313 protein-coding genes, 4 tRNA genes, 1 other RNA gene, 8 pseudogenes and 1 riboswitch (1 of these 327 cut by a window edge) are annotated in these 340,419 nt (G+C 70.7%); of the genes and pseudogenes, 163 read left to right on the top strand and 163 right to left on the bottom strand.

Annotated features, from left to right (window positions below):
• Positions 1 to 115: 115 nt before the first annotated feature.
• Together ACWCRD_RS21340 and ACWCRD_RS21335 are read right to left on the bottom strand one after the other, a co-directional pair.
• Positions 116 to 1,303: a serine hydrolase domain-containing protein gene (locus ACWCRD_RS21340; protein WP_450967356.1), complete on the bottom strand. Its 1,188-nt coding sequence runs from the start codon at positions 1,301 to 1,303 to the stop codon at positions 116 to 118.
• A complete protein-coding gene (locus tag ACWCRD_RS21335) occupies positions 1,255 to 2,568 on the bottom strand; it encodes a multidrug effflux MFS transporter (RefSeq protein WP_450967355.1) in 1,314 nt (437 codons plus the stop codon). Before ACWCRD_RS21335 ends, ACWCRD_RS21340 begins: the two co-directional genes overlap by 49 nt.
• Before the next feature lie 143 nt (positions 2,569 to 2,711).
• On the opposite strand from ACWCRD_RS21335, the gene ACWCRD_RS21330 reads away from it, so the two are divergent.
• On the top strand, positions 2,712 to 3,497 hold the full coding sequence (locus ACWCRD_RS21330; RefSeq protein WP_450967354.1) for an SDR family oxidoreductase: 786 nt from the start codon (positions 2,712 to 2,714) through the stop codon (positions 3,495 to 3,497).
• A 247-nt stretch (positions 3,498 to 3,744) separates the two neighbouring features.
• On the opposite strand, the gene ACWCRD_RS21325 is transcribed toward ACWCRD_RS21330, so the two are convergent.
• The 3 genes from ACWCRD_RS21325 to ACWCRD_RS21315 form a co-directional block, all read right to left on the bottom strand.
• Entirely contained in the window at positions 3,745 to 4,893 is a 1,149-nt protein-coding gene (locus ACWCRD_RS21325) for a D-alanyl-D-alanine carboxypeptidase family protein (RefSeq protein WP_450967353.1), read from the bottom strand.
• A gap of 166 nt (positions 4,894 to 5,059) precedes the next feature.
• On the bottom strand, positions 5,060 to 6,040 hold the full coding sequence (locus ACWCRD_RS21320) for an aldo/keto reductase (RefSeq protein ID WP_450967352.1): 981 nt from the start codon (positions 6,038 to 6,040) through the stop codon (positions 5,060 to 5,062).
• A gap of 67 nt (positions 6,041 to 6,107) precedes the next feature.
• Positions 6,108 to 6,434: a nuclear transport factor 2 family protein gene (locus ACWCRD_RS21315; RefSeq protein ID WP_450967351.1), complete on the bottom strand. Its 327-nt coding sequence runs from the start codon at positions 6,432 to 6,434 to the stop codon at positions 6,108 to 6,110.
• Positions 6,435 to 6,596: 162 nt separating this feature from the next.
• On the opposite strand from ACWCRD_RS21315, the gene ACWCRD_RS21310 reads away from it, so the two are divergent.
• Both ACWCRD_RS21310 and ACWCRD_RS21305 read left to right on the top strand, forming a co-directional pair.
• Entirely contained in the window at positions 6,597 to 7,163 is a 567-nt protein-coding gene (locus ACWCRD_RS21310; RefSeq protein WP_450967350.1) for a DoxX family membrane protein, read from the top strand.
• A gap of 22 nt (positions 7,164 to 7,185) precedes the next feature.
• Complete coding sequence (locus ACWCRD_RS21305; protein WP_450967349.1) at positions 7,186 to 7,542, top strand: MazG-like family protein; 357 nt, start codon at positions 7,186 to 7,188, stop codon at positions 7,540 to 7,542.
• Positions 7,543 to 7,744: 202 nt separating this feature from the next.
• Here the strand turns inward: ACWCRD_RS21305 and ACWCRD_RS21300 are convergent, their stop codons facing one another.
• Positions 7,745 to 8,752 (bottom strand): LacI family DNA-binding transcriptional regulator, encoded by a 1,008-nt coding sequence (locus ACWCRD_RS21300; RefSeq protein ID WP_450967381.1) that lies wholly within the window; start codon positions 8,750 to 8,752, stop codon positions 7,745 to 7,747.
• Between the two features lie 566 nt (positions 8,753 to 9,318).
• Here ACWCRD_RS21300 and ACWCRD_RS21295 point away from each other — a divergent pair.
• Positions 9,319 to 10,815 carry an arabinofuranosidase catalytic domain-containing protein gene (locus ACWCRD_RS21295; RefSeq protein ID WP_450967348.1) on the top strand — a complete coding sequence of 499 codons (1,497 nt, stop codon included), beginning with the start codon at positions 9,319 to 9,321 and terminating at the stop codon, positions 10,813 to 10,815.
• Between the two features lie 303 nt (positions 10,816 to 11,118).
• Positions 11,119 to 13,737: a LamG-like jellyroll fold domain-containing protein gene (locus ACWCRD_RS21290; RefSeq protein ID WP_450967347.1), complete on the top strand. Its 2,619-nt coding sequence runs from the start codon at positions 11,119 to 11,121 to the stop codon at positions 13,735 to 13,737.
• A gap of 30 nt (positions 13,738 to 13,767) precedes the next feature.
• Here ACWCRD_RS21290 and ACWCRD_RS21285 read toward each other — a convergent pair whose 3' ends face one another.
• Complete coding sequence (locus ACWCRD_RS21285) at positions 13,768 to 14,802, bottom strand: sulfotransferase (RefSeq protein ID WP_450967346.1); 1,035 nt, start codon at positions 14,800 to 14,802, stop codon at positions 13,768 to 13,770.
• 431 nt (positions 14,803 to 15,233) lie between these two features.
• On the opposite strand from ACWCRD_RS21285, the gene ACWCRD_RS21280 reads away from it, so the two are divergent.
• The 11 genes from ACWCRD_RS21280 (at position 15,234) to ACWCRD_RS21230 (ending at position 28,821) form a co-directional block, all read left to right on the top strand.
• Positions 15,234 to 15,566 (top strand): hypothetical protein, encoded by a 333-nt coding sequence (locus ACWCRD_RS21280; protein ID WP_390692257.1) that lies wholly within the window; start codon positions 15,234 to 15,236, stop codon positions 15,564 to 15,566.
• Between the two features lie 64 nt (positions 15,567 to 15,630).
• Positions 15,631 to 15,942: a pore-forming ESAT-6 family protein gene (locus tag ACWCRD_RS21275; protein WP_450967345.1), complete on the top strand. Its 312-nt coding sequence runs from the start codon at positions 15,631 to 15,633 to the stop codon at positions 15,940 to 15,942.
• A 60-nt stretch (positions 15,943 to 16,002) separates the two neighbouring features.
• On the top strand, positions 16,003 to 16,401 hold the full coding sequence (locus tag ACWCRD_RS21270) for a DUF6507 family protein (protein ID WP_450967344.1): 399 nt from the start codon (positions 16,003 to 16,005) through the stop codon (positions 16,399 to 16,401).
• A gap of 2 nt (positions 16,402 to 16,403) precedes the next feature.
• Positions 16,404 to 18,842: a hypothetical protein gene (locus ACWCRD_RS21265; protein WP_450967343.1), complete on the top strand. Its 2,439-nt coding sequence runs from the start codon at positions 16,404 to 16,406 to the stop codon at positions 18,840 to 18,842.
• A 9-nt stretch (positions 18,843 to 18,851) separates the two neighbouring features.
• Positions 18,852 to 19,502, top strand: coding sequence for a hypothetical protein (locus ACWCRD_RS21260; protein WP_450967342.1), 651 nt, complete (start codon positions 18,852 to 18,854; stop codon positions 19,500 to 19,502).
• Between the two features lie 65 nt (positions 19,503 to 19,567).
• The gene (locus tag ACWCRD_RS21255; protein WP_450967341.1) at positions 19,568 to 19,861 is read left to right on the top strand and encodes a hypothetical protein; all 294 of its coding nucleotides are present in this window, start codon (positions 19,568 to 19,570) and stop codon (positions 19,859 to 19,861) included.
• 13 nt (positions 19,862 to 19,874) lie between these two features.
• Positions 19,875 to 21,224 carry an EsaB/YukD family protein gene (locus tag ACWCRD_RS21250; RefSeq protein WP_450967340.1) on the top strand — a complete coding sequence of 450 codons (1,350 nt, stop codon included), beginning with the start codon at positions 19,875 to 19,877 and terminating at the stop codon, positions 21,222 to 21,224.
• A 16-nt stretch (positions 21,225 to 21,240) separates the two neighbouring features.
• Positions 21,241 to 22,659: a hypothetical protein gene (locus tag ACWCRD_RS21245; RefSeq protein ID WP_450967339.1), complete on the top strand. Its 1,419-nt coding sequence runs from the start codon at positions 21,241 to 21,243 to the stop codon at positions 22,657 to 22,659.
• On the top strand, positions 22,656 to 26,663 hold the full coding sequence (eccCa, locus tag ACWCRD_RS21240) for a type VII secretion protein EccCa (RefSeq protein ID WP_450967338.1): 4,008 nt from the start codon (positions 22,656 to 22,658) through the stop codon (positions 26,661 to 26,663). Before ACWCRD_RS21245 ends, eccCa begins: the two co-directional genes overlap by 4 nt.
• Positions 26,660 to 28,081, top strand: a complete 1,422-nt coding sequence (locus ACWCRD_RS21235) for a DUF6177 family protein (protein WP_450967337.1) — start codon at positions 26,660 to 26,662, stop codon at positions 28,079 to 28,081. Before eccCa ends, ACWCRD_RS21235 begins: the two co-directional genes overlap by 4 nt.
• Positions 28,082 to 28,302: 221 nt before the next feature.
• A complete protein-coding gene (locus tag ACWCRD_RS21230) occupies positions 28,303 to 28,821 on the top strand; it encodes a hypothetical protein (protein ID WP_450967336.1) in 519 nt (172 codons plus the stop codon).
• 736 nt (positions 28,822 to 29,557) lie between these two features.
• On the opposite strand, the gene ACWCRD_RS21225 is transcribed toward ACWCRD_RS21230, so the two are convergent.
• The 3 genes from ACWCRD_RS21225 to ACWCRD_RS21215 form a co-directional block, all read right to left on the bottom strand.
• The gene (locus ACWCRD_RS21225; protein WP_450967335.1) at positions 29,558 to 30,673 is read right to left on the bottom strand and encodes an ADP-ribosylglycohydrolase family protein; all 1,116 of its coding nucleotides are present in this window, start codon (positions 30,671 to 30,673) and stop codon (positions 29,558 to 29,560) included.
• 23 nt (positions 30,674 to 30,696) lie between these two features.
• Positions 30,697 to 32,538 (bottom strand): DUF262 domain-containing protein, encoded by a 1,842-nt coding sequence (locus tag ACWCRD_RS21220; protein ID WP_450967334.1) that lies wholly within the window; start codon positions 32,536 to 32,538, stop codon positions 30,697 to 30,699.
• Between the two features lie 102 nt (positions 32,539 to 32,640).
• Entirely contained in the window at positions 32,641 to 32,964 is a 324-nt protein-coding gene (locus ACWCRD_RS21215; protein WP_450967333.1) for a hypothetical protein, read from the bottom strand.
• On the opposite strand from ACWCRD_RS21215, the pseudogene ACWCRD_RS21210 reads away from it, so the two are divergent.
• The 3 genes and pseudogenes from ACWCRD_RS21210 to ACWCRD_RS21200 form a co-directional block, all read left to right on the top strand.
• A pseudogene (locus ACWCRD_RS21210) lies at positions 32,929 to 33,145 on the top strand (HD domain-containing protein); the annotation flags it as partial. The gene ACWCRD_RS21215 and the pseudogene ACWCRD_RS21210 overlap by 36 nt on opposite strands.
• Before the next feature lie 117 nt (positions 33,146 to 33,262).
• Positions 33,263 to 33,634 (top strand): DUF5753 domain-containing protein, encoded by a 372-nt coding sequence (locus tag ACWCRD_RS21205; RefSeq protein WP_450967380.1) that lies wholly within the window; start codon positions 33,263 to 33,265, stop codon positions 33,632 to 33,634.
• Entirely contained in the window at positions 33,631 to 33,852 is a 222-nt protein-coding gene (locus ACWCRD_RS21200) for a DUF397 domain-containing protein (RefSeq protein ID WP_450967332.1), read from the top strand. The genes ACWCRD_RS21205 and ACWCRD_RS21200 overlap by 4 nt, the downstream gene beginning before the upstream one ends.
• A 156-nt stretch (positions 33,853 to 34,008) precedes the next feature.
• Here the strand turns inward: ACWCRD_RS21200 and rnpB are convergent.
• From rnpB to ACWCRD_RS21180, 4 genes and pseudogenes are all read right to left on the bottom strand, one after another.
• Positions 34,009 to 34,414: RNase P RNA component class A (gene rnpB, locus ACWCRD_RS21195), an RNA gene on the bottom strand.
• 118 nt (positions 34,415 to 34,532) lie between these two features.
• Positions 34,533 to 35,252: pseudogene (locus tag ACWCRD_RS21190) on the bottom strand (DMT family transporter); the annotation flags it as partial.
• 85 nt (positions 35,253 to 35,337) lie between these two features.
• Positions 35,338 to 36,159 (bottom strand): AraC family transcriptional regulator, encoded by an 822-nt coding sequence (locus ACWCRD_RS21185; RefSeq protein WP_450967331.1) that lies wholly within the window; start codon positions 36,157 to 36,159, stop codon positions 35,338 to 35,340.
• A 95-nt stretch (positions 36,160 to 36,254) separates the two neighbouring features.
• Positions 36,255 to 36,902 carry a TetR/AcrR family transcriptional regulator gene (locus tag ACWCRD_RS21180; RefSeq protein ID WP_450967330.1) on the bottom strand — a complete coding sequence of 216 codons (648 nt, stop codon included), beginning with the start codon at positions 36,900 to 36,902 and terminating at the stop codon, positions 36,255 to 36,257.
• 46 nt (positions 36,903 to 36,948) lie between these two features.
• On the opposite strand from ACWCRD_RS21180, the gene ACWCRD_RS21175 reads away from it, so the two are divergent.
• A complete protein-coding gene (locus tag ACWCRD_RS21175) occupies positions 36,949 to 38,565 on the top strand; it encodes an FAD-dependent monooxygenase (protein WP_450967329.1) in 1,617 nt (538 codons plus the stop codon).
• A 67-nt stretch (positions 38,566 to 38,632) separates the two neighbouring features.
• On the opposite strand, the gene ACWCRD_RS21170 is transcribed toward ACWCRD_RS21175, so the two are convergent.
• Complete coding sequence (locus tag ACWCRD_RS21170; RefSeq protein ID WP_450967328.1) at positions 38,633 to 39,211, bottom strand: Uma2 family endonuclease; 579 nt, start codon at positions 39,209 to 39,211, stop codon at positions 38,633 to 38,635.
• Between the two features lie 163 nt (positions 39,212 to 39,374).
• Between ACWCRD_RS21170 and ACWCRD_RS21165 the strand changes: the two genes are divergently transcribed.
• The gene (locus ACWCRD_RS21165; protein WP_450967327.1) at positions 39,375 to 40,130 is read left to right on the top strand and encodes a MerR family transcriptional regulator; all 756 of its coding nucleotides are present in this window, start codon (positions 39,375 to 39,377) and stop codon (positions 40,128 to 40,130) included.
• A 56-nt stretch (positions 40,131 to 40,186) separates the two neighbouring features.
• Entirely contained in the window at positions 40,187 to 40,744 is a 558-nt protein-coding gene (locus ACWCRD_RS21160) for a hypothetical protein (protein WP_450967379.1), read from the top strand.
• Here ACWCRD_RS21160 and ACWCRD_RS21155 read toward each other — a convergent pair.
• Positions 40,695 to 42,128, bottom strand: a complete 1,434-nt coding sequence (locus ACWCRD_RS21155; RefSeq protein ID WP_450967326.1) for an RNB domain-containing ribonuclease — start codon at positions 42,126 to 42,128, stop codon at positions 40,695 to 40,697. The genes ACWCRD_RS21160 and ACWCRD_RS21155 overlap by 50 nt on opposite strands.
• Positions 42,129 to 42,245: 117 nt before the next feature.
• Here ACWCRD_RS21155 and yaaA point away from each other — a divergent pair, with 117 nt between their 5' ends.
• Together yaaA and ACWCRD_RS21145 are read left to right on the top strand one after the other, a co-directional pair.
• Positions 42,246 to 43,028: a peroxide stress protein YaaA gene (gene yaaA, locus ACWCRD_RS21150; RefSeq protein ID WP_450967325.1), complete on the top strand. Its 783-nt coding sequence runs from the start codon at positions 42,246 to 42,248 to the stop codon at positions 43,026 to 43,028.
• Between the two features lie 80 nt (positions 43,029 to 43,108).
• A complete protein-coding gene (locus ACWCRD_RS21145) occupies positions 43,109 to 43,768 on the top strand; it encodes a bifunctional 4-hydroxy-2-oxoglutarate aldolase/2-dehydro-3-deoxy-phosphogluconate aldolase (protein WP_450967324.1) in 660 nt (219 codons plus the stop codon).
• On the opposite strand, the gene ACWCRD_RS21140 is transcribed toward ACWCRD_RS21145, so the two are convergent.
• From ACWCRD_RS21140 to ACWCRD_RS21130, 3 genes are read right to left on the bottom strand one after another with little or no spacing between them, the layout of a single operon-like run.
• Complete coding sequence (locus ACWCRD_RS21140; RefSeq protein WP_450967323.1) at positions 43,743 to 44,933, bottom strand: bifunctional RNase H/acid phosphatase; 1,191 nt, start codon at positions 44,931 to 44,933, stop codon at positions 43,743 to 43,745. The genes ACWCRD_RS21145 and ACWCRD_RS21140 overlap by 26 nt on opposite strands.
• 11 nt (positions 44,934 to 44,944) lie before the next feature.
• Positions 44,945 to 45,688, bottom strand: coding sequence for a zinc ribbon domain-containing protein (locus ACWCRD_RS21135; protein WP_450967378.1), 744 nt, complete (start codon positions 45,686 to 45,688; stop codon positions 44,945 to 44,947).
• On the bottom strand, positions 45,685 to 46,536 hold the full coding sequence (locus ACWCRD_RS21130; RefSeq protein WP_450967322.1) for a Nif3-like dinuclear metal center hexameric protein: 852 nt from the start codon (positions 46,534 to 46,536) through the stop codon (positions 45,685 to 45,687). Before ACWCRD_RS21130 ends, ACWCRD_RS21135 begins: the two co-directional genes overlap by 4 nt.
• 220 nt (positions 46,537 to 46,756) lie before the next feature.
• Between ACWCRD_RS21130 and ACWCRD_RS21125 the strand changes: the two genes are divergently transcribed.
• Together ACWCRD_RS21125 and ACWCRD_RS21120 are read left to right on the top strand one after the other, a co-directional pair.
• Positions 46,757 to 47,938 carry a hypothetical protein gene (locus ACWCRD_RS21125; protein WP_450967321.1) on the top strand — a complete coding sequence of 394 codons (1,182 nt, stop codon included), beginning with the start codon at positions 46,757 to 46,759 and terminating at the stop codon, positions 47,936 to 47,938.
• A 96-nt stretch (positions 47,939 to 48,034) separates the two neighbouring features.
• Positions 48,035 to 48,190: a hypothetical protein gene (locus tag ACWCRD_RS21120; protein WP_450967320.1), complete on the top strand. Its 156-nt coding sequence runs from the start codon at positions 48,035 to 48,037 to the stop codon at positions 48,188 to 48,190.
• Positions 48,191 to 48,246: 56 nt separating this feature from the next.
• Here ACWCRD_RS21120 and ACWCRD_RS21115 read toward each other — a convergent pair whose 3' ends face one another.
• Genes ACWCRD_RS21115 through ACWCRD_RS21105 form a run of 3 tightly spaced genes read right to left on the bottom strand, consistent with a single transcriptional unit; the run spans position 48,247 to position 51,178 of the window.
• On the bottom strand, positions 48,247 to 49,185 hold the full coding sequence (locus tag ACWCRD_RS21115) for a 3-oxoacyl-ACP reductase (protein ID WP_450967377.1): 939 nt from the start codon (positions 49,183 to 49,185) through the stop codon (positions 48,247 to 48,249).
• 20 nt (positions 49,186 to 49,205) lie between these two features.
• The gene (locus ACWCRD_RS21110) at positions 49,206 to 50,291 is read right to left on the bottom strand and encodes a Zn-dependent alcohol dehydrogenase (RefSeq protein ID WP_450967319.1); all 1,086 of its coding nucleotides are present in this window, start codon (positions 50,289 to 50,291) and stop codon (positions 49,206 to 49,208) included.
• A gap of 29 nt (positions 50,292 to 50,320) precedes the next feature.
• Positions 50,321 to 51,178, bottom strand: a complete 858-nt coding sequence (locus tag ACWCRD_RS21105) for a MaoC/PaaZ C-terminal domain-containing protein (protein ID WP_450967318.1) — start codon at positions 51,176 to 51,178, stop codon at positions 50,321 to 50,323.
• Between the two features lie 309 nt (positions 51,179 to 51,487).
• Here ACWCRD_RS21105 and ACWCRD_RS21100 point away from each other — a divergent pair, with 309 nt between their 5' ends.
• From ACWCRD_RS21100 to ACWCRD_RS21090, 3 genes are read left to right on the top strand one after another with little or no spacing between them, the layout of a single operon-like run.
• The gene (locus ACWCRD_RS21100) at positions 51,488 to 52,405 is read left to right on the top strand and encodes an ATP-binding cassette domain-containing protein (RefSeq protein ID WP_450967376.1); all 918 of its coding nucleotides are present in this window, start codon (positions 51,488 to 51,490) and stop codon (positions 52,403 to 52,405) included.
• Complete coding sequence (locus ACWCRD_RS21095; RefSeq protein WP_450967317.1) at positions 52,405 to 53,121, top strand: ABC transporter permease; 717 nt, start codon at positions 52,405 to 52,407, stop codon at positions 53,119 to 53,121. Before ACWCRD_RS21100 ends, ACWCRD_RS21095 begins: the two co-directional genes overlap by 1 nt.
• 17 nt (positions 53,122 to 53,138) lie before the next feature.
• A complete protein-coding gene (locus ACWCRD_RS21090; RefSeq protein ID WP_450967316.1) occupies positions 53,139 to 54,419 on the top strand; it encodes a sensor histidine kinase in 1,281 nt (426 codons plus the stop codon).
• Here ACWCRD_RS21090 and ACWCRD_RS21085 read toward each other — a convergent pair.
• On the bottom strand, positions 54,397 to 56,004 hold the full coding sequence (locus ACWCRD_RS21085) for an alpha-L-arabinofuranosidase B (protein WP_450967315.1): 1,608 nt from the start codon (positions 56,002 to 56,004) through the stop codon (positions 54,397 to 54,399). The genes ACWCRD_RS21090 and ACWCRD_RS21085 overlap by 23 nt on opposite strands.
• Positions 56,005 to 56,205: 201 nt before the next feature.
• Here ACWCRD_RS21085 and ACWCRD_RS21080 point away from each other — a divergent pair, with 201 nt between their 5' ends.
• Positions 56,206 to 56,838, top strand: a complete 633-nt coding sequence (locus tag ACWCRD_RS21080) for a response regulator (RefSeq protein WP_450967375.1) — start codon at positions 56,206 to 56,208, stop codon at positions 56,836 to 56,838.
• A gap of 4 nt (positions 56,839 to 56,842) precedes the next feature.
• Here the strand turns inward: ACWCRD_RS21080 and tnpB are convergent, their stop codons facing one another.
• From tnpB to ACWCRD_RS21065, 3 genes are all read right to left on the bottom strand, one after another.
• Positions 56,843 to 58,408, bottom strand: a complete 1,566-nt coding sequence (tnpB, locus tag ACWCRD_RS21075) for an IS607 family element RNA-guided endonuclease TnpB (RefSeq protein ID WP_450967314.1) — start codon at positions 58,406 to 58,408, stop codon at positions 56,843 to 56,845.
• A gap of 238 nt (positions 58,409 to 58,646) precedes the next feature.
• The gene (locus ACWCRD_RS21070; RefSeq protein WP_450967313.1) at positions 58,647 to 60,077 is read right to left on the bottom strand and encodes an MFS transporter; all 1,431 of its coding nucleotides are present in this window, start codon (positions 60,075 to 60,077) and stop codon (positions 58,647 to 58,649) included.
• Between the two features lie 73 nt (positions 60,078 to 60,150).
• Entirely contained in the window at positions 60,151 to 61,362 is a 1,212-nt protein-coding gene (locus ACWCRD_RS21065) for a lipid-transfer protein (RefSeq protein ID WP_450967312.1), read from the bottom strand.
• A gap of 183 nt (positions 61,363 to 61,545) precedes the next feature.
• Here ACWCRD_RS21065 and ACWCRD_RS21060 point away from each other — a divergent pair, with 183 nt between their 5' ends.
• The gene (locus ACWCRD_RS21060) at positions 61,546 to 63,279 is read left to right on the top strand and encodes an MFS transporter (RefSeq protein WP_450967311.1); all 1,734 of its coding nucleotides are present in this window, start codon (positions 61,546 to 61,548) and stop codon (positions 63,277 to 63,279) included.
• A 158-nt stretch (positions 63,280 to 63,437) separates the two neighbouring features.
• Positions 63,438 to 64,088 carry a class I SAM-dependent methyltransferase gene (locus tag ACWCRD_RS21055; protein WP_450967310.1) on the top strand — a complete coding sequence of 217 codons (651 nt, stop codon included), beginning with the start codon at positions 63,438 to 63,440 and terminating at the stop codon, positions 64,086 to 64,088.
• A gap of 31 nt (positions 64,089 to 64,119) precedes the next feature.
• Here ACWCRD_RS21055 and ACWCRD_RS21050 read toward each other — a convergent pair whose 3' ends face one another.
• Entirely contained in the window at positions 64,120 to 64,284 is a 165-nt protein-coding gene (locus tag ACWCRD_RS21050) for a type II toxin-antitoxin system Phd/YefM family antitoxin (protein WP_450967309.1), read from the bottom strand.
• A 284-nt stretch (positions 64,285 to 64,568) separates the two neighbouring features.
• Between ACWCRD_RS21050 and ACWCRD_RS21045 the strand changes: the two genes are divergently transcribed.
• The 4 genes from ACWCRD_RS21045 to ACWCRD_RS21030 all read left to right on the top strand — a co-directional run bounded on the left by ACWCRD_RS21045 (position 64,569) and on the right by ACWCRD_RS21030 (position 67,876).
• Positions 64,569 to 65,540 (top strand): N-acetylmuramoyl-L-alanine amidase, encoded by a 972-nt coding sequence (locus ACWCRD_RS21045; protein WP_450967308.1) that lies wholly within the window; start codon positions 64,569 to 64,571, stop codon positions 65,538 to 65,540.
• Between the two features lie 83 nt (positions 65,541 to 65,623).
• Positions 65,624 to 66,403, top strand: a complete 780-nt coding sequence (locus tag ACWCRD_RS21040; RefSeq protein ID WP_450967307.1) for a hypothetical protein — start codon at positions 65,624 to 65,626, stop codon at positions 66,401 to 66,403.
• Positions 66,404 to 66,522: 119 nt separating this feature from the next.
• Positions 66,523 to 67,533: an LLM class F420-dependent oxidoreductase gene (locus ACWCRD_RS21035; RefSeq protein ID WP_450967306.1), complete on the top strand. Its 1,011-nt coding sequence runs from the start codon at positions 66,523 to 66,525 to the stop codon at positions 67,531 to 67,533.
• A gap of 55 nt (positions 67,534 to 67,588) precedes the next feature.
• Positions 67,589 to 67,876 (top strand): hypothetical protein, encoded by a 288-nt coding sequence (locus tag ACWCRD_RS21030; RefSeq protein WP_450967305.1) that lies wholly within the window; start codon positions 67,589 to 67,591, stop codon positions 67,874 to 67,876.
• Between the two features lie 25 nt (positions 67,877 to 67,901).
• On the opposite strand, the gene ACWCRD_RS21025 is transcribed toward ACWCRD_RS21030, so the two are convergent.
• Genes ACWCRD_RS21025 through ACWCRD_RS21015 form a run of 3 tightly spaced genes read right to left on the bottom strand, consistent with a single transcriptional unit; the run spans position 67,902 to position 71,103 of the window.
• Entirely contained in the window at positions 67,902 to 68,972 is a 1,071-nt protein-coding gene (locus ACWCRD_RS21025; protein ID WP_450967304.1) for a prenyltransferase/squalene oxidase repeat-containing protein, read from the bottom strand.
• Positions 68,969 to 69,703 carry a class I SAM-dependent methyltransferase gene (locus tag ACWCRD_RS21020; RefSeq protein ID WP_450967303.1) on the bottom strand — a complete coding sequence of 245 codons (735 nt, stop codon included), beginning with the start codon at positions 69,701 to 69,703 and terminating at the stop codon, positions 68,969 to 68,971. Before ACWCRD_RS21020 ends, ACWCRD_RS21025 begins: the two co-directional genes overlap by 4 nt.
• The gene (locus tag ACWCRD_RS21015; RefSeq protein ID WP_450967302.1) at positions 69,697 to 71,103 is read right to left on the bottom strand and encodes a glycosyltransferase family 4 protein; all 1,407 of its coding nucleotides are present in this window, start codon (positions 71,101 to 71,103) and stop codon (positions 69,697 to 69,699) included. The genes ACWCRD_RS21020 and ACWCRD_RS21015 overlap by 7 nt, the downstream gene beginning before the upstream one ends.
• A 219-nt stretch (positions 71,104 to 71,322) precedes the next feature.
• On the opposite strand from ACWCRD_RS21015, the gene ACWCRD_RS21010 reads away from it, so the two are divergent.
• The gene (locus tag ACWCRD_RS21010) at positions 71,323 to 71,964 is read left to right on the top strand and encodes a TetR family transcriptional regulator (RefSeq protein WP_450967301.1); all 642 of its coding nucleotides are present in this window, start codon (positions 71,323 to 71,325) and stop codon (positions 71,962 to 71,964) included.
• A 264-nt stretch (positions 71,965 to 72,228) separates the two neighbouring features.
• On the opposite strand, the gene ACWCRD_RS21005 is transcribed toward ACWCRD_RS21010, so the two are convergent.
• Both ACWCRD_RS21005 and ACWCRD_RS21000 read right to left on the bottom strand, forming a co-directional pair.
• Complete coding sequence (locus ACWCRD_RS21005; protein ID WP_450967300.1) at positions 72,229 to 72,501, bottom strand: ferredoxin; 273 nt, start codon at positions 72,499 to 72,501, stop codon at positions 72,229 to 72,231.
• A 4-nt stretch (positions 72,502 to 72,505) separates the two neighbouring features.
• Positions 72,506 to 73,963 carry an aldehyde dehydrogenase gene (locus ACWCRD_RS21000; RefSeq protein WP_450967299.1) on the bottom strand — a complete coding sequence of 486 codons (1,458 nt, stop codon included), beginning with the start codon at positions 73,961 to 73,963 and terminating at the stop codon, positions 72,506 to 72,508.
• 189 nt (positions 73,964 to 74,152) lie between these two features.
• On the opposite strand from ACWCRD_RS21000, the gene ACWCRD_RS20995 reads away from it, so the two are divergent.
• The 3 genes and pseudogenes from ACWCRD_RS20995 to ACWCRD_RS20985 all read left to right on the top strand — a co-directional run bounded on the left by ACWCRD_RS20995 (position 74,153) and on the right by ACWCRD_RS20985 (position 76,078).
• Positions 74,153 to 75,181, top strand: coding sequence for an MBL fold metallo-hydrolase (locus tag ACWCRD_RS20995; RefSeq protein WP_450967298.1), 1,029 nt, complete (start codon positions 74,153 to 74,155; stop codon positions 75,179 to 75,181).
• Between the two features lie 42 nt (positions 75,182 to 75,223).
• Positions 75,224 to 75,670, top strand: a pseudogene (locus ACWCRD_RS20990) (nuclear transport factor 2 family protein); the annotation flags it as partial.
• A complete protein-coding gene (locus ACWCRD_RS20985) occupies positions 75,665 to 76,078 on the top strand; it encodes a RidA family protein (RefSeq protein WP_450967374.1) in 414 nt (137 codons plus the stop codon). The pseudogene ACWCRD_RS20990 and the gene ACWCRD_RS20985, both read left to right, overlap by 6 nt.
• Before the next feature lie 9 nt (positions 76,079 to 76,087).
• On the opposite strand, the gene ACWCRD_RS20980 is transcribed toward ACWCRD_RS20985, so the two are convergent.
• Positions 76,088 to 76,354, bottom strand: a complete 267-nt coding sequence (locus tag ACWCRD_RS20980) for a hypothetical protein (protein ID WP_450967297.1) — start codon at positions 76,352 to 76,354, stop codon at positions 76,088 to 76,090.
• A 115-nt stretch (positions 76,355 to 76,469) separates the two neighbouring features.
• Positions 76,470 to 76,600: riboswitch (cobalamin riboswitch) on the top strand.
• 119 nt (positions 76,601 to 76,719) lie between these two features.
• Between ACWCRD_RS20980 and ACWCRD_RS20975 the strand changes: the two genes are divergently transcribed.
• The 6 genes from ACWCRD_RS20975 (at position 76,720) to ACWCRD_RS20950 (ending at position 82,982) form a co-directional block, all read left to right on the top strand.
• Positions 76,720 to 77,913, top strand: a complete 1,194-nt coding sequence (locus ACWCRD_RS20975; RefSeq protein WP_450967296.1) for a prenyltransferase/squalene oxidase repeat-containing protein — start codon at positions 76,720 to 76,722, stop codon at positions 77,911 to 77,913.
• A complete protein-coding gene (locus ACWCRD_RS20970; RefSeq protein ID WP_450967295.1) occupies positions 77,910 to 78,545 on the top strand; it encodes an SCO2322 family protein in 636 nt (211 codons plus the stop codon). Before ACWCRD_RS20975 ends, ACWCRD_RS20970 begins: the two co-directional genes overlap by 4 nt.
• Positions 78,538 to 79,704, top strand: coding sequence for an energy-coupling factor transporter transmembrane component T (locus ACWCRD_RS20965; RefSeq protein ID WP_450967294.1), 1,167 nt, complete (start codon positions 78,538 to 78,540; stop codon positions 79,702 to 79,704). Before ACWCRD_RS20970 ends, ACWCRD_RS20965 begins: the two co-directional genes overlap by 8 nt.
• Positions 79,701 to 81,440: an ABC transporter ATP-binding protein gene (locus ACWCRD_RS20960; RefSeq protein WP_450967293.1), complete on the top strand. Its 1,740-nt coding sequence runs from the start codon at positions 79,701 to 79,703 to the stop codon at positions 81,438 to 81,440. Before ACWCRD_RS20965 ends, ACWCRD_RS20960 begins: the two co-directional genes overlap by 4 nt.
• The gene (locus tag ACWCRD_RS20955) at positions 81,437 to 82,249 is read left to right on the top strand and encodes an ECF transporter S component (protein ID WP_450967292.1); all 813 of its coding nucleotides are present in this window, start codon (positions 81,437 to 81,439) and stop codon (positions 82,247 to 82,249) included. The genes ACWCRD_RS20960 and ACWCRD_RS20955 overlap by 4 nt, the downstream gene beginning before the upstream one ends.
• Before the next feature lie 313 nt (positions 82,250 to 82,562).
• Positions 82,563 to 82,982, top strand: coding sequence for an aggregation-promoting factor C-terminal-like domain-containing protein (locus tag ACWCRD_RS20950; protein ID WP_450967291.1), 420 nt, complete (start codon positions 82,563 to 82,565; stop codon positions 82,980 to 82,982).
• A gap of 15 nt (positions 82,983 to 82,997) precedes the next feature.
• Here ACWCRD_RS20950 and ACWCRD_RS20945 read toward each other — a convergent pair whose 3' ends face one another.
• Positions 82,998 to 84,254, bottom strand: a complete 1,257-nt coding sequence (locus ACWCRD_RS20945; protein ID WP_450967290.1) for an alpha/beta hydrolase — start codon at positions 84,252 to 84,254, stop codon at positions 82,998 to 83,000.
• A gap of 101 nt (positions 84,255 to 84,355) precedes the next feature.
• Here ACWCRD_RS20945 and ACWCRD_RS20940 point away from each other — a divergent pair, with 101 nt between their 5' ends.
• Entirely contained in the window at positions 84,356 to 85,036 is a 681-nt protein-coding gene (locus ACWCRD_RS20940) for a YoaK family protein (protein ID WP_450967289.1), read from the top strand.
• Positions 85,037 to 85,054: 18 nt separating this feature from the next.
• Here the strand turns inward: ACWCRD_RS20940 and ACWCRD_RS20935 are convergent, their stop codons facing one another.
• Entirely contained in the window at positions 85,055 to 85,888 is an 834-nt protein-coding gene (locus ACWCRD_RS20935; RefSeq protein WP_450967288.1) for an alpha/beta fold hydrolase, read from the bottom strand.
• Between the two features lie 120 nt (positions 85,889 to 86,008).
• On the opposite strand from ACWCRD_RS20935, the gene ACWCRD_RS20930 reads away from it, so the two are divergent.
• A complete protein-coding gene (locus ACWCRD_RS20930; RefSeq protein ID WP_450967287.1) occupies positions 86,009 to 88,288 on the top strand; it encodes an NB-ARC domain-containing protein in 2,280 nt (759 codons plus the stop codon).
• On the opposite strand, the gene ACWCRD_RS20925 is transcribed toward ACWCRD_RS20930, so the two are convergent.
• The 4 genes from ACWCRD_RS20925 to ACWCRD_RS20910 form a co-directional block, all read right to left on the bottom strand.
• Positions 88,261 to 88,725, bottom strand: coding sequence for a pyridoxamine 5'-phosphate oxidase family protein (locus tag ACWCRD_RS20925; RefSeq protein ID WP_450967286.1), 465 nt, complete (start codon positions 88,723 to 88,725; stop codon positions 88,261 to 88,263). The two genes, ACWCRD_RS20930 and ACWCRD_RS20925, sit on opposite strands and share 28 nt — an antisense overlap.
• Positions 88,722 to 89,180 carry a hypothetical protein gene (locus ACWCRD_RS20920; protein WP_450967285.1) on the bottom strand — a complete coding sequence of 153 codons (459 nt, stop codon included), beginning with the start codon at positions 89,178 to 89,180 and terminating at the stop codon, positions 88,722 to 88,724. Before ACWCRD_RS20920 ends, ACWCRD_RS20925 begins: the two co-directional genes overlap by 4 nt.
• 55 nt (positions 89,181 to 89,235) lie before the next feature.
• Positions 89,236 to 89,778: an N-acetyltransferase family protein gene (locus ACWCRD_RS20915; protein WP_450967284.1), complete on the bottom strand. Its 543-nt coding sequence runs from the start codon at positions 89,776 to 89,778 to the stop codon at positions 89,236 to 89,238.
• 165 nt (positions 89,779 to 89,943) lie between these two features.
• The gene (locus tag ACWCRD_RS20910; RefSeq protein ID WP_450967283.1) at positions 89,944 to 91,113 is read right to left on the bottom strand and encodes a steroid 3-ketoacyl-CoA thiolase; all 1,170 of its coding nucleotides are present in this window, start codon (positions 91,111 to 91,113) and stop codon (positions 89,944 to 89,946) included.
• A gap of 237 nt (positions 91,114 to 91,350) precedes the next feature.
• Here ACWCRD_RS20910 and ACWCRD_RS20905 point away from each other — a divergent pair, with 237 nt between their 5' ends.
• The gene (locus tag ACWCRD_RS20905) at positions 91,351 to 92,586 is read left to right on the top strand and encodes a cytochrome P450 (protein ID WP_450967282.1); all 1,236 of its coding nucleotides are present in this window, start codon (positions 91,351 to 91,353) and stop codon (positions 92,584 to 92,586) included.
• On the opposite strand, the gene ACWCRD_RS20900 is transcribed toward ACWCRD_RS20905, so the two are convergent.
• Positions 92,568 to 94,622, bottom strand: a complete 2,055-nt coding sequence (locus ACWCRD_RS20900; protein ID WP_450967281.1) for a bifunctional glycosyltransferase 87/phosphatase PAP2 family protein — start codon at positions 94,620 to 94,622, stop codon at positions 92,568 to 92,570. The two genes, ACWCRD_RS20905 and ACWCRD_RS20900, sit on opposite strands and share 19 nt — an antisense overlap.
• A 412-nt stretch (positions 94,623 to 95,034) precedes the next feature.
• Here ACWCRD_RS20900 and ACWCRD_RS20895 point away from each other — a divergent pair, with 412 nt between their 5' ends.
• Both ACWCRD_RS20895 and ACWCRD_RS20890 read left to right on the top strand, forming a co-directional pair.
• A complete protein-coding gene (locus ACWCRD_RS20895; RefSeq protein ID WP_450967280.1) occupies positions 95,035 to 95,157 on the top strand; it encodes a DUF2330 domain-containing protein in 123 nt (40 codons plus the stop codon).
• A 248-nt stretch (positions 95,158 to 95,405) separates the two neighbouring features.
• On the top strand, positions 95,406 to 96,077 hold the full coding sequence (locus ACWCRD_RS20890) for an O-methyltransferase (RefSeq protein ID WP_450967279.1): 672 nt from the start codon (positions 95,406 to 95,408) through the stop codon (positions 96,075 to 96,077).
• A gap of 22 nt (positions 96,078 to 96,099) precedes the next feature.
• Here ACWCRD_RS20890 and ACWCRD_RS20885 read toward each other — a convergent pair whose 3' ends face one another.
• Positions 96,100 to 96,492, bottom strand: a complete 393-nt coding sequence (locus tag ACWCRD_RS20885; RefSeq protein WP_344406529.1) for a hypothetical protein — start codon at positions 96,490 to 96,492, stop codon at positions 96,100 to 96,102.
• Between the two features lie 81 nt (positions 96,493 to 96,573).
• Here ACWCRD_RS20885 and ACWCRD_RS20880 point away from each other — a divergent pair, with 81 nt between their 5' ends.
• Positions 96,574 to 97,044, top strand: coding sequence for a DnaJ family domain-containing protein (locus ACWCRD_RS20880; protein ID WP_450967278.1), 471 nt, complete (start codon positions 96,574 to 96,576; stop codon positions 97,042 to 97,044).
• Here ACWCRD_RS20880 and ACWCRD_RS20875 read toward each other — a convergent pair.
• Both ACWCRD_RS20875 and ACWCRD_RS20870 read right to left on the bottom strand, forming a co-directional pair.
• Positions 97,033 to 97,482 (bottom strand): hypothetical protein, encoded by a 450-nt coding sequence (locus tag ACWCRD_RS20875; protein ID WP_450967277.1) that lies wholly within the window; start codon positions 97,480 to 97,482, stop codon positions 97,033 to 97,035. The genes ACWCRD_RS20880 and ACWCRD_RS20875 overlap by 12 nt on opposite strands.
• 5 nt (positions 97,483 to 97,487) lie before the next feature.
• Positions 97,488 to 98,159, bottom strand: coding sequence for a hypothetical protein (locus ACWCRD_RS20870; RefSeq protein ID WP_450967276.1), 672 nt, complete (start codon positions 98,157 to 98,159; stop codon positions 97,488 to 97,490).
• A 258-nt stretch (positions 98,160 to 98,417) separates the two neighbouring features.
• On the opposite strand from ACWCRD_RS20870, the gene ACWCRD_RS20865 reads away from it, so the two are divergent.
• Complete coding sequence (locus ACWCRD_RS20865; RefSeq protein ID WP_450967275.1) at positions 98,418 to 99,050, top strand: dihydrofolate reductase family protein; 633 nt, start codon at positions 98,418 to 98,420, stop codon at positions 99,048 to 99,050.
• A 4-nt stretch (positions 99,051 to 99,054) separates the two neighbouring features.
• Complete coding sequence (locus ACWCRD_RS20860; RefSeq protein ID WP_450967274.1) at positions 99,055 to 99,546, top strand: GNAT family N-acetyltransferase; 492 nt, start codon at positions 99,055 to 99,057, stop codon at positions 99,544 to 99,546.
• On the opposite strand, the gene ACWCRD_RS20855 is transcribed toward ACWCRD_RS20860, so the two are convergent.
• The gene (locus ACWCRD_RS20855) at positions 99,539 to 101,620 is read right to left on the bottom strand and encodes a DHA2 family efflux MFS transporter permease subunit (protein WP_450967273.1); all 2,082 of its coding nucleotides are present in this window, start codon (positions 101,618 to 101,620) and stop codon (positions 99,539 to 99,541) included. The genes ACWCRD_RS20860 and ACWCRD_RS20855 overlap by 8 nt on opposite strands.
• A 417-nt stretch (positions 101,621 to 102,037) precedes the next feature.
• Between ACWCRD_RS20855 and ACWCRD_RS20850 the strand changes: the two genes are divergently transcribed.
• Positions 102,038 to 102,751, top strand: coding sequence for a peptidoglycan-binding protein (locus tag ACWCRD_RS20850; RefSeq protein ID WP_450967272.1), 714 nt, complete (start codon positions 102,038 to 102,040; stop codon positions 102,749 to 102,751).
• Between the two features lie 288 nt (positions 102,752 to 103,039).
• Here ACWCRD_RS20850 and ACWCRD_RS20845 read toward each other — a convergent pair whose 3' ends face one another.
• Together ACWCRD_RS20845 and ACWCRD_RS20840 are read right to left on the bottom strand one after the other, a co-directional pair.
• The gene (locus tag ACWCRD_RS20845; RefSeq protein ID WP_450967271.1) at positions 103,040 to 103,708 is read right to left on the bottom strand and encodes an HAD family hydrolase; all 669 of its coding nucleotides are present in this window, start codon (positions 103,706 to 103,708) and stop codon (positions 103,040 to 103,042) included.
• 175 nt (positions 103,709 to 103,883) lie between these two features.
• Positions 103,884 to 104,465 (bottom strand): TMEM165/GDT1 family protein, encoded by a 582-nt coding sequence (locus ACWCRD_RS20840; protein WP_450967270.1) that lies wholly within the window; start codon positions 104,463 to 104,465, stop codon positions 103,884 to 103,886.
• Positions 104,466 to 104,844: 379 nt separating this feature from the next.
• Here ACWCRD_RS20840 and ACWCRD_RS20835 point away from each other — a divergent pair, with 379 nt between their 5' ends.
• The 4 genes from ACWCRD_RS20835 (at position 104,845) to ACWCRD_RS20820 (ending at position 108,993) form a co-directional block, all read left to right on the top strand.
• Positions 104,845 to 105,489, top strand: a complete 645-nt coding sequence (locus ACWCRD_RS20835) for an HNH endonuclease family protein (RefSeq protein WP_450967269.1) — start codon at positions 104,845 to 104,847, stop codon at positions 105,487 to 105,489.
• A 149-nt stretch (positions 105,490 to 105,638) separates the two neighbouring features.
• Positions 105,639 to 107,282, top strand: a complete 1,644-nt coding sequence (locus ACWCRD_RS20830; RefSeq protein WP_450967268.1) for an alkaline phosphatase D family protein — start codon at positions 105,639 to 105,641, stop codon at positions 107,280 to 107,282.
• Positions 107,283 to 107,680: 398 nt separating this feature from the next.
• Positions 107,681 to 108,136 carry a DoxX family protein gene (locus ACWCRD_RS20825; protein ID WP_450967267.1) on the top strand — a complete coding sequence of 152 codons (456 nt, stop codon included), beginning with the start codon at positions 107,681 to 107,683 and terminating at the stop codon, positions 108,134 to 108,136.
• A gap of 245 nt (positions 108,137 to 108,381) precedes the next feature.
• Complete coding sequence (locus ACWCRD_RS20820) at positions 108,382 to 108,993, top strand: DedA family protein (RefSeq protein ID WP_344406547.1); 612 nt, start codon at positions 108,382 to 108,384, stop codon at positions 108,991 to 108,993.
• 76 nt (positions 108,994 to 109,069) lie between these two features.
• On the opposite strand, the gene ACWCRD_RS20815 is transcribed toward ACWCRD_RS20820, so the two are convergent.
• Positions 109,070 to 109,294 (bottom strand): DUF2277 domain-containing protein, encoded by a 225-nt coding sequence (locus tag ACWCRD_RS20815; RefSeq protein WP_450967266.1) that lies wholly within the window; start codon positions 109,292 to 109,294, stop codon positions 109,070 to 109,072.
• A 93-nt stretch (positions 109,295 to 109,387) separates the two neighbouring features.
• On the opposite strand from ACWCRD_RS20815, the gene ACWCRD_RS20810 reads away from it, so the two are divergent.
• Complete coding sequence (locus ACWCRD_RS20810) at positions 109,388 to 109,723, top strand: ketopantoate reductase family protein (protein WP_450967265.1); 336 nt, start codon at positions 109,388 to 109,390, stop codon at positions 109,721 to 109,723.
• A gap of 31 nt (positions 109,724 to 109,754) precedes the next feature.
• Here the strand turns inward: ACWCRD_RS20810 and ACWCRD_RS20805 are convergent, their stop codons facing one another.
• A complete protein-coding gene (locus ACWCRD_RS20805) occupies positions 109,755 to 110,279 on the bottom strand; it encodes a GNAT family N-acetyltransferase (protein ID WP_450967264.1) in 525 nt (174 codons plus the stop codon).
• Between the two features lie 99 nt (positions 110,280 to 110,378).
• On the opposite strand from ACWCRD_RS20805, the gene ACWCRD_RS20800 reads away from it, so the two are divergent.
• The gene (locus ACWCRD_RS20800) at positions 110,379 to 110,705 is read left to right on the top strand and encodes a hypothetical protein (protein WP_450967263.1); all 327 of its coding nucleotides are present in this window, start codon (positions 110,379 to 110,381) and stop codon (positions 110,703 to 110,705) included.
• 61 nt (positions 110,706 to 110,766) lie between these two features.
• On the opposite strand, the gene ACWCRD_RS20795 is transcribed toward ACWCRD_RS20800, so the two are convergent.
• A tRNA-Val gene (locus ACWCRD_RS20795) sits at positions 110,767 to 110,838 on the bottom strand.
• A gap of 173 nt (positions 110,839 to 111,011) precedes the next feature.
• On the opposite strand from ACWCRD_RS20795, the gene ACWCRD_RS20790 reads away from it, so the two are divergent.
• Entirely contained in the window at positions 111,012 to 111,794 is a 783-nt protein-coding gene (locus tag ACWCRD_RS20790; RefSeq protein WP_450967262.1) for a DUF4097 family beta strand repeat-containing protein, read from the top strand.
• Between the two features lie 80 nt (positions 111,795 to 111,874).
• Positions 111,875 to 113,248: a hypothetical protein gene (locus ACWCRD_RS20785; RefSeq protein ID WP_450967261.1), complete on the top strand. Its 1,374-nt coding sequence runs from the start codon at positions 111,875 to 111,877 to the stop codon at positions 113,246 to 113,248.
• A 119-nt stretch (positions 113,249 to 113,367) separates the two neighbouring features.
• On the opposite strand, the gene ACWCRD_RS20780 is transcribed toward ACWCRD_RS20785, so the two are convergent.
• The 3 genes from ACWCRD_RS20780 to ACWCRD_RS20770 all read right to left on the bottom strand — a co-directional run bounded on the left by ACWCRD_RS20780 (position 113,368) and on the right by ACWCRD_RS20770 (position 115,154).
• Positions 113,368 to 114,645 carry a hypothetical protein gene (locus ACWCRD_RS20780; RefSeq protein ID WP_450967373.1) on the bottom strand — a complete coding sequence of 426 codons (1,278 nt, stop codon included), beginning with the start codon at positions 114,643 to 114,645 and terminating at the stop codon, positions 113,368 to 113,370.
• 78 nt (positions 114,646 to 114,723) lie between these two features.
• Positions 114,724 to 114,858, bottom strand: a complete 135-nt coding sequence (locus ACWCRD_RS20775; RefSeq protein ID WP_450967260.1) for a hypothetical protein — start codon at positions 114,856 to 114,858, stop codon at positions 114,724 to 114,726.
• Between the two features lie 131 nt (positions 114,859 to 114,989).
• On the bottom strand, positions 114,990 to 115,154 hold the full coding sequence (locus ACWCRD_RS20770; RefSeq protein WP_450967382.1) for a hypothetical protein: 165 nt from the start codon (positions 115,152 to 115,154) through the stop codon (positions 114,990 to 114,992).
• A gap of 163 nt (positions 115,155 to 115,317) precedes the next feature.
• Here ACWCRD_RS20770 and ACWCRD_RS20765 point away from each other — a divergent pair, with 163 nt between their 5' ends.
• Positions 115,318 to 115,533 (top strand): FmdB family zinc ribbon protein, encoded by a 216-nt coding sequence (locus ACWCRD_RS20765; RefSeq protein WP_123964833.1) that lies wholly within the window; start codon positions 115,318 to 115,320, stop codon positions 115,531 to 115,533.
• 92 nt (positions 115,534 to 115,625) lie between these two features.
• Here ACWCRD_RS20765 and ACWCRD_RS20760 read toward each other — a convergent pair whose 3' ends face one another.
• Genes ACWCRD_RS20760 through ACWCRD_RS20750 form a run of 3 tightly spaced genes read right to left on the bottom strand, consistent with a single transcriptional unit; the run spans position 115,626 to position 120,242 of the window.
• Positions 115,626 to 116,435 carry an HAD family hydrolase gene (locus ACWCRD_RS20760; protein ID WP_450967259.1) on the bottom strand — a complete coding sequence of 270 codons (810 nt, stop codon included), beginning with the start codon at positions 116,433 to 116,435 and terminating at the stop codon, positions 115,626 to 115,628.
• Positions 116,435 to 119,047 carry a phosphoribosyltransferase gene (locus ACWCRD_RS20755; RefSeq protein ID WP_450967258.1) on the bottom strand — a complete coding sequence of 871 codons (2,613 nt, stop codon included), beginning with the start codon at positions 119,045 to 119,047 and terminating at the stop codon, positions 116,435 to 116,437. The genes ACWCRD_RS20760 and ACWCRD_RS20755 overlap by 1 nt, the downstream gene beginning before the upstream one ends.
• A 28-nt stretch (positions 119,048 to 119,075) precedes the next feature.
• Positions 119,076 to 120,242 (bottom strand): HpcH/HpaI aldolase/citrate lyase family protein, encoded by a 1,167-nt coding sequence (locus ACWCRD_RS20750; protein ID WP_450967257.1) that lies wholly within the window; start codon positions 120,240 to 120,242, stop codon positions 119,076 to 119,078.
• Positions 120,243 to 120,447: 205 nt separating this feature from the next.
• On the opposite strand from ACWCRD_RS20750, the gene ACWCRD_RS20745 reads away from it, so the two are divergent.
• Entirely contained in the window at positions 120,448 to 121,203 is a 756-nt protein-coding gene (locus ACWCRD_RS20745) for a TerD family protein (RefSeq protein WP_450967256.1), read from the top strand.
• A 27-nt stretch (positions 121,204 to 121,230) separates the two neighbouring features.
• Here ACWCRD_RS20745 and ACWCRD_RS20740 read toward each other — a convergent pair whose 3' ends face one another.
• The 6 genes from ACWCRD_RS20740 to ACWCRD_RS20715 all read right to left on the bottom strand — a co-directional run bounded on the left by ACWCRD_RS20740 (position 121,231) and on the right by ACWCRD_RS20715 (position 125,703).
• The gene (locus tag ACWCRD_RS20740) at positions 121,231 to 121,968 is read right to left on the bottom strand and encodes a TerD family protein (RefSeq protein WP_450967372.1); all 738 of its coding nucleotides are present in this window, start codon (positions 121,966 to 121,968) and stop codon (positions 121,231 to 121,233) included.
• 112 nt (positions 121,969 to 122,080) lie between these two features.
• Complete coding sequence (locus ACWCRD_RS20735; RefSeq protein WP_344406567.1) at positions 122,081 to 123,229, bottom strand: DUF475 domain-containing protein; 1,149 nt, start codon at positions 123,227 to 123,229, stop codon at positions 122,081 to 122,083.
• A gap of 52 nt (positions 123,230 to 123,281) precedes the next feature.
• A complete protein-coding gene (locus tag ACWCRD_RS20730; RefSeq protein WP_351470240.1) occupies positions 123,282 to 123,860 on the bottom strand; it encodes a TerD family protein in 579 nt (192 codons plus the stop codon).
• A gap of 91 nt (positions 123,861 to 123,951) precedes the next feature.
• Complete coding sequence (locus ACWCRD_RS20725) at positions 123,952 to 124,527, bottom strand: calcium homeostasis/redox stress adaptation protein (protein WP_115908402.1); 576 nt, start codon at positions 124,525 to 124,527, stop codon at positions 123,952 to 123,954.
• 113 nt (positions 124,528 to 124,640) lie between these two features.
• Positions 124,641 to 125,099, bottom strand: a complete 459-nt coding sequence (locus ACWCRD_RS20720; protein ID WP_450967255.1) for a peroxiredoxin — start codon at positions 125,097 to 125,099, stop codon at positions 124,641 to 124,643.
• Between the two features lie 172 nt (positions 125,100 to 125,271).
• On the bottom strand, positions 125,272 to 125,703 hold the full coding sequence (locus tag ACWCRD_RS20715; protein WP_030931848.1) for a DUF3052 domain-containing protein: 432 nt from the start codon (positions 125,701 to 125,703) through the stop codon (positions 125,272 to 125,274).
• A gap of 353 nt (positions 125,704 to 126,056) precedes the next feature.
• Here ACWCRD_RS20715 and aceE point away from each other — a divergent pair, with 353 nt between their 5' ends.
• A complete protein-coding gene (aceE, locus tag ACWCRD_RS20710; protein WP_450967254.1) occupies positions 126,057 to 128,804 on the top strand; it encodes a pyruvate dehydrogenase (acetyl-transferring), homodimeric type in 2,748 nt (915 codons plus the stop codon).
• A 117-nt stretch (positions 128,805 to 128,921) separates the two neighbouring features.
• The gene (locus tag ACWCRD_RS20705; protein ID WP_450967253.1) at positions 128,922 to 129,659 is read left to right on the top strand and encodes a potassium channel family protein; all 738 of its coding nucleotides are present in this window, start codon (positions 128,922 to 128,924) and stop codon (positions 129,657 to 129,659) included.
• Between the two features lie 159 nt (positions 129,660 to 129,818).
• Here ACWCRD_RS20705 and ACWCRD_RS20700 read toward each other — a convergent pair whose 3' ends face one another.
• Both ACWCRD_RS20700 and ACWCRD_RS20695 read right to left on the bottom strand, forming a co-directional pair.
• Complete coding sequence (locus ACWCRD_RS20700; RefSeq protein WP_344406725.1) at positions 129,819 to 130,127, bottom strand: small hydrophobic protein; 309 nt, start codon at positions 130,125 to 130,127, stop codon at positions 129,819 to 129,821.
• 279 nt (positions 130,128 to 130,406) lie between these two features.
• Entirely contained in the window at positions 130,407 to 132,053 is a 1,647-nt protein-coding gene (locus tag ACWCRD_RS20695; RefSeq protein ID WP_450967252.1) for an MFS transporter, read from the bottom strand.
• 66 nt (positions 132,054 to 132,119) lie between these two features.
• Between ACWCRD_RS20695 and ACWCRD_RS20690 the strand changes: the two genes are divergently transcribed.
• From ACWCRD_RS20690 to ACWCRD_RS20680, 3 genes are all read left to right on the top strand, one after another.
• Positions 132,120 to 132,746, top strand: a complete 627-nt coding sequence (locus ACWCRD_RS20690; RefSeq protein ID WP_450967251.1) for a TetR family transcriptional regulator — start codon at positions 132,120 to 132,122, stop codon at positions 132,744 to 132,746.
• 113 nt (positions 132,747 to 132,859) lie between these two features.
• Positions 132,860 to 134,077 (top strand): alpha/beta hydrolase, encoded by a 1,218-nt coding sequence (locus ACWCRD_RS20685; RefSeq protein ID WP_450967250.1) that lies wholly within the window; start codon positions 132,860 to 132,862, stop codon positions 134,075 to 134,077.
• 57 nt (positions 134,078 to 134,134) lie between these two features.
• Positions 134,135 to 134,992, top strand: coding sequence for a DUF4429 domain-containing protein (locus tag ACWCRD_RS20680; protein WP_450967371.1), 858 nt, complete (start codon positions 134,135 to 134,137; stop codon positions 134,990 to 134,992).
• Between the two features lie 63 nt (positions 134,993 to 135,055).
• On the opposite strand, the gene ACWCRD_RS20675 is transcribed toward ACWCRD_RS20680, so the two are convergent.
• Both ACWCRD_RS20675 and ACWCRD_RS20670 read right to left on the bottom strand, forming a co-directional pair.
• The gene (locus tag ACWCRD_RS20675) at positions 135,056 to 136,072 is read right to left on the bottom strand and encodes an aldo/keto reductase (protein ID WP_450967249.1); all 1,017 of its coding nucleotides are present in this window, start codon (positions 136,070 to 136,072) and stop codon (positions 135,056 to 135,058) included.
• The gene (locus ACWCRD_RS20670) at positions 136,069 to 136,509 is read right to left on the bottom strand and encodes a MerR family transcriptional regulator (protein WP_115908394.1); all 441 of its coding nucleotides are present in this window, start codon (positions 136,507 to 136,509) and stop codon (positions 136,069 to 136,071) included. The genes ACWCRD_RS20675 and ACWCRD_RS20670 overlap by 4 nt, the downstream gene beginning before the upstream one ends.
• A 127-nt stretch (positions 136,510 to 136,636) precedes the next feature.
• Here ACWCRD_RS20670 and ACWCRD_RS20665 point away from each other — a divergent pair, with 127 nt between their 5' ends.
• On the top strand, positions 136,637 to 137,107 hold the full coding sequence (locus ACWCRD_RS20665; protein WP_450967248.1) for a GNAT family N-acetyltransferase: 471 nt from the start codon (positions 136,637 to 136,639) through the stop codon (positions 137,105 to 137,107).
• Positions 137,108 to 137,125: 18 nt separating this feature from the next.
• Entirely contained in the window at positions 137,126 to 137,947 is an 822-nt protein-coding gene (locus ACWCRD_RS20660) for a serine hydrolase domain-containing protein (RefSeq protein ID WP_450967247.1), read from the top strand.
• A 138-nt stretch (positions 137,948 to 138,085) separates the two neighbouring features.
• On the opposite strand, the gene ACWCRD_RS20655 is transcribed toward ACWCRD_RS20660, so the two are convergent.
• Positions 138,086 to 138,745, bottom strand: a complete 660-nt coding sequence (locus tag ACWCRD_RS20655; protein ID WP_450967370.1) for a pirin family protein — start codon at positions 138,743 to 138,745, stop codon at positions 138,086 to 138,088.
• A 62-nt stretch (positions 138,746 to 138,807) separates the two neighbouring features.
• Between ACWCRD_RS20655 and fasR the strand changes: the two genes are divergently transcribed.
• The 5 genes from fasR to fabF all read left to right on the top strand — a co-directional run bounded on the left by fasR (position 138,808) and on the right by fabF (position 143,774).
• A complete protein-coding gene (fasR, locus tag ACWCRD_RS20650; protein ID WP_450967246.1) occupies positions 138,808 to 140,013 on the top strand; it encodes a fatty acid biosynthesis transcriptional regulator FasR in 1,206 nt (401 codons plus the stop codon).
• 89 nt (positions 140,014 to 140,102) lie between these two features.
• Positions 140,103 to 141,047 (top strand): ACP S-malonyltransferase, encoded by a 945-nt coding sequence (locus ACWCRD_RS20645; RefSeq protein ID WP_450967245.1) that lies wholly within the window; start codon positions 140,103 to 140,105, stop codon positions 141,045 to 141,047.
• A 20-nt stretch (positions 141,048 to 141,067) separates the two neighbouring features.
• A complete protein-coding gene (locus tag ACWCRD_RS20640; protein ID WP_450967244.1) occupies positions 141,068 to 142,066 on the top strand; it encodes a beta-ketoacyl-ACP synthase 3 in 999 nt (332 codons plus the stop codon).
• A 108-nt stretch (positions 142,067 to 142,174) separates the two neighbouring features.
• Positions 142,175 to 142,423: an acyl carrier protein gene (locus tag ACWCRD_RS20635; RefSeq protein WP_015660680.1), complete on the top strand. Its 249-nt coding sequence runs from the start codon at positions 142,175 to 142,177 to the stop codon at positions 142,421 to 142,423.
• A 79-nt stretch (positions 142,424 to 142,502) separates the two neighbouring features.
• Complete coding sequence (gene fabF, locus ACWCRD_RS20630; RefSeq protein ID WP_450967243.1) at positions 142,503 to 143,774, top strand: beta-ketoacyl-ACP synthase II; 1,272 nt, start codon at positions 142,503 to 142,505, stop codon at positions 143,772 to 143,774.
• Positions 143,775 to 143,890: 116 nt separating this feature from the next.
• On the opposite strand, the gene ACWCRD_RS20625 is transcribed toward fabF, so the two are convergent.
• Complete coding sequence (locus ACWCRD_RS20625; protein WP_115908388.1) at positions 143,891 to 144,385, bottom strand: DUF3145 domain-containing protein; 495 nt, start codon at positions 144,383 to 144,385, stop codon at positions 143,891 to 143,893.
• Positions 144,386 to 144,651: 266 nt separating this feature from the next.
• Here ACWCRD_RS20625 and ACWCRD_RS20620 point away from each other — a divergent pair, with 266 nt between their 5' ends.
• Together ACWCRD_RS20620 and ACWCRD_RS20615 are read left to right on the top strand one after the other, a co-directional pair.
• Complete coding sequence (locus tag ACWCRD_RS20620) at positions 144,652 to 145,539, top strand: SGNH/GDSL hydrolase family protein (RefSeq protein WP_450967242.1); 888 nt, start codon at positions 144,652 to 144,654, stop codon at positions 145,537 to 145,539.
• A gap of 46 nt (positions 145,540 to 145,585) precedes the next feature.
• On the top strand, positions 145,586 to 146,560 hold the full coding sequence (locus tag ACWCRD_RS20615; protein WP_450967241.1) for an aldose epimerase family protein: 975 nt from the start codon (positions 145,586 to 145,588) through the stop codon (positions 146,558 to 146,560).
• A 77-nt stretch (positions 146,561 to 146,637) separates the two neighbouring features.
• Here ACWCRD_RS20615 and ACWCRD_RS20610 read toward each other — a convergent pair whose 3' ends face one another.
• On the bottom strand, positions 146,638 to 149,082 hold the full coding sequence (locus ACWCRD_RS20610; RefSeq protein ID WP_450967240.1) for a beta-glucosidase H: 2,445 nt from the start codon (positions 149,080 to 149,082) through the stop codon (positions 146,638 to 146,640).
• A 106-nt stretch (positions 149,083 to 149,188) separates the two neighbouring features.
• Here ACWCRD_RS20610 and ACWCRD_RS20605 point away from each other — a divergent pair, with 106 nt between their 5' ends.
• Entirely contained in the window at positions 149,189 to 149,767 is a 579-nt protein-coding gene (locus ACWCRD_RS20605) for a TetR/AcrR family transcriptional regulator (RefSeq protein WP_450967239.1), read from the top strand.
• Between the two features lie 9 nt (positions 149,768 to 149,776).
• On the opposite strand, the gene ACWCRD_RS20600 is transcribed toward ACWCRD_RS20605, so the two are convergent.
• Complete coding sequence (locus tag ACWCRD_RS20600; RefSeq protein WP_450967238.1) at positions 149,777 to 150,115, bottom strand: YrdB family protein; 339 nt, start codon at positions 150,113 to 150,115, stop codon at positions 149,777 to 149,779.
• Positions 150,116 to 150,140: 25 nt separating this feature from the next.
• Complete coding sequence (locus tag ACWCRD_RS20595; RefSeq protein WP_450967369.1) at positions 150,141 to 150,590, bottom strand: RidA family protein; 450 nt, start codon at positions 150,588 to 150,590, stop codon at positions 150,141 to 150,143.
• Between the two features lie 66 nt (positions 150,591 to 150,656).
• On the opposite strand from ACWCRD_RS20595, the gene ACWCRD_RS20590 reads away from it, so the two are divergent.
• From ACWCRD_RS20590 to ACWCRD_RS20580, 3 genes are all read left to right on the top strand, one after another.
• The gene (locus ACWCRD_RS20590) at positions 150,657 to 152,354 is read left to right on the top strand and encodes a hypothetical protein (RefSeq protein ID WP_450967237.1); all 1,698 of its coding nucleotides are present in this window, start codon (positions 150,657 to 150,659) and stop codon (positions 152,352 to 152,354) included.
• A 136-nt stretch (positions 152,355 to 152,490) separates the two neighbouring features.
• A complete protein-coding gene (locus tag ACWCRD_RS20585) occupies positions 152,491 to 152,634 on the top strand; it encodes a hypothetical protein (RefSeq protein ID WP_450967236.1) in 144 nt (47 codons plus the stop codon).
• Positions 152,635 to 152,756: 122 nt separating this feature from the next.
• Positions 152,757 to 154,013, top strand: a complete 1,257-nt coding sequence (locus tag ACWCRD_RS20580; RefSeq protein ID WP_450967235.1) for a pyroglutamyl-peptidase I family protein — start codon at positions 152,757 to 152,759, stop codon at positions 154,011 to 154,013.
• On the opposite strand, the gene ACWCRD_RS20575 is transcribed toward ACWCRD_RS20580, so the two are convergent.
• Entirely contained in the window at positions 153,991 to 154,806 is an 816-nt protein-coding gene (locus tag ACWCRD_RS20575; RefSeq protein ID WP_450967234.1) for an EI24 domain-containing protein, read from the bottom strand. The genes ACWCRD_RS20580 and ACWCRD_RS20575 overlap by 23 nt on opposite strands.
• Before the next feature lie 54 nt (positions 154,807 to 154,860).
• Complete coding sequence (locus ACWCRD_RS20570) at positions 154,861 to 155,724, bottom strand: hypothetical protein (protein WP_450967233.1); 864 nt, start codon at positions 155,722 to 155,724, stop codon at positions 154,861 to 154,863.
• Positions 155,725 to 155,939: 215 nt separating this feature from the next.
• Between ACWCRD_RS20570 and ACWCRD_RS20565 the strand changes: the two genes are divergently transcribed.
• The gene (locus tag ACWCRD_RS20565; protein WP_450967232.1) at positions 155,940 to 157,091 is read left to right on the top strand and encodes a serine hydrolase domain-containing protein; all 1,152 of its coding nucleotides are present in this window, start codon (positions 155,940 to 155,942) and stop codon (positions 157,089 to 157,091) included.
• A gap of 181 nt (positions 157,092 to 157,272) precedes the next feature.
• Here ACWCRD_RS20565 and ACWCRD_RS20560 read toward each other — a convergent pair whose 3' ends face one another.
• Together ACWCRD_RS20560 and ACWCRD_RS20555 are read right to left on the bottom strand one after the other, a co-directional pair.
• Positions 157,273 to 157,692, bottom strand: a complete 420-nt coding sequence (locus ACWCRD_RS20560) for an organic hydroperoxide resistance protein (RefSeq protein ID WP_450967231.1) — start codon at positions 157,690 to 157,692, stop codon at positions 157,273 to 157,275.
• A gap of 96 nt (positions 157,693 to 157,788) precedes the next feature.
• Complete coding sequence (locus ACWCRD_RS20555) at positions 157,789 to 158,787, bottom strand: NADP-dependent oxidoreductase (RefSeq protein WP_450967230.1); 999 nt, start codon at positions 158,785 to 158,787, stop codon at positions 157,789 to 157,791.
• 123 nt (positions 158,788 to 158,910) lie between these two features.
• On the opposite strand from ACWCRD_RS20555, the gene ACWCRD_RS20550 reads away from it, so the two are divergent.
• Positions 158,911 to 159,357: a MarR family winged helix-turn-helix transcriptional regulator gene (locus ACWCRD_RS20550; RefSeq protein WP_450967229.1), complete on the top strand. Its 447-nt coding sequence runs from the start codon at positions 158,911 to 158,913 to the stop codon at positions 159,355 to 159,357.
• 134 nt (positions 159,358 to 159,491) lie between these two features.
• Here the strand turns inward: ACWCRD_RS20550 and yjfF are convergent, their stop codons facing one another.
• The 6 genes from yjfF to ACWCRD_RS20520 form a co-directional block, all read right to left on the bottom strand.
• Complete coding sequence (yjfF, locus tag ACWCRD_RS20545) at positions 159,492 to 160,514, bottom strand: galactofuranose ABC transporter, permease protein YjfF (protein ID WP_450967228.1); 1,023 nt, start codon at positions 160,512 to 160,514, stop codon at positions 159,492 to 159,494.
• Positions 160,514 to 161,623 carry an ABC transporter permease gene (locus tag ACWCRD_RS20540; protein ID WP_450967227.1) on the bottom strand — a complete coding sequence of 370 codons (1,110 nt, stop codon included), beginning with the start codon at positions 161,621 to 161,623 and terminating at the stop codon, positions 160,514 to 160,516. Before ACWCRD_RS20540 ends, yjfF begins: the two co-directional genes overlap by 1 nt.
• Positions 161,620 to 163,158 carry a sugar ABC transporter ATP-binding protein gene (locus ACWCRD_RS20535; protein WP_450967226.1) on the bottom strand — a complete coding sequence of 513 codons (1,539 nt, stop codon included), beginning with the start codon at positions 163,156 to 163,158 and terminating at the stop codon, positions 161,620 to 161,622. The genes ACWCRD_RS20540 and ACWCRD_RS20535 overlap by 4 nt, the downstream gene beginning before the upstream one ends.
• Positions 163,159 to 163,255: 97 nt before the next feature.
• Positions 163,256 to 164,266, bottom strand: coding sequence for an ABC transporter substrate-binding protein (locus ACWCRD_RS20530; RefSeq protein ID WP_450967225.1), 1,011 nt, complete (start codon positions 164,264 to 164,266; stop codon positions 163,256 to 163,258).
• A gap of 135 nt (positions 164,267 to 164,401) precedes the next feature.
• A complete protein-coding gene (locus ACWCRD_RS20525; RefSeq protein ID WP_450967224.1) occupies positions 164,402 to 165,448 on the bottom strand; it encodes a LacI family DNA-binding transcriptional regulator in 1,047 nt (348 codons plus the stop codon).
• Positions 165,449 to 166,044: 596 nt separating this feature from the next.
• Positions 166,045 to 166,863, bottom strand: a complete 819-nt coding sequence (locus tag ACWCRD_RS20520; RefSeq protein WP_450967223.1) for an SCO2400 family protein — start codon at positions 166,861 to 166,863, stop codon at positions 166,045 to 166,047.
• Between the two features lie 256 nt (positions 166,864 to 167,119).
• On the opposite strand from ACWCRD_RS20520, the gene ACWCRD_RS20515 reads away from it, so the two are divergent.
• From ACWCRD_RS20515 to ACWCRD_RS20480, 8 genes are all read left to right on the top strand, one after another.
• Complete coding sequence (locus tag ACWCRD_RS20515; protein WP_450967222.1) at positions 167,120 to 168,283, top strand: mandelate racemase/muconate lactonizing enzyme family protein; 1,164 nt, start codon at positions 167,120 to 167,122, stop codon at positions 168,281 to 168,283.
• The gene (locus ACWCRD_RS20510; protein WP_450967221.1) at positions 168,280 to 169,287 is read left to right on the top strand and encodes a zinc-dependent alcohol dehydrogenase; all 1,008 of its coding nucleotides are present in this window, start codon (positions 168,280 to 168,282) and stop codon (positions 169,285 to 169,287) included. The genes ACWCRD_RS20515 and ACWCRD_RS20510 overlap by 4 nt, the downstream gene beginning before the upstream one ends.
• Before the next feature lie 113 nt (positions 169,288 to 169,400).
• Positions 169,401 to 170,369, top strand: a complete 969-nt coding sequence (locus ACWCRD_RS20505; protein WP_450967220.1) for a hypothetical protein — start codon at positions 169,401 to 169,403, stop codon at positions 170,367 to 170,369.
• A gap of 137 nt (positions 170,370 to 170,506) precedes the next feature.
• Positions 170,507 to 171,616, top strand: a complete 1,110-nt coding sequence (gene chvE / locus ACWCRD_RS20500) for a multiple monosaccharide ABC transporter substrate-binding protein (RefSeq protein WP_450967219.1) — start codon at positions 170,507 to 170,509, stop codon at positions 171,614 to 171,616.
• Between the two features lie 85 nt (positions 171,617 to 171,701).
• Entirely contained in the window at positions 171,702 to 173,252 is a 1,551-nt protein-coding gene (gene mmsA / locus ACWCRD_RS20495) for a multiple monosaccharide ABC transporter ATP-binding protein (RefSeq protein WP_450967218.1), read from the top strand.
• Positions 173,249 to 174,496 carry a multiple monosaccharide ABC transporter permease gene (gene mmsB, locus ACWCRD_RS20490; protein WP_450967217.1) on the top strand — a complete coding sequence of 416 codons (1,248 nt, stop codon included), beginning with the start codon at positions 173,249 to 173,251 and terminating at the stop codon, positions 174,494 to 174,496. The genes mmsA and mmsB overlap by 4 nt, the downstream gene beginning before the upstream one ends.
• Positions 174,497 to 174,542: 46 nt before the next feature.
• A complete protein-coding gene (locus tag ACWCRD_RS20485) occupies positions 174,543 to 175,631 on the top strand; it encodes an aldose epimerase family protein (protein WP_450967216.1) in 1,089 nt (362 codons plus the stop codon).
• A 283-nt stretch (positions 175,632 to 175,914) separates the two neighbouring features.
• Entirely contained in the window at positions 175,915 to 177,537 is a 1,623-nt protein-coding gene (locus ACWCRD_RS20480) for a pyridoxal phosphate-dependent aminotransferase (protein ID WP_450967215.1), read from the top strand.
• A 174-nt stretch (positions 177,538 to 177,711) separates the two neighbouring features.
• Here ACWCRD_RS20480 and ACWCRD_RS20475 read toward each other — a convergent pair whose 3' ends face one another.
• Positions 177,712 to 178,185 (bottom strand): ATP-binding protein, encoded by a 474-nt coding sequence (locus ACWCRD_RS20475; protein ID WP_450967214.1) that lies wholly within the window; start codon positions 178,183 to 178,185, stop codon positions 177,712 to 177,714.
• Positions 178,186 to 178,315: 130 nt separating this feature from the next.
• Between ACWCRD_RS20475 and ACWCRD_RS20470 the strand changes: the two genes are divergently transcribed.
• Positions 178,316 to 179,152, top strand: coding sequence for a helix-turn-helix domain-containing protein (locus ACWCRD_RS20470; protein WP_450967213.1), 837 nt, complete (start codon positions 178,316 to 178,318; stop codon positions 179,150 to 179,152).
• Positions 179,149 to 179,391 carry a DUF397 domain-containing protein gene (locus tag ACWCRD_RS20465; RefSeq protein ID WP_450967212.1) on the top strand — a complete coding sequence of 81 codons (243 nt, stop codon included), beginning with the start codon at positions 179,149 to 179,151 and terminating at the stop codon, positions 179,389 to 179,391. The genes ACWCRD_RS20470 and ACWCRD_RS20465 overlap by 4 nt, the downstream gene beginning before the upstream one ends.
• Positions 179,392 to 179,441: 50 nt before the next feature.
• Here ACWCRD_RS20465 and ACWCRD_RS20460 read toward each other — a convergent pair whose 3' ends face one another.
• The 3 genes from ACWCRD_RS20460 to ACWCRD_RS20450 all read right to left on the bottom strand — a co-directional run bounded on the left by ACWCRD_RS20460 (position 179,442) and on the right by ACWCRD_RS20450 (position 181,282).
• Positions 179,442 to 180,092 carry a DUF4360 domain-containing protein gene (locus tag ACWCRD_RS20460; protein ID WP_450967211.1) on the bottom strand — a complete coding sequence of 217 codons (651 nt, stop codon included), beginning with the start codon at positions 180,090 to 180,092 and terminating at the stop codon, positions 179,442 to 179,444.
• A 168-nt stretch (positions 180,093 to 180,260) separates the two neighbouring features.
• On the bottom strand, positions 180,261 to 180,818 hold the full coding sequence (locus tag ACWCRD_RS20455; RefSeq protein ID WP_450967210.1) for a TlpA family protein disulfide reductase: 558 nt from the start codon (positions 180,816 to 180,818) through the stop codon (positions 180,261 to 180,263).
• Positions 180,815 to 181,282 (bottom strand): hypothetical protein, encoded by a 468-nt coding sequence (locus ACWCRD_RS20450; protein ID WP_450967209.1) that lies wholly within the window; start codon positions 181,280 to 181,282, stop codon positions 180,815 to 180,817. The genes ACWCRD_RS20455 and ACWCRD_RS20450 overlap by 4 nt, the downstream gene beginning before the upstream one ends.
• Positions 181,283 to 181,449: 167 nt before the next feature.
• Between ACWCRD_RS20450 and ACWCRD_RS20445 the strand changes: the two genes are divergently transcribed.
• The gene (locus ACWCRD_RS20445; RefSeq protein ID WP_450967368.1) at positions 181,450 to 181,893 is read left to right on the top strand and encodes a DUF3515 family protein; all 444 of its coding nucleotides are present in this window, start codon (positions 181,450 to 181,452) and stop codon (positions 181,891 to 181,893) included.
• A 4-nt stretch (positions 181,894 to 181,897) separates the two neighbouring features.
• Here the strand turns inward: ACWCRD_RS20445 and ACWCRD_RS20440 are convergent, their stop codons facing one another.
• On the bottom strand, positions 181,898 to 182,356 hold the full coding sequence (locus tag ACWCRD_RS20440; protein WP_450967208.1) for an RrF2 family transcriptional regulator: 459 nt from the start codon (positions 182,354 to 182,356) through the stop codon (positions 181,898 to 181,900).
• A gap of 91 nt (positions 182,357 to 182,447) precedes the next feature.
• Here ACWCRD_RS20440 and ACWCRD_RS20435 point away from each other — a divergent pair, with 91 nt between their 5' ends.
• On the top strand, positions 182,448 to 185,441 hold the full coding sequence (locus ACWCRD_RS20435; RefSeq protein ID WP_450967207.1) for a glycoside hydrolase family 35 protein: 2,994 nt from the start codon (positions 182,448 to 182,450) through the stop codon (positions 185,439 to 185,441).
• On the opposite strand, the gene arfA is transcribed toward ACWCRD_RS20435, so the two are convergent.
• Entirely contained in the window at positions 185,428 to 186,939 is a 1,512-nt protein-coding gene (gene arfA / locus ACWCRD_RS20430) for an arabinosylfuranosidase ArfA (RefSeq protein WP_450967367.1), read from the bottom strand. The genes ACWCRD_RS20435 and arfA overlap by 14 nt on opposite strands.
• Positions 186,940 to 187,132: 193 nt before the next feature.
• Between arfA and ACWCRD_RS20425 the strand changes: the two genes are divergently transcribed.
• Genes ACWCRD_RS20425 through ACWCRD_RS20415 form a run of 3 tightly spaced genes read left to right on the top strand, consistent with a single transcriptional unit; the run spans position 187,133 to position 190,339 of the window.
• A complete protein-coding gene (locus ACWCRD_RS20425; protein WP_450967206.1) occupies positions 187,133 to 187,702 on the top strand; it encodes a toxin-antitoxin system, toxin component family protein in 570 nt (189 codons plus the stop codon).
• A 5-nt stretch (positions 187,703 to 187,707) separates the two neighbouring features.
• A complete protein-coding gene (locus ACWCRD_RS20420) occupies positions 187,708 to 188,937 on the top strand; it encodes an MAB_1171c family putative transporter (protein ID WP_450967366.1) in 1,230 nt (409 codons plus the stop codon).
• Positions 188,930 to 190,339 carry an FAD-dependent oxidoreductase gene (locus tag ACWCRD_RS20415; protein WP_450967205.1) on the top strand — a complete coding sequence of 470 codons (1,410 nt, stop codon included), beginning with the start codon at positions 188,930 to 188,932 and terminating at the stop codon, positions 190,337 to 190,339. The genes ACWCRD_RS20420 and ACWCRD_RS20415 overlap by 8 nt, the downstream gene beginning before the upstream one ends.
• Here the strand turns inward: ACWCRD_RS20415 and ACWCRD_RS20410 are convergent.
• Both ACWCRD_RS20410 and ACWCRD_RS20405 read right to left on the bottom strand, forming a co-directional pair.
• A complete protein-coding gene (locus ACWCRD_RS20410; protein WP_450967204.1) occupies positions 190,329 to 191,174 on the bottom strand; it encodes an SMP-30/gluconolactonase/LRE family protein in 846 nt (281 codons plus the stop codon). The two genes, ACWCRD_RS20415 and ACWCRD_RS20410, sit on opposite strands and share 11 nt — an antisense overlap.
• Entirely contained in the window at positions 191,171 to 191,944 is a 774-nt protein-coding gene (locus tag ACWCRD_RS20405; RefSeq protein WP_450967203.1) for an IclR family transcriptional regulator, read from the bottom strand. Before ACWCRD_RS20405 ends, ACWCRD_RS20410 begins: the two co-directional genes overlap by 4 nt.
• Positions 191,945 to 192,057: 113 nt before the next feature.
• On the opposite strand from ACWCRD_RS20405, the gene ACWCRD_RS20400 reads away from it, so the two are divergent.
• Positions 192,058 to 193,110, top strand: coding sequence for an NAD-dependent epimerase/dehydratase family protein (locus ACWCRD_RS20400; protein ID WP_450967202.1), 1,053 nt, complete (start codon positions 192,058 to 192,060; stop codon positions 193,108 to 193,110).
• Positions 193,111 to 193,128: 18 nt separating this feature from the next.
• On the opposite strand, the gene ACWCRD_RS20395 is transcribed toward ACWCRD_RS20400, so the two are convergent.
• Both ACWCRD_RS20395 and ACWCRD_RS20390 read right to left on the bottom strand, forming a co-directional pair.
• Positions 193,129 to 194,370, bottom strand: a complete 1,242-nt coding sequence (locus ACWCRD_RS20395) for a PucR family transcriptional regulator (protein WP_450967201.1) — start codon at positions 194,368 to 194,370, stop codon at positions 193,129 to 193,131.
• Between the two features lie 3 nt (positions 194,371 to 194,373).
• The gene (locus ACWCRD_RS20390) at positions 194,374 to 194,526 is read right to left on the bottom strand and encodes a hypothetical protein (RefSeq protein WP_389070201.1); all 153 of its coding nucleotides are present in this window, start codon (positions 194,524 to 194,526) and stop codon (positions 194,374 to 194,376) included.
• A 199-nt stretch (positions 194,527 to 194,725) separates the two neighbouring features.
• Between ACWCRD_RS20390 and ACWCRD_RS20385 the strand changes: the two genes are divergently transcribed.
• From ACWCRD_RS20385 to ACWCRD_RS20340, 10 genes are all read left to right on the top strand, one after another.
• Positions 194,726 to 195,712: a DUF3068 domain-containing protein gene (locus tag ACWCRD_RS20385; RefSeq protein ID WP_450967200.1), complete on the top strand. Its 987-nt coding sequence runs from the start codon at positions 194,726 to 194,728 to the stop codon at positions 195,710 to 195,712.
• Positions 195,713 to 195,906: 194 nt separating this feature from the next.
• Positions 195,907 to 197,058 (top strand): glycosyltransferase family 4 protein, encoded by a 1,152-nt coding sequence (locus ACWCRD_RS20380; protein WP_450967199.1) that lies wholly within the window; start codon positions 195,907 to 195,909, stop codon positions 197,056 to 197,058.
• A 5-nt stretch (positions 197,059 to 197,063) separates the two neighbouring features.
• Entirely contained in the window at positions 197,064 to 197,885 is an 822-nt protein-coding gene (locus ACWCRD_RS20375; protein ID WP_450967365.1) for a class I SAM-dependent methyltransferase, read from the top strand.
• The gene (locus ACWCRD_RS20370; RefSeq protein WP_450967198.1) at positions 197,882 to 202,348 is read left to right on the top strand and encodes an alpha-(1->3)-arabinofuranosyltransferase domain-containing protein; all 4,467 of its coding nucleotides are present in this window, start codon (positions 197,882 to 197,884) and stop codon (positions 202,346 to 202,348) included. Before ACWCRD_RS20375 ends, ACWCRD_RS20370 begins: the two co-directional genes overlap by 4 nt.
• Positions 202,345 to 203,838: a condensation protein gene (locus ACWCRD_RS20365; RefSeq protein ID WP_450967197.1), complete on the top strand. Its 1,494-nt coding sequence runs from the start codon at positions 202,345 to 202,347 to the stop codon at positions 203,836 to 203,838. Before ACWCRD_RS20370 ends, ACWCRD_RS20365 begins: the two co-directional genes overlap by 4 nt.
• Positions 203,835 to 204,584 carry a class I SAM-dependent methyltransferase gene (locus ACWCRD_RS20360; protein ID WP_450967196.1) on the top strand — a complete coding sequence of 250 codons (750 nt, stop codon included), beginning with the start codon at positions 203,835 to 203,837 and terminating at the stop codon, positions 204,582 to 204,584. The genes ACWCRD_RS20365 and ACWCRD_RS20360 overlap by 4 nt, the downstream gene beginning before the upstream one ends.
• 25 nt (positions 204,585 to 204,609) lie before the next feature.
• Complete coding sequence (locus ACWCRD_RS20355; RefSeq protein WP_450967364.1) at positions 204,610 to 205,530, top strand: hypothetical protein; 921 nt, start codon at positions 204,610 to 204,612, stop codon at positions 205,528 to 205,530.
• Positions 205,527 to 205,751, top strand: coding sequence for a Trm112 family protein (locus ACWCRD_RS20350; protein ID WP_390692085.1), 225 nt, complete (start codon positions 205,527 to 205,529; stop codon positions 205,749 to 205,751). The genes ACWCRD_RS20355 and ACWCRD_RS20350 overlap by 4 nt, the downstream gene beginning before the upstream one ends.
• Positions 205,748 to 206,587 carry an FkbM family methyltransferase gene (locus tag ACWCRD_RS20345; protein WP_450967195.1) on the top strand — a complete coding sequence of 280 codons (840 nt, stop codon included), beginning with the start codon at positions 205,748 to 205,750 and terminating at the stop codon, positions 206,585 to 206,587. The genes ACWCRD_RS20350 and ACWCRD_RS20345 overlap by 4 nt, the downstream gene beginning before the upstream one ends.
• Complete coding sequence (locus tag ACWCRD_RS20340; RefSeq protein ID WP_450967194.1) at positions 206,562 to 207,179, top strand: hypothetical protein; 618 nt, start codon at positions 206,562 to 206,564, stop codon at positions 207,177 to 207,179. Before ACWCRD_RS20345 ends, ACWCRD_RS20340 begins: the two co-directional genes overlap by 26 nt.
• Here ACWCRD_RS20340 and ACWCRD_RS20335 read toward each other — a convergent pair.
• Entirely contained in the window at positions 207,142 to 208,017 is an 876-nt protein-coding gene (locus tag ACWCRD_RS20335; RefSeq protein ID WP_450967363.1) for an ATP-grasp domain-containing protein, read from the bottom strand. The genes ACWCRD_RS20340 and ACWCRD_RS20335 overlap by 38 nt on opposite strands.
• Positions 208,018 to 208,158: 141 nt before the next feature.
• On the opposite strand from ACWCRD_RS20335, the gene ACWCRD_RS20330 reads away from it, so the two are divergent.
• From ACWCRD_RS20330 to mreB, 8 genes are all read left to right on the top strand, one after another.
• On the top strand, positions 208,159 to 209,214 hold the full coding sequence (locus ACWCRD_RS20330) for a MerR family transcriptional regulator (protein WP_450967193.1): 1,056 nt from the start codon (positions 208,159 to 208,161) through the stop codon (positions 209,212 to 209,214).
• Positions 209,215 to 209,284: 70 nt separating this feature from the next.
• Positions 209,285 to 210,763, top strand: coding sequence for an acyl-CoA synthetase (locus tag ACWCRD_RS20325; RefSeq protein ID WP_450967192.1), 1,479 nt, complete (start codon positions 209,285 to 209,287; stop codon positions 210,761 to 210,763).
• Positions 210,756 to 212,213, top strand: a complete 1,458-nt coding sequence (locus ACWCRD_RS20320; RefSeq protein ID WP_450967191.1) for a carboxyl transferase domain-containing protein — start codon at positions 210,756 to 210,758, stop codon at positions 212,211 to 212,213. Before ACWCRD_RS20325 ends, ACWCRD_RS20320 begins: the two co-directional genes overlap by 8 nt.
• 101 nt (positions 212,214 to 212,314) lie before the next feature.
• Positions 212,315 to 212,686: a CU044_2847 family protein gene (locus ACWCRD_RS20315; RefSeq protein WP_450967190.1), complete on the top strand. Its 372-nt coding sequence runs from the start codon at positions 212,315 to 212,317 to the stop codon at positions 212,684 to 212,686.
• A complete protein-coding gene (locus ACWCRD_RS20310; protein WP_450967189.1) occupies positions 212,683 to 214,344 on the top strand; it encodes a VMAP-C domain-containing protein in 1,662 nt (553 codons plus the stop codon). Before ACWCRD_RS20315 ends, ACWCRD_RS20310 begins: the two co-directional genes overlap by 4 nt.
• Positions 214,345 to 214,377: 33 nt before the next feature.
• Positions 214,378 to 215,382 (top strand): AAA family ATPase, encoded by a 1,005-nt coding sequence (locus ACWCRD_RS20305; RefSeq protein ID WP_450967188.1) that lies wholly within the window; start codon positions 214,378 to 214,380, stop codon positions 215,380 to 215,382.
• Entirely contained in the window at positions 215,372 to 219,433 is a 4,062-nt protein-coding gene (locus ACWCRD_RS20300; RefSeq protein ID WP_450967187.1) for an SAV_2336 N-terminal domain-related protein, read from the top strand. Before ACWCRD_RS20305 ends, ACWCRD_RS20300 begins: the two co-directional genes overlap by 11 nt.
• 133 nt (positions 219,434 to 219,566) lie before the next feature.
• Positions 219,567 to 220,604 carry a rod shape-determining protein MreB gene (gene mreB / locus ACWCRD_RS20295; RefSeq protein WP_450967186.1) on the top strand — a complete coding sequence of 346 codons (1,038 nt, stop codon included), beginning with the start codon at positions 219,567 to 219,569 and terminating at the stop codon, positions 220,602 to 220,604.
• A gap of 32 nt (positions 220,605 to 220,636) precedes the next feature.
• Here the strand turns inward: mreB and ACWCRD_RS20290 are convergent, their stop codons facing one another.
• The 3 genes from ACWCRD_RS20290 to ACWCRD_RS20280 all read right to left on the bottom strand — a co-directional run bounded on the left by ACWCRD_RS20290 (position 220,637) and on the right by ACWCRD_RS20280 (position 223,994).
• Complete coding sequence (locus tag ACWCRD_RS20290) at positions 220,637 to 221,587, bottom strand: anti-sigma factor RsbA family regulatory protein (RefSeq protein ID WP_450967185.1); 951 nt, start codon at positions 221,585 to 221,587, stop codon at positions 220,637 to 220,639.
• 402 nt (positions 221,588 to 221,989) lie between these two features.
• Complete coding sequence (locus ACWCRD_RS20285) at positions 221,990 to 223,105, bottom strand: DUF2235 domain-containing protein (RefSeq protein WP_450967184.1); 1,116 nt, start codon at positions 223,103 to 223,105, stop codon at positions 221,990 to 221,992.
• A gap of 13 nt (positions 223,106 to 223,118) precedes the next feature.
• The gene (locus ACWCRD_RS20280) at positions 223,119 to 223,994 is read right to left on the bottom strand and encodes a DUF6424 family protein (RefSeq protein ID WP_450967183.1); all 876 of its coding nucleotides are present in this window, start codon (positions 223,992 to 223,994) and stop codon (positions 223,119 to 223,121) included.
• Positions 223,995 to 224,138: 144 nt separating this feature from the next.
• Between ACWCRD_RS20280 and ACWCRD_RS20275 the strand changes: the two genes are divergently transcribed.
• A complete protein-coding gene (locus tag ACWCRD_RS20275; protein WP_450967182.1) occupies positions 224,139 to 224,642 on the top strand; it encodes a hypothetical protein in 504 nt (167 codons plus the stop codon).
• A gap of 7 nt (positions 224,643 to 224,649) precedes the next feature.
• Here the strand turns inward: ACWCRD_RS20275 and ACWCRD_RS20270 are convergent, their stop codons facing one another.
• On the bottom strand, positions 224,650 to 224,814 hold the full coding sequence (locus ACWCRD_RS20270; protein WP_450967181.1) for a hypothetical protein: 165 nt from the start codon (positions 224,812 to 224,814) through the stop codon (positions 224,650 to 224,652).
• Between the two features lie 165 nt (positions 224,815 to 224,979).
• Here ACWCRD_RS20270 and ACWCRD_RS20265 point away from each other — a divergent pair, with 165 nt between their 5' ends.
• Positions 224,980 to 225,666, top strand: coding sequence for a hypothetical protein (locus ACWCRD_RS20265; protein WP_450967180.1), 687 nt, complete (start codon positions 224,980 to 224,982; stop codon positions 225,664 to 225,666).
• A gap of 112 nt (positions 225,667 to 225,778) precedes the next feature.
• Here ACWCRD_RS20265 and ACWCRD_RS20260 read toward each other — a convergent pair whose 3' ends face one another.
• Positions 225,779 to 226,420 (bottom strand): class I SAM-dependent methyltransferase, encoded by a 642-nt coding sequence (locus ACWCRD_RS20260; protein WP_450967179.1) that lies wholly within the window; start codon positions 226,418 to 226,420, stop codon positions 225,779 to 225,781.
• A 183-nt stretch (positions 226,421 to 226,603) separates the two neighbouring features.
• Between ACWCRD_RS20260 and ACWCRD_RS20255 the strand changes: the two genes are divergently transcribed.
• Positions 226,604 to 226,735 (top strand): hypothetical protein, encoded by a 132-nt coding sequence (locus ACWCRD_RS20255; protein ID WP_450967178.1) that lies wholly within the window; start codon positions 226,604 to 226,606, stop codon positions 226,733 to 226,735.
• A 7-nt stretch (positions 226,736 to 226,742) separates the two neighbouring features.
• On the opposite strand, the gene ACWCRD_RS20250 is transcribed toward ACWCRD_RS20255, so the two are convergent.
• From ACWCRD_RS20250 to ACWCRD_RS20230, 5 genes are all read right to left on the bottom strand, one after another.
• On the bottom strand, positions 226,743 to 227,390 hold the full coding sequence (locus tag ACWCRD_RS20250) for a response regulator (protein WP_450967177.1): 648 nt from the start codon (positions 227,388 to 227,390) through the stop codon (positions 226,743 to 226,745).
• Positions 227,378 to 228,622 (bottom strand): histidine kinase, encoded by a 1,245-nt coding sequence (locus tag ACWCRD_RS20245; RefSeq protein WP_450967176.1) that lies wholly within the window; start codon positions 228,620 to 228,622, stop codon positions 227,378 to 227,380. The genes ACWCRD_RS20250 and ACWCRD_RS20245 overlap by 13 nt, the downstream gene beginning before the upstream one ends.
• Positions 228,623 to 228,979: 357 nt before the next feature.
• A tRNA-Ile gene (locus tag ACWCRD_RS20240) sits at positions 228,980 to 229,053 on the bottom strand.
• Positions 229,054 to 229,219: 166 nt separating this feature from the next.
• Positions 229,220 to 229,292 (bottom strand) — tRNA-Asn (locus ACWCRD_RS20235).
• A 5-nt stretch (positions 229,293 to 229,297) separates the two neighbouring features.
• Positions 229,298 to 229,370: transfer RNA gene (locus ACWCRD_RS20230), tRNA-Asn, on the bottom strand.
• 134 nt (positions 229,371 to 229,504) lie between these two features.
• Between ACWCRD_RS20230 and ACWCRD_RS20225 the strand changes: the two genes are divergently transcribed.
• The 4 genes from ACWCRD_RS20225 (at position 229,505) to ACWCRD_RS20210 (ending at position 235,111) form a co-directional block, all read left to right on the top strand.
• Positions 229,505 to 229,810, top strand: a complete 306-nt coding sequence (locus ACWCRD_RS20225; protein WP_115908323.1) for a YtxH domain-containing protein — start codon at positions 229,505 to 229,507, stop codon at positions 229,808 to 229,810.
• Between the two features lie 78 nt (positions 229,811 to 229,888).
• Positions 229,889 to 231,331, top strand: coding sequence for an FGGY family carbohydrate kinase (locus ACWCRD_RS20220; RefSeq protein WP_365832245.1), 1,443 nt, complete (start codon positions 229,889 to 229,891; stop codon positions 231,329 to 231,331).
• Positions 231,332 to 231,446: 115 nt separating this feature from the next.
• Entirely contained in the window at positions 231,447 to 233,180 is a 1,734-nt protein-coding gene (locus ACWCRD_RS20215) for an ABC transporter ATP-binding protein (RefSeq protein WP_450967175.1), read from the top strand.
• Positions 233,180 to 235,111, top strand: a complete 1,932-nt coding sequence (locus ACWCRD_RS20210) for an ABC transporter ATP-binding protein (protein WP_450967174.1) — start codon at positions 233,180 to 233,182, stop codon at positions 235,109 to 235,111. The genes ACWCRD_RS20215 and ACWCRD_RS20210 overlap by 1 nt, the downstream gene beginning before the upstream one ends.
• Positions 235,112 to 235,279: 168 nt before the next feature.
• On the opposite strand, the gene ACWCRD_RS20205 is transcribed toward ACWCRD_RS20210, so the two are convergent.
• From ACWCRD_RS20205 to ACWCRD_RS20185, 5 genes are all read right to left on the bottom strand, one after another.
• Positions 235,280 to 236,581, bottom strand: a complete 1,302-nt coding sequence (locus tag ACWCRD_RS20205) for an RNA polymerase sigma factor (protein WP_450967173.1) — start codon at positions 236,579 to 236,581, stop codon at positions 235,280 to 235,282.
• Positions 236,582 to 236,684: 103 nt separating this feature from the next.
• The gene (gene dnaG, locus ACWCRD_RS20200; protein ID WP_450967172.1) at positions 236,685 to 238,586 is read right to left on the bottom strand and encodes a DNA primase; all 1,902 of its coding nucleotides are present in this window, start codon (positions 238,584 to 238,586) and stop codon (positions 236,685 to 236,687) included.
• 115 nt (positions 238,587 to 238,701) lie between these two features.
• Positions 238,702 to 239,967: an NAD(P)/FAD-dependent oxidoreductase gene (locus ACWCRD_RS20195; RefSeq protein WP_450967171.1), complete on the bottom strand. Its 1,266-nt coding sequence runs from the start codon at positions 239,965 to 239,967 to the stop codon at positions 238,702 to 238,704.
• A 174-nt stretch (positions 239,968 to 240,141) separates the two neighbouring features.
• Positions 240,142 to 241,395 carry a deoxyguanosinetriphosphate triphosphohydrolase gene (locus ACWCRD_RS20190; protein WP_450967170.1) on the bottom strand — a complete coding sequence of 418 codons (1,254 nt, stop codon included), beginning with the start codon at positions 241,393 to 241,395 and terminating at the stop codon, positions 240,142 to 240,144.
• Positions 241,396 to 241,534: 139 nt separating this feature from the next.
• A complete protein-coding gene (locus ACWCRD_RS20185) occupies positions 241,535 to 242,410 on the bottom strand; it encodes a sirohydrochlorin chelatase (protein WP_450967169.1) in 876 nt (291 codons plus the stop codon).
• A 212-nt stretch (positions 242,411 to 242,622) separates the two neighbouring features.
• Here ACWCRD_RS20185 and ACWCRD_RS20180 point away from each other — a divergent pair, with 212 nt between their 5' ends.
• Together ACWCRD_RS20180 and ACWCRD_RS20175 are read left to right on the top strand one after the other, a co-directional pair.
• Positions 242,623 to 243,294 (top strand): SanA/YdcF family protein, encoded by a 672-nt coding sequence (locus ACWCRD_RS20180; protein ID WP_450967168.1) that lies wholly within the window; start codon positions 242,623 to 242,625, stop codon positions 243,292 to 243,294.
• Positions 243,295 to 243,396: 102 nt separating this feature from the next.
• A complete protein-coding gene (locus tag ACWCRD_RS20175; RefSeq protein WP_450967167.1) occupies positions 243,397 to 245,529 on the top strand; it encodes a molybdopterin oxidoreductase family protein in 2,133 nt (710 codons plus the stop codon).
• Between the two features lie 35 nt (positions 245,530 to 245,564).
• On the opposite strand, the gene ACWCRD_RS20170 is transcribed toward ACWCRD_RS20175, so the two are convergent.
• A complete protein-coding gene (locus ACWCRD_RS20170; RefSeq protein ID WP_450967166.1) occupies positions 245,565 to 245,975 on the bottom strand; it encodes a gamma-glutamylcyclotransferase family protein in 411 nt (136 codons plus the stop codon).
• Positions 245,976 to 246,138: 163 nt separating this feature from the next.
• Between ACWCRD_RS20170 and ACWCRD_RS20165 the strand changes: the two genes are divergently transcribed.
• Positions 246,139 to 247,791 (top strand): M4 family metallopeptidase, encoded by a 1,653-nt coding sequence (locus ACWCRD_RS20165; RefSeq protein WP_450967165.1) that lies wholly within the window; start codon positions 246,139 to 246,141, stop codon positions 247,789 to 247,791.
• A gap of 62 nt (positions 247,792 to 247,853) precedes the next feature.
• On the opposite strand, the gene ACWCRD_RS20160 is transcribed toward ACWCRD_RS20165, so the two are convergent.
• Positions 247,854 to 248,432, bottom strand: coding sequence for a hypothetical protein (locus tag ACWCRD_RS20160; protein WP_450967164.1), 579 nt, complete (start codon positions 248,430 to 248,432; stop codon positions 247,854 to 247,856).
• A gap of 54 nt (positions 248,433 to 248,486) precedes the next feature.
• Positions 248,487 to 249,086 carry an NADPH-dependent FMN reductase gene (locus tag ACWCRD_RS20155; RefSeq protein WP_450967163.1) on the bottom strand — a complete coding sequence of 200 codons (600 nt, stop codon included), beginning with the start codon at positions 249,084 to 249,086 and terminating at the stop codon, positions 248,487 to 248,489.
• 279 nt (positions 249,087 to 249,365) lie between these two features.
• Between ACWCRD_RS20155 and ACWCRD_RS20150 the strand changes: the two genes are divergently transcribed.
• Entirely contained in the window at positions 249,366 to 249,896 is a 531-nt protein-coding gene (locus ACWCRD_RS20150; RefSeq protein WP_450967162.1) for a hypothetical protein, read from the top strand.
• 117 nt (positions 249,897 to 250,013) lie between these two features.
• Positions 250,014 to 250,637, top strand: coding sequence for a class F sortase (locus ACWCRD_RS20145; RefSeq protein WP_450967161.1), 624 nt, complete (start codon positions 250,014 to 250,016; stop codon positions 250,635 to 250,637).
• Between the two features lie 140 nt (positions 250,638 to 250,777).
• Here the strand turns inward: ACWCRD_RS20145 and ACWCRD_RS20140 are convergent.
• Positions 250,778 to 251,065 (bottom strand): annotated as a pseudogene (locus ACWCRD_RS20140) (phosphotransferase-like protein); the annotation flags it as partial.
• Positions 251,032 to 251,349: pseudogene (locus tag ACWCRD_RS20135) on the bottom strand (hypothetical protein); the annotation flags it as partial. The pseudogenes ACWCRD_RS20140 and ACWCRD_RS20135, both read right to left, overlap by 34 nt.
• Before the next feature lie 214 nt (positions 251,350 to 251,563).
• Here ACWCRD_RS20135 and ACWCRD_RS20130 point away from each other — a divergent pair.
• The 4 genes and pseudogenes from ACWCRD_RS20130 to ACWCRD_RS20115 form a co-directional block, all read left to right on the top strand.
• Positions 251,564 to 252,781: an NAD(P)/FAD-dependent oxidoreductase gene (locus ACWCRD_RS20130; protein WP_450967160.1), complete on the top strand. Its 1,218-nt coding sequence runs from the start codon at positions 251,564 to 251,566 to the stop codon at positions 252,779 to 252,781.
• Positions 252,781 to 255,381 carry a nitrite reductase large subunit NirB gene (gene nirB / locus ACWCRD_RS20125; RefSeq protein WP_450967159.1) on the top strand — a complete coding sequence of 867 codons (2,601 nt, stop codon included), beginning with the start codon at positions 252,781 to 252,783 and terminating at the stop codon, positions 255,379 to 255,381. Before ACWCRD_RS20130 ends, nirB begins: the two co-directional genes overlap by 1 nt.
• A complete protein-coding gene (gene nirD, locus ACWCRD_RS20120) occupies positions 255,378 to 255,728 on the top strand; it encodes a nitrite reductase small subunit NirD (protein ID WP_030933870.1) in 351 nt (116 codons plus the stop codon). Before nirB ends, nirD begins: the two co-directional genes overlap by 4 nt.
• A gap of 29 nt (positions 255,729 to 255,757) precedes the next feature.
• A pseudogene (locus ACWCRD_RS20115) lies at positions 255,758 to 256,107 on the top strand (hypothetical protein); the annotation flags it as partial.
• A gap of 8 nt (positions 256,108 to 256,115) precedes the next feature.
• Here ACWCRD_RS20115 and ACWCRD_RS20110 read toward each other — a convergent pair.
• The 3 genes from ACWCRD_RS20110 to ACWCRD_RS20100 all read right to left on the bottom strand — a co-directional run bounded on the left by ACWCRD_RS20110 (position 256,116) and on the right by ACWCRD_RS20100 (position 258,842).
• Positions 256,116 to 256,364 (bottom strand): hypothetical protein, encoded by a 249-nt coding sequence (locus ACWCRD_RS20110; RefSeq protein WP_450967158.1) that lies wholly within the window; start codon positions 256,362 to 256,364, stop codon positions 256,116 to 256,118.
• Positions 256,361 to 257,695, bottom strand: a complete 1,335-nt coding sequence (locus tag ACWCRD_RS20105; RefSeq protein ID WP_450967157.1) for a S8 family peptidase — start codon at positions 257,693 to 257,695, stop codon at positions 256,361 to 256,363. Before ACWCRD_RS20105 ends, ACWCRD_RS20110 begins: the two co-directional genes overlap by 4 nt.
• A gap of 220 nt (positions 257,696 to 257,915) precedes the next feature.
• A complete protein-coding gene (locus ACWCRD_RS20100) occupies positions 257,916 to 258,842 on the bottom strand; it encodes an oxidoreductase (RefSeq protein WP_450967156.1) in 927 nt (308 codons plus the stop codon).
• A gap of 161 nt (positions 258,843 to 259,003) precedes the next feature.
• Between ACWCRD_RS20100 and ACWCRD_RS20095 the strand changes: the two genes are divergently transcribed.
• On the top strand, positions 259,004 to 259,537 hold the full coding sequence (locus tag ACWCRD_RS20095; protein WP_450967155.1) for a DUF4232 domain-containing protein: 534 nt from the start codon (positions 259,004 to 259,006) through the stop codon (positions 259,535 to 259,537).
• Positions 259,538 to 259,661: 124 nt separating this feature from the next.
• On the opposite strand, the gene ppdK is transcribed toward ACWCRD_RS20095, so the two are convergent.
• Both ppdK and ACWCRD_RS20085 read right to left on the bottom strand, forming a co-directional pair.
• Complete coding sequence (gene ppdK / locus ACWCRD_RS20090) at positions 259,662 to 262,382, bottom strand: pyruvate, phosphate dikinase (protein ID WP_450967154.1); 2,721 nt, start codon at positions 262,380 to 262,382, stop codon at positions 259,662 to 259,664.
• Between the two features lie 417 nt (positions 262,383 to 262,799).
• Complete coding sequence (locus ACWCRD_RS20085) at positions 262,800 to 263,996, bottom strand: ROK family protein (protein WP_450967153.1); 1,197 nt, start codon at positions 263,994 to 263,996, stop codon at positions 262,800 to 262,802.
• A 120-nt stretch (positions 263,997 to 264,116) separates the two neighbouring features.
• Between ACWCRD_RS20085 and ACWCRD_RS20080 the strand changes: the two genes are divergently transcribed.
• The 3 genes from ACWCRD_RS20080 (at position 264,117) to ACWCRD_RS20070 (ending at position 269,588) form a co-directional block, all read left to right on the top strand.
• Positions 264,117 to 265,631, top strand: a complete 1,515-nt coding sequence (locus tag ACWCRD_RS20080) for an MGH1-like glycoside hydrolase domain-containing protein (protein ID WP_450967152.1) — start codon at positions 264,117 to 264,119, stop codon at positions 265,629 to 265,631.
• Entirely contained in the window at positions 265,628 to 267,565 is a 1,938-nt protein-coding gene (locus ACWCRD_RS20075; protein ID WP_450967151.1) for an amylo-alpha-1,6-glucosidase, read from the top strand. Before ACWCRD_RS20080 ends, ACWCRD_RS20075 begins: the two co-directional genes overlap by 4 nt.
• Before the next feature lie 307 nt (positions 267,566 to 267,872).
• Complete coding sequence (locus ACWCRD_RS20070; protein WP_450967362.1) at positions 267,873 to 269,588, top strand: CDP-alcohol phosphatidyltransferase; 1,716 nt, start codon at positions 267,873 to 267,875, stop codon at positions 269,586 to 269,588.
• A 16-nt stretch (positions 269,589 to 269,604) separates the two neighbouring features.
• On the opposite strand, the gene dusB is transcribed toward ACWCRD_RS20070, so the two are convergent.
• The gene (gene dusB / locus ACWCRD_RS20065; protein ID WP_450967150.1) at positions 269,605 to 270,747 is read right to left on the bottom strand and encodes a tRNA dihydrouridine synthase DusB; all 1,143 of its coding nucleotides are present in this window, start codon (positions 270,745 to 270,747) and stop codon (positions 269,605 to 269,607) included.
• A gap of 98 nt (positions 270,748 to 270,845) precedes the next feature.
• Between dusB and ACWCRD_RS20060 the strand changes: the two genes are divergently transcribed.
• Positions 270,846 to 272,291 (top strand): MFS transporter, encoded by a 1,446-nt coding sequence (locus tag ACWCRD_RS20060; RefSeq protein WP_450967149.1) that lies wholly within the window; start codon positions 270,846 to 270,848, stop codon positions 272,289 to 272,291.
• 153 nt (positions 272,292 to 272,444) lie between these two features.
• Here ACWCRD_RS20060 and ACWCRD_RS20055 read toward each other — a convergent pair whose 3' ends face one another.
• Positions 272,445 to 273,359: a helix-turn-helix transcriptional regulator gene (locus ACWCRD_RS20055; RefSeq protein WP_450967361.1), complete on the bottom strand. Its 915-nt coding sequence runs from the start codon at positions 273,357 to 273,359 to the stop codon at positions 272,445 to 272,447.
• A 110-nt stretch (positions 273,360 to 273,469) separates the two neighbouring features.
• Here ACWCRD_RS20055 and ACWCRD_RS20050 point away from each other — a divergent pair, with 110 nt between their 5' ends.
• The 3 genes from ACWCRD_RS20050 (at position 273,470) to ACWCRD_RS20040 (ending at position 276,441) form a co-directional block, all read left to right on the top strand.
• A complete protein-coding gene (locus tag ACWCRD_RS20050) occupies positions 273,470 to 274,897 on the top strand; it encodes an MFS transporter (protein WP_450967148.1) in 1,428 nt (475 codons plus the stop codon).
• Between the two features lie 109 nt (positions 274,898 to 275,006).
• The gene (locus ACWCRD_RS20045) at positions 275,007 to 275,222 is read left to right on the top strand and encodes a hypothetical protein (protein WP_450967147.1); all 216 of its coding nucleotides are present in this window, start codon (positions 275,007 to 275,009) and stop codon (positions 275,220 to 275,222) included.
• Between the two features lie 85 nt (positions 275,223 to 275,307).
• Entirely contained in the window at positions 275,308 to 276,441 is a 1,134-nt protein-coding gene (locus tag ACWCRD_RS20040; RefSeq protein WP_450967146.1) for a serine hydrolase domain-containing protein, read from the top strand.
• Between the two features lie 146 nt (positions 276,442 to 276,587).
• On the opposite strand, the gene ACWCRD_RS20035 is transcribed toward ACWCRD_RS20040, so the two are convergent.
• The 4 genes from ACWCRD_RS20035 to ACWCRD_RS20020 form a co-directional block, all read right to left on the bottom strand.
• The gene (locus ACWCRD_RS20035; protein WP_450967145.1) at positions 276,588 to 277,178 is read right to left on the bottom strand and encodes a TetR family transcriptional regulator; all 591 of its coding nucleotides are present in this window, start codon (positions 277,176 to 277,178) and stop codon (positions 276,588 to 276,590) included.
• 18 nt (positions 277,179 to 277,196) lie between these two features.
• Complete coding sequence (locus ACWCRD_RS20030) at positions 277,197 to 278,189, bottom strand: transposase (protein WP_450967144.1); 993 nt, start codon at positions 278,187 to 278,189, stop codon at positions 277,197 to 277,199.
• Between the two features lie 77 nt (positions 278,190 to 278,266).
• Positions 278,267 to 278,788, bottom strand: a complete 522-nt coding sequence (locus tag ACWCRD_RS20025) for a hypothetical protein (protein ID WP_450967143.1) — start codon at positions 278,786 to 278,788, stop codon at positions 278,267 to 278,269.
• Between the two features lie 91 nt (positions 278,789 to 278,879).
• Positions 278,880 to 279,890 (bottom strand): aldo/keto reductase, encoded by a 1,011-nt coding sequence (locus ACWCRD_RS20020; RefSeq protein WP_450967142.1) that lies wholly within the window; start codon positions 279,888 to 279,890, stop codon positions 278,880 to 278,882.
• A 155-nt stretch (positions 279,891 to 280,045) separates the two neighbouring features.
• Here ACWCRD_RS20020 and ACWCRD_RS20015 point away from each other — a divergent pair, with 155 nt between their 5' ends.
• Positions 280,046 to 281,092 (top strand): chitinase, encoded by a 1,047-nt coding sequence (locus tag ACWCRD_RS20015; protein WP_450967141.1) that lies wholly within the window; start codon positions 280,046 to 280,048, stop codon positions 281,090 to 281,092.
• Between the two features lie 40 nt (positions 281,093 to 281,132).
• Here ACWCRD_RS20015 and ACWCRD_RS20010 read toward each other — a convergent pair.
• Together ACWCRD_RS20010 and ACWCRD_RS20005 are read right to left on the bottom strand one after the other, a co-directional pair.
• A pseudogene (locus tag ACWCRD_RS20010) lies at positions 281,133 to 281,741 on the bottom strand (LysE family translocator); the annotation flags it as partial.
• 151 nt (positions 281,742 to 281,892) lie between these two features.
• The gene (locus ACWCRD_RS20005; RefSeq protein WP_266954994.1) at positions 281,893 to 283,275 is read right to left on the bottom strand and encodes a glycine--tRNA ligase; all 1,383 of its coding nucleotides are present in this window, start codon (positions 283,273 to 283,275) and stop codon (positions 281,893 to 281,895) included.
• Positions 283,276 to 283,437: 162 nt separating this feature from the next.
• Between ACWCRD_RS20005 and ACWCRD_RS20000 the strand changes: the two genes are divergently transcribed.
• The 4 genes from ACWCRD_RS20000 to ACWCRD_RS19985 all read left to right on the top strand — a co-directional run bounded on the left by ACWCRD_RS20000 (position 283,438) and on the right by ACWCRD_RS19985 (position 286,594).
• Positions 283,438 to 284,397 (top strand): metal ABC transporter substrate-binding protein, encoded by a 960-nt coding sequence (locus ACWCRD_RS20000; RefSeq protein WP_450967140.1) that lies wholly within the window; start codon positions 283,438 to 283,440, stop codon positions 284,395 to 284,397.
• A complete protein-coding gene (locus ACWCRD_RS19995) occupies positions 284,394 to 285,200 on the top strand; it encodes a metal ABC transporter ATP-binding protein (protein ID WP_450967139.1) in 807 nt (268 codons plus the stop codon). The genes ACWCRD_RS20000 and ACWCRD_RS19995 overlap by 4 nt, the downstream gene beginning before the upstream one ends.
• 10 nt (positions 285,201 to 285,210) lie before the next feature.
• Entirely contained in the window at positions 285,211 to 286,113 is a 903-nt protein-coding gene (locus ACWCRD_RS19990; protein WP_450967138.1) for a metal ABC transporter permease, read from the top strand.
• 61 nt (positions 286,114 to 286,174) lie between these two features.
• Positions 286,175 to 286,594 (top strand): Fur family transcriptional regulator, encoded by a 420-nt coding sequence (locus ACWCRD_RS19985; protein ID WP_390692018.1) that lies wholly within the window; start codon positions 286,175 to 286,177, stop codon positions 286,592 to 286,594.
• 3 nt (positions 286,595 to 286,597) lie between these two features.
• Here the strand turns inward: ACWCRD_RS19985 and ACWCRD_RS19980 are convergent, their stop codons facing one another.
• The 11 genes from ACWCRD_RS19980 to ACWCRD_RS19930 all read right to left on the bottom strand — a co-directional run bounded on the left by ACWCRD_RS19980 (position 286,598) and on the right by ACWCRD_RS19930 (position 296,905).
• The gene (locus ACWCRD_RS19980; protein ID WP_450967137.1) at positions 286,598 to 287,131 is read right to left on the bottom strand and encodes a YcxB family protein; all 534 of its coding nucleotides are present in this window, start codon (positions 287,129 to 287,131) and stop codon (positions 286,598 to 286,600) included.
• Between the two features lie 55 nt (positions 287,132 to 287,186).
• Positions 287,187 to 288,038: an isoprenyl transferase gene (locus tag ACWCRD_RS19975; protein WP_450967136.1), complete on the bottom strand. Its 852-nt coding sequence runs from the start codon at positions 288,036 to 288,038 to the stop codon at positions 287,187 to 287,189.
• Positions 288,039 to 288,061: 23 nt separating this feature from the next.
• The gene (gene recO, locus ACWCRD_RS19970; protein ID WP_450967135.1) at positions 288,062 to 288,808 is read right to left on the bottom strand and encodes a DNA repair protein RecO; all 747 of its coding nucleotides are present in this window, start codon (positions 288,806 to 288,808) and stop codon (positions 288,062 to 288,064) included.
• 205 nt (positions 288,809 to 289,013) lie between these two features.
• Positions 289,014 to 289,637, bottom strand: a complete 624-nt coding sequence (locus ACWCRD_RS19965) for a DUF1266 domain-containing protein (RefSeq protein ID WP_450967134.1) — start codon at positions 289,635 to 289,637, stop codon at positions 289,014 to 289,016.
• Between the two features lie 15 nt (positions 289,638 to 289,652).
• The gene (locus tag ACWCRD_RS19960; RefSeq protein WP_030933991.1) at positions 289,653 to 289,868 is read right to left on the bottom strand and encodes a hypothetical protein; all 216 of its coding nucleotides are present in this window, start codon (positions 289,866 to 289,868) and stop codon (positions 289,653 to 289,655) included.
• Between the two features lie 369 nt (positions 289,869 to 290,237).
• On the bottom strand, positions 290,238 to 291,272 hold the full coding sequence (locus ACWCRD_RS19955; RefSeq protein WP_450967133.1) for a DUF6879 family protein: 1,035 nt from the start codon (positions 291,270 to 291,272) through the stop codon (positions 290,238 to 290,240).
• 37 nt (positions 291,273 to 291,309) lie between these two features.
• Positions 291,310 to 292,281 carry an SCO2521 family protein gene (locus ACWCRD_RS19950; protein ID WP_450967132.1) on the bottom strand — a complete coding sequence of 324 codons (972 nt, stop codon included), beginning with the start codon at positions 292,279 to 292,281 and terminating at the stop codon, positions 291,310 to 291,312.
• Between the two features lies 1 nt (position 292,282).
• On the bottom strand, positions 292,283 to 293,269 hold the full coding sequence (locus ACWCRD_RS19945; protein WP_450967131.1) for an SCO2522 family protein: 987 nt from the start codon (positions 293,267 to 293,269) through the stop codon (positions 292,283 to 292,285).
• A complete protein-coding gene (locus ACWCRD_RS19940; protein ID WP_450967130.1) occupies positions 293,266 to 294,183 on the bottom strand; it encodes an SCO2523 family variant P-loop protein in 918 nt (305 codons plus the stop codon). The genes ACWCRD_RS19945 and ACWCRD_RS19940 overlap by 4 nt, the downstream gene beginning before the upstream one ends.
• Positions 294,184 to 294,187: 4 nt before the next feature.
• Positions 294,188 to 296,041, bottom strand: a complete 1,854-nt coding sequence (locus tag ACWCRD_RS19935) for an SCO2524 family protein (protein WP_450967129.1) — start codon at positions 296,039 to 296,041, stop codon at positions 294,188 to 294,190.
• 69 nt (positions 296,042 to 296,110) lie between these two features.
• Positions 296,111 to 296,905, bottom strand: coding sequence for an SCO2525 family SAM-dependent methyltransferase (locus ACWCRD_RS19930; RefSeq protein WP_450967128.1), 795 nt, complete (start codon positions 296,903 to 296,905; stop codon positions 296,111 to 296,113).
• A gap of 276 nt (positions 296,906 to 297,181) precedes the next feature.
• On the opposite strand from ACWCRD_RS19930, the gene ACWCRD_RS19925 reads away from it, so the two are divergent.
• Positions 297,182 to 297,682: a GNAT family N-acetyltransferase gene (locus ACWCRD_RS19925; RefSeq protein ID WP_365832139.1), complete on the top strand. Its 501-nt coding sequence runs from the start codon at positions 297,182 to 297,184 to the stop codon at positions 297,680 to 297,682.
• Between the two features lie 44 nt (positions 297,683 to 297,726).
• Here the strand turns inward: ACWCRD_RS19925 and ACWCRD_RS19920 are convergent, their stop codons facing one another.
• Both ACWCRD_RS19920 and ACWCRD_RS19915 read right to left on the bottom strand, forming a co-directional pair.
• Positions 297,727 to 298,389, bottom strand: a complete 663-nt coding sequence (locus tag ACWCRD_RS19920; RefSeq protein WP_450967127.1) for a response regulator — start codon at positions 298,387 to 298,389, stop codon at positions 297,727 to 297,729.
• Positions 298,386 to 299,582, bottom strand: a complete 1,197-nt coding sequence (locus ACWCRD_RS19915) for a sensor histidine kinase (RefSeq protein WP_450967126.1) — start codon at positions 299,580 to 299,582, stop codon at positions 298,386 to 298,388. Before ACWCRD_RS19915 ends, ACWCRD_RS19920 begins: the two co-directional genes overlap by 4 nt.
• Positions 299,583 to 299,716: 134 nt before the next feature.
• On the opposite strand from ACWCRD_RS19915, the gene ACWCRD_RS19910 reads away from it, so the two are divergent.
• On the top strand, positions 299,717 to 300,631 hold the full coding sequence (locus tag ACWCRD_RS19910) for an ABC transporter ATP-binding protein (RefSeq protein WP_450967125.1): 915 nt from the start codon (positions 299,717 to 299,719) through the stop codon (positions 300,629 to 300,631).
• Entirely contained in the window at positions 300,628 to 301,455 is an 828-nt protein-coding gene (locus ACWCRD_RS19905; protein WP_450967124.1) for an ABC transporter permease, read from the top strand. Before ACWCRD_RS19910 ends, ACWCRD_RS19905 begins: the two co-directional genes overlap by 4 nt.
• Positions 301,456 to 301,465: 10 nt before the next feature.
• Here ACWCRD_RS19905 and ACWCRD_RS19900 read toward each other — a convergent pair whose 3' ends face one another.
• Entirely contained in the window at positions 301,466 to 302,749 is a 1,284-nt protein-coding gene (locus ACWCRD_RS19900; protein WP_450967123.1) for a transposase, read from the bottom strand.
• 281 nt (positions 302,750 to 303,030) lie between these two features.
• Positions 303,031 to 304,140, bottom strand: coding sequence for an abortive phage infection protein (locus tag ACWCRD_RS19895; RefSeq protein WP_450967122.1), 1,110 nt, complete (start codon positions 304,138 to 304,140; stop codon positions 303,031 to 303,033).
• A 103-nt stretch (positions 304,141 to 304,243) separates the two neighbouring features.
• Here ACWCRD_RS19895 and bla point away from each other — a divergent pair, with 103 nt between their 5' ends.
• Positions 304,244 to 305,134: a class A beta-lactamase gene (gene bla, locus ACWCRD_RS19890; RefSeq protein ID WP_450967360.1), complete on the top strand. Its 891-nt coding sequence runs from the start codon at positions 304,244 to 304,246 to the stop codon at positions 305,132 to 305,134.
• Between the two features lie 22 nt (positions 305,135 to 305,156).
• Here the strand turns inward: bla and ACWCRD_RS19885 are convergent, their stop codons facing one another.
• On the bottom strand, positions 305,157 to 305,600 hold the full coding sequence (locus ACWCRD_RS19885) for a protein-tyrosine phosphatase family protein (RefSeq protein ID WP_450967121.1): 444 nt from the start codon (positions 305,598 to 305,600) through the stop codon (positions 305,157 to 305,159).
• 139 nt (positions 305,601 to 305,739) lie between these two features.
• On the opposite strand from ACWCRD_RS19885, the gene ACWCRD_RS19880 reads away from it, so the two are divergent.
• Positions 305,740 to 306,675 (top strand): dihydrodipicolinate synthase family protein, encoded by a 936-nt coding sequence (locus ACWCRD_RS19880; protein ID WP_450967120.1) that lies wholly within the window; start codon positions 305,740 to 305,742, stop codon positions 306,673 to 306,675.
• Between the two features lie 113 nt (positions 306,676 to 306,788).
• Here ACWCRD_RS19880 and ACWCRD_RS19875 read toward each other — a convergent pair whose 3' ends face one another.
• The 4 genes from ACWCRD_RS19875 to ACWCRD_RS19860 are packed head-to-tail and all read right to left on the bottom strand — an operon-like array spanning position 306,789 to position 311,954.
• Complete coding sequence (locus ACWCRD_RS19875) at positions 306,789 to 307,976, bottom strand: sialidase family protein (protein WP_450967119.1); 1,188 nt, start codon at positions 307,974 to 307,976, stop codon at positions 306,789 to 306,791.
• A 2-nt stretch (positions 307,977 to 307,978) separates the two neighbouring features.
• Positions 307,979 to 308,641, bottom strand: a complete 663-nt coding sequence (locus tag ACWCRD_RS19870) for a response regulator (RefSeq protein ID WP_450967118.1) — start codon at positions 308,639 to 308,641, stop codon at positions 307,979 to 307,981.
• Positions 308,638 to 309,816 carry a sensor histidine kinase gene (locus ACWCRD_RS19865; protein ID WP_450967359.1) on the bottom strand — a complete coding sequence of 393 codons (1,179 nt, stop codon included), beginning with the start codon at positions 309,814 to 309,816 and terminating at the stop codon, positions 308,638 to 308,640. The genes ACWCRD_RS19870 and ACWCRD_RS19865 overlap by 4 nt, the downstream gene beginning before the upstream one ends.
• Before the next feature lie 56 nt (positions 309,817 to 309,872).
• Positions 309,873 to 311,954, bottom strand: coding sequence for an MMPL family transporter (locus ACWCRD_RS19860; RefSeq protein ID WP_450967117.1), 2,082 nt, complete (start codon positions 311,952 to 311,954; stop codon positions 309,873 to 309,875).
• Between the two features lie 85 nt (positions 311,955 to 312,039).
• On the opposite strand from ACWCRD_RS19860, the gene ACWCRD_RS19855 reads away from it, so the two are divergent.
• A complete protein-coding gene (locus ACWCRD_RS19855) occupies positions 312,040 to 312,249 on the top strand; it encodes a hypothetical protein (protein ID WP_450967116.1) in 210 nt (69 codons plus the stop codon).
• Between the two features lie 84 nt (positions 312,250 to 312,333).
• On the opposite strand, the gene ACWCRD_RS19850 is transcribed toward ACWCRD_RS19855, so the two are convergent.
• Both ACWCRD_RS19850 and leuA read right to left on the bottom strand, forming a co-directional pair.
• Positions 312,334 to 313,029, bottom strand: a complete 696-nt coding sequence (locus ACWCRD_RS19850; RefSeq protein ID WP_450967115.1) for a tellurite resistance TerB family protein — start codon at positions 313,027 to 313,029, stop codon at positions 312,334 to 312,336.
• Between the two features lie 184 nt (positions 313,030 to 313,213).
• Positions 313,214 to 314,935: a 2-isopropylmalate synthase gene (leuA, locus tag ACWCRD_RS19845; RefSeq protein ID WP_450967114.1), complete on the bottom strand. Its 1,722-nt coding sequence runs from the start codon at positions 314,933 to 314,935 to the stop codon at positions 313,214 to 313,216.
• Between the two features lie 320 nt (positions 314,936 to 315,255).
• Between leuA and ACWCRD_RS19840 the strand changes: the two genes are divergently transcribed.
• The 4 genes from ACWCRD_RS19840 to ACWCRD_RS19825 are packed head-to-tail and all read left to right on the top strand — an operon-like array spanning position 315,256 to position 319,233.
• A complete protein-coding gene (locus tag ACWCRD_RS19840) occupies positions 315,256 to 316,323 on the top strand; it encodes a M4 family metallopeptidase (RefSeq protein ID WP_450967113.1) in 1,068 nt (355 codons plus the stop codon).
• A gap of 21 nt (positions 316,324 to 316,344) precedes the next feature.
• Positions 316,345 to 316,611, top strand: a complete 267-nt coding sequence (locus ACWCRD_RS19835) for a protealysin inhibitor emfourin (protein WP_450967112.1) — start codon at positions 316,345 to 316,347, stop codon at positions 316,609 to 316,611.
• 58 nt (positions 316,612 to 316,669) lie between these two features.
• The gene (locus tag ACWCRD_RS19830) at positions 316,670 to 317,983 is read left to right on the top strand and encodes a GH1 family beta-glucosidase (RefSeq protein ID WP_450967111.1); all 1,314 of its coding nucleotides are present in this window, start codon (positions 316,670 to 316,672) and stop codon (positions 317,981 to 317,983) included.
• Complete coding sequence (locus ACWCRD_RS19825; protein WP_450967110.1) at positions 317,980 to 319,233, top strand: MFS transporter; 1,254 nt, start codon at positions 317,980 to 317,982, stop codon at positions 319,231 to 319,233. Before ACWCRD_RS19830 ends, ACWCRD_RS19825 begins: the two co-directional genes overlap by 4 nt.
• A 54-nt stretch (positions 319,234 to 319,287) precedes the next feature.
• Here the strand turns inward: ACWCRD_RS19825 and ACWCRD_RS19820 are convergent, their stop codons facing one another.
• Positions 319,288 to 320,142: an NAD-dependent epimerase/dehydratase family protein gene (locus ACWCRD_RS19820; protein ID WP_450967109.1), complete on the bottom strand. Its 855-nt coding sequence runs from the start codon at positions 320,140 to 320,142 to the stop codon at positions 319,288 to 319,290.
• Between the two features lie 119 nt (positions 320,143 to 320,261).
• Between ACWCRD_RS19820 and ACWCRD_RS19815 the strand changes: the two genes are divergently transcribed.
• A complete protein-coding gene (locus ACWCRD_RS19815) occupies positions 320,262 to 321,161 on the top strand; it encodes a helix-turn-helix transcriptional regulator (protein ID WP_450967108.1) in 900 nt (299 codons plus the stop codon).
• Positions 321,162 to 321,197: 36 nt separating this feature from the next.
• On the opposite strand, the gene era is transcribed toward ACWCRD_RS19815, so the two are convergent.
• Positions 321,198 to 322,160 carry a GTPase Era gene (gene era / locus ACWCRD_RS19810; protein ID WP_450967107.1) on the bottom strand — a complete coding sequence of 321 codons (963 nt, stop codon included), beginning with the start codon at positions 322,158 to 322,160 and terminating at the stop codon, positions 321,198 to 321,200.
• 165 nt (positions 322,161 to 322,325) lie between these two features.
• Between era and ACWCRD_RS19805 the strand changes: the two genes are divergently transcribed.
• Together ACWCRD_RS19805 and ACWCRD_RS19800 are read left to right on the top strand one after the other, a co-directional pair.
• On the top strand, positions 322,326 to 323,645 hold the full coding sequence (locus ACWCRD_RS19805) for an ammonium transporter (RefSeq protein WP_450967106.1): 1,320 nt from the start codon (positions 322,326 to 322,328) through the stop codon (positions 323,643 to 323,645).
• Complete coding sequence (locus tag ACWCRD_RS19800; RefSeq protein ID WP_450967105.1) at positions 323,642 to 323,980, top strand: P-II family nitrogen regulator; 339 nt, start codon at positions 323,642 to 323,644, stop codon at positions 323,978 to 323,980. Before ACWCRD_RS19805 ends, ACWCRD_RS19800 begins: the two co-directional genes overlap by 4 nt.
• A 32-nt stretch (positions 323,981 to 324,012) precedes the next feature.
• Here ACWCRD_RS19800 and ACWCRD_RS19795 read toward each other — a convergent pair whose 3' ends face one another.
• The 11 genes from ACWCRD_RS19795 to ACWCRD_RS19745 all read right to left on the bottom strand — a co-directional run bounded on the left by ACWCRD_RS19795 (position 324,013) and on the right by ACWCRD_RS19745 (position 333,800).
• Positions 324,013 to 325,032 (bottom strand): WxL protein peptidoglycan domain-containing protein, encoded by a 1,020-nt coding sequence (locus ACWCRD_RS19795; RefSeq protein ID WP_450967104.1) that lies wholly within the window; start codon positions 325,030 to 325,032, stop codon positions 324,013 to 324,015.
• A gap of 56 nt (positions 325,033 to 325,088) precedes the next feature.
• On the bottom strand, positions 325,089 to 326,405 hold the full coding sequence (locus ACWCRD_RS19790) for a beta-xylosidase (RefSeq protein WP_450967103.1): 1,317 nt from the start codon (positions 326,403 to 326,405) through the stop codon (positions 325,089 to 325,091).
• Positions 326,406 to 326,556: 151 nt separating this feature from the next.
• Positions 326,557 to 327,030, bottom strand: a complete 474-nt coding sequence (locus ACWCRD_RS19785; RefSeq protein ID WP_450967102.1) for a hypothetical protein — start codon at positions 327,028 to 327,030, stop codon at positions 326,557 to 326,559.
• Positions 327,031 to 327,238: 208 nt separating this feature from the next.
• The gene (locus ACWCRD_RS19780; RefSeq protein ID WP_450967101.1) at positions 327,239 to 327,592 is read right to left on the bottom strand and encodes a cytidine deaminase; all 354 of its coding nucleotides are present in this window, start codon (positions 327,590 to 327,592) and stop codon (positions 327,239 to 327,241) included.
• Between the two features lie 97 nt (positions 327,593 to 327,689).
• Complete coding sequence (locus ACWCRD_RS19775; RefSeq protein ID WP_450967100.1) at positions 327,690 to 328,049, bottom strand: MmcQ/YjbR family DNA-binding protein; 360 nt, start codon at positions 328,047 to 328,049, stop codon at positions 327,690 to 327,692.
• Positions 328,046 to 329,353, bottom strand: a complete 1,308-nt coding sequence (locus ACWCRD_RS19770) for a hemolysin family protein (protein ID WP_450967099.1) — start codon at positions 329,351 to 329,353, stop codon at positions 328,046 to 328,048. Before ACWCRD_RS19770 ends, ACWCRD_RS19775 begins: the two co-directional genes overlap by 4 nt.
• Positions 329,350 to 329,847 carry an rRNA maturation RNase YbeY gene (ybeY, locus tag ACWCRD_RS19765; RefSeq protein WP_142151884.1) on the bottom strand — a complete coding sequence of 166 codons (498 nt, stop codon included), beginning with the start codon at positions 329,845 to 329,847 and terminating at the stop codon, positions 329,350 to 329,352. Before ybeY ends, ACWCRD_RS19770 begins: the two co-directional genes overlap by 4 nt.
• 13 nt (positions 329,848 to 329,860) lie before the next feature.
• Positions 329,861 to 330,934 carry a PhoH family protein gene (locus ACWCRD_RS19760; protein WP_450967098.1) on the bottom strand — a complete coding sequence of 358 codons (1,074 nt, stop codon included), beginning with the start codon at positions 330,932 to 330,934 and terminating at the stop codon, positions 329,861 to 329,863.
• Between the two features lie 144 nt (positions 330,935 to 331,078).
• Positions 331,079 to 332,227 (bottom strand): carbohydrate kinase family protein, encoded by a 1,149-nt coding sequence (locus ACWCRD_RS19755; RefSeq protein WP_450967097.1) that lies wholly within the window; start codon positions 332,225 to 332,227, stop codon positions 331,079 to 331,081.
• A gap of 155 nt (positions 332,228 to 332,382) precedes the next feature.
• Positions 332,383 to 333,672 (bottom strand): glucarate dehydratase family protein, encoded by a 1,290-nt coding sequence (locus ACWCRD_RS19750; RefSeq protein ID WP_450967096.1) that lies wholly within the window; start codon positions 333,670 to 333,672, stop codon positions 332,383 to 332,385.
• Complete coding sequence (locus ACWCRD_RS19745) at positions 333,669 to 333,800, bottom strand: hypothetical protein (protein ID WP_450967095.1); 132 nt, start codon at positions 333,798 to 333,800, stop codon at positions 333,669 to 333,671. The genes ACWCRD_RS19750 and ACWCRD_RS19745 overlap by 4 nt, the downstream gene beginning before the upstream one ends.
• A 66-nt stretch (positions 333,801 to 333,866) precedes the next feature.
• On the opposite strand from ACWCRD_RS19745, the pseudogene ACWCRD_RS19740 reads away from it, so the two are divergent.
• Both ACWCRD_RS19740 and ACWCRD_RS19735 read left to right on the top strand, forming a co-directional pair.
• A pseudogene (locus ACWCRD_RS19740) lies at positions 333,867 to 333,983 on the top strand (IclR family transcriptional regulator domain-containing protein); the annotation flags it as partial.
• Positions 333,984 to 334,265: 282 nt separating this feature from the next.
• Positions 334,266 to 335,522 (top strand): MFS transporter, encoded by a 1,257-nt coding sequence (locus ACWCRD_RS19735; protein WP_450967094.1) that lies wholly within the window; start codon positions 334,266 to 334,268, stop codon positions 335,520 to 335,522.
• On the opposite strand, the gene ACWCRD_RS19730 is transcribed toward ACWCRD_RS19735, so the two are convergent.
• The 4 genes from ACWCRD_RS19730 to ACWCRD_RS19715 form a co-directional block, all read right to left on the bottom strand.
• Positions 335,519 to 336,508, bottom strand: coding sequence for an adenosine deaminase (locus ACWCRD_RS19730; RefSeq protein ID WP_450967093.1), 990 nt, complete (start codon positions 336,506 to 336,508; stop codon positions 335,519 to 335,521). The genes ACWCRD_RS19735 and ACWCRD_RS19730 overlap by 4 nt on opposite strands.
• A gap of 20 nt (positions 336,509 to 336,528) precedes the next feature.
• Positions 336,529 to 337,461 (bottom strand): ribonuclease Z, encoded by a 933-nt coding sequence (locus ACWCRD_RS19725; protein ID WP_450967092.1) that lies wholly within the window; start codon positions 337,459 to 337,461, stop codon positions 336,529 to 336,531.
• A 21-nt stretch (positions 337,462 to 337,482) separates the two neighbouring features.
• Positions 337,483 to 337,836, bottom strand: coding sequence for a histidine triad nucleotide-binding protein (locus ACWCRD_RS19720; protein WP_450967091.1), 354 nt, complete (start codon positions 337,834 to 337,836; stop codon positions 337,483 to 337,485).
• Between the two features lie 65 nt (positions 337,837 to 337,901).
• A protein-coding gene (locus tag ACWCRD_RS19715) for a S41 family peptidase (protein WP_450967090.1) crosses the window boundary here: on the bottom strand, positions 337,902 to 340,419 show its 3' portion. The gene runs 680 nt beyond the window's last position; the window shows 2,518 of its 3,198 coding nt (coding positions 681–3,198); the start codon falls outside the window, past its right edge; it ends in the stop codon at positions 337,902 to 337,904.

Genomic DNA, 340,419 nt, shown 5'->3' with positions numbered 1-340,419 from the left:
TCTTTCAGCCCGTCCGGCGTTTGAGGACGAGGCCGTTCAGGCCGAAAGCGGGGGTCTGGGGGCGGCAGCCCCCAGGTACGGGACGGGAATGGGTAGGGGCGGCGGGGGCGAGAGATCAGGCCCTGGACGGGCTGCGGTACACCGCCCGCGCCAGGTGGGTCGCCGCTGCCGCGCGGGGGCGGCTGTCGGGACCCCGCCGCCGCGGATGCACCGCATTCGCCAGCAGCACCAAGAACGTGTCCGTCGCCGGATCCAGCACCACCGACGTCCCCGTGAACCCCGTGTGCCCAGCCGCCCCCCGCCCCGCCAGCTCCCCCATGAACCACGCCTGGTCCACGGCGAACCCGAGCCCCGGCGGGGTCAGCAGCAGTTCCACGAAGTCCGTGCCCAGGATGCGGGCGGGCCCGTAGGAGCCGCCCGCGAGAAGCGTGCGGCAGAACACCGCCAGGTCACGCCCCGTCGAGAAGAGGCCCGCATGGCCCGCGATGCCGCCCAGCGCCCACGCGTTCTCGTCGTGGACGACACCACGCACCATCCCCCGGTCGGCCTTGGCCCACGGCCGCCGCTGGTCCTCCGTCGCCGCCGCCCCGGGGCAGGGCCCGAAGTCCGTCGACAGCATCCCCAGCGGACGGGTGATCCCGTCATGGATCAGGGCGTCCAGGGTCCGCCCGGAAACCCGCTCCAGAACGAACTGCAGCAGCAGAAAGTTGAGGTCGGAGTACGTGTACGTGCCGGGCACCCCGATCGGCACCTCCGCCCGCAGCCTCTCCAACCGCTCCGCGTCGTCGGCACAGTCGTACAGCGGGAGTTCGGGCCGCAGCCCGGAGGTATGGGTGAGCAGCTCCCGCACAGTGATGCCGTGCCGGACGGCCGCGCGGAACTCGGGCAGATAGGCCCCGACCCGCGCATCGATCCCGAGCGTGCCCCGCTCGATCTGCTGCACGGCGGCGACCGCGGTGAACAGCTTGGTGAGGGAGGCCACGTCGACGGGTGTGTCGACGGTCATCGGGACGCGGTCCGAGGGCGGCAGCTCGACGCCACGGTCCGTGTCGGGGTCGTAGGCCGAGTACCTGACGGCCCAGCCCGCCGCCTCCTCGACGGCGATCACCGGCCCGCGCCCGGCGACGACGACGGCACCCGCGGCCCAGGGATGGTCCCCGGTGGTGAGGTCGTGGACCTCCTGGACGAGGTGGCGGAGTTCGCCGGGGTCGAGTCCGGCCCGCTCGGGGCTGTCCCTGCGCAGTCTCGGTGCGCTCAGCTCCCCGCTCCTTCCACGCTCGTACGCCCGCTCCGGGGTCGGCACATTCCCACGAAGCAGGCCAGTGCCACCAGCGCCGCGGCCAGTTGGACGACGGCCATCGGGACGGCGGTGTGCTCTCCGGCGATCCCGACCAGCGGGGAGGCGACGGCGCCGATGAGGAACGAGGAGGTGCCGAGCAGCGCGGACGCCGACCCGGCCGCGTGCTTGGTGCGCATCAGGGCGAGGGCCTGTGCGTTGGGCAGGGTCACACCCATCGCGGACATCAGGACGAAGAGGGCCGCGGCGACGGGCGCCAGACCGACCGTGCCGAGGACTCCGGTGGACATGAGCAGAAGGGCGGTCGCGGCGGCGATGACGACGAGCAGGCCCGCGCCCAGCGCCCGGTCCAGACGGACCCTTCCGACCAGCAGTTTTCCGTTGATCTGGCCCACGGCCACCAGGCCCACCGAGTTCAGGCCGAAGAGCAGGCTGAACGTCTGCGGGGAGGCGCCGTAGATCTCCTGGATCACGTACGGCGAGGCCGATATGTAGGCGAAGAGCGCCGCGAACGCGAACCCGCCGGTGAGCATGAAACCGGTGAAGGGCAGGTCGGCGAGGAGACGGCGCATCGAGTGCAGGGCCTCGCCGACTCCCCCGCCGTGCCTCTCGGCAGTGGGGAGGGTCTCGGGCAGTTTCGTCCAGACGAAGACAGTCAGCACCGTGCCCACCGCCGTGAGCACCACGAACACACCCCGCCAGTCCGTCACCCGCAGGATCTGCCCGCCGATCAGCGGCGCGACGATCGGGGCGACCCCGCCGATCAGCATGAGGGTGGAGAAGAAGCGGGCCATCGCCACGCCGTCGTACAGGTCGCGGACCACGGCGCGCGCGATCACGATCCCCGCCGCGCCCGCCAGCCCCTGTGCGAGCCGGAACGCGACCAGCAGCTCGACGGTCGGTGCGAAGGCGCACAGGACGGTCGAGACGACGTAGGCGATCATGCCGATCAGCAGGGGCCGGCGGCGGCCCCACCGGTCGCTCATCGGGCCGGCCACCAGCTGGCCCAGGGCCATCCCGAGCAGACAGGCGGTGAGCGTGAGCTGGACGGTGGCCGCGGGGGCGTGCAGGGAGTTCGTGACCTCGGGGAGCGAGGGGAGGTACATGTCCATCGCGAGCGGGGGTGTCGCGGTGAGGCCGCCGAGGATCAGGGTGACGAGCAGTCCGGTACGGGGAACGGTACGGGCGGCGGCCGGTTCCGCTGCCGGTCCGGCCGCCTGCTCTGTGTGCGGTGTCGACATGTCCGGTGTCGACGCCCCCTGCTCGGGCATGCGCCCCTCCCTCTCCGAGTGCTACGTCCCTATGGTCTCAGCTCGCACACAGTGCCGAATGTCACTTGCCCCTCGGGCTGCCCGGACCCGGATGGCGGACGGTCTCGTCCCGTATGCCGGACCCTCGCCTACGCTGCGGGCCCATGAATGCCATGGAGACTGAGAAGCAGGGGACCGGCGGGCGGTCCAGGATCGCGGTGGTGACCGGTGCCGGCTCCGGCATCGGGCGGGCGGTTGCCGTGGAGCTGCTGCGTGCGGGCTGGTCGGTGGCGCTGGCGGGACGGCGCACCGGGACGCTGGAGGAGACGGCGGCGCTGGTGCCGGGCGGCGCCAGTCTCGCCGTACGGACCGACGTCTCACGGCCGCAGGACGTGGCCGCACTGTTCGCCGCCGTGGTCGAGCGGTTCGGGCGGGTGGATCTGCTGTTCAACAACGCGGGGACGTTCGGTCCCGGCGGGGTGCCGGTCGAGGAGCTGGAGTACGAGGCCTGGCGGCATGTGGTGGACACCAACCTCAACGGGGCGTTCCTGTGCGCGCAGGCGGCGTACCGGCAGATGAAGGCGCAGGACCCGCAGGGCGGGCGGATCATCAACAACGGTTCGATCTCCGCCCATACGCCTCGGCCGCACTCCGTCGCCTACACGGCGACCAAGCACGCGCTGACCGGCCTCACCAAGTCGCTCTCGCTGGACGGGCGTCCGTACCACATCGCGGTCGGGCAGATCGACATCGGCAACGCGGCCACCGACATGACCGCGCGGATGCAGACCGGAGCGCTGCAGGCCAACGGCGAGATCGCGCCCGAGCCGGTGATGGACGCCGCCGATGTGGCGCGCACGGTGCGGCACATGGCCGAGCTGCCGCTGGAGGCGAACGTGCAGTTCGCGACGGTTCTGGCGACCGCGATGCCGTATGTGGGCCGCGGTTGACCGCCCCGGCAGGTACTCAACTCGTCAACTTGCACAACCGGAATTTGAGCGTCCGCACTATTGCGGCCGGTTGTGGACCTATGCTCAAATCTCCTACACAAGAGCTTCACACTTGGGGGAGTGAAGTTCCGTAGGCCGGCAGTCCATGCCGAGGGGGGATGGCAGCCGTTCCACCGCACCGGGTGGGGGTGGATCTCGCGTGGGACCGCGAGGTACGCACCGGTGGGTGGAACGGCTGCCACATACGTCAGTTGGCGTGTCTGCCGCCGCTCCTGCCGCGTCTGCGCAGCGCCCAGACGCCGCCCGCGAGCAGGGCGATCGTGCCGCCCGCGCCCTCCAGCAGCCGCCAGGCCGTGGGGTCGTCCGACCCCGCGCCGGGGGCGCCGGCCGCCGCCTGGGCCGTCTTGCGGGTGGGTGTCACCCTGGCCCCGCCCTCGCTGAGCGGCTCGACCAGCGTGCCCACCGGTTCGGCCGAACCGCCGTGCGTGAAGCCCCAGTCGAGCAGTGCGGCCGTCTCCTCGTAGACGGCGTTGGAGCCGCTCTTGGGGTGCATCACGGTGGCCAGCAGGGTCCGGCCCCCGCGGGTGGCGGCACCGGTGAAGGTGTTGCCCGCGTGGCTGGTGTAACCGTTCTTGACGCCGATAAGACCGTCGTACGTCTTCAGGCCCCATGCGCCGGTGAGCAGACGGTCGGTGTTCTGGATCTGGAAGGTCTTCCGGCCGCCGGCCGGGAAGTCGGCGATCCTGGTGTGGCAGTACTCGCGGAAGTCGGGGTTCTTCAGTCCGTGCCGGGCGAAGAGGGTGAGGTCGTAGGCGGAGGACAGCTGGCCCTTGTGGTCGAAGCCGTCCGGGCTGACCACATGGGTGTCCAGGGCCTGCAGGTCCTCGGCCTTGGCCTGCATCTCGGCGACCGTCTTGGCCACTCCCCCGTTCATATGGGCGAGCACATGCACGGCGTCGTTGCCGGAGCGCAGGAAGACGCCCTGCCACAGCTGCTCGACGGTGTACGTGATCCCGGGCTTGACCCCGACCAGGCTGGAGCCGGCCGGGATGTCGGCCAGGTCGGCGTCGGTCACCTTGTACCGCTGACCGCGCTGGAACTTCTTCAGGACGGTGTCGGCGAACAGCATCTTCAGTGTGGACGCGGGCGGCAGGCGCCGGTGCGCGGCGAACGAGGCGAGCACCTCTCCGCTCTCGCAGTCGGCGATGATCCAGGCACTTGCGGTGAGTTTCCCGGGCAGACCTGTGGCGCCGCTCACCTGAATTCCCTTACGGGCGAGTCGCTCGCCGCCGACGACGGTGCCGACAGCGGATGCGGGAGTCGCCGAGGCAAGCGGAACGGCGGCTGCGGCAAGGCCGAGAGCGGCACGCCGGGAGAGGGGAGAAGAACCATGCACCCCGGGACGGTAACACCCACTCAACAGCAGTTTCCTGGCAGTACGCCGTCCACGGCACAGGAATTGCCTGTCTTACGTAATTCTGACCTGGCACCCTACTTTCCGAGGTCTGATACATCCTTTACTCGGTCCACCACAAAGGGGAAAGACCCGGGGAAAGGGTTTCTCACCGTCCGAGAATCCGGTCGACCTCGGCCAGTTGCCGGTCGGTGAGCGGCCCCTTCGCGATCGCGCCGGCGTTCTGCTCGGCCTGCGCGACCGAACGGAAGCCGGGAATCGGGATGGTGCGCGGACTGCGCGCCCACAGCCAGGCCAGAGCCCCCTGGGCGAGGGTACGGCCGCCGCTGGTGAGGATCTCCCGCAGCGCGTCGATACGGGCGACCCAGTCCGAGTCGGCTCCGCAGCCCTCGCTGAAGCCCTCCAGCCAGGCCGGCGGCTTGCTGCGGATGTCGCCCGCCTCCAGGACGCCTTGACGCTTCCCCGCCAGCAGCCCCATGGCCAGCGGGCTGCGGTTGATGCTCGCGAGCCCGGACTCCTCGCACAGCGCGAACATTTCGGGGGCGTCCTGCAGCACGTTGGCCGCGTGCTGCACGGCCGCGCAGTGCTCCCCCTCGGCGAACACGGCGGCGCGGGCCGGGTCGTCGGTGCTCCAGGCGTAGGCGCGGATCAGCCCCTCCCGTACGAACTCCTCGCACAGGTCCCGGAGTTCGGCGGCCCGCTCGGGGTCGGCGTCGGAGATGTGCAGTTGGTAGAGGTCGACGTAGTCGGTGTCCAGCCGCTTCAGCGACGCGGCCACCGCGCGGCGGGCGTGCGCCGGGGAGTCGTCGCGGCCGATGAGGGTGCGGGTCTCCTCGTCGAAGACGTTGCCCCACTTGGTGGCTACGACCACGTCGGCGCGGCGCTTGCCCAGCGCCCTGCCGAGGATGCGCTCGCTGTGTCCGGTGCCGTAGGTGTCCGCGGTGTCGAAGAAGGTCACGCCGAGGTCGAGGGCGCGCCGGATCGCCCGTACGGACTCGTCGTCGTCGACCTTGCCCCACCCGAGCGGCTGCCCCTCCGTGTTCTGCCACTCGCCTCCGATGGCCCAGCAGCCGAAACCGAGAGCGCTTACCCGGATGCCGCTGCGACCGAGGGTCCTGTTCGTCTCCATGACCGAGAACGGTAGGAGTTGGAGCACGCACAAAGGCAAGGGGTGGTACGCGGGTAGTACGTGTGACTTACGCCTGCCCGGTCTCGAAGCGGGAGATCCGGCCGTCGTCCTCGATGGTGAAGTTCCAGCGGGTGCGCATCTCGCCCCAGGCGTCGTTGCGGTAGTGGGCGAGGAGGGCGCGGCCGCCCTGGGACTCGTTGTCGACGTCCAGGTGACCGTTGGAGGCGAAGATCTCCCGGTCGATCCAGTCGGCGAGGTCCCGGTCGGAGCCGTCGTCCGCCATGGTCGCGTCCTCCGTGAGGAGGGCCAGGAAGGCGTCCCGGTCGTGGGCGTTGACGGCGGTGACGAACGCGCGGACGGCCGGGTCGCTGAGTTTGGCTGGCTGAATCGTCATGCCAGCAGGGTCACACCGCCCGCCGGGACCCGCCACCCGAACGGCTGCGCGGAGGGGTCCGGGAGGTGTGAGGAGTGGGACGGTGGACACGCGGAGGGGAGCGTTCCTGTTCAGTTCGTCTGGACCCGTTGTCTGTCCCCGTTGTCTGTCCCGGGAGAAATCATGAGCTCTTACGACCGGCGTGATCTGGGCCTGCTGCTGCTCCGGCTGGGTACCGGTGGTGTGCTGGCGGCGCACGGCGCGCAGAAGCTGTTCGGCTGGTTCGGCGGACACGGCATCGAGGGGACCGGCCAGTTCATGGAGTCGGTCGGCTACGCACCCGGCAGGGCGAGCGCCACGGCGGCGGGCCTCGCGGAGGCCGGCGGCGGCACGCTGCTGGCGCTGGGCCTGGCGACCCCGGCGGCGGGCGCGGCGGCGGCCGGCGCGATGGCCGGGGCGTCCGCGGTGCACGCGCCGAGCGGCTTCTTCAACGCGGAGGGCGGCTACGAGTACGCGGCGACCCTCGCCCTGGCCGCCACCGGCCTCGCGGTCGCCGGCCCCGGCCGTCTCTCCCTCGACCACGCGCTCGGCCATGTCTTCGACCGCGGCTGGATGGTGCCGACGGCACTCGGCGTGACGGCGGCGGCCACCGCGCTGGTCGTGGGGGCGCGGAACAAGCGGCTGCGGGACAAGAAGACGGACGAGCAGGAGGCCCTGTTCGCGGAGGAGGAGGCGCTGTTCAGGGAGTGAGCCGGTCGGGCAGGCTGGGCCCATGACTGATCAGCGCTTGTCCCCCGAGACCCCGACCTCCCCCGACGTGTGGGCAGCCGTGGACGATCTGTGGACCTGGCTCGACGCGAACCGTGCGCACGGCGGCCAGGAGGGCATGCTCCTGCGCATGCTCAAGCTGTCGGAGGAGGTCGGCGAGGTGGCGGAGGCGGTGATCGGCGCGACCGGCCAGAACCCGCGCAAGGGGATCACCCACACCTGGGAGGACGTCCAGGGCGAGCTCTGCGATGTCGTCATCACGGCTCTGGTGGCCCTGCGGACGCTGACGCCGGACACCCGGGAGGTGTTCACCCGGCATCTGGCGAAGGTGACCGCGCGTTCCCTGGGGCCGTCCGCGTAGCCGCGCGGGCGCGGGAATCGGGCGGGCGCGGGAATCGGGCGGACGGTCTGGCGTATCGCGGGCCGTGGTCCGGATACTGACGCCGTATCCGACGGCGCACAGCTTCCGCGACGCCCTGGTCGTCCCCGGCGCCGGCAGAACTGCCGTCGGTCGTTCTCCGGAGAGCGGAGAACGGAGACGTGAACGTGACCAACTGCCTCGTTCAGGGGCGGGGTCGGGTCGCCGAAGTCCGCACCACGAGGGTGGGCGGGATGACGATGTGAGGTGTCTCCGCGGCCGCCGGGAGCCCTGCCTCGGGGGCGCCGACGATCTCGATCAGTGCACCCACGGCACGTCGGCCGAGTTCGTCGAAATCCTGGTGGACGCTGGTCAGTGAGGGGCCGAAGTACTCGGTCTCCGGCATGTTGTCGAACCCGACGACGCTGATGTCCTCGGGCACTCTGCGTCCCGCCTGCTGGAGGGCCCGCAGCAGTCCGAGGGCCATGTGGTCGTTGGCGCAGAACACCGCCGTGACCTCGGGGTCGGCGGCGACCCGTCGGCCGAGCTCGTATCCGGTGCGAGCCGTCCAGTCGGCGCCGGCCAGCGGTTCCGTCACCGCAGCGCCCCGCTTTTCCAGGGCCCTGCGCCATCCGGCCTCGCGCTCCTGCGCGTCGAGCCAGGAACGCGGCCCGACCAGGTGGTGCACCGTGCGGTGGCCGAGGTCGAGCAGGTAGCTGGTGGCGAGTTCGGCACCCGCCTCGTTGTCCACGGCGACCGAGGCCAGTTCGGTGTGGGTGCCACAGCCGACCGCCACCAGGGGCACGTCCGGCGGTACGTTCGCCAGTGCCGCGACCGCGGTGGTCTGCGGCGCGATCACGATGATGCCCTCCACGCCCTGGCCCCGAAGCCGGTCGACGGCGTCCAGTACCGAACGCCGGTCGAGAGCGCCGACAGCGGCCACGGTGACGAAGTACTCGTACTGTCTGGCCGCCTGTTCGATGCCGTAGAGCATGCAGGCCGGGCCGTACAGCGTGGTGTTGAAGCTGATCACACCCAGGGTGCGGGTGCGGCGGGTGGCCAGGGTGCGGGCGGCGGCGTTGGGGCGGTAGCCGAGTTCGCGGACCGCGGCGAGCACCCGGTCCCGGGTGGCGGGCCGTACGTTCGGGTGGTCGTGGAGCACCCGCGAGACGGTCTGGTGAGAGACGCCCGCGAGCCGGGCCACGTCCGCCATCACCGGTGCACGTTCCGTGTCGACGATCGACCTCCTTCATCGCTGCCATTGTTTCCGATCGGCAGCTCCTCCGGGTGGGGGTCGCCCCGCTGCGGTGGAATTGTTAGCGCACACAATCTGGCGGGGTCAAGGTTCCCGACACTCGCGCTCGGCTGACCAACGGAGCCTTTCAGAGGCTCAAGAGCCCAGTGATCAGCGGATTCACCTCCAGGAAGCGCTCCCCCGAGTCAAGAACGCAGGCTGAGGCACAGGGAGTTCACGCCTACAGTTTACCTTTTCTTGACCATTCGGCAGCATTGACCGTCTGTTAATCCCGCGTAAAAATGCGGAGTCGCGAGACCGGGCGATCACCCCACTGCCCGAGAACGCCATGTGCGCAACGCCCCGGTGGAGACCGGACCACCTCTTTGACCTGCGAGAACCACACACTCCGGCCGCCTCCCTCCCCCACCCCCAGACAGCTCGGACTGAGCGGCGGCTTCCGACAGCCTCGATTGTTAGCGCCCACAATTCCCCGTCCCCGGGGCACCGAGCCGGCGAAAAACGCAAGACGGAAGAGGTTCACAGTGACAGTCAGACACCTGCCGGCTCTCCGGCTGAGGGTGGTGGGTGCGGTTCTCGCACTCGTCGCCGGCATCCTGGCCGCGACCCTCGGCACCGCGGGCACGGCCCAGGCCGCCTCGTCCCTCCCGTGTGACGTCTACGCCGCCGCGGGCACGCCCTGTGTCGCCGCGCACAGCACGACGCGGGCCCTGCTCGCCTCGTACAGCGGAGCGCTTTACCAGGTCAAACGCCTCTCCGACAACGCCACGACGAACATCGGGACGCTCAGCACCGGCGGCTACGCCAACGCCGCGGCCCAGGACTCCTTCTGCTCCGGCACCGAGTGCATCATCACCGAGATCTTCGACCAGAGCGGCAAGGGCAACCACCTCACGATCGAGGGTCCGGGCGGCAACGGCGGGCAGGACGTCGGCGCCATCGCCAACGCCCTGCCCGTGACGGCCGGCGGTCACAAGGTCTACGGCGTCTCCGTCCAGGCCGGCGTCGGCTACCGCGACAACAGCACCAACGGCGTCGCCACCGGCAGCCAGCCGGAGGGCACCTACATGGTGACCAGCGGCCACCACGTCGACGGCAACTGCTGCTTCGACTACGGCAATGCGGAGACCAACAGCAAGGACACCGGCAACGGCCACATGGACGCCGTCAACTTCGGCACCGAGTGCTGGTTCTCGCCCTGCTCCGGCTCCGGCCCCTGGGTGATGGGCGACCTGGAGAACGGCCTGTTCGCCGGCGGCAACGGCACCAACAGCAACAACACGGGCAACTCCAGCGCTTTCGTCACGGCCCTGCTGAAGAACAACGGCACCACCACCTACGCCATCAAGGACGGCAACGCCCAGTCGGGCTCCCTCAAGACCGACTACAACGGCAGCCTGCCGACCACCGGCGGCTACATCCCGATGTCCAAGGAGGGCGCCATCGTCCTGGGCACCGGCGGTGACGACAGCAACTGGTCCGACGGCTCGTTCTTCGAGGGCGTCATGACCGCGGGCTACCCGACCGACGCGGCCGACAACGCCGTGCAGTCCAACATCGTCTCGGTCGGCTACACCCAGGCCGCCCAGACCTTCCCGGTCACCGGCACCGCCTACCGGCTGACCAACACCAACAGCGGCAAGGTGCTGGACGCCCAGAACTGCGGGACGGCGAACGGCACAGCAGTGCAGCTGTGGGCCTCCCTGGGCAACACCTGCCAGCAGTGGAAGTTCGCCAGTGCGGGCAACGGCCACTACACGATCACCAACGTCAACAGCGGCACGGTCCTGGACGACAAGAACTGCGGCATCGGCAACGGCACCGCGACGCAGCTCTGGTCGTCGCTGGGCAACACCTGCCAGCAGTGGGACGTCACCCCGGCCGGCAGCCACTACACGATCAGCAACGTCAACAGCGGCATGACGCTGGACGTGACCAACTGCGGCACCGCGAACGGCACGCTCGTCCGCCAGTGGGCACAGCTGGACAACGCCTGCCAGCAGTGGGACATCGCCCCCTGACCCGACGATCCGCTCGCCGATGGTCCGCCGGCTTCCCCGGCGGCGGACCGTCGGCTGTGCTGCGGCGCGATCGACGGAGGGGCCTTACGTCCAACTGGCCCCGCACGTCCAGCTGCCTCCGCACGTCCAGCTGCCTCCGCACGTCCAGCTGCCTCCGGACGTCCAGAGCCTCCGGACGCGGTCGAAACCGCACCGCGGAAGAGGCCCACCTCACCCGGCCTCCCGCCCATCCCCCGCTCCCGGGCCCCGCCCCCACCCAGTCGTCCCCGTCCCGATGAATCCGTCTCGCAAAGGAAATCCCGCATGCCTGCACAAGCCGGACTCCCCCGCAGAACCGTTCTGACAGCCCTCGGCGCGGCCTCGCTGGCCGGGACCTTCGCCGCTGCCGCTCCGGCCCGGGCCGCCGAGCGCTTCGGCGCGGCCTCGGGCGCCACCGCTTCGGACCTCCCCGCCGCGGCCGCGCACTGGAGCTTCGACGAGGGCTCCGGCACCGCCGCCGCCGACGCCACCGGCAACGGTCACGCCGCGACCCTCCAGGGCGCGGCCGGCTGGGACACCGGCAAGGTCGGCGCCCACAGCCTGAGCCTCGCGGCCGGCGGCAACGCCACCGCTTCCGGGCCCGCCCTCGACACCTCCAAGGCGTTCACGGTTGCCGCCTGGGTCAACCTCAGCCAGCTGGGCGGCTACCAGACCGCCGTGAGCATCGACGGCCAGGTCGTCAGCGCCTTCTACCTGGGACTGCGCGACGACACCGGCACCTTCGCCTTCGCCCGGCTCGCCTCGGACGCCACCCAGGGCGCCGCCGTGGCGGCCGCCGCCTCCGCCCCGACCACCGGCACCTGGACCCACCTCGTCGGTGTGAGCGACCCCTCGGCGGGCGTCACCCGCCTCTACGTCAACGGTGTACTGGAGGGCCAGGCCGACTACACCGCGGGCTGGGCCGGCACCGGCGACACCGCGATCGGCCGGGCGCTCTACGGCGGCGGACACGTCGACCAGTGGCACGGACTGATCGACGACGTGTGGATGTTCCCCACCGCCCTCACCTCCGACCAGGTCGCGACGCTGGCCGGCGTCCCGGTGGAGACCACGACCCCGCTGCTGAGCGTGGACGTCGCACACCCCGCCCACGCCGTGTCCCCCATCCTCCCCGGCCTGATGTTCGAGGACATCAACCACTCCGGCGAGGGCGGCATCTACGCCGAACTGGTCCAGAACCGCTCGATGATGGCCAGCGACACCGCGCCCGTGCACTGGTCCGCCGTCGGCGGCACGACCCTCGCGCTCGACACCACCACGCCCCTCAACGACGTACTCACGCGTTCCCTCAAGGTCGTACTGCCGAGCGGTACCGGAGCCGGCAACCGGGCCGGAGTGGCCAACGACGGTTTCTGGGGCATACCCGTGCGCCCCCGAACCACCTACACGGCCCGCCTCTTCGCCAAGGCATCGCGCCGAATCGGTCCCCTCACGGTGGCCATCGAGTCGGCGGACGGCGCGACCGTGTACGCGTCCGCTCGTGTGCCCCACATCGGTACGGAGTTCCGCGACCGCCCCTTCGAACTGACCCTGCACACCGGCTCGGGCGCCCCCGTGACCGGCGACGCGAGGCTGACCGTCACCACGGCCGACCCCGCCGCCGCGGGCGAGACCCTATGGCTCCAGCACGTCTCCCTCTTCCCGCCGACCTACAACAACCGCCCCAACGGCCTGCGCATCGACCTGATGGAGAAGCTGGTCGCCCTGAAGCCGAAGTTCCTGCGCTTCCCCGGCGGAAACTTCCTGGAGGGCAACACGATCGCGACCCGCTTCAACTGGAAGAACACCATCGGCCCGGTCTGGGAGCGCCCCGGCCACATGGACGACGCCTGGGGCTACTGGTCCACGGACGGCCTCGGTCTGCTCGAATACCTGGAATGGGTCGAGGACCTGCACGCCCAGCCGGTGCTGGCCGTCTTCGCCGGCTACACGCTGAAGGGCGAACACGTCACCGGCGACGCCCTCAAGCCGTACATCCAGGACGCCCTCGACGAGATCGAGTACGTCACCGGCCCCGTGACCAGCACCTGGGGTGCCAAGCGCGCGGCCGACGGCCATCCGAAGCCGTTCCCGCTGGAGTTCGTGGAGATCGGCAACGAGGACTGGTTCGACTCCTCGGGCTCCTACGACGCCCGGTTCACGGCCTTCCACGACGCGATCAAGGCGAAGTACCCGCACCTGAAGCTGATCGCCACGACGACGGTGACGAGCCGCACACCGGACCTGATCGACGAGCACTACTACCTCGCACCGTCCGCCGCCCAGTCGGCCACCCACAAGTACGACAACCGGGACCGCGCTTCGACGAAGGTCTTCGTCGGGGAATGGGCCGCGCAGGAGGGCCGCCCCACCCCCGACCTCAACGCCGCGCTCGGCGACGCGGCATGGCTGGCCGGTCTGATCCGCAACTCGGACCAGGTCCTGATGGAGTGCTACGCCCCGCTCTTCTCCCACGTCAAGAACAACGTGTGGGCGACCAACCTGATCGCCTACGACAACCTCACCAGCTACGTCTCGCCCAGCTACTGGGCCCAGCACATGCTGACGAGCAAGCTGGGCAACACGGTGCTCCCGGCCACCGCACGCGCACTGCCCGCCGTCGCCACCGTCGCCACCCGCGCCGGGAACCGCCTGTACCTCGCGGTGGTCAACTCCGGGACGGAGAAGGTGAATGTGCCGGTCGAACTGAAGGGTCTCGCGAAGGGCGTCAGGAGAAACGCCACAGCCACCGTCCTGACCGGCCCCTCCCGCACCGCAACCAACACCCTGACCGACCCCAAGGCCCTCGTCCCCAGCACCAGCACGGTCAAGGGCGCGTCGGCGAGATTCACCAGCACCGTGCCGGCGCTCTCCGTGACGGTCCTGGAACTCACCCTGACCTGATAGCGCGCAGACGTCCTACGCGCAGTCCGGTCAGCGCCCCAGCCACCCCTCCAGCACGCGGGTGCCTGGGGCGCAGCTCTCGCTGAGTTCGTCGAATTCGGCCGCCGACAGCCGTCGGGCAGAACCGCGGCGGCTGTGGTCGAGCAGTTCAGACGCGGCGAGCAGCCACTCGGGCAGGGCAGCGACACCGATGAAGTCGGCAAGGCGGGTCAGCTCTTCGTCAGTACGGTCCAGGAGGTTCTCGTACGAGAGCGTGCTGCGCTGGTCGGCGGGCAACTCACCGAGGAACCGCGTGCCCTCGGTGACGAGCTCCGACCACAGCGCGCCGAACGTCCGCAGCGGCATGTCCCGGTCGCGTACGAGGGCGGGATCGAAGCGCTCGTCGAGCAGCGGGGCCAGGTCCGCGGGCAGCGCACGCACGTGCTCGGGCGTCAGGCCGCCCAGACTGTCGATGCCGGCCCGTGCCTTGATCTCCCGCAGCAGTGCGATCGTGCGGTATCCCGGATGGCGGCTCATGGACAGGGCGCAGTCCGGTCCGTCCCGGAACATGTGCACGAACCTCGCGTCCGGAAACGCGGCCCGCAGCCCCGGCGCCCAGCCGGTCGAATATCCGGACCGCTCCACGACGGCGGCCCGCCCGAACCGCGCGCACAGCAGGCCGAACAGCGCCCGATGGTGCTCGGCGGCGCCCCGTTCGGGCCAACGCACCACCGTTGCACCGAGTTCGTCGAGAAGCCCGTCCGGGTCGTCCGTGAGGTGGGGCAACACCATGAGGGAGAGCGCCGGGATCCCGGCGGTCTCCGCCGTGTACCTCCCGGGCCGACGCGTGTAGAGGAACTCCGGCAACGGCAGCCCACTGCGGATCATCCGCGCGAAGTGCGGGGCGGGCCGGAAGAGAGCCTGCCAGAACTCCTCGCCGGTCAACTCCCCTTCGGGAAATGCCGCGTCACCCACCGAGGCCATGAACTCGTTGAGGCTCAGTACGTCCGGGTGGGCGTTGAGGATGCGTGACAGCGCGGTCGAACCGCTGCGTCCGGTACCGATGACGAAGGTCAAGGAGCGCATGGTCGCCTTTCGCGGTGTCCGCCGGTTTTCGGGGGCCCGTTCACGTGTGCGCGTGCCGTCCGACTCGGTAACGGCGCCACTTTACGGGGCGGGGGGTGCGTGCCTGCGAGGGCTTCAGCGGCAGATTGCAGGCCGCAAGGCCTACATGGACTCGCGCCCATGATCGCCCTCCCCACTGCCGGTTCACGCTGCCCAGCTCGATGAACCCTCCGCGCCAGGCGGATAAGAGCCGCTCGGCCGCGCAGCAGCACCCCAAACGTTCTTTCACGGCCCGTCATGAACTGGATCACGCCACTTCGGCCACTTCTGCGTTGCGCCTGCAACGTGTGGTACGAGAGGATGTTCGACGAGCTGTGAGGCGGGCGTGACACACGATCACGTCGCCACGGTCATGCAGCAATGACACACAACACACTTACGGGGGTGGGTTGATGAAGTTCGACATGGGGTCCACGACCCTGTCGGAGCTCGGCAAGAGCACAGTCGGCTCGAGCGAGGACCTGGGCGCGCTGATCCGACTGCTGATCCAGGCGGCGGAACCGCTCGAGGGAAAGTTCAACGGGGCGGGCAAGGCCGCGTTCGACGCGTTCAAGGCGCATGCCGACGAGATCACCAACGAGCTGAACAGTTCGCTCGGCGCGATCCTGGGCGGTCAGTCCGGCATGGACACCGCGTTCGGTACCGGTGATGTGGAGCTGGGCGACAACGCCCAACAGAACATGAGCGCCGCCAACTTCGACGCGGCCCGCTTCGGCGCACGCTGAGCGTCGTAGCCGACAGCCGTCAAGTCGCCTTATCCGTCACCAAACTTCAGGGGGACACTCGATCATGGCTCAGAACCAGGACCGGCGCTCCTACGACACCGGCGCCTCCGCCGAGGTCCAGGGCAGCCTCGCCGGCGTCATCGGCCAGCTGGAGCGCGTGCTGACCGACCGCGACCGCGCGGTCAAGGCCGCGATGGCCGACTTCACCGCGGACGGCGTCGCCGACGAGTACCACGGCAAGGAGGTCCGCTGGCACCGTGCGGCCAGCGAGGTCCGCGAGATCATCCGGCTGGTCCGCTCGACGCTGGAGCAGAACGACGGCACCGCGCAGTCGACCCTGGCCAAGGCCAAGGCGGCCGTCGACAGCATCGGCTGACACAGCGGCAGGCGCACGGCGGGCAGATGCCCGGCAGGTACGGGGACGAGGGGGAATGTCGTGACGGGGTGGGACATCCATCCGGCCGGGGTGTACAGCGTGCTGTCCAAGACGGCGACCGCGGCGAAGGACATGTCGGACGCGGGCTCGGCGATGCAGGGCAGCCTTGAGGAAGCCGCGTCCGCGGCGGGGACGCTGACCAGTCAGTACGGGCCGTACACCAGCACGGTCGGGCTGGTCGGTTCGGCACTGGGCCAGTTCGCGGAGCACTGGAGCCGGGATCTTCTCTACATCGCCAAGCGGACGTCGAAGTCCCTGAACGGAGCGGACGAGGCCACCCGCCACTACATGGCCGGCTCCCTGGAGCAGGCGGCGAACGCGCAACAGGCGGCGGCCAAGGAGCCGAAGGTGGACATGCCCGGCAAGGATGAGACGGGCAGTCGCACGGAGGGCCAGTAGGGGTGGGCGACGAGGCGAAGCTCATAGACCCGTCAGGGATCCCGCACTTCATCGGCGACCTGGCCACGCTCGATACCGACGTAATGCTGCTGACCGCGGACGCGGGCCAGTTCCGGGCGTCCGGCTCGGATGTGCACACAGAGTTCCAGGGCCTGGCCGCGTTTTATTCGGCGCCGGAGGCGGAGCAGCTGTTCGCCACCACGCTGCCGGTGAAGCAGAAGTCGGACGCGTTCGCCGACGACCTGGAGAAGGTCGCCACGGCCCTGTCGGAATACAGTTTCGAAGTCCAGCCGCTGGTACAGAAGTTGGACGCCCTCAAGGCCGACGCGACCGTGTTCGTGAACTCGGTGACCGGGGACGACGACTGGCGCAAGGACCAGGACAAGGTCGACCACAACAACGACCTGTGGCACGACGTCAACCACACGGTCGCCGCCTTCCAGGCCGCCGAACGCACCGCCTACAACAAGATCATGGCTTTGATCGGCGGAGCCGGCCTGACCGCAGACGACGGCTCCCACGGCAAGAACACATACGGTTTCAACGCCGACGACCTCGACCACGCCAAGGAAACCCCCTGGGGAGCGCCGGTCGAGCGGGAGTACGAGGGCTGGTCCTGGCTGGTCCACCAGACCGGGCAGGTGTGGGACGGCGTGTGGCACGACGGTGTCATCGGCACCGTCCACGGCCTGGGCACCCTGTTCGGCTCGGACGGCTGGGGCGCGGCCGGCGAGGCGTGGAAGAACCTCGCCAAGCTGGGCACCGCCACCTCCCTCACCAGTGCGACGCTGGGCACCTGGTGGCTGATCCCGGACGACCAACTGCCCTCGTGGCTGCGCGATTCCCGCAAGGTCCACACCCAGGCGGTGAAAGGCTTCCTCGCCTACGACCAGTGGAAGACCAACCCGGCCCGCGCGGCCGGCGCGTTCGGCTTCAACGTCCTGACCGTGGCCGGCACCGAGGGCGTCGGCAGCGCGGCAAGCGGCGCGGGCAAGGCCGGCGCTGCGGCCCGCACCCTGTCGGTGGTCGGCAAGGTCGGCCGGGCCATCGACCCGATGACGTACATCGGCAAAGTGGGCAAGTTCGCCTTCGTCAAGGTCGGCGACACCTTCAGCACGCTGAAGAACCTCCACACCGGCACGTACCTGGACATGGCGAACGTCGGCGACAGGTACACGCCTGCCGAACACCCGGTACCCCTCGGGGAACGCCCGGTTTCCGTGCCGGACAGCGCCATCGAGTACGTCGATGCCAAGGGCAACCCGGTCTATCTCACCGAAGACGGTCACGTTCTCGGTGCGGATGGCAGAGTGCGCCAGCACGCGGAGGAGGCGGCCCACGAGCTCACTTCCAGCGACCGTAACGAGTTGGGTTCAGCCCGGGAGAGTCACTCGCGTGAGCTGGTCGGGGCCGACGCACGGGCTGAACACGGCACTGGCTCCTCTCGCCCTGGCGGGCAGGAACCAGGGCAGGAAGGCAAGAACGGCGGCAGCCATGCGGTTTCAGGCGAAGGCGGTTCCGGAAGGCCTACTGAGGCAGGTTCTGCCGAGCGGCTGAGGAACGATGGCGGGGCTCGAGGGAATGGTTCCGCAGGAGCGGGACACGGTGAGGGCAATCAGGGTTCCACAACCGATCGCGGCTCGACCGAGCACGCCGACGCATCCGACGGGCATCAGGCGGACGCGGCGCACGGTCATGCGCCAGGACACGACAGTCCGGGTGCACCAAGCGAGGGTCAGGCGCATGGCGGAGCCTCGGACGGACCTCCCGACATCGACCCGGCCAAGTACACCAAGAACGTGGACGACCTCGCACAGGCCCACACAGGCCATATGGAGCCGACTCAAGAAGCCGGAGTCCTCGATGAGCTTTCCCGCGCAAAGATGCCCGAGCCGGACCAACAGAAGGTGCTTCGTGCTCTGCGTAAAGACCCGTACGGGGCAGGCGTCGCCGAGATGATCTCGCGGGGGCATCTCCGCGACATCGAGGGATACAGGAAGCTGCTGGAGATGTGCAAGCAGGGACCGACCAAGGCAGATCCGAAGGGTATGGTTCCGGCCTCGTACATGGCCATGAGACTCGCCACTGATCTACAGGAGCACGGTGTCGGGCGTGTCGGCGTGGAACTCGACACGCAGACGTTCGATCTCGATGTCTACACCCGTCATGCCGACGGCTCCGTCGACTACGGCTACCAACTAAAGGACGTCACCAACATCCAGGGCATCAAGAGCGCTGCCGTGAAGGCGGCAAAGCAGCTGAACCATGAGGGGATGAGCCACCGCATTGCAATCCTGGACGTTCACCAGTCAATGAGGGATCTGACACCCAGGATGTTCAATGAGGCAGAATTTCGGGCGAAGAGCGCAGGCGCGACATTCCTCCTTCGCTTCACCGATGGCTCCATCACTGTGCCTCCGAACGGCTCCACGTTCCCGTAAGGAAATGCTATGTCGACTTTGATGCGTGCACCACGGGCGCGCGGTTCGTGGTTCTGGGATCTCTACGACTTCGACGAACCAGGCCTGGAGCCGGCCCTCTCGCTCGCAGCTCGAATGAGTGACGTGCTGACCCGATACGAACTTCTCACCCCGGTCCAGCTTGAGTACACCTGGAACATCATGGGCGCTGGGACCACCGGCATCACGACCACCCTTGAGCTCACCAAACCACTACTGGGGGATCCGGGTCTCGCTGAACGGGTACGAGGCAGCCGCCCCGCCGCCCACCCTGCCGCCGACATCACCGACTTCAACGTCCTCGGTACGGGAACATGGATTGACGAGGGAGGACAGGCCCGGAGTGAGTACCGACTCGTCGACCTGTCCGTCTCCACCGCGCCTACGGGTCTCTCGGCTGAGCTGTCCGTGCATCACGACATTTGGGGCCGGTACGACTTCACAGGGCGACCACACCCCGAGATTTACCAGAACAACGCTCCACGGCTCACTGCGGCACTCAAAGACCTCACAGCCCTACTCGGCACGGCCCCCGAGCCCGGAGAACCGACGCACTTCGGAACGGCCACCGTTGACGGGCTCGCTGAGCCGGATGCGGATGAGAGCGGCTTGGGCCCCGACCTGACCTTCTGGCTTCGATGATCAGACGGAGTGCTTGGGGCGTACTCAGGGTCCGTGCACCTCATGGAACAACGAGGAATTAACTCATGTCAGCCCAGGACTACGACAGCCAGCTTCTTGAGTCGGTCTCGGTCCGGCGTCGGCGCCTGCGCGATGCTGTGCTGTTCGGCGGCCAGCGCCAGCGCCGGACCGTGGACGAGCGGCTGGGCAAGGTGTTTGCGGGTGTGGTGATCGCTGCGGTGTTGTGTGCTGGGTGTGTGGGATGGTCGTTCGTTTCGCATCGCGTTCTGGGCAAGGCCTCGAGTCCGTATGGGACCTCGACTACGGCACCGTCCTCACCGTCCGCCGAAACACCCACCGGTGCGCCTTCCGGCCGGTGATAAGTTCGAACGCGTGATATCTACGGGGGCATCGAGCCGTGCGGGGCTGGCGTTGAGCCGGGTCACTCTGGTGGGTGAGCGACGACGAGTTGATCTTGTACTGCCGTCGCAGGAGCCGATCGGGCGGCTGCTTCCCGAGGTGATGCGGCTCCTGGACGATCGGGTGGGTACGCGGCCGCAAACACGTCATCTGGTGGCGGGCGACGGCAGCATCCTGGACCCGGACGCCACCTTGGAGTCGGCGGCTGTGGCCGACGGTGCGGTGTTGCGGCTCGTGCGCGTCGAAGACGCGCCGTCCGCTCCCGTCGTCCACGACGTGACCGATGAGGCCGCCGACGATCTCGACGTACGGGCTTGGCGGTGGCGGCCCGCCGCGCGACGCATCGTCGCCGGAAGTGCGACGGTCGGGTGGGCGCTGGCCGCCTCCTTCCTCGCACGCCAGGCGTTCGCCGCCCAGATCGTGGGCGCCGTCCTCCTCGTCATCGCCGCGCTTGCCGCAGCCGCGGGTTCAGCATTCGGCCGGGCCGGACTGCGCGGGCTCGCCGGCACACTCGTCGTCGCCTGTGGCGCCCTGGGTGTGTTCGGGGCGTGGAGTCTGGCCGATGCCCAGGGCTGGTCCGGCGCGGTGCGGCTGGCCGATGTCGCCGGAGTGGTGGCGGTCTCGCTGCTGCTGCTCGGATGGTGCTCGCCGCTGGGACGCGGCGGGGTCTTCGGGGCAGCTGCGCTCGTTGCAGGCGGGTTGTGCTGGGAGGGCGCGCTCGCCTTCCAGTCGGCTGGGCGGGCCGGTGCATTGCTGGCAGTCGTGTCGGTGGTCGTACTGGGACTGCTGCCTCGTTTCGCGTTGATGGCGTCCGGGCTTTCAGGGCTCGACGACCGGCGGTCGAGTGGCACATCGGTGAGCCGCTATCAGGTGTCGACAGCGCTCGCGGCCACGCACCGCGGGCTCGCGCTCGCGACGATCGTGACGGCCGTGTCCGCGGCCACCGGCGGAACGCTCGTACTGCGTACGACCACGGTGTGGACGGTGCTGCTCGCGCTGGCCGTCACGCTGGTGCTCGCGTTGCGGGCGCGAGCGTATCCGCTGGTCCCTGAGGTCGTCGCGCTGCTCGTGGCGGCCGCGGTGGTGGCGGTTCGGCTGGCCTGGGTGTGGCTGGACCACTCTGGTGCGGTCGGGCCGCTCGCGGCGCTGGTGGTGCTGGCGGTCGTGCCGCTGGCCGTGCTCGTGGTGCAGCCACCCGAGCATGTACGGGTGCGGCTGCGCCGGTTCGGCGACGCGCTCGAGTCCGTCGGAGTGATCGCGCTGTTCCCGCTGGTGATCGGCGCCTTCGGGGTGTACGGGCGGCTGCTCGGCACCTTCGCGTGAGCGTGAGGCGGCAGCGATGACCAGGGCTCAGGGCGGCGATTGGCAGGAGGAGGTGCTGCGCGAACTGCGGGGCAGCGCGCCGACCCCGGCCGCTCCGGAAACCGCGGCCAACGCGAACGACGCCTCGGAGCCCGATGGCTTTGAGCGCGGCACTACGCCGGGCCATAAGGAAGCGGGGGGCGCCAAGGCCCCGCTCCCGGTCCGTCACCCCGACGACCAGCGCCCCAACCCGGCGCAACCGACTCCCCCGCACACCGACCCGGCTGCCCGCCCCGGTGAGGTACCGCAGCAGCAGCCCGCGAACCCGACCCGGCCGACCGAGCAGCTCCCGCAGTCTGTGTCTCAGCCGTGTCCCCTCCCTCCCCACACCACGCCGAACCGCGACTCCACCGCCCCGCCCGCGCCTGCGCAGCCGGGCCCCTCCGCCACTGCTGCTCAGCCCCAACTCCCCGAGCCCACCTCGACCGCTCCGGGTATGTACGCGCCCCGCTCCGGCACCCCCGCCCTCCCCTTCCCCACCCCCGAATCCGTCCCCACCATCGACCCGCGCCTCGCGCTCGCGCTGGGGAAGCCGTCCCACGGCGACTCCGTGGCGCGCCGGACCGGACAAACCATCCGGCGGCTGACCGCCTCGGCCTCCCAGGAGGTCGCCGAGGAGACCCGGATCGGACGGGAGTTGCAGCAACCGGTCACCACGGGCCGGGTAATCGCCGTGACCTCGATCCGGGGCGGCGTCGGCAAGACGACGACCACTGCCCTGCTCGCCCGTACGTTCAACCACTACCGGCACGATCCGGTGCTCGCCCTGGAGGCGGACGCCGCGCTCGGCACACTGCCCGTGCGGCTCGGCGCCGAGTCTGTGCGCTGGTCGTGCACCGAACTCGCCCACATCCTCACTCCCCAGATGCAACTCACCGACATCACCGGGTACTTGGTGCCCGTCACGGACGGCGGCTGGCTGCTGCCCGCGAGCCAGGGGCGCCTTGGCCCCCCGCTGGACATCCGCACCTACCGCACGGTGACGCTGGCGCTGCGCCGCTACTTCGCCGTCACCGTCGTGGACTGCGAGACGCTGCCCGGTGAAGTGGCCCGTACCGCGATGGACACCGCGCACGCCCGTGTGGTCGTCGCCCCCCTCACCGCCGAGGGCGTCGGCAGTACACGCATCGTCCTGGACTGGCTCGCCCAACTGCCGCACGATGCCCTCGCGTCCACCGTCGTCGCCCTCACCTCGGGCGCACCCGACCTGAACCTCGACCTGAAGACGGCCACAGCGCATCTGCGCGAAACAGGGGTCACCATCGTGCACCTGCCCTACGACCGGCATCTCGCGGCCGGCGGACCCATCCGTACGGAGCTGCTCGGCTCGGGCGCGCGGCGCGCGGCCACGCAACTCGCGGCCCAGGCGCTGCAGCGGGCGGTGCGAGTCCGATGACGCAACACCTGATCCACCGCCCGGCCCGCGCCACCCGCCCGCTGCCCGCGGCCGAGGCACGCACCATCGAGCCACCGCCGAATCTGCCGGAAGGGAAGATGGGCACCGCGGCCACGGCGTTGCTGCCGATGGCCGGCGTCATGTCGTCCGTTGTGATGATGACCGTCATCCGCTCCAGCCAGTTCGCGGGCCTCGGCGCGGTCGTACTCGTCATCGCGCTGCTAGGAGCCGTGGCGCTGTTCTTGTCACAGCGCGGCAAGGCACAGCGCCAGCGGCGGGTGCAGCGCGAACGGTATCTGGAGTATCTGGAGGAACTGCGCGAGGAGTTGGGCAGGGCCGAGCGGGTACGGCGGCAGGCCGCACGGCAGTTGAACCCTCCGCCGTCGGCCCTGTACGACCTGGTGCGCGATCCGGCGCGGCTGTGGGAACGGCGGCGTACGGACGCCGACTTCCTTCGGGTACGCATCGGGGTGGGTGACGTACCGGTGCAGGACGTGGTGGTCGGGCAGAACTCGGCGAGTGGAGTGCTCACGCCGCCGGACCCGTTCATGCTCAACGAGGCGCGGGCGTTGCAGGCCCGGTTCGCGACCACGACCGACCATCCGCTGACGGTGCCGCTGGACCGCGCGGGCAATGTGAGCGTGGTCGGTGACCGCGAGGGCGTCCTGCGCGTCGCCCGGGCGCTGCTCGTGCAGGCAGCCGTCACGCACGCGCCCGACGACGTGGCGCTCGCGCTGGGCGTGCCCGGCGAGCACATGGCGGAGTGGGAGTGGGCGAAGTGGCTGCCGCACGTCCTGCATCCGGACGAGCTGGACGGGCCGGTGGCCGCCCGGCGCATCGCGCCCGATCTCGCACAGTTGGCGCGGGTCGTCGCCGGCGACCTGAAGAAGCGTTCCTCTTACGCCGCCGAGGTGCGCCGCGGCCTGTCCGACCGCACCGCGCTGAGTCTCGGCAGCCGACTACTCGTGGTGAGCGACGAGTACGGTCACAACGCGGCCGAGCTGCCCCGCCCGGACGCGGCCGTAGCACTGGGCGACATGGGCGTGACCGTTGTGCACTTGCTCGCCGAGCAGGTGCACGAGCCCGGTCAGGTCGCCGTGCGGATCACCGTCGACGGGGACCGGGTCACGGTCGACGACCTGCGGGGCGAGCACGTCGTACGAGTCTCGGGCGTCCTCGATCCGGTGAGTGCCGCCGGCGGCGAAGGGCTGGCCCGGATGCTGGCGCCCCTGCGCCTGTCCCCCGAGTCGGCCGCCGACGGCACGCCGGTGTCCGGCCCGGTCGACTTCCCCCAGCTGCTCGGCATCGACGATCCGGCAGCCCTGGACCTGGCCCGGCAGTGGGCGCCGCGTGATGAGCGTGACTTCCTGCGGGTGCCGATCGGGCTGGACGACCGGCACGAGCCGGTGCTGCTCGACCTGAAGGAGTCGTCCGAACTGGGCATGGGACCCCACGGGTTGTGCGTGGGCGCCACCGGCTCCGGCAAGAGCGAGCTGCTGCGCAGTCTCGTACTCGCACTCGTGACGACGCATCCGCCCGAGGATCTGGCGATGGTGCTCGTCGACTACAAGGGTGGGGCCACCTTCGCCCCCTTCACGGGCCTGCCGCACGTGGCGGGCGTGATCACCAACCTGGAGAACCAGGCCGGCCTCGTCGAGCGCGTGCACACCTCGCTGGCCGGTGAGATCAAACGCCGCCAGCAGGTCCTCAAGGATGCGGGGAACATCGCCGACATCGGGCACTACCGCGCACTGCGCGCCACCGCCCGCCCGGACCTCGAACCCCTCCCGCATCTGTTCGTCGTGATCGACGAGTTCGGTGAACTGATCACCGCCAAGCCGGACTTCATCGACCTGTTCCTCTCCATCGGCCGCATCGGCCGCTCCATCGGCGTACATCTGCTGCTGTCCAGCCAGCGCATCGAGGGCGGCAAGCTGAAGGGCCTGGAGACCTATCTGTCGTACCGGCTCGGACTGCGCACCTTCTCCGCGGACGAGTCGCGTACGGTCCTGGAGACCACCGACGCCTTCAACCTGCCACCGCTACCGGGCTTCGGCTATCTCAAGGTCGACACATCCACGTACACACGGTTCAAGGCAGGCTTCGTCTCCGGCGCCTACCGCGGGCCGGTGCAGCGCGAAGCGGTCGCCGACGACGAGCCGCTGGCGTGGCCGTATCCGCCGTACAACACGCTGGAGACGCCGACCGGGGCCGCGGCTGACGAGACTGTGATCACTCCGCGCGAGCGCGACAGCGGCCCCACCGTGCTGTCCACCGTCGTGGACCAACTCGCGGGCGCGGCCGGACCGGTACGGCGGATCTGGCTGCCGCCGCTGCCCGACGCGGTGACGCTGACGGGAGCGGCCGGACCGGTGCAGGCATCGGCGGACGGGCTGCAACTCGCCCGCAGGGAAGGCCCGTTGCGGATTCCGCTCGAGGCCCTCGACGACCCGGCCCGGCAGTGGCAGAACCGCTGGGTGCACGACCTGAACACCGCCGGCGGACACACGGCGGTCATCGGCGGCCCGCAGTCCGGCAAGACAACCCTGCTGCGCACCCTCGCCCTGTCACTCGCCGTGACCCACACCCCTCACGATGTCGCGCTCTACGGCCTCGACCTGGTCGGCGGCGGTCTGAGCGCGCTCTCCGGCCTGCCGCACGTCGGCGGGATCGCGGGACGCGCCGACCACGAGCGGGCCGCCCGCACGGTCGCCGAGGTGCGCACCATGCTCGCCGAACGCGAGGCCCTCTTCCGCGAGCACGGCATCGACTCCGTCGACCAGCTGCGCACCTTGCGCGCGAAGGGCGAGCTGCCCGAACTCGGCTCCACGGATGTCGTCCTGCTCATCGACGGATTCGGCGCGCTGCGCGACGAGTTCGCCGACCTGGAGGACGTCGTATCCGACCTCCTCAAACGCGGCAGCGGCTACGGCATCCACGTCGTCGCGGGCATGCTCCGCTGGAACGACGTACGCATCGCCACCCAGTCGATGTTCGGCAGCCGTATCGAACTGCGCCTCAACGACCCCGCCGACTCCTCCGTCGACCGCAAACTCTCCGAGACCCTGTCCGCCGACACCCCGGGCCGCGCCCTCACCGACGGCAAGCTGTTCGCGCACGTCGCCCTGCCCCGCCTCGACGCGCTCGCCCAGGCCACGGACCTGGGGCCGGCCCTGGAGGACGCCGTGCGGTCGGTGCGCACCACCTGGCACGGCGAACAGGCCGCTCCCGTACGGGTGTTGCCCACCCGGCTGCCCGCGCAACGCCTGCCCTCCACCGCCGAGGTACCACACGCGATACCGATCGGCGTCGACCAGGAGTCCCTGTCCCCCGCCGTCCTCGACCTGTTCGGCACCGACCAGCACCTGCTCGTCCTGGGCGACAACGAATGCGGCAAGACCAACCTCCTCAAGCTCATATCCCGTGCGCTCGTGGACCGATACGGCGACGACGAGCTCGTCTTCGGCATCTTCGACCCACGGCGCGGCCTGCGCGGCGCAATCCCGGAGCCGTACCGCGGCGGCTACGCGCACAACGCGAAACTGGCCGCCGCCCTCGCCACCGGCATCGCCACCGAACTGGAGAAACGGCTCCCGGAAGCCGCCGACCCCGACGCGGTGAGCGACGAACCGGCCTTCACCGGCCCGAGGATCGTGATCCTCATCGACGACTACGACATCCTCACCACCGCCGGCCAGCAGCCCCTCGACCCGTTCCTGCCGTACATCTCGTCCGCCCAGGACATCGGACTGCACTTCGTCATCGCACGCCGCGTCGCTGGCGCCTCGCGCGCACTGTACGAGCCGTTCCTGACGACCCTGCGCGAGACCGGCGCGACGGCCCTCGTGATGACGGGCGACCGCACGGAGGGCCAGCTCTTCCCCGGCCTGTACGCCTCTGCGCAGCCGCCCGGCCGGGGCACCCTGGTCCGCCGCGGCCGCCGCCACCAGCTGATCCAGACGGCCCTCGCGCCCGAGACCGACCCCGTGGAGAACCCGGCGTGACCAAGGACGTCATAGCGCTCACCCCGAAAATGCCCGACACCCGCTCGCTCCTGGCCGGCCTGCACGCCGGCGGCCCCGAGCTGAACCTGACCGCCACCGACGACGGCGCGGTCCTACAACTGTGCACGCCAGGCGGACGCCCGCTGGTCTCGGTCGAGGCACCGGTCCTCGTCCATGTCCCCGGCGAGGTCGAACGCCTCCTCGGCCCTCAAGTGACCCCGCCCGAGCTGCCCTTCTGGTGGACAGAGACCCGCGCCTCCACAGCCGTACCCGAGGCGGAGCCCCTCGCCGGGTCCGTGTGCGGGCGCCTGACGATGCTGCTCGGCGGAACCAGCTGGCCACCCGGCGCCGCACACACGGCGCACGTCCCGATCCCGGACGACTCGACGAACGAGCAACCGGAGACAACCCACTCGCCCGTCCCCATCGTCGACGTCCTCACCGACTCGACCGCGGTTGTCCTGGCCGACCGTCCACTCGCCCCTCTCACCGCCTGGCTATCAGACCTCCTGCGCACTACCGCACAGACGAACCGCGCCTTCCACCTCGTCACACCACCCCACGTCCGCCTCACCCTGCCACTGCGCACCGCACTGGGCGGCGCACCCAACCGCTGGGTCATCCAGGACCCGGCGTGCGGCTACTACGACGGCCTCTCCGGCGTACAACTCGCATGGCGGGAGGGCACATTCGCGCCGCTCGACACCACAGTTGCCGACGCCTTCACGGCAGTGAGCACGCCGCCCGGGCAACGGCAACTAACCGTTTCCTTCCGCACGGTGCACACGCCCGACACCGACCTCGTACTCGGCCGCGCCCTCGAAACAGCCTGGCGCCACCTCACCGGCACGGCACCCACCGGCTGGGGTACGGCGGAACCCATCAACCTCCCCTGGTCTCCACGCCAGTTGACAGACCTCGCCCGCGACCGGTCCCCCACCCCGACCCACCTCATCGCGATCGGCACGTCCGACCACCCCGCCATCGCCACCCACCGCATCACCCGCACCACGGCAGGCGTAGCCGAGGACACGACCCTCACGCTCGGCTACGCCACACCCGCAGAAGTGCCCCTATCCGTCTTGGAATCCCTCGCCGCCACGCTGGTCAGCTCACACGGCCTGACGACGATGCTCACCACTCTGCGCAACGGCCGCACGGACCTCACCTTGCCCGCGCACTTGGAAGCGCCGCCGCTTCCAGTGTCGTTCACCCTGGGCCCACGGGACGTGCGCGCCGTCGGGCTTACTCACGCGCGCCGCCCGCCCCTCGCTGCGAAGCCGCGGCAGCTCGGGTCGCCCAGCTATCCGGCGCTCCACTACCTGCTGGGGGATGGAACCGATGCTGGGGCCTGGACGGCGCTTCAGAAGCTGACCAACCATCTCAAGGACAGCCCGGGTATTGCCGGTTCGGCGTAGCAGCCGAACCGCTGTTTCCAAAACGAGGCGACGCAGAGGCAGAACGGCAGGCGCCGAAGAAGTGGGTGAACGACCCGACGTGCACGAGCTTGCCGATCCCGCAAACACGGGACGTGCTACTCACCCGCGCCTGGGAACTGGCGTTCCTTCGCCCCGAACAGCCCGTCACAATTGGGCCACACCGCCCACCCGTCACGTGCTGCGCGTTCATGATCGCCCGCATGAACAGAACCCTGGCCACCACCGCGCTCGCCGCCACCCTCCTCACGGGACTCACCGCGTGCGGCAACGGCACCTCCAACAGCGGCTCGAGCTCGTCGCAGAAACCCAATGCCACCGCGAGTAAGCCGCTCACCGCCAACGCCGCGTTTGCGTCCATCTCCGGCAAGGTCAGTTCCGCGAAACTGTCCGGCACGGTCACAGCCGAGAACGACCCGAACCACCTCCTCGGCCGACCGAACCAGTACACGTCGAAGGTCACCTTCACGGACAGCAGGATCAAGACGGCCGACGTGACCGGTACGGAGAAGGGCGACGTCGAACGCGGCGGCGCCATCGAGGTGTTCGGCAGTCCGGCCGATGCGGCCGCCCGCGCCAAGTACATTCAGGCCGTCACCAAGGCGATGCCCGCGCTCACCGAGTACGACTACGTCCACGGCACGGTCGTCATCCGCGTCTCGCACTACCTGACGCCCACGCAGGCCGCCTCGTACAAGACCGCGGGCGCACATCTCTCCTGAGGGGCACGCTCGCCGCCCAAAACCTGTACGACGGAGACGTAGACGCATCGGCAGGGCCGACGGCAGAAGCACGCACGCCGCCGGCCCCGGCTCACCCGAGTCTGTGGTGCGGATATGTCCGGTCTGCTGGGCCTTTCTCAAAAGCCTGAACAAGCTGCTCTCGGCCCATCCGCACACCTCGTGGTCCGCGCACCGCACCTGACACGCTGCCGACCCCTCACAGAAACCACCAAGGAGTGCGCTGTGAAACGTCGCGAACTCCTGGCCGGGCTGGTCGCTCTGGCCGCCGCATCCGGTTACTCGTCCCCTCACGAGAAGGACGCGCCGTCCTCACGCCCTTCGCGCACGGCATCCGCCGATGGAGCGCGTGAGGCCGTCGAAGCCTATGTAACCGCACTGAACTCCCGCAGTGCCACCGGCCTGATCGCCGTGGGTGACGTCAAGGACGCGAAGTGGTCAAGGCAGGAGGCGACGCAGATCCTCGCGGGCCGAGACGGCGAAGGCGGAAGATCAAAGACGTGCGGCCGACCCGCTGGATCGCCTTGCTGCGCTTCGTTCAGACGCGGTGGGCGAGCAGCATGTCGAAACCCACCGTCCCGGGTGCGTGAGGCGGTCTGCCGGGAATCCGGGAAGGTGAGGTGCGCCTGACAGGGTCGGTGCTGCCGGTGCTGTTGTCGTAAGTGAGCATCTCCTTCTGGGTCTGAACTCACGGGCCCACGAAGCGGGGTTGTGGGGATCACCAACCGGGGTAGCGGTCCCACCAGTACGGGTCCCAGCCTTGGACGTACTCGCTTCCGCTGGGTGAGTCGATGATTTCGCTCAGCATGTCGCGGGCCAAAGCGTCGAGGACCCAGGCCAGTTCATGACGGCTTACCAGGTCCATGGGCAATGCCTCAACACCGTGCACAGCACCGAGCAGCGCTCCCGTGACGCAGGCGACAGAGTCACCGTCCGGTGCCCCCGCCGCGAACTCCAACGCGGCCCTGACCTGGGCACGACCGGGGAACGCTGCCGCTGTGTAGAGGCCGCCGAGCAGGGCGGAGGGCGCGGTCGGGTCCGGTGCAAGTCGTGCGAGCCGCGCCGCGTCCGCGGGCCGGTTGACGGCCTCCTGGAAGGTCGTAAGGAGGCGCTCGTGCTCGTCACCGGTCGTCTGCCGGTGGATGGACGGAATCTCCGCGATGCCTGCCTCTATCGCGTCCCGCGCGGGACGCTCCGAGAAACCCCTGTGGTCGTGCTCCGGCGGTGAGTTGGTGAGGCAGTGATGGACAAGCACCGCTGCGTGGGCGGCAGCGGACTGTGCGGCCTGGTCGCCATGGGTGAGAGCGGCAAACTCGCCGGCTTGCTTGGCCCAGCCCAGTCCGGCAACCGCGACGGGGAGAGATCGGGTCAGCGCGTGACAGCCACGGCTTGTGGTGGCCATCGGCTCGTGGGCGCCCTCGATCCGGGACAGGGCCGTCACAGTCGCCGGGGCGCTGCCCCGCCGCTCGGCCAGTACGGACACGCCCGCGAGCCAGCCGTCCGGCCACTCTTCTTCGTCCTTGAACGAAGCCCAGCGGCGCCGCATCCGTTCCACTTCGATGCCTTGCAGAGCCGCCCACCGGCCGTAGGCGTGCAGGACGACCCCCGGCGGATGGCAGATCCCCTTATGACTTCCGCGCACCATGGCGCGAATGATGCCCTCGGCCGTGAAGCAGGCCAGCTGTGTACTGACACCGGCCCGCAGCGGACCGCTCGCCGACAGCTTGCCCCGAACCGTTCCCAGGGTGTCACCAATGGCCAGCCCGAGCATCATTCCCCGCACCCGGGATTCAGTTCTCAGGGCCTTGCTCCGCAGGTCCTTTTCGTTGACCACGTCAGGCTGCTTTCTTCCCTGGGCTACAGGCCCTCGTTGCCCGGATCGGGCTCGTCGTCCGGCACGGATTGAGGAGCCTCTGGCGCGACGTCGGCCGTCTGCTGGTCCGCGCTGGCGTGCACCTCCAAGTGACTCGCGAGGCGCTGACGCATACGCGCACGGCGGGCCTCGTAGAACTCCGGGAATCCGGCCACATCCTCGGACAGGCCGGTGGCGTCGTATTCCCTCAACCAGCTCTCGCGCGCGGCATCCGAGTCGAAGTGCTTCCGCAGCCAGGCAGCCGGCAGGGCGGCCTGCTTGGCGATGTTCTCGGGCCCCCTGAGCAGTTGCAGGTTCGCCGCTCTGTCCACGCGGTCCTCGACGAGCGACAGCGCTTCCTCGGAGAGACCGGCCGCCCGCAGCTTGGTCCGTGACCGCAGGAGGCTGCGCGGGAAGATGTGATCCTCGTGGAAGTGGTCCCTGGTGTCGACGCCCGGGTACAACATCGCGAGCATCGGGAAGAGCCGCTTCGATCCGTACTTGAGATCCAGCAGGTCGTCGATCTCGCTCTGGTCGAAGCGGAGCGACTTGCCCTGGCGGGCCATCTCACGTTCGACGGCCTCCGTCGGCCAGCCCTGTCCGCCCTCCTTCTCCAGGGTCGTACGCAGACCGGTGAGCAGCCGGTCCAGGCCGCTGCCCCACACACCGGACTTCATCAGTGAGCGCTGAAGCCAGCGGCGGATCGCCGCCCGATCGTTCCTGAACGCTTCCGAAGTACGGTAGTTGTCCCCGAGGCCTCGGTGGTGGAGGTAGTAAGCCAGAGGAATGACTGCGCTGTTGGCCGTGAGGGTGACACCGGAGAACCCGAAGTCGGCGAGCAGGGCCACGCCGAGACGCAACGCGTTCTCGATCTCGGTCCAGTGCTTCTCCAGATTGGTCATGGTGTCGCGGTCGAAGTTGTCCACCTTGAAGCGGATGTCGCCCTTCCCCAGCAGCACCAGTCCGGCCTTGAGGACCAAGTCCTTGCCGAAGGCGAAGCCCTGTCCGATCCCGTTGAGTTCGTCGACGAGCCTGTGGATGGTCTCGCGTGCATCGTGCTCGACCCACTGGGCAGTGGCCACCGAGAGAAGGAGGTCGGAGTAGGAGAGGACAGCGCCTCCCGAGTTGACCCGGATGAAGATGTTGAGGACCTTGTCCAGCTCCTGCGCTTCCTCGAGGAAGAAGTTCACGGTCGGGGTGACATGGACGACCTCATGGAGTCTGGTGAGCACGTCGCCGGCGGTGGCGTTGTCCGCGACCCCATGCTGCTGAAGCGTGCGAATGACGTCCCCGACAGTGCGTACCTCGCGCATGTCCTGAACGCGGTACCACTGGGCGTCGCCACTCTCGGTGCTGGCCTCGGCTTCTTCTTGGGTGAGGAACCGGAAGTCGTACTCGACCCCCAGGTCGTCGTCCTGGCCGCGGTGCAGCAGGTTCAGGTAGAGGAGCTTCTTCGGGTACGCGAGCGGGTTGTTCGCCCACATACGCGGAAGCTTCGCGGTGAACGACCCGCACAGGCCGATGTTGAGCGCCGTCAGTCTCTGCTGACCGTCCAGGATCGCCGTGATGGCCCGGCTGCCCAGCGGGCCGGTCGGCGTGCAGTGGGCGTTGTCGCGCTCGTGGTAGTCGCGCATGAAGTCGTAGAAGGCGAAACGACCGGAATTGCCCTCGTGGACCTGCCACATGAGGAACGAGCCGATGGGGTATCCCCGCATCAGACTGTCGTACAACCGTGTGATCTTGTCGCGCGACCAGACGAACTCACGCTGAATCGCCGGCAACACGTACTCGCGACGATGGATCTTCTCCAGCGCGCTGGCGATCGTGATGGGCGTCTGGAATGACATGCGTCCCCCCACCGGACTCAGGTTTCACGCACACCGTAGCGTCCGAAGTCAGGGCCTCGCAGCGCGTGGTGACACTCAGACCGCCGGGCGGCCCCAGGGATATCACTCACCCGTTTCGCCGTACGGACGCAGCGGCGGCTCAAGCTCCGTGCGTACGAGTTCGGCGTCAGCAGACGGCAGGGGCAGCGACTCCCGCCGCATGCGGACGCTCCAGGTCGCCAGGTCGGGAAAGACTGTCAGCCGCGGCACCGGATCGCGCAGGACCAGCGCCTCCCGGAACGGAGCCAGCCCCGGCACCTTCAGGCGGCAGCCCTCGGAGTAGGAGCGCTCGTTAAAGACGAGCCGCTCGTCCAAGACGCGCACGGGACTCGCGATCGTCGCCCGGCCGACGACCCGTCCCGTGCCGCGTTCCTTGCCGTCTGGCACGACTCCCAGGAGAGCCGCACGGGGGACGTCAACCACGTCGGCAAGAAGTACAGCGGCGGTGCATCAGCGATGGATCGAAAACAGCCGGCGGCGGATCGTCACCAAAACAGGCCAGGCGCTCGCTGACGCAGTTCTGGAGACAGGTTTCCTGGACTGGCTGCGCACGGCGCTTGGCGAGTGAAGACTCCGCATGACCGAACTCTCCCCCATCCCCTCCACGTGATCGGCACGCTCACCTAGGATGGCGAACACCATCTCAGCGGCCCGACGGGCTTCCTGATCCGCTTGCGCGGCGGACATCGGAGGACATGAGCTCTGGGCCATCGTCCACGAAGCGGCCCTTCACCAGCGCTTCGCCGTACGCCCCGCGATCATGCGTGAGCAGCTCCGGCGGCTACTCGACGTCTCGGAGATGCCGAACATCACCGTGCAGTTGATGCCACTGGACTCCACCTCGCACCCCGGTGTGGTCGGCGGTTTCACCCTGACCGGCTTTCCCCAACCGATGCCCTCCGTAGTGCTCTTGGAAAACCTCAGCGGCGCGACATACGTTGAGGGCGACGACGCGACGCCCTTCGCCAAGGCCTTCGAACGCATCCGTGCGACGGCGCTTCCCGTGGAGGACTCGCTCGCGAGAATCGCCGAGCTGGAAGAGGGCCACCGGAAGTGAACGACCTGAAGGCTGAGCTGTACGCATACGACCTCACCGAGGCGATATGGCGGAAGGCATCCGCCAGCGGCGCGGAACACGACTGCGTCGAGGTCGCTGAACTCCCCAACGGCGCAAAGGCGGTCCGCGACTCCAAGAACCCCGGACGCGCCCCCCTCCGCTTCACGGCCTCGGAGTGGGCTGCCTTCCGGGAGGGCGTCATCGCCGGAGAACTCTGACCCACGCCAGATTGGTCTTCGCCCTCCGATTGTCCTGTCGACGGCGCATCTCCGCGTCATCGACGCCATCGTGGGTCGCAAAGGGACTCCGGAGCCGTGTGCGCAGATTCGGGTCGCAGGCGTCACGGGCACTTCCGGAAAACCAGAACCCGGCGGCAGACGAGTCGGGCTGTACGCCGGGTTCTGTCACCCGGCCGCCTCGCGGCGGCCGGGGAGACGGCCATCCATCTAGGGCCGGTGTTGCCACCGGCCTCGTGCGGTCTACCCGGGGGCTCGGGCGGGCAGCCCTCGAACGTCCCCGCAGAGCGCTTTTTACGGCGCTCCTTTTGACCTTGCTCCGGGTGGGGTTTACCTAGCTGCCCAGGTCACCCTGGGCACTGGTGGTCTCTTACACCGCCGTTTCACCCTTACCCGGCACCGAAGTGCTGGGCGGTTTGTTTTCTGTGGCACTGTCCCGCGGGTCACCCCGGGTGGCCGTTAGCCACCACCCTGCCCTGTGGAGCCCGGACGTTCCTCGGGGAGCCCCCTCAAGGGGACTCCACGCGGCCGTCCGCCCGGCTCGTCTGCCGTGTGGACCATGCTACCGGGCGTCCGCCCTTCGCCGGACCGGAGGCCGCCGTCGCCAGGACCGAGCCGGCCAGGATGAGAGTGAAAGCGAGCGCTATGCCCAAGGTGAAGGGCTCGTCCAGGAACAGCGCTCCTGCCGCCACCGCTACCGCCGGGTTGACGTACGTGAACACCGTCGCGCGGGTCGGGCCCACCTCCTTGATCAGTTCCAGGAAGGCCACGAAGGCGAGGGCCGTGCAGATCACTCCCAGGCCGATCAGGGCCGTCAGGACCGAGGCGGAGGGGACGGTCGAGGGCCAGGTTGCCGCCGCCGGTGCTGCGTGCACGACCGCCGCCAGTGCCAGGCACGGGACCGTCAGCTGCAGGGTCGGGACGTCCTTCAGCCAGCGTGACGCGATCAACGGTGCCGTCGCATAACCCAGCACCGTCAGCATGACCTCCCCGAGCGAGCGGGCGTCGCCGCCGGTCAGGTGCGGGACGGTCAGGACGCCTACGCCCGCCAGGCCCAGTCCGAGGCCCGTCATCCGCCGTACGCCCAGCCGCTCCGTCGCGCCGAAGAAGCGCGCCAGCACCACGCCCACGATCGGCACGCCCGCGATCAGGAGGCCCGCCGTGGAGCTCGACAGGTGCCGTTCAGCGTCCGTGAGCGTGAACCACGGGCCGACGATCTCTATGCACGCGAAGACCAGCATCGGCAGCCAGTGGGTGCGGACCGTGCGGATCAGGCCGCCCTGACGTATCGCGAAGGGCAACAGGAGGAGTGCGCCGAGTGCGCAGCGCGTGAAGACCACCATCGATGGGGAAAGCGGGGCGTCCACCGCCACCTTGATCATCAGGTAGGGGATGCCCCAGACCACTCCCATCAGGGAGAACAGGAACCAGCCGCGTGCAGTCATGCGGACAGAATCGGCTCACCGGCTATCTGGCGTCTTGAACGCTGTTGCGGTAAGCCGCCGGGGTCACCCCCAGCACACGGCGGAACCAGCGGGTCAGGTGGGCCTGGTCCGCGAAGCCGACCAGGGTGGCCACCTCGGCCGGGCGCAGGCCTGCCTCCAGCAACCCGCGCGCCCGGCTCACCCGGTGCTGGGCCAGCCAGGCGTACGGCGGTATCCCCATCGTCGTACGGAAGGCTCGCAGGAGTTGGTAGCGGGAGAGGTCCATGTCCCGTGCGAGGTCGGCCAGGGACGGGGGGTCCAGCAGTTCGTCGGCCAGGCGGTCGCGGACCACGAAAGCGATGTGGTCGGCGCCCGGCACCACATCCGGCGCCGAGCGGGCCGTGGAGTGGCGCTGGGCCAGGGCCGTCAGCAGCCACGGGAGGCGGGATTCCGTCTCCAACGGGTCCGGGCAGGCGCTGAGTTCGGTGTGGGCGAGGCGGAGGGCGGTGACCAGCTCGGGGTCGTCGATCACGGGTTCGCGGAAGTGCGGGAGGTTTCCGAGGGTGCCGTCGGCGAGGAGGGCGGGGTCGGCGTACAGGGCGCGGTAGGCGTAGCCGTCGGTGGTGGTGTCGGGGCCGCCGGTGTGCATCTCGCCGGGGTCGAGGACGACGATCGAGCCGGGACCGGTGCGGATGTGGCCGCCGCGGTAGTCGATGACCTCGGAGCCGCCGACGCAGACGCCGATGGTGTACTCGGCGTGTGCGTGCGGGGCGTAGACGTGGTGCCGGAAGCGGGCGGTGAGCAGGTCGAGGGCCGGTCCGCAGCGGCCCAGGCGCGCGCGGGTCCACAGTGCCTGCTCACTCACCGTGCGCCCCCATGCGTTCGGTCTACGTCTCCGTCGTCGTACGGGGTGCAACAAACTCCGGGTCTCTTCCATGCCCCGGCCCCCCGCACGGAGCGCTATGAATCCATCCGCTCCAGTACGTCGAAGACCGCCTCGATGCGTGCGCGGTGGTCCGCGATCAGTTCCGCAGCCGGCTCTCCCGCGAGCAGGCGGCGTGCGGTGGTGACGTAGACCGAGCGGTAGGCGGCGACGGTCAGGGCCGCGAGCAGGTGCGGGTCGGCGACGGATGCTTCCGTCAGCGCCTCCGTCAGTGCCGTCTCCACCTCCTCCAGGCCTTCACGGGCGCGGGCCCGCAGGCTGGGCGACTCCATGACGACTCGCCAGTAGGCCGGGAAGCGGTCGTTGACCCCGGCCAGCGGGTGGCCCTGGTCGAGGAGTCCGAGTGCCAGGCGGCGCAGGGCGGCCAGCGGGGTCTCGCCGGTGCGGCGGTCACGGACGGCGTCGGCGAAGGTCGCGGCGGCCTCGGGGATGCGGTCGAGGTAGAGGTCCTCCTTGCGCGGAAAGTAGTTGAAGACGGTCATGGCGGACACGTCCGCGGCCCGGGCGACCTCCGCCACGGTCACCGCGTCGAAGCCGCGCTCCTGGAACAGTCCCGTCGCGATGTCGGAGATCCGCTGCCGGGTCTCTCTCTTCTTGCGTTCGCGCAGCGGCAGTTCAGCCCCCGTGCGTTCGTCTTCACGTTCACCTGCACGTTCATCTGACATGAGAAAACTATAGCGAGCAAAAAATTTTAGTGACTACACTCAACTCATGGACAACCTCACGGACAACCTCATGAACGACCCCATGAACACGAAGACGGCGTACGACGTGGTGGTGGCCGGTGCCGGGCCCGTAGGCCTACTGCTCGGCTGCGAGCTGCGGCTCGGCGGGGCGCGGGTGCTGGTCGTGGAGCGGCTGGCCGAGGTGGACGAGACGATCAAGGCGGGCGCGATCAACCTGCCGTCCGCCGAGGCGCTGTACCGCCGCGGGTTACTGCCCGCGCTGGCCGCGGTGCAGGAGGAGGCGATGAAGGGCTTCCGGAAGTTCCGCCGGGAGCGGGGCGAGGACGAAAACGCACCGCCGCCGCCCAGGTTCGCCGGCCACTTCGCCGGGATCTGGCTGCATGGCGAGCTGCTGGACGAGACCGATCCCGAGTTCGGCGGATCGGGTCCCGCCGGGCGGGTCGGCTTCGTCCCGCAGGCCACGCTGGAGCGGATCCTCGCCGGGCGGGCGGAGCAGCTCGGGGTGGAGGTGCGCCGGGGGGTCGAGCTGACCGGGTTCGAGATGTACGACGACCAGGTGGTCGTCCACGTGGCCGATGCTGCGACGGGTGCGACGGAGGAGATCCGCGCCGGGTGGCTCGTCGGCTGCGACGGTGGTCGCAGCAGGGTGCGCAAGCTGGCCGGGTTCGACTTTCCGGGGACGGACCCGGAGATCACCGGATATCAGGCACTCGTCGAGATGACCGGAGCCGAGGGACTCAAGACCGGCTGGAACACGACGGACGTGGGGACGTACGTGCACGGGCCGATGCCGGGGCGGATCCTCACCGTCGAGTTCGACGGGCCCCCGGCCGACCGTGAAGCGCCCATCACCGCACAGGAGTTGGAGGGCAGTCTGCGCCGGGTGACCGCGGTGGAGGTCACGGTGACCGCGGTGCACTCGGCGACCCGGTTCACCGACAACTGCCGCCAGGCGAGCAGCTATCGCAAGGGCCGGGTGCTGCTTGCGGGCGATGCGGCGCATGTGCACTCGCCGTTCGGCGGGCAGGGGCTGAACCTCGGCATCGGGGACGCGATGAACCTGGGCTGGAAGCTCGCGGCCGTGGTGCGGGGGCGGGCGCCCGAGGGGCTGCTCGACTCGTACACCGCCGAACGGCATCCGATCGGCGCCTGGGTGCTCGACTGGACGCGGGCCCAGATCGCCCTGATGCGGCCCGAGTCGCATGCGCGCGCCCTGCGCGAGGTGATCACCGAGCTGTCGCGGACGGTCACCGGCACCACGTTCTTCGCCAAGAAGATCTCCGGCGTCTGGCAGCGCTACGACCTGCCCGGCGACCACCCGCTCGTCGGCCGCAGCGCCCCCGACCTGGAACTCTCCGACGGCACCCGCCTCGCCGACCACCTGCACACCGGCCGCGCCCTGCTGCTGGACCTCGCCGACGACCCGAAGGTCCGGGCCCGCGCGGAGGGATACGGCGACCGGGTTGACGTCCGCACCGTCGCCTGCGACGACCGGACGGGGCTCGCAGGGCTGCTGGTGCGCCCGGACGGCTTCGTCGCATGGGCAGCGGACGAGGACGACGAGGGCGGGGACGCGCTCGACCGGGCACTGGAGCTCTGGTTCGGAGCTTCCGCCGTGCTTGACCCCGCCCCGCGGGCGTAGACGGGCTGCTGGAAGCGGGCGGTCACCAGGCCGAGGGGCGGCCCGCACCGACTGAAGCGCCGGCGGCTCAGAGGAAGTCCGTCGTATCCAGGTCGAAGGCGAACGGCTCCGGAAGAGTGAGTGGCTTGCCGAGGGGACGAGTGCAGTGCTCGCGGTAGTCGTCCTTCTCGGGGTCGCTGAACAGCGTGATCGAGGAGGCGTCCCGGTCGACGAGCAAGTAGAGGGGGATCCCCCCACGGGCGTAGCAGCGCCGTTTGGCCTCTCGGTCGGCCTTGGGCTTGGTCGAGGTCACCTCCAGGACCATGGTGACGCCCTCGCAGGGCATCCAGGAGTCGGCGCCCCGGTAAAGCCGCAGCTTCCTGGGGGCGAACGTGCCGTCCGGGATCACGCGGTCCTTCGGGCAGCCGCCCCCGCCCTGCAGCTTCAGCCCCTTGTTGCCGGAGAACTGCATGTCGGTCCGGGACTGCCTGTACACCTGGTTCACAATCAGCTCGATGTAGTCCTCGTGATCCCCGTCCGGCGGCGGCGTCACAACGATCTCCCCCTCGATCAACTCGGCCCGGAAACCCTCCGGTGTGTCCAGGGCGAGAAAGCCCTCCAGCAGGACCTCTTCCTGCGTGAGCGGCTCGTGGGCCATGGCAGTCATGTCACGCCCCTCCTTCGGTCGCTCGCCAGACTGGGACATTGGGAGATCACCTGTCCGAGAGATCGGGAACCGTTCCCTCGATCGTGGCACACGATCGCCTCGGCCGTCAGGCGCCGCCCCGCCCGCTTGACCCTGCCGCGACGTCAGCCTTTCTACTGGCCCCATGCGGATCGGAGAACTCGCCGCGGCCGTCGGCGTCACCACGCGGACCGTGCGGCACTACCACCATCAGGGGCTGTTGCCGGAGCCGGAGCGGCTGGGGAACGGTTATCGGGACTACACGTTGCGGCACGCCGTCGTGCTGGCGCGGATCCGGCGGCTGACCGAGCTGGGGATGGGGCTCGCGGAAGTGCGGGACGTGCTGGCGGAGGACGCCGGGAAGGACCTCGCCGAGGTGCTCACCGAACTCGACGAGGACCTGGCCCGGCAGGAGGCGGCGATCCGGGAGCGGCGCGAGCGGCTGCGGGCGCTGCTTGAGGCGGAGGGCGGGCTGACGGCCGAGGGGCCGGTGTCACCTCGACTGGCCTCAGTGTTCGGCGACTTGGCGCATGCTGCGGCCGACTCCCCCATGGCCGCCAAGGACCGCGAGATGCTCGCGCTGATCGACACCATGGCGTCCGGGAAGGACCGGGAGCGGCTGACGGATCTGCTGCGCGGCGCCTTCGGCTCCCCCGAGGGAATCGCGCGGGCGCTCAAGGCGTACGCCCTGCTCGACGACCTCGCCGACGCCGACCCGGCGGACCCGCGCGTGGCGGAGGCCGCCCGCGTCATCGCCGACTGCATTCCAAGCGACCTGGTTCCCCAGCCGAGGATCGACGAGGACAACAACTTCATGCGTGCCTTCTACGCGGACTTCGCCCCCGCCCAGGCTGCAGCCCTCCGCCTCGCGCTGCGGATACTCACCGAGGAGCCTTCGTGAGGACGGCGGCGTACGTCCTCGTCCGGCATGAGCTGCGGCTGCTCGCCAGTCTGGCGATGTGGGTGGCCCGGCGCACGCACGGGGCCGACGGCGGGCGGGTGTTCGGGTACGCGCGGGGGCAGGGCACGATGATGTTCGGGTTCGCCTTCGTGTGCCTGGTCGAGACGCTGACCATGTCCGTGCTGCTGCATGCCTATCCGACCGTGCACCGGGTGGTGTTCGTGCTCGACGTGTACACCATCGTGTTCGTCGTCGGGGTACACGCGGCCTCCGTCGTACGGCCGCACGTGCTCGGCGCCGACGTGCTGCGCATCCGCCGCGCCGTGCACGTCGATCTGCGCATACCGGTCGACCGCATCGCGACCGTGCGCCGCGAGCTGCGCACCACCCAGGAACGCGCCGACGGCGAGCTCGACATCCCCGTGGGCGCACGGACCACCGTCACCCTCGGACTCATCGAGCCCGTCGCCCACGTCACTTTCCTCGGCCGTCGGCGCGACATCCACCTCGTCCGCTTCCACGCCGACGACGCCGACAGCCTCGTACAAGCGCTCCTGCATCGCGTCACGCAGGTGCGAAGCGCACCTTCGCCGATGCCGGATCCGCCTGCGTGAGGCGTACCCGCAGCCGCTCCCCCAGGGGCAGGTGGTCGCCCTCGATGCGGCCGATGACCGCCGGGGACTCCAACTGGACGGTGCCGACGCCCGGTCGACCATCCGCTGTCTCCACCACGCAGCCGTCGAACACCTCCCCCACCCGGCCCGCCAGCAGCGCCGCCTCCACGATGTCGACGCACTCGCGCTCGACCGTGGCCGCGCGTCGGCTGCCCTCGGCCATCTCGTGCGGGAGCGTCTCCAGAGCGGCCAGGACCCACTCGGGCGGGGGCTCGCCCGCCGCGGCCGCGAGGCAGATCTCCGACGCGTACCGGTCGGCCAGTCGCCGCAGCGGCGCCGTGCAGTGGGCGTACGGGGCGGCCACGGCGGCGTGCGTGGTGATGGGCGGGAGGGCGCCGTCCCGGAAGACGGTGTAGCCGGCGCCGCGCAGGAGGGTCGTGCACTCCTGGAGGAAGGCCGCGTGGTGCGGGCGGTGCGGGTCGAGGGAGCGGATGAGCTGCGCGTACGAGACGTGGTGCGGCCAGTCGATGTGCAGGGCGTGTGCGGTGCGGCGCAGGCGGCCGACGGCGCCATCGGGGGCGGCGGGCAGGGTGCGCAGGACGCCGGTGCCCGCCGCCAGCATGAGATCTGCCGCCGCCATCCCGGTCAGCAGGGAGATCTGGGCGTTCCAGCCGTCGGCGGGGAGCGGGGCGCGGTAGCTGAGCGCGTACGTGTGGTCGCGCTCCACGATTTCCTGCTCGGGGACGTTCAGCGAGATGCCGCCCCGTTCCACCTCCAGCCGCTCCCTCGCCTCCCCGATCTCCTTGAGCAGCGCCGGCGGCTCCTCGGCCGTCTTGTCGTCGATCTGCTTCTGTACGGAGGCGTAGTCGAGCTTGGCCCTGCTGCGGACGAGGGCGCGGCGGACGTCGGCCCCGATCGTACGGGCGTCCGCGTCGAGGTCGATGGTCCAGAGGGCGGCCGGGCGGATCTGCCCGGGCAGCAGACTCGCGGCGCCCTCGCTGAGCAGCGCCGGGTGGAGGGGGATGCGCTCGTCCGGGAAGTACAGGGTGGTCACCCGCCGGTGGGTCTCCGCGTCCAGCGCCGACCCGGGCACGACGAAGGCGGCCACGTCCGCGATGGCGTACCGCACCCGGTAGCCGGTGCCCCGCCGGGACAGGTGCATCGCCTGGTCGAGGTCGGTGGAGGCGGGCGGGTCGATGGTGAACAGGGGGAGGTCCGTGGCGTCGTAGGAGGGGAGCGTCGGGGTCTTTGCTGATCGCTCGGCCACTGCCAGCGCCTGGGGCGGGTAGCTCTCGGGGACGCCGAGTTCGGTGCGCAGCGCGGTGAGGGCGGCCCGGAGGGGGGCTTCGGGGGCGCCGGTCACGCGGATGTGGCGGCGGGGCATACAGCGAGGGTAGAGCCTGCGTCTGCGTCCCGCCGATCCGAGCGGGACTCGGACCCAGGCTCTCAGCAGACCGGGGCCCGTACGCTGTCCGGGAGCTCAAACAGAAGGAGATCTTCCGTGCTTGTCCTGCTGCCTCCCTCCGAAGGCAAGGCGTTCTCCGGCCGTGGCGCCCCGCTGAAGACGGAGTCGCTGTCGCTGCCGGGGCTCACGCCCGCCCGTGAGGCCGTACTCGGCGAACTGGTCGAGCTGTGCGCCGGGGACGAGGAGAAGGCGCGGGAGGTGCTCGGGCTGAGCGAGGGGCTGCGGGGCGAGGTCGCGAAGAACGCCGAGTTGCGCACCGCCGGGGCGCGGCCCGCCGGGGAGATCTACACGGGTGTGCTGTACGACGCCCTCGACCTGGCCTCCCTGGACGCCGCCGCGAAGAAGCGGGCGGCACGGTCGCTGCTCGTCTTCTCCGGGCTGTGGGGTGCGGTGCGCGTCAACGACCGCATCCCCTCCTACCGCTGCTCGATGGGCGTGAAGCTGCCCGGTATCGGGGCGCTGGGCGCGTACTGGCGGACGCCGATGGCGGCCGTGCTGCCCGAGGCCGCCGGGAACGGGCTGGTGCTGGACCTGCGGTCGGCCGCGTACGCGGCCGCATGGAAGCCCAAGGGCGAGGTCGCCGGGCGGACGGCGAGCGTACGGGTGCTGCACGCGCCCACCCGCAAGGTGGTCAGCCACTTCAACAAGGCGACCAAGGGGCGGATCGTACGAAGCCTGCTGACGGCGGGCGCGGCACCCAAGGACCCGGCGGAGCTGGTGGAGACGCTGCGCGAGCTCGGTTACGTGGTGGAGGCGGAGCCTCCGACGGGGGCCGGGAAGCCGTGGCTGCTCGACGTGTTGGTGGACGAGATCCACTGACCTATAGCACCCCTACGGCGCCTGTTGCAGCATGCGCAATGGCTTTTGCGCATGCTGCATTGCGCGGGCACGATGTGGGCATGGCCTCATCGCTCCTCGACCTTGCCCCCGTCGTGCCCGTTGTCGTCCTCGAGGACGCCGCGGACGCCGTTCCGCTGGCGCGGGCGCTGGTGGCGGGGGGACTGCCCGCCATCGAGGTGACACTGCGGACGCCGGCCGCCCTGGACGCCATCCGCGCGATCGCCGACGAGGTGCCGGACGCGGTGGTCGGGGCCGGGACCGTGATCACGCCGGAGCAGGTGAAGGACTCGGTGGCCGCCGGGGCTCGCTTCCTGGTCAGCCCGGGCTGGACGGACGTACTGCTGGAGGCCATGAAGGCGTCCGGGGTGCCGTTCCTGCCGGGGGTGTCCACCACCTCGGAGGTGGTGGCGCTGCTGGAGCGCGGGGTGCGGGAGATGAAGTTCTTCCCGGCGCAGGCGGCGGGTGGCACGGCGTATCTGAAGTCGCTGGCGGGGCCGCTGCCGCAAGCGCGGTTCTGCCCCACCGGGGGCATCGGGCCGGCCAACGCCCCCGCCTACCTGGCGCTGCCCAACGTCGGCTGCGTGGGCGGCACTTGGATGCTCCCGGCGGACGCCCTCGCGGCCCGCGACTGGGACCGGATCGAGTCGCTGGCCCGCGAGGCGGCGGGGCTCACCCGGGTCGCCGACCAGGCGCTCAGCGCAGGTGGGACGTGTCGTTGAAGAGCCGTACGCTCGCGTTGCCGTCCGCGTAGTAGGCCACCGCGGACAGTGCGGCCGCCGACAGCTCCATGCGGAACAGGGACTCGGGCGGGGCGCCCAGAGCCAGCCGTACGAACGTCTTGATCGGTGTGACGTGGGAGACCAGCAGGACCGTGCGGCCCGCGTAGGCGGCCACCAGCTTCTCCCGGGTGGCCTCGATACGGGTCGCGGTCGCCGCGAAGCTCTCGCCGCCGCCCGAGGGCTGGGCGTGCGGGTCGGCGAGCCAGGCGTTCAGGTCGTCGGGGTAGCGCTCGCGGACCTCGGCGAAGGTCAGCCCCTCCCAGGCGCCGAAGTCGGTCTCGCGCAGCCCGTCGTCGATGCTCACCTCCAGGCCCAGGTGGGAGGCGACGATGCCGGCGGTCTCGCGGGTGCGGGCGAGGGGCGAGGCGACGATCGCCTGGATCGTGCCGCGCCGGGCCAGCGCGGCCCCGGCGCGCTCGGCCTGCTCCCGGCCGACGTCGGACAGGGAGGGGTTGGTGCCGCCGCTGCCCGAGAAACGCTTCTGCGGGGTCAGCGGGGTCTCACCGTGCCGCAGCAGCACGAAGGTAGCGGGCGCGCCCAGGTCGGCGGGGGCCCAGCCGGGGCCGGCGACGGCCGTGGCGGCCCGCACATCGGCCTCGGCCTTCGGGACGTCGGCGGCGGCCGGCTCGGCGACCGTGGTCCTCGCGGCGGCCGCCTCCAGCTCCGCCGTCGAAGCCGACGGTGACCACTGCTCGCCGCGCTTGCCCGCGTCCATCGCCTCGTTGGCCAGGCGGTCCGCGTGCTTGTTCTGCTCCCGCGGGATCCACTCGTACGTCACCTGGTCCGGCGGGAACACCCGGGCCGCCGCCGTCGCCAGCGGCTTCATGTCAGGGTGCTTGATCTTCCAGCGGCCCGACATCTGCTCGACGACCAGCTTGGAGTCCATGCGGACGCGGACCCTGGCCGAGGGGTCCAGTTCGTGGGCGGCGCGCAGGCCCGCGAGCAGGCCCCGGTACTCGGCGACGTTGTTGGTCGCGACGCCGATGTACTCCGCGGCCTCGACCAGGGTCTGACCCGTCACCGCGTCGAGCACCACGGATCCGTAGCCCGCGGGTCCCGGGTTGCCCCGCGAACCGCCGTCGGCCTCGACGATGAACTCCCGCACGGTCAAGGCTCCTAGAGGCCGGACTCGGCCGTGCGCACCAGGATGCGACGGCAGTTCTCGCAGCGCACCACCGTGTCGGGGGCGGCCGCGCGGATGTCGTTGATGTCGGTGATCGCCAGCTCCTGGCGGCAGCCCTGGCAGGTGCGCTGGTAGAGCTTGGCCGCGCCGATGCCGCCCTGCTGCTCGCGCAGCTTGTCGTAGAGCTTCAGCAGGTCGGCGGGGATGGTGCCCGCGATGACCTCGCGCTCCTTGGTCACCGTCGCCACCTCGCCGTCGATCTCCTCGAAGGCGGCGTCACGGCGCGCGGTCGCGTCGTCGATCTTCGACTGGACGGAGGAGACCCGCTCGGTGAGCTCGGCCACCCGCTCCTGAACGGACTCGATGCGCTCCATGACCTCCAGGACGACGTCCTCGAGGTCGCTCTGCCGCTTGGCGAGGGAGGCGATCTCGCGCTGGAGGTTCTCCAGGTCCTTGGGCGAGGTGACGGCGCCGGAGTCCAGGCGCTTCTGGTCGCGGGCGGCGCGCTGGCGCACCTGGTCCACGTCCTGCTCGGCCTTGGTCTGCTCGCGGGCGGTGTCGCTCTGCTCGGTCTGCGCGGCCACCAGCAGGTCGCGCAGCTGGGTGAGGTCCTTGGTGAGCGACTCGATCTCGGCGTGCTCAGGCAGCGACCTGCGCCGGTGCGCGAGCTGCTGCAGGCGTACGTCGAGGGCCTGGACGTCGAGGAGTCGGATCTGGTCGGCGGGCGCGGCGTTCAGTTGGGGGCTCCTGCAGTCGGATCGGGGGAGGCCGCGTGGGCCGTCCAGGGGTCGGTGACCGTCTTGGAGACATGGACCCTGAGGTCCCATCCATGGCGGTCGGAGATCTCGTCGAGCTGGGTGGCGGCCAGCTCGCACCAGGGCCATTCGGTGGCCCAGTGCGCCGCGTCGAGCAGCGCGAGGGGGCTTTGGAGCACGGCCTCGGAGGCCGGGTGGTGGCGCAGGTCCGCGGTGAGGAAGGCGTCGACACCGGCCGCACGGACCTGGTCGAAGAGGCTGTCGCCGGAGCCGCCGCTGACGGCGACCGTGCGGACGACCGCCTCGGGGTCGCCGGCGACGCGGATGCCCTGCGCGGTGGCGGGCAGCCGGGCGGCGGCCTGCTCGGCGAACTCGCGCAGCGGCAGCGGGTGGTCCAGCTCGCAGATGCGGCCCAGGCCCCGGCGGCCGGACGGATCGGCCGGGTCCGGCACCAGGGGGCGTACGACGCGAAGATCCAGCGCACCGGCGAGGGCGTCCGAGACTCCGGGGTCGGCCGTGTCCGCGTTGGTGTGGGCGACGTGCAGCGCGATGTCGTTCTTGATCAGGGTGTGGACGACGCGGCCCTTGAAGTGGGTCGCCGCGACCGTCGTCGTACCGCGAAGGTAGAGCGGATGGTGGGTGACCAGCAGGTCGGCGCCCAGCTTCACCGCCTCGTCGACGATCTCCTGCACGGGGTCGACCGCGAACAGGACCCGGGTGACCTCCTGGTCGGGGTCGCCCACGACCGTGCCGACCGCGTCCCAGGACTCGGCCCGCTCGGCGGGCCACAGGTTCTCCAGCGCGGCGATGACTTCAGACAGACGGGGCACGCTAGAAGGCTACCTGCCTGATCTGTGCCGCTGAACCTGTGTCCGTGGTCGGGCGGAGCGGTACCGGCACCCCGCGGCTCACCGCCGACCCCTTCAGCACAGCCGCCCCCGTTTCCTCAGGCGAATCGTTCCCCCGCCACCCTTATGTGTGAAGCAGGAGCCTCGTGGTCCCACGTGTGTGCGTGCGAAAACTAGCTTCGTCGCCGGAGGTGACCAGACCATGACGGCGTGTGCGATCGAGCCCGAGGCTGCTCCCGAGGACGGCGCTCCGCAATCCGGCTGCACCATCACCGTGGACGGCGCCTACGCCGCCCGCCTCGCGCCGGCCGGCGGCGGCTCCTGGTTCCCGGAGCGCTGGACGCTGGACGGCCCCGAGCCGTACGCCGTGCCGCTGCCCGGCAACCAGCCCGAGGAGCCCGGCACCGAGGTGCAGCCGATGGGCGACGGGCGGGTCCTCATCCACCGGCGGGCGGAGGGACGGCACCTGTTCTCGCTGCTGTACCCGACCGGACCGGGCACCGGCGAGCTGCTGATCGGCGCGGTGGAGTGTCCGGAGGAGGGCGCCCGGCTGCGGTTGCTGCCGCCCGCGCCGGGCGGCGAGAAGGCGTACGCCCTCGCCGTCGGCCGGCGCTCCAGCACGGTGTGGCTGGTGGCGGGCGGCGCCTTCGGGCCGGAGCAGCTGGCGGAGATCCCGGGCCGCTGCTCGGGCGGGGTGTGGCTGGACCGGACGGGACGGCTGCTGGCGCTCGACCGGGAGACCGGCGGCCGTACCAAGGCGGTCGTGGTCGACCTGGAGCGGGCCGGTGAGGTCTCGCCGCTGCTGCAGATCGCCGAGGGCAGCGACGACCGGCTGCTGCTCGCCGACCCGGACAGCGGTCTGCTGCTGATCGGCTCCGACGCGCCCTCGCCGGGCGAGGAGCGCCTCGGCTGGGGGGTGCTGGGCAGCACCCTGCCGGTGCGGTTCCCGGAGTGCCTGCGGCTGCCCGACTGCGTCGTGACGCCCTTCGCCATCCAGCCGGGGCAGGTGCTGCTGCCGGAGTCCTGCGGGGTGGCGCTGCGTATCGACGGGCCCGTCGGCAGCTGGGTGGGCCTGTGGCGGCCGGACCGGCGGCAGGTGCACCATTTCGCCGCGCCCTACGGGTGGTTGGCGGGCGCGGGTGTCTGGACCAGGGACGGGGTGCTCCAACTGCCCTACGCCACGGCCGAGGTGCCGTGCGGCGTGGCGCAGCTGGTGGCGCCCTCGGGGGAGACGGGGGAACCGGGGGATGCAGGGGGATCGGGGGGCGCGGGCCCGGAGGATCCGGCACGGGGTGAGCCGGCACAGCCGGATCCTCCGGAGCCCGTCGCACCGCGTCCCGTGCCCTTGCAGCAGGCGCCCTTGGGACGTCTTGTAACGAAATAGTGCCGATGGGCGTGCCCGTCTGGATCCGCGCGGAGGGTGGCCGGTTAAACTCGCCCGGCTGTTTGAAAGATCATGTTGACGGGGTGAATCCTTCCGATGAGCGACACAAGCACCATGCAGCCGCTGTCCGCCGAGTCCCGGGAAGACGCCGGGCACGGCCGGCACCGGGGCCCGAATTCGGCCCAGGACGGTGACACGGCCCCTCACGGCCGGCACCGCAAGCCGACCGAGGACAGCGAAGCGGCTGCTTGAGGGTACGCAGGGAAGGGGCTCGCACACCGGCCGGTGTGCGAGCCCCTTTCGTCTGTCTACGCCCGCTTGAGGCCCAGTACCTCCGCCGCCGCGAACGTCTCCCCCGGCGGCCGGTCCGCGTAGTGCGGGGTGAGTACGGCGTCCAGCTCGTCGTAGGTGAAGGTGTCCTGCTTGCTGTCGAACTTCGCCTGCACCCGCGGTCGGTCGACGACGGCCACCATGCCGCCGTGCACGACGAGCAGCTGGCCGTTGACGCGGGCCGCGGCGGGCGAGGCCAGGTAGCCGACGAGCGGGGCGACATGCTCGGGGGCGAGCGGGTCGAGGCCGTCGGCCGGCTGCTCGAAGCCGGCGAAGACGTCCTCGGTCATCCGGGTGCGGGCACGCGGGCAGATCGCGTTGGCCGTGACGCCGTACTTGGCCAGGGCGAGGGCCGTCGAGGTGGTGAGGCCGACGATTCCGCCCTTCGCGGCGGCATAGTTGGGCTGCCCGGCCGAGCCCGCCAGGAACGCCTCGGACGAGGTGTTCACGATCCGTCCGTAGACCGGCGCGCCCGCGGCCTTGGACCGCTCGCGCCAGTGCGCGGCAGCGAAGTGGGTGGTGTTGAAGTGGCCCTTGAGGTGGACCCGGATCACCGCGTCCCACTCGTCCTCGGTCATGGAGAAGACCATGCGGTCGCGCAGGATGCCCGCGTTGTTGACCAGGATGTCCAGCTTGCCGAACTCGCCGATCGCCAACTCCACGATCTCCCGGGCCTGTTGGAAGTCGGCGACGTCTCCGGTGTGGGCGAGCGCCTTGCCGCCCGCCGCACGGATCTCGGCGGCGACCTCTTCGGCGGGGCCCGCCGAGGCCTCCCCCGAGCCGTCCCGGCCCGGCTGCCCGAAGTCGTTGACGACGACGGCGGCCCCCAGCCGGGCGAGTTCGAGCGCCTCGGCCCGGCCGAGGCCGCGGCCGGCACCGGTCACGACGGCTGACAGCCCCTCCAGGGGCAGTGGCAGCGACGACACAGTCACGCCCCTCAGATCTCGATGCACGTACGAAGAGCCGTCCCCGTCCGCATCTGGTCCAGCGCCTCGTTGATCTCGCTCAACGGCACCCGGTGCGTGATCAGGCCCTCCAGGTCGACGCGGCCCGCCCGCCACAGGGCGATGGTCCGCTCGTAGGAACGCAGGACGTCACCGCCGCCGTACATCGACGGCAGGATCCGCTTCTCGTCGAAGAACAGCTCGAACATGTTGAGCTGCAGGAAGTCGTCCATGGCGCCCGCGCCGACCACGACGAGCGTGCCGCCGCGCCGGGTGCTGTCGTAGGCGGTGCGGGCGGTGGCCGACTTGCCGACGACCTCGAAGACGTAGTCGAAGCCCTCGCCGCCGGTGACGTTCTGCTTGGCGTCGGCCAGCTCGTCCGGCGAGACCGCCTTGGTGGCGCCGAACTTGAGGGCGGACTCGCGGCGCGAGGCGACCGGGTCGACGGCGACGATCTCGGCGGCGCCCTTGAGCCGCGCCCCCTGGATCGCGGAGATCCCCACGCCGCCGCAGCCTATGACGGCGACCGACGAACCGGCTTCCACATCGGCGGTGTTGAGGGCGGCGCCCAGGCCGGTGGTGACCCCGCAGCCGATCAGCGCGGCGATGTCGAAGGGCACGTCGCCCGGGATCGGCACCGCGCAGCCCGCGTCCACGACGACCTCTTCGGCGAAGGTGCCGGTGCCCGCGAAGCCGAATACATCGGAAGGGGTGCCGCCGGGGCGGCGGAAGTTGGGGGTGCCCGCGTTCATGAACCCGGCCAGGCACAGCTCGGTCTGCCCGCGCTTGCAGGCCGGACAGGCGCCACAGGCAGGCAGCCAGCAGACCACCACCCGGTCGCCCGGCTTCAAGTGGCCCACGCCTTCGCCGACTTCGACTATCTCGCCCGCGCCCTCGTGCCCGGGCACGAACGGCGCCGGCTGCGGCAGCACCCCGCTCATCGCGGACAGGTCCGAGTGGCACAGCCCGGTGGCCCGCACCCGGATCCTCACCTTGCCGGGCCCGAAGCCCGTCGCCTCGACGTCCTCGAAGACCTCGAGTTTGTCCTGGCCGATCTCGTGCAGTACGGCTGCGCGCATGGTGCGGCTCCCCTCAACTGCGTGCTGGATCAAAGGTGTTCGACGATCGTGTCGGCGAGGACCGGCGCGTCGTCCCGCTCGACTGCACTCACGGCGACCCGGACCTGCGGGCCCCCCCGCCACATGCGGATGCGCAGGGTCTCGCCGGGATACACGACGCCCGCGAACCGGGTGGCGTACGACCGCACCCGTGTCACGTCCCCGCCGAGCAGCGTGTCGACGACCGCCTTGAGCGTCATGCCATACGTGCACAGGCCGTGCAGGATGGGCTTTTCGAACCCCGCGGTCTTGGCGAAGTCCGGGTCGGCGTGCAGCGGGTTCCAGTCGCCGGACAGGCGGTAGAGCAGGGCCTGGTCCTCGCGGATCGGGCGCTCGACGGTGCGGTCGGGGCCGCCGGGGGGCGGGTCCAGGCGGGTGGAGGGGCCGCGGTCGCCGCCCCAGCCGCCCTCCCCGCGGACGAAGATCTGGGCGTCGTTGGTCCACAGGGGGCCGTCGGCGTCGGCCACCTCGGTGCGCATGACCAGGACGGCCGCCTTGCCCTTGTCGTACACGGCGGCGATACGGCCGGTGGCGGTCGCGGTGCCCACGACGGGGATCGGGCGGTGCAGGGTGAGGGACTGGCCGCCGTGCAGGACGCGGGCCAGGTCCACGTCGACGCCGGGCATGGACAGGCCGCTGATCACCCCGGGCGAGCCGTTGCCCGCGACGGTGGCGAAGGTCGGCAGGACGTGCAGCCGGGACTCCAGGGTGTAGCGCAGCTCGTCGGGATGCGTGGCGGGGATTCCGGCTCCGATCCCGAGGTGGTAGAGCTGGACGTCCTTGCGGTCCCAGGTGATCTCGCCGGAACGGGGCTCGGCGGCGAGGGCCTTCGCTGCATCGATGGGCATACGGCTCCTGGTGGCTCGGATGGTTCAAGACCTCGGCGCGGCCGTCCGCACCGTCGGCCGCGACCGAGGTCGTCACGAGTGCCGATCTAGAACGCGTTCCAGTGCGGCGCCCTCTGTATAGCCCAGCGCTCCGCACTTGTGAAGGCTCCTGACACTGTGTCAGCTGAGTGCGCGGCCGGCCGTGACATTTGTCCTGCCGGAGTCCGTACAAGCGCATCTGCCGGGCGGACACCTGGTCTCCGTAGCGTCGTAGGCATGACGAAGACGACGGGGATGACGGGGATGACGGGGATGACGGGGATGACGGGGATGAGGACAGGGACGGCGGCTGGGGCGCCGCCCGCCGTGTCCCTCACGGGGGCGGTCAAGACCTTCGGCAGCGTGCGCGCCCTGCAGGGCGTGGACCTTGAGATGGCGCAGGGCGAGACGGTGGCGCTGCTCGGCCGCAACGGCGCCGGCAAGTCGACGGCCATCTCGCTGCTGCTCGGCCTGAACGAGCCCGACGAGGGCACGGTACGGGTCTTCGGCGCTCCTCCCGAGCAGTCGGTGCGCGCCGGGCGGATCGGCGCGATGCTGCAGGAGGGGCGCGCGGTGCCCCGCGTCACGGTGCGGGAACTGGTGACCTTCGTGGCCGGCCGCTACCCGGACCCGATGCCCGTCGCGCGTGCCCTGCAGCTGGCCGGGATCACCGAGCTGGCGGGGCGCCGGGTGGACCGGCTGTCGGGCGGTCAGACGCAGCGCGTGCGGTTCGCCGTGGCGCTCGCCGGGAACCCCTCGCTGATCGTCCTGGACGAGCCGACCGCCGCCCTGGACGTGGAGGCGCGGCTCGCCTTCTGGGCGTCGATGCGCTCGTACGCCCGTCTCGGCCACACCGTGCTGTTCTCCACGCACCATCTGGAGGAGGCGGACGCGCATGCCGACCGCATCCTCGTCATCGACGGAGGCCGCATCGTGGCGGACGGCACCGGCGAGCAGCTCAAGCGGTCGGTGGGTGGCAGCCTGGTCGCCTTCGACCTCGCGGGACGGGGCACGGAGGGCCTGGAGCTGCTGCCCGGTGTGCGGTCGGTGGAGGTGCGCGGGGAGCGGGCGCGACTGCGCACCGACGACCCGGACGCGACGGTGATCGCACTGGCGGAACTGGGCGCGATACGCCGCCTGGAGGTGGCGCCCGCCTCCCTCGACGACGCGTTCCTGGCTCTGACCGCACGTGTGACGGAGGCGGCGTGATGCTGGACTATCTGCGGCTCGAAGTACGCCGGACCCTGCGCGACGCGGGTTTTGTCATCGGCGGGATCGCGATGCCGGTGCTGATGTATCTGCTGTTCACCAACCTCGGGACCAGTGACGGGAGTTGGAAGACGGGCGCGATGGTCGGCATGGCGGGCTACGGCGCCGTCGGCTGCGCCCTCAACACCGGCGGCGGGGTCGCCGAGGACCGGGCGATCGGCTGGCTGCGGCAGCTGCGCGTGACCCCGATGACCCCGCGTCAGGTCGTCGTCGGCCGCACGCTGACCGGCTCGGTGACGGTGCTGCCCGCCATCCTCGCGGTGCTCGCCGCGGGCGGCCTGCTCAACGGCGTACGGCTTCAGGCCTGGCAGTGGGCGGCGGTCGCGGCGCTGCTGTGGCTGGGCTCGCTGCCCTTCACCCTGCTGGGCCTGGGCAACGGCTACCGGCTGACCGGGCAGACCACCGGCGTGACCAACATGGCGTGCAACCTGGGCCTCGCGGTCCTCGGCGGCCTGTGGTTCCCGGTCACCCTCTTCCCGCACTGGCTGCGCACCCTGTCGGCGTACACGCCCACCTACCGATTCGCCCAGCTCGGCACCGCGGCGGCGGAGGGCCGCGCCCCGGCCCTCGGCGCGATCGCGGTGCTGACCCTCTGGTTGCTGGCCTTCGGTTCGTACGCTGTGCTGTCGTACCGGCGGTCCGGACGGACCGCCTGAACGGGGGGAGCGGAGACATGTCCTGGATACGAGGGGTCGCCCGTCAGGTGGACCGCCGGCGGGCGGCGCGGGCGCGCTGGAAGGCGGACAGGCGGGCCTTCAAGGCCGCTCAGAGGGAGGCGTGCCGCACCGGCGCCGAGGTGCCCGAGCACCCCGGGCCACCGCCGACCGCCTTCTCCCTCCTGCCCTGGCTGCTGATGGGGATGGGCGCGTTCTCCAACATCTTCCAGGGCAAGACCCCCAACCCGTGGATCGGCGGCCTGGGACTGCTCGCCTTCAACTCCCTGTACATCTACGTGGCGACCCGCGCGTTCGTGAGGGAGAAGCGGCAGTCGGCCTCCACGCGGGTGGCGCTGGTCCTGATGACCGCGATCACCTGCGGCCTCGCGGGCGGCTACGGTGACAGCTGGCTGCTGTTCTTCCCCCTGCTGGGCCTGGCGACGGGCGCCGCACTGCGGGGCGAGTACCTGCGCTGGTCGGGGTCCGCCATCGCCGTGCTCGCCGGTCTGGTCTCCGCCGTCCACGACGGCTGGAACGGCCTGAACATCGCGTACGCCACCTGGATCTCGACGATGGTGACGGCGGCGATCCTGACCCTCTCCGAGGCGGTACGGGAACTGCGCGCCGCCCGCGAGAAGCTGGCGCACCAGGCGGTCGAGAAGGAACGGCTGCGCTTCTCCCGCGATCTGCACGACCTGCTCGGGCACACGCTGTCGGTGATCGTGGTGAAGTCGGAGGCGGCCCGGCGGCTGGCCCCGGGGAACCTGGAGGCCGCACTCACCCAGATCGGCGACATCGAGTCCGTCGGCCGCCAGGCGCTCACCGAGATCCGCGAGGCCGTGACCGGCTACCGCGAGGGCAGCCTCGCCACCGAACTGGACCGGGCCCGCTCGGCCCTGTCCGCGGCGGCCGTCGAACCAGTGGTCCGCCGCACCGGCGCGCCCCTCGCCCCGCAGACCGAGGCACTGCTGGGCTGGGTGGTGCGGGAGGCGGTCACGAACGTCGTGCGGCACGCCGGCGCCACGCACTGCGAGATCACCGTGCACAGCAGCCCCGAACGCGTCAGCCTCACGGTCGCGGACAACGGGGAGGGTGTGCCTTCCACGGCCCCCTCCCCGTCCTTGCCGGGCATCGGCGGCACCGGCCTCAAGGGACTGACCGAGCGCCTCGCGGCGGCGGGCGGCTCCTTGCGGGCCGGCCCGTCGCCGCGAGGCGGTTTCACCGTCACCGCCGAACTCCCCGTGGAGGCCGACGACGTGTCCGAACCGGTGGCGGCTACGGCGCCCACGGCGAGCTGACGACCCAGCTCACGTCGTCCGCCCAGGACGTGGAGCTGTCCCAGGTGTTGGAGCCGCCGTTGCTCGCTATGTAGACGTTGAAGTCGTAGTGGCGGAGGAACTTGGTCGGGTAGTTGTACGAGGCGAACGAGGTCCCGGTGCCGCTCTTGCCAGTCGTCGGGCAGAAGGTCGCGTCGGATCTGAACTGCGCGCTGCCGTCCATGGGTTGGCGCAGCAGCTGGTAGTTGTAGTGGCGCAGGAAGTCACCGGGGTAGTTGCGCGACTCGAAGGAGACACAGGAACTGCTCGCCAGACCCCGGCGGACGATCCAGGTGGCGTCGCTCTTGTCGAGCGCCGAACTGCTCGAGGTGATCGGGGAGATGACCGCCGCGTCGTTCTGGTGGCGGATGTAGTCGCCCGTGCAGCACGAGGTCGTCGCCCGCAGGGAGATCTCCGACCCCGGGGTCAGCGAGCCGGTGGAGCCGGTCGCGCCGCCGTAGCCGACGGAGACGATGTTCGCCTGCACCGAGTTGTCGGCGGCGTCCGTCGGTGTGCCGGAGGTCATGACGCCCTCGAAGAAGGAACCGATGGAGCCGTTGCTGTTGTCGCCGCCGGTGCCGAGGACGATCGCGCCCTCCTGGTGCATGGGCGAGTAGCCGCTCCTCGTCGGTTCACCGCCGGAATAAGTGGTGGTGAGGCTGCCCGATTGCGCATTGCCGTACTTCAGCGCGAAATGGTTCTGACCGTTGTTCTTCAGCAAAGCCGTCACGAAGGGCAGCGGCCCGGTGCCGGTGTTCGAGGTGTTCTTGCTGTAGCCGGAGTCCGACTGGAAGAGGCCGTTCTCCAGGTCGGCCTGCACCCAGGGGCCGCCGCCGTAGCACGGGGAGAACCAGCACTCGGTGCCGAAGTTGATGGCGTCCATGTGGCCGTTGCCGGTGTCCTTGTTGTTCGTCTCGGCGTTGCCGTAGTCGAAGCAGCACCTGCCGTTGACATGGGTGCCGGAGGTCACCATGTACATCCCCTCGGCCTGCCCGTTGACGGCGACACCGGAGGTGGAGTTGTCCCGGTAGCCCATGCCGGCCGAGATCTCCAGGCCGTACACCTGGTGCCCGCCGACGGTCACCGGCAGGGCGTCCGCGGGCGCCCCGACATCGGCCGCGCCGGCCCCGCCCGCGCCCTCGACCGTCAGGTCGTTGTGGCGCGAGGACTGGTCGTAGATCTTGGTGATGATGCAGGTGGTGCCGGAACAGAAGGAGTCCTGGGCGGCCGCGTCGGCATACCCTCCGGCGGCCAGCAGCCCGATGTTCGCGGTGGCGCCGTCCGAGGCCCGCTGCACCTGGTAGAGCGAGCCGTTGTACGACGAGTAGAGCGCCCGGACGAGGCTGTGCGCGGCGACGCAGGGGGTGCCCGCGGCGGCGTAGATGTCGCAGGGCAGCGAGCCCGCCGCCTGCGCCTGCGGCACGCCGACGGCGAGCGCCAGGACGGTGACGAGCGCGGAGAGTGCGGCCAGGGCCGCGGTTCTGAGTCTGGAGAACCTGGAGAACACGGTGGAGCCTCCTTCATGTCCGATATCCCGAACGTTGTTCGACCGAAATGCCGAACCCATTCCTGCTGTCGAAATGCCGAACAATTGCGGATGGGGGTGCACGCACGGGAATTGCAAAGGCGAACTCCCAATGCAGACGCGATTGTTGGCCCGAAGTGGTAGGCCGTCAAGACTCGCGGAACGGAACAATGACAAGTCTTTAGACGAGCCTTTACTCGGGCCGCGGCCTCGTCCGCGCCCTACTCTTGGACCGTGAACGAGATGCCCCGGGATCACCGGCCGTCGAAGAACGTGCGCGTCCTGCTCGCCGAGGACCAGGGCATGATGCGGGGCGCGCTCGCCCTGCTGCTCGGCATGGAGGCGGACCTGGAGGTCGTCGCCCAGGTCGCGGCGGGCGACGCGATCGTGGACGCCGCGCTGACCCACCGGCCCGACGTGGCCCTGCTGGACATCGAACTGCCGGGCATGAGCGGCCTGGACGCGGCGGCCGTGCTGCGCGAGCAGGTCCCCGACTGCCGGGTGCTGATCCTCACCACCTTCGGGCGGCCCGGCTATCTGCGCCGCGCGATGGAGGCCGGAGCGGCCGGCTTCCTCGTGAAGGACGGCCCCGTCGAGGAGTTGGCCGCCGCGATCCGCCGGGTGCTGACCGGCGAGACCGTGATCGACCCCGCGCTCGCCGCCGCCGCGCTCAGCGCCGGCCCCAGCCCGCTCACCGCCCGCGAGTGCGACGTCCTCAAGGCGTCCGTGGACGGTGCGACGGTCGCCGACATCGCCGCCAAGCTGCACCTGTCGGAGTCGACGGTCCGCAACTACCTCTCGTCCGCCATCGGCAAGACGGGCACCCGCAACCGCATGGAGGCGATGCGGGAGGCTCGTCAGCAGGGGTGGCTGTGACCAATCACCGCGCCAGCGCTCTCACCCTCGCGCCCTGGCAGGCGGGGGTGAGGAGGCGAGCTTCCTTGCGATCCCGTTGCTCAAAGTCGCAGTAACTTTCAGCATTCCAGGTGTTTTCACCTGAAAGGTCCGTGACGGTGTCACCACAGCGCGGGTTGCGCTTCGGTGTCCTGACGACGGTCTCCCGTTTCCTTCTGCCGCTGTGCGGCAGGGCTGCGCCACCTGCCCGCCCGCCCCGGCCGGTGTTCCGGTCGGGGCGTTGGCGGCGGGTCTTACGATCGGCTCCACGGAGCTTCGACACGCGGGGCGTGTCCTGGTCTCCGGCCACTCCGGTACCAGTGGTGCGGGCCGCGGCGAGCGCGACCAGATTGCGTGCCGCGTTCTCGTCCCGGTCCATGACCAGACCGCACGCGTCGCAGGCGAAGACTCGGACGTGCAGCGGCAGCTTGGCTTTCACGGCGCCGCACACCGAGCAGGTCTTGGAAGAGGGGTACCAGCGGTCCGCCACGACGGTACGGCAGGCATTGCGCCGGCCCTTGTAGGCGAGCTGGCGTCGGATCTCCCCGAACCCCGCATCAGCCACGCGGCGGGCGAGCCGTTTGTTGCGCAGCATTCCGGTGACGTTGAGGTCTTCGACCACTACCGTGCCGTACTCGGCGCGTACGCGTGTGGTGAGTCTGTGCAGAGCGTCGCTGCGCAGGTTCGCCACTCGGTGGTGGACCTTGTTGCGCTCGCGGTTGGCCTTCTCCCACCGCTTCGACGGCTTCTTGCCAGTCCTGCGGTCTGGTCCCTGCCGCCGTGAGACGCGGCGGGAATGGAACCTCAGCAGCTTGAGCACACCGTCCAGGTGCTTCGGGTTCGGCTCGTACCGAATCTCACCCGTGCTGTCAGCCAAGACCGCGAGGTGCTTGACACCCAGGTCGATCCCGACCGCCGTGTTTGGCCGGGCAACGCGAGTGATCTCCCGCCCGGTCTCGACCTGGAAGGAGACGAACCAGCGTCCGCGCTCGTGCCGAACAGTCGCGGACAGGATGCGCGCCGTCCTGGCCTGGATGCGGGTCAGAAGCTTGACCGTGGGTTCGTGGGTACGAAGCGTGCCCAGCCGGGGCAGGCTGACGTGCCGTCCGCTCGACTCGACGCGGATCGTGCCAGTCGTGAAACGGCAAGCCAGGCGGGCCTTTCGCTTCTGCTTCCGACGCGGGATGCCTACGTGGCACCCCTTGCGCTTGCCTTGCTTGGACTTGGCGTAGTTATCGAACGCGGCAGCCGCGTTCGCGAGACCGGTGTTGTAAGCCTCCTTGGAGTTCTCCTCCCACCACTCTGCGAATCTCGGGTCGGTGACCTTGGCCCGGTTGAACTCCTTCCGCAGCGCGGGCAGCGACCACGACCGCCACGGAGTCAACTCCTCCTCGTCAGCGCCGTAGGAGGCTTCCGCCTTGCGCTGCCACCACGTGGCGGTCACCCACGACACGGCCCAGTTGTAGGCAGCGCGGGCGGCACCGCAGTGCGAGTGCAGCGCCCGCTCCTGCCCGGCGTTCGGATCGAGGGCGAACTTGTAGGCCTGCACCACACAACCGGGCTGTGCCCGAAACTTCCCACCCACTCGGCAGTCTCACCCCCGACTTCGAAGAAGATCCCCTCACCGCTCTCAACGAGCACAGCAGGCGAAGGTCACACATTCGACAGAGGAACTCTCGTTCCCGTCCGAGGCAAGCCGCTGACCACACCGGGCAGAGCCGCCGTGACGCACCGTCCCCGTGCGCCCCCAGATAGACAAAGGGCGTCCACGGGCAGCCCGGATCGTTGCCTCACCCCGCGGAACTCGTCGAAATTCTCCGCGGCAGCCACACCAGCATCAGCACCGTCCCCGCGAGCAGCACCCCGGTGCCCGTCCGGAAGACCAGCGCGTACCCCTCCGTGAGCGCGCCGGGAGTACCGCTGCCCGCCGTGCGCGTCGCCGCGATCGTCGACATCACCGCGAGCCCCAGCGAACCGCCCATCGTGCGCGAGGTGTTGACCAGCCCCGACACCAGCCCGGCCTCCCCCGGAGCCGCCCCGGACGTGGCGAGTGCGGCGAGCGGGGTCGCCGTGAGGCCCGCGCCCAGCATCATCAGGATGCCCGGGAACATGATCTCCGTCAGATAGTTGCCCCCCGGCGTCATCATCGACTGCCATGCGAAGCCCACCGCCGCCAGGGCAGTCCCGAGCACGGCCACGTTCCGCGCGCCGAACACCGGCAGGAACCGGGGCGCCGACTTGGAGCCGAGCAGCACCGCCAGGGAGCTGGGCACCAGCGCCAGCCCGGCCTCGAAGGGCGTGTAGCCGAGCACGTTCTGCGCGTACAACGTCATGAAGAACCACATGCAGAACATCGCGGACCCGTTCACGAACATCGCCGCGTTCGCCGACGACACGGCCCGCACCCGGAACAGCCCGAGCGGCATCAGCGGCGCCGCCGTACGCGCCTCCACGACCAGGAACAGCCCGATCAGCGCAAGCCCGGCGACCAGCGGCACGAGGCTGGCCGCCGCCGTCCACCCCTCCGCCTCCGTCTGCGAGATCCCGTACGCCAGCGTCCCGAGCCCCGCCGTCACCAGCAGCGCACCCGGCAGATCGAGCCGCCGCCCGTCCCCGTTGCGGCTCTCCACCAGCCAGAGCAGCGAGCCGGCCAGCACCAGCGCCCCGATGGGCACGTTGATCAGCAGCACCCACCGCCACGACAGCCCGTCCACCAGCGCCCCGCCGACCAGCCCGCCGGCCGCTCCGCCACCGGCGCCCACCGCGGTCCAGGTCGCTATCGCCCGCGCCCGCGCGGCTCCCTCCGGAACGGCCGAGGTGAGAATGGTCAGCGTCGAGGGCGCGAGCACCGCCGCCCCCAGCCCCTGCACGGCCCGCGCGACCAGCAGCTGACCGCCCTCCTGCGCCAGCCCGCCGCCCAGCGAGGCCGCCGTGAACAGGGCGAGCCCCACCAGGAACATCCGCTTGCGCCCGTACAGGTCCCCGGCCCGCCCGCCGAGCAGCATGAACCCGGCGAAGGCGATCGCGTACGCGTTCACCACCCACTGCAGTCCCTGCGGGCTCAGCCCCAGGTCGGCCCGCATCGACGGCAGCGCCACATTGACGACCGACACATCGAGCACGACCAGGAACTGCCCGGCGCAGGCGAGCGCCACGACCAGCCAGGTGGGAGGAGCGGTACGGCGGGACGGGGTCCGGGTGACGTCAGCGGCTTCCAGCATGCCTGTCATGCTCTCAACCGGGTTACGGTCCTTGCATCGGGATTTCGCCGCAGCGGGCCCTCCTCCGCAGGACCTACACCGCCCGCAGGAGCGTCACCACCGCCGCCCCGCCCAGCCCGATGTTGTGCGCGAGCCCCACCTGCGCCCCCGGCACCTGCCGCGCCCCCGCCTCGTCCCTCAGCTGCCACACCAGCTCGGCCACCTGGGCAATCCCGGTCGCCCCCAGCGGATGCCCCTTGGAGATCAGCCCGCCGGACGGGTTCACCACCCACCGCCCGCCGTACGTCGTCGCCCCCGACTCGACGAGCTTGCCGGACTCCCCCTCCCCGCACATGCCGAGCGCCTCGTACGTCAGCAGCTCGTTGACGGAGAAGCAGTCGTGCAGTTCCACGACGTCCACGTCGCCGATCCCGAGCCCGGCCCGCTCGTACACCTGTCGTGCCGCCTCCCGGGACATCGGCTGCCCCACGACGTCGATGCACGACCCGGACGCGAAGGACTCCTCCGTGTCGGTCGTCATCGCCTGCGCGACGATCTCGACGGCCTTTCCGCCCAGCTCCCGCCGCTCCACGAACCGTTCGGAGACGACGAGTGCGGCCGCCGCGCCGTCCGAGGTCGGCGAGCACTGCAGCTTGGTCAGCGGCCGGTGGACGGGGCGCGCGGCGAGGATGTCGTCCACCTCGTACACGTCCCGGAACTGCGCATACGGATTGTGTGCCGAGTGCCGGTGGTTCTTGGCGGCCACGGCGGCGAGCTGCGCCTCGGTCGTGCCGTAGCGCTCCACGTGTTCGCGGGCCGCGTCGCCGAAGATCTGGGCGGTGGGCGGGGTCATCTCGAAGCCGTGGCGGGCGGCCATGATGCCGTAGTGCCGGGCGACCGGGGACGCGGAGAAGTCTCCTCCGTCAGCGCCTCCGCCCAGCGCCCCCTTCTTCATCTTCTCGAAGCCCAGCGCCAGTACGCAGTCGGCGGCCCCGCCCTCCACGAGCTGCCGGGCCAGCATCAGGGCGGTCGAGCCGGTCGCGCAGTTGTTGTTGACGTTGTAGACGGGCACACCGGTGAGACCCAGCTCATACGCGGCCCGCTGCCCGGCGGTCGAGGGCTGGAAGCAGTAGCCGACGGGAACCTGTTCCACGTCCTGGTACGAGACCCCTGCGTCCGCGAGAGCGGCGCTCCCCGCCTCCCGCACCATGTCCCAGTACTGCCAGTCACGGGTCTCAGGCTTCTCGAACCGGGTCATCCCGACCCCGACGACGTAGGCCTTCGTGCCCGTGCGGTATGCCTTCATGGCGCGCGAGACTAGAACACGTTCCACCAAGCCGCCAGGCCTGACGACTGATCAGATCCCCATGACCGGGTCAAGAATTCATTAGAGACCCGAAGCAACGGAATAGTTGCCTGTGCATACGAGGTTTACCCGGCACTTATCTCGCACAGCTCTTCCTCTCGTACGGCCTGGAGGCCTCACCCCATGACGCACACGACGACCGAACAGCCCGCCCGGCGGGCGAGCGGGGCCTTGGTCCCGGTACTCGCCTTCGCGGGCATCGTTGTCGCGGTGATGCAGACCCTGCTCGTCCCGGTCATCAAGGACCTGCCGCAGCTGCTGGGCACCGCACCCAGCAATGCCACCTGGGTCCTGACCTCGACACTTCTCTCGGGAGCCGTCGCCACCCCGATCATGGGCCGCCTCGGTGACCTCTACGGCAAGCGGCGCATGCTGATCCTCAGCCTCGCCGTGATGGTGGTCGGCGCCCTGATCAGCGCCCTCACCAGCGAACTGCTCACGATGATCGCCGGTCGTACGCTCCAGGGCTTCGCGATGGGCGCCATCCCGCTCGGCATCGGTCTGATGCGCGACATGCTGCCCCGCGAGAAGCTCGGCTCGGCGATGGCCCTGATGAGCTCTTCCATAGGCGTCGGCGGCGGCCTCGCCCTGCCGCTCGCGGCCCTGGTCGCCCAGCATGCCGACTGGCACGCCCTCTTCTACGGCGCCGCGGGCCTCGGCGCCCTCTCGATCCTCCTCACCCTCCTGGTCGTACCGGAGTCCCCGATGCGCGCCGAGGGCACCTTCGACCTGCTCGGCGCACTCGGTCTCTCGGCGGGTCTGGTGCTCTTCCTTCTCCCCATCACCAAGGGCAGCGACTGGGGCTGGACCTCCGGCACGACGCTCGGCCTCTTCGGCGCGTCGGCCGTCGTACTCGTCCTGTGGGGCGTCCTCGAACTCCGTATGAAGGCCCCGCTGGTGGACCTGCGGACGACGGCCCGCCCGGCCGTCCTCTTCACCAACCTGGCCTCGATCATGGTCGGTGTCTCCTTCTACGTCGTCTCCCTCGTCCTTCCCCAGCTGCTCCAGCTCCCGAAGGCGACCGGCTACGGCCTCGGCCAGTCGATGGTCGTCGCGGGCCTGCTGGTGGCCCCGCTGGGCCTGACGATGATGTTCACGGCGCCGGTCTACGCCCGCCTGTCCGCGAAGTACGGCCCCAAGGTCACCCTGATCCTCGGCCTGCTGATCATCGCGATCGGCTACGGCGCCGGGCTCGGCCTGATGAGCGCCCCGTGGCAGAGCCTGGTCATCGCGGTGGTGCTGGGCGCGGGCATCGGCCTCGCGTACTCGTCCCTGCCCGCACTGATCGTCGGTGCGGTCCCGGCCTCGGAGACGGGTGCGGCGAACGGTCTGAACACCCTGATGCGTTCCATCGGTACGTCCGTGTCGAGCGCCGTCATCGGCATGGTGCTGGCCAACACCGCGAACAACGTCGGCGGCGTCGAGATCCCGACCATGCACGGCTTCCGCGTCTCCTTCCTGATCGCGACCGGCGCGGTCGCCGTCGGTCTGCTGATGGCCCTGTTCCTGCCCAAGCCGAACCGGGCGCCGCAGTTGCTCGCGAGCAGCGAGGAGGACGACGCCGTCGTGGAGCGTGCGGAGGAAGTGCTGCGTGGTTTCCGTGGCCGGGTGCTGGGTGCCGACGGCGTTCCGGTGGCCCGGGCGAAGGTCACGCTGATCGATCGGCGGGGCCGGCAGGCGGGGGCGGCGGTCTCCGACGAGGACGGGAGCTATGTGCTGGCGGTGCCGGCCGAGGGGGCGTATGTGCTGGCCGCACGGGCCTCGGGGCATGGGCCGCTTGCGTCTTCGGCTACGCATCCCGGGGAGGCCGCGGTGGAGTTGGATCTGTCGTTGCCCGGGGAGACCGTGAGCGCGTAGCACCCGGTTGGTTCTGTTGTCTGGCGGCTGACTCGCCATCGTGGCTGGTCGCGCAGTTCCCCGCGCCCCAAGCGCCGTGTCGCACCCCCGGTCGAATCGGCGGCCGGGGGTGCGGCAGCATGGGGGCCGCAGACGTACGTACGACCGGGAGGAACCCCATGGCCGCGGCACCCAAGCCGGAGATCCTGGCGGCGTTCGAGGCCGCGAAGGGGTTCATGCCTGTGGATGAGGGGCTGGCGCTCTACGCGGCCGCCGTCGAGGCGGGGGCGCTCGGGCTGCCCCTGCTGGAGATCGGCACGTACTGCGGCCGGTCCGCGATCCTGCTCGCTGACGCGGCCCGCGAGACCGGGGTCACCGCGCTGACCCTCGACCACCACCGCGGCAGCGAGGAGCAGCAGCCGGGCTGGGACTACCACGACCCGGAGACGGTCGACCCGGAGATCGGCCTGATGGACACGCTGCCGACGTTCCGCCGCACCCTGCACCGCGCGGGGCTGGAGGAGCACGTGGTGGCGCTGGTCGGCCGCTCGCCGCAGATCGCGAAGTTCTGGCGGACCCCCCTCGGCCTGGTCTTCATCGACGGCGGCCACACCGACGAGCACGCCGGCGCCGACTACGAGGGCTGGGCCCCCCATGTGGCCGAAGGCGGCCTGCTCCTCATCCATGACGTCTTCCCGAACCCGAAGGACGAGTTCACCGGCCAGGCGCCGTACCGGGTCTACCTGCGGGCACTGGCGTCGGGAGCGTTCACGGAGGTCGCGGTGACCGGCTCACTGCGGGTGTTGCGGCGAACGGGGGTGGGGCGGTAACCCCACCCGTCCGGGCAGAAGGACGCATTCCTCACACTTCGCCACCTGCAAGCTCGCGGAGTTCATCGATCGACCTCGTGACTTCCGCCTCACCTGCCTTGTCGCGGGCGACGGCCTCCATGAGGCGCTGGACGTCGGCGGGAGAAGCCAGCAGGTAGACCGTCTCCTGCCAGGCTCCGTAGTCGTCAGCGGACAAAGCCCTCCTCACCCAGGTGCGGTCTCGGTCACCCAGTCGCTGTGCGCCCTGCGGCGAACAGGCACACGGGGCGGCTCCTGATCCCTCCGGGCGCAGTTTGCCGGAATCACCGGCCGGGCGCTCGAGGACTCCGACCGCGACAGATCGGGCACGGCGGTCGCCAACTCGGTACCCGGCTGGGTTCTCGTTCGCCGCGCGGCTGATCATCGACAGCTTCCGACGAGCCACCCGTTGAGCCGTCTTGGATCGCATGCACCCGCAGAACGGCCGCTAGGGTGGCTGACGTGTCGTACGTAGGCCCGGACTTCGATCCTCCCCAGCCCCGCCGCCCCCGGCGCAGCCCCCTGACCGTGGCTATCGCCGCGCTCGTACCGGGTGCGCTGCTCGGGTGGCTCGTGTACGAGGTCGTGGGCGGGGGCGGCGGTGACGGCGGCGGGGCAGCTCAGGCGACCGTACGGACGTCCGCGGCGGCGACGTCCGGCGCGCCCGCCTCCTCCCCCGCCGGCGACGACAAGAACCCGAACAGCCCGGCGCCCACCCTCGCCTCCCCCACCTCGTCGGCGCCCGCCGCCTCCGGCCCCCTCAAGGGCAAGGTCGTCGTCATCGACCCGGGCCACAACCCCGGCAACTTCCAGCACGCCACCGAGATCGCCCGCCAGGTGGACATCGGCACGAACAAGAAGGAGTGCGACACGACGGGGACGTCCACCAACTCGGGCTACACGGAAGCCCAGTTCACCCTGGACGTGTCCCACCGTCTGAAGGCCCTGCTGGAGAAGCTGGGTGCCACGGTGAAGCTGACCCATGACGGCAACTCCCCTGCCTGGGGCCCCTGCGTGGACCAGCGGGCGCAGATCGGCAACCGGGCCCACGCCGACGCCGCGATCTCCATCCACGCGGACGGCTCCGCGGCCGGCAACCGCGGCTTCCACGTCATCCTTCCCGGCTCCGTCCACGCGGGCGCCGCCGACACCCGCCCCATCGTGGCCTCCTCCGCCGACCTCGGCGATCACATCGCGGGCTACTTCCTCCGCGTCACGGGTGAACCGCCCGCCAACTACATCGGCGACGGCCACGGCATCGTCACGCGTAAGGACCTGGGCGGTCTCAATCTGTCAACGGTTCCCAAGGTGTTCATCGAATGCGGGAACATGCGCGATAGCAAGGACGCGGCACTGCTCACCAGCGGTGCGTGGCGACAGAAGGCCGCGCAAGGAATTTCTGATGGAATCGTGAGTTTCCTGCACGGTTCGTGATCAGCGGGCTGATCCCGGCGGACGCCTTGCTCGGACGGACGATAGTGTCTACCGACGACGAGACGACTTACGAAGGACCTGAAGTGAATATCCGCTCCCTCACACGAGGCGACGGCGTGGTGATCGGAGCAGCGGTGTTGCTCTTCATCGCGTCGTTCCTCAACCTCTACAGCGTGTCCGGGTACAGCCTCGACGTGAACGCGTGGGACAGCCTCGGCACCGGTCTCGGCGTGTTCATGGGCGGGGTCATCGGCGCCGCGCTGATCGTCGTCAACCGCTGCCTCCCGCAGCCGCGCAAGGTCGCCGGGCTCGACCTCGGAGTGGCGGGCGTGGCGTTCAGCGTCCTCTCTGCCTGGACCCTGTTCTGGTACCTGGTCGACAGCGGCAAGAACACCAGCCCCGCCGCCGGCCTCGTCCTCGGCTTCATCGCCGCCCTCGTCCTGGCCGGCGCCGCCATCGCCACCCCCCTGGTCCCCGCCCTCCAGGCCGCCCTCATCCCCGCGCCCAAGCCCGCCGCCCCCCAGCCCTACGGCGGCCAGCCCCCCGGCGGCTACGGCTACCCCGGTGCCGGACAGCAGCAGCCCTACGGCGGTCAGCCGCAGCCCGGCCAGCCCTACGGGAGCGCTCAGCCGCAGCAGGCGCAGGCTCCGCAGCCGCCGGCCGGGGACTTCTCGCCGTTCTGGTTCGCCGTTCCGGTGCCGCGGCCGCTGTTCGCGGAGGACGGTTCGCCCACCCCGATCGCCGAACTCGCGCCGGGCACCTGGTACCTGGCCGTCGAGCAGCGCGGCCCGGCCCTGGTCGCCCAGACGCAGGACGGCCGCCGCGGTGTACTGCAGGACACCTCCGGCATCCAGCGCGGCTGACGCCAGCCGGCAAGAAGCTGCCACCGGCCCCTCGCCCTTCCGGGCGGGGGGCCGTTGTCGTACAGTCGCAGCTCCCAGCCCCGAACCTGACTGACCGTCAGTTATCTGATGGAGGCGTCATGCGACTCGGTCTCGCCCTCGGCTACTGGGGCCGCGGCCCCTCCCCCGACCACGTGCCGCTCGCGCAGGAGGCCGAACGGCTCGGATACGACTCCGTGTGGACCGCCGAGTCGTGGGGGTCCGACGCCTTCACCCCGCTGACCTGGATCGCGGCGCAGACCTCAACCATCAGGCTGGGAACCGCCGTTGCACAGATGGCCGCCCGCTCCCCGACCACCACCGCCATGCACGCCCTCACCCTCGATCACCTCTCCGGCGGGCGCATGATGCTCGGTCTCGGGCTGTCGGGGCCGCAGGTGGTGGAGGGGTGGTACGGGCGGCCGTTCCCGAAGTCGCCGCTGACCGCGACCCGGGAGTACGTGGACGTCGTACGGCAGGTGCTCAGGCGGGAGGGGCCGGTCGTGCTCGACGGCCGCTTCCACTCCCATCCGTACGGCGGCGCGGACGGCACCGGCCTCGGCAAGGCCCTCAAGCCCATCACACACCCCTTGCGTCCCGGCCTCCCCATCCTCCTCGGTGCCGAAGGGCCGAAGAACGTCGCGCAGACGACCCGTATCGCCGACGGCTGGCTCCCCCTGTACTGGTCGCCGACCCGCCCCGAGGTCTACGAGGCCTCGCTCACCGATGCCCCCGAGGGCTTTCTGGTCGCCCCCATGGCACAGGTCCGGGTCTGCGACGACGTGAGCGAAGGCCTGCTGCCCGTGAAGACCATGCTCGGCTTCTACATCGGCGGCATGGGCCACGCGGCGCGCAATTTCCACGCCGATCTGATGGCGCGGATGGGGTACGAGGAGGAGGCCCGGCGCATCCAGGAGCTGTTCCTGTCCGGGCGGCGCGAGGAGGCCGTACTCGCCGTACCGGACGCCTTCGCCGACGAGATCTCCCTGGTAGGACCGCGTGAACGGATCGCCGAGCGCCTGGAGTTGTGGCGCAAGGGGCCTGTGACGGACCTGCTGGCCCTCTCCCCCGACCGGGAGTCGCTGCGGGTGCTGGCCGAGCTCAACTCGTAGCCGCCGGTCAAAGCCGTTCGGGTTTCATACAGGATTCGGCGGCAATCCGGAAAGTATGTCTCGATATAGCAGCGGCAATCGAGCCGGGGCGGTCATAGCGATCGTCGCCGACGTCATGGCCCTCATTCTGGGCCTGTGGATCCTGATGTACCTGCTGGACGCCAACCGCGCCAACGACCTGGTGCAGTTCGTCCACAACGTGGCCAACTGGCTGGCCGGCTGGTCGCGTGACCTGTTCACCTTCGACAAGGCCTGGGCCCGCGTGGTCGCAGGTTACGGCCTGGCGGCGGTGGTCTACCTGTTCATCGGCCACGCGATCGCCGGACGGATGACGCGGCACTGACCACCCACCCCGCTGCGCCCGGAGATCAGGCGCAGCAGTCCGGATCCAGCCCCCTCGGCAGCTGCTCCCCGCCGAACACGGTGCAGGTCGCCTCGTGGCCGCCGAGGGCTGCGACCGCCAGCAGCAGGGATCCCGCGGTCCAGGTGGTCAGCTCGCGTGGCCAGATCGCCTTGTCCTCGAAGACGTAGCCCGTCCAGTACAGGCCGGTCTCGGGGTCCCGCAGGTGCTGGATCGACTGGAGGATGTCCAGCGCGCGGTCGGACTCGCCCATCGCCCACAGGGTGAGGGCGAGTTCGGCCGACTCGCCGCCGGTCACCCATGGGTTGGGGACCACGCAGCGCACCCCGAGGCCGGGGACGACGAAGCGGTCCCAGCCCTCCTCCATGCGGGACTTGGCCTCCGCACCCGTCAGCGCACCGCCCAGCACCGGGTAGTACCAGTCCATCGAGTAGCGGTCCTTGTCGAGGAACCGCTCCGGGTGACGACGGATCGCATGGCGGAGTGCTCCGACCGCCAACTCCCAGTCCGGCTGCGGTTCTTCGCGCTGTTCGGCGACGGCGAGCGCGCAGCGCAGGGCGTGGTGGACGGAGGAGGATCCGGTCAGCAGGGCGTCGGTGGTGAAGCCGCCGTCCTCCTCGCCCTTCCAGCCGATCTGGCCGCCGGGCTGCTGGAGCCGGAGGACGTACTCCATTGCTGCGTAGACGGCCGGCCACATGCGGTCCAGGAAGGTGTCGTCGCCCGTGGAGAGGTAGTGGTGCCAGACACCTACCGCGATGTACGCGACGAAGTTCGTCTCGCGGCCGTGGTCGGTGACGTCCGCGAAGTCGCCGTCGGCGTAGGCCGCGTACCAGGAGCCGTCCGCGTTCTGGTGCCGTGCCAGCCACTCGTACGCCCGCTCGGCGGCCTCGTGCTCGCCGGCCGCGTCCAGGGCCATCGCGGCCTCGGTGTGGTCCCAGGGGTCCAGGTGGTGTCCCCGGAACCACGGGATCGCGCCGTCCTCCCGCTGTACGGCGAGGATGCCGCGGACGGTCGCGGCAGCCTGCTCGGCGGTGAGGACCCCGGGCAGGACGAGGTGTTCTGTCCGGGGAGTGGTCACCGGGCGTCCACCGAGGGCAGGTGGGGCTTGGTCGCGTAGGCCACGAAGCTCTTGCCGATCAGGGGGTTGAGGGCCTGTTCGGCGACCCTGGTGGCCAGCGGCTTCTTCATGATGTCCCAGACCAGGAGCTTGTGGTACGCCTTCACCGGCAGCGCCTTGTCGTTGTCGACGCCGAACGCGCACTTCAGCCACCAGTAGGGGGAGTGGAGTGCGTGCGCGTGGTGGGTGCCGTAGGGCTTCAGGCCCGCCTCGCGGATCTTGGCCAGCAGTTCGTCGGCCTTGTAGATGCGGATGTGGCCGCCCTCGACCTCGTGGTAGGCGTCGGACAGCGCCCAGCAGACCTTCTCGGGGCCGTAGCGCGGGACGGTGACGGCGATGCGGCCGCCGGGCTTGAGCACCCGGACCATCTCGGCGAGCACGCCCTTGTCGTCCGGGATGTGCTCCATGACCTCGGAGATGATGACCACGTCGAAGGACTCGTCGGGGAAGGGCAGCGCCAGGGCGTCGCCCTCCATCGCCGTGGCGGTGGCGCCCGCCGGGGCCTCGCCCGCCTCCTTCATCGCGGCGAACCACTTCGCGACCTCGCGGATCTCCTCGCCGTTCTGGTCGAGCGCCACGACCTGGGCGCCGCGCCGGTAGCACTCGAACGCGTGCCGGCCGGCCCCGCAGCCGAGGTCCAGGACGCGGTCGCCCGGGGCGAGCGGGAACCGGGAGAAGTCGACGGTCAGCACGTGGCCCTGCTTTCGGGGTGGGTGGCGGCTAGTTCTTCTACGGCTTCTACGACGGCTTTCGGCTGTGGGGCCGCGCTGGGTGCCGGGGCCGGGGAGCCGGTGACGGCCTCGCGGTATCTGGCGACCGTTCCCTCGGCGGCGCGGGCCCAGGTGAAGTGCCGCAGGACGCGCTCACGGCCGGCGCGGCCGAGTCGTAGCCGCAGCTCCGGGTCGCCCAGCAGGCGGCTGAGGCCTGCGGCGAGGGCGCCCGGGTCACCCGGCGGCACCGCCAGGCAGGTCTCGCCGTCGCGGCCCGCGACCTCGGGGATCGCACCGCCGGTCGTCGCGACCAGGGGCGTGCCCGTGGCCATCGCCTCGGCCGCCGGCAGGGAGAAGCCCTCGTACAGGGAGGGCACACAGGCGACCTCCGCCGAGCGGACCAGATCGACCAGTTCGGCGTCCGAGATGCCCTTCACGAACTCGACGGCGCCTTCGAGGCCGTAGCGCTCCATGGCCTGGGCGACGGGCCCCTCGGCGGGGCGCTTGCCGACGACGACGAGGTGGGCGTCCGGGTGCTCGGTGCGGACCTTCGCGAGTGCCTCGACGAGGAAGACCAGGCCCTTGAGCGGGACGTCGGCGCTGGACGTCGTCACGATCCGGCCTGGCACCACGGGCACGGACGGGTCCGGCGAGAAGAGGTCGGTGTCGGCGCCGATGTGCACGACGTGGATACGGTCGTCCCGTACACCGAGGTGGTCGATGATCTCGGCGCGTGAGGTGCCGGAGACGGTGAGGACCGAGGGCAGGCGGCGGGCGACGCGCTTCTGCATGCGGGTGAAGGCGTACCAGCGGCGTTTGCCCCAGCGCTGCTGCCAGTTCTCGGCGGCGTCCAGCTCCAGCTGCCGGTCGACGGTGATGGGGTGGTGGATGGTGGTCACCAGGGGGGCGCCCACGTCGCCCAACAGGCCGTATCCGAGCGTCTGGTTGTCGTGCACGATGTCGAACCGGCCGCGGCGGGCGCGGAGATGGCGGCGGGCGCGCAGGGAGAAGGTCAGCGGCTCGGGGAAGCCGCCGGTCCACATGGTGGCGACCTCCAGCGCGTCGATCCAGTCGCGGTACTCGTCGCGCCCCGGGGTGCGGAAGGGGTCCGGGGAGCGGTAGAGGTCGAGGCTCGGCAGTTCGGTCAGGCTCAGGCGGCCGGCGTAGCCCTCGCCCTCGTCGAGGACGGGGTAGGGCTGGGAGCCGATGACCTCGACGCGGTGGCCGAGGCGGGCCAGCTCGCGCGAGAGATGGCGGACGTAGACGCCCTGTCCGCCGCAGAACGGGTTCCCTTTATAGGTGAGGAGCGCGATGTGGAGCGGTCGCTCGCCGTCGGCGGCGAGGTCCTCCTGGGGACCCGCCTGACTGGCCTCAGCGGTCACTCTGGGCCCCCTTCTGCCTGCACTGTCCCGCGAGATTACGCCGGGACGCTAATCTAGAACAAGTTTCAGACTTGATCGTCCAGGAGGCTCTGAATCTACCGGCAGGTAGGGGCGCGGTGAGCAGTGGATCAGGTGATTCGCGCCACGGCGGAGGCCCTGCCAAACTCGGTGCGATCACCAGCCCTCACCGATAGTCACGGAACGTACGGAACGGGATCCATGCCTGCGCAAGCGAAGGTGGCCAAGGTGGAAGCACGTACCTCGCAGCCGGCCTCCCCGCCCCTCACGGAGCGGCAGGAGGCGCGTCGTCGGCGCATCCTGCACGCGAGCGCGCAGCTGGCCAGCCGGGGTGGTTTCGACGCGGTGCAGATGCGTGAGGTGGCCGAGTCCTCGCAGGTGGCACTGGGCACGCTGTACCGCTACTTCCCGTCCAAGATCCATCTGCTGGTCGCCACCATGCAGGACCAGTTGGAGCACATGCACGGCACGCTGCGGAAGAAGCCGCCGCTGGGCGAGACGGCGGCCGAGCGGGTCGCCGAGACGCTGATGCGGGCCTTCCGTGCGCTGCAGCGCGAACCGCATCTGGCCGACGCGATGGTGCGTGCGCTGACCTTCGCCGACCGGAGCGTGTCGCCCGAGGTGGACCAGGTCTCCCGCCAGACCACCGTGATCATCCTGGACGCCATGGGCCTGGAGAACCCGACCCCCGAGCAGCTCTCCGCGGTCCGGGTCATCGAGCACACCTGGCACTCGGCCCTGATCACCTGGCTCTCGGGCCGCGCCTCCATCGCCCAGGTCAAGATCGACATCGAGACGGTGTGCCGGCTGATCGACCTGACGACGCCCCAAGCGCGGGCCTAGACACACAAAAGACCTACGAGACGGGTTCCCTTCGCCGGAGCTACCCGGGTCAGGTGGTGGAGGTCGCCTTCCAGTCGCGGACCTCGCGATCCACGGCCTTTTGGCCTCTCAGCCCGGACCGTCGACGTCGGTACCAGCGGACTGACTGCTTCACGCCAGAATCGGCTACTCCGGTTCGGACTCCCTCACTCGTCCCGTAGGCCAATTCCCAGAATAGAGCATCCGACCGGGAATGAAACCCCGGAAAGGGTACTTTTTCGGGCGCTACTCCTCCGGCGGAAACACCGGCTCCCCACTCCCCAGCAGCGTGATCACGATCGCCTCCACGGGGCAGTTCTCCGCCGCCTCCAGGATGCGTTCGTTGGCGTGGGTCTCCGGCTCGGCGGGGTGCGACTGCATGGCCGAGTCGAGGCGGAAGGCGCCGGTGGCCCGGTGGACGCACTGGGCCGAGCCGATGCAGACGGAGCGGTCGACCTCGACATGCCAGCGGTCGCCCGCCCCCACGCTCGAATTCGCTCGCGCGGGAGGTACCCCCATCCGCTCAGCCCTCCCAGCCGGCCGGAAGATGGATCATCTTGTGTTCGAGGTACTCGCCATAGCCCTCGGGGCCGAACTCCCGCCCCAGACCGGAGTTCTTGTAGCCGCCGAAGGGACCGAGCATGTCGAGGCTGAAGGTGTTCACCGAGTACGTGCCGGTGCGGACCTGGCGTGCGACGTCGATGCCGTGTGCCACGTCCGCGGTCCAGACGCTTCCGCTGAGCCCGTAGTCGGAGTCGTTCGCGATCTTCAGGGCCTCGGACTCGTCGCCGTACGGGAGCAGGCAGATCACCGGGCCGAAGATCTCCTCCCGGGCGATCCGCATCGAGTTGTCGACGTCGCCGAAGAGGGTCGGTTCGACGTACCAGCCGCGGTCCAGGCCCGGCGGGCGGCCGCCGCCGGTGAGGATCTTGGCGCCCTCCTCCTGGCCGATGCGGATGTAGTCGAGGTTGCGCTGCTGCTGGCGCCTGGCGACGAGGGGGCCGACCTGGGTCGCCGTGTCCAGCGGGTCGCCGACGATCAACGCACTCGCCGCCGCCGCGAAGGCCTCGGCGAACTCGTCGTAGCGCGAGCGGGGCAGGAGGATGCGGGTCTGGGCCACGCACGCCTGGCCGTTGTTCATCCAGGCCGCCGGGACGACGCCCGCGACGGTGGTGGCCACGTCCGCGTCCGGCAGGACAACCGCCGCCGACTTGCCGCCCAACTCCAGTGTGACGCGGGTGAGATTGCGGGAGGCCACCTCCATCACGCGCCTGCCCGCCGCCACCGAGCCGGTGAAGGCGACCTTGTCGATCCCGGGGTGCCCGACCAGGTACTCGCTGACCTCGCGGTCGGCGGGCAGGATCGACAGCACGCCCTCGGGCAGTCCGGCCTCGCGGGTGATGTCGGCCAGGATGTACGCGTCCAGCGGCGACTCCGGCGACGGCTTGAGCACCACCGTGCAGCCGGTGAGCAGCGCGGGCGCGAGCTTTGCGGCGGCCACGAACTGCGGGACGTTCCAGGGGACCACGGCCGCCACGACCCCGACCGGCTCACGCCGCACCAGGATCTTCCCGAGCACGCCGTCGCGCTGCTCCTCGTAGGTGAAGTTGCGGGCGACGGTGATCGCCGAGTCCCACACCATCATCGCGCCGAGCGCCTGCGCGAGGACGCTCCAGGAGTACGGGGACCCGTTCTCGGAGGAGATCACGCGGGCGATCTCCTCGTGCCGTACGGCGATCGCGTCCTTGATCCGGGTGACGACCTCGATCCGCTCGTCGAGCGTCATCCGCGGCCAGGGCCCCTCGTCGAAGGCGCGACGGGCGACGGCGACGGCCCGGTCGACGTCCTCCCGGCAGGCGTGCGGCACCCGCCCGATGACCTCCTCGGTGTGCGGCGAGATCACCTCGATGACGTCCTTGCCGAGGGGGTCGGTCAACTCCCCGCCGATGAACAGCTGTCCGTGTTCCACGAGCTCGGTCATGGCCGACTGCCTCCCCGGAGCGCCTGTCTCTGACGGTTCATCAGATACGGCACTGATACCAGTTCCCCTCGGAGGAGTCCACGGGCCGCACACGAGTTGAGGGTGTGGGCAGGTGACTTGGGCTCCCATCGAAACGCGTTCTAGTTATAGTGGGCCGAGCGTGGCCGGTTCGCGGTGATTGGGGAGCCCATGACGCAGGTGTACGACCACGGCGGAGGCGTCCGGTCGGTCAAGGTCCCCATCCCGGACAATCCCCTCGGTCATACGCTGGTCTACGTCGTCGACACCGACCGCGGGCCCGTACTGGTCGACACGGGGTGGGACGACCCCGCTTCCTGGGAGACGCTCGCCGAGGGGCTGACGGCCTGCGGTACGGCGGTGGGCGAGCTGCACGGTGTCGTCATCACCCATCACCACCCCGACCACCACGGCCTCTCCGGCAGGGTGCGCGAGGCGTCCGGCGCCTGGATCGCCATGCATGCCGCGGACACGGCGATCGTGCGGCGCACCCGCGACACCCGGCCGGGACGCTGGTTCGCGTACATGACCGACAAGCTGATCGCCGCCGGCGCCCCCGAGGAGCACGTGGCGCCGCTGCGCGACGCAGCCCCCCGCACCACTCTGCCGGGCTTCTCCCCCGCCCTGCCCGACCGGGAGATCGTCCCCGCCGAGCTGCTCGACCTCCCGGGCCGCCGGCTGCGCGCGATCTGGACGCCGGGGCACACCCCCGGCCACGTCTGCCTGCACCTGGAGGAGCAGCATCCGGGTCAACTCCCGGGCCACGGGCGGCTGTTCTCCGGCGATCACCTGCTCCCCGAGATCACCCCGCACATCGGCCTGTACGAGGACCCCGACGACACCACGGTCACCGACCCCCTCGGCGACTACCTCGACTCCCTCGAACGCGTCGGCCGTCTCGCCCCCGCCGAGGTGCTCCCCGCCCACCAGCACGTGTTCGCCGACGCTCCCGCCCGCGTACGGGAGTTGCTGGACCATCACGAGGAGCGGCTCACCGGCCTCAGGGCCCTCCTGGTGGAGCCGCTCACCCCCTGGCAGGTCGCCGAGCGCATGGAATGGAACCGGCCCTGGGCCCAGATCCCGTACGGGTCGCGGAACATCGCGGTCTCGGAGGCCGAAGCGCATCTGCGGCGGCTGGTGAAGCTGGGGCGGGCGGAGGCGGTGGCGGGGAGCGGCCCGGTGACGTACGTGGCGGTGTAAAGCGGTCGCGTCCGGTGATCCGCCGCTGGTACCAACGGTCCCATGGACCCGTTGCAGCAACTCCTCGCCGAACGCGCCTGCGAGCGTCTGATCCTCGACTTCGTCCACCGCCTCGACCTCGGCGAACCGGCCTCCGTGGCCGAGCTGTTCACGGAGGACGGCTGGTGGGAGTGGCCCCCTCCGGGGGACGGCCGGCGGTCCGAGGGACGGGAGGCGCTGCGGAAGTACTTCGGCGCGCGTCCCGCGGACAAGCTCTCGCGGCGGGTGATGTCCAACATCCGCACCACGGTGACCTCGGCGGACACGGCCGAGGCCACCTCGTACTTCACGACGTACCGGATCGAAGGCTGGACGGGCGGCATGGTCTTGGCCGGCCCTCCCGTCCAAGTGGGCCACTACGAGGACACCTTCCGCCGCGTCGACGGCCGCTGGCTGCTCGCCTCCCGCACCCTGCACCTCCCCTTCGGCGGCCCGACCCCGCACATCGGCCGCGGCCCCCTCGAACCCGTCCGCACCGACCGCGCGCCCTACGTCCCCTTCGCCGACGGCAGCGCGCCGCCGCTGTCCCAAGGGGTGCGCAGCGGTCCGCTGCTGTTCACCTCCGGGCAGGGCCCGCTGGATCCCGCGACCGGGAAGATGCCCGCGGACTTCGGCGCGCAGGCGCGGCAGGTGCTCGCCAACGTCGAGGCCGTCGTCGCGGCGGCGGGCGGCGACCGGCGGTCGATCACACGCTGCACCTGCTATCTGGCCGACCGCACCCACTTCGCCGAGTTCAACCGCGTCTACCGGGCCTTCTTCACGGACTGCTCACCCTTGCCCGCTCGTACGACGGTGGTGGCGGAGCCGGTCCGGGAGGGGGTGCTGGTGGAGGTGGACGCGGTGGCCGTCGTCGGCTGAGCACGCCCCCTACGCGATCGCTCGTATCAACTCCTCTGCCTTTCCTAGGAGTTCGACCTCCTCTCGGCTCATCGTCGCGTTGGCCGCGCGCCGCCGTCGGGCCTCCGTCAGGCGCTCGTCGGTGAGGTGGGAGGGGCCGGCGAGGAGGGCGGCCGGCATGGCGCGGGCGGCGTCGGCGACCGGTTCGTTCCCGACGGCGACCTGCGCGAGGATCATGGCGGAGATGCCCCAGTCCAGGCCCGGGTGACCCTCCTCCGCATTCCTCCAGTCGATCACGTACGGCCCCTAGGACGTCACCATCACATTGTCGTTGATCCGGCCCGTGCCGAGCAGCCTCCCGTCGTCATGGGCCGAACATAGCGCCGCACGCCTCACAGGCGGCTCTCAGCGTTTTCCTACGGGCCGGTACAGTGGCCGGGTCGTCATCACGCCGTACGGGGGGAAGCCGGTGCAATTCCGGCGCTGACCCGCAACCGTGAAGCCGCCCCACGCCGGGCGGCCAGCCGGACTGCCCCGCGCGGTTGTGACCGGCTCACGTGCGTCGGCACCCGTCGGCGTGCGGCACCGTCGAGGCATACGGAGCCGAGCCGCCGGGGTCGTCCCGTGCTGCCCGCTCCCGCAGGGAGAGGCACCCGCCGATCATGAACGTCGTCCGCCGCAGCGCCGCGGCCCTGGCCGCCACCACCGTCGTACTCGGTGCAGCCGTCCCCGCCTTCGCCGCGTCCCCCTCGCCGTCCCTGCCCGCCGGGCTGTACGGCACCTCCGACCCGAAGTACGACGGCGTCTGGCGCCAGTCGCTGGCGCTGCTCGCGCAGGACACCGTGGGGGTGAAGCCGGCGGCGAAGGCGGTGGACTGGCTGGCGGGACAGCAGTGTGCCAACGGGGCGTTCGCGCCGTTCCGCGCGGACCCGGCGAAGGCCTGTGACGCGAAGCTCATGGTGGACACGAACAGCACGGGCGCCGCCGTGCAGGCCCTTGCCGCGCTCGGCGGACACGGGAGCGTCACCGGCAAGGCGGTCGCCTGGCTGAAGTCCGTGCAGAACGAGGACGGCGGCTGGGGCTACGCCCCGGGCGGAGCGAGTGACGCGAACTCGACGTCCGTCGTCATCGGCGCGCTGACCGCCGTGGGCGACAAGCCGGACCAGGTCGTGAAGGACGGCAAGTCCCCTTACGACGCCCTGCTGAAGCTCGCCCTCCCCTGCGGCGGCGACGGCTCGGGTGCCTTCGCCTTCCAGCCGGACAAGAAGGGCAGGCTGTCCGCCAACGCGGACGCGAGCGCGGCCGCGGTCGTGGGCGCACTCGGCAAGGGGCTGGCCGGGGACTCCCCCGAATCCACCGGCGCCACTCCGACGTGCAAGAAGGCCACCGGCCCCGAGCAGGCCGCGCAGAACGGTGCCGCGTACCTCGTCAAGGCCCTGGCCGAGGACAAGCACCTGACGTCGGCGCTGCCCGGCGCCAAGCCCCAGCCCGACTACGGCAACACGGCCGACGCGGTCCTCGCCCTCGCCACCGCGGGCCACGGCGACAAGGCTGCCGACGCCATGCGCTGGCTGGAGACCAACTCCGCCGCGTGGGCCCGGCAGGCCGGACCGGCCGCATACGCGGAGCTGATCCTCGCGGCGCACGCGGAGCACTTCGACGTCCACGACTTCGGCGGCCAGGACCTGGTCAAGCTCCTCAACGCGACCGGCCCCGCGCCCGCCAGGCACCGGCACAAGGCGGCCCACAGGGACGACTCCGGCGTCAGCGTCTGGTGGATGGTCGGCGTCGGCCTCGTCGGCGGCATCGGCGTCGGCTTCCTGATCAGCGGCCGCAAGAAGAAGGCGCAGCCGTGATACGCCGCTTCGCCCCGCTCCTCGCCGCCCTGTTCCTGACCCTGACCGGCAGCGGCCAGGCGCAGGCCGCCGGTTACCGCTACTGGTCCTTCTGGGACTACGACGCCGGTCACTGGACGTACGCCACCCAGGGCCCGGCCACCGCCCGCCCCTCCGACGGCGCCGTCCAGGGCTTCCGCTTCTCGGTGAGCGAGGACTCGGGCGACTCGGCGAAGCCGCGTGGGGCGGTGTCGTTCCCGGTGATCTGCGCGCGGACGCCCGCGCAGGACGGCAAGAAGCGCGTGGCGCTCGTCCTCGACTTCGGTACGGCGGCGGACGCACCGTCCGGGGAGACACCGCCGGTCCGTCGCACGGTCTGCGCGCGGGTGCCTGCCGACGGCACGACGGCGGATGCGCTGGCGGCGGTGGCGAAGCCGCTGCGGTACGACACGAACGCCCTGCTGTGCGCCATCGCCGGGTATCCGGAGAAGGGGTGCGGGGAGCAGGTCTCCGGCGGGAAGAAGCCGACAGCCGCCGCGCAGAAGGGGGACAAGACGGGCGGTCCGTCGGTCGGGCTGTTCGTGGGGGCGGGCGCAGTCGCGCTGCTGGCCGCAGCAGCCGTGTGGCAGGCACGGCGACGCAGGCATGCGTAGCCGCGCTGCCAAGCCCGCGCAAGCGGGCAATCGTGCCGCTCGCCCCCGTGGCCTGCGGGCATTCGTGCCGCCTGGGGCGGCACCCGACCCGAAGAACCGTCCCGCACAACTCCACCCCGGAGCCTGGTGGCTCTGGTCCCTGGGCCTGGGCACCGCAGCCACCCGCACCACCAACCCCCTCCTCCTCTCCCTCCTCATCACGGCGTCCGCGTACGTCGTCGTCACCTGCCGCCCCCGAACCCCCGGTTCCCACGCCTACTCCGCCTTCCTCAAACTCGCCCTCGCCGTCCTCCTCATCCGTCTCGTCTTCGCGGTCGCGCTCGGCTCCCCCATTCCCGGCACCCACGTGATCGCCACCCTCCCGGAACTCCCGCTCCCGCACTGGGCGCAGGGCATCCGCCTGGGCGGCAGGGTCACCGCCGAGTCGCTCCTCTTCGCCTTCTACGACGGCCTGAAACTGGCCACCCTCCTCATCTGCGTGGGCGCCGCGAACGCCCTCGCCAACCCGTCCCGTCTCCTCAAGTCCCTGCCCGGCGCCCTGTACGAGACCGGCGTCGCCGTGGTGGTCGCCCTCACCTTCGCCCCGAACCTCATCGCCGACGTCCAGCGGCTGCGCGCCGCCCGCCGTCTGCGCGGCCGCCCGGACAGCGGCATCCGCGGTCTGCTGCAGGTCGGGCTCCCCGTGCTTGAGGGCGCGTTGGAGCGTTCGGTCGCGCTCGCCGCCGCGATGGACGCCCGCGGCTACGGCCGCACGGCCGAGGTCCCGCCCGCCGTCCGCCGCACCACCGCCGCCCTCACCCTCGGCGGCCTGCTCGGCGTCTGCGCGGGAACGTACGGGCTACTCACCGCCGAAGGCGGCACATACGGCCTGCCCCTGCTGCTCGCCGGGGTCGTCGCGGCCCTGGCCGGTCTGCGGCTGGGCGGCCGGCGCAGTCTGCGTACCCGATACCGGCCCGACCGCTGGGACATCCGCGCCTGGCTGGTCACGGCCTCCGGCGCCGTGGTCGCCGCGCTGCTCACCCTTGCCGCCGACGCCGACCCGGCGGCCCTGAACCCCGGTGTCGTCCCGCTCGCCGCCCCCACGCTCCCCCTGTGGCCGGCGGCGGCCGTACTCCTCGCCCTGCTGCCCGCCTTCATCGCCCCGAAGGAGCCGTCGTGATCCGCTTCGAGGATGTTTCCGTGATGTACGAGGGGGCGGCCGAACCCACCGTCCGGGGCGTGGACTTCGAGGTCCCGGAAGGCGAACTGGTGCTCCTGGTCGGCCCGTCAGGAGTGGGGAAATCAACCGTTCTCGGCGCGGTCAGCGGTCTCGTCCCGCACTTCACGGGCGGCACCCTGCGGGGGCGCGTCACGGTGGCGGGCCGCGACACCCGTACGCACAAGCCGCGCGAACTCGCGGACGTGGTGGGCACGGTGGGCCAGGACCCGCTCTCCCACTTCGTGACGGACACCGTCGAGGACGAACTCGCCTACGGCATGGAGTCGTTGGGCCTGGCACCCGATGTGATGCGCCGCCGTGTCGAGGAGACCCTCGACCTCCTCGGCCTGGCCGACCTCCGCAACCGCCCCATCGCCACCCTCTCCGGCGGCCAACAGCAACGCGTCGCCATCGGCTCGGTCCTCACCCCGCACCCCCGGGTCCTGGTCCTCGACGAACCGACGTCGGCCCTCGACCCGGCGGCGGCGGAAGAGGTCCTGGCGGTCCTGCAACGCCTGGTCCACGACCTGGGCACCACTGTCCTGATGGCAGAACACCGCCTGGAACGGGTCATCCAGTACGCAGACCAGGTCGCCGTCCTGCCGACCCCGGGAGCCCCCGTGCAACTGGGCCCTCCGGCCGCCATGATGGCCGTATCGCCGGTGTATCCACCTGTGGTGGCTCTGGGGCGCCTGGCAGCCTGGTCCCCACTACCGCTGACGGTGAGGGACGCCCGCCGTCGGGCAGAGGACCTCCGCGACCGACTCGCGCAGCCTGCGGACAGCCGCACGCAGCCTGCGGGCAATCGTGCCGCCAGGGCGGCTCCCGACCCAGAGAAAGGCGGCACTCCGCAAGCGCGGGCAAGCGAACCCACCCCCACAGCAACCTCCACTTGGCGGCGCCGACGCACAAAGGCCCAGCCCGACCGAACTCCCAGCCTCCCAGCAGAAGTTCGCTCCCTATCCGTCCGCCACGCAAACATCCAAGCCCTCCGCCACATAGACCTGACCATCACCCCCGGCGAAACCCTCGCCCTCATGGGCCGCAACGGCGCCGGCAAATCCACCCTCCTCAACACCCTCGTAGGCCTGACACCCCCCACCACGGGTTCAGTAAGCGTCGGCGGCCTCACCCCCCACCGCACACCACCCCCCACCCTCATCCGCCACGTAGGCCTGGTCCCGCAGGAACCCCGCGACCTCCTCTACGCCGACACGGTCGCAGCCGAGTGCACCGCAGCCGACCGCGACGCCGACGCCACCCCCGGCACCTGCCGCACCCTCCTGTCGACCCTCCTCCCCGAGATCACCGAGGTCACGGACGACACCCACCCCCGCGACCTCTCCGAGGGCCAACGCCTCACCCTCGCCCTGGCAGTCGTCCTCACCGCCCGCCCACCCCTGCTCCTCCTCGACGAACCCACCCGCGGACTGGACTACGCGGCGAAGGCCCGCCTCGTGACCCTGCTCCGCAACCTGGCAGTCGAGGGACACGCGATCGTCCTGGCCACGCACGACGTCGAACTGGCCGCCGAACTGGCCCACCGAGTGGTCCTGCTCGCCGACGGCGAGGTGATCGCGGACGGGCCGACGGCCGAGGTCGTCGTCTCGTCCCCGTCCTTCGCCCCGCAGGTCACCAAGATCCTCGCCCCGCAGCAGTGGCTCACGGTCGCGCAGGTACGGGAGGCCCTGGGATGACACCGCAGGCCCGCCCCATCCGCCTGGGCCCCCGTTCGCTCACGGCCCTCACCCTGGTCGGCGCCGTGGGCGCGGCCGCCTTCGGCTGGCCCTTCCTCGCCCCGCCCGGCTCACAGCTCGGCGCCCACGCCCAGGACGCCCCCTGGCTCTTCGCGGGTCTGCTGGTGCTGCTGGTCGCCGTCGTGGCCGCGACCATCGCGGAGTCCGGGCTCGGCCCCAAGGCGGTCGCCATGCTCGGGGTGCTCGCGGCGACCGGCGCGGCCCTGCGCCCGCTCGGTGCGGGGACCGCGGGCATCGAGCCGATGTTCTTCCTGATGGTGCTGAGCGGACGCGTGCTCGGCCCGGGCTTCGGCTTCACCCTCGGCTCGCTCACCATGTTCGCGTCCGCGCTGCTCACGGGCGGGGTGGGCCCGTGGATGCCGTTCCAGATGCTGGCGATGGGCTGGTTCACGATGGGGGCCGGGCTGCTCCCGGGACCCGACCGTCTGCGTGGCCGCGGCGAGCTCGCCCTCCTCGCCGTGTACGGCTTCCTCGCCGCCTTCGCCTACGGCACGGTCATGAACCTGGCCGGCTGGCCCTTCATGGGCGCGCTCGCCTCGGGCATCGCCTTCGACCCGCAGGCGGCCGTCGCCGCCAACCTGGCCCGTTTCCTCGCGTACTGCGCGGCCACCTCACTCGGCTGGGACCTGGGGCGGGCGGTCGTCACCGTCGTACTGACGCTCACGCTCGGCCCGGCCGTGCTCAGGGCACTACGCAGAGCCACCCGCCGGGCGGCGTTCGAGACGGCGGTCACTTTCGACCCTCGTTGACCGGTGAACCACCCCACATGACCCACATCACCCACTAATCGCCCTAGTAGTGCATATCGGACGCCATGTCCACGCCATAACGGCCCCCGACCTGCGCTTTGAGAGCCATGTCACACGACGATCACCTCCCCCACATACGACCACAACTAGCAAATACGGTCATTGCGGACCCCCTCCGAGCCTGTTTCTCTGGATGACGTCGCACGGCGCCGAGTGCCCTCAGGGCCACGGCGCCGACGCATGCCCCCGGGTCTCCCGGACTCCGGGCCCCGGGCTGCGCGCGACCCTCTGTCCCCGAAGAAAAAGGTTCCTCGTGTTCGTCTCCCGCATCGCCCGCCGTATCGCGTCCCCGAAGAAGGCCCTCGCCTCCGCCGCCGTGGCCGCCGCCACCGCCGGCATGGTGCTGACCGCGGCTCCCGCCCACGCCGCGACCGCCGACTCGGCCGCCAGCGCTCAGGCGATCGCGCACAAGATGATCCCGAGCGCGGCGCAGTACAACGCCTTCAGCAAGATCGTCGAGCATGAGAGCGGCTGGAACGTCACCGCCACCAACTCCTCCTCCGGCGCCTACGGCCTGGTCCAGGCCCTCCCGGGCTCGAAGATGGCCAGCGCCGGCTCGGACTGGAAGACCAACCCCAGGACCCAGATCAAGTGGGGCCTGGACTACATGAACTCCCGCTACGGCAGCCCGGCCGCCGCCTGGGCCTTCTGGCAGGCCCACAACTGGTACTGAGCCGCCGCACCCGGCTCAGCCCCGAGCCCGTACGCCGTCGAAGAACCGCACCACCTGCGGGGCCGACGCGGCGAAGGAGCCGAAGTGGTCCACGGCTCCCTGATCGACCACCCGCACCCTCGTTCCCTGACCGGCGAGGGTGCGGGCGCATGAGCGGGTGTTGCCGATGGGCACGTCGGTGTCGCCGGCACCGGCGTACAGCCGCACCGGCACGTCCGGCTTCCAGTCGCAGGTGTGATCGGCGGCGCGCGTCGCGTCCAGCAGCGGGCCCGACAGGTGCCGCAGCCGCTCCTGGAAGGCGGGCGTGAGCAGGTCCTTCACCGTGGGGGCGAGCGCCTTGATGACGTCGTCCTCCTCGTGGTTCCCGTCGTAGAGGCCCTCGACCCGGCTCGCGTACGGGGCGCGGAAGACCTCCGCCGGGTCCTTGTAGATCGGGTGCAGACGGTTCTGCGCGACCAGCCAGTACGAGATGTAGAGCACCCCGCTGGTGTCGTTGACCCGGCCGTCGAACAGCGCGGGGAGCTCCTGGCCCTCCAGGTCGTACGGGCCGCTGATCGGCGCGAGGGCCTTCAGCCGGAAGTGGCCGTCGACGCCGTGCTCCAGCGCCTTGCCCAGCGCCATCGCGATCTGGCCGCCCTGTGAGAAGCCGGTCGCGTAGACGTCCCCGGTGAGCGGGCGTCCCAGCCGCTGCGCCGCCGTGCGGGCGGCGCGCAGCATGTCGACGGAGGCGGTGACGCCCGAGCGCGTGTCCATGTAGGGGTGCGGGCCCGGGCCCTGCCCCAGGCCCAGGTAGTCGGGGGCGGCCACCGCACGCCCTGCGCTCGCGTTCAGGTAGGACGGGATGCGGCCGTTGTCCTCGCTCGCGGAGGGCGCGTAGCTGCGCTTGACCATCGTGGGGTGGGTGTCGGACACCAGGTCGAGCCGGTGGGCGCCGCCCTTGGGGAGGGTCAGCAGGCCGGTCGCGGTCGTCGGCCCTCCGTACGGGTCGACGGTCCGGTACGTCAGCCGGTACGCCCGTACGCCGTACCGCACGGGGTCGGCGGCGACGCCCCTGTCGGTCACGAACTTCCTGACCTGCCCGGCGTCGCGGTCGGCGACCGGGGTGACGGAGACCAGGTCTCCGCGTCGCGTCCCGGCGTGCGTCTGCTCGGCGGCGGTGGCCACGGGCGCCGCGGCGAGCCCCGCGAGCACCAGGGCCGCCGCCGCGGCGAGAGCCCGCCGGGTCCGCCAACTGGCCGGTGTTCCACAGGATTTGCGCGTCTGATCGGTCATGGCGTCGACGCTACGGACACACATCGAATGTCGGCATCCGAGTGGCCCCCGCGTCCGTGGTGGACTTGAGCGCACCCTGCCCGTCCGGCTGCCCGGAGTTGATGAGCGTGAGTGAGAGCGACCAGGGGGCGCGCGGGCTGCGCCTGGTGTTCGTGCTGTTGGGCCTGACGGTGGTCAGCGGGCTGATCGACGCGGTCAGTTACCTGGGGCTCGGGCACGTCTTCACCGCGAACATGACCGGCAATGTGGTGGTGCTGGGTTTCGCGGCGGCCGGGGCGCCCGGGTTCTCCGTACCGCACACCGCGACCTCGCTGGTCTGCTTCCTGCTCGGCGCGGTGGCCGGAGGGCGGGTCACGCGATGGCTGGGCGACGGTCCGAAGCGCACCTGGGCGCGGCTCACGCTCGCCGCGGAGGCGGTGCTGGGGGGCGGGGCCGCCGCGGCCGCGTTCGCCGCCCCGCACGTCGCCGGCACCCGCTATGCCGTGATCGGGCTCACGGCCGTCGCGATGGGCCTGCGCAACGCGACGGTCCGCAAGCTCGACGTCCCCGGCCTCACCACGACGACCGTCCTGACGATGACGCTGACAGGCCTTGCCGCCGACTCCCGGGCCGGCGGCGGCTCGGGCCGCCGTTCGCCGCGCCGTTCGGCGGCGGTCGTCGCGATGGCCGCCGGCGCCTGCCTCGGCGCCTGGCTGGTGCTCCACCACGGCCTGGGCATTCCGCTGCTGGTCGCGGCGGTGACGGCGGGCGTGCTCGCGGTGGTGGCGTCGGGGCGGGAGTGACACCCGCCCCGGTGCCGCTTACTTGCCGAGGAAGGCCAGCAACGCGGTGTTGACCTCCTCCGCGTGGGTCCACAGCAGGCCGTGCGGGGCGCCCTCGATCTCCACGTACTCGGCGGAGGGCAGCAGGGCGCGGAAGGGCCGCCCGGTCGAGTCGATCGGCAGGATGCGGTCGCCGGTGCCGTGCAGGATCAGCGTCGGCACGTCGACCTTGGCCACGTCGGCCCGGAAGTCGGTGATCCAGGTCGGCACACAGGCCACCGAGGCGTGCGCCGAGGAACCGGCCGCCACGTTCCAGCTGTTGCGCACCGCCTCCTCGCTGATACGGCTGCCGAGCGTCTCGTCCAGGTTGTAGAAGTCCTGGTAGAACGCGGTGAAGTAGGCGTACCGGTCCTTGCTGACGGCCTCCAGGATGCCGTCGAAGACCTGCTGGTCGACGCCGGTCGGGTTGTCGTCGGTCTTGAGCAGGAAGGGTTCGAGCGACGCCAGGAAGGCGGCCTTCGCCACCCGGCCCGAACCGTAGGTGCCCAGGTAGCGGCCCACCTCGCCGGTGCCCATCGAGAAGCCGACCAGGACGGCGTCGGTCAGGTCCAGCGTGGTCAGCACCTTGTCCAGGTCGGCGGCGAAGGTGTCGTAGTCGTAGCCCTTGGTCGGCTGCGAGGAGCGGCCGAAGCCACGGCGGTCGTAGGTGATGACCCGGTGGCCGGCCTCCAGCAGGACGGGCACCTGCCGCTCCCAGGAATGGCCGTCGAGCGGGTAGCCGTGGATGAGCACGACCGGCTGTCCGGTGCCGTGGTCCTCGTAGTAGAGCTCGATGGGCGCGCTGTTCTCTTCGCCGACGGTGATGTAAGGCATGTCGGTTCACCCTCCATGGACGGGGACTTCTGGGTACGGGGTCCAGCCCACCACGGGTGACGGGATGTCACCAGGCAGAAACACAGGCAGAAGTGGCCAGCGCTTGCTGTAATTGTCGTGATGACCAGTCAAGCCTTCGATACGCCCCGAGGGGGCACGCCCTTCGGGGTGATGCTGCGATCCCTGCGCCGGGCCGCCCGGATGACCCTGGAAGAGCTGTCCGGGGCGTCCGGAGTCAGTGTCCGCGCGCTCGGCGACATGGAGCGCGGACGCAGCCGGGGACCGCAGCGCCGCACCGTCGACGCGCTGGCCGCCGCGCTGGCCCTGGACGGTGAGCAGCGCGAGCGCCTCCAGCGCCTGGCCGACGCCGGCCGGGAACGCGGCGGCCAGAGCCCGTCGCCGTATCTGCTGCGCACCGTCGCGGACTTCACCGGCCGGGAGCAGGAGCTGGCGGATCTGGAGGAGCTCGTCACCGGTTCCGGTCCCCGGGCGGTGGTGCTGTTCGGGCCAGGCGGGCAGGGCAAGACGACGCTCGCCGCGGAGGCCGCGCGGCGGCTGGCCGGGCACTTCCCGGACGGCTGTGTCAGTGTGCGGCTGCACGGCATGAGCGAGGCGCCGCTGCCTGCCGCCGAGGCGCTGGTCCTGCTGCTGACGGCGCTCGGTCGTCCGCCCGAGCGGATCCCGGTGGACCCGGTCGCCCGGGAGGCCGTCTACCGGGCCGCCCTGGGCTCCCGGCGGGCGCTGATCGTCCTCGACGACGCGGCCGACGAGGAGCGCACCAGGCCGCTGCTGCCGGACGCCGAGGGCAGTTTCGTGCTGGTCACCAGCAGACGGCCGCTGGCCGGTCTGGAGGGGGTACGGCGGATCAGGCTCGGCGGGCTCAGCGGCCACGAGTCGGCGGTGCTGCTGGAGCGGATCCTCGGGGCCGCGCGCACCGACGGCCAGTCCGAGGCGATCGCCCGGCTCACCGGGCTGTGCGGGCATCTGCCGCTGGCCCTGCGGATCGTCGGCAACCGCCTCTCCAGCCGCCCGCGCTGGGCCCCGTCCCGGCTGGCCGACCAACTCGGCGACGAGGGGCGGCGGTTGAACGGCCTGATCGCGGGCGACCTCGCCGTGCGCAGCGCCCTCGCCCTGTCCTACGGCCAGCTCACCGGCCCCCACCGGATGCTGTTGCGCCGGCTCGCGCTGCTGCCCGGGCCCGACACCGGCCCCGACCTCGCGGCCGTCCTGACCGGCGAGGACGCGTGGACGACCGAGGACTCCCTCGACGTCCTGGTCGACCGCGGCCTGCTGGAGGAGCCGGCGCCGGGCCGATACGGCCTGCACGACCTGGTGCGCCTCTTCGCCCGTGAGCAACTCGACGAGGAGGAGACACAGTCGGTGGGCCTCCGCACGGCGGACTGGCTGCTGCGCTCGGCATCCGCGGCGGGCCGCTGGTTCGAGGCGCCGGGTGCGCCTCGACCGTGGCCCGGTGAGGTCCCGGCCTTCGCGCCCGCGTCGGCCGACGAGGCGGAGGCGTGGCTGAGAGCCGAACGCGCTCACTGGGCCGGGGCGCTGCCCCTCATGTTCGCGGCGGACCGGCACCGGGAGATCCTCCACACCTCACGCACCCTGTACTGGTTCTCCGACCGCTGGGACAAGTGGCCCGAGTGGCAGAGCCTGTTCTCGTACGGCGCCCGGAGCGCGGCTGCGCTCGGGGACACGGCTGCCGAGGCGCACCAGCTCAACTGCCTCGCCTGGGCGCACTCGTTCAGCTACCAGTACGAGCAGGCCGAACAACTCGCCCGGCGCGCCCTGGTGTTGGCGACCGAGGCCGAGGACGTCGGGCAGCAGGCCTGGGCATGGGCCTACCTCACCGGGGCCCGCATGAACCTCAAACGCCCCGAGGAGGCGGTGGAGGCGGCGGAGAACGCCGTACGGCTCTTCGAGGCCGCCGGCGACACCACCGGAAGGGCGGTCGCCCAGCGGGCCCTCGGCAGCGCCCTGCGCGAGGCCGGCCGCCCTGAGGGGGCCCTGGCCATCCACCGCGCCCTGCTCGGCGCCCGGGCCGGTGACGTGCCCGACCTCGACAACTACATGCGGGCCATCCTCCAGCACGAGACGGCCCTGGACCTGCTCGCCCTGCGCCGTTGGCCCGAGGCCGCCGAGGCCTACCGGGCCGTCACGGTCCCCGCCACCCACAAGGGCATCGACCACCTCCAGGCCCGCACCCTCTCCGGCCTGGCCACCGCCCTGGAACACTGCGGCGACCTGGCAGAGGCCCACACCCACTACACCCGGGCCCACGCCCTGTACACCGCGCTCGGCAACACGGCCTCCGCGGCGGATACGGCGGCCGCGGTCGAGCGGACCCGCCGGGCCGACGCCACCCGTCACCCCAGCTCGACCGCCACCCGATGATCCGGCTGCCAATCCTTGGCCAGGATCGAGTGGTCGCCGGCGACGGCGCGGTACAGCCGCATGCCGGAGTCGCCCGCTATGTCCTCGGCGGTCCAGACCCGTCCGCCGTGGAGCAAGGAACGCCGGGAGAAGACGTCGAGGCCGTGCTCGACGTCCGGCCCGTCCACGCGCGCGGCGACGGCGGACATGTACACACCCTGACCGGTGGAGACCGCCGCGGACGAGTCGAAGACGGAGATCCCCACCTCGGGCCGTACGGCGATGTTGCGGGAGTGCCGGACATCCGGCGAGGAGACCCAGAAGAACTCGCGGTACTCCTCGTGGGCGAAGTACACCGGAGAACTCCACGGCCGCCCGTCCGCGTCGGCGGTGGCGAGCACCATGTACAGGTTCGCGTCGACGACGCCGCGCACGATCTCCCCGGGACCGGGATTCACCGGCGGACCCTTCGGTACGTCAGAGGGAAGTCCTGCTGCCAGCCGTCCGAGTCGTCCCGCCACATCTCCCAGACACCACGGATGGTGTCGCCGTCCTCGCCGACCTGCGCGGTGTACCGCTGCCGGAAGTCCAGGGGCGAGAAGTCCGGGGTCTCTCGCAGCAACTGCCACACGCCGTCGGTGAAGGTCATGGCATACAGCCGTACGACGCCCCGCGAGTCGTAGTAGTGCTGTGTGTAGCCGCCCGTCGCCGGGTCGACGGCGATGACCGCCATGCTGTTCGGTGCCGGGTTCGGCGCTTCCGTCCGCTGGACCAGAAACCGCCCGTCAAGGGTCCACTCGAACACACTGCGCCCCGGAGGCACCTCAAGGCCGGGAAACTCGGCCTCCACCACCCACTCCCCGACCAGGACATCCAGCCGCTTCAAGGCTTCCTGCTGTGCCGCTGCACCCATCACGAGCACCTCCCTCTCGTCAGTACAGACGGCAGCGGCGGGCGGAACTCATCGCTCAGCGAGCCTGCTGCCACCGCGCCGTGCACAGCCCGGCCTCCTCGGGCCGCCGCAGCCGGTTGCCCACGGTCCCGCCGGGCGTCTCACGCGGCGCCCCGATAGCGAAGCCCAGGCTCCGCAGGAAGCCCAGGCCCGGCTCCCACCCCGACGGACAAGTGGCGGTCACGTTCCGCATCCCGCGCCCGGCCGCCTCCTTGAGCAACCGGCGAGCGACGTACGCACCGATTCCCTCGCGCCGCGCCTCGGGGGCGACGAGGAACAACCCCACCGAGCAGCCCGCGACATCGGGGTGCCGGTCCACGACGTCGACCAGCCCGAGGACGCTCTCGCCCCGGCACATCACCAGCAGCCGCTTCTGGTCGGGGTCCGCTTCCTCGGGCAGCGCGTAGTACAGGCTCTGTACGTCCGCCGGGAGCGCCGGACCTCCGGTCGCGGCGACGAAGTAGTCCTCGCAGGCCGCGAACAGAGCGGCGACCCCCGGCTCGTCCTCCGGCGTCATCTCACGCACCGTCACGGGGCGCCCGACCTCGGTCTCCGCCATGGTTCACCGCCTCACCTCGCACAGTCGAACCACACCGTCTTACCACCGCCGGCCGCGGGACCACCGCCGCGAGAACCCCGCGGGTCCGGTAGTGGCGCTACGCCTGAGGTCTCCCCCCACCCTCCGCCTTCGCCGCCCGGTGGGATCCAGCCCTCTGTTCGGACGCTACAGCCGCTGAATGATCGTCCCGGTCGCCAGCCCACCCCCCGCGCACATGGTGATGAGCGCGAACTCCTTGTCCGTACGCTCCAGTTCATGGAGCGCGGTGGTGATCAACCGCGCTCCCGTCGCCCCCACCGGATGCCCGAGCGCGATCGCGCCGCCGTTGACGTTGACCTTCTCCAGGTCCTGCTCGAAGACCTGCGCCCAGCTCAGCACCACCGACGCGAACGCCTCGTTGATCTCGACGACGTCGATGTCCTTCAGGGACATGCCCGCCTTGCCCAGCACCGCCCGCGTCGCGTCGATCGGTCCGTCGAGGTGGAAGTGCGGGTCGGCGCCCACCAGCGCCTGGGCCACGATCCGCGCCCGTGGCTTCAGCTTCAGCGCGCGGGCCATCCGCTTGGACGCCCACATGATCGCCGCCGCGCCGTCGCTGATCTGCGAGGAGTTGCCCGCCGTGTGGAGGGCCGTCGGCATGACCGGCTTCAGGCCCGCGAGCGCCTCCATGGTCGTGTCGCGCAGGCCCTCGTCCCGGTCGACGAGCCGCCACATGCCCTGTCCGGCCCGCTGTTCCTGCTCGGTGGTGGGGACCTGGACAGCGAACGTCTCCCGCTTGAAGCGCTCCTCGGCCCAGGCCGCGGCGGCCCGCTCCTGCGAGATCAGGCCCAGCGAGTCGACGTTCTCCCGCGTCAGGCCGCGATGGCGCGCGATCCGCTCCGCCGCCTCGAACTGGTTCGGCAGGTCCACGTTCCACTCGTCGGGGAACGGCTTTCCGGGGCCGTGCTTCGACCCCGAGCCCAGCGGCACCCGCGACATCGCCTCCACACCGCACGAGATGCCGACGTCGATCACGCCCGCGGCGACCATGTTGGCCACCATGTGCGAGGCCTGCTGCGAGGAGCCGCACTGGCAGTCGACCGTCGTCGCCGCCGTCTCGTACGGCAGCCCCATGGTCAGCCAGGCCGTGCGCGCGGGGTTCATGGACTGCTCGCCGGCGTGCGTCACCGTACCGCCGACGATCTGTTCGACCGCGTCGGCGGGCATGCCGGTGCGGCCGAGGAGTTCACGGTAGGTCTCGCCCAGGAGGTAGGCGGGGTGGAGGTTGGCGAGCGCGCCGCCGCGCTTGCCGATGGGGGTGCGTACGGCTTCTACGATCACGGGTTCCGCGGCCATGGTGGGGGATCCTCTCCTCCGGTACCCGCGCGGCGCGGGGGCGTCCCGGCCGGCCCCGCCACGCTGAACTAGTACGTGTTCTAGTTCTGGCAGCAGTCTGCTGACACCGCGTCCACAACCGCAAGAGTCGTGCATGCAATTCGGCTTGCCGCACCTCTTGCCTCTTGTAGAACCCGTTACTACCTTCACGGCAAACCAGAACCTGATGGTCCGTCAGAATTCGAGCCGGAGTCGCCCATGTCCTGTCCAGCCCTCCCCGACGGGTTCGACTTCACCGACCCCGACCTGCTGCACCACCGTGTGCCCCTGCCGGAGTTCGCCGAGCTGCGGCGGGCCGAACCGGTCCGCTGGATCCCGCAGTCGGGCAACATCGCCGGCTTCCAGGACGAGGGGTACTGGGCCGTCACCCGGCACGCGGACGTCAAGTACGTCTCCACCCACCCGGAGCTGTTCTCCTCGTACCTCAACACGGCGATCATCCGCTTCCACGAGCACATGGAGCGCGACGCGATCGACGCCCAGCGGCTGATCCTGCTCAACATGGATCCGCCGGAGCACACCCGGGTCCGCCAGATCGTGCAGCGCGTCTTCACCCCGCGTGCCATACGGGCGCTGGAGGACCGGCTGCGGGAGCGCGCCCACGCCATCGCGCAAACCGCCCGCGCGCAGAAAGGCCCCTTCGACTTCGTCACCGAGGTCGCCTGCGAACTGCCCCTGCAGGCGATCGCCGAGCTCATCGGCATCCCGCAGGACGACCGGGCCAAGATCTTCGACTGGTCCAACAAGATGATCTCGTACGACGACCCGGAGTACGCGATCACCGAGGAGATCGGCGCCGAGTCGGCCACCGAGCTGATCGCCTACGCCATGAACATGGCCGCCGACCGCAAGCAGTGCCCGGCGAAGGACATCGTGACCACACTGGTGGCGGCCGAGGACGAGGGCAACCTCAACTCCGACGAGTTCGGCTTCTTCGTGCTGATGCTGGCCGTCGCGGGCAACGAGACGACCCGTAACGCCATCACCCACGGGATGCATGCGTTCCTGACCCATCCCGAGCAGTGGGAGCTGTACAAGCGGGAGCGCCCTCAGACCGCGGCCGAGGAGATCGTGCGGTGGGCGACCCCGGTCAACTCCTTTCAGCGGACGGCCACCCAGGACACCGAACTGGGCGGGAAGCTGATCAAGCAGGGGGACCGGGTCGGGATCTTCTACGCCTCCGCCAACCACGACCCGGAGGTCTTCACCGACCCCGACGCCTTCGACGTCCTGCGCGACCCCAACCCCCATCTCGGCTTCGGCGGCGGAGGCCCGCACTACTGCCTGGGCAAGTCCCTGGCCGTCCTGGAGATCGACCTGATCTTCAACGCGATCGCCGACGCCCTGCCGGGCCTCAGCCTGGCCGGCGACCCGTCCCGGCTGCGCTCGGCGTGGATCAACGGCGTGAAGCACCTTCAGGTCGAGGTCCGCTGACCGTGTCCGGCTGACGATGGTCTCGGGCCGGCGGCCTCCCGGCGCCGCCGGCCCGTCCATGCCGGGGTGGCCGCCCGCGGGCCCGACAGCAGGTACTGCAGCCCGAAACCCGCCCCGACCACGGTGGCACCGCCGACCGCGTCCAGGAACCAGTGGTTGCCGGTCGCGATGATCGAGGACAGCGTGAACAGCGGGTGCAGCAGACCGAAGGGCTTCAGCCACCACCTGGGCGCGAGGAGCACGATCACGACGCCGCACCACAGCGCCCATGCGAAGTGCAGGGACGGCATGGCCGCGTACTGGTTGGTGAACTCCGTCAGCGTGCCGTAGTTCGGCTTGGAGAAGTCCTGGACGCCGTGCACCGTGTCGATGACGCCGAGCCCCGGCATCAGGCGCGGCGGCGCCAGCGGGTACAGCCAGAAGCCCATCAGCCCGAACCCGGTGGCCAGGCCCAGCACCGAGCGCGCCCAGCGGTAGTCCACGGGGCGCCGCACATAGAGCACGGCGAGGATGGTCAGCGGCACCCCGAAGTGGAAGGACAGGTAGTAGTAGTCGAGGAAACCGCGCAGCCAGCCGACCTCGACCACGGCGTGGTTGACCCAGTGCTCGAAGTCGACGGACAGCCACTGCTCGATCCGGTGGATCTGGTGGCCGTGGTGTTCCGCGGTGGCCCGGTCGGCGGTCACCCCGAGCCGGATCTGCTGGTATGCGGCGTAGGTGACGCGCATCAGGAGCACTTCGAGGAGCAGGTTCGGGCGGGTGAGGACCCGGCGCAGGAAGGGGACGACGGGCACGTGCCGGAAGCGGGCCGGGACCGGGACGGCGTACCCGGGCGGGACCGGTGAGCGGTAGTGCGGGGAGGTACGGGACAGGAACGGCACGAAGGCGGCCGCGGCGAGGGCGGCGACCAGCACCGTGTTGTCCCGCAGCGGGAACAGCCGCTCCATGTGCGGCAGCAACATCGTCGCCGGCAGTGTCATCACCAGCACCACCGCGACCGGCCACACATACCGGTCGGAGGCCCGCCTGCCCACCCGTCCCACCACCGCGAGCAGCACCCACAGCAGCTGGTGCTGCCAGGCCGTCGGCGACACGGCGATCGCCGCGCAGCCGGTGACGGCGACCGCGAGGAGCAACTGTCCGTCGCGCGCGTAGCGCACGGCTCGGCGCACCCCGAACACGGCGACCGCGGTGCCCAGCACGAAGAACAGGACGATCTCCACAGGGCCGGAGAATCCGAGCCGGAGCAGCGCGCCGTGCAGGGACTGGTTGGCGAGGTCGTCGGCCCTGCCGCCGAGACCGGCGCCCGCGATGTGGTGCACCCAGTAGGCGGACGAGTCGTGCGGCATCGCGGCCCACGCGAGCACCGTGCAGGCGGCGAACGTGATCCCGGTGGCGGCAGCGGCGCGGCGGCGCCCGGTGAACCACAGCAGCGGGGCGAAGAGCAGCACGGTCGGCTGGAGGGCGGCAGCGAGCCCGATCAGCAGACCGCTGCCGCGTTCACCGCGGACGACGAAGCAGCCGAGCAGCACCAGCAGGACCGGGATGATGCTGGTCTGTCCGAGCCACAGCGTGTTGCGGACCGGCAGCGACAGCATCAGCAGACTGATCGCGAGCGGCGCGGCGAACAGGGAGCTCCGCCGGCTCACCGGCTGCGGCAGCGCCCGGGCCGCGATCAGGCCCAGCGCGACCACCAGCAGCAGGGTGCCGAAGGTCCAGCCCCAGCCGAGGGCCTGTTCGGCCGCCCGGGTGAGGGGCTTGAGGACCAGTCCGCCGAACGGTGTGCCGGTGAACCGCGTCGAGTCGTACAGCGATCCCTTCACATGCAGGACGCCGTGGGGACCGGCCCACGTCTCCAGGTCCGTCAGCCGTTCACCACGGGGGGTACTGAGGACGACGGCCATCTGGCGTACGGCGAGCACGGCCGCGACGAGCCACAGGCCGAGGCGGACCGCATGCAGGCGCCTGGGAGCTCCTTCGACGGCTGTCGCTCCGAAGGTCTCCGCCTGTGGCCGGCTGTGCTCCACGTTCGCCACGCCTGGTCGGCCTCCCGCCCCTTCGCTCCTTTTCGCACCCTGCGCGCGCCCGATTTGTCGGAATGACCATAGTGCGCCCGATGCGGGATCGCCTCCGGAACCGCCGTGACCCCCGTACCGTTCGAAACCCTGTCCACGGCTGCACGGAGCCCTGGAGGAACGACCTGTTTCCTGCGGAAATGCACACGCGCGGTGACTGGCGATCATGGTGACCCTGCTTGCGACACAGCCGAGTCATTGATCGCACCGGCGTACGCGTGCGGCTGCGGCGGGTGAGCGCGGGCCGCGAGGAGTCCGTCGTGCGCTGGGACGGCGGCCGGAAGCAGATCGATGGGGGCACCCCCGCTCGACATGGTCGAGAGCGCGGGAGAGCCTGACGGTCGGCGGGGACGCCGACCGGGCCGCCTGGATCATGCCGGTGCCGCACCGGGCCACGGTCGGGCTCGACGATCCGGCACTGTCCACCCAGCTCGCCGCCACCACCGCCCCCGCACACCGCGACCGCTACCACTTCTGGCCGCAGGACGGCGACTGACCGGCCGACTCGACACCAACGGCTTCACCATGCCGCCCCGGCCCGCAGTACGCCCTCCAGGGGTATGTGAGCCGCCGCTGGGAGTACGTCGCCGTCCGTCTTCTCCCCGGACACCGCCGGTGCACGCGCCTCCACCGATCAGCTGAACGCGGCCGTCATGATCTCCCTGACGGGGCACCGGCCCGCGGCTATATTCATTAGGACAGCTAGTTAGAAGCGCTAACCAGTTACACGGAAGGCACAGGCGAATGAGCGAGTCGCAGGTCTGGGACGACGTGGACGACTACTTCACCGCGCACCTCGCCCAGGACGACGACGTCCTCGAAGCGGCCCTCCGCGACAGCGACGCCGCCGAGCTCCCACCGATCGCGGTCACCCCGCTGCAGGGCAAGTTCCTGCAGCTCCTCGCCCAGGTCCAGGGCGCCCGCAGCATCCTGGAGATCGGCACCCTCGGCGGCTACAGCACCATCTGGCTGGCCCGCGCGCTGCCCGACGACGGCCGGCTGATCTCGCTCGAGTACAACCCCAAGCACGCCGAGGTCGCCGCCCGCAACATCGCGCGGGCGGGCCTCGAGCGGATCGTCGAGGTGCGGGTCGGCCCCGCCCTGGAGTCGCTGCCCAAGCTGGCCGACGAGAACCCGCCCCCCTTCGACCTGGTCTTCATCGACGCCGACAAGGTCAACAACCCGAACTACGTGGAGTGGGCCCTCAGACTCACCAGCGCGGGCAGCCTGATCGTCGTGGACAACGTCGTACGCGGCGGCCGGGTCGCCGACGCGGACAGCAAGGCGCCCGACGTGCTGGGCAGCCGCGCCGCCGTCGAACTGATCGGCTCGCACCCGCGGTTGAGCGGCACGGCGGTCCAGACGGTGGGCGGCAAGGGCCACGACGGCTTCGCGCTGGCGCGCGTGCTGGCGTAGCCCTTGTGCCCTCGGCCGTCGCTCAGAACTCGTGATAGAAGCCGACGTTGACGCTGCGCGGGGCGGTGCGGTCCTGGACGACGATCTCGCCGCTGCCGCCTCTGGGCAGCGCCACGGTCCCGCCGTAGGCGAGCGGCTGCGCGTACTCACCGACGATCAACCGGACCTCGGAGGACGGGTCGGGCTGTGAGCCGCGCAGCCAGGTCAGCTGCCAGGTCCCCTCGGGGCCGCACAGGAACTCCAGGTGGACCCGGGAGATGAACAGCCAGTCGTCGGGCGTCGCAAGGCGGCACACGGAGGTGTCCCGCCCCACCCGCAGCACGGCGCCGGGCTCACTGGGTGCGTCGGCCATGAGCATGCCGGCCGTGGCCCCCTCTTCCGCCCCGGAGACGGTGGCCATGGTCAGTTCGAGCACGCGCTGCTCCTCTTGAAGTGTCCTAACACGGCGGCCGCATGATAAATCGCCCGGGCATGCCGCGTCCGGCACAATGGAGTCATGACCGAGCGAAAGCCACCGGGTGTGCCGTTCGAGTCCTGGGTCGACAAACAGATCCGTGATGCCGTCAGACGCGGCGAGTTCGCCCAACTGCCGGGCGCGGGCAAGCCGTTGCCCGCCGGAACCGACACCTCGTACGACGAACTGTGGTGGGTCAAGCAGAAGATGGCCCGCGAGGGCCTGTCCGTGCTGCCGCCCACGCTCGCCCTGCGCAAGGAGGCCGAGGATGCGCTGGCGGCGGCCTATGCGGCGCCCTCGGAGCGGATCGCGCGGAAGCTCGTCACCGACGTCAACGTCAAGATCCGCGACATGATGTTCAAGCCGCCGCCCGGCCCCCCGCTCGGGATGAAGCCGTACGACGTGGAGGAGGTCGTACGGGAGTGGCGGGAGCGCCGGGCGACAGCGAGGGACGCGCGCAGGGGTACGGGCACTTCGGGTACGCCGGGTACTTCGAACGGGTCACCCGTGTAGGAGTCGTTCCGCCAGGGTGCGGTAGTCCCGCAGGGCCAGCCGGAGTTGCTCGGTGTCCTCGCCGTCCTGCCAGGACATGCGCAGGGTGCGGCGGCGCCGGGTCAGGGCCTCGGTGAACCGTCCGGCGATCTCCTCGACCACGTGGTCGGCCTCCTCGACGGAGTCCCGGGGCCCGTCCACGAACCCGGAGACCGCCTGGCGAAGACGGAGGCCCAGCTTGTCGCACTCGTCCTGCGGGAGGAGACGGCCGCTGGTGGGGGTGGTGGTGGCAGTGGTGCCGGGAGTGCCGGTGGGCCGGCCGGGAGCGGCGCCCTCGTGGGCCTCACCCTGGTCTGCCTCCTCCGTCACCTCGTGCGGGGTGGGCGTCACCGTGGTGCGGTTGGTCCTGTCCTCGGCCTCGGTGCCTTCGGCGGCGGGGCCGGTCGTCGCGTCCGTCATGTCGCTCAACTCCCCTTGGCGTGACGTCGGTTGAGGGCCCAGGGCAGATGGGCGCGGCTCTCGTGCCGTTGGGCCTTGGTGCGGGTGGCGGTGGACGCCGGGGCCTTCTCGGTGCGGCGGGGCGGGGCGGTCAGGTCCTCGAAGAGGGCCCGGGCCTCGACCATGGCCTCGCGCATCTCCTCCGTGTCGGCCCGGCCGCCGTCCTGCCCGCTCACGCCCGCGCGGGCGACACGGTGGACGCGCCGGTAGCCGTGGACGTGGTCGGCGTGGTGGACGGAGAGGGCGGCGAGCTGTTCCTCGTAGTGGCTGTCGTCGGGGAAGCCACGGAGGGCGGCGAGCTCCGCTAGCAGCCGGTCCGCCTCGGCGACCGCTTCCCGCGGCGCGTCGACGAAGCGCTCCTGCGCGGCCGTCCAGCGGGCCGTGAACTCCTCGCGCCGTGCCGGCTCCAACGGCTGCTCGCGCAGCGATCCGTGCCGCTGCACGCGCTCCGTGAGCTCACGCTCGGCGGCCTTGGCGTCCCCGTCGTGCCGGGCCAGCGTCCGGTCGTACTCGGGCCCGAAGCGCCGCTTCAGGTCCCGGCCGCCGTACCCGCCCCGGGCACGCAGGGTGAGGACGGCCGCGACAACGACCACGGCCGCCACGATCACGATCAGAGCGATGATCATGCCAGTGGACATGGGTGCCTTCCGGTGTGTCGGCCCCTCGGGCCGGTTCCTCGTCCGGGTTGCCCACAAGCCACCCCTCAAACGGCGACCGCCCGCTCCCGCCCTCGCCTCCCGGACGGACACCGAACCCGCCGACGCGGCGCCGCGCCGGTCACCACCCCGGGGACTGCGGCCACGCGGCTTCGGATCCGTGCCGGCGGTGTGTCGATTTCGCGGGGCGTCGATCGACGCAGGGGTACAGAGGTTCGGAAGCGTACGGAGGAGGTTGTCATGGGTGAGGTCATCGCACGGCTGGCCATGTCGCTCGACGGGTACATCGCGGGGCCCGAGTCGGGGCGTGAGCACCCGCTCGGGATCGGTGGGGAGCGGCTGCACTCGTGGGTGTTCGGGCTGCGGACGTTCCGGCAGATGCAGGGGTTGCAGGGCGGGGAGACCGGACCGGACGACGATCTGCTCGCCGAGCATGTCGCCCGGCCCGGCGCGGTCGTGATGGGGCACGGCATGTACATCACCGGGGAGATCCCGTGGGGCGAGGAACCGCCCTTCCACGCGCCGGTGTACGTCGTCACGCACCACGCCCGCGAGGCGCTGGTGAAGAAGGGCGGCACGACCTTCCACTTCGTCACCGAGGGCCCGGGGCGGGCGCTGGAGCTGGCCAGGGAGGCGGCCGGGGCCAAGGACGTGTCGCTGGCGGGCGGCGCGGACCTGGTGCAGCAGTTCATCCGGGCGGGATGGCTGGACGAGCTGCTCCTGCACGTCGTGCCGGTGCTGGCCTGCGGCGGCCGCCGGCTCTTCGACGACCTGGGAGACCAGCACATCGAGTGGGAGAAGACCCAGGTCCTGGACTCGCCGGGGGTGACCCATATTCGGTTGCGTGCCCCGCACACCGTCTCCGCACAATGACCGGATGACCTGGACGATCGCCCCGGAACCCGTCGACTCCCCCGCGGCCGCCGCCCTTTGGCGGGCGTACTACACGGAGGTCAGCGACCGCTACTACCTCCTGCACGAGGGGCGGCGGACCGATCCGGCCGAGCTGGAGCGGGAGATCGCGGCGAACACCGGCGGCGAACTCGCCCCGCCGACCGGGCGGTTGCTCATCGCACGGTACGGCGGTGAGCCCGCCGGGTCCGCGGGTGTACGGCTGCTGGACGCGACGACCGCCGAGCTCACCCGGGTCTTCGTGTACGAGGGGATGCGCGGCAAAGGCGGGGCCGCGCTCCTCGTGGGCGCCGCCGAGGAGGCCGCCCGGGACCTCGGCGCCGCCCAGTTGATCCTCGACACCCGAAGCGACCTCGTGGAGGCCCGCGCCCTGTACGCACGGCTCGGTTACGACGAGACCGGGCCGCACAACGACGACATGTACGCCGAGCACTGGTTCCGCAAGGCCCTCAACTGACCTTCGCCGCCGACTCCTTGTGCGGCTGCTCCTGGTCCGAGCCGCACATCTCTTCGTTCAGCTCCTTCACCAGCCGGTTCAGATCGGTCGGCCGGTCCGGGCCCCACCAGTCGCCGAGCAGTTCCGCGAGGGACTCCTCACGGGCCTCGGCGAGCCGTTCGGCCACCTCGCGCCCCTGGTCGGTGAGGACCAGGTCGAGGCCCTCCCGGATGGCGAGGCGCCGCTCCTCGACCTGGCGGGCGGCGGCGATGACGACCTGGAGCGGCACGGTGCCGCGCTCGGCGAGCACGGCCGGTTCCGCCCACCCCTGCTTCTTGATCCGCAGCAGCAGCCAGCTCGCCGCGGGCAGCAGGTCGTAGCCCGCCCGGTCGGTGATCTTCTGGTAGACCTCGCGCCGGCCCTCCCGCGTACCCAGCAGGGACAGCGCCCGGCACACCTCGTCGTACGAGGACCGCTCGACGGGATTGCTGGCCAGGGTCTCCGTGACGTCGGGCGCCGTGACGGACCCGCGCAGCCTGTCCTCCTTGAGGAACCAGGCCAGCACGAAGCCGAGGAGGGCGACGGGGGCCGCGTACAGGAAGACGTCGGTGATGGACGCCGCGTACGCGTGCAGGGCGGGGCCGCGCAGGGCGGGCGGCAGGGAGCCGATGCCGCGCGGGTCGGACTTGAGGGCGTCCGGTGAGATGCCGGCGGGGAGCCGGGCGCCGCGGAAGGCGTCCGTCAGCTTGTCGCCGAGGCGGCTCGCGAAGACCGTGCCGAAGATCGCCACGCCGAAGGAGGCCCCGATCGAGCGGAAGAAGGTCGCGCCCGAGGTGGCGACGCCGAGATCCTCGTACGAGACGGCGTTCTGCACGATCAGGACCAGCACCTGCATGACCAGGCCGAGTCCGAGGCCGAAGACGAAGAAGTAGACGCTCATCTCGGCGGTGGAGCTGTGCTCGTCGAGCCGGTGCAGAAGCAGCAGGCCGAGTGCGGTGACGCCCGTACCCGCGACCGGGAAGACCTTCCAGCGGCCGGTGCGGCTGACGATCTGGCCGGAGGTGGTGGACGACAGCAGCATGCCGAACACCATGGGCAGCATGTGCACACCGGACATGGTGGGCGTCACGCCCTGGACGACCTGGAGGAAGGTCGGCAGATAGGTCATCGCGCCGAACATGGCGAAGCCGACGATGAAGCTGATGACCGCGGAGAGGGCGAAGGTGCGGATGCGGAACAGCTTGAGCGGCAGGACGGGTTCGGCGGCCCTGCGCTCCACGGCCACGAACGCGACGGCCAGTCCGACGCCCAGCAGGATCAGCCCGACGATCTGCGTCGAACCCCAGCCCCAGGTGGTGCCGCCGAGTGAGGCGACCAGGATCAGACAGGTGGCGACCGCGGCGATGAGGAAGGTGCCGAGGTAGTCGATGACGTGCTGCGCGGTCCGGCGCGGGATGCGCAGGGCGGTCGCGATCACGGCGAGCGCGACGACACCGACGGGAAGGTTGACGTAGAAGACCCAGCGCCAGCTGAGGTGTTCGGTGAACAGCCCGCCGAGCAGCGGCCCCAGCACGCTCGTCGCACCGAAGACGGCCCCGAACAGGCCCTGGTAGCGGCCGCGTTCACGCGGCGATACGACATCCCCGACGATCGCCATCGACAGCACCATCAACCCGCCGCCGCCCAGGCCCTGCACCGCCCGGAACGCGATCAACTGGGGCATGTTCTGCGCCATTCCGCAGAGCGCGGAACCGATGAGGAAAATCACGATCGCGGTCTGGAACAGCCGTTTGCGCCCGTACTGGTCACCGAGCTTGCCCCACAGCGGGGTCGCGGCGGTCGAGGCCAGCAGATACGCGGTGACCACCCAGGACAGATGGTCGAGGCCGCCGAGGTCGCTGACGATGGTGGGCAGCGCGGTCGACACGATGGTCTGGTCGAGGGCGGCGAGCAGCATCCCGAGGAGCAGGGCGCCGATCGACACCAGTACGTTCCCGGACACGTGTTCCTGGGTGGCGCCGCCCCGCTGCGGGGGCTTCGCGAATGCCTGTGCGTCTCGCACATTCCCCGTCATACCGTGCGCATCCCCGGCCATGAAGACCTCCTGCGGCTCTCGTTACAGGTCCATGGTGATCGGTGTGACCGGTTATGGCCTGTTGAGTCCTCATGGAACCCGGTATTCCGGGGGCCACGGGCGCGGCGTGAAGATGATCTGGATAACCTCTGAAGTTCGCGAGGGGAGCGTGAAGGGAGGGACGAACGCGTGACAGACCCGAAAGGTCACCAGTGCCCGGAGTGCGGAGCGCCCAGAGGGGCGGACAACACCCCGTCCTGCGGCTGCACTCAACGGGCGTCCGACGCCCTGCGCGCCGCCCGTACGGCCGAACAGGCCGCGGCGGAGGACTTCGACCCGCTGCGGATACGTCCGTATGTCGAGCTGGAGGGCGAGGGAAGCGAGCCCGCGGCACCTCCTGCGCTGCCGGCGGTCGAGGCGACGATGCCATTACGGCCGGTGGGGGCCGAGGTGCCGAACGCCGACGCTCTGCCCCTCTTCGAGGGCGCGGGCACGGAGGGCACCGAGGACTCGTACGACACCGAGGACTCGTACGACGAGGACGACGCGGCGGGCGGGGGGCGCCGCAGACGCCGCACCGTGCTGCTCGGTGTCGGCGGGGCGGTCGTCGCCGTGATGACGGCGGCCGGGATGGCGAGCGGGCTGTTCTCCTACGAGGCGCCGACGCGGGACACGGCGCTGCCCGACGACATACGGGCGAGCGTGCCGGACGTGTCGCCGAGCCCGGAGACCGCGTCGCCGTCGCACAGCGCCACGCCCGTACGGCCCGCGGCGCCGGCACCGGTGCACAGCGCGAGCCCGTCGCTCTCGCCGTCCCCGTCGGCGACGAGCGCCTCGCCGAGACCGTCCCGCTCGCCCGAGCCGGCCGGGACCCCGCCGGCCACCGCCAGTGCCAGCATCGGAGCGACCGACAGCCGCCAGTCGGCGCCTCCCGTGCTGCGCCGCGGCTCCGAGGGCCCCGAGGTCGTCGAACTCGAACTGCGCCTGACCCAGCTCGGCCTCTACACGGGAACGCCGACCGGCCACTACGACGAGGGCGTCGAGGACGCGGTCAGCCGGTACCAGTGGGCGCGCGGGATCCAGGGGGACGAGCTGGGGGTGTACGGGGCGGTGACGCGTGCGCGGCTGGAGTCGGAGACGTCGCAGCCGTGAGGCCGCGCGCCTCCGGCTGGGGGCTGCCGCCCCCAGACCCCCGCTTCGGCCTGAACGGCCTCGTCCTCAAACGCCGGACGGGCTGAACTTGCCGACCGGCGCCTGCCCGGCCCCGCCCAGCTGACGGGCAACCGTCACCTTGCGCGCAGCCCGCGGGCGGCCGAGCAATGCCGCCCCAGCCCGCGTGCATTTCGCGCCGCCACGAAGCCTGCGGGCAGTCGCGCCTCCGAAGCCTGCGTGCGCGCCGGGCCGCGCACCCCACCCCCGACCGCAACCCCCAGCACAGGGTCACCCGACGTACAGCCGAATCCCCCCACCGGCCACACCCTCGACCCGCACACGAGTCAGATCCCGCACCACCACGTCCGGCTCATACAGATCCGCCCGAGCCCCCACCCCCACAACCCGCATCCCCGCAGCCCGCCCGGCTTCGATCCCCGCAGCGGAATCCTCAAAAACAACGCACTCCCCCGGCTCGACCCCCAATTCAGCCGCCCCCTTCAAAAACCCCTCGGGATCCGGCTTGCTCGCCCCCACCGACTCAGCAGTCACCCGCACCTCGGGAAGCGCAAGCCCCGCTGCCCCCATCCGCGCCGTGGCGAGAGCAAGGTCGGCCGACGTCACCAGAGCATGCGGCAGCCCCCGCAGCGAGGCGAGGAACTCCGGCGCGCCGGGAATCGCCACGACACCGTCCACGTCCGCGGTCTCCTCCGCGAGCATCCGCGCGTTGTCGGCGAGGTTCTGCTCCACCGGCCGGTCCGGCAGCAGCAGCGCCATGGAGGCGTGGCCCTGGCGTCCGTGCACCACCTTCATGACCTCGTCGGCGTCCAGCCCGTGCCGCTCGGACCAGCGACGCCAGATGCGCTCGACGACGGCGTCAGAGTTCACGAGGGTGCCGTCCATGTCCAGCAGGAGGGCGCGGGCGGTGAGGACGGTGGGCACGGTGGTGACCGTCATCGGCAGCTCCAGGGTGCGAGGAAGAAAACAAGGCGGCCCCGCCCGCCGGTCAGGGAAAACGGGCGGGAGCCACTTTGTTTTTCTACGGTACAAAACACGTCCGGCATCCGCCAGTACCCCCGGAGACAGTTCACCCGGCGTTCAGCTCACCCGGTCCGGTTCACCCGGTTCCGGTTCACCCGGCGACGGCCTCCCACAGGCTCCACACGCCGAGCGCCAGCATCAGCAGCGCCGCGACCTTGGTGATGAGAGCCAGCGGCACCCGCCTCATCAGGGCCTTTCCGCCGACGATGCCGAGCCCGGCCACCGCCCACAGCGCCAGTACCGCTCCGAGGCCGACGGAGAGCGGGTCGTCGTAACGGGCCGCGAGGTTCGCCGTCATGATCTGGGTCAGGTCCCCGAACTCGGCGACCAGGATGAGCATGAACCCGGTGCCCGCGACCTTCCAGAAGGACTGGTCCTCGGGCTTGCGGATCTCCTCCTCGTCCTCGCCCTTCCTCATCAGCAGGACCGCCGCGCCGCCCAGGAAGAGGACGCCGGTCAGCGCGTGGACGATCTGCTGGGGCAGCAGGGTGAGCACGCTTCCGGCCGCCACGGCCAGCGCGACATGCAGCGCGAAGGCCGCGGCCACGCCGGCGAAGACGTACGAGGCGCGGTAGCGGGTGCCGAGCACCAGCCCGGCGAGCGCGGTCTTGTCCGGCAGTTCGGCAAGGAAGACGACGCCGAACACCAGCGCCGTGACGGTGAAGCTGATCAAGGTTCCTCAATCGGTCGGGGCCGCCCCGCCGAGAGTGCTGTGACTGCGATACGACACCTCGGCACGGCAGCACACAGCGGAAGAGACAGTTGTGCACTGCTTTGCCGAAGGTCTCGCTGGCCGGCCCCGTCACCGAGGCCTGCCTCCGGGCGCCGGCTCAGACGAGCTGAGCAGTATGTCGACGGTCCGGCGAAGAGCTACTCCCCTTCTGCACCACCCATCGTACGCGACCGCCGCGCGGAGGAAAGTTCGACCATCAACCTTGTCATGTCATGTACGTGACATTACCTTCTTACCGAACGCTCACCTCTCGGCAACATGGCGCCGCGAGCATTCTCCTGCTCGCGCCCCAATGCCCCCACACCCCAAGGGAGTTCGCATGCCGAAGTTCTACGCGCGTCGACGGCTCAGCATACTCGCGGCTCTTACCGGACTCATAGCCTCCGCCGGACTCCTCAACAGTCCGGCCGCCTCCGCCGCGCTCCCCACCCCGGTCAGCGCCGCCACCGCCCGCACCTACCTCGCCTCTCTCACCGTGGCGACCGAGAACCGCACCGGCTACGACCGAGATCTCTTCCCGACCTGGATCACGATCTCCGGCACCTGCAACACCCGCGAGTACGTCATCAAGCGCGACGGCAGCAACGTCGTCACCAACTCCGCCTGCACCGCCACCAGCGGTTCCTGGTACTCGCAGTACGACGGGGTCACCACCACCGACCCCAGCACCTTCGACATCGACCACCTGGTCCCGCTCGCCGAGGCCTGGGACTCCGGCGCCAGTGGGTGGACCACCGCCCGGCGCCAGGCGTTCGCCAACGACGTGACCCGCCCGCAGCTGATCGCCGTCTCCGCGGGCTCCAACCGCTCCAAGAGCGACCAGGACCCGGCCGAGTGGGTGCCCACCCGCTCCGCGTACGTCTGCACCTACGTGCGCGCCTGGGTCCAGGTGAAGTACTACTACGACCTCTCCGTCGACTCCGCCGAGAAGTCGGCGCTGACCAGCTACCTCTCCGGCTGCTGATACGGCGGATGTTGCGGCGGATTCTGTAAAGGAACCTCCCCGCCGGCCACCGTCGTTCCGTACCGTACGGGGCGACGGAGGAGGGCGAGCCCAAGGCGCGGCCGAGGCGCCCCGGAGGCGAGCCCGACCATGGAAAGGGCGGGCATGACGTGGCCGAACTGCGCCTGGGTCCACTGCTGAGGTATGCCGACGGCTCGTCCGCGACCGTCTGGGTCGAGGCGAGCCGTCCGTGCACCGCCGAGGTGCGCTGCGCGGGCGGCGCCCGCGGCGAGGCCCGCACCTTCCAGGTGGCAGGCCATCACTACGCCCTCGTGCCGGTCACCGGACTCACACCGGGCACGACGACGCCGTACGACGTCCTCCTCGACGGCACGCCCGTGTGGCCGCTACCCGCCGCGGACGGCGCCCCGCGGAGGTTCCCGCCCTCCGTCATCCGCACCTCGCACCATGACGACGGTGTCCGCGTCGCCTTCGGCTCCTGCCGCTGGGCCGCCCCTTCCCCGGATGAGCACGACCCCGTCGGACCCGACGCCCTGGACACCCTCGCCGCGCGCATCGCGGCCGACCCGGACGGCGAACGGCCGGACGTGCTGCTGCTGTTGGGCGACCAGGTGTACGCCGACGAGACCTCCGAAGCGACCCGCCGCTGGCTGGCCGCCCGCCGCGACCTGAGCGACCCGCCGGGCAACGAGGTCGCGGACTACGAGGAGTACACCCGCCTCTACTACGAGTCCTGGCTCGACCCCGAGGTGCGCTGGCTGCTGTCCACCGTGCCCAGCTGCATGACCTTCGACGACCACGACGTCATCGACGACTGGAACACCTCCGCCGCCTGGCTGGAGGACATGCGGGCCACCCCCTGGTGGCGGGAGCGGCTGCTGAGCGGCCTGATGTCGTACTGGGTGCACCAGCATCTGGGGAATCTCTCGCCGGCCGAGCTGGCGGCCGACCCGCTGTATGCGGCCGTACGCGAACTGCCCGACGGCACGGACCAGTTGCGCGCCTTCGCCTGCAAGGCCGACGCCGACCCGAGCGCTGCGCGCTGGAGCTACCGGCGCGACTTCGGCCGCGTACGGGTGCTGATGGTGGACACCCGGGCGGCCCGCGTCCTGGACGAGGACGACCGGGCGATGCTCGCCCCCGGCGAGACCGAGTGGCTGCGCGAGCAGGCCCTGACCGAACGCGGGTCGTACGACCACCTCCTCATCGGGACCTCCCTGCCCTGGCTGCTGCCGCATCTGGTGCACGACGCCGAGGCGTGGAACGCGGCGCTGTGCCGGGGCGAGCGTGGGGCGCGCTGGGCACGGTTCGGGGAGGATCTGCGGCGGCGGGCGGATCTGGAGCACTGGGCGGCCTTTCCGGCCTCGTTCGCCGCGTTGACCGGGCTGATCGCGCAGGCCGGTTCGGGGGCGGAGGCGCCGGCGACGGTGCTCGTCCTGTCGGGCGACGTGCACCACGCGTATGTGGCCGAGCCGGTCTGGCCCTCCGCCGCCCCAAACGCCCGCGTGCTGCAGTTGACCTGCTCGCCCGTCCACAACTCCGTCCCGCTGTCGATCCGGATCGGCTTCCGCTTCGGCTGGAGCGCGGCGGCCCGCGCCCTCGGCAGGCGCTTCGCCCGGCACGGGCGGTGCGAGCGGCCGCCGGTCGGCTGGCGCAAGAAGGGCGGGCCCTGGTTCGGCAACCAGCTGATGACGCTGACGCTGAAGGGCCGTTCGGCGCGGCTGCGACTGGAGCAGGCACAGCCGAACCGGGTCCTGAAGACCGTGGCGGAATCCACCCTCACCCCCAAGTAGCGGGCGGCGCGGGTGGCGCGCTCCCCCGAGGCGCCGAGGTCGGCGGTGCGTGTGACAACCCTCATGGCGGCCGATGGCCGTATCGCTTGACAGGTCGTCAAAGTCCGTACCATGCAAGGCAGTTTGTGTTCGGCGTTGCCCACGGAGGGCGTGCACCGGGTGACGGCGGCAGGGACCCGACCAGGAGTGGATTCGGTCACACTTTCGGACGCGGACGCGGTGGCCGGGACGCCGCTACGTGCGGCTACGGGCGAAACGGAGCCGGAAACGGAACCGGAGCGATGGCCGAATGTTGAACTTGCAAGCATCAATTGGGCAGACCTACGGTGAATTACTCGCTCGGCTCGTCCCCCGACCGGCCCGCCCCGGACCGGCCCGACCGAAGGAGTACCCCCCACATGACCGCTCGTCTCAACAACGCGCAGCCGTACGCCCTCGGACTGTTCCGCATCGTCGTCGGTCTGCTCTTCGCCTGCCACGGCGCCGCCTCGCTCTTCGGCGTCCTCGGCGGTGTGGCCGGCACCAACGGCGGCACCGTCCAGACCGGTGCCTGGCCGTTCTGGTACGCGGCCGTCATCCAGCTGGTCGGCGGCACCCTCGTGCTGCTCGGGCTCGCCACCCGCGCAGCCGCCTTCATAGCCTCGGGCGCGATGGCGTACGCCTACTTCAAGGTGCACCAGCCGAACGCCCTGTGGCCGATGGAGAACGGCGGCGAGGCCGCCGCGATGTTCAGCTGGGCCCTTCTGCTGCTGGTCTTCACCGGCTCCGGCGCCTTCGGCCTGGACCGGCTGTTCGCCAAGCGCGCCACGGCGCAGGACAAGACCACGGCGGAGCACACGCCGGTCGCCGCCTGATCCTGGGCGCCGATCCCAGGGCCTTCCCTCGCCGGTGGGGGAAGGCCCTGTGCGTGCGAAGAAGACCTGTGCATCAGGGGCGGGCGCCGGCTGGTGAACGTCCTGTGCCGATCCCACGCGCCCCCCATGAAACTCCCGTCACAGCCTCGGCGTACGCTGTATGGCTGTCATGGCCGCCCTTGCCGCTCCCTCGCGACGTTCGCGGCACGGTTTCGGTCCACGGGGGAGTCAACGGGGAGTTCGCGGTGCTGGAGAGTGTGGAGCTGCTGACCGGCAGCCCATGGATCTACGCCATGGTGGCGCTGTCGGTCCTGCTCGACGTGTTCGTGCCGGTCCTGCCGAGCGGCGTACTGGTGATCACGGCCGCCACGGCGGCGGCCGCGGGCTCGGCGAGCGGCCAGGTACCGCACGCTGTCCCCGACATCCTGGGCCTGACGCTCTGCGCCGCCATCGCCTCCGTCCTCGGCGACCTGGTGGCATACCGGCTGGCCTGGCGCGGCGGCGAACGCCTGGACCGCGCCATCGCCCGCTCACGCCGGCTGACCACCGCGCAGGAACGTCTCGGCGCCGCCCTGGCCCGCGGCGGCGGCGCCCTGGTCATCCTCGCCCGCTTCGCCCCCGCCGGCCGCTCGGTCGTCTCCCTCGGCGCAGGCGCAGCCCACCGTCGCGCCCGCGACTTCCTCCCCTGGTCCGCCCTCGCAGGCCTGACCTGGGCGACCTACAGCGTGGCGCTCGGCTACTACGGCGGCCAGTGGCTGGGCACCACCTGGGTGGCCACGGCGGTCTCGGTACTGGCACTGTTCGGGGCAGGGGCAGGAGCGGCGTATGTCATGCGCCGCCCGGCGAAGGCGTCGTAGGGCCTGGGGGCCGGAAGGGCAGCCAATCCGCTCCGGGGCGGGCAGCGCCCCTCAGCGGCGCGGGGCTGTATCGCAGCTAGGCAGACGCCTTCTGCCCCCGCACCTCGAGCCCGGCCAACAACTCGGCCGTAGCAGCGGCAACCGCCTCGACGGCGCGGTCGAAAACCTCCCGGTTATGAGCGGCCGGCGCCCGAAAGCCGGACACCTTCCGCACGAACTGCAGGGCCGCGGCCCTGATCTCTTCCTCCGTCGCCTCTTCGGGCAACACGGGCGGGCGAAGTGTCTTGATGCTCCGGCACATGAGACCAGTCTCGCCCAACTCCGGGGCGCCTGCGATGATCCTTGGCGAGGCGGCCACCACTACGGGGCCGACCGACGGAAGGACAAAAGAATCATGGCGAACGACGCACTCACGGTGGCCGTCCTCGGCCCCGGCGGCATCGGCGGCCTGCTCGCCGGGCTGCTGTCCCGCGCCGGCCACCGCGTGATCTGCCTGGCAGGCGAGACCACCGCCACGACGCTGCGCACGGACGGGATCCGCGTCCGCAGCGGCCTGTTCGGCGACTTCACGGCCCGGACCAAGTCCTCGATGCAGCGCGACGCCGAGGCGGGCCGCCCGCTCGAACTGGACGCGATCGGCGGGGCGTTGCTGCGCGCCGCCGAGCGGCACGGGGTGAGTGTGCCGGTGACGGCGCGGGTGGTACGGGAGCTGGCGGACACCGGCCGCTGACGCCGGAGCAGCAAGGCCGGAGCGGGTCTCGTCACCCGGGCCGCCGTATGGACTCCAGGTCCACCCGCCAGTCGTTGGACCTGATCGGATGCCCCTTCGGGTACTCGATGTCGACGGGCCCGAGCAGGGTGAACCCGGCCCGTCGGCAGACGGAGTTCGACGGGCCGTTGTCCTCCTTCGGGAAGGCGTGCAGATACCGGTGCTCACCGGCATCCCGCGCGGCCTCGGCAACGGCCCGCGCCGCCCGTACGGCCAGCCCCCGCCCCTGGAACTCGGGCAGCACGCCCCAGCCCGCCTCCCACACCGTGCCGCCCCGCCACTCCCGGGGCCAGAACCCGACCGAGCCCACGCTCTCCCCGCTGCCCGCCAGCACGACCCGGTACATCTGCCCGGCACCCGGCTCCAGATACCGCCGGTGCCGGTCGGCGAGCTTCTCCTCGCTCTCGGGCCCGCCCAAGTGTTCCGTCATCTCTGGGCTGTTGGTCCGCCGCAGCAGCCAGAAGTCACCCTCGCCCCAGGGTTCCAGCCGCACCTTCTCCCCGCCCACCAAGTCCATGCCTCCAACCATAGGAGCCGGGTCTGACAACGCCCCGGCTCCACATGAACCCCGGGAAGGAACTCGCATCCCAAATTCGAACAGGCGTAGCATTGGGCTGTGGCAACGACCTACGACTTTCCGAGTGACCTCCTCGCCGGTCAGGAGGAGCTGCATCAGGTCCGTTCGGAGCTGTCGGCCCTGCTCAAGCGGCTGCCCTGGTCGGTCGAGCCCCTGGACGGCTTCAGCGACACGGGCGGCTGGCGCAAGGTGGAACGCCCCGCTTCCCCCGGCTGGACGGCCGACGAACAGGCCGAGGTGGAGAAGCTCCGCCGACGCGAACACGAACTCGCGGTGTTCGTCAGCACCCACCGCTTCTGGTCGGAGATCGAGACCGAACAGCGAGTGGACGCCCGCACCAAGCTGAAGCACGCCCACGAGGCATGAACGACATGACACAAGAAGACCCCGGCCGTGATCGGCCGGGGTCTTCTTTCTTCTTCCCGTGTGGGCGCGGACGGTTTCGAACCGCCGACATCCTGCTTGTAAGGCAGGCGCTCTACCCCTGAGCTACGCACCCGAGACGAGTCGACAGCCTACCTTGCCCGAGGCAGTGCCCTGCAAACCCGTATCGGGCCGCCGGCCCATACGGGGGCTAGCCCCACCCCGGATCCGGGAGCCGCCCGGATCCCCCCGCCGCCCCCCACTCCGTACGGTCGAAGCACTCAAGCATCCGTTCAGGGGGAGATCGTCATGGCCCGCGTCCGTAGCCGTTCTGTTGTCGTTCGTGCCGGTCTTGCTGCCGGGGTCGTTGGGGTGCTTGTGGGCGGTGTTGCCGCCTGTGGGGCTTCCGCGGGGGACGACAAGGAACCCGATCATCGGGCGTTCGCGTTGGTGGGGCGCACCCTCACCGTGGATTCCGACGACTCGGCGCTGGAGATCGTCGCCGCGGACAGGAATCCGGCGGGGAAGGTCGAGGTCACCCGGTGGTTCCAGGGGACCGTCGCTTTGGGGAAGGACCCGAAGGTGAGCTGGAAGATGGAGGGCGACAGGCTGACGCTGCGGATGAAGTGCTCCGGTGTGGTCGCCGACTGTTCGGCCAGGCATCGGATCGAGGTGCCGCGCGGGGTCACCGTGAAGGTGGAGGACGGGGACGGGAGCGTGCGGGCGCGGGGGTTCGAGGATGCGTTGAGTATTCGTACGGGGGACGGATCCGTGCATGTCACGGACTCCAGCGGGCCGCTGGAGGTGCGCACCGGGGACGGGTCCGTGCGGGCCGATGTCTCCTCGCGGCGGGTGCGTGCCGAGACGGGTGACGGTTCCGTGGACCTCGAACTCGTTGCGGTGCCGGACCTGGTGGACTCCCGCAGTCATGACGGTTCGGTCACCGTCGCGCTGCCGAAGGCCACGTACCGGGTGACGGCCGGGACGGGCGACGGCTCGGTGGATGTGTCCGTGCCGCGGTCCGAGTCCAGCTCGCATGTGGTGTCCGCGCACAGCGGTGACGGCAAAGTCACCCTGAAGACCGCGAACTAACCGGCCCGTGTGTTCGTCCTTAACCGGTGGGAGAATGAAATAGGCACCGGCCTGGACGGATGACAGCACGGGAGAGGGATGTGACGGCGACACCTTCGAAGCCGTACTCGCCGTCGGTGCCGGGTGCACACCGTCAGGCGATGAGGGATGTCTTCACCCTCCTCGCCCTGCCCCTGGTCGCCGCGCTCGCGCTGCCCGCCGCGTTCGCCGGCGGGGGCACGCGGCGCTGGTTCGGTGGGCGGGCCGAGAGTCAGCGGGCGGAGGCACAGGCCGCGAAGGACGCCGCGGCGGCCGCGTTCTACGAGCTGGACACCGCCCAGCGTGAGCTGCGGATCTCGATCGAGACGATCAGGGCCGTGGACGACACTCCTGCCGCCCGGCGGGCCGTGTCGGACTTCGAGGCGCTGGGGCGGCGGATCGACGAGGCCAGTCATCGTTATATCGAGGCCGTCGACGCGCATGATCTCGACCGGGACGATCTGGAGGCGTCGGTCGCGGCACACGCGCGTACCGAGCTGACCAGGGCCAAGGACGAGCTGGCGAACGTCAAGCGGGAGCTGGATCGTTTCGGTGACAGTCTCGGGCCGCTGCTCGGCAAGGCGGAGACGCAGCTGGCCCGGCTGGCTCCGGCGGTGGAGCGGGCGCGGCAGGGGCTGCTCGCCGCTTCGAACGCGTTGGATGCCGTACGGGAGACGAAGCTCAGGGCGGACGATCTCGCGGCCCGTCTCGCCGCTCTCGGCCCCGAGCTGACGAAGCTCAACCAGGGTGCCGGGCAGCACGGGGTGCCGCAGACGCTGGAGCGGGCCGAGCGGGTGGCGCGGGAGGCCGAGGCGATCCGGGTGGAGGCCGAGCGGCTGCCGCAGAAGGCGGCCGAGATCGACCACCGGCTGGTCTCGCTGCGTACGCGCGCGCAGGCGCTCACCACGCGTGCCGGGCAGGTCGATCCGGTGCTGAGCGAGTTGCGGCGGCGGTTCGTGGCGGATTGCTGGCAGGACCTGCAGCACGTGCCGGAGCAGGCCGCGGAGAACGTGCGCCAGGCGGAGCTGAAGCTGAAGGAGGCGCAGGCCGCGCGGGACGCCCAGCGCTGGCCGGATGCGACCTCGTTGCTGTCGACGGTGCGGGCGCTGCTGAACACGACGGACGAGTCCGTGTCGGCGGCGCGTGACCGGCTGCAGCGGCTGAACGCCGTGCAGAAGGACCCGCAGCAGGAGATCGACCGGACACGGTTCGCGATCCGGGACGCCCAGCGGCTGGCGATGACGGGCCGGTCGACGCCGGATCCGCGGCACGCGCGCCCGCTGGACGACTCGGTGGCCCGGCTGGAGCGCGCGATCGCCGGCCTGGAGGGCCGCCACCCGGACTACTGGCGCTTCCTCACGGAGACGGAGGCGGTGCGCGAGACGGTGGCCCGGGTCGTCTCACAGATCCGGGAGGAGCGCGGCGGCGCCCACTGAGCCGCCGTCCCCTCGACCAGGGCGGCGGAGAGGGACATGGCCGCAACGGCCGTACAACGGGTTCTGGCGGCACCGGACTTGCCGGGTCCCAAGGGGTTTTCTCCTTGCGGTGGGGGTGGTCACTTCACGACCGTCGACCAGGCGGGTGACTGCGCGGGGTCCAGGCCGCGCAGTCCTGCCAAGGTCTCCGGCTTCTGCGCGTCCAGCCAGTCGGCCAGTTCCTTGAAGGACACGCATGTGACGCCCTTCTTCGTGCAGACGTTCTTGATGATCTGGTCGACGGCCTTCATGTAGATGCCGCCGTTCCAGTCCTCGAAGTGGTTGCCGATGAACAGGGGGGCGCGGCTGCCGTAGTAGACGCGGTTGAAGCCCTTCATGTAGGAGGCGACGGTCTGCTTCTCCCACCGGGGGTAGTCGGCGGGGTTGCCGTGGGTCGCGCCGTCGGACTGGTTGTAGAGGAAGTTGGAGTCCGTCGAGAGGCCCTGGTAGTCGGTGCCCGAGTACGGGAGCAGTTGCAGGGGGAAGTCCCAGACGCCGTTCTTCTTGGTGGGCCAGATCTGGAAGTCGCCGGTGGAGGAGGCGTCGTAGCGCCAGCCGTAGCTCGTGATGGCCTTGAGCAGGTTCTGCCGGCCTTCCAGGCAGGGGGCGCGGCCGCCGGTGACCTCCTTCTTGAAGTCGAAGGGCAGGGCGGGGACGTCGGCGAAGCCGGTGTTGGTCTTCCATTTCTCGGCGAAGGCGTAGAACTGGTCGATCTCGCTCTTCCACTCGTCGACGCTCCAGTCGCCGCCGCCCTTCTCGCCGCAGAAGTGGCCGTTGAAGTGGGTGCCGATCTCGTTGCCGTCCTGGTAGGCGAGGCGCAGCTGTTGCAGGGTGGTGCGGATGTGGTCGTCGGTGGCGTAGTCGATGGCGGCGGCACCTGCCGGGTGCTGGGGCGGGCGGTAGAGCTTGGCCTTGTTCTTGGGCAGCAGGTGGATGCCGGTGAGGAAGAACGTCATGTGGGCGTCGTACTTCTTCGCCAGTTCCCGGTAGTGGGAGAAGAGATGGTCGCTGCCCTCCAGTGCGCCGTCCCAGGAGAAGACGACGAACTGGGGCGGTTTCTGGCCGGGCTTGAGGGGTTCGGCCTTCAACTCGCCGGGTTGCGGGCCGGTGTCGGAGGTGGAGCCGTCGCCGAGGATCTTGGTCTTTCCGTCCCAGGTGGGTGATGGGGTGGCTCTCGGGGCGGCGGCCTTGGGGTTCTTGTCGGTCTCGGCAGCGGGCTGGGTGTGGTCCTGGCGGGTCAGTATCAGGGAGGCGGCGACCAGCGAGGCGACCATCAGGAACGGTGCCAGGGTCGTGAATCCCAACCGGGGGGTCCGGCTGTCGGGGCCTTGGCGGCGTCGGCCGGTGGGCGGTTTCATGCCGGGCATGCGGCGTTCCTGGGGCATGCGGTGCTCATTCTGCGAGGGGGGTGGGGGGTGTGGTGCGGGTCCCGGCGGTCAGTCGAGGCCCATGGCGCCCGGCCAGACGTCGTACGGCACGCTGTCGGCGGGCGTTCCTGCGATTCGCTTGAGCGGCAACGGGTCCAGGGAGCGGGCCAGGTCCATGCGGGGGACGCCGACCGCGGTCGACACGGACGGGGCGGTGCCCGTGTACCCGGCGGCGGTGTCGTCGGCGGCGGTACCGGACTTGCCGGTCGCGGTCGCGGTGGAGACGGCGGGGGGTTGGGCAGCTCCACACCCAGCGCCATCCGGATGGCCAGTGGCTACGCCACCTTCGCCGCGGCCGGGAAGCAAGAGGGCGCGGCCACCTGGGGGCCCAGGCCGGACGGCAGCAGTGACGAGGCGTAAGGAGCGTGACGCCGCTCGGGGAAGCCGCTTCGGCGCCCCGCGTCGGCGGCGTGGGCGGCGGTGGTCAGCCGGCCGGCCACGTCGTTGTGCTGTCCCGGTCACGCCCGGAAACTACCAACGATCTTCGCGGGTCCTCCACATGAGAATCCAACAGGAACGATCACATACCGAACGGTAGATAACATGATGGACGCGTGACTTGGGTCACACTCGCTGCCTGTGCGCCACCGCTAACCTGGTCTCATGCCTCGCTATGAGTACCGCTGCCGGAGTTGCGGCGACACGTTTGAACTGAGCCGGCCGATGGCTCAGTCCTCCGACCCGGCGACGTGCCCTGCGGGGCATGGGGACACGGTGAAGCTGTTGTCGACGGTGGCTGTGGGCGGGACGGCCAGTGCACCCGCCGCGGCGCCGAAGGCCGCGGGCGGCGGGTGTTGTGGTGGAGGATGTTGCGGCTAGGCAGGCCCGGTGCGTTGTTGTCTGCGGGTGCGTGGGGGCTGATCGCGCCCACGCGGCGGTAGCCGCGCATCAGACACAGCCCCGCGCCCCCTTCATGCCGTGCGCGTTGCCTTCAAGAACTCCCGCAGGATCCGCTCCCCTGCCAGTACCCCCCGCTCCGGCAGTGCGCTGATCGTCGGGGCCGCCCAGTCCGCGTCGGCCAGTTCGCCGTGGCCCGGGCGCCAGCCGCGGTCGGCGGCCAGCAGGAGGTCGGCGTCGAGCAGCGAGTCGCCCGCGGCCAGGGTGAGGGAGGCGCCTGTGCGGCGGGCGACCTCGTGCATGGCCGCGCTCTTGGTGAGCGGCTTCGGGACGGCGTAGATCTTGCGGCCCTGCAGTGACACCGTCCAGCCGCGGTTCTCCGCCCACACCGCGAGTTCCTTGACCCACTCCTCGGGCAGCAGTTCGCGTTCGACGACGAGATAGGCGAAGAGGTCCTCGGCGACCCGGTGCTTGCGCACCCACGCCGGGTCCGCCGTGGCCAGCAGCTGCTCACGCACCTCGTCCAGGGGTGCGCACTGCTCCGACAGCCGTTCCGTCACCTGCGCATGCCAGTCGAGGTCGGAGACGCCGTCCACCATCAGATGGCCGCCGTTGGCGCAGATCGCGTACTTCGGCTCGGGGCCCGGCAGGTTGATGCGCTGGTACTGCTTGCGGGTGCGGGTGGTCGTCGGTACGAAGACCGCCGCGTCGCCCAGGTCGGTCAGCAGGCCGGCCGCGGTCTCCGTCATGAACGACAGCGGCTTGCTCTCGTGCACCTCGACGCAGAGCAGCCGGGGAGCACGCGCGTCCGGCATGGTCAGCGCGAGGGCCGCGGAGGAGTAGATGAGCGTACGGTCGAGGTCGCTCGCCACCAGCACCGGCATCAGACGTTCACCGCCTTGCCGTCGGCGCCCGTGGCACCCCGCGTGTACTTGGGGTGGATCAACCCCACGCAGGTGTACGGCAGTTCGGCCACCTCTTCCACCGGGACCCCTCTCTGCTCGGCCAGCAGCCGTACATGGTCCAGGTCGGCGCCCGCTCCGGCCCGCGCCAGGATCTTCCAGGGCACCCGGCGCAGCAGCACGCGGGTGGTCTCGCCGACGCCGGGCTTGACGAGGTTCACGTCGTGGATGCCGTACTCCTCGCTGATCCGCTCGACCGCGGCCCAGCCCTCCCAGGTCGGCTCGCGGTCGCCGGACAGCAGCTCCTTGACCTGCGTGGCGACGGCGTCCGCGACCTCCGGGAAGCGGGCGGCGACGGCGTCGAGGAAGTCCACCGAGACATCTGAGCCGGCGAGTTCGCGGTAGAACTTGGCGCCGTGGAAGTCGTGCGGGCCGACCAGGTCGGCGCGCAGCACGGTCCGCGAGATCAGGCCCGAGACGGTCGAGTTGAGGCAGGCGGAGGGTATGAGGAAGTCCTCCCTCGTGCCGTACGTCCGTACGCAGGATCCCGGGTCGGCGAGCACCGCGATCTCCGGATCGAAGCCGGTGATGCCGTCGGACGCCTCGAACTCCTTGATGGCGTCGGCGAGTTCGCGGGTGATGGCGCCCTTGCCGGTCCAGCCGTCGACGAAGACGACGTCGGAGGGGTCGTGGTGGGCGGCCAGCCAGCGCAGCGCGTTGGCGTCGATACCGCGGCCGCGCACGATCGAGACGGCGTAGTGCGGCAGGTCGAGGCCGTGCCGGAACTGCGCCCAGCGCCGCATCAGCACCCCGACGGGCGTACCCGCGCGGGCCAGCGACACGAGTACCGGCCGCGGCGACCGCTCGGCCAGCACGATCTCCGTCACCGCGCCGACCGCCAGGGCGAGACGCGCGGCGGACTCCTCCAGCGCGGCGTGGAACAGCTCCTGGTACTGCTCGCTCGGCTGGTACTCCACGGGCAGCGACTCCGCGTAGTGCGCCCCGCCGCTCTGGATGGCCTCCTCCCGCTCCTCGGTCGGCGCCTCCAGGGTCACGTCCGAGAGGTCCTGCAGCAGCCAGCCGACCTCCTCGGGCGGGTACGAGGAGAAGGCGGGGCCGCGGAGGGGCTCGGGCAGCATGGCGGGCCTTTCGGGAACGTACAGGGGCTCTGGCACATAGGAGGGGACGACCGCCAGCAGGACGTGCGGGGTGTGGGCGGCCAGCTGGGCCAACAGACCGTCCGGTGCGTGCAGTTCGGGGGTGTCGGCGGCCGAGTCGACGACGGCGACCACCGCGTCGAAGCCGGCGCCGGCGACGTTGTAGGCGTAGCGCTCGCCGGGGCCGTCGGCCGGGTCGTCGTGGGCGGGGAAGACCATGCGGCTGCGTATCGCGTAACCGGGGTCGTCGACCGCGAGGACGGGTGAGCGGGTGGTCGTGGAGTACCGCACCTCGGCGTCGGCGACCTGCTCCAGCTCGCCGGCGAGCCTGAGGGGTGTGTACATCAGCTCCTCGAACCCGAGCACGAGGACGCGGCGCGCGTCGGCGGGGAGCGCCTCCGCGAGGCGGGCGGCCATCGCGGGCAGGGCGCCTTCCAGGCGGGTGCGGTGGCTCGGCGTGAAGCCGTGACGCCCGCCGTCCGGCAGGCCCGGGGGCCAGAACAGCTCTACGCGGCTGATGTGGCCATGGGGCCGCGTCTGCCGGGTACGGTCGTCTGCCGGGTGCGGGCCGGTGGGGGCTTGTCGCGCAGTTCCCCGCGCCCCTGGGGGGGTGCGGCTGAACTCGACTTCGACAGCACCGCCCTCAAGGGGCGCGGGGAACTGCGCGACCAGCCCAGACGCACCCGCAGACGACCGAGTACCAATCGCGGCAGTCTCGGCCTCGTACCGCGCCACCAAGGCCTGCCCCTTCTCCAGCACCCCGGAGGGCAACCGCACCGTCCCGGAGGCGGCCGCCACGAGGTCGACCCTCGCGTCGATCTCCCGTGCGAAAGCCTCCAGCCGCCCCAGATCCGCCGCCGACCGCATGTCGACCAGGGCCACCACCACGTACCGTCGCCGCGGATACCGCCCGTGGAGGTCCCGGATGGTGTTCAGGACCGTGTTGCCCGTCGAGAACTCGTCGTCGACCAGCACCAACGGCCCGTCCCCCACCAGCAGCGCCGGATCCTCCGGCAGCAACAGATGGGAGGTGGCATGCGAGTGCGACTCCTCGAAGCCGCCCGCCGGGGCGACCGAGGCGACCGGACGCCGCGTGGAGTGCAGGTAGGGGGCGAGCCCCACACCGTCGGCGACCGAGTGGCCTAGGCCCGTCGCCGTCTCCGCGTACCCGAGGACGACCGCACGGGCGGCCTGCTCCGCGCCCAGCAGCTCCCGCACCCGCCGGCCGAGCGCGAACCCGTAGCCGTACACCACGGACGGCGACTGCGGCACATGCTTGCCGAGCACGTTGGACACCAGCAGATGCGCCCGCTTGGGATTGCGCCGCAGGGCCAGCCCCAACAGGTCGGTCAGCTTGTCGTCGCCCACGAGTTCGACACCGAGCCGCTCGGCGACCCATGTGCCGGACCAGACCGGGTTGTCCACTGCGTTGATCACTGGCTCCTGAATACCTAGATCGTCCGGCTCAGCCGGGGATGCCCGCGGCGAGCAGATCCACAAAGCTGACGTCCTCGCGGGCGACGCCGAACACCTCGGCCCGCAGCATGGTCCGCTCGGCCCACGCGCGGTGCGGCTTCACCTCGTTCATCTTGTTGGTGTACGCCGACCTCAGTACACCCCCGCCGCCCCGCTCGGGCCGCAGGATGTCCGCGGCATCGCCGAACTCTTCGTGACTGACCACGGACAGTGCGTGCACGGGCAGTACGTGGGAGGGGTGGATGCAGGTCTTGCCCAGCAGGCCGTTGGCCTGGTCCAGGGAGATCTCCCGCAGCAGCCCGTCCATGGCGTGCTCAATCAGTTTCTCGCGCAGCTCGACGGCCTGCCCCTCGAGGAACGGGCTGGTCCGCAGCATCGGCTTGAACATGCGCTCCGGAACCCGGAAGTACTCCCACACCGGCCCGGTCACCGTGAACCCGGTGCCGTCGGCCCGCCCCAGCAGGTTCACCACGTCGGAGATCACGGAGGCGACGACATGGACGTCGTACGCCGTCATGTCCGGGGCCCGGCGCAAGCCGTACGAGGAGCAGAAGTCGGTGACGCCGAGGCGCAGTGCGAGCACGCGGTCGCGGTACTTGTCGACGGCGCGGGCGATGCCCTCCAGGGTCTCCACCCGCGACTCGCGGTAGAGCAGCTCGGGCGACTCCAGCACCGGCATGGCGAACAGCCGGTGCCCGCTCGCGGCCTCGGCGCTCGCCAGGGCCTCCAGGAAGGGGATCCCGCGCTCCTCGGTGAACTTGGGCATCACGAACCCGGACAGCAGCCGGACGCTCGCCCCGAGCCGCTGAACGAGATCGGGGATCTGCTCGGGCGTACGGACCCGGACGAACAGCAGCGGCAGCTCGGCTCCGTCCCGTCCGGCCAGGTCGGCGAACTGGCGGACGAGGTTCTCCTCCCCCGCGACCACGTCCGCGTCGTCGATCGAGTCCTCCAGGCACAGCACCATCGAGACCACGCCGAGTCCGGCCTGCTTGACGATGTCGTCGGCCAGCCGCGGCCTGGTGGCCGGACTGTAGAGCGTGGCGCCCAGGGCCGCGGAGAGCAGCCGGGCAGGGGAGTCCGTGCCGAACTCGCACGGCTCCTGATGGAAGAGGCGCTGCCGCACCTCCGGGGCGATGTGCCCGAAATGACGCATAGAACTCCCCCGTGCCGCCGGTAAGGCTATGGATTGGTAATGGGTGGCCGGTAATAGTACGTAGAAAGTCATGTCAGGGGTTCCCGCAGGGCATGAATTTCTGGTAACTCGGCCATGTCGACGCCGATTCGACATGCCGTCGACCCGGCCGCGGGCCCCTACCCCCGCGTTGTCGTGACCAGGACCGAGAGGGCAGGATGACCGCATGACGCACGCGATGCTGAAGGGGTCGAACGTCCCGCTCGAGGCCACCACGGTGCGCGCCGTGCTGCGCTGGACGCCCGGGCAGGGGGTCCCGGACGTCGACGCCTCGGCGCTGCTCCTCGGCCCCGACGGTCGTGTGCGCTCCGACGAGGACTTCGTCTTCTACAACCAGCCCCGGCACCCCTCCGGGAAGGCGAGGTGGCTCGGCAAGAAACGTGTCGCCGACGGCCTCACCGACACGATCCAGACAGATCTGGCCGGAGTCGAGGCCGATGTCAGCCGGATTCTCCTGGTCGCTTCGGCGGACGACGTCACCTTCGACCGCGTACAGGGACTGCGCATCCTGCTGTACGACGCGGCGAGTGCGGCCGACGAGCCGCTGATCCTCTTCGACATCAAACCGCAGACGGGCCAGGAGACCGCCCTGATCTGCGGCGAGTTGTACCGCCGTGACGACCGCTGGAAGTTCCGCGCCCTCGGCGAGGGCTACTCGGACGGCCTGAAGGGCCTGGCCACGGAGTTCGGCATCTCGGTGGACGAGTCGGAGCCCACCCCCGAGCTCTCCCAGCCCCTGCCCCCGGAACAGCCCACCGCGGTCCCCACGCAGCCGGCCTACGGCTACCCCCAGCAGCCCCCCGCGACCCAGCCCGCCTACGGCTACCCCCAGCCGGCAGCAGCCTCCACCGGCTACGGCTACCCGCCCCCGAACCCGGATTTCCGCCTGCCGCCGCAGGGCCCGCAGTTCATCGGGCGGTAAGGGCGGCGCCCCGGACGGGGGGGGCGCCTACCGCTCCACCGCGGACTTGTACCCCCGCCCCCACTGCAACCCCCACCCGTACAACCGATCCAACTCCGCCTGGAACCCGTAGACGAACTTCACCTCACGCCGCACCACCAGCTCCCCCTTCACGTTCTCGATCATCACCACCGCACACGAGCGGGCCTGCGGATGCCGCTCGTCAAGATGGATCTCGATCCGGGGCCCATTGCTCGGATACAGCGTCACGATCGCGTGCGTACGGTCGAACGCCGGCGTCTGGTCGTAGATGTAGACGAACACCAGCAGCCGCTTGATCTCGTCCCGGTGGTCGAGGTTGACGTACATCGTCTCGCCGGACGCCGAGCCGAACCGGTCGTCGCCGCTGAGCTTGACGTACGGCGGTGAGTTGACGTCCCCGAAGTAGTTGCCGAGCGGCTGCACGACCCCCTTGGTGCCGTCCTGGAGCTCGTACAGGCAGGCCAGGTCGAGGTCGACGTTGACCATGCTCTGGCTGTGCCCCATGACCGCCGGGGGCCTGAGCGCCTTGAAGGGGTGCCGCAGCAGGGACTCCCGGGGTGAGCCGCCGATGTCGGACGTCCGCATCCGCCAGCTCAGGTTGATGCGCAGATGACCGGTGGCGGCGCCCTGCTTGGTGAGGGAGACCTGGTGGTGCCGTTTGGTCAGCTCGATGGAGTTGGTGGCGGCGCTGCCCGAGTCGAAGTCGGCCTCGCGTCCACGCCAGAGTCCGTCCAAGAAGCCCATTCCCGCCCCCAGATTCACCCGGGCCCCCTTGGACCCGGCTCCACTTGAAAAACCGGCGGGGCGACCGGAGACCGGCCGCCCCGCACAGAGCGTTCCCTCACCCGCAGGTGCGTCACACCCCGGACGAGATCTCAGTCTTCTCGTCCGAGCCCGCCGCTTTTCCCTCGGCTTCCGCGAGCGCCTTGTTGCGGCGCACCGAGGACCAGAAGGACCAGCCGATCAGGACGACACCGACGAGGCCGGTGATGACCTCGTTGATCTGGTACTGGATGGTGACCATGAGGATCACGGCCAGCGCACCGATCGCGTAGTGCGCGCCGTGCTCGAGGTAGACGTAGTCGTCGAGGGTGCCCTGGCGGACCAGGTACACGGTCAGCGAACGCACGTACATGGCGCCGATGCCGAGACCCAGCGCCATCAGCACGATGTCGTTGGTGATGGCGAACGCGCCGATCACGCCGTCGAAGGAGAAGGACGCGTCGAGGACCTCGAGGTAGAGGAACATGAAGAACGCGGCCTGGCCTGCGAGGGCGACCGCCGAGCGCTTCTTGCCGGTGCGCGCGGCCTCTTCCTCCTCCTCGTGCTCCCGCTCCTCGTCTTCCTCGAGCTTGTCCTCGAAGTAGCCGGAGAGTCCGCCGACGACCATGTAAGTGATCAGACCGGCGATGCCGGAGATCAGCACCGTCTGCGCCTTGTCGACGTGCGCGCCGCCGTGCTGGTGGGCGTGGACGGCGAAGGTGAAGGAGGTGATCAGCAGGACGACCAGGGCGATGCAGACCGACAGCATGTCGACCTTGCCGAGCTTGGCCAGCGGGCGCTCGATCCAGCGCAGCCACTGGATGTCCCGGTCCTCGAAGATGAAGTCGAGGAAGATCATCAGCAGGAACATGCCACCGAAGGCGGCGATCGCCGGGTGGGCGTCGGTGACGAGCTGCTGGTACTGGTCCTTGTCGGTCAGGGCCAGGTTGACGGCGTCGATGGGGCTCTTCTTGGCGGTGACCGCGACGATGACGACCGGGAAGACCAGCCGCATGCCGAAGACCGCGATGAGGACGCCGACGGTGAGGAAGATCTTCTGCCAGAAGGCGTTCATCTTCTTCAGGATTCCGGCGTTGACCACCGCGTTGTCGAACGACAGCGAGATCTCGAGGATGGAGAGGATCGCCACGATGCCGAAGGCCTCCCACCCCCCGTAGAGGACGGCGACGGCCAGGCCGACCGCGGTAATCGCGAACGACCAGCCGAAGGTTTTCAGAAGCACTGGCTACCCAATCCGTATCGGTACGGGTCTCTCCCCCGCGCCGTACTCGCCTTTACGAAACGTTGACCCCAAAGTCTAGAGCGATGCCACGCAGCCCCGACGCGTACCCCTGTCCCACCGCCCTGAACTTCCATTCGCCCTGGTAGCGGTAGAGCTCACCGAAGATCATCGCGGTTTCGGTGGAGGCGTCCTCACTGAGGTCGTAGCGCGCGAGCTCCTGGCCGTCGGCCTGGTTGACGACGCGGATGAAGGCGTTGCTGACCTGTCCGAAGGTCTGGGCGCGCTCGTCGGCCATGTGGATCGAGACCGGAAAGACGATCTTCTCGCAGTGGGCCGGCACCTGGGTCAGGTCGACCAGGATCGACTCGTCGTCGCCCTCGCCCTCACCGGTGAGGTTGTCGCCCGTGTGCTCCACCGAGCCCTCCGGGCTCTTGAGCTGGTTGTAGAAGACGAAGTACTCGTCGCCCAGGACCCGGTTGCCGGCGCCGCACAGCAGGGCGCTGGCGTCGAGGTCGAACGGGGCTCCGGTGGTGGAGCGCGCGTCCCAGCCGAGCCCGATCATCACCTGGGTCAGGTTGGGTGCGGCCTTGGACAGGGAGACATTGCCCCCCTTGGCGAGCGTGACGCCCATGATGCTGGTCCTCCCCGAGATGGTGCTTCTTTGGTTGTCCTGCACGTCCGGCGCCGCACTCAAACGGTGCGACGCCGGACGGTGGCGGGTGTCAGACGTTCACGCCGAAGTCCTGCGCGATACCGCGCAGGCCCGACGCGTACCCCTGGCCGATGGCGCGGAACTTCCACTCCGCGCCGTGCCGGTACAGCTCGCCGAAGACCATGGCGGTCTCCGTCGAGGCGTCCTCGGAGAGGTCGTAGCGCGCGATCTCCGCCTCGCCCGCCTGGTTCACCACGCGGATGAACGCGTTGCGCACCTGGCCGAACGACTGCTGGCGGTTCTCGGCGTCGTAGATGGAGACCGGGAACACGATCTTCTCGACGTCGGCCGGGACGGCAGCGAGGTTGATCTTGATCTGCTCGTCGTCGCCCTCGCCCTCACCGGTGATGTTGTCACCGGTGTGCTCGACCGAGCCGTCCGGGCTCTTGAGGTTGTTGAAGAAGACGAAGTTGGCGTCGCTGCTGACCTTGCCCGAGGAGTTCAGCAGCAGTGCGCTGGCGTCCAGGTCGAAGTCGGTACCGGTGGTGGTGCGGACGTCCCACCCCAGACCGACGATGACCGCGGTCAGGCCCGGGGCCTCCTTGGTCAGCGATACGTTGCCGCCCTTGCTGAGGCTGACTCCCACGAGTCCTCCATTGGTGTCCAGGGGCGGGGAGCCCCGCCGTGCGTTTGATACCGGATCAACGTGTCGATCCTAGTGACGGGTTCCCGCACCACGCATGGCTTGGAGCCGAAGAATCACAGGGTGTCGAGCGCCTTCACGTACTCGTTCAGGTCGCGGGCGTCCGGCAGCGCGTTGACGACGGTCCAGCGCACCACGCCCTCCTTGTCGATGACGAAGGTGCCGCGCACCGCGCAGCCCTTGTCCTCGGCGAAGACGCCATAGGCACGGGAGACCTCGCCGTGCGGCCAGAAGTCGCTCAGCAGCGGGTACTCCAGGCCCTCCTGCTCGGCGAAGACGCGCAGGGTGTGGATGGAGTCGTTGGAGACGGCGAGCACCTGGGTGTCGCGGTCGGAGAACTGCGGCAGGTTGTCCCGCACCTCGCACAGCTCGCCGGTGCACACACCGGTGAAGGCGAAGGGGTAGAAGAGCAGGACCACGTTCTTCTGGCCACGGAACTCGGAGAGCTTCACGGTGGCGCCGTGGTTGTCCTTGAGCTCGAAGTCGGGGGCCTTGTCGCCGACCTGGATCGCCATCGGGATACGTCCCTTTCGGTGGGGCTGTTCGGGTGGCACCCACCCTACGCAGAGATCACCGAAAGCCAACGGACGGGCTGAGCATCCTCAGCCCGTCCGGCGTTCGAGGACGAGGCCGTTCAGGCCGAATGGGGGGTCCGGGGGCGCAGCCCCCAGCCGCTACGGCCGACGGTCACCGCTTGGACTTGGCCGCCTTGGGCGTCACCAGCCGGCTGCCGCTCCAGTCCTTGCCCACGCTGACGCTCTTGGAGGCGGACAGCCCCGCCGTCGTCGCGGCTTCGGAGATGTCGCTCGGCTCCACGTAGCCGTCGCGGCCGGTCTTCGGCGTCAGCAGCAGGATCGAGCCGCCCTCCTCGATGTACGTGGTGGCGTCCACCAGCACATCGGTCAGGTCGCCGTCCTCGTCGCGGAACCAGAGCACCACGGCATCGGCGACGTCGTCGTAGTCCTCGTCCACCAGGTCACTGCCGATGACTTGCTCAATGGCCTCGCGGAGTTCCTGGTCTACGTCGTCGTCGTAGCCGATCTCCTGGACCACCTGCTCGGGCTGGAACCCCAGCCTGACGGCAGGGCTCGTCTCCGCGTGGTCCGCGGTCGCGCTCACGGGTTGCCTCCTGATCATGGTTTGGTGAGTATCTCAGCCACGCGCGTGCGCGAAGCATTGGCCGTAGTCCACACGGGCGGGGCGGATCGCGCAAGTACCCGGCCGTTCAGACCGCCGAAACGGTGACGATCCTGGCCGTGTCACCCCAACTTCAGGCATGCAACCGCCGCCGCAAGTGACCTACACCACACCCTTCTGCCCCCTTTGTGCCATTGGGAACCAGCCGGAGCTGACGCAGGTCTCGGTTACCTCTCAGTAGAGATGACGTTTGCTTTCCCGAGGTACACGATGGGGAACGGTGCAGGCATACCGAAAAGCAGCTCAATGCAGCCCTCTGACAGGTAAGGAACAGCGTGGCTTCCGGATCCGATCGCAACCCGATCATCATTGGCGGCCTTCCGAGTCAGGTTCCTGACTTCGATCCCGAGGAAACCCAGGAGTGGCTCGACTCCCTGGACGCCGCCGTCGACGAGCGCGGCCGTGAGCGGGCCCGCTACCTGATGCTGCGGCTGATCGAGCGGGCCCGCGAGAAGCGCGTGGCCGTGCCCGAGATGCGCAGCACTGACTACGTCAACACGATCGCGACCAAGGACGAGCCGTTCTTCCCCGGCAACGAGGAGATCGAGCGCAAGGTCCTGAACGCGACCCGCTGGAACGCGGCGGTCATGGTCTCACGCGCCCAGCGCCCCGGCATCGGCGTCGGCGGCCACATCGCCACCTTCGCCTCCTCGGCGTCCCTCTACGACGTCGGCTTCAACCACTTCTTCCGCGGCAAGGACGAGGGCGACGGCGGCGACCAGGTCTTCTTCCAGGGCCACGCCTCCCCGGGCATCTACGCCCGCGCGTTCCTGCTCGACCGCCTCAGCGAGCAGCAGCTGGACGGCTTCCGCCAGGAGAAGTCGAAGGCTCCCTACGGCCTGTCCTCCTACCCGCACCCGCGCTCGATGCCGGACTTCTGGGAGTTCCCGACCGTGTCGATGGGCCTCGGCCCGATCGGTGCGATCTTCCAGGCCCGGATGAACCGCTACATGCATGCGCGCGGGATCGCCGACACGAGCAAGTCCCATGTGTGGGCGTTCCTCGGCGACGGTGAGATGGACGAGCCGGAGTCGCTCGGCCAGCTGACCATCGCCGCCCGCGAGGGCCTGGACAACCTGACCTTCGTCGTCAACTGCAACCTGCAGCGCCTGGACGGCCCGGTGCGCGGCAACGGCAAGGTCATCCAGGAGCTGGAGTCGGTCTTCCGCGGCGCCGGCTGGAACGTGATCAAGCTGATCTGGGACCGCTCCTGGGACCCGCTGCTCGCGCAGGACCGCGACGGCCTCCTCGTCAACAAGATGAACACGACGCCGGACGGCCAGTTCCAGACGTACGCCACCGAGTCCGGGGCGTACATCCGCGAGAACTTCTTCGGCGACGACCAGCGGCTGCGCGCCATGGTCGAGGGCATGACCGACGACCAGATCCTGCACCTGGGCCGTGGCGGTCACGACCACAGGAAGATCTTCGCGGCGTTCTCGGCGGCCAAGGCGCACAAGGGCCAGCCGACGGTGATCCTGGCGAAGACGATCAAGGGCTGGACGCTCGGCCCGAACTTCGAGGGCCGCAACGCCACGCACCAGATGAAGAAGCTGACGGTCGACGACCTCAAGCGCTTCCGCGACCGGCTGCACCTGCCGATCTCCGACAAGGACCTGGAGAGCGGGCTTCCGCCGTACTACCACCCGGGGCGGAACTCGGAAGAGATCCAGTACATGCACGACCACCGCAAGCAGTGCGGAGGCTACGTCCCGACCCGCGTCGTGCGCTCCAAGCCGCTCGCCCTGCCGGACGACAAGACGTACGCGACCGTGAAGAAGGGTTCCGGTCAGCAGTCGATCGCCACGACCATGGCTTTCGTACGGCTGCTGAAGGACCTCATGCGGGACAAGGAACTCGGCAGGCGGTTCGTACTGATCGCACCGGACGAGTACCGCACGTTCGGCATGGACTCCTTCTTCCCGAGCGCGAAGATCTACAACCCGCTCGGCCAGCAGTACGAGGCGGTCGACCGCGATCTGCTGCTCGCGTACAAGGAGTCGCCGACCGGCCAGATGCTGCACGACGGCATCTCCGAGGCGGGCTGCACCGCCTCGCTGATCGCGGCGGGCTCGGCGTACGCCACGCACGGCGAACCGCTGATCCCGGTGTACGTCTTCTACTCGATGTTCGGTTTCCAGCGCACCGGTGACCAGTTCTGGCAGATGTCCGACCAGCTGGCGCGCGGTTTCGTACTGGGTGCGACCGCCGGCCGTACGACGCTGACCGGTGAGGGGCTGCAGCACGCGGACGGCCACTCGCAGCTGCTCGCCTCGACCAACCCGGGCTGTGTCGCCTACGACCCGGCGTACTCGTACGAGATCGCGCACATCGTGCAGGACGGTCTGCGGCGGATGTACGGCGGGGACGCGGAACACCCGCACGGCGAGGACGTCTTCTACTACCTCACCGTCTACAACGAGCCCATCCAGCACCCGGCCGAGCCGGACAACGTGGACGTCGAGGGCATCCTCAAGGGCATCCACCGGCTCTCCGAAGGTACTTCGGGGTCGATCCCGGCGCAGATCATGGCGTCCGGTGTCGCGGTGCCGTGGGCCGTGGAGGCGCAGAAGATCCTCGCCGAGGAGTGGAACGTCAAGGCCGACGTCTGGTCGGCGACCTCCTGGAACGAGCTGCGGCGCGAGGCCGTGGAGGTCGAGCGGCACAACCTGCTGCACCCCGAGGAGGAGCAGCGGGTGCCGTATGTGACGCAGAAGCTGTCGGGCGCGCAGGGACCCTTCGTGGCCGTTTCCGACTGGATGCGGGCGGTTCCGGACCAGATCGCTCGGTGGGTGCCGGGGTCTTACCAGTCCCTGGGTGCCGACGGGTTCGGCTTCGCCGACACCCGTGGGGCGGCCCGGCGGTTCTTCCACATCGACGCGCAGTCGATCGTGGTGGCGGTGCTCACGGAACTGGCGAAGGAGGGGAAGGTGGACCGGTCGGTGCTCAAGCAGGCCATTGACCGGTATCAGCTTCTGGATGTGTCGGCTGCGGATCCGGGGGCGGCCGGAGGGGACGCGTAGCCGTCTGCGGGCCGGTGGGGGCTGATCGCGCCCACGCGGCGGCAGCCGCAAGTCAGATACAGGCCCGCGCCCCTGACGGGGCGCGGATACCGGCCCGGTGTTTCATACGATGCGGGCATGAAGCAACAGACGGCGCAGGGGCGTTGGGAGCAGTACACCCAACGCCCCCTGCTGGCGCTCGCGGTGGCTTTTGCCGTGGCGTATGCCGTGCCGATCGTGGACCACTCCGCGGGGCACTCGCTGACGTCCGCGTGCACGGTGGTGGAGTGGGTGGTCTGGGGGGCGTTCGCCACGGACTATCTGGTACGGGTGGGGCTCTCCGCGCGGCGCAAGGAGTTCGTGCGGACGCACTGGATAGACCTGTGTGCGGTCGTGCTGCCGATACTTCAGCCGTTGCGGCTGCTGCGGATGGTGTCGACGCTGATACTCGTCGGGCGGCGGGCGCGGATGGCCTCGCAGATCCAGCTGACGACATATGTCGCGGGTGCCGTCATCGGGTTGCTGATGTTCGGGTCGCTGGCCGTGCTCTCGGTGGAGCGGGACTCGCCGAACGGGAACATCCGGACGCTGGGTGACGCCGTGTGGTGGTCGTTCACGACGATGACGACCGTGGGGTACGGGGATCATGCGCCGACGACCGGGCTGGGGCGGATGATCGCCGTCGGGCTGATGCTGGCCGGGATAGCGCTGCTGGGTGTGGTGACGGCGAATATCGCCGCGTGGTTCATCTCGCGGTTCGAGATGGATGACGTGGAGGAGCGGCGGCAGACGGAGGCCATCGAGGCGCTTACGCAGGAGGTACGGGCGCTGCGAGCTGAGGTCGCGGCGTTGCGGGAACCGTCCGGCAGGCCGTGAACGGGGGTTGCTGCGCGGGTGGGTTCGCTTGCCCGCGTGCGGGGTGCCGCTGCGCCCACCCGTGCCGCCCCTGGCGGCACGACTGCCCGCAGCTACGACGGCTGCGACTGCCGCAGCTACGCCGGCTTGGGCGCAGCGGCTTCCCTCACGCGCCCCGGGTCAGAAGAGACCGTTGCCCGGGGTTGCCGCTCCGGCGAGCCACACGATCGCCAGGAGCGTGTCGATGGCGCCCAGTACGAAGGCGACCAAGGCCGGAACCGAGCGGCTGCCCGCCCAGGTACGGCCCATTGCGAGCCAGCCGCAGACGATCGCGGCGGGGCCGAGGATGATCCCCAGCACGAAGAATCCCGCGACCGCGCAGATGGTTCCGATGATTCCGAGCGTTGCGCGATCCGGCCCGGTCCGTGACCACGTACGGCCACGTGAGCGGGGGTACCTGCGCGTTCCGTGTCCGAAGCCCGCCATCATCAACTCCCTGAACCCCGGGGTCTGTTCGGGGTTCAACGAGCGAGTACCCCCGGTGCGCTTCCTAATCCTCGGAGCTGCCGGCGCGCTGCCCCCCTCCGGCAGCGCGCCGCAGCACCGGTCACCCTCCACACCGTACGAACTTGCCCGAGGAACATGCCGTGTGGGAGGGCTTGACCACTGTGGCCTGCGGTGCGCACCGGATGCGAGGAATCTTTAGCTTCTTCACCCTGATAGGCGAAGTCCGTTGAAAACCCGTCAAGTTCGCCGGGCTTCCCCGCGTCAGACGTGGGCCGCGCCCGCGCCCGCCTCCGCGTTCTCGCCGCGCTTGGTGAGCAGGGCGACGAAGACCGCCACGACCGCGACTCCGCACGCGACCAGGGATGCCAGGCTCATGCCGGAGATGAACGTGTCGTGCGCGACGTCCGCGATCTTCGCGGCGATCGCCTCCGGGGTGCCCTTGGCGACCGGGGCCACACCGACCTGGACGGCCTCGGAGGCCTGGCCCAGCTGGGTCGGGGTGAGCGGCGGGAGGCCGGCGTCCTTCCAGTTGCCGGCGAGGTCGCTGTCGACCTTGGACGCCATCACGGCACCGAGGACGGCCGTACCGAGGCTGCCGCCGATCTGCATCGCCGCCTGCTGGAGGCCGCCGGCGACGCCGGAGAGCTCCATGGGCGCGTTGCCGACGATGACCTCGGTGGCGCCGACCATGACCGGCGCGAGGCCGAGGCCGAGCAGGGCGAACCAGAGGGACATGACGGCGCTGCCGGTGTCCGCCTTCAGCGTCGACATGCCGTACATGGCGATCGCGGTGGCCGCCATGCCGCCCGCCAGCGGGATGCGCGGGCCCAGCTTGGTGATCAGCGCGCCCGCGAGCGGGGAGCCGACGATCATCATGCCGGTGAGCGGGAGCAGGTGCTCGCCGGCCTCGATCGGCTTCATCCCATGCACGTTCTGCAGGTAGAACGTCACGAAGAACAGACCGCCCATGAAGGCGATGGCCATCAGGACCATCAGCACGACACCCGCGGACAGCGGGACCGAGCGGAACAGGGTGAGCGGGATCAGCGGCTCCTTGACCTTCGTCTCCCAGAAGGAGAAGAGGACGAAGCCGACTATCGAGACGGCTGTGAACGTCCAGGTCTTGCCGTCGCCCCAGCCCCAGGCCGGGGCCTTGATCAGGGCCCAGACCAGGCAGAACATCGCGCCCGAGAGCAGGGCGATGCCCAGGATGTCGAACGAACGCGGGGCGCTGTATCCATTTTTCGGGCTTCGCCCGAGGGCGGCTCGGTGGTCGCGCAGGATCAGCAGGCCCAGGATCAGGGCGATCGCGCCGACCGGCACATTGATGAAGAACACCGACTGCCAGTTGACGTGCTCGACCAGGACGCCGCCGAGGATCGGGCCGCCGGCGGTGGAGGCGCCGATGACCATGCCCCAGATGCCGATGGCCATGTTGAGCTTCTCGGCCGGGAAGGTCGCGCGCAGCAGGCCGAGCGCGGCCGGCATCAGCAGCGCGCCGAACAGGCCCTGGAAGACGCGGAAGGCGACGACCGCAGCGATGCTGTTCGACAGGCCGATGGCACCCGAGGCCGCGGCGAAGCCGGTCACGCCGATCAGGAAGGTCTGGCGGTGCCCGAAGCGGTCGCCGAGCTTGCCCGCGGTGATCAGGGAGACCGCGAGGGCGAGGAAGTACCCGTTGGTGATCCACTGGACGTCGGCGAAGCTCGCCTTGAGGTCCTTCTGGATGGCCGGGTTGGCGATGGCCACGATGGTCCCGTCGAGGGCCACCATCATGACCCCGACGGCGACGGTGATGAGGGTGAACCACGGGTGGCCGCGCAGCCCGGAGGCCCCCGGCGCGTCCGACGGGGCTGCCGGTGCCTTGTCCCCCGGCCCCGTCGTGTCGATGGTGGTCTGACTAGTCATGTGTTCGAGGCTAGTGACAGCCACTGACAATTGACAAACCAATTCACAAGTCAGTAACTGACGCATATGGAAACACTCCGCGAACGCAAGAAACAGCGCACCCGGGACGCGCTGCTGCGGGCCGCCGTCGAACTGTTCACCACCCGCGGGTACGAGCAGACGACCGTCGACGACATCGCCGAGGCCGTCGACGTCTCGCAGCGCACCTTCTTCCGCTACTACGCCGGCAAGGAGGAGGCCGCGCTCGCCCTGCAGGAGCTGGCGGTGGCGCGGTTCGTCGAGGCCGTACGCGAACGGCCCGCGGACGAGGCGCCGATGGCGGCGCTGCGCCAGGCGGTCCTGGAGGGCTGGGACACGCTCCACGAGACCATCGAGACCGTCGTCCCGGTCGAGCTGTATCTGCGGATGTACCGGGTGATCGAGTCGACGCCCGTCCTGCTCGCCGCACATCTGCGGCGCCACGAGGAGACGGAGGACACGATCGCGCGGGTGCTCGCCGAGCGGGAGGGCCTGGACGTGGACGCCGACCCGCGGCCGCGCCTTGCCGTGGCGATCTTCGGCGGGGTGATGCGGGTGACGGAACGGCAGTGGTCCACCGGTGAGGACTTCAGTGTCGAGGCGATGCGCGCGTTGACGGTCTCGTACCTCGAACAGGTGGGGCCCGCACTCACGGAGAGCTGGCGAACACGCTGAGGCATATCGCGAGGACATTGACAGACACTGAGGTCATCGCCACGTTTATCGAAACGTGATACCCGTCACTCAGCTCCCGCGAGACCCTCTCGTTCTCCTAGTGTGTCCTCCCAGTGACTTCCTTCGACACCTCCCCGCAACTGAACGTCTGGCGCGCCCTGCTCGCGCTGGCCGTCGTGTTCGTGATGCTGGCGACCACCGGGTGGACCGCCCTGCGCAGCCATCGCGCGGTGACTCCGCTGCAGGCCTCGCTCTCCTCCTGGGAGCACGGCGCCCTCCACGGACACCATCTGCCGGACCCCGACGCGTCCCCCGCGCGCCTCGCCCGCTTCTTCGCCTCGCTCACCGCTCAGGAGCGCACCCACCTCGCCCACCGCTACCCCCTCGCGGTCGGCAACATGAACGGTGCCCCCCTCGCGCTGCGCTACCGCGCCAACCGCCTCGCGCTCACCGAGCAGCGCAAGGTCGAGCTCGGGCGCATGCACGACAGCCGGCTCTCGCTCCTCGGACAGCACGACGCCGGCCGGCGTATGCACCGCTACGAGTCGTTGCTGCAGAAGGGCCGGCAGATCCTCGCCTTCGACCCCGAGGGCTCGGGGCGGGTCGCGGAGGTGATCGGGGACCTGCAGCGCGCCGAGCGTGTGTCGGTCGTCGTCCCCGGCGTCGACACCAACCTGCTGACCTTCCAGAAGACCAACCGCCCGTACTCGGCGGCCCTCGGCATGGCCCGGTCGCTGTACGCGGCGGAGCATGCGGCGAGCCCGACGACGCGTACGGCCGTGATCGCCTGGGCCGACTACACGGCGCCCGCCGGGCTCGGCATCGACTCGGCGACGGCGATGCGCGCGGCGGAGGGCTCGCTGCGGCTCAACGCCATGCTGCGCGGGCTGCCCGGGAAGGCGCCGGTCTCGCTGTTCTGCCACAGCTACGGCTCCGTGGTGTGCGGCATCGCCGCGCCCGGACTGCCGCGCCGGGTGGCCGACATAGCGGTGGCCGCCAGCCCCGGCATGCGCGTGTCGAACGCCTCCCATCTGCGCACCACCGCCCAGGTGTGGGCGATGCGGGACGCCACCGACTGGGTGCAGGACGTGCCGTACCTGGAGCTCGGCGGGCTGGGCCACGGTGCCGACCCGGTGTCGGCCGCGTTCGGGGCGCGGGTGCTGTCCGCGCAGGGTGCGAACGGGCACGCCGGTTACTTCGAGCCGGGCACGGAGAGCGTGCGGAACTTCGCGGAGATCGGCGTTGGCGCGTACCGGTCGGTGCACTGCGCACGCGAGGAGAACGTGTGCCGGGAGGGTTTGTCCGGCGCGTCCACGGACGGACGCGCGTAGAGGCGCAGAAACTGCGGTCTGCGCGGGGTGGAGACGAAGGAGCGGGTCATGCATACGATGAGCCGCATGGGTGACGTACTGGCCGGATTTCATGCCGCCTGGGAGTTCGAGTCCGACTCCGTGCTCATCCGCTACGAACGAGGGATTCGAACACCTAAGCTCTTCCAGGCGCTGGGGGAACGCCGTGTACCGCTGGAGGCGATCTCCGGGGTGACGCTGTCCCCCGGCAGGCGCGGCACTGTCGTCCTGCGGGCGGAGCTGCGGCCCGGGGCCGATCCGCTGCTGGAGGCGGCTGCGGGGCAGCTGAAGGAAGGGTCCGATCCGTACCGGCTGGTGCTGCCTGCCGAGCGGGACGCTCTCGCCGAGTACTACGCCGATGAGCTGCGGGGGCTGTTGACCGCGGACCAAGAGCCCGCCGAGCGGTTTCTGGTGGCCGCGCCCGAGGCGCCCCGGCAGTTCAAGGCCTATGACGCCAAGGCGTCCTTCGACGGGAAGACCGTGCACTTCCGGTGGTTCTGGACGGGAGCGTCGTCGGCGAAGTGGAAGGCCGGCGACCAGAGCTTTCCCGTCGGGGAGCTGAGCGGGGTGGAGTGGCGGTCGCCGGAGGTTTTCGAGGGGCATCTGCGGTTGTTGCGGCGGGATGCTGCGCAGGCGGAGCAGGTGGATCAGGATCCGGCGGCTGTGGTGTTCGGGCTGGGGTACGGGCCCGTGCATGAGTCGTTGCCGTTTGCGGCGGCTGTGCTGGCTGCGGTGCGGGGTGCCGTGCCGGCGGCTGTGGTGGCGGCTTCCGTGCCGCGGCGGGATCCTGCGGATATTGCCGAGCGGATCCGTCACCTGGGGGAACTGCATCAGGCGGGGCTGGTGACGGATGAGGAGTTCTCGGTCAAGAAGGCGGAACTGTTGGCCGAGCTTTAGGTGGTTTGCCGACTGCGGGCCCGTTGTGGCTGGTCGCGCAGTTCCCCGCGCCCCTTAAAGACCTCACTCACGCCCGGCGGAAGCGAACCGCATGTCCGGGTAACGGGTGCCCGCTACCTTCGCGGCGATCGGTTCCAGCAGGGCCAGGTCATCCTCGGTCAGGGCGATGCTCGTCGCCGCCGCGTTCTCCTCCACGCGGTGGCGCTTGGTCGTGCCCGGGATCTGGGCCACCGCAAGGCCGTGCACGTCCGCTCGTTGCTGGACCCAGGCCAGAGCGATCTGAGCCGGCGAGGCACCATGGGCCTCGGCCACCGCTCGGATCGGTTCCAGCAGCGTTGCGTTGGTGGCCGCGTTGTCGCCCTGGAAGCGGGGCATCGTGCGGCGGACGTCGCCGTCGGTGAGGTCCTGGTCCGCGTTGGAGAAGGAGCCGGCGAGGAAGCCGCGGCCCAGCGGGGAGTACGGGACCAGGGCCACGCCCAGTTCACGGGCGGCCGGCACCACGTTGGCCTCGATGTCCCGGCTGAACAGGGACCACTCCGACTGCACGGCGGCGATCGGGTGCACGGCCCGCGCGGCGCGCAGTTCGTCGGCGGTGACCTCGCTGAGGCCGAGGTGCTTGACCTTGCCCTCGCGGACCAGCTCGGCCATGGCGCCGACGGTCTCCTCGATCGGGACGTTCACATCGCGCCGGTGCATGTAGTAGAGGTCGATGACGTCGACGTCCAGGCGGCGCAGGCTGCCCTCGGCGGCCTGGCGGACGTACGGGGCGTCGCCGCGGATGACCCGCTTGGTGCGGTCGCCCGCCGGCACGCGTACGCCGAACTTGGTCGCGATGACGACCTCGTCGCGGTGCGCCTTGAAGAAGGGTGAGAGGAAACGCTCGTTGTCGCCGTCGCCGTAGCCCTCCGCCGTGTCGTACAGCGTGACGCCCAGCTCCAGTGCCCGCTCCAGGGTGGCCCGCGACTCGTCCGCGTCGGAGGGACCGTACGCCCAGCTCATGCCCATGCAGCCGAGGCCCTGTACGCCGACCTCGGGGCCGTCGGCGCCCAGTCGTACGGTCGGGATCCTGCTGTCCGTCATCGCACCTTCTCCGCGTAGAAACTGATCTTCCGGTCGAGCACCGCGAGGGTGTCCTGGAGCTCCGCCATCCGGGACAGCACGTCCCGGCGGGTCTGCTCGAGCAGTTCGAAGCGCTCGCCGAACGTGTGGTCGCCCTCGCGCACCAGCTCCGCGTACCGCACCATGTCGGCGACCGGCATACCGGTGAGCCGCAGCTTGCCGACGAGGTCCAGCCAGTCGAGGTCGCGGTTGCTGTAGCGGCGCTGGCCCGTGTGCGAGCGGTCCACGTGCGGCATCAGGCCGATGCGCTCGTACCAGCGCAGGGTGTGCGCGGTGAGGCCGGTGAACGCGACGACCTCACTGATCGTGTAACTGTCCTGGCCTTCGGGGCGCCGATGGGGGTGGGGCGGGGCACCGCAGCTGTCGGTCCGGGTGGGCGTGGTCTCCATCACCGTCATGACCTCAACGCTATGGCCTTCGAGTGCACTCCAAGCAAGCGGAACCCATAAGAAATAAGCACAGCGGAAATAAGCACAGCGGAAATCGGCGGGACATGGGGCTGTGGCGGTGACTAGCGTGCGGGGCATGACTCTTGTACGCCGGGCCGTGCCCGAGGACGCGCGGGAAGTGCTGCGGCTGCGCCAGGTGATGATCGATGCGCTGCCGGGGTCGGATCCTGCCACGGACTGGCACGCGCAGTCACTGCCCGGGCTGCGGGAGAGGCTGGGCGAGACGGAGGGGAACTTCGCCGCTTTCGTCGTCGACCATCCCGAGCGGCCGGGGGCGTTGGCCGCGCTGGTGGCCGGGACGGTGGACTACCGGATCGGGAAGGCGGGCGATCCGCACGGGGCGGTCGGCTACGTCTTCAGTGTGGCGACCGATCCGGACGCGCGCCGTCGCGGTTACGCGCGCGCGTGCATGGACACGCTGCTGGACTGGTTCCGGGAGTGCGGTGCCGCGCGCGTGCACCTCACTGCCTCCCCGGACGCCGAGCCGCTCTATGCGTCGCTCGGGTTCAAGCCCAAGCCCGACCCGTTGCTGGAGCTCACGCTGTGAGCGCTTAGGCTCGACGGCATGTCGCTGAAGAGCCTTGCGCTGATCGAAAACTGGCCGGTTCCCACCGCTGCGGCGGGTGTGGTGCGGGGCGACGGCACGGTCCTCGGCACCCATGGCCCGGTCGGCCACCGCTTCCCGCTCGCCTCGGTCACCAAGCCGCTCACCGCGTACGCCGCCCTCGTCGCGTACGAGGAGGGGGCGATCGAGCTCGACGAACCGGCAGGCCCGCCCGGCTCGACGGTCCGCCATCTGCTGGCCCACACCTCGGGGCTCGCGTTCGACGAGCACCGGGTGACCGCGCCGGCCGGGGAGCGGCGGCTGTACTCCAACGCCGGGTTCGAGCAGCTCGGCGACCACATCGCCAAGGCGACGGACATCCCGTTCGGGGAGTATCTGCGGCAGGCGGTGCTGGAGCCGCTGGGGATGAGCGGTACGTCCCTTGAGGGCTCCCCCGCCAAGGACGGCGTCTCGACGGTCGAGGACCTGCTGCGGTTCGCGGCCGAGGTGCAGGCGCCGCGGCTGCTGGATCCGCGGACGGTGGCGCAGGCGATGACGGTGCAGTACCCGGGGACGAAGGGCGTCCTGCCGGGGTACGGGCACCAGAATCCGAACGACTGGGGTCTCGGCTTCGAGATCCGTGACTCCAAGTCGCCGCACTGGACGGGCTCTTCGTCCTCTCCGCGGACCTTCGGGCACTTCGGGCAGGCGGGTACGTTCCTGTGGGCCGACCCGGACGCGGGTGTGGCGGGCGTGGCCCTGACCGACCGGGCCTTCGGGCCGTGGGCGGTGGAGGCCTGGCCGGTGTTCACGGATGCGGTGCTGGCGGAGTTGCGGGGCTGAGGTCGGGGCACCCCGGGTTTTTCGCCCCCGCCGCCCCTACCCGTCCCGTACCTGGGGGCTGCCGCCCCCAGACCCCCGCTTTCGGCCTGAACGGCCTCGTCCTCAAACGCCGGACGGGCTGAGTGATGCCGGCCGGCGTCAAGAAGGGGCCGCCATCTCCCAGATCAGCAGCTCCGTGCTCGTCGCGGCCAGCGCCTCCATGTCCTTGGCGTCCGTGATCCGCGCTGCGTCGCCAGGCCCCAACTGCTCGCCGTCCAGGCGTACTTCACCGCGTACGACGTGGACGTAGACATGGCGGCCGTCCGGCACCGCCGTGCGCTCCCCCGCCCCCAGGCGCCGCACGTGCAGCATCGCGCCCGCCTCCGGGACCGCGTACGGGGTCGAGTCCGCGATGCCGTGGACGATCTCGTAGGCGGGGTCGCCGCCGGGGTCGCGGGGGGCCAGCCACATCTGGACGAAGGTCAGGGGGCCGTCGCCGTCGTTGCGCTCCACGTGTCGTACGCCCGCGGCCGAGCTCAGCCGCTGGACGTCGCCGGGCCGGACCGTCGTCTCGTGGCCGAAGGAGTCACGGTGGGTCAGCTCGCCCTCGACCACCCACGTGACGATCTCGGTGTGGCTGTGCGGGTGTTCGTCGAAGCCTGCGCCGGGCGCGAGGCGCTCCTCGTTGCAGGCGATCACCGCGCCGAAGCGGAGGTTGTCGGGGTCGTAGTGCGGGCCGAAGGAGAAGGCGTGCCACGACTCGATGCCTGCTGCCGGGTCGCCCCCCGGGTAGCGCTCCGCAGCGCGCCGTACGTCCATCACGAAGTCCACGGTAGACCCGGCGACGCACGCTCCCGTCCGGATAAGGCAGTCTTGTCCCCGTGCCCGAACCCGAAACGAGCAAGCCCGAAGCCGCCGCGTCCCGCGTCCACCCGCATGCAGCGACCCTGAAGCGACTGGAGAAGTCCTCCGGCTCTCTCGCCCAGCAGGCCATCGCGCGCATGGACGAGACGCTGCCGTGGTACCGGGCGATGCCCCCGGAGAACCGCTCCTGGATCGGGTTGGTGGCTCAAGCCGGTATCGCCGCCTTCACCGAGTGGTTCCGGCGTCCCGACGCCCCGCAGGCCATCTCGACGGATGTGTTCGGGACCGCGCCCCGCGAGCTGACCAGGGCGATCACGCTGCGGCAGACCGTGGAGATGGTGCGCACCACCATCGAGGTCATGGAGTCCGCGATCGACGAGGTGGCGGCGCCCGGTGACGAGAGCGTGCTGCGCGAGGCGCTGCTCGTGTACGCCCGGGAGATCGCCTTCGCCACCGCGCAGGTGTACGCCCAGGCCGCCGAGGCACGCGGTGCCTGGGACGCGCGCCTGGAGTCGCTCGTCGTCAATGCGGTGCTCAGCGGGGAGGCCGACGAGGGCGCCGTCAGCCGGGCCGCCGCCCTGGGGTGGAACGCGCCCGAGCATGTGTGTGTCGTCCTCGGGACCGCCCCCGACGGGGACTCCGAGCTGACGGTGGAGGCGATCCGGCGGGCCGCCCGGCACGCCAAGCTGCAGGTGCTCACCGGGGTGCTCGGGGACCGGCTCGTCGTCATCGCCGGCGGCAGCGACAACCCCATCGCGGTGGCCAAGTCGCTGATCGGGCCGTATGCGGCCGGGCCCGTGGTGGCCGGGCCGGTGGTGGCCGATCTGCTCGCCGCGACCCGCTCCGCGCAGGCCGCGGCCGCCGGCCTCAAAGCGTGTTCGGCCTGGCAGGACGCCCCGCGGCCGGTACTGGCGGACGATCTGCTTCCGGAGCGCGCGATCGCCGGTGACCCGAGCGCGCGCGAGCAGCTGGTGGAGGAGATCTACAGACCGCTGGAGGAGGCCGGGTCGGCGCTTCTGGAGACGCTCTCCGTCTATCTCGAGCAGGCGAGCAGTCTGGAAGGCGCCGCCCGGATGCTCTTCGTTCACCCGAACACCGTGCGCTACCGGCTCCGACGTGTGACTGACGTCACCGGCTGGTCGCCTTCCGATGTACGCTCCGCCTTCACGCTGCGGATCGCGCTGATCCTGGGGCGTCTGGCCGACGGGGATCTCCCCGCCTAGTCTTTTGTCGGGGGTCCACAAAACCCCCTCGTGTTCTTCGTCCCTGTCCCCACGGGCGGCCTTGGCCGTCCACAAGAGAGAGTGTGAGAGTGCTTGTACTCGTCGCTCCCGGCCAGGGCGCCCAGACGCCCGGCTTCCTGACTCCCTGGCTCGAACTGCCCGGCGCCGCCGACCGCGTCGCCGCCTGGTCGGACGCCATCGGACTGGACCTCGCCCACTACGGCACGAAGGCCGACGCGGAGGAGATCCGCGACACCGCCGTGGCCCAGCCGCTGCTCGTCGCCGCCGGCATCCTGTCCGCCGCGGCACTCGGTGCCGTCACGCCGGGCGCCGTCGCGGGCCACAGCGTCGGCGAGATCACCGCCGCCGCCTTCGCGGGCATCCTCGACGACACCTCCGCGCTCACCCTCGTACGCAAGCGGGGTCTGGCCATGGCCGACGCCGCCGCGATCACCGAGACCGGGATGTCGGCGCTGCTCGGCGGCGACCCCGAGGTGTCGGTCGCGCACCTGGAGAAGCTGGGCCTGACCCCGGCGAACGTGAACGGCGCGGGCCAGATCGTCGCCGCGGGCACGCTGGAGCAGCTCGCCGTGCTGAACGAGGACAAGCCCGAGGGCGTCCGCAAGGTCGTCCCGCTGAAGGTCGCCGGCGCCTTCCACACACACCACATGGCGCCCGCCGTCGACGCGCTGGCGAAGGCCGCGGCCGAACTGGCGCCCGCCGACCCGAAGTTCACGTACGTGTCCAACAAGGACGGGCAGACGGTCGCGACCGGCGCCGAGGTGCTGGAGCGCCTGGTCGGCCAGGTCGCCAACCCGGTCCGCTGGGACCTGTGCATGGAGACCTTCAAGGAGCTCGGCGCGACCGCCCTGATCGAGGTCTCCCCCGGCGGCACGCTGGTCGGCCTCGCCAAGCGCGCGCTGCCGGGCGTGAAGACGCTCGCGCTGAAGACCCCCGACGACCTCGACGCGGCCCGCGAGCTCATCGCCGCAGTGTCCGATTCTGCTGCTGACGCAGCGGGCGCCGACGCCTGACACCAAGGAGCCGTACGAACATGTCGAAGATCAAGCCCAGCAAGGGCGCCCCGTACGCGCGCATCCTGGGCGTGGGCGGCTACCGCCCGACCCGGGTCGTGCCCAACGAGGTGATCCTCGAGACGATCGACTCGTCCGACGAGTGGATCCGTTCGCGCTCCGGCATCGAGACCCGGCACTGGGCCTCCGCCGAGGAGACCGTCGCCGCGATGTCGATCGAGGCGTCCGGCAAGGCGATCGCCGACGCCGGGATCTCCGCCGAGCAGATCGGCGGCGTGATCGTCTCGACGGTCTCGCACTTCAAGCAGACCCCCGCCGTCGCGACGGAGATCGCCGACAAGCTCGGCACGAACAAGGCCGCCGCCTTCGACATCTCGGCGGGCTGCGCCGGCTTCGGCTACGGGCTCACCCTCGCCAAGGGCATGATCGTCGAGGGCTCCGCGGAGTACGTCCTGGTCATCGGCGTGGAGCGGCTGTCCGACCTCACCGACCTGGAGGACCGTGCGACGGCCTTCCTGTTCGGGGACGGCGCGGGCGCGGTCGTGGTCGGCCCCTCGCAGGAGCCGGCGATCGGTCCGACCGTGTGGGGCTCCGAGGGCGACAAGTCCGAGACCATCAAGCAGACCGTGGCGTGGAACGAGTACGACAGCACCACGGGCAAGTTCCCTGCGATCACGCAGGAGGGCCAGGCGGTGTTCCGCTGGGCCGTGTTCGAGATGGCGAAGGTCGCCCAGCAGGCGCTGGACGCGGCCGGGATCACCCCGGACGACCTGGACGTCTTCATTCCTCACCAGGCCAACGAGCGGATCATCGACTCGATGGTGAAGACGCTGAAACTGCCGGAGCACGTCACGGTCGCGCGTGACGTACGCACCACCGGCAACACCTCGGCCGCCTCGATTCCGCTCGCCATGGAGCGGCTTCTGGCGACCGGTGAGGCGAAGAGCGGCGACACCGCGCTCGTCATCGGCTTCGGGGCGGGTCTCGTGTACGCCGCGACGGTCGTTACCCTCCCCTAGGCACTCTGTGCCGGATCATCATCGGATCCGGTGCGGAAAGCACTGCAACACCTGCCGCTGACGCGGCGGGCGCCACACCCTCTGGATTACTACGAAGGAGCGCCTGACATGGCCGCCACTCAGGAAGAGATCGTCGCCGGTCTCGCCGACATCGTGAACGAGATCGCCGGCATCCCGGTTGAGGACGTCCAGCTGGACAAGTCCTTCACCGACGACCTGGACGTCGACTCGCTGTCCATGGTCGAGGTCGTCGTCGCCGCCGAAGAGCGCTTCGACGTCAAGATCCCGGACGAGGACGTCAAGAACCTCAAGACGGTCGGCGACGCGACCGACTACATCCTCAAGCACCAGGCCTGAGCCTTCTAGGCCCGGCTGCATTGCCCCGCCACCCGGCGGTGGCGCCGCTGAATCCCGATCCGTTGGAGAAAGAATTCCCGTGAGCCCGACCAATCACACCGTGGTCGTCACCGGTATCGGCGCAACCACACCGCTGGGTGGCGACGCAGCCTCTACCTGGGAGGGCCTCATCGCCGGCAAGTCCGGCGTGAAGCCCCTGGAGCAGGAGTGGGCCGCCGAGCAGGCGGTCCGTATCGCCGCGCCGGTGGCCGTGGAGCCCACCGAGGTCATCCCCCGGCCGCAGGCCCGCCGCCTGGACCGCTCGGCGCAGTTCGCGCTGATCGCGGCCAAGGAGGCCTGGGCGGACGCCGGTTTCACCGAGAAGGCTGGTGACGATGCGAGCATCGACCCGGACCGTCTCGGTGCCGTCATCGCCTCCGGCATCGGCGGTGTGACGACTCTGCTCGACCAGTACGACGTGCTGAAGGAGAAGGGCGTACGCCGCGTCTCCCCGCACACCGTCCCCATGCTGATGCCGAACAGCCCCTCCGCCAACGTGGGCCTGCTCGTGGGCGCCCGGGCGGGCGTGCACACGCCGGTCTCCGCCTGCGCCTCGGGCGCCGAGGCCATCGGCTACGCCATCGAGATGATCCGCACCGGCCGCGCCGACGTCGTCGTCGCGGGTGGCACCGAGGCGGCCATCCACCCGCTCCCCATCGCCGCGTTCGGCAACATGATGGCGATGTCCAAGAACAACGACGACCCGCAGGGCGCCTCGCGTCCCTACGACGTCGCCCGTGACGGCTTCGTCCTCGGCGAGGGCGCCGGCGTCCTCGTCCTGGAGTCCGCCGAGCACGCCGCCAAGCGCGGTGCCCGCGTGTACGCGGAGGCGGTCGGCCAGGGCATCTCCGCCGACAGCCACGACATCGTGCAGCCGGAGCCCGAGGGCCGCGGCATCTCGCACGCCCTGCAGAACCTGCTGGAGCGCACCGACCTGGACCCGGCGGAGATCGTGCACGTCAACGCGCACGCCACCTCGACGCCGGCCGGTGACGTGGCTGAGCTGAAGGCGCTGCGGAAGGTGTTCGGCGACGACGCCGACCACATGGCGGTCTCGGCCACCAAGTCGATGACCGGTCATCTGCTGGGTGGTGCGGGCGGGGTCGAGTCCGTCGCCACGATCCTGGCGCTGTACCACCGGGTTGCTCCGCCGACCATCAATGTCGAGAACCTTGATCCTGAGGCGGAGGCTGCGGCGGACATCGTCCGTGGCGAGGCCCGGAAGCTTCCCGTCGAGGGCCGGATTGCCGCGCTGAACGACTCGTTCGGGTTCGGTGGGCACAACGTGGTGCTGGCGTTCCGCACGGTCTGAGTATTGCCGTGAACGGCGGGTGGCCCGTCCCCGGGTTGGGGGCGGGCCACACGTCCTTCTTTGTCTGCTGGTTTGTGGGGGCTGGTCGCGCAGTTCCCCGCGCCCCTGAGGGGCGCTCACACCACCTGGTGGAGCCAGCGCACCGGGGCTCCTTCTCCCGCGTACCTGAAAGGCTCCAACTCGTCGTCCCACGGCTTTCCGAGGAGCTTGGTGATCTCGGACTCCAGTTCCGTTTCGCCCTGCTGTGAGCGGGTCAGGGCGGCGCGGAGGCGGTCTTCCGGGATGAGGATGTCGCCGTGGATGCCGGTGACGGCGTGGAAGATGCCGAGGTCGGGGGTGCAACTGTAGCGTTCGCCCTCCGCGGTGGGGCAGGGCTCCGCGGTGACCTCGAAGCGCAGGAGCTGCCAGCCGCGCAGCGCGGAGGCCAGCTTGGACGCCGTGCCGACCTCGCCCTGCCAGGAGAACTCCGAGCGCCAGGTGCCCGGCGCGGCGGGCTGCCGGATCCAGTCGAGGTTGACGCGTGTGCCGAGCACCCCGGCGACGGCCCACTCGACGTGCGGGCACAGCGCGCGCGGCGCGGAGTGCACGTACAGAACCCCACGTGTCGTCACCGGGACCTCCGGGCAGAGCAGGACAATCGGGCGAACGGGCGGACGGCCGCGGCCGGACGGCCACGTTGATGGCGAGGCTACCGTGCGGCGGCGCAAGGAGTGTGACGTACCGTCGGTCCCGATGCGCTGAAACGTCCGCCATTCACCCGGCAGGACGCTTGTACGGGTGTGAACCGTTGCAGGGTGCGTGGATCGGGAACTCTCGCGCGTTGTTATGGGGTGACACATCCGTACACAGACGGACGCACCGAGGGGATCACCGGCGTATGCGGAAGCCAAGCCACCGATCACGGACCGTTCTCGCCGCCGTGGCGGCGACCGTCCTGGGCGTCGCCGGGTGTGACGCCGTCGGTGGCAACTCCGCCGGACCGACGGGCACCGAGGCGCACAGCGCGAAGCCCGCGCCGGCGTGGGACGTGAACCCCCGTTCGATCGCGGCGGTCGGCGACTCCATCACGCGCGGCTTCGACGCCTGCACGGTCCTGTCGGACTGCCCGGAGGTGTCCTGGGCGACCGGCAGCAGCGCCAAGGTCGACAGCCTCGCCGTACGGCTCCTGGGGAAGGCCGAGGCCGCCGAGCGCAGCTGGAACTACGCGGTGACCGGGGCGCGGATGGCGGACCTGCCGGGTCAGATGGCGCAGGCGGTGACGCGCAGGCCGCAGTTGGTGACGGTGATGGCGGGGGCGAACGACGCCTGCCGGGCCAGCACCGCCGCCATGACCTCGGTGGAGAGCTTCCGCGCCGACTTCGAGGACGCGCTGAGCACCCTGCGCAGATCGCTGCCGAGGACACAGGTGTACGTGGCGAGCGTGCCGAACCTGAAGCGGCTGTGGTCCGAGGGCCGTACCAACCCGCTGGGCAAGCAGGTGTGGAAGCTCGGGATCTGCCCCTCCATGCTGGGCGACGCGGACGCCCTGGACTCGGCGGCGACGCTGCGCCGGGACACCGTGCAGAAGCGGGTGGAGGCGTACAACACGGTACTCAAGGAGGTCTGCGCGAAGGACCGGCGGTGCCGGTTCGACGGGGGCGCGGTGTACGACTACCGGTTCGGTACGGCTCAGCTGAGCCAGTGGGACTGGTTCCATCCCAGTGTGAACGGACAGGCGCGGCTCGCGGAGATCGCCTACCGGAAGGTCACGGGGAAGAACGCGTGAGGTGCTGTGATCCGGGACCGCGGGGCCGTGACCTAAAGTTCCGCACATGAACGAACTCTTCGGCGCACTTTCCGACGGCACCCCGGTTCACCGCTGGACCCTGGAGCGGGCCGGCGTGCGGGTGCGGATCCTGTCGTACGGCGGGATCGTGCAGTCACTGGAGGTCCCGGACCGGGACGGGCGGGCCGGGAACGTGGTGCTGGGGTTCGCGGACCTGGACGGCTATCTCACGCACCCGGAGCCGTACCTCGGCGCACTGATCGGCCGGTACGCCAACCGGATCGCGGGCGGCCGCTTCCCGCTGGACGGGGTGACGTACGCGCTGGAGCAGAACACGCCCCCCAACTCCCTGCACGGCGGCGAGCACGGCTTCGACAAGCGGGTGTGGGAGGTGACGCGGGCCGGCGAGTACGGGGTGCGGCTGAGCCGGGTCAGTGCGCATGGCGAGGAGGGCTTCCCGGGGCGGCTGGAGGTCTCGGCGACGTTCACGCTCGACGAGTCCGGCGCCCTGCGCATCGCGTACGAGGCGGTGACGGACGCGCCGACCGTGGTGAACCTGACGAACCACAGCTACTTCAACCTCGGCGGCTCGGGCAGCGCGGGCGGCCACGAACTGCGGCTCGCCGCCTCCCGCTACACCCCGGTCGACGCGGACCTGATCCCGACCGGCGAGCTGGCCGACGTGACGGGCACGCGGTTCGACTTCCGTCAGGGGCGGAAGGTCGGCGCCGGATACGACCACAACTTCGTGCTCGACGGCGGAGTGACCGGGACCGCCCGTGAGGTGGCCGAACTTCACGACCCGTCTACCGGCAGGGTGCTGACCGTGGCCACCACCGAACCCGGCCTCCAGATCTACACCGCGGACCACCTGTCCGCGCCCTTCGCCCCCGGCGAGGGCATCGCACTGGAGACCCAGCACTTCCCCGACTCCCCGAACCACCCGGACTTCCCGAGCACGGTGCTGCGGCCGGGCGGGGTGTTCAGGTCGGAGACGGTGTACGGGTTCACCACCCGCTAGCGGCAGCGGAACGCACGAGCCCCGGCCCAGGGGTCAGGTCCCGGGCCGGGGCTGTTCGTGGGGAGACTTGTCCCGGATCAGACGTTAATCGTCGCGGTGAGTCGGCGGTCGGTGATCGAGCGGCTCACCTGGATCTCGTACGAACCCTTCACAAATGACCATGAGTTCGTTTCCTCGTCCCAGACCTCGAAGGCGCGGCGCGGGATCTCGACGACGGCTTCCGCCGTCTCGCCGGGGGCCGCCTCGACGCCCGCGAAGCCCGCCAGCCGGCGTGCCGGACGGTCCGGGCCGGGCTCGGCCGGCGCCAGGTAGAGCTGGACGACCTCCCGGCCCGCGCGCTCGCCGGAGTTGCGGACGCGGATCGTGGCGGTGGTGCCGTCGACCTCGACGGACTCATAGGCCCAGTCGGTGTAGCCGAGGCCGTGGCCGAAGGGGTACGAGGGGGTGCGGCCCTGCTTCTCCCAGGCCCGGTAACCGATGAAGACGTCCTCGGTGTACGCGAGTTCGCCGGCCTCGGGCACCACCTGGGTGACCGGGGCGTCGGAGAGGGAGCCCCAGGTGGTGGGCAGGCGGCCGCCCGGCTCGTGCGCGCCGGTCAGCACGTCGGCGAGGGCCGCGCCGCCTTCCTGGCCGGGGAACCAGCTGAGCAGCACCGCGGCGACCTGGTCCCGCCACGGCAGCTCGACCGGGGAGCCGGAGTTGACGACCACGACCGTGTTCGGGTTGGCGGCGGCGACCGCGCGGACCAGGTCGTCCTGGCGGCCGGGGAGGTCGAGGTCCTTGCGGTCGAAGCCCTCGGACTCCACCCGGTCGGTGGTGGCGACCACGACGACCGCGGTGTCGGCGGCGCGGGCGGCCTCGACGGCCTCGGCGATCAGCTCGTCGGCGTCGCGCTGCGGCTCCAGGTGGGCCAGGGCGAAGGCGACGACCTTGAAGGGGAACTCCTCGGGGAGGGCGTAGACGTAGGTGAGGGAGACCTCGACGGGTTCACCCGCGGTCAGTTCGGCCTGGGCGCGGGGCACCGGGGCGCCGAAGAACGCCTCGAAGGGGTCGCTGTCGTCGGCGGGGCCCTGGAGGTCGTCGTAGTACGTCGTGCCGTCGACGGTGAGGGTGAAGTGGCCGGTGCCCTTGGTACCGAAGGTGTGCGGGCCGGTCTCGCGCGGGGTGAAGGTGCCGGTCAGCTCGACGGTGTGCAGACGGTCGCGGGTGACGCCCTCGGGGAGGTCGGAACCCATCCACTGGAGCTGGCCGTTGGGCGCGGAGCCCGTGCCGATGACGTTCCCGTCCGCGTCCCGGCACACCGCCCGCAGTTCGAAGCCCTTGTCGGCGACCGCGAGTTCGGTGGTGGGGTCGGCGCCGACGGCGTAAGTGAGCGTGCCCTCGGGGAGGGCGGCGGTGAGGCCGTCGAGCGGGGAGACGATCCGGGCCGGGAAGACCGTGGCCGAGCCCCCGCCGAGGACGCGGGCGTCGCGGGCGGCGGCGCCGATCAGCGCCACCGTGCCGGGCTTGAGGGGCAGGGCGTCGTTGTCGTTCTTCACGAGGACGAAGGCGCGGCGGGCGATCTCGCGGGCCAGTGCGATGCCGTCGACGGGCTCGGGCAGTGCGGTGACGGCGGGCTCGGCGCTCTCCAGGGCGCCGACGCGGGCGGCGAGCCGCAGGACGTTGCGTACGGCCGCGTCCACGACGGCCTCCTCGACCTTGCCGTCCCGCACGGCCTGGGCGAGCGGCGCGCCGTACACGGTCTGCGGGCCGGGCATGGCGACGTCGAGGCCGCCCTCGATGGCGCCGACCGTCGACCGGGCGGCCATCCAGTCGGAGACGTTGTAGCCGTCGAAGCCCCATTCGCCGCGCAGGACCTCGTTCACCAGGTAGTGGTGCTCGGTCATCGTCGTGCCGTTGACCGTGTTGTAGGCGGTCATGATGCCCCAGGGGTGGGCGTTCTCGACGATGAGCTCGAAGGGGGCCAGGTAGAGCTCGCGCAGAGCGCGCCGGGAGACCAGGTTGTCGACGGTGAAGCGGTCGGTCTCGGCGTCGTTGGCGACGAAGTGCTTGACGGTGGTGCCGACGCCGCCCGACTGGACGCCCTGCACATAACCGGTACCGATCAGCCCGGTCAGATACGGGTCCTCGCTGTAGGCCTCGAAGTGCCGTCCGCCGAGCGGGGAGCGGTGGAGATTGACCGTGGGGGCGAGCAGAACGTGGACACCCTTGCGCCGGGCCTCCTGCGCGAGCAGGGTGCCGGCGCGGCGGGCGAGTTCCGGGTCCCAGGTGGCGGCCAGGGCGGTCGGGGACGGCAGGGCGATGGAGGGGTCGTCGGCGGTCCAGCGCACTCCCCGGACGCCGATCGGGCCGTCGGACATGACGAGCGACTTCAGGCCGATCTCCGGCAGGGCGGGCAGGGACCACATGTCCTGGCCGGACAGCAGCCGGGCCTTGGCGTCCAGGTCCAGCTTGCCGAGCGCCGCGTCGACGGCGGCCTCGCGCGCCCTGTCGGCCGGAGAGGTTCCAGGGGTTCCCGCCATGGCGGTGCCTCCTCATCGAGTCATGTCGTCCTGCCGCCCCATCGTGCACCCACTCCCTGTAACACGGTAGGTTTCGTTATCGTGCCGTAATATTTGCTGTACGGGGATGTCGTACGGTGACGCCATGAACGCCAGGGTCAGAAGCGAGGAGCGGCGCGCGGAGATCGTGCGGGCGGCGCTGGAGGTGATCGCCGAGCGCGGGTACCGGGGCGCGTCCCTGGCCGCGGTGGCCGAGCGCGTCGGGCTCACCCAGCAGGGGCTGCTGCACTACTTCCCGACCAAGGACGCGCTGCTGGTCGCCGTGCTGAAGGACCGGGACCAGTGGGATGCCGTACCGGCCACGCAGTGGCGGGTGGATCTGCTGGCCTCGCTGGTCGAGTACAACGCGATGCGGCCCGGGATCATCCAGACGTTCTCCGCGCTGCTGGGCGAGAGCGTGACGGAGGGGCATCCGGCGCGGGCGTACTTCACCGGGCGGTACCGGCAGGTGCGGGAGAACATGGCGGCGGTGCTGCGGGCCGAGTACGGGGAGCGGCTGCCGAACGGGCTCACGCCGGAGCGGACGGCTCCGCTGCTGGTGGCTGTGATGGACGGTTTGCAGTACCAGTGGCTGCTGGACCCCGAGTCGGTGGACATGCCGGGGGCGTTCCGGGACTTTCTCGCGCTGCTGGGCGAGAAGGTCTGAACTCCCCCGCTACTGGCGCCAGATGACGGCGAGCGCCTTGCTCACCGCGCACACCGCGGCGAGGGCGACGGCCCAGCCCACCGCCCCGGCGGCGAACAACGCGGCCACCCCGGCCCCGAACCAGAGCAGTTCGAAGCCGACGCGGACCGCGCCGCGCGTCTTGTACGACGCCTTCTGGGAGCCGAACAGCGCCCACAGCACGATCAGTACGGCCGGGGCGCCGAGGCCGAGGAGCCAGGCGAGCGGGGCGGCCACGTCCCGGGTGAATCCCCAGTAGGAGACGGCCACCAGAGCGCCGAGTTCGATGAGGAACAGGACGCCGAGGTTCACTGCCTTGATTGCCTTCATGGGGCGCAGTATCGCCCGGAAGCGATCACTCCGGTGCGGGTACGGCGGCGACGACCTCGATCTCGATCTGCGCCTCGGGCCGGAACAACCGCGAGGCCTCGAAGGTCATGCTCGTCGGCGGTGTCCCGGTGAGGAACTCCCGCCGCACGGAGCCGTATTCCTGCAGCTTGGCGATGTCGGTCAGATACGAGCGGATGTTGATGACGTCGGCCAGGGTCGCGCCGTGGGCGCGGAGCAGGGCGTCGAGCCCCTCGAAGATGCCGCGCGTCTGATCTGCGAGGGTTGCGCCCTCGGCGATCTGACCGGAGACGAACAACAGGGCGCTGCCGTCGGCGTGTTCGACGCGGGCGACCTGGGAGTAGTAGGGACTGGCGGGTTGAGGGGCGTCGGCCGGGTGGGCAGCTGTTGGCTGGGGTGTTGGCCATGACCGGCCGACCCGCCCCCCGTATGGGTGAACAGGGTCGCTTTCCGTGATCGCGCGGCTGATCGGAACGCATGATCGATGGCGGCAGCTGAGTTAGCACGGGAAGGGGGGTGGCCGGTGGCGCGCAAGCGTGGGAAGAAGCGGGAACTTCGCGTCCTGGCAGCCCCGTTCACGGTGGCTGCGCCCTCTGGCGCCCGGATCCGGGACCGGCTGCGTCTGACGGTGGCCGATGAGAAGGTCCTGTGCCTGGCAGGGGAGCACCTGGGGCGTCATCAGCGGGCCGACCTGGCCGAGCGGGTGCGGCTTGGCCAGGTCCCCGCGAACGGCACTCGGCGGGCGGAGCGGAAGAAGAGGCTGACTGCGGTGTCCTCCTCCCGCTGGGCGGGGGCGATGACCCGGGCCAGCGAGGACCAGTACCAGCTGTCCATGCGCTGCCTGTACGACGAGCGGGCCGGGTTGCGCCGGGCCATCCGCACCATCAGCCGCCGCCTGGCCGCCCCCTGCGGCAAACACTCCAAAGACGGGGTGCGCGGCTACGCCGACCCCAGCGAGCGGGCCCAGAAACAGCGCCGGATGCACATGCTTAAGGCCCGGCTTGCCGCAGTGGAACAGAAGATCGCCTCTGGTCGGCCAGCCATCGTGGCCGGGGGTAAACGCCTGGCCGGGCTGCGGCACCATCTGCCTGAAGCACAGCTGACCGAGGCCCAGTGGCGTGAGCAGTGGGAGGCGGCCCGGCTGTTCCTCACCGCGGACGGCGAGTCCGGTGCCCCGCACGGCAACTACACCATCAGTGTCGACCCCGCAGACGGCACGGTGACCCTCATCCTGCCCGAACCCTTGCGGCACTTGGCCAACGCGCCCCGAGGCCGCTACCGGCTGTCCTGCACCGTGGGGTTCTCGCACCGCCGTGAGGAGTGGCTCGACCGGGTCACCGTGCACCGGGCCGTGCGCTACGACATCGTCTGCGACCGGGTAAGTGGCCGCTGGTACCTGGACGCAAGCTGGTCGACCGACAAGGCTGTACTGCCCGCCCCGGACGAGCTCACGGCGCGCGGCGTGCGGCTGCTGGGCGTCGACCTGAACGCCGACCACCTCGCCGCCTGCGTCCTCGACCCGCACGGCAACCCCATCGGCGACCCGATCACCGTCCCGCTCGACCTGACCGGCCCCACCAGCACCCGGGACGGCCGCCTGCGCACCGCGATCAGCGCTTTGATCGCCCTCGCGCGGCAGCACGGTTGCGCCGGGATCGCCATCGAGAACCTGGGCTTCTCCGACGCCCGCGCCACCGGGCGGGAGACGATGGGCCGGGGCAGCCGCGGCAAGACGTTCCGCCGCACCGTGGCCGGGATCCCCACCGCCCGCTTCCGTGAACGCCTGCGCGGCATGGCCCATCACGCGGGGCTGGTGGTGGTCGCGGTCGACCCGGCCTACACCAGCCGCTGGGGCGGCCAGTACTGGACCACATCCCTGCAGGAGCAGACCAGGAAGACCACGGTCACCCGGCACCACGGTGCGGCGGTGGCCATCGGCAGGCGCGCCCTCGGCTTTGGGATTCGGCGTCGGCCAGGTGTGACCGGCCACCACCGGAGGATGGTGGCACGGAGAGCTACCGGCCAGACCGTATCCCTGCTGAGGGTGCGCGGGACCGCGAGCCCACCCAGGACAGCGGGCACGCCCACCCCGGGCGACAAGACCCGACCGCGCCAAGGTGACCAGCTCGCGCTGTTCCCCGGCCCCCAAGACCGTTCGGGGGGCCACCGGACCGCACGTCCGGATTACGGCGAGTTGGCCAATACCGGCCAACAACCCTAGGAACGGTTGTCCAGGGTGACCTTCTCTTCGCGGGGCTCCTTCAGGAGGTTCGCATGCCGGACGTTCGCATGCCGGACGCCGGGCATGCGGGCGGCTGCCTCGGAAAGGCCCGCGGGAGGCCGCGGAGCTGGTACCGGTGACGGTGCCGGTCCTCGACGAGCGGGCCCCGGCCCGGGCGGTCTACGCGGCGACGGCGCGGGGGCGGGCGCTGACGCCGGCCGTGGAGGCGTTCGTCGGGGCACTGCGGGAGGCGGTGGCCCGTATCCCCGTCCCCGGGTAGGTGCGCGTACTCGATGCACACCCGACACACCCGCACCATGGCGTAGACCACTTCCGTCGGGCGATACTGCGGCCGTCCGCACCACGCTCCCCCACGACGGCGACGGAAGGACCTGAACTCCCTTGAATTCCATACGCGTTCGGATCGGTGTACTCGGACTGGCACTGCTGGCCGGGTTCGCGGCCCCCACCACGGCGACCGCCGCCGCGACCGTCCCCTCCCCCACCGTGGAGGAGCAGCGGCTCGACAAGGCCGTACCGCAGGAGATCCTCGAACGGTCCGGGTTCGACGACGTGGCTCCACGGCTCACCCGCGCGCTGGAGAAGGCCCGTTCCTCCGCACAGGCCCGCCGCATCGTCGTGGAGGAGGGGTCGGCGCTGTGGCGGCGGGCCGTGGACCGGGCACAGGGGCGTGGACCCGCGGGCGGGGACCTGGCCCGGGACGACGACCGGCCGCTGTACTGGGCACGCCTCGCGATGACCCGGGAAGTGCGCACCTGGGAACCGGAGTTCGGGCTGAGCGACCGGCAACGGGCCGCGCTGATCGATGCGTTGGAGCGCACCTCGCGCGGGCAGGCCGACGTCCGCTGTCCGCAGCACGGCAAGGGCCTCAGGCGCGTCCTCGTCACCGGCTTCGACCCGTTCACGCTGGACCGGGACATCCGGATCTCCAACCCTTCCGGGGCCACCGCGCTCGCGCTCGACGGAACGGTGATCCAGACGGCGAAAGGGCCGGCGCGGGTCGAGACGGTCGTGTTCCCGGTGCGCTGGCAGGACTTCGCGGACGGCACCGTGGAGCGGACGCTGCGGCCGTATCTGAAGCAGGTGGACCTCTTCACGACCGTGAGCCAGGGGCGGGTCGGGCGGTTCGACGTGGAGCGGACCAACGGGGCCTGGCGGGGCGGGTTCCCCGACAACGACGACATCAGCCGGACGGAGACCGTCCCCGTCACCGATCCCGCCTCACAGCCGCAGTGGACGACGACCACCCTGCCGTACAAGGAGATCGTGGCCGCGAACACGGGACGCTTCCCCGTGTACGACCACACGGAGGTGACCGAGATCCCGGCGGGCGGCACCGATCCGGTCGTACGGCCGGACGGGCCGACGGCCGGGTCCACCGCGCGGGCCGGAGGCGGCGGGGACTACCTGTCCAACGAGATCGCCTACCGGGCCACCCTGCTGCGGGACCGTCTCGGGCTGCACGACACCCTGCCCGGCGGCCATGTGCACACGCCGGTGCTGCAGTTCGGCACGGGCAACACCGACCCGGCGACCGGTACGGTCACGGACCCGCAGTTCCTGCAGAACCGGCAGGACATCATCACTCAGGTACGGGCGATCCTGACCGTCGCGGTCAACGCCACGACCGCTGGGTGACGTCCTCCCCTTCGGGGTCCTCGGCGGTGTCGTCGTCGCCGTCCTCGGTCTCCTCGCCCAGCAACTCCCGCGCCAGCAGCGTCGCGCCCGCGACCGCGCCCGGCATCAGGAACACCGCGACGAACGGCACCAGGAAGGCCAGGCCCAGCGGGGTGCCGAAGCCCCAGACCAGGGTCTTGCGGGAGCGCAGCAGGGTGAGGCGGTCGCGCAGTTCGACGCCTCGGCGCTGGAGGGCGACGGCGGTCAGTTCCTCCGTGAGGAAGAAGCCCGTGACGAAGAAGCCGATCACCGGGACGACGGTCTGTCCGACGAGCGGGAGGAAGCCGAGGGCGAAGAGCAGGACGCCCCAGAGCAGTGCGCGCACGAGGATACGGAGGCTGTCGCGGGCCGAGATCCACAGCTCGCGCCAGAGGGGGAGGCCGGACTCGGGGACCGTGCCGCTCGGATCGACGTCGGCGTCGACCTTTTCGGAGAGGTTCTCGTAGAAGGGCTGGCCGACGAGGAGTGTCACGGCCGTGAAGGTGAGGACGGCGAGGAGCAGGGCGAGGGCGAAGAGCACTGCCGTGAGGAAGCCGCGGAAGAGGCCTTGCCAGGGGCTGGACCAGTCGCCTGCGAAGGGGGTCGCCCAGGTGACGGCGTCCTCGCCCCACAGGGCCAGGCTGACCAGCGCGGCCATGTAGAGGACGAGGGTGATCAGGCCCGGCAGCAGGCCGAAGCCGTATTGCTTGCCGTGCCCGGCCACCCATCGTTGGCCCTTGAGTAGGTAGGTGAAGCCCGCCCCGAGATCGCGCATGTGGGAACCCTATCGGGCCCCGATTTCCCGGACGGCACCGACGAACACCTGGCACTACACGGGGGTGACGGCCACCACGACCCCCCTCTCCGCCGCCGGGGAGACCGCCGCCGACACCCTTGTCGCCGCCGCGCGTGCCACCCGCCCCGCTCGGGACGCCGCGGCCAGCAGCAGGGGCTGGAGGTGCTCCAAGCCGGAGACCAGGAGCTCCTCCCCCGCAACCAGCACCGGACGGGCCGCGTTCGTCGTTGCTGCCGCTGCCTCCGTGAGGTCGGCCAGTGGGGGCAGGGTTGCCCGGACCACTCCTGCTCCGGCGGCTGCGGCGCGTTCCGCGAGGGCGACCTGGAGTGGCATCAGGGGGGCGAGGGCGGCGGTCAGCGCGTCGGCGACGCGGCGGAGTTCGGGGGACGAGTCGCGCAGGACGTCCGCTGCCGCCCGGAGCACCGGCGTCACCGCGAGAAGTGCACCCGCGGCCACGCCCGCCGCCGCGGGCAGCACGGGGGAGGTCGCCTCGACCAGGTCGCCGAGGGCGTCCGCGAACTCCTCCACAGCCGGCTCGACGGCGTCCAGCACCGGCAGGAGGCTGTCCCCGATCGCCGTCAGCAGGGCCTGCGCCGGTTCGCTCACCGGGTGCACGGCGAGGGGCGCCCCGCTCGTGCCCAGCCGGGTCAGGGTGCCGACGATCCGGTAGAACGCCTCCTGCGCCTGCGGAGACGCGCTCGCCTCGGCCAGTTCCGCCGTGGTCTGGCGCAGCACGCGCAGCACCTCCGCGCCCGAGCCGTCCCGCGGGTCGAAGGTGTTGAGCGCGATCCGGGTGATGTTCTGGGCCGTGTCCAGGAGCTGGCCGGTGATGTCGGTGGTGTTGCGTGCCATGCGCAGCACGTCGTCCCTGCCGGGAAGCGAAGGGATCGTTGCCATGGGCTCTCCTCGAATGGAGCCTCGGTGCCGACGGTCGCCCCTCAGCATGCCCCCATCCGACGGACTCCGTCGCCCCCTCCGGCCCACCCGCGATACGTCATACGGGGCATCCGTGACATGAACCGCCTCTTGTTGGGGTTGAGTCGAACAGGTACATCTCGCCGTATCGATCTCAGGAAGCCCCCTCGCCCAGCGCCCGAGCTTGAGGAGAACGGATGACGCAGCAGATCCACGGCACCGTCGCGGACGGCTTCGAGGCAGTGCGTGAGGAGTTCGCCGCGTTCGTGGCGGGGGAACTTCCCGACTACGAGGGCCAGCTGTGCGCCTATGTGCACGGCCGCAAGGTCGTCGACCTGTGGGCCGGGGACGGCAACGACGCCGAGTCCCTCTACGGCGTGTTCTCGTCGACCAAGGGCGCCGCCCATCTGGTCGTCGCGCTCCTCGTGCAGGACGGCACGCTCGAACTCGACCGCAAAGTGACGTACTACTGGCCCGAGTTCGGGACCGAGGGCAAGGCGGCGCTGACGCTGCGCGACCTGGTCACGCATCGCGCCGGGCTGATCGGGCTCGACGCGGGGTTCAGCAAGGACGAGCTGGCCGACGACCGCGCGATCGCGGAACGCCTTGCGGACCAGCGGCCGTTCTGGCGCCCGGGCACGGCGTTCGGCTACCACGCCCTCGTCATCGGCGCGCTCACCGGAGAAGTGGTGCGGCGGGCCACGGGTCACACCCTCCAGGAGGTCTACGAGGAGCGGGTACGGGCGCCCTACGGGCTGGACTTCCACCTGGGGCTGCCCGAGGCACTGGAGCCCCGCTTCCGGTCCGTGCAGCCGATGGCTCCGACGGCGAAGCAGCAGGCCTTCCTGGACGCGACGCCGAGAGGGCCGCACACGCTCGCCTCCATCGCCTTCAACAGCCATGTGCCCGAGCCCGGGGATCTGGTCGGCCATGCCAACTCCCGTACGGTGCGGGCCAAGGGCCCGGCGTCGGCGGGCGGAGTGGCCGCGGCGCGCGGGCTCGCCGGGATGTACGCGGCGGCGATCAGCGAGGTGGCGGGGCGGCCGCCGCTGCTGAAGCCGGACACGATCGCCGAGGTCGGGCAGGTCCACTCGGTCGGGTACGACCTGGTGGCCCGCGCCCACCGGGCGTTCGGCCTCGGCTTCCAGGCGACAAGCGAGGCCTGGTACCTGTTCCTGGGCGCCGGGGCCTTCGGGCACGCCGGAGCGGGCGGCTCCCAGGCCTTCGCGGACCCGCGCAGCGGGCTGGCGTACGGCTACACCCGGCGGCGCATCGCCTTCCCGGGCGGGGCGGCACCGGAGAACGAGCGGCTGGTGAAGGCGGTGCACGGCGCTGCGCTGGGCGTCTGAACACTCAGGTGCATTTCACCTGCCGGCCCGTTGTGGCTGGTCGCGCCCACGCGGCGGAGCCGCAAATGTCACAGCCCCGCGCCCCCTGAGGGGCGCTACCGGGCCCCGCGGCAACGAGTGCAAGGCAGAGGCCGCATCCCACGTCCAAGGATGCGGCCTCTCGCGTACGCAACGACTGTCGTCAGACCAGCGTCACGGTGATGTTGCCGCGAGTTGCCTTCGAGTACGGGCAGACCTGGTGGGCCTTCTCCAGGAGGGCCCGGGCGGTTTCCGCGTCGGCGTTCGGGATGTGGGCCGAGATCTCGACGATGATCCCGAAGCCGTCGCCGTTCTTGCCGATGCCGACCTTCGCGGTGACCGTCGAGCCGGAGATGTCGGCCTTCTCCTGGCGGGCCACGACGCCCAGCGCGCCCTGGAAGCAGGCGCTGTAGCCGGCCGCGAACAGCTGTTCCGGGTTGGTGCCGGCGCCGCTGCCGCCCATCTCCTTGGGCGGGTTCACGACGACGTCGAGCTTGCCGTCGTCGGTGGCGACCCGGCCGTCGCGACCGTTCTCGGCGGTGGCGACGGCCGTGTAGAGGACGTCGGTCTGCTGGATGGACATGCGGTTGTCTTCCTCCTCGGTCCGCCGCGACTCGCGCCCACGATCGACGACGGTTTCGGAAAGAAGTTACCGCATGCCGGAAACCGCGAGGAAGCCCTACAGCTTGACGATCATCTTCCCGGTGTTGTCGCCGCGCAGGACCCCGAGGAAGGCCTCCAGGTTGTTCTCGATGCCCTCGACGACCGTCTCGCGGTACTTCAGCTGTCCCGAGGCGACCCAGGGGCCGACCTCCCGGACGAACTCGGGCTGCAGGTCGTAGTGGTCGCCGACCAGGACGCCCTCGACCCGGAGCCGGTTCTGCAGGATCTTGACCATGTTGCGCGGGCCGGGCGTCGGCTCGGTCGAGTTGTACTGCGAGATCATGCCGCAGATCACGGCCCGGCCCTTGAGGTTGAGCGCGCCGATGGCGGCCTCGAGGTGCTCGCCGCCGACGTTGTCGAAGTAGACGTCGATGCCGTCCGGGGCGGCCGCCTTGAGCTGCTCCCAGACCGGGCCGTTCTTGTAGTTGAACGCGGCGTCGAAGCCGTACTCCTCGACCAGGAGCTTGACCTTCTCGTCGGAGCCGGCCGAGCCGATGACCCGGGAGGCGCCCTTGAGCTTGGCGATCTGGCCCACCTGGCTGCCGACGGCACCCGCGGCGCCGGAGACGAAGACCGCGTCGCCCTCCTTGAAGGCACCGACCCGCAGCAGGCCCGCGTACGCCGTCAGACCCGTCATGCCGAGCACACCGAGGTACGTGCTCAGCGGCGCGGCCTCCGGGTCGACCTTGACGGCGGTCCTCGCGTCCACGACCGCGTACTCGCGCCAGCCGAGGAAGTGCAGCACGTGGTCGCCGACGGCGATGCCCTCGGCGTTGGACTCGAGGACCTCGCCGACCGCGCCGCCCTGCATGACCTTGCCCAGCTCGAAGGGGGCGACGTACGACTTGGCGTCGCTCATGCGGCCGCGCATGTACGGGTCGACGGAGAGGTACTTGTTGCGGACCACCACCTGACCCTCACCCGGCGCCGCGACCTCCGTCTCGACCATGGCGAAGTCCTCGGGCTTCGGCCAGCCGACGGGACGGCTGAGCAGGTGCCATTCGCGGTTGATCATGACGAGTGCCTTTCAAGCGTGCGGGAAGTACTTCAGAAACTGCGGGTACCAAATACTTCAGTACCTGAAACAACCATGCTCCTGAATATTTCAGGTTGTCAAGTAACGGGGTACGCTGAACGCATGGCCACTCCACCGAACACCCGTCGTCCCGATGAACTGACCCTTGAGGTCGTCGAACTCATCGGCGACATCGTGGCCCGCTACCACGAGGACTACGAGAATGCCGCCGCCGAGCACTCGCTGACCGGCGCCCAGGCCCGTCTGCTGAGTCTGCTCTCCCTGGAACCGCTGCCCATGCGCAAGCTGGCCCAGAAACTGAAGTGCGAGCCGTCCAACGTGACCGGCATCGTCGACCGCCTGGAGTCCCGTGGCCTGGTGGAGCGCCGCCCCGACCCGGCCGACCGGCGCGTGAAGCTGGCGGCGGCGACGCAGGAGGGCCGGCGGGTGGCCAAGAACCTGCGCGAGTCCCTGCGCTTCGCGCGCGAACCGCTGGCGGGGCTCGGCAGGGAGGAACGGCTGGCGCTGAGGGGCCTGCTGCAGCGGATGCTGCGGCAGACCGAGGGCTGAGGCCGGCCGGACCCGACATGCGAGAGGTCCGGCGCACGGGATGCGTACGCCGGACCTCTTCGACCGAGGAGCGTTCCGGGCGGCTCCACTCCTGCGGGGAGTGTTCCGGGCGGCTCAGCTCCTGCTGCGGGTCGTCATGTCTTCCTGCGGGCCGTCATGACGCGCTGGACCAGGATGAACACGCACAGCAGCACGCCGGTGGCGATCTTCGTCCACCAGGAGCTGAGCGTGCCCTCGAACTGGATGATGCTCTTGATCAGGCCCAGCACCAGCACGCCGAACAGGGTGCCCACCACATAGCCGGAACCGCCCGTCAGCAGCGTGCCGCCGATGACGACCGCGGCGATCGCGTCCAGTTCCATGCCGGTCGCGTGCAGCGGGTCACCGGACTGGATGTAGAGGGTGAACAGCAGACCGGCGAGCGCCGAGCAGAAGCCGCTCACCGTGTACACGGCGATCTTCGTACCGCCCTGCGGGAGACCCATCAGCAGGGCCGACTGCTCGTTGCCGCCGATGGCGTACACACGGCGCCCGAAGCGGGTGTAGTGCAGGACGTAGAACGCCACAGCGAGGACGACCAGCGCGACGACCGCACCGATCGACAGGAACCCCATCCCCAGCGACAGCTGCGCCGAGGCCATGCTGCTGACCTCGGAGTCGCTGATGGAGATCGACTCCTTGCTGATGACCAGGCACAGGCCGCGGAAGAGGAAGAGGCCGGCGAGGGTCACGATGAAGGGCTGGATCTCGAAGTTGTGGATCACATAGCCCATGAGGAAGCCGCCGAAGGCGCCCACGGCCAGCGCGATGGGGATCACCACCAGCAGGGGCAGCCCCTCGCGCTCCACCAGCCAGGCCGTCAGCATCGTGGTGAAGCCGATCACCGAGCCGACGGACAGGTCGATGCCGCCGGACAGGATGACGAAGGTGGCACCGACCGCGGCCACCAGCAGATAGCTGTTGTCGATGAACAGGTTCAGGAAGACCTGCGGTTCGGCGAAACCGTAGTACTGGTACCGGACCAGGCCCACCCCGTACATCACGAGGAAGAGCAGGGCCGTCGCCGCGACGGGCAGGCGCCGGTCGCCCAGCACGCGCTGGGCCTTGGACGGGGTACGGCTGTCCACGGCCGTGGGGCTCTGGGTGGTCGCGCTCATCACGACACCTCCATCTTCGCAGCGGCGTCGGTCGCCCCGGCGGTGTCCGCCTCGGCCGCGGCCGGCTTGGCGCCGCCCTTCGCGCCGAACCGGGCGCCGAACCTGGCACCGAAGACCTTGGCGCGGAACTTCGGGGACTGGAGCAGGCAGACGACGATGACGACGACGGCCTTGAAGACCAGGGTGGTCTGGGTCGGCACACCGATGGTGTAGATCGTGGTCGTCAGGGTCTGGATGACGAGGGCGCCGACCACCGTGCCGCCGATGGAGAACCGGCCGCCCAGCAGTGAGGTGCCGCCGATCACCACCGCGAGGATCGCGTCGAGTTCGATCCACAGACCGGCGTTGTTGCCGTCCGCCGCCGAGGTGTTGGAGCTGATCATCAGGCCCGCGACGCCGGCGCACAGCGCGCAGAACACGTACACCATGATCTTGATGCGCCGGGACCTGATGCCCACGAGGCGGCTGGCCTCGGCGTTGCCGCCGACCGCCTCGATCAGCAGGCCGAGCGCCGTGCGGCGGGTCAGCGCCACGGTGACGGCCACGACCACGGCCACCACGAAGATGGAGAACGGCAGCGTCAGCCAGTAGCCGCCGCCGATCAGCTTGTACGGGTCGCTGTCGATGGTGATGATCTGGCCGTCGGTGATCAGCTGGGCGACACCGCGTCCGGCGACCATGATGATCAGTGTGGCGATGATCGGCTGGATGCCCATCCTGGCGACCAGGAAGCCGTTCCACAGACCGCAGACGACCGCGGCAAGCAGGCCGATCCCCATGGCGAGAAGCACCCCGGACAGGGCGTTCTGGTCGGCCTGGTGGCTGATGTAGGAGCAGGCGAGTGCCCCGGTGATGGCGACCACGGCACCGACCGAGAGGTCGATGCCGCCGGTGGCGATGACCACGGTCATGCCGACCGCCACCAGGATGAGGGGCGATCCGAACAGCACGATCGAGACGAGGCTGCCGTAGAGGTGGCCGCCCGTCATCTTGACCGAGAAGAAGTCAGGGGTGAAGGGCACGTTGACGAGCAGCAGGAAGACAAGGACCGCGACCGGCCAGAACAGGTGGTGGTGTGTCAGTGCTCGCCATCGGGAGTTGGTGCTCACTGGTGTTCTCCGCTCGCGATGGTCTCCATGATCCGGCTGCTGGTGATCTCCGGCCCGTTGGCGAGCTGCGCCACCAGCCGGCGGTCGCGCAGCACTCCGATGGTGTGACTGAGCCGGAGTACCTCCTCCAGCTCGGCCGCGATGTACAGCACGGACATGCCCTCCTCGGAGAGCGAGACCACGAGTTTCTGGATCTCCGCCTTGGCGCCGACGTCGATGCCGCGCGTCGGCTCGTCCAGGATCAGCAGCTTCGGCTGGGTGATCAGCCAGCGGGCCAGCAGCACCTTCTGCTGGTTGCCGCCGCTGAGCCGGCCGACCCTGGCCTCGGGGTTGGCGGGCCGGATGTCCAGCGCCTTGATGTACTTGGCGACGAGTTCGTCGCGCTGGGCGACCGGGATGGGCCGCGTCCAGCCGCGCGCGGCCTGCAGGGCCAGGATGATGTTCTCCCGCACCGTCAGATCGGGCACCAGGCCCTCGGTCTTGCGGTTCTCGGAGCAGAAGGCGACGCCGGCGCCGATCGCGGCGTTCGGGGCGCTCATCGAGACCTGCTTGCCGCCGATGGTCATCTTGCCGCTGTCCGGCTGGTCGGCGCCGAAGAGCAGCCGGGCGAGTTCGGTCCGGCCCGATCCCAGCAGTCCGGCGAGCCCGAGCACCTCGCCCTTCTTGATCTCCAGGTCGAAGGGGGCGATGCCGCCGGTCCTGCCGAGGCCCTCCGCCTTCAGCAGGGTCTCGCCGACGTCGGAGTGCAGCTGCTGGTCCTGCAGCTCCTCCAGCTGGTCCAGAGCCTTGCCGATCATCAGCTGGATCAGCCCGACCTGGTCGAGGTCGGCGACCATGTGCTCGCCGACGAGCGTGCCGTTGCGCAGGACGGTCATCCGGTCGCAGATCTCGTAGATCTGGTCGAGGAAGTGCGAGACGAACAGGATCGCCACGCCCTCGTCCTTGAGCCGCCGCATCAGGCGGAACAGCTCCTGGACCTCGTCACGGTCGAGGCTGGAGGTCGGCTCGTCCAGGACCAGCACCTTGGTGCCCGATCCCTGGCCGTCGCTGTCGCCGGTGCCCACCGACCGGACGATCGCGACCAGTTGCTGCACGGCCAGCGGGTACGTGGACAGGGGCGCGGTGACGTCGATGTCGAGGCCGAGCCGGTCCACCAGCTCCGCCGCCTCCTTGCGCATCCGCTTCCACTGGATACGGCCCATGCGGGTCGGCTCGCGGCCGATGAAGATGTTCTCCGCCACCGACAGGTTGGGGCAGAGGTTCACCTCCTGGTAGACGGTGCTGATGCCGGCGTGCTGCGCCTGCAGCGGGCTGCCGAAGCGCACGGACTTCCCGTCCAGGGTGATCGTGCCGCCGTCCAGGGAGTAGACCCCCGTCAGCACCTTGATCAGGGTGGACTTCCCCGCGCCGTTCTCGCCCATCAGGGCGTGGATCTCGCCGGGGAAGAGCCGGAAGTCGACGTCCGACAGAGCCCGTACCCCCGGGAACTCTTTGACTATGCCCGTCATTTCCAGCACGGGCCGCGGCTCTGCCATGGCAGCGCTCCTTGTGGGATTGGTTCACTCCCGCAGGGAGCCCCCTCGGACCGATGGCTCGGTCGGCCGGAGGCTCCCTGCCGGTGGGTGCGGTGGGTCAGTACTTCCGGGTGGGGAGCGCGGCCTTGGCCTGGTCCTGCGTGTAGTCGCCCTCCTTGGTCTTGATCCAGCGCTCGACCTTCTCGCCGGCGTGGACCTTCTTCACGACCTCCATCAGCTGGGGGCCGAGCAGCGGGTTGCACTCCACGATGCCGTTGATCTTGCCCTCGGACATGGCGACGAAGCCGTCGTGGACACCGTCGACCGAGACGATCAGGATGTCCTTGCCGGGCTTCTTGCCGGCCGCCTCGATCGACTGGATGGCGCCGATGGCCATGTCGTCGTTGTGCGCGAAGAGCACGTTGATGTCCGAGTGGGACTGCAGGAAGGCCGCCATGACCTGCTTGCCGCCGGCGCGCGTGAAGTCACCGCTCTGACTGACGACGATCTTCCAGTCGGACTTGTGCTCCGCGTCCATGATCTCCTTGAAGCCCTTGCCGCGCTCGATCGCGGGAGCGGCGCCGGTGGTGCCCTCCAGCTGGGCGATCTTCACCGGGCCCTTGAGGCCGGCCTTGGCGATGACCTTCTCCAGCATCCGGGCGGCGCGCCGGCCCTCGTCGGTGAAGTCGGAACCGACCAGCGTGACGTACAGCGAGCTGTCGGAGGTCTCCACCGAGCGGTCGGTGAGGACCACCGGGATCTTCGCGGCCTTGGCCTCCTTGAGCACCGCGTCCCAGCCGGTGACGACCACCGGCGAGAAGGCGATGACGTCGACCTTCTGCGCGATGTAGCTGCGGATCGCGGAGATCTGGTTCTCCTGCTTCTGCTGGGCGTCGGAGAACTTGAGGTTGATGCCCGCCTCCTTGGCCGCGGACTTCACCGAGGTGGTGTTGGCGGCGCGCCAGCCGCTCTCCGCGCCGACCTGGGAGAAGCCGAGCGAGATCGCCTTGCCGCCGCCGGAGCCGGAGCCGGAGCCGGAGCCGCTGTCGTCCTTCTTGGCGCAGGCGGCCAGTCCGCCCGCAGCTGCCACGCCGACCGCCGCGGTGAGGAAGTTCCTTCTGTTGAGCATGTTCTTCTCCTTTGAAGAGCCGGCCCGGGGACGGACCCGCTGGTACTCGAGGGGACCGGCCGCACTACGTCCAGCCTGTCGATCATTGTTCGGTATTTCGGCCACACGGAATCGCATGTGTGGTTGGTCGGTACGTCAGAGAGGTACGCCCTCCGGTTGGACGGCGTGCGGGAAAGTACTGGCCCTGACGACGAGTTGGGGTTCGATGGCGATCCTGCGCGCGGTGGCGGGTGGCCGCCCCTCGATCAGCTCCAGGAGCATCGCGATGCCGCGCTTTCCCACCGTCGAGAAATCCTGCCGGACGGTGGTGAGGGGAGGAGCGAAGTACTCGGACTCCGGGATGTCGTCGAAGCCCACCACCGCGACGTCCTGGGGAGTCCGGACCCCGGCCTCCCGCAGCGCCCGCAACACCCCCAGTGCCATCTGGTCGTTGGCGACGAAGACGGCGGTCAGCCCCCGGCCCACCCAGCCGGCCAGTTCCTGGCCCGCGCGGTAACCAGACAGCGGACTCCAGTCCCCGCGCAGGAGCATGGGCGGCTCCGCCCCCGCAGCTTCGAGGGTCGCCCGCCAGCCGGCCGCCCGGTCGGCCGCCTCCTGCCAGTCCTCGGGCCCGGCGAGGTGCCAGACGTTACGGTGACCGGCGGCCAGCAGGTGGCCGGTGGCCAGCCTGGCTCCGAGGTGCTGGTCCACGCTGACGCCGGGGATCTCCACGCCCGGACCGCTGCCCACGACCACCACCGGGAAGGGACAGCGCAGTTCGGCCATCGCAACCACCGCGGACCGCTGCGGGGCGATGGCGACCACTCCTTCCACCCCGCCCTCACTGAGGTGGTCCAGGGCCTCGGACAGCGTCTCCATGGTCAGCTTGCGCAAAGTGACCGTCGAGACGAGATATCCCTCGGCCCGGGCCGCCTCCTCCAGCGCGAACAGGGTGCTGGCCGGTCCGTAGAGGGTGGTGTCGGAGGCCACCACCCCCAGCGTCCTGGTGCGCCGGGTCACCAGGGCCCGTGCGGAGGAGTTGCGGCGGTAGCCCGTTTCCTCGATCACACGCAGCACCCTGGCCCGTGTCTCGTCCCGCACGTTGGGGTGGTTTCCCAGCACCCGGGACACCGTCTGGTGGGACACGCCCGCCAGGCGTGCCACGTCGGCCATGGTGGGCGGCCGAAGCTGCGCGTGGGTCACGGCCGCACCTCCTTGGCGCTCGCCTGCGTCGTGGGCGGACGACCCCGCCCCGGCGGCTTCACACAGGTCTCCGGGAAGGCCCAACAGCACTGGCGGGATCTACTGGTCGGGACACTTCGGGCACGACGCTCATATCTCCCACGCTGACGCTGGACGCTGACCGGTGAATGCGGAGGTCATTGTGAGCGCTAACAAATCACGGCGGTCAAGAGGGTTGCAGGCAGAAGGCCGTCACGGTTGAATAACGCGGCCGGGGAGAGCCGGCCGTTTGGCCACTCAGGCGACCGCCTCAACCACCATCACATCAGGGAAAGTTGACGCCGACCGGCAGCGCCGGGCACACCACCGCGGGTGGCCCGTGCACGCCTCCGACGGCGACGGAGACGGCCGAGGGGGACGGCCCAGGGACACGCCATCGCGTGAGCGGAAGTTGACTCAGCGCCGGGCACGCCACCCCGGAAAGTGCCTGCACGACGGCGACGGCCGCAGAGACAAGCCAGAGACGGCGGAAACGTCGAGCCGGAGAGCCGGACAGCCACCCGAAGCAGCACCTCAACCACCGTCACAACAGGCACAGTTGAAGCCGACCGGCAGCGTTACGTACACCACCACAGAAAGCGCGTGCACGACGGCGACGGCCGCGGGGACGGGCCGGAGGCCGTCGGATCCGAGGTCGGGGTCGAGCCCGAGGCGGGCGGGGGTGTCGAGCCCGAGGAGCCGGGGACGGTTGCCGGCCGGGTCGGCTTGCCGGGGGTCGGGGACGCGTCGTCCCTGCCGTGGGAGGACTTGGACGCCGAGGGCGAGGCGGAGGTGTCCGGGGAGGCCGAGGGCTTGCCGTCCGAAGCACCCGTCCCGCCGCCTCGGGGCCCTGCGGACTCGCTCGGCTCCGCCGTCGCGCGGTCGACCTCGGACGACTCGTTCCCGGCCGCGGACGGGTCGGGGGACGAGGAGAACACCGGTGCGTCCATGCCGAGTTCGGCCAGACTCAGACCACCCGCCGCCAGGACGAAACCCGCGGCGACGAGCAGCGTGCGCTTGCGGCGCCGACGGTGGAGCGCGGCCTTGCGGTCGCGACGGCTCGAGTCCGTCGCACCGACCGCGCCGGCGGGGCCCCGCCGGCCACCGCGGCCCTGCTCGCGGCGGCGCGCGGCACGCCCGTGCGGCTCGTCGTCCTCGCCTTCGTGACCGACATGACCGTCGTCGTCAGGATGGGCGACACCGTCGCCGGGAGCCACCGGTGCATCGTCCTCGACAGGAGCCACCGGTACATCGTCCTCGGCGGGAGCGACGGCGTGATCGTAGGGCTCCGGCTCGTAGGCATCCCAGTACGCGCGCATCTGCTCGACGCGTGTCCCGCACCCCGGACAGGCGAGGGCGCCGTTGAGGTGCCGTTGGCACGGGTGGCAGTAGTCCATGACGTGGGAAGATTAAGTTCCCGCAGGGTCACGTTCCTAGGCACGGCCGTGAAGGTTGTGTGGGAAACCGGCCATATCGATGGGACCGCCGGAGTGAACTGGCACACACCGGGGGGTGGCCACGTGGGCAAGAGGCGACGAAACTGGCGAAACCGTTAACCGTCCTACCCATTGACACCCCGCTCGCACCATCCTTACTGTCTGCCCAGCATTTCGAACATGAGCCGAAATTTCGAACAGCCGAAGGGTAACTTCCGTGCGCATCACCGGAATCAGCACGCACGTGGTCGGCACGCCGTGGCGCAACCTGACCTACGTCCTGGTGCACACCGACGAAGGCATCACGGGTGTCGGCGAGACCCGCATGCTGGGCCACACCGACGCGCTGATCGGATACCTGAGAGAGGCCGAGCAGAACCACATTCTCGGGTCGGACCCGTTCGCCGTCGAGGACCTGACCCGCCGTATGAAGTACGGCGACTACGGCCGCGCGGGCGAGATCGTGATGTCCGGCATCGCCGTCGTCGAGATGGCCTGCTGGGACATCAAGGGCAAGGCCCTCGGCGTTCCGGTGTGGCAGCTGCTCGGCGGCAAGGTCACCGACAAGGTGAAGGCCTACGCCAACGGGTGGTACACCACCGAGCGGACGCCCGAGGCGTACCACAAGGCCGCTCAGGGCGTCATGGAGCGCGGTTACCGGGCACTGAAGATCGACCCCTTCGGCACCGGGCACTTCGAGCTCGACCACGAGCAGACCATGTACGCGGTCTCGCTGATCGAGGCCGTCCGGGACGCCATCGGCCCCGAGTCCGAGCTGATGCTGGAGATGCACGGCCGCTTCTCCCCCGCCACCGCCGTCCGGCTGGCCAAGGAGCTCGCGCCCTTCAAGCCCGCGTGGCTGGAGGAGCCGGTGCCGCCGGAGAACCTCAAGGCGCTGGAGAAGGTCGCCGCGAAGGTGGACATGCCGGTGGCCACGGGCGAGCGCATCCACGACCGGATCGAGTTCCGGGAGCTCTTCGAGAGCCAGGCCGTCGACATCATCCAGCCGGACGTCGGCCACATCGGCGGCATCTGGGAGACGCGCAAGCTCGCCGCGACCGCCGAGACCCACTACATGCTGGTCGCCCCGCACAACGTCGGTGGCTCCGTGCTCACCGCCGCCTCCCTCCAGGTCGGCTTCACCTCCCCGAACTTCAAGATCCTTGAGCACTTCAACGACTTCGCGGACGCCGAGATCAAGAAGGTGGTCAAGGGCGCTCCGCAGGTGAACCCGGAGGACGGCTGCTTCCACGTCTCCGACGCGCCCGGCCTGGGCGTGGAGCTGGACGTGGACGCCGCTGCCGAGTTCCCCCAGCAGCGGGCGCACTTCGACCTGTGGGCCGAGGGTTGGGAGAAGCGGAACCCGAAGGAAGCCCAGTGAGTTCCGCCGCTGTCGTCGTCGACGCCCCGGGCACCTTCCACCTGGCCGAGCACACGCCCCGCGACCCCGGTCCGGGCGAGGCGCTGGTGCGGGTGCACGCGAGCGGGATCTGCGGCAGCGACCGGGAGCTGTTCCAGGGCAACCGGCCCGAGGGGTACGTGCGCTACCCGCTCACGCCCGGCCACGAGTGGTCCGGAACGGTGGAGCGGGTCGGCGCCGGGGTCACCGGGACGCTCGTCGGCCGCAAGGTGGTCGGCGAGGGCTTCCGCAACTGCCAGGTGTGCGACCGCTGCCACGCGGGTGAGACCACGCTGTGCAGCGCCGGGTACGAGGAGACCGGGTTCACCCAGCCGGGCGCGATGGCGCCCACGCTCACCCTCCCGGCGAGGCTGCTGCATGTGCTGCCCGACGACGCCGACCTGACGGCGGCGGCCCTGCTGGAGCCGGCCGCCTGCATCGCGGCCGCCGCCCTCAAGGCGAACGCGCAGCCGGGCGAGAAGGTCGCCGTGGTCGGCACCGGCACCCTCGGGATGTTCGCGGTGCAGTTCCTCAAGGCCGTCTCGCCGGTGGAGCTGCTGGTCGTCGGCACCCGCCGGGACCGCGAGGGGCTGTCGCGGCAGTACGGCGCGACCGACTTCCGTACGAAGGACGAGCCGCTCCCGGACGACTTCGACGTCGTCATCGAGACCGCCGGGTCCGCCGACGCCGCGCGGACCTCCGCCGCTCTGCTGCGGCGTGGCGGGCGCCTGGTCCTCACCGGGATCCCGGCACCGGGTGCGAACGGGCTCGACCCCACGGATCTGGTCGTACGACAGCTGGAGGTGCACTCGGTCTTCGGGGCGCCGCCGGACGCGTGGGCGCACACCGTGCGGGTGTTCGGGGCCGGGTTGCTCGACCCGCTGCCGCTGGTCACGCACGAGCTGCCGCTCGCCGAGTTCCCGCAGGCCATCGAGCTCGTCGGGTCCGGTGATCCGAAGGTCGGCAAGGTCCTCCTTCGCCCCTAGCCGTACGCCGGTGCGGGGGCGAACTGACGGCCCCCGCACCGGCGTACACCCAAGCCCCGCACGACTTGAGCCGCGAACTTCGTCCGAAATCTCGAACATTCTAAGGACACCTTGTGACCGACGCTTCCGCCCCGTCAGCCCGTCGACCCGGCGAGCAGGCGCTCGCCGCCCTCGGTCTGAGCGCGCCCGACCTCTCCCCCGCCGACGCCTCGCCCCACACCTTCCCGGGCGGCGGCAGATGGCGCACCGAGATCCCCTCGTGCGAGGGTCCCGAAGCGCTGGCCGTCGTCCTGAAGGAGGCCTCGCGGCTCGATGTGCCGATCCACCGGATCAGCCAGGGCAGCGGCATCTGGATGCTGACCGACGCCGAGATCACGGAGATGGTCGAGGCGACCGGCGAACGTGACATCGAGCTCTGCCTGTTCACCGGCCCGCGCGGCACCTGGGACATCGGCGGTTCCACGCGCACCGACTCCCGGGGGGCCGGTCTGCGCGCCCGCGGGCACGACTCCGTCGCCGGGTGCGTCGAAGATGCCGTCCGCGCGACGGAGTTGGGCGTCAAGTGCCTCCTGGTCGCCGACGAGGGCGTGCTGTGGACCCTGCACCGTGCACGCGTCGCCGGGATCATCCCGGCCGACACCACCCTGAAGGTCTCGGCGCTGATCGGTCCGGTCAACCCCGCGGCGTACGCGGTGTACGAGCAGCTGGGCGGCGACTCCATCAACGTGCCCAGCGACCTGACGCTGGATCACCTCACCGAGATCCGGCGGGTCTCCGCCGCCCCCATGGACATGTACATCGAGGCCCCCGACGACCTGGGGGGGTATGTCCGCATGTACGAGGTTGCCGAGCTGATCCGGCGCGGGGCACCGCTGTACCTGAAGTTCGGTCTCTCCAAGGCGCCCGGGATCTACCCGTACGGCAACCACATGCGAGACCTGACGCTGGCCACCGCCAAGGAACGCGTCCGGCGCGGCCGGCTGGCCCTCGACCTGCTCGCACGGCACGGAGCCGACGGCGACATGGCACCCCTCGGCTCACGGCTGCCCGGCACGCTCAAGCGGTTCGACACGTCCGCATAACGTTCGAACAACGCCCCTTCACAGAAGAAGACGGGCTCAAACAGAATCCCACAAACCACTCGGTCTCCACACCCGCCGTCCAAGCGTCCTTGCACTGCCGGACCGAGCCTGCCCCACACACATCAAGGATGATGATCATGCGCACTCGCAGAGCCGCACTCGCCGCCGTCGCCGGAGCCGCTTCCCTCGCCCTGACCCTGTCCGCCTGCGGCCAGAACAGCGAGGGCGGCAGCAAGGAGGACAAGGGCAGTGCCAAGGGCGGCACCATCGGTATCGCGATGCCCACCAAGTCCTCCGAGCGCTGGATCGCCGACGGCAAGAACGTCGTCAAGGACCTGCAGGCCAAGGGCTACAAGACCAAGCTGGTCTACGGCGAGGACGACCCCGACCAGCAGGTCTCGCAGATCGAGAACCTGATCACGCAGGGCGTCAAGGGCCTGATCATCGCGGCCATCGACAACAAGTCGCTGAACAACGTGCTGCAGCAGGCCGCGGACGCCAAGATCCCGGTGATCTCCTACGACCGCCTGATCCTCGGCACGAAGAACGTCGACTACTACGCCTCGTTCGACAACGAGAAGGTCGGCAAGCTCCAGGGCTCGTACATCGTGCAGAAGCTCGGCCTGGACAGCGGCAAGAAGGGCCCGTTCAACATCGAGCTGTTCGCCGGCTCCAACGACGACAACAACACCAAGTACTTCTTCAACGGCGCGATGAGCGTGCTCCAGCCGTACATCGACAAGAAGCAGCTGGTCGTCAAGTCCAAGCAGACCGCGCTCAACCAGGTCACCACGCTGCGCTGGGACGGTGCCACCGCGCAGAAGCGCATGGAGGACATCCTCACCTCGACGTACACCAGCGGCAAGGTCGACGCGGTCCTGTCGCCCTACGACGGCATCTCCATCGGCATCATCGCCGCCCTGAAGTCGGACGGTTACGGCTCCGCCAGCAAGCCGCTGCCCGTCATCACCGGCCAGGACGCGGAGCTCGCCTCGGTGAAGTCGATCATCGCGGGCCAGCAGACGCAGACCGTCTACAAGGACATCCGCAAGCTCGCCAAGGTCGCCTCGACCATGATCGACGACGTCCTCAACGGCAAGAAGCCGGAGATCAACGACACCAAGTCGTACGGCAACGGTGTCAAGACCGTCCCCGCCTACCTGCTGCAGCCGGTGAGCGTCGACAAGACCAACTACACGAAGGAACTGGTCGACACCGGCTACTACACGGCGGACCAGCTCAAGTAGTCCCCGTGTCGGTGGAGTCGGCCACGCGGCGGAGCCGCATGTCGACACTCAGACCGGCCGTTCCTACGGATTGAAAGGGCACACCATGGCGGGACCCGTCCTGGAAATGCGCTCGATCGTCAAGACCTTTCCCGGGGTCAAAGCGCTGTCGGACGTCACGCTGACCGTCCGTCAGGGCGAGGTCCATGCCATCTGCGGCGAGAACGGCGCCGGGAAGTCCACCTTGATGAAGGTGCTCTCCGGCGTCCATCCGCACGGCAGCTACGAGGGCGACATCCTCTTCGAGGGTGAGCCCTGCGAGTTCAAGGACATCCGGGCGAGCGAGCAGCGCGGCATCGTGATCATCCATCAGGAGCTGGCGCTGGTGCCGTTCCTGTCGATCGCGGAGAACATCTTCCTCGGCAACGAACACGCCTCGAGCGGGTTCATCAACTGGAACGAGACGCTCAAGCACGCCACGGAACTGCTGCGCCGGGTGGGTCTGACCGACCACCCGGAGACCCGGATCGCCGACATCGGCGTGGGCAAGCAGCAGCTGGTGGAGATCGCCAAGGCGCTGTCCAAGAAGGTGAAGCTGCTGATCCTCGACGAGCCGACCGCGGCTCTCAACGACGAGGACAGCGGCAAACTCCTGGAGCTCATCCTGGAGTTGAAGAAGCAGGGCATCACCTCGATCATCATCTCCCACAAGCTGAACGAGATCCGGCGGGTCGCCGACTCGGTGACGATCATCCGCGACGGCAGGTCCATCGAGACCCTGGACGTGAAGTCGGAGGAGACCACCGAGGACCGCATCATCTCCGGCATGGTCGGCCGCGACCTCGACAACCGCTTCCCCGAGCGCACCGCGTACGAGGGCGAGCTGGACGCGGCACCCGCGCTGGAGATCCGCAACTGGACGGTGCACCACCCGATCGACCAGCAGCGCAAGGTGGTCGACGACGTGTCGATCAACGTGCGGCGCGGGGAGATCGTCGGCATCGCGGGTCTGATGGGCGCGGGCCGCACGGAGCTGGCCATGAGCGTCTTCGGGCGCAGCTACGGCCGGCACGCGGGCGGCACGGTCCTCAAGGACGGCAAGGAGATCCGTACGAAGACCGTCGCGGAGGCGGTCGAGCACGGCATCGCGTACGTCACCGAGGACCGCAAGCACTACGGCCTCAACCTCATCGACAACATCAACCGGAACATCTCGCTGACCGCCCTGGGCAAGGTCGCGAGGCGCGGTGTGGTCGATGAGCACGAGGAGCGGAAGGTCTCCGAGCGCTTCCGCAAGTCCATGAACATCAAGGCGCCGACCGTCTTCGAGACGGTGGGCAGGCTCTCCGGCGGCAACCAGCAGAAGGTCGTCCTCAGCAAGTGGATCTTCGCGGGTCCCGAGGTGCTGATCCTGGACGAGCCGACGCGCGGCATCGACGTGGGCGCCAAGTACGAGATCTACACGGTCATCGACCAGCTGGCCGCGGAGGGCAAGGCGGTCGTCTTCATCTCCTCCGAGCTGCCGGAGCTGCTCGGGATGTGCGACCGCATCTACACCATGGCCGCCGGGCGGCTCACGGGTGAGGTCCCGCGGGCCGAGGCCACGCAGGAAGTGCTGATGCGCCAGATGACGAAGGACAAAGAGGTAACCCGATGAGCACGGATGTGACGGACAAGGTCCCGGCCTCGGCGCCGCCCGGGAAGGGCGGGGGGTCGGCCTCCGGCGAGAACCTGCTGCAGCTGATGCTGGGCGGTCTGCGCCGCAACATGCGGCAGTACGGCATGCTCATCGCGCTCGGCCTGATAGTGGTCCTGTTCCAGGTGTGGACCGGCGGCGACCTGCTGCTGCCGCGCAACGTCTCCAACCTGGTGCTGCAGAACAGCTACATCCTGATCCTCGCGATCGGCATGATGCTGGTGATCATCGCGGGTCACATCGATCTGTCGGTCGGATCGCTGACCGCCTTCGTGGGCGCGACCGCGGCCGTCCTGACGGTCCAGCACAGTGTGGCGTGGCCGCTGGCCCTGGTGCTGTGCCTGCTGGTGGGCGCGGTGGCCGGCGCGGTGCAGGGCTATCTGATCGCGTATCTCGGCATCCCGTCGTTCATCGTGACCCTCGCGGGCATGCTGCTCTTCCGCGGTCTGACGGAGATCTTCCTGCAGGGCCAGACCCTCGGCCCGTTCCCGAACGGTCTGCAGGACCTCGGCAACGGCTTCCTGCCTGCGGTCGGCCCGAACACCAACTACCACAACCTCACCCTCCTGCTGGGCTTCGTCCTGCTGGCCTTCGTGGTCTACCAGGAGGTCCGCGACCGCAAGCGCCAGCAGGAGTTCTCGCTGGACGTGCTGCCGCGCAACGCCTTCCTGCTCAAGCTGGTCGCCATCGCCGCCGCGGTCCTCGCGGTCACCATGCTGCTCGCCAGCTACCAGGGCGCGCCGATCATCCTGATCGTCCTCGGTGTGCTGGTGGTCGGCTACGGCTACGTCATGCGCAACGCGGTCTTCGGCCGGCACATCTACGCGATCGGCGGTAACCTGCCGGCGGCGAAGCTGTCCGGCGTCAAGGACAAGAAGGTCACCTTCCTTGTCTTCCTGAACATGGGCGTGCTCGCGGCCCTGGCGGGTCTGGTGGTCGCCGCCCGCCTGAACGCGGCATCTCCGAAGGCGGGCCTGAACTTCGAGCTCGAGGCGATCGCCTCGTCGTTCATCGGTGGCGCGTCCATGAGCGGCGGTGTCGGTACCGTCCTCGGCGCGATCATCGGCGGTCTCGTCCTCGGCGTGCTGAACAACGGCATGAACCTCCTCAGTGTCGGCACCGACTGGCAGCAGGTCATCAAGGGCCTCGCCCTGCTGGCCGCGGTCGGGTTCGACGTGTGGAACAAGCGCAAGTCCGGCTCGTAGACCGGAGTGACCGGATCGGGCCCCGCCGCACGGCGGGGCCCTTCCCATGGGAGGAGAGGCAGGACCGATGGGAGGAGAGGCAGGACCGGTGAAATCGCTCTTCGGCAAGCTCGCCGACGGCACGGAGGTCCACCGCTGGTCGCTGGAGAACGGCGGCACCCGGCTGAGGGTCCTGAACTGGGGCGGCGTGGTCCAGGGCCTGGAGATCCCCGACCGGCACGGCCACTACGGCAACGTCTCCCTGGGCTTCGACAACATCGACGACTACGTCACCAGGACCCCGTACTTCGGCGCCCTGATCGGCCGGTACGGCAACCGCATCGCCGAGGGCCGGTTCACCCTGGACGGCAAGACCTACCAGCTGTCCGTGAACGACGGCGTCAACAGCCTGCACGGCGGCGAGCAGGGCTTCGACAAGCACATCTGGGACGTCGAGCCGTTCGCCGAGGGCTCCGACGTCGGCCTGGTGCTGCACCACACCGGCACCGACGGCGAGATGGGCTACCCCGGCACCCTCAAGACCAAGGTGACGTACACCCTCACCGGGCACGGCGACTGGATCATCGACTACGAGGCCACCACCGACAAGGCCACGGTCGTCAACCTCACCAGCCACGTCTACTGGAACCTGGCCGGCGAGGGCAGCGGCACCATCGAGGACCACGAGCTCACGATCGAGGCCTCCCGCTACACGCCCACCGACGCGGGCCTCATCCCGACCGGCGAACTGGCGACGGTGGCCGGCACCCCCTTCGACTTCCGCACGACCAAGCCGATCGGCCGCGACATCCGCGCCGGCCACATCCAGCAGGTGCAGGCCAAGGGTTACGACCACAACTGGGTCCTGGACAAGGGCATCACGTCCGAACCCGAGCACGTCGCCACTGTGCACGACCCGCGCTCCGGCCGCACCCTGAAGATCGCCACCGACCAGCCGGGGCTGCAGTTCTACTCCGGCAACTTCCTCGACGGCACGCTCACCGGCACGGGCGGCAGGACCTACCGTCAGGGTGACGCGCTGTGCCTGGAGACGCAGCACTTCCCTGACTCGCCGAACCAGGCGGACTTCCCGTCCACGGTGCTGCGGCCGGGGCAGACGTATCGCACCCGGACGGTGCATACGTTCAGCGCGTAGCGCTCTGTTGGGGTTGTGGGAAACTGCGGGTCCGCTGTGGCTGGTCGCGCCCACGCGGCGGAGCCGCAAAATCGAGCGCAGCCCCGCGCTCCTTTCAGGGGCGCGATCGGCGCCCGGACGTGGAAGGCGTGGGGGCGGTTCCCGAACTCACACCCCTTTCATATGCGTTGAACAACGCCACCCCTGCCCCCGTATCTAAGGGCGGCCCGTGCTCCCCCGCGCGGGCCACCCAAACGCGACGGGCCCGGTCGTCCCTGCCGGGCCCGCCCCATACGGAGGTTCCATGGCCGAGAACGTCACCTCGCTGTTCCGCGGCAACGCGGCACACAGCCCGTCGATGGCGGCGCTGACGCGGCAGGGCGGCGACGGGACCGGCCCCGTGGACTTCTGTGTCCCCTGCAATCCGTACTTCCCCACCCCGGCCATGTTCGAGGAGATGTCGGCCCGGCTGCGCGACATCGTCACGTACTACCCGAGCAGTGCCGACACGATCACCGCCGAGCTGTGCAACCTGCTGCAGCTCCCGCCGCAGTGCGTGGCGATGGGCAACGGCTCGACCGAACTGATCACCTGGATCGACCACCTGATGGTCCGTGAGTCCCTCGCCATCCCCGTCCCCACCTTCGGCCGCTGGACCGACCAGCCGATGGAGACCGGCAAGCGGGTCGACATGTTCCCGCTGCAGGAGTCCAGCGGCTTCGCCCTGGACCTCGCCAAGTACGCCGAGTTCATCCGGGCCCGCGGCACCCGCGTCGCCGTCGTCTGCAACCCGAACAACCCCGACGGCGGCTTTCTGCCCCGGCAGTCCCTCGTGCAGTTCATGGACGCGATGGCCGACCTGGACCTCATCGTCATCGACGAGTCGTTCCTCGAGTTCGCGGACGCCGAGGCCGAACCCTCGGTCGTCCAGGAGGCGATGATCCGCCCGAACGTCATCGTGCTGCGCAGCCTCGGCAAGAACTTCGGCCTGCACGGCATACGTTTCGGCTACCTGGTCGCCAACCCGGCGCTGGCCGGCCGGGTCCGCGCCATGCTCCCGAAGTGGAACCTCAACTCCTTCGCCGAGTACGTGGTGTTCATGCTCAAGGAGCACGGGGCCGAGTACGCGCAGAGCCTCCACCAGGTGCGCCGTGACCGCCTGGACATGGCCAGCCAGCTCTCGGCCCTGCCCGGCCTCACGGTCTACCCCTCCCAGGGCAACTTCCTCTTCGTACGCCTCCCCGTGGGCGCCGAAGGCACCGTGGTCCGGGACCGGATGCTCAACGAGCACCGGATCCTGGTCCGCGAGTGCGGCAACAAGATCGGTTCGTCCAGCCGCTTCCTGCGACTCGTGGTGCGCCCCCAGGTGGATGTGCGTCGCCTGGTGTCCGGCCTGGAACAGGTGCTCTACGGGACCAGGAGGGGAGCCGCCGTACCCGAGCTGGGCACCGGGACCAGCTACAGCTCGGGTACGGCGGCCGTGGACCGTCTGGTCAGCGCCACCAACGGGGCGGGCATGCCGCTCGCCGCGATGGCCTCCGGCGGTTCGGTGGGGGGTGGGGCGCCGATGCCCATGCCGATGCCGGCGGCGCAGGCCCCGATGCCGGCGGTGGCCCAGGCGGCCCCCCAGCCAGTCGGCTACCCGGCCCAGGCGCCGATGCAGCCGGTACCGGCCCCGGCCCCGATGCAGCAGCCGGCCCCGGCGCCCATGCCCACTCCGGTGCCCTTCCCGACGCCGATGCCCACGCCTGTACCGGCCCCGGCCCCCGGCCCGACCCCGCCCGGCGTCCCGGCCCGCGGCGGCCTCACGGCGGCCCAGGTACGCGGCACCACGGGCCCCGCCCCGGGCCTCACCCCGGCCCCGGCAACGGGCTGGCCGAACGCCCAAAGCTGGCCGAACGCGGCGGGCATGGGACAAGCGGGCTGATCGCCATAGGGGGTGCGTTGCAGTCACCGGCGTCAGCAACAGCGCCCCAAAGGGGCGCGGGGCTGTATCGATTTGCGGCTCCGCCGCGTGGGCGCGACAAGCCACATCGAACCCGCAGACGCACCACAAACCCCATCGCGGCGCATCAGTAGGCGACGGGCCACCCCTTGCTCGTCAACGACCCCGGCAGGTTTTCGAAAGTGACAGCCACCCCGGGAGGTCGACCTCCGCCCGGACGGTCTTGCCGGGCGGAGGTTCGCGGTCCACTACCTCCCAGCGGTCGGCGAGCGCGTCCACGAGGAGGAGTCCGCGGCCGGTCTCTTCGAGAAGGTTCGAGGGCGGCGGTGTGCGCGGGTGCCGTTCGGCGCGGGTGTCGGTGACCTCGATACGGACGCTGCCGGTGACGAGGGAGAGCCGCAGCTCGAAGTCCCGCCCGGGGACACGGCCGTGGGTGACGGCGTTGGCGGCGAGCTCGGCGACGATCAGCGCGACGGTGTCGGAGGTGTCACTGCCGTGCGGGATGCCCCAGGCGTCCAGTTGGTTCACCGAGAGGTGCCGGGCGAGGCGGGCGGCGCGCGGGGTGGCGGTCAGACGCGGGGCGAACACACGTACGGTGACCGGGGGTTGGGGGGTGGGGAGGCCTGTCATAGGCCCAATCTGGCGGGATTGGTGGGCAGTTCACCAGGTCCGGGGCGCGTACGCTGCGGGAGCGTACGCGGTGACGGACTGGACAGTACACGTGACCGACCGTAACCATGGGCGCGGGAGGTGATCGACAGTGGTCGATGGTGCGGTGGGGACGGGCGGCGAACCTGAGCCTTCGGACAGCCTGCGGACGTTCGGCGCGTTCTTCCAGGCGCTGCGGGAGCACGCGGGACTGAGCCGCGAGGAGTTCGCCAATCTGGTGCGCTTCTCCAAGCACACGGTGGCGTCGGTGGAGTTGGGGCGCCGGATGCCGGACATGATCCTCGTGGAGCGGGCGGAGGAGGTCACCGGGAACACGGGAGCGTTGCGGAAGGCGTTCCCGAAGCTGGCTCGGCAGCCGGGGCTGGCGGCTTGGTTCCGGCGGTGGGCGCTCCTGGAAGCGACCGCGATCACCCTGTACACGTACGAATGCCGGTTGATTCCGGGGTTGTTGCAGACGGAGGCGTACGCACGGCAGCTGTTCGTCGACGAGTTGCCGCCGCTGGCCGACGACGGGATCGAGGCCCAATGGGAAGCACGAGCCGAACGACAGCGGCTACTGCGGGAGCGCCCGAACACCGCGTTCAGCTTCATCCTCGAAGAGCACTTGTTCTTGCGGCAGACTGGTGGCGTGGAGGCCACGCGCGAGCTCATCGATCACGTACTGGACGTCTCCGAACTGCGGAACGTCGAGATCCAGATCATGCCGCTGGTGCGGGCGTCGCATGCCGGGCTGCATGGCCCCATGCAGCTGCTGGAGACGTCCGAGAACAAGTGGTTCGCATACGTCGAGGGGCCGGAATGCGGTCAGTTCATCGCCGACTCAAAGGTCGTGAGCGTGCTCCAGCGGCGATATGCCAGGATGCGTGCGCAGGCTCTCACCCTCGAAGATTCCGTGAGCCTGTTGCAGCGGATGCGAGGAGACCTATGAGCACCAGCGAACTGAAGTGGTTCAAGTCGAGCTACAGCAGCAGCGGTTCGGGCGACTGCGTCGAGGTCGCCCTGGACTGGCACAAGTCCAGCTACAGCAGCAGCGGTGACGGCGACTGCGTCGAGATCGCCACCTGCCCCACCACCATCCACATCCGCGACTCCAAGAACAAGCAGGGCCGCCAACTCGCCCTCTCCTCCCCCACCTGGGAAAGCTTCCTCACGTACGTCACCTGCTGAGCAGGCCCGTGGGGGCCGTCCGCCGGAACAACCCCCACGGGCCGTGCGCCTCAGGACGCCGGGCACTCCTTCCACGCCATGTGGTACGTGGTGCTGATGTTCCCGTCGGTCGAGTCCATGGTCATGAAGCTGACCTTGCCCGGGTTCGCGGTCCCCGCGTTCACTCTCAGCTCGGTGTTGATGTTGAAGTTACGGAGAACTCCGCAGGGCGCCCAGACCAGTTGGGCCACGTCCGTGCTGTCGGTGGCCTGCCAGTCGTCGTTGTACGAGCCGCTGAACGGGTGGGTCTTGGGCACCGTGTTCGAGGAGCCCTGGAAGTAGTACGAGGCCTTCTGCGTCGCGGACGCGCCGGGCTGGAGCGAGAGGAAGCCCCGGTAGTCGGCGCTGGCGATGGCGTAGGTGAAGCCCTGGGGGACGTGCACGATCAGGTTGAGCTGGCAGTTCCTGCGGAAGGCCGTGGGGTCGGAGTTGCCGCCGGCCTGGGCGAGGTACTGGCTGTAGGTCACCGTGAAGGCGGTGTTGTCCGGGGAGACGGCGACGGCCGCGGTGCCCTGGGGACAGCCGGATCCGTTCACGGTCGCCACGTCGATGACGATCTTGTCCGGGGGCGGGTTGTCGACGACGGGGGACGAGGCCGGGCCGGGCAGTGCAGTGGTGAGCAGAGCGGCTATGGCGCCGCTCAGCAGGTATCCACCAGCCATGGTTTCTCCGGTTCTGTGAGTGGGGGGTGGCACGCCCCAGCCGACCGAGAACCCCGAGAGCTCTTTGAAGAAACCATGGGGATCCTGTGAAGGCGCGAGGCGATCGCATCGTAGGGAGGCGCACGCGAACCCGTCAGGGCGAACTCAAGCCATTCACAGACGGGGATTTCACAGCAACGGCTCGATGATCTTCGCAAGCCGAGCTTCCGTCACCGCTCCCATCCGCACCGCCGCCACCCTCCCCGACGAGTCGACGACGATCGTGAACGGCAGCCCCTGCGTGGTCACCACGCCCCGCGGAAGCCTCAACAGCTGCTTGCCCGACGGATCGATCAGGGAGGGGTAGTCCAGCCGGTACTGCTTCTGGAAGGCGAGTCCGGCACCCCGGCCCGCGTCGTTGTCGAGACCCAGTACGCGCAGCCCGCGGGCGCCGTACTTCTGCTGGATCTTCTTGAGCTCGGGCGCCTCCGCCCGGCAGGGACCGCAGTAGGAGGCCCACGCGTTGATCAGGACGACCTCGCCCCGGTAGTCGGACAGGCTGACCGTCCTACCCTCAAGGGAGGGCCCGGAAAGGTTCGGGACGGCAGGTCGCTCGCCCTCCTTCCAGGTTCTGATCAGCGGATCCCCGGGGCTGGTGTCGCTGATCGGCGCCGGGGAGGAGCAGCCGGCGAGGACCGCCGAACAAGCCGCCGCCACCAGCACGTACCTGTGTCGAGTCCTCGTCATCGGCCGGCCAGTCCCCCGTGCAGTTCGTCCGTCCCCGTCCCGCTGAGGACGACCTCCAGGCTCCCCGACCGCCAGACGCACAGCAGCCACGCGGCGGGCAGTTGGAGCGTGTACAGCGCGACGATCGCCATGACGAACGCCCAGTCCGCCGGTGCGCCGTCGCCTTCAGCCCAGGCCGACACCCCCCAGCAGAGCAGCAGCGCCGCCAGGTAGACGGACCCGTCGACCAGCGTCACGCGCCAGCGCGGCAGGGGTGCCAGCAGACGCCGGGCCAGCACCAGGGAGATGGTCGCGGCGCCCACGAAGACCGCGTGCCACGGGTTCTTCCACCAGAAGTCGGCCCAGCCCCCGACACTCCCGCCGGGCGCGGCCTGCCAGGCCAGGTCCACCCCGGCTCCGACCAGCCAGGACAGGACAACGACGGTGAGCGCGTACGAGACAGCGCCCCGCCAAGTGACGGTCACGCCACTCCCCCTTTCGCCGACGGGACCCAACTGCGGCCCGCCACAAGGTCATTGTGCGCCCCGGCACTGCGGGGGCCCGGTCCGGGGTCGGCGGCGGACTGTCCTAACGTTTCGTCCATGCCGTCGATACGTCTGCGCCCGACCCGCCTCACCCTGGTCGTGGGCGCCTGCGTCCTCGCCGGCGGTGCCGCCCTCGCCGCCTACAGCTTCGCCCATACCGATGCCGACGCCGGCGTGCGCCCCGCCAGGTTCTCCGGCGCACCGCACTGCCACCGCATCACCGACAGCGCCCCGGCCTCCCTCGGCGGCCTGTCCCGCCGGGACGGCAGCCTTCCCGGGATCGCCGTCTGGGGGGCCGGGACATCGTGCTGCGCTGCGGCGTCACGCCTCCGGGAGTCACCGCCGACCCGTGTTTCGCGGTCGACGGGGTGGACTGGGTCATGGACCTGGCGCAGTCCACCGACACCAGAAAGGTGATCGTCACCTACGGCCGCGACCCGGCGACCCAGGTCGTCTTCGACGGGTCGAGCCAGACCGACGCGGCCCTGATCGACCTCTCCCGGACCGTCGCCTTGGTCAAGCAGACGTCCCACTGCATCAAGCGCGACTGACCCGCTAGGGGTTCTCCCAGGCCGCCGGCTCCGCCGCCAGTTCCCGTACCGGCTCCGGCAGGGCGTCCGCCGCGATGTCCGCGATGGTGACGCCCTCCAGGATGCGGCGGACATTGGCGCGCAGCGCGATCCACAGCGGCAGCAGCGGCTGTGCGGAGCCCGTGTACTCCAGGCCCGTGGGCCGCTCCCCGCGCACGGACACGATCGGGCCGTCGACCGCCCGGATCACATCCGCGACCGTGATCCGCGCGGCCTCGCGGGCCAGCCGGTAGCCGCCGCCTCCCCCGCGCCGGCTGTCGACGATGCCGCCGCGCCGCAGATCGCCGAGGATCCCCTCCAGGAACTTGTGCGGGATCTCCTGCGTGGCGGCGATGACCTCCGCCTTCACGGGCACGTCGTCCTGCCGGACCGCAAGTTCAAGAACCGCCCGTACCGCGTAATCCGCCCGTGCCGAGATCCTCATACGACCATTGTGCTGGCTGCGGCCGTACACAATGACCTCGCACGATGACCTCACACGCGCCGCCGACCGGCCGGCCCGACGGGAGGCTCCCTTGGGGCTCAGCAGACGTACCTTCAACGCCCTCGCCGGCGCCACGGCCCTCGGTCTGGCCCTGGGCGGCAGCGGCGCCATGACCTGCGCCTACGCCGCCCAGACCGCCCCCACGGGCCCGCCGCCCGGCACGCCGGGCGCGGACGGGCGCCGGCACACGGTCGGCTTCGACCGCTACTCGCTCCTCGTCGACGGCAGACGGCTGGTCGTCTGGTCGGGCGAGATGCACCCCTTCCGGCTGCCGAGCCCGTCCCTGTGGCGTGACGTCCTGCAGAAGATGCGCGCCCACGGCTACAACACGGTCAGCATCTATGTGTCCTGGAACTACCACTCCCCCGCACCCGGGCACTACGACTTCACCGGCATCCGCGACCTGGACCTGTTCCTGCGGACGGCGAGCGAGACCGGCCTGTACGTCATCCTCCGCCCCGGCCCCTACATCAACGCCGAGATCGACGGCGGCGGCTTCCCCGGCTGGCTGACGGCCACCGAGGGCCGGGCACGGACCGCCGACCCGACGTATCTGTCGTACGTCGACGAGTGGCTGACCCAGGTGAACGCCATCGTCGCCCGGCACCTGTACACCAGGGGCGGTGGGACGGTCCTGCTCTACCAGATCGAGAACGAGTACGACGCGTACGTCGACGAGCCCACCGGCCGCGACTACATGGCCCACCTGTACCGGAAGGTCCGCTCCGACGGCATCGACGTACCGCTCTTCCACAACGACAAGGGCCGGAACGGATACTGGATCCCCGGCTCCTTCGACACGGGAGGCGAGAAGGGCCGCTGGCTGTACGGCTTCGACGGCTATCCGTCGCCGACCCTGGCCCCGCCCGACTGGGGGCACTTCGGGACCGGCGGGGCCAAGGGCGGCGCGACGGCGAGCCCCCGAACCCCAGGCTTCGTACCGGAGTTCGGAGGTGGCTGGTTCGATCCGTGGGGCGGTGCCTGGTTCGAGGGGAAGGGGTACGCGGAGTCGCGGCGGCTGCGGGACGCGGCGTACGAGCGGCGCTTCTACCTCACCAACCTCGCCAACGGCATCACCCTGCACAGCGTCTACATGACCTTCGGCGGCACCTCGTGGGGCTGGCTGCCCGCGCCGGTCGTCTACACGTCGTACGACTACGGGGCGGCCATCGACGAGGGCCGCCAGCCGACCGACAAGCTGATCCCCATGCACCAACTCGGGCATCTGCTGCGGCACTTCCCGGACTTCGCCAAGCTGGACCGCGCGAAGGACGTGGAAGCGGACGGCGCGGCGGACGGGCTGAAGGTGTACCACCTGGCCAACCCCGACACCGGCGCCCATGTGTACGTCCTGCGCAACGACGGCGAGGTGCCGGTCGCCTCCGGACTTCCGCTGCACGGCGCCGAACTCCCCGTCCCGGTGGCGGTCCCGGCGCAGGACGCGCGGCTGCTCGCCACCGGGATCAGGCTGGGGCTGCGGAAGCTGCGTTACTCCAACGCCCAGCCCATGCTGGCCCTCACCGCCGGACGACAGCAGATCGCCGTGCTCACCGGGCGGCCGAAAGAGGACACGGTGACCGCACTGGAGTGCGCGAGCGAGCCGACGGTGACCGTACTGGAGGGGGAGGCCGAACATGCGTACGCGGACGGGCTGTTGCGGGTCGAAACCCAACTGGACGGCCTCACGCGGGTGTTGGTGAGCGGCGGCGGAACATCCACCCCCCTCCTCCTGCTCCTCGCGGACGACGAGACCTCCGTACGGCTGTGGCCGCACGACACCCCGTCCGGCCCGGTCCTCGTGTACGGGCCCGCCCTGCTGCGGACCGCGGCCGTCGACGGAACGACGGTCCGGCTGACGGGAGACACCATCGAGGCGGCGGACCTGGAGGTGTGGGGACCACGCGGCATCCACGAACTCACCTGGAACGGGAGGGAGTTGAAAGCCCATGCGACCTCCTCCGGCAGCCTGCGCGCCGCGCAGCCGCTGGCCGGTGTCGGGGCGGTCGTACTGCCCGCGCTGAGCAACGGCTGGCTGCGGAAGACGGAGAACCCCGAGTCGGCGCCCGCCTTCGACGACTCCTCCTGGACACCCGCCGACAAGACCACCACCCACAGCACCACACCGGTCCCCGCCGGACAGCCGGTCCTCTTCGCCGACGACTACTCCTTCCACTACGGCGACGTCTGGTACCGCGGGCGCTTCACCGACGCGACCGGCGCCGAGTCCGTGTCCCTCGCCTACAGCACCGGCACACAGGGGCTGCTGATGGCCTGGCTGGACGGGCGGCCGCTGGGGACGCACCGGATGCCCGTGCCGGACAACAAGACGGTGCGGAAGGGGAGTTGGGCGGCCACGGCCGTCTTCTCGGTACCGGAGGAGCTGCGCACGGACGAGCCGCATGTGCTGTCGGTCCTCGTCCGCCGCATGCAGCACGACCAGGACGGCAAGTCCCAGGACACGCACAAGGTGGCGCGCGGGCTGACCGCGGTCACCTTCACGGGGGCCGCCCCGAAGATCAGCTGGCGGCTGCAGGGCGAGACGGCGCCGGACCCCGTGCGCGGGCCGCAGAACAACGGCGGGCTGTACGGGGAGCGCAGCGGCTGGCATCTGCCGGGGTACGGCGACGGCGGCTGGGAGCCGGTGCGGCTGCCGCGGGCGGACCGGCGGCAGGGGGTGACCTGGTACCGGACGTCCTTCCGGCTGGCCGTCGACGCCGGCACCGACGCCTCCGTGGGGCTGGTCCTCGACGACGACCCGGCCCGCGCCTACCGGGTCCAGATCTTCCTGAACGGCTGGAACATGGGCCAGTACATCAACGATGTGGGCCCCCAGCACACCTTCGTGCTCCCGAACGGGATTCTGCGCACACGTGGCGCCAACACACTCGCCCTGGCGGTCCTGTCCGACGGAACCACACCGTCGGGACCGTCCGACGTACGGCTGACCTTGCTCGGCGCGGCGGCCGGAGGAGTACCGGTGACCCCTGTGTCCTCCCCCGGCCCGTCGGCGGCTAGGCGAGCCTGATCACGTTCCAGGACAGCGGTTCCAGTACGGCGGCGAGCGTGCCGTCCCGCAGCGCGGTGCCCTCGACCGTGTGCGGGGCCACGCGCTCGGGGTCGTCGAGGGTGTTGCGGGCGTCCGGGTCGGCGTCGGCGAGGGCGCTGTGCTCGACGACCTCCGTCAGGTCCAGGCCGTGCACGGCGACTTCGAGGGGCAGCGCCTCGGTGCGGCTGCGGTTGACGGCGAGGACGGTGACGGTGCCGTCCTCCGCGCGCACGGCGGTGGCGTGCAGGAGGTCGGTCTCGCCGTACTTCTTCGTCTGGTACGTCGGTGAGTCGACCCGGACGTCGAGGACCTGGCCGCGGCCGTACTTCGAGGCCTGCGCGAAGGGGAAGAAGGTCGTCTGGCGCCAGGCCGGGCCGCCGGGCTCGGTCATGATCGGGGCGATGACGTTGACGAGCTGGGCGAGACAGGCGACGGTGACGCGGTCCGCGTGCCGCAGCAGGGCGATGAGCAGCGAGCCGAAGACGACGGCGTCCAGGACGCTGTAGTTGTCCTCCAGCAGGCGGGGGGCCTCCGCCCAGTCCCGCGCGCCGGAGTTCTCGATCTCGTGCCACTTGGAGATGTACCAGACGTTCCACTCGTCGAAGGAGAGGTTGATCCTCTTCTTCGACTTCAGCTTCGCACCGATGTGGTCGGCGGTGGCGACCACGTTCTCGATGAAGGACTCCATGTCGACGGCGGAGGCCAGGAAGGAGTCGGCGTCACCGTCCTCGGGCTGGTAGTAGGCGTGCAGGGAGATGTGGTCGACGAGGTCGTACGTCTCCTCCAGGACCGTCGCCTCCCAGGCGGCGAAGGTCGGCATGGACTGGCTGGAGGAGCCGCAGGCGACGAGTTCGACGCCCGGATCGATCTGGCGCATCGCGCGGGCGGTCTCGGCGGCGGTCCGGCCGTACTCCTGGGCGGTCTTGTGGCCGGTCTGCCAGGGGCCGTCCATCTCGTTGCCCAGGCACCACAGCTTGATGCCGAAGGGATCCGTGTCACCGTGCGCGGCACGGAGGTCGGACAGGGCAGTGCCGGCGGGGTGGTTGGCGTACTCCTGGAGTTCGAGGGCCTCGGCGACGCCCCGGGTGCCGAGGTTGAGCGCCATCATGGGCTCGGCCTGGGGGCCGATCTTCTTCAGGAAGGCGATGTACTCGGAGAGGCCGAAGCGGTTGGTCTCGGTGGAGCGCCAGGCGAGGTCCAGCCGCCGCGGGCGGTCCGCGGCGGGGCCGACCGAGTCCTCCCACTTGTAGCCCGACACGAAGTTGCCCCCGGGGTAGCGGATGGCGGTGACGCCGAGTTCTCGGACGAGGTCCAGGACGTCGGTGCGGATGCCGTCCTCGTCGGCCGCGGGGTGACCTGGCTCGAAGATGCCGGTGTAGACGCAGCGGCCGAGGTGTTCTACGAAGGAGCCGAAGAGGCGGGGGTTGACCTTGCCCACGGTGAAAGCCGGGTCGAGCGTGAAGCGGGCGGTGCGCATCAGTGCCTTTCTGGGTTGTTTCTCGTCGCTGTTCGGCATTTCGAAATATGCTCGTAAGTTCGAACGGGACCGTAGATAGGAAGCGCTTGCCAGTCAATGGTTTGGGCAGGACTTTCCAGCCAGGGCGGCAGTTCGAGGTTGAACGACGGCGTAGGCTCGGACGGCCTGTCGTGCGGCGTCGGAAGGGGGAGCGATGAACATCGCGGCCGGGCTGCGGCGCTCGCGGAGGGTGTCCGGGATGCGGAAGCTGACGGACCGTCTCGGGGCGGCGATGCGGGCCAGACCTCGCCCGGTTACCGATGCGCGGGAGCTGTGCCGGGCGCTGTGCGAGGAGATGAGTGTGCTGCGCGGCGGGCGGCCGGTGGAGCTGCGCTTCGAGCGGTTTCCCGACGAGCTCGAAGTCACCGGGCTGTGGGTGGAGTTCTCCGACTTCGACCTGGTGATCGTCGAGGAGCGGGCCGAGGCGGTGCAGCAACTGGTCATCCTCGGCCATGAGTTGTGGCATCTGCACGCCGGACACAGCCATCACCATGTGGCGGGGGCGGCGCTGGCCGACCGGCGCAAGTGGAACGCCTTCAAGGACGCAGCCCTGTCGGTGGCCGCGCGCGACGGTTCCCGCGTCGCCGACGAGGCGGAGGCCGACGACTTCGGGCACCGGCTCGCGGGCGCCTTCCGGCCACTGCTGACGGGGCAGGGCCCGGACCCGCGGCCCGGCCCCGTACAGCGTTCGCTGGGCTACCGCAGCGGCAGGAGGACGGGGTGAGCACTGTGCTGGCGCTCGACCCCGCCGGCCTCCTCGGCCGGCTGTACATCTCGTTCTGGATCCCCGCCGTCGTCCTGGCCACCGCACTGGTGATCAAGCTGCCCAGCATCCTCAAGCTGTGGCGGGACCCCCTGCTGCGTGCCGTCGGCGGACTGCTGCTGTTCGCCTGCGCGGTGTTCGCCTTTGCGGCCCCGGGCACCATCGTCTGGACCAACCGGGTCACCGGCGTGCCGAACATCGCCGCGCCCTTGGTGTACTCGCTGATCACCGCGTTGTCCGCGTCCTGGCTCCTGCTGGTCGTGCACTGGCGCAACGGCCCCACCGACCGCCGGGAGCAGACGCGGCGCGCGACCCGCTGGGTGATCTCCGTCTACGCGGCCGTCGTCATCACCCTGTGGGTGCTGTTCGCGCTCGCCGACGTGCCCGTGGAACAGCCCCGGAACCTGGACACCTACTACGCCAGTACGCCGTTCATGCGCGAGGAGATCCTGCTCTATCTCACCGCGCACACCGTGGCCTGCACGATCACGACCCGGCTGGTGTGGAACTGGATCCGCACCGACGGCCTGGACGCCTGGCTGCGCTGGGGGCTCAGGTTCCTGGGCATCGGTTACGCGACGAACCTGCTCTTCAGCGCGGCCAAGTTCACGGCGGTGGCAGCCCGGTGGACCGGTCACGACCTGGACTGGCTGAACGCCAACATCGCGCCGTCGGCCGCCTGCATCGCCGCCACGCTCGTCGCGGTCGGCTTCATCGTCCCGCACGCCGGACAGTACCTTCAGGACCGCTGGCTGGTCCGCCGGCGGCACCGGGAGCTGAGGCCGCTCGCCCGGCTGATGCGGACCGTCGTGGGCAGCCGTGAACCGCTCGCCCTGCGCGCTACCGCGGAGATCCGGCTGATCCGCCGCGAGACCTACATCCGCGACGCGCTCCTGCAGCTGTCGAGGTTCCTCGACGAGGGCCTGCGCGGCCGGGCCCACGACGCCGCTCTCGCCCTCGGCCACGAACGCGGCCGGGCCCAGGCTCTCGCCGCCGCCGTGACGATCCTTCAGGCCGTCGAGACCGGACGGCACGCCGCGGACGGCGACAGCGACGGCGGCACTGAGGGGCCCGACACCTCGTATCTGCTCCAGGAGATCCAGGCCGTTTCCGAAGCCCTGCGCCACCCCGACGAGATCACGGCGGCACGCACCCTCGCGGCCGCCCCGGCAGAGAGCATGTCCACGCATGACTGAACGTCCTTCCCCCGCCAGGCGAGTCGCCGTCGTCCTCGGGGGATCCCACACCGGCATGCTCGCGGCCGGGGCCCTGGTCGGCCTCGCCGACCGGGTCGTCGTCGTGGAACGCGATGAACTGCCCGCGACACCGGCGCCCCGCAAGGGACTTCCGCAGGCCGGGCACGCCCATATGCTCTGGTCGGGCGGGGTACGGGCGACGGAGGAACTGCTGCCGGGCGTCACCGGGGCGCTCCTGAACGCCGGGGCGCGCCGGGCGCCGGTCACCACGGACATGGTCGCCCTGTCGGCGCACGGCTGGTTCAGGCGCTGGCCCGAGTCCCACCATGTCGTCCTGGCCGGGCGGGACCTGCTGGACGCGACGATACGGGCGCACGTCCTCGCGGACGACCGCGTCGAGGTGCTGGAGGGCACGGAGGTACTGGGGCTCACGGGCAGCGCGAAGGCCGTCACCGGTGTCCGGGTACGCGCACGCGACGGCCGGGAGCGGACCCTCGACGCCGGCATGGTCGTCGACGCCACCGGCCGCGGCTCCGGGGCGCCCCGCTGGCTCGCGGCCCTCGGACTGCCCGCGCCGGAGCGCCGCCAGGTCGACACCGGCCTCGCCTACGCCAGCCGGCTCTACCTCGCGCCCGACGGGGCCCGCGACGGTTTCCCGGTGGTCAACGTGGCGCCGGACCCGCGGGACGGCAGCCCAGGCCGGGCGGGCTTCCTGCTGCCCATCGAGAACGGCCGCTGGATCGTCACCCTCAGCGGCACCCGCGGGGGCGAACCGACCTCCGCCAACGCCGACTTCCTCCCGTTCGCCGGCGAGCGGCTGCGCCACCCGCTGATCGGCGACCTGCTCGCGCAGGCCGAGCCGTTGTCCGACGTCGCCTTCACCCGCGCCACCGTCAACCGCCGGTACTTCTACGAACGGATGCCGGCCTGGCCCGACAACTTCACGGTCCTCGGCGACGCGCTGGCCGCGTACAACCCCGTCTACGGTCATGGACTCGCCGTGGGCGCCCAAAGCGCCTTGCTTCTGCGGGAGTTGACACGGCATCACGGCTTTGGTGCGTCCGGCCTGTCCCGGCGCGTCCAGAAGGCGGTCGCCCGGCCGGTCTCAGCGGCCTGGGACTTCGCCCTGGGGCAGGACGTGTTCTATCCGGGAGCGACCAAGGACGGGCCGATGCTGCGGGATCGCATCGTGGCCGCGTACGTGTCCCGGCTCATGTACACGGCCACGGGGAACGGGCGGATCGCCCGCCGTGTGACGGATGTGACGTCGTTGGAGCGGGGAGCGGAGGTGCTGCTGACACCGTCCGTGCTGCTGGCCGCGCTCGTCGGCCCGCTCAGACCGGCGTTGAGCGGGCCGCCGTTGACGGCCGGGGAGCGCAAGGCGGCGGGGCTCAGCCCCTGAAGGCCGGTTGCTCCAGCCCCTTTCCGGCGCCGGGCACGACCAGCAGGGAACCCGCCACCGGGTGGGGTGCCGTGAGGCCCACCCGGGCGGTGGTGATGTACAGGTCCGTGAGGTCCGGGCCGCCGAAGGCGCAGGCGGTCACGCGGGGGGTGGGGAGTTCGATCACGCGGTCCAGTTCGCCGTCGGGGGTGTAGCGGCGTACCGCCGCGCCGTCCCACAGCGCCACCCATACGCAGCCGTCGGCGTCCACCGTCAGCCCGTCGGGGAAGCCGGCGCCGTCCTCGATCTGCGCGAACCGGCGGCGGTCTGTGACCCGGCCGTCCTCGTGGTGGAAGACGTCGACCTGCCGCGTCGGCGAGTCGATGTAGTACATCAGGCGGCCGTCGGGGCTCCAGCCGGTGCCGTTGCTCACCGCCACGTCGTCGAGGACGAGCTCGACCGAGCCGTCCCCGGTGAAACGGGACAGCGTGCCGCCGCCCGCCGCCTCGTCGTAGCGCATGGTGCCGGCCCACAGGGAGCCGTCGGGGGCGACGGCGGCGTCGTTGGCACGGCGGCCGGGGACGACCTCGTGGTGCAGCCAGCGGAAGGTGCCGTCGGGGTCGACGAGGCCGACTCCGTCCCGGAGGTTCAGGACCAGCCCGCCGCCGGCCCTCGGCTTGGCCGCGCCCACGTGCTGGTCGGTGACGCGGGTCGTGCGACGGCCGGTCACCGGGTCGTACGTGTGGACCCGGGCGCCGAGGATGTCGATCCAGATCAGCCGCCCGGCCGCCGCGTCCCAGGTCGGCCCCTCGCCCAGGGTGGCCTCGGCGCGCACCGCCACCTCGTACGCCGTCATACGACGGTCCGGTGGCCGAGGTGCTCCGACAACTCGACGGCACCCTTGGCGGCGAGCTGCTCCAGCTCGGCGCGGCGCTCCTCGCTCCAGCGGATCATGGGCACGGAGATCGAGAGGGCGGCCACGACCTGCCCCGTGCGGTCCCGCACGGGCGCCGCCACGCAGCTCACATCCGGGTTGGACTCACGGTTCTCCACCGCGAGCCCGCGCTGACGGATCTGGGCCAGGGCCTCGCGCAGGGCGGACGGCTCGGTGATGCTGTTGGGAGTCATCGCGACGAGCTCGGCGTCGTCCGGGATCCGCGCGCTGAGCTCCTGCTCCGGAAGGGAGGCCAGCAGCATCTTCCCCACAGACGTGCAGTGCGCCGGCAGCCGCCGTCCGGCCGCCGACACCATACGCACCGCATGGGTGGAGTCCACCTTGGCGATGTAGATGACGTCGGTACCCTCGAGGATCGCCACGTGCACCGTCTCGTCACAGGTCTCGGCGACGGACCGGGCCACCTGCTGTCCCTCGGCCGCGAGGTCCAGCTGCTCGGCGTACCGGCTCCCGAGCTGGTACGGACGTACACCGAGCCGGTAGCGTCCCGGCTGTCCGGGCACCTGCACGATGTACGACCGGGCGGCGAGCGTGGTGACCAGCTCGTGCACGGTGGTGCGCGGCAGCTGCAGCTTGCGCACGATGTCGGGGGCGGAGAGCGTCCCGTCCCCGTCGAGGAAGAGCTCAAGAATGTCGAGAGCCCGGGTCACGGCAGGTACAAGGCGTCCCACGACCGGCCCCCTCCCTTGTTATCTGAGGCTGTCTGTTCGAAATTTCAACAGACGATCGGCATGACGAACACAGGCTACGCATATGGGTTTGCCCGGGCAATGGTTCTGACCGAATGATCGGAGTGCGTGTGGACGTGCTGGTGACCGGAGGCAGTGGGTTCGTCGGTTGTCATCTGGTGGACAGGCTGCTGGAGCGCGGGTATCGAGTGCGGACCACCGTGCGCAGTGTCGCGAACAGTGCGAAGGCTGCTCCCCTGACCGCGTTGCAGGGCCGCTTTCCCGGCCGGCTGGAGATCTTCGAGGCCGATCTGCTCGTCGACGGCGCCTTCGACGAGGCCATGAAGGGGTGCGAGGTCGTCTTTCATGTCGCCTCGCCCTTCCTCATGCCGGAGAAGATCAAGGACGGGCAGCTGGACATGGTCGAGCCCGCGCTCGTCGGCACCCGCAATGTGCTCGGCAGCATCGAGCGGACGGCCGATGTACGCAGGCTCGTCCTCACCTCCACCGTCGGCGCGATATTCGGCGACTACGCGGACGTACGCGACATGGAGGGGCAGGTCCTGACCGAGACGTACTTCAACACCAGCAGCACCGTCGAGAACAATCCGTACCACTACGCCAAGACCGTCGCGGAGCAGGCCGCGTGGGAGGCGGCGGAGGGGCAGTCCCGGTGGCGCATGGTCGCCGTCAATCCGGGGCTGGTGCTCGGGCCCTCCCTCACTCCCGCCTCCGAATCCGGCAGCCTCTTCCTCCTCGACGAGCTCTTCAAGGGGTACTTCTTCTACGGCGCCCCCGACTTCAGCTTCACCACGGTCGATGTGAGAGACGTGGCCGACGCGCATATCGCCGCCGCCGAGAAGCCCGACGCGCAGGGGCGTTACATCCTCGCCGCCGAGACCATGACGTCCTTCCATGACATGGCGCGGATCATTCGCGGCCGGTATCCCAGGGATCTGCGGCTGCCGCGAACCCGCCTGCCGCACTGGCCCGTCCGTATCCTCGGCCCCGCCTTCGGGCTCACCCAGGACTACATCCGCAAGCACCTAGGCATCCGGTTCCGGGTCGACAACAGCCGCAGCGTGCGGGAGCTGGGAATCAGCTACCGGCCCGTCGAGGAAACCATCCTGGACCACTACGAAGCATGGCGGCAGCAGCGGTCCCGGTAGCGGGCGGCGCCACGGGTTTCACCGCCGCCCCGCCTCCCCCAGCACCCCCCTCAACCGCTGTGCCCTGAGCACGAGTTCCAGTTCGAAGCGGCGGTCCGGGTCGTCGATCTCGTCGCCCCACAGCTCGCGGATCTGGCGGAGGCGGTAGCGGACGGTCTGGGGGTGGACGCCCAGCCGGGCGGCCACCTCCGGTGCCCCGCCTCGCGTCTCCAGCCACGCCAGTAACGTTTCGGCAAGCCGGCGTCCGTGCGCCGGGCCGCAGTGGGCGAGCGGGGCCAGACAGCGCAGCGCCAGGTCGTCGATGAGTTCCTCGGGCTGGAGCAGGACCAGGGCCTCGGTGTGTTCCGTGCAGTACAGGACGTCCCCGGCGGGCAGCAGCCCCCGTTCCATCAGGTGTACGGCCGCCTCGGCCCAGCGCAGCGACTTCCCCGCGTCGGACAGGGGTACGGGCGGACCGATCGCCCCGGACCAGCCGGTCAGCGCCCGGTGCAGCAGTTCGGGGCGGCCGGCCGCGTCGGGTTCAGGCACCACCATGCGGGGCTGCTCGTACTCCATGTCGAGCAGCACGCCCTGCCCCACGGCGGGCGCGACCGCCTCGCGGGCCGGGCGCAGCAGCACGCCGACCGCGACCTTGCGCGGCAGCGTCCAGCCGACCCGGGCGGCCCGTTCGGTCAGCGCGTCGGCCGGGTCGCCCCGGTGGTGTCCGGCGAGCAGCAGTTCCATCAGCCGCCGCTGGAGCCTCAGCCGTTCCCCGGCCTGTCTCGCCGCCGCCTCCGCATAGCCGCGCACCGACTGGTCGACCAGGCCGTCCAGATACTCGTAACCCGCGTCGACGAGTTCGTACATCGCGGGCGGCGGGATCTCGACGCGCTGCCCGATCTCGGCGAAACAGCGCCAGGCCAGGCGTACGCCCATCCGGTAGATCGCCTGCAGGGAGTCGAGCGAGCGGCCGTGCAGGCCCTCGCCCCGGCCGAACTCCTGGAAGACGCCCGGCGGGACCGTCGGGCGGCCCTCCGACTGCTCCAGGTGCTGGACGAAGACCTCGATGGCGCGGCGGATGCCGACCAGGGCCATCGGCTCGCCCGACTCGTCCAGGACGACGGGCAGGTGCGGGTACTCGCGGCGGATCTCGCGCAGGATCTGCTCGGCGAGCGCGGGCGCCTCGGCCATGGCGAGGGCGGCGAACCGGCGGACCTGGAGACGGGGAACGTCGTGCCAGGCCGAGCGGGTGGTGACGGCCGGTGAGTGGGCGGGCGTCACAGGTCAGCTCCCTTGCCCGGCTTGCTCGTACGTGATCAAGGGGGTGTTGGGCTGGGCGGGCGTCGCCTCGAGCAGCGCGACGATGCCGAGCGCGGCGCCCACGGCGAGTGCGGCGGCGGCCACGACGGTGAGAAGGGCAGCAAGCAGTCTGGACATCGCAGGGTCAGCCTCTCTGTCCGGAGGTCGTCCCACCCCGGTGCCCCCACCCCTGCCTGTCGGCCCCAGTTTCGACAAGCATTGACACCCCGTCAAGAGCAGCCTACGGTTCCCGGCCCAAGGCCCCGTCTTCCCGCCAGTCCGGCGTCGCGGGCCAGAGCGGCCCCAACTCCGTCATCCCTCCCCCTGGAGTGTCCGGATGCGCCGTAAAGCCTCCCCCCTTTCGCTGATCCTGCTGGGACTGGGCACGTTTTTGCTGGTCCTGGCGCCGATGCTGGCCTGGTACGTCGAACCGCGGGCCGCCGTGAACCCGATCGACATCGACACCACCGCCGTCTACAGAGGCACCGGAAGCTACTTCGACACCGACCAGATCCAGACAGTCCACGGCAAGCGGATCACGGTCACCCAGCAGGTGCGCGGCAATGTCGCGGACAGCGAGAAGAGCGGGCGGGCGGTGTGGGACGTGACGACGACGGTCGACACGGACAAGTCGCTGCCGGCCGCCGATCCGCACGACGCGCTGGAGTTCTTTCTCAACCGCTGGGTGACGAACCGCCACACCAACCAGCCGGTGCACTGCTGCAAGGAGAACCCGTACTTCGAGGGCGACGCGTATCTGAAGTTCCCCTTCGATGTGGCCCGAAAGTCGTACCAGTGGTGGGACAACTCGCTTGGCTCGACCGTCACTTTGCATTACTCCGGCACCCAGAAGATTCAGGGATACCGGGGCTACCGCTTCACCGGCACCGTCCCGCCGTCGAAGATCGGGACCCGGCTGGTCCCCGGCACCATCGTCGGGCAGAAGAACAAACCGCAGGTCCTGGCCGAGGAGTGGTACTCCAACCACGGCATCGAGCTGGTCGTCGACCAGCGCACCGGCCGGGTGCTCTACGCCCAGGTCGGCCCGCGGCGCACCCTGCGGGCGCCCGGCGCCAAGAAGGACGCGGTGGTGCTGCTGGACAGCCAGAAGCTGGCGTTCACCACCGCCACGCAGAAGGACCAGGTGAAGCTGGCCAAAAAGGAGAGCGGCCAGCTGCTCATGGTGGGGCAGACGCTGCCGATTACCGCCGCTGTGGCCGGATTCGTACTGGCGGTGGTGGGTGCCATTTTGGTGGTACGAGGACGGAAGCGTCCCGATTCACCCGAGACGCCCCGGACTTCACAGGCTCAGCTCACGATGTGACATGACGTCAGTTCTAATAAGGCGGAAATTTGTCACCCCGGTGAGTAGCCGTGGCGAACGGCTGGGCGAAAACTGTCCAACCCCACCCAAGCACAACGTGCCCACACCCCCCGCCCATGAAGAGCTCAGTCCCCCCACAGCAAGTCCGGAAAGCCACTGCTGAGTTCCGCACCCTGAGACGAGTTGGAGCACCCATGCCCCAGCACGTGCCTTCCTCGCTGCGCGCCACGCACTCCCGGGCTCCGCAGCACCCCTCGGCGCTCCCCCCACAACCGCGCCGAATCGTTTTCCTCGCCCACCGGGATCTCGACAATCCGGCGGCCGGCGGCTCGGAGCTGCTGGTCGACCGGCTCGCCGAGGGCCTGACCGACCTCGGCCACCAGGTAACCCTGATCTGCGGGGGCCCGGCGGCCTTCCGGGACTACCGGGTCGTGTCGGCCGGCGGCGAGTTCGGCCACTATCTGCGTGCCCGTTCCGCCTTCGCCCGTCAGGTCGGCGAGACCGATCTGCTGGTCGAGGTCTGCAACGGCATGCCGTATCTCGCACCACTCTGGCACCACGGCCCCACCCTGTGTCTGGTCAACCACGTCCACTCCGACCTGTGGAAGATGCGGTTCGGCGGGCCCCTCACACCGGCCGCACGGATCGGCCGAAGACTCGAGCAGTGGGCGCTCACCGGTGCGCAGCATCGCAGTCTGCTGGTTGCCGTCTCTCCCTCGACCGCGCATGCCCTGCGGGGCATCGGTGTCTCGCGAGACCGGATCCGTGTCGTGCACAACGGTGTGGAGGAGCCGGGGCCGCGTGCCGACCGGTCGGCCGAGCCGTTGTTCGTTGCGGTGGGCAGACTCGTCGAGTACAAGCGGATCGATCTGCTGCTGAGGCTTTGGGAGCGGGTCCGTCCCGTGACCGGGGGTCGGCTTGTGATCGTCGGGGACGGGCCCGAGCGGGGGCGGCTGGAGCAGCTTGCCGGGCCCGGCGTGGAGTTCGTCGGCCACGTCTCCGAGGCGGAGAAGCATCGGCTGTTGTGCGCGGCGTGGTTGTTGCTGCATCCGTCTGCGGTGGAGGGGTGGGGGTTGGTGGTCACCGAGGCTGCGGCTCGGGAGACGCCGACCATTGCCTTTGATGTGCCGGGGTTGCGGGATTCCGTCGTGGACGGGGAGACCGGTGTGCTCGCGCACGGGGAGTCTTCGTTTGCTGCTGCCTGGTGCACGCTTGCGTTGTCCGGGCACCGCCGTGAGCTGATGGGAAAGGCTGCCCGTGACCGGGCGGCGCGGTATCGCTGGCACCGTACGGTGAGGCAGTTTCGGGCGGTGGCCTTCGAGGCTCTGCGGAGCTGGGCTCCGTGACTTGGCTGCGGGTTCGTCGTGGCTGGTCGCGCGCACGCGGCGGTAGCCGCAAATTCAACACAGCCCCGCGCCCCTTTGGGGGCGCTCCTGTCCCCCGCGGCTTTGAGGATCCCTCCTTTCGGCGGTCCCTCGCGCTCTTTCGGGCCTTTCGGCATGAGCAGGACGACCCCGAGTCCTGCTACGAGTTGCTGGCCCGTGACGCCGCCGATCAAGTCGAGGCCTACGACGGGGCCGTCATCGGCCGGACCGTCGTGGACGTCGGTGGCGGGGGCGGGTACTTCACGGAGGAGTTCCGCAGACGGGGCGCCAACGCCTACCTGTTCGAGCCCGACGTACAGGAACTCGGTGAGAAGCCGCCCGACGGGTCCGTGATCGCCGACGGGTATCTGTTGCCCTTGCGGGACGGTGCCGCGGACGTGACCTTCTCCTCCAATGTGCTGGAGCATGTCGCCGATCCGCAGACGTTCCTCAGCGAACTCGCCCGGGTGACGCGGCCCGGTGGGCTGATCTATGTGTCGTTCACCAACTGGCTGTCCCCATGGGGCGGTCACGAGTGGGCGCCGTGGCACTACTTCGGTGCCGAGCGGGCCCGCGCCCGCTACCGGCGGCGTACCGGAAAGCCCGCCAAGCACACCCTCGGCGAGAACCTCTTCGCCGTGCACATCGGCGCCACCCTGCGGCAGGTGCGCGCCCGTGACGACGTCACGGTCGTCTCGGCGCGCTCCCGCTACTGGCCCTTCCTCGCGGAGACCGTCGTCAAAGCGCCGGGGATACGTGAGGTGGCCACCTGGAACCTTCTCCTCATCCTCCGGCGGTGTCCCCCATGACGACCACGGTCCAGGCCCCTCCTCCGGCAGCCGTCCACACCACCGCGGCCACCTCGGGCCCGCCGGAGGGCCCGCGGTCGCGGCGCTGGCTGGTGGGGTTCTGGGCCGTGGCGTTGCTGCTGTTCCTGGTGGTGCACCCGGGGCGGCAGACCTTCGACACCAAGCTGGGTGTGACGGTCGACCCGGGTGCCTTCTTCTCCGGTCTGGGGCAGCTCTGGCACGACCAGGGCAGCTTCGGAGGCATCCAGGACCAGTACGCCGGCTATCTGTGGCCGATGCTGCCGTTCTACTGGCTGTGCCACGCGATCAGTCTGCCCGTGTGGCTGGCGGAGCGGCTGTGGCTGTCGCTGATCGTGTCCGTCGCCTTCTGGGGGGCGCTGCGGCTGGCCGAGCGGCTGCGGGTGGGGAGCAGTGGGGCGCGGCTGCTCGCGGGGGTCGCGTATGCGCTGTGGCCCGTCTTCACCATCGTCGTCGGGTCGACGTCCGCGGCCGCGCTGCCGGGTGCCTTTCTGCCCTGGGTGCTGCTGCCGCTGGCGAACGAGCGGTACAGCGCCCGCATCGCCGCCCTGCGCTCGGCGCTGGTCGTGCCCTTCATGGGCGGCGTCAACGGCGCCTCCACACTGGCCTCGCTGCTGCCGGTCGGGCTGTATCTGCTCTCCCGCCCGCCCGGGCCACGGCAGCGCAAGCTGATCGCCTGGTGGGTGCCGGGGGTGATCGTGGCGACCGCCTGGTGGTGGATACCGCTGCTCATGCTCGGGGTCTACGGTGAGAACTTCCTTCCGTACGTGGAGACTTCGCAGACCACGACGGCCACCATGTCGGGGACGGAGGCGCTGCGCGGGGCCGGCAACTGGGTGGCCTATCTGCACTTCGGGCAGGCCTGGCTGCCGGCCGGGTGGACGGTCGCCGCGTCGGTGATCGTCGTCGTGTGTTCGGCACTCGCCGCGGGGCTCGGTCTCGCGGGGCTCGCGAGACGGGACATGCCGGAGCGGCGGTGGCTGGTGCTGACCGTGATCTCCACGGCTCTGGTGCTGCTCGCCGGGTACGGCGGGGCGTTCGGCGCTCCCTTCCACGGGGTCGTGCAGGACTGGCTGAACGGCGGGCTCGTTCCCTTCCGGAACATCTACAAGTTCCAGACGGGGCTGGCTCTGGCGCTGGTGCTGGGGCTCGCGCATGTGGTGGGCATCGCGGCCGAGCCGCGGGGTGCGCGGCCGGTGCGCGGGCGCCGGTTCGCCCCGCTGGTCGCCGCGGTGCTGATCATGCCGGGGCTGATGTGGCCGTATCTCAACGGCTCGATCCTCAACCCGGGGTCCTTCCAGGAGCTTCCCAAGTACTGGAAGACCACGGCCGGTTGGCTGGAGAAGTACTCGCCCGACTCCCGCGCCCTGGTCGTCCCGGCCACCTCGCACGGCATCTACACCTGGGGCTCCCCCATCGACCAGCCCCTCGACGTCCTCGCCAAGTCCCGCTGGGCTCAGAGGGATTACGTCCCCTTCGGCACCCCCGGCAACCGGCGGGCGATGGACGCGGTTCAGGACGCGCTGGCCTCCGGGAGCGATGTGCCGGGGCTTGCCGACTATCTGAGCCGGGCGGGGATCTACTACGTCGTCGTACGCAACGACCTCGATCCCGACCAGATCGGCGCCGTGCCGACCACGACGGTGAAGCGGACCCTGGAGCAGTCGGGGTACGTCCGGGTGACCGGGTTCGGGCCGGTCATGACCGGCGGCCGGATCGCCCATGACGCGCCGTTGCAGGTGGAAGGGCTCTATCCGCGGCAGCGGGCGGTCGAGATCTACGAACCCACGGACAAGGACGTCCCGCGACCGGGCCAGGCGCACCTGCTGCCGGTCTCCGACACCGCGGTCGTCTCCGGCGGACCCGAGGCCCTGCTGCCGCTCGCCTCCGAACTGCGCGGCCGTGCGACCGTGCTGACCGGCGACAACCACCCCGGGCTGGGCTCCCCGCCGCTCCAGGTGGTCGGCGACGGGCTGCGGCGCGCGGACACACGGTTCGGGCTGGTCAGCGGCAACACCTCGTACACGTACACCAGTTCCGAGCGCAACGCCCCGGACGCCGTGCAGGACGCGGGGAAGCAACCGCACCAGATCCTGCCGACCAAGGGGCTCGACCACCAGACGGTCGCCCAACTGCGCGGCGCCCGCTCGGTGACCGCGTCCTCCAGCGGCAACTGGCTCTTCCACCTCCCGCAGTACGACCCGGTGAACGCCTTCGACGGCAACCCGGACACGGCCTGGGCGGAGGGCGCACCCGGCTCGGCGGACGGGCAGTGGCTGCGGATCGGCTTCACCGACTCGTACGACATGCCGTCCTCGTTCAAGGTGACCCCGCTGCCGCAGGAGAGTGTGCGGTCGGCCGCGACGAAGGTGCGGGTGGAGACCGAGAAGGGGTCCCGGACCAGTTTCCTGCGGCCGAACGGCCAGACGCAGAGCATCAAGGCACCGGCGGGCTCGACCAGTTGGATGAAGCTGACGATCGTCGACTCGGTGGAGCGCCGCTCGGGTCTGACGGGGGCGGGCTTCTCCGAGATCGCCCTTCCGCACGTCCAGGTGACCCGGCTGCTGCGGCTGCCGACGGACGCGGACGACTCCGACGCCGCCGCCACGCTGATCTCCCTGCACCGCACGCCCGACCCCACCGGCCTCTCCGCGACCGGCACCGAGGCGGGCCTCCACCGCCGCTTCACCACGGCCACGGCGGGGACGTACGAGGTGAAGGCGGGCGCCGTGCCGGTCAGCGGCGAGGCGCTGGACAAGCTGCTCTACGAGGTCGCCCCCGACCAGCAGGACCGCATCGTGGCCACCGCCGACTCCACGGCGGCCCTCGGTGCGGGCCTGTCGGCGCGCAACCTCACCGACGGTGATCTGACCACGGCGTGGATCGCGGGCGACCGGCCGACGATCCATCTGAGCTGGAGCGGCAAACAGCCGGTGGGGGAGATCGTGCTGGCGCCCGCGGGCGGCCTGTCGACCCGTCCCACCCAGGTGGACATCAGCTCCCCCGACGGCGCGACCATCGCCGGCGTCGACGAGAACGGCGTGACCCGCTTCGACCCGATCACCACCGACCACCTGGACATCACGATCACCGAGACCGCGCCCCTGACCCTGCACAACCCGGTCGCCGACGAGGACCTGCAGCTGCCGGTGGGCCTGAGCGAGGCGTACATCCCGGCGCTCGACCAGTACCGCACCCCGCAGCCCGGCAGCTCCCGCACCTTCTCGCTGCCGTGCGGGCAGGGGCCGGACGTGGCGGTGGACGGCAAGCTGTACCAGACCAGCGCGAAGGGGACGGTACGCGACCTGACGGAGCGCCGGACGGTCGATGTGACGCTCTGCCAGCACGGCCGCGCCGACGGCGAGCTGGAGCTGACGGCCGGCGCCCACCGGGTCGAGGCGGGAGACGCGGGCCCCCTCACGCTCACGGATGTAACACTTACACGTGGAAGTGTCACATCTTCCGCCGAGGTGGGTCGCGGGCTGCGGATACAGGACTGGCTGGGCGACCGCCGCGAGGTGACGGTCGGCTCCGGGGCAGCCACCTATCTGACGACGTACGAGAACTACAACGACGGCTGGAAGGCCACCCTGGGCGGCAGGGAACTGACCGCGGTCCGCCTCGACGGCTGGCAGCAGGGCTGGCGGATCCCGGCCGGGGCGGGCGGCACCGTCAAGCTGTCGTACGAGCCCGCCACGACCTACCAGGGCGGGCTGATCGGCGGTGCGGTGGGCCTGGCCGTCCTGGTCGGGCTGGTGGTCTGGCGCCGCCGCGCGCCGAACCCCGACCCGCCGCAGCCGGTACCGCCGCTTCCCGGGATCTGGCTCGGCACGGTGGCCCTGACGGTGGTGGGCGTGCTGATCGCCGGCTGGTTCGCGCTGCTGGTGCCGGCGCTGGCGCTGCTGGCGTACCGGCGGCACGCGCTGCTCGTGCCGGTCGCGTTCGCCGCCCTCGCGGGGGCCGGGATCGCGGCGGCCACGGGAGCCAGGGAGCCCGTGGGCGCGGGCGAGGGCGCCTTCGGCCATACGGCCCAACTGCTCGCGCTGGTCGGGCTGTTCGCGGGCGTGGTGAGCGTACGGGAGCCCGACGAGGGACCGGGGTCCACGGCGGTGCTGCCGCCGGTTCCGGCGACCGGCGTACCGCCCGGCTCCTCCCGTTCCGAGGCGCCGACGCAGTCGCTGCCGCGACGGCTGCGCGGGGCGAGCGGGCCGCGGCCCCGCAGCGGGCATGGCGGCGGGGCGGTCGAGGGTGACACCGCCGCATCCAGCCCGATGAACGAGGCGTCCGCCCCGCCTCCCGACGCCGGGCCGACCGTCTCGGCACGCGGCCCCGGCGGGCCCGATCCCGACCCGCCGACCGCGCGGATCCAGTTCCGCAAACCGAAGTTCCGGCCGACTCCGCCCGAGCAGCCAAAAGCCCCCAGGGGGAGGGACGAACCCACGTGACCGCACTCGAAGACGCCGTCCGCGCCGACGGCCGCATCCCCTTCCCCGTCGTCGACGAGGTCGCCCGGCACTGCCTCCAGGAGGAGGAACCGGAAACGGTCCACATCGAGGTCCACCTGCCGGGCCGCCTGAACCGCGACCGCCTCCGCACAGCCTTCGCGGAGGCCCTCCACCGCCACCCCCGCATCCTGATGCGCGAGGCCTCGGGCCCCTGGTACCGCCGCCGCTACGAGTGGGAACTGACGACCGCCCCGGACACAGAGGTGGTGGCCTTCCTGCGGGCAGGCCCATCCGCCTTGCGGGACGTCCGAACCCGGGCCCTGACAACGGCTCCGCCGCTGACGTTGTCACCACCGATACGACTGGAGGTGGTGGAGGGGGCGGGACCGGCGGAGGGCAGCGAGGCAACAGACGCGGTCGGCACTACGCCCGCAGCTGCGGGCGCGGGCGCCGACACCGCCGCAGCTGCCGCAGCTGCGGGCAGTCGTGCCGCTGGGGCGGCACGGGTGGGCGCAGCGGCACCCGGCACGCGCCGGCCACCGTCCCCGCCCCCTGTCGGCAACACCGCCGGCAACGCACAAGGCACCGGCACCGTCCTCTTCCTCACCATCAACCACACCGCCCTGGACGGCCCCGCCTGCCTCCGAGTCCTGGCAACGGCCGCGGAAATCTACGGCGGCCGCAACAACGACCCCACCGCACCCCCCACCCGCACCCCCGACACAACCCCCCAGCCCCCCATGGACACCCCGTCCAACTGGTCCCCACCCGCCAGGGTGGCCCAAGGCACCCCCGAGCCCTCCCCCGGCAACGGCATGCTCGTCACCGAACTCCCCCTCCCCCACCGCCCCAAGGGCTCCCCCTACACGGTGAACGACCAGCTCATGGTCACCACAGCCCTCACCATCGCCCACTGGAACAGAGAACACGGAGCAACCTCCCGCCCCCTGCGCATCACCATGCCCGTGGACGACCGCCCCCGAGACGCCACGATGCCCATCGGCAACGGCACCCGCCTGGTCGAAGTCCCCTTCTCGCCCGAGGAGTTGGTCGCCCACGACCCCATCGACATGCCCGCCCTGCTGCGCCGCACGGCGACCCGCACACGCGCCCTCAAATCCCTCCCCCGCCCCCAACTGGGCCACGGCGCAGCCCTCCTCACCGCCCCCGTCACCCCCGTGGCCTGGCGCGCCGCCCTCACCCGGGGCCTGCGCAGAGCCGCCGCGCCCTGGACGTCGACGACGCTCCTCAGCAACATCGGCCGCATCCCGTACCCGCTGGACTTCGGCGAGGAGGCGGGCCGCGCGCACGCGGTCTGGTTCTCGGCGCCGGCCCGTATGCCCCGCGGTCTCACCGTCACCACCGCCTCCACCGCGGGCCGCCTCCATCTCGCCCTGCGCTGGTCCCGCGCTCTGCTCAGCCACGGCGACGGCGCGCACCTGCGCGATCTCTTCGAGCACTATCTGCACTCCACGGAGGTGAGCCCGTGAACGCGACCACCGCCCCCGTGCACCGCCCCGAGCTGCGTGACTTCTACGAGGACCCCGCCGTCCCGGTCGCCTCCGGCACCCCCCGCAGCCTCCGCCAGGCCCGGATGCTGGCCGCCGCCCTCGGCCCGGCGGCCACCGGCGCACCCCGCACCATCCTCGACATCGGCTGCGGCGACGGCACCGCGGCAGCCACCGCGGCCCCGCTGCTGACCGGCCACCGCATCATCGGCGTCGACTGGTCCCAGGACGCCCTGAAACGGGCCCGCACCCACCTGTCGTACGCCATCCGCGGTGAACTCACCGACGGCGGCCTCCCGTTCCAGGCCGCCTCCGCCGACGCCGTGCTGTTCAGCGAGGTGATCGAGCACCTGGTCGACCCGGACACCGCCCTCGACGAGATCCACCGCGTCCTGCGCCCGGGCGGCCACCTGATGCTCTCCACCCCGAACCTGGCCGCCTGGTACAACCGCGCCCTGCTGCTGGCCGGCGTACAACCCGTCTTCTCCGAGGTCAGCCTGCGGGCGATCCACGGGCGGCCGGGCACGGAGGTGGTGGGACACCTGCGGCTGTACACCGCCCGTGCGCTGCGGGAGTTCGTCGCCGCGTCCGGCTTCGAGATCGTGGACGTCAAAGGCGCCCCCTTCCACGGCGTGCCCCGACCTCTCCGTCCTCTCGACCGGCTGGCCTGCTCCAGACCCTCGCTCGCCTCGATCCTTCTCCTGCACGCGCGCAAGACCAAGACGTAGAGGGGGGCACGTCATGTGGTGGGGAGTGGCCGCGGCACTGCTGGCGAACACCCTGTACAGCCTCGGTTTCGTCCTGGAGAAACGGGCGCTCACCTCGCTGCCGGAGGTGACGATCCGCAACCCCGCCCGGCTGCTCAGGCTGGTGCTGGGCAGCCCGCTGTGGATCGGCGGTTCACTCGCCCTCGCCTCCGGTTTCGGTGCGCAGCTCGTCGTCTACCGGACGCTGCCGATCGCCGCCGCCCAGGGCATCTTCGTCTCCGGTCTGGTGCTTCTCGTCCTGCTGTCCGCCCGGCTGCTGGGCGAGGAGACGACCGGGCGGGAACGGTATGCGCTCGGTGCGATCCTCGCCGCGCTGCTGATGGTCGTGCTCTCCCTCAAGGAGGGCTCGGACACGGTCAGCCGCAGCGCCCCGTACCAGCTGATCCTGCTGGTGTGCGTGCCGTCGCTGGCGGGCGGTGTGTGGCTGTACGGCGCCGCTGAGCGACGCACCCGCCACCGCCACCGCGCACCGACGACGGGCGTGGAGTACGGGGTGGCCGTCGGGGTGCTGTACGGGGTCAGCTCGCTCGCCATCAAGGGCGTGTCGAGCTACCTGACGTCGAGCGGGCCGGTCGGTGCCGTGATCGGCCTGCTCAAGTCCCCGTACCCGTATCTCCTCCTGTTCACCGGCGCGTTCGGCCTGGTGATGTCGCAGGCCGCGCTGCAGCGCTGCCGGGCCTCGCTGATCGTGCCGGTGTGCACGACGGTGACCTGTCTCTACACGGCCGTACTCGGCACCCTCTCCTTCGGCGAGGCGCTCCCGCACGACCCGCTGCGCCTCGCCCTGCGCCTGGCGGGCACGGTCCTCGCCGTCTCCGTTCTGCTGGCCATGCCCAGACACGACCAGCCCGCACCTTTGGCGCCTCCCCAACCCCCCATCGCCACCAAGGAGTTGACCCCTCCATGAACCCCGACGACCCGCTGCTGCGGATCCTGGCGTGCCCGCTCGACAAGGGCCCGCTGCACCTCGTGAGGCCGGACGGCCCGACCGTCCCCGAGGCCCTGTACAACCCGCGCCTGCATCGCCGTTACCCGATCGTCGACGGCATCCCGCAGCTGCTGCCGTCGTCCGGGGAGCAGGTGTCGGACGACGAGCACGAGGCCTTGCTCAAACGGATGGCCCAGTGACCGCGCCCCCGCCCCGCACCCTGGCCGCCCGGCTGGCCCCGCTCCTGCCCGTCCGTGTGGTGGCCGCCGCCGCCCGGGCGGTCTACCCGCGCTTCGAGCCCGAGCTGGCCCGGCTCGCCGACCTGTGCCCGCCCGGCTGCGGCACCGCCGTGGACGTCGGCGGCTGGTACGGCCCCTGGACCCGGCGCCTGGCCACCCGCGCCCGCCAGGTGGTGACCGTCGAACCGGTCCCCCATCTGGCCCGCCTGCTCACCTCCGCCGGGCCGCCGAACGTCCGTGTCGTCCAGGCCGCCGCCTCCGACCGCCCCGGCACCGCCCGCCTCTGGCTCCCGCCGGACGACGCGGGCGACCGGGGCGTGTCCTCGCTGGTCCGCCGCGACATCCACGCCCGGGCCCTGCACGTCCCCTGCGTCACCCTCGACGAACTCGGCCTGCGGGACGTCGACTTCATCAAGATCGATGTGGACGGCCACGAGCTCGCGGTCCTGCGCGGCGCCACGGGCCTGCTGGCCCGCGACCGCCCGGCCCTCTTCGTCGAGCTGGAGTCCCGGATCCAACCGATCACACCGGTCGTCACCTATCTCTCCCTCCTGCGCTACGAGGGCTGGGTGCTGCCCGGATCGAGCTGGGTGCCGCTGGCGAAGTTCCCCTTGGAGGCCCATCAGGAGAGCACCTCGCACGTCGTCGCCCAGGGCCTGCTGGGCCGCGTCCTGCCCTTCCGCAAGCACCCGCGCTACGTCAACTCGGTCCTCTTCCTCCCGGACGGCCGCCGTCCCGGCGATCTCGGCGCGGTGCGCGACGATGGGAGGCATGCCGTCCGCGAAGCGCCCCGCTAGCCACCCCTTCACGCCCCTCGACTTCCAGCTGGTCCTGCTGCGCCGCATGGCCGACCACAACCCGGACCTGGTGGAGGACGCCCGCCGCGAGCTGGGCGTCTCCATCGCCGACATGAGGGAGGCCAACAAGCGCTGGCAGTCGATGCTGCACTCGCCGCGTTCGCGCGCCGCCTCCCGCTACCGCTCGATCCTGGGCGCCCCCGAGTCGACGATCACCCGCAAGGTCGGCGACCTGGACTGCGAGGCCCTGCTCTGGCCCGTTCCCCTCTGGCCGGACCTGCGCTTCGAGGCACTCCTCGCCCCGGACGGCGCCGTCTGGAACGAATGGCTGGTCCGCGCCCCGGGCACCCCCGGCCCGCCCCTGCGCACGCTGGAGGACCTCACCCCCTGGTCCTGCACGGTCGACGAGGCAGCCCGCGCCTTCGCCCCCGCCCGCCCACTGGAGGGCACGGCGCCCACGCGGTGGGGACTGGCGTTCACGGCGCCGGACGGACAGGGGGTGCAACGGAAAGTGGCCGCCGAGTTCACCTGGGGGCTGTTGCAGCGGGTGGCGGTCAGCGACCGGCCGCCATCGCCAGAACCGCGTCCCTGACCACCGCCACCGACCCCGGATGCAGATCAAGAAACAGATTCGGCTCGACCAGCTCCAGCTCCATCAGCCGTGGCTCCCCGTCCGCCCCGTCGACCAGGTCCACGCGCGCGTACAGCAACTCGGGGGCATCCGGTACGGCGGCCAACGCGCGCTCGGCGACCGCGAGTTCGGCCGGGGCCGGGGTCCACGCGACCAGGTCCGGATGGGCCACCTTGGTGGCGTCGTACGCCGTGCCCGGTGCCAGTACGGCGCCCTTCCGGCTGGCGTGCAGGAAGCGGCCGCCGAAGAACTGCAGGGCCCGCTCGCCGCTGACGTCGATGCCGGACAGATACGGCTGGACGATCGCGGTCAGCCCCTCCTCGTGCATGCGCGCGAGGTGTCGTACGGCCGTGTCGTGGTCGTGGGGCGTGTAGCGGGCGGCGTACCGGGCGCCCGCGCCGGAGGTCGGCTTGATGACGTACTCGTGGTCGTCGGGGAGGTCGGGTGCGTCGCCGGGTGCGAGGTAGCGGGTGGGGACGACGGGCACTCCCGCCGCCGCCAGGTCCCCGAGGTACCGCTTGTCGGTGTTCCAGCGCACGACCTCGGCCGGGTTGGCCAGCCGGGTGACCGCGGCGCACTTCTCGGCCCACGCCACGAATTCGTCCGCCCGCCAGCTGTAGTCCCAGGTCGACCGGATGACGACGAGGTCGAAGCCGCTCCAGTCGGTGTCGGGGTCGTCCCACGGGACGGCGACGGCCCCGGCTCCGGCGGCCCGCAGGGCCTGCACCAGCACGGGCAGGTCGCGGTCCTTGCTCGGCTGTGCGCCGGGGTCGTAGGTGGCGAGTGCGACTCGGGGCACGGCGGACTCCAGTTCGTACGTCATACGGCGGTCAGTCGCTTCGCAGGCTACGCATGGTCCCCGCAACCGAAGCAACCGGATTGACCTTCCCCTTCGGTGAAGCCGCAGCATCGGTGCAAGGAACACGGGGAGGACTGCCGGATGCGCAGGGACATGCTCACGATCGGTGCGTTCGCACGGGCCTGCCGGCTCTCGCCGAAGGCTCTTCGCCTCTACGACGAGCTGGAGCTGCTGCGCCCGGCCCGGGTCGATCCGCACACCGGCTACCGCTACTACGCCCTCGGTCAGCTGGAGCAGGCCCGGCTGGTGGCGTGGCTGCGGCGGCTGGGCATGCCGCTGGCCCGGATCCGGGAGGTGTGCGCTCTCGAACCGGGGGCCGCCGCCCGGGAGATCCGCGCGTACTGGGCGCGGGTGGAGGCCGAGACGGCGGTACGGCGGGATCTCGCCGCGTTCCTCGTGGATCACCTGACGGAAGAAACCAGGAAGGACACCACCATGCTGGAACTGCGGTACTTCGCCCACTCCGACCGCGGCCGGGTGCGGCCCGCCAACCAGGACACGGCCTATGCGGGCACGCGGCTGCTCGCCGTCGCCGACGGGTTCGGGCCGGCCGGTGCGCCCGCGAGCAGCGCGGCCGTCGAGGCGCTCAGGTTCCTGGACACGGAGGAGGTGCCGGCGGGCGGTGTCCTCAACCTCCTGGAGGACGCCGTGCGGGGAGCGACCGAGGCGGTCCGGGACGCGACGGACGACCCCGACGCCAACGGCACGACCCTCACCGCCCTGCTCTGGACAGGCTCCCGCCTCGCCCTCGTCCACATCGGCGACTCCCGCGCCTATCTGCTGCGCGACGGGGAGCTGTTCCGTATCACCCACGACCACACGGTGGTCCAGTCGCTGATCGACGAGGGCCGCCTGACCGAGGAGGAGGCCACGGCCCACCCGCAGCGCACCCTCCTGTTCAAGGCCCTCGGCACCGGCACCCCGGATCTGCGTCTGCACGACGCCGCCCCCGGCGACCGCTACCTCCTGTGCTCCGACGGCCTGCCCACCGTGCTCCCCGACGCCCGTATACGGGAGCTTCTCTCCGCCGGTGCCCCGGACGTGGCCGTAAGGGCCCTCGTGGACGCGGCGAACGAGGCCGGGGGTCCGGACAACGTGAGCTGTGTGGTGGCGGACGTGGTGCGGGAGGCCTCCTGATCGTCGCCGGCGGGGCGGCTGGTGTAGGAACGAGGGTGTCGTTCCTGCCCTGACGGATGGAGTGCATCGCGTGTCCTCTCTCTTTCCCGCCCTGGAGAGCCCGAGCGAGCGGGTGGCTCTGCGCTTCGGCGAACGGTCCCTTACGTACGCCGGGCTCGCCGCCGCGACCGGTGCCCTGGCGGCCCGGCTCCCGCGCGGCGGACGGGTCGCGATCTGGGCCACGCCGGCGCTGGAGACCGCGGTGGCCGTGGTGGCGGCACTGCGGGCCGGGGCGGCCGCCGTACCGCTCAACCCGAAGTCGGGCGAGAAGGAGCTCGGGCACATCCTGTCCGACAGTGCACCCTCGGTGGTGCTCGCGGCCGTCGATGACGAACTCCCCTCCGCTGTACTGGAGTTGCCGCGACTCGACGTCGACGTGACCGGCACCGCAAGCCCCGCTCCCGCGCCCTCCTTCGGCGACGAGGACCCCGCCCTGATCGTCTACACCTCCGGTACCACCGGCCCGCCCAAGGGTGCCGTCCTGCCCCGACGGGCGATCGCCACCACGCTGGACGCGCTCGCCGACGCCTGGCAGTGGACCGGCGACGACGTACTCGTGCACGGGCTGCCGCTGTTCCATGTGCACGGGCTGGTGCTGGGCATCCTGGGCCCGCTCCGGCGCGGCGGGTCCGTCCGCCACCTGGGGCGGTTCAGCACGGAGGGCGTGGCCCGCGAACTGAACGAGGGCGCGACCATGCTCTTCGGGGTGCCGACGATGTACCACCGGATCGCCGGTGCCCTGTCCGAGGAGCCGGAGCTGGCGAAGGCCCTCGGACGGGCCCGGCTGCTGGTCTCCGGTTCCGCCGCGCTCCCGGTCCACGACCACGAGCGCATCGCGGCCGCCACCGGACGGCGGGTCATCGAGCGGTACGGCATGACGGAGACCCTCATGCTGTGCTCGTCCCGGTGGACACCCCCGGACCCCCGGCCGAGCGTGCGGGCGGACGGCGAGCCGCGCGCGGGCACGGTGGGCGTGCCGCTGCCCGGTGTCGAGCTGCGGCTGGTGGAGGAGGACGGGACGGCGATCACGTCGTACGACGGCGAGAGCGTCGGCGAGATCCAGGTGCGCGGCCCGAACCTGTTCACCGAGTATCTGAACCGGCCCGACGCCACGGCCGCCGCGTTCACCGCCGACGGGTTCTTCCGGACGGGAGACATGGCCGTCCGCGAGTCCGACGGCTACGTCCGGATCGTCGGCCGCAAGGCCACCGACCTGATCAAGAGCGGGGGTTACAAGATCGGGGCCGGTGAGATCGAGAACGCGTTGCTGGAGCATCCGGCGGTGCGGGAGGCGGCGGTCACCGGGGAGCCGGATGCGGATCTGGGCGAGCGGATCGTGGCATGGGTGGTGCCGGCCGATCCGCAATCGCCGCCCGCCGCCGAGGAGTTGGCGGACCATGTGGCGGTCCGCCTCGCCCCCCACAAGCGTCCGCGCGTGGTCCACTACCTGGAGAGCCTCCCCCGCAACGACATGGGGAAGATCATGAAGCGGGCACTGCACCATGGCTGAGCCCCGCCTCTCCGCCCGCGAGATACTCGCGCTCGTCACCGACCCCTCGACCTTCGCCGAACTCCCTTATCCGACAAGGGAGTCCAGGCCGGACGGGCCTCTCGCCTGGCGGGGCTACGACGCCTCGCGCGCCCGCGCGGTCGAACTCACCGGGGAGAGCGAGTCGGTCGTGTGCGGCACCGCCCGGGTGGCGGGCACGCAGGCGGTGCTGATCGCCTTCGAGTTCGGCTTCCTCGGCGGCTCGCTCGGCGAGCGGACCGGCGACCGTCTGGAGGCCGCCTACGGCCACGCCCGCGCCCACCGCCTCCCGGTCGTGCCGCTGGTCGCCACGGGTGGCAGCCGTATGCAGGAGGGCATGCTCGCCCTCACCCAACTCCAGCGCGTGGCCCGCCAGTCGGCGCTCACCCGGGAGGCCGGCCTGCCCCAGATCGCCGTCCTCAGGGACCCCACGACGGGCGGCGGCTGGGCCACCCTCGGAGCGGGCGCGGACGTGATCCTCGCCCTGCCGGGAGCACAGGTGGGCTTCGCGGGGTCACGGGTACGACCGCCGGACGCGGACCCGTCGGCGTATACGGCGGAGGCACAGGTTGCAGCCGGGTCGGCGGACGCGGTGGTGCCCTTGACGGAACTACGGGAGACGCTGGGGTTGTGGCTCCGGCTGCTGACCACTGCAACTGCGGGCAGCGGCGCGGCTGATACCGCCGTAGCTGCGGGCAGTCGTGCCGCTGGGGCGGCACGGGTGGGCGCAGCGGCACCCCGCACGCGCGGGCAAGCGCCCCGTCCCCCCAGCGCCACCCAGCCCGCACCCGTCCCCGCCGCCCTCGGCACCAGCACCCTCCCCACCACCGGCTGGGACGCAGTCCAACGCGCCCGCTCCCCCCAACGCCCCCGCGCCCAGGCCTACTTGGACACCTACTTCACCCACCGCGTAGCGATCCACGGCGACCGCTCCGGCGGTACCGACACCGAGGGCATCCTCTGCGGCTTCGGCGCAGCCGGGGACCGCACCATCGCCTACGCCGCCCAGACCGGCACCCCCACCCGCCCGGCGGGCTACCGCACAGCCACCCGCCTGGTCCGGCTCGCGGACCGCCTCGGCATCCCGGTGCTCACCCTGGTGGACACCCCGGGCGCGGCCAACGACGCGGAGGCGGAACGGCAGGGCGCGGGCGCCGCGATCGCGGAGCTGTTCGGCGCGGTGGCGGCCGCCCGCGTCCCGGTCACCACCCTGGTCATCGGCGAGGGCGGCTCCGGCGGCGCACTGGCACTGGCGGCGGCAGGCAACACCTGGGCCACACCGGACAGTTACTTCTCGGTGATCGCACCCGAGCCGGCGGCCGCGATCCTCAAGCGGCCGGCACAGGAGGTCGAGGCCACGGCCGACCAGCTGCGCATCCGGCCGCAGGACCTGGTGGAGCTGGGGGTGATCCGGGGCATCGTCGGGCCCTGACCGGCAGCCCGTCCCCGCAGAACCCGGGACATCGCCAAGCGCCGTCGGCAACAATGAAGTTCGGCGAGGTCACACAGCACACGGGGGAGCGAGCGGCAGCCATGGACGGGTTGATGGAGTTCAGGACCGAGGACGGTGCCCGGGTCGTCGTGGAGGGCGTGCAGAGCGAGACCGGCGCCCGGCTCGTCTCCCGCGGCGGCGGCCCCGTCCTGGCCGCGCGGACCTTCGAAAACGCCCTGGACGGGGTGCGGGCGGCGGCCGAGTCGGCGCTCAGGGTGTTCCGGGACGGTTCGCTCAGGCCCGACACCGTGGAGCTCGAGTTCGGGGTGAAGCTCAGCGCGGAGACCGGCGCGGTCATCGCGAAGGGCGCCGCGGAGGGGCATCTGGTGGTGAAGCTCAGCTGGTCGCCGGAGCGGTCCCAGCCTGCTCCGGAACCGCCGCAGGCGCCTTCCGCGGACCCCGGCCGGCCATGAGCACAGCTGCCTGGCACGCCCGTGTCGAGTGCGGGAACGAGGTCGGCGCGGGTTTCCTCGTCTCCGCCCGGCGGGTGCTGACGTGCGCCCATGTCGTCAGGCAGAGCGGCGCGGCGCCCGTGACGGTGTCGTTCCCGCAGCGCATGGAGCTGGGCGCGCTGTCCGCCACGGTGGCGGTGCACGGCGGCTGGCAGGGCGCCGCGGCCGACCCGGGCGACCTGGCCGTACTGGAGCTGGACCGTGAAGTGCCGCTGTCCCCGGCCGTGTTCGCCCCGCCGGGGACCGAGCACGGCGTGCCCTCGCCGCTGCTGGAGGCCTACGGCTTCCCGGCCGGGTACGACGAGGGCACGCTCGCCCAGTACCGAGCCGTGTCGAGCACGCTGATCGCCGGGGAATGGGTGCAGCTGGAGGCCGCGACCGCGCACGGGCAGCCGCTCGCCGCCGGGTTCAGCGGGGCGGCGGTGACCCTGGGAGACGGCCGGGTCGTCGGCATGGTCTCGGCGATCGCGGGCGCGAGGGAGGTACGGGTGGGCCGGATGCTGCCCACCCAGGTGATGGCCCGCTACTGGCCCGAACTGGGCGAACTGGTCCCCACGCCCGAACACCGGGCGGATGCGATGAAGCGGCTGTACACGCTGGTGCGGCGGGCGGTGGCCGAGGGCGCGGACTGCGACCCGGACCGGCTGTACGTCGATGCGGTGGGCCCCTTCGGGCCGCCGCTGCCCGAGGGCGGGTTCGGCTCGCTGTGGGACGCGACCGGCTATGTGCAGTGGGAGGTGCCCGACCCCGAGGCGGCGACCCGGCTCGCCGACCGGCTCGCGGAACTGCTCGACGCGCCCGACGTCGGCGCCGCCGCGTCCGCCTGGTCCCCGATCCTCGTCGAGCTCGACCGCAGCGGCGCGGGCGCCGACCAGGTCACCGTGGAGGTGTCCGCCTACCGGGGCGGACAGCGGCGGCGGGTGGGCTCGCAGCGGCTGCCGCGCACCGCCGTACGGGCCTACGTCCAGGAGCGGATCGACGAGGCGTTCACCCAGCTCGCTCCGGACGCGGACGAGCTGATCACGTTCGTGCTGCCCCGCGAGTGGCTCAACGAGCCGGTGGCGCAGTGGGAGTGCGGTGCCGACGACTCCACTCCGCTGGGCTGCGCCTACCCCCTCGTCGTGGTGGACCGGGCCCGCTACCGCAGCGGTGGCCTGCGCCACCGGCTGGCGAAGAAGTGGCAGAAGCTGGACGCCTGTGCCGGGGCGCGGCTGCACCGCGTGGAGTGCGGCACCCCGGAGCAACCGCCGAGCCTGCGCAAGCGGCTGCGGGACGACGACGCCGAGCTGGCCGGATTCGGCTTCCCGCCCGGCACCGCCCGGCGCCACTTCGAGATCGGCCTCAACACGCCCGTCCCGGTGCTGCTGTGGCCGCGGACGGGCTGCGCCGAGTCCCGGCACGAGGCCCCGTGCACCGGTACCGCCTTCCTCGACGAGCTCGCCGCCTCGGTCGCCGGCATCCCGCCCGCAGAACTCCCCTCCCTCATAAGGGAGTTGCGCGAGACCGCGGAGGCCGACGAGGACCCGGAGCAGCACTGGGCGAGGGACGTACAGCTTCTCTGGGACGATCCGCGCTGCTTCCCCGAGCCCGCCGCCAGCCTCCACTCGCCCGTCGCCTGAGCCGCCCGCCGCACCCCACCGGAGAGAAGCCCCATGCCCCTGTGGCCCGTCTACACCGGCACCAACCAGCCGCACGACGGCATCACCGAGCTGCCGCCGCCCCCGCCCTGGCGGGCCTTCGCCGGCGGACCGGTCCTCGACCTGCCGGACGCGGGCGAGGACGCCGCGGCCACCTCCCCGGACCGCACCCATCGCGCCGAGACATATCGGGCCACCGAGCAGACCGTCCAGCTCGTCAACGCGGCCCTGTATCTGCGCCGCCCGCTGCTGGTCACCGGACCGCCCGGCACGGGCAAGTCCTCGCTGGTCTACGCGGTCGCCCGTGAGCTGCGCCTGGGCCCGGTGCTGCGCTGGAACATCACCAGCCGCAGCACCCTGCACGACGCCCTCTACCAGTACGACCCGCTCTCCCGTCTGTACGCGGCGCGAGACAGCACGGCCCCGGAGACGGGCATAGAGGACCACCTTCGCCTGGGCCCCCTCGGCACCGCCCTCCTCCCCTACGCCCGCCCCCGCGCCCTGCTCATCGACGAGATCGACAAGAGCGACCTGGACCTGCCGAACGACCTGCTGAACGTGCTGGAGGAGGGCCAGTACGAGATCCCCGAGCTGGTCCGCACCGCCCGCCGCACCCCCGAGGCGGAGGTGATGGTCGACGGCACCGACGAGCGGGTGACCGTGCGCCGCGGCCGGGTCCGCTGCAAGGCGTTCCCCTTCGTCGTGCTCACCAGCAACGGCGAGCGCGAGTTCCCGCCCGCCTTCCTGCGCCGCTGCGTGACCCTGCGGCTGCGCCAGCCCGACGACAGCCGGCTCGCGGACATCGTCCGCGCCCACTTCGACGAGGAGCCCGACGCGGACGCGCAGCGGCTGATCGACCGGTTCCTGTCCCGGGTGGGCGGCGGCGACCTGGCCACCGACCAGCTTCTCAACGCGATCTATCTGGCCCGTTCCTCCGACCTGCCCGCGGAGAACCTCGACGAGCTGGCGGAGCAGCTCATGCCCTATCTCGGCGAGACCTCGCAGAGCGATGCCTTCTGAGACCTCCGGCGCCCCGGAACCCCTCGCCCGCCTGGCCCACGTACTGGCCCAGGCGGGCGACGGCACCCGTCCGACCCCGCTCGAACTCGCCGAACTCCTCTGGCTGGCCGGCCACCTGGAGCCCGCTGCCGAGCCCGCCACATCCCCGGCACCGCAGCCTCCCGCACCGGACGACCGCCCTCCGGAGACCGCCGAACCCGCAACCCCGCCACGCCCACCCCACCGCGACCCGGCCCCCGCCCCGCCCTCGCAGCCCCACCGCGTCCCCCTGCACCTCCCCGGCCCTGGACCGGCGACGAAGCCGCACACCGCCCTGCTGGCACCCGCACCCCCGATGCTGCGCCACCCTCTGGCCCTGCAGCGCTCCCTGCGCCCGCTCAAACGCCGTGTCGACGCCCCCGTACGCCTCGAACTGGACGAGCAGGCCACCGCCGACCGCATCGCCCGCCTGGGCGCGGCCCCCGCATGGTGGCTGCCGGTCCTGCGCCCGGCCCGGGAGCGCTGGCTGCGCCTGAACCTCGTCTACGACGACGGGCCCACGATGCCGGTCTGGCGCCCCCTGATCCACGAACTGCACACCGCACTGGCCCAGTCGGGCATCTTCCGCACGGTCGCCCTCCACCGCGCCGGCCCCGACGGCACGATCCGCCGGCCCGGCGACCACACCCCCGCGGACGGCCGTACGGTCACCCTTCTGGTCAGCGACTGCATGGGCCCGCAATGGAGGGAGGGCCCCGCGGGCAGCCGCTGGTACGGCATGCTGCGCCGCTGGGCCCGGCGGATGCCACTGGCCGTCGTACAGCCGCTGCCCGAGCACCTCTGGCCGGACACCGCCCTGCCGACGACACCCGGCCGGCTGTCCGCCCCGCACCCGGCGGCCCCCACGGCCGCGCTCACCTTCACGCCGTACGACCCGACGGTCCGCCACGAGGGGCACGGCGCCATCGCCCTCCCCGTGCTGGAACCGGGCCCGCAGTGGCTGGCGAACTGGGCGGCCCTGATCGCCACGCCGGGCGGCACGGAGCACCCCGCCTCGGCCGCCCTCCTCACCGGCCCCCTCCCGGCCGACGCCGACGACCGCACGGACGTAGCCCGCCTCTCCCCCGAGGAACTGGTCCTCCGGTTCCGGGCCACCGCCTCCGCGGAGGCCTTCCGGCTGGCCGGTCACCTCGCCCTCGGCCGCCCCGACCTGCCCGTCATGCGGCTGGTGCACGCGGCCCTCGAACCCCGGCCGCGCCCCCAGCACCTCGCCGAGGTGATCCTGAGCGGCATGCTCACGACGGTCCCCGGCCCGCCCGGTTCGTACGCCTTCCGCCCCGGCGTACGTGACCTGCTGCTGCGCGGCCTGCCCCGCACGGCACGCGTCCGGACCGCCGAACTGCTCTCCCGGGTGGGCGGGTTGATCGACGAACGGGCCGGTTCGGCGCCCGGAGAATTCCGGGCCACGGCACCCGCGACGGGCGGGACACCGACGGCCGCGGACGGCGAGGCGTTCGCGACGGTACGTCCGGAGAGTGCGCGGCAGCTGAGCGGGGCGGGCGGGGCGCAGTTCCCGGCTCCGGGGCGTCTGGGGAGCCGCTACCGGGTGGTGCGACGCCTCGGGCCGACCGGATCCCTGTGGGAGGCGCTGGACACCGAGGAGAACCGCACGGTGGTGCTGCGCCTGCACGAGCCGGTCACGGATCCCGCCCGGCGCGAGGCGTTCCTGCGGGACGCGCGGCTGCTGCGGGACCTGAACCAACGCAATGTGGTCACCGTCCACGACTTCGGCGTTGAGGACGACGTTCCGTACGTCGTCATGGAGCACTTGGACGGCCTGGCTCTGAACAGCCTTGCGGCGCCAAGTGGTTACCGTCTGCCGGCGCCGCTGACCGTGTCACTGGGGTGGCAACTCGCCCAGGCCCTCGGCGCACTCCACAAGGCCGGTTTCGCCCACGTAGGGCTCGACATGACAAAGGTGCTCCTGCTGCCCGACGGTACGGCCAAGCTCACGTTGCTCCCGCTGGAGCGGACGACGGATCAGGACGAGTACTCGGCGGACCTTCGCACGCTCGGGCAGTTGCTGCTCCATCTGGCGTCGGGCCATCCGGGCTGGGACGGCACACCGGTCTCGCCCGATCGCCTCACGGGCCTACCGGTCCCACTGCGAGCGCATTTCGCGTCGGCACTCGACGCGCTCCTCGGCAGCGGGCTCGACGACCAGCGAGGCGGCCTCGGCCGGCTCCAGCACCCGACGCTCCTGTCCCCGCTGGCGACGGCGCACGCCTGCCTCCGCTACACCCTCCTCGGGCCACCCGCCGTCGACCGGGGCGAAGGCCGCCCCCTCGCCCTCGGCTCCCCCCAGGAACAGGCGATGCTGTGCATGCTCCTCCTCCACCACGGCCGGAAGGTGACCCGCGTTGAGCTCACCGAAGGCATCTGGGGGCGCAAGCCTCCCGCGCGCGCCGACGCCCTCCTGGGCACCTACGCCTCCAGACTGCGCAACGCCCTGGGCCCCGGCGTCCTGGCCACCCTGTCCGACGGGTACGCCGTGCACACCAGCGCCGACATCGTGGACGTGATCCACTGCCAGCAACTGGTGGCCGACGTGGAGCGGGAGCGTACGGCAGGTCGCGTCGAACTCGCCCACAGGTGGGTGAACGAAGCCCTGGGCCTCTGGCATGGCGACATCGCCCTGGACGGCGTGCCCGGCCCCGCGGCGGCCGCCGCCCGCACCCGCCTGCTCCGGCTCCGCCTCGGTCTGTACCGCACCCGGGCCGAACTCGACCTGGACCTGGGCGAGTTCGAGGCGGCCGCGACCGGTCTGGAGCACCTGGTCGGCCAGTACCCGTCCCGCGAGGACTTCCGCCGCCTGTACCTGATCGCCCTGAAGCGCCAGGGCCGGATCGCCGAGGCCCTGGAGGTGTACGAGGAGTACCGGCTCTCCGGCGGCACGAACCCCGAACTGCTCCTGCTCGGGCGGGAACTGCGCGAGGAGCTCGGCGAGACCGCCGAGGACACGCCGGAGCCGGAGTACGAGGCGGAACCGGACCAGAACACCGACTTCGGTCTGCTCGCACTGGATGAGGCACCGGAGGGGAGCTTCCCGCTGGAGGAGATTTTCCCTTCACTGCTGTCCCCCGACGCGGAGCCCGTCGAGACCTCGCCCGGGTATGCGGCCGTCGCTTTCTACGACCTCGCCGACGACCCCGACGACCAGGACTCCCTCCCGGCGCTGGGCCGCTGGGTGCTGCGGCTGATCACGGCGAGCGGACTGGAGGAGACGTACTACGAGTTGCGCAGGCGCGAGAAGGGCTACGCCGTGTCCTTGGATTCCGGTACCGCACGGCTCCTTCTCAGCGTCACCTTGGGCCGGTCGGCGGACTGGCCGGGCGAAACGACCGGCACCCGGCTGGCCATCGGCTTCCAGAGCGTGGGGGACGAAGAGCCCGACTGGGCGGCGGCACGGCGGCTCCTGGACACGTCCGGCGCGCCCGGTGTCATCACCGTGTCGCCCGTTCTGCGTACCGAGCTGGGCGAGACCTCAGGACCGGCGGCCGGTTGGCAGTTCCTCCCCCGCCTGCCGTCTCCGCCTTCTCCCACGCAGGGCCCGTATCCCCTGCCCCTCGGACAGTCCCTCCCCAAGCCCCGCGGCCGAACACGGAACGTCGTCTACGCCCTCCCCGGCGTCGAGCTGAGCCTCACGCGCACCCCGGACGCCGAGAACTACTACGAGGTCGACCTCACCGTCCGCCAAGCCGCCCACGAGGTCCTCCTGCCGAGTCACGCAGGCGGCACGTTCGTCGCCTCCGTCGAACTGTCCTGGCATGTGGACGACCCGGTTGCGTTCGTCCGTGCCGAGGCGACGGACGTTCCCGAACGCCTCCTCACCCACTTCACCGAGGAGGCGCGCCGCATCACCCGCCGTCACCCGCTCACGCGCGCCGGGGCGGCCCAGAGGGCCCTGCGTGACGCACTGCGCACCTGGCCGGTACCGGGGCTGTCGGTGACGTGCTCGGTTCGGCTGACGGCACACCGGGAGGGGCCGGAAGCCCCACAGCGACGAACGTAAACCGCACAGCGCCCATTCGGCCGCACCCCGACCGGCCCCCCACAAAAGGCGCCACCCCCTCCGGCACCGCACGATGCCATTGGGACCCGCTGCCCGGCGGCCCCACGGTCTGCGTTTTTCTGGAGGACCCTGCATGACCGCAAGTCTGGAGCAGTTGCGGCGCTGCCATTTCGCCGTCGACCTGGGGGCGGCCCGGACCCGTGTCTACGTCAGGGGCGTCGGCCTCGTCGTCGACCAGCCGTCCGTCGCCGCCGTGAACACCCGCAGCGGTGCCCTCATCGCCGTGGGTGACTTCGCCGAGCGGATGAGGGGCCGCACCCCGGGCCACATCCGCGTGGTGCGCCCGGTGTCCGGCGGCACCGTCGTCGACATCGAGATGGCGCAGCGCATGCTCCGGGGCCTGCTCGGCGACAGACTCCGCCGCGCGCTGCGCCGCAAGCCGTTCCTGCGCGCCGCGGCCTGCACCCCGCACGAGGCCGACCCTCTGGCCCGGCGGGCGGCCGTCGAGACGCTGGTCGGGCTCGGCGCACGGCGCGTGGAGCTCGTCGACACGCTCATCGCCGCCGCCGTGGGGTGCGGGCTGCCCGTGCAGCAGCCCGAGGCCACCATGATCATGGCCTGCGGGACGGCGACCACCCAGGTGGCCGTGCTCTCGCTCGGCTCGACCGTGAGTTCCGAACGCATTCCCGTCGGCGGCGACGCCGTGGACCACGCGATCGTCCAACACCTGCGTCACCAGCACGAGTTGATGCTCCCCAGCCAGTCCGTACGCCCCCTGCACCTGGCCCTGTCCGACATAGGGCTCACCGCCCAGGGTCCGAAGTCCACCGTGATCCGGGGGCGGGACGTGGTCACCGGTCTCGTCCGTTCGGTGCAGGTCGACACCGCCGCCGTGCGCGAGGCCATCGAGACCCCGCTGACCGCCGTGGTCGACGTCATCGGCCGGGTGCTGCGGGAGTGCCCGCCCGATCTGGTCGCCGACCTCGTCGACCGCGGGATCATGCTGGTGGGCGGCAGCGCGCTGCTGCCGGGGCTGGACGAGATGGTGCGGCAGGCCACCGGCATGCCGGTGCACATCGCCGAACGGCCCGACGTGTGTGCCGTACAGGGTCTGGGCTACATGCTGGAGGGCAGGATCGAGCCGCTGGAGCTCGGCGCGACCGTCATGTGAGCCCGGACGGACGGCGAGGAGGCGGGCGCCCGTCAACGGGCGAACCAGCAACGCACGGTGGTGCCGTCCGCACCGGTGTGCAGGCGGACCAGGTCCGCGACGAGGTTGACCATGAGGAGCCCACGGCCGCCGCGCTGGTCACGCGGGACCGGCCGGCGGCCGGCCAGCGGATCGATGAGGTGGCCCTTGTCGCGCACCTCGCACACCACATACCCGTCCTCGGCCCACACGCCGAGCGCACCCGAACCGCCGCCGTGCACCACGCTGTTGGTGACCAGTTCGGCGGTGGCCAGCGCCAGGTCCTCGACCCGCGGGGACGCGAGACCGAGCCGTACGGCCTCGTCGACGGCGCGGTGGCGGGCCTCGGAGAGGGAGTCCGTGTCGAAGTGGAAGGACAGGGAGGGCGGGACGGCCGGTACGGGCGGCAGCGGTTCGTTGTAGCGGGCCACGACGTCCCCGGGGGCGTAGGCCCGGCTGTCCTCCTGCCGTCCGGAGCCGAGGACGAGGGTGGGGTGGGTGGCGTAGGCGTCCGCGACGACCTGCGGGTCGAGGCGCTTGATGTCGTACGGGCACAGGATGGTCGCACTCCGGCCCCGGAAGGCCACGTTGATCAGTGCCTCGTGCTGGACGCAGGCGGGGTACTCGGAGGGGGTACGGCCGGCCCAGATCGGTTCGCCGATGATGCTCACGCGGGTGCCGGCCGGCTGGGCGTCGGCGAAGGCGCGCAGCACCGCGGGGATGATCCGGCCGGGGTTGCGCCCGGCCTGCCGCATGTCCAGGAACCGCACGGTGGCGGCCTCCTCGCCCAGGGCGTCCCGGATCAGCCGGAGGCGCTCCCCGGGCACGGCCACGGCGACGGGTTCACCGGCCGCGAGGGCGTCCCGTACGAAGGGGACGGTGCCCGCGAGGTACTCGTCCTCGTCGCCGTAGAGGAGCGCGGGGTGGACGAAGGGGGCGAGGCCTGCCCCATCGGCGGGGGTCACTGCCGAACACTCCCGTCGACGTGCATGCTCACCACCGCCTCTCCTGCCCCACCGGCTCCCTTGATGTCAGCCCGCGTACCCCGAAAGCCGGCTGTCACTCCTCCCAGGATCCGGGAGAGTGGTGCGCGTGCGGCATCAGTACGGCAGGATCCGCCCCGACGGCGTCCTGCGGTCGATGGTGGTGTCGCGGGGCGTGGCGGGCCTGCGGTTGACACGGACGCGGGTCTGACGGTTCATGACGCCCTCCTCGGACCGGCTGGCTTACGTGAACCAGCCTGGTCCGCGCGCCACTTCGCCACATCGTGCCCACGGAGACACCTGCCATGCCTCCGAAGCACGACCCGGGGCAGAAACCGCTACTTCCCCGGGATGAGGACGACCCTTAGAAACCCATTGGTCCCGCTATGTGCGAGCTGGTTTGAACCAGTCGGGATCGGCCCAGCGTTCGCGGCCGGCCAGGTCCGGTCGGTAGCCGGGGTCCCGTTCCCGGCGCAGCCGGACGCTCCAGTGGAGTACCGCCTCGGGAGGTACGGGACGTGCGCGTCGGCCCACGAGGATCCATGCCGGGCCGTTGTGGTGCACGGGGGCGTCGGCGAAGGCCTCGGTCAGCGCGGTCGCCGTACCGTAGGCACCCGGCCGGAAGTCCAGGTCGTCCGAGACACCGTCGGTGATCCACTTGAGGGGGATGGTGGAGAGCAGGGGTGCGTCCGGGGCGTGGTCGAAGGTGCCGCCGACGTCGGAGTGGACCCCGGCGAACCACACTTCCTCCGCCGTGCTGGTGTCCGTGTCGGGGCCGGGGCTGCGCGGCTTGACGAGGAACTCCCGGTAGGGGCGCCGCAGCTCGTCGAGGGACACGGCGTGCCGGATGCGGGCGGCGTTGGGCAGGGAGTGCGTGTACGGCCAGCGCAGATTGCCCAGGCGCAGGAGGCCGGCCGCCTTCACGGTGTCCCAGACGCCCAGGTAGGCCACCGGCAGGGCGTGGTGCGAGACCTGCCGGGGATCGTTGCGCTTGACCTGCTCCCACAGCGGCTCGCCCTCGGTGCGCAGACAGAAGGCGTGCGAGAAGCGGGCCACCTCCTGCTCGCTCTGGTCGATGTCTTGGTTGAACGCGTACTTCGCCACGGCGTACGGCACCAGGTTCTCCGCGCCGGGCCGCATCAGCCCCGGCTTGTTGAGCATCCCCACCAGCGCACGCGCCGTGTAGGCGCCACGGCTGAACCCGAAGACGTACACCGCGTCCCCCGGCTGCCAGTGCTGCATCAGGTACGTGTACGCCTCGGTGAGGTTGGCCTTCAGTCCCGTTCCGAAGGCGAGGCCGCCGAGCCGGGAGAGCCTGCGGCCCAGCGGTCCGCGCGCGGTGGCCGACGACATGGTGCCGACCCCGGGGTCGTAGTAGAGCAGCTGTCTCGACGGGTCGCCGGGCTCCAGCATCTCGTAGAACCTGACCACGTTCGTGGGGTTGCGGGCGCCGACCTGGTTGCCCGAGCCGTCCAGGCAGACGACGATCCTGCGCGGCATGACCACGGCCCGCCTATCCCGCCCGGCGGGTGCTGCCACGCGCGCCGCGGGAACGCGGCCGGACGGCGGCGGTGCGCGCCCCGGGCGTGAGCTGCTGCTGGAACGCCTCGAGCGCCATCGGGCTGTCCGCGGGGAGCACGGCCATGACGCGGCGGCGCTGCGCCTTGGCCAGGACGTCCCCGGCGGGTGTGCCGTGCCGGGCGTGGACGATGCGTACCCGTCCGTCGCCGGAGCCGCGGGGGGCCACGGGGGCGACGCCGGCGTGGGTGCCGTCGGGCAGGGTCACCCACAGGTTGAAGTCGTCGTACCGGATGTAGTCGGCGCCCTTGACCGGCCACGGGTAGTGGTGCTCCCCGGCCGCCTTGGGCAGGATCCCCTGGTGGTTCCCGCGGGTCAGCGGCACGCAGGCGTTGAACAGCGAGTCGGTCCAGGCGGCGACGCCCTCCGCGTCCGTGATCGGAGTCTCCAGCAGCTTGCGGGCCCGCTTGTAGCCGAGCCCCTCCAGCGCGGGAAGGGTCTCGGGGAACGCGGCGAGGAGGTCGGCGGCCTCCTGGCGCAGCCGGTCGACCTTCACGGGGTCGGCGCAGAACTGCATGCTCCACTCGATGCCGACCCGGGCCCGGAACATCCGCCAGCCGGCGTCCGTCCTCACCCAGAGACTGCCGCCGTGGTGCATCTCGTAAGGCCCCGGCCCGTACGGCCGCTCGGTCCTCCCCAGCTCCTGAAGGATCTTGTTCACAGCGGTCTTCGCGGCGCGGAACTCCGCGGACTCGGTGCGTTCCTGGTGCTTGACGAGCTGTATCTCCCAGGGGTGGTCCTCCCGTTCCGTCTTGCCGAAGGTGAGGGAGGGAGCGGACGTCGTCGCCGTCGCGGATCGGTCGTCGGCCATGGCGGCCTCCTTCTGTCGACCTGTCGACACTCCTGTTCTCATCGTCCTCCCAGGGCTCAGTTCTCGCTCTGCGTAACACCTGGACCGTTCAACGACACCGGCCCTGGCGGCCGGCTCCCGGCGTCCGCGGCGCACACTGGAGCCATGCGCCTACGCACACCCCCGGGCGCCGTCCGGTGGCAGCGCGCCGCACGGACGCTCGCCCACCGCCCGGCCCCCGCCCGCCCTTCGCGCCGGGCCCAGTTGCTCGCCCTGGTCGCCGTCCTGGACGAGGCGGTGGCCGCCCAGACACCGGCCGACGCGGCGGTGGCCGCGTGTGGCGAACCGGGTCCCGTCTCCCGCCGGACGGCACGCATGTGCAGCCGCCAGAGCAGCATCCTGCACCGCCTGCGCACCCGACTGCAGGACCTCGAACTCACCGAGCCGGACCTGCAGCGGGCGCAGGCCCGGGCGGCACGGCTCCTCGCGTACGACCTCTGGATGCTGCGCGAATCCCTCGACCTGGCCTTCACGCTCCGCCCCGACCCCCGTGCGGAGGCAGCCCGGCTGCGCCTCAACGGCCTGGGCCGCCACGCCGACGACCTGCGCCGCCTGCGCGACGACCTGCGCGGGGAAGCGCCTGAGGACTGCCTACCCGAGGACGGCTGAGGACTGCCTACCCGAGGACGGACGAGGTGGCCGAGGGGGGATCGCTCGGCCGGGGCGGGGTCGCCTCGCCGGAGTCGGCCTGGATCACGAGAACGACCGCTATGACCGCCATGGTCACGGCGGTCAGCGTGACCAGCCACCACATCCTGATCGGTTTCGCATGCCCGGCCATGGCGCCCTCCTTGGGCGGGAGCGTACGCGCAATGGCACCACCGAGGCTCCCTCTTCACAGCACCCCGACGGGCACCACACCGCACCGAACCCCGCCGGCCCGCGCAGAATGGGCCGGTCCGCGGCCCCGACCAGGGTTCGGGGCCGCCGACCGATGGAGGAAAACGTGGCCGAACTTGTCGATGTGACGTGTTACGCATGCAGGATCGTGCTGCCGCTGCTCGATTCCCCCCTCGGCCGAGAGGCATGGTGGAGGTTCCTGGACGAGCACGCCTATCACCCGGTGGAGTTGCTGTGGGAGCACTCCGAGGCCCACGAGCGGATCGACATCGACTACATCGAGGTGGGCAGCGACATCAGGAGCGACCCTTCGTTCGCCGAGTACGCGCGCGAGTGGACCGGCCGCCCGCTCGCCCTGCACCCCCGGCCGATCGCCCGGGCGGTGGCCGAGATCGTGCAGCGCGCCGAGGCCGCACTCGATGCCCACGAGTGGCGGGCCGCACCGGTCGACGCCGCCGTGGCCGAACGAGTCCTGCAGTCCATGGACTTCGCACCGCCGCCCGGGGAGGCCGTCGACGATGCCGCCGTACGCGCCCGGCTCTCCGCTGTGGAAACGGCGCTGGAACAACTGCGCCGGGCGGCCGCCGAACCGGTCGGCGAGCACTTCCGCACGCTGCTGACCGACGTCCTGCGCGCCCTGCCCACCATGGCGGATCTCCCACCGGACGAACTGTGCGCGGAGAGCGGCCCCCTGGCCTCCCCTCGGCTCTGGGACACAGAGCGGGCGCTGCGACTGATCCAGCACCTCATGTTGTCCGTCACGCTCCGCAAACCGGCTCCCCACACCGGGTGAGCCCCGCTCCGGAGTCGCGTTCGCAGTGCCGGGCACATCCCGATCAATCCCTCAGCGGCAGGTCCGGCAGTTGAACGGCCCGGCCCTTTCAGGGATGACACCGGACCGGGGTTCACGTCGTGGAAGGATGCAACCGCGCGTAGTACGCGAACGCCGGGCCGACGAAGCGGCTCACGCGGAGGCCCGCGGCGCCTGCATGGCCGATGAGGTGGGCCGGGCGTACCTGGTGGCGGTCGAAGAACTCGCCGACCACGAGGCGGCCGCCGGGCTTGAGGACCCGGCGCAGTTGCCTCAGCGTCAGCGCCGGGTCCGGGATCTCGCCCAGCGCGGTTACCAGGTATGCGGCATCGAACGTGCCATCGGGGAAGGGGAGTTGATGGGCGTCTGCCAACGTCGGGACGATGTTGGCGATGTGCCGCTCCTTCGCCCGGCGCATCACGTGATCGAGCATCTCCTGCTGGACGTCGACGATGTCCAGCTGCTCCACCTGCGGTGCGACGTGCAGGGACTGCAACCCCGTACCGGGCCCGATCTCGAGCACCCGTTCGCTGCGCCGTGCCTCCAGCACTGCGTCGAGGCGGCGCAGGGTCAGGAACGGCAGGGGCAGGTCCAGCAGCCGGTGCTGGGAGTACGGATAAGGGGCGGAGTCGGACATCCACCAGGCACCGACCGCGGCGGCGGCGCCCAGGCCGGCCGCTGCCCACTTGAGATTCCTGCCTGGCCTGACCGGAGCCGATGGCGTGATCGCGGACACTGTTCTCCTTGCCGGGGTGCGTGGATCGGGCGGCGTCCTTGCCCTGACGCCTCCCGATCCACGATGCCCGTGCGGCCGGCCACGCACCTCAACGCAGGCTTCCGACTCCGTGGTGGTACCAGGACCACCACGGAGTCGGGTACTGAGGTGGGAGATCCGGCGCCCCGCGCCGAGCAGACTCGGTTGTCCACCCGTCGAGCAGGTGTGACGGACATGGCCGTCGAGGCGGTGGAGCTGCCCGGCGCGCACATGTATCTGGCCGAATCCCCCCGGCCGCTGGTGGAGTTGATGGCCGCGCGGTGCGCCAGAGGGTGAGTCGCTCTCACTCCGCGATCCCGAGGAAGCGCAGCACGGCCATCACCCGGCGGTGGTCCGCGTCCGCGCTGGGCAGGTCGAGTTTGGCCAGGATGTTGTTGATGTGCTTGGCGACCGTGCTCTCGCTCACCACCAGTTGCTGCGCGATGCCCAGGTTGGAGCGGCCGCCGGCCATCAGCTCCAGCACCTCGTGCTCCCGCGACGTCAGACGCTCCAGCGGGTCGCTGCGGCGGCGCAGCAGGAGCTGCGAAACGACCTGCGGATCGAGGGCCGTACCCCCCGAGGCGACCCGGCGCAGCGCCTCGACGAACTCCTCCACGTCGGCGACGCGCTGCTTGAGCAGATAGCCGAGCCCGGCCGTCTCCTTGGCCAGCAGATCGGCGGCGTACTGCTCCTCGACGTACTGCGACAGCAGCAGCACCGAGGTGTCGGGCCACCGCTCCCGGATGACGAGCGCACAGCGCACCCCCTCCGAGCTGTGGGAGGGCGGCATCCGCACATCCGTGACGACGATGTCGGGGCGATGCTGCTCGACGGCGGCGAGCAGGCCCGGTTCGTCGCCGGCCTCGGCGACCACCTCGAAGCCGCCCATCTCCAGCACCTTGACCAGGCCGACGCGCAGCAGGACGGAGTCCTCGGCGATCACCGCCCGCACGGCAACTCCGCCGTCACGGTCGTCGGTCCCCCGGCGGGGCTGCTGACGCGGAAAGTGCCGTCGACCGAGCCGACCCGCTTGGCCAGCCCGCTCAGCCCCGTCCCTGCGCAGGCGTCGGCACCGCCCAGCCCGTCGTCGGTGACGTTCACCCGCAACACCTTCCCGACCCGTCGGACGGTCACCGTGACCCGCGTCGCACGGGCATGCTTGGTCACGTTGGTCAGCGCCTCGGAGATCACGAAGTAGGCGACCGACTCCGCGGCCGGCGCGACCCGCTCGTCGAGATCCACCCGCAGGCGAACCGGCAGCGGCACCCGGGCGGCCAGCCCGGACAACGCCGCGTCCAACCCGCGGTCTTCGAGGACCGCCGGGTGCAACCCGCGCACCAGGTCGTTGAGTTCGGCGATCGCCTCCTTCGCCTCGAGATGAGCCTCCGCGAGCACCTCGCGGGCCCCGCCCGACAGGTCGCGACGGGTGGCCATCGCCAGGCCCAGGTTGACCGCGAGGGAGACGAGCCGCTGCTGGGTGCCGTCGTGCAGGTCACGCTCGATGCGGCGGCGCTCGGCATCGACCGCCTCGATCAGGTCGGTGCGGCTCCCGGCCAGGTAGTCGACCCGCTCCTGGAGCCGCTGCGCCCGGCTGGGCCCGAGCAGCACCAACGCGGGACGCGACTCCAACCGGGCCACCGCCCCGGCCGTCCAGGGCACGACGCACAGCAGGGCCAGACCGCCCACCGTGTAGCACGGCAGCTGCGTCGCGTAGCCGAACCAGTCCTGGCGGACCCGCACCGGCAGGGCCCACACCCAGCCGCCGACGGTCGCGCCCGCCAGGCCCGCGACCGCCACCACCAGCACCGACAGCTCCAGCAGGGCCAGCAACGGGCCCAGCAGCAGGTGGTATCCGAGCCGGCGCCAGGGACGCGTCGCCGAGAGCCGGCGGGCGGCCGACGCCCACGACCACCGCTGCGGCACGGGCGCCGGCCGAGGGATGTCCACGCCGAGCAGCGCCCGGTGGCGGAACCTCTGAACGGCCGTCAGCACCGGGACTCCGAGCAGGATCAGGGCGGCCGATGTGGGGAGCACCAGCGCCCAGTTCCCCGTCTCGGTGAAGGTCAGCACGCCCCAGGACCACACGGGCACCAGAGCCAGGTGCGGCAGGACACCGGCGGCCAGGAAGCCGGCGTCCCGCCGCGCCCGAATCGCCGAGCGCCTCAGCACGGCCGGAATCGTCATGGCTCGACCCTAGGACCGCCCGACGGGGGCCTGCCATGAGGCCTGTACCCGGCCCCATGGTGAAACCAGTGCCACCCCCGCGACGGACCCGCCGGGCAGGCAGACAGCGGGGTCTGTGGGCTCGGTTCATCGGTGAAGTCGTTCTCGGGGCCGCCGGAGCCGGGGTCTAGGCAGGGCGGCCGCCCGTAGCGGCAGGAATCTTCATCCCGCGCCCACCCAAGAGACTCCACAAGGGGGCCCGTTGCCGGGCAGGCATTGGTCGAGCTAATGATCTTGGGGGAGGCAAAGAGGCCCCCACCGAAGCGGGGGCCTTGCCGTCTGTGCTGGTCAAAACGGTTCTGCACGCGTAGGTAACGGTGGGGCGGGTGGGACTCGAACCCACGGCCGACGGATTATGAGTCCGCTGCTCTAACCGGCTGAGCTACCGCCCCACGGCGGCGTGTCGCGCACATTTGTGCGCGCCGTCTGCCGCAGCATAGCCGCTCATACGATCTCCTGCTTCGGATGGTCGACTACGCACGCCCATGGAGACTGCACCGCCGCCTGCGCGGTTCCCGCCCACATGAAAAAGGACCCCAAGGGGGTCCTCTTCTTGTGCTCCCCCGACTGGACTCGAACCAGTAACCTGCCGGTTAACAGCCGGCTGCTCTGCCAATTGAGCTACGGAGGACCGAGCTCCCCCGACTGGACTCGAACCAGTAACCTGCCGGTTAACAGCCGGCTGCTCTGCCAATTGAGCTACGGAGGAATGCCTCGTTGCATCGAACGTCCCTGCCTGGGTATTCGCCAGGGGGCGGGCGCTCGCTGCGACACATACATTAGCGCAAGCAGGGGGGTGCTCCGCCAATCGGTACTCCCCCAGGACGGAAGGGTGGCTCCGCCATGCGCTACAAGCTCACGTTCGTCGTCGGACTGGCTCTGGGTTACGTCCTCGGCACACGTGCCGGTCGCGAGCGCTACGAGCAGCTGAAGAAGTCGGCACGTCAGGTCGCGCAGAACCCGGCGGTCCGCAACACCGCGGAGTCGGCCGCGCAGCAGGGCCGTGAGTTCGCCGGCAAGGCGTACCACGTGGTGAGCGACAAGGTCGGCGACCGCGTCCCCGACTCGGTGGCCCAGCGGGTCCGCTCCCTGCGGGAGCGCAACACCAACGGCGCAGCAGAGGACGACTGGGGCACCAGCAACACCTAGCAGCTCACCTGCCATGACGCGCCGGCACCCGGCGCAGCGCACGCACCCCTGTGGCGCAGGACCCATAGAATTTTCGCCATGGGGATAGTCGCCGGGTTGGACAGTGCGCCCGATTTCACTCGCATCGTCGTCTGCGACACGGACACGGGCACCGTGCTCAGGCAGGGGTATGCGCCGCATCCGGTGGACGGCGACCGGCCCGCCGACGTCGACCCGCAGGCCTGGCTGCTGTCCCTCGGTGAAGCGGCCGGCGGCGGGCTCCTCGAAGGCGTGCAGGCCATCGGCGTGTCGGCGCAGCAGAACGCGCTCGTGCCGCTGGACGCGCAGGGCGGCACGGTGCGCCCGGCGCTGGTCGGCGGCGACAAGCGTGCGCAGGTCGCGGCGGCCGATCTGATCGACGCGCTCGGCGGCCGTGAGGCCTGGGCGCAGGCGGTGGGCTGTGTGCCGCAGGCCGCGCAGCCGGTGACCAAGCTGCGCTGGCTCGCCAAGAACGAACCCGATGCCGCCCTGCGCACCGCGATGCTGATGCAGGCCCACGACTGGCTGGTGTGGCAGCTGCTGGGCAGACCGGTCAGGAGGACCACCGACCGGGGCGGCGCCTCCGGGACCGGCTACTGGTCGGCGGCGACCGGCAGCTACCGTTCCGATCTCGTCGAGCTGGCGCTCGGCCACCAGGCGATGCTGCCGGAGGTGATCGGCCCCGCGGACGCCGCGGGTACGACCCCCGAGGGGCTGCTGATCTCCGCGGGGACCGGGGAGACCATGTCCGCCGCGTTCGGGCTCGGCATCGGGCTCGGGGACGCGGTGGTGTCGCTCGGCGCCTCCGGGTCCGTCATGGCCGTGCACCCCGAGGCCCTGGTCGACAGCACCGGGATGATCACGTCCCTCGCCGATGCGACGGGCATGCATCTGCCGGTCGTCACCACGCTGAACGCCGTACGGACCCTGCGCGGGACCGCCGAGCTGCTCGGGCTGCCCGATCTGGAGAGCCTGTCCGAGCTGGCGATGAAGTCGACTCCGGGCGCCCACGGGCTCGTACTCCTGCCGTATCTGGAGGGTGAGCGGACGCCGAATCTGCCGCACACGGCGGGGTCGATCGCCGGGCTGCGGCGGGAGTCGATGAAGGGGGAGCATCTGGCTCGGGCGGCGTTCGAGGGCATGCTGTGCGGGCTCGCGGACGCGCTGGACGTGCTGCGCGGCCGGGGTGTCGAGGTGCGGCGGATCTTCCTGCTGGGGGCGGCCGCCGAACTGCCCGCCGTGCAGGCGGCGGCGCCCATGCTCTTCGGGGCGCAGGTCGTCGTGCCGCAGCCCGCGGACTATGCGGCGATCGGTGCGGCCCGGCAGGCCGCCTGGGCGCTCGGGGTCTCGCAGGGCACGCTCGATCCGCGCAACCCGCCCGTCTGGCAGGGCGCGAGCGGACAGGTGCTTGAGCCCGGTGACGAGCTGGCGGTGGGTCAGGCGGTCAGGCAGCAGTTCGTTTCGGTCCGGGAGCAGACGCACCCCGGCGCTTTCCGCCCATAAGGCGGTAAGGAGCACTGCTGTCGGCTTAATCGGTTGAGGTAACACGGGTGGAGTGTCCGACGATAGGAGCCTGGGGCATCAAGCCCGCCCCACCGCCGACTCCGAGAGACGTAGCGTGCTCATACGACTTCTGCGGACCTACCTCAGGCCCTACAAGAAACCCATAGCCCTGCTGGTGCTGCTGCAGTTCCTGCAGACCTGCGCCACCCTCTACCTGCCCACGCTGAACGCGCACATCATCGACAACGGCGTCGTGAAGGGCGACACCGGCTACATCCTCTCCTTCGGCGCCCTGATGATCGGCATCTCGCTGGCGCAGGTCGTGTGCAACACGGGTGCCGTGTACTACGGCGCCAGGACCGCCTCCGCGGTCGGCCGGGACGTCCGGGCGGCGGTGTTCGACCGCGTGCAGTCCTTCTCGGCGCGGGAGGTCGGGCAGTTCGGGGCGCCCTCGCTGATCACCCGTACGACCAACGACGTACAGCAGGTCCAGATGCTGGCCCTGATGACGTTCACGCTGATGGTGTCGGCCCCGATCATGTGCGTGGGCGGCATCGTGCTGGCGCTCGGCCTCGACGTGCCCTTGTCCGGGGTGCTGGTCGCCGTGGTGCCGACGCTGGGCATCTGCGTGACGCTGATCGTACGGCGGTTGCGGCCGCTGTTCCGTGCCATGCAGGTGCGGCTCGACACGGTGAACCGGGTGCTGCGCGAGCAGATCACCGGCAACCGGGTGATCCGGGCGTTCGTACGGGACGACTATGAGAAGGATCGTTTCCGTAAGGCGAACACCGACCTCACCGAGATGCAGCTGGCCACCGGCAACATGCTCGCGCTGATGTTCCCGATCGTGATGACGGTGGTGAACCTGTCCTCGATCGCGGTGGTGTGGTTCGGCGCGCACCGCATCGACAGCGGGGGGATGGCGATCGGTGATCTGACCGCGTTCCTCGCCTATCTGATGCAGATCGTGATGTCCGTGATGATGGCCACCTTCATGTTCATGATGGTGCCGCGCGCGGAGGTGTGCGCCGAGCGGATCGAGGAGGTCCTCGGGACCTCGTCGAGCGTGGTGCCGCCCGTCGCGCCGGTCACGGAGCTGCGCCGGCACGGGCATCTGGAGATCCGGGGCGCCGGGTTCCGCTATCCGGGCGCCGAGGAGCCCGTGCTCAAGGGCATCGACATGGTGGCGCGGCCCGGCGAGGTGACCGCCGTCATCGGCTCGACCGGCAGCGGCAAGTCCACGCTGCTCGGGCTGGTCCCGCGGCTGTTCGACGCGACCGACGGCGAGGTGCTCGTCGACGGCACGGACGTGGCGACGCTCGACCCGAAGCTGCTCGCGAAAACGGTCGGACTCGTCCCGCAGAAGCCGTACCTGTTCGCGGGGACGGTGGCGACCAATCTGCGCTACGGCAATCCGGACGCCACGGACGAGGAGCTGTGGCACGCGCTGGAGGTGGCGCAGGCCAAGGAGTTCGTCGAGCGGCTGGAGAACGGCCTCGACTCCCCCATCGCCCAGGGCGGCACCAACGTCTCCGGCGGCCAGCGGCAGCGGCTCGCGATCGCGCGGACGCTGGTGCAGCGCCCGGAGATCTACCTCTTCGACGACTCCTTCTCCGCCCTCGACTACGCGACCGACGCGGCGCTGCGGGCGGCGCTCGCGCAGGAGACCGCCGAGGCGACCGTCGTGATCGTCGCCCAGCGGGTGGCGACCATCCGGGACGCGGACCGGATCGTCGTACTGGACGAAGGACGTGTCGTCGGGACCGGCCGGCATCACGAGCTGATGGCGGACAACGAGACCTATCGGGAGATCGTGCTCTCCCAGCTGACAGAAGCGGAGGCTGCCTGATGGCCGGGCCGATGGCACGGATGATGGGCCAGGGCGGGGGCCCCGACAGCCGTTCGATGGACTTCAAGGTGTCGGGCAAACGCCTGATCTCCCAGTTCAAGCCGGAGCGGCTGACGATCTGCGTACTGCTGCTGTGCGTGGTCGTGAGCGTCGGTCTGAACGTGGTCGGGCCGAAGATCCTCGGCAAGGCCACCGACCTGGTCTTCGCCGGGATCATCGGGCGGCAGATGCCGTCCGGGGCCACGAAGGACCAGGTACTCGCGTCCATGCGGCAGCGGGGGCAGGGCCAGATCGCCGACATGCTGCGCAGCACCGACTTCACCCCGGGCAAGGGCATCGACTTCGGCGCGGTGGGCGACGTACTGCTGCTCGCGCTGGGCACGTTCTTCGTCGCCGGTCTGCTGATGGCGGTGGCGACACGGCTGGTGAACCGGGCCGTGAACCGGACCATGTACCGGCTGCGCGAGGACGTGCAGGCGAAGCTGTCGCGGCTGCCGCTGTCGTACTTCGACAAGCGGCAGCGCGGTGAGGTGCTGTCCCGGGCGACCAACGACATCGACAACATCGGGCAGACGCTGCAGCAGTCGATGGGCCAGCTCATCAACTCGCTGCTGACGATCATCGGTGTGCTGGCGATGATGTTCTGGGTGTCGTGGCTGCTCGCGCTGGTGGCGCTGGTGACCGTGCCGTTGTCGTTCGTGGTCGCCACGCGGGTCGGCAAGCGGTCTCAGCCGCACTTCGTGCAGCAGTGGCGCACCACCGGCAAGCTGAACGCCCACATCGAGGAGATGTACACCGGCCACACGCTGGTGAAGGTGTTCGGGCGGCAGGAGGAGTCGGCGAAGCAGTTCGCCGAGCAGAACGACGCGCTGTACGAGGCCGGGTTCAAGGCGCAGTTCAACAGCGGAGTCATGCAGCCGCTGATGATGTTCGTGTCGAACCTCAACTATGTGCTGGTGGCGGTGGTCGGCGGGCTGCGGGTCGCGTCCGGCGCGCTGTCGATCGGTGATGTGCAGGCCTTCATCCAGTACTCGCGGCAGTTCTCGATGCCGCTGACGCAGGTCGCGTCGATGGCGAACCTGGTCCAGTCGGGTGTCGCGTCGGCCGAGCGGATCTTCGAACTCCTGGACGCGGAGGAGCAGGAGGCGGATCCGGTGCGCGGCGAGCGGCCCGAGGAACTGCGCGGGCGGGTGGAGCTGGAGAACATCTCCTTCCGCTACGACCCCGAGAAGCCGCTGATCGAGGACCTCTCCCTGAAGGCGGAGCCCGGGCACACGGTAGCGATCGTCGGCCCTACGGGGGCGGGCAAGACCACCCTGGTCAATCTGCTCATGCGGTTCTACGAGGTCTCCGGCGGCCGGATCACCCTCGACGGCGTCGACATCGCGACGATGTCCCGGGACGAACTGCGGGCCGGGATCGGCATGGTGCTGCAGGACACCTGGCTGTTCGGCGGCACGATCGCGGAGAACATCGCGTACGGCGCCTCCCGGGACGTCACGCGCGGCGAGATCGAGGAGGCGGCGCGGGCGGCCCACGCGGACCGGTTCATCCGGACGCTTCCCGAGGGCTACGACACCGTGATCGACGACGAGGGCACGGGGGTCAGCGCCGGTGAGAAGCAGCTCATCACCATCGCGCGGGCGTTCCTGTCGGACCCGACGATCCTGGTGCTGGACGAGGCGACTTCCTCGGTGGACACCCGGACCGAGGTGCTGATCCAGAAGGCGATGGCGAAGCTGGCGCACGGGCGTACGTCGTTCGTGATCGCGCACCGGCTGTCGACGATCCGGGACGCGGACACGATCCTGGTGATGGAGAACGGGGCGATCGTGGAGCAGGGCGCGCATGCGGAGCTGCTTGCCGCAGACGGTGCGTATGCGCGGTTGTACAAGGCGCAGTTCGCGCAGGCGGTGGCCGAGGTGGACTGAGCGGTTGCCCGGCGTCGGGGCCGGGCCGGGTGGGTGCACTTGCCCGCGTTGGCGGGGTGCCGCTGCGCCCACCCGTGCCGCGCTAGGCGGCACGAATGCCCGCAGGCTACGTGCCCCGAAGGGGCGCGGGGAACTGCGCGACCAGCCCCCACCGGCCCGCGGACGGCGTCAGTCCAGATAGCCCCTCAACTGGTCCGCGAATGCATGGTCCCGGAGCTTGTTCAGAGTCTTCGACTCGATCTGGCGGATCCGTTCCCGCGTGACGCCGAAGATACGGCCGATCTCCTCCAGCGTCCGGGGGCGGCCGTCCGCCAGGCCGTACCGGAGCTGGACCACCTTGCGCTCGCGCTCGCCGAGCGTCGACAGCACCGCCTCCAGATGCTCGCGCAGAAGCAGGAACGCCGCCGACTCCACCGGCGAGGCGGCGTCGCCGTCCTCGATGAGGTCGCCGAGGGCCACGTCGTCCTCCTCGCCCACCGGGGCGTGCAGGGAGACCGGCTCCTGGGCGAGGCGGAGGACCTCGGTGACCCGCTCGGGCGGCAGGTCGAGGTGGTCGGCGACCTCTTCCGGCGTGGGCTCGTATCCGCGTTCCTGCAGCATGCGGCGCTGGACGCGGACGACCCGGTTGATCAGCTCGACGACGTGGACCGGGACCCGTATGGTGCGGGCCTGGTCGGCGAGGGCCCGGGACATGGCCTGGCGGATCCACCAGGTCGCGTATGTCGAGAACTTGTACCCGCGGGCGTAGTCGAACTTCTCAACGGCCCTGATCAGACCCAGGTTTCCCTCCTGGACCAGGTCGAGCATGGTCAGCCCGCGCCCGACGTACCGCTTGGCCACGGACACGACGAGCCGCAGATTCGCCTCGATGAGGCGGCGCTTGGCCATCCGGCCCATGACGACCAGGCGGTCCAGGTCCAGGGCGAGCTGGCTGTCCAGGTCGGGTGCGGTGCTGAGCCTCTCCTCGGCGAACAGGCCGGCCTCGACACGGCGGGCGAGCTCGACCTCCTCGGCCGCGGTCAGCAGGGGGATACGGCCGATCTCGCGCAGATACTGGCGGAACAGGTCCGAGGACGGGCCGCCGGTGTCGGCGGAGCGGGCACGCGGCGGTGCCACCGGCTCGGGGTCCTCCGCGGCCTCCAGCGCCTCCGCGGGCGGTTCGGCCGGCTCGGGCGGGCTCTCCGGCTCCGCCTCGGGGTGGTGCGCGACACGGGTCTGCGGGGGGACCGCGACGAGAACGTCGGTCGCGGCGTCCGGCTCCGTGCCGTCCGTACTTGTGTCGGTCTGGGCGAGGGTCTGGGTCTGCACGGGGGCGACCTCCAGGATGATCGCTGCTGAGGTGTGCGGCAGCGCTGCTTCGGGAGCGGAGTCGACGGCCTCGCCGCTGTCCGTCCCGTACGCGATGAGCGGAACCGCGGGGTTGTGCGACCCGTGGGGGACGGGTCCGCCGCGCTCCGAGGACTCAGGCACCGGACCCAGTGTGGAGTACGACACATCGCCGCCACGAGGGGCGTGCGGTGACTTTTTGCAATCGTGCCGTGACCGGGTGGTTACCGCGGCGTACGCGAAGAGGTCACAGGGCTGCGGCGCCGTGCTCGCGCAGCGCCTGGTCGTACTGCTGGAGCACCCACAACTCGTTCTGTACGGCGGCCAGTTGTGCCGGGTCCGAGTGGGTGCCGAGGCGGGTGAGGGTGCTCTGGATGTCGCGGACGCGGCGCTCCACGGCCCGGCGGCGAACGGTCACGAGCTGCTCGCCCGCATAGTTCTCGTCGACCGTACGGCGCATGATCGCCTCGACGGCCAGCTCCGTGACCATCGCGCGGACCGTGTCGTCGGGCGCGGCTTCGCGGACGCGGACGAGGTAGTCCTGTGCGTCCTGGACGCCGTACTCCGCGCCGCCCGCCTCCATGATCGCCTGGCGTACGGCGGCGTAGGGCGGGGCGGTGAACTCGTCGATGCCGTAGGCGTCGAAGGCCGGGGAGACCAACTCCGGGCGCTGGAGGGCGAGTTTGAGCAGTTCGCGTTCGGTGGCGTAGACGGGGTTGCGGAGGTTCAGCGCCGGGCCGGACGGGCCCGAGGAGCGGGGCGCGGCCTCGTACGACTGGGGGCCGCGCGCCGGGGCGGGGCCCTTGCCGCCGCGGTCGCGGGCCCAACGGGCCAGCTGGGCCACCCGCTTGACCACGAACTGGGTGTCGAGGATGCCGAGCATGCCGGCGAGCTGGACGGCGACCTCGTGCTGGGCGCCGCTGTTCTTGATGCGGGCGACGATCGGGGCCGCCTCGTCCAGGGCGGCGGCCCGGCCCGCCGGGGTGTCGAGGTCGTAGCGGACGACGATCTGGCGCAGCGCGAACTCGAAGAGCGGGGTCCGGGGTTCGACCAGGTCGGCGACCGCCTCGTCGCCCTTCGCCAGGCGCAGTTCGCAGGGGTCCATGCCGTCCGGGGCGATGGCGATGTAGGTCTCGGCGGCGAACTTCTGGTCGTCCTCGAAGGCGCGCAGGGCCGCCTTCTGGCCGGCCGCGTCGCCGTCGAAGGTGAAGATGACACGTGCGCTGCCGTTGTCCATCAGCAGCCGGCGCAGGATCTTGATGTGGTCGCTGCCGAAGGCCGTGCCGCAGGTCGCGATGGCGGTGGTGACGCCGGCCAGGTGGCAGGCCATCACGTCGGTGTAGCCCTCGACCACCACCGCGCGGCTGACCTTGGCGATGTCCTTCTTCGCCAGGTCGATGCCGTACAGGACCTGGGACTTCTTGTAGATCGCCGTGTCGGGGGTGTTGAGGTACTTGGGGCCGTTGTCCGCCTCGTACAGCTTGCGGGCGCCGAAGCCGACGACGTCCCCGCCGATGTCGCGGATCGGCCACATCAGGCGGCCGCGGAAGCGGTCGATGGGGCCGCGGCGGCCCTCCTGGGAGAGGCCGGAGAGCAGCAGCTCCTTGTCGGTGAAGCCCTTGCCGCGCAGATAGCGGGTGAGGTGGTCCCAGCCCTGGGGGCTGTAGCCGACGGAGAAGTGCTCGGCGGCGGACTGGTCGAAGCCGCGCTCGGCGAGGAACTTGCGGCCGGTGTCTGCCTCCGGGCTGGTCGCGAGCTGTTCGACGTACCACTGTGCGGCGATCTTGTGGGCCTCGACCAGGCGGATGCGCTCGCCGCGCTGGTGGGACGGGTTGTACCCGCCCTCCTCGTAGCGCAGGGTGATGCCGGCCTGGCCGGCCAGGCGCTCGACCGCCTCGGAGAAGGAGAGGTGGTCGACCTTCATCACGAACGTGATGGTGTCGCCGCCCTCCTGGCAGCCGAAGCAGTGGAAGAGTCCCTTGCTCGGGCTGACCTGGAAGGACGGCGACTTCTCGTCGTGGAAGGGGCACAGGCCCTTGAGGTTGCCACCGCCCGCGTTGCGCAGCTGGAGGTACTCGGACACCACGGCGTCGATCGGGACCGCGTCCCGTACCGCCTTCACGTCCTCGTCGTTGATCCGTCCTGCCACGTGGTGATTCTACGGGGCAGAGCTGACACTCCTGGGGCGCCTCCACGTTCGGCCGGGGGTCCGGGGGTTGCCCCCCGGGTAATGCAGCACCAGGACTGACTGACAGCCTCGGTTCTCAAGAGACGAGGCTTTCGAGCGGAATGTGCGGGTCCGCCAGGGCCTCCGTGTTCACCTGGGTCTTCGAGCGGATCAGTTTCTGGATGGGCTCTGTGACGTCCCACACGTTCACATTCATCCCGGCCAGCACCCGGCCGTCCTTGATCCAGAAGGAGATGAACTGACGCTTGCCGGCGTCCCCCCGGATCACCACTTCGTCGTACGACCCCGCGGGCGCCCACCCGCTGTACTCCATCCCCAAGTCGTACTGGTCGGAGAAGAAATAGGGCACACGGTCGTAGGTGACGTCACGGCCGAGCATCGCGCGGGCCGCCGCCGGACCGCCGTTGAGGGCGTTGGCCCAGTGCTCGACGCGGAGGTGGGTGCCGAAGAGGGCGTGCGGGAAGGACGCCACGTCGCCGGCCGCGTAGATGTCGGGGTCGGAGGTGCGCAGGCGCTCGTCGACCACCACGCCGCCGCCGTGCGCACGGTCGGCGATCTCCAGCCCGGCGGCTTCCGCGAGGCCGATGCGGGGGGCCGCGCCGATCGCCGCGAGGACGTCGTGCGCGGGGTGCTCCTCGCCGTCGTCGGTGCGGGCCGCGAGGACCATGCCGTCCTGGCCGACGATCTCCGTCAGCTGCGCGCCGAAGTGGAAGCGGACGCCGTGCTCCCGGTGCAGCTCGGCGAAGAGGTTGCCGAGCTCGGGGCCGAGGACCGCGTGCAGCGGGGTCTGCGCGGGTTCGACGACGGTGACCTCGGCGCCGTACTCGCGGGCCGCCGCCGCGACCTCCAGACCGATCCAGCCTGCGCCGGCGATCACGATGTGCCCGTTGTCCCGGCCGAGGGCGGTCAGCACATGCTTGAGCCGCTCGGCGTGCGCGAGACGGCGCAGGTGGTGCACGCCGGCCAGGTCGGTCCCGGGGATGTCGAGGCGGCGCGGCTCCGCACCCGTCGCCAGCAGGAGCTTGTCGTAACGGACGAGCGTGCCGTCCTCGCCGAAGCGGACGGTCTTCGCCTCGCGGTCGATGGCGTCGACGGTCTCGCCGAGGTGCAGCTCGATGTCGTTCTGCGCATACCAGGCCGGCTCGTGCACGAAGACGCTGTCGCGCTCCTCCTTGCCGAGCAGATAGCCCTTGGAGAGGGGAGGGCGCTCGTACGGGTGGTCGCGTTCGTCGCAGATCAGTATCACGCGCCCGGTGAAACCCTCCGCTCGGAGCGTCTCGGCCGCTTTCGCGCCGGCGAGACCGCCTCCGACGATGACGAATGTCTGATCCGCGTCGACCACTTGATGCCTCCTAGCCGGGAGTCTGGGGGTGTCCCCTCAGAAAGCACAGCACACAGCGGGTGCCGCCATATGCGAGCGTCCCGCACGGAGCGTGAGGGGGGAAGAGGGAGTGGCCCGATCAGGCCACGGAGGGTCACATTCGGGCTCGTTCGGCGTCCCCGCGTCCCGTCAGTCTCACAGATGCCCCGTCAGACGCGCGTGAAGCGAACGGGCCGATGCGTCGGTGAGCGAGGCGATCTGGTCGACGATCACCCGCTTGCGGGCACGGTCGTCGCCTGCCTGGTCGAACAGGGCGCGGAACTGGGGGTCCAGGCCGTCCGGGGCGCGGGCGGTGAGCGCCTCGGCCAGCTCGGCGACCACGATCCGCTGGTCGGCCCGCAGCAGCTCCTGTTCGGCGCGCTGCATGACGTACCGGTCGGCCACAGCCTTGAGGACCGCGCATTCCAGCCGCGTCTCGTGCGGTACGACGAGTTCGGCGCCGTAGCGGGTGAGGCGGCCGGCGCCGTACGCCGCGCGCGTGGCGGTCTCGGCGGCGAGGCAGAAGCGGCCGATGAGCTGGCTGGTGGCGTCCTTGAGGCGGGCCTGGGCGACGGCGGAACCGTCATAGCCGTGCGGCCACCACTCCTGGTCCTGGAGGCGGTCCAGGGCGGCGGCGAGTTCGGCCGGGTCGGTGCCGGCGGGGACGTAGCGTCCGACGGCGACCGCGAAGACCGCCTGGCGTTCGGGCTCCGCGTGCAGGCAGTTGGGGTCGATGTGGCCCGCGTGCAGGCCGTCCTCGACGTCGTGCACCGAGTACGCCACGTCGTCGGACCAGTCCATGACCTGGGCCTCGAAGGTGGTGCGGGTGCCCGGGGCGTCCTTGCGGACCCAGTCGAAGACGGGACGGTCGTCCTCGTAGACGCCGAACTTGGGGGAGGCCGGGTCGGTGGGGTGGGCGCCTCGGGGCCAGGGGTACTTGGTGGCGGCGTCCAGGGCGGCGCGGGTCAGGTTGAGGCCTACCGAGCCTTCCGGGGTGAACCGTTTGGGTTCGATGCGGGTGAGGAGTCTCAGGGACTGCGCGTTGCCTTCGAAGCCGCCGCAGTCCTCGGCGAATTCGTTCAGGGCCTGTTCGCCGTTGTGGCCGAAGGGGGGGTGGCCGAGGTCGTGGGAGAGGCAGGCGGCCTCCACCAGGTCGGGGTCGCAGCCGAGGGCTGCGCCCAGTTCGCGGCCTACCTGGGCGCACTCCAGGGAGTGGGTGAGGCGGGTTCTGGGACTGGCGTCCCATACCTGGCTGCGGGTTCCTGGGGTGACGACCTGGGTTTTGCCTGCCAGGCGGCGGAGCGCCGAGCTGTGCAGGATGCGGGCGCGGTCGCGTTGGAAGGCTGTGCGGCCGGGGCGTTTGTCGGGTTCGGGAGCCCAGCGTTCTGTTGACTGCGCGTCGTACGGCATGTCTCGACAGTAAGCGCAGGCAGTGACAAATGGGGTTCGCCCCTTCGTCTGCCCGGTGCGGTTATCTGGCGGGTGCGGGTGGTTCGTGGCTTGTCGCGCAGTTCCCCGCGCCCCTTGGGAGCTGTAGTCACCCCTGGCGTCACGCCGACGCCAACGCCGGTTCCGTTGTCGTCGCCGGAGTTGCCAGTGCCTGGTCGTAGCGGTGAAGGACCAGCTGTGCCATCGCCGGGTGTGTGCCCAGGGGAGCCGACGCGATCCAAGGTGCCGCCTCCGCGCACTCCGTGGCGAAACGGCCCGGGGCGGTGAAGTACGAAGCCACTGCCACGCGGTGTCGGCCGTTCGCCGCCAGGGCGTGGATCGCGTCCGGGACCGTGGGGGCGGCTGTGGTGGCGTACGCCGGGACGACCGGGACCCCCAGGCGTTCCGCCAGCAGCTGGGCAGTGCGGTTGGTGTCGACCTTGGACTCGGGGTCGCGGGAGCCTGCCGCGGCGAGGACGACCGCGCTGGTGCGGCGGGTGGCCTCGTCCATGCGGGTGTCCCAGCCGGCCTCGACCAGGCGGGCGTGCAGGGTTTCCACCAGGAGAGGGTGCGGGCCGAGGGCGCCGGCCACGCGCGCGCGTACCTGCGACGCGGCGGCCATCTCGGGGATGTCCCGCTTGATGTGGTAGCCGCGGCTGAGGAGCAGGGGGACGAGGACGGCCTCGCGGGAGCCGAGGGTCGCGAGGGTGTCGGGGAGCAGCGGGTCGTTCAGCTCGATGTGGCCGAGGTGGACCGGGAGGCCGGGGCGCTGCTCGCGGATGCGGTCCAGGAGCGTACGGACGGTGCTCAGGGCGCGCGGGTCGCGGCTGCCGTGCGCGACGACGACCAGCGCCGGCGCGGCCGGGCGTCGCCTGCCGTCCAGGGAGACGAGGCTGAGCTGGCTGGCGAGCTGGCTGCTGATCCGGTTCATGAGATGCGCCGTACTGTCGAGGTGGGCGGTCGGGGACTCGTCGCGAGGAGGGTTCGACGCCGTCATGGACCGATGGTGGCGGCCGGAGGTTGCCGCCCCGTTGCATGGGAATGACGGGTGTTTTCCGGCGGTTCACGGTGGGGTGCGTGGGGTGTGTGAGGGGATCTGACCTGCGGTTTCCTGCCTCGGCGTGAACCTGGTCACGTATCGTGTGCCGAACCGCGGGGCCTGACAGGGCGTCTCTGACTGTCGAAAAGCAGGCCGGAGAAGGGGGACCGATGCGCAGACCACGCCTGCCACGCACGCGTACCGGGCAGCGGAGGCTGGTTCAGGCCGTGATGGCCGGGTGTGTGCTGGCGCTGCTGCCCGTGACCTGGTTGTACGTCACGACGGGTGACCGGCTGCGGACGACCGCCGACGCACCCCGCACCGAGGTCGCCGTGGTCTTCGGCGCGGGCCTGTGGAACGGCGAGCCCTCCCCGTACCTCGCGAACCGTCTGAAGGCGGCCGCCGAGCTGTACCGCGAGCACCGTGTCGAGGTCGTCCTCGTCACCGGCGACAACAGCCGCAAGGACTACGACGAGCCGGACGCCATGCGCACGTATCTGAAGAGGCACGGTGTCCCGGACGGGCGGATCGTCAGCGACTACGCGGGCTTCGACACCTGGGACTCCTGCGTCCGCGCCAAGAAGATCTTCGGTGTCGACCGGGCCGTGCTCATCAGCCAGGGTTTCCACATCCGGCGGGCGGTCGCCCTGTGCGAGGCGGCGGGTGTCGACTCGTACGGCATCGGGGTCGACGCCAAGCACGACGTGACCTGGTACTACGGCGGTACCCGCGAGATCTTCGCGGCCGGCAAGGCGGCCGTGGATGCCGTGTTCCACCCGGACCCGCGGTTCCTCGGGCCGAAGGAGGAAGGGGTCGCGAAGGCGCTGGCCGACACGCGGTGAAGGGCGCCTCACCGCCGCTTCCGGCCGGGCGGGAGGTCGCCGTGCCGCCCGTGTAACAAGGAGCCGTCCCGCACGTAACACAGCCGAAGCACGCTGAGTGGCATGCAGATCTCCGCGACGCCCACGCACTGCCCGTACTGCGCCCTGCAGTGCGGGATGAACCTGACGCCCGCGCCGGACGGCACGGTCGAGGTGAGCGAGCGCGCGGACTTCCCGGTGAACCGGGGCGCGCTGTGCGGCAAGGGCCGTAGCGCGCCGGCCGTGCTCTCGTCCCGGGTGCGCCTGACCTCCCCGTTGGTGCGCTCCGAGGGCACTCTGGTGCCCGCCACCTGGGACGAGGCACTGGACCGTGTCGCCGAGGGCCTCGGCCGGACGCGTACGGAACATGGCCCGGACGCGGTCGGCGTCTTCGGCGGCGGCGGCCTCACCAACGAGAAGGCGTACACGCTCGGCAAGTTCGCCCGGGTGGTGCTCGGCACCTCGCAGATCGACTACAACGGGCGGTTCTGCATGTCGTCGGCCGCGGCGGCCGGCACGAAGGCGTTCGGGCTCGACCGGGGGCTGCCGTTCCCGCTGGAGGACATCCCGAAGACGGGCTGCGTGATCCTGGTCGGCTCGAACCTCGCGGAGACCATGCCGCCCTCGCTCAGGTTCTTCAACGAGCTGAAGGAGAACGGCGGCACACTGATCGTCGTCGACCCGCGCCGCACGAAGACCGCCGAGCAGGCCGATCTGCATCTGGCGCCGCGGCCCGGCACGGATCTCGCGCTGGCGCTCGGTCTGCTGCACCTGGTCGTGGCCGAGGGGCGGGTCGACGAGGCGTACGTCCAGGAGCGCACCGCCGGCTGGGAGGACGCCCGGGCGGCGGCGATGGCGCACTGGCCGGAGTACGTGGAACGGATCACGGGGGTGTCCGTTCCCCAGCTCCGGGAAGCCGTACGGCTGTTCTGCGAGCCGGAGAACGCGATGGTGCTGACCGCGCGCGGGCCCGAGCAGCAGTCCAAGGGCACGGACACGGTCGGCGCGTGGATCAACCTGTGCCTGGCGACCGGCCGCGCGGGCCGCCCGCTGTCCGGGTACGGCTGTCTGACCGGGCAGGGCAACGGTCAGGGCGGACGCGAACACGGCCAGAAGGCCGACCAGTTGCCGGGCTACCGCAAGCTGGACGACCCGGCGGCGCGGCGGCATGTGGCCGAGGTGTGGGGCGTGGACCCGGACTCGCTTCCCGGGCCGGGGCGCAGTGCGTACGAGCTGCTGGACGCCCTGGGCACGGACATCAGGTCGCTGTTGCTGATGGGGTCCAACCCGGTCGTCTCGGCGCCGCATGCCGCGCACATCGAGGAGCGCATCAGGTCGCTGGACTTCCTGGCGGTCTGCGATGTCGTCCTGTCGGAGACGGCGGCGCTGGCCGATGTCGTGCTGCCCGTGACCCAGTGGGCGGAGGAGACCGGTACGACGACCAACCTGGAGGGCAGGGTGCTGCTGCGGCGGCGCGCGATCACTGCTCCCGAGGGGGTCCGCAGCGATCTGGAGGTCATGCACGAACTGGCCGACCGGCTCGGCGTGGAGAAGGGCTTCCCGACCGACCCGGAGGAGGTCTTCGAGGAGCTGCGGCGGGCCAGCGCGGGCGGACCGGCCGACTACTCGGGGATCACCTACCGCAGGCTGGCGGAGGAGAGCGGGGTGTTCTGGCCGTGTCCGGCGGACGATGGCGCCTCCTCCGCCGCACCCGGCGAGGACTCTGCGGACCAGGGCAGGTCCGCGGGGGCCCACCCCGGCACCCCCCGCCTCTTCCTCGACCGTTTCGCCACCCCGGACGGCCGGGCCCGCTTCGTCCCCGTCTCGCACCGGGCCTCCGCCGAGGAACCGGACGACGAGTACCCGGTGCTGCTGACCACCGGCCGGGTCGTCGCGCAGTACCAGTCCGGTGCCCAGACCCGCCGCGTGGACGAGCTGAACGCCGCGGCGCCGGGGCCGTTCGTGGAGCTGCACCCGCGGCTCGCCGCACGGCTCGGGGCGGCGGAGGGCGACCCGGTGGCGGTGGTCTCCCGCCGGGGACGGGCCGTCGCACCGGCCCGCATCACCACCTCGATCCGCCCGGACACGGTCTTCATGCCGTTCCACTGGCCGGGCGAGGGCCGCGCCAACACCCTCACCAACCCTGCCCTCGACCCGACCTCACGCATGCCGGAGTTCAAGGCGTGTGCGGTGCGGCTGGAGACGGTTCGGTCGTAGCCGGGGCAGGTCAGTCGTAGCCGGGGCAGGCGGACTCATCCGACCCGCCAGTCCCCGCTCCCGATCAGCTTCCCGCGGGCGCGCAGGCGTGCGGCGACGGCGGGGGCGGCAACGTACACCCAGGCGCGTACGGCCGTGCCCTCGCCCTCGCGGATCACCTCGCGTTCGACGCGCTCGTAGAGGCTGCGCGAATCGCCCGGGGTGTACTCCTCCAGCCGGTCGAGGGCGACGAGCAACTCCTCGTACATCTCCGGCATTGCGGTCACGAGTTCCCCGTACACCACCCCGCCGCGCTCGTCGACGGCGTACGGATAGCCGGGCCCGTCGTACAGGACCGCGCCGTTCAGTCGCGCCGGCTCCTCGGCCGCTGTGCAACCGCGCAGGAACAGGTCGTGGTTGACCTCGCCGGGGAGGAGGGTGCCGTAGACGAAGAACGGGAGTCTCACAAAAACGATTCTCTCTCCTCACATTCCCCCTCCCATACCTCCCGGTACGCGCTATGGACCTCGCCGTGTCATGGCCCCTTAAATCGTCGTCAACACCCGCGCCATCCCCACACGCCTGCTGGCGCGCCCCCACGCGCCCCTTGGCGCCTTCTCGAGGAGATCGATGAGCCGGATACGTATCGACGTCCGAGGTTCCCGTCGGCTCGCCGCCCTCGGCGTGGCCGCCACCACCGCCAGTCTGCTGGCAGCGGCCCTCTCCCCCGCCGCGGTGGCCGACGAACAACCGACCAGGGCGGGCGCGATCGCGAACGCGGCATCGGCGCTCCTGGCGCATGCCGCGAGCCTCGGGCTCACCTCCGAAGAGGGCACGAAGGTGCGGGACGTGATCGTCGACAAGGACGGCACCCAGCATGTTCGCTACGACCGGACGTACCGTCAGCTCCCGGTCCTCGGCGGCGACTTCGTGGTCCACATGGCCTCGGACGGAACGTACCGCAGCGCGAACCGGGCGACCCGGAGCAAGATATCCCTCGCCTCGATCGTCCCCTCCATATCGGCCCCGAAGGCCGCCGACCTCGCGGCGAACGCCCTGCGCGCGGTCAACCTCGGCCAGACGCTGAGGAAGCTGACGGCCAGGCCGGAGCTGGTCGTCGACGCCCTGCACGGAACGCCGAAGCTGGCCTGGCGGACGAAGGTCGCGGCCAAGGACTCCCTGGGCAACCCGGTCTCCCGCACCGTCCTCACGGACGCCCGCACCGGCCGTCAGATCGACGCCTGGGACGACATCGAGACGGCGACGGGCGACGGCAAGTCGCTGTACAGCGGGACGGTGCCGCTGGAGACGACGGCGTCGGGATCGACGTACCAGCTCAAGGACCCGACGCGCGGCGGCACGTACACGGGTGACGCGGCGAACCAGACGGACCTGTGCTTCCTGACCAGCATCTGCGTCAGCCGCGCCCCGTCGACCGTGTTCACGGACACGGACAACCACTGGGGGTCGGGCACGGACTCCGACCGCGCCTCCGCCGCCGTGGACGCCCAGTACGGCACCAACATCACCTGGGACTTCTACAAGAACTCCTTCGGCCGCAACGGCATCGCCAACGACGGCAAGGGCTCGTACAACCGCGTCCACTACGGCAACAAGTACAACAACGCCTTCTGGGACGACAGCTGCTTCTGCATGACGTACGGCGACGGTGACGGCACCAGCCTCGGCCCGCTGGTCGGCCTGGACGTGGCCGGCCACGAGATGACGCACGGCGTGACCTCCAAGACGGCGGCCCTGACGTACTCGGGCGAGTCCGGCGGCCTCAACGAGGCGACGTCCGACATCCTCGGCACGCTGGTGGAGTGGTACGCCAACAACCCCTCGGACCCCGGGGACTACCTGATCGGCGAGAAGATCGTGCGGCCGGGATTCGGCCAGGCCGCCCTGCGCTACATGGACAAGCCCTCCAAGGACGGCAAGTCGGCCGACTACTGGAGCTCGTCGGTGGGCAATCTCGACGTCCACTACTCCTCCGGCGTCGCCAACCACTTCGCCTACCTCCTGGCGGAGGGCAGCGGCGCGAAGACGATCAACGGCGTCAGCTACGACTCCCCGACGTACAACGGGAAAACGGTGACGGGGATCGGCCGGGAGAAGCTGGGGCAGATCTGGTACCGGGCGCTGACGGTCTACATGACCTCCTCGACGAACTACGCCGGGGCGCGTACGGCGACCCTGAACGCGGCGAAGGATCTGTACGGGGCGGGGAGTACGGAGTACGACGCGGTGGGGGCGGCCTGGAGCGCGGTCAACGTCAACTGATCGACCGTGCGCGCGGACGGCCGCCTCGGTGATCGACCGGGGCGGCCGCCCGGCCGTTCTCGTCACCAGGGCCAGTACTCGAAGCCGTTGCCCTCGTACCAGTCCAGGCGGGTGTTGCCGCAGATGCCGCTGTGGATGTCGAGGAAGTCGTCGTAGACGGCCTTGACCGACCTCTTGGGAAACGTCACGGAGATCTCGGTGGTGACGGTGCCCCGTGCGGGAATGGTCCCCAGCGACAGGGCGCCCGAATTCCACAGCGGCAGTGAGCCGTTGGTCGCGTTGTTCCAGTGCAGGCCCATCTCGTGCCAGTGCCCCCTGCCGATGCGCCACTGGACGACGGGGGCGGGCCCGCGGTTCCTCGTGAGGTTACCGATGGCGTAGACGTAGGTGGCCTTGGTCAGGGCCACGGTCTCGGTGTTGTGGACGCGCAGGTGCGCGTAGAGCGGTACGCCGGTCTTGCGTGCGGTGGGAGCCACCGAGCCTGCGGCATCGGACACCGACACCGCGTCGTACCTGCAGTCGTACACGGCCGTCGAGGCGGTCGCCGACCGGGCGGCCGCGTCGACGGTGCCGGGCAGTGTGCCGACGATGCCGGCCGCGACAACCAGAGCGGCTCTGCGACGAACGGTCAATTTCGCCATGTCCCCCTCATTTCCCTGATCTTCGGCGGGCAGCATAGCGGCACAGCCTGCGTCTCATGCCCCGTACGGCCGCCTCTCCCTCGCCTCCCGCAACCCCCTCCCCCACCACACCAACTGGTCCAGCATCACCTTCGCCGCCGCCTCCGGGCCCGACGGATCCTTGAGGCGGCCCTCGTCGAAGGAGGCGCCCGCGTTGTGGAAGGACACCGTGTCGCGGATCGTGACCGCGTGGAGTTCGGCGAAGACCTGGCGGAGGTGTTCGACCGCGCGCAGGCCGCCCGAGACGCCGCCGTAGGAGACGAGGGCGACGGGCTTGGCCTGCCATTCGGTGAAGTGCCAGTCGATGAGGTTCTTGAGGCCGGCCGGATACGAGTGGTTGTACTCGGGGGTGAGGACGACGAAGGCGTCCGCGACCGCGAGTTTCGGGGTGACCGAGGCGCGTGCCGCGCTTGCCTCGGAGGTCGGGGCGAAGGTCGTGGGCAGGTCCGCGCCGGCCACGTCGACGACCTCGGGGAGCAGGTCGGCGCGGTCGCGCATACGGTCCAGGAGCCAGTCGGCGACGACAGGGCCGAAGCGGCCGTGGCGGTTGCTGCCGAGGACGAGGGTGACGGCGAGAGGGGCTTCGGCTTCGAGGGGTGCGTCTGTGATCTGCATGCGGCCCAGCCTCGTACCTCAACCTTTCTTGAGGTCAAGCCTGCGCCGTGATCACCGGGTCACCCGTTCACACGTGCGCCCTGCGCCCATCGGGTGCTGTTCCGTGCGGCTCCCCGCCTACGCCAGTGACCTGCTGAAAGTCCGCCCGAAGGGCCGCGCCGCGCACGGATCTGACACCCATTCACCGCATTTCTGACAGACCCTCAGGAAGCGGGCTCGGGCAGCTGGCACTTACCTCGGAAGGGCAGGGGTCACCGAAGAGAGCTCGGAGGAGCATCGATGCGACGTACCGCCCGTCTGCTGACCGGTACCGCCCTCGCCGTCGCAGCCGCGGGCTTCGTGGCCGCGCCCGCGTACGCCGACGACGACGGTGGTGGTGGTGGTGGTCTGGAGGTGTTCCCCTCCCAGGCCGTGCCGGGCACCCAGATCACGGTGAACACCGCGGAGTGCGGCACGGAGGGCACCGCGGCGGGCGACGCCGGAGCGGTGGGGGCCGGTGTCTTCACCCTGGCGCCGAGTGCGCACGACGGCGAGGCGGTGGGGCAGTTCCGGGTGCCGCCGAGCGCCCAGCCGGGGACGTACGAGATCGTCGCGCAGTGCGCCGAGGGCGACCGGCAGGTCACGGGCGACCTGGTGGTGACCCTGACGGCGGTCCACGGGCAGGAGCCCCGCGGAAGTGTGAAGACGGGGGTCGGCGGCGCCCTGGGCCCCGATCCCGTGCAGACCGCGGCCGGCGTGACGGCTCTCGCCGTTGCCGCCGCGGGCGGTACCTGGCTCCTGCATCGCCGGGCGAGAGGCGACGGGATCTGACGGACACCCTCCGCTGTCCGTCCGCCGGTACCGCATGTCCCTCCCCCTCCGGGTCCGACGCCCCTCGCGGCTCGGAGGGGGCCGGGTACGACCGCTCGAGTCAGGTAGGAGCCTCGCGTGCGCAGAGTCAGCAACGGCGCGATAGGGACCGTCACCGTGGTCGCCCTGTGCTCCGGCGCGTGGCTGCTCGGTGGCGGCGCCGGGACGCACGCCCCGCCGCAGCCGTCCCCCGCGCAGGCGGCCCGCCCCGGCCACGGCGGCCAGCCGCGCGGCGCGCCCGCGCTGCCGCCCTCGCCGCCCGACCGCATCCGCATCCCGTCGATCCACGTCGACGCCCCGCTGATGGGCCTGGCGCTCACCCCGTCCGGCAGCCTCGGCGTGCCGCCCGCCGCGAAGCGGAACCTGGCGGGCTGGTACGAGGCCGGCACCACCCCCGGGGAGAAGGGAACCGCCGTCGTCGCGGGCCATGTCGACAACGCGGACGGCCCCGCCGTCTTCTACGACCTCGGCGCCCTGAAGAAGGGCAGCCGCATCGAGGTGGACCGGCGGGACGGCAGCACGGCGCTCTTCTCGGTGGACGCGGTCGAGGTGTACGACGCCGAGCACTTCCCCGACGAGAAGGTGTACGGCGCGGCGGACCGCCCCGAGCTGCGGGTGATCACCTGCGGCGGAGGCTATTCGCGCTCAACCGGCTACGAGGGGAACGTCGTCGTCTTCGCGCACCTCGCCGGGAGCCGCTGAGGACCGCAACCGCGAGCCGCCGCGCGCCGCCCCCGCAATGCTCCGCGACTCCAGCGACTCCCCGTGCGCAGCGTCCACCTCGACGCCGGCCCCCACGCGATCGACCGGCTATGAGAGCAACACCGTCGTCCTCGCGCACCTCACCGCCAGCCGCTGAGCACGGCTACCGCGATGCTCCGCGCGCACTCCAGCGACTCCCTGTGCACGGTGTCCACCTCGATGTCGTACTCCACATCCCGGTGCACCAGTTCCGCCTGCCGCTCGGCCATTCCCCGTACCCGGTCGCCCCGTGCGATCTCCCGGCCCGCGGCGACAGCGGCCTCGCAGCGTACGCCGACCCACAGGACGTCCAGGCCGGACAGGGCCTTCCGCCAGCGCTGTTGGGACTGGCCGCCGCCGAGGAACACGTCGTCGACGATGACGCCAGCCCGATGCGTACGGCCAGGCGGACGCCCACGGGCGCCGTGCGGGCGTACTCCCCCACTGCCTGAAGGGCGTGGGAGGTGCCCCCGTCCGCCGCACCCGACGTGCCGACGATGGCGACCGCCTTGTTGGTGCCGAGCGCGTAGGCGGCCGGGGTGCTCGGGGGCAGGCCCAGCAGGAGCACCGGCAGGAGCAGCAGCCCTCCGCCGCCGACCACCGCGTCGATCCAGCCGGCCGCCAGGGCGGCGAGGCACAGCACGGCGAGCACGGTCAGCGATATGTCGGGCATGATCGCGACCCTATGGACCGGATACATGCGCCGCCCATGTAATTCCGGTGGTGGGGGCCCTTGGCCCGCCCCTCTCCCGCCCTCACCTCACACCACACCCCCCACGTGCACTCCGAACCCTCACACTCTCGGCGGGCCTGAGCTGAGGGCAGCGTTCCTCGCGGGAAACAGAGGTGATGCTGCCGGGTAACACCGGCATCGCACGCTCCTAGACATGACCTCGAATACGCGTGTGGTGGTGATCGGCGCCGGGCTCGCGGGCGTCCGTCTCGCCCGGCGGCTCGGTGAGCTCGGCACGCCCGTGACACTGATCGGCGAGGAGGAGCACCGCCCGTACAACAGGGTGCTGCTCGCCGAAGTGCTGGCGGGACGGTACAGCCCCGAGGTGATCGCGCTGCCGGCGCCCGCGGAGCTGACCCGCGCCCGGGTCACCGGCATCGACCGCGACGAGCGGACCGTCGAGTGCGCGGACGGCTCGAAGATCGCATACGACACGCTGGTCCTGGCCACCGGCTCCAACCCGGTGCTCCCGCCCCTGCGCGGTCTGTTCACCCCGGACCACGTGCTGCCCGAGGGTGTGCACGCGTTCCGGACCATGGACGACTGCCTGGGCCTGTCGAAGGCCGTACGGCCGGGAGTGAAGGCGGTCGTCATCGGCGGCGGTCTCCTCGGGGTCTCCGCCGCCCGCGCGCTCGCCCGGCGCGGCGCCCAGGTCGTCCTCGCCCAGCAGGGCGAGCGGCTCATGGAGCGCCAGCTCGACCCGAGCGCCTCGAAGCTCGTGCAGCGGCACCTCAAGGACCTCGGCGTCGAGATCCACACCGAGTGCCGGGTGCGCGACGTGCGCTGCGTGGGCGGCGCGGTCCGCTCGGTCGAGATGCACGACGGGTACGCCCTCGACGCGGACCTGGTGGTGCTGGCCTGCGGGGTGCACCCCCGTGTGGGCCTCGCGCAGATCGCCGGTCTCGAGGTGCGCAAGGGCATCGTCGTCGACGACGAGCTGCGCACCTCCGACCCGCACATCCGGGCCATCGGCGACTGCGTCCAGCACGACGGCGAGGTGTACGGGCTGGCCGCCCCGGCGCTCGAACAGGCGGAGGTCCTGGCCGAGTTGCTGTCAGGCCGCGCGAGCGCCCGCTACACCGGCACCCGTGCCCTGACCCGGCTCACGCTCGCCGGGCACGGCTCCCCGTTCGACCTCGCCGCGTTCGGCGAGACGGAGGCCCGGCCCGGCGACGACGTCGTGCAGCTGGCCGACGCCACCCGTGGCACCTACCGCAAGGTCGTCGTCCGCGACGACCGCCTGGTCGGCGGGGTCCTCGTCGGCGAACTCGGCACCGTCGGCGCACTCGCCCGCGCCTGGGAGGGGGCAGAGCCGCTCCCCGCCGACGGTGCCCCACTGCTCCACCTGCTCACCAACGATGGAGGCTCCTGATGTCCACCGGCACCCCCACGATCGTGCTCGTCGGCCATGGCATGGTCGGCCAGCGCTTCCTCGAAGCGCTCGCCGCGCGCGGCCTGACCGCCACGCACCGCGTGGTCGTGCTGTGCGAGGAGCCGCGTCCCGCGTACGACCGCGTAGCGCTGACCTCTTACTTCTCGGGCAAGACGCCCGAGGAACTCTCCATGACCGACATGGAGTTCATCAACGACCACGGCATCGAGCTCTACGTCGGCGACCCGGCTCAGACGGTCGACCGTGAGGCGAAGAAGGTGACCGCGAAGTCCGGTCAGGTCTTCGAGTACGACACCCTCGTGCTGGCCACCGGTTCGTACCCCTTCGTGCCGCCGGTCCCGGGCAAGGACGCCGAGGGCTGTTTCGTCTACCGCACGATCGAGGACCTGCTCGCGATCGAGGAGTACGCGAAGACGAAGGCGACGACCGGTGCGGTGGTCGGCGGCGGTCTGCTCGGGCTTGAGGCCGCGGGTGCGCTGAAGGGTCTCGGACTCACCTCCCACATCGTGGAGTTCGCGCCGCGTCTGATGCCGGTGCAGGTCGACGAGGGCGGCGGCGCTGCCCTGCTGCGCACCATCGAGGAGATGGGCCTGAGCGTCCACACGGGCGTAGGCACCCAGGAGATCGTCGTCGGCGAGGACGGCGCGGTCACCGGCATGAAGCTCTCCGACGGCTCCGAACTCGCCACCGACCTGGTGGTGTTCTCCGCCGGTGTCCGCCCCCGCGACCAGCTGGCCCGCGACTGCGGCCTCACGGTCGGCGAGCGCGGCGGCATCACCGTCGACGAGCAGTGCCGTACGGTCTCCGACCCGCACGTCTTCGCGATCGGCGAGTGCGCGCTGGCCTCCGACGGCCGGGTGTACGGCCTGGTCGCCCCCGGCTACGAGCAGGCCGAGACGGCCGCCGCGACGATCGCCGAGGACGAGGCGGAGTTCACCGGCGCCGACCTCTCCACCAAGCTGAAGCTGCTCGGCGTGGACGTGGCCTCCTTCGGTGACGCGCACGGCGCGACCGAGGACTGCCTGGACGTCGTCTACTCCGACTCCCGCGCGGGCCTGTACAAGAAGCTGGTCATCGGCCGCGACGGCACGCTGCTCGGCGGCATCCTGGTCGGCGACGCGGAGGCGTACGGCACGCTGAAGGCCTTCACCGGTTCGGTGCCGCCGGTCTCGCCCGAGTCGCTGGTGCTGCCCGCCGGGGCCGGTGAGTCGGTGCAGCTCGGCCCGACCGCGCTGCCGGACGACGCGATCATCTGCTCCTGCAACAACGTCCGCAAGGGCACCATCCGCGCCGCGGTCACCGACCACCAGTGCACCACCGTGCCCGAGGTGAAGAAGTGCACCAAGGCCGGTACCACCTGCGGCAGTTGCGTCAAGGTGCTGGGCCAGCTGGTCACGGCCGAGCTGGAGGCGTCCGGCGTCGAGGTCGACAAGGGCCTGTGCGGCTGCTTCTCGCAGACCCGCGAGGAGCTCTACGAGATCGTCCTCGCCCTGCGCATCAACACCTACCAGGACCTGCTGGACCGCTACGGCCGCGACGGGGCCAGGGGCGGCGACGGCTGCGAGATCTGCAAGCCGGCGGTCGCCTCGATCATCGCCTCCCTCGCCCCGACGATCGGCGCGAGCGGCTATGTCCTGGACGGCGAGCAGGCCTCGCTGCAGGACAGCAACGACCATTTCCTCGCCAACCTGCAGAAGAACGGCTCGTACTCGGTCGTCCCGCGCATCCCCGGCGGTGAGATCACTCCCGAGGGCCTCATCGTGATCGGCGAGATCGCCCGCGACTTCGGCCTCTACACGAAGATCACCGGTGGCCAGCGGATCGACATGTTCGGCGCGCGGGTCGAGCAACTCCCGCTGATCTGGGCCCGGTTGGTGGACGCCGGCTTCGAGTCCGGCCACGCCTACGGAAAGGCCCTGCGCACCGTCAAGTCCTGCGTGGGCCAGACCTGGTGCCGCTACGGCGTCCAGGACTCCGTCCGCATGGCGATCGACCTGGAGCTGCGCTACCGGGGCCTCAGGTCGCCGCACAAGCTCAAGTCGGCGGTCTCCGGGTGCGCCCGCGAGTGCGCCGAGGCCCAGTCGAAGGACTTCGGCGTGATCGCCACCGCGGGCGGCTGGAACCTGTACGTCGGCGGCAACGGCGGCGCCACCCCGCGCCACGCGGACCTGCTCGCGCAGGACCTGTCGGACGCCGAGCTGATCAAGCTGATCGACCGTTTCCTGATGTTCTACATCCGCACCGCCGACCGCCTGGAGCGCACCTCGACCTGGCTGGAGCGCATCCCCGGCGGCCTGGACCACGTACGCGACGTGGTGGTGGAGGACTCCCTCGGCATCTGCGAGGAGCTGGAGTCCCTGATGGCGGACCACGTGGCGAACTACGCCGACGAGTGGGCGACCACCATCAACAATCCCGACAAGCTCGCCCGGTTCGTGTCCTTCGTGAACGCGCCCGACACCCCCGACCCGGTCGTGGGCTTCGTCCCGGAGCGCGACCAGATCAAGCCCGACCTGCCGCTGCTGTCCATCGGCATGCGCCCCTCTGAAGACCTCCTGGAAGGAAGCGCCCAGCGATGACCCTGGCACCCGAGACCACCGACCTCAAGGTCGAACTGCAGCTGGAGAACGACTGGTTCGCGGTCTGCGAACTCAACCAGCTGGTCCCCGGCCGCGGAGTGGCCGCGCTGCTGCCCGACGGCCGCCAGGCCGCCCTGTTCCGCGACCGCAACGGCGAGCTGTACGCCATCGACAACCGCGACCCCTTCGGCGGCGCGGCGGTCCTCTCCCGTGGCCTGACGGGCACCCACCAGGGCCGCCCGTTCGTCGCCTCGCCCCTGCTCAAGCAGCGGTTCGACCTGCTGTCGGGGCAGTGCCTTGACGACGAGTCGGTGCGGATCGCGACGTACGAGGTGCGGGCGGCGTAGGCTCCCGCCTCGGGGTTTCCTGACCGATGGGCGCCGCCCTGGACCACATCCAGGACGGCGTCCGCATCAACGTGGTCAGTCCCGGCGCCACCGACACCCCATGTCCCTGCGCCCCGGCGAGACGGAAGCGGCCCGCACCGAACGAGTCCGGACCGCCCTCCCCCTCGGCCACGCAGGAAGTGGCCGCCGCCGCCCTGTAGCCGGCGTCCGACGACGCGGCATCGGTGGTGACCACGGGCCCGGTCGTGGAAGGCCGCCCTCCCCTCGGCCACCTCTCCGCCACGCAGCAAGTGGCCCCCGCCATCCTGTACCTCGCCCCCGACAACGCAGCACCGGTGGGGGCACGGACCTGGTCGTGGACAGCGGGGCGACGGCCTGACCGGTAGGTCACTGGATCGGCTCGTCGGGAGGCGGGAGCTGGATGGTGAGTTCGCGGTCGACGGCGTCCACTCCGTCGACCGCTTCCAGGGCGGGGATCCGGTCCTCCGTGACAGTGCCGGAGAGCGTGCCGAGGATCGGCTGCTCGCCCGTGACCGTGAGACCGGCCCGCCGCAGGGCGGCGACGACCTCCGCGAACCGGTCGGGGTCGACCGCGAGGACGACCCCGACCGGAGCGGAGTGGGACGAGTCGTTCACGGGGCCTGGAGGAGGCCCGCGCCGACGTCCTTGCTCGGCTGCATCAGCGGGTAGGCACCGGACTCCAGGGCGTTCCACAGCTCCTTCGCGGAGGCGTTGGGGTTCGCCTGTGCGAGCAGTGCCAGGACACCGGCCACATGCGGGGTGGCCATGCTGGTACCGCTCATCTCCTGCTGCCCGCCGCCGGGCTTGGCCGAGAACACCTGCCAGCCCGGTGCGGCGATGTCGATCTCGCCGCCCTGCCCGTTGATGGCGCCGTTGGAGAAGAACGACGTCCGGATCGCCTTGTCCAGCGCGCCCACCGCGAGGATGGACGGACAGTTGGCCGGCCGGCCCACGGGCATGACCTCCGTGGGGCGGTGGCTGTCGTTGCCCGCGGCGGCGACGATCACCGTCCCGCGTTCCAGCGCGCGCTGGGCCAGCCGCTCGTACGTCTGCGGGAAGAGCTCACCCGGCTGGACCGGCGCGCCCAGCGACATGGAGATCACCTTCGCGCCGTGGGCCACGGCCCAGGCCAGGCCCGCCAGGATCTGGCCGTCGGTGCCGGAGCCCTGGTTGTCGAGCACCTTCCCCGCGAGGATCCGGGCCTCGCAGGCCACGCCGTAGCGGGGTCCCTGCTGGGGGTGGGCCGGGCCGGCTGCGGTGCCGATGCAGTGCGTGCCGTGACCGTGGCCGTCCTTGACGGGCTCGCCGGGGACGAACGAGGCCGTCGCCTCGAGGCGGCCGGCGAAGTCCGGGTGGTCGGTGTCCACGCCGGTGTCCAGCACGGCGATCTTCACATCGCGTCCGGTCAGCTGGGACAGATGGGCCCGGATCGCCTGCAGGCCCCAGGTGCAGCTCTGCTCGTCCCACGCCGGGCCCTGGGCGGCGGCCATCTCGGCCCTGGAGTGGCGGCCGACCACGTCCTCGTCACTGCGGTAGGCCGGGTAGAACTCGGTCGGCGCCTGCGTCGGGGCGGTGACCGGGAAGGCGTACACCTTGCGCTCCGGCTCCGCCGCGATGATCGACGACTCCCTCTCCGCCGTGGTCACCAGCGCATGACGCTGCTCGGGCCGTACCTCGACGACGGCCGCGCCGAGTTCCTCGAAGTGCACCGAGACGTCAGGGCGCTCGAGGAGTTCGGCGACGTTCTCGACGTCGGTTCCGCGGACACGTTCGACGGACGCGATGTCTGCGGAGGAACGCAGTGCGTTCAGCCCGCTCTCCTGATTGCTCTGGTCGAGCAACACCACGTACCGGCCGGTGTACTCCGCTCCCTGTCCTTCGAATCGGGGGTGGGGCCGATCGGGGTGCCCGCCGAGGGCGCGCCTGTCCATGGGTCCGTTCGCCATTGAATTTCCCGCTTTCTGTGCGCTGTTCCCCCCGTTCGTGGACACACGTCGGGACACGGAGGGTCAGCGCCGAAAGGGGGCGCGGATCGGTCACGTGGATCGACGCGTACTGCCGTGACCTGCAAGGATTCCCTTCACCAGGCCGTCGGCATCGCCCCCCGGTACACCGTCGCATCGAGCACGGAGGCCCGCAACACGACGGCGCGCAGGACGGCCCCGCTCACCCCTTCAACGCGTCGTACGCCACCCCGGTGAGCCGCTCGGACGCGGCCCAAAGCCGTTCTCCCGCAGCGTCGTTGAGCGTCCACGGCGCCCGCCAGGACGGGGCTGGCGCCCCGCGCCACATCATGAACGACGGCCCGGTGAAGGAGTCCGGCCGCACATCCGGCGCCGTGGCCGCGTAAAGGACGGGCAGCGCGCCGGCCTCCGCGGACTGCGCGAAGACCCGGTTGCCGAGTTCCATCACCCGCCCGGCGAGCCTGCGCCCCTCCATGCGGGGCGCGGCGCCCTGCAGGTTGGTGGCCGCGTACCCGGGATGGGCCGCGGCCGCCACCACGTCGGCGCCATGTGCCGCAAGCCGGCGCGCAAGCTCGTGGACGAAGAGCAGATTGGCGGTCTTGGACCGGGCGTAGGCGATCCAACGCCGGTAGTGGCGCTCGCTGTTGAGGTCGTCCATGTCGATGTTGGCCAGCGCGTGCATCTCACTGGAGACGCTCACGACGCGGGCGCCGGCGGTGGCGAGCAGCGTGGGCAGCAGCAGTCCGGTGAGCGCGAAGTGCCCGAGGTGGTTGACCCCGAACTGCGTCTCGAACCCGTCCGCCGTGGTCCCGTACGGCAGCGCCATCACCCCGGCGTTGTCGACGAGCACATCGAGATAGTCGTAGCGGTACGAGGCCGCGAACTCCCGTACGGAGCCCAGGTCCCCGAGGTCCAGCCGCGCGAACTCCGCGATGGCTCCCGGCACTTCACCCACGATCCGGTCAGCCGCCGCGTTTCCCCGCGCCTCGCTCCGGCACGCGAGGATCACCCGCGCCCCCTTGCGCGCCAGTTCCCGCGCGACGACGTACCCGAGTCCGCTGTTGGCCCCGGTGACGACGGCGATGCGCCCGCTCTGGTCGGGGACGGCCTTCTCGTTCCAGCCGGGCATGGGCGGGCTCCCTACGGGTGCGGGTGCTTCCCAGCGTAGGAGAGGGGCCCGGGCATGTCGCCCGAGGGGTTCCTCGGCCGCCCGGTACAACTTTTTCCGCTGGGCACTCATCGAACAGAACGTACACATCCACCCATTCGCCCGACGGAGGCGGATATGCCATGTTTGTTCACTCTCAGCGACGATCCCCACGGGGCATAGCCGCCCTTCTGTCCGCCGGCCTCCTGGGGCTCGCGGGCGCCGGAGCGGCATGGAGCGCGACGGCAGGGACGGCGACGGCGGCGCAGGGACTGCGTACCTGCGCCGTGAGCGACCTCTACGTCTCCATGGGGCGCAAGGAGGGTGCGGCGGGCTCGGTGTACTGGCCGATCCGGTTCACCAACACCAGTGCGACGAGCTGCACCCTGCGCGGTTATCCGGGCGTCAGCGCCCTGGACCCGGCGCACCGGCAGATCGGCCCGGCGGCCACGCACAGCGGCCGGCCCTACGCCACCGTCGCCCTCGCCCCCGCCCACTCCGTCTCCGCGGTCATCCGTACCACCAACGGCCCCATCGGCGGGCCCTGTCTGCGCACCGGCACCTATCTGCGGGTCTACCCACCGGCCTCGTACCGGGCGGTCCTCGTCCCGGCCTCCTGGACGATCTGCTCGCACCTCTTCCAGGTCGGACCGGTGAACACCCAGGGCGCCCTCTGAACAGCCCGAAGGGGCGGCACCTCCGCACAGGTGCCGCCCCTCCTTTGGTGATCCGGAGCCGCCGCCCATCGGTATTGAGGGTCGGGGACGGGCGGCGGCTCCGGGGCTTGAGTGGCCGTACGGCCTACCGGTGGTCGCTGCCCGCCGACTGCGTGGCGGCGCGCCCCGCCTCCAGGCGGGCCACCGGGATCCGGAACGGCGAGCAGGAGACGTAGTCGAGACCCACCTCGTGGAAGAAGTGGACCGACTCCGGGTCACCGCCGTGCTCGCCGCAGACGCCGAGCTTCAGGTCGGGACGGGTCTCGCGGCCCGCCTTCACCGCGGCGGCGACCAGCGAGCCCACGCCGTCCTTGTCGATCGTCTCGAAGGGCGACACCCCGAAGATGCCCTTCTCCAGGTAGGCGGTGAAGAACGAGGCCTCCACGTCGTCCCGGGAGAAGCCCCACACCGTCTGGGTGAGGTCGTTGGTGCCGAAGGAGAAGAACTCCGCCGCCTCCGCGATCTGACCGGCCGTGAGGGCCGCGCGCGGGAGCTCGATCATCGTGCCGATGGCCAGCTTGAGCTGGGTGCCCGTCGCCGCCTCGACCTCCGCGATGACCTGGTCGGCCTCCTCGCGGACGATCTCCAGCTCCTGGACCGTGCCGACGAGCGGGATCATGATCTCGGCGCGCGGGTCGCCCTTGGCGTTCTTGCGTTCGGCCGCGGCCTCGGCGATCGCCCGTACCTGCATGGTGAACAGACCGGGGATGACCAGGCCGAGCCGTACGCCGCGCAGGCCCAGCATCGGGTTCTGCTCGTGCAGGCGGTGGACCGCCTGCAGCAGCCGCAGCTCGTTCTCGTGCGGGTCCTTGCGGGACTCGGCGAGGGCGACCCGGACCGACAGCTCGGTGATGTCGGGCAGGAACTCGTGCAGCGGCGGGTCCAGGAGGCGGACCGTGACGGGCAGGCCGTCCATCGCGGAGAACAGCTCGACGAAGTCCTGCTTCTGCAGCGGCAGCAGTTCCTTCAGGGACTCCTCGCGCTCGGCGTCCGTGTCGGCCAGGATCAGCTTCTCCACCAGCTCACGCCGGTCGCCGAGGAACATGTGCTCCGTACGGCACAGGCCGATGCCCTGCGCGCCGAAGCGACGGGCGCGGTTCGCGTCCTCGGCGTTGTCCGCGTTGGCGCGCACCCGCAGCCGGCGCTTGCGGTCGGCGAACGCCATGATCCGGTGCACGGCCTCGACGAGTTCGTCGGCGTCGTTGGCGCCGGCGTGCATCCGGCCCTCGAAGTACTCGACGACCGGGGAGGGGACGACGGGCACCTCGCCGAGGTAGACCTTGCCGCTGGAGCCGTCGATGGAGATGAGGTCGCCCTCCTCCACGACACGTCCGCCCGGTACGGTCATCCGCCGCCGCTTGGTGTCGACCTCCAGCTCCTCGGCACCGCAGACACAGGTCTTGCCCATGCCGCGCGCGACGACGGCCGCGTGGGAGGTCTTGCCGCCGCGCGAGGTCAGGATGCCCTCGGCCGCGATCATGCCGTCGAGGTCGTCGGGGTTGGTCTCCCGGCGGACCAGGATGACCTTCTCGCCCGAGCGGGACCACTTGACGGCCGTGTACGAGTCGAAGACGGCCTTGCCGACCGCCGCACCCGGCGAGGCCGCGATGCCCCGGCCGACCTTCTCGACCTTCGCGTCCTCGTCGAAGCGCGGGAACATCAGCTGCGCGAGCTGGGCGCCGTTGACACGCTGGAGCGCCTCGGTCTCGTCGATCAGCCCCTGGTCCACGAGCTGCGTGGCGATACGGAAGGCCGCACCCGCCGTGCGCTTGCCGACCCGGGTCTGCAGCATCCACAGCTGGCCGCGCTCGATGGTGAACTCGATGTCGCAGAGATCCTTGTAGTGGTTCTCCAGGGTCTCCATGATCTGCATCAGCTGGTCGTACGACTTCTTGTCGATCTGCTCCAGCTCCGCGAGCGGCACGGTGTTGCGGATGCCCGCGACCACGTCCTCGCCCTGCGCGTTCTGCAGGTAGTCGCCGTAGACGCCCTGGTGGCCGGAGGCGGGGTCGCGGGTGAAGGCGACGCCGGTGCCGGAGTCCGGGCCGAGGTTGCCGAAGACCATCGAACAGACGTTGACTGCCGTGCCCAGGTCGTGCGGGATGCGCTCCTGGCGGCGGTAGAGCTTGGCGCGGTCGCCGTTCCAGGAGTCGAAGACCGCCTTGATGGCGAGGTCCATCTGCTCACGCGGGTCCTGCGGGAAGTCCCGCCCGGCCTCGGTCTTGACGATCTTCTTGAACTTGGTGACCAGCTTCTTGAGGTCGGCCGCCTCCAGCTCGGTGTCGACGGTGACCTTCTTGGCCGCCTTCGCCGCCTCCAGGGCGTCCTCGAAGAGGTCGCCCTCGACGCCGAGGACCGTCTTGCCGAACATCTGGATGAGGCGCCGGTAGGAGTCCCAGGCGAACCGCTCGTCGCCGGCCTGCTCGGCGAGGCCCTTCACGGACTTGTCGGAGAGCCCGATGTTGAGGACCGTGTCCATCATTCCGGGCATCGAGAACTTGGCGCCGGAACGGACCGAGACGAGCAGGGGGTTGTCGGCCTGGCCGAGCTTCTTGCCCATCTTCTCTTCCAGGGCCACGAGGTGCGCACTCACCTCGTCACGCAGTGCCGCTGGCTCCTCGCCGCTGTCGAGGTAGACCTTGCAGGCTTCCGTCGTGATGGTGAAGCCAGGAGGAACGGGGAGTCCCAGGTTGGTCATCTCGGCGAGGTTCGCGCCCTTGCCACCCAGGAGGTCCTTGAGGTCCTTGTTTCCCTCGGTGAAGTCGTAAACGAACTTCGCTACGTGGGGTTCTTTGTTTTCCGACACGGTCTCGACTCCCTCGAGGACGCGGTGGCTGCCCTGACGGCGAGGAACATACCCAGATCAAAGGCGTCTGGGTACGTCTACTCGCGTGTCATGCGCCCGTAACCAGTCGTCCGCCAGCGGATCGAAAGTCAAAGCTTGGCAAGCGGTGACGGGCAGATGTTTTCACTTCTTGAACGCAAGACCGCCCATGAGCTCAGCATTCCGCTCAGATGAGCGGACATCCTGCACGTCTGATTTCGATCGATGAACGATCAAGGGGTGGCACCGAGTGCCACCCCTTGGAGAAGTGCAGTCGCCCAAGATCCGCTCATCTGAGCGCAGCCCCTATCAAGGGTGGCAAGAATCACGCTCCCACAGAGCGCCGGATTTCACCATGCGGACGGGTTCCGGGACGGAAACCGGGACAGAACGCGGACGTCACACGCCCATCGCCAGCAGCCGTTCCTCCACGCGCTGCGGCGCGTACAGGTACTCCACGACCAGCGCACCGGCCCCCACCAGCCCGGCCCGCTCGCCGAGCCGCGAGGTGACGACGTCCAGGTGGGCCGTGGAGCGCGGCAGCGCCCGCTGGTACAGCAGCTCCCGTACGCCGGTCAGGAATGCAGTTCCGGCCAGATCTCCCGCGATCATCAAAACCCCGGGGTTGAGCAGCGTGACGACGGTCGCCAGCACGTCCCCGACCCGCCGCCCCGCCTCCCGCGCGAGCCCGACCGCCTCCGGGTGCCCGGCGGCCAGCAGATCCCGCACATCCGAGCCGGACGCCGCCGGCACCCCGGCCTCCGCGAGCCGCCGCGCCACGGCGCCACCACTCGCGACGGCGGCCAGACAGCCGTACGAGCCGCACCGGCACAGCGCCTCCGCGCCCACCCGGATGTGCCCGATGTCGCCGGCGCCGCCGTCGATGCCGCGGTAGATCGAGCCGTCGACCACGACCCCGGCGCCGATACCGGTCGACACCTTGACCAGTACGAACGCCGAGCAGTCCGGATGGCCCGTGCGCTGTTCGCCGTACGCCATGAGGTTCGCGTCGTTGTCCACCAGCACCGGCACAGAACCGGCGCCCGTGTGCTCGGTGAAGGATCTGGCGAGGCGGCCTGTTATGTCGTAGCCGTCCCAGCCCGGCATCATCGGCGGCTGCACGACCCGCCCGCTCTCGCTGTCGACGGGCCCCGGCACCGCGAGTCCGATCCCGCACACCGACTGCGCCCGCCGCCCGGCCTTCTCCAGCAACTCGGCGAACCAGCGGCCGAGTTCACCGAGTACGGCGTCCGGGCCGTCCTCGACGACGAGGGTGCCGGAGTGCTCGGCGAGGATCTCGCCGGTCAGCGTGAGGACGGCGGCGCGGGCGTGGCGGGTGTCGAGGTCGGCGGCGAGGACCACGGCGTGCTCGTCGTCGAACTCCAGGGTGATGGAGGGGCGGCCGCCGAGTGGCGAGTCGACGGGGCCGCCGGCGCCCTCGCGCAGCCAGCCCGCGCGGAAGAGCCGGTCGAGGCGCTGGCCGACGGTGGCGCGGGACAGTCCGGTGGCCTGCTGGAGCGCGCCGCGCGTGGTCGCACGCCCGCTTCGCACCAGTTCGAGCAGATCCCCGGCGCTGGCCTGGCTCCGTCCGGTCATGCACACCCCCTTGTGTTTCTCAAGCTTGCATTACATCCTGGGTTTTGCGTGTTAAATAGACGTAACTCTACGGTAGCCACGACCGAACCGGTCGACCGCACGTCTTTCGGGGAGCCCCGAGTGGATCGCACTGCCCAACTCACCAGCCGTGCCGCACAGCACCCCATTGCATACGATCCGCCCGCGGAGCCGGGTTCGCTGCACGTCAGGGCCGCCCGGGTGCTGGCGGACAACTGGACGGGAGCGTCCACGGTCCCCTCGCGCAGCCTGTATCCCCACCAATGGTCCTGGGACTCGGCCTTCATCGCGATCGGCCTCAGGCACCTGTCGCCGTTACGGGCCCAGACGGAACTGGAGACGCTGCTGGCCGCCCAGTGGGAGGACGGGCGCATCCCGCACATCGTCTTCAACCCCTCCGTACCCCTCGACGCGTACTTCCCGAGCCCCGACTTCTGGCGCTCCTCGACCGCGGGGCGCGCCGCGGGCGCCCCGCGCACCGTACAGACCTCCGGCATCGTGCAGCCACCGGTGCACGCGCTCGCCGTCTGGCTGGTGCACTGCGCCGACCCCGGGCTGTCCCGTGCGCGCGGCTTCCTCACCCGGATGTATCCCCGGCTGGCGGCCTGGCACCGCTATCTGCTGCACCGGCGCGACCTGGGCGGCGGCGGCCTGGCGTCCGTCGTGCACCCCTGGGAACAGGGCATGGACAACAGCCCCTGCTGGGACGCCCCGCTCGCCCGCATCACGCCCGCCCCGGCCCGCTCCTTCCGCCGCGCCGACCTCGACCACGGGGCCGCCGAGGACCGGCCGACGGATCTGGACTACGGGCGGTACGTACGGCTGGCGACGGACTACCGGGACCGCGGTTACGCCGACCAGGGCGCCGAGTTCGCGGTCGAGGACCCGTCCTTCAACGCCCTGCTCATCGCCTCCGAGCACGCCCTGGCCCGGATCGCGCACGAGCTGGGCGCCCCGGGCACGGCCCGCCATGCGCGCGCGGAACGGCTGACGAGCGCGCTGCTGGAGAGGCTCTGGGACCCGGCGGAGGGGATGTTCTTCTGCCGGGACGTGCGCGGCGGGCGGCTGATCCGGGAGCGGAGCGTCTCGGGCCTCGTACCGCTCCTGCTGCCCACGCTCCCGCGCGAGACGGCCGCCGCCCTCGTCCGCACGGCCTGCGGCCCGCACTTCGGACTCGGCGACACGACCCGCCTCGTCCCCTCCTACGACCTGCTCGGCGAGGCCTTCGACCCGCACCGCTACTGGCGGGGTCCGGCCTGGTTCAACACGAGCTGGCTGCTGGAGCGCGGGCTGCGCACGCACGGCGAGCAGTCGCGGGCCGACGCGCTGCGGGAGGCCGTCCTGGACATCGCCGGCAGTTCCGGGTTCGCCGAGTACGTGGACCCGTTCACCGGCGAGGCGTGCGGCGCGAGGGGGTTCGGCTGGACCGCCGCGCTCGCGCTGGACCTGCTCCATGAGCGCCCCGGACACGGCGTGTCCCGCACGGGCACCGGCACGTTCGACACAAGTGACGTCGACAGAAGCGACCTCGGCAGCAGCGACTTCGACGGGAGCGGCTGCGAGGGAAGTGACTTCGCCAGGAGCGACGAGGAAATCAGGGGAGGCGACCGGGCATGACGGACCGGCATCATCTGCTCGTGCACGGCGGGACGTTCGCCGCCGTCGGCGACGGCGGGGACATCAGCGGCGTGCGGGGATCGGGCTCCCCGGACGGGTTGTTCGTGCGCGACGCCCGGCATCTGAGCCGCTGGCAGCTGACGGTCGACGGCGCGGTGCCGGAGTCGCTCACACCGGTCGCCGACGGCGACACGGCACGCTGCGTCCTGGTCCCGCGCGGCGGACGCCAGGAGCCGCCCGCCTACACGATCTTCCGCGAACAGGCCGTCGGCGACAGCGCGTTCGTCGAGTCCCTGCGGGTGACCAGCAACCGCCCGGTGCCGACCACGATCCGCCTCGCGCTCACCGCGGACGCCGACTTCACCGACCAGTTCGAGCTGCGCTCCGACCACCGCACCTACGCCAAGATCGGCGCCACCCGCTCCCGCCAGGTCCTCGACGACGGCGTGGAGTTCAGCTACCAGCGCGGCGAATGGCGTTCCTGTACGACGGTGACGGCCGAGCCCGCCCCGGACGGCGTCGAGGAGACGGGCACGGGTGCCCGGCGCCTCGTCTGGACGTTGGAACTCCAGCCGCACGGCACCGCGGAACTGGCCCTGCGGGTGGCGGCCCGTCCGCACGGAGCGGTGCCGGGCCCCCGCATCCCCGACTCGCCCGCCGCCGCCAACGCCCAACTCCTCGCGCTGGAGGGGGAGTTCGCGGAGGGCGTGCCCTTCCCGACCGGCTGGCCCGAGCTGGCGGCGGCCTGCGGCCGCGGTCTCGCGGACCTGGCCTCGCTGCAGGTCACCGCGACCGGCCCGGACGGAGAGGAGCTGCGCGTACCGGCGGCCGGCGCCCCCTGGTTCCTGACCCTGCTGGGCCGCGACGCCCTGCTCACCTCCCTCTTCGCCCTCCCCTACCGCCCGCAGCTCGCCGCCGCCACGCTGCCCGCCCTCGCCGCCACCCAGGCGACCGAGACCGGCGCGGACTCGGTGTCCCAGCCCGGCAAGATCGTGCACGAGGTACGGCACGGGGAGCTGGCCCACTTCGGACAGGTGCCGTACGGGCGTTACTACGGGTCGGTGGACGCCACCCCGCTGTTCCTCGTGCTGCTCGGTGCCTACGTCGAGCAGACCGGGGACCTGGCACTCGCGCGCCGCCTGGAACCCCACGCGCGTGCGGCGATCGGCTGGATGCTGGACCACGGCGGGCTCACCTCCCGCGGCTATCTCGTCTACCGCGCCGACCAGGGCGGCCTCGCCAACCAGAACTGGAAGGACTCCCCCGGCGCGATCTGCTCCGCCGACGGGACCCGGGCGACCGGGGCCGTGATGGCGGCGGGCGCCCAGGGGTACGCCTACGACGCGCTGCGCCGCACGGCCTGGGTCGCGCGCACGGTCTGGCAGGACGAGGTGTACGCGGCACTCCTGGAGCAGGCGGCCGGTGATCTGCGGGACCGTTTCCAGCGGGACTTCTGGATGCCGGACCGGTCCTTCCCGGCGCTGGCTCTGGACGGCGAGGGCAACCAGGTGGACGCGCTCGCCTCGGACGCCGGGCATCTGCTGTGGTCGGGGCTGCTGGACAAGGAGTACGGAGAACTGGTGGGCCGGCGGCTGCTGGAGCCGGACTTCTTCTCGGGCTGGGGTGTGCGGACGCTGGCCGCGGGCCAGGCGGCGTATCACCCGCTGTCGTACCACCGGGGTTCGGTGTGGCCGCACGACAACGCGCTGATCGCGTTGGGGCTGGCGCGGTACGGGTTGCATGACGAGGCTCGGGCCGTGGCGCACGGGCTGGTGGATGCGGCTACGGCAGCCGGGCATCGGCTGCCGGAGGTGATAGCGGGGTACGGGCGGGATACGCATGCGGAGCCTGTGCCGTATCCGCATGCGTGTGTTCGGGAGTCTCGGTCTGCGGCAGCTCCATTGGCGCTTCTCACCGCCGTGGGGGGCGCGTAGGAGCTCGGTCCCGTCGGTTGTGTGGCGGGTGCGGGTTCGTTGTGGCTTGTCGCGCAGTTCCCCGCGCCCCTAAAGCCGCTGCCCACGCGCCGCTGGAAGCCGCAGTCCGCACCCGCACGAGAGCCGCTGCTCGCACGCCGCTGCATTGACCAGGCGTTTGCCCGGTGTTTGCCTCGCCCCCTGAACAGGCGGCCGAGGCAGCCCGTACGAGATGGCGGCGGGCCGAGCGGGTCCTGAAACCGATCCGCGTAGCCTCCCCAGCGTGGCCCGCCGCCTTGTCACGGGCCATGCGCGGAAGGACCTTCGGGTGCAGCCGGACACCGTCGAGAACGTCATAGAAGGCACGGCACCCGAGGTCGAGCCGCTCGCCACCCGGCGGGAACGGCACCCAACCGCCGTACGCAACATCCGGTGGGCGGTCACCGTGCTCGCCGCCGTGCTCGTCCTCGGCGCCCTGCTGCTGCCGAACAAGGAGAGCGCGCTGCACGCCGACCGGTTCCTGCGCATACCGGTGGAGGCGATCCTCGGGGCCGCCGCCGCGCTCGCCCTGCCGCGTCGGCCGCGGATCGTGGTGGCGGTGTTGTCGGGGGCCGCGCTCGGTGCGGTGACGATCCTGAACCTGCTGGACATGGGGTTCTGGGAATACCTCGGGCGGTACTTCAACCTGGTGCTGGACTGGGAGCTGCTCCCCGACGCGCAGTCGTACGTCGAGGACTCGATGGGCAAGGCAGTGGCGATCGGCGCGACGGTCGGTGCCGTCGTCCTCGTACTCCTCCTGCTCACCCTCATGGCGCTGGCGATGGTCCGGCTCAGCAACGTGCTGGCCCGCAACAAGCAGGTGGCGACCCGGGGGACGCTGGCCGCCGCAGTCGTCTGGGTGCTGTGCTCCGCGCTGGGGCTGCAGATGGCCGGGGTGCCGCTCGCGTCCGACCGTACGGCCGGGGCGGTGGTGGTCCAGGCGAAGCGGGTGCGGCAGACACTCAAGGACGAGGCGGAGTTCCAGAAGGTCGCCAAGGTCGACGAGTTCGGCAACACACCGCCCGGCCAGCTGGTGCCGGATCTGCGCGGCAAGGACATGATCTTCACGTTCATCGAGAGCTACGGCCGCAGTGCGATCGAGGACCCGGTCGAGGCGCCCGGCGTCGACGCGACACTCGACGCCCGCACCAAGGCCCTCGCCAAGGCGGGCTTCCACGCCAAGAGCGGCTGGCTGACGTCGGCGACCTACGGCGGCAGCAGCTGGCTCGGTCACTCCACCACCATGTCGGGCCTGTGGATCAGCAACCAGCAGCGCTACCGCACGCTCATGGCGAGCGACCACATGAGCCTCACCGAGGCGTTCAAGAAGACGGGCGACTGGGACACGGTCGGCATCATGCCCGGTGTGCAGAAGAGCTGGCCGGAGTCGAAGTTCTACGGCCTGGACTCCTACCGCAACGCCTTCCAGATGGGCTACAAGGGCCCGAAGTTCAGCTGGTCGACGATGCCCGACCAGTACGCACTCCAGCAGTTCCAGAACCTGGAGCACAGCAAGAAGCGCAGCAAGCCCCTGATGTCGCTGGTCATCCTGACCTCCAGCCACCAGCCGTGGGCGCCGATCCCCAAGATGGTCCCCTGGGACGACCTCGGTGACGGCTCGGTCTTCAACGCCATCCACAACGCCGGCAACAAGCCGTCCGACATCATCGCCAGCTCGCCCAGGTCCCAGGCGGAGTACGGCAAGTCGGTCCAGTACTCGGTGACCGCCCTCACGCAGTGGCTGGAGCGCTACGGCAACGACAACACCGTCCTGGTCTTCCTCGGCGACCACCAGCCCATCGCCCGCGTCAGCGGCAACCACGCCAGCCGTGACGTGCCGATCTCGATCGTCGCCAAGGACCCCAAGGTCCTCGACAAGATCGACGGCTGGGGCTGGTCGGACGGCCTGCGCCCGGCGCACAACGCCCCGGTCTGGAAGATGAGCGCGTTCCGCGACAAGTTCCTGACGGCCTACGGCTCGACCCCGCACCCGAAGAAGGGCTGAGGAGGCAGGCGGGGGCTCAGCCGCCGGAGGTGTCCAGCTCCGCGTCCTCGCCGATCCCCGCGCAGTCGTACGGGTCCTTCAGCCAGCCGTCCGGCAGGACCACCCGGTTGTTGCCGGACGTGCGGCCGCGGGGGCCGTCGGCGCCGGCGGGCCAGGGCTGGTCTAGGTCCAACTCGTCCAGCCCGGCCCGGAGTTCGGCGAGGGAGGACGTGATCGCGAGGCGCTTGCGCATCTCGCTGCCGACCGCGAAGCCCTTCAGATACCAGGCCACGTGCTTGCGGAAGTCGACGACGCCCTTGGACTCGTCGCCGATCCACTCCCCGAGGAGGGTGGCGTGGCGGACCATGATGTCGGCGACCTCACGGAGGACCGGGCGTGCGATGTCGTCCGTGCGGCCCTCGAACGCCGCCACCAGGTCCGCGAACAGCCACGGCCGGCCCAGGCAGCCGCGGCCGACGACCACCCCGTCGCAGCCCGTCTCCCGCACCATCCGCAGCGCGTCCCGGGCCGACCAGATGTCGCCGTTGCCGAGGACCGGGATCTCCGGCACATGCTCCTTGAGGCGGGCGATCGCGTCCCAGTCCGCCGTGCCGCCGTAATGCTGGGCGGCGGTGCGGCCGTGCAGGGCGATGGCCGTCACGCCCTCCTCGACGGCGATCCGGCCGGCGTCGAGGAAGGTGATGTGGTCGTCGTCGATGCCCTTGCGCATCTTCATGGTGACCGGGAGGTCGCCCGCGCCTGAGACCGCCTCACGCAGGATGGCGCGCAGCAGGTTGCGCTTGTAGGGCAGGGCCGAGCCGCCGCCCTTGCGCGTCACCTTCGGGACCGGGCAGCCGAAGTTCAGGTCGATGTGGTCGGCGAGGTCCTCCTCCGCGATCATGCGGACGGCCTTGCCGACGGTGGCCGGGTCGACGCCGTACAGCTGGATCGAGCGCGGCTTCTCCGTCGCGTCGAACTGGATCAGCTGCATGGTCTTCTCGTTGCGCTCGACCAGCGCCCGGGTCGTGATCATCTCGCTCACGAACAGGCCCTTGCCGCCACTGAACTCTCTGCACAGGGTGCGGAAGGGTGCGTTGGTGATCCCGGCCATCGGGGCCAGGACGACGGGCGGCTCGACGGTGTGCGGGCCGATCTGCAGCGGGGACACGGGCGTGGGCATTGGCCCATTGTCGCGCATCGACAGTGATCATGTAGCAGCCATTAGTTAGCAGCACTATTAGTTAGACACACTATCGATGCGGGCGTAAAGTGACACGCATGCCCGAGCTCAGCCACCGCCGACGCTTCCTGGTCCTCGCGATCTGCTGTATGAGCCTGCTGATCGTGAGCCTCGACGTCACCGCACTGAACGTCGCCCTGCCGTCGATGCAGCGCGAACTGCACGCGAGCACCGCCGGACTGCAGTGGACCATCGACGCGTACACGCTGGTCCTGGCCTCGTTGCTGATGCTCTCCGGCTCCACGGCCGACCGCATCGGCCGCAAGCGCGTCTTCATGGCGGGCCTGATCATCTTCACGGCGGGCTCGCTGCTGTGCTCCCTCGCCCCGAACCTCGACTCTCTCATCGCCTTCCGCATGATCCAGGCGGTCGGCGGTTCGATGCTCAACCCGGTCGCCATGTCGATCATCACCAACACCTTCACGCAGCCGGCCGAGCGCGCCCGTGCGATCGGCGTCTGGGGAGGCGTCGTCGGCATCTCCATGGCCGCGGGCCCGCTGGCCGGCGGGCTGCTGGTGGAGTCGGTCGGCTGGCGCTCGATCTTCTGGGTCAACCTGCCGGTGGGTCTCGCGGCCCTGCTGCTCACCCTCCGCTACGTTCCCGAGTCCCGCGCGCCCAAGGCCCGCCGCCCCGACCCCGTCGGCCAGCTCCTGGTGATCGCCCTCTTCGGCTCCCTGACGTACGCGATCATCGAGGCCCCGACCTCGGGCGCGGCCTTCGTGCTGCCCTTCGTCGCGGTCGCGCTGGCCGCCCTGGCCGGGCTGCTCTGGTACGAGCCCCGTCGCGACGAACCGCTGATCGACCTGCGGTTCTTCCGGTCGGTGCCGTTCAGCGGGGCAACGTTGATCGCGATCAGCGCGTTCGCAGCGCTCGGCGGGTTCCTGTTCCTGTCGACGCTGTATCTGCAGAACGTGCGCGGGTACGACGCCCTGCACGCGGGGCTGTGGATGCTGCCGATGGCGGTGCCGACCTTCCTGTGCGCGCCGCTGTCCGGGCGGCTGGTGGGGAGCAGGGGGCCGCGGCTGTCGCTCCTCGTCGCCGGCGCGGCCATCACGGCGAGTGCGGTGCTGTTCGCCGGGTTCGAGGCCGAGACGTCGAACGTCACGCTGTTCGTCGCGTACCTGTTGTTCGGCATCGGGTTCGGCTTCGTGAACGCGCCGATCACCAATACGGCGGTTTCCGGTATGCCACGCAGTCAGGCCGGCGTGGCCGCCGCCGTGGCCTCCACGAGCCGGCAGCTCGGGCAGACGCTGGGCGTTGCGGTGGTGGGGGCGGTGTTGGCCTCGGGGGTCGGATCGTCGTCGTACCGGGACGTGTTCGTCTCGGCGTCCGTGCCGGGGTGGTGGATCCTCACGGGGTGTGGGGTTGCGGTTCTGGTGCTCGGGGCGCTGAGCAGTGGGCGGTGGGCTCGGCGGAGTGCTGAGCGGACTGCTGCGCAGCTTGACTCTGCCGAGGTGCGCCAAGCCGCGGGGGTCAGTGCGTAGCTTGGCGGGTGCGGGTGAGTGGGGGCTTGTCGCGCCCACGCGGCGGAGCCGCAGATCGACTCAGCCCCGCGCCCCTCAAAAGCCGCTGCACCTACGCCGTTTCCCCGCGCCCCTTCACGGCCGCTCCACCCGCGCCAGTCCCCCCGCGCCCCTTCAAGGCCGCTCCACCCGCGCCGGTTGAGATGCGCCCTTCCTGAGGGCCAGCTCGTGGAGCCTCTCCAGCCGCACCCTCGACTCCTCGTCCGCCGGGACGTACGTCACCATCCGTGACCCCAACTCCGGGCCCAGCCACAGTTCGGACTGGTCGAGGACCACGCGGCCCACCAGGCGGTTGAGGAACTCCTTGCGTCTGCTGTGGGCGGCAACCACCTCGTGGCGCTCCCAGGCCTCGCAGAACTCCGGGTACTCGCGCAGGCGCTTGAGGAGCATCTTCCAGGCCGGTTCGGTGAGATGGCCGGCCATGGCGGCGCGCAGGCGGGCCGCCATCAGGCGGCGGGTGTCCTCCAGGTGCACGATCGAGTTGCGCCAGTCGTCGTTCGTGTAGGACAGCAGGATGCAGTTGCGGTCCTCGGGCGGTACCGCCTCCAGGTCGCACAGCAGCAGCCCGAGAGTGCGGTTGTGGGCGAGGATGTCGTACCGGCTGTTCTGGACGCTGGCGGGGTACGGCTCCAGTTGCTCCAGCATGGCCCGCAGGGCGGGTGTCACCGACGGGCACAGCAGGGCCGGGGTCGGGTCCACCGCGCCGGACAGCTGGAAGAGGTGGGCGCGCTCGGTGGCGTCGAGCATCAGGGTGCGGGCGAGGGCGTCGAGGACCTGGACGGAGACCTGGATGTCGCGGCCCTGTTCGAGCCAGGTGTACCAGGTGACGCCGACCGCGGAGAGCTGGGCGACCTCCTCGCGCCGCAGACCGGGCGTGCGGCGCCGGCGGCCGCGCGGGAGTCCCACCTCCTCCGGGGTGATGCGTTCGCGGCGGCTGCGCAGGAAGGCCGCCAGCTCATGGCGCCGCACCTCGGCGCTCGTGCCGTGCGAGCGCGGGGCCGCCGTCCGCTGGGTCGTCACCTGAGTCATCGTCGCCATGCCTCCAGCCTGCCGCCCCGCGGACACTGTTTCCAGGTGGTTCTTCTACCAGGATAAGAAGACTCTGGTACCAGCCTGAGAGGGGGCGCACGCTCGGAAGCGTGACCGAAACCATCACTACACGCACCGTCCGCTCGCCGGCCGCGCCACCCTCGCTCGGCAGCCTCGGACTCTTCACCGTGCTGCTGGCAGCGGCACTTCCTCTCATCGACTTCTTCATCGTCAATGTCGCCCTGCCGACCATCGGCAGGGATCTGCACGCGAGTGAGGCCGTTCTCGAGCTCGTCGTCGCGGGGTACGGGCTCGCGTACGCCGTCCTGCTCGTCCTCGGCGGACGGCTGGGCGATCTGTTCGGACGGCGGCGGCTCTTCCTCGGCGGGGTGGCGGCCTTCGGGCTGACCTCGCTGGCCTGCGGACTCGCGCCCAACGCCTGGGCCCTGGTCGCGGCGCGGGTCGCGCAGGGCGCGGCGTCCGCCGCGATGCTGCCGCAGGTCCTCGCCACCATCCAGGCGGCGACCTCGGGACAGCGGCGGGCGAAGGCCATGGGCCTGTACGGCGCCACGGCCGGGCTGTCCATGGTGGCCGGGCAGATCCTCGGCGGGATCCTGGTCGCCGCCGACATAGCCGGAACCGGCTGGCGCTCGGTGTTCCTGGTGAACGTGCCGGTGGTGATCGCGGGCCTGGTCCTCGCGGCCAAGGCCGTCCCGGAGACCCGCTCCCAGCACCCGGAGCCGGTCGACGGCCCCGGCACCGTCCTGCTCACCGCCTCCCTCCTCGCGCTGCTGGCCCCGCTCACCGAGGGCCGTTCGGCGGGCTGGCCGCTGTGGACATGGCTGTCGCTGGCGGCGTTCCCGTTCGTCGCGGCCGCGTTCTACGCGGTGGAGCGCCGGGCGGACCGCCGTGGCCGTACGCCGCTGGTCCCGCCCAGTCTCTTCGCGCTCACCTCACTCCGCCGCGGACTGGTGATGATCGTGCCGTTCGGCGTCGGCTTCAGCGGCTTCATGTTCGTCGTCGCGGTGGCGCTGCAGCGGGGCGCGGGGCTCGGACCGGTCCCGGCGGGGCTGGCGCTCGCACCGATGGCCGTCGTCTTCTTCTTCGTCTCGCTCGCCGGGCCGCGGCTCGTCGCCCGGTACGGCACCCGGGTGGTGACCGCCGGTGCGCTGATCCAGGGGGCGGGCGTGGGCCTGATGGCGCTGGCCGCCTGGCGGTCCTGGCCGGACCTCGGCTTCGTCGAACTGCTCCCCGGAGCGGCTCTCGCCGGCGCCGGTCAGGCGCTCCAACTCCCCATCATCTTCCGGGTCGTGCTGTCCGAGGTGGAGCCCGCGAGGGCCGGTGTCGGCAGCGGCGTGATGATGACGACCCAGCAGTCGTCCCTGGCCCTCGGGGTGGCGGCCCTCGGCACCCTCTTCCTCTCCCTGGTCCCGGGGCTCGGAATGCGGGACGCCCTGGTCACCACGCTCCTGACCCAGTTGGGCTGTGTGGTCCTGACCGGCCTGCTCAGCCTGCGCCTGCCGCGCACCATCGGCTGACGCCCGCGCGATCCTGTGTGGAATCGGCCACGGCTTGGTCAACTCGCCGTGCGGAAGTCCCTGTTGATGTTGGTCTTGCTGCACACTCCTGTGCCGGAGGCGAGACATCATGCTGGAGATCAACACGAGCAAGGTGAGCCGCTGGGACCAGCACGGGCGCGAACACGTCGTCAGAGTGCAGCGCAAGGGCGCGCAGCGCATGATCAGATGTGACACGTGCGGCTGGCGCAAGGGTGCGCAGTTCCTGCCCTGGCTGAAGGCGGAGGAGCATCTGGCGCAGGAGCACCAGGCGACGGTGGATCCGGCGGGGCCGTCGGACGCGTAGGGCTCACGGGAGCGGACGGCCCGATGACTTTCCGCCGTCCCGGCAGTCGTACTCAGGACGACCGCCCACCCCGGAAGGCCGACCGATGAGCACTCTGCACGACACCCTGCAACGGCACGTCGACGAGGGCTCCGTGCCCGGCGCCGTCGCCCTGGTGGCCCGCGGCGACAACGTCGAGGTGGTGACCGTCGGCTCGGTGGACACCGAAGGCACCGCCCCGATGGCCAGGGACTCCCTCTTCCGTATCGCCTCCATCACCAAGCCGATCACGGCGGCGGCGGTGCTGATGCTGGTGGAGGACGGGCTGCTCGGCCTGGACTCACCGGTCGAGGAGTGGCTGCCGGAACTGGCGAAGCCGGTCGTGGTCCGCACCCCCGGCGCCCCCGTCGAGGACGTGGTCCCGGCGGCCCGCCCGATCACCGTCGAGGACCTGCTCAGCTCCCGCACCGGCTGGGGCTTCCCCGCCGACTTCTCACTCCCCGCAGTGCAGTTGCTGTTCACGGTCCAGAAGGACGGCCGGAACCTCCAGGACTGGCCGGACCACGACACCTGGCTGCGCCTCCTCGCCCAGGTGCCGCTGCTCCACCAGCCGGGCGAGGCCTGGCTCTACGGCACCTCGTCCGATCTGCAGGGCATCCTGGTCGCCCGGGCGTCGGGCCGTACGCTCCCCGAATTCCTCACGGAACGGATCTTCGAACCGCTGGGCATGCGGGACACGGCGTTCGAGGTCCCGTCCTCGAAACGGCACCGCTTCACCTCGTCCTACGCACCGACGCCGGACGGCACCCTGGAACTGACGGACACCCCGGACGGCGAGTGGAGCCGCATCCCCCGCTTCCACTCGGGCGGCGGCGGCCTGGTCTCCACGGCCGACGACTGGCTGTCCTTCGCCCGCATGCTGCTGAACTCCGGCGGAGGCCTCCTCTCCCCCGCCTCGGTCAGCCGCATGACCACCAACCACCTCACGGCCGAGCAGCGGGACGCCGTCCCCCTCTTCCTGGAGGGCCAGGGCTGGGGCTACGGCGGCCAGGTAGACGTCACCCCGGCAGACCCCTGGAACGTCCCCGGCCGCTACGGCTGGGTGGGCGGCACCGGCACAACGGCCCACATCATCCCGCCCACGGGAACGACCACGATCCTGCTGACCCAGGCGTCGATGACAAACCCGACACCGACGCCGGTGATGCGGGACTTCTGGGCGTGCGTGGCGGGCGACTGAAGCGGGCCTCAGTGAAACCGCTGCGGTCCGGGAGCGCCCCATAGGGGCGCGGGGCTGTATTAAATTTGCGGCTTCCGCCGCGCGGGCGCGACCGGCCACGACGGACCCGCAGCCGATGAACAGCCCGTCAAGGACCCCGACGGCGCTCAGCGCCGCAGCCCCCGCACCAGCAGATCCACCACCGCCTCGAACTCCCCCTCCACCCCCGGCCGTTCCCACTCCCTGGCGTAACCGGGGTCATGGAAGCGGCCCGTGGCCTGAAACAGCGCACGCGCGGTGGTCACCGGATCCGCGACTGCGAAAACCCCCGCTTCGGCCCCCGCCCGCACGATCGCGGTCAGCTGGCCGGTCAGCTCGGCGACATGGCCGCTGACCACCTCCCCCGCCTCACCGGCCAGGACCGAGTACGTGGCGAACAGCTCGGGATCCCCGCCCGCCTTGCGCCGCTTGGCCGCGAACAGCGCCGCGAGCCACTCCCGCACCCGCGCCTCCGGGTCCCGCTCCGCGTCCGCGGCGATGCCCGCCAGCTCCTGGGTCGCACGGTCCAGCCACCGCTTGGTCACCGCCTCCCGCAGCGCCGCCTTCGTACGGAAGTGGCGGTAGACGCTGCCGTGGCTGACGCCGAGCGCGCGCGCCACGTCGACCACGGTGGCCTTGGCCGGGCCATGGCGGCGCAGCACCTCCTCGGTCGCCTCGAGGATGCGCTCGGCGGTCAGGGTCTCGCTGGTGGCAGGCATGGCTAGACGGTACCGTTCCTAGGGTTGTTGGCCTGTACTGGCCAACTCGCCATAATCCGGACGCGCGGTCCGGTGGTCCCCCGAACGGTCTTGGGGGCCGGGGAACAGCGCGAGCTGGTCACCTCGGCGCAGTCGGGTCTCGTCGCCCGGGGTGGGCGTGCCCGCTGTCCTGGGTGGGCTCGCGGTCCCGCACGCCCTCGGCAGAGACAGGGCCTGGCCGGTAGCTCCCCGTGCCACCATCCTCCGGTGGTGGCCGGTCACACCTGGCCGACGCCGAATCCCATAACCGAGGGCGCGCCTGCCGATGGCCACCGCAGCACTGTGATGTCGGGTGACCGTGGTCTTCCTGGTCTGGGTTTGCAGGGGTGTGGTCCAGTGCTGTGCGCCCCAGCGGCTGGTGTAGGCCGGGTCGACCGCGACCACCATCAGCCCCGCGTGGTGGGCCATGCCGCGCAGGCGTTCACGGAAGCGGGCGGTGGGGATCCCGGCCACCGTGCGGCGGAACGTCTTGCCGCGCCTGCCCCGGCCCATCGTCTCCCGCCCGGTGGCGCGGGCGTCGGCGAAGCCCAGGTTCTCGATGGCGACCCCGGCACAGCCGTGCTGCCGGGCGAGGACGATCAAAACGCTGATCGCGGCGCGCAGGCGGCCGTCCCGGGTGCTGGCGGGGCCGGTCAGGTCGAGCGGGACGGTGACCGGGGCACCGACGGGGTTGCCGTGTGGGTCGAGGACGCAGACGGCAAGGTGGTCCGCGTTCAGATCAACGCCCAGCAGTCGAACACCACAGGCTTTGATCTCATCCGGGGTGGGCGGCACGGTGGTGTCGGCCGTCCAGCTTGCGTCCAGGTACCAGCGGCCGCTGACCGGGTCACAGACGATGTCATAGCGGACGGCCCGGTGCACGGTAACCCGGTCGAGCCACTCCTCACGGCGGTGCGAGAACCCCACCGTGCAGGACAGCCGGTAGCGGCCTCGGGGTGCGTTGGCCAGATGCCGCAAAGGTTCGGGCAGCACGAGGGTCACCGAGCCGTCTTCGGGATCGACGCCGATGGTGTAGTTGCCGTGCGGGGCGCCGGACTCGCCGTCCGCGGTCAGGAACAGCCGTGCCGCCTGCCAGCGCCGGCGCCACTCGGTCCCGTCAGCTGCGCGTCGGCCAGGTGGTGCCGCAGCCTGGCCAGGCGTCGGCCCCCGACCGCGATCGACGGCCGCCCGGAGGCGATCTTTGCCTCCACGGCCGCGAGCCGGGCCTTCAGCGCCTGCATTCGGCACTGCTTCTGGGCCCGCTCGCCCTGGTCGGCATAGCCGCGCACCCCGTCTTTGGAGCGTTTGCCGCAGGGGGCGGCCAGGCGGCGGCTGATGGTGCGGATGGCCCGGCGCAGCCCGGCCCGCTCGTCGTACAGGCAGCGCATGGACAGCTGGTACTGGTCCTCGCTGACCCGGGTCATCGCCCCCGCCCAGCGGGAGGAGAACACCGCAGTCAGCCTCTTCTTCCGCTCCGCCCGCCGCGTGCCGTTCGCCGCGACCTGGCCGAGCCGCACCCGCTCGGCCAGGTCGGCCCGCTGCAGGTGGCCCAGGTGTTCCCCTGCCAGGCGCAGGACCTTCTCATCGGCCACCGACGGACGCAGCCGGTCCCGGATCCGGGCACCCGACGGCGCGGCCACCGTGAACGGGGCTTGCCCAACAGCTGCCCACCCGGCACCGTGATCAGCGCTCACTGTCGAGCATGGCCATCTGGGCGGGGGCGTAACGCTCCCCGGCGGCCGCGTCCGCGGGCACGGCGGACTCGATGGCGGCGAGGTCGGCCGCGTCCAGGGTCACGTCCGCCGCGCCCAGCGCCTCGCCGAGCCGCTCGCGGGTGCGGGCGCCGACCAGCGGCACGATGTCCTCGCCCCGCGACAGCACCCAGGCGATGGCGATCTGCGCGACGGACACGCCCTTCTGCTCGGCGATCTTGCGGAGCGACTCGACCAGCGTGAGGTTGTGCTGGAGGTTGTCGCCCTGGAAGCGGGGCGAGTGGGCGCGGAAGTCGGTGGCCGCGTACGCCTGGCCGGGCGTGACATGGCCGGAGATCAGCCCGCGGGAGAGCACGCCGTACGCGGTGACCGCGATGCCCAGTTCGCGCAGGGTGGGCAGGATCTCCCGCTCGGGGCCGCGGGAGATGAGCGCGTACTCGATCTGCAGGTCGGCGATCGGGGCGGTGGCGGCGGCCCGGCGGATGGTGTCCGCGCCGACCTCGCTGAGGCCGATGTGGCGGACGTACCCCTTCTCGACCAGTTCCGCGATGGCACCGACGGTCTCCTCGATCGGCACGTCCGGGTCGAGGCGGGCGGGGCGGTAGACGTCGATGCGGTCGACGCCGAGGCGCTGGAGGGAGTACGCGGCGGAGGTCTTCACGGCGGCCGGGCTGCCGTCGAAGCCGTACCACTCGCCGTCCGGGCCGCGCTGGGCGCCGAACTTCACGCTGAGCAGCGCGTTCTCCCGCAGCGCGGGCGGGGCGGTGCGCAGGGCCTCGCTGATCAGCAGTTCGTTGTGGCCCATGCCGTAGAAGTCGCCGGTGTCGAGCAGGGTCACGCCGGCTTCCAGGGCCGCGTGGACGGTGGCGATGGACTCGGCGCGGTCCGCCTCGCCGTACATGCCGGACATGCCCATGCAGCCGAGGCCGAGGGCGGAGACCTGGGGGCCGGTGGTTCCGAGGTTTCGGGTTCGCATCGTCATGCGCTCCACTCTGACATGGCAGATGACAGATTTCAATATCTGTCATTCCAACTTTGCCACCACACCTCAGGCTGGTCCAGACCTATTGACGAAAGGTCTGGACCAGAGCACTGTCATGCCTACGACACCTCACCGATCCCCCACCGGGAGGCCCGATGCTCAGCCGCACCCTGGCCCTGCTCGCCACCGCGCTCGCGACAGCCGCCGCGACTCAGCTGCCCGCCGCCCCCACCGCCTCGGCCGCCGACACCTGCGCGGTCAGGTCGAGGCCTGCCGGAAAGGTCCTCCAGGGCTACTGGGAGAACTGGGACGGCTCCGCGAACGGCGTCCACCCGCCCTTCGGCTGGACCCCGATCGCCGACTCCCGCATCCCCGCACACGGCTACAACGTGATCAACGCGGCCTTCCCGGTGATCCGTTCCGACGGAACGGCCCTCTGGGAGGACGGCATGGACTCGGGTGTGAAGGTGGCGACGCCCGCCGAGATGTGCGCGGCGAAGGCGTCCGGCGAGACGATCCTGCTGTCGATCGGCGGAGCGGCGGCGGGCATCGACCTCAGCTCGTCCGCGGTGGCCGACAGGTTCGTCTCGACGACCGTCCCGATCCTGGAGAAGTACAACTTCGACGGCATCGACATAGACATCGAGACCGGCCTGGTGGGCAGTGGGAACATCACCCAACTCTCCACCTCCCAGGCCAACTTGATCCGCATCATCGACGGGATCCTGGCCCGGATGCCGTCGAACTTCGGCCTCACCATGGCCCCGGAGACGGCCTACGTCACCGGCGGCAGCATCACCTACGGCTCCATCTGGGGCGCGTACCTGCCGATCATCAAGAAGTACGCCGACAACGGCCGACTGTGGTGGCTGAACATGCAGTACTACAACGGCAGCATGTACGGCTGCTCGGGCGACTCGTACCAGGCCGGCACGGTGGCGGGTTTCGTCGCCCAGACCGACTGCCTCAACAAGGGTCTGGTCGTGCAGGGCACGACGATCAAGGTGCCGTACGACAAACAGGCTCCCGGCCTCCCCGCCCAGCCGGGCGCCGGCGGCGGCTACATGTCACCGTCCCTCGTCTCCCAGGCCTGGAAGCACTACGGCACCGCGCTCAAGGGCCTGATGACCTGGTCGATCAACTGGGACGGCTCGAAGAACTGGACGTTCGGAGACAACGTGAGGACACTGCAAGGCCGTTGAGCCCAGGCGCCCGGCATCGCGGCACCCCGCGGAGCGACTGCCGCGCAGTCAGCGCCAACTTGGCCCCCAGCGCCACGAACGACCCCGCGAACCCCCGCCGCAGCCAGGCCATCACCCGCGGACGCGAGGTGACACGGCTGCGGACCGACGCGGCGAGGATCCCGTACGCGGCGAAGACGACGAAGGTCGCCAGCATGAACACGCCGCTCAGCCACAGCATCCGCGGCAGCGCACGCGGCGCACCCGGATCCACGAACTGCGGCAGGAACGCGAAGAAGAAGATCGTCAGCTTGGGATTGAGGAGGTTGATGAGCACACCGCGGACGATCACCCGCCCCGCCGAGCTCGGGGCGGCCCCCTCGTCCACAGCGATCGCCTCCTTGTCCCGCACCGTCGCCCACGCCATGTAGAGGAGACAGGCGACACCGGCGTACTTGAGGACCTGGAAGGCGGCCGCGCTCGCGTTGAGCAGCGCGGCGAGCCCGGTCACGGTGGCCAGCACATGCGGCACGATCCCGACCGTGCAGGCGAAGGCGGCGACGACACTCGCACGGCGGCCGTGCGACAGCCCGGCCGCCAGGGTGTAGACGACACCGGTGCCGGGCGTGGCGACGACGACAAGGGTGGTGAGGAGGAAGGCGAGGCTCATGGGCTCAGCCTGACCATGGAGCGGCCCCCGACACAGGGCCAATGCGAGACCTGTATCGGGGGCCACCATGGAACTTGTCAGCCCGTCCGGCTTTTGGGGACGAGGCCCCTTCAGGGCCGATCGGGGGCCTGGGGGCGGAGCCCCCAGGAACCTACGCGCCGACCAGCCGCCCAGCGAGGTAACCCTCGATCTGGTCGAGAGACACCCGCTCCTGCTTCATGGAGTCACGCTCACGCACCGTCACCGCATTGTCGTCCAGCGTGTCGAAGTCGACCGTCACGCAGTACGGCGTACCGATCTCGTCCTGGCGGCGGTAGCGACGGCCGATCGCGCCCGCGTCGTCGAACTCGATGTTCCAGTTCTGGCGCAGCGCCTGGGCGAGGCCCTTGGCCTTCGGGGACAGCTCGGGGTTGCGGGACAGCGGCAGCACCGCGACCTTCACGGGCGCCAGACGGTGGTCCAGGCGCAGCACCGTGCGCTTCTCCATCTTGCCCTTGGCGTTGGGCGCCTCGTCCTCGACGTAGGCGTCGAGCAGGAAGGCGAGCATCGCCCGGCCGACACCGGCCGCCGGCTCGATGACGTACGGGGTCCAGCGCTCGCCGGCCTCCTGGTCGAAGTAGAACAGGTCCTGGCCGGAGGCCTTGGAGTGTGAGGAGAGGTCGTAGTCGGTGCGGTTGGCGACGCCCTCCAGCTCGCCCCACTCGTTGCCGCCGAACTGGAAGCGGTACTCGATGTCGGCGGTGCGCTTGGAGTAGTGGGAGAGCTTCTCCGCCGGGTGCTCGTACCAGCGCATGTTCTCCTCACGGAGACCAAGGCCCGTGTACCAGTTCCAGCGCTGCTCCATCCAGTACTCCTGCCACTTCTCGTCCTCGCCCGGCTTGACGAAGAACTCCATCTCCATCTGCTCGAACTCGCGGGTGCGGAAGATGAAGTTGCCGGGCGTGATCTCGTTGCGGAAGGACTTGCCCATCTGCGCGATGCCGAACGGGGGCTTCTTGCGCGAGGTGGTCTGCACCTGGGCGAAGTTGGTGAAGATGCCCTGCGCGGTCTCGGGGCGCAGGTACGCGATCGAGCCGGAGTCCTGCGTCGGGCCGAGGTGCGTGGACAGCAGGCCCGAGAACTGCTTGGGCTCGGTGAACTGGCCCTTGTTGCCGCAGTTGGGGCAGTTGATGTCGGCCAGGCCGTTCTCCGGGAGGTGGCCCTTCTTCGCCTCGTAGGCCTCCTCCAGGTGGTCCGCGCGGAACCGCTTGTGGCAGGAGGTGCACTCGGTGAGCGGGTCCGTGAAGGTGGCGACGTGGCCGGAGGCGACCCAGACCTCGGGGGCCAGGATCACGGACGAGTCGATACCGACCACGTCCTCGCGCGACGTCACCATGTAGCGCCACCACTGGCGCTTCAGGTTCTCCTTGAGCTCGACACCCAGCGGTCCGTAGTCCCAGGCGGCGCGCTGGCCGCCGTAGATCTCGCTGCACGGGAATACAAAGCCACGGCGCTTGCTCAGGCTGACGATGGTGTCGATCTTGTCGGCGGCCACGGTGCTCTCTTCATTACGACGACGGGCGACGAAGCAATCTCTTGGGAGCAGTGCTTCAGAGCGAATGCTTCAGGGTACCGGCGGGGGCTCCCCCTCAATCAAATCGGTGCCCACCCAGATGTTTGTTGACAACGGTTTCCATCTTTGTTGAAAATGACTGTCATGAACGTACGACGACGCCTCATATCCACCGCGGCCACGGCCGCGGTCACCGCCCTCGGCCTGACCACCCTCTCCGCCTGCTCCAGTGAGAGCGCCGCCGCGGGCAACACCGGCAAGTTCGACGTCGTCGCGTCGTTCTACCCGCTGGAGTTCCTCGCCGAGGAGATCGGCGGGAACCATGTGCACGTCACCAACCTGACCCAGCCCGGGCAGGAGCCGCACGACCTGGAGATCAGCGCCCGGCAGACCGCGCAGCTCCAGGAGTCCGACGCGGTGCTCTACCTGAAGAACCTCCAGCCCGCCGTCGACGACGCGGTGGCCCAGTCCGAGGTCAAGACGAAGATCGACGCAGGCGCCCTCACCTCGCTGGAGAAGCACGGCAACGAGGTCGGCGGCCACGCGGCCTCCCACGACAGCTCCAAGAACGAGGAGCTGGCCGGCCTCGACCCCCACATCTGGCTCGACCCGGTGCGGTACGCCCAGGTCGCCCAGGGGGTCGGCGCCGCCTTCGCGAAGGCGGACCCGGACCACGCGGCCGACTACAGGAAGAACACCGCGGCCCTGGTCAAGAAGCTCGACGCGCTCAACACCCGGTTCAAGGACGGCCTTTCGGGCTCCAAGTCGAAGGTGTTCGTCACCACGCACGCCGCCTTCGGCTACCTCGCCGAGCGCTACGGCCTGACCGAGGAGGCCATCAACGGCCTCGACCCCGAGTCCGAGCCGAGCGCGGCCCGGGTGAAGGACCTTGAGAAGATGGCCAAGGCCGACGGCGTCACGACCGTGTTCTACGAGACGCTCGTCAGCGACAAGACCGCGAAGACCATCGCCGCCGACGCCGGCCTGAAGACGGACGTCCTCGACCCGATCGAGGGCATCACGTCGAAGTCCCGCGGCAAGGACTACTTCTCGGTCCAGGAGGCCAACCTCAAGGCGCTGCAGACGGCCCTGGGATCCAAATGACGTTTACGGAGGACGACATGGGCGTGGGCGCAGCAGGTGAACCCGGCACGGAGCCCGTCATAGCGATGCGCGGGGTCCGGGCCGACCTGGGCTCGCGCCCCGTCCTGCGCGGGATCGACCTCACCGTGGCACGCGGCGAGGTCGTCGCCCTTCTCGGCGCCAACGGCTCCGGCAAGTCGACCGCGATCCGCACGATCATCGGCCAGGTCCCGGTGAGCGCCGGCGAGGTCGAGCTGTTCGGCACGGAGCGCAGGCGGTTCCGGGACTGGGCGCGGGTGGGGTATGTGCCGCAGCGCACGACCGCCGCGGGCGGCGTTCCCGCCACCGTCACCGAGATCGTGTCGTCGGGCCGGCTCTCCCGGGCCCGTTTCGGTGTGCTGCGCAAGGCGGACCACGCGGCCGTACGCCGGGCCCTGGAGCTGGTCGGTATGGCCGACAGGGCCAAGGACTCGGTGAACGCCCTCTCCGGCGGCCAGCACCAGCGCGTGCTGATCGCCCGCGCGCTCGCCGCCGAACCCGAACTGCTGATCATGGACGAGCCGATGGCGGGCGTGGACCTGGCCAGCCAGGAGGTGCTCGCGCAGACCCTGCGGGAGCAGGTCGCGGCCGGTACGACGGTACTGCTCGTCCTGCACGAACTCGGGCCGCTGGAGCCCCTCATCGACCGCGCGGTGGTGCTCCGCGACGGCTGCGTCCTGCACGACGGGCCGCCCCCGCGGGCCGTCGGCCAGCACGCCCTGCCCGGCCACGACCACGTACACCCCCACGAGCACACACCCGTGCGCAGCGGCCTGCTGAGCTGATGGATCGGTAATGGACTTTCTCGACTTCGCCTTCATGCAGCGGGCCCTGCTCGCCGCCGTCCTCGTCGGCATCACCGCCCCGGCGATCGGCATCTACCTCGTGCAGCGCCGCCAGGCCCTGATGGGCGACGGCATCGGCCATGTGGCGATGACCGGCGTCGGCCTCGGCTTCCTGCTCTCCGCGTCCCCGGTCTGGATGGCCACTCTCACCTCCGTGCTCGGCGCGGTCCTGATGGAGCTGATCCGCTGGTACGGCCGCACCCGCGGCGACATCGCCCTCGCGATGCTCTTCTACGGCGGCATGGCCGGCGGCGTGATGTTCATCAACCTCGCGCCGGGCGGCTCGAACGCCAATCTGACCTCGTACCTGTTCGGCTCGCTGTCGACCGTCTCGGAGTCGGACGTGACGGCGATCTGCCTGCTCGCGGGCTTCGTGGTGCTGGTCACCCTCGGTCTGCGCCGACAGCTCTTCGCCGTCAGCCAGGACGAGGAGTTCGCGCGGGTCACGGGCCTTCCGGTGCGCGCCCTGAACCTCCTGACCGCCGTCACGGCGGCGGTGACGGTGACGGTCGCGATGCGGGTGGTGGGCCTGCTGCTGGTGAGCGCCCTGATGGTGGTGCCCGTGGCGGCGGCACAGCAGTTGAGCCGCAGCTTTGCGGCGACCTTCGCGATCGCGGTGGCGATCGGGGTCTCCGTGACCATCGGCGGCACGATCACGTCGTACTACCAGGACGTGCCGCCCGGCGCGACGATCGTGCTGCTGACCATCGCGGCCTTCATGGCACTGACCGCGCTGGCGGCCCCGCTGGCCCGCCGCCGCGCCCGTGCCGCAGCGGCCGGACAACCCGCCGACGACCCGGCGGAGTGTGCAATTCCGGCCGCGCGCACCCCCGAGGGGAAGGTCGGCGTCTGACTGCGCACGGGCCGGGCTGGCACAATGGCCCGGCAAGCGCAGACGTAGGAGGAGGCAACCGGTGACGACCGCTGGACCGCCCGTGAAGGGCCGCGCCACCCGGCAGCGTGCCGCTGTGGCGGCGGCGCTCGACGAGGTCGACGAGTTCCGCAGCGCGCAGGAACTCCACGACATGCTCAAGCACAAGGGCGACTCGGTCGGCCTGACCACGGTCTACCGCACCCTCCAGAACCTCGCCGACGCCGGCGAGGTCGACGTCCTGCGCACCTCCGACGGCGAGTCCGTGTACCGCCGCTGCTCCACCGGTGAACACCACCACCACCTCGTGTGCCGCGTCTGCGGCAAGGCGGTGGAGGTGGAGGGCCCCGCGGTGGAGAAGTGGGCGGAGGCGATCGCGGCGGAGCACGGCTACGTCAACGTGGCGCACACGGTGGAGATCTTCGGCACCTGCGCGGAGTGCGCCGCGACGCAGAAGAACTGAGCCTCAGACGCGGGTCAGGTTGCGGTCGAGGATCTCCCGCAGCCGGTCCGCGTCCGCGGGGTTCTGCAGGCCGCGCTTGGGCAGGACCGTGAAGCAGGTGGCGTTCTTGTCGTCGCTGAAGGTGAAGAAGGCGTCCTTGGTCTCCCGATAGCGGGGCTGCGCGGCCCAGTTGACCGACGTCGTGCTGTTGTCGGTCGTCATCGTCAGTCCGGCGTCCGTCACCGTCGCGCGGTAGGTGCCGTTGCGAGCGGCGATCTTGATGACCGTGCGGGCCGTCAACTGCGGCATGAGCAGCAGGATTCCCGCGAACAGCGGCATCCAGATCAGCGGAAACCAGTCGACGTGTCCCCCGGTGAGCGCAGCCGCGATCTCGATGACGAAGGCCACGGCGACGAAGCCGACCGTCCACCTCTGTATCTTCCCCGCCCGGTTGAACCGTCTGCGCTCCCGCAGCGCCCCCGAGAAATCCGCCGCGACCGGCTGATACACCAGCTCGACCACGCCCTGTTCGGCGTCCCGCCCCATGTCCATGACCATGAGGCGGGATAGTACAGGCGCTTTTCGGCCGCCTGGTGAACAGCTTCGGCCGAAGCTACGAGGTGGCCGGGCCGCCCCGCATGTCCCGCTCCATGGCGAGCAGTTCCTCGTTCGGGACGGCGCCGCCGAAGCGGCGGTCGCGCGAGGCGAACTCCATGCACGCCCGCCACAGGTCGCGGCGGTCGAAGTCCGGCCACAGCACGTCCTGGAAGACCATCTCGGCGTATGCGCTCTGCCAGAGCAGGTAGTTGGAGGTGCGCTGCTCGCCGCTCGGCCGCAGGAACAGGTCCACGTCCGGCATGTCCGGGTAGTAGAGGTACTTGGCGAGGGTCTTCTCGGTGACCTTGGAGGGGTCGAGGCGCCCCGCCTTCACGTCCTCCGCCAGGGCCTGCGCGGCGTCGGCGATCTCCGCGCGACCGCCGTAGTTCATGCAGAAGTACAGCGTGAGCCTGTCGTTGTCCTTGGTCTGCTCCTGCGCGACCTGGAGCTCCTTGGCCACGGACTTCCACAGCTTGGGCATACGGCCCACCCAGCGCACCCGGATGCCGAGTTCGTCGAGCTGGTCGCGGGTCTTGCGGATGAAGTCCCGGTTGAAGTTCATGAGGAAGCGGACCTCTTCGGGCGAGCGCTTCCAGTTCTCGGTGGAGAAGGCGTAGAGGGAGATGTTGCCGACGCCCATCTCGACGGCGCCCTGCAGCACGTCCAGGACGCGCTCGGCGCCCACCTTGTGGCCCTCGGTGCGCGGCAGCCCGCGCTCCTTCGCCCACCGGCCGTTCCCGTCCATGACGATCGCCACATGGTTCGGGACCAGCTCGCCCGGCAGCTTCGGCGCGCGGGCGCCGGACGGGTGCGGCTCCGGTGCCCTGTACTCGCGGCGCTGGCGTCCCAGGATCCCGCGTACGACCATGTGCTTCTCGTCTCCTCTTCGGCTTACTTCTCTACGTAACGCAGCGAGCGCAGCCCGCGTTCCAGATGCCAGTGCAGATAGGCGGACACCAGCCCGCTGCCCTCCCTGACGTACCGCGGCTCGCACGCGTCCGCGGTCTCCCAGTCTCCCGTAAGCAGCGCGCCCAGCAGTTCCAGGGTCTGCGGCGAGGGTACGACGCTGCCGGGCACCCGGCAGTCGACGCAGACGGCTCCGCCGGAGGCCACCGAGAAGAACCGGTTCGGCCCGGGCATTCCGCACTTGGCGCAGTCGCTGAAGGTGGGGGCGTAGCCGTTGACGGCGAGGGAGCGCAGGAGGAAGGCGTCGAGGACCAGGTGCGGGGCGTGCTCGCCGCGGGCGAGGGTGCGCAGGGCGCCCACCAGCAGCAGGTACTGCTGCACCGCCGGCTCGCCCTCGTGGTCGGTGAACCGCTCGGCGGTCTCCAGCATGGCGGTCCCCGCGGTGTAGCGGGCGTAGTCGGCGACGATCCCGCCGCCGTACGGCGCGATGGTCTCGCTCTGCGTGCACAACGGCAGCCCGCGTCCGACCAGCTCGCTCCCGCGCGCAAAGAACTGCACGTCGACATGGGAGAAGGGCTCGAGCCGGGCCCCGAACTTGGACTTCGTACGCCGCACCCCACGCGCCACGGCGCGTACGCGGCCGTGCCCCCGGGTGAGCAAGGTGATGATCCGGTCCGCTTCCCCGAGCTTCTGGGTCCGCAGCACGACGCCGTCGTCACGAAAGAGACTCATCGCACACCACCACAGCTCCCCGGCTGGGGGCGCGGGGCTCGCCCCCCGCGATGACGCAGCATGATCCGGTCCGCTTCCCCGAGCTTCTGGGTGCGCAGCACAATGCCGTCATCCCGAAACAGGCTCATCGCCGGCCCCCGCAGGGTTCCGGTCGGCCGTCGTCGCGGAGCAGACTCATGAGGTCCATTCTCGCGTACCGCCGGGCTCAGCGGGGACGGTCGGGGTGGCTGATGGTGTCCCAGGGGGCCAGGTTCCAGGGGCTGGTCCGGTTCGCCGGGTTCAGGAGGGCGCGCAGATGGGCGTCGGCGGCGGACCGGGGGGCGGGGAAGGCCGCGTCCTGGGTGCCGCGCAGCCCGTCGCGCCACACGGCCCGCCCCAGCAGGTAGTGGTCGGCGTACTCCTGCCAGGAGGCATACGTCCCCACGACCGCCGGCACGATGTTCTTCAGGGCGGTCCAGGCCTCGGCCTCGGTGATCATCCCGCACCCGAAGCCGAGCCGGGTGATGTCGGCGTACAGGGCGGCGTCCCAGGCGAGCGGCGAGACGCCGAGGAGCTGCAGGGCCCGGGCGCGGTAGCCGCTGCGCGACAACCCGTCGAGGCGGTCCGTCAGCTCTGCGCGCGAGGTGATCTCCCACTGCTCGGCCAGCCGGCTGCGGGCGCTGTCGTCATCGATCCGCGTGAACGGGTACAGAGTGGTCCGCGAGGCGCTGCGGTCCCGGCTGACCGGCGCGCTCAGCGACACCATCCACAGCTGGTGTGCGGTGAGCGGGTCGCGGTAGCGTCGCGCGGCCCGCGGCCTGCGCCATCTCCGTATGCTCGACAGACTCATGCGCCCGCACCTTACTCAAGGCACTTCACCCCGGCTGCGGGCGTTGGCGTAAGCGGTCGCCGCGCTCAGCCGCTCCGCCTGGGTGGCCCCGCGCACGGCGGCGGGATCGGCGTCCCACTCCCTGCCGCCCCCGTACGGTCTCAGTTGCACGTACGGCCCTTCGTGCCCCATGACGATTCCCACCTTTCCAGTTCGCGTGTCCACGACATGAGTGCCGACGGGCGGTTTCATTTCCTCTCCTTAACGACCGTAACGAACACGACTCATAATTGCGGGCACCGTGTTCGTTGCGCCTACAGCGTGCTCCCCTTTCCATTTGAGTTTCACGCTTTTCGTCTCCGGCGTGGGTCGCTGCGCCTACACTCGGCTGGAGTCTGTGCTCCACAAGTGCAGGCCGGGGAGAGGTGGTTGGACCATGGCCAACGCTTCGCACACGTCACGGCTCGCAATCCGGGAGTTCGAGCAGGCCTTTCGAAAAGCCTCAGCCCGAAATCGCGATGCGCATTGACCAGGCCCTGCAAAAACCGACGGTATTTTCGAGCGGTTGACGGAGTTCGACGGGGCGCGGGGCGCGACCGGCCGCCTATATGAAAAAAGCAGTCAGTCGGCCACCCGGCGCAGCCGCCGGCGGACGCTCCCCTGTTCCGGCTCGGGCTCGTGGTCCGGCTCCGTCGCCGCCCACAGCTCGTTGAACAGGTTGACGCGGTCCTCGACGTGCTCGTGCTTCATCCTCAGCATCGTCATGTCCGGCCTGACGTGGTTGTCCGGGCGGGTCTCATAGGACAGCTCCCCGTCGAAGATGATGAAGTCCATCACCGTGCCGCCCGGATCCAGCTGGGACTGCACGCCTATACGCGCGTCGATGCCGTACCTGCGCTGGCGCGCGCAGAGTTGCTCGAGGGCTTCGGTGACCTCCTCCGGCTCGTCCACGAGGAACAGCCGCCGGACCTCCACACCACGGGTCTTGATGGCCTTCTCCTGCGCGCTGAGATACCGCTTCGCGGGATCGCTGGACCAGAAGTCCCGGTCGACGGTGGTGCTCGTGGCGTAGAGGGTCTTCTTGACGCACAGGGCGAGGTCGATCAGCCACTCGTGGTTCTCGAACGAGGAGTCCGCTCTTCCGCTGATGAGGTCCTCCATCAGCTCGGCGAGACGTTTCAGCTCCTCCTCGGCGAAGCTCTTGACGATCCCCGGCGCCTCGTCGCCGACCTGGGTGTACGCCTTGACCAGCCGGGTCACCTCCTCGGAGCGCAGCACGGAACCGTCCACCTTGCTGAACAGCTCCGTCGCCTCGTTGATCTTGGCGAAGCTCTGGTCGACCGCCGTGCGCATCTCCGCGTGGTGGTTGGCCAGGCTCCGCTTCATGTCGTCGATGTGCTGACGCTGGCTCTCCTCGACCACCTCCAGCCGTTCCCCGAAGTCCACGAGGTACTGGACGATCAGCGTGGCGCTGCCGAGGACGATGGACGCCACCCACTGCCAGATGTCGTTGTTGTCCCCGTTCAGCAGGATGGTCAGCAGGAAGGCGCCACCCGCCGCCGACGCCGTGATCACGATCTTCCAGAACAGCTTGGGTATGCCCTGCCGCTGCGGTCCCGCTCCGTTGTCCCCGGGCCCTAACGTCGCTCCGCTCATGTCTCTCCCCCGTCGGGTATGTGGTGGGTGCCGCCCCTCAGCTCGTGCTCAGTGCCTGGTGCAGCAGCGGTATGGCCTGGACGGCCAGTTGGTCCCGGATGCGCTGGACCAGGTTCTGCCACTGGCGTGTGAACCCCGGTTCCTGCTCCAGCACTTCCCACAGATGGACCAGTGAGCGGTCCACCTGCGCGTGCGGCATCCACAGATGCAGCAGATGGTCGACGGCCGGGCGCAGCGCCTGGACAGCGGCGCGCCCGTCCGCCGCGGCGAGCCGACTGCTGTCCAGCATGTGCACCACCGTCGTCAAAAGCCAGTCGTGCAGCGCGAGGTCCTCGCACAGACCCGCGGCCGCGGAGACCGGCGTGTCCTCCGGCAGCCGCAGCTCCACGGTCCGCAGCCCGTTCTCGGCCAGGGTGAACCGCGTCAGTTCCGCCCGCTCGCCCGCCGGGATCCGGCGGGCGACCCAACGCAGGTGTGTGCGGCGGGACTTGAAGGGAACCTTGCGATCGAGGAGCGGGTGGCGCAGCAGCCGCGTCAGCAGGGACTCGGCGATCATCCCCAGGTCGAGTTCACCGCGCCCGGCGCCGCGCAGCACGCCCTCCGCGGTGGCCTGTTCGGGCAGCTTCCCGAACGGCTCGACCACCCCGGGCCGTACCAGGTAGTGCCCCCAGGGGCGGCGCGTGTCGGGGCCCGCGGCCGGTGCGCTGAAGTACGCGGTGGACTGCAGCAGACGGCCCTCGGTGAGCACCACGCGGGTGGCCACCGTGCCGACGGCCCGGACCTTGGCGCCGTTGGAGGTGGGCAGCCGGCAGTCCACCCCGGTCAGCACCTCCGGGGACAGGGCGTACAGGTTGGGCCGCTCGGAGACCCGGACGTGTTCGTCGGCGCGCAGTCTGAGCAGCTGGGCGGCGGCCCTGCCGTCCAGCGCCTGGAAGGACGGCAGCAGACAGGTGCGCACCTCACCACAGGCGAGGACCGGGCGCGCGGGCTGTCCGAGGGCCGTCGTCATGTCAGGGCCCCTCGGTGGCAAGGGCGCCCACGGGCTCCTCGTAGAAGACGTACGTCGCGCGCTGGGCGACCGCGGCCGGGACCGCGAGCCCCTCCCGGGCCGAGCGCTCGGCGACCTGTCTGAGCGCCCCGGAGTCGACCTCCGTCTGGTCGAGGATGAGCCGGACGGCGTCCTCGACGGCCAGGAAACGGTTCGGCATCAGGGTGCAGGTGCGGTAGGCGCTGAAGGCCGCGGCCCGCGGGTTGAGCTGGAGCAGGGGCGGCAGCCGGTCCCAGTCCTGTGGGAAGTCCTCGCCGTTCCAGGGGCGCGGGACAAGCACGGGCTCACCGAGGTGTCGTAACAGTCCGAGCCTGGCCAGCTGCCATACGGCGGCCAGGAACGGGCAGGACCACAGCCGCCGGCCGTCCTTCTCCGACCACAGCTCGACGTCCATGAAGACGGAGTGGTTGCGGGCCGCGGTCTCCTGGGGCGGCTCCCAGCCCTTGACCTCGCCCAGGGCGGCGCGCTTCGTGGTGGGGGTGCGCTGTCCGTTGGCGAGCCAGCCGGTCTGGCTGACGGACGGGCGGGAGCCGTAGCTGCCCGGCGGCGGCGACTCGACCAGGCGGTGCATGACGGACTCGGCGAGTTCGATCCGGTCGGCGACCGCGCAGCCCGACTCGCGGGCCAGGTAGTCGATGACCAGGCCGGCCTTCTCGGCCTCTTCGAGGACCAGCGGAACGAGTTCGGCGGGGGTGGAGAAGCGCGTGAAGTAGTCGTCGATGAGGAAACAGGTGCTGATCCGGGGGCGCTTGCCGTCGGTGCGCCGGGCGGCGGAGGCGCGGGCGGCGTCCACCCACAGCCGCACCTCGGCGAAGTGCTCCCGCAGTCGCTCGGGGCCCGCCTCGAAGTCCTCCATGTAGAGGTGGCCCAGCTCCAGGGAGAGGTGGGACAGCGGCACGGACTGGGTGCGGAGCTCCGCCGTGGTCTCCCGGAAGACGGCCTCTGTCACGCCTGCTCCCAGTACTTGTCGTCGGTGAGCCGGGCGGCCAGCTGGTTCAGCGCCCGCCAGGTCTCCATGTTGGCGATCTGGCTGTCGAGCACGTCCTCGTCGGTGATGAGCTGCTCACGCCACTGAAGGACCGGTTCGAGGGGAATGGAGCCGAGGACCTGGCTGTAGCCGATGCCGTGGGTGGAGGCGAGTTGCTTGAGGTCGCTGTCGGTCTTGCGCATCCACGCCGACTGGGTGGGCGAGACCTGCGACCACAGCGGCGACTCGGGGTCGGGTACGGCGGCCCGGACGAAGCGGATGGCGCCGCGCAGCGCCTCCTCCTCGTGGCCGCGGTCGACACCGCCGGCGACGATGCCGCGCTCACCGAAGACCAGGCTCGCCGCGGCCGCCACATGCTGGCGGGTCCAGCGGTGGAAGACCAGCCAGCGGGCGGTGATCTCCCGCATCTCGGGCTGTGCGGTGGCCTCCAGGACCATGTCGACGGCGTACGAGCGGCCGGCGCTGAGGTCCACGACGACCAGGTCGAACTCGTAGTAGAGCTTCATCAGCAGGTCGACGCAGAGCCGCACGTGGTCGCCGGTGGTGGCGAACTCGCCGCCGCTGACGTCACCGGGCATCAGCACCAGCCGGCCGCAGCCGGGCGGCGGGTCGCGCAGCACCTGGTGCTCGGTGCTGGCCCAGACGTCGATGCGCTCCGGCTCGCCGACCTCCCCTATCAGGTAGGAGTGCAGGCCGCGGTCCTCGACGGCCGCACGGGCGTCGGCCACGTCGAAGACGGCCGAGGCGGTGGGCGAGCCGAAGTCGAAGTCCAGGTAGCACACGTCGTCCCCGGCCAGCGCACGGTGGTAGGCGAGGTTGGCGCTGGTGACGGAGCGGCCCGTGCCCCCCTTGTCGGAGGCGGCGAAGATCAGCACGCGGTCACCGCCCCTGGGCCGCGGCTTCGCGAGCCCGGGTGAGCGCGTCGAGCTGTCCCAGCACGTCGAGCGCCAACGCGTATGCGGTGCCGGGCTGTTGGTCGAGGAGACTGCGGGCGCGGCGCAGCTTGACCTCGATGTTGCGGAGTTGCATGCCGTGCCGGCCGTCGTCGGTGGGCGCGGGTTCCATCTGTTCGTTGCCGAGCAGATGGGCGGACTCGCTGAGCAACGCCCCTGCCAGCTCGTTGAGTTCGGGGCTGCGGACCGGGGGCTGCCGGTACATCTGGTGGACCTGGACCATCACCTCGGCGACCCGCTCGGTGATGTTCCACGACACCGGCACCCGGCGCGTGACGATCTCCGCCTCGGGATAGGCGGCGTGGACGTAGTCCCACAGGCCGGTGCCCTCGCCCTCGCGGATACGGCGGCGCCACATGTGGTCGAAGACGTCCTCGGCGAGTCTGAGCAGCCGGTCGTGCGAGTCGAGGTTGCGGGAGAGCGCCCGCAGTTGGATGGTCCGCTTCAGCAGCTGTGCCGAGAAGTCGTGCAGGGACCACACCATCGGCGGGCCGAGCCGCTCACTGCCCTGCAGCGGCAGTTTGACGCCCGCGTTGTGCAGCTCGAAGACCGTGCGGTCGTCGCGGGTCATACGGCTGGTGATACGGCCGCGTTCGGCGAGGCGTTCCATGACGGTGACGGTGCGGGCCAGGTCGTCGTCGGTGGCCCGGCGCCGCATCAGGTCGTGGACGAGGATGGCGGCGACGGAGAGGGAGAAGTACTCGGACTCCAGTTCCTGTCCTGTCGTACGCCAGGGGATGTCCTCCAGGGGCCAGCGCTCGGGGTCGAAGCGGGCGATGCCGGACCAGTACTGCTGGGTCAGCTCCCAGCGCAGCCGGAGCGCCTCGGCGAGCTTCTGCTGTTCGGCGTTGAGCAGGCCCAGGGTGAGGGTGCGCTCGGAGAACAGGTCCTGGATGCCGTCGAGCGCGACCACGGTGAAGTAGAGATACGGCACCGGGTCGGCGGCGCCCTTGGGCTGCGGCCCGATGGGTTCGTCGGTCTCGACCTCGGGGGCGTCCTTCACCAGGCTCCACGACCAGCCGCACTCGAAGAACTGGTTCTCGTCCTTGAGGCCCGCCTGGACGTCGATGCCGAGGGTGAGGCTCTCCACGATCGCGGCGCGCAGCGCGCGGAAGCGGCTCTGGTACATGTTCAGTACCTGCCGCTGCGAGAGCCGTCCCTGGCCGAGGAGTTCGACCAGGTTGCGGCCCTGGGCGGAGTCGGCGTCGAAGGCGTTGACGGTGAAGGAGCGCAGCAGGCTCACCATGGCGGCGGTGAGCCGGTTGCTGGTGGCCGAGCGCAGCTCGGCGATCGTCTCCTGGATGTCGCTGCGTCTGGTCCTGGTCTCGTAGACCTTGAGGAAGCCGAGCGTGGCCAGGCAGAGGGTGATCGACATGGAGAAGGAGTCGACCACTCCGAGCTGGCGTTGTTCCTCGGTGGGCTCCCCCTGGGCCTTGTCCTCGGCTCCGAAGTAGTAACCCCCGGCGAAGGTGGGCCTCTTGTCCTCGCCGGTGTGGGTGCGCATGAACTCGGACGCGGCCTTGACGAGGTTGGCCGGGAGGTCGAGCCGCCCGCCGGCCTTCCTCAGCGCCTGCTGGACGTCCTCCTGTGTGGTGTCCGGGTCGTCCAGCCGGAAGGCCGGGATCTCCGTGGCCGGGTACAGCAGGCAGAGCAGCCGCTCGGCGTCGGCGACGCTGCTCTGCCCGCCCCACTCGCCCCAGGCCCACTGCTCCCGCTCGAAGGAGTGGCGGGCGATGGCCTGCCAGATGTCCAGCAAATGCTGGCGTGGCTTGATCTGCATCCCATGCCCCCTCACACAGGCCGCACTGCCGTCATTTGAGGAATGACCCTTTTCTGTTGTGAAGATTTTTTATCCGGCCGGAATGCCTGCGTCCGTATTCCGTCGCCAGCCGTAGGCCAGGATCATTCCCGAATACCCGTCGCGCACACCTGCCGCAGACTTGAGCCGCTGCACCTCGAAGTCGCCCGCGAATGGTGCGAGGCTCGCGCGCACCTCGGGCTCGCCCACGTCACAGGCCGGGAAGAACTCCTCCCCGGCGTGATAACCCTTCGAATGTTCCATGAAGGCGGCGGCGAAGGGAGCACCGGGGGCCAGGGCGCACATGAAGCGCCGCACTCCCAGGTTGAACTCCTGGCGGGAGGTGGTCATCGACTCGGCGACGAAGAACATGGTCCCGACCGACCAGCGCCCGCCGAAGCGCTCAAGCCCGAAGATGTTGCCCTGCTCGACCTTGACGACCTTGCGGAACCGCTCGCGGGGATCCAGGTCGAGGGAGCCGTACGCCTCGTGCTCGCACAGGGCGTTCCAGAACGGGTCCCAGTTCTCGTCGTAGCCCCCCGCCTGACGCTCGAGGTACTCCACGTTCGCGAACGAGTGCTCGAAGAGGGTGATCTCGTCGCACCAGGGCAGCATGGAGAGCGCCGGATAGAGATTCGCCCCGGCGCCCACGTCGATGCCGTAGACCGGTCCGACGCCCTGCTTCCGGAAATGACCGCCGAAATGACCCCGGACGATATGCAGGATCTCCTCGTCCTCCGCCTGTAAGAAGCGGTAGTTGTGCCGAACGTAGGCGATCGGGTCGAATGAGTCCCAGGGTGCGTCCGCATTCTTCACCCGGGCATCCCCCGACGATCTCAAGGTCATTTACCTACGGTACCAACACCGGAGGCCCTCCGGATCCCCCTGCGGTCAATGTCCCGAGAATTGCGTCATGTCCCCGGCAGGGGACGGGGCGCACTGGGGGCGCACCGTGGCGAATGCATTCGCGCGGCCTGATCCGGCCTTGAACGGCCGGATTGTCCCGCTCAAGATGGTCGGAACTCTGCCGAACACACCAGAAAAGGCGGACAACAGGCGTCTCACCCGTACCACTCGTACGGGTGTCAACGCACCCTTGACTCCCAACCCGCAGGGGGCGGTATGACGGCTCTTCCAGAGAAACGTTTTCCTTCCACGGCCGACCGCACCGACCGCCCCCTGACCATGAGGGGCGTCGTCGAGGCCGACCTGCCGGAACTGCACCGCGTCGACAGGGAGGCCTTCCCCGAGGAGCCGTACCACTACTTCGAGCTGCGCCAGAGTTACGACATCCACGGCGACCGCATCCTCGTCCTCGACGACGGCCGGAGCCTGCACGGCTACGTCCTGTTCGTCACCACCTCGGACGGCTATGTGAACTGGATCAAGAGCCTCGCCGTCACCCCCGAACTGCGCGGACGCGGGCTGGGCCGCCGGCTGATGCTCGAGGTGATACGCCGGCTGCGCACCGAGGGCGTCCACCAGGTCCGCCTGACGGTCGAACCGACGAACGCGACCGCGATCACGCTCTACCAGTCCCTGGGCTTCTCGTTCGAGGGCGGGGTGCGCAAGGGCTATTTCGGGCCCGGGGAGGACCGGTTGATCATGGCCTTGGGGCTGTGAGACAGGGGATCGACGGATGAGGGGGACCAGGGAGTCCAGGGGGATCAGGGGGACACCAGCCCCGCCTCGTAGGCCATGATCACCAGCTGGACCCGGTCCCGCGCGTCCAGCTTGGTGAGCAGGCGGGTGAGGTACGTCTTCGCCGTGGCCACGCTGATGCACAGCTCGGCGGCTATCTCGGCGTTGGACAGGCCGCTGCCGACCAAGGTGAGGACCTCGCGTTCACGGTCCGTGATGGCCTTCAACTCCCGGCGTTTGACGGTCTGTTCGGGGCGGGAGGCGAAGTCGTGGATCAGGCGGCGGGTCACGCTGGGCGCGATCAACGCGTCGCCTGCCGCCACCACCCGTACCGCGCCGATGATGTCGTCCAGCGCCATGTCCTTGACCAGGAACCCGGCCGCGCCGGCGCGCAGCGCCCCGTACACGTACGCGTCGTCGTCGAAGGTGGTCAGGACGACCACCCGGACGTCGGCCTGGGTCTCCGTGATGCGGCGGGTCGCCTCGATGCCGTCCATTCCCGGCATGCGGATGTCCATCACCACCACGTCGGGGGCGAGTTCACCGGCCAGCCGTACCGCGTCCTTGCCCGTCGCCGCCTCGCCGACGACCTCCACGTCCTCGATGTCGGCCATGACCATGCTCAGCGCGGTGCGGATGAGTTCCTGGTCGTCGACGAGGAGGACCCGGACCGTCGGGGCCGCGGTCATCGGACGGCCACCGGGAGCGGCAGGCGGGCCGTGACGCGGAAGCCGCCCTCGGGGCGCGGGGCCGCCGTGAACTCGCCGTGCAGCAGGGCCACCCGCTCGCGCATCCCGGCCAGTCCGAACCCGGTGTCGGTCGAGCTGCCGCGTCCCAGGCCGTCGTCCGTGATGTCCAGGGCGAGTTCGTCCTCGCGGTAGTCGAGGGTGACCCGGCACGCGCGCGTGCCCGCATGCCGTACGACGTTGGTGACCGACTCCTGGACGATACGGAACGCCGACAGGTCGATGTCCGGGGGGAGCCCGCGTGGCTCGCCGAGGCGGCGCACCTCCACCCGTACGCCTGCCGCCGTGGTCGTGGCTGCCAGCCGGTCGAGGTCCGCCAGGCCCGCGGGGGCGAGGTCCGGGTCCCGTCCCTCGTCCGCCGCCCGCAGCGCGACCAGCATGCGGCGCAGGCCGGCCAGGGTCTCGCGGCCCTCGTTCTCGACCGCCCGCATCGCCGCCAGGGCCGCCTCGGGGTGCGCGGTCGCCACCCGGGAGGCCGCGCCCGCCTGGAGGGCGATGATGCCGATGCTGTGGGCGACGGTGTCGTGCATCTCGCGGGCGATGCGCAGGCGTTCGGCGGTGACCGCCTGGGCCGCGTGCTCGGCGCTGAGCCGTTCGGCGTGCACCCGGGACTGGTGGGTGGAGTTGCCGAGCAGCCAGGCGATCAGGGTGACCAGGGAGACGGCCAGTTCGGCGGAGGTGGAGGCCGGCCAGTCCCGCACCATCCGCACGGAGACGTACACGATCAGGGTGCCCACGGCCATGATCAGGGCGATCAGCGCGGTGCGCCGGGGGTAGGTGGCCGCGACGAAGTACAGCGCCACCATGGTCGTGAGGTACTGCGCCATCGGCAGCTGGGCGACCCCGAGGGTGCTCGTCTCGAAGAGGGCGGCGAAGATCGTCAGGGTGACCGCGAGCAGCGGCCGGCGGAGCAGCAGTCTGCCGCCCTGGAACGCCGTCGCGGTCGACAGTCCGAGGATCGTCAGGCCGTCCCAGCGGTACAACTGGGCGGCCGGCCACTGCCCGGGTCCTATCTCACCGGGCAGCCGGAACGTCGTCAGCAGGGTGAACAGCGTGCTCGCGCACCACACGATCGCCGTCCACCCGGCCGGCGACACGCGTTTGACCAGGGGCGGCGGAGGAGCGGTGGCGGACATGCCGTGATCGTAGGCGCGGGTGCGGGGCGCGGTCATCGGCCCGTGGGCTTACAACCACGGTCGACAGCCGTCCGGCACGAGTGTCAGCGCCCGGCCGATGCCCCGTACCCGCCGCGCGCGCCACCGTGGTCCGCATGATCGAAGTCGAGCAGCTCACCAAGCGGTACGGCCCCACGACCGCCGTACGCGATCTGTCCTTCACCGTCCGCCCCGGCCATGTCACGGGCTTCCTCGGCCCGAACGGCGCGGGCAAGACGACGACCCTGCGGATGCTGCTCGGGCTGATCGAGCCGAGCGCCGGTACCGCCACGATCAGCGGCCACTCCTTCCGCCGCCATCCGCGCGGGCTCCGTCACGTCGGCGCCCTCCTCGACGCCCATGACGTGCACGGCGGGCGCAGTGCGCGGGCGCATCTGCATGCGCTGGCCCGCAGCAACCGCATCCCGCGGGCGCGGGTGGACGAGGTGCTCGCCGAGGTGGGACTCACCGAGGCCGCCGCCCGGCGCCGGGTCGGCTCCTTCTCGCTGGGCATGAGGCAGCGGCTCGGCATCGCGGCCGCGCTGCTCGGGGATCCGCCGGTGCTGATGTTCGACGAGCCGCTCAACGGACTCGACCCGGAAGGGGTGTTGTGGGTGCGGGGGCTGTTCCGCAGGCTCGCGCACGAAGGCCGTACCGTCTTCGTCTCCAGCCATCTGATGTCCGAGATGGAGAACACCGCGGACGAGCTGATCGTCATCGGCCGCGGGGAGCTCATCGCGGCCGAGAGCCTCGCCGAGTTCGCCGCGCGCGGCACGGCGCCGACGGTGACGGTGCGCTCGCCGCACGCGGGCGCCCTGGCCGTCGTACTGGAGTCGGCGGGTGCGGTGGTGGCGCCGTACGACGAGGAGACGCTGAAGGTGGACGGGACGAGCGCCGTCCGGGTCGGTGAGCTGGCGCACGAACACCGCTTCCTGCTCTGGGAGTTGACCACGCAGGTGGCCTCGCTGGAGGCGGCCTTCATGGAACTGACCGCCGACAGCGTCGAGTACGCGGCTGGAGAGACCCGATGACCACCCTCGCCCTGCCCGCCGCCCGTTTCACCGATCTGCTCGCCGCCGAGTGGATCAAACTCCGTTCCCTGCGCTCCACCTACTGGGCCTTCGGCTCCGGCGCTCTGGCCGTGGTCGGCTTCAACGCGAACGCGGCCCGCGCCGACTACGTGAACTACCCGCACTACGGCGGCCCGATCCGCGACGACTTCGTGTACTGGGCGCTGCGGGACGCCTTCACCGAGGGGTCCGCCATGATCCTGGTGCTGGTGTGCGCGAGCATCGGGGCGATCACGATCGTCGGCGAGTACGCGACGGGCCTGGTCCGTACGACGTTCACCGCCGTGCCGGACCGACGGGCCCTGATGGCGGCCAAGGTGGTCGTGCTGACGGCGGTCATGACGGTGTACGGCTCGCTCCTTGCGGCCGCCTCCTACGCCTCCTCGCAGGCCGTCCTCGGCGGGCGGGGCCTGGGCGTGCCGATCGGACATCCCGGCGCCTGGCGGGTGGTCGTGGCGTCCGCCCTGCTCGCCCCGGTGTGTGCGCTGGTCGGCATGGGTCTGGGCGCGGTGATCCGGCACAGCGCCACGACCATGGTCCTGACGACGTTCGTCCTGCTGCTCCTGCCGTCCTTCGTCACGGACCGCTACCACTGGACGGCGTCGGTCCGCCACGCCTTTCCGTTCAACGCCTGGGAGCGGATCGTGGACGTGGGCTTCGGGCGGTCCCACATGCTGGTCCCCAGGTATCCGGCCACCGTCGCGGGCGGGTGGGTCGTGTTCGCGGTGTGGGCGGCGGTGGCGGCCGTCGTGGCGGTGGTGGTCGTGGACCGGCGGGAGGTATGAGAAACCGTTCCTACAGACTGAGCGGGAGTGAGTCCTGTTGCCAGGACCGGTGCTCAGCCGGACACCCCGAACGGTGTTGGGTGTCCTGGTCGACCGCGTTCACTCCGCGTCCGGGCGGCACGCATCTGGTGCGTGGTCCGGGGATGCGGGGGCGGTTTACCTCACGCCTCGGGGTACCCGGTCCGGCCTGGACGGTCCGGTGCCCCGCACGATCGCTCCGGTCGTGCGGGGGCGGTGCCGTCCGTCGCCGGATCGGGTGCCCCAGGGCGCGCCTTCCGATCGCCACGGCGGCAGCGTCGTGGCGAGTGGTCTTCCTGCTCTTGCTAGTGAGGGGCTTCTGCCAGTGCTCGGCGCCCCACTTGGAGGTGTAGGCAGGGTCGACCGCGACGATCGGCAGACCGAGTTCGGCGGCCATCGACACGAGCCGCGCCCGCAGCCGGGCGACGGGCATGCCGGCGATGAGCTGCCGGAACCTCTTGCGTCGTCCGTGCTTCTCGCGAGTGCTCTCCCCGGTGAAGTCCAGGTTCTCCACCGCGATCGCCAGATTGTGCCGCTTGGCCCAGTGCAGGAGCCGGATGAGCGCGTGGCGGACCTGCGCGTCGCGGTGATCGGCGGTGCCCGACAGGTCGTAGTCGAAGCGTCGCGGCTCACCGACCGGGTTGCCGTGCTCGTCGAGGCGCCAGGCCGCAAGGTGGTCGGCGTTGGTGTCCACACCTACCAAGCCGCCGACGCGGGCCGCCTCCAGAGGGACGGCCTGGACCGGGGGGATGGTCCAGGCCGCGGTCAGGTACCAGCGTCCTCGGTCCACGTCTTCGTGAATGCGGTAGGCCACCGCCCGGTTCGCGGTGACACGATCGCGCCAGGTGTCGCCCCGGTGCGGGAAGGAGATCTTCGCGGTCAGGACGTACCGGCCGTGCTTCGCGTTGGCCAGATGCGCGAGGGGGGCGGGGAGCTTGAGGGTGACTCCGCCGCCGGGGGTGACGCGGATCGTCTCGTTGCCGTACGGCTTCCCGGACTCACCGTCAGCGGCGAGGAATCGCCGCGACGCTTCCCAGCGTTGCCGCCACTGGGTTTCGGTGAGCTGCGCCTCCTCAAGGTGGTGACGGGTGCCCAGCAGGCTTTTCCCGCCCCGCACGACGCGCACCCGGCCCGCCTCGCGGTCGGCCCGGACACGCTCCAGCCGTTCCTCCAGCACGTGCAGGCGCCGAGTGAGGCCCTTGAGCCGGTCCCGGATCGCGACACCCGACAGGCCGGGCACCACGAACGGCGCCGCCACCTCCCGCAACCCGCCCAAGCCCGTCACCCCCACCCAGCACCGAAGATCCCGTTCACCCGCCCAACGAATCCCACCCGCAAAGGTCACGTATTCGATGCACACACTCCCGTTCCCATCGACCAGACCTCCTTTCGCAGCCCCGGCCGACGATGTCGGCGCTCACGCACGCTCGCGAAAGCGCACTCGTACACGGTCAAGTGGCATCAGTTCCAAACCCTCGGCTTCGCCCGGGTCGGCGCGCCGCGCAGCCACTACACCGGGGGCACCAGCCCCGCCTCCTCATGACGCACACCCTCTGATCAGCAATGAGCGCCGTACCGCCGCGCCAGCGCGTGGAACGCCTCCTTCGGCTCCCAGTGCCAGGGCGAACGGGGGTCGTCGGGGCGGTCCTTGATGGTCTTGGTGATGCTGTAGCTCGCCATGTCGAGGTCGTAGCGCGGGTTGTCGGTGCGGTGCGGGGCGTCCGGGGTGACGAACTCGAAGGCCATCGCCGCGTACAGGCCCATCGACTCGAAGACGTCCAGCAGGCCGGTCACGTAGGCGGCTTGGGTGTGTTCGCTGCGGACGAGGTGGCCCTTGATCTCCTGCGGGTCCTTGTCGTAGTCGACGACGTCCCAGCCCATGCCGCCCGCCTCCGGGGCGCCGACGTAGGTGCAGGTCCCGAACTCGGTGATGGCGAGGGGTTTGCCCCATCGCAGGTATTTCCTCAACTCACGTACGTAGTCCGAGCGTTGGTGGAAGTACGAGTAGTAGTCGATGCCCACGATGTCGAACAGACGCCAGTCCACCTTGTCGTCCTGGGCGGCGGCATAGCTCAGCTTGCCGCGGAAGACGGACCGGCCCACCGCCGCCGCCCTCGCCGTGAAGCGGTCCAGGCGGCGCTGCATCGTCGCGGGGTCGAAGTTGCCCTTCAGCATGTTCTGCACGCGGTCCAGGACCGTCTCCCCCGGCACGATCCCGGGCACCAGCAGCCAGAACTCGCACCCCACGCTGAAGTCGACGCTCGCGCCCTGCCGCCGCAGCCGCTCCGCGAACCGGCCGCACTCGGCCAGGTGTTCGAGGGTGTCGCGCTGCGGGGCGTCCGCGAGGGTCGGCTGGAGCCATATGTGCAGCCCCCGTTCGGCGGCCTCGGCGGCGGTGGCGGTGAGGCGTTCGACTCCGTCGCCGGTGACGTCGACGGAGTCGGCGTGCAGCCGGTCGCGGACGGCACGGATGTCCCGGCGCATCCGTGCCGCACTCCACGCGGTCCCCGGCGTCTCGCCCGCGCCGACGGTGTAGACGACACCGCGGTGCCGCAGCCCGCGTCCGGTCGCTGCGGCCCGGCCGGCCGGCAGCACCGCCGCCGTCAGGCCGAGGGCCGCCGCCCCCGCCAGGAACTGCGCCCGGTTGATCCCCTTCGTCTTCTCCATGCCCCTCACTGTGACGAGGACGCGCCCGCACCGCCGTCCGCCGATGGTCTACGGCCGGGCAACCAAGGGATGACGTACGGCGTCGGTCACTGAAGAGATCGACATCCGGTACCGACCGAAGGAGACCGAGATCTTAGGCCGCCGCACCCTGCTCACCGCAGGCACCGCAACCGCCGCAGCGCTCCTCACCGGCGCACCCGCCCACGCCGCCACCGGCGACCGGCTGCGTGAGCTGGAACAGCAACACGGCGTCCGCCTGGGCGTGTTCGCCCACAACGTCCGTACGAAGCAGACCGTCGACCACCGCGCCGACGAGCTCTTCCCCATCTGCTCGCTCTTCAAGACCCTGGCCGCCGCGGCCGTCCTGCGCGATCTGGACCGGCACGGCGAGGTCCTCGCCCGTCGCATCCACTACACGGAGGCCGACCTCGTCGACGGCTCGGACAAGACCAGGGAGCACCTGGCCGAGGGCATGACGATTGCCGAACTCGCCGACGTGGCCATCCGCTACAGCGACAACACCGCCGGCAACCTGCTGCTGCGGGAGCTGGGCGGCCCCACCGCGGTCACCCGGTTCGCCCGCTCGATCGGCGACCCGGTGACCCGCCTCGACCGCTGGGAGACCGAGCTCAACTCGGCGGAACCGTGGCGGATCACCGACACGACGACCCCGCGCGCGATCGGACGCTCGTACGCCCGCCTGGTCCTCGGCGACGCGCTGGAGCGCCGGGACCGCGGACTCCTCACCCACTGGCTGCTGTCCAACACCACCAGCGGCAACCGGCTGCGTGCGGGGCTGCCCAGCACGTGGACGGTCGCCGACAAGACCGGTGCGGGGTTCTACGGCGCGAACAACGACGCCGGCATCGCGTGGACGCCGGACGGGACGCCGATCGTGCTGGCCGTGCAGGTGACGAAGCCCGAACGGGACGCTGCGTGGGATCACGCGTTGATCGCGGAGACCGCGGCGGTGCTGGCGAGTGCCCTCGGGTAGGCGGTTCACCGGCTGTGGCCGACTACGCGCACCCTGCCTGGAACCTCCGCACGTACCGCTTCTGCCAAGGCGTCTCCACCGCGTGCCGGTCGTAGTGGCGTCGTACGAAGGCCACCGCATCCTCGGGCGGTACGCCGTCCAGGACCGCCAGGCAGGCCAGTGCCGTGCCGGTGCGGCCGCGGCCTCCTGCGCAGGCGATCTCGACGCGCTCGGTCGCCGCCCGCTCCCAGGCGGCCGTCAGTGCGGCGCGGGCGGCCGCACGGTCGGCGGGAAGGCGGAAGTCGGGCCAGCGGATCCAGGTGAACTCCCAGGGGGCGGGCGGGGGTTGTCTGCCGAGGAGGCAGAGGGCGTACGAGGGGGTGGGCGACCCCGGGGCGAGGGGGTGCCGCAGCCCGCGGCCGCGGACCAGCCGGCCCGACGGCAGTCGCAGCACACCGGGGTCCGCGGGATGCCAGGTGTCCGTCATCGGATCAGCGTACGGGCCTCGGTGCCGCGGAAGTGGCGGCGGCGGATCGTCACGTCCAGCCCCTCCTCTGTCACCATCCTGTGGAGGAGAACCAGTCGACGCAGGATCTTGTACGCCAGAACCACCCCACGGAGCCCTCATGACCGTCCCCGCCCCGCTCACCGGTGTCGTCCCGCCCGTCTGCACGCCCCTGACACCGGACCGCGAGGTGGACGTCCCCTCACTGCTCAGGCTGGTCGACCACCTGGTGGGCGGCGGGGTGCACGGGCTGTTCGTGCTGGGGTCGTCGTCGGAGGCGGCGTTTCTGCGGGACGGGCAGCGCAGGCTGGTGGTGGAGTCGGTGGTGGCTCATGTGGCCGGACAGCTGCCCGTCCTGGCCGGGGCGATCGACATGACGACGCCGAGGGTGCTGGATCATGTGGCGGCGGTGACGGCTGCGGGGGCGGATGCGGTGGTGGTGACGGCGCCGTTCTATGCGGTCACGCATCCGGCGGAGATCGCTCGCCACTACCGCCTGATCGCGGCGGCTTCGCCGGTGCCGGTGGTCGCGTACGACATCCCGGCGGCCGTGCACACGAAGCTTCCGGCGGCCGTCGTGCTCGACCTGGCGGCCGAGGGTGCGCTCGCGGGGCTCAAGGACTCCAGTGGCGATCTGGCGGGCTTCCGCGAGGTCGTCAGCGGCGCGCGCAATCGATCCGACATCACCGGCTTCAGCGTTCTGACCGGATCGGAACTGATCATCGACGCGGCGCTTGCGGTGGGGGCGCACGGGGCGGTGCCCGGGCTCGCCAATGTTGACCCCCATGGCTACGTCCGCCTGGACGGGCTGTGCCGATCGGGTGACTGGAAGGGGGCGCGGGCCGAGCAGGAGCGGTTGTGTGCGCTGTTCGGGATGGTGCGGGTCGGGGATCCGGGGCGGATGGGCAGCAGTTCGTCGGCCCTTGGGGCCTTCAAGGCGGCGCTGCATTTGCGAGGCGTCATCGACTGTCCGGTGACGGCTGAGCCGCAGGTGCCGCTGTCTCCCGACGAGGTGGAGCGGGTCGGCAAGTTCCTGGCGACGGCGGGCCTCCTGTAGGAGGTCCCGACCCGGGGCCCCCGGCCCCCCGCTCCTCAAACGCCGGAGGGGCTGGATTTTCCAGCCCCTCCGGCGTTTGAGGACGAGGCCGTTCAGGCCGAAAGCGGGGATCTCTACCCCAGGTCGGACACCTGCACCCGGCGGAACTCGATCCTCTCGTACGGCCCCGACACCCCTGTCTCGTACAGCAACCCCACCGTGTCCCGATCGATCTGCACCAGGTCGGAGTACGCGGCCGGCAACGCCGACACCGTCAGCACCTTCGTGAACGTCCCCCCGCCGTCCTCACTCCGCCAGATCGCCATGGCTCGCCGAGCCGTCGGCACGGACGGCCCCGAGAACGACAAGGGCCCCTTGCGGCCCGCGAGTTGCAGGACGCTCCCCTGGACCACCGGAACGTCGTTCAATGTCGGCTGCACCGCGTACGGGCGCTCCAGCGACTCCCCGCCGTCACCGGAGTACGCGTCGAGCCGGTTGCCGACACTCGTCCCGTTCTGGTCCCGGGCACTGAAGTACAGCCTCCCGTCGGGTAGTTGGGCGGCCGTGGACTCGTTCGCGTTGTCCGCGCCGTCGTAGGAGGAGTTCACGAAGCCGAGCCGCCAGCTCCGCCCACCGTCGTCGCTGTAGAGGGCGTGCGCGCCGTAGTACCTGGCCTCCTGGCCGGTGTCGTGGGACCCGGCGGGCGGGGCGGCGGAGTGGTTGGCGGGGACGACCAGGCGGCCGGCGTGCGGGCCGCGGGTCAGGGCGACCGCGTGGCCGGGCCCGGTCGCGTACCAGCGCCAGCCAGGCGGCTTCACCTCGTCCGTGATGTCCCGCGGCGGCGTGAAGTGCCGCCCGCCGTCCCGGCTGCGCTGCACGAACACCCGCCGGCCCTGCCCCGCCGTGACCTCGCCCCGCATTATCTGCGCCTCGGTGACGGTACCGCTGTTGTAGGAGGTCAGCAGGACGACCGCACCGGTGCGCGGGTCGACGACGGGGGCGGGGTTGCCCCGGGTGTCCCCCTTCCCGGCGGCCACCACCTGCAGCGGGCCCCAGGTGCAGCCCCCGTCGACCGAGCGTCTGAGGACGACGTCGATGTTCCCGGTGTCCCCGGCACCGTTGTGGCGGCCCTCGGCGAAGGCCAGTACCGTGCCGCGGCCGGTCGTGACCGTCGCCGGGATGCGGTAGGTGTCGTAGCCGCCCTCGCCCGAGGCGTAGGGGACGGAGGACGTGCAGCCGGTGGCGGCGCGGGCCGGGGTGAGGGCCGTGAGCGGGGTGAGGAGCACGGTGGCTGCGAGGAGGGTGTGGCGCAGGAGAGTCACCGTCAGATGGTGCCCGGGGTGACCAGTCCCGACTCGTAGGCCACGATGACCAGCTGTGCCCGGTCCCGCGCCCCCAGCTTCCCCATGATCCGGCTGACATGGGTCTTCGCCGTCAGCGGGCTCAGCCCCAACGCCTCACCGATCTCGGTGTTGTTGAGCCCGCGCGCCAGCAGGGCCAGCACCTCCCGCTCCCGGTCGGAGAGGCATTCCGGCCCGCCGGTCGCGGGCGCCGACGGGCTGCGCAGGAACCGCTCGATCAGCCGTGCCGTCGGTCCGGGTGACAGCAGTGCCTCGCCCGCGGCCACCGTACGGATGGCATCCAGGAGTTCGGCCGGGCGGGTGTCCTTCACCAGGAAGCCGGAGGCCCCCGCGCGCAGCGCCTCCACGATGTTCTCGTCGGTGTCGTAGGTGGTGAGGACCAGCACCCGTACGTCCGCCAGGTCCTCGTCGGCGGCGATCAGCCGGGTCGCCTCGATGCCGTCCAGGTCCGGCATGCGGATGTCCATCACCACCAGGTCGGGGCGCTCGCCGCGGGCCAGCGCCACGGCCTCCCGGCCGGTTCCCGCCTGTCCGACGACCGCCATGTCCCGCGCCGACTCGACGAGCATGGCGAACGCGGCCCGTACGAGCGTCTGGTCGTCGGCCAGCAGTACGCGGATGGTCATCCGTCGGTCTCCCCCGTGGTCGTGAGCGGCAGTACGGCCGTCACCTCGAAGCCGCCCTCTGCCCGCGGCCCGGCGTCGAGTGTGCCACCCACGCTGCGGGCCCGCTCCCGCATGCCGACCAGCCCGAAGCCGGGTGTGCCGCCGGGAGTGGGTCCGGTCCCGTCGTCGGTGACGGACAGATGCAGGGCGCCCTCGTCGTCGTACAGGTCGACGCGTACGGCCGGTTCGGGGCCGGCGTGCCGTACCGCGTTGGTCAGCGCCTCCTGCACGATGCGGTACGCGGCGGCGCCGACGGCGGGCGGGGCCTGCCGTACCCGCACCGTCTGCTCGACGCGTGCGCCCGCGAGCCGTGCCGTCTCCACCAGGTCGGGCAGGCCGTCGAGGCCGGGGAGGGGGCCGCGGCCGTCCGGCGAGTCGTTCTCGCGGAGCACCTCCAGTGTCGTCCGCACCTCTCCCCGCGCCGTCCGGCAGGTCTCGGCGATGTCGTCCAGGGCCTTCGCCACCGTCTCCCGGTCCAGGCGTTCGGGGTCGGCGGCCAGCACGTGCGCGGCCACCGAGGTCTGCACGCCGATGAGGGTGATGGTGTGGGCGAGCAGGTCGTGCAGGTCACGGGCGATCCGCAGCCGTTCCTCGGCGACCCGGCGGCGGGCCTCCTCCTCCCGGGTGCGTTCGGCGCGCTCGGCGCGCTCGACGATCGCGGCCACGTACTGGCGGTAGAAGCGGACGTCCACGCCGCAGAAGAGCGTGGCGATCACCCAGCCGGAGACGCGGAGGAGTTCGAGGCCCTGGTGGTAGTCGACGGCGAACATCGCGGCCACCGTGACGCCGAGGACGGCGACCGCGGTCAGCACGGTCCGCAGCGGGCGGCCGGTGACGGCGACCGTGTACAGCGCGACGCAGGTGGCGGGCACGGGCGCGCCGTGGTTGTTGTCCAGCGCGTGGTACGGGGCGACCAGCGCCACCACCGCCGCCAGCACGAGCAACGGGTGGCGGCGGCGCCAGACGATCGGCACGTACGCACCGAGCAGCAGCGTCCAGCCGAGCGCGTCGGGGCGGTCGTGCGGGGCGGTGAACAGCGCCAGGCACACCCCCGCCGCGGCCAGGACCACGGCGAGGACCGCGTCGTTGCGGGTGCCGTGCGGGGCGGTGCGGGGGTCGCGGTTGACCACCGCCATGATCCGCTCGCCCCGCCGGGTTCCGGTCGCTGTCGTCTGCTGCACGGGGGTCAGCTTCACACCCGCTCCGGCTGCCGTTCCACCCGGACCGGCTCCGGCGCCCGCGACAGCCGCCCCGGCCACCACACCCGGCGCCCCAGCAGCACGCTCGCCGTCGTCACCAGGTACGTCCGGACGAGGAAGGTGTCCAGCAGCACACCCACCGCGATCACGAACCCGAGCTCGACCAGCGGTACCAGCGGCAGCGTGCCGAGCACCGCGAAGGTCGCGGCGAGTACGACACCCGCGGAGGCGATGACCCCGCCCGTGGTGCGCAGGGCGGTGAGCGCCGCCGTCTCGGGCTCGGCACCCGCGACGGACTCCTCGCGCATGCGGTGCATGAGGAAGATGCCGTAGTCGACGCCGAGGGCCACCAGGAACACGAACGACAACAACCCCAGCCCCGAGTCGGTGCCCGCGAAGCCCAGCACCGGCCCGAAGACCAGCCCGCCGATCCCGAGCGCCGCGCCCCACACCGCGACCACCGCGACGAGCAGCATCAGCGGCGCGACCAGGCTCCGCAGCAGGCCTACGAGGATCACGAACACGGCGGCGAGAACCAGCGGCACGACGACATCCCGGTCCCTGGCCTGACTGTCGGCCAAATCGAGCTGCTGGGCGCTGGGTCCGCCGACGTAGCTGCCGTAGGTGTCGTCGAGCCCGGCCCGCAGGGCCTCGATGGTGCGGGTCTCCCCCTTCGACTCCGGGGCCGCGGTGGCGAAGACGGAGATCTCCGTCCAGCCGGAGCCGGTGCGGCCGGTCGTCGCCTGGGCGACCCCGTCGGTGGTGCGGGCCTTGGCCAGGACGGCGTCGGCCTTGGCGGTGGGGGCGATGACGGTGATGGGCTGGCTGCTGTGCCCGGGGTAGGCGCGGGCCAGGGTCCGGGCGGCGGAGATCGACTCGGGCCGCCGGGTGAAGGAGTCCTCCTGCTTGAGGGCGCCGGGGAGGTTCAGGGCGCCCAGCGCGAGCGCGCCGAGGAGCACGGCACCTGTGGCGAGTACGACGACCGGTCGGCGCGTGGCCGAGCCGCCCATCGCGGCGAACAGCGACCGCCGTGCCTTGGGCTCGCTGCCGAAGGCGGGGATCAGCGGCCAGAAGACGCGGCGGCCGAGGAGGACCAGCAGGGCGGGCAGCAGGCTGATCATCGCGACGAGTGCGGCGAGCACGCCCACCATGCCGACCGGGCCCATGCCACGGCTGCTGTTGAGGTCGGCGGCGAGCAGGCACAGCAGTCCGGCCGCGACGGTGCCGGAGGAGGCGAGGACCGCCGGGCCGCAGCCGCGCAGGGCGGCGCGCATGGCGTCGTACGGGCGCACGTGACGTCGTAGCTCCTCGCGGTAGCGGGAGATGAGCAGCAAGGCGTAGTCGGTGCCCGCGCCGAGCACGAGGACCGTCATCACGCCGCCGCTCTGTCCGGTGACGGTGACGCCGAACGCCTCGTGCAGCCCGTACGCGGCGGCCATCGCCATGCCGGCGGCGACCCCGGCGACGGCGAGCGGCACCAGCCACAGGAACGGGCTGCGGTAGATGAGGACGAGCAGGGCCGTGACGACGCCCAGGGTGGCGTAGAGCAGGGTGCCGTCGATGGAGCCGAACACCTTGCTCATGTCGGTCTGCAGGCCGCCCGGCCCGCCGACGTCCACGCTGAGCCCTGCGCCGCCGTTCGCGAGCGCGCGCACGCCGTCGACGAAGGCGTCCCGTGCCTTGTCGTCCTGGCCGGGCCGGGTGCTGGAGACCGGGTACATGAGGGTGGTGCCGTCGCGGGACGGGACCCCCTTCGGGGTGCCGGTGAGCTCGTACTTGCTCCCGATCTCGGCGACCTGCGCGCCCGCCTTCTCCCGGTCGGCGGCGGTGAGGCCGCCGTCGCGGTGGTAGACGAGCACCAGGTCGGTGGCCTGTCCGCCCGGCAACCGGTCCTGGACACGGGCCACTTGGGTGGAGTCGGCGCTGTCGGGCAGGTAGTCCACGGACCGGTTCTGCTGGATGCCGGAGAACTTCCCGGCGAACGGTCCGACGAGCACGAGCGCGGCCAGCCACAGCCCGAGCACCACCCAGGGCACGGCACGCCGTCCCCGTGTTCCTGTCCTTGCGGCCCCCATCGACGGGCCTCCCTCCGCTCGGGATGTCCGGGTCGGTTCCAGACTCCCGGCACGCGGGGGACGGTTCGTCGGGCGTGAGGGCGAGTTGGGGCGTACTGCCGGGGGTGGCGCCGTCACAGGATTACTCCCCGGGGAGTACTGCGGGCGCCGCCACGGCAAGGGTGCCGGCACCGCCGGCGGCGTCATCCTGCTCACCGCCGTACCGCTCCACCGGCTCCGCGCCGTCGTCAGCACCTGTCTTCAGATGCTCGTCGCCGTCAGCGTGGTGCTCGTCGCCGCCGCATCGCACCACTGATCACCGAGGCCGCGCGGCCCAGGCCCCGCAGCGGCCGGCGAGGAAGGGCCGGCGGCCACCGCCTCAGCCGGCACGCGTCCGGGTCTAGGACGGTGTACGCGCCGCCGCCAGCAGCCTCGTCACGTCGTCCGAGCAGATGGTCAGTGCCGCGCCCACGGTGGCCAGGACGTCGCGTTCGGCGGGGTTGTACGGGCCGTCGGCGAGGGCGATGCGGGCGCCCTGCAGCAGGATCGATTCGCGGCCGACCGGGGCGAGGTGCGGGGCCAGCGGGTCCAGGGCCTCGTGCAGCTCTATGGCGAGTCCGGCGCCGCAGGACTGGCCGTAGGCCCGGCCGGTGTCGGCGGCCAGCGCCTCGACGAGCGCGTTCAGCTGCTCCTCGGTGCAGTCGTCGAAGCCCGCCGCGCGGACCATGCTCGCGGCGGCCTCCAGGGCCGTACGGGAACAGGTGCCGCCCGCGGCCAGCACCGCGAGCGCGACGGTGTGGACGGCGTCGCGGAGCATCGCCGAGAAGCGGGTGGTGGTGGGGTGGTCGAGGACGTCCGTGCCGAAGTGACGGCGGCAGGCGGCGCATTCGACGACCGGCGCGGTCTCGCCGCGTGGCAGCACGGGCACCCCGAGCAGCATGAAACGGCGGTGGCCGGTCAGCCGCTGGTAGTTGCGGTCGCCCCCGCAGCCCGGGCAGAAGAACTCGCCGTCTCCGACGGGTGTCCACGCGGTGCGGGTACCCAGGAGGCGCACAGGCCTGGCGGCTCGGCCGTTTCGTCCCCGTACTGGCAGCACGTCGCACCTCCTTAACACCGCGGCAACATCGTCGCGGTGCCCGTGATGTTAGCCACATCGGAGAGGCGTAGTCAGCACCCTGGAAGAGACCTTTCCGTGACCTCCACGAACAGATGGCCGATAAGTGACGGGCCCTGATCGCCGTATACGGCGATCAGGGCCCCGAAACGGCCGGTCAGACGGGTCAGCGGGCGGCTCGGTTGACCGCCGAGACAACCGCCTTCAGCGACGCACGCGTCGTGTTCGCGTCGATGCCGATTCCCCACAGGACCTTGTCGTCGATCGCGCATTCGATGTAGGAGGCGGCCTGCGCGGAGGCGCCCTCGCTCATCGTGTGCTCCTGGTAGTCCAGCAGCCGGGCGTCGACGCCCACTTTCTGCAGCGCGTCGAAGAAGGCGGAGATCGGGCCGTTGCCGGTTCCGGTCAGGACGGTGTCCTGACCGTCGACCGTCGCCTCGACCCGCAGCGTGTCCACGCCGTCGGTGTCGGTCGTCGACTGGCCGTTCTTGACCTGAATACGGCCCCACGGGTTCTCGGGGTTCGGCAGGTACTCGTCCTGGAAGACCGCCCAGATGGCGCCGCCGGTGACCTCGCCGCCCTCGGCGTCCGTCTTCGCCTGGATGATCTTCGAGAACTCGATCTGCATCCGGCGCGGCAGGTCCAGCTTGTGGTCGTTCTTCAGGACGTATGCGATTCCGCCCTTGCCGGACTGCGAGTTGACGCGGATGACGGCCTCGTAGGAGCGGCCGACGTCCTTCGGGTCGATCGGCAGGTACGGGACCGCCCACTCGATGTCGTCGACGGTGACGCCCTTGGCGGCCGCGTCGGCCTCCATCGCGTCGAAGCCCTTCTTGATGGCGTCCTGGTGGGAGCCGGAGAAGGACGTGTAGACCAGGTCGCCCACGTACGGGTGGCGCGGGTGGACCTCCATCTGGTTGCAGTACTCCCACACTCGGCGGATCTCGTCGATGTCGGAGAAGTCGATCTGCGGGTCGACGCCCTGGGAGAACAGGTTCATGCCCAGGGTGACCAGGTCGACGTTGCCGGTGCGCTCGCCCTGCCCGAACAGACAGCCCTCGACGCGGTCGGCGCCGGCCATCAGCGCCAGCTCGGCGGCGGCGACGGCGGTGCCTCGGTCGTTGTGCGGGTGGATCGACAGGCAGACGTGCTCGCGGCGGGACAGGTTGCGGCCCATCCACTCGAAGCGGTCGGCGTGGGTGGACGGGGTCGAACGCTCAACCGTGGCAGGCAGGTTGAGGATGATCTCGCGGCCCGGGCCGGGCTGCCAGACGTCCATGACCGCCTCGCAGACCTCCAGCGCGAAGTCCAGCTCGGTGTCGGTGAAGATCTCGGGGCTGTACTGGTAGCCGAACTCCGTCTCCGGGCCCAGCAGCTTCTCGGCGTACTCCATCACCAGGCGCGTACCGTCGACGGCGATCTGCTTGATGTCGTCCTTGGAGCCGCGGAACACGACCCGCCGGAAGACCGGCGCGGTGGCGTTGTACAGGTGGACGTTGGCGCGCTTGGCGCCCTTCAGCGACTCGACGGTCCGCTCGATCAGGTCCTCGCGGGCCTGGGTCAGTACGGAGATGGTGACGTCGTCCGGGATGACCCCGGGCTCCTCGATGATCGACCGTACGAAATCGAAGTCCGTCTGGCCGGAGGCGGGGAAGCCGACCTCGATCTCCTTGTAGCCCATCTTGACCAGCTGGTCGAACATCCGGCGCTTGCGCTCGGGCGACATCGGGTCGATCAGGGACTGGTTGCCGTCACGCAGGTCGGTCGACAGCCAACGGGGGGCCTGGGTGATCCGCTTCTCGGGCCAGGTGCGGTCGGGGATGTCGACCTGCTCGTACCGGCCGTACTTGTGGATCGGCATAGTGCTGGGCTGCTGGCGGTTCGCCATGATGACTCGGGCTCCTCAGGGTGTCCGGAAGGACGGCCGACGACGCAACGCCAAGCTCCGCGGGGAGGGAGTCGACCTGGACTACAGGCCCTCGCCGCGGCAGCTAAGAAGAAGCAGCCCGAAACGCATGATGCACAGCATGCTAGCCGAGCCCCTTCGGATGCGGGGCGCCGTATCAGTATGCGGGACCCGCAAGATAAAAGGGACAAAAAGTGCGCCATACCACTTCGTCACGGAGCGTGCGCTTCCCTGTCCGCATATTTCACCAATCATGGTTGCGGGTAGTGACACCGGCATAACTGAGTGCAAGGGTGCCGGGCATGACGACCAACGGGGGCTTCGAGCCCGTCTTCTGCACCGTCGTACCGCCACATGTCCTCGACAAGCTGGCCCGGCACGACGACCCCGCAATCTCCGGTCCCGCCCGGCGCACCCTGATGCGCGACAGCGAGCTGCGCGGCCGCCGCCGCGTGACCACCGAGTTCAACCTCGCCGAAGCGCCGCAGGCAAAGGCACCGGCGGACCAGCCGCTGCGCACCATCTACGACGCCGGGCACAAGACCGACCTGCCCGGCAAGAAGGTGCGCGCCGAGGGTGCCGCACCGGTCAAGGACGCCACGGTCAACCGCGCCTACGCGGGCCTCGGCGCCACCTTCGACCTCTACCTCAAGGCCTACCAGCGCCACTCGATCGACGGCGACGGCCTGCCGCTGGACGCCAGCGTCCACTACGACGTGAAGTACAACAACGCCTTCTGGAACGGCGAGCAGATGGTGTTCGGCGACGGCGACGGCGAGATCTTCCTCGACTTCACCATCCCGATCGACGTCATCGGCCACGAGCTGACCCACGGCGTCACCCAGCACACCGCGAACCTCACCTACTACGGCCAGCCGGGCGCCCTGAACGAGTCGATGTCCGACGTCTTCGGCTCGCTCATCAAGCAGTACACGCTCGGGCAGACCGCCGCCGAGGCCGACTGGCTGATCGGCGCGGGCCTGCTCGCCCCGAGCGTCACCGGCAAGGCGCTGCGTTCCATGAAGGAACCGGGCACGGCGTACGACGACGACGTGCTCGGCAAGGACCCGCAGCCCGCGACCATGGACGCCTACGTCCGCACCGGCCGCGACAACGGCGGCGTCCACATCAACTCCGGCATCCCCAACCACGCGTTCTACCTGGTGGCCTCCGCGCTCGGCGGCCATGCCTGGGAGAAGGCGGGACAGATCTGGTACGACGTCCTGACCGGCGGCGAGCTGTCCTCGCAGGCGCTGTTCAACGACTTCGCGAAGCTCACGGTCGCGGCGGCGAAGGCCCGCTTCAACGAGGGCGAGGAGCTGCAGGCCGTACAGAAGGCGTGGGAACAGGTAGGGGTGCGGATCCTGTGACCGCGTACTAGACAGGGACCCATGCGTATTCAGGTGAGGCGTACGGGTGGGTTCGCGGGCATCGAGCGCCATGCCGAGGTGGACACCTCGGGCCGGCCCGACGCCCCGGAGTGGCACGCCCTGGCCGAACGCGCGCTCGCGTCCGGCCGGGGCACGCCTCCCCTCGGGGTGCCGGACGGCTTCAGCTACGAGATCACGGTGGACGGGAAGACGGTGTACGCGGCCGATCCCCGGCTCACGGACGAGCAGCGCGAACTGATCAGCCGGGTACTGAAGGAAGGGGCGTAACCGGCAGTTCATTCCTGGGCGTTGACTTCCGTTACCGCCGGTAAGGATGATCCCGCCCATGGCTTCTGATGCAGGCAACCCGATACCCCGCTTCCCGGCCGGCTTCGTGTGGGGCGTGTCGACCTCGGCCCACCAGATCGAGGGCGCCGTCGACGAGCGCGAGCCGTCCGTGTGGGACGCCTTCACGGCCGAGCCGGGACGGGTCAAGGACGGCTCGACCGCGGCGGTGGCCTGCGACCACTACCACCGCTACCGCGAGGACGTGGCCCTCCTGGCCGACCTCGGCGTGGACGCGTACCGCTTCTCGGTCTCCTGGCCGCGGGTGCGCTCCGCGGGCGGCCTCGACTTCTACGACCGTCTCGTCGACGAGTTGCTGGCCGCGGGCGTACGGCCGGTCCCCACGCTCTTCCACTGGGACCTGCCGCTCGCCCTGGACTGGCTCGAACGGGACACGGCCTCCCGTTTCGCGGAGTACGTGTCCGTCGTCGCGGAGCGGCTTGGCGACCGGGTGAAGAAGTGGATCACCCTCAACGAGCCCGCCGAACACACGCTGCTGGGGCACGCCCTGGGTGCGCACGCCCCCGGCAAACAGCTGCTCTTCGACGCGCTGCCGGTGGCCCACCACCAACTGCTGGCCCACGGTCTGGCCGTACGGGCCCTGCGCGCGTCCGGCGCCACCGACATCGGGATCGCCAACTCGCACGGGCCGACCTGGCCGGCCTCCGAGGAGAGCGCGGACGTGGAGGCGGCGGGCTTCTACGACCTGCTGCTGAACCGCCTGTTCGCCGACCCGCTGCTGCTCGGCCAGTACCCGGAGGGCATCGGCGAGCTGATGCCGGGCGATGTCGAGTCCGACCTGAAGGTCATCGCGGAACCCCTCGACTGGTACGGCATCAACTACTACGCACCGACCCGGGTGGGCGCCCCGCAGGGCGAGGACATCGAGTTCGGCGGACTGACCATCCCGGCCGAACTCCCCTTCTCGGTACGGCAGATCGAGGATGTGCCGGTGACGGACTTCGGCTGGCCCGTGGTCCCCGAGGGCCTGACCGAGCTGCTCACCGGCTTCCACGAGCGCTACGGCGACCGCCTGCCGCCCGTCGTCATCACCGAGAACGGCTGCTCCTATCCGGGCCTCGACGACCAGGACCGGATCGCCTACCTCGACGGTCACCTCCGGGCCCTGCACAAGGCCGTCGAGGCGGGCGTGGACGTGCGCGGGTACTTCGTGTGGTCGCTGCTGGACAACTTCGAGTGGGCGGAGGGGTACGAGCGCCGGTTCGGTCTGGTGCACGTCGACTTCGAGACGCAGCAGCGGACGCCGAAGTCCTCGTACGGCTGGTTCCGGGATGTGCTGCGGGCGCAGAGATGACCGCCACCCGGCCCGCGGAAGCACTCGCCGAGCCCGTCGAACGGGTCGGCCGCGGCTGGACGACCGCCCTCTCGCTCGCCAACGGGGCGATCTGGGTGGGCTGGTACGGCCCCCTGCAGATCCTGCTGGCCTCCCAGGCGAAGGACTTCGCACCGGGCTCCGGCATGTCCAAGGAGGCGATGCTGGCGTGGGTGACGGGAGCCGGGGCGTTGGTGTCCCTGGTCGCCAACCCGCTCTTCGGCGCCCTCTCCGACCGGACGACGTCCCGCCGGGGCCGCCGTACGCCGTGGATCGTGGCCGGGGCGGCGGGCGGCGCGCTGTCCTTGCTGCTGCTCGCGGGGGCGGGCGGGGTGTGGACCATGGCGGCCGGCTGGTGTCTGGTCCAGCTGACGCTGAACGCGGCGTTCGCGGCGGTGACGGCCGCGGTGCCGGACCGGGTGCCACGGCTCCAGCGGGGCTCGGTGGGCGGCTGGCTCGGGGCCGCGCAGATCCTGGGCGTGGTCGGCGGGACCGGGCTCGCGACGGTGGCCGGGGGCCTCGGGGCCGGGTACGTGGCGTGCGCGGTGTTCACGGTGGTGGGAGTGCTGCCGTACGTCCTGCGCTACGAGGACCTGCGGCTGGCGGCGGCGGACCGGCCGGACTGGTCGTGGCGGTCCTTCGCCGCCGGGTTCTGGCTGAGTCCGCGCCGGTATCCGGACCTTGGCTGGGCCTGGCTGACCCGCTTCCTGATCAACCTCAGCAACGCACTGGTGCTGCTGTACCTGCTCTACTACCTGCGGGACCGCCTCCACTACGGCGACCCCGACCAGGGCGTGCTGATCCTGACGGCCGTGAACGGGGTGACACTGCTCGCCACGGTCGTGGTGGGCGGGGTCTGGTCGGACCGGGCGGGGCGGCGCAAGCCGTTCGTGATCTGGTCGGGCGTGCTGATGGCGGTGGCGACGGCGGCGCTGGCGGGCTGGCAGACCTGGCCGGGCGCGATCGTCGCGGCGGCGGTGCTCGGGGTCGGCTTCGGCGTCTTCACCTCGGTCGACTTCGCGCTGATGACGGACGTACTGCCGAAGGCGCTGGACCGCGGCAAGGACCTCGGCGTGATCAACGTGGCCAACGCCCTGCCACAGGTCGCGGCACCCGCCCTCGCCGCGCCGATCGTGACCTATCTCGGCGGCTACCGGGTGCTGTACCTGGTGTCGGCGGTGATCGGGGTGGCGGGGGCGGTGCTGGTGAGCCGCATCAGAGGGGTGGACTGAACCGTCCCCGACGACCCGGCGCGCTTCTGACGCGTCGAAGCGACTCGCGCCGCATCACAAGGCCCCGGCCTCCCTGGCCGCGTAGACGCTGGGATACAGCGGGCGGTAGCCGAGCTCCCGGCGGATCCGCTCGGTCGAGGTGATCACCAGCCACGGGTCGGGGTCGGTGCGGGTGTAGAGCTCGGCGGGGATCTCGGCGCCGTTGAGCTGGTGCAGTTCCACCGCCGTGACGGGGGTGTCGTCGGCGATGTTGTAGATCCGGCCGGCGATGCCCGGAGCGTGCAGGATGCGCAGCAGCCCCTGGGCGACGTCGGCGTGGTGGCCCATCTGCAGCCGCTGGGTCGCCGCCCAGTTCCGGGCCCACCTCAGGGACTGGGCGAGGTGCGGATCGCCCTCGCCGTAGACGAAGGGGAGCCTGCCGACGCGTACGTCCATGCCGTCCAGGGCGAGCAGTGCCCGCTCGGCCTCGGCCTTGGACTCGGGGTAGGCGCCCCACATCGCCCCGCCGGGCCGGCTCTCGTCCTCCTCGGTCAGCGGGCGCCCCCGCCCGGTGCCGTACACCAGTCCCGTGCTGACCTGCACGAACCGCTGCACCCCGGCGGCCAGCGCGGCGCGGCCCAGCTCCACCGCCGCGTCCCGGTTGACCGCCCACGCCTCCTCGTCCGGCACCCCGCGGAAGGCCGCCGCGACGTTCACGACCGCGTCGACCCCGGCCACGGCCTTGGCCAGCGCCTCGGTGTCCCGCAGATCCCCGACGACGACCTCGGCGCCCAGTTCGGCGAACCGCTCGCCGCGCGCCGCGTCCCGCACGAGGACCCGCACCCGCTCCTCGCCACGGGTCTGCGCCAGCAGCCTCGGCACGAAGCGCCGCCCGACCTGCCCCGTCGTACCGGTCACCAATGTCAGCATGTTCTGCTCCTCTCGTCGACGACCAGCTTTGGACGAGGGGGCGGGGCGCGGGAGAGACCTCTTGATCGGGGGATCGGCAGTCCCTGGATAAGCCGGGCGGACTCCCGCACGCTGGAGGGGTGAACCGTGCCGAACTCGCCGACTTCCTGCGCCGCGGCCGCGCCCGCCTCGACCCGTCCGACGTGGGGCTCACGCCCGGCGCCCGCCGCCGCACACCGGGCCTGCGCCGCGAGGAGGTGGCGCAGCTGGCCGGCATGTCCGTGGACTACTACACGCGGCTGGAACAGTCCCGGGGGCCGCGCCCCTCCCGCCAGATGCTGACGGCGCTGGCGCGGGCCCTGCGGCTGACGGACGACGAACGGGACCATCTGTTCCACCTGACGGGCGAGGAGCCGCCGCGGCGCGGGGGCGCGTCCTCGCATGTACGGCCAGGTCTGCTGCTGGTGCTGGACCGGCTGCACGACACCCCGGCGATGGTGGGGAGCGACTGCGGTGAGGTGCTCGCGCAGAACGCGATGTCGAGGGCGCTGAGCGGGGATGTGTCCGCCCGTCCGCTTCGGGACCGCAACATGCTGCGGCGCTTCTTTCTGGACCCGGCGGCCCGGGAGCTGTTCCCTCCCGAGGACGTGGCGGAGCACGCGCGCGCCCATGTGGCGAATCTGCGGGCGGTGGCGGCGTCCCGTCCGGACGATCCGGAGCCGGCGGCTCTGGTGGCCGAACTGCGTGCGTCGAGCGAGGAGTTCGGGCGGCTGTGGGATGCCCACGAGGTGGCGGTGCGCCGGCAGTCGACGAAGCGCTTCCGGCATCCCGTGGTCGGACTGCTGGAGCTGGACTGCGAGGTGCTGCTCAACGAGGACGACCACCACATGCTGGTCATCCACACGGCCCGCCGGGGCACGGAGTCGTACGAACGCCTGCAGCTGCTGCGGGTGGTGGGCCTGCAGACCTTGGATCCGCCCCCGCCGCCCCTACCCGTCCCGTCCCCGGGGGCTCCGCCCCCAGACCCCCGTTCGGCCTGAACGGCCTCGTCCTCAGACGCCGGACGGGCTGAGAACTCAGAAGCCCAGCTTGCGCAGCTGCCGTGGGTCCCGCTGCCAGTCCTTGGCGACCTTGACGTGGAGGTCCAGGAACACCGGAGTACCCAGCAGCGCCTCGATCTGCTTCCGGCTCTTGATACCGACCTGCTTCAGCCGCTGCCCCTTCGGGCCGATGATGATGCCCTTCTGACTTGGCCGCTCGATGTACACGAACGCATGGATGTCGAGCAGCGGCTTGTCCGCAGGCCGCCCCTCACGCGGAAGCATCTCCTCCACCACCACCGCGATCGAGTGCGGCAGCTCGTCGCGCACGCCCTCCAGAGCCGCCTCCCGGATCAGCTCCGCGATCATGACCTGCTCGGGCTCGTCGGTGAGATCACCCTCGGGATACAGCGCCGGCCCCTCCGGCAGGAGCGGGACGATCAGGTCGGCCAGCAGGTCCACCTGCTTGTCGCCGACCGCCGACACCGGCACGATCTCCGCCCACTCGAACCCCAGCTCCTTGCCGAGCTGGTCGATCGCGATGAGCTGCTCCGCAAGGGTCTTGCTGTCCACGAGATCGGTCTTCGTGACGATCGCGATCTTCGGCGTCTTCTTGATGGACGCCAGTTCCTTCGCGATGAAGCGGTCACCGGGGCCGAGCTTCTCGTTCGCCGGCAGACAGAAGCCGATCACATCGACCTCGGCCCAGGTGGTGCGCACCACGTCGTTGAGCCGCTCCCCCAGCAGCGTCCGCGGCTTGTGCAGCCCGGGCGTGTCCACGAGGATCAGCTGGGCGTCCTCCCGGTGCACGATGCCCCGCACGGTGTGCCGCGTCGTCTGCGGCTGGTCGGCGGTGATCGCCACCTTCTGCCCGACCAGAGCGTTCGTGAGGGTGGACTTGCCCGCGTTGGGGCGGCCCACGAAGCAGGCGAAGCCGGCGCGATGGACGGCCTCGGCCGGCTGCTCGGATGACTGGGTACGAACGCTCATGGCGCCCATTCTCCCTGATCCACAGAGCCCCGCCGCACAACCGAGCGACCACCGCCCACGGTGTGAGATTCAGGAAACCTCCACGCAACGAAACATCACGGAAACACGCCCGTGCAGAACCGGAAACGCACGCCGGTGACCCTCTGACGAGCCCCCACATCGTTGGAGACCACCGTGCCCCTCGCTGCCGCACAAGCCGCGCAGATCGACACCGGCGACACCGCCTGGCTGCTCGCCGCCACCGCCCTCGTCCTGCTGATGACCCCGGGCCTCGCCCTCTTCTACGGCGGCATGGTCCGCACGAAGAGCGTCCTCAACATGCTGATGATGAGCTTCGTGTCGATCGCCCTGGTCACGGTGGTGTGGCTGGCCGCCGGGTACTCGCTGGCCTTCGGCGACGACATCGGCGGCGGGCTCATCGGCGGCCTGAAGCACGCCGGCATGGCGGGCCTCGGCCCGGACAGCGTGCAGGGCACCGTGCCCACCCTGCTCTTCGCCACCTTCCAGCTCACCTTCGCGATCATCACCGCCGCGCTCATCAGCGGCGCCGTCGCGGACCGCGTGAAATTCGCGGCCTGGCTGGTCTTCGTCCCGGTCTGGGCGCTGCTCGTATACGTTCCCGTCACCCACTGGGTGTGGGGCCCCGGCGGCTGGATCGCGCACCGCCTCGGCGCTCTCGACTTCGCGGGCGGACTCCCGGTGGAAATCACCTCCGGCGCCTCCGGTCTGGCGTTGTGCCTGGTCCTCGGCCCGCGGCTCGGCTTCAGGAAGGACGCGATGCGTCCGCACAACCTGCCCATGGTGATGCTGGGCGCGGGCCTGCTCTGGTTCGGCTGGTTCGGCTTCAACGCGGGTTCGGCACTCGGCGCCAACGGTCTCGCGGCGGCCGCCTTCCTCAACACCCTCGCCGCCGGCTGCACCGGCCTGCTCGGCTGGCTCTTCGTCGAGCAGAAGCGCGACGGGCATCCGACGACACTGGGCGCCGCGTCCGGCGCCGTCGCCGGTCTGGTCGCCATCACCCCGTCCTGCGGCTCGGTCTCGCTGCTCGGCGCCCTGGTCGTGGGCCTCGCCGCCGGTGTCGTCTGCTCGTACGCCGTGAGCTGGAAGTTCAAGCTCAACTACGACGACTCGCTCGACGTCGTCGGCGTCCACCTGGTCGGCGGCATCATCGGCACCCTCCTCATCGGCGTCTTCGCCGAGAAGGCCATGACCGGCTCCACCGAGGGCCTCCTCTACGGCGGCGGGCTCGGCCAGCTCGGCAAGCAGCTGGTGGCCGTGGTCGTCGTGGCCGGGTACGCCTTCCTCGTGACGTACGGCATCGGCAAGCTGCTCGACCGGGCGATGGGCTTCCGCGCGACCGAGGAGCAGGAGTACAAGGGCCTGGACCTTACGGTGCACGCCGAGACGGCATACGATCACGGCGTCCTGGGCCACGGCGCCCCGGTGTCGTCCTCCGTCCTCTCCTCCACCCAGAAGGTCAACAGCCAGGCATGAAGCTCATCACCGCGATCGTCAAGCCCTACCGCCTCGACGAGGTGAAGACCGCCCTCCAGGAGCTGGGCGTGCACGGTCTGACCGTGACCGAGGCCAGCGGGTACGGCCGGCAGCGCGGCCACACCGAGGTGTACCGCGGCGCCGAGTACCAGGTCGACCTCGTCCCCAAGGTCCGTATCGAGGTCGTCGTCGAGGACGCCGAGTCGGACGCGGTGATCGACGCGATCGTCAAGGCCGCGCACACGGGGAAGATCGGGGACGGCAAGGTGTGGGCGCTGCCGGTCGAGACGGTCGTACGGGTACGGACGGGAGAGCGCGGCCCGGACGCGCTCTGAAACCCCTCGTCACCCGGGCCGCGTGACGGAGCTCACCTCCTCGCCGCGGCCCGCTCCCGTCGGACGCCCCGCGCCGCGGCGGCGACGACCGCTTCGAGCGCCGCGCCGCGACCACGGACGCCCCCTGCCCTGCGCGCCCTGATCACCAGCGCGACCCCGACCACCAGCACCGCCAGCAGCACCAGCGCCGCCGCCCACGGCAGCGCGAGGAAGGACGCGCTCGCCGACTCCCGGGTGTCCTGGGCGGTGGCCGTCAACGTGACGTCTCCCCAGTCGAGTTGGGGCGCCCCATGCCATGGTTCGGTGAGGTGGACGCGCTGTCCGGGCAGCAGCTCGGAGGGGATGCGGGACAGGTTGCGGGACAGGAGCGTACGGCCGAACAGGCCCTCCGCGCGCAGTTCCACCTTCGGGTCGAGGGTGACGTTTCCGGTGTTGCGCAGTGTGTACGAGATCGTCGCCGTGCTGTCGCCGAGACCGGGCACGAGCGGCTGGTGGTGGACGATGTGGACGTTCTCCACGGCGATCGCGGGGAGCGTGGGGCCGCCGACGCGCAGGTAGACGCGGGCGGCGACCGCCCGCTGCACACCGAGCGCGAGGGAGCCGTCGCCCTTGTCGATCTTTTCGTCGAGGGCCACGAGCGCACCCGGGTGGTCGCCCGGTTCGGCGCCCTCGGGCACGTGCAGCGTGAAGGGGACGGTGACCTTGCCGTGCGCCGGGACGGTCACGCGTGACGTGGCGGGCTTCGTCCAGGCGCCGACGCCCCGCTGCTTCTCCTGCACCGTCCTGACGGCGAAACCGCCGTCGCGGGGAGTGTTGTAGGCGTCGGCGGCATACAACCGGAAACTCAGCGGCTGCCCGGTCCTGTTCGCCACGACCACCTTGTCCTCGACGGTCGTCCCGGGGTCGGCGGAGAGGTAGAAGTACGGGCGGGCGGCCACCTTCGAGGCGGCCGGGTAGACGGACCAGCTGCCGTTGTCGGCGGCGTGCGCGGGTGCGGGCGCGACGAAGAGGGCCAGGAAGAGGCCCAGGAGGAGGACGTACGGCTTGCGCATGGGTGCGGACCCCCCACTTGTACGAGAAGGACGGGCGGGTGCGGACGCCCGTACGGTCAGCTGAGCGTCAGGGTGAGCACGCCCGAGTACGACCCGGGGGGCGTGAACGCCGGTACGTCCAGCGAGAGCCCCGCGTTCGCCGTGAACTCGCCGCCGGTCAGCGTGCCGTTGGGGGTGGACGCCAGGGTCGCTCCCGAACTGCCCACCGTGCCCGCCGAACCGGCCTGGCAGGTGCTGGGGCTGCCCGCCTTGGTGGCGCAGGCAGGGGTCCAGCTCAGCTTCCCGGCATCGATCTTGGCGCCGGGACCGGTGAGGTCGGTGACCTTGCCGGTGAGGGACCAGCCCGCGGGTCCGCCGCGGAAGTCCTTCACGGTGACGGCGTTCAGGGCGCCGGTGGAGGCCCCGCCCTTGCCGAAGTCGACCGCCGAGAGGGCGACGGAGTCCCCGGCCTGGGACATGGACAGCGTGCCCGCCTTCACCGTGGTGGTGACCTTCTGACTGCCGGCGGGAACAGGGGTGGTGTCGTTCACGACGTAGGCCGCGGGACCCGCCCCCTTGCCGGCGCTCCACGCACTTCCCTCGTACGCCACGATCCCCGTCGTCGTCTTGTCGTTGACGACGAGGGAGCCGCTGAAGGAGCCGTCGGTACCGGCGGTGACCGTCGCCTTGTCCGCAGTCTGGGTGTCCCCGGAGCGCCCGGCGAGGGTGACGGTCGCGCCGGGCGTGAAGTTGCTGCCGTTGACGGTGACACCGGCACCGGCGTTCCCGGAGGCCGAACCGAGCGAGATGGCACGGTTGTTGACCGGGGTGGCGTCCGTCGCCGTGACCGTCTGGGAGACCGGGGCGGGCGGGTTGGTCACCGTGCACGGGGTGTCCAGCTCGAGGATGTAGCTGGTGTGGATGTTGTAGTCGCCGGGCGAGAGCGTGATCGCACCGGCCGCGGTGACCTTGAAGGTTCCGGTCATGGAGAACGACGGGAAGGCGCCGTTGCCCGGCACCGGATCGTTCTTCTTGGGCCCGGCGACCGTCACGTCCCCTGTCTGCGCACCGCCGAGAGTGACCTTGCCCGTGGGCGTCATGATGTCGGCCGGCAGGGCGATGGCGGTGGGGTTGCTGGCGGCGGGCTTGACGACGGTGTAGGTGACGGTGACGGTGTCGCCGACCTTCGGACTGGCGTTGTCCACCGCGATGCTCGCGGTCGTCGTACCGTCGATCGGCGGGATGCCCGCGACCGCGGGCGGGATGCAGTGCGTGGCGAAGTCCACGTTGGTGGCGGCACCGGCCGGACAGGCCAGCGCACCACCCGCGGTGACCGCGAGCACGGTGCCGCCGAGCAGCGACGCCCAACGGCGTCTTCGGGTTGTCGAACCCATGGGTGTGCCCCCTTCTCTGCTGCGCTCACTGGGGGCATTGATGTGGGGATTGCGTGAGAAGTCAATGGAGAAGCCGAAATGAACTGATGGACCGTCAGTTCCTGTGTGTCTCCGTGTGTCTCCCAGGAACTGACGGCCCGTCGACAGTGGCTCAGTCGAACACGAACGGTCCCGGCGACTGCGGGCCGGTCGCGGTGCAGGTGATGGTGATGCCGAAGACGGTCATCTGCAGCGAGCCGCCGTAGGCCTCCAGGCTGTCGCCGGAGGCGACGGTGCCGGAGAGCGGGCCGACGGTGACGGGGTCGCCGGCGGCCATCGCCGGGTTCTTGGTGCCGGTGAAGGCGGTGGTACCGCCGCTCGCGTTGACCAGGGTGAGCGTGGAGGAGATCGAGTCCTGGGACAGGGCGATCGGCGCGGTGATGGCGGACGTGACGGTGATGGTGGCCGCCGTGCCGTCCTGGGTGGCCGTGAGGGTGGCCTCCCCGCCGCCGAAGCTTCCGCAGTCGGCGGTGATCGTCGCCGACTGCGGAGTGACGGCGAGGGCGCTGGGCGCGAACGCGAGCGAGGCGGCCGCGAGGGCCCCTACCGCCATGGCCGCACCTGTGGTGATTCGTTTGGCTCTCATGGGGATCCGGCTCCCTTCCCGAAGCTGGGAACTGCCATGTGGGGATGGATGGGAGAGGTCCGTACGGACAGCCGACAGGCGCGGTGCGGGGCGCCGGGTGGGGGGTGGAGCAGATCTGACGGTCCGTCGGAACTACCGGTTCCATTGATGCCCGTGAGGTGAAGAAACGGCAAGGGTGAATTCCGGACGGCTCTGAAGCGGCCGGTTTTCAGCCTGCGGTGACGATGGTCCGTACCGCTCCGTCGGGCCCGGCGACGAGCACCGGCGTCCCGGCCCCGCCCAGATCCCGTACGGCAGCCAGGTCCTGAGCCGAGGCCGACTCGGCCTCCGTCACCACGGCCGCCGCCTCCAGGGACTTCGCCCCGGACGCCACCGCCATGGCCACCGCCGTCTGCAGCGCACTCAGCTTCAGCGAGGCCAGGTCGACGGTCCCGGCGACATACGTACGGCCCGTCTCGTCCCGTACGGCAGCCCCCTCGGGCACACCGTTGCGGGCCCGTGCGGAACGGGCCAGGGTGACGATCTTGCGGTCCTCGGGGTCAAGCGCGTTGCTGTCGGTCATGAGCCGAGCATACGTACCGCCACCGGCCCGATCCGGCCACGGGGTGCACGGTTCCCGGCCGGAACCGGTACCGCGCCACGGCCGTACGCGGAGGTACTCAGGAGCGGTCGAGGCGGAGGCGCTCGGCGCGCGGCAGTCCGGCCACCACCAGGTCGTAGGAGTCCTCGATGAGTTCCCGGACCAGCCGGTCCGGGAGGTCGCCGTCGACCGTGACGGTGTTCCAGTGGCGCTTGTTCATGTGGTAGCCGGGGATGATCAGGCCCTCGTACTCGCCGCGGAGCCGGATCGCGTCCTCCGGGTCGCACTTGAGGTTGACCGTGAGCGGGCGGGCGTCCAGCCGGCTCAGGGCGAACATCTTGCCCAGCACCTTGAAGACCGAGATGTCCGGGGCGAAGGGGAAGTCCTCCACCGCCGCGTTGAAGGACAGGCAGAAGCCGCGCAGTTCCTCGGCCTTCACTCCTCTTTCGCCTCCTCCTTGGGCAGGTCCGCCGGTTCCACGGGCTCCACGAGCACGGTCACGATCTTGTTCCGGCGGCCGGCGGCGGCCTCCGCGGTCAGCCGCAGTTCGCGCCCGTCGGGCACCTCCACGACCGCCGACGCCCCGGCGATGGGCACCCGGCCGAGCGCCTTGGCGAGCAGTCCGCCGACGGTCTCCACGTCCTCGTCGTCGTACTCGCCGAGCCCGTACAGCTCGCCGAGGTCGGTGATGTCGAGCCGGGCGGTGACCCGGTAACGGTCCTCGCCGAGGTCCTCCACCGGCGGCAGCTCACGGTCGTACTCGTCGGTGATCTCGCCGACGATCTCCTCGAGGATGTCCTCGATGGTGACGATGCCGGCCGTGCCGCCGTACTCGTCGATGACGACGGCGACGTGGTTGCGGTCCTGCTGCATCTCGCGCAGCAGATCACCGGCGTTCTTGGTGTCGGGCACGAACGCGGCGGGCCGCATGGCCGTCGACACCAGCTCGCTCTCGGCGTCCCGGCTGATGTGCGTCTTGCGGGCCAGGTCCTTCAGATACACGATGCCCACGATGTCGTCCTCGCTCTCCCCGGTGACCGGGATGCGCGAGAACCCCGAGCGCAGCGCGAGGGTCAGGGCCTGGCGGATCGTCTTGTAGCGCTCGATGACGACCAGGTCGGTCCGCGGGACCATGACCTCCCGCACAAGGGTGTCGCCGAGCTCGAAGACCGAGTGCACCATGCGGCGCTCCTCGTCCTCGATCAGCGACTCCGCCTCTGCGAGGTCGACCAGCGCCCGCAGCTCCGCCTCCGAGGCGAACGGGCCGCGGCGGAAACCCTTGCCGGGGGTCAGCGCATTGCCGATGAGGATGAGCAGGGACGGGATCGGCCCCATGATCCGCGCCAACGGCAGCAGCACGTACGCCGCGGCCGTCGCCGTGTTCAGCGGATGCTGACGGCCGATGGTGCGCGGCGAGACACCGACCGCGACGTACGACACCAGGACCATCACGCCGATCGCGGCCAGCAGGGCCCGGGTGGTGCCGGCGAACTCCTGCAGACAGGCGTACGTCACCAGGGCCGCGGCCGCCATCTCGCAGGCCACGCGGACCAGCAGCGCCACATTGAGATAGCGGGTCGGGTCGGCGGCGACCTGCGCGAGCTTCGCGCTGCCGCGCCGGCCGGAGCGTACGGCCTCCTCGGCGCGGAAGCTGGAGACGCGCGCGAGGCCCGCCTCCGCGCAGGCGGCGAGCCACGCCACGACGACCAGGGCGATGGCGCCCGCGACGATCTGGGGACTCATGAGACGGTCGGGGCCGGGGAGGGACCGGTCAGGCCCTTCTCCGCGCGCCAGCCGTCCACTATGGCCGCCTGCAGACCGAACATCTCGGCCTTCTCGTCGGGCTCCTCGTGGTCGTACCCGAGGAGATGCAGCACCCCGTGGACGGTGAGCAGCTGGAGCTCCTCGTCCATGGAGTGCTGGGTGGGCGCTTCCTCGCCCTGCTTCTTGGCGACCTCCGGGCAGAGCACGATGTCGCCGAGGAGGCCCTGCGGGGGCTCGTCGTCGTCCTTCGACGGCGGCCGCAGCTCGTCCATCGGGAAGGACATGACGTCCGTCGGCCCCGGCAGGTCCATCCACTGGATGTGCAGCTGCTCCATGGCGTCGGCGTCCACCACGATCACCGAGAGCTCGGAGAGCGGGTGGATGCGCATCCGTGCGAGTGCGTAGCGGGCGATGTCGAGGATCGCCTGCTCGTCGACCTCGGTTCCGGACTCGTTGTTGACGTCGATCGACATGGTGCTGCTGCTTCTACTTCCCTTTGTGCCCGGACTGCCTGCCCCGGCCGCCCTTGTGGGCGCCGTTCTCGGTGCCGTGCTGGCTGTCGTACTTCTCGTACGCGTCGACGATACGGCCGACGAGCTTGTGCCGTACGACATCGTGGGACGTGAGGCGCGAGAAGTGGACGTCGTCGAGGCCCTCGAGGATCTCCTGCACCTGGCGCAGACCCGACTTGGTGCCGGTCGGCAGGTCGACCTGCGTCACGTCACCGGTGATCACGATCTTCGAGTCGAACCCGAGGCGGGTGAGGAACATCTTCATCTGCTCGGGCGAGGTGTTCTGGGCCTCGTCCAGGATGATGAAGGCGTCATTGAGCGTGCGGCCCCGCATATATGCCAGCGGCGCCACCTCAATGGTCCCCGCCGCCATCAGCCGGGGGATCGAGTCCGGGTCGAGCATGTCGTGCAGCGCGTCGTACAGCGGGCGCAGATACGGGTCGATCTTCTCGTAGAGGGTGCCGGGCAGGAAGCCGAGCCGCTCGCCCGCCTCGACCGCGGGCCGGGTCAGGATGATGCGGTTGACCTGCTTGGACTGCAGGGCCTGCACGGCCTTGGCCATGGCGAGGTATGTCTTTCCCGTACCCGCCGGGCCGATGCCGAAGACGATCGTGTGCTTGTCGATCGCGTCGACATACCGCTTCTGGTTGAGGGTCTTGGGGCGGATCGTGCGGCCGCGCGAGGAGAGGATGTTCTGGGTGAGGACCTCGGCCGGGGTCTCCTGGCCTTCGCCCTCGCCGTTCTCACTCGCTCTGAGCATGGCGATCGAGCGTTCCACTGCGTCCTCCGTCATCGGTTGCCCGGTGCGGAGCACCAGCATCATCTCGTCGAACAGGCGCTGGATGAGGGCGACTTCCGCGGGGTCGCCGACCGCGCTGATCTCATTGCCCCGGACATGTATGTCGGCCGCCGGGAAGGCCTTCTCGATCACGCGCAGAAGGGAGTCGCCGGACCCCAGAACGGTCACCATGGGGTGTTGGGCGGGGACGGTGAACTCTGCTCTCGCCTGCCCCTGCGCGGGGGTGTGAGCTGTGGGTGTCTGAGTCATGGGCCGGCTCTGTAGGCCTTGCTCGTCCTCCTCGAAACGGCACGCCAGCCACTGGGGCTGCCTTGGCGGTTTCAAGGGTACGCCGGGGGACTGACAACGCCGTAGGCCTTTTCGGCAGACGCTGTTCCACACCGGTGGCAGTGGTCAGGCCGACCTGAACCCGATCGTCGGTACGGCCCTGCGCCGCGGCCACGGTCTCGCGGCCTCCCCTCGAGGGATCAGGCGCTCCAGGAACGCGTACCGCAGCAGCGCCTCCGGGTCCTGCCCCTCCACCGACTGCACCCTCCGCCACCAGGCCGCGATCTCCGCCCACCCCGGCGCCGACAGCGAGCCGCCGAACTCCTGGACGGACAGCGCGGAGGTCAGCCCCGCGAAGGCCAGCCGGTCCGCCAGCGGCCAGTCCGCCAACGTGCCGGTGACGAAGCCCGCGACGAACACATCGCCCGCACCGGTCGGATCCAGGGCCTCCACGGCGATCGCGGGCACCTCGGCCGTCTCCCCGGTGCGCCGGTCGACGGCGTACGCGCCCTCCGCACCGAGGGTGACCACCGCGAGCGGAACGTGCTCGGTGAGGGCGTGTGCGGCGGCCCTCGGGGAGGCGGCGCCGGTGTACCGCATGGCTTCCTCCGCGTTCGGCAGGAAGGCCTCGCAGTGTTCGAGGTCGGTCAGGCCCGCCAGGTCCCAGGCGCCGGTCTCGTCCCAGCCGACGTCGGCGAAGATGCGGGTGCCCTGGTGCGCGGCCTGGGCGATCCAGGGGGCGCGCCTGCCGGGGGTGAGGGAGGCGACGGCGGCACGCGCGCGGGGCGCGCGGTCGGGGGCGCCCCCCAGGGTGAACACGGTCTCCGGCGGTGGCTCGTGGCCGTGGGAGACCATCGTGCGCTCGCCCTCGTACGCCATTGAGACGGTGACCGAGGAGTGCCAGCCGGGGACCCTGCGCGAGGTGGACAGGTCGATGCCCTCGCCCTGCTCCAGGGCGTCCCAGCAGTACTCCCCGTAGTGGTCGTCGCCGAAGGCCGCCGCGAGGGAGGTCCTCAGGCCCAGGCGGGCCAGTGCGGTGGCCATGTTGGCGACGCCGCCGGGGCTCGACCCCATCCCCCGTGCCCAGGACTCGGTGCCGCGCACCGGGGCGGAGTCGAGCCCGGTGAAGATGATGTCGAGGAAGACGGGGCCGGTGAGATACACGTCCCAGGGGGGATCGTCCGGGGTGCGCAGTACGGCCAGCGGGTCGACCTGCGCCTGGCACTCCGGTCCCGCTGTGATGGGTGCTGGTCCCTTTCCGTTGGACGCGCTCACGGTGCACTCCCTGACATGGTGCGGATCAGGCCAGTGTGCACCACCCCACCGCCGACACGCCGGTCGCGGCATTCAGCCCCTCCGGCGTTTGAGGAGCGGGGGTCCAGGGGGCAGAGCCCCCTGGGACGGGAACGGGTAAGGGCGGCGGGGGCGATCTACCAGCGGGGCACCGCAGGCGTCACCCACCCCGGCTCCGCGACCCGCATGGCAGCGGCGTCGTCACGTTCGCGCAGCGCCCCGTCGTCGTCCAGCCACCGCTGATGCAGAAACTCCAGCTTGGCGCGGTCGAGCTCGACCCCGAGCCCGGGAGCGTCCGAGACAGCGACCTTCCCACCGTCGAACGTCAGCCGCGCGCCGAGCACGTCCTCCGACTGCCACGGATAGTGCGAGTCGCAGGCATGGTGCAGATTCGGCACGGTGGCGGCGACATGCGTCATCGCGGCCAGACTGATCCCCAGATGGGTGTTGGAGTGCATGGACACCCCGACCCCGAACGTGCGGCAGATGACGGCCAGTTGCTGCGTGTTGCGCAGCCCGCCCCAGTAGTGGTGGTCCGACAGCACCACCTGGACGGCGTCCCGCGTGAACGCCTCCTTGATCTCGGCGAAGGTCGTCACGCACATGTTGGTGGCGAGCGGCACCCCGGTGGCGGCGGAGACCTCGGCCATGGCGGGGGTGCCGAGCGCCGGGTCCTCCAGGTATTCGAGGACGTCCCCGAGCTCCTCGGCCACCTTCAGCGAAGTCTCCACGGACCAGGCGCCGTTGGGGTCCAGTCGCAGCGGATGGCCGGGAAACGCCTCCGCGAGGGCCCGTACGGCGGCGATCTCCTCGTCCGGCGGGAAGACACCGCCCTTGAGCTTGAACGAGGTAAACCCGTACCGCTCCTTGAACAGCCGGGCCTGCTCCACCACCCCGGCCGGGTCGAGGGCGGCGCCCCAGTCGTCCTTCTCGCAGGCCACGCCCTCGGGATGGTCGGCCCACTTGTAGAACAGGTAGGCGCTGTACTCGACCGCGTCGCGCACCTTGCCGCCGAGCAGTGCGTGCACGGGCAGGCCGAGCGCCTTGCCGAGGGCGTCGAGACAGGCGACCTCGAAGCCGGAGACGACGGACAGCCGCAGCTTGTCGGCGGTCTGGACACCGCGCAGTCCGCCGACGTCGACCTGGTTCTCGACCCGTGCGGAGTCCACGGAGACCTCGTCGGCAACCGTGAACAGTCCGTTCAGATCGCTGACTTGACGGCCTTTCAGCTTCTCGGCGAAGGGGCGGGCGAGCTCCAGGTACTTGGTGTCGCCGTACGTCTCGCCGATGCCCGTGATCCCGTCGGCCGTCACCACCTCCACGATCAGCCGCGGGGTGTACGGCTGGTGGACGCCCTGCGTGTTGAGGAGGGGCGGGTCGGCGACCAGGATCGGCGTCAGCCGTACGTCGGTGATGGTGAGGTTCACAGGGCGGCTCCTACGAGGTCGGGTCCGGTGGTGAGCAGGGCTTCGGGGCCGCCGCCTTGACCGGCGACACGGCGTATCCCGGTACGTGTCCTGCGGGGCAGCGACCAGGGCTCCACCTCACCCGTCACGACGTCTCCCCATGTAGATGCCATCCATGTATGGAGACAGAGCCTAGATATGCGAACAGCAGCGGTCAACGGTCCGGTCGGTATCTGCGGACCATCAGCCGCGTCGGCCGTCGGCTGCCCGCGCACGCGGGCGCGCTCGGCAAGGCACTGCCGGCCGAGCGGGACGACGAGGAGCTGCCCGAGAGCGGATCGTGGCGGTGATGCGGGAGATCCGCCTGAAGATCGAGGCGACGGCACCGGGTGCCGAGGCTCGGCACACTGGCGTCGAGGCGCCCGACCAGCCCATTTGGCGCGCTTATCTACCCGGCCCCTCCCGCCCCAAACGCAACGTGCGCCACATCACACCCCCCGCGTTTCTTTCCCGAACCGCGTGCTTGATACAAATTCTCCGCGCGTTCCTGTCCGTCGACGGTCGTCGCCCCACCCCTGCTTGAGCCGCTTCTTTCGCATGCCCTGGGAACGCCCGTGTTCGCGCCTCGCACCACCCCCTGGCCCCTCGTCGCCCTTTTCACGGCCGGGTACCTCGCTCCGTATCTGCTGCCGACGACCGTCGGACGGCTCGAAGCGGGGCTTCCGCTCTCCGCGACCGAGGCGGGTGCCATCGGCAGTGCGCTGCTGCTGAGTTCGGCCGCGGCCGGCTTCCTGCTCGCCTCCCGCGTCGACCGCATCGGCCCTCGCACGCTGGCCCGCATCGGTCTCGTGCTCGCGGTCCTCGGCTACGGCGGCGCCGCGCTGACCCACTCGATCCCCGCGGTCGTCGTGGGTGCGCTCGTCGGCGGTTTCGGCTCCGGTACGGCGACGACGGTCGCCGCCACCGGGATCGCCGCGCAGCCGGACCCGCACCGGACGACCACGCTGGGCCTGCTCGGCGTCTCCGCGCTCGCGGGCGCCGTCTATCTGGCGGTTCCCCACCTGGGCGCGGGCCACGGGCAGCCCCTCGCCGCGATCGCGCTCACCGCGCTCGCGGTCTGGCCGCTCACCGGCCGGCTCCCGGTCCGTACGGCACTCGCGCGCAGCCCCCTCGGCGGCACCCGTCTCCCCCGGCGGCGTTCCGGACTGGTCCTCGCCCTCGTCATGTTCTGCTGGTCGCTCGCGCAGAACGCGCTGTGGGGGGTCAGCGGCCGCATCGGCCTGGCCCAGGCGCACCTCGCGGAGGCCACCGTCGGTGCCGTCTTCGCGGTGGCGCTCGGCGCGGGGCTGCTGGGGGTCGTCGGCGCGGGAGCGGTCGGGCCGCGGTTCGGACGCGCGCTGCCCATCGGGGCGGGAACGGCGCTGATCTCCGGCTGCATCGTGCTCAGCGCGTCCGCGACCGACCTGACGACCTTCGCGAGCGGTGAGATCGCCTGGAACGTGCTCTACCCGGTCGTCCTGTCGTATGTGATCGGCCTGGCGGCCTCCCTGGACCCACGCGGCCGCTGGGCGGTCCTCGTCGGCTCGGCGTCCTCGCTGGGAACGGCGGCGGGGCCACTGACCGGGAGCGTGCTGGCGGCGCAGGCGGGGTTCCCGGTGATGGGTGCGGTCCTGGCCGTGGGGCTGCTTGTTGTCGCGGTGCCGCTGACCGCGGTGGCGGGCACCTCAGCCCGTTGGGGGTCCCCCCACGCCCTTAAGGCAGTGGGGGAGTTTGAGGACGAGGCCGTTCAGGCCGAAGCGGGGGGCTGGGGGCGGCAGCCCCCAGCAACGCCCACAACAACCCCCGCACCGGACTTCACCACCGCCGCCTAGAACTCGTACGCCTCCACCTCGGAGAGATACCGCGCCCGCCGCTCCTCGTCGTCCTCCAGGAAGGACGCGAGGAACGAGTTGCGGGCCAGTTCCCGCAACCGTTCCTCGGTCAGCCCGAGCGCCGAGCGCACCGCGTCGAAGTTGTCGCCGACGTAGCCGCCGAAGTAGGCGGGGTCGTCTGAGTTGACCGTGCACATCAACCCCGCGTCCAGCATGGCCGGGAGCGGGTGGTCGGCGAGGGTGTCGACCGTCCGGAGGCGGACATTGGACAACGGGCACAGAGTCAGCGGGATGCGCTCCCGGACCAGCCGCTCGACCAGCTCGGGGGATTCCATGCACCTGAGCCCGTGGTCCACCCGCTCCACCCCGAGCACGTCCAGCGCCTCGGTGATGTACTCCGGCGGGCCCTCCTCGCCGGCGTGCGCCACCCGGCGCAGACCGAGCGCGGCGGCGGCCTCGTACACCTCGCGGAACTTGACCGGCGGGTGCCCGACCTCGGCGGAGTCGAGGCCGACGCCGGTGATCCGGTCCAGGTACGGCTTCGCGGCCTCCAGGGTCTGCAGCGCCGACTCGGCGGACTCGTCCCGCAGGAAGCACAGGATCAGCCGGGTGGAGACGCCATGCGCCGACTCGCTGTGCTGCAGCGCCCGCCACAGCCCCGCCACGACCGTGCCCATGCCCACGCCCCGCGCGAGGTGCGCCTGCGGGTCGAAGAAGATCTCCGCGTGCCGCACGCCCTGCGCGGCGGCGCGGGCGAGGTACGCGTTCGCGAGGTCCTCGAAGTCCCGCTCGGTGCGCAGGACCGCCATGAGCTCGTAGTACAGGTTCAGGAAGGACTGGAGGTCCTCGAACTCGTAGGCCTTGCGGAGTTCGTCGGTGTCGGCGTACGGCAGCTCGACGCCGTTGCGGGCGGCCAGCTCGAACGCGAGCTCCGGCTCCAGGGTGCCTTCGATGTGCAGGTGCAGTTCAGCTTTGGGGAGGGGCATCAAAGCATCGTACGGCTGCCTTACCGGCGTTTCGGAACCGGTACTCGTAGAAGATCGTGCGCGATCGTCAGCTCGCCCTCGAAGCCGGCCGCCCGCGCCTGCCGCTCGAACTCTCCCCCAGACTCCGTCCGGGAGGTGCCCCCAGCCTCGGGGTAGCGCTGGCTGAAGTGCGTGAGCACGAGGTGCCGTACGCCCGCCTCGCGCGCGACCGCCGCCGCCTGGCCCGCGGTGAGGTGGCCGTGCTCGACCGCGAGGCCGGTGTCCTCGTCGAGGAACGTCGACTCGATGACGAGCATGTCGCAGCCCTCGGCGAGCGCGTGCACCCCCTCGCACAGGCGGGTGTCCATGACGAACGCGAACCGCTGGCCGCGGCGCACCTCGCTGACGTCTTCCAGGGACACCCCGCCGAGCGCGCCGTCCCGCTGGATACGGCCGACGTCCGGTCCCTTGATGCCGTGCGCGGCGAGGCGGTCGGGGAGCATACGGCGGCCGTCGGGTTCGGTCAGCCGGTAGCCGTAGGACTCCACGGGGTGGGAGAGCTTGCGCGCTTCGAGGGTGTACGAGGCGGTGACGGCCAGGGGGCCGTCGGTGTCGACCGGGGCCTCGGTGAGGCCGACCGTCTCGCGGTAGGCGGTGGCGTACCTCAGGCGGTCGAAGAAGCGCTGCCCGGAGCGCGGGTAGTGCGCGGTGATCTCGTGCGGGACCTTGTCGAGGTTGATGCGCTGGATGACGCCCGCGAGGCCCAGCGAGTGGTCGCCGTGGAAGTGGGTGACGCAGATCCGGTTGAGGTCGTGCGCGGCCGCCCCGGCACGCAGCATCTGGCGCTGCGTGCCCTCGCCGGGGTCGAAGAGGATGCCCTCGCCGTCCCAGCGCAGCAGGTAGCCGTTGTGGTTGCGGTGCCGGGTGGGGACCTGGCTGGCGGTGCCGAGGACCACCAATTCACGTACGGACACGGTGACTTACGTCCTTCTGGGTCAGCCGGGGGGCCACTGCAGGCCGCGGCCGCCGAGGACGTGCGCGTGGGCGTGCCAGACGGTCTGGCCGGCGCCGGCGCCCGTGTTGAAGACGATGCGGTAGCTCTCCAGCTTGTCCTCGTCGGCGACCGACTGGGCCTCGCGGAGCACGTCGGCGGCGAGTTCCGGCGCGCCGGCGGCGAGCGCGGCCGCGTCCCTGTAGTGCGCCTTGGGGATCACCAGGACATGGGTGGGCGCCTGGGGGTTGATGTCCCGGAAGGCGACGGTGGTCTCCGTCTCGCGCACGATCGTCGCCGGCACATGCCCCGCGACGATCTTGCAGAACAGGCAGTCGTCCTGCGGCTCCCCTGCCATGTGGTCTCCTCAAGCCGGTTGACCGATCACGCTGATCGCGTACGGGGGCATCGTATCCAGGGACGTCAGTCCAGGCTCGGGGGTGTCTTGGCGGGTGTCTCCTCCAGGGCGGCCAGCGCGAGGCGGATCGCCTCGTCCAGTTGGACGTCCCGTCCCGCCGCGTAGTCCTGCGGCCGCTGGACCACCTCCACGTCCGGGTCCACCCCGCGGTTCTCGACGTCCCAGCCGTAACCCTCCAGCCAGAAGGCGTACTTGGGCTGGGTGACGAGCGTGCCGTCCACCAGGCGGTAGCGGCTGTCGATGCCGATGACACCGCCCCAGGTCCGGGTGCCGACGACGGGACCGATGCCGAGTGCCTTGATGGCCGCGTTGACGATGTCGCCGTCGGAGCCGGAGAACTCGTTGGCGACGGCGACCACGGGCCCGCGGGGTGCGTCCGCCGGATAGCTGTACGGCCGCAGGCCGCGGGGCACGGCCCAGCCGACGATCCGCCGCGCCAGCTTCTCGACGACGAGTTGGGAGGTGTGGCCGCCCCGGTTCTCCCGGACGTCCACGACGAGGCCCTCCCGGGCCACCTCGACCCGCAGGTCCCGGTGGATCTGGGCCCAGCCAGGCGCCTGCATGTCGGGGACGTGCAGATAGCCGATCCGCCCGCCGGACTTCTCGTGGACGTAGGCCCGCCGGTCCGCGACCCAGGCGTGGTACCGCAGCGGCTCCTCGTCCGCGACCGGCACGACCACCGCGTGCCGCAGCTCGCCCCCGCCGGCCGGCGAGATCGTCAGCTCGACCGGCTTGCCCGCCGTGCCGACGAGCAGCGGGCCGGGCCCGGTCACCGGGTCCACAGGCTGCCCGCCCACCGCGGCGATCGCGTCCCCGGCCCGTACCGCGACGCCCGGCGCGGCCAGCGGGGAGCGGGCGTCGGGGTCGGAGGTCTCGGTCGGCAGGATGCGGTCGATGCGCCAACTGCCGTCCTCATGGCGGGAGATGTCGGCTCCGAGGAGCCCTTGCCGGGGTCCGTTGCCGTATCCGCGGTGCGGCATCACATAGGCGTGCGAGGTGCCGAGCTCGCCGTGCACCTCCCACAGGAGGTCGACGAGGTCGTCGTGGGTGGCCACACGGTCCAGGACCGGCCGGTAGCGGTCGAGGACGCCGGTCCAGTCGACGCCGCTCATGTCCGGCCGCCAGAAGTGGTCCCGCATGATGCGGCCGGTCTCCTCGTACATCTGCCGCCACTCGGCCGAGGGATCGACGGTCTGCCGTACCCGGGTCAGGTCGACGGTGATGTTGGTGTCGCCGGCGTCGTCGTTGGACGCGCGCCGGTCGCTGGGTACGACCTTCAGCCGTCCGTCGGTCCACAGCAGGACGCGCTTGCCGTCGCCGCTGACCCGGAAGTGGTCGGCATCGGCGGCGAGATGCTCCAGGCGGTGCTGGACGAGGTCGTAGCGCTCCAGCTCGGTCTTGGGGTCGGGATCGTCGGGGGTGGCCCTGGACACCCCGAGGACGCCCTGCACGGGGTGGCGCAGCCACAGCACGCCGTCCTTCGCGGCACGCAGGCCGGAGTAGCGGCCGGCCTCCACCGGGAAGGGCACGATCCGGTCGGCGAGGCCTTCGAGGTCGATGCGGGTGGCCGGGGTGCCCTCGCTGTCGGGGGTCTCGTCCTTGTCGGGGGTGTCGAAGGGGCGTCCGTGCCGCTGCGGGCCGAAGGGGGAGGGGGTGGTCGCCGCGAGGGTGATCAGGTGCGGGCGGTCGCCGACCACGAAGGCGAGGTCGAAGACGTGCTCGTCGTAGACCGGGTCGAAGGAGCGGTTGGAGAGGAAGGCGAGGTGTTTGCCGTCGAGGGTGAAGGCGGGCGCGTAGTCCCGGAAGCGCAACGGGGTCGCCTCGGTGACCGTCAGGTCGGTGGTGTGGGCGATGCGGAGCTGGCGCAGCGGGCGCGGGCCGGGGTGGGACCAGGCGAGCCAGGACGAGTCGGGCGAGAAGACCAGGCCGCTGACGTCCCCGTCCTCGCTGCGGTCGATCTCGCGGACCTCGCCGGTCTCCCGCTCGACGAGCAGGACGCGTCCGTCGTGCGCGGCGACCGCGGCCCGGCTGCCGTCGGGTGCCATGGCGAGAGCGAGGACGCGCCCGAGCTGTCCGGCGGCGAGGCGGCGCGGGGTGGCGCCGGGTGCCAGACCGGTGGCGGGCGCGAACTCCAGGGCGTCCTCGCCCTCCGCGTCCGTCACCCACACCACCCATTCCTCGCCCTCGGCGCGGAAGGTGCGCGGCAACCGGGCCCGTACGCCGGGTTCGGCGGCGAGCGCGCGGGTGGGACCGGAGCGGTGGGTGACCCAGTGGACGGCTCCGCGCACGGCGACCGCGCTGCCGCGTGCGGTGTGGTCGGGGGCGGCCGAGCCGAACCAGTGGGAGGCGTTGACGGCGAACGGCAGGCGTTCGGCGCGCTGCCCGCCGAGCCGGATGTCGAGGCGTCGGGGCTCGGCTCCGTCGAGGTCGTCGAGGATCCACAGCTCACCGGCCGAGGAGTAGACGACACGGGCGCCGTCGCCGGCGGCGTGCCGGGCGTAGAAGCCGTCGAGGGGGGTGTGC

The organism is Streptomyces sp. NPDC002092, from assembly GCF_053593775.1.
Note: the sequence above shows the minus strand (reverse complement) of the source record. Positions and strands in the feature narration are given on the sequence as shown.

Coding starts and splice junctions, on each gene's coding strand:
- ACWCRD_RS20185 (WP_450967169.1), bottom strand. CDS start 242,410: ATGACGGCGTCGAACCCTCCTCGCGACGAGTCCCCGACCGCCCACCTC.
- recO (WP_450967135.1), bottom strand. CDS start 288,808: ATGAGTCTCTTTCGTGACGACGGCGTCGTGCTGCGGACCCAGAAGCTC.
- ACWCRD_RS20270 (WP_450967181.1), bottom strand. CDS start 224,814: ATGGCCGGGCATGCGAAACCGATCAGGATGTGGTGGCTGGTCACGCTG.
- ACWCRD_RS19905 (WP_450967124.1), top strand. CDS start 300,628: ATGACCACCCTCGCCCTGCCCGCCGCCCGTTTCACCGATCTGCTCGCC.
- ACWCRD_RS20085 (WP_450967153.1), bottom strand. CDS start 263,996: ATGACCGGACGGAGCCAGGCCAGCGCCGGGGATCTGCTCGAACTGGTG.
- ACWCRD_RS20870 (WP_450967276.1), bottom strand. CDS start 98,159: ATGTCCACTGGCATGATCATCGCTCTGATCGTGATCGTGGCGGCCGTG.
- leuA (WP_450967114.1), bottom strand. CDS start 314,935: ATGGCGAACCGCCAGCAGCCCAGCACTATGCCGATCCACAAGTACGGC.
- ACWCRD_RS20320 (WP_450967191.1), top strand. CDS start 210,756: ATGGCTGAGCCCCGCCTCTCCGCCCGCGAGATACTCGCGCTCGTCACC.
- nirD (WP_030933870.1), top strand. CDS start 255,378: ATGACCCTGGCACCCGAGACCACCGACCTCAAGGTCGAACTGCAGCTG.
- ACWCRD_RS19930 (WP_450967128.1), bottom strand. CDS start 296,905: ATGACCTTGAGATCGTCGGGGGATGCCCGGGTGAAGAATGCGGACGCA.
- ACWCRD_RS20340 (WP_450967194.1), top strand. CDS start 206,562: ATGCCGTCCGCGAAGCGCCCCGCTAGCCACCCCTTCACGCCCCTCGAC.
- ACWCRD_RS20670 (WP_115908394.1), bottom strand. CDS start 136,509: ATGACGGTGATGGAGACCACGCCCACCCGGACCGACAGCTGCGGTGCC.
- ACWCRD_RS19935 (WP_450967129.1), bottom strand. CDS start 296,041: ATGCAGATCAAGCCACGCCAGCATTTGCTGGACATCTGGCAGGCCATC.
- ACWCRD_RS19950 (WP_450967132.1), bottom strand. CDS start 292,281: ATGACGACGGCCCTCGGACAGCCCGCGCGCCCGGTCCTCGCCTGTGGT.
- ACWCRD_RS19720 (WP_450967091.1), bottom strand. CDS start 337,836: ATGGCAGGGGAGCCGCAGGACGACTGCCTGTTCTGCAAGATCGTCGCG.
- ACWCRD_RS20220 (WP_365832245.1), top strand. CDS start 229,889: ATGGGGATAGTCGCCGGGTTGGACAGTGCGCCCGATTTCACTCGCATC.
- ACWCRD_RS20305 (WP_450967188.1), top strand. CDS start 214,378: ATGCCCCTGTGGCCCGTCTACACCGGCACCAACCAGCCGCACGACGGC.
- ACWCRD_RS20075 (WP_450967151.1), top strand. CDS start 265,628: ATGACGGACCGGCATCATCTGCTCGTGCACGGCGGGACGTTCGCCGCC.
- ACWCRD_RS20045 (WP_450967147.1), top strand. CDS start 275,007: ATGCTGGAGATCAACACGAGCAAGGTGAGCCGCTGGGACCAGCACGGG.
- ACWCRD_RS20190 (WP_450967170.1), bottom strand. CDS start 241,395: ATGCCGTACGACGCGCAGTCAACAGAACGCTGGGCTCCCGAACCCGAC.
- ACWCRD_RS19980 (WP_450967137.1), bottom strand. CDS start 287,131: ATGGTCATGGACATGGGGCGGGACGCCGAACAGGGCGTGGTCGAGCTG.
- ACWCRD_RS19965 (WP_450967134.1), bottom strand. CDS start 289,637: ATGAGTCTGTCGAGCATACGGAGATGGCGCAGGCCGCGGGCCGCGCGA.
- ACWCRD_RS21005 (WP_450967300.1), bottom strand. CDS start 72,501: ATGGGGGTACCTCCCGCGCGAGCGAATTCGAGCGTGGGGGCGGGCGAC.
- ACWCRD_RS19955 (WP_450967133.1), bottom strand. CDS start 291,272: ATGAGCGGAGCGACGTTAGGGCCCGGGGACAACGGAGCGGGACCGCAG.
- ACWCRD_RS20245 (WP_450967176.1), bottom strand. CDS start 228,622: ATGACGATTCCGGCCGTGCTGAGGCGCTCGGCGATTCGGGCGCGGCGG.
- ACWCRD_RS20300 (WP_450967187.1), top strand. CDS start 215,372: ATGCCTTCTGAGACCTCCGGCGCCCCGGAACCCCTCGCCCGCCTGGCC.
- ACWCRD_RS20210 (WP_450967174.1), top strand. CDS start 233,180: ATGGCCGGGCCGATGGCACGGATGATGGGCCAGGGCGGGGGCCCCGAC.
- ACWCRD_RS20015 (WP_450967141.1), top strand. CDS start 280,046: ATGCTCAGCCGCACCCTGGCCCTGCTCGCCACCGCGCTCGCGACAGCC.
- ACWCRD_RS20385 (WP_450967200.1), top strand. CDS start 194,726: ATGCGCCGTAAAGCCTCCCCCCTTTCGCTGATCCTGCTGGGACTGGGC.
- ACWCRD_RS20555 (WP_450967230.1), bottom strand. CDS start 158,787: ATGATCAACCGCGAATGGCACCTGCTCAGCCGTCCCGTCGGCTGGCCG.
- ACWCRD_RS20570 (WP_450967233.1), bottom strand. CDS start 155,724: ATGGCAACGATCCCTTCGCTTCCCGGCAGGGACGACGTGCTGCGCATG.
- ACWCRD_RS21105 (WP_450967318.1), bottom strand. CDS start 51,178: ATGCCCATCGATGCAGCGAAGGCCCTCGCCGCCGAGCCCCGTTCCGGC.
- ACWCRD_RS21255 (WP_450967341.1), top strand. CDS start 19,568: ATGTCAGCCCAGGACTACGACAGCCAGCTTCTTGAGTCGGTCTCGGTC.
- ACWCRD_RS20740 (WP_450967372.1), bottom strand. CDS start 121,968: ATGGGCTTCTTGGACGGACTCTGGCGTGGACGCGAGGCCGACTTCGAC.
- ACWCRD_RS21275 (WP_450967345.1), top strand. CDS start 15,631: ATGGCTCAGAACCAGGACCGGCGCTCCTACGACACCGGCGCCTCCGCC.
- ACWCRD_RS20910 (WP_450967283.1), bottom strand. CDS start 91,113: ATGGCCGCGGAACCCGTGATCGTAGAAGCCGTACGCACCCCCATCGGC.
- ACWCRD_RS20100 (WP_450967156.1), bottom strand. CDS start 258,842: ATGCCCGGCTGGAACGAGAAGGCCGTCCCCGACCAGAGCGGGCGCATC.
- ACWCRD_RS21110 (WP_450967319.1), bottom strand. CDS start 50,291: ATGCGCGCAGCCGTACTGCACGAGATCGGCCAGGACAAACTCGAGGTC.
- ACWCRD_RS20675 (WP_450967249.1), bottom strand. CDS start 136,072: ATGACGGACAGCAGGATCCCGACCGTACGACTGGGCGCCGACGGCCCC.
- ACWCRD_RS20060 (WP_450967149.1), top strand. CDS start 270,846: ATGCCCGAGCTCAGCCACCGCCGACGCTTCCTGGTCCTCGCGATCTGC.
- ACWCRD_RS20955 (WP_450967292.1), top strand. CDS start 81,437: ATGACACCGCAGGCCCGCCCCATCCGCCTGGGCCCCCGTTCGCTCACG.
- ACWCRD_RS20425 (WP_450967206.1), top strand. CDS start 187,133: ATGAACATCGCGGCCGGGCTGCGGCGCTCGCGGAGGGTGTCCGGGATG.
- ACWCRD_RS19895 (WP_450967122.1), bottom strand. CDS start 304,140: ATGGAGAAGACGAAGGGGATCAACCGGGCGCAGTTCCTGGCGGGGGCG.
- mmsB (WP_450967217.1), top strand. CDS start 173,249: ATGAGCACGGATGTGACGGACAAGGTCCCGGCCTCGGCGCCGCCCGGG.
- ACWCRD_RS20095 (WP_450967155.1), top strand. CDS start 259,004: ATGTTTGTTCACTCTCAGCGACGATCCCCACGGGGCATAGCCGCCCTT.
- ACWCRD_RS20105 (WP_450967157.1), bottom strand. CDS start 257,695: ATGGCGAACGGACCCATGGACAGGCGCGCCCTCGGCGGGCACCCCGAT.
- ACWCRD_RS20720 (WP_450967255.1), bottom strand. CDS start 125,099: ATGGCGATCCAGGTCGGCGACAAGGCCCCCGACTTCGAGCTCAAGGAC.
- mmsA (WP_450967218.1), top strand. CDS start 171,702: ATGGCGGGACCCGTCCTGGAAATGCGCTCGATCGTCAAGACCTTTCCC.
- ACWCRD_RS21160 (WP_450967379.1), top strand. CDS start 40,187: ATGTGGGTGGCCCGGCGCACGCACGGGGCCGACGGCGGGCGGGTGTTC.
- ACWCRD_RS19820 (WP_450967109.1), bottom strand. CDS start 320,142: ATGCTGACATTGGTGACCGGTACGACGGGGCAGGTCGGGCGGCGCTTC.
- ACWCRD_RS20620 (WP_450967242.1), top strand. CDS start 144,652: ATGCGGAAGCCAAGCCACCGATCACGGACCGTTCTCGCCGCCGTGGCG.
- ACWCRD_RS19800 (WP_450967105.1), top strand. CDS start 323,642: ATGAAGCTCATCACCGCGATCGTCAAGCCCTACCGCCTCGACGAGGTG.
- ACWCRD_RS20465 (WP_450967212.1), top strand. CDS start 179,149: ATGAGCACCAGCGAACTGAAGTGGTTCAAGTCGAGCTACAGCAGCAGC.
- ACWCRD_RS20535 (WP_450967226.1), bottom strand. CDS start 163,158: ATGGCAGAGCCGCGGCCCGTGCTGGAAATGACGGGCATAGTCAAAGAG.
- ACWCRD_RS20285 (WP_450967184.1), bottom strand. CDS start 223,105: ATGCCGCGCAGGATCGTCGTCTGCCTGGACGGCTCGGGCAACCAGGTC.
- ACWCRD_RS20350 (WP_390692085.1), top strand. CDS start 205,527: ATGAACCCCGACGACCCGCTGCTGCGGATCCTGGCGTGCCCGCTCGAC.
- ACWCRD_RS20530 (WP_450967225.1), bottom strand. CDS start 164,266: ATGCTCAACAGAAGGAACTTCCTCACCGCGGCGGTCGGCGTGGCAGCT.
- ACWCRD_RS19780 (WP_450967101.1), bottom strand. CDS start 327,592: ATGACCGACAGCAACGCGCTTGACCCCGAGGACCGCAAGATCGTCACC.
- ACWCRD_RS20480 (WP_450967215.1), top strand. CDS start 175,915: ATGGCCGAGAACGTCACCTCGCTGTTCCGCGGCAACGCGGCACACAGC.
- ACWCRD_RS20815 (WP_450967266.1), bottom strand. CDS start 109,294: ATGTGCCGGAGCATCAAGACACTTCGCCCGCCCGTGTTGCCCGAAGAG.
- ACWCRD_RS20175 (WP_450967167.1), top strand. CDS start 243,397: ATGCAGATCTCCGCGACGCCCACGCACTGCCCGTACTGCGCCCTGCAG.
- ACWCRD_RS19830 (WP_450967111.1), top strand. CDS start 316,670: ATGGCTTCTGATGCAGGCAACCCGATACCCCGCTTCCCGGCCGGCTTC.
- ACWCRD_RS20485 (WP_450967216.1), top strand. CDS start 174,543: ATGGGAGGAGAGGCAGGACCGATGGGAGGAGAGGCAGGACCGGTGAAA.
- ACWCRD_RS20150 (WP_450967162.1), top strand. CDS start 249,366: ATGCGACGTACCGCCCGTCTGCTGACCGGTACCGCCCTCGCCGTCGCA.
- ACWCRD_RS20880 (WP_450967278.1), top strand. CDS start 96,574: ATGACCGAGCGAAAGCCACCGGGTGTGCCGTTCGAGTCCTGGGTCGAC.
- ACWCRD_RS20780 (WP_450967373.1), bottom strand. CDS start 114,645: ATGAAACCGCCCACCGGCCGACGCCGCCAAGGCCCCGACAGCCGGACC.
- ACWCRD_RS19730 (WP_450967093.1), bottom strand. CDS start 336,508: ATGCCCCTCCCCAAAGCTGAACTGCACCTGCACATCGAAGGCACCCTG.
- ACWCRD_RS20035 (WP_450967145.1), bottom strand. CDS start 277,178: ATGCCTGCCACCAGCGAGACCCTGACCGCCGAGCGCATCCTCGAGGCG.
- ACWCRD_RS20895 (WP_450967280.1), top strand. CDS start 95,035: ATGCCGGTGCCGCACCGGGCCACGGTCGGGCTCGACGATCCGGCACTG.
- ACWCRD_RS20805 (WP_450967264.1), bottom strand. CDS start 110,279: ATGGACTTGGTGGGCGGGGAGAAGGTGCGGCTGGAACCCTGGGGCGAG.
- ACWCRD_RS21260 (WP_450967342.1), top strand. CDS start 18,852: ATGTCGACTTTGATGCGTGCACCACGGGCGCGCGGTTCGTGGTTCTGG.
- ACWCRD_RS20765 (WP_123964833.1), top strand. CDS start 115,318: ATGCCTCGCTATGAGTACCGCTGCCGGAGTTGCGGCGACACGTTTGAA.
- ACWCRD_RS19920 (WP_450967127.1), bottom strand. CDS start 298,389: ATGACCGCGGCCCCGACGGTCCGGGTCCTCCTCGTCGACGACCAGGAA.
- ACWCRD_RS20975 (WP_450967296.1), top strand. CDS start 76,720: ATGAACGTCGTCCGCCGCAGCGCCGCGGCCCTGGCCGCCACCACCGTC.
- ACWCRD_RS20965 (WP_450967294.1), top strand. CDS start 78,538: ATGCGTAGCCGCGCTGCCAAGCCCGCGCAAGCGGGCAATCGTGCCGCT.
- ACWCRD_RS21030 (WP_450967305.1), top strand. CDS start 67,589: ATGTCTCGATATAGCAGCGGCAATCGAGCCGGGGCGGTCATAGCGATC.
- ACWCRD_RS21010 (WP_450967301.1), top strand. CDS start 71,323: ATGCCTGCGCAAGCGAAGGTGGCCAAGGTGGAAGCACGTACCTCGCAG.
- ACWCRD_RS20615 (WP_450967241.1), top strand. CDS start 145,586: ATGAACGAACTCTTCGGCGCACTTTCCGACGGCACCCCGGTTCACCGC.
- ACWCRD_RS21320 (WP_450967352.1), bottom strand. CDS start 6,040: ATGGAGACGAACAGGACCCTCGGTCGCAGCGGCATCCGGGTAAGCGCT.
- ACWCRD_RS20455 (WP_450967210.1), bottom strand. CDS start 180,818: ATGACGAGGACTCGACACAGGTACGTGCTGGTGGCGGCGGCTTGTTCG.
- ACWCRD_RS20330 (WP_450967193.1), top strand. CDS start 208,159: ATGCGCAGGGACATGCTCACGATCGGTGCGTTCGCACGGGCCTGCCGG.
- ACWCRD_RS20310 (WP_450967189.1), top strand. CDS start 212,683: ATGAGCACAGCTGCCTGGCACGCCCGTGTCGAGTGCGGGAACGAGGTC.
- ACWCRD_RS19995 (WP_450967139.1), top strand. CDS start 284,394: ATGACGTTTACGGAGGACGACATGGGCGTGGGCGCAGCAGGTGAACCC.
- ACWCRD_RS21060 (WP_450967311.1), top strand. CDS start 61,546: ATGACGCACACGACGACCGAACAGCCCGCCCGGCGGGCGAGCGGGGCC.
- eccCa (WP_450967338.1), top strand. CDS start 22,656: ATGACGCAACACCTGATCCACCGCCCGGCCCGCGCCACCCGCCCGCTG.
- ACWCRD_RS21335 (WP_450967355.1), bottom strand. CDS start 2,568: ATGCCCGAGCAGGGGGCGTCGACACCGGACATGTCGACACCGCACACA.
- ACWCRD_RS21245 (WP_450967339.1), top strand. CDS start 21,241: ATGACCAGGGCTCAGGGCGGCGATTGGCAGGAGGAGGTGCTGCGCGAA.
- ACWCRD_RS21280 (WP_390692257.1), top strand. CDS start 15,234: ATGAAGTTCGACATGGGGTCCACGACCCTGTCGGAGCTCGGCAAGAGC.
- ACWCRD_RS20165 (WP_450967165.1), top strand. CDS start 246,139: ATGAGCCGGATACGTATCGACGTCCGAGGTTCCCGTCGGCTCGCCGCC.
- ACWCRD_RS19865 (WP_450967359.1), bottom strand. CDS start 309,816: ATGGCGGTGGTCAACCGCGACCCCCGCACCGCCCCGCACGGCACCCGC.
- ACWCRD_RS20905 (WP_450967282.1), top strand. CDS start 91,351: ATGTCCTGTCCAGCCCTCCCCGACGGGTTCGACTTCACCGACCCCGAC.
- ACWCRD_RS20665 (WP_450967248.1), top strand. CDS start 136,637: ATGACTCTTGTACGCCGGGCCGTGCCCGAGGACGCGCGGGAAGTGCTG.
- ACWCRD_RS20760 (WP_450967259.1), bottom strand. CDS start 116,435: ATGCCGGTGCTGGTGGCGAGCGACCTCGACCGTACGCTCATCTACTCC.
- ACWCRD_RS20040 (WP_450967146.1), top strand. CDS start 275,308: ATGAGCACTCTGCACGACACCCTGCAACGGCACGTCGACGAGGGCTCC.
- nirB (WP_450967159.1), top strand. CDS start 252,781: ATGTCCACCGGCACCCCCACGATCGTGCTCGTCGGCCATGGCATGGTC.
- ACWCRD_RS21220 (WP_450967334.1), bottom strand. CDS start 32,538: ATGTCATTCCAGACGCCCATCACGATCGCCAGCGCGCTGGAGAAGATC.
- yjfF (WP_450967228.1), bottom strand. CDS start 160,514: ATGAGCGCGACCACCCAGAGCCCCACGGCCGTGGACAGCCGTACCCCG.
- ACWCRD_RS19870 (WP_450967118.1), bottom strand. CDS start 308,641: ATGACCATCCGCGTACTGCTGGCCGACGACCAGACGCTCGTACGGGCC.
- ACWCRD_RS19790 (WP_450967103.1), bottom strand. CDS start 326,405: ATGGGTTCGACAACCCGAAGACGCCGTTGGGCGTCGCTGCTCGGCGGC.
- ACWCRD_RS20660 (WP_450967247.1), top strand. CDS start 137,126: ATGTCGCTGAAGAGCCTTGCGCTGATCGAAAACTGGCCGGTTCCCACC.
- ACWCRD_RS20810 (WP_450967265.1), top strand. CDS start 109,388: ATGGCGAACGACGCACTCACGGTGGCCGTCCTCGGCCCCGGCGGCATC.
- ACWCRD_RS20055 (WP_450967361.1), bottom strand. CDS start 273,359: ATGACTCAGGTGACGACCCAGCGGACGGCGGCCCCGCGCTCGCACGGC.
- ACWCRD_RS19840 (WP_450967113.1), top strand. CDS start 315,256: ATGACGACCAACGGGGGCTTCGAGCCCGTCTTCTGCACCGTCGTACCG.
- ACWCRD_RS21055 (WP_450967310.1), top strand. CDS start 63,438: ATGGCCGCGGCACCCAAGCCGGAGATCCTGGCGGCGTTCGAGGCCGCG.
- ACWCRD_RS20875 (WP_450967277.1), bottom strand. CDS start 97,482: ATGACGGACGCGACGACCGGCCCCGCCGCCGAAGGCACCGAGGCCGAG.
- ACWCRD_RS20835 (WP_450967269.1), top strand. CDS start 104,845: ATGCCGAAGTTCTACGCGCGTCGACGGCTCAGCATACTCGCGGCTCTT.
- ACWCRD_RS21100 (WP_450967376.1), top strand. CDS start 51,488: ATGAGGACAGGGACGGCGGCTGGGGCGCCGCCCGCCGTGTCCCTCACG.
- ACWCRD_RS21180 (WP_450967330.1), bottom strand. CDS start 36,902: ATGTCAGATGAACGTGCAGGTGAACGTGAAGACGAACGCACGGGGGCT.
- ACWCRD_RS20790 (WP_450967262.1), top strand. CDS start 111,012: ATGGCCCGCGTCCGTAGCCGTTCTGTTGTCGTTCGTGCCGGTCTTGCT.
- ACWCRD_RS21310 (WP_450967350.1), top strand. CDS start 6,597: ATGAGCTCTTACGACCGGCGTGATCTGGGCCTGCTGCTGCTCCGGCTG.
- ACWCRD_RS21035 (WP_450967306.1), top strand. CDS start 66,523: ATGCGACTCGGTCTCGCCCTCGGCTACTGGGGCCGCGGCCCCTCCCCC.
- ACWCRD_RS19825 (WP_450967110.1), top strand. CDS start 317,980: ATGACCGCCACCCGGCCCGCGGAAGCACTCGCCGAGCCCGTCGAACGG.
- ACWCRD_RS20640 (WP_450967244.1), top strand. CDS start 141,068: ATGTCGAAGATCAAGCCCAGCAAGGGCGCCCCGTACGCGCGCATCCTG.
- ACWCRD_RS21170 (WP_450967328.1), bottom strand. CDS start 39,211: ATGACTGCCATGGCCCACGAGCCGCTCACGCAGGAAGAGGTCCTGCTG.
- ACWCRD_RS19835 (WP_450967112.1), top strand. CDS start 316,345: ATGCGTATTCAGGTGAGGCGTACGGGTGGGTTCGCGGGCATCGAGCGC.
- ACWCRD_RS19770 (WP_450967099.1), bottom strand. CDS start 329,353: ATGAGTCCCCAGATCGTCGCGGGCGCCATCGCCCTGGTCGTCGTGGCG.
- ACWCRD_RS20610 (WP_450967240.1), bottom strand. CDS start 149,082: ATGGCGGGAACCCCTGGAACCTCTCCGGCCGACAGGGCGCGCGAGGCC.
- ACWCRD_RS20945 (WP_450967290.1), bottom strand. CDS start 84,254: ATGACCGATCAGACGCGCAAATCCTGTGGAACACCGGCCAGTTGGCGG.
- ACWCRD_RS19960 (WP_030933991.1), bottom strand. CDS start 289,868: ATGAAACCGCCCGTCGGCACTCATGTCGTGGACACGCGAACTGGAAAG.
- arfA (WP_450967367.1), bottom strand. CDS start 186,939: ATGCGCACCGCCCGCTTCACGCTCGACCCGGCTTTCACCGTGGGCAAG.
- ACWCRD_RS21285 (WP_450967346.1), bottom strand. CDS start 14,802: ATGCGCTCCTTGACCTTCGTCATCGGTACCGGACGCAGCGGTTCGACC.
- ACWCRD_RS20680 (WP_450967371.1), top strand. CDS start 134,135: ATGAGCCGCATGGGTGACGTACTGGCCGGATTTCATGCCGCCTGGGAG.
- ACWCRD_RS21070 (WP_450967313.1), bottom strand. CDS start 60,077: ATGCTGGAAGCCGCTGACGTCACCCGGACCCCGTCCCGCCGTACCGCT.
- ACWCRD_RS21315 (WP_450967351.1), bottom strand. CDS start 6,434: ATGACGATTCAGCCAGCCAAACTCAGCGACCCGGCCGTCCGCGCGTTC.
- ACWCRD_RS20390 (WP_389070201.1), bottom strand. CDS start 194,526: ATGTCCAGACTGCTTGCTGCCCTTCTCACCGTCGTGGCCGCCGCCGCA.
- ACWCRD_RS20415 (WP_450967205.1), top strand. CDS start 188,930: ATGACTGAACGTCCTTCCCCCGCCAGGCGAGTCGCCGTCGTCCTCGGG.
- ACWCRD_RS20695 (WP_450967252.1), bottom strand. CDS start 132,053: ATGACTAGTCAGACCACCATCGACACGACGGGGCCGGGGGACAAGGCA.
- ACWCRD_RS20825 (WP_450967267.1), top strand. CDS start 107,681: ATGACCGCTCGTCTCAACAACGCGCAGCCGTACGCCCTCGGACTGTTC.
- ACWCRD_RS19785 (WP_450967102.1), bottom strand. CDS start 327,030: ATGAGAGCCAAACGAATCACCACAGGTGCGGCCATGGCGGTAGGGGCC.
- ACWCRD_RS20705 (WP_450967253.1), top strand. CDS start 128,922: ATGAAGCAACAGACGGCGCAGGGGCGTTGGGAGCAGTACACCCAACGC.
- ACWCRD_RS19795 (WP_450967104.1), bottom strand. CDS start 325,032: ATGCGCAAGCCGTACGTCCTCCTCCTGGGCCTCTTCCTGGCCCTCTTC.
- chvE (WP_450967219.1), top strand. CDS start 170,507: ATGCGCACTCGCAGAGCCGCACTCGCCGCCGTCGCCGGAGCCGCTTCC.
- ybeY (WP_142151884.1), bottom strand. CDS start 329,847: ATGTCGATCGACGTCAACAACGAGTCCGGAACCGAGGTCGACGAGCAG.
- ACWCRD_RS20565 (WP_450967232.1), top strand. CDS start 155,940: ATGACGCAGCAGATCCACGGCACCGTCGCGGACGGCTTCGAGGCAGTG.
- ACWCRD_RS19925 (WP_365832139.1), top strand. CDS start 297,182: ATGACGGCTCTTCCAGAGAAACGTTTTCCTTCCACGGCCGACCGCACC.
- ACWCRD_RS20225 (WP_115908323.1), top strand. CDS start 229,505: ATGCGCTACAAGCTCACGTTCGTCGTCGGACTGGCTCTGGGTTACGTC.
- ACWCRD_RS21095 (WP_450967317.1), top strand. CDS start 52,405: ATGCTGGACTATCTGCGGCTCGAAGTACGCCGGACCCTGCGCGACGCG.
- ACWCRD_RS21330 (WP_450967354.1), top strand. CDS start 2,712: ATGAATGCCATGGAGACTGAGAAGCAGGGGACCGGCGGGCGGTCCAGG.
- ACWCRD_RS21090 (WP_450967316.1), top strand. CDS start 53,139: ATGTCCTGGATACGAGGGGTCGCCCGTCAGGTGGACCGCCGGCGGGCG.
- ACWCRD_RS21165 (WP_450967327.1), top strand. CDS start 39,375: ATGCGGATCGGAGAACTCGCCGCGGCCGTCGGCGTCACCACGCGGACC.
- ACWCRD_RS20730 (WP_351470240.1), bottom strand. CDS start 123,860: ATGGGCGTCACGCTCGCCAAGGGGGGCAATGTCTCCCTGTCCAAGGCC.
- ACWCRD_RS21065 (WP_450967312.1), bottom strand. CDS start 61,362: ATGAAGGCATACCGCACGGGCACGAAGGCCTACGTCGTCGGGGTCGGG.
- ACWCRD_RS20700 (WP_344406725.1), bottom strand. CDS start 130,127: ATGATGGCGGGCTTCGGACACGGAACGCGCAGGTACCCCCGCTCACGT.
- ACWCRD_RS20130 (WP_450967160.1), top strand. CDS start 251,564: ATGACCTCGAATACGCGTGTGGTGGTGATCGGCGCCGGGCTCGCGGGC.
- ACWCRD_RS21230 (WP_450967336.1), top strand. CDS start 28,303: ATGAACAGAACCCTGGCCACCACCGCGCTCGCCGCCACCCTCCTCACG.
- ACWCRD_RS20915 (WP_450967284.1), bottom strand. CDS start 89,778: ATGGCGGAGACCGAGGTCGGGCGCCCCGTGACGGTGCGTGAGATGACG.
- ACWCRD_RS21300 (WP_450967381.1), bottom strand. CDS start 8,752: ATGGCGGACGTGGCCCGGCTCGCGGGCGTCTCTCACCAGACCGTCTCG.
- ACWCRD_RS19975 (WP_450967136.1), bottom strand. CDS start 288,038: ATGGTCGTACGCGGGATCCTGGGACGCCAGCGCCGCGAGTACAGGGCA.
- ACWCRD_RS21125 (WP_450967321.1), top strand. CDS start 46,757: ATGACGGCGTGTGCGATCGAGCCCGAGGCTGCTCCCGAGGACGGCGCT.
- ACWCRD_RS20865 (WP_450967275.1), top strand. CDS start 98,418: ATGGGTGAGGTCATCGCACGGCTGGCCATGTCGCTCGACGGGTACATC.
- ACWCRD_RS20280 (WP_450967183.1), bottom strand. CDS start 223,994: ATGGCCGACGACCGATCCGCGACGGCGACGACGTCCGCTCCCTCCCTC.
- ACWCRD_RS20380 (WP_450967199.1), top strand. CDS start 195,907: ATGCCCCAGCACGTGCCTTCCTCGCTGCGCGCCACGCACTCCCGGGCT.
- ACWCRD_RS21175 (WP_450967329.1), top strand. CDS start 36,949: ATGGACAACCTCACGGACAACCTCATGAACGACCCCATGAACACGAAG.
- ACWCRD_RS21305 (WP_450967349.1), top strand. CDS start 7,186: ATGACTGATCAGCGCTTGTCCCCCGAGACCCCGACCTCCCCCGACGTG.
- ACWCRD_RS20475 (WP_450967214.1), bottom strand. CDS start 178,185: ATGACAGGCCTCCCCACCCCCCAACCCCCGGTCACCGTACGTGTGTTC.
- ACWCRD_RS20155 (WP_450967163.1), bottom strand. CDS start 249,086: ATGCAGATCACAGACGCACCCCTCGAAGCCGAAGCCCCTCTCGCCGTC.
- ACWCRD_RS20940 (WP_450967289.1), top strand. CDS start 84,356: ATGAGCGTGAGTGAGAGCGACCAGGGGGCGCGCGGGCTGCGCCTGGTG.
- ACWCRD_RS20560 (WP_450967231.1), bottom strand. CDS start 157,692: ATGTCCATCCAGCAGACCGACGTCCTCTACACGGCCGTCGCCACCGCC.
- ACWCRD_RS20605 (WP_450967239.1), top strand. CDS start 149,189: ATGTCGTACGGTGACGCCATGAACGCCAGGGTCAGAAGCGAGGAGCGG.
- ACWCRD_RS19915 (WP_450967126.1), bottom strand. CDS start 299,582: ATGTCCGCCACCGCTCCTCCGCCGCCCCTGGTCAAACGCGTGTCGCCG.
- ACWCRD_RS21290 (WP_450967347.1), top strand. CDS start 11,119: ATGCCTGCACAAGCCGGACTCCCCCGCAGAACCGTTCTGACAGCCCTC.
- ACWCRD_RS21120 (WP_450967320.1), top strand. CDS start 48,035: ATGAGCGACACAAGCACCATGCAGCCGCTGTCCGCCGAGTCCCGGGAA.
- ACWCRD_RS20400 (WP_450967202.1), top strand. CDS start 192,058: ATGATCGGAGTGCGTGTGGACGTGCTGGTGACCGGAGGCAGTGGGTTC.
- ACWCRD_RS20930 (WP_450967287.1), top strand. CDS start 86,009: ATGACCAGTCAAGCCTTCGATACGCCCCGAGGGGGCACGCCCTTCGGG.
- ACWCRD_RS19885 (WP_450967121.1), bottom strand. CDS start 305,600: ATGACGGACACCTGGCATCCCGCGGACCCCGGTGTGCTGCGACTGCCG.
- ACWCRD_RS19760 (WP_450967098.1), bottom strand. CDS start 330,934: ATGACTCAGACACCCACAGCTCACACCCCCGCGCAGGGGCAGGCGAGA.
- dusB (WP_450967150.1), bottom strand. CDS start 270,747: ATGCCCACGCCCGTGTCCCCGCTGCAGATCGGCCCGCACACCGTCGAG.
- ACWCRD_RS21000 (WP_450967299.1), bottom strand. CDS start 73,963: ATGACCGAGCTCGTGGAACACGGACAGCTGTTCATCGGCGGGGAGTTG.
- ACWCRD_RS20655 (WP_450967370.1), bottom strand. CDS start 138,745: ATGGACGTACGGCGCGCTGCGGAGCGCTACCCGGGGGGCGACCCGGCA.
- ACWCRD_RS20180 (WP_450967168.1), top strand. CDS start 242,623: ATGCGCAGACCACGCCTGCCACGCACGCGTACCGGGCAGCGGAGGCTG.
- ACWCRD_RS19990 (WP_450967138.1), top strand. CDS start 285,211: ATGGACTTTCTCGACTTCGCCTTCATGCAGCGGGCCCTGCTCGCCGCC.
- ACWCRD_RS21080 (WP_450967375.1), top strand. CDS start 56,206: ATGCCCCGGGATCACCGGCCGTCGAAGAACGTGCGCGTCCTGCTCGCC.
- ACWCRD_RS20690 (WP_450967251.1), top strand. CDS start 132,120: ATGGAAACACTCCGCGAACGCAAGAAACAGCGCACCCGGGACGCGCTG.
- ACWCRD_RS20890 (WP_450967279.1), top strand. CDS start 95,406: ATGAGCGAGTCGCAGGTCTGGGACGACGTGGACGACTACTTCACCGCG.
- era (WP_450967107.1), bottom strand. CDS start 322,160: ATGGGCGCCATGAGCGTTCGTACCCAGTCATCCGAGCAGCCGGCCGAG.
- ACWCRD_RS19910 (WP_450967125.1), top strand. CDS start 299,717: ATGATCGAAGTCGAGCAGCTCACCAAGCGGTACGGCCCCACGACCGCC.
- ACWCRD_RS21145 (WP_450967324.1), top strand. CDS start 43,109: ATGGCCTCATCGCTCCTCGACCTTGCCCCCGTCGTGCCCGTTGTCGTC.
- ACWCRD_RS20410 (WP_450967204.1), bottom strand. CDS start 191,174: ATGACGGCGTACGAGGTGGCGGTGCGCGCCGAGGCCACCCTGGGCGAG.
- ACWCRD_RS20845 (WP_450967271.1), bottom strand. CDS start 103,708: ATGACGGTCACCACCGTGCCCACCGTCCTCACCGCCCGCGCCCTCCTG.
- ACWCRD_RS20460 (WP_450967211.1), bottom strand. CDS start 180,092: ATGGCTGGTGGATACCTGCTGAGCGGCGCCATAGCCGCTCTGCTCACC.
- ACWCRD_RS20160 (WP_450967164.1), bottom strand. CDS start 248,432: ATGGCGAAATTGACCGTTCGTCGCAGAGCCGCTCTGGTTGTCGCGGCC.
- ACWCRD_RS20600 (WP_450967238.1), bottom strand. CDS start 150,115: ATGAAGGCAATCAAGGCAGTGAACCTCGGCGTCCTGTTCCTCATCGAA.
- ACWCRD_RS20935 (WP_450967288.1), bottom strand. CDS start 85,888: ATGCCTTACATCACCGTCGGCGAAGAGAACAGCGCGCCCATCGAGCTC.
- ACWCRD_RS20855 (WP_450967273.1), bottom strand. CDS start 101,620: ATGGCCGGGGATGCGCACGGTATGACGGGGAATGTGCGAGACGCACAG.
- ACWCRD_RS20635 (WP_015660680.1), top strand. CDS start 142,175: ATGGCCGCCACTCAGGAAGAGATCGTCGCCGGTCTCGCCGACATCGTG.
- mreB (WP_450967186.1), top strand. CDS start 219,567: ATGACCGCAAGTCTGGAGCAGTTGCGGCGCTGCCATTTCGCCGTCGAC.
- ACWCRD_RS20575 (WP_450967234.1), bottom strand. CDS start 154,806: ATGCGCGATCTCGGGGCGGGCTTCACCTACCTACTCAAGGGCCAACGA.
- ACWCRD_RS20995 (WP_450967298.1), top strand. CDS start 74,153: ATGACGCAGGTGTACGACCACGGCGGAGGCGTCCGGTCGGTCAAGGTC.
- ACWCRD_RS20745 (WP_450967256.1), top strand. CDS start 120,448: ATGACGCACGCGATGCTGAAGGGGTCGAACGTCCCGCTCGAGGCCACC.
- ACWCRD_RS20860 (WP_450967274.1), top strand. CDS start 99,055: ATGACCTGGACGATCGCCCCGGAACCCGTCGACTCCCCCGCGGCCGCC.
- ACWCRD_RS20550 (WP_450967229.1), top strand. CDS start 158,911: ATGGCCACTCCACCGAACACCCGTCGTCCCGATGAACTGACCCTTGAG.
- ACWCRD_RS20020 (WP_450967142.1), bottom strand. CDS start 279,890: ATGACGATGCGAACCCGAAACCTCGGAACCACCGGCCCCCAGGTCTCC.
- ACWCRD_RS20920 (WP_450967285.1), bottom strand. CDS start 89,180: ATGGGTGCAGCGGCACAGCAGGAAGCCTTGAAGCGGCTGGATGTCCTG.
- ACWCRD_RS19860 (WP_450967117.1), bottom strand. CDS start 311,954: ATGGGGGCCGCAAGGACAGGAACACGGGGACGGCGTGCCGTGCCCTGG.
- ACWCRD_RS21085 (WP_450967315.1), bottom strand. CDS start 56,004: ATGGGTTCGGCATTTCGGTCGAACAACGTTCGGGATATCGGACATGAA.
- ACWCRD_RS20315 (WP_450967190.1), top strand. CDS start 212,315: ATGGACGGGTTGATGGAGTTCAGGACCGAGGACGGTGCCCGGGTCGTC.
- ACWCRD_RS20275 (WP_450967182.1), top strand. CDS start 224,139: ATGCGCCTACGCACACCCCCGGGCGCCGTCCGGTGGCAGCGCGCCGCA.
- ACWCRD_RS20520 (WP_450967223.1), bottom strand. CDS start 166,863: ATGGACTACTGCCACCCGTGCCAACGGCACCTCAACGGCGCCCTCGCC.
- ACWCRD_RS20440 (WP_450967208.1), bottom strand. CDS start 182,356: ATGAGGATCTCGGCACGGGCGGATTACGCGGTACGGGCGGTTCTTGAA.
- ACWCRD_RS19880 (WP_450967120.1), top strand. CDS start 305,740: ATGACCGTCCCCGCCCCGCTCACCGGTGTCGTCCCGCCCGTCTGCACG.
- ACWCRD_RS21155 (WP_450967326.1), bottom strand. CDS start 42,128: ATGCCCCGCCGCCACATCCGCGTGACCGGCGCCCCCGAAGCCCCCCTC.
- ACWCRD_RS20370 (WP_450967198.1), top strand. CDS start 197,882: ATGACGACCACGGTCCAGGCCCCTCCTCCGGCAGCCGTCCACACCACC.
- ACWCRD_RS20000 (WP_450967140.1), top strand. CDS start 283,438: ATGAACGTACGACGACGCCTCATATCCACCGCGGCCACGGCCGCGGTC.
- ACWCRD_RS20750 (WP_450967257.1), bottom strand. CDS start 120,242: ATGCGTCATTTCGGGCACATCGCCCCGGAGGTGCGGCAGCGCCTCTTC.